This window comes from Parvimonas micra (assembly GCF_037482165.1).
Lineage (GTDB): Bacteria > Bacillota > Clostridia > Tissierellales > Peptoniphilaceae > Parvimonas.
The window spans coordinates 346,028-807,400 of record NZ_CP148048.1; the positions used below are offsets into that span (position 1 = coordinate 346,028).

At 26.9% G+C, this 461,373-nt stretch carries 448 protein-coding genes, 2 tRNA genes, 3 other RNA genes, 1 CRISPR repeat array and 1 other annotated feature (2 of these 455 only partly in view); of the genes, 363 read left to right on the forward strand and 90 right to left on the reverse strand.

From position 1 onward, the window contains the following. On the reverse strand, positions 1–834 hold the 5' portion of the coding sequence (locus WFJ11_RS01665; RefSeq protein WP_293440187.1) for an RNA-binding domain-containing protein. It extends 675 nt beyond the left edge of the window; only the first 834 of its 1,509 coding nucleotides appear in the window; its start codon is at positions 832–834; its stop codon lies off the left edge, out of view. 615 nt (positions 835–1,449) lie between these two features. Here WFJ11_RS01665 and WFJ11_RS01670 point away from each other — a divergent pair. Beyond that, entirely contained in the window at positions 1,450–1,794 is a 345-nt protein-coding gene (locus tag WFJ11_RS01670; protein WP_293440189.1) for a hypothetical protein, read from the forward strand. Positions 1,795–1,933: 139 nt separating this feature from the next. Here WFJ11_RS01670 and ssrA read toward each other — a convergent pair. Further along, positions 1,934–2,281: a transfer-messenger RNA gene (gene ssrA, locus WFJ11_RS01675) on the reverse strand. 59 nt (positions 2,282–2,340) lie between these two features. Beyond that, positions 2,341–2,727 (reverse strand): hypothetical protein, encoded by a 387-nt coding sequence (locus WFJ11_RS01680; RefSeq protein ID WP_293440191.1) that lies wholly within the window; start codon positions 2,725–2,727, stop codon positions 2,341–2,343. A 197-nt stretch (positions 2,728–2,924) separates the two neighbouring features. Between WFJ11_RS01680 and WFJ11_RS01685 the strand changes: the two genes are divergently transcribed. The 11 genes from WFJ11_RS01685 to WFJ11_RS01735 all read left to right on the forward strand — a co-directional run bounded on the left by WFJ11_RS01685 (position 2,925) and on the right by WFJ11_RS01735 (position 12,358). Beyond that, positions 2,925–3,809: a YicC/YloC family endoribonuclease gene (locus WFJ11_RS01685; RefSeq protein ID WP_338817545.1), complete on the forward strand. Its 885-nt coding sequence runs from the start codon at positions 2,925–2,927 to the stop codon at positions 3,807–3,809. A gap of 13 nt (positions 3,810–3,822) precedes the next feature. Next, on the forward strand, positions 3,823–4,392 hold the full coding sequence (gene gmk, locus WFJ11_RS01690) for a guanylate kinase (protein ID WP_293440197.1): 570 nt from the start codon (positions 3,823–3,825) through the stop codon (positions 4,390–4,392). Between the two features lie 12 nt (positions 4,393–4,404). After that, positions 4,405–4,602: a DNA-directed RNA polymerase subunit omega gene (rpoZ, locus tag WFJ11_RS01695; RefSeq protein WP_004832943.1), complete on the forward strand. Its 198-nt coding sequence runs from the start codon at positions 4,405–4,407 to the stop codon at positions 4,600–4,602. A gap of 1 nt (position 4,603) precedes the next feature. Next, on the forward strand, positions 4,604–5,785 hold the full coding sequence (gene coaBC / locus WFJ11_RS01700) for a bifunctional phosphopantothenoylcysteine decarboxylase/phosphopantothenate--cysteine ligase CoaBC (protein WP_293440200.1): 1,182 nt from the start codon (positions 4,604–4,606) through the stop codon (positions 5,783–5,785). Beyond that, positions 5,779–8,175 carry a primosomal protein N' gene (gene priA, locus WFJ11_RS01705; protein WP_338817546.1) on the forward strand — a complete coding sequence of 799 codons (2,397 nt, stop codon included), beginning with the start codon at positions 5,779–5,781 and terminating at the stop codon, positions 8,173–8,175. The genes coaBC and priA overlap by 7 nt, the downstream gene beginning before the upstream one ends. 9 nt (positions 8,176–8,184) lie before the next feature. After that, positions 8,185–8,679, forward strand: a complete 495-nt coding sequence (gene def, locus WFJ11_RS01710) for a peptide deformylase (RefSeq protein ID WP_293440204.1) — start codon at positions 8,185–8,187, stop codon at positions 8,677–8,679. Further along, on the forward strand, positions 8,679–9,602 hold the full coding sequence (gene fmt, locus WFJ11_RS01715) for a methionyl-tRNA formyltransferase (protein ID WP_324001167.1): 924 nt from the start codon (positions 8,679–8,681) through the stop codon (positions 9,600–9,602). The genes def and fmt overlap by 1 nt, the downstream gene beginning before the upstream one ends. Further along, positions 9,602–10,906: a 16S rRNA (cytosine(967)-C(5))-methyltransferase RsmB gene (gene rsmB / locus WFJ11_RS01720; protein WP_324001165.1), complete on the forward strand. Its 1,305-nt coding sequence runs from the start codon at positions 9,602–9,604 to the stop codon at positions 10,904–10,906. Before fmt ends, rsmB begins: the two co-directional genes overlap by 1 nt. Positions 10,907–11,226: 320 nt before the next feature. After that, a complete protein-coding gene (locus tag WFJ11_RS01725; protein WP_041954457.1) occupies positions 11,227–11,595 on the forward strand; it encodes an EXLDI protein in 369 nt (122 codons plus the stop codon). A 174-nt stretch (positions 11,596–11,769) separates the two neighbouring features. After that, positions 11,770–11,994, forward strand: a complete 225-nt coding sequence (locus WFJ11_RS01730; RefSeq protein ID WP_150263186.1) for a transposon-encoded TnpW family protein — start codon at positions 11,770–11,772, stop codon at positions 11,992–11,994. A 199-nt stretch (positions 11,995–12,193) separates the two neighbouring features. Next, positions 12,194–12,358, forward strand: a complete 165-nt coding sequence (locus tag WFJ11_RS01735; protein ID WP_293439967.1) for a DUF2087 domain-containing protein — start codon at positions 12,194–12,196, stop codon at positions 12,356–12,358. Positions 12,359–12,387: 29 nt separating this feature from the next. On the opposite strand, the gene WFJ11_RS01740 is transcribed toward WFJ11_RS01735, so the two are convergent. Together WFJ11_RS01740 and WFJ11_RS01745 are read right to left on the reverse strand one after the other, a co-directional pair. Further along, positions 12,388–13,305, reverse strand: a complete 918-nt coding sequence (locus WFJ11_RS01740) for a TIGR01212 family radical SAM protein (protein WP_293439958.1) — start codon at positions 13,303–13,305, stop codon at positions 12,388–12,390. 1 nt (position 13,306) lies between these two features. Then, positions 13,307–14,365, reverse strand: coding sequence for a rod shape-determining protein (locus WFJ11_RS01745; protein WP_293439956.1), 1,059 nt, complete (start codon positions 14,363–14,365; stop codon positions 13,307–13,309). 224 nt (positions 14,366–14,589) lie between these two features. Between WFJ11_RS01745 and WFJ11_RS01750 the strand changes: the two genes are divergently transcribed. The 36 genes from WFJ11_RS01750 (at position 14,590) to WFJ11_RS01925 (ending at position 45,133) form a co-directional block, all read left to right on the forward strand. Further along, positions 14,590–15,882 (forward strand): NAD(P)H-dependent oxidoreductase, encoded by a 1,293-nt coding sequence (locus WFJ11_RS01750; protein WP_293439954.1) that lies wholly within the window; start codon positions 14,590–14,592, stop codon positions 15,880–15,882. A gap of 8 nt (positions 15,883–15,890) precedes the next feature. Further along, on the forward strand, positions 15,891–16,907 hold the full coding sequence (locus WFJ11_RS01755) for a hypothetical protein (RefSeq protein WP_338817547.1): 1,017 nt from the start codon (positions 15,891–15,893) through the stop codon (positions 16,905–16,907). Between the two features lie 11 nt (positions 16,908–16,918). Next, entirely contained in the window at positions 16,919–17,191 is a 273-nt protein-coding gene (locus WFJ11_RS01760) for a DUF3343 domain-containing protein (RefSeq protein ID WP_293439950.1), read from the forward strand. Continuing rightward, positions 17,184–18,014, forward strand: a complete 831-nt coding sequence (locus WFJ11_RS01765; RefSeq protein ID WP_293439948.1) for a mechanosensitive ion channel family protein — start codon at positions 17,184–17,186, stop codon at positions 18,012–18,014. The genes WFJ11_RS01760 and WFJ11_RS01765 overlap by 8 nt, the downstream gene beginning before the upstream one ends. Continuing rightward, a complete protein-coding gene (locus WFJ11_RS01770) occupies positions 18,007–18,216 on the forward strand; it encodes a DUF951 domain-containing protein (protein ID WP_009372460.1) in 210 nt (69 codons plus the stop codon). Before WFJ11_RS01765 ends, WFJ11_RS01770 begins: the two co-directional genes overlap by 8 nt. 11 nt (positions 18,217–18,227) lie before the next feature. Continuing rightward, the gene (locus WFJ11_RS01775) at positions 18,228–18,749 is read left to right on the forward strand and encodes a nitroreductase family protein (protein ID WP_293439945.1); all 522 of its coding nucleotides are present in this window, start codon (positions 18,228–18,230) and stop codon (positions 18,747–18,749) included. 16 nt (positions 18,750–18,765) lie between these two features. Continuing rightward, complete coding sequence (locus tag WFJ11_RS01780; RefSeq protein ID WP_293439943.1) at positions 18,766–19,461, forward strand: DNA alkylation repair protein; 696 nt, start codon at positions 18,766–18,768, stop codon at positions 19,459–19,461. A 160-nt stretch (positions 19,462–19,621) separates the two neighbouring features. Then, the gene (locus WFJ11_RS01785) at positions 19,622–20,119 is read left to right on the forward strand and encodes a hypothetical protein (protein ID WP_338817548.1); all 498 of its coding nucleotides are present in this window, start codon (positions 19,622–19,624) and stop codon (positions 20,117–20,119) included. 244 nt (positions 20,120–20,363) lie between these two features. Then, positions 20,364–21,206, forward strand: a complete 843-nt coding sequence (locus WFJ11_RS01790; RefSeq protein ID WP_009372390.1) for an AraC family transcriptional regulator — start codon at positions 20,364–20,366, stop codon at positions 21,204–21,206. Positions 21,207–21,367: 161 nt separating this feature from the next. Further along, positions 21,368–22,481, forward strand: a protein-coding gene (gene prfB / locus WFJ11_RS01795) for a peptide chain release factor 2 (RefSeq protein WP_338817549.1) whose coding sequence is annotated in 2 segments (ribosomal slippage) — positions 21,368–21,442 and positions 21,444–22,481 — 1,113 coding nt in all. Because the reading frame shifts where the segments join, the coding sequence is not laid out codon by codon here. A gap of 99 nt (positions 22,482–22,580) precedes the next feature. Next, positions 22,581–23,198, forward strand: a complete 618-nt coding sequence (locus WFJ11_RS01800; protein ID WP_338817550.1) for a regulatory protein RecX — start codon at positions 22,581–22,583, stop codon at positions 23,196–23,198. A gap of 14 nt (positions 23,199–23,212) precedes the next feature. After that, positions 23,213–23,479 carry a GIY-YIG nuclease family protein gene (locus tag WFJ11_RS01805; RefSeq protein ID WP_425334774.1) on the forward strand — a complete coding sequence of 89 codons (267 nt, stop codon included), beginning with the start codon at positions 23,213–23,215 and terminating at the stop codon, positions 23,477–23,479. Next, positions 23,479–24,297 (forward strand): hypothetical protein, encoded by an 819-nt coding sequence (locus WFJ11_RS01810; protein ID WP_293439935.1) that lies wholly within the window; start codon positions 23,479–23,481, stop codon positions 24,295–24,297. Before WFJ11_RS01805 ends, WFJ11_RS01810 begins: the two co-directional genes overlap by 1 nt. Positions 24,298–24,306: 9 nt before the next feature. Next, positions 24,307–24,528, forward strand: a complete 222-nt coding sequence (locus tag WFJ11_RS01815) for a YdbC family protein (RefSeq protein WP_009372535.1) — start codon at positions 24,307–24,309, stop codon at positions 24,526–24,528. Position 24,529: 1 nt separating this feature from the next. Then, entirely contained in the window at positions 24,530–25,321 is a 792-nt protein-coding gene (locus WFJ11_RS01820) for a DnaJ domain-containing protein (RefSeq protein WP_338817551.1), read from the forward strand. Between the two features lie 77 nt (positions 25,322–25,398). After that, positions 25,399–26,610 carry a peptidase T gene (gene pepT, locus WFJ11_RS01825; protein WP_293439933.1) on the forward strand — a complete coding sequence of 404 codons (1,212 nt, stop codon included), beginning with the start codon at positions 25,399–25,401 and terminating at the stop codon, positions 26,608–26,610. Between the two features lies 1 nt (position 26,611). Continuing rightward, entirely contained in the window at positions 26,612–28,000 is a 1,389-nt protein-coding gene (gene pepD, locus WFJ11_RS01830; protein WP_293439932.1) for a beta-Ala-His dipeptidase, read from the forward strand. Between the two features lie 119 nt (positions 28,001–28,119). Beyond that, positions 28,120–29,094, forward strand: a complete 975-nt coding sequence (folP, locus tag WFJ11_RS01835) for a dihydropteroate synthase (RefSeq protein WP_293439931.1) — start codon at positions 28,120–28,122, stop codon at positions 29,092–29,094. An 8-nt stretch (positions 29,095–29,102) separates the two neighbouring features. Then, positions 29,103–29,570: a 2-amino-4-hydroxy-6-hydroxymethyldihydropteridine diphosphokinase gene (gene folK, locus WFJ11_RS01840; RefSeq protein WP_009372723.1), complete on the forward strand. Its 468-nt coding sequence runs from the start codon at positions 29,103–29,105 to the stop codon at positions 29,568–29,570. An 80-nt stretch (positions 29,571–29,650) separates the two neighbouring features. Then, entirely contained in the window at positions 29,651–30,349 is a 699-nt protein-coding gene (deoD, locus tag WFJ11_RS01845) for a purine-nucleoside phosphorylase (RefSeq protein ID WP_009372476.1), read from the forward strand. Further along, positions 30,349–30,993 carry a deoxyribose-phosphate aldolase gene (gene deoC, locus WFJ11_RS01850; protein ID WP_009372505.1) on the forward strand — a complete coding sequence of 215 codons (645 nt, stop codon included), beginning with the start codon at positions 30,349–30,351 and terminating at the stop codon, positions 30,991–30,993. The genes deoD and deoC overlap by 1 nt, the downstream gene beginning before the upstream one ends. 117 nt (positions 30,994–31,110) lie before the next feature. Further along, positions 31,111–32,178 (forward strand): peptide-methionine (R)-S-oxide reductase MsrB, encoded by a 1,068-nt coding sequence (msrB, locus tag WFJ11_RS01855; protein WP_009354308.1) that lies wholly within the window; start codon positions 31,111–31,113, stop codon positions 32,176–32,178. Between the two features lie 248 nt (positions 32,179–32,426). Beyond that, entirely contained in the window at positions 32,427–33,881 is a 1,455-nt protein-coding gene (locus WFJ11_RS01860) for an alanine/glycine:cation symporter family protein (protein WP_009372800.1), read from the forward strand. Between the two features lie 230 nt (positions 33,882–34,111). Beyond that, on the forward strand, positions 34,112–35,704 hold the full coding sequence (locus WFJ11_RS01865; RefSeq protein ID WP_338817552.1) for a glucosaminidase domain-containing protein: 1,593 nt from the start codon (positions 34,112–34,114) through the stop codon (positions 35,702–35,704). 27 nt (positions 35,705–35,731) lie between these two features. Continuing rightward, positions 35,732–36,661, forward strand: a complete 930-nt coding sequence (locus WFJ11_RS01870) for a DMT family transporter (RefSeq protein WP_009372589.1) — start codon at positions 35,732–35,734, stop codon at positions 36,659–36,661. Positions 36,662–36,773: 112 nt separating this feature from the next. After that, positions 36,774–37,292 (forward strand): hypothetical protein, encoded by a 519-nt coding sequence (locus tag WFJ11_RS01875; protein ID WP_009372543.1) that lies wholly within the window; start codon positions 36,774–36,776, stop codon positions 37,290–37,292. 131 nt (positions 37,293–37,423) lie between these two features. Beyond that, entirely contained in the window at positions 37,424–37,918 is a 495-nt protein-coding gene (gene ruvC / locus WFJ11_RS01880; RefSeq protein WP_009372675.1) for a crossover junction endodeoxyribonuclease RuvC, read from the forward strand. A 7-nt stretch (positions 37,919–37,925) separates the two neighbouring features. Continuing rightward, positions 37,926–38,528, forward strand: coding sequence for a Holliday junction branch migration protein RuvA (gene ruvA, locus WFJ11_RS01885; RefSeq protein WP_293439929.1), 603 nt, complete (start codon positions 37,926–37,928; stop codon positions 38,526–38,528). Between the two features lie 8 nt (positions 38,529–38,536). Next, positions 38,537–39,544 carry a Holliday junction branch migration DNA helicase RuvB gene (gene ruvB / locus WFJ11_RS01890; protein ID WP_293439928.1) on the forward strand — a complete coding sequence of 336 codons (1,008 nt, stop codon included), beginning with the start codon at positions 38,537–38,539 and terminating at the stop codon, positions 39,542–39,544. 153 nt (positions 39,545–39,697) lie between these two features. After that, positions 39,698–40,741 (forward strand): tRNA preQ1(34) S-adenosylmethionine ribosyltransferase-isomerase QueA, encoded by a 1,044-nt coding sequence (queA, locus tag WFJ11_RS01895; protein WP_293439927.1) that lies wholly within the window; start codon positions 39,698–39,700, stop codon positions 40,739–40,741. Beyond that, entirely contained in the window at positions 40,741–41,859 is a 1,119-nt protein-coding gene (tgt, locus tag WFJ11_RS01900) for a tRNA guanosine(34) transglycosylase Tgt (RefSeq protein ID WP_293439926.1), read from the forward strand. Before queA ends, tgt begins: the two co-directional genes overlap by 1 nt. A 2-nt stretch (positions 41,860–41,861) precedes the next feature. After that, complete coding sequence (locus WFJ11_RS01905; protein ID WP_338817553.1) at positions 41,862–42,548, forward strand: SdpI family protein; 687 nt, start codon at positions 41,862–41,864, stop codon at positions 42,546–42,548. Positions 42,549–42,719: 171 nt separating this feature from the next. Beyond that, positions 42,720–43,085 (forward strand): GntR family transcriptional regulator, encoded by a 366-nt coding sequence (locus WFJ11_RS01910; RefSeq protein WP_269753594.1) that lies wholly within the window; start codon positions 42,720–42,722, stop codon positions 43,083–43,085. Positions 43,086–43,087: 2 nt separating this feature from the next. After that, positions 43,088–43,918, forward strand: a complete 831-nt coding sequence (locus WFJ11_RS01915; protein ID WP_338817554.1) for an ABC transporter ATP-binding protein — start codon at positions 43,088–43,090, stop codon at positions 43,916–43,918. Beyond that, a complete protein-coding gene (locus WFJ11_RS01920) occupies positions 43,919–44,521 on the forward strand; it encodes an ABC-2 transporter permease (RefSeq protein ID WP_293439923.1) in 603 nt (200 codons plus the stop codon). It abuts the gene before it with no gap. 9 nt (positions 44,522–44,530) lie between these two features. Then, a complete protein-coding gene (locus tag WFJ11_RS01925) occupies positions 44,531–45,133 on the forward strand; it encodes a hypothetical protein (RefSeq protein ID WP_293439922.1) in 603 nt (200 codons plus the stop codon). 156 nt (positions 45,134–45,289) lie between these two features. Here the strand turns inward: WFJ11_RS01925 and WFJ11_RS01930 are convergent, their stop codons facing one another. The 3 genes from WFJ11_RS01930 to WFJ11_RS01940 are packed head-to-tail and all read right to left on the reverse strand — an operon-like array spanning position 45,290 to position 48,376. Beyond that, entirely contained in the window at positions 45,290–46,405 is a 1,116-nt protein-coding gene (locus WFJ11_RS01930; RefSeq protein WP_293439921.1) for an ABC transporter permease, read from the reverse strand. Further along, positions 46,395–47,447: an ABC transporter permease gene (locus WFJ11_RS01935; RefSeq protein WP_338817555.1), complete on the reverse strand. Its 1,053-nt coding sequence runs from the start codon at positions 47,445–47,447 to the stop codon at positions 46,395–46,397. Before WFJ11_RS01935 ends, WFJ11_RS01930 begins: the two co-directional genes overlap by 11 nt. Continuing rightward, the gene (locus tag WFJ11_RS01940) at positions 47,447–48,376 is read right to left on the reverse strand and encodes an ABC transporter ATP-binding protein (protein ID WP_004833010.1); all 930 of its coding nucleotides are present in this window, start codon (positions 48,374–48,376) and stop codon (positions 47,447–47,449) included. Before WFJ11_RS01940 ends, WFJ11_RS01935 begins: the two co-directional genes overlap by 1 nt. A 165-nt stretch (positions 48,377–48,541) precedes the next feature. Here WFJ11_RS01940 and WFJ11_RS01945 point away from each other — a divergent pair, with 165 nt between their 5' ends. Then, positions 48,542–49,588, forward strand: coding sequence for a sensor histidine kinase (locus tag WFJ11_RS01945; protein ID WP_338817556.1), 1,047 nt, complete (start codon positions 48,542–48,544; stop codon positions 49,586–49,588). Next, positions 49,569–50,168, forward strand: coding sequence for a response regulator transcription factor (locus WFJ11_RS01950; RefSeq protein WP_278477771.1), 600 nt, complete (start codon positions 49,569–49,571; stop codon positions 50,166–50,168). The genes WFJ11_RS01945 and WFJ11_RS01950 overlap by 20 nt, the downstream gene beginning before the upstream one ends. Before the next feature lie 101 nt (positions 50,169–50,269). On the opposite strand, the gene WFJ11_RS01955 is transcribed toward WFJ11_RS01950, so the two are convergent. Next, on the reverse strand, positions 50,270–51,505 hold the full coding sequence (locus tag WFJ11_RS01955) for a dicarboxylate/amino acid:cation symporter (RefSeq protein ID WP_009732756.1): 1,236 nt from the start codon (positions 51,503–51,505) through the stop codon (positions 50,270–50,272). A 296-nt stretch (positions 51,506–51,801) separates the two neighbouring features. Between WFJ11_RS01955 and WFJ11_RS01960 the strand changes: the two genes are divergently transcribed. The 34 genes from WFJ11_RS01960 to WFJ11_RS02125 all read left to right on the forward strand — a co-directional run bounded on the left by WFJ11_RS01960 (position 51,802) and on the right by WFJ11_RS02125 (position 78,270). Then, positions 51,802–52,140: an Asp23/Gls24 family envelope stress response protein gene (locus WFJ11_RS01960; RefSeq protein WP_009372433.1), complete on the forward strand. Its 339-nt coding sequence runs from the start codon at positions 51,802–51,804 to the stop codon at positions 52,138–52,140. 9 nt (positions 52,141–52,149) lie between these two features. After that, positions 52,150–52,554 carry a transcription antitermination factor NusB gene (gene nusB, locus WFJ11_RS01965; protein WP_313960963.1) on the forward strand — a complete coding sequence of 135 codons (405 nt, stop codon included), beginning with the start codon at positions 52,150–52,152 and terminating at the stop codon, positions 52,552–52,554. Positions 52,555–52,577: 23 nt separating this feature from the next. Continuing rightward, the gene (locus WFJ11_RS01970; RefSeq protein WP_338817558.1) at positions 52,578–52,925 is read left to right on the forward strand and encodes a hypothetical protein; all 348 of its coding nucleotides are present in this window, start codon (positions 52,578–52,580) and stop codon (positions 52,923–52,925) included. Between the two features lie 15 nt (positions 52,926–52,940). After that, a complete protein-coding gene (gene xseA / locus WFJ11_RS01975; RefSeq protein WP_009372626.1) occupies positions 52,941–54,140 on the forward strand; it encodes an exodeoxyribonuclease VII large subunit in 1,200 nt (399 codons plus the stop codon). Next, positions 54,130–54,387: an exodeoxyribonuclease VII small subunit gene (gene xseB, locus WFJ11_RS01980; protein WP_009372270.1), complete on the forward strand. Its 258-nt coding sequence runs from the start codon at positions 54,130–54,132 to the stop codon at positions 54,385–54,387. Before xseA ends, xseB begins: the two co-directional genes overlap by 11 nt. Next, positions 54,387–55,235 (forward strand): polyprenyl synthetase family protein, encoded by an 849-nt coding sequence (locus WFJ11_RS01985; protein ID WP_338817559.1) that lies wholly within the window; start codon positions 54,387–54,389, stop codon positions 55,233–55,235. The genes xseB and WFJ11_RS01985 overlap by 1 nt, the downstream gene beginning before the upstream one ends. Beyond that, entirely contained in the window at positions 55,235–55,969 is a 735-nt protein-coding gene (locus WFJ11_RS01990) for a TlyA family RNA methyltransferase (RefSeq protein WP_338817560.1), read from the forward strand. The genes WFJ11_RS01985 and WFJ11_RS01990 overlap by 1 nt, the downstream gene beginning before the upstream one ends. Before the next feature lie 8 nt (positions 55,970–55,977). Then, positions 55,978–56,430 (forward strand): arginine repressor, encoded by a 453-nt coding sequence (locus tag WFJ11_RS01995; protein ID WP_009354235.1) that lies wholly within the window; start codon positions 55,978–55,980, stop codon positions 56,428–56,430. A gap of 7 nt (positions 56,431–56,437) precedes the next feature. Then, a complete protein-coding gene (gene recN / locus WFJ11_RS02000) occupies positions 56,438–58,156 on the forward strand; it encodes a DNA repair protein RecN (protein ID WP_338817561.1) in 1,719 nt (572 codons plus the stop codon). Then, a complete protein-coding gene (locus WFJ11_RS02005) occupies positions 58,141–58,659 on the forward strand; it encodes an NUDIX hydrolase (protein WP_338817562.1) in 519 nt (172 codons plus the stop codon). Before recN ends, WFJ11_RS02005 begins: the two co-directional genes overlap by 16 nt. A 1-nt stretch (position 58,660) precedes the next feature. Continuing rightward, on the forward strand, positions 58,661–59,272 hold the full coding sequence (locus WFJ11_RS02010; RefSeq protein WP_338817563.1) for a site-2 protease family protein: 612 nt from the start codon (positions 58,661–58,663) through the stop codon (positions 59,270–59,272). Further along, the gene (locus tag WFJ11_RS02015; RefSeq protein ID WP_293439913.1) at positions 59,272–60,006 is read left to right on the forward strand and encodes a segregation and condensation protein A; all 735 of its coding nucleotides are present in this window, start codon (positions 59,272–59,274) and stop codon (positions 60,004–60,006) included. The genes WFJ11_RS02010 and WFJ11_RS02015 overlap by 1 nt, the downstream gene beginning before the upstream one ends. Continuing rightward, complete coding sequence (gene scpB, locus WFJ11_RS02020) at positions 59,999–60,580, forward strand: SMC-Scp complex subunit ScpB (protein WP_338817564.1); 582 nt, start codon at positions 59,999–60,001, stop codon at positions 60,578–60,580. The genes WFJ11_RS02015 and scpB overlap by 8 nt, the downstream gene beginning before the upstream one ends. Then, positions 60,567–61,259, forward strand: a complete 693-nt coding sequence (locus WFJ11_RS02025) for a pseudouridine synthase (protein WP_338817565.1) — start codon at positions 60,567–60,569, stop codon at positions 61,257–61,259. The genes scpB and WFJ11_RS02025 overlap by 14 nt, the downstream gene beginning before the upstream one ends. Next, positions 61,259–61,648: a hypothetical protein gene (locus WFJ11_RS02030; RefSeq protein WP_338817566.1), complete on the forward strand. Its 390-nt coding sequence runs from the start codon at positions 61,259–61,261 to the stop codon at positions 61,646–61,648. Before WFJ11_RS02025 ends, WFJ11_RS02030 begins: the two co-directional genes overlap by 1 nt. Further along, positions 61,629–62,183 carry a class I SAM-dependent methyltransferase gene (locus WFJ11_RS02035; RefSeq protein ID WP_338817567.1) on the forward strand — a complete coding sequence of 185 codons (555 nt, stop codon included), beginning with the start codon at positions 61,629–61,631 and terminating at the stop codon, positions 62,181–62,183. The genes WFJ11_RS02030 and WFJ11_RS02035 overlap by 20 nt, the downstream gene beginning before the upstream one ends. A gap of 54 nt (positions 62,184–62,237) precedes the next feature. Further along, positions 62,238–62,328, forward strand: a tRNA-Ser gene (locus WFJ11_RS02040). Then, an RNA gene (ffs, locus tag WFJ11_RS02045) (signal recognition particle sRNA large type) lies at positions 62,328–62,594 on the forward strand. The genes WFJ11_RS02040 and ffs overlap by 1 nt, the downstream gene beginning before the upstream one ends. Before the next feature lie 97 nt (positions 62,595–62,691). Further along, positions 62,692–63,048, forward strand: a complete 357-nt coding sequence (locus WFJ11_RS02050; RefSeq protein WP_009372397.1) for a PBECR2 nuclease fold domain-containing protein — start codon at positions 62,692–62,694, stop codon at positions 63,046–63,048. A gap of 237 nt (positions 63,049–63,285) precedes the next feature. Further along, positions 63,286–63,816, forward strand: a complete 531-nt coding sequence (locus tag WFJ11_RS02055; RefSeq protein WP_293439908.1) for a hypothetical protein — start codon at positions 63,286–63,288, stop codon at positions 63,814–63,816. 376 nt (positions 63,817–64,192) lie between these two features. Continuing rightward, a complete protein-coding gene (gene cas9 / locus WFJ11_RS02060) occupies positions 64,193–68,395 on the forward strand; it encodes a type II CRISPR RNA-guided endonuclease Cas9 (protein ID WP_338817568.1) in 4,203 nt (1,400 codons plus the stop codon). Next, complete coding sequence (gene cas1 / locus WFJ11_RS02065) at positions 68,395–69,276, forward strand: type II CRISPR-associated endonuclease Cas1 (RefSeq protein ID WP_338817569.1); 882 nt, start codon at positions 68,395–68,397, stop codon at positions 69,274–69,276. The genes cas9 and cas1 overlap by 1 nt, the downstream gene beginning before the upstream one ends. Beyond that, positions 69,266–69,586 carry a CRISPR-associated endonuclease Cas2 gene (cas2, locus tag WFJ11_RS02070; RefSeq protein WP_338817570.1) on the forward strand — a complete coding sequence of 107 codons (321 nt, stop codon included), beginning with the start codon at positions 69,266–69,268 and terminating at the stop codon, positions 69,584–69,586. Before cas1 ends, cas2 begins: the two co-directional genes overlap by 11 nt. Then, complete coding sequence (gene csn2 / locus WFJ11_RS02075) at positions 69,583–70,248, forward strand: type II-A CRISPR-associated protein Csn2 (protein ID WP_293441021.1); 666 nt, start codon at positions 69,583–69,585, stop codon at positions 70,246–70,248. The genes cas2 and csn2 overlap by 4 nt, the downstream gene beginning before the upstream one ends. 53 nt (positions 70,249–70,301) lie before the next feature. Then, positions 70,302–70,928: a CRISPR direct-repeat array (repeat unit 36 nt; unit sequence GTTTGAGAGTAATGTAATCTACATAGGTACTAAGAC). Positions 70,929–71,391: 463 nt separating this feature from the next. After that, positions 71,392–71,646 (forward strand): hypothetical protein, encoded by a 255-nt coding sequence (locus WFJ11_RS02080; RefSeq protein WP_293441023.1) that lies wholly within the window; start codon positions 71,392–71,394, stop codon positions 71,644–71,646. Positions 71,647–71,774: 128 nt separating this feature from the next. Then, positions 71,775–72,656: a ribosome biogenesis GTPase YlqF gene (ylqF, locus tag WFJ11_RS02085; RefSeq protein WP_338817571.1), complete on the forward strand. Its 882-nt coding sequence runs from the start codon at positions 71,775–71,777 to the stop codon at positions 72,654–72,656. Beyond that, entirely contained in the window at positions 72,646–73,278 is a 633-nt protein-coding gene (locus WFJ11_RS02090) for a ribonuclease HII (RefSeq protein ID WP_293441029.1), read from the forward strand. Before ylqF ends, WFJ11_RS02090 begins: the two co-directional genes overlap by 11 nt. Beyond that, positions 73,268–73,612: a YraN family protein gene (locus WFJ11_RS02095; protein ID WP_041954986.1), complete on the forward strand. Its 345-nt coding sequence runs from the start codon at positions 73,268–73,270 to the stop codon at positions 73,610–73,612. Before WFJ11_RS02090 ends, WFJ11_RS02095 begins: the two co-directional genes overlap by 11 nt. Positions 73,613–73,620: 8 nt before the next feature. Then, complete coding sequence (locus WFJ11_RS02100) at positions 73,621–74,112, forward strand: MogA/MoaB family molybdenum cofactor biosynthesis protein (protein ID WP_338817572.1); 492 nt, start codon at positions 73,621–73,623, stop codon at positions 74,110–74,112. Positions 74,113–74,119: 7 nt separating this feature from the next. Then, positions 74,120–75,646 carry a YifB family Mg chelatase-like AAA ATPase gene (locus WFJ11_RS02105; protein WP_009732767.1) on the forward strand — a complete coding sequence of 509 codons (1,527 nt, stop codon included), beginning with the start codon at positions 74,120–74,122 and terminating at the stop codon, positions 75,644–75,646. A 125-nt stretch (positions 75,647–75,771) separates the two neighbouring features. Next, positions 75,772–76,317 (forward strand): DUF6609 family protein, encoded by a 546-nt coding sequence (locus WFJ11_RS02110; protein ID WP_293441045.1) that lies wholly within the window; start codon positions 75,772–75,774, stop codon positions 76,315–76,317. Positions 76,318–76,396: 79 nt separating this feature from the next. Beyond that, positions 76,397–77,491 (forward strand): DNA-processing protein DprA, encoded by a 1,095-nt coding sequence (dprA, locus tag WFJ11_RS02115; RefSeq protein WP_293441048.1) that lies wholly within the window; start codon positions 76,397–76,399, stop codon positions 77,489–77,491. Positions 77,492–77,531: 40 nt separating this feature from the next. Beyond that, on the forward strand, positions 77,532–77,993 hold the full coding sequence (locus WFJ11_RS02120) for a methylated-DNA--[protein]-cysteine S-methyltransferase (RefSeq protein WP_293441051.1): 462 nt from the start codon (positions 77,532–77,534) through the stop codon (positions 77,991–77,993). A 115-nt stretch (positions 77,994–78,108) separates the two neighbouring features. Next, positions 78,109–78,270 carry a hypothetical protein gene (locus tag WFJ11_RS02125; protein ID WP_293441054.1) on the forward strand — a complete coding sequence of 54 codons (162 nt, stop codon included), beginning with the start codon at positions 78,109–78,111 and terminating at the stop codon, positions 78,268–78,270. Between the two features lie 1,293 nt (positions 78,271–79,563). On the opposite strand, the gene WFJ11_RS02130 is transcribed toward WFJ11_RS02125, so the two are convergent. From WFJ11_RS02130 to WFJ11_RS02140, 3 genes are read right to left on the reverse strand one after another with little or no spacing between them, the layout of a single operon-like run. After that, positions 79,564–79,992 (reverse strand): GNAT family N-acetyltransferase, encoded by a 429-nt coding sequence (locus tag WFJ11_RS02130; protein WP_293441057.1) that lies wholly within the window; start codon positions 79,990–79,992, stop codon positions 79,564–79,566. Between the two features lie 31 nt (positions 79,993–80,023). Continuing rightward, positions 80,024–80,854: an aminoglycoside 6-adenylyltransferase gene (locus WFJ11_RS02135; protein WP_293441060.1), complete on the reverse strand. Its 831-nt coding sequence runs from the start codon at positions 80,852–80,854 to the stop codon at positions 80,024–80,026. A 12-nt stretch (positions 80,855–80,866) separates the two neighbouring features. Continuing rightward, entirely contained in the window at positions 80,867–81,733 is an 867-nt protein-coding gene (locus WFJ11_RS02140; protein ID WP_293441063.1) for a YitT family protein, read from the reverse strand. Between the two features lie 130 nt (positions 81,734–81,863). Between WFJ11_RS02140 and WFJ11_RS02145 the strand changes: the two genes are divergently transcribed. From WFJ11_RS02145 to WFJ11_RS02165, 5 genes are all read left to right on the forward strand, one after another. Further along, positions 81,864–82,769 carry a glycerophosphodiester phosphodiesterase gene (locus WFJ11_RS02145; RefSeq protein ID WP_313960933.1) on the forward strand — a complete coding sequence of 302 codons (906 nt, stop codon included), beginning with the start codon at positions 81,864–81,866 and terminating at the stop codon, positions 82,767–82,769. Between the two features lie 289 nt (positions 82,770–83,058). Beyond that, positions 83,059–84,444 (forward strand): cysteine--tRNA ligase, encoded by a 1,386-nt coding sequence (gene cysS, locus WFJ11_RS02150; RefSeq protein ID WP_338817574.1) that lies wholly within the window; start codon positions 83,059–83,061, stop codon positions 84,442–84,444. A 1-nt stretch (position 84,445) separates the two neighbouring features. Further along, positions 84,446–85,183, forward strand: coding sequence for a 23S rRNA (guanosine(2251)-2'-O)-methyltransferase RlmB (gene rlmB, locus WFJ11_RS02155; protein ID WP_338817575.1), 738 nt, complete (start codon positions 84,446–84,448; stop codon positions 85,181–85,183). Continuing rightward, positions 85,173–85,694 (forward strand): NYN domain-containing protein, encoded by a 522-nt coding sequence (locus tag WFJ11_RS02160; protein ID WP_338817576.1) that lies wholly within the window; start codon positions 85,173–85,175, stop codon positions 85,692–85,694. Before rlmB ends, WFJ11_RS02160 begins: the two co-directional genes overlap by 11 nt. An 8-nt stretch (positions 85,695–85,702) precedes the next feature. Next, positions 85,703–86,128, forward strand: a complete 426-nt coding sequence (locus WFJ11_RS02165; RefSeq protein ID WP_009372833.1) for a deoxycytidylate deaminase — start codon at positions 85,703–85,705, stop codon at positions 86,126–86,128. Positions 86,129–86,191: 63 nt separating this feature from the next. Here the strand turns inward: WFJ11_RS02165 and WFJ11_RS02170 are convergent, their stop codons facing one another. From WFJ11_RS02170 to WFJ11_RS02180, 3 genes are all read right to left on the reverse strand, one after another. Continuing rightward, complete coding sequence (locus tag WFJ11_RS02170; protein ID WP_338817577.1) at positions 86,192–87,073, reverse strand: stage 0 sporulation family protein; 882 nt, start codon at positions 87,071–87,073, stop codon at positions 86,192–86,194. A gap of 176 nt (positions 87,074–87,249) precedes the next feature. Then, on the reverse strand, positions 87,250–89,475 hold the full coding sequence (locus WFJ11_RS02175; RefSeq protein ID WP_338817578.1) for an ABC transporter permease: 2,226 nt from the start codon (positions 89,473–89,475) through the stop codon (positions 87,250–87,252). Positions 89,476–89,560: 85 nt separating this feature from the next. Beyond that, positions 89,561–90,259 (reverse strand): ABC transporter ATP-binding protein, encoded by a 699-nt coding sequence (locus WFJ11_RS02180; RefSeq protein ID WP_338817579.1) that lies wholly within the window; start codon positions 90,257–90,259, stop codon positions 89,561–89,563. Positions 90,260–90,479: 220 nt separating this feature from the next. Between WFJ11_RS02180 and uvrB the strand changes: the two genes are divergently transcribed. From uvrB to WFJ11_RS02300, 24 genes are all read left to right on the forward strand, one after another. After that, positions 90,480–92,453 carry an excinuclease ABC subunit UvrB gene (gene uvrB, locus WFJ11_RS02185; RefSeq protein ID WP_009354255.1) on the forward strand — a complete coding sequence of 658 codons (1,974 nt, stop codon included), beginning with the start codon at positions 90,480–90,482 and terminating at the stop codon, positions 92,451–92,453. Next, positions 92,446–95,283: an excinuclease ABC subunit UvrA gene (gene uvrA, locus WFJ11_RS02190; RefSeq protein ID WP_338817580.1), complete on the forward strand. Its 2,838-nt coding sequence runs from the start codon at positions 92,446–92,448 to the stop codon at positions 95,281–95,283. Before uvrB ends, uvrA begins: the two co-directional genes overlap by 8 nt. After that, positions 95,276–95,866, forward strand: coding sequence for a DJ-1 family glyoxalase III (locus WFJ11_RS02195; RefSeq protein WP_338817581.1), 591 nt, complete (start codon positions 95,276–95,278; stop codon positions 95,864–95,866). The genes uvrA and WFJ11_RS02195 overlap by 8 nt, the downstream gene beginning before the upstream one ends. Then, entirely contained in the window at positions 95,856–96,902 is a 1,047-nt protein-coding gene (rlmN, locus tag WFJ11_RS02200) for a 23S rRNA (adenine(2503)-C(2))-methyltransferase RlmN (protein ID WP_338817582.1), read from the forward strand. The genes WFJ11_RS02195 and rlmN overlap by 11 nt, the downstream gene beginning before the upstream one ends. Before the next feature lie 232 nt (positions 96,903–97,134). After that, on the forward strand, positions 97,135–97,395 hold the full coding sequence (locus WFJ11_RS02205) for an HPr family phosphocarrier protein (protein ID WP_009372701.1): 261 nt from the start codon (positions 97,135–97,137) through the stop codon (positions 97,393–97,395). A 46-nt stretch (positions 97,396–97,441) separates the two neighbouring features. Then, the gene (gene ptsP, locus WFJ11_RS02210; RefSeq protein WP_338817583.1) at positions 97,442–99,106 is read left to right on the forward strand and encodes a phosphoenolpyruvate--protein phosphotransferase; all 1,665 of its coding nucleotides are present in this window, start codon (positions 97,442–97,444) and stop codon (positions 99,104–99,106) included. Positions 99,107–99,245: 139 nt separating this feature from the next. After that, positions 99,246–99,935 (forward strand): cell division ATP-binding protein FtsE, encoded by a 690-nt coding sequence (ftsE, locus tag WFJ11_RS02215; protein ID WP_009732814.1) that lies wholly within the window; start codon positions 99,246–99,248, stop codon positions 99,933–99,935. Continuing rightward, entirely contained in the window at positions 99,922–100,818 is an 897-nt protein-coding gene (gene ftsX / locus WFJ11_RS02220) for a permease-like cell division protein FtsX (protein ID WP_338817584.1), read from the forward strand. The genes ftsE and ftsX overlap by 14 nt, the downstream gene beginning before the upstream one ends. 9 nt (positions 100,819–100,827) lie before the next feature. Continuing rightward, a complete protein-coding gene (locus WFJ11_RS02225) occupies positions 100,828–102,024 on the forward strand; it encodes a murein hydrolase activator EnvC family protein (protein WP_009372321.1) in 1,197 nt (398 codons plus the stop codon). 12 nt (positions 102,025–102,036) lie between these two features. Then, positions 102,037–103,233 (forward strand): S41 family peptidase, encoded by a 1,197-nt coding sequence (locus WFJ11_RS02230; RefSeq protein ID WP_338817585.1) that lies wholly within the window; start codon positions 102,037–102,039, stop codon positions 103,231–103,233. 9 nt (positions 103,234–103,242) lie between these two features. Further along, the gene (locus tag WFJ11_RS02235; RefSeq protein WP_338817586.1) at positions 103,243–103,530 is read left to right on the forward strand and encodes a hypothetical protein; all 288 of its coding nucleotides are present in this window, start codon (positions 103,243–103,245) and stop codon (positions 103,528–103,530) included. A 307-nt stretch (positions 103,531–103,837) separates the two neighbouring features. After that, positions 103,838–104,590 (forward strand): PP2C family protein-serine/threonine phosphatase, encoded by a 753-nt coding sequence (locus tag WFJ11_RS02240; RefSeq protein WP_009372446.1) that lies wholly within the window; start codon positions 103,838–103,840, stop codon positions 104,588–104,590. After that, the gene (gene pknB / locus WFJ11_RS02245; RefSeq protein ID WP_338817587.1) at positions 104,584–106,524 is read left to right on the forward strand and encodes a Stk1 family PASTA domain-containing Ser/Thr kinase; all 1,941 of its coding nucleotides are present in this window, start codon (positions 104,584–104,586) and stop codon (positions 106,522–106,524) included. The genes WFJ11_RS02240 and pknB overlap by 7 nt, the downstream gene beginning before the upstream one ends. 1 nt (position 106,525) lies before the next feature. Next, entirely contained in the window at positions 106,526–107,401 is an 876-nt protein-coding gene (gene rsgA, locus WFJ11_RS02250; protein WP_338817588.1) for a ribosome small subunit-dependent GTPase A, read from the forward strand. Next, positions 107,402–108,061 carry a ribulose-phosphate 3-epimerase gene (gene rpe / locus WFJ11_RS02255; protein ID WP_338817589.1) on the forward strand — a complete coding sequence of 220 codons (660 nt, stop codon included), beginning with the start codon at positions 107,402–107,404 and terminating at the stop codon, positions 108,059–108,061. It begins immediately after the preceding gene. Positions 108,062–108,133: 72 nt separating this feature from the next. After that, positions 108,134–109,399 (forward strand): GTPase ObgE, encoded by a 1,266-nt coding sequence (gene obgE, locus WFJ11_RS02260; protein ID WP_338817590.1) that lies wholly within the window; start codon positions 108,134–108,136, stop codon positions 109,397–109,399. A 12-nt stretch (positions 109,400–109,411) separates the two neighbouring features. Then, positions 109,412–109,708: a ribosome assembly RNA-binding protein YhbY gene (yhbY, locus tag WFJ11_RS02265; protein ID WP_009732731.1), complete on the forward strand. Its 297-nt coding sequence runs from the start codon at positions 109,412–109,414 to the stop codon at positions 109,706–109,708. Beyond that, positions 109,708–110,853 (forward strand): nicotinate (nicotinamide) nucleotide adenylyltransferase, encoded by a 1,146-nt coding sequence (gene nadD / locus WFJ11_RS02270; RefSeq protein ID WP_338817591.1) that lies wholly within the window; start codon positions 109,708–109,710, stop codon positions 110,851–110,853. The genes yhbY and nadD overlap by 1 nt, the downstream gene beginning before the upstream one ends. Before the next feature lie 4 nt (positions 110,854–110,857). Then, the gene (gene rsfS / locus WFJ11_RS02275; protein ID WP_293438690.1) at positions 110,858–111,166 is read left to right on the forward strand and encodes a ribosome silencing factor; all 309 of its coding nucleotides are present in this window, start codon (positions 110,858–110,860) and stop codon (positions 111,164–111,166) included. A gap of 17 nt (positions 111,167–111,183) precedes the next feature. Beyond that, positions 111,184–111,555 carry a RidA family protein gene (locus WFJ11_RS02280; protein WP_293438692.1) on the forward strand — a complete coding sequence of 124 codons (372 nt, stop codon included), beginning with the start codon at positions 111,184–111,186 and terminating at the stop codon, positions 111,553–111,555. Between the two features lie 380 nt (positions 111,556–111,935). After that, positions 111,936–113,450 carry a D-alanine--poly(phosphoribitol) ligase subunit DltA gene (gene dltA, locus WFJ11_RS02285; protein ID WP_338817592.1) on the forward strand — a complete coding sequence of 505 codons (1,515 nt, stop codon included), beginning with the start codon at positions 111,936–111,938 and terminating at the stop codon, positions 113,448–113,450. A gap of 10 nt (positions 113,451–113,460) precedes the next feature. Next, the gene (gene dltC, locus WFJ11_RS02290) at positions 113,461–113,688 is read left to right on the forward strand and encodes a D-alanine--poly(phosphoribitol) ligase subunit DltC (protein WP_293438696.1); all 228 of its coding nucleotides are present in this window, start codon (positions 113,461–113,463) and stop codon (positions 113,686–113,688) included. 2 nt (positions 113,689–113,690) lie between these two features. After that, positions 113,691–114,863, forward strand: coding sequence for a D-alanyl-lipoteichoic acid biosynthesis protein DltB (dltB, locus tag WFJ11_RS02295; RefSeq protein WP_338817594.1), 1,173 nt, complete (start codon positions 113,691–113,693; stop codon positions 114,861–114,863). Further along, positions 114,857–114,988 (forward strand): hypothetical protein, encoded by a 132-nt coding sequence (locus tag WFJ11_RS02300; protein WP_009372389.1) that lies wholly within the window; start codon positions 114,857–114,859, stop codon positions 114,986–114,988. Before dltB ends, WFJ11_RS02300 begins: the two co-directional genes overlap by 7 nt. 90 nt (positions 114,989–115,078) lie before the next feature. Here WFJ11_RS02300 and dltD (WFJ11_RS02305) read toward each other — a convergent pair whose 3' ends face one another. After that, positions 115,079–116,221, reverse strand: coding sequence for a D-alanyl-lipoteichoic acid biosynthesis protein DltD (dltD, locus tag WFJ11_RS02305; RefSeq protein WP_338817595.1), 1,143 nt, complete (start codon positions 116,219–116,221; stop codon positions 115,079–115,081). Between the two features lie 428 nt (positions 116,222–116,649). Between dltD (WFJ11_RS02305) and dltD (WFJ11_RS02310) the strand changes: the two genes are divergently transcribed. The 9 genes from dltD (WFJ11_RS02310) to WFJ11_RS02350 all read left to right on the forward strand — a co-directional run bounded on the left by dltD (WFJ11_RS02310) (position 116,650) and on the right by WFJ11_RS02350 (position 124,352). Beyond that, positions 116,650–117,804 (forward strand): D-alanyl-lipoteichoic acid biosynthesis protein DltD, encoded by a 1,155-nt coding sequence (dltD, locus tag WFJ11_RS02310; protein ID WP_338817596.1) that lies wholly within the window; start codon positions 116,650–116,652, stop codon positions 117,802–117,804. A gap of 104 nt (positions 117,805–117,908) precedes the next feature. Beyond that, positions 117,909–118,427 (forward strand): adenine phosphoribosyltransferase, encoded by a 519-nt coding sequence (locus WFJ11_RS02315; RefSeq protein WP_338817597.1) that lies wholly within the window; start codon positions 117,909–117,911, stop codon positions 118,425–118,427. Continuing rightward, positions 118,427–118,666, forward strand: a complete 240-nt coding sequence (locus WFJ11_RS02320; RefSeq protein WP_323988005.1) for an RNA-binding S4 domain-containing protein — start codon at positions 118,427–118,429, stop codon at positions 118,664–118,666. Before WFJ11_RS02315 ends, WFJ11_RS02320 begins: the two co-directional genes overlap by 1 nt. Before the next feature lie 36 nt (positions 118,667–118,702). Further along, positions 118,703–119,014 (forward strand): FtsB family cell division protein, encoded by a 312-nt coding sequence (locus tag WFJ11_RS02325; RefSeq protein WP_141557441.1) that lies wholly within the window; start codon positions 118,703–118,705, stop codon positions 119,012–119,014. 52 nt (positions 119,015–119,066) lie between these two features. Beyond that, the gene (gene tilS, locus WFJ11_RS02330; protein ID WP_338817598.1) at positions 119,067–120,440 is read left to right on the forward strand and encodes a tRNA lysidine(34) synthetase TilS; all 1,374 of its coding nucleotides are present in this window, start codon (positions 119,067–119,069) and stop codon (positions 120,438–120,440) included. Beyond that, positions 120,428–120,988 (forward strand): hypoxanthine phosphoribosyltransferase, encoded by a 561-nt coding sequence (hpt, locus tag WFJ11_RS02335; protein ID WP_009372489.1) that lies wholly within the window; start codon positions 120,428–120,430, stop codon positions 120,986–120,988. Before tilS ends, hpt begins: the two co-directional genes overlap by 13 nt. A gap of 20 nt (positions 120,989–121,008) precedes the next feature. After that, on the forward strand, positions 121,009–122,955 hold the full coding sequence (gene ftsH, locus WFJ11_RS02340; RefSeq protein WP_323988003.1) for an ATP-dependent zinc metalloprotease FtsH: 1,947 nt from the start codon (positions 121,009–121,011) through the stop codon (positions 122,953–122,955). A 45-nt stretch (positions 122,956–123,000) separates the two neighbouring features. Beyond that, complete coding sequence (locus WFJ11_RS02345; RefSeq protein ID WP_313960904.1) at positions 123,001–123,477, forward strand: DUF5673 domain-containing protein; 477 nt, start codon at positions 123,001–123,003, stop codon at positions 123,475–123,477. After that, complete coding sequence (locus tag WFJ11_RS02350; protein ID WP_338817600.1) at positions 123,477–124,352, forward strand: DNA-3-methyladenine glycosylase family protein; 876 nt, start codon at positions 123,477–123,479, stop codon at positions 124,350–124,352. Before WFJ11_RS02345 ends, WFJ11_RS02350 begins: the two co-directional genes overlap by 1 nt. 102 nt (positions 124,353–124,454) lie before the next feature. On the opposite strand, the gene WFJ11_RS02355 is transcribed toward WFJ11_RS02350, so the two are convergent. Beyond that, positions 124,455–130,616, reverse strand: coding sequence for a S8 family serine peptidase (locus WFJ11_RS02355; protein WP_338817601.1), 6,162 nt, complete (start codon positions 130,614–130,616; stop codon positions 124,455–124,457). A 358-nt stretch (positions 130,617–130,974) separates the two neighbouring features. Between WFJ11_RS02355 and WFJ11_RS02360 the strand changes: the two genes are divergently transcribed. From WFJ11_RS02360 to WFJ11_RS02380, 5 genes are read left to right on the forward strand one after another with little or no spacing between them, the layout of a single operon-like run. After that, positions 130,975–131,517 carry a helix-turn-helix domain-containing protein gene (locus WFJ11_RS02360; protein ID WP_004833108.1) on the forward strand — a complete coding sequence of 181 codons (543 nt, stop codon included), beginning with the start codon at positions 130,975–130,977 and terminating at the stop codon, positions 131,515–131,517. Between the two features lie 9 nt (positions 131,518–131,526). After that, positions 131,527–132,576, forward strand: coding sequence for a spermidine/putrescine ABC transporter ATP-binding protein (gene potA, locus WFJ11_RS02365; protein WP_338817602.1), 1,050 nt, complete (start codon positions 131,527–131,529; stop codon positions 132,574–132,576). Next, on the forward strand, positions 132,577–133,404 hold the full coding sequence (locus WFJ11_RS02370) for an ABC transporter permease (RefSeq protein WP_338817603.1): 828 nt from the start codon (positions 132,577–132,579) through the stop codon (positions 133,402–133,404). It begins immediately after the preceding gene. Further along, positions 133,394–134,170 (forward strand): ABC transporter permease, encoded by a 777-nt coding sequence (locus tag WFJ11_RS02375; protein ID WP_269722443.1) that lies wholly within the window; start codon positions 133,394–133,396, stop codon positions 134,168–134,170. The genes WFJ11_RS02370 and WFJ11_RS02375 overlap by 11 nt, the downstream gene beginning before the upstream one ends. A gap of 37 nt (positions 134,171–134,207) precedes the next feature. Continuing rightward, the gene (locus tag WFJ11_RS02380) at positions 134,208–135,197 is read left to right on the forward strand and encodes an ABC transporter substrate-binding protein (protein ID WP_009354294.1); all 990 of its coding nucleotides are present in this window, start codon (positions 134,208–134,210) and stop codon (positions 135,195–135,197) included. A gap of 43 nt (positions 135,198–135,240) precedes the next feature. Here WFJ11_RS02380 and WFJ11_RS02385 read toward each other — a convergent pair whose 3' ends face one another. Beyond that, positions 135,241–136,266, reverse strand: a complete 1,026-nt coding sequence (locus tag WFJ11_RS02385; RefSeq protein WP_338817604.1) for a M42 family metallopeptidase — start codon at positions 136,264–136,266, stop codon at positions 135,241–135,243. A 129-nt stretch (positions 136,267–136,395) separates the two neighbouring features. On the opposite strand from WFJ11_RS02385, the gene WFJ11_RS02390 reads away from it, so the two are divergent. Next, the gene (locus WFJ11_RS02390) at positions 136,396–136,623 is read left to right on the forward strand and encodes a hypothetical protein (RefSeq protein ID WP_009372811.1); all 228 of its coding nucleotides are present in this window, start codon (positions 136,396–136,398) and stop codon (positions 136,621–136,623) included. A 19-nt stretch (positions 136,624–136,642) separates the two neighbouring features. Here the strand turns inward: WFJ11_RS02390 and WFJ11_RS02395 are convergent, their stop codons facing one another. The 3 genes from WFJ11_RS02395 to WFJ11_RS02405 all read right to left on the reverse strand — a co-directional run bounded on the left by WFJ11_RS02395 (position 136,643) and on the right by WFJ11_RS02405 (position 139,873). Beyond that, positions 136,643–138,142, reverse strand: a complete 1,500-nt coding sequence (locus WFJ11_RS02395) for a C69 family dipeptidase (protein WP_338817759.1) — start codon at positions 138,140–138,142, stop codon at positions 136,643–136,645. Positions 138,143–138,288: 146 nt separating this feature from the next. Further along, complete coding sequence (pdxS, locus tag WFJ11_RS02400; protein ID WP_323987996.1) at positions 138,289–139,146, reverse strand: pyridoxal 5'-phosphate synthase lyase subunit PdxS; 858 nt, start codon at positions 139,144–139,146, stop codon at positions 138,289–138,291. A 97-nt stretch (positions 139,147–139,243) separates the two neighbouring features. After that, a complete protein-coding gene (locus WFJ11_RS02405; protein WP_338817605.1) occupies positions 139,244–139,873 on the reverse strand; it encodes a thiamine diphosphokinase in 630 nt (209 codons plus the stop codon). Positions 139,874–140,006: 133 nt separating this feature from the next. Here WFJ11_RS02405 and WFJ11_RS02410 point away from each other — a divergent pair, with 133 nt between their 5' ends. Continuing rightward, positions 140,007–141,761 (forward strand): 1-deoxy-D-xylulose-5-phosphate synthase, encoded by a 1,755-nt coding sequence (locus WFJ11_RS02410; RefSeq protein WP_338817606.1) that lies wholly within the window; start codon positions 140,007–140,009, stop codon positions 141,759–141,761. 167 nt (positions 141,762–141,928) lie between these two features. Here the strand turns inward: WFJ11_RS02410 and WFJ11_RS02415 are convergent, their stop codons facing one another. Further along, positions 141,929–142,573, reverse strand: a complete 645-nt coding sequence (locus WFJ11_RS02415) for a superoxide dismutase (RefSeq protein ID WP_009372802.1) — start codon at positions 142,571–142,573, stop codon at positions 141,929–141,931. A gap of 180 nt (positions 142,574–142,753) precedes the next feature. Here WFJ11_RS02415 and trkA point away from each other — a divergent pair, with 180 nt between their 5' ends. From trkA to WFJ11_RS02455, 8 genes are all read left to right on the forward strand, one after another. Beyond that, positions 142,754–144,109: a Trk system potassium transporter TrkA gene (gene trkA, locus WFJ11_RS02420; RefSeq protein ID WP_338817608.1), complete on the forward strand. Its 1,356-nt coding sequence runs from the start codon at positions 142,754–142,756 to the stop codon at positions 144,107–144,109. Positions 144,110–144,116: 7 nt separating this feature from the next. Continuing rightward, complete coding sequence (locus WFJ11_RS02425; RefSeq protein WP_293438759.1) at positions 144,117–145,562, forward strand: TrkH family potassium uptake protein; 1,446 nt, start codon at positions 144,117–144,119, stop codon at positions 145,560–145,562. A gap of 13 nt (positions 145,563–145,575) precedes the next feature. Continuing rightward, complete coding sequence (locus WFJ11_RS02430; RefSeq protein WP_323987989.1) at positions 145,576–146,196, forward strand: ribonuclease H family protein; 621 nt, start codon at positions 145,576–145,578, stop codon at positions 146,194–146,196. Positions 146,197–146,199: 3 nt separating this feature from the next. Further along, the gene (locus WFJ11_RS02435; RefSeq protein WP_338817609.1) at positions 146,200–147,225 is read left to right on the forward strand and encodes an L-threonylcarbamoyladenylate synthase; all 1,026 of its coding nucleotides are present in this window, start codon (positions 146,200–146,202) and stop codon (positions 147,223–147,225) included. A gap of 26 nt (positions 147,226–147,251) precedes the next feature. Further along, a complete protein-coding gene (locus WFJ11_RS02440; RefSeq protein WP_338817610.1) occupies positions 147,252–147,725 on the forward strand; it encodes a GNAT family N-acetyltransferase in 474 nt (157 codons plus the stop codon). A 228-nt stretch (positions 147,726–147,953) separates the two neighbouring features. After that, entirely contained in the window at positions 147,954–150,329 is a 2,376-nt protein-coding gene (locus WFJ11_RS02445; RefSeq protein WP_338817612.1) for a DNA internalization-related competence protein ComEC/Rec2, read from the forward strand. Beyond that, the gene (gene holA, locus WFJ11_RS02450) at positions 150,326–151,372 is read left to right on the forward strand and encodes a DNA polymerase III subunit delta (protein ID WP_338817613.1); all 1,047 of its coding nucleotides are present in this window, start codon (positions 150,326–150,328) and stop codon (positions 151,370–151,372) included. The genes WFJ11_RS02445 and holA overlap by 4 nt, the downstream gene beginning before the upstream one ends. Further along, positions 151,356–153,689 (forward strand): heavy metal translocating P-type ATPase, encoded by a 2,334-nt coding sequence (locus tag WFJ11_RS02455; RefSeq protein ID WP_338817614.1) that lies wholly within the window; start codon positions 151,356–151,358, stop codon positions 153,687–153,689. Before holA ends, WFJ11_RS02455 begins: the two co-directional genes overlap by 17 nt. A 45-nt stretch (positions 153,690–153,734) precedes the next feature. Here the strand turns inward: WFJ11_RS02455 and WFJ11_RS02460 are convergent, their stop codons facing one another. Then, complete coding sequence (locus WFJ11_RS02460) at positions 153,735–155,177, reverse strand: leucyl aminopeptidase (protein WP_338817615.1); 1,443 nt, start codon at positions 155,175–155,177, stop codon at positions 153,735–153,737. 100 nt (positions 155,178–155,277) lie between these two features. Then, entirely contained in the window at positions 155,278–155,733 is a 456-nt protein-coding gene (locus WFJ11_RS02465) for a small multi-drug export protein (protein WP_338817616.1), read from the reverse strand. 118 nt (positions 155,734–155,851) lie between these two features. Then, positions 155,852–155,968: a sequence feature (ribosomal protein L10 leader region), on the forward strand. Positions 155,969–155,989: 21 nt separating this feature from the next. Here WFJ11_RS02465 and rplJ point away from each other — a divergent pair. From rplJ to WFJ11_RS02510, 9 genes are all read left to right on the forward strand, one after another. Continuing rightward, positions 155,990–156,493 (forward strand): 50S ribosomal protein L10, encoded by a 504-nt coding sequence (gene rplJ / locus WFJ11_RS02470; RefSeq protein WP_313960885.1) that lies wholly within the window; start codon positions 155,990–155,992, stop codon positions 156,491–156,493. A gap of 29 nt (positions 156,494–156,522) precedes the next feature. Beyond that, positions 156,523–156,900, forward strand: coding sequence for a 50S ribosomal protein L7/L12 (rplL, locus tag WFJ11_RS02475; RefSeq protein ID WP_009732800.1), 378 nt, complete (start codon positions 156,523–156,525; stop codon positions 156,898–156,900). A gap of 250 nt (positions 156,901–157,150) precedes the next feature. Further along, a complete protein-coding gene (locus tag WFJ11_RS02480) occupies positions 157,151–157,666 on the forward strand; it encodes an NUDIX hydrolase (RefSeq protein WP_338817617.1) in 516 nt (171 codons plus the stop codon). Between the two features lie 222 nt (positions 157,667–157,888). After that, positions 157,889–158,227: a type II toxin-antitoxin system PemK/MazF family toxin gene (locus WFJ11_RS02485; protein ID WP_009372758.1), complete on the forward strand. Its 339-nt coding sequence runs from the start codon at positions 157,889–157,891 to the stop codon at positions 158,225–158,227. 16 nt (positions 158,228–158,243) lie between these two features. After that, the gene (locus WFJ11_RS02490; RefSeq protein WP_293438782.1) at positions 158,244–159,116 is read left to right on the forward strand and encodes a hypothetical protein; all 873 of its coding nucleotides are present in this window, start codon (positions 158,244–158,246) and stop codon (positions 159,114–159,116) included. A 16-nt stretch (positions 159,117–159,132) separates the two neighbouring features. Next, positions 159,133–160,242: an FAD:protein FMN transferase gene (locus WFJ11_RS02495; protein ID WP_293438784.1), complete on the forward strand. Its 1,110-nt coding sequence runs from the start codon at positions 159,133–159,135 to the stop codon at positions 160,240–160,242. A gap of 234 nt (positions 160,243–160,476) precedes the next feature. After that, positions 160,477–161,076, forward strand: a complete 600-nt coding sequence (locus tag WFJ11_RS02500; protein ID WP_009372391.1) for a TetR/AcrR family transcriptional regulator — start codon at positions 160,477–160,479, stop codon at positions 161,074–161,076. 1 nt (position 161,077) lies between these two features. Then, complete coding sequence (locus WFJ11_RS02505) at positions 161,078–163,132, forward strand: efflux RND transporter permease subunit (RefSeq protein WP_338817618.1); 2,055 nt, start codon at positions 161,078–161,080, stop codon at positions 163,130–163,132. A gap of 14 nt (positions 163,133–163,146) precedes the next feature. After that, a complete protein-coding gene (locus WFJ11_RS02510) occupies positions 163,147–165,477 on the forward strand; it encodes a hypothetical protein (RefSeq protein WP_338817619.1) in 2,331 nt (776 codons plus the stop codon). Positions 165,478–165,552: 75 nt separating this feature from the next. Here WFJ11_RS02510 and WFJ11_RS02515 read toward each other — a convergent pair whose 3' ends face one another. Beyond that, complete coding sequence (locus tag WFJ11_RS02515) at positions 165,553–165,942, reverse strand: hypothetical protein (RefSeq protein ID WP_338817620.1); 390 nt, start codon at positions 165,940–165,942, stop codon at positions 165,553–165,555. Positions 165,943–166,073: 131 nt separating this feature from the next. On the opposite strand from WFJ11_RS02515, the gene WFJ11_RS02520 reads away from it, so the two are divergent. From WFJ11_RS02520 to WFJ11_RS02545, 6 genes are all read left to right on the forward strand, one after another. Next, a complete protein-coding gene (locus tag WFJ11_RS02520; protein ID WP_338817621.1) occupies positions 166,074–167,291 on the forward strand; it encodes a hypothetical protein in 1,218 nt (405 codons plus the stop codon). A 9-nt stretch (positions 167,292–167,300) separates the two neighbouring features. After that, complete coding sequence (locus WFJ11_RS02525; protein WP_009372532.1) at positions 167,301–167,942, forward strand: GntR family transcriptional regulator; 642 nt, start codon at positions 167,301–167,303, stop codon at positions 167,940–167,942. A 456-nt stretch (positions 167,943–168,398) separates the two neighbouring features. Further along, positions 168,399–168,785, forward strand: a complete 387-nt coding sequence (locus WFJ11_RS02530; protein ID WP_293438944.1) for a GrdX family protein — start codon at positions 168,399–168,401, stop codon at positions 168,783–168,785. Positions 168,786–168,799: 14 nt separating this feature from the next. After that, positions 168,800–170,086 carry a glycine/sarcosine/betaine reductase component B subunit gene (locus WFJ11_RS02535; protein ID WP_293438796.1) on the forward strand — a complete coding sequence of 429 codons (1,287 nt, stop codon included), beginning with the start codon at positions 168,800–168,802 and terminating at the stop codon, positions 170,084–170,086. Positions 170,087–170,100: 14 nt separating this feature from the next. Beyond that, positions 170,101–171,396 carry a glycine/betaine/sarcosine/D-proline family reductase selenoprotein B gene (locus WFJ11_RS02540; RefSeq protein WP_293438798.1) on the forward strand — a complete coding sequence of 432 codons (1,296 nt, stop codon included), beginning with the start codon at positions 170,101–170,103 and terminating at the stop codon, positions 171,394–171,396. A gap of 90 nt (positions 171,397–171,486) precedes the next feature. Then, positions 171,487–172,830, forward strand: coding sequence for a sodium-dependent transporter (locus tag WFJ11_RS02545; protein WP_009354269.1), 1,344 nt, complete (start codon positions 171,487–171,489; stop codon positions 172,828–172,830). Between the two features lie 106 nt (positions 172,831–172,936). Here WFJ11_RS02545 and WFJ11_RS02550 read toward each other — a convergent pair whose 3' ends face one another. Next, on the reverse strand, positions 172,937–173,938 hold the full coding sequence (locus tag WFJ11_RS02550; RefSeq protein WP_338817623.1) for an asparaginase: 1,002 nt from the start codon (positions 173,936–173,938) through the stop codon (positions 172,937–172,939). A 78-nt stretch (positions 173,939–174,016) separates the two neighbouring features. Then, the gene (locus WFJ11_RS02555; protein ID WP_338817624.1) at positions 174,017–175,459 is read right to left on the reverse strand and encodes an ABC transporter substrate-binding protein; all 1,443 of its coding nucleotides are present in this window, start codon (positions 175,457–175,459) and stop codon (positions 174,017–174,019) included. Between the two features lie 234 nt (positions 175,460–175,693). On the opposite strand from WFJ11_RS02555, the gene WFJ11_RS02560 reads away from it, so the two are divergent. From WFJ11_RS02560 to WFJ11_RS02630, 15 genes are all read left to right on the forward strand, one after another. Then, on the forward strand, positions 175,694–176,668 hold the full coding sequence (locus WFJ11_RS02560) for a thiamine pyrophosphate-dependent dehydrogenase E1 component subunit alpha (RefSeq protein ID WP_009372783.1): 975 nt from the start codon (positions 175,694–175,696) through the stop codon (positions 176,666–176,668). Between the two features lie 22 nt (positions 176,669–176,690). Next, on the forward strand, positions 176,691–177,680 hold the full coding sequence (locus WFJ11_RS02565) for an alpha-ketoacid dehydrogenase subunit beta (protein WP_269720398.1): 990 nt from the start codon (positions 176,691–176,693) through the stop codon (positions 177,678–177,680). A 9-nt stretch (positions 177,681–177,689) separates the two neighbouring features. Continuing rightward, positions 177,690–178,727, forward strand: a complete 1,038-nt coding sequence (locus WFJ11_RS02570; protein WP_338817625.1) for a dihydrolipoamide acetyltransferase — start codon at positions 177,690–177,692, stop codon at positions 178,725–178,727. A 15-nt stretch (positions 178,728–178,742) separates the two neighbouring features. Beyond that, a complete protein-coding gene (lpdA, locus tag WFJ11_RS02575; RefSeq protein ID WP_338817626.1) occupies positions 178,743–180,458 on the forward strand; it encodes a dihydrolipoyl dehydrogenase in 1,716 nt (571 codons plus the stop codon). Positions 180,459–180,553: 95 nt separating this feature from the next. Then, a complete protein-coding gene (locus WFJ11_RS02580) occupies positions 180,554–181,480 on the forward strand; it encodes a lipoate--protein ligase (RefSeq protein ID WP_338817627.1) in 927 nt (308 codons plus the stop codon). Between the two features lie 9 nt (positions 181,481–181,489). Further along, a complete protein-coding gene (locus WFJ11_RS02585; RefSeq protein ID WP_338817628.1) occupies positions 181,490–181,840 on the forward strand; it encodes a hypothetical protein in 351 nt (116 codons plus the stop codon). 339 nt (positions 181,841–182,179) lie between these two features. Then, the gene (gene typA / locus WFJ11_RS02590) at positions 182,180–184,009 is read left to right on the forward strand and encodes a translational GTPase TypA (RefSeq protein ID WP_313960868.1); all 1,830 of its coding nucleotides are present in this window, start codon (positions 182,180–182,182) and stop codon (positions 184,007–184,009) included. Between the two features lie 141 nt (positions 184,010–184,150). Beyond that, positions 184,151–185,413, forward strand: a complete 1,263-nt coding sequence (murA, locus tag WFJ11_RS02595) for a UDP-N-acetylglucosamine 1-carboxyvinyltransferase (RefSeq protein ID WP_293438825.1) — start codon at positions 184,151–184,153, stop codon at positions 185,411–185,413. A 50-nt stretch (positions 185,414–185,463) separates the two neighbouring features. Further along, positions 185,464–187,683 (forward strand): SF1B family DNA helicase RecD2, encoded by a 2,220-nt coding sequence (gene recD2 / locus WFJ11_RS02600; RefSeq protein ID WP_338817630.1) that lies wholly within the window; start codon positions 185,464–185,466, stop codon positions 187,681–187,683. Beyond that, entirely contained in the window at positions 187,683–188,324 is a 642-nt protein-coding gene (locus WFJ11_RS02605) for a ComF family protein (RefSeq protein ID WP_009372341.1), read from the forward strand. Before recD2 ends, WFJ11_RS02605 begins: the two co-directional genes overlap by 1 nt. A gap of 247 nt (positions 188,325–188,571) precedes the next feature. Next, entirely contained in the window at positions 188,572–189,624 is a 1,053-nt protein-coding gene (locus tag WFJ11_RS02610; RefSeq protein WP_338817631.1) for a phosphate/phosphite/phosphonate ABC transporter substrate-binding protein, read from the forward strand. A gap of 77 nt (positions 189,625–189,701) precedes the next feature. Further along, positions 189,702–190,457: a phosphonate ABC transporter ATP-binding protein gene (gene phnC / locus WFJ11_RS02615; RefSeq protein WP_009372456.1), complete on the forward strand. Its 756-nt coding sequence runs from the start codon at positions 189,702–189,704 to the stop codon at positions 190,455–190,457. Between the two features lies 1 nt (position 190,458). Further along, on the forward strand, positions 190,459–191,280 hold the full coding sequence (gene phnE, locus WFJ11_RS02620) for a phosphonate ABC transporter, permease protein PhnE (protein WP_009372583.1): 822 nt from the start codon (positions 190,459–190,461) through the stop codon (positions 191,278–191,280). Positions 191,281–191,285: 5 nt separating this feature from the next. Then, positions 191,286–192,101 carry a phosphonate ABC transporter, permease protein PhnE gene (gene phnE / locus WFJ11_RS02625; RefSeq protein WP_230197185.1) on the forward strand — a complete coding sequence of 272 codons (816 nt, stop codon included), beginning with the start codon at positions 191,286–191,288 and terminating at the stop codon, positions 192,099–192,101. After that, a complete protein-coding gene (locus WFJ11_RS02630; protein WP_338817632.1) occupies positions 192,101–193,603 on the forward strand; it encodes a bifunctional UDP-sugar hydrolase/5'-nucleotidase in 1,503 nt (500 codons plus the stop codon). Before phnE (WFJ11_RS02625) ends, WFJ11_RS02630 begins: the two co-directional genes overlap by 1 nt. Positions 193,604–193,712: 109 nt before the next feature. Here WFJ11_RS02630 and WFJ11_RS02635 read toward each other — a convergent pair whose 3' ends face one another. Beyond that, positions 193,713–195,107: an MATE family efflux transporter gene (locus tag WFJ11_RS02635; protein WP_338817634.1), complete on the reverse strand. Its 1,395-nt coding sequence runs from the start codon at positions 195,105–195,107 to the stop codon at positions 193,713–193,715. Positions 195,108–195,496: 389 nt separating this feature from the next. Between WFJ11_RS02635 and WFJ11_RS02640 the strand changes: the two genes are divergently transcribed. The 30 genes from WFJ11_RS02640 (at position 195,497) to WFJ11_RS02785 (ending at position 231,761) form a co-directional block, all read left to right on the forward strand. Continuing rightward, positions 195,497–196,543 (forward strand): ABC transporter substrate-binding protein, encoded by a 1,047-nt coding sequence (locus tag WFJ11_RS02640; RefSeq protein WP_009354268.1) that lies wholly within the window; start codon positions 195,497–195,499, stop codon positions 196,541–196,543. Between the two features lie 98 nt (positions 196,544–196,641). After that, on the forward strand, positions 196,642–198,288 hold the full coding sequence (locus WFJ11_RS02645) for an iron ABC transporter permease (RefSeq protein ID WP_338817635.1): 1,647 nt from the start codon (positions 196,642–196,644) through the stop codon (positions 198,286–198,288). Further along, a complete protein-coding gene (locus WFJ11_RS02650; protein WP_338817636.1) occupies positions 198,260–199,207 on the forward strand; it encodes an ABC transporter ATP-binding protein in 948 nt (315 codons plus the stop codon). The genes WFJ11_RS02645 and WFJ11_RS02650 overlap by 29 nt, the downstream gene beginning before the upstream one ends. 96 nt (positions 199,208–199,303) lie before the next feature. Continuing rightward, complete coding sequence (gene cdaA / locus WFJ11_RS02655; RefSeq protein WP_293438852.1) at positions 199,304–200,266, forward strand: diadenylate cyclase CdaA; 963 nt, start codon at positions 199,304–199,306, stop codon at positions 200,264–200,266. Next, positions 200,241–201,485: a CdaR family protein gene (locus tag WFJ11_RS02660; RefSeq protein ID WP_141557451.1), complete on the forward strand. Its 1,245-nt coding sequence runs from the start codon at positions 200,241–200,243 to the stop codon at positions 201,483–201,485. Before cdaA ends, WFJ11_RS02660 begins: the two co-directional genes overlap by 26 nt. Positions 201,486–201,544: 59 nt before the next feature. After that, a complete protein-coding gene (locus WFJ11_RS02665; protein ID WP_338817637.1) occupies positions 201,545–203,797 on the forward strand; it encodes an ATP-dependent helicase in 2,253 nt (750 codons plus the stop codon). A 2-nt stretch (positions 203,798–203,799) separates the two neighbouring features. Then, positions 203,800–205,788: an NAD-dependent DNA ligase LigA gene (gene ligA, locus WFJ11_RS02670; RefSeq protein ID WP_338817638.1), complete on the forward strand. Its 1,989-nt coding sequence runs from the start codon at positions 203,800–203,802 to the stop codon at positions 205,786–205,788. 120 nt (positions 205,789–205,908) lie between these two features. Next, complete coding sequence (gene rpmB, locus WFJ11_RS02675; RefSeq protein ID WP_009372827.1) at positions 205,909–206,115, forward strand: 50S ribosomal protein L28; 207 nt, start codon at positions 205,909–205,911, stop codon at positions 206,113–206,115. 242 nt (positions 206,116–206,357) lie between these two features. Continuing rightward, complete coding sequence (locus tag WFJ11_RS02680) at positions 206,358–207,563, forward strand: NAD(P)/FAD-dependent oxidoreductase (RefSeq protein WP_338817760.1); 1,206 nt, start codon at positions 206,358–206,360, stop codon at positions 207,561–207,563. Positions 207,564–207,565: 2 nt separating this feature from the next. Next, the gene (gene cmk / locus WFJ11_RS02685; RefSeq protein WP_041954060.1) at positions 207,566–208,222 is read left to right on the forward strand and encodes a (d)CMP kinase; all 657 of its coding nucleotides are present in this window, start codon (positions 207,566–207,568) and stop codon (positions 208,220–208,222) included. Further along, positions 208,215–208,805: a lysophospholipid acyltransferase family protein gene (locus WFJ11_RS02690; protein WP_009732777.1), complete on the forward strand. Its 591-nt coding sequence runs from the start codon at positions 208,215–208,217 to the stop codon at positions 208,803–208,805. The genes cmk and WFJ11_RS02690 overlap by 8 nt, the downstream gene beginning before the upstream one ends. After that, a complete protein-coding gene (locus WFJ11_RS02695; protein WP_338817640.1) occupies positions 208,783–210,801 on the forward strand; it encodes a bifunctional 4-hydroxy-3-methylbut-2-enyl diphosphate reductase/30S ribosomal protein S1 in 2,019 nt (672 codons plus the stop codon). The genes WFJ11_RS02690 and WFJ11_RS02695 overlap by 23 nt, the downstream gene beginning before the upstream one ends. A gap of 101 nt (positions 210,802–210,902) precedes the next feature. Beyond that, positions 210,903–212,267: an MATE family efflux transporter gene (locus WFJ11_RS02700; RefSeq protein ID WP_029949124.1), complete on the forward strand. Its 1,365-nt coding sequence runs from the start codon at positions 210,903–210,905 to the stop codon at positions 212,265–212,267. A gap of 71 nt (positions 212,268–212,338) precedes the next feature. Next, a complete protein-coding gene (locus tag WFJ11_RS02705; RefSeq protein WP_338817641.1) occupies positions 212,339–212,692 on the forward strand; it encodes an Asp23/Gls24 family envelope stress response protein in 354 nt (117 codons plus the stop codon). Positions 212,693–212,701: 9 nt separating this feature from the next. Continuing rightward, positions 212,702–214,324, forward strand: coding sequence for a DAK2 domain-containing protein (locus WFJ11_RS02710; RefSeq protein ID WP_338817642.1), 1,623 nt, complete (start codon positions 212,702–212,704; stop codon positions 214,322–214,324). 36 nt (positions 214,325–214,360) lie between these two features. Next, entirely contained in the window at positions 214,361–216,388 is a 2,028-nt protein-coding gene (gene recG, locus WFJ11_RS02715; RefSeq protein WP_338817643.1) for an ATP-dependent DNA helicase RecG, read from the forward strand. Positions 216,389–216,582: 194 nt separating this feature from the next. Further along, positions 216,583–217,296 carry a UMP kinase gene (pyrH, locus tag WFJ11_RS02720; protein WP_009372324.1) on the forward strand — a complete coding sequence of 238 codons (714 nt, stop codon included), beginning with the start codon at positions 216,583–216,585 and terminating at the stop codon, positions 217,294–217,296. A 1-nt stretch (position 217,297) separates the two neighbouring features. Beyond that, positions 217,298–217,855, forward strand: coding sequence for a ribosome recycling factor (gene frr / locus WFJ11_RS02725; RefSeq protein WP_009354305.1), 558 nt, complete (start codon positions 217,298–217,300; stop codon positions 217,853–217,855). Next, on the forward strand, positions 217,855–218,571 hold the full coding sequence (locus tag WFJ11_RS02730) for an isoprenyl transferase (protein WP_009732762.1): 717 nt from the start codon (positions 217,855–217,857) through the stop codon (positions 218,569–218,571). The genes frr and WFJ11_RS02730 overlap by 1 nt, the downstream gene beginning before the upstream one ends. Then, a complete protein-coding gene (locus WFJ11_RS02735) occupies positions 218,571–219,353 on the forward strand; it encodes a phosphatidate cytidylyltransferase (protein WP_009372815.1) in 783 nt (260 codons plus the stop codon). Before WFJ11_RS02730 ends, WFJ11_RS02735 begins: the two co-directional genes overlap by 1 nt. Further along, positions 219,353–220,384: an RIP metalloprotease RseP gene (gene rseP / locus WFJ11_RS02740; protein ID WP_338817644.1), complete on the forward strand. Its 1,032-nt coding sequence runs from the start codon at positions 219,353–219,355 to the stop codon at positions 220,382–220,384. The genes WFJ11_RS02735 and rseP overlap by 1 nt, the downstream gene beginning before the upstream one ends. Beyond that, positions 220,384–221,439, forward strand: a complete 1,056-nt coding sequence (ispG, locus tag WFJ11_RS02745) for a flavodoxin-dependent (E)-4-hydroxy-3-methylbut-2-enyl-diphosphate synthase (protein WP_338817645.1) — start codon at positions 220,384–220,386, stop codon at positions 221,437–221,439. Before rseP ends, ispG begins: the two co-directional genes overlap by 1 nt. Position 221,440: 1 nt before the next feature. Continuing rightward, positions 221,441–225,736, forward strand: a complete 4,296-nt coding sequence (locus tag WFJ11_RS02750; protein ID WP_338817646.1) for a PolC-type DNA polymerase III — start codon at positions 221,441–221,443, stop codon at positions 225,734–225,736. A 136-nt stretch (positions 225,737–225,872) separates the two neighbouring features. After that, the gene (gene rpsT / locus WFJ11_RS02755) at positions 225,873–226,145 is read left to right on the forward strand and encodes a 30S ribosomal protein S20 (protein ID WP_009372634.1); all 273 of its coding nucleotides are present in this window, start codon (positions 225,873–225,875) and stop codon (positions 226,143–226,145) included. A 147-nt stretch (positions 226,146–226,292) separates the two neighbouring features. Beyond that, the gene (locus WFJ11_RS02760; protein WP_338817647.1) at positions 226,293–227,504 is read left to right on the forward strand and encodes a glycosyltransferase family 4 protein; all 1,212 of its coding nucleotides are present in this window, start codon (positions 226,293–226,295) and stop codon (positions 227,502–227,504) included. 100 nt (positions 227,505–227,604) lie between these two features. After that, positions 227,605–228,042 (forward strand): rhodanese-like domain-containing protein, encoded by a 438-nt coding sequence (locus tag WFJ11_RS02765; protein ID WP_338817648.1) that lies wholly within the window; start codon positions 227,605–227,607, stop codon positions 228,040–228,042. Positions 228,043–228,193: 151 nt separating this feature from the next. Continuing rightward, entirely contained in the window at positions 228,194–228,880 is a 687-nt protein-coding gene (gene ispD, locus WFJ11_RS02770) for a 2-C-methyl-D-erythritol 4-phosphate cytidylyltransferase (protein ID WP_293438911.1), read from the forward strand. A 1-nt stretch (position 228,881) separates the two neighbouring features. Then, positions 228,882–229,355: a 2-C-methyl-D-erythritol 2,4-cyclodiphosphate synthase gene (gene ispF / locus WFJ11_RS02775; RefSeq protein WP_338817650.1), complete on the forward strand. Its 474-nt coding sequence runs from the start codon at positions 228,882–228,884 to the stop codon at positions 229,353–229,355. Positions 229,356–229,365: 10 nt separating this feature from the next. Continuing rightward, the gene (metK, locus tag WFJ11_RS02780; RefSeq protein ID WP_338817651.1) at positions 229,366–230,544 is read left to right on the forward strand and encodes a methionine adenosyltransferase; all 1,179 of its coding nucleotides are present in this window, start codon (positions 229,366–229,368) and stop codon (positions 230,542–230,544) included. A gap of 26 nt (positions 230,545–230,570) precedes the next feature. Next, positions 230,571–231,761, forward strand: coding sequence for a MalY/PatB family protein (locus tag WFJ11_RS02785; RefSeq protein WP_293438919.1), 1,191 nt, complete (start codon positions 230,571–230,573; stop codon positions 231,759–231,761). A gap of 164 nt (positions 231,762–231,925) precedes the next feature. On the opposite strand, the gene WFJ11_RS02790 is transcribed toward WFJ11_RS02785, so the two are convergent. After that, complete coding sequence (locus WFJ11_RS02790) at positions 231,926–232,678, reverse strand: exodeoxyribonuclease III (protein WP_338817652.1); 753 nt, start codon at positions 232,676–232,678, stop codon at positions 231,926–231,928. A gap of 158 nt (positions 232,679–232,836) precedes the next feature. On the opposite strand from WFJ11_RS02790, the gene WFJ11_RS02795 reads away from it, so the two are divergent. Then, positions 232,837–234,531, forward strand: a complete 1,695-nt coding sequence (locus tag WFJ11_RS02795) for a phospho-sugar mutase (protein ID WP_338817761.1) — start codon at positions 232,837–232,839, stop codon at positions 234,529–234,531. 134 nt (positions 234,532–234,665) lie between these two features. On the opposite strand, the gene WFJ11_RS02800 is transcribed toward WFJ11_RS02795, so the two are convergent. Beyond that, a tRNA-Leu gene (locus WFJ11_RS02800) sits at positions 234,666–234,752 on the reverse strand. 196 nt (positions 234,753–234,948) lie between these two features. On the opposite strand from WFJ11_RS02800, the gene upp reads away from it, so the two are divergent. The 15 genes from upp (at position 234,949) to WFJ11_RS02875 (ending at position 252,366) form a co-directional block, all read left to right on the forward strand. Then, entirely contained in the window at positions 234,949–235,578 is a 630-nt protein-coding gene (gene upp, locus WFJ11_RS02805; RefSeq protein ID WP_009354226.1) for a uracil phosphoribosyltransferase, read from the forward strand. A gap of 236 nt (positions 235,579–235,814) precedes the next feature. Beyond that, positions 235,815–236,540, forward strand: a complete 726-nt coding sequence (locus WFJ11_RS02810) for a DUF6612 family protein (protein ID WP_293438927.1) — start codon at positions 235,815–235,817, stop codon at positions 236,538–236,540. Positions 236,541–236,636: 96 nt separating this feature from the next. Further along, on the forward strand, positions 236,637–237,365 hold the full coding sequence (locus WFJ11_RS02815) for a hypothetical protein (protein ID WP_009372466.1): 729 nt from the start codon (positions 236,637–236,639) through the stop codon (positions 237,363–237,365). A gap of 173 nt (positions 237,366–237,538) precedes the next feature. Continuing rightward, entirely contained in the window at positions 237,539–238,297 is a 759-nt protein-coding gene (locus WFJ11_RS02820) for a dioxygenase family protein (protein WP_293438932.1), read from the forward strand. 136 nt (positions 238,298–238,433) lie between these two features. Continuing rightward, on the forward strand, positions 238,434–239,759 hold the full coding sequence (tig, locus tag WFJ11_RS02825) for a trigger factor (RefSeq protein ID WP_269754954.1): 1,326 nt from the start codon (positions 238,434–238,436) through the stop codon (positions 239,757–239,759). 56 nt (positions 239,760–239,815) lie between these two features. Further along, entirely contained in the window at positions 239,816–240,394 is a 579-nt protein-coding gene (gene clpP / locus WFJ11_RS02830) for an ATP-dependent Clp endopeptidase proteolytic subunit ClpP (protein ID WP_009372577.1), read from the forward strand. A gap of 10 nt (positions 240,395–240,404) precedes the next feature. Further along, positions 240,405–241,628 carry an ATP-dependent Clp protease ATP-binding subunit ClpX gene (gene clpX / locus WFJ11_RS02835; RefSeq protein WP_313960837.1) on the forward strand — a complete coding sequence of 408 codons (1,224 nt, stop codon included), beginning with the start codon at positions 240,405–240,407 and terminating at the stop codon, positions 241,626–241,628. 13 nt (positions 241,629–241,641) lie between these two features. Beyond that, positions 241,642–243,990 (forward strand): endopeptidase La, encoded by a 2,349-nt coding sequence (gene lon / locus WFJ11_RS02840; protein ID WP_338817654.1) that lies wholly within the window; start codon positions 241,642–241,644, stop codon positions 243,988–243,990. 1 nt (position 243,991) lies between these two features. Then, entirely contained in the window at positions 243,992–244,582 is a 591-nt protein-coding gene (yihA, locus tag WFJ11_RS02845) for a ribosome biogenesis GTP-binding protein YihA/YsxC (protein ID WP_338817655.1), read from the forward strand. Between the two features lie 163 nt (positions 244,583–244,745). Next, positions 244,746–246,434 (forward strand): ABC transporter ATP-binding protein, encoded by a 1,689-nt coding sequence (locus WFJ11_RS02850; protein WP_338817656.1) that lies wholly within the window; start codon positions 244,746–244,748, stop codon positions 246,432–246,434. A gap of 30 nt (positions 246,435–246,464) precedes the next feature. After that, complete coding sequence (locus WFJ11_RS02855; RefSeq protein ID WP_338817657.1) at positions 246,465–247,424, forward strand: ABC transporter ATP-binding protein; 960 nt, start codon at positions 246,465–246,467, stop codon at positions 247,422–247,424. Between the two features lies 1 nt (position 247,425). Continuing rightward, entirely contained in the window at positions 247,426–248,205 is a 780-nt protein-coding gene (locus WFJ11_RS02860) for an ABC-2 family transporter protein (protein WP_338817658.1), read from the forward strand. A 2-nt stretch (positions 248,206–248,207) separates the two neighbouring features. Continuing rightward, positions 248,208–248,981 carry an ABC transporter permease gene (locus tag WFJ11_RS02865; protein ID WP_338817659.1) on the forward strand — a complete coding sequence of 258 codons (774 nt, stop codon included), beginning with the start codon at positions 248,208–248,210 and terminating at the stop codon, positions 248,979–248,981. A gap of 220 nt (positions 248,982–249,201) precedes the next feature. Beyond that, the gene (locus WFJ11_RS02870; protein WP_338817660.1) at positions 249,202–250,533 is read left to right on the forward strand and encodes a C1 family peptidase; all 1,332 of its coding nucleotides are present in this window, start codon (positions 249,202–249,204) and stop codon (positions 250,531–250,533) included. A 120-nt stretch (positions 250,534–250,653) separates the two neighbouring features. Beyond that, positions 250,654–252,366 carry a M3 family oligoendopeptidase gene (locus tag WFJ11_RS02875; protein WP_338817661.1) on the forward strand — a complete coding sequence of 571 codons (1,713 nt, stop codon included), beginning with the start codon at positions 250,654–250,656 and terminating at the stop codon, positions 252,364–252,366. A gap of 108 nt (positions 252,367–252,474) precedes the next feature. Here the strand turns inward: WFJ11_RS02875 and purB are convergent, their stop codons facing one another. Continuing rightward, positions 252,475–253,905, reverse strand: coding sequence for an adenylosuccinate lyase (gene purB / locus WFJ11_RS02880; RefSeq protein WP_338817662.1), 1,431 nt, complete (start codon positions 253,903–253,905; stop codon positions 252,475–252,477). A gap of 342 nt (positions 253,906–254,247) precedes the next feature. On the opposite strand from purB, the gene WFJ11_RS02885 reads away from it, so the two are divergent. The 49 genes from WFJ11_RS02885 (at position 254,248) to WFJ11_RS03125 (ending at position 286,958) form a co-directional block, all read left to right on the forward strand. Then, positions 254,248–255,249, forward strand: a complete 1,002-nt coding sequence (locus WFJ11_RS02885; protein ID WP_338817663.1) for a polysaccharide deacetylase family protein — start codon at positions 254,248–254,250, stop codon at positions 255,247–255,249. A 7-nt stretch (positions 255,250–255,256) separates the two neighbouring features. Next, complete coding sequence (locus WFJ11_RS02890) at positions 255,257–256,468, forward strand: DNA recombination protein RmuC (protein WP_313960831.1); 1,212 nt, start codon at positions 255,257–255,259, stop codon at positions 256,466–256,468. 370 nt (positions 256,469–256,838) lie between these two features. Next, positions 256,839–257,150: a 30S ribosomal protein S10 gene (gene rpsJ / locus WFJ11_RS02895; protein WP_009354283.1), complete on the forward strand. Its 312-nt coding sequence runs from the start codon at positions 256,839–256,841 to the stop codon at positions 257,148–257,150. Positions 257,151–257,202: 52 nt separating this feature from the next. Next, a complete protein-coding gene (gene rplC / locus WFJ11_RS02900; protein WP_293440729.1) occupies positions 257,203–257,829 on the forward strand; it encodes a 50S ribosomal protein L3 in 627 nt (208 codons plus the stop codon). A 17-nt stretch (positions 257,830–257,846) separates the two neighbouring features. Then, the gene (gene rplD, locus WFJ11_RS02905; RefSeq protein WP_009372601.1) at positions 257,847–258,470 is read left to right on the forward strand and encodes a 50S ribosomal protein L4; all 624 of its coding nucleotides are present in this window, start codon (positions 257,847–257,849) and stop codon (positions 258,468–258,470) included. Continuing rightward, positions 258,467–258,757, forward strand: coding sequence for a 50S ribosomal protein L23 (gene rplW, locus WFJ11_RS02910; RefSeq protein WP_172965474.1), 291 nt, complete (start codon positions 258,467–258,469; stop codon positions 258,755–258,757). The genes rplD and rplW overlap by 4 nt, the downstream gene beginning before the upstream one ends. A gap of 17 nt (positions 258,758–258,774) precedes the next feature. Next, a complete protein-coding gene (gene rplB / locus WFJ11_RS02915) occupies positions 258,775–259,608 on the forward strand; it encodes a 50S ribosomal protein L2 (protein ID WP_009372814.1) in 834 nt (277 codons plus the stop codon). Between the two features lie 16 nt (positions 259,609–259,624). After that, positions 259,625–259,909 carry a 30S ribosomal protein S19 gene (gene rpsS, locus WFJ11_RS02920; RefSeq protein ID WP_009372520.1) on the forward strand — a complete coding sequence of 95 codons (285 nt, stop codon included), beginning with the start codon at positions 259,625–259,627 and terminating at the stop codon, positions 259,907–259,909. A gap of 19 nt (positions 259,910–259,928) precedes the next feature. Further along, the gene (rplV, locus tag WFJ11_RS02925; protein WP_004833617.1) at positions 259,929–260,261 is read left to right on the forward strand and encodes a 50S ribosomal protein L22; all 333 of its coding nucleotides are present in this window, start codon (positions 259,929–259,931) and stop codon (positions 260,259–260,261) included. Between the two features lie 17 nt (positions 260,262–260,278). After that, positions 260,279–261,013, forward strand: a complete 735-nt coding sequence (rpsC, locus tag WFJ11_RS02930) for a 30S ribosomal protein S3 (RefSeq protein WP_009372693.1) — start codon at positions 260,279–260,281, stop codon at positions 261,011–261,013. Between the two features lie 23 nt (positions 261,014–261,036). After that, complete coding sequence (gene rplP / locus WFJ11_RS02935; RefSeq protein WP_004833615.1) at positions 261,037–261,471, forward strand: 50S ribosomal protein L16; 435 nt, start codon at positions 261,037–261,039, stop codon at positions 261,469–261,471. Further along, positions 261,461–261,667 (forward strand): 50S ribosomal protein L29, encoded by a 207-nt coding sequence (rpmC, locus tag WFJ11_RS02940; protein WP_004833614.1) that lies wholly within the window; start codon positions 261,461–261,463, stop codon positions 261,665–261,667. The genes rplP and rpmC overlap by 11 nt, the downstream gene beginning before the upstream one ends. A 6-nt stretch (positions 261,668–261,673) precedes the next feature. Then, complete coding sequence (gene rpsQ / locus WFJ11_RS02945; RefSeq protein WP_338817664.1) at positions 261,674–261,928, forward strand: 30S ribosomal protein S17; 255 nt, start codon at positions 261,674–261,676, stop codon at positions 261,926–261,928. Between the two features lie 24 nt (positions 261,929–261,952). Further along, a complete protein-coding gene (rplN, locus tag WFJ11_RS02950; protein WP_009372516.1) occupies positions 261,953–262,321 on the forward strand; it encodes a 50S ribosomal protein L14 in 369 nt (122 codons plus the stop codon). Between the two features lie 14 nt (positions 262,322–262,335). Next, positions 262,336–262,647: a 50S ribosomal protein L24 gene (gene rplX, locus WFJ11_RS02955; RefSeq protein ID WP_338817665.1), complete on the forward strand. Its 312-nt coding sequence runs from the start codon at positions 262,336–262,338 to the stop codon at positions 262,645–262,647. A 19-nt stretch (positions 262,648–262,666) separates the two neighbouring features. Then, positions 262,667–263,209: a 50S ribosomal protein L5 gene (gene rplE, locus WFJ11_RS02960; protein ID WP_009372736.1), complete on the forward strand. Its 543-nt coding sequence runs from the start codon at positions 262,667–262,669 to the stop codon at positions 263,207–263,209. A 14-nt stretch (positions 263,210–263,223) separates the two neighbouring features. Next, a complete protein-coding gene (gene rpsN, locus WFJ11_RS02965; protein ID WP_004833609.1) occupies positions 263,224–263,493 on the forward strand; it encodes a 30S ribosomal protein S14 in 270 nt (89 codons plus the stop codon). Between the two features lie 24 nt (positions 263,494–263,517). Continuing rightward, a complete protein-coding gene (rpsH, locus tag WFJ11_RS02970; protein WP_004833608.1) occupies positions 263,518–263,913 on the forward strand; it encodes a 30S ribosomal protein S8 in 396 nt (131 codons plus the stop codon). A 34-nt stretch (positions 263,914–263,947) separates the two neighbouring features. Continuing rightward, positions 263,948–264,487, forward strand: a complete 540-nt coding sequence (rplF, locus tag WFJ11_RS02975) for a 50S ribosomal protein L6 (RefSeq protein WP_009732759.1) — start codon at positions 263,948–263,950, stop codon at positions 264,485–264,487. Positions 264,488–264,503: 16 nt separating this feature from the next. Continuing rightward, on the forward strand, positions 264,504–264,869 hold the full coding sequence (gene rplR, locus WFJ11_RS02980; RefSeq protein ID WP_009372294.1) for a 50S ribosomal protein L18: 366 nt from the start codon (positions 264,504–264,506) through the stop codon (positions 264,867–264,869). Between the two features lie 17 nt (positions 264,870–264,886). Continuing rightward, complete coding sequence (rpsE, locus tag WFJ11_RS02985) at positions 264,887–265,393, forward strand: 30S ribosomal protein S5 (protein ID WP_009372402.1); 507 nt, start codon at positions 264,887–264,889, stop codon at positions 265,391–265,393. Between the two features lie 14 nt (positions 265,394–265,407). Beyond that, a complete protein-coding gene (gene rpmD / locus WFJ11_RS02990) occupies positions 265,408–265,587 on the forward strand; it encodes a 50S ribosomal protein L30 (RefSeq protein ID WP_338817666.1) in 180 nt (59 codons plus the stop codon). Positions 265,588–265,602: 15 nt separating this feature from the next. Next, positions 265,603–266,052: a 50S ribosomal protein L15 gene (gene rplO / locus WFJ11_RS02995; RefSeq protein WP_009372379.1), complete on the forward strand. Its 450-nt coding sequence runs from the start codon at positions 265,603–265,605 to the stop codon at positions 266,050–266,052. A 1-nt stretch (position 266,053) separates the two neighbouring features. Continuing rightward, positions 266,054–267,331: a preprotein translocase subunit SecY gene (secY, locus tag WFJ11_RS03000; RefSeq protein WP_009372363.1), complete on the forward strand. Its 1,278-nt coding sequence runs from the start codon at positions 266,054–266,056 to the stop codon at positions 267,329–267,331. A 17-nt stretch (positions 267,332–267,348) separates the two neighbouring features. Beyond that, positions 267,349–267,990 carry an adenylate kinase gene (locus WFJ11_RS03005; protein WP_009372458.1) on the forward strand — a complete coding sequence of 214 codons (642 nt, stop codon included), beginning with the start codon at positions 267,349–267,351 and terminating at the stop codon, positions 267,988–267,990. 98 nt (positions 267,991–268,088) lie between these two features. Next, on the forward strand, positions 268,089–268,298 hold the full coding sequence (locus WFJ11_RS03010; RefSeq protein WP_269752972.1) for a hypothetical protein: 210 nt from the start codon (positions 268,089–268,091) through the stop codon (positions 268,296–268,298). 12 nt (positions 268,299–268,310) lie between these two features. Next, positions 268,311–268,529 (forward strand): translation initiation factor IF-1, encoded by a 219-nt coding sequence (infA, locus tag WFJ11_RS03015; RefSeq protein ID WP_004833593.1) that lies wholly within the window; start codon positions 268,311–268,313, stop codon positions 268,527–268,529. Positions 268,530–268,545: 16 nt separating this feature from the next. After that, entirely contained in the window at positions 268,546–268,659 is a 114-nt protein-coding gene (gene rpmJ / locus WFJ11_RS03020; RefSeq protein WP_004833592.1) for a 50S ribosomal protein L36, read from the forward strand. 23 nt (positions 268,660–268,682) lie between these two features. Beyond that, positions 268,683–269,051, forward strand: coding sequence for a 30S ribosomal protein S13 (gene rpsM / locus WFJ11_RS03025; protein ID WP_004833591.1), 369 nt, complete (start codon positions 268,683–268,685; stop codon positions 269,049–269,051). A gap of 13 nt (positions 269,052–269,064) precedes the next feature. Then, positions 269,065–269,460: a 30S ribosomal protein S11 gene (rpsK, locus tag WFJ11_RS03030; RefSeq protein ID WP_004833590.1), complete on the forward strand. Its 396-nt coding sequence runs from the start codon at positions 269,065–269,067 to the stop codon at positions 269,458–269,460. Between the two features lie 62 nt (positions 269,461–269,522). Then, positions 269,523–270,464, forward strand: coding sequence for a DNA-directed RNA polymerase subunit alpha (locus tag WFJ11_RS03035; RefSeq protein WP_009372538.1), 942 nt, complete (start codon positions 269,523–269,525; stop codon positions 270,462–270,464). A 17-nt stretch (positions 270,465–270,481) separates the two neighbouring features. After that, positions 270,482–270,826 (forward strand): 50S ribosomal protein L17, encoded by a 345-nt coding sequence (gene rplQ / locus WFJ11_RS03040; protein WP_009372580.1) that lies wholly within the window; start codon positions 270,482–270,484, stop codon positions 270,824–270,826. Positions 270,827–271,146: 320 nt separating this feature from the next. Next, complete coding sequence (locus WFJ11_RS03045) at positions 271,147–272,283, forward strand: cysteine desulfurase family protein (protein ID WP_338817667.1); 1,137 nt, start codon at positions 271,147–271,149, stop codon at positions 272,281–272,283. Positions 272,284–272,294: 11 nt separating this feature from the next. Next, complete coding sequence (locus WFJ11_RS03050) at positions 272,295–273,497, forward strand: AI-2E family transporter (protein WP_338817668.1); 1,203 nt, start codon at positions 272,295–272,297, stop codon at positions 273,495–273,497. Between the two features lie 9 nt (positions 273,498–273,506). Then, the gene (gene alaS, locus WFJ11_RS03055) at positions 273,507–276,113 is read left to right on the forward strand and encodes an alanine--tRNA ligase (RefSeq protein WP_338817669.1); all 2,607 of its coding nucleotides are present in this window, start codon (positions 273,507–273,509) and stop codon (positions 276,111–276,113) included. Between the two features lie 15 nt (positions 276,114–276,128). Continuing rightward, a complete protein-coding gene (locus WFJ11_RS03060) occupies positions 276,129–276,380 on the forward strand; it encodes an IreB family regulatory phosphoprotein (protein ID WP_009732730.1) in 252 nt (83 codons plus the stop codon). A 60-nt stretch (positions 276,381–276,440) separates the two neighbouring features. Further along, positions 276,441–276,866, forward strand: a complete 426-nt coding sequence (gene ruvX / locus WFJ11_RS03065; protein ID WP_338817670.1) for a Holliday junction resolvase RuvX — start codon at positions 276,441–276,443, stop codon at positions 276,864–276,866. Positions 276,867–276,876: 10 nt separating this feature from the next. Beyond that, positions 276,877–277,119 carry a DUF1292 domain-containing protein gene (locus WFJ11_RS03070; RefSeq protein WP_338817671.1) on the forward strand — a complete coding sequence of 81 codons (243 nt, stop codon included), beginning with the start codon at positions 276,877–276,879 and terminating at the stop codon, positions 277,117–277,119. A 15-nt stretch (positions 277,120–277,134) separates the two neighbouring features. Next, positions 277,135–277,578 carry a Fur family transcriptional regulator gene (locus WFJ11_RS03075; protein WP_009372682.1) on the forward strand — a complete coding sequence of 148 codons (444 nt, stop codon included), beginning with the start codon at positions 277,135–277,137 and terminating at the stop codon, positions 277,576–277,578. Between the two features lie 9 nt (positions 277,579–277,587). After that, complete coding sequence (locus tag WFJ11_RS03080) at positions 277,588–279,261, forward strand: RNase J family beta-CASP ribonuclease (RefSeq protein WP_039868337.1); 1,674 nt, start codon at positions 277,588–277,590, stop codon at positions 279,259–279,261. A gap of 8 nt (positions 279,262–279,269) precedes the next feature. Then, complete coding sequence (locus WFJ11_RS03085; RefSeq protein ID WP_004833572.1) at positions 279,270–279,593, forward strand: YlbF family regulator; 324 nt, start codon at positions 279,270–279,272, stop codon at positions 279,591–279,593. Next, positions 279,593–280,231 (forward strand): O-methyltransferase, encoded by a 639-nt coding sequence (locus tag WFJ11_RS03090; protein ID WP_338817672.1) that lies wholly within the window; start codon positions 279,593–279,595, stop codon positions 280,229–280,231. Before WFJ11_RS03085 ends, WFJ11_RS03090 begins: the two co-directional genes overlap by 1 nt. A 66-nt stretch (positions 280,232–280,297) precedes the next feature. Further along, positions 280,298–281,527, forward strand: a complete 1,230-nt coding sequence (locus tag WFJ11_RS03095) for a U32 family peptidase (RefSeq protein ID WP_338817673.1) — start codon at positions 280,298–280,300, stop codon at positions 281,525–281,527. Between the two features lie 15 nt (positions 281,528–281,542). Then, the gene (locus tag WFJ11_RS03100) at positions 281,543–282,079 is read left to right on the forward strand and encodes a GNAT family protein (RefSeq protein ID WP_338817674.1); all 537 of its coding nucleotides are present in this window, start codon (positions 281,543–281,545) and stop codon (positions 282,077–282,079) included. Between the two features lie 181 nt (positions 282,080–282,260). Further along, complete coding sequence (rpsO, locus tag WFJ11_RS03105; RefSeq protein ID WP_004833566.1) at positions 282,261–282,527, forward strand: 30S ribosomal protein S15; 267 nt, start codon at positions 282,261–282,263, stop codon at positions 282,525–282,527. Between the two features lie 55 nt (positions 282,528–282,582). Then, on the forward strand, positions 282,583–284,697 hold the full coding sequence (locus WFJ11_RS03110; RefSeq protein ID WP_338817675.1) for a polyribonucleotide nucleotidyltransferase: 2,115 nt from the start codon (positions 282,583–282,585) through the stop codon (positions 284,695–284,697). Positions 284,698–284,776: 79 nt separating this feature from the next. Then, positions 284,777–285,766, forward strand: a complete 990-nt coding sequence (gene trpS, locus WFJ11_RS03115; RefSeq protein WP_293439865.1) for a tryptophan--tRNA ligase — start codon at positions 284,777–284,779, stop codon at positions 285,764–285,766. 290 nt (positions 285,767–286,056) lie between these two features. Continuing rightward, positions 286,057–286,233, forward strand: a complete 177-nt coding sequence (locus WFJ11_RS03120) for a hypothetical protein (protein ID WP_293439864.1) — start codon at positions 286,057–286,059, stop codon at positions 286,231–286,233. 29 nt (positions 286,234–286,262) lie between these two features. After that, positions 286,263–286,958, forward strand: coding sequence for a hypothetical protein (locus WFJ11_RS03125; protein ID WP_293439863.1), 696 nt, complete (start codon positions 286,263–286,265; stop codon positions 286,956–286,958). Between the two features lie 50 nt (positions 286,959–287,008). Here the strand turns inward: WFJ11_RS03125 and murC are convergent, their stop codons facing one another. Next, positions 287,009–288,409 (reverse strand): UDP-N-acetylmuramate--L-alanine ligase, encoded by a 1,401-nt coding sequence (murC, locus tag WFJ11_RS03130; RefSeq protein ID WP_269753037.1) that lies wholly within the window; start codon positions 288,407–288,409, stop codon positions 287,009–287,011. 124 nt (positions 288,410–288,533) lie between these two features. Further along, the gene (locus WFJ11_RS03135) at positions 288,534–289,025 is read right to left on the reverse strand and encodes a hypothetical protein (protein ID WP_293439862.1); all 492 of its coding nucleotides are present in this window, start codon (positions 289,023–289,025) and stop codon (positions 288,534–288,536) included. Between the two features lie 464 nt (positions 289,026–289,489). Here WFJ11_RS03135 and polA point away from each other — a divergent pair, with 464 nt between their 5' ends. From polA to WFJ11_RS03220, 17 genes are all read left to right on the forward strand, one after another. Next, positions 289,490–292,117 (forward strand): DNA polymerase I, encoded by a 2,628-nt coding sequence (polA, locus tag WFJ11_RS03140; protein ID WP_293439861.1) that lies wholly within the window; start codon positions 289,490–289,492, stop codon positions 292,115–292,117. Next, positions 292,104–293,816, forward strand: coding sequence for a dephospho-CoA kinase (coaE, locus tag WFJ11_RS03145; RefSeq protein ID WP_293439860.1), 1,713 nt, complete (start codon positions 292,104–292,106; stop codon positions 293,814–293,816). The genes polA and coaE overlap by 14 nt, the downstream gene beginning before the upstream one ends. Positions 293,817–293,976: 160 nt before the next feature. Then, on the forward strand, positions 293,977–294,351 hold the full coding sequence (locus WFJ11_RS03150; protein ID WP_338817676.1) for a hypothetical protein: 375 nt from the start codon (positions 293,977–293,979) through the stop codon (positions 294,349–294,351). A 242-nt stretch (positions 294,352–294,593) separates the two neighbouring features. Next, positions 294,594–295,058, forward strand: a complete 465-nt coding sequence (locus tag WFJ11_RS03155; RefSeq protein ID WP_009372373.1) for a CtsR family transcriptional regulator — start codon at positions 294,594–294,596, stop codon at positions 295,056–295,058. Further along, positions 295,051–295,545, forward strand: coding sequence for a hypothetical protein (locus tag WFJ11_RS03160; protein WP_338817677.1), 495 nt, complete (start codon positions 295,051–295,053; stop codon positions 295,543–295,545). The genes WFJ11_RS03155 and WFJ11_RS03160 overlap by 8 nt, the downstream gene beginning before the upstream one ends. Next, positions 295,538–296,515: an ATP--guanido phosphotransferase gene (locus WFJ11_RS03165; protein ID WP_338817678.1), complete on the forward strand. Its 978-nt coding sequence runs from the start codon at positions 295,538–295,540 to the stop codon at positions 296,513–296,515. The genes WFJ11_RS03160 and WFJ11_RS03165 overlap by 8 nt, the downstream gene beginning before the upstream one ends. A 13-nt stretch (positions 296,516–296,528) precedes the next feature. Continuing rightward, positions 296,529–298,952, forward strand: coding sequence for an ATP-dependent Clp protease ATP-binding subunit (locus WFJ11_RS03170; RefSeq protein ID WP_338817679.1), 2,424 nt, complete (start codon positions 296,529–296,531; stop codon positions 298,950–298,952). A 90-nt stretch (positions 298,953–299,042) separates the two neighbouring features. Continuing rightward, positions 299,043–299,369 (forward strand): heavy metal-binding domain-containing protein, encoded by a 327-nt coding sequence (locus tag WFJ11_RS03175; RefSeq protein WP_293439855.1) that lies wholly within the window; start codon positions 299,043–299,045, stop codon positions 299,367–299,369. 369 nt (positions 299,370–299,738) lie between these two features. Continuing rightward, entirely contained in the window at positions 299,739–302,420 is a 2,682-nt protein-coding gene (locus WFJ11_RS03180; protein ID WP_338817680.1) for a calcium-translocating P-type ATPase, PMCA-type, read from the forward strand. Positions 302,421–302,795: 375 nt separating this feature from the next. After that, positions 302,796–304,466, forward strand: coding sequence for a formate--tetrahydrofolate ligase (locus WFJ11_RS03185; protein ID WP_009372757.1), 1,671 nt, complete (start codon positions 302,796–302,798; stop codon positions 304,464–304,466). Positions 304,467–304,482: 16 nt separating this feature from the next. Next, positions 304,483–305,121 (forward strand): cyclodeaminase/cyclohydrolase family protein, encoded by a 639-nt coding sequence (locus WFJ11_RS03190; RefSeq protein ID WP_009372798.1) that lies wholly within the window; start codon positions 304,483–304,485, stop codon positions 305,119–305,121. Positions 305,122–305,131: 10 nt separating this feature from the next. Further along, positions 305,132–305,983 carry a bifunctional 5,10-methylenetetrahydrofolate dehydrogenase/5,10-methenyltetrahydrofolate cyclohydrolase gene (locus WFJ11_RS03195; protein WP_009372587.1) on the forward strand — a complete coding sequence of 284 codons (852 nt, stop codon included), beginning with the start codon at positions 305,132–305,134 and terminating at the stop codon, positions 305,981–305,983. A gap of 1 nt (position 305,984) precedes the next feature. Next, the gene (locus tag WFJ11_RS03200) at positions 305,985–307,262 is read left to right on the forward strand and encodes a folylpolyglutamate synthase/dihydrofolate synthase family protein (RefSeq protein WP_338817681.1); all 1,278 of its coding nucleotides are present in this window, start codon (positions 305,985–305,987) and stop codon (positions 307,260–307,262) included. After that, entirely contained in the window at positions 307,262–307,804 is a 543-nt protein-coding gene (locus tag WFJ11_RS03205) for a 5-formyltetrahydrofolate cyclo-ligase (RefSeq protein ID WP_338817682.1), read from the forward strand. The genes WFJ11_RS03200 and WFJ11_RS03205 overlap by 1 nt, the downstream gene beginning before the upstream one ends. A gap of 109 nt (positions 307,805–307,913) precedes the next feature. Beyond that, positions 307,914–308,798 carry a DegV family protein gene (locus WFJ11_RS03210; protein WP_338817683.1) on the forward strand — a complete coding sequence of 295 codons (885 nt, stop codon included), beginning with the start codon at positions 307,914–307,916 and terminating at the stop codon, positions 308,796–308,798. Between the two features lie 33 nt (positions 308,799–308,831). After that, the gene (locus WFJ11_RS03215; RefSeq protein WP_338817684.1) at positions 308,832–309,215 is read left to right on the forward strand and encodes a CidA/LrgA family protein; all 384 of its coding nucleotides are present in this window, start codon (positions 308,832–308,834) and stop codon (positions 309,213–309,215) included. Then, positions 309,199–309,888, forward strand: coding sequence for an LrgB family protein (locus WFJ11_RS03220; RefSeq protein WP_338817685.1), 690 nt, complete (start codon positions 309,199–309,201; stop codon positions 309,886–309,888). Before WFJ11_RS03215 ends, WFJ11_RS03220 begins: the two co-directional genes overlap by 17 nt. A gap of 130 nt (positions 309,889–310,018) precedes the next feature. Here WFJ11_RS03220 and WFJ11_RS03225 read toward each other — a convergent pair whose 3' ends face one another. Next, complete coding sequence (locus WFJ11_RS03225; protein WP_338817686.1) at positions 310,019–311,230, reverse strand: nucleotidyltransferase family protein; 1,212 nt, start codon at positions 311,228–311,230, stop codon at positions 310,019–310,021. A 231-nt stretch (positions 311,231–311,461) separates the two neighbouring features. On the opposite strand from WFJ11_RS03225, the gene WFJ11_RS03230 reads away from it, so the two are divergent. From WFJ11_RS03230 to WFJ11_RS03360, 27 genes are all read left to right on the forward strand, one after another. Continuing rightward, the gene (locus WFJ11_RS03230) at positions 311,462–311,893 is read left to right on the forward strand and encodes a macro domain-containing protein (RefSeq protein WP_338817687.1); all 432 of its coding nucleotides are present in this window, start codon (positions 311,462–311,464) and stop codon (positions 311,891–311,893) included. A 59-nt stretch (positions 311,894–311,952) separates the two neighbouring features. Beyond that, entirely contained in the window at positions 311,953–312,681 is a 729-nt protein-coding gene (locus tag WFJ11_RS03235) for a hypothetical protein (RefSeq protein WP_009372728.1), read from the forward strand. Between the two features lie 46 nt (positions 312,682–312,727). After that, a complete protein-coding gene (gene murJ, locus WFJ11_RS03240) occupies positions 312,728–314,233 on the forward strand; it encodes a murein biosynthesis integral membrane protein MurJ (protein ID WP_338817688.1) in 1,506 nt (501 codons plus the stop codon). Between the two features lie 25 nt (positions 314,234–314,258). Then, positions 314,259–314,825 (forward strand): hypothetical protein, encoded by a 567-nt coding sequence (locus tag WFJ11_RS03245; RefSeq protein ID WP_338817689.1) that lies wholly within the window; start codon positions 314,259–314,261, stop codon positions 314,823–314,825. A 317-nt stretch (positions 314,826–315,142) separates the two neighbouring features. Then, a complete protein-coding gene (gene aspS / locus WFJ11_RS03250; protein ID WP_338817691.1) occupies positions 315,143–316,915 on the forward strand; it encodes an aspartate--tRNA ligase in 1,773 nt (590 codons plus the stop codon). After that, on the forward strand, positions 316,905–317,618 hold the full coding sequence (locus tag WFJ11_RS03255; RefSeq protein WP_269722241.1) for a tRNA threonylcarbamoyladenosine dehydratase: 714 nt from the start codon (positions 316,905–316,907) through the stop codon (positions 317,616–317,618). Before aspS ends, WFJ11_RS03255 begins: the two co-directional genes overlap by 11 nt. Continuing rightward, on the forward strand, positions 317,606–318,034 hold the full coding sequence (locus WFJ11_RS03260; protein ID WP_293439844.1) for a SoxR reducing system RseC family protein: 429 nt from the start codon (positions 317,606–317,608) through the stop codon (positions 318,032–318,034). The genes WFJ11_RS03255 and WFJ11_RS03260 overlap by 13 nt, the downstream gene beginning before the upstream one ends. Positions 318,035–318,083: 49 nt before the next feature. Then, positions 318,084–318,386, forward strand: coding sequence for an SdpI family protein (locus tag WFJ11_RS03265; RefSeq protein ID WP_338817692.1), 303 nt, complete (start codon positions 318,084–318,086; stop codon positions 318,384–318,386). A gap of 397 nt (positions 318,387–318,783) precedes the next feature. Then, on the forward strand, positions 318,784–322,908 hold the full coding sequence (locus WFJ11_RS03270; protein WP_338817693.1) for an FMN-binding protein: 4,125 nt from the start codon (positions 318,784–318,786) through the stop codon (positions 322,906–322,908). Continuing rightward, positions 322,909–323,589 carry a hypothetical protein gene (locus WFJ11_RS03275; RefSeq protein WP_323987895.1) on the forward strand — a complete coding sequence of 227 codons (681 nt, stop codon included), beginning with the start codon at positions 322,909–322,911 and terminating at the stop codon, positions 323,587–323,589. It abuts the gene before it with no gap. Between the two features lie 345 nt (positions 323,590–323,934). Next, positions 323,935–325,182: an FTR1 family iron permease gene (locus tag WFJ11_RS03280; protein WP_313960800.1), complete on the forward strand. Its 1,248-nt coding sequence runs from the start codon at positions 323,935–323,937 to the stop codon at positions 325,180–325,182. Between the two features lie 43 nt (positions 325,183–325,225). Beyond that, a complete protein-coding gene (locus tag WFJ11_RS03285; protein ID WP_009372429.1) occupies positions 325,226–325,948 on the forward strand; it encodes an iron transporter in 723 nt (240 codons plus the stop codon). Positions 325,949–326,056: 108 nt separating this feature from the next. Then, the gene (locus WFJ11_RS03290) at positions 326,057–327,385 is read left to right on the forward strand and encodes a Fe-S-containing protein (protein WP_338817694.1); all 1,329 of its coding nucleotides are present in this window, start codon (positions 326,057–326,059) and stop codon (positions 327,383–327,385) included. A gap of 1 nt (position 327,386) precedes the next feature. Then, the gene (locus WFJ11_RS03295; protein WP_338817695.1) at positions 327,387–328,667 is read left to right on the forward strand and encodes an ABC transporter permease; all 1,281 of its coding nucleotides are present in this window, start codon (positions 327,387–327,389) and stop codon (positions 328,665–328,667) included. A 7-nt stretch (positions 328,668–328,674) separates the two neighbouring features. After that, positions 328,675–329,874, forward strand: a complete 1,200-nt coding sequence (locus WFJ11_RS03300; RefSeq protein WP_293439838.1) for an ABC transporter permease — start codon at positions 328,675–328,677, stop codon at positions 329,872–329,874. A gap of 3 nt (positions 329,875–329,877) precedes the next feature. After that, positions 329,878–330,555 (forward strand): ABC transporter ATP-binding protein, encoded by a 678-nt coding sequence (locus WFJ11_RS03305; protein ID WP_009354227.1) that lies wholly within the window; start codon positions 329,878–329,880, stop codon positions 330,553–330,555. A gap of 33 nt (positions 330,556–330,588) precedes the next feature. After that, positions 330,589–330,990, forward strand: a complete 402-nt coding sequence (locus WFJ11_RS03310) for an FMN-binding protein (RefSeq protein ID WP_338817696.1) — start codon at positions 330,589–330,591, stop codon at positions 330,988–330,990. A gap of 17 nt (positions 330,991–331,007) precedes the next feature. Further along, positions 331,008–331,466, forward strand: coding sequence for a DUF4418 family protein (locus WFJ11_RS03315; RefSeq protein WP_338817697.1), 459 nt, complete (start codon positions 331,008–331,010; stop codon positions 331,464–331,466). A gap of 23 nt (positions 331,467–331,489) precedes the next feature. Beyond that, a complete protein-coding gene (locus WFJ11_RS03320; protein ID WP_338817698.1) occupies positions 331,490–332,698 on the forward strand; it encodes an ABC transporter permease in 1,209 nt (402 codons plus the stop codon). After that, positions 332,691–333,371 carry an ABC transporter ATP-binding protein gene (locus tag WFJ11_RS03325; protein WP_293439834.1) on the forward strand — a complete coding sequence of 227 codons (681 nt, stop codon included), beginning with the start codon at positions 332,691–332,693 and terminating at the stop codon, positions 333,369–333,371. The genes WFJ11_RS03320 and WFJ11_RS03325 overlap by 8 nt, the downstream gene beginning before the upstream one ends. A 178-nt stretch (positions 333,372–333,549) precedes the next feature. Beyond that, entirely contained in the window at positions 333,550–333,825 is a 276-nt protein-coding gene (locus WFJ11_RS03330; RefSeq protein WP_338817699.1) for an HPr family phosphocarrier protein, read from the forward strand. 512 nt (positions 333,826–334,337) lie between these two features. Continuing rightward, positions 334,338–334,823 (forward strand): NAD(P)H-dependent oxidoreductase subunit E, encoded by a 486-nt coding sequence (locus WFJ11_RS03335; RefSeq protein WP_338817700.1) that lies wholly within the window; start codon positions 334,338–334,340, stop codon positions 334,821–334,823. A 10-nt stretch (positions 334,824–334,833) separates the two neighbouring features. After that, positions 334,834–336,429 (forward strand): complex I 51 kDa subunit family protein, encoded by a 1,596-nt coding sequence (locus WFJ11_RS03340; RefSeq protein ID WP_009732782.1) that lies wholly within the window; start codon positions 334,834–334,836, stop codon positions 336,427–336,429. Between the two features lie 25 nt (positions 336,430–336,454). After that, positions 336,455–339,208, forward strand: a complete 2,754-nt coding sequence (gene fdhF, locus WFJ11_RS03345; protein WP_083816241.1) for a formate dehydrogenase subunit alpha — start codon at positions 336,455–336,457, stop codon at positions 339,206–339,208. Between the two features lie 148 nt (positions 339,209–339,356). Next, on the forward strand, positions 339,357–340,040 hold the full coding sequence (locus WFJ11_RS03350; protein ID WP_009372593.1) for a response regulator transcription factor: 684 nt from the start codon (positions 339,357–339,359) through the stop codon (positions 340,038–340,040). Further along, positions 340,025–341,503, forward strand: a complete 1,479-nt coding sequence (locus WFJ11_RS03355; protein ID WP_009372499.1) for a sensor histidine kinase — start codon at positions 340,025–340,027, stop codon at positions 341,501–341,503. Before WFJ11_RS03350 ends, WFJ11_RS03355 begins: the two co-directional genes overlap by 16 nt. Continuing rightward, a complete protein-coding gene (locus tag WFJ11_RS03360) occupies positions 341,493–342,881 on the forward strand; it encodes a hypothetical protein (protein WP_338817701.1) in 1,389 nt (462 codons plus the stop codon). Before WFJ11_RS03355 ends, WFJ11_RS03360 begins: the two co-directional genes overlap by 11 nt. 36 nt (positions 342,882–342,917) lie before the next feature. Here WFJ11_RS03360 and WFJ11_RS03365 read toward each other — a convergent pair whose 3' ends face one another. Next, complete coding sequence (locus WFJ11_RS03365; RefSeq protein WP_293439829.1) at positions 342,918–343,850, reverse strand: selenium metabolism-associated LysR family transcriptional regulator; 933 nt, start codon at positions 343,848–343,850, stop codon at positions 342,918–342,920. Between the two features lie 232 nt (positions 343,851–344,082). Between WFJ11_RS03365 and glyA the strand changes: the two genes are divergently transcribed. After that, positions 344,083–345,321: a serine hydroxymethyltransferase gene (gene glyA, locus WFJ11_RS03370; RefSeq protein WP_338817703.1), complete on the forward strand. Its 1,239-nt coding sequence runs from the start codon at positions 344,083–344,085 to the stop codon at positions 345,319–345,321. 53 nt (positions 345,322–345,374) lie between these two features. Here glyA and WFJ11_RS03375 read toward each other — a convergent pair whose 3' ends face one another. Continuing rightward, on the reverse strand, positions 345,375–347,135 hold the full coding sequence (locus WFJ11_RS03375; protein ID WP_338817704.1) for a glycerophosphodiester phosphodiesterase family protein: 1,761 nt from the start codon (positions 347,133–347,135) through the stop codon (positions 345,375–345,377). Positions 347,136–347,246: 111 nt separating this feature from the next. Here WFJ11_RS03375 and WFJ11_RS03380 point away from each other — a divergent pair, with 111 nt between their 5' ends. From WFJ11_RS03380 to efp, 39 genes are all read left to right on the forward strand, one after another. Then, positions 347,247–347,765, forward strand: coding sequence for a class I SAM-dependent methyltransferase (locus tag WFJ11_RS03380; RefSeq protein WP_338817705.1), 519 nt, complete (start codon positions 347,247–347,249; stop codon positions 347,763–347,765). A gap of 283 nt (positions 347,766–348,048) precedes the next feature. After that, positions 348,049–348,726: a phosphoribosylaminoimidazolesuccinocarboxamide synthase gene (locus WFJ11_RS03385; RefSeq protein ID WP_338817706.1), complete on the forward strand. Its 678-nt coding sequence runs from the start codon at positions 348,049–348,051 to the stop codon at positions 348,724–348,726. Between the two features lie 58 nt (positions 348,727–348,784). Continuing rightward, positions 348,785–349,264 carry a 5-(carboxyamino)imidazole ribonucleotide mutase gene (gene purE / locus WFJ11_RS03390; protein ID WP_338817707.1) on the forward strand — a complete coding sequence of 160 codons (480 nt, stop codon included), beginning with the start codon at positions 348,785–348,787 and terminating at the stop codon, positions 349,262–349,264. A 15-nt stretch (positions 349,265–349,279) separates the two neighbouring features. Then, the gene (purM, locus tag WFJ11_RS03395; RefSeq protein WP_338817708.1) at positions 349,280–350,305 is read left to right on the forward strand and encodes a phosphoribosylformylglycinamidine cyclo-ligase; all 1,026 of its coding nucleotides are present in this window, start codon (positions 349,280–349,282) and stop codon (positions 350,303–350,305) included. A gap of 18 nt (positions 350,306–350,323) precedes the next feature. Continuing rightward, positions 350,324–353,992, forward strand: a complete 3,669-nt coding sequence (locus WFJ11_RS03400) for a phosphoribosylformylglycinamidine synthase (RefSeq protein WP_338817709.1) — start codon at positions 350,324–350,326, stop codon at positions 353,990–353,992. A 1-nt stretch (position 353,993) separates the two neighbouring features. Then, positions 353,994–354,701, forward strand: a complete 708-nt coding sequence (gene purC, locus WFJ11_RS03405) for a phosphoribosylaminoimidazolesuccinocarboxamide synthase (RefSeq protein ID WP_004833483.1) — start codon at positions 353,994–353,996, stop codon at positions 354,699–354,701. Next, on the forward strand, positions 354,688–356,133 hold the full coding sequence (purF, locus tag WFJ11_RS03410) for an amidophosphoribosyltransferase (RefSeq protein ID WP_338817711.1): 1,446 nt from the start codon (positions 354,688–354,690) through the stop codon (positions 356,131–356,133). Before purC ends, purF begins: the two co-directional genes overlap by 14 nt. Before the next feature lie 18 nt (positions 356,134–356,151). Beyond that, positions 356,152–356,775 (forward strand): phosphoribosylglycinamide formyltransferase, encoded by a 624-nt coding sequence (gene purN / locus WFJ11_RS03415; protein ID WP_338817712.1) that lies wholly within the window; start codon positions 356,152–356,154, stop codon positions 356,773–356,775. Position 356,776: 1 nt separating this feature from the next. Continuing rightward, a complete protein-coding gene (purH, locus tag WFJ11_RS03420) occupies positions 356,777–358,306 on the forward strand; it encodes a bifunctional phosphoribosylaminoimidazolecarboxamide formyltransferase/IMP cyclohydrolase (RefSeq protein WP_338817713.1) in 1,530 nt (509 codons plus the stop codon). 9 nt (positions 358,307–358,315) lie between these two features. Next, positions 358,316–359,557: a phosphoribosylamine--glycine ligase gene (purD, locus tag WFJ11_RS03425; protein WP_338817714.1), complete on the forward strand. Its 1,242-nt coding sequence runs from the start codon at positions 358,316–358,318 to the stop codon at positions 359,555–359,557. Positions 359,558–359,690: 133 nt separating this feature from the next. Further along, complete coding sequence (rpsF, locus tag WFJ11_RS03430) at positions 359,691–359,975, forward strand: 30S ribosomal protein S6 (protein ID WP_009372299.1); 285 nt, start codon at positions 359,691–359,693, stop codon at positions 359,973–359,975. A 12-nt stretch (positions 359,976–359,987) separates the two neighbouring features. Continuing rightward, complete coding sequence (locus tag WFJ11_RS03435) at positions 359,988–360,440, forward strand: single-stranded DNA-binding protein (RefSeq protein WP_009372453.1); 453 nt, start codon at positions 359,988–359,990, stop codon at positions 360,438–360,440. Between the two features lie 20 nt (positions 360,441–360,460). Then, a complete protein-coding gene (gene rpsR / locus WFJ11_RS03440; RefSeq protein WP_004833472.1) occupies positions 360,461–360,685 on the forward strand; it encodes a 30S ribosomal protein S18 in 225 nt (74 codons plus the stop codon). A 71-nt stretch (positions 360,686–360,756) separates the two neighbouring features. Next, positions 360,757–361,176 carry a hypothetical protein gene (locus WFJ11_RS03445; protein WP_338817715.1) on the forward strand — a complete coding sequence of 140 codons (420 nt, stop codon included), beginning with the start codon at positions 360,757–360,759 and terminating at the stop codon, positions 361,174–361,176. A gap of 408 nt (positions 361,177–361,584) precedes the next feature. Then, complete coding sequence (gene rsmD, locus WFJ11_RS03450; protein WP_293440871.1) at positions 361,585–362,124, forward strand: 16S rRNA (guanine(966)-N(2))-methyltransferase RsmD; 540 nt, start codon at positions 361,585–361,587, stop codon at positions 362,122–362,124. Between the two features lie 5 nt (positions 362,125–362,129). Then, entirely contained in the window at positions 362,130–362,609 is a 480-nt protein-coding gene (gene coaD, locus WFJ11_RS03455) for a pantetheine-phosphate adenylyltransferase (protein ID WP_338817716.1), read from the forward strand. Then, positions 362,609–363,082, forward strand: a complete 474-nt coding sequence (locus WFJ11_RS03460; RefSeq protein ID WP_009354249.1) for a hypothetical protein — start codon at positions 362,609–362,611, stop codon at positions 363,080–363,082. Before coaD ends, WFJ11_RS03460 begins: the two co-directional genes overlap by 1 nt. Positions 363,083–363,094: 12 nt before the next feature. Beyond that, positions 363,095–364,063: a PhoH family protein gene (locus WFJ11_RS03465; protein WP_338817717.1), complete on the forward strand. Its 969-nt coding sequence runs from the start codon at positions 363,095–363,097 to the stop codon at positions 364,061–364,063. Next, complete coding sequence (ybeY, locus tag WFJ11_RS03470; RefSeq protein WP_338817718.1) at positions 364,063–364,533, forward strand: rRNA maturation RNase YbeY; 471 nt, start codon at positions 364,063–364,065, stop codon at positions 364,531–364,533. Before WFJ11_RS03465 ends, ybeY begins: the two co-directional genes overlap by 1 nt. Further along, positions 364,517–364,888, forward strand: coding sequence for a diacylglycerol kinase (locus WFJ11_RS03475; RefSeq protein WP_009372805.1), 372 nt, complete (start codon positions 364,517–364,519; stop codon positions 364,886–364,888). The genes ybeY and WFJ11_RS03475 overlap by 17 nt, the downstream gene beginning before the upstream one ends. Then, positions 364,889–365,284, forward strand: a complete 396-nt coding sequence (gene cdd, locus WFJ11_RS03480; protein ID WP_009372513.1) for a cytidine deaminase — start codon at positions 364,889–364,891, stop codon at positions 365,282–365,284. Between the two features lies 1 nt (position 365,285). After that, positions 365,286–366,182: a GTPase Era gene (era, locus tag WFJ11_RS03485; RefSeq protein ID WP_338817719.1), complete on the forward strand. Its 897-nt coding sequence runs from the start codon at positions 365,286–365,288 to the stop codon at positions 366,180–366,182. Then, positions 366,163–366,861, forward strand: a complete 699-nt coding sequence (locus WFJ11_RS03490) for a DNA recombination protein RecO (protein WP_338817720.1) — start codon at positions 366,163–366,165, stop codon at positions 366,859–366,861. The genes era and WFJ11_RS03490 overlap by 20 nt, the downstream gene beginning before the upstream one ends. A 5-nt stretch (positions 366,862–366,866) precedes the next feature. Next, a complete protein-coding gene (dnaG, locus tag WFJ11_RS03495; protein ID WP_338817721.1) occupies positions 366,867–368,678 on the forward strand; it encodes a DNA primase in 1,812 nt (603 codons plus the stop codon). Further along, positions 368,671–369,819 carry an RNA polymerase sigma factor RpoD gene (gene rpoD / locus WFJ11_RS03500; protein ID WP_009732753.1) on the forward strand — a complete coding sequence of 383 codons (1,149 nt, stop codon included), beginning with the start codon at positions 368,671–368,673 and terminating at the stop codon, positions 369,817–369,819. The genes dnaG and rpoD overlap by 8 nt, the downstream gene beginning before the upstream one ends. A 4-nt stretch (positions 369,820–369,823) precedes the next feature. After that, a complete protein-coding gene (locus WFJ11_RS03505; RefSeq protein ID WP_338817722.1) occupies positions 369,824–370,513 on the forward strand; it encodes a class I SAM-dependent methyltransferase in 690 nt (229 codons plus the stop codon). Continuing rightward, positions 370,494–371,273: a Nif3-like dinuclear metal center hexameric protein gene (locus WFJ11_RS03510; RefSeq protein ID WP_338817723.1), complete on the forward strand. Its 780-nt coding sequence runs from the start codon at positions 370,494–370,496 to the stop codon at positions 371,271–371,273. The genes WFJ11_RS03505 and WFJ11_RS03510 overlap by 20 nt, the downstream gene beginning before the upstream one ends. Before the next feature lie 6 nt (positions 371,274–371,279). Next, positions 371,280–371,612: RNase P RNA component class A (rnpB, locus tag WFJ11_RS03515), an RNA gene on the forward strand. Positions 371,613–371,674: 62 nt separating this feature from the next. After that, a complete protein-coding gene (gene rnr / locus WFJ11_RS03520; RefSeq protein ID WP_338817724.1) occupies positions 371,675–373,768 on the forward strand; it encodes a ribonuclease R in 2,094 nt (697 codons plus the stop codon). A 4-nt stretch (positions 373,769–373,772) separates the two neighbouring features. Next, positions 373,773–374,240, forward strand: coding sequence for an SsrA-binding protein SmpB (gene smpB, locus WFJ11_RS03525; protein ID WP_338817725.1), 468 nt, complete (start codon positions 373,773–373,775; stop codon positions 374,238–374,240). Between the two features lie 11 nt (positions 374,241–374,251). Continuing rightward, positions 374,252–375,568 carry a tRNA (N6-isopentenyl adenosine(37)-C2)-methylthiotransferase MiaB gene (gene miaB / locus WFJ11_RS03530; RefSeq protein ID WP_338817726.1) on the forward strand — a complete coding sequence of 439 codons (1,317 nt, stop codon included), beginning with the start codon at positions 374,252–374,254 and terminating at the stop codon, positions 375,566–375,568. A 12-nt stretch (positions 375,569–375,580) separates the two neighbouring features. Next, entirely contained in the window at positions 375,581–378,166 is a 2,586-nt protein-coding gene (mutS, locus tag WFJ11_RS03535; protein ID WP_338817727.1) for a DNA mismatch repair protein MutS, read from the forward strand. A gap of 13 nt (positions 378,167–378,179) precedes the next feature. Beyond that, positions 378,180–380,030 carry a DNA mismatch repair endonuclease MutL gene (mutL, locus tag WFJ11_RS03540; RefSeq protein ID WP_338817728.1) on the forward strand — a complete coding sequence of 617 codons (1,851 nt, stop codon included), beginning with the start codon at positions 378,180–378,182 and terminating at the stop codon, positions 380,028–380,030. A gap of 2 nt (positions 380,031–380,032) precedes the next feature. Next, positions 380,033–380,974 (forward strand): tRNA (adenosine(37)-N6)-dimethylallyltransferase MiaA, encoded by a 942-nt coding sequence (gene miaA / locus WFJ11_RS03545; RefSeq protein ID WP_338817729.1) that lies wholly within the window; start codon positions 380,033–380,035, stop codon positions 380,972–380,974. 1 nt (position 380,975) lies between these two features. Next, entirely contained in the window at positions 380,976–382,256 is a 1,281-nt protein-coding gene (locus WFJ11_RS03550; protein WP_338817730.1) for an aminotransferase class I/II-fold pyridoxal phosphate-dependent enzyme, read from the forward strand. A 142-nt stretch (positions 382,257–382,398) separates the two neighbouring features. After that, complete coding sequence (nth, locus tag WFJ11_RS03555) at positions 382,399–383,001, forward strand: endonuclease III (RefSeq protein WP_036715297.1); 603 nt, start codon at positions 382,399–382,401, stop codon at positions 382,999–383,001. A gap of 8 nt (positions 383,002–383,009) precedes the next feature. Then, complete coding sequence (locus tag WFJ11_RS03560) at positions 383,010–384,038, forward strand: VanW family protein (protein WP_338817731.1); 1,029 nt, start codon at positions 383,010–383,012, stop codon at positions 384,036–384,038. Further along, a complete protein-coding gene (locus WFJ11_RS03565) occupies positions 384,025–384,405 on the forward strand; it encodes a G5 domain-containing protein (protein WP_338817732.1) in 381 nt (126 codons plus the stop codon). Before WFJ11_RS03560 ends, WFJ11_RS03565 begins: the two co-directional genes overlap by 14 nt. Before the next feature lie 81 nt (positions 384,406–384,486). After that, positions 384,487–385,044, forward strand: a complete 558-nt coding sequence (gene efp, locus WFJ11_RS03570) for an elongation factor P (RefSeq protein ID WP_009372767.1) — start codon at positions 384,487–384,489, stop codon at positions 385,042–385,044. A gap of 45 nt (positions 385,045–385,089) precedes the next feature. On the opposite strand, the gene WFJ11_RS03575 is transcribed toward efp, so the two are convergent. Next, positions 385,090–386,064, reverse strand: coding sequence for a tyrosine recombinase XerC (locus tag WFJ11_RS03575; RefSeq protein WP_293439754.1), 975 nt, complete (start codon positions 386,062–386,064; stop codon positions 385,090–385,092). 178 nt (positions 386,065–386,242) lie between these two features. On the opposite strand from WFJ11_RS03575, the gene WFJ11_RS03580 reads away from it, so the two are divergent. The 17 genes from WFJ11_RS03580 (at position 386,243) to mobP2 (ending at position 404,603) form a co-directional block, all read left to right on the forward strand. Then, positions 386,243–386,386, forward strand: coding sequence for a hypothetical protein (locus tag WFJ11_RS03580; RefSeq protein ID WP_314938172.1), 144 nt, complete (start codon positions 386,243–386,245; stop codon positions 386,384–386,386). Between the two features lie 104 nt (positions 386,387–386,490). Next, entirely contained in the window at positions 386,491–387,171 is a 681-nt protein-coding gene (locus WFJ11_RS03585) for a hypothetical protein (protein WP_338817733.1), read from the forward strand. 86 nt (positions 387,172–387,257) lie between these two features. Further along, a complete protein-coding gene (locus WFJ11_RS03590; protein WP_338817734.1) occupies positions 387,258–389,297 on the forward strand; it encodes a SpaA isopeptide-forming pilin-related protein in 2,040 nt (679 codons plus the stop codon). 51 nt (positions 389,298–389,348) lie between these two features. Beyond that, on the forward strand, positions 389,349–391,064 hold the full coding sequence (locus WFJ11_RS03595) for a JAB domain-containing protein (RefSeq protein WP_338817735.1): 1,716 nt from the start codon (positions 389,349–389,351) through the stop codon (positions 391,062–391,064). 128 nt (positions 391,065–391,192) lie between these two features. Continuing rightward, positions 391,193–391,549, forward strand: coding sequence for a hypothetical protein (locus WFJ11_RS03600; protein ID WP_314938181.1), 357 nt, complete (start codon positions 391,193–391,195; stop codon positions 391,547–391,549). A 2-nt stretch (positions 391,550–391,551) separates the two neighbouring features. Further along, positions 391,552–391,857 carry a hypothetical protein gene (locus tag WFJ11_RS03605; RefSeq protein ID WP_314938183.1) on the forward strand — a complete coding sequence of 102 codons (306 nt, stop codon included), beginning with the start codon at positions 391,552–391,554 and terminating at the stop codon, positions 391,855–391,857. 21 nt (positions 391,858–391,878) lie between these two features. Continuing rightward, positions 391,879–392,883, forward strand: coding sequence for a toprim domain-containing protein (locus WFJ11_RS03610; protein WP_338817736.1), 1,005 nt, complete (start codon positions 391,879–391,881; stop codon positions 392,881–392,883). A gap of 15 nt (positions 392,884–392,898) precedes the next feature. Continuing rightward, the gene (locus WFJ11_RS03615) at positions 392,899–393,132 is read left to right on the forward strand and encodes a YdbC family protein (protein WP_314938186.1); all 234 of its coding nucleotides are present in this window, start codon (positions 392,899–392,901) and stop codon (positions 393,130–393,132) included. A gap of 12 nt (positions 393,133–393,144) precedes the next feature. Continuing rightward, on the forward strand, positions 393,145–395,448 hold the full coding sequence (locus WFJ11_RS03620) for a VirD4-like conjugal transfer protein, CD1115 family (protein ID WP_338817737.1): 2,304 nt from the start codon (positions 393,145–393,147) through the stop codon (positions 395,446–395,448). A gap of 19 nt (positions 395,449–395,467) precedes the next feature. Beyond that, a complete protein-coding gene (locus tag WFJ11_RS03625) occupies positions 395,468–397,102 on the forward strand; it encodes a pLS20_p028 family conjugation system transmembrane protein (RefSeq protein ID WP_314938191.1) in 1,635 nt (544 codons plus the stop codon). Positions 397,103–397,113: 11 nt separating this feature from the next. Beyond that, entirely contained in the window at positions 397,114–397,959 is an 846-nt protein-coding gene (locus WFJ11_RS03630; RefSeq protein ID WP_338817738.1) for a hypothetical protein, read from the forward strand. Between the two features lie 43 nt (positions 397,960–398,002). Further along, entirely contained in the window at positions 398,003–399,970 is a 1,968-nt protein-coding gene (locus WFJ11_RS03635; RefSeq protein WP_338817739.1) for a hypothetical protein, read from the forward strand. Next, on the forward strand, positions 399,970–401,049 hold the full coding sequence (locus WFJ11_RS03640) for a lysozyme family protein (RefSeq protein ID WP_338817740.1): 1,080 nt from the start codon (positions 399,970–399,972) through the stop codon (positions 401,047–401,049). The genes WFJ11_RS03635 and WFJ11_RS03640 overlap by 1 nt, the downstream gene beginning before the upstream one ends. Positions 401,050–401,150: 101 nt before the next feature. After that, positions 401,151–402,257 carry a hypothetical protein gene (locus WFJ11_RS03645; RefSeq protein WP_338817741.1) on the forward strand — a complete coding sequence of 369 codons (1,107 nt, stop codon included), beginning with the start codon at positions 401,151–401,153 and terminating at the stop codon, positions 402,255–402,257. A gap of 309 nt (positions 402,258–402,566) precedes the next feature. Continuing rightward, positions 402,567–402,821: a ribbon-helix-helix protein, CopG family gene (locus WFJ11_RS03650; protein ID WP_314938202.1), complete on the forward strand. Its 255-nt coding sequence runs from the start codon at positions 402,567–402,569 to the stop codon at positions 402,819–402,821. Then, the gene (locus WFJ11_RS03655; RefSeq protein ID WP_314938204.1) at positions 402,814–403,170 is read left to right on the forward strand and encodes a hypothetical protein; all 357 of its coding nucleotides are present in this window, start codon (positions 402,814–402,816) and stop codon (positions 403,168–403,170) included. Before WFJ11_RS03650 ends, WFJ11_RS03655 begins: the two co-directional genes overlap by 8 nt. A 20-nt stretch (positions 403,171–403,190) precedes the next feature. Beyond that, positions 403,191–404,603 (forward strand): MobP2 family relaxase, encoded by a 1,413-nt coding sequence (gene mobP2, locus WFJ11_RS03660; protein ID WP_338817743.1) that lies wholly within the window; start codon positions 403,191–403,193, stop codon positions 404,601–404,603. A gap of 340 nt (positions 404,604–404,943) precedes the next feature. On the opposite strand, the gene WFJ11_RS03665 is transcribed toward mobP2, so the two are convergent. From WFJ11_RS03665 to WFJ11_RS03925, 53 genes are all read right to left on the reverse strand, one after another. Further along, a complete protein-coding gene (locus WFJ11_RS03665) occupies positions 404,944–405,726 on the reverse strand; it encodes a replication initiation protein (protein ID WP_338817744.1) in 783 nt (260 codons plus the stop codon). 592 nt (positions 405,727–406,318) lie between these two features. After that, positions 406,319–407,431, reverse strand: a complete 1,113-nt coding sequence (locus WFJ11_RS03670; RefSeq protein ID WP_338817745.1) for a tetratricopeptide repeat protein — start codon at positions 407,429–407,431, stop codon at positions 406,319–406,321. Positions 407,432–407,437: 6 nt separating this feature from the next. Beyond that, the gene (argS, locus tag WFJ11_RS03675; RefSeq protein ID WP_338817746.1) at positions 407,438–409,174 is read right to left on the reverse strand and encodes an arginine--tRNA ligase; all 1,737 of its coding nucleotides are present in this window, start codon (positions 409,172–409,174) and stop codon (positions 407,438–407,440) included. Positions 409,175–409,183: 9 nt separating this feature from the next. Next, complete coding sequence (locus WFJ11_RS03680) at positions 409,184–411,538, reverse strand: endonuclease MutS2 (protein WP_338817747.1); 2,355 nt, start codon at positions 411,536–411,538, stop codon at positions 409,184–409,186. A gap of 5 nt (positions 411,539–411,543) precedes the next feature. Next, positions 411,544–412,062, reverse strand: coding sequence for a cell division protein ZapA (locus WFJ11_RS03685; protein WP_293439750.1), 519 nt, complete (start codon positions 412,060–412,062; stop codon positions 411,544–411,546). Positions 412,063–412,075: 13 nt separating this feature from the next. Beyond that, on the reverse strand, positions 412,076–414,442 hold the full coding sequence (gene pheT, locus WFJ11_RS03690) for a phenylalanine--tRNA ligase subunit beta (RefSeq protein WP_338817748.1): 2,367 nt from the start codon (positions 414,440–414,442) through the stop codon (positions 412,076–412,078). A gap of 10 nt (positions 414,443–414,452) precedes the next feature. Further along, positions 414,453–415,475, reverse strand: a complete 1,023-nt coding sequence (gene pheS, locus WFJ11_RS03695) for a phenylalanine--tRNA ligase subunit alpha (RefSeq protein ID WP_338817749.1) — start codon at positions 415,473–415,475, stop codon at positions 414,453–414,455. A gap of 13 nt (positions 415,476–415,488) precedes the next feature. Further along, positions 415,489–416,178, reverse strand: coding sequence for a response regulator transcription factor (locus WFJ11_RS03700; protein ID WP_293439747.1), 690 nt, complete (start codon positions 416,176–416,178; stop codon positions 415,489–415,491). A 9-nt stretch (positions 416,179–416,187) separates the two neighbouring features. Beyond that, entirely contained in the window at positions 416,188–418,092 is a 1,905-nt protein-coding gene (gene selB / locus WFJ11_RS03705; protein ID WP_338817750.1) for a selenocysteine-specific translation elongation factor, read from the reverse strand. A 1-nt stretch (position 418,093) separates the two neighbouring features. After that, positions 418,094–419,482 carry an L-seryl-tRNA(Sec) selenium transferase gene (selA, locus tag WFJ11_RS03710; protein ID WP_293439745.1) on the reverse strand — a complete coding sequence of 463 codons (1,389 nt, stop codon included), beginning with the start codon at positions 419,480–419,482 and terminating at the stop codon, positions 418,094–418,096. Positions 419,483–419,517: 35 nt separating this feature from the next. Then, positions 419,518–420,573 (reverse strand): selenide, water dikinase SelD, encoded by a 1,056-nt coding sequence (gene selD / locus WFJ11_RS03715; RefSeq protein ID WP_338817751.1) that lies wholly within the window; start codon positions 420,571–420,573, stop codon positions 419,518–419,520. A 9-nt stretch (positions 420,574–420,582) separates the two neighbouring features. Further along, a complete protein-coding gene (locus WFJ11_RS03720) occupies positions 420,583–421,203 on the reverse strand; it encodes a helix-hairpin-helix domain-containing protein (RefSeq protein WP_293439743.1) in 621 nt (206 codons plus the stop codon). A gap of 199 nt (positions 421,204–421,402) precedes the next feature. Next, positions 421,403–422,788, reverse strand: a complete 1,386-nt coding sequence (gene asnS / locus WFJ11_RS03725; protein ID WP_338817753.1) for an asparagine--tRNA ligase — start codon at positions 422,786–422,788, stop codon at positions 421,403–421,405. A gap of 1 nt (position 422,789) precedes the next feature. Beyond that, positions 422,790–424,076, reverse strand: a complete 1,287-nt coding sequence (locus WFJ11_RS03730; RefSeq protein ID WP_338817754.1) for a replication-associated recombination protein A — start codon at positions 424,074–424,076, stop codon at positions 422,790–422,792. 53 nt (positions 424,077–424,129) lie between these two features. Then, on the reverse strand, positions 424,130–424,477 hold the full coding sequence (rplS, locus tag WFJ11_RS03735) for a 50S ribosomal protein L19 (protein WP_004833379.1): 348 nt from the start codon (positions 424,475–424,477) through the stop codon (positions 424,130–424,132). Between the two features lie 58 nt (positions 424,478–424,535). Further along, positions 424,536–425,228, reverse strand: coding sequence for a tRNA (guanosine(37)-N1)-methyltransferase TrmD (trmD, locus tag WFJ11_RS03740; RefSeq protein WP_338817755.1), 693 nt, complete (start codon positions 425,226–425,228; stop codon positions 424,536–424,538). After that, positions 425,221–425,721: a ribosome maturation factor RimM gene (gene rimM, locus WFJ11_RS03745; protein WP_009372797.1), complete on the reverse strand. Its 501-nt coding sequence runs from the start codon at positions 425,719–425,721 to the stop codon at positions 425,221–425,223. The genes trmD and rimM overlap by 8 nt, the downstream gene beginning before the upstream one ends. Positions 425,722–425,725: 4 nt before the next feature. After that, positions 425,726–425,953, reverse strand: a complete 228-nt coding sequence (locus WFJ11_RS03750; protein WP_009372714.1) for a KH domain-containing protein — start codon at positions 425,951–425,953, stop codon at positions 425,726–425,728. Between the two features lie 11 nt (positions 425,954–425,964). Beyond that, positions 425,965–426,219: a 30S ribosomal protein S16 gene (rpsP, locus tag WFJ11_RS03755; protein WP_004833375.1), complete on the reverse strand. Its 255-nt coding sequence runs from the start codon at positions 426,217–426,219 to the stop codon at positions 425,965–425,967. A gap of 17 nt (positions 426,220–426,236) precedes the next feature. Next, the gene (ffh, locus tag WFJ11_RS03760) at positions 426,237–427,580 is read right to left on the reverse strand and encodes a signal recognition particle protein (protein WP_029949038.1); all 1,344 of its coding nucleotides are present in this window, start codon (positions 427,578–427,580) and stop codon (positions 426,237–426,239) included. Positions 427,581–427,592: 12 nt separating this feature from the next. Further along, positions 427,593–427,946, reverse strand: a complete 354-nt coding sequence (ylxM, locus tag WFJ11_RS03765; RefSeq protein WP_009372500.1) for a YlxM family DNA-binding protein — start codon at positions 427,944–427,946, stop codon at positions 427,593–427,595. Positions 427,947–428,073: 127 nt separating this feature from the next. Next, complete coding sequence (ftsY, locus tag WFJ11_RS03770) at positions 428,074–429,054, reverse strand: signal recognition particle-docking protein FtsY (RefSeq protein ID WP_009372372.1); 981 nt, start codon at positions 429,052–429,054, stop codon at positions 428,074–428,076. Between the two features lies 1 nt (position 429,055). Beyond that, positions 429,056–432,592: a chromosome segregation protein SMC gene (smc, locus tag WFJ11_RS03775; protein ID WP_338816917.1), complete on the reverse strand. Its 3,537-nt coding sequence runs from the start codon at positions 432,590–432,592 to the stop codon at positions 429,056–429,058. After that, positions 432,582–433,661, reverse strand: a complete 1,080-nt coding sequence (locus tag WFJ11_RS03780; RefSeq protein WP_009372445.1) for an elongator complex protein 3 — start codon at positions 433,659–433,661, stop codon at positions 432,582–432,584. Before WFJ11_RS03780 ends, smc begins: the two co-directional genes overlap by 11 nt. Further along, entirely contained in the window at positions 433,654–434,370 is a 717-nt protein-coding gene (rnc, locus tag WFJ11_RS03785) for a ribonuclease III (protein ID WP_009354264.1), read from the reverse strand. Before rnc ends, WFJ11_RS03780 begins: the two co-directional genes overlap by 8 nt. Before the next feature lie 11 nt (positions 434,371–434,381). Next, positions 434,382–434,603, reverse strand: coding sequence for an acyl carrier protein (locus WFJ11_RS03790; protein ID WP_338816919.1), 222 nt, complete (start codon positions 434,601–434,603; stop codon positions 434,382–434,384). A gap of 2 nt (positions 434,604–434,605) precedes the next feature. Further along, on the reverse strand, positions 434,606–435,598 hold the full coding sequence (gene plsX / locus WFJ11_RS03795) for a phosphate acyltransferase PlsX (protein ID WP_338816920.1): 993 nt from the start codon (positions 435,596–435,598) through the stop codon (positions 434,606–434,608). Positions 435,599–435,852: 254 nt separating this feature from the next. Continuing rightward, on the reverse strand, positions 435,853–437,670 hold the full coding sequence (locus WFJ11_RS03800) for an aminotransferase class I/II-fold pyridoxal phosphate-dependent enzyme (RefSeq protein ID WP_338816921.1): 1,818 nt from the start codon (positions 437,668–437,670) through the stop codon (positions 435,853–435,855). Between the two features lie 13 nt (positions 437,671–437,683). After that, positions 437,684–438,727 (reverse strand): DUF1015 family protein, encoded by a 1,044-nt coding sequence (locus WFJ11_RS03805; protein ID WP_338816922.1) that lies wholly within the window; start codon positions 438,725–438,727, stop codon positions 437,684–437,686. A 165-nt stretch (positions 438,728–438,892) separates the two neighbouring features. Continuing rightward, entirely contained in the window at positions 438,893–440,038 is a 1,146-nt protein-coding gene (gene recA / locus WFJ11_RS03810; RefSeq protein WP_323987853.1) for a recombinase RecA, read from the reverse strand. A gap of 14 nt (positions 440,039–440,052) precedes the next feature. After that, a complete protein-coding gene (gene pgsA / locus WFJ11_RS03815; protein WP_009372395.1) occupies positions 440,053–440,595 on the reverse strand; it encodes a CDP-diacylglycerol--glycerol-3-phosphate 3-phosphatidyltransferase in 543 nt (180 codons plus the stop codon). Continuing rightward, a complete protein-coding gene (locus tag WFJ11_RS03820; protein ID WP_338816923.1) occupies positions 440,579–442,903 on the reverse strand; it encodes a DNA translocase FtsK in 2,325 nt (774 codons plus the stop codon). The genes pgsA and WFJ11_RS03820 overlap by 17 nt, the downstream gene beginning before the upstream one ends. Positions 442,904–442,914: 11 nt before the next feature. Further along, a complete protein-coding gene (dut, locus tag WFJ11_RS03825) occupies positions 442,915–443,346 on the reverse strand; it encodes a dUTP diphosphatase (protein ID WP_293439712.1) in 432 nt (143 codons plus the stop codon). Positions 443,347–443,412: 66 nt separating this feature from the next. Next, positions 443,413–444,552 carry a hypothetical protein gene (locus WFJ11_RS03830; RefSeq protein ID WP_293439710.1) on the reverse strand — a complete coding sequence of 380 codons (1,140 nt, stop codon included), beginning with the start codon at positions 444,550–444,552 and terminating at the stop codon, positions 443,413–443,415. A gap of 1 nt (position 444,553) precedes the next feature. Then, complete coding sequence (locus tag WFJ11_RS03835) at positions 444,554–445,096, reverse strand: prepilin-type N-terminal cleavage/methylation domain-containing protein (protein WP_293439708.1); 543 nt, start codon at positions 445,094–445,096, stop codon at positions 444,554–444,556. Further along, positions 445,074–445,409: a PulJ/GspJ family protein gene (locus WFJ11_RS03840; RefSeq protein WP_293439706.1), complete on the reverse strand. Its 336-nt coding sequence runs from the start codon at positions 445,407–445,409 to the stop codon at positions 445,074–445,076. Before WFJ11_RS03840 ends, WFJ11_RS03835 begins: the two co-directional genes overlap by 23 nt. Beyond that, positions 445,399–445,821 (reverse strand): type II secretion system protein, encoded by a 423-nt coding sequence (locus tag WFJ11_RS03845; protein WP_009372760.1) that lies wholly within the window; start codon positions 445,819–445,821, stop codon positions 445,399–445,401. Before WFJ11_RS03845 ends, WFJ11_RS03840 begins: the two co-directional genes overlap by 11 nt. Further along, the gene (locus WFJ11_RS03850; RefSeq protein WP_338816925.1) at positions 445,814–446,158 is read right to left on the reverse strand and encodes a prepilin-type N-terminal cleavage/methylation domain-containing protein; all 345 of its coding nucleotides are present in this window, start codon (positions 446,156–446,158) and stop codon (positions 445,814–445,816) included. The genes WFJ11_RS03845 and WFJ11_RS03850 overlap by 8 nt, the downstream gene beginning before the upstream one ends. 131 nt (positions 446,159–446,289) lie before the next feature. Then, positions 446,290–447,525 (reverse strand): aminopeptidase, encoded by a 1,236-nt coding sequence (locus tag WFJ11_RS03855; protein ID WP_338816926.1) that lies wholly within the window; start codon positions 447,523–447,525, stop codon positions 446,290–446,292. A 74-nt stretch (positions 447,526–447,599) separates the two neighbouring features. Further along, positions 447,600–448,238: a CPBP family intramembrane glutamic endopeptidase gene (locus WFJ11_RS03860; RefSeq protein ID WP_293439699.1), complete on the reverse strand. Its 639-nt coding sequence runs from the start codon at positions 448,236–448,238 to the stop codon at positions 447,600–447,602. A gap of 130 nt (positions 448,239–448,368) precedes the next feature. Further along, entirely contained in the window at positions 448,369–450,900 is a 2,532-nt protein-coding gene (gene mgtA, locus WFJ11_RS03865) for a magnesium-translocating P-type ATPase (RefSeq protein ID WP_338816927.1), read from the reverse strand. Positions 450,901–451,470: 570 nt separating this feature from the next. Further along, complete coding sequence (locus WFJ11_RS03870) at positions 451,471–452,880, reverse strand: hypothetical protein (RefSeq protein ID WP_293439695.1); 1,410 nt, start codon at positions 452,878–452,880, stop codon at positions 451,471–451,473. 67 nt (positions 452,881–452,947) lie between these two features. Further along, positions 452,948–454,174, reverse strand: a complete 1,227-nt coding sequence (locus WFJ11_RS03875; RefSeq protein ID WP_293439693.1) for a sensor histidine kinase — start codon at positions 454,172–454,174, stop codon at positions 452,948–452,950. Continuing rightward, positions 454,167–454,850, reverse strand: a complete 684-nt coding sequence (locus WFJ11_RS03880; RefSeq protein ID WP_293439691.1) for a response regulator transcription factor — start codon at positions 454,848–454,850, stop codon at positions 454,167–454,169. The genes WFJ11_RS03875 and WFJ11_RS03880 overlap by 8 nt, the downstream gene beginning before the upstream one ends. 120 nt (positions 454,851–454,970) lie before the next feature. After that, positions 454,971–455,495 (reverse strand): GNAT family N-acetyltransferase, encoded by a 525-nt coding sequence (locus WFJ11_RS03885; RefSeq protein WP_293439689.1) that lies wholly within the window; start codon positions 455,493–455,495, stop codon positions 454,971–454,973. Positions 455,496–455,690: 195 nt separating this feature from the next. Then, a complete protein-coding gene (locus tag WFJ11_RS03890; RefSeq protein WP_293439687.1) occupies positions 455,691–456,788 on the reverse strand; it encodes a YecA family protein in 1,098 nt (365 codons plus the stop codon). A 13-nt stretch (positions 456,789–456,801) separates the two neighbouring features. Then, positions 456,802–456,987, reverse strand: coding sequence for a winged helix-turn-helix transcriptional regulator (locus WFJ11_RS03895; protein ID WP_293439685.1), 186 nt, complete (start codon positions 456,985–456,987; stop codon positions 456,802–456,804). Beyond that, positions 456,974–457,717 (reverse strand): ATP-binding protein, encoded by a 744-nt coding sequence (locus WFJ11_RS03900; protein WP_293439683.1) that lies wholly within the window; start codon positions 457,715–457,717, stop codon positions 456,974–456,976. The genes WFJ11_RS03895 and WFJ11_RS03900 overlap by 14 nt, the downstream gene beginning before the upstream one ends. 51 nt (positions 457,718–457,768) lie before the next feature. Continuing rightward, positions 457,769–458,071 (reverse strand): AlbA family DNA-binding domain-containing protein, encoded by a 303-nt coding sequence (locus tag WFJ11_RS03905; RefSeq protein WP_293439681.1) that lies wholly within the window; start codon positions 458,069–458,071, stop codon positions 457,769–457,771. A gap of 84 nt (positions 458,072–458,155) precedes the next feature. Further along, on the reverse strand, positions 458,156–458,494 hold the full coding sequence (locus tag WFJ11_RS03910) for an integrase core domain-containing protein (protein ID WP_338816929.1): 339 nt from the start codon (positions 458,492–458,494) through the stop codon (positions 458,156–458,158). 218 nt (positions 458,495–458,712) lie between these two features. After that, the gene (locus WFJ11_RS03915) at positions 458,713–459,108 is read right to left on the reverse strand and encodes a hypothetical protein (protein WP_338816930.1); all 396 of its coding nucleotides are present in this window, start codon (positions 459,106–459,108) and stop codon (positions 458,713–458,715) included. Positions 459,109–459,458: 350 nt separating this feature from the next. Then, the gene (guaA, locus tag WFJ11_RS03920) at positions 459,459–460,991 is read right to left on the reverse strand and encodes a glutamine-hydrolyzing GMP synthase (protein WP_293439677.1); all 1,533 of its coding nucleotides are present in this window, start codon (positions 460,989–460,991) and stop codon (positions 459,459–459,461) included. A 120-nt stretch (positions 460,992–461,111) separates the two neighbouring features. Next, positions 461,112–461,373 carry the 3' end of a BMP family ABC transporter substrate-binding protein gene (locus WFJ11_RS03925; protein WP_293439675.1) on the reverse strand. Its footprint extends 791 nt past the window's final position, so the window shows 262 of its 1,053 coding nt (coding positions 792–1,053); its start codon lies off the right edge, out of view; it ends in the stop codon at positions 461,112–461,114.

Below are 461,373 nucleotides of genomic sequence, written 5' to 3' on the forward strand. Positions count from 1 at the left end.
CTTTAACTTTTCAAATACTACGAAGAAAAAATTATATAGATTGTCTTCTCCCCAAGTGCCATCATAAATTATCCTGTCTGAAAAAGAGGCTTTTTCTGAAAAACTACTTTTTCTTATATATTCTATGTTATAGTGAGGAATGTATTCTTTAATAGATTCGTGTTTTCCAAAAACTAATAAACCAGCAACTGTTAAAAAATATTTTTCGAATTTTCTGTCTTTTTTTAATACATTTATTTTTTCTAAAAATTTAATATTGCTAAAACTATTGAATGGGTGATCTGGCTTAATTCTTTTAAATAAGTTTCTGTAATTTTGTATTGTAACTTCATCTAAGTCATCTATTGTATAGTTTTCAATTATTTTACTATCATAACTTTCTGTATCTGAATCTCTTAACATAGCTTCGACAGTTTCTTTATTAGCTAGAAAATCACCATCACCTTGACGTATATAAGATTTGAAAGGATTATTTTTTAGATATATAGGTTTATTGGTATATTTTACACATGGTACTTCAATGACAACTATATCTTTGCTATCTATTTTTAATTCATATACATTATTTTCGTTAATTACATTCCTGCTTATTTCATTGGAATTATTCATGTGGTTAAATAATTCTTTAATTATTTTTTTAGGGCTAGAAACCCCTACTACAGTATTTTTTTTGTTTTCTTCTATGCCTAATAAAATATAACCTTTATTTGTATTTGCAAAGGCACTTATAGTTTCTAATGCATTAATGGGAAATTTATGCTCTGCTTTTTTGAATTCAATATACTGGTTTTCGCCAATTTCTAAAAATTCTAAAATTTCTTTTTCTGTTAACATAATTACTCCTTTTAATCGACCGCGTAATCGACCGCCAACAAAAAAAATTGTGAAAACAAAGGATTATAGCTAATGTATAATCGACCGCGTAATCGACCGCTAATAAAAATTTTTAAAAATATAAGACATAATATAATATTTTCTTGAATACTAGCTGTAATTATTTTAATTTCAGTTAGATTTATATTACTTACTTGTTATATATATATATATAAGATTCAGTTCCATAAATCATTTTCTATATTATAGTGAAAAATATATTTGATAAACTTTATCTATATATGGTTTTTACTATTTGTATAATTATTTATCATTTTAGTACTAAAATTTAGGTATTACAAACTTTGTAAATTATTTTTTTAGATAGTATCCAAGATTTCCATGATAATAAGAGTTAAATTATTAATAAAATTGTGTCTTTTCTATAATTATAAAATAAAAAGTTATAAAAAGCAATAAAATATAATTAAGTAAGTTTATATAAACTTTTATAATTTACAAAGTCAAATAGAAGATAATTAGATGAATTTTGAAAAAATAGTATATATTCTGCTATTATTTTTGTGTTATAATATAATTGTATGAAAGTATATTTTATTTATGGAGGGTAAACTAGTGGAAATTCTAAAATTTGATAAAGAAATAGTATCAGAAGATTTAATAAAAAGAAATTGGAATTTTTATATTGAAAAAGCAGAAGAGGGAATATTATTATGTAAAAATCAATCAAAAGGACAATTAAGAAATTTTCTTTCACAATTAAATCAGCTTTTAAGATTAGAGTATAAATATTATTCTCGAAATAAGTTTAAAATAAAATCTGGTAATTCTCCTATTGCTAATGATTATATTATAAGATTAGAAAAGGCAGTAGGAAGTCAAAGAAACAAATCAGATTACTATGATTGTTTTGATAATATTTTGACTGAATTTACTTGGCTAAAACCTAAGGACTTTTGATTTAATAATAGTATAATATCGACTTTTTCCTATGGTGCTGAAACGTTGCTATTATATATAATTTTAAGTAACATTTTATAAAACGCAAATAAAAAACTCTTGCAAATAGGCTGTTTAAAACTTATTTACAAGAGTTTTTTGGTGGAGATGGTGGGTGTCGAACCCACGTCCGAAAAAGCATTCATATCACTTTCTCCGAATACAGTCAATTTTAATTTTCCCAATAACCTATAAATTAACAAAATCAGTTAAAGGTATCTTATAAATACAATTACAAATCTAAGAACTTTTGTAAAGGTTGCCCACGAATTTAATGATAGAGTTTAGACTTTTGTGGGAAAAGAATAGACTCCAAATAGCTGACTAGGCAGCTAATGCAAAATTATTATTTTCTGCGTTTATATTTAATTTACCACTTTTTATGTTGATTGGATACAACAATTCGCTTATGATACTGCAACTTCCCCGTCGAAGCCAGTTCATCCCCATATTACTAGGTATAGTATACCCATATTTTTATATCATGTCAAATTCAAAAAAGAAAAATCAATTAGACTTTTTTAAAATTCTTGAAATTGATATAAAAATGGTAATTATTGAAACAATCGCAAAGAAAAATAAAATCATAGTTATTCCATAGTCAAATAATCTTTTATAAAATCTATAAAAGTTATAAATTCTAAATATGAAAAATAAAATTATACCAACATTTATAGTTAAAAGATATTTTGTCTTTTTTGTTACCAATAATAAAACAAATATAAATATAAAAATTAGAGAAATACTTAATGGAATATTTTTAAATATTGTTAAACTATGCATATATGGTTCATCAGAAGGATAAGATCCAGCTGATAGTTCTAAAATCAAAAGGTATAATAAAAATATTAAAAAACTAAATATTGAGTAAATTTTTTCTTTTATTAATTTCATAGTATCCTCCTTTTTATATGAATATTAGCAATTTACAACTTTATTATAAGATTATAAAGTTTTTTTGTAAAGTATTTTTTAAAAAAACAGTCTAAAAGAAAAATTATTAAATTTTCGTAATAAAGTATTGAAAAATATTTTTATCCGATTTATAATTTATTAATATAAAAATAATTTAAATTTTTAAGGAGAAAAAGATGTTAAAATCAATGACCGGTTATGGTAGAAGTGAGTTCGTTGATGAAAATTATGATTTATCTTTTGAGATGAAAGCTGTAAATCATAAATTTTTAGATATTCAAGTTAAATTACCATATTTTTTAAATTTTTGTGAAGAAGATATAAAAAAAGTTGTGAGGAAAAAATTGTCAAGAGGACGGGTTGATATTTTTATAAGAGGGAAACAAAAGTTTTCTGAAAATAACTCCGCTTTGGATGTTAATTATGATTTAGCTTCTGCTTATTTTGAGGCTTATAAAAATATTTCAAAAAATCTGGGGATAGAAAGTTCTGTAAGCATTGGGCATATTGTTAGAAATGAAAATGTAGTTGATGTTAAAACTTCTGAAATAGACGAAGATTATTTGAAGAAGAATGTTTTAGAGTCTATTGAAAAGGCAGTCGATGAACTTGTTTCAATGAGAATTGTTGAGGGAGAAAATCTGAATAAGGATTTGTTGGACAATCTTTTAGCTTTTGAAAATAATTTAGGAAATATCATAGATAGAAAAGAGGATGTTTTAAATAATCAAATTGAGAGATTAAAATTAAAACTAAATGAATTTTCTGATGAATTATCTGAAAGTGAAATAAACAGATTAAATCTTGAAGTGATTTTTTATACTGATAAACTTGATATAAGCGAAGAAATTACAAGACTTCATTCACATATTCAAAATTTTAAGAAGTTTTTAAATCTAGAAAGTCAAGTTGGTAAGAAAATTGAATTCTTATTACAAGAGATGAATAGAGAAATCAATACAATAGCAAGTAAATCAAATAATTATGCGATTTCAACTTATGTTATTGAAATGAAGGTTATTATAGAGAAACTTAGAGAACAAATTCAAAATGTTGAGTAGTTTTGGAGGTAGTATGAAAAAGGGATTTTTGATGGTTGTTTCAGGTCCGTCAGGAGTTGGTAAAGGTACTATTTGCGATATTTTATTAAGAGATAATAAAGATATTAAGTATTCAATTTCTGCAACGAGTAGAAATAAAAGACCTAATGAAGAACATGGGAAAAATTATTTTTTCGTTTCAAATGATGAGTTTGAAAAGATGATAGCAGATGAAAAACTTTTAGAGTATGCAAGAGTTCATGGAAATTATTATGGAACACCTAAGGATTTTGTTTTAAATTCTATTGATAATGGAGATGTCGTAATTTTAGAGATTGACGTTCAAGGAGCACTACAAGTTAAGAAAAATTATCCTGATGCAGTTTTAGTTTTTGTTTTGCCACCAGATTTTGAAGAATTAAAGAGAAGACTTGTAGAACGTGGAACGGAAGATGAAGAAACTATAAATTTAAGAATGAATAATGCAAAAAAAGAAGTTGAATTTTTAAATGAATATAATTATTCAATAGTGAATGATTTTATAGATGAAAGTGTAGATAAAATGAAGGCGATTATTGAAGCCGAAAGATTAAAGATTAAATAGGAGGAATGAAAGATGATAAATCCATCATTTAAAGAATTAGAAAAAATTGATAAGAGTAGATATGCTCTAGTTGTAATGACAAGTAAAAGAGCTAGAAGAATTGTAAACGGATCTAAAAATTTAATGGAAACAGATGCACAAAAACCAATTACTCAAGCACTTCAAGAAATAGTAGCTCAAAAGGTAACTAAAAAAGAAAAGGAAGATTAAGATGAAAAAAAATATTTTAGTTGGAGTAACTTCTGGAATTGCAATTTACAAGTCTTTAGACTTAGTAAGTATGTTAGTTAAGGCAGGATATGAAGTTAATGTTGTTATGACTGAAAACGCAACTAAACTTATAAATCCTTTGATTTTTGAAACAATGAGTCAAAATAAGGTTCATAGTGATGTTTTTGAAAGAGATATGGATAGTGAGGTTAAGCATATAAAACTTGCAAAAAATGCAGATTGTTTTGTTATTGCTCCACTTACTGCAAATACTATGGCTAAAATTGTTCACGGAATTGCAGATAATTTGATTACAAATATCGTACTTGCATATACTAAAAAGATGATTTTAGTGCCATCTATGAATGTTAATATGTATGAAAATCCTGTAACTCAAAAAAATATTGAAACTTTAAAGGAAAGACATATTGTTTTAAGTCCGGATTATGGTCGTCTTGCTTGTGGTGATTATGGAAAAGGAAAATTTCCTACAACAGAAAGAATTTTTGAAGAAATTGAGAGCTATTTTGTGAAAAAAGATTTGCTTGGAAAAAAGGTGTTAATAGGAAATGGTGCTACAGTTGAAGATATTGATCCTGTTAGATATATTTCAAATTACAGTAGTGGAAAAATGGGAAATGAATTGGCACTATGTGCTAAAAGACGTGGAGCTGATGTAAAAGTAGTGTGCGGAAAAGTTAATAGTGATTACAGAAAATTTGGAATTGAATACTTTGATGTAAAAACTAATGAAGATATGTATAACTCAATAAAAGAAAATTTTGATGAAGCTGATATTTTAATTATGCCTGCTGCACCAGTTGATTTTAAGGTAAAAAATAAAAAAGATTTTAAAATCAAAAAGACTGAAAATTTTGAAAATATTGAGCTTGAAAATAATATTGATATTTTAAAAAGTATTTCAGAGTATAAAAAATCACAATTTGTTGTAGGCTTCGCAGCTGAAACAAATTCAGTTAAAGATTATGCAATTTCAAAGTTGAATAATAAAAATTTGGATATGATAGTTGCAAATGACGTTTCATTAAAAGATAGAGGATTTGGTTCTGATTTTAATAAGGTTACTATCATTACTAAAGATAGTGAAATTGAAACGGAAGTTTTAACTAAGAGAGAAATTGCAGATAAAATTTTAGATGCTATTTTGGAGAAAATATGTTAGCAGAAGTTGTTGTTAAGTCTTTTTTGCTATCAAGAGCTGAAAATATTTTTACTTATAAAATCCCTAAAAATATTGAAGAAGAAATTTCAGTAGGTAAGAGAGTAATTGTCCCTTTTGGTAAAGGAAATAAGGGCACGGTTGGACTTGTTATAAATATTTTAGATGAAAAAGATGTTGAAACAGATATAAAGTTCAAAGAAATTAATATGGTTATAGATGAAAGGGAAATTGTAAGTAAAACACAGATTAAACTTGCAAAGTTTATGAGTGAAAAATACATTACAAATCTTTCTTATTGTCTAAATTGTGTTTTGCCTCCCGGAGATTGGAGTAAAATTGAAGAATTTTTTGTTTTAAATAAAGAAAAATCCAATGTGCTTTCTGCTGTTGAGGCTGAATTTTTTTCAAAGAGAAAAAATATTTTGGAAATTAGAGAATTTTATAATTATGATAATAGAGTAAATTATCTAATTGAAAACGAAATTTTAGTAAAAAAGTATAAATATAACAACTCGGAAAATAAATTTTTAGAAAAATTTGTCAAACTAAATGAAGATTTTGATTTTTCAAAAATTCGTAAAAATGCAGTAAAACAATTAGAACTTTTAAATTTTTTAAAGGGAAAAGATTTTGTTGGAGTTAAAAATTTAAGAGAAAATAACTTTACAAAAACTGTAATAGATTCTTTAATTTCAATGGATGCACTTTTTTTAACTGAAAATAAAATTTATAAAAATTCTATTGAAGAAACAAGTAGCTATAAAAAATTAAAGTTAAATAAAGAACAAAAAGAAGTTTTAGACAATATTTTAAGTTCCAAAAATAATAAATTTTTAATTCATGGAATAACAGGAAGTGGGAAGACTGAAATTTATCTTCAACTTGTTGAAAAGATGTTGGAACAGGGAAAAAGCAGTATAATTTTAGTCCCTGAAATAAGTCTTACACCACAGACTATAGAGAGATTTTCAGGACGTTTTGGAAATGATATTGCAATTATTCACTCCAAACTTACTATGATTGAAAAATTAAATCAATGGAAACAAATTCAAGATAAGGATATAAAGATTGTTGTAGGAGCAAGATCTGCGATTTTTTCCCCAATCAAGAATTTAGGACTTGTAATAATTGATGAAGAGCATGAATCAAGCTATATAAGCGATCAAAATCCAAAATATTATACTCATGAAGTGGCAGAATATTTAGTCGGATTGTCAGGAGCAAAACTTGTCTTAGGCTCCGCAACTCCGTCTGTAAATATTTATGCAAGGACAAATAGTGATGACATTAAACTTTTGGAATTAAAAAACAGAGCTACAAAAAATTCTTTACCTGAAGTTGAAATTGTTGATATGCGTGAAGAATTGTTGCTTGGAAATAAGAGTATTTTAAGTAATAGTTTGTATGAAGAAATTCAAAAAACTTTGGACAGAAAAGAACAGGTAATTTTATTTTTAAATAAACGTGGAAGAAGTTCTTTTGTTTTTTGTCGAAGTTGCGGTTATGTTCAAAAATGCGATTATTGTGATATTTCTATGACTTATCATAAAGATAATAGGAAAGATATTTGTATTTGCCATATGTGCGGAAGAACTAAACCAAAACCTAAAATATGTCCAAATTGTTTTAAACAGTCCATAAAAGAATTCGGTTTTGGAACGGAAGCTTTAGAGGAATATATCAAAAATGCTTTTAAAAATGCTAAAGTTTGTAGAATTGATGCAGATACTTCAAAAGAAAAAGGAGTCTATGAAGAAGTTTATCGAAAGATGAAAAATAAAGAAATTGATATTTTAATCGGTACTCAGATGATTTCAAAAGGACTCGACTTTCCGAATGTAACTTTGGTAGGAGTTGTACTTGCAGATATAAGTTTGAATATTCCATCTTTTAAATCTGCTGAAAAAACTTTTCAACTTTTGACACAGGTTGCAGGTCGTTCAGGTCGTGGAGATAGAGAGGGAAAAGTAATAATTCAAACATATAAACCGAGTCATTACAGCATTGTTAATTCTTCGGATCATAATTATGAAGAGTTTTTTAAAGAGGAAATTAATTTTAGAAGAAGTTTTCTATATCCGCCGAAGGCTCATATCGTGAATTTTCAATTTAGAAGTAAAAGTGTTGAAAATTGTATGGAAGAATTAAAGCAGATAAGAGATTTAATTTTTGATAAATTTAAAAAAGAAATAAATTTAAAAAATATAATTATTCTGGGACCTAATCCTGATGCGATAAAATGGGTAAATATGGTGTATAGATATAATTTAACTATAAAAGTTTTAGAAGACTATGATGTCTTTAGACAATTTTTGACAGAATTAATTTTTAATAAAAAGTATTCATTTAATACCGAAAAAAATGGAAAATTAATTTTGACAATAGATTAAGGAGGAAAAATGGCATTAAGAAATGTTAGAATTGACGGCGATCCTGTTCTTAGAAAAAAGGCAAGGAAAGTCGAAGTTATAGATGATAAAATAAAAAATCTACTAGAGGATATGGTAGAAACTATGTATGATTCAGATGGAGTTGGACTTGCATGTCCTCAAATTGGAATTTTAAAAAGACTTGTAACGATAGATGTCGGAGATGAAAACGGATTACTTAAAATGATAAATCCTGAAATTTTAGAAAGTTCCGGAGAACAAGTTGGACCTGAAGGCTGTCTTTCAATTCCGGATGTGAGAGGTTTTGTAAAAAGACCTGAAAAAGTAAAATTCAAATATACAGATATTGATGGAAACGAACAAATTATTGATGCAACAGGACTTTTAGCTGTTTGTGTATGTCATGAAATAGATCACTTAAATGGAATTTTATTTACAGATTTAGCTTTAGATGGAGAAGAAGCTGAAATGTATGAAAAATTGTATTATGGTGAGGAAGAATAATGAAAAAAATAATTTTTATGGGAACTCCTGATTTTGCAGTTCCGCCTTTAGAAACTTTAAATGAAAATTTTGAAGTTTCCTTAGTTGTTTCCCAAAAAGACAAACTCAGAAATAGAAAAAAATTATTACCGACTCCGGTAAAGCAAAGAGCATTAGAACTCGGTCTTGAAGTCATAACTCCCGATAGTGTAAAAAGTGATGAATTTTTTGAAATTGTAAAAAAAATAAATCCTGATTTTATTGTCGTGGTGGCATTTGGACAGATAATTGATAAAAGATTAATCGACTTTATGCAAGGAAAAATTTTAAATATTCACGCTTCAATTTTACCAGAACTTAGAGGTTCTGCACCGATAAATTGGGCTATTGTAAACGGTCTAGAAAAGACAGGTGTTAGTATTATGTCAATAGATGTTGGACTTGATACGGGAGATGTTTTGGACATTGAAGAAACTGAAATTTCTGATTTAGATAATGCTGAAACACTTTATGAAAGATTATCGAAAATGGGTTCAAATTTGATTGTTAAAACTATTAATGACTTTGAGAATAACTATAAAAACAGAGTTAAACAGGGGGATAAATTTTCCTATGCTCCTATGATTAAAAAGGAAATGGGGAAACTTGATTTTAACGATACTTCAAGAAATATTTTCAACAAAATTAGAGGTTTTTATAATTGGCCTAGCACATTTTGTGAATATATGGGAGAAAATATAAAAGTTCATAGAGCTGAAATTTCAAATGAAAATCCAAATGAAAATGTCGGAACAATCTTTAAAGTTTCGGATGATGCAATTTTTGTTAAAACTATGGATGGAAGTATAAAACTTTTAGAAATACAATTTTCAGGTAAAAAGAGAGTTTTAGTTAAAGACTATCTTCGTGGCAATTCTATAAAAGTTGGAGAAATTTTAAGATAATGAGAAAACTTGCGGTTGAAATTCTTTGTGAAATAAAAGATGAAAATTCAAATTCAACAAATTTATTAAATAAAAACACAAAAAATATTTCTGATTTAGATAGTAAATTTTTAAGAGAAGTTGTATATGGCACTTTGGAAAACAGAATTTATCTTGATTATATAATCAAAAAGCTCTGTAAATTAAGAATAAAAAAGTTCAACCCATATATATTAAACATTCTAAGAATTTCTATCTATCAGATTATTTTTATGGATAAAATTCCTGAATTTGCAATAATAAATGAGGCAGTTAATCTTACAAAAGTTTTTAAACTTAAAAAATTTTCTTCTTTTGTTAATGGATCTTTAAGAAATTTTTTAAGAAATAAAGAAGATTTTATGAAGATTCAAGTTGAGAGTGAAGAGGAAGCTATTTCCATAAAATACTCTGCAAATACGGATATTGTAAAAATATTACTTGCAGATTATGGAAGGGAAGAGACTATAAAAATTCTTGAAAATTCTATGTCCAAACCTCATTTTGCAATAAGAATTTCATCTTTTGAGAAAACGGAAGAAAAAGTTGTTAAGGACTTGGAAAAAGACGGATACAAGCTTAAAAAATCTGAAATTTCAAAACTTACTTATTTTGTAGAAAATCCGACTAATATATTGGAAACTGAAAGTTTTAAAAGTGGAGATTTTACGGTTCAAGATGTTGGAAGTATCTTAACGGGAGAAATTTTAGCTCCAAAAGAAAATTCAAAAGTTTTAGATATCTGTTCTGCACCGGGTGGAAAAACTTGTCATCTAGCTTTTCAGATGAAAAATACAGGGGGAATTTTTGCAAATGATATTGTAAGGAGTAAATTAAAAAAGATAGAAGAAAATTGTAAAAGACTTAATGTAAAAAATGTAAAATTATTAAATTTTGACGCTTCAATTTACAAAGAGGAATACAAAGAACAATTCGACTATATACTTTGTGATGTGATTTGTTCAGGAATTGGGGTTATGGACAGAAAGCCCGAAATAAAATTATTCAGAAGCAAAGAAACTATTGATGAAATAATCAAATTGCAGAGAAAAATTTTTGACAATGCAGTAGAATATCTCAAAGAAAAAGGGGAGATAGTTTACAGCACTTGCTCTGTTTTGAAATGTGAAAATGAAGAAAATGTCAAATATTTTTTAGAAAAACATAAAAATTTAAAAATAAAAGAAGTTGAATTTTTAGGCAAATCAGAAAAATTTATAAAATTATTACCTGAAAAACAAAAACATAATGGATTTTTTATAATAAAATTTGTTAAAGAGAATTAAGGGATTGAGGACTAGTCTTAAATCTTTTTTTATAAGAAAATTGTCTTAATCAAAAATTAGTAAATCAGAAGGAAATGACTCAAGACGATGAACTATTTAAGGATAAAATAAGTCAAAAGAGAAAAAAACTTAAAAATCTTGTACTATTTTATAGTGGATTAAAAAATAATTAGAAAAATGAATATTTAGCTTGAGTAAAAGACAAAATGTAGGAAAAGTGATATAATGAGATGGACAAGAAATTGACAAATTGGAATTTGTTTTCCTTGGGTTCCTTGATTTTCACTTTTGTCCAATTTTTGAATATATGGAGGTAATTTATGGAATATAAAGAAATAAAATTAAACGTTTCAAATAATAAAATCAGAGAATATAAGCAATTTGAAGGCATGAAATTATATTCTGATTTTTTCAAATCTGAAGACGGAAGAAAATTAACTAATAAAAGAGTATATGTTACAAGAAAACAAAATTATGTTTATTATGAAAGAACGGATGTAAATTGGAATTATTGGTCAAATAAAGATAGTTATAATTCAGATTTTATTCCAGATAATGTTGAACATGATATTATTTTTGAGATTTCTTCAGAACTAAGCACCTTTAGTAAACATTTAGGAAAAGAACTGATTGAAAAAATAGAGTTAAAATATAAAAATGGAGAGATTTTAGAAATATTAGACATTTAATCCACTGGTTTAATTATAGTAATTATTAAAATATAAGATTTTTATACTCATATATTTAAATCTCGGATTGTAGAAGCGAAACAATTAAATAAAACCATTGAAGAGGAAGTAAAAGCAAATAGCCGATATTTCCTTTTTTGTTGTCAAAAATTAAAAAAACGGAAAGGAGAATTTATGGAGGAACTGAAAAATAGAGATAGAAAAGGCATTAGTACAAAGAGAAAGATTGGAAAGACCACCTATGAGGTTGTTGTCCACTTCAATGAAAATGCGACTGAAACAATGCAAGATAAGCTGACAAGAATAATGTTGATGGAGTTTCGGAGAAAATCGAACGAAAAAAAGATGATTTTGATTAAAAAGTCCTTGACAAGTTGTTACAGGAATGATAAATTGTAAATTTTCCTGTTTTTGTTTTTATATTTGGAATAGTTAGTTTCCAATATTTCTAAAATGTAAGATTTATAGTAATTAATAAATTGTTTTGGAGAAAATTTATGGAATTTAATAAAGATAAATGGATAAAAGACGGTAAGATTCTAAATATGCAAAAAAAAAACAAAAAGATAAATATGAACTTTTTGTTTATTTAGCTTCTATTTGTTTTGATGAGAGAAAATATAAAGAAAAAGAAATTAATGAAATTTTAAAGAAATACTATGCAGATTTTTGCTATTTGAGAAGATATATGGTTGACTTCAAACTTTTAAAAAGGACTGATGATGGAAGCGAGTATTTCTTTGATAAGTCGGTATTAGATTGAATTTAGTAGAGAAATGTTAAAGGAGCTTTTTATAAAGCTCCTTTGTCCTTTTTGTAGTTTATTCCTTGATATGAATTTCTTTGTTTTAGAATTTTACTAATTTCTCCAATTGTTTTAATTTTATCTTTTGACCAAAGGGGAGCAACAAGTTTTTCTTTGTCACCATCTCCTGTGAGCCTGTGAATAATTATGTCTTTGTCTAAATTTTCTATTGCCATAATCAAAGCATCTATATATTCATCCCAAGTTATTACTTTGAAATTATTTTTTAAGGATTCCTCATATAGTTCACAATCGTTCTGAATATAAAGACTGTGAATTTTAATTCCCCAAGGCTTTTTGCTATTCACATAATCAATTGTATTTTTATAATCTTTTGCTGTTTCATTTGGAAGTCCGAAAATTATATGAAAGATAGTTTTTATATTTAATTCCTTAAGCTTTTTCACACAATTTTCAAATGTTTTTGTACTGTATCCAATATTCATATTATTTCTTGTTTTTTCATTTGAGCTTTGTAATCCAAGCTCAATCCAGACTTCAATTTTTTCATTCAGTTCTGCAAGTAAATTATAAATATCTTCATTGAAACAGTCTGCTCTTGTAGCTATGGATAGCACTTTGACATTTGGAAAATTTATTGCCTCATAGTACATTTTCCTTAGTTCTTTTACAGGTAAAAAAGTATTTGTATAGCTTTGAAAGTAGGCAATATAACCATTGCTTTTATCTTTTTCTTTTAAAAAATTAATTTGAGCATTTAATTGTTCTGTTATTGATTTTCTTTTTGTGGTAAATTCTCCACTTCCAGTTTCTGAGCAAAATTTGCAGCCTTTTTTTCCATTTTTTCTATTTGGACAAGAAAACCCTCCATCGATGGAGAGTTTTAAAAGTCTTGAGCCGAATTTTTTCTTTAGATAAGAACTTAAATCATTATATCTTTGCATATTATCTCTTTCTTAATTGTTCTTTTTGTTCTAAAACATGTCGTTTTAATTCGTCTAAATATTCTATTTCATCATTTGAAAAATCAACATTCTTCAAAAATCTTCCTGCACCTTTTATTACCATTAATTCAGGATTTTCTGGGTTTAAAACTTCTAAACGAGTTCTATCTGTTATCAATTCAACAAGACCAGGAATTTGAGATGTACCTCCAGTAAGAATTAAACCTTTTTCAGAAATATCTGCAATTAATTCAGGAGGAGTTTTTTCCAAAGTTTCTGTTATAGCATTTAAAATTTTATTTAATGTCATTCCAATCGCATGTGCAATATCTGAATCATTTACAAAAATATGCATTGGAAGACCATTCATAACATTTCTTCCTTTAATTTCATACATTGAACCGTCATTAGTAGGATAGGCTCTTGCAGCTGATAATTTGATAATTTCTGCAGTATTTTCTCCTATTAACATATTATATCTTGTACGAATGAAGTCTGCGATTGCTTGGTCAATTGTATTTCCACCTACATTTAAACTTTTTGCAATGATTATTTCACCATTAGAAATAATAGAAATATCTGTTTTTCCTGCTCCGATATCAACAACCATAGTACCTGATGGATCGTTTATATTTACACCACAACCTATTGCGGCAGTTATTGTTTCTTCTAAAAGTACAACATTATTAGCCCCTGCAAGTTTTACAGCTTGAGTTATTGCTCTTTTTTGTACTTGAGTCAATTCACTGGCAATACAGACTAAAACATTAGGTCTAAAAAAGTTTTTTCCAACAGATTTTTTTATTGCTCTTTTTATAATAGCTTCTGTTGCATTAAAATCTACAATATTTCCTGCAATTACTGGCCTTTTTGCAACTACATTTCCTGGAATACGTCCTAATAATTTTTTTGCAGTTTCTCCATAATTTAAAATTTTATTTTTATAAGTATCCATAGTAACCACAGATGGCTCATTCACTACGATACCTTTATTTTCAACGAAAGTTACTACCTTTGATGTTCCAAAATCAATGGCAAGAGTTTTTCTAAAATACTTCATAAAAATCCCCTAAAAATCTCCTATCTATTTTACTTTATATATTATCAGAATAATTTCTAGATAATTATATTTTTTAAATTTATTTTAAACCAAAATACACTACTATAATTTTACACTAAAATTAGCTTATAGTAAAGGGCATTTTTCATATAAAAAAATTTGATAAAATTTATATGTTGTAGTAAAATAAGAATGATAAAATTAATATTGATATGGAGGACTTTATGTTTAGAATGAAAAACAAACTTAACAATTTATATAATGCAAATAAAGAAGTTAAGTTTGCGCTTATTGGAGCTGGGAAAATGGGGAAAGGACTTGTTAATCAACTTTCTAGAATTAAAGGTCTTACAAGTTCTGTTGTAATAGATGAAAAACCAGAAAAAGCTATGGAAGCTCTTATTTCTTCCGGCGTTAGAAAGTCAGATATTACTACAAGTGATAATATAAAAATAATTGAAAATTCTATAAAAAATGGTATGTATGTCGTTTCTGATGATTATACTATTGCTTGCAAATTACAAGATATAAAAGGGGTTGTTGATGCAACTGGGAATCCTCCTTTTGGTGCGATTTTAGCAATGGATGCAATTGAAAATAGAAAACATACAATTATGTTGAATGTTGAATGTGATGCAGTTATTGGACCGTATTTATTCAATTTAGCAAAAAAGAAAAATGTTATTTATACTGGATCTGCTGGAGATGAACCAGGTGCAATAATGGAACTTGCAGATTTTGCTTTAGGTGCAGGTTTTAAACTTCTTGCAGTTGGAAAGGGAAAGAATAATCCGCTTAATCATTATATTACAGAAGATGAAGTCAGAGAAGAGGCGATTTCAAAGGGACTTTATCCAAAAATGCTTGCAGGCTTTATTGATGGAACTAATACTATGATTGAACTTACAAGTGCTGCGAATGCCTTAGGATTTATTCCTGATGTTATCGGCTGTCATGGACCAAATGCTACACCTGCAGAACTAGCTAAAATTTTTTCTCTTAAAGAGCAAGGAGGAATTTTAAATAATTATAAGACTGTGGATTTTGCTTTTGGAGTAGCACCAGGAGTTTATGCTATCGTAACAAGTGATAGTGACGAAGTTCATGATTTAATGAAGTATTTAAAAATGGGTGATGGCCCAAATTATGCTATATACAGACCTTATCATTTAACAAGTCTAGAAACACCAATAACTATATATAATGCAATTGTTGAAAAAGAATCAACTATTGTCCCAGCTTGTGGACAAGTTTCAGATACAATTACAGTTGCAAAAAGAGATTTGAAAGCAGGAGAAATTTTAGAGGGAATTGGTGGAAAATCCGTTTTTGGTAAAATAACAAGCCATGCAGATCAAAAAAATAGAAATCTTTTGCCAATTGCTATGATTACTAAAAAAACTAAGTTAAAAGTTGATGTTAAAAAAGATGAGCTTATTACTCTTGATATGGTTGAATTGGATGAAGACCATATTATAACTAAACTTAGAAGAAAGCAAGATAAATTAGGACTTTAGGAGAAAGTATGGAAATTATTTCAAAATATAAGAATAAAATTGCAATGGGAATTTTTACCATTGCAGTAATTATATTTATTATATTTTTAAGTTTAAAATTCTCAGGTAATTCTAATAAAGAAGTAACTTATGATTTTTCAAAACCATATAGTAAAATTGAATTTATTAAAGATGAAATGTATATCTTCGAAAAAAATAAATTTTCAAGATTTAATAAAAATGGAAAACTTAAATTAGAAAAAGATATTGAGAATAATGGTAAAATTAGAGTTTCTAATGATGTTATCTATTCATTGATGAGTAATGAAATAATTATGTATAGTAAGAACTTTGATGAGATTAAACGTGTTTCATTGGATAATGAAATTGAGGACTTTTTTATTGAAAATAATAAAATTATTCTAATCAATAATACGAGTTTTAAAATTTATGATGAGAATTTAAGTGAATTGTATACAAATGATGATGTGCAAAATCCTGGATATATAAAATTTTCAAAAAGTAAAAATAATTTTGCATATACAGATTATGTAAAATCGGAAAATTCAATTAAATCTAGATTTCATATTTTGAATTCAAAAGATAAGTCAACTGTTTGCGATTTTACATTTTTTAATGAATTTATAATAGAATTTGGATTTGTAAATGATTCAGATGATAAACTTTTTGTTGCTACAAATGAAAAATTATACCTTTTTGAAAAAAATATTATAAAGAGTCAATACTATATAAAAAATTTAAAAAATGTTATCTATGATTCTGGAAAGATTTATTTATTTTCTGATGATTTAAAAGTTTTTAATGCTAAGGATTTGACACTAGAAAAAACTGTTGAAATTGGTAATGACTATGTAAAATCTTATATTTTAAGTAAAGAAATTCTTTTAGTCAAAAATAATGGGTATGTATTAGTTGATAAGTCTAGTTTAAAAAAGAAAGAATTTTCAGCTGAGATAATAGATTCTATTCAAAGTGAAGATTCAGTATATTTGATTCAAAAAGACAAATACAAAAAAATAAAATAGGAGGGATTTTTTTGGACGAAAAATATTTATTATTGACTTTTAATTCAGTTAATCATACAATGCAATTAGAAAAAGAACTTAAAAATTTAGATAAAAAATTTAAAACTATTCCAACACCTAGGGAAGTAAGTCGTTCTTGTGGTCTTGCAATTTTACTTGATCCAAGAGAACTTGAAACAGTGAAATCATTAAAAGAAACTGGTAAAAATGTTGATTACCTTTGGCTTTTTGAAAAGACACAAGATAGAGGAAATGTTGTAACGGAGATAAATATTAATGAATAATTTTTTTGAGAATTTGATTTATTCGGATTCGCTTAGAAGTTTAATTATAAAAATAATTTTATCAGTCATAGTTTTTCTGATTGCTAAAATTATAATTTATATTTTTACAAAAGCTTTGACAAATTTAGTTAAAACATATAAATCAAATGATTTCAGAAATTCTAAAAAAGTTAATTCTATAGTTTCTATTTTGTCAAGTGTTTTGAAATATATTATTTATTTTATCGCTGTGGTTATAATACTTAGTATTTTTGATGTAAATACTTTATCTTTAATAGCAACTGCGGGAGTTGGCGGTATTATAATTGCATTTGGAGTACAAAGTATTATTAAAGATTTATTCAGTGGAGTTTTTATTCTACTAGATGATCAATATAATATTGGGGATGATGTTAATATTAATGGAATTTCTGGTAATATTATGGCTATAAATATGAGAAATACACAGATTCAAGGTTATGACGGAAGTATAAATACAATATCAAATGGAAGTATAACAACTGTTACGAACTTTAGTAAAAATAATCAAAGGTCTGTTGTTACTTTTTGTTTTCCAACTGATGTAGATGTTGAAAAAGTTAAGAAAATCATAAATGATTTTTCACCAGAATTTTCAAAAAAATATAAAAGTGTAATTAAAGATCCAGTATTTTTTGGAGTTACTGAAACTGAAAAATATTATGTAAAGATTGCTATTGCAATTTGGAGTAAACACTCTACGCAATGGCAAAACGAAAAAAATTTAAGAGAAGAATTGTATAAAAAATTTAAAGAAAAAAATATTGAATTTTTGAAACTTGAAAAGGGTGATAAAATTGTATAAATACAAAGTATCGGACATTGTAGTTTTAAAAAAAGAACATCCTTGTGGAACAAATAGATGGGAGATTTTAAAAACGGGAATTGAAATAAAGTTGAAATGTCTAGGTTGTGAAAGGGAAGTTTGGATTAAAAGAATTGATTTTGAAAAAAGACTTAGAAAAGTTGAAATAGATGGGAAACTTTTCAAAGTTGCAAATCTCTAAAGGAGGTAATTATGGATTTTTTAGAATTGGCAAAAAAGAGATATTCTGTAAGGGAATTTTCTAGTAAAAAGGTTGAAAAAGAAAAGATTTTAAAAATTTTAGAGGCTGGAAAAATTGCACCGACAGCAAAAAATAACCAACCAATAAAAGTTTATTATTGTACTGAAGATGAAAAGTTAAAACTTTTAAATGAGTCATCTCCTTGTGAATTTAATTCACAACTTATGTTTGTCATAACATATAATATGGATCAATGTTGGTACAATGGTTATACTGGAATTTCAAGTGGAATTGTAGATGCTACAATTGTTGCAACGCAAATGGTTCTTGAAGCAGAAGACTTGGGATTGGGCTCAGTATTTATTGGAGCTTTTAATCCTGATATTGTAAAGGAAAAATTTGATATTCCTGAACAAAATGAAATAGTAATGTTATTATTTATGGGTTATAAATCTGAAAATGCTATGCCTTCACCATTGCATGAAACTTATAAATCAGACGAAGAATTATTTGAGGAATTAAAAATAAAATAAATTTAAAGGAAAATATATGGATAAAATATTAAATGATTTATTTTCTTTTCAAGATATCGAATATAAAAATTTTAATGCTAAGCTTATTCCAACAGTAGATAAAGACTTAATAATCGGAGTTAGAACGCCAGATTTAAGAAATTATGCAAAAAAATTATTTAAAGAAGATGAAAAACGAACTTTTAATTTTTTAAATAATCTTCCGCATAAATACTATGAAGAAAATAATTTACATGGATGTTTGATTGAGCAAATAAAAGATTTTGATTTAGCTATGGAATATACAGAAAAATTTATTCCATTCATTGACAATTGGGCAACTTGTGACTTGTTTTCTCCGAAAGTTTTTAAAAAATATCCAAATGAAACATATAGATATATTTTAGATTGGATAAAAGATGAAAACACTTATGTTATAAGATATGGGATAGGTCTTTTGCTTTCAAATTATTTGGATGAAAATTTTAAAGAAGAACATTTGAAAATTGTTTCAAAAGTAAAGTCTGAAGAGTATTATGTAAATATGATGATTGCTTGGTATTTTGCAACTGCCATTGCTAAACAACAAAAGTATGCTATAAAGTTTATAGAAAATAAAAAACTTGATGATTGGACTCATAATAAAGCAATTCAAAAGGCAATAGAAAGCAGAAGAATTACCGAAGAAGAAAAATCATATTTAAGAAGTTTAAAAGTAAAAATAGTGAAATAGAATGAAAAGATTTAGTAATTAGGATTAGGGAGTAAATTTTTAAAGGTACTTCCTAATTTTTTTATTGATAATTCATAAACAATGAAAATATGCTATAATATAGTTATTAAATTATGTTATATCTTTTATGAATATTTATTTGGGAGGTTTGTATTTATATATGAATAATTTTTTTGAAGCATTGATTGGAGAAAAATCAGAAAGCAAAAATATATTTTCTCCTCTAATTGGAGAATGGGAAATTGAATGGGTTGATGGAAAAGGAACTGAAAAAGAAAGGCATGTAATAGGAGAATGGTTGTTTTCAGAGATATTGAACGGTCAAGGAATTCAAGATGTTTTCATTTGTCCGTCAAGAGTAGAAAGAGTTGCAACTCCACAACCGGATGCTGAATATGCTACAACTATAAGAATATATAATCCAAAAAAGAAAAAATGGGATATTTGCTATTCCTGTTTAGGAAAGATGGTTTGTTTGGAAGCAGAAAAAATAGATGATAAAATTGTACTAGTGAATAAAGAGAAAACAGAGAGTCTTAATCAATGGATATTTTCAAATATTACTTTCGACACATTTCATTGGGAAAGCAAAACATCTTTTGATAATGGCAAGAGTTGGGTTACAAATGGTGAAGTATTTGCAAAGAGAAAAAATTGAATATATAGATTGAATTTAATATGAAAGGTAGTGTAAAAAATTTTTTTATCTTAACACACTACCTTTTTTGTTGGACTTGACGAAAATATCTTAATAGTATAAAATTAACTGTAATTATATTTTCATTATTGAAAGTGTAATTAGCTCTATTTTTAAATGAAAAATATCCTTTAAAATTTGTACCTACATTATAGGGTAGTACAATCTAAAAATTGTTAAACTATATCTAGAAAGGAGAAATCAAATGAGTATAATAAAATCTTTTAATAGTACGATAGATTATATAGAAACTGTTTTAGAAGATGAAATTGATGAAAAGAAAATAACTCATTTATCCGGATATTCATATGCGATGTTTAGTCGATTGTTTTCTATTTTAACTGAAACAACACTTTCAGAATATTTGAGAGGAAGAAAATTAACAGAGGCTGCGATTGCTTTAAGAGATACGGACGAAAAAGTAATTGACATTGCATTTAGATTTGGATATGAGTCATCAGACTCTTTTGGAACAGCTTTTAAGAATTTTCATGGATTTACTCCTTCTGAAGTAAGAAATGGGAAACCATTCAAATTGATTTCTAGAATTCAATTAGCATTAACAGTTAAAGGAGGAAGAAGTATGAATGTTACAATTCAAAAGAAAGGTTCATTTACGGTTGCAGGTTTCAATGAAGAAAATATTAATTCATCATTATGTCCAGAAGTTTGGAATAAATTATATGAAAAATATAGCCATGAAGAACTTGCAAGTCTAGGAGATGGAGAAAGTGTAGGCATTTGTCATGACGTAGAAAATCCAAATGTAATAAATTACATGGCAGGATATATTGTTACGGATGTAGATAAAGCAAAAAGTATGGGACTTGATATCCTAGAAGTAGAAGAGGCTGAATATGCTATTGTTGAACTAAAAGGAGTAGTTCCTGAATGTATTCACAATGGTTGGAAGTATGTAATGGAAGTGTTTTTTCCGGAACATGGATATGTTCATTCGGGAACTCCTGACTTTGAATATTACTATGAAGGGGATATGGATAGTAAAGATTATAAAATGGAATTATGGATTCCAATTGTAAAAGCGTAATATATTAAAAATAAATTAGAGCCATTGGCTCTTTTTTGTTGGACTTGACGAAAATATCTTAATAGTATAAAATTAACTGTAATTATATTTCCATTATTGAAAGTGTAATTAGCTCTATTTAAATGAAAAGATTGTATTTTATTGTTGTCGTTGGGGGAGAGATGGAAAATTTAAGTACAGTAATTGAAAGGTTAAAAAAACTGCAACAAAATTTATCAGAAATTGGTGATTCACTTTGACATTTCTAAGTTAGAAGATGAATATAAGAGTCTTGAAGCTCAGAGCTTTAAGGAAGATTTTTGGAATGATTCTAAAAGTGCAAAGTCAATTTTAGATAATATGAAAAATTTAAAATTTAAGATTGAAACTTTTACTTGTCTAAGCCAAAAAATTGTAGATTCTGTAGAATTTTTAGAAATTTTATCTGATGAAGAATTTATGGAATATGAAAAAGAAGCATTAAAGAATATTCACAATATTGAAAAGGAATATTTATCATTGAAATTAAATACCTTAATGGTTGGAGAATATGACTCAAATAATGCCATTTTAGAAATTCATGCTGGTGCAGGTGGTACAGATGCACAAGACTGGACTGAAATGTTACAACGTCTTTATACAAGATGGATTAGCAGCAAGGGTTTTTCATTTTCAATTTTGGATTACAATTCTGATACTGAAGGAGGAATTAAGTCTGTTACTTTAAAAGTTGAAGGGAAAAATGCCTATGGATTTTTAAAAGGGGAAAAAGGAGTTCATAGACTTGTTAGAATTTCTCCTTATGATTCTTCAAATAAGAGACATACAAGTTTTGCAAGTGTAGATGTTTTTCCAGAAATTGAAGAAATTACTGATATTGAAATAAATCCTAAAGATTTACGAATTGATACTTATAGATCTGGTGGAGCAGGTGGACAACATGTTAATAAAACAGATTCTGCAGTTAGAATAACTCATATTCCAACGGGAGTAACTGTTTCCTGTCAATCTGAAAGAAGCCAAATGTTTAATAGAGATACAGCGATGAGACAGCTTATTGCAAAGCTTTTGATTATAAAGCAGGAAGAAAATAGAGAAAAAATAGAAGATATTCAAGGTAAATATTCTCAGATTGCATGGGGTTCACAGATAAGGTCTTATGTTTTTCAACCTTATACACTTGTAAAAGATCATAGGACAGGTTATGAGACTGGAAATGTGGAGTCCGTTATGAATGGGAATATTGATGAATTTATAAATCAATATTTATGTGAGTTAGTAAAAAAAAGCAGGTGATTTTATGAAAAGAGAAACAGCAACTAGAATTATTGCACTTATATTAGCTTTAATGATGGTAGTAGGAGTATTACCAACTGTTATAGGATTATTTAAGTAATGCAAGTTACAAGTATAAATTATAGTAAATCTAAAGAAGTTTTTGAAGTAATTTTTGAAGATGAAACAAAACTTCTTTTGAATTACAATATTTTTGAAAAGTATAAAGTTTCTGTTGATATGGATTTTTCAGAAGATGAAATTTTAGAAATGAAGTATTTTTCAGATATTGAAAGAGCAAAGTCAAGAGCAATTAATTATATTTCTGGAAAATTGAAAACAAAATATGAAGTGAGATTAAAACTTAAAGAGAATGGCTTTGCAGAAGAGGTTATAGATGAAGTTTTAGATATTTTAGAAAAAGAGGAATATCTAAACGATAAAATCTATTGTGAAATATTTATTGAAGATAAGAAAAAACTAAATGGATATGGAAAAAATAAAATCAAATCTTTATTAATTCAAAAAGGAATTTCTAAGAATATTTTTGAAGACTTTTTAGATGAATTTGAATATGATGAAGAATTTGATAATGCCCTTAAAATGGGTATAAAAAAGTTGAACCTATTGTCTAATGAAGAGGATAAATTTAAGAAAAAGCAAAAAATTATAAACTATTTAACTTATAGAGGTTTTGGTTTTGATGTTATAAATGATGTTTTAAAGGAAATATTATGATGACTTTTGTTTATATGTTGGAGTGTAAAGATGGAAGTTTTTATACTGGCTATACAACTGATTTAAAAGCTAGATTTGAAAAGCACAATTCAGGCTGTGGAGCAAAATATACTAGAGGAAGGACTCCTGTAAAACTCGTTTATTTTGAAATTTTTGAAACAAAGTCTGAAGCACTTAAGAGAGAAATTAAGATAAAAAAGATGAATAGGTTAAAAAAAGAAAAATTAGTATTAAATTTTGATAAAAGCAAATTTTCTACTTATATGGAAGGTGATGTTTAATGATTAATGAAAATTTATATAATCAATATAATGATTTAAGAGAAAATTTAGCGGAATTATTACTTTTAAAAGAGGAAATTATTTCAATTAGGAATGACTTAGTTTTAGAAGATGATGAAAAGTTTAAACTTTTATATAAAAAAAATATTGAAAATCTTATGAAAATTCAAAAGTCTCTTGAAAGAGATGTTATGAATCTTTTTAGGGCAGGAGAAATTTTAAAAACTCTTGAATTTGCAGATAATTTTGTAGATGTAAGTCAAGTTTATACAATTATAGATTCAGAAAATAAAAATAGCAAAAGATTTAATTCAAATGAAGTTAAAAATTTTGTAGGACTATTTGACGAACTTGATATAGAAGAAAAAAACACTTGTGATGATGTCTTTAAGGCGATTGCGAAAGAAATTTCTCCTCAAACAAATAGTAAAAATTGGGATAAAGAACTTTGGAAAAAGACGCTAAAAGCAAAAGCTGATGACAGCAAAAGAACAATGAATAAAATTTTTAAAGCTATTGAAGAAGAAAGATTGATAAAAAATCCGATAGATTTTGATATTGATGAGTATTCGGAAAATATTCGAACTTTAGAGAATAATTTAAAATTTTTGCAAAGAGAAGTAAAAAATCTTGGGGAATCCTGTAAAGACACTCTTGATGAGAAAAAGGTTGAGAGAATGCAAAAGTTATTGAAAAAAGTTGAGAATAGAAAGGCAGATATAAATCATTCAATTGAAATTTTAACAAAAATAAAAAATGGTTTAATGGATGGATTTATAGCTTCTTTGCCTACAAATAAAAATGGAATGTTAAATTAGGAGGAGAAAATGGAATTAAAATTCGAAATTGCAGAGGAATTAGGAATTCTTTCCGAAAATGAAAAAGGTTGGAGAAAAGAGTTAAATTTAGTTAGTTGGAATGAAAGAGAACCAAAATACGATATAAGAGATTGGAATCCAAGTCATGAAAGAATGTCTAAAGGTATAACTCTTACAAAGGAAGAAGCTCAAGCGCTTTATGAAATTTTAAAGGAAGAATTTGGAGAATAATGTGAAAAAACTTTTTGGAAAATTTATTTTAGGACTTTCAAAAGTCTTGGATGTAATTTTAGGAGCAATAGTAACAGGCTTATCTTATATTGTAAATTTACTAAGCAGTATTTCTGTATTTTTAGTATTGATTGGAATAGCTTTTTTAACTTTGGGTTCGTTTTTACTTCCTTTAGTGCTTATATTTTTACTTTCAAATCCAGTTTTTTGGCTAATTATTTTTGTCTTTTTCATAGTTCCGTTCTTGGGAAAGAAATTTATTTCTTTTCTAAGATATATTAATTATTCTTTATGTGAATATTTGAATGATTATGGAAATTTCTTGTTGGGAAATAACAAGGGTTATTCATCTTTTAAAGAATATAAAAGAAAATATGAAAGAGCTCAAGAAGAACAATATGAAAGAGAAAGAGAAGAAAGACAAAGACGAGAACAAGAAGAATGGGAAAGAAGATTTAATGCTTTTAATGAATATTTTTCAAATCAAGGCGGATACTATGGAGGATATCAAGGTTATCAAGGATATCAAGGATATTATCAAAATGCTGGTGCAAGTTATGACCCATATAGTGATTTTAAGAATAAATTCGAAAATGCTTGTAGAGTTTTAGAGTTTAATACTTTTGATATAGATTACTATCAAGTTAAATTGCAATATAGAAAGCTTGCAAAAAAATATCATCCTGATTTGAATAGAGATACAGATACAACTGAAAAATTTCAAGAGATTAATTCAGCCTTTGAATTTTTAACAGAAGAAAATATAAAAAGATATAATCAAATGAAAAGATAGCAGAAGATAATTGCTATCTTTTTTTAATTTTAAAATTGTGGTAAAATAGATATGAAATAAATTATTTGGAGGTAGTTATGAATATAGTAGATCGTTTTGTGGAATATGCAAAAATGGACACTCAATCAAATCCTAAGTCTGAAACAGTTCCTTCTTCAGAGAAACAAAAGAACTTGGGAAATTTACTTGTAAAGCAATTAAAAGAAATGGGAATTGAAAATGCTCATATTGATGAAAAGGGTTATGTTTATGCTCATTTGAAATCAAATGTAGAAAACAATCTAAAAAAAGTTGGTTTTATTGCACATATGGATACTGCAACAGAACTTACCGGAGCAAATGTAAATCCTCAATTTGTTGATTACAAAGGTGGAGATATTAAGTTAAATGATGAAGTGACGATGTCTGTAAAAGAATTTCCTTGCTTAAAAGAAGTTGTGGGAGAAAGATTAATAACAACTGATGGAAATACTTTATTGGGGGCAGATGATAAGTCAGGAATTGCAATTATTATGGATGCAATTCAAAAAATTACATCAAATAATTTACCACATGGTGATATTTCAATAGGCTTTACTCCTGATGAAGAAATAGGACGTGGAGCAGACCATTTTGATGTTAAAAAATTTGGAGCAGACTTTGCTTATACAATTGACGGTGGACCTATTGGAGAACTTGAATATGAAAGTTTCAATGCTTGCAGTGCAATTGTGGATATTAAAGGTAAAAATGTTCATCCGGGTTCAGCAAAAGATATTATGAGAAATTCACTTATGGTTGCTCATAATCTTTTATCAATGTTACCTGCAAATGAAAGACCAGAACATACAGAAGGATATGACGGTTTTTATCATCTATTAGAAATGAAAGGTGATACTGAAAATACTCATATGGAATTTATTATAAGAGATTTTGATAGAGTAAAATTTGAAAATAAAAAAGAATATATGAAAAAAATAGTTGAAGTTTTAAATTTCAGATATGATAATTCAATTACTTTAGAACTTAAAGATTCATATTACAATATGAGAGAAAAATTAGAAGATAGAAAAGATATAATTGACCTTGCCTATAATTCAATGGTTGAAATTGGAATTACTCCAAAAATTCAAGCAATTAGAGGTGGTACTGACGGATCAAGACTTTCTTTCATGGGACTTCCTTGTCCAAATATTTTTGCTGGTGGATTTAATTTCCATGGTAGATATGAATTTGTTCCTATTTCATATATGGAAAAAGGTTCAGAATTACTTGTAAAAATTGTAGAAAACATTGTAAAAGGAGAATAATATGAATTTAAAGCCAGAAAGAGTTTTTCACTATTTTAGAGAACTTTCAGATATTCCTCGTGAATCACATAATGAAAAGGCAGTATCTGATTACATTTATAATTTTGGTAAAAAATTAGGACTTGAAACAAAACAAGATGATATTCTTAATGTCTATATAAGAAAACCTGCAACAAAGGGATATGAAAACAAACCTGGAATAATCCTACAAGGACATATGGATATGGTTTGTGAAAAAGCTACAAGCTCAAAACATAATTTTGCAACAGATAAAATTGAATGGGTAGTTAAAGATGATTTACTTTTTGCAAATAATACTACACTTGGAGCAGATGACGGAATTGCAGTTGCAATGGCAATGGCTATCTTGGAAGATGAAACTTTGATTCACCCTGAACTTGAAGTACTTATTACAGTTACTGAAGAAACTACAATGGCAGGAGCTTTAGGACTTGAAAAAGGTCTTTTAAAAGGAAAATATCTTTTTAATATCGATTCCGAAGAAGAAGGTATTTTAACTCTTGGTTCCGCTGGTGGTACTTTATTTAAAACAAATTTGGAATTAAAATTTGAAAATAAGGAAGTAGAGCTTGTTAAACTTCATTTTGACGGATATCTAGGCGGACATTCAGGAATGGAAATCGGCAAAAATAGAAGAAATATGATTAAAACAATTGCTGAATTTATAAAAGAGAGCGGACTTTCAATCTCCAGTGTAAACTGTGGAAATAAAGATAATGCAATTCCTAGAGTTGGCGAAATTGTAATTGAAAATTCACCAAAATTAGATGAATTAATTGCTAAATTTACAGAAAAATACAATGGTGAAGAACAACTTACAATAGATAAAAAAGAAACATTTAATGGAAAAATTTTAACAAACGCATTAAAAAATACTCTAGTTGATATTTTAGAAGAATTGCCAACAGGGGTAAATTCAAAAGATGAAACCGGTATTATCAGTTCATCAAATCTTGCAATAGTTCAAACAACTGAAAATGAAATTTTAATTCGCGATTCAATCCGTTCATCTTCATTGAGTATTTTTGCAGATATGAAGTCATCTTTTACTAAAATTGCTGAAAAATTAGGTTTAAAACATGAATTTTTGGGCGGTTATCCTTCATGGGAAAAGAAAGAAAATTCAACATTACAAAAATATGCAAATAAAGTTTATAAAGACTTAACTGGAAAAGAATTTGAAAATATTGTAGTTCATGCAGGACTTGAATGTGGAGCAATCTATGAAAAATATCCAAATCTTGAGTTGATTTCATTCGGACCTGACATCAGAGGAGCACATACTCCACAAGAAAATCTTTCAATTCCATCAACAGAAAGAGTTTATGACTTTACGCTAAAATTAATTGAAGAAATTGCAAAAAATTAATTTTAAAATTTTATTGAAAATCAGCTAAGCGATTAGCTGATTTTTTTATGTTGATATTTTAAGTTTTATTTAATATAATAAACATATAATAATTAAAATTATTTTATATGGGGGTCTTTATGAGTGATATTGAATTTAAGTTTGCGAGTAAGTCAATCAAAAATGGAGAAAGTACAAAGTTATGTTCAATTTTGAATGTGACACCAGATTCTTTTTCAGATGGTGGAAAATACTTTGATATTGATAGAGCTGTAAAAAGAGCAAATGAGCTTGTTTCAAAAGGGGCATATATGCTTGATATAGGTGGAGAGTCCACAAGACCTGGAAGTAAATTAATTTCCGTAGAAGAAGAGATTGAAAGAATTGTTCCGATTATCAAGGCAATAAAGTCTGAAATGGATGTTGTAATTTCAGTTGATACTTGGAAATCTGAAGTTGCTAAGGCAGCAATAGATGCAGGCTCGGATATTATTAACGATATTACAGGTTTACTCGGTGATGAAAAAATGGTTGATGTCATTGCAAATTCAAATGTTGGATATATTATGATGTTTAATCCCGTAATCATAAGGCCAGAACATGAAGGCTCAAAAATTTTTCCAAAGTTTGGCAAAAATTCTTTTATAACGGATAAAGATTTGGAATATTTCCAAAGTTTAGATATTTTAGATATGATGAAAGAGTGTTTTAATAAAACTTTGAAGATTGCTATTTCAAAAGGCATAGATAAGTCAAGAATTTGTTTGGATCCAGGCATCGGTTTTGCACTTACGAAAAGAGAAAACTTAGAATTGATTAAGGGAATAGATAGAATTCATAATATGGGATATTTATCATTTTTAGGAGTTTCTAGAAAGAGATTTGTAGTAAATATTTTAACTGAAAATAATATTGACTCAGATATAAAAACAGAAGAGGGACTTTCTAATGTAGATTTGGCATCTGCATATTTAAGTGCGATTGCATCTTTTAAAGGTGTAAATATCCTAAGAGTTCATGATTTTGATAAACATTTTTTAGCAATTTTAATTGGAGATGCAATTAGAATGGCAGATAAAAGCGAAGATATTAATTTTGGAGCATATAAAAAATAGGAGGACTTATGAGTAAAGTTTGGATTGCTTTAGGTAGTAATATGGGAGAAGGTCGGAAAAATCTTGATTTAGCAATTAAGATGATGAACGAAAGAGGAGTTTTAGTTGAAAAAGTTTCAACTTATATAGAAACTGAGCCTTATGGTTATACAGAACAGGATAACTTTGTAAATGCAGTTTGTATAGCTGAGACAAAGCTTAGTCCTAGAGAGCTTTTAGGAGTTCTTTTGAAAATAGAGCTTGATATGGGACGAGTTAGAATAATCAAATGGGGGCCAAGAATTATTGACTTAGATATTTTATTCTATGAAGATTTAATAATTGATGAAGAAGATTTAAAAGTTCCACATATTGAAATACAAAAAAGGTCTTTTGTTTTAGAGCCTATGAATGAGATAAGTCCGGATAAAATTCATCCTGTATTTAAAAAGACTGTTCATCAATTATTGTTGGATTTAAACTCTTGTGATATTTAGAATTTAGGCTATTATTCTTGAAAAAATAGAGTTTTTATGTTAATATTATGTAAGATAAAAGATAATTAAGGAGGTTTTTTATGACACCACACAATAGAGCGATAGAAGGAGAAATTGCAGAAACTGTCTTAATGCCAGGAGATCCTTTAAGAGCTAAGTTTATTGCAGAAAATTTTTTAGAAGATGTTACATTATTTAATGATGTAAGAGGAATGTTAGGTTACACAGGAACTTACAAAGGAAAAAAAGTTTCAGTTATGGGAAGCGGAATGGGTGTTCCATCAATTGGAATTTACTCTTATGAATTAATCCATTTTTATGGAGTTAAGAATTTAATCAGAATTGGTTCTTGTGGAGCTTATAGTGATAAACTTAAATTATATGATGTAGTTGTAGGAATGGCTGCTTCAACAGATTCAAACTTTGCACATCAATATAAATTAGATGGAACATATTCAGCAAACTGTTCTTGGGAACTTTTAAGAAAAACTTATGAAGCATCAAAAGAACAAAATATTGATATCAATGTAGGTAATATTTTCTGTTCTGATATTTTCTATAACGCTTCATCTGAAGATTGGAAAAAATGGGCACAAATGGGAGTTCTAGCAGTGGATATGGAAAGTTATGCTCTTTATTGTAATGCTAATTATGCAGGGGTTAATGCAATTACAATATTAACTGTATCAGATTCATTCCATTTTAAAGAAATTACAACTCCTGAAGAAAGACAAAATAGTTTTACAACTATGATGAAATTAGCATTGGAGATAGCATAATGGAATTAAATAGATATATGGATCATACTGCATTAAAGGCAGATACTACTTATGAAATGATAGATAAACTTTGTGAAGAAGCTAAAAAATATGACTTTTTCTCTGTTTGTGTAAATGGTTGTCATGTAAAAAGATGTGCTGAAAACTTAAAAGGTTCAAATACTAAAGTTTGTACTGTTGTAGGATTTCCACTAGGAGCAATGACAACAGAAAGTAAAGTTTTTGAAACTGAAAATGCAATCAAAAATGGTGCAAATGAAATTGATATGGTAATCAATATAGGTGCTTTAAAATCAAATGATTTAGACTTTGTATTTAATGATATAAAGGCACTTGTAGATGCAACAAGAGGAAAAGCACTTTTAAAAGTTATTATAGAAACTTGTCTATTAACTGATGAAGAAATTGTAAAAGTTTCTGAACTTTGTGTTAAGGCTGGAGCTGAATTTGTAAAAACTTCAACAGGGTTTAGCACTTCAGGTGCAAATGAACATGTTGTTGCACTTATGAAAAAAACTGTAGGAGACAAAGCAAAAGTTAAAGCTAGTGGAGGAATAAGAGATAAGGCTACTGCTTTAAAAATGATTGAATTAGGTGCTGACAGATTAGGTGTAAGTGCAAGTGTAAAAATAATTTCAGAATAATTTATGGAAGTTGGAAACAACTTCCTTTTTTTATAATTACGATTTTTTAAATACATTTGATTGTTATTATCTTTTGAAGGGTATATTTTTTATAAAATCAGGAAGGGGATGATTTTTATGAAAAAATTTTTAATACCTTTTATTTTATGTGTTTTTATAATAGGATTTGTAGTAACATATAAAATAAAAACTAGAAAAGGAGAGAAAGTTATGGAAAAACCAAAAGTTGATTTAAGTTCAATTAAGAACAAAGGAGAAATCTATTTAGCAGGAGGTTGTTTCTGGGGTGTTGAAGGATATTTTTCCAAAATAGAAGGTATTGCAGATACAACTGTTGGATATGCAAATGGAAACGGCTCAGAGACAAGTTATGAGAAAATTAAGAGTACTGATCATGCAGAAACTGTGCATATAGTTTATGATAAAGATAAAATTTCTCTTGAAGAAATTTTACAACATTATTTTAGGATAATTGAACCTACAAGTGTTAATAAACAAGGCAATGACAGCGGAAGACAATATAGAACAGGAGTTTACTATGTTGATGAAAATGATAAAACTGTTATAGAAAAATTTATCAATGATCAAAGACCAAATTTTGATAAGCCTATAACTGTTGAAGTCGAAAAACTTAAAAATTTTGTTGTAGCTGAAGAGTATCATCAAGACTATTTGAAGAAACACCCAAATGGATATTGTCATATTGACTTAGGTCTTGCGGATAAACCTCTTGAAAGAAGAGATGGAAAATATAAAAAGCCAAGCAAAGAAGAACTAAAAAATAAATTGAGCGAATTGGAATATAATGTTACACAAAATGGAGCAACTGAAAGAGCATTTTCAAGTAAATATGATAAATTTGATGAAAAAGGAATTTATGTTGATGTAGTAACAGGGGAACCACTTTTTTCTTCAAAAGATAAATATGATGCTGGTTGTGGATGGCCAAGTTTTACCAAACCAATAGATGAAAATATTAATTATAAAAAAGATAGTAGTCATGGACTTGAAAGAATCGAAGTAAAAAGCAAAGGCGGAGATTCACATTTGGGGCATGTTTTTGATGATGGTCCTAAGGATAAGGGTGGAAAAAGATATTGTATAAATGGGGCTTCTTTGAGATTTATTCCTTTGGAGGATATGGAAAAAGAAGGTTATGGAAAATATATTGATAAAGTTAAGTAAAAATATTTTTTATAGTTAAATGGGAAAAGGTATATAATTATATTTATTTAATTATATACCTTTTTTGTCGTGAAAAAATAATGCTATTAAGTACTTGGTTTGTGGAAAATGTTAAAAATACTTAAATTTTTAAACTGAATTTTTATAATTAATTTCCTATAAAATCTCAAAAGTTTTCCCGAAAACATATTGACTTATACCCTAATAAAGTGTATAATACAATTAATAAATTTTATAGGAGGTATTATATGAACTTATTATCTAATTTAGTATTACTAAGCGGTTCAGGACTTGTTGATACTATCAACAAAATAAACGATTTTATCGCTGGTAATATACTTATGTATGGTTTGTTATTTGCGGGATTATTCCTTTCATTTATTTTGGGCTTCCCACAAATCACAAAAATGGGAAAGGCTTTTAAATTAGTTTTTGGAGGACTTTTCAAAAAACAAGAAGGACCTAAAGAAGAAGGTTCTATGTCTTCATTCCAAGCATTGGCAACAGCAGTTGCTGCTCAAGTAGGAACAGGTAACGTAGCAGGGGTTGCAACTGCTATTACAGCAGGTGGACCTGGAGCAATTTTCTGGATGTGGTTATCAGCATTCTTTGGAATGGGAACAATTTTCGTAGAAGCAGTTTTAGCTCAAAAATATAGATCTAAAATTGACGGAGAATTTGTTGGTGGACCTGCATATTACATATCAAAAGGTATGAAGAAAACTGGAGCATTTGCTAAAATTCTTGCAGGATTTTTCTCAATTGCAATAGTATTGGCTTTAGGATTTATGGGTAATGCTGTTCAATCAAACTCAATAGCATCAGGTATTAAAGGTATTCAAGGACTTGAAAATATTAACCCAGCTATTATTGGTGTTGTTATTGCTATTTTAGCAGCTTTAATTTTTATCGGTGGTATTGACAGAATTGCAAAATTTGCTGAACTTGTAGTTCCTGTTATGGCTGCAGTTTATATCTTAGGAAGTTTAGTAATTTTAATTATGTTTGCTAATAAAATTGGACCAACTTTCGCATGGATTTTCAAGAGTGCATTTAATGGTACAGCAGTAGCCGGTGGTATCGCTGGGGCAGCAGTTAAAGCAGCTGTTCAAAAAGGGGTTGCAAGAGGATTATTCTCTAATGAAGCTGGTATGGGTTCAACACCTCATGCTCATGCTGTAGCACATGTAAAACACCCTGCTGAACAAGGTTTAACAGCTATAATCGGTGTATTCATTGATACAGTTTTAGTATGTTCTGCAACAGCACTTTCTATTTTAGTAACAGGTGCTTATGAAGTTAAGGGAGCTGATGGAAAATTCTTAGCCGGAGCACAATTAACTCAACAAGCATTCAGAACTGCATTTGGATCAGGCGGAGCTATTTTCTTAGCCGTTTGTTTATCATTCTTTGCATTTACAACTATAGTTGGTTGGTACTATTTCGGAGAATCAAATATTAAATACTTATTTGGTAAAGCTGGACTTTTACCTTATAGAGCTATAGTTCTTATTTGTATCATAGCTGGTTCTCTTGGAGAAGTTGCTATCGTTTGGTCATTAGCAGATATCTTCAACAGTTTAATGGTATTACCAAACTTAGTTGCTATCCTTTGGTTATCATTTGAAGCTAGAGATATTATGAAAGACTACAATCAATGTTTATTAAACAATGATGTACATTATGATTACGAAGTAAAATAGTAATTAATTATATAAATTTAGGAGAGATGAGATCTCTCCTTTTTTTATATTCACTTTTTCTATTTAAAAATTTTTTGTTAAAAATATGTTTTTAATAATTTTGTAACACTTTTGTAATAATTTTGTAATTTTTAGTGCTTATTTTTAGCTATTTGTTGATGTTATAGAAAAAATATGTTAAAATTAATTACATTAGATGATTATTAAAAAATAATTATTAGGAGGTATTTATGAGAATAAACAAAAAAGTTTTAGTATTTTCTCTAGTAATGTTGAGTGGATTAGGACTTAAGAGTACATTTGAAAGTGATAAATTAACAGAAGCAAAAGAGTATAGAAATAAAATATTTTATGGAGATGATGGAAAACCTGCAAACTGGTGGTACAATGACGGTGAAGCATGGTACTTTTTCCGTAATGGTAAAAAACATACTGGCTATGGCAATGATGCAAATGGAAAAAGATATTTTTCTGGAGGAAAATATTTAAACTGGTGGGCTAATGATGGTGATGGTTGGTATTTTTTCCAAGATGGTAAAAAACATACTGGCTACGGAAAAGATGCTAATGGAAAAAAATTCTTTTCTGAAGGAAAATATGCAAACTGGTGGGCTAATGATGGCAAAGCTTGGTATTTTTTCCAAGATGGTAAAAAACATACCGGCTACGGAAAAGATGCTAATGGAAGAAAATTCTTTTCTGAAGGAAAATATGCAAACTGGTGGGCTGATGATGGCGAAGCTTGGTACTTTTTCCAAGATGGTGTAAAATTTACAGGTACAGCAGAAGATGCGTCTGGAAAAAGAGATTTTAAAAATGGAAAATACTCAAAAGATACAAAAAGTAAATATAAATATGGTTTATTCTTTAATAGTGAAGGAGATTTAGCTAATTGGTGGTGTAATGACAGCAATGGTTGGTATTTCTTCCAAAATGGAAAAAAACATAGTGGCTATGGGGAAGATGCCAGCGGAAAGAAATATTTTGATAATGGAAAATATACAAATGGCTGGTACGACGATGGTAAAGATTGGTACTTTTTCCAAAATGGAGCTAAACATAGTGGCTATGGAGAAGATGGCAATGGAACGAAATATTTTGATAATGGAAAATATGCAAACTGGTGGCATAAAGATGGCGAAAAATGGTATTATTTCAATGACGGAGATAAACATAGTGGATATGGCAATGATGCAAATGGAAGAAAATTTTTCTACAATGGAAAATATGCCGATGGCTGGTATGATGATGGTAAAGATTGGTACTTCTTCAAAGATGGAGAAAAGTTTACTGGAAGAGCTAAGGATGCATCAGGATATAGAAATTTTGTAAATGGAAAATATGGAACAAAATCTTATAATAATGCTTTTATAGATAAGATAGTTCCAGGAGTTTTAAAGGCTGTTAAAGGTAAAGGATTATTTCCTTCAATTGCAGTTGCACAAGCTTGTTTGGAAACTGGTTTTGGAAGTGATAGTTTATCACCAGCTCCAATTTATAATTTATTTGGAATAAAAGCTGCTAAAGATACTCCACCTTCAAGATATTATGAAATAAGAACAGCTGAGTATAAAAACGGTGTAAAATATTATATTACAGCAAAGTTTATGAAGTTCTCAGGTTATGATGAAGCATTTGAATATTATGCTAATTTATTTACAAAAAGTAAATGGCTTAGAAGATATTATGCAGGAGTTTTATCTGCAAAATCTCCAGAAGAAGCTGCTAGAGCTTTAACTGGAACTTATGCGACAGATCCTAATTATGGTAAAAAACTTCTTAACATAATTGATAAATATGGCTTAAGAGAATTAGATAAATAAATTTTTCCGAACGGAGTATAACTTTAGATGAAAAAATTTAAGAACGAATTTGTAGGACTTTCCTCAGGGTTTTTGTGGGCAGTCAATGGTATGGTATTGTCTTTGCTTATGGAAAGTGGATTGATGAAAAACTATAATGCAGAAATTATATTCTTTCTACCTTTAGTTTTTGCAGGATTCAATGATCTATTTGCAGGATTATTTGTTCTTGGATATAATGGATTTTTAGGAAAATTGAAGATGATATTACCCGCATTGAAAACAAAGACTGGTAAATGGGTCTGCTTTGCGGGTTTAATAGGAGGGCCTGTTGGACAATGCTCATATATAATGGGGATTTCTCTAGCGGGTCCTGCTTATGCAATACCAATTTCCGCATTATGTCCAATGTTTGGAACTATTTTATCTTTTATATTTTTAAAAGAAAAAATTAATTTTAAAACTTTTATTTGTATAGTTGGTTGTATCGTAGGAACATTTGTTCTTTCTTATACAAAACCTACAGGAAATTACCCATATTTTTATCTTGGAATTTTGTTTTCTTTGCTTGCAGGTTTTAGTTGGGGTCTTGAAGCAACAATTGTAAGCTTTGCAACAAAAGAGGAGCTTGAAGAGGAAATAATACTAAATATAAGGGAAATGATATCTGGAATTAGTATATTATTTTTAGTTTTACCTTGTTTAAGTTTGTTTGGTAGTTTTGTTACAACAATACAAAGTCTTGCTACAATAGGATATTTGATTTTTGCTGGATTTTTTGCAGCATTAAGTTATTTGCTTTATTATAAAGGAATGAATTTAAATGGAGTTCCAAAGGGAATGGCTTTAAATAGTACCTTTAGTTTATGGAGTGTTGTTTTGTCAGTTATATTTTTATCTACTCCACTAACTTTAACTTTATTGATTGGTGTTGTTATTGTAACTATATCAATAATAGGTTTATCATTTAGTGGTTAGGTATTACACAGAAATAGACAAATTATTTTAATAATTTTGTGTTAAAGTATTTATTTAAAATTGAAAATGTAGTATAATAAATATATATGAAAAATAGAAGGAGGAAATTTGTATGCATCCAATGTTACAAAAACATGTAGACACAGGTTATATGAAAGAAGAACATGGTCTATATATCGAAGAAGCTATTGCTAAAGGAGAAACTTTAATTATTTCAGGACATAGATCTGCTGGAATTAGACCATTCATGGCAGCTATTATGGCTGTTGCTAAAGGTTCACATAAGACTGTTCAAGTTAAAGACGAAGCTGGAATCGAAGCTGCAAGTGATGTAGATTATATTTTAATTCCTGCACTTACAGAAGAAAACTGTGAATCAATGGTTCAAGCTGCTTTCAATAAAAAAGGAATGTCAACTATTACTTTCAAAGAAACTGAACTTAAATATTCAATGATGAAAATCATGAAAACTCAAGCTAAAGAAGTTGGAGATTTAAGCAAAGTTGTTCACTTAATTGAATGTAGAAAATTAGATGGTATTCCACATTTAATTAACTTTAGTAAAATGACTTATGACGAAAAAGGAAAAGTTAAGAGAGAAGATTTACTAAGCTGTGAAGATTACGAATAAGATTAAGAGCAAGAATTTAATTCTTGCTTTTTTTGTGCATAAAAATGCTTAATGAAAAAATTCTAAAATAATCTTAATTGAAAAAAAATGTTTTTTATGTTATCATATTTGATAGTATTGGAGGATTTTTTGTGATTATTTTTGGATTAGATCCCGGAATTGCAATTGTTGGTTATGGAATTATAGAGGCTATCGGGAATAGAGTAAGACTTATAGATTATGGAGTAATTGAAACAAAAGCAGGAATTCCACTTCCTGATAGGCTTAAAATTATTGATGAAGAATTGAACAAATTAATAGAACTACATAATGTTGATGAACTTGCAATTGAAGAGTTATTCTTTAATAAAAATGTAAAAACTGTAATCAATGTTGCACAGGCAAGAGGGGTCGAGATTTTATCCTTTATAAAGAAGAATATCTTGGCTTATGAATATACTCCTTTACAAGTTAAACAAGCCATTACAGGATATGGTAGAGCGGACAAAAAGCAAATGCAAGAGAGTGTTAAAATGATTTTTAAACTTAAATCCGTTCCTAAACCCGATGATGCTGCAGATGCTTTGGCTATTGCACTTTGCCATTTTTTTAGCTTAAAATTTAAAGAACAATTTAGAATGAAATAGGTGTTTTATGTACGAATATATTAGTGGAGAACTTAAATTTATTTATAATGATTATATTGTTATAGATAATGGTGGAATAGGTTATAAGATTTTTACTTCTAACAATACATTATTTAATGTAATTGTTGGAGATTATTATACAATTTATACAGATTACATAGTAAAAGAAGATTATGTCGCTCTGTTCGGATTTAAAACTATGGATGAACTTTCAATGTTTAAACTGCTTGTAAGTGTAAATAGTATTGGTCCAAAGGTGGCATGTGGAATTTTATCATCAATGTCTGTTGATAGTTTGAAATTGACTATTGTAAATGGAGATGCAGTTGCTCTTGCCACAGCTAAAGGTGTTGGTAAGAAAACTGCACAAAAAATCATTTTGGAATTAAAGGATAAAATTTCTATTGACAGTATCAGTAGTAAAGATATTTCAGGAATGGAAGCTTCAACTTTAGATAGTGGAAATGACTTGGAAAAGAGAGAGCTTGTTTCAGATGCTTTAATTAATTTAGGATTTATGAAAAATGATATTGAGAGATTTCTTTCAAGTATAAATATTGATGAAATGGAAATTGAAGATATAATTAAACTTAGTATGAAAAAATTATAGGTGTTAGTATGTTTGAAGATTTTGAAGATAGAATTATCGGTACAGGGTTCTCAAGAGAAGATATTGAAATAGAGACCAGTTTAAGACCGAAATGGATTGATGAATATATTGGTCAAGAAAAAGCAAAAGAAAGACTTAAAATTTTTATTGAGGCTGCAAAAACAAGAAATGAGCCTCTTGACCATAGTTTGCTTTATGGTCCTCCAGGACTTGGAAAAACAACTCTTGCAAATATCATTGCAAATGAAATGGGCGTTAATATCAGAGTTACTTCAGGTCCAGCCATAGAAAAGCCAAGCGACCTTGCAAGTATTTTGACAAATTTAAGTAAAGATGATGTTTTGTTTATAGATGAAATTCACAGAATAAATAGAAGTGTTGAAGAAATTTTATATCCTGCAATGGAAGACTATGCACTTGATATAATAATTGGAAAGGGTCCAAGTGCGAGAAGCCTTAGAATTGACCTTGAAAAATTTACTTTGATAGGGGCAACGACAAGAACAGGACAACTTACAGGACCACTTCGTGACAGATTTGGAATTATGTTGAGTCTTGAATTATACAGTATTGAAAACTTACAAAAGATAATTACAAGATCTGCAGGAATTTTGGGAATTGAAATTGAACCTGAGGGAGCGCTAGAAATTGCAAGACGTTCCAGAGGAACACCTAGAATTGCAAACAGACTTTTAAAAAGAGTTAGAGATTTTGCTCAGGTTAAGAGAAATGGAAAAATTGATTTACAAACTAGTAAAGACGGACTTGATATTTTAGAAGTGGATTCTCTTGGTCTTGATACGATAGACAGAAAAATAATAACTACAATAATAGATAATTTTTCGGGAGGTCCGGTTGGAATTGATACAATTGCTGCTTCCACAGGTGAGGAGAGAATTACAATTGAGGATGTCTATGAACCTTACTTGCTACAAATAGGATTTTTAAGTAGAACAAGCAGAGGAAGAATTGTAACTGAAAAAGCATACAAGCATTTTGGTAGAATGAAAAAGTAACGATTATTTAACCGTTACTTTTTTACTTTAAGAATTTATAAAGAATGTATTTTAAAAGATTGTTTTAATTAAAAAAATTTGAAAAATATTGAAAAACAAGATATAATATAAGCTTGTAGATGTATTTTATAATTTAATAAAGGAAGAGTGTTAATGAATAGTTTAAAAACGGATGATTTTGATTTTGAGCTTGATGAGTCTTTGATTGCTCAGTTTCCACTTAAGGATAGATCAAGTTCAAAACTTTTAGTTGTAAATAGAGAAAATTTTGATTTAGAACATAAAAATTTTAAAAATATTGTTGATTATATAAAAAAAGATGATGTTTTGGTAATTAATGATACTAAAGTTATTCCTGCAAGACTTTTTGGAGCAAGACACGGTAAGGATGAAGCTATTGAAGTTTTGCTTTTGAAAAAGCACGAGGATAATACTTGGGAAACTTTGGTTAAGCCCGGAAAGAAAATGAAGATAGGCTCAAAAGTTGAATTTGGAAATGGAAAATTGCATGGAGAAGTTGTAGGTATAAGTGAAGAGGGAGAGAGATTTGTAAAATTTTCTTATGACGGAATTTTTGAGGAAATTTTAGATGAACTTGGAACAATGCCACTTCCACCATATATTCATGAAAAATTGGAAGAAAGAGATAGATACCAAACTGTTTATGCAAAACACAATGGTTCAGCAGCAGCTCCAACTGCAGGACTTCATTTTACAGATGAGCTTTTAAAAGAGCTTCAAGAAAAGGGAGTTAAGATTGCGAGAGTTACTCTTCATGTCGGACTTGGAACTTTTAGACCTGTTAAGGTTGATAATGTTTTGGAACATAAGATGCATGACGAGTATTATGAAATTTCAGAAGAAAGTGTTGAAATAATTAATACAGCAAAGGAACAAGGAAATAGAATTTTTGCAGTTGGAACTACCAGTGTAAGAACTTTGGAAACAGTTTATAAAAAGTTTGGAAAACTTGTAGCTTGTAAGGGAAATACGGATATTTTCATTTATCCAGGTTTTGAATTTAAGGTTGTTGATTGTCTTATTACAAATTTTCATTTGCCAAAATCAACTTTAATTATGCTTGTAAGCGCTTTTGCATCAAAAGATATAATAATGAATGCATATAATGAGGCTACAAAGAATAAATATAGATTTTTCAGTTTTGGTGATGCAATGCTTATTAAAAAGGAGAAGTAATGGAATTAAAATATGAATTGATAAAAAAGTCTTCAGATTGTAATGCAAGACTTGGAAAAATATATACAAATAGGGGCGTTATAGAAACTCCGATTTTTATGCCAGTAGGAACGAGAGCGACTGTTAAGGCAATGAATGTTGATGAGTTAAAAGAGATAGGTTCACAAATAATTTTAGGAAATACTTACCATTTGTATTTAAAACCCGGTCAAGAAATTATTAGAATGGCTGGCGGACTTCATAAGTTTATGAATTGGGATAAGCCAATTCTAACAGATAGTGGTGGTTTTCAAGTTTTCAGTCTTGGAGATATTAGAAAGATAACTGAAGAGGGTGTAGAATTCAGATCCCATATTGACGGTTCAAAGCATTTTATTTCTCCTGAAAAATCAATGGAAATTCAAAATGATTTAGGCTCTGATATTATGATGGCTTTTGATGAATGTGCACCATATCCTGCAAGTTATGATTATGTAAAAAATTCTATGGAAAGAACTTTACGTTGGTTAAAGAGATGTAAGGACTATCATAAAAATACAGATAATCAGGCACTTTTTGGAATTATTCAAGGAGGAATGTTCAAAGATTTAAGAAGAGAGTCTGCACTTGTTACAATAGATATGGATTTACCGGGATATGCTATTGGTGGACTTAGTGTAGGAGAACCTAAAGAAATTATGGTTGAATATCTAAATTATACAACACAATTTATGCCTGAAAACAAGCCTAGATATTTAATGGGAGTAGGAACTCCGGATTATTTATTTGAAGCTGTTGAAGCAGGGATTGATATGGCTGACTGTGTTCTCCCTACAAGAATTGCAAGAAATGGAACTGCAATGACTTCAAAGGGTAAACTAGTTATAAAAAATGCTAAATATGCAAAGGACTTTGCTCCACTTGATGATGAATGTGATTGTTATGCTTGTAGAAATCACACAAGAGCTTATATAAGACATCTAATAAATGTTGATGAAATATTAGGGGCAAGACTTCTTTCAATCCATAATTTAAGATTTTTACTTAAAACAATGGAAAATATAAGACAAGCAATTAGAGAAGATAGATTTTTAGAATATAAAAAAGAATTCTATAAAAAATATGGATATGAGGACTAGAAATGAATAAATTTTTAAAATTATTGTTAATTTTAGCGATTACACCTATAATTTTAGCAACAGCAGGTTTTGCTGTATTACCTTCATCAGTTTTTGCTTATGTCAAAGATGGTAAAGAAGTTTTTATCGGATCCTATATGGTTTATACCTTTGCTTTGATAAATGCAGTATTATCATTCTTTGGAATAACTTATTTGAGAAGAGTTAGAAAGAAATTTAATGACGAAAACTATCCAACAGGAGTTACTGTTGTAGCTTTTGTAAATCTGCTTATTTCTATTATGTGTAATTACTTTACATTTTCAGTATTAAAACTTATGTTAAAAAATTCAAAAATGGAAATTCCTTTTTATGTAATTAGATTAGTTTTCACTTTAATTGCAATTTTAATGGCAATGTATGGAATTTATTTGAGAAGAGTAAATAAAGAAAGTGAATTTGCAATAAGAAATAAATGGACAATGAATAATGATATAGTTTTCGGATTTGCAAATAAATTTTCAGGAATTGTCTTTATTGCAGGTGGAATTTTTATCTCGATAGTTTCTTGGATAATAGGCAATCAAAGTCAATTATATATAACAACTTTATTTACTTTAATAATTTGTGCAATATCATCAAACTATATAAGTAGAACAATAGGTATGAAATACAAAATGATGTATAAGGAAAAAGATAAGAAAATATAGAATGAGAAATAATAAAGTGTCAATGAGAAATTTTTGACACTTTTTTAGTGGATAAAATAGAACTGAATTAGAATAATAACAAAAAACATACAATAATTTTATAAAAAATGTTGACAAATTTATTTTAAGTGTATATAATGTATATATACAGTAGATAGAGAGGAGGGTTATATGTTAATTAATTTATATAAAGATGATAAAGACCCAATTTATTTACAGATTGTAAAACAGATAAAAAAAGAAATTATGAATAAAAATCTACAACAGGGAGATTTACTGCCCTCAATTCGCGCTTTAGCAACAGATTTAAAAGTAAGCGTAATTACGACTAAAAGAGCGTATATGGAGCTTGAAAAGGATGGTTTTATACAAACTGTTACTGGGAAGGGAACTTATGTTACAAATAAAACTGTAAATGCAATTGAAGATGAATATTACAGATTATTGGAAAACTCAATTAAAAATGTGTACGATTATGCAGAAGCATTAGGGCTTTCTAAAGAAGAGCTTAAGGAAATTTTTGAAAATTGGAGGTAATTATGTTAAAAGTTAAAAATCTTGAAAAAAACTACAAAAATTTTAATTTGAATATGACTTTTGATTTAGAAGAGGGTTGTATTATGGGCTTAATTGGGAAAAACGGTTCAGGTAAGACAACTTTGATTTCCACGATTTTAAATATAATTGTAAAAGATAGTGGGAGTTGTATTATTTTTGGAATGGAAAACAACAAATTAACTCCAATTCAAAGGGAAAATATAGGAATTGTTTTTGATGAAATTCATTTTCCGGACAACTTTAAGATATATGAAATTGAAAAATTTTGTAGTTTAGTTTACAAAAATTGGGATAGAAATCTTTTTAGAAAATTGCTTGCTGACTATGAAATAGAAATTATAAAGGAAGTCAGCGAACTTTCTAAAGGAATGAAAATGAAATTACAATTAGCTGTAGCATTTTCACATAATCCAAAGTTGTTAATTTTAGATGAGACAACTTCTGGACTTGATCCGATTGTGAGAGATGAACTTTTGGATTCGCTTTTTGAGTTTGTAAGAGATGGTAAGCATTCTGTTTTAATGTCCTCACATATTTTATCAGATATTGAAAAAATTTCAGATGTAATAACTTATATTGATAATGGAAAATTAATTTTTTCCGAATATAAAGATGATTTGCTTGAAAAGTATTGCATAATAAAAGGAGATGAAAGTATTTTAAACGAAATTGCAAAATGTGATATTTTAGGAGTAAAACAAGGTCATTATGGAATTGAAGCCTGTGTCAGCAGAAATTCATTCAAAGGAGAAAATTTTGATAAACCTACATTAGAGGATATAATGATATTTTTAAATAAAGGGGTGATTTAATTGAAAGCATTACTTTGTAAAGATATAATAGTTTTAAAGAATAATTTAGTCGCAATTTCAATGATATCATTCTTTTTGATTATTGCTATAATATCTGGAAATGTTGATATATCATATTTGATAGCATCCTTTGGACTTATTATTTTATTTATAAAAATTTTTGAAAGTGATTATAAAAATGGTTTTTATAAATATATAATTTCTAATGCAGTTGAAGAAAAATCCATAGTAACTTACAAATATCTTTTTATATTATCAGCTGCCATTTTAGTTTTTTTATTCAACTTTTTACTTGCATTTGTGACTGGTTATGACAAAACTTTTTATAGATTTTTGGTTTTTTTAAGTATAAATATTTTTCTTTATGAAATACTCATTCCAATATTTTTTAGATTTGGGAAAATCGCCATAGATATTGTCAATGTTGTTGGTACTGTTGTTTATATTACTGGAGTTTTTTATATAGTAAAAAATGATACTTTTTTGAAGTTTGAAATTGGAAATAAATTAAATATATTTATAATTTTAATTATAATCGATTTAATTTTGTTTGTATTTTCATTTTTATTGAGTTTGAAATTTATTAGAAGAAAGATAAGTTAGGAGTTTGTTATGAAAGGTTTATTGCTTTTAGAATATCTTGAAATTAAGAAAAAATGGTATTTTTTTACTTTAGATTTAATACTTCTGTGTGTTGGAGTATTTTTTGAAATGTTATTTACTTATATTTTTGTGTTTTCAGTTATTGGAAGTAGAGATGTCGGAAATAATTTTGAAAGAAATAAAAAAATAAACAAATATATTTTAACAACTAAATTTTCAAGAAAAGATTTAATTGTATCAAAGTTTTTAGTTTCAACTCTAAAAATTTTAGTCTATTATATTATTTTATTTGTATTTGTTAGAATTTTTAATTCAAGTTTTTTATTAAGTTTATTAGGATATTTTTTTACGGCTATATTTATAAATCCAATAGTTCAGTATTCATATTTTGTATTTAAAGATAGAGATGATATAGTTCCATTTTTTGTTATGATTACATTTCCTCTACTTTTTATTTTGTTAGGATTTAAATATTTACCTAACCACATTGGACTGTATGAAAATACGTATTTAATAATATTGTATTTTACAGTTATATTTATTTTAAATATTCTATGGAATATTTATTTACTAAAAGCAACTGTTAGGAATATTGAATACGAAGATTTTTAGAAAAATAAAAGGAGACAAGACTTCTTTTAGATTGGTGATAATGTCAATGAAAACGGTAAAGCAAAAACGCCAATAAATTGTATACTGAATATTGCTTGAATAAACATAAAAAAGCACAGACAAAAATTATGTTTTGTCTGTGCTTTAAGAAGTCGTTTAAGCGACTTCTTTTAATTTGTATCTTTTTATGAATATTCCTAGTAGTGTATAAAAAACTATGAATACAACTTGTGATGCAATAAATAGTAAAAATTTTTCAAAATTTATTTCTTCTAAAAACTTTACAAAATAATATTGTGGCATAAATTTAGAAACATTTATTAATCCTTGTGGTAAGAATTTCATCGGCAAAAATACTCCTGAAGAAAATGCCATTATTAATGTGAAAGCAGAATTTACACCATTTACAACTTTTACATCCTTTGAAATTGATACAAGTAGTTGTCCTAGTGAAATTGCAGTAAATGAAAATATAAATACTGCTAGACTCATATATACTAAATTAGTTTTAGGTATTTCTTCGTTCACTCTTGATATTGAAACAGCTAAATAAAAACTTGATATTAATATAGATATTATTATTTGAGCTAAAAATTGTTGTAAAGTTTGTGATTTTTGACTATAAGGGGACAAAGCCATTCTCTTTAAAAGACTTTCTTTTTTAAATTCAGCATCAATATTTATAATTATTGAAATTATACTCATAAAAACTATATAACTTAGGATTAAAAAAGTAGCGTTAAAGGCTTCTTTTCCTTTTTCTTGATTATATAATTTAGTATCTATTATCTTTACATCAATCTCTTTCTTTAATGTATTTATTACCTCTTGTTGATCAACATTTGAATTTATTGCAGACAATGTGTAATTTAGATAACTTTTTAAATCTATTTTTAAAAAGGTTATATATGAAGTTTTTGTTGGTGCTAAAATTGAAATTGCTTTTTTATTATTTAACAAATTTTGTTTAAAATCTTTATTAATTACTATATAAGCTATAATTTTATCCTCAACAATTTGTTTTCTTGCTTCGCTTTCCGTAATTTTTTCTTCTTTTACATTATGTTTTTCTTTTAAATAATTTATTAAGGCTTTTGATTCTTCACTTTTATCTTCATCATTTATCATTAAGTCCAGCTTCATAGGTTTAAATTCAACATTATTATCTTTTGAGCTGGTAAATATAATCAACATAACCATAAAAATTATGAAAGAAAATAAAACTGCTTTTATATTTTTTATAAATATTTTCATATAATTTTTAAATATCATTATACTTATGCCTCCTCAAATATATTAATGCAATTCCAAATAGAACTATAGTAAATGGAATTATAAATTTAGCCATTGTAATCAAGTAGCTATTGTCATTTGCGATATTTACACCTAATAGTGCATTTTCCATATAGAATGTTGGATTTATCTTTTTTATTAGAGGGAAAGCTGAAGTTATAGCATTTGTTACACTTGAGCCCATCATTCCTGAAGTATAATTCATTAGAAGAATACATCCAAGTCCAACCATTGTTTTAGTTTCGGTTTTTGCCTTTAGAGCAACTGCAAGGAACATTCCCATAGTTATTCCAAAAATCATAATTAAAAGTAGAGTAATAATTGAAGCAAAATAGTTTGTTATTAGGGTTATCCCAAATACAAGTTTTAAATAAATAATCAATAATGTAGAATTAAAACTTGTAACTATAAGTGCAGATATTATTCCGTTTATCAAATAAGTTGATTTTTTTATTGGAGAAACTAACATTCTTACTGCAAAATCAGACGAATCATATAATATATTATCTATGTAGATAACGCCATCAAACATAGTATATAGACTTGCCATAATAATTATTGAAAAAAGTATGGGTTCAACACCTGTAACACCATGGTTTTTGTCCTCTATAAAGTCTTTATCTATATTTTTTATAATTTCTTCCTGATTAATTTTAGTTTCATACATTTGTTTTATTTGGTCAAGGATATTTTTAACAACCATAACTTCTGAATTAGATGATATAATTTTTAAAGATAAATCATCTTCTATAAAGGCTTTATATTCTTTGTTTTTTAGATCTGTTTGAACATCTTCTTTTACTTCTTTAAGATTAAGATATGGAATTTGTTTTAAAATATATTCATGGGGATTATTTTTGTTAATTCCAACATTTACTTTATCAAAATTTTTGCCCATATTAGGAATTACTAGGCAAAAGAATGTAGCTAAAATCATAGGAAAAAAAGTATTCCAAAATAAATTTAGTTTATCTCTAGTTAAATGTAGCAAATTTACTTTTAAAGCAGATAAAATTCCCATTATTCTCTAAGCTCCTTTCCTGTCATTTCTAAGAAAATATCTTCCAGTTTAGGTTTCTTTGAAAAAATTTCTTCATAAACTACATTGTTTTCATCAAGTAGGTAGATTAATTTTTTAATGTTTCCTGTATCACTAGAATAATTAAAAGTTACTTGATTTTCCTTCGCTTCAACATCAATTACCTCGTCTTGTTTTTCTAAGATTGAAATAATTTCAGGTTTTATAAAACCTACAACTGTAATCTTTTCTTTTACACTTACTCCATTAATCAAAGTTTGCATATCTCCGGTTAAGATATTTTTTCCATTATCCATAATAGAAATTTTATTGCAAAGATATTCAGCTTCATCTAAATAGTGAGTAGTATAAAGAATTGATGATCCATTTTCAGCTAAATTTTTAATTCCATCTAAGATAAACTTTCTGCTTTGAGCATCTACTGCAACTGTTGGCTCGTCTAAAATTACAAGTTCAGGCTTATGTGAAATACCACAAGCGATATTTAAACGTCTTTTAAGCCCACCTGATAGCTTCTTTTCCAACATTTTTTCATGACTTTGAAGTCCTGTAAATTCAATAGCTTCATTTACAAGCCTTTTTCTTTCATTTTTATTAGATATATATAGACCACAAAAATAGTCGATATTTTCTTTTACAGTTAAATTATTAAAAACAGCAAGTTCTTGAGGAACAATTCCAATTTTTTTCTTAATTTCATATTCATTAGAAATATCTTTTTTTCCAAAAACTTCAATAGTTCCACTGTCATATTTCAAAAGAGAAAGCATACACATTATTGAAGTCGTCTTTCCACAACCGTTTGGACCTATAAGTCCAAGAACATCGCCTTTCTCAAGAGATAAATTAAAATGGTCTAAAACAATTTTTTCTTTAAATTTTTTTATTAAATCTTCTATTTTTATAATCATAATTATCACCTCACCAATATTATATCAACAAATTTTTTTAAAAATTAGTGTATTATGTAATTTTATCAATATGACAAATGTAATTTTTTGAAAAATATGGTAAAATAGTTATAATAGTTTTTAAATGATTATTGTTTTATTTATTTTAAATTAGATGGAGATATTATGGTATTTTTAAAGTATTTTTTATTAAATTTTTTGTTTTTATTTTCAGAAAAAATGAGTTTTGCTAATGTTGCAATTTTTAGCTTAATTTCGTTAATTTTTGTGCTTATAGTTGAAATTAAGGAAAATATATATTATAGTTTAGCTTTGTCAGTAATTTTCTTGATTATAATTTATTTTTTTCCGGAGTTTAGATTTTTTATGTTCTCTTTTATTTATGCAATTTATAGCAAGTCAATTTACAATATTCCAATATTTCTTGTATTCCTATTGAGTAAAGAAATTAACTTCCTTGCTTTATCTTTATTAATTGTTTGTCTATCTCAATATGATAGAGAACTCTATGAAAGAAAAGTTTTTTATCATAGAGAGTTTTTAAATTTTTATAAGACAAATTATAGATTACAAAAAGATTTAAAGAAATTGTATCTGGAAGAAGAAAAAAAGAATTATGATAGTATTTTAAAAGAAAGAGAAAAAATTTCAAAAGAATTACATAATTCAATAGGACATACAATTTCAGCTTCTATTTTGGAACTTAGAGCATTGGAATTAATATGTGATGATGAAGAGATAAAAACTTCAGTTATAAGAATTAGGGAGAATTTATCAGGTGGATTAGTTGATATAAGAAAAATAATTCATAATATGTATAAATCTGCTTTTGACTTAGAAAGCTCTATTGAAAAAATTATAAATGTTCCAAATGTAAAGTCAAAATTAATATATAGAGTTAAAACAAAGATGAATGAAAATTTAAGTTTTGACATTTTAAGCATTGTAAAAGAGGCTTTTGCTAATTTTACTAAACATTCAACTGGAGATAGTTTTACTGTGAGAATAATAGAAAATGAAAATTCATATATAATTACGATTTTTGATAATGGAAAAAATATTAATATTGAAAAAAATGACGGTCTTGGTATTTTATCGATGGAAGAAATAGCAAAAAAATATAATGGGCTATTCAATGTTATTACAGATGATGGATTTAAGATAAATATTGCAATAGATAAGGGAGAGAATAATGAAAATTTTAATGGTTGATGATGATTTATTAGTATTAAATGCTTTAAGTACTATATTGGAAAAGAGTGGTTATGAAATAGTATTAGCTACTACAGACTCTAAAAAAGCAATTGAGACTTACAAAGAAAATAAAATTGATGTAGTCATTTTAGATATTAGAATGAAAGAAGTAAATGGAGTTGATGTTGCAATAGAAATTTTAGAATATGACAAAGATGCCAAAATAATGCTCTTAACAACTTTCAATGATAGAGATGATATAATTAGAGCTTTAAACAAAGGTGTTTTAGGAGTTATCTTAAAAGATAATGTAGCATCACTAATTCCTGCAATAGAAAGTGTAAAGCTTGGGAATAAAATTTTAGATAATGAATTAAAATTACAAAGCCTATTTAATACGACAAAAAAAGATTTTGAAAATTTAACTCAAAAAGAAATTGAAATTATAGAACAAATTGCAAAGGGACTTTCAAATAAAGAAATTTCAGAAAAATTATTTTTAAGTGAGGGAACTGTTAGAAATTATATTTCAGGAATTTTAGAAAAGTTAGAACTTAGAGATAGAACGCAACTTGCAATATATTATTATACGAAGTAAATAAACAATAAATCAGATAAAAAGCCAACATAAGTTGGCTTTTTTAGTGAAACAGGAGGTTTCATATTTGCCCATTTGATTAAAAACATCTGATAAGGGGGTTAATCATTATGTTTTGAATAATCTAATTCTTTTTCAGAGTGGGCAACAACAACTGAACAAGTTATATCTCCTAAAATATTAACTGCTGTCCTTATCATATCAAAAATTCTATCAATTCCAGCGACAAGTGCGATTCCCTCAATAGGAAGTCCTACACTTTGTAGTACCATTGTAAGCATAATTACTCCAGCACCTGGAACTCCGGCTGTTCCAACAGATGCTAATGTCGTTGTTAGTACAATTACAATTTGTTGTTGAATTGATAAGTCTATTCCATATACTTGTGCTATAAATAATGCACAAACTCCTTGGTATATTGCTGTTCCATCCATATTTATGGTTGCACCTAAAGGTAAGACAAAACTAGCAATAGGTTTAGAAACACCCATTTCTTCTTCTGCAGTTTCCATAGAAACAGGAAGAGTTCCTGCAGAAGAAGCGGTAGAAAATGCTACAAAAAATGGAGTAGAAGCTTTTTTAAAAAATGTTCTAACTTTCATTTTAGTAAATATTTTTATAGATGATGAATACACTAAAAGTGCATGAATAATACTGGCTAGATAAACTATAAAAATAACTTTAAGTAAAGGTAATAATACTTTTGGACCATTATTTGCAATAACTGGAGTAATTAAACCTAATACCCCAATTGGAGCAAGTTTCATTATTCCGTTTGTAATAGAAATCATAGCATTTGATATTCCATCAAAAAATAAAAAGACAGGTTTAGACTTTGCTTCTCCTAAAGATAAAAGTCCACAACCGAGTATCAATGCAAATACTATAATTTGTAACATATTTCCTTCAACTATTGACTTCATAGGATTTGCAGGAATTATATTTACTAAAGTATCTATAAAATTAGGTGCTTCATTTACTTTTACTTCTGTTAATGTTGTAGGTAATGTAAAACCTGCACCTGGTTTTAGGATATTAGTAAAAAACAAGCCTAAAATTATTGCAAAGGTAGTTGTTAAAAAATAAAACACAAAAGTTTTTAAACCTATTTTTCCAAGTTTCTTTATATCTTTTAATTCAGCGACACCAACAACCAGTGATGAAAATACTAAAGGAACTATCACCAATTTAATTAAATTTAAAAATATAGATCCAATTGGTTTTAGATAAGTATCTGCAATTTTTGGATTTGATTGTAAACACAGACCTAAAGCTACACCAATGAAAAGTGCGATTATAATCTGTAGGGGTAATGAGATTTTTTTTCTTTTTTTCATTCTAATTCCTCCTAAATTAATTTAGCACTATAATACAATGCACTTTTATTATAACATAAAATAAATTAAAATGAAATAGAATTAATAATAAAATTTGCTATAATAAATTGTTTTCCTGATAAATTTTAATAAAAGTATTTAGAATAAATAATAAAAATTATTCAAAAATATTTATTTATATATATTCATAAATAACTTAATTTAAAAATTGAATAAAACTTGAAAAAATATGCAAATTTATTTGAATAAATTTGCAATTTTTGATATAATACTAGATAAGTGGAGGTGTATTAATTATGAATAAAAATAAATTCGAAAATGGCAGTGTCAAGATATCAAATGATATTTTTTATATGATAGCTGCTATGGCAACTATTGAAGTTGAAGGGGTAAAATCTATAGTTGGAATTCCAGATGATATCGAAAAAATTAATGCAAAAAATTCTAAGAAAGGAATAGAAATTGAATTTTTAGAAAAAGGAATTGAAGTTTGTGTTAAAGTTTCAGTAGAATATGGACAAAAATTCGAAGAAATTGTTAAAAAAATTCAAGAAAATATAAAATTAAAAATAGAAGTTATGACAAGTATTAAAGTTTTAGGTGTGAATATTTGTATTGAGTCTATTGAAAAGTAGAGTGCTTATATGACTAGAAGTGAAGCACGAGAATGGTGTATGAAGCTGATATATCAGCTAAGTATACAAAATAATTTTAAATGTGATGAGATTGAAAGTTTTATAGAGTATTTTGATTTGCCTAGTAGCGAAGTTAAGTATATTAGGAAGAATTGTAAATCTATAATAGACAATCTTGATGACATTGATAATATTATAAAGGAAAATTTAGAAGGTTGCTGGAACTACAATAGAATAGCTAAGATTGACTTGGCAATTCTTAGAGTTGCAGTAAATGAAATTTATTACTTAGACGAAATTCCTGAAAGTGTTGCAATAAATGAAGCTATAGAAATTGCAAATAAATATTCAACTGATGCTTCATATAAATTTATTAACGGTATTTTGGGAACAATCGTTAGAGCGAAAAAATAAAAATTTGATTTTAGGAGGTAGTTATGAGTTTACTTGGTAATTTATTGTTAATCGTATTTCTTGCCATAGCTTTAACTGGAATAGGTGTATCAACTTATTTAGTTGGGTCTGAGGGGAAAAAAAGATGGGTAGTATATACAATATTTAGTGTAGTCTGTATTGGAATATTCTTGATATTTAAATATTCAACTAATACAACTCTATTGTTTTGGAGACAAGCATTTCTAATGATGAGTTTTTATGTTCCAGCAGTTTGTACATTAATGGCACTTATAGCTATTCCTAAAACATCTATAAAAGCATTAAAAGAAAGTATAGTTCCTGCAGTTAGTATATTTGCTATAAGTGGTATTCTTTTAATGATATTCTAAAATAGGAGAATTTTGATGACAACATTTAAGGTTAAAGAAGTAAGTAAGTACATTTCGAATGTACTTAGGAGAGATTCTTTTTTATCCAACATAAGTGTTGAAGGCGAAGTATCTAATTTTAAAAAATCAGGTGGACATAGTTACTTTAGTATTAAAGATGATGAAGCTATGCTTAAATGTGTAGTTTTTAAAACTATTCCGATTGCACAAAGTTTGAATTTAACAGATGGACAAAAGGTTGTCGTAACAGGTACTGTTATGACTTATGAAAAAGGAAGCTACTATCAGATTCTATGTAAAAATGTTGAAGAGGTCGGTCGTGGAAATTTATATGAGCAGTTTTTAGCTCTAAAAGAAAAACTTTCAAAGGAAGGCCTCTTTAATTCTGAATTTAAAAAACCAATCCCAAGATTTCCTAAAAATATTGGGGTGGTTACAGCTAAGAATGGAGCTGCAATTCGTGATATTTTAAATACATTGCGAAGAAGATATAGAATTGCAAATATCTATTTTTATCCTGCAAAAGTTCAAGGAATTGGAGCTAGTGATGAAATAGCTGAAGGTGTTAAATATTTAGATTCACTTGATTTTATTGACACGATAATTGTTGGTAGAGGTGGAGGTTCTTTTGAAGATTTGAATGCTTTTAATGATGAAAATCTCATTAGAACCATTTTTAATTGTAAAAAACCTATTATATCAGCGGTTGGTCATGAAATAGATACAATGCTAACAGACTATGTTGCAGATAAGAGAGCTGCAACTCCTACAGCAGGAGCTGAGCTTTCATCTGTAAGTATGGATGAGATAAAAGAATTTTTAAACCAAGCAGAGAAAAAACTAAGTAAGAATATATTAGAAGAAATTTCTGCTGAAAAAGTTCAGCTTGAACATTATAAAAAAGAATTGGAATATTATAATCCAGTTAATAGAATAACTACACTAAGAGAAAATCTTGAGAATTTGAAAAAATCTTTAGATGAAAAAATAGTTTCAATTTTTAAATATAATAAACAATTATTAGATTTTAAAAGACAATCTTTAGAAATTATAAATCCAAATAGTATTTTAGATAGAGGGTATAGTATTATCTATAATGATAATAATGAAATTGTAAAGGATATTAAAAATGTAAATGTAGGAGATTCTTTGAAACTAAAGGTTTCTAATGGAGAAATTATTTCCGATGTTAAGGAGATTATAGATGGCAATTAAGTTAGAAAATTATGATAAGGGAATTGAGGAACTTATTAAAATAGTAAATACTTTAGAAAAAGAACAATTAAGTCTTGAAAAAAGTATTGAACTGTATAAAAAAGGAATGAAGCTTCATAAAGAATTAGTTGAAATTCTTGAAAAAGAAGAAGGTAGATTATTCTTATTTGACGAAAAAGCTGAAGATGAAGATCAAAAATTTGTAGAAAAAACTTTAGAAGATGGACAAGTGAGTTTAGAGCTATAATGGAAGATTTTAAAAAATTGATTTTTAATGATAAAAGCATAATAGAAGAAAGATTAAGTAAAATTTATTCAGATAATAATGAGTTTGAAAAAATGTGTGCTTATTCTTTTTCTGTTGGTGGAAAGAGAATAAGGGCTATTTTACTTTTAGAGGCTTTTAAAATTTATAGAGATATTTCTTATATAGCTATAGACTTTTCAGTTGCTTTAGAGCTTATTCATAACTACTCTTTAGTTCATGATGATTTACCTGAAATGGACGATGATAAATTTAGAAGAGGAGTGTTATCTGTCTATGGTAAATATGGACAATCTAATGCTGTTTTAGTAGGTGATGAGCTTTTAAATAATGCGAATTTAATTATGATTAAAGCTATGAAAAAGCTAGAAAATTCTGATGAAATAAATCTTGCTATTTCTGCAAGTGAAATAATTTTAAATTCAAGTGGAATAAGTGGAATGATTTATGGTCAGTTTTTAGATCTTGAAAATAATGTAGAGAATTTAAAAGATATTGAAAAGATTAATTCTTTAAAGACAGGAGAACTTTTTAAAGCTGCAATTTTAGCGGGAGCAAAACTCGGTGGGGCAAGTGATAATGACTTAACACATTTGGAGATTTATGCTAAAAACTTAGGGTTAGTTTTCCAACTTCAAGATGATTTATTCGACTATAATGAGGATATTAAGTTGAAAAAAAAGACTTTTGCAACTGTTCTAGGAAAGAGTGAAGTTGAAAAGAAAATTGAAGAATTGAATAAAATTTCATTGCAAGAAATTAATAAAATTTCAGGAAAAAAAGATTTCTTTGTAAATTTTATTGATTATATGGCAAAAAGGACTTATTAATGGAAAGAGCAGATATTTGTCTAGTAAACTTGGGACTTGTAAAGTCAAGAACTCATGCTAAAAGAATTATTACAGAAAAAAGAGCTTTTTATGATGGTAAAATTATAGAAAAAGTTTCTATGATGATTGAAAATCCAGGATTAATAACAGTAAAAGCAACTTTTGAGGATAGTTATGTGGGAAGAGGAGCCATTAAATTAGATTCTGCAATAAAAAATTTTAAACTTAATTTAACAAATTTAGTCTGTATGGATATAGGTTCATCAACAGGTGGTTTTACACAAATTATGTTAAATGAAAATGCAAAAAGAGTTTATGCAATAGATGTAGGTACTAATCAACTTGCTAAGAGTTTATTGGATGATGATAGAGTAGTTAGTTTAGAAAATACAAATTTTAGATATTTAGATTTTGAAAAAATAGGAGAAAAGATTGATTTTATTTCAATTGATGTCTCTTTTATTTCTTTAAAATATATTTTTGAAAATTTATATAAATTTTTAAAAGAAGATAGTCAAATTGTGGCTTTAATAAAACCACAATTTGAATGTGAAGGAAAAAGTTTAAATAAAAAGGGGATAGTTAAATCCGAAAAAGTCATAGAGAATGTGGTTGAAAAAGTCAAAATCTATGCACTTGGAAATAAGCTTGAAATTATTTCTGTAATTGATTCACCTATACTTGGTGGAGATGGAAATAAAGAAAAATTAGCGCTTATTAAAGGGATTTTTTAAGAGGTTATATGAAAAAATACACAAGACAAAGAATTATTTTAGATTTAATAGAAAATAACGAAATAAAAACACAAGAGGAACTTTCAGATTGCTTGGAAAAAAAGGGAATTCATTCAACACAAGCGACAGTTTCAAGAGATATTAAAGAATTAAAGATTTTAAAGGTTCAAACTAAAAATGGAGAATATAAATATAAGGTTGTCGATTCACTTTATGATTCTTTAGATGAAAGATTGAGTAAGATTTGTAAACTTGCAATTTTATCTATAAAGCATAATGAAGATATGATTCTTATAAAGACTATTCCACATACTGCAAGTATATGTGGTTCGTATATAGAAAATGCAAAGTTAAAAATGGTAACTGGAATTGTAACAGGAAATGATACTATCTTTATAGCGATTGATGATAAAGCTTTTTTAGATTCTGTAGTTGAAGAAGTAAAGAAACTTGTAAGGTAGGGATATTATGTTATCTGAATTATATATTAGAAATTTAGCAATTGTTGACGAAATAAAAATTTCCTTTACTGAGGGACTTAATATTTTAACAGGTGAAACAGGAACCGGTAAATCTATAATTATCGGTGCTATTTCTTTGATTTGCGGTGGAAGAGCCAATACTTCATCCATCGGTAAACGTAGTGATACTGCTTATGTTGAAGGAGTGTTTTTTCTTTCTGATTATGATGAAGAAATTATAAAGAATAAATTTGAATTGCTAGATTTAGATATAGAAATTGAAGATAATATGTTAGTTATTTCAAGAACTATTAACAAAAATGGAAGATCAGTTTCAAAAATCAATAATAGAACTGTAAATAATTCTATTCTATCAGATATTATGTTGAATATTCTAAATGTATGTGGGCAACATGATAGTTATACATTATTTAATAAAGCTGATTTTGTTGAAATTTTAGATAGTTTTTGCAATGATGAGTTTAGAAAAAAATTAAAAGATTTAGAAATATTATATGACAAAATAAAAAAGGCAAATACTAATTTAAAGAAGTTAAAGAATAAAGTTATCAATTTTGATGAAAATGTTGAAGAAATAAAATCAGAAATTGAAGAGCTTAATAGTTTGGAACTTGAAACTTTGGATGAAGAATTTATCGAAAATGAAATTGATAAATTTAATAATAGTCAAACAATTTTAGGCTGTTGTGGAAATTTAGTTGAGCTTTTTGATGGAGAAAATTCAGAAGTAAATGCCTTTTCCATTTTGAATGAAATAAATAGAAATCTCGTTGTACTAGAAGAAAATGATAAAAATGTAAAATTAAGTGAAGATTTTGAAAATATTTCTTTTGGATTAAAAGAAATATATACAAAAATTCAAGATTATTACTCAAGTATTTATATTGACGAAGAGAGTCTTACGATTTTACAGGAAAAATTTAATCTTTTAAATGACTTGAAAAGGAAACATAAGACAGATAAAAAAGGGCTTATAAAATATAAAAATTCACTAGAAGAAGATTTATACTTGCTTGAACATTCAAAAGATTTGTTATCTGAAGAAAATAACAAACTTAAAAGTTTAAGTGAAAAATATAAAAAGCTTGCTACAGAAATTTCAAATTCTAGAAAAGCAGTTGCAAAGAGAATAGAAAAATTAATTGAAAAAGAACTTTTGGATTTAGATTTAAAAAATTCAATATTTAAGATAGACATAAAAACTAATAATAAAATTACAAATACTGGTTTTGATGAAGTTACTTTTTTAATTTCTACAAACAAGGGTGAAGAACTTCAAGAAATATATAAAATAGCATCAGGTGGGGAACTTAGCAGAATTATGTTAGGATTTAAGAAGGTTCTATCAGATAGAGATAAGATAGCAACTCTTGTTTTTGATGAAATTGATACGGGTATAAGTGGAATAACTGCTCAAATTGTTGGAGAGAAACTTGCAGAAATTTCAAAAAATCATCAACTTCTTGTAATTTCTCATTTACCACAGATTTCTGTTTTATCAGATACGCATTTTATAATAAGCAAAGAAATGGTTGGAGATAAAACTCTATCTAAAGTGTTATGTGCAAATTATGATGAAAAAGTTATGGAAATTTCAAGACTTATAGGTGGAGCAAATATTAATGAAACAACTATAAGACAATCTAAGGAAATGATTGAAACTGCAAATGAAAAAAAGGAAAGATTAAGATGTATAGAAAAGTAAAATCAGAAGAAATTTTTGACGGAAAAATTTTGAATTTAAAACTTGAATACTTTGAAAAAGATGATAAAGTTTTAAGAAGAGAAATTGTAGAGCATAAAGATGCAGTTGCAATTTTTCCAATTGATGAAAAAGGATATGTATATTTAGTTAAACAATACAGATTTCCGATTCAAGAGGACTTTTTAGAAATTCCTGCCGGACTTGTAGAAATAGGAGAAAATTATGAAGAAACCGCTCTTCGAGAATTGCAAGAAGAAATAGGTTTTAGTTCTAATAATTTAGAAAAAATTTTTGAAGGTTATACAAGTGTTGGATTTTGTACAGAAAAAGTTGTAGTCTTCAGAGCTGATAGCTTATTTTCTTCAAAATTACCAGAAGATGAGGATGAAAATTTAAGTATTATTAAAATTCATTTTGATGAATTAAAAAAGATGTATTTTAATGGAGAAATAAAAGATTTTAAAACGGCAATAGCTATTTTAAATGAAATAAATAGGGGGTAGTATGGACATTATAATAGAGAATTTAATTGTTGGAATTGCTGTAATGTTTGTAATTATAGCCTGTAGAGTTTTTCAAGCAAATGTCGCTTTAGCTCTAGGAGATAATACACCGAAATTAAATGGAGCAACTAGCTTGAATCCTGTTAATCATATAGATATAGTAGGCTTTATTTGTTTTATAATTTTTAAATTCGGTTGGGCAAAGCCATTAGAAGTAAATGTATCTAACTTTAAAAATAGATTCTGGGGTAAAATAATTTACTCCTTATCGAATGCCTTTATGTGCTTCCTAATAGCTTTAATTTCAGCAATTATATATATACTTGTTGGATCTGATAACAAAATGTTATTTTTACTATTTAGAGATATCATCTCTATAAGTATAGTATTTGGAATTATAGGATTGATACCTTTGCCACCTTTTGATGGTGCAATTTTCATAAGTGCATTTTTATCAAGAGAAGTAGAATATGAATATTTTAAACTTTCAAATTATACAACTCTTATTCTACTTATATTAATCATGACAAGAACTTTTGGAACATTTTTATCACCTATTGCTAATACTGTTGGACAATTTATAATTAAAATTGCTTATATGTTGGTGATGTAATGCAATTAATAGTAAATTTAGATGCTTATTCAGGCCCTTTGGATTTGTTGCTTGATTTAATTTCAAAACAAAAGGTTGATATTTATGATATTGAAATAAGTAAAATAACTAAACATTATCTTGAAGTAATTGAAAATTCAGTTTATAGTGAAGATACTGATATATCAGCTTTTTTGCTAATGTCTAGTACTTTAGTTGAAATTAAGTCAAGGAGTTTAATTCCTAAAAACACAGATGAAGATGAAGAAGAAATTGTTACAAAAGAACAATTGATTGAAAGACTTATTGAATATAGAAAGTTTAAGAAGGTAGGAGAATACTTTAGAAACTTAGAAACAGAAGGAAGTAAAGCATATTCAAAAATGCAGTCTGATATTACTGAATATATGACTGAAGATAAGGAAATTATTTTAAATACTGATGTTAATGTATTGCTTTCTTTAATGGAAAGTATTATAAATCAGTATCAAATTAAAAATGAAGAAAATTCATTTGAAAAAATAATAGAAAAAGATTTATTTCCGATTGAAAAATATATTTCAATGATAAAAGATAAAATGTATGAAAAAAAAGAGCTTTATTTTGAAGATTTAGTTTTTTATAATGGTACAAAAAGTGAACTTATAACAATTTTTATATCTATTTTGGAGCTTGTAAAAAATAATATTATTAAGATTTTTCAAGATAAAGATAAAAATATTAAACTTAATTTAGTGGGGGGAGAAGTTGAATAGTAGAGAATATAAACAAGTTATTGAACAGTTGTTATTTGTTTATGGAGATCCTTTAAAAATTGATGATATTGCAAAAGTTTTGGATATTTCAGTAAAAGAGGCTACTGTTTACGCTGATGAACTTGTAGAGGAGTTTGAATTTCAAAAAAGAGGACTTGTAATTCAAAAAATTTCTAATCATTATCAGATAAAGACAAGAAAAGAATATCATGATATTATTTCTAAACTTTTTGAAAAAGTTACAATGAAGCATTTAACTAATTCAACTTTGGAAACTTTGGCTATAATTGCATATAAACAGCCAATTACAAGGCAAGAAATTGAAGAGATAAGAGGAGTTAAATGTAATAGTTCTATCGATACTCTAATGTCAAAAGATTTTATTGAAGAGGCGGGAAGACTTGATAGAATTGGGAAGCCGATTATTTATAAGACAACTCTGAACTTTTTAAATCAATTTAATTTAAAGTCTTTAAAAGACTTGCCTGACATTGAAAAATTTATTTCTGATGAAGAAAAAAACCAAATAGTTGAAGATGAAAATGATGTGGAAATAAAAGATGAGAATAAATAAATTTATTGCAAATTCCGGATACTGTTCAAGAAGAAACGCTGATTTACTTTTAGAGCAAGGGAAAGTTTTTGTAAATGGAAAACTTGCTACAAAAGGTATTGATATTTCAGAAAACGATGAAGTTTTAATTGATGGCAAAAAAATCAAATTAGAAGAAACTAAAAAATATTATCTTTTAAATAAACCTATTGGATATTCCAGTACAGCGAAAGCCCAATTTCAAGAAAAAATTGTTTTGGATTTGATAGATTCCAAAGAGAGAATTTACCCTGTGGGACGATTGGATAAGGATAGTTTTGGACTTTTGCTTTTAACAAACGATGGGGACTTAGCTTTTAAACTGACACATCCAAGTCATAATGTTGAAAAAGAGTATATCGTAAAGGTTGATAAAACTTTAAAAGAAAGCGATTTGAAAAAGTTATCTTCAGGCATAATGCTTGAAGGTAAAATTACAAGAGAAGCAAGATTTGAAATGTTAGACTTTAAAAATAACATAGTAAAAGTTTTTCTAAAAGAGGGAAGAAATAGACAGATAAGAAAAATGTTTAAAACTTTAGGCTATAATGTTATTTCTCTTGAGAGAATTGCGTTTGGTAAAATAAAACTTGGAAGATTAAAATTAGGAAACTACAGAGAACTTAGTAAAGAAGAGATTGAATATTTAAGGAGTTTATAATGATAGGATTAAAAAATGCCACTCCAGAAGAATTTGAAGAACTTTATGTCAAATATGGAATAGGTGGAAGTATTGATTTATCTGTACCAACATTTTATTTCAGCTTAGTAATGGAAGAAAATATAATTGGATATGTAAAACTTACTTTTAGAGATGAGGATTATTACTTAGAAGAAATAAAATATGATGAAGGAATGGAAAGATTTAATAGATTTTTCATAAAATGTATTGCTTATAAAGTATACATGAAGGGAAAAAAGAAATTTTATTCTAAATTGTTTTTTGAAGGAATTTCAGGAGTTACTAAAGTAGAAGATAATTTATACATTTATGATGTAGATGAAATTTTAGAACAAGGAAAGACTTGCAGTGGATGTAAAAATAAATAATACAAAGACTTTAATTGAATTTTTTATGAAAAATTATATTAGTGAAATTAAAGTTGCAGTTGACATGACAGTTGGTAATGGGTTTGACTCTAAAAATATTTTAGAGATATTACAGCCTGAAAAACTTTATTGTTTTGATATTCAAAAAGAAGCTTTGGATAATTCAAAAATTTTGCTTGAAAAATATTCGAATTGTGAATTGATTTTAGAAAATCATAAAAATTTTTATAAATTTGTAAAAGAAAATATTGATTTTGCAATATATAATTTGGGTTATTTACCTAAAGGAGATAAATATATAACTACTAATGCAGACGATGTTGAAGAAAGTTTAAAGAAATTGCTCGAGAAATTAAATTCTAAAGGAGTTATTTTCATAACTTTTTATATTGGACATTCTGCTGGTCAGATTGAGAGTTTAGAAATATCAAAATTTTTACAAAACTTAAACCAAAAAGAATATACCATTCTTAAATTTACCTTTGAAAATCAAAAAAATAATCCACCTTATGTGGTTATGATTCAGAAAATATAAATTATTTTTATATTGACTAAACAAAAAAAATACATTATAATATATGGGTGTCGTGGAGAGCTGTCCGAGTGGTCGAAGGAGCACGATTGGAAATCGTGTAAACGTCAAAAGCGTTTCGAGGGTTCAAATCCCTCGCTCTCCGCCATGCACTAGGCGGGGTGTTAGCAGTACCTTGTAACCTGTAATCTGCTATAGCAGGGCTGAATTCCCAAGTTAGATTTTCAAGGGGTGTAGCCGACTTTTGTAAGTGGTGTTGACGAGTGGGTCCTTACGCAATAGAGCTTTATGAATCTGGTCAGGTCTTGACGGAAGCAGCCATAAGTAAAATACTCTATGTGCCGTAAGATTGCTTACTTTGAGCTAACTGCAAAGGTACCGTACATTTCTTGTTAAGCGACCTTGGGTGTGCTTACATACTAGAGAGTTATCTGTAAAGATAGCTCTTTTTTTATAAAATTATATTTGATTTATATTTATTTTATGCTAAAATATATTTAGAGGTATAGCTATGATAGTAAAGGATAGTATTAAAGAATTATTAGGTCTTGAAACAGACTTATCAGAAATAGAATATTCTAAGCATGGTTTAAAAAGACATCTTGAAAAAAGAAAGCATTATGATGTTTTAAAATATGTAGATAAAATTAGTGATATAATTGAAAATCCTGATTATGTAGGAATTAATACAAATGGAAAAAAACTGGCTTTGGAGTATGTAAAATGTTATAAAAAGAATATTTTACTGGCTTTAAAAGTTAATAAAACTAAAGATAAATTTTTTATTGTCAGCATGTATAGCATAAATGACTATAAATTAAACAGCAGAAAATTTAGTGGAAGACTAAAGAAGGTTGACAAAGAGTAAAAAATTGGGTATACTATAGTTAAGTAAAGAAGTAGTTGAGGGCAGAAAGGGTTCCTGCCACACCTGCAACAAGGTATCTGAGATGTTGGGTACACCGACCAACCGACTACTTAATTCAAATTTTGAGAGTTGGAGAAGTCTGACTCTTTTTTTGTAAGCAAATTATTTAAACAACATTTAGTATTTTGTGTTTAAGTTTTGTAAGTAGAAAAATCTTGGATAATAAAGGAGGTCATTATGAAAAATAAAAAACTTTACAATGTATTTTTTCCGATTTGGTTTTTACTATTGTTTCCTATAACTTGGCTTATTGCAATGCCTGTAAATTTTGTTATAGATTCAATTGTAATACTATTATCTTTAAAATTTTTAAAGATAGATGATACTTTTCAAAAGTATAAAAAAGTAATTCTAAAGGTATTCTTATTTGGATTTTTTGCAGACTTTGTTGGTGCAATTTTCTTGTTTTTAATATCAAGCTTGGTTGGAATGGGTGGTGAGGATTCTGGATTTTTAAAATTGATTAATGAAAAAATGATTGAACCTATGATGAGAAGTCCTTTTGAAAATATTTATGCTTTTCTATTAGTATCTATTGCGGTCATCATTTCAGGACTTTGTATATATTATTTGAACAAAAAATATAGTTTTTCAAAAGTTGATTTAGAAGCAAAAGATAAGAAAAAATTAGCATTATATATGGCAATCTTTACAGCACCATATTTCTTTTTTGTTCCTACATCAATAATTTACAATTTGCCAACTTAGATTTTAAATTTATATAAAAAGTTTTCAAACAGAGTTATATAATCTAACTCTGTTTTTTATTGTGAAAATACAAGTTAAGGATTATAAACATTGACAAAAACGGTTTTTAGTTCTATAATCTAATTGTGTTGTAATAAAAGGTTTTCTTTAATAATATTATCAATTTGTTATTTGATGATATTATTTGCAAAAAAATAACTCACTTTCGTGAGTTGACCTAAACGACTTAGGTTAGCCATTACTGGCGGTTTGAATAAATTTTTATTTGAACTCGTAATGCAATCTACATAGGCACTAAGTTCCTATACATAAATTATAACACATATTTTATAAAAGTCAATATAAAGACTAAATTTTTTGTGGGGGTTTGTTGAAAATGGGAAAGCAAGAATTTAAAGATTATTATTTAGGATTCGACATAGGAACGAATTCTGTTGGCTGGTCTGTTACAGATCAACAATATAAAATTTTAAGGTTTAATAAAAAGGATATGTGGGGTAGTAGGCTATTTGAAGAGGCGAAAACAGCTAAGGAAAGAAGAGTTTACAGAAATAGTAGAAGAAGGCTCGATAGAAGAAAAAGACGTCTAAAACTATTGGAAGAACTATTTTTAGACGAGATATCAAAAGTTGATAATACTTTTTTTAGGAGACTTGAAGAAAGTAATTTATACAACGAAGATAAGTCTATTAAGTTTAATTATGCTTTATTTAATGACAAAGATTACACAGATATTGACTTTTATAATGAATATAAAACTATTTACCATTTAAGAAAAGATTTAATTTTTGAAGATAGGAAATTTGATATAAGACTTGTATTTATAGCTTTGCATCATATTTTAAAGTATAGAGGTCATTTTATCTTTGAAGGACAAAGTTTTGAAGATATAAAAAGTTTTGATTTTATTTTTGAAGAATTATCATCTTGGATTTTCGAAAATTTTGATTTTAATATTGATATAAATTTAAAAGAAAGAATAGAAGAAATTATTTTAAGTGATAATACTAAATCAATAAAGAAAACAGAGTTCAAAAAGATATTTTCAGATAATAGAATATTAGCTATTTTGAATATGGGTGTAGGGAGTAAAGTAGATCTTAAAGATGTTTTTAACAATGAAGAACTTAAAGACCAAAAAATTAGTTTTGCTGAAATTGATTATGAAAATGAAAAAAGAGATGAATTTTATCAACTTTTAGGAGAAAATATTTTTATCGTTGATTTATCTAAGAAAATATACGATTTTATGGTTTTAAAGAAAATACTTAAAAATAGTGATAGTTTTTCAGAATCTAAAGTAGATTTATATTGTGAACATAAAAAAGATTTAGATAGTTTAAAATATATTTTTAAAAAATATTTAAAACCTTCTGATTATTATAAGTTTTTTAGAAGTAATTCTGAAAAAATAAATTATCCTAGTTATATAGGATTAAGTAAAATAAAAACAAAAAGATTAATTGAAAATAAGAAATGTAGTATATCTGATATAAATAAGGAAGTAAAAAATAAATATCTTAAAGATATACAAGTTGAAGCTGAAGATGAAGAGTTATTTAATAATATTTTGCATAAGCTTGATGAAAATAAATTTTTAGAAAAACTTAAAAGTGGAGAAAACTCAACAGTTCCTTATCAAGTTCATGAAATAGAACTAAAGAAAATACTTGATAATCAAAGAAAATATCATTCATTCTTAAATGAAAAAAGTGATGGTATGACTATTTGTGAAAAGATTATAAAACTTTTTGAGTTTAGAATTCCATATTATGTAGGACCTCTTAATACAGACGAAAATGTAAAAGGTACTAATACTTGGGTTGTTAGAAAAGATGAAAATACCAAAAGTCCAATAACTCCTTGGAATTTTAAAGAAAAAGTTGATACACAAAAGAGTGCTGAAAATTTCATTAAAAGAATGACTAATAGATGTACTTACTTAAGACGAGAAGATGTTATACCCAAAAACTCACTATTATATGAAGAATTTGTTCTTTTAAATGAATTAAATAAAGTTACAGTTGATAATGAGCTTTTACATCCTACTTTAAAGAATGAGATAATAGAAGAATTATTTAAAACAATAGTTAAAGTTACAAAGAAAAAATTTGCTGAGTTTTTGAAGAAAAAGCAAGCTGTAAGTGATGTTGAGAGCATTACTGGAGTAGATGTTGAGTTCAATGGTAAGTTGCAAGGATATAATACATTTAGAAAAATTTTAGGTGAAAAAATAGAAAATAAAAATGTAAAAAACTTTGTTGAAAGATGTATAGAACTTAAATGCTTATATGGAAGTGATAAAGAATTATTTAAAAATGCAGTTGGAGAATTATATAAAGAATATAATATAACCGATGAAGAATTTACTAAAATTAATAAATTAAATTTTAACAAATGGGGAAGACTATCTAAAGAATTTCTAACAGTTATAAGTTTTGGAAAAACTGATGGTACAGAAAGATTTGAAAGTGTTATAGAAGCATTAAGAAGCACCAATTATAATTCAATGGAACTTTTATCTGACAAATTTAATTTAAAATCTAAAATAGATGAAATTAATGAAGAAGATGATTTTTCTAATATAGATATAAAAGAATATGTTAATGAATTATATGTTTCTCCATCAGTTAAGCGTTCTATTATTCAAACTTATAAAATAGCTATGGAAATAAAGAAAATTACAGGCAAAAATCCTAAAAAAGTATTTATTGAAATGGCAAAAGGTGGAGGAGAAAAAGGAAAGAGAACTGAAAGAAGAAAAGATAAAATTAAAGAATTGTATAAAAATATGAAAGACTCACTTTCTGATTATTGCAATAATTTACAAGATTTAAGTTCGCAAGTTGAAAAATATGATGATAATAGATTAAGACAAAAGAAGTTATTTTTATATTTTATGCAAATGGGAAAATCTATGTATACAGGAAATGATATAGATTTATCAGAATTATTTAATAATAATATTTACGATATTGATCATATTTATCCACAATCAAAAGTAAAAGATGATAGCTTTGATAATATAGTATTGGTTGAAAAACAAGAAAATCATAGTAAATCAAATGAACTTATTAAACCTGAAATTCAATCCAGGATGAATAATTATTGGATCTTTTTAAGAGAAAATAAATTCATTTCAAAAGAAAAATATAATAGACTTACAAGAAAGAAAAATTTTACAGATGAAGAACTTGGTGATTTTGTTGCTAGACAACTTGTTACAACAAGACAATCTACAAAAGAAGTAGCTAAACTTTTTGAAAAACTTTTTGATGGAACAGAAGTTGTATATTCAAAAGCTTCTTTAGTAAGTGATTTTAGAGAACGATTTGATATTATAAAGGTAAGAGAAGTAAATGATGCACATCATGCTCAAGATGCCTATTTAAATATAGTAGTAGGCAATGTTTTTAATACTAAATTTACTAAAAATTATTGGAAATTCATAAGAGAAGTAAAAAATAAAAATGAAGAAAATCCTGACAAAAAAGAAGGATATAATTTTGAAAAGATTTATGAATCTGATGTATTTCGTAATGAAAATGTGGCATGGGTATTTTCAAAAGAAAATAAAGAAATTAATACAATAAATACTGTAAATAAAATGGTATATAGAAAAACTGTAAACATAACTGAAATGCTTGTTGAGGGTAAAGGTCAACTGTTTAATTTAACTATAAAGGATAGGACACAATTAAAGAAAAAAGTTGGAAATATAGTTGCAAATATACCTAAATCATTAAAAAACAGAAATAGACAGTTAAAAAATGATGAATTAGCTAAAAAATATGGATACTTTGATTCGCTAAATAATTCTTATTTTGTTTTGTTTAAGTATGAAGAAAAAGGGAATGAAAAGATTGGGTTTGATGGAATAACTATTGTTGATAAAGAAAAGTTAAAAAATAATTCAGATATAGAAAAATTCTTAGAAAATAAAGGGAATAAAAATTCTAAGTTGATAAGAAAGATATTTAAGAATCAAAAAGTGTTAATAGATGGATATCCTTATTTAATTAAATCTTTCAATAAAAATGGTGTTATTAAATTTGATAATTTTAAGTCGCTATATCTTGATGAAACTTATTTAAAGTTTACAAATGATGCTATAAAATTTGAAAAGAATAATGCTAATGTCGATTTAAAAAAGCAAAAATATATTGTAAGTTTTCTAAAAAAGAAAAAGCAAAACGAAATTAACGAAACTTATGAAGAATGTATTGATAGATTAAATAATGGGTTTGATACACTATTTTTAAAACTTTGTGATATTCAAAAATCATCAATTTATAAAAACTATAAACTACAAGATTTTAATTCAAACAAAAAATCAATTGAGATTAAAGATAAATTTGATATTTTTAAAAGTTTAGATTTATATAGTAAGTCAAAATTAATAAAAGAATTTTTGAATTATTATAAATACGAGAAAAATGATTTAGATTTTAGTCTTATAGATATTGATAAAAAAGCAAATTGTTTACAAAAAACTCTTCAAGAAGATTTGATTAAGGATTTTGTTATTGTTGATGAGTCTGTTACAGGATTGTTTGTGAAAAAAGAAAGGCTTGAATAATGGCGGGTTGGAGAACAATAGTAATAACAGAAAGATGTAAGCTTGATTTAAGATATAACAATATGAATATAAGGAAAAATGAAAGTTTAAAACAGGTTAATATTTCAGAAATAGGTGTGCTTATTATAGAAAGCACATCTGTTTCTATAACCTCTGCGTTACTTAGTGAACTTATGAAAAATAAAATTAAAGTTATTTTTTGTGATGAAACACATAATCCTGAATCAGAATTAATTCCATATTATGGGGGTTACGATTCCAGTGAGAGAATAAAAAGTCAAATTTTTTGGGATGATGAAATAAAAGAAAATCTTTGGACACTAATAGTATCAGAAAAGATAAGAAAACAAATGGAAGTTTTGAAGTATTTTAATCTTAAGGAGTATAAACTTTTAGAAAATTATATGTTTCAAGTAGAACATTTTGATTCAACAAACAGAGAGGGACATGCTGCAAAAGTATATTTTAATTCACTTTTTGGAGTTAATTTTAATAGAGATGATAAAGAAAATGTTATAAATATGGCTTTAGACTATGGTTATTCTATCTTACTGTCTCTTTTTAATAGAGAAGTTGTTAGCAATGGTTATATAACGAATATCGGACTATTTCACAGAAACAAATTTAATCCTTTTAATTTATCTTGTGATTTTATGGAACCTTTTAGACCTTTAGTTGACAAATTGGTAGTAGAAATGGGAATTGACAATTTTGGCACTGATGAAAAAAGAAATTTACAACAACTTTTATCTACTCAATTATATATAAAAAATAAAGAATATTATTTACAGGATGTTATTAAAATTTATACTAAAAGTTTATTAGATGGTTTAGACGAAAGAGATTTAACAAATATATGGTTTTACGAAAATGAGTTATAGATTTATGAGAATATTATTATTTTTTGATTTACCAACTTTAGAAAATGAAGATTTAAAAGAGTATAGACATTTTAGAAAGTTTTTAATAAGTAACGGATTTATAATGTTACAAGAATCTTGCTATGTAAAAATGCTTTTAAACTCAACCTCTGCAGATAATTTTTTATCTAAATTAAAGAAAAACTTGCCACCCAAAGGACTTGTTCAAGTAATTACAATAACAGAGAAGCAATTTCAAAAAATGGAAACTTTAGTTGGTGAATATGAAACTGCTATTTTAGATAGTGATGAAAGGATAGAAGTGTTTTGAAACTACAATTAAAAAATTTTAATTTTAATGTTGATTTAGATGAAAAGATTAATACCATTATTATTGAAAATAAAATTGAATATAGAAAGATTGTAAATTCGTTTGTTAATGAATTAAATATCCGAGATGGAAATATTTTACTATCAAAGGATATTGAACTATTAGTACCAGATAAATATTTATTCACTTTCTATGATTATTTTACTTTTGATATCAATAAATATGCACTTACTAGATTTTATAAAAAATTAAAAGAAATAGCTATATTGGAACATTCAATTGAAACCTCTAATTTAAAAAGTAAGATTGAAGAATATGTTTTTAATCTTACTAAACAATACGATATGTATTTGGATATATCTTGTGATTTGGATGTTGCGGAAATATTGAAATCTTTGAATGTAAAAATAAAACAATATAGTGAATTACTACTTGATAAAATTATAAATTATATCAATGTAATAAATGAAATATTTGGAATTAAATATTTTGTATTTATTGGTTTTAAAGAGTATTTTAACGAAGATGAAATTCTTGACTTTTATGAATATATAATCTATAATGATTTTAGTATAGTCTTAGTTGAACCTAATAATCTAAAAACTGTTCAAACTAAAGAAAAAACTTATATAATTGACGAAGACCTATGTGAAATATATTGATTACTTATCGGCTCGTAACCGTAAAAACTTTTACCTCAAATCTTGCATTTGAGGTTTGAGAGTAATGTAATCTACATAGGTACTAAGACTGAAGAACCTGTTTTAACATCGGTATATATGTTTGAGAGTAATGTAATCTACATAGGTACTAAGACCAAACGAAGATATCCCATTTTAGGAGTTAAGTTTGAGAGTAATGTAATCTACATAGGTACTAAGACATAGATATTTATCTTTTGAAACCCATTATCGTTTGAGAGTAATGTAATCTACATAGGTACTAAGACTGTTGTTCAGCTTGTTCTAGCTTAAATTTGTTTGAGAGTAATGTAATCTACATAGGTACTAAGACTTTTCAGTATCTATACTGATACCATTGTTGTTTGAGAGTAATGTAATCTACATAGGTACTAAGACATATAGTAGATCATAAAAGAGAATTGAATGTTTGAGAGTAATGTAATCTACATAGGTACTAAGACCGAATTGATGTAAAAACTTTGTGTAGCTGAGTTTGAGAGTAATGTAATCTACATAGGTACTAAGACCGAATTGATGTAAAAACTTTGTGTAGCTGAGTTTGAGAGTAATGTAATCTACATAGGTACTAAGACTAAAATTTAATCATTCAATTGATATGGCTTGTTTGAGAGTAATGTAATCTGCATTGATACTAAAATTATAAATTACAATATATTTTTCTAAAAGAGTTGACTTTTTTACAATTTGTGGTATTATATAGTTGAGATTATAATTCTATAGAGGTCGAATTCATCTCATGTATTAGAATGCAAATAAAAAAGCAAGGTTGGCGGACCTTGCTTTTTATGTTGATTATTTAAAATTCTTTAGCAATTTTAATAACGCAATCAACAACGTTAATAAAATTATAGCATCAATAGAGGTCAATAGCTTCACCTCCTTACATATAGAATGCAAAGTAATTATATAATAATATAAAGTTTTAGTAAACAGTTAAAAAATAGAGTGATAAAATTTTACTCTGTTTTTTATTGTGAAAATACAAGTCAAAGATTATAAACATTGACAAAAAACATTTATAGATTTATAATCTAATTGGGTTACAATCTTAAAAAGAATTTATTTTACATGATAAAAGTATGATTTCAGGAGGGATATTTTATGAAATTACTTAGTAGATATTTAGCAAAAGCAGTAATAAAAAAAACGAACAGTTCTCGTTATAAAAACTATATTTATTTCTCTATAATGTTAATATTTTCCTTGTTTATGATATATGCTTTATATTTCAATCTTACAGTTGGGAAATTAGATAGTACTAAAATTATAGGTATTGTACTTTGTAGTATTTCACTAGTTTTATCAGTAATATCAGCTATAGTTTATTTTATAAAAATGTTTGAAAAAGAAAAATAGTTTTTATAATTTATATTTAGATTTACAAAAGTATATAGGAGGGAGATAAGTTCTACCTCCTTACTTGTATATAAATAAAAATTCATTTTAATTATAATAGATTTTGATTTAGAAATTTGGAGGAAATAATGAATATAAATTGGTATCCGGGTCATATGAAAAAGACTATGGATAATATAAGAGCGTCATTAAAGTTGGTTGATATTGTTGGAGAGATAATAGATGCAAGAATTCCAATAAGCAGTAAAAATCCTGTTATTGATGATGTTTTAAAGGATAAGCCTAGAATTATGATTTTAAATAAATCGGATATGGCTGATGAAAATGAGACTAAAAAGTGGCTTAGCTATTATAGAAAAAAAGGTTATGGAGCTGTTGTTGTAGATGCACTTCATTCAAAGGGTTTGGACAAGATTTATTCAGTTGCTAAAGAGATGTTAGCTGATAAATTTAAAAAGCTTGAGGAAAAAAATCTTTCTGCAAAGACAATTAGAATGATGATTGTAGGAATTCCAAATGTTGGGAAATCCACTTTTATTAATTCTATTTCAAAGAGAAAGAGTGCAAAAATAGGAGATAGACCTGGTGTTACAAAACAGGTTCAATGGATTAATACAAAGAATGATTTGGAGCTTTTAGACACTCCAGGGGTGCTTTGGCCTAAGTTTGAAGATGAGAGAATCGGGTTGCATTTGGCTTTTACAGGGGCAATTAAGGATGAGATTATGGATATTGAAAATTTAGCTTTTCGTTTTATTGATGAGATAAATAAAAGAGATGTAAATATTTTGAAAAATAGATATAATCTATCTGAAGATTCCTATGAGGATACATTGTATTTAATGGATGAAATCGGAAGAAATAGAGGAGCAATTTTAAAGAAAAATGAAATTGATTATTTTAAGGTTGCAAATTTAGTTTTTGATGATTTTAGAAAAGTAAAACTTGGAAGAATAACTTTAGAGACTGTAGAAGATATTGAAAAATTTGAGGAAGATAATGGAAATTAGAGAAGAACTGGAGAATATCTACAAAAAATATAATTTAATTATTGGTGTTGATGAAGTTGGAAGAGGTTGTCTTGCTGGACCTGTCGTTTCTTGCGCAATTATTATGAAAAAAGATAGCAAGATTGAGGGAGTAACGGACAGTAAGAAACTTTCCAAAAAGAAAAGACTTGCACTTTATGATAAGATTTTAGAAGAATGTGTAGGATATGGAATTGGAATTGTAGATAATGTAAAAATTGATGAAATTAATATTAAACAGGCGAGTAGGCTTGCTATGAAGATTGCAATTTCAAATATAAAGGATTTAGACGGAAATAAAGTTTCAGGTGATTTTTTGATAACTGATGCAGAAAAAGTTGATGTTGATATTCCACAGATTAATTTAATTCATGGCGACGAGCTTTCTTATGTAGTTTCCTGTGCTTCAATAATTGCAAAGGAATACAGGGATAGTATGTTTGTCGAGTATGAGAAAAAGTATCCGAACTATAATTTTATAAAGAATGTAGGCTATGGAACAAAGGCTCATTATAAAGGTATTGATGAAAATGGAGTTACTCCTATTCATAGAGTAACTTTTTTGAAAAAATATTTTGAAAAGAAAAAAGATTATGAAAGCTAAAGATATTGGAAATCTAGGGGAAGATATAGCTGTTAAATTTCTTTTAGAAAAGGGCTATGAAATTATTGAGAGGAATTTTTTAAAACCTTTTGGAGAGATTGATATAATAGCAAAGGATAAAGATTTTTTAGTTTTTATTGAAGTTAAGGCTAGAAAAAATGTAAATTTCGGCTTTCCAAGAGAATTTGTAAATGGAAGTAAGATAAAAAAGATACAAGACGTTGCTCAGATTTATATGATGGAGAAAAATTTATTTGGAGCAAAAATTCGATTTGATGTTATAGAAATAATTTTTGACAATCATAAAATTACACATATAGAAAATGCTTTTTAGGAGGATTTATGTTTACTGCTTATGTAATTACCGTTTCTGACAAGGGGTCAGTTGGAGAGAGAGTTGATACTTCAGGAGAAGTAATTGTTGAGATATTAAAAGAAAATAATTATGAAGTTATTGATAAGATTATTATTCCGGATAATCAAGCAACAATAGAAAAAAAGTTAAAATATGCCTGTGATATTTTAGAAGCTGATTTAATTTTAACAACAGGTGGAACAGGCTTTAGTAAGAGAGATGTTACGCCTGAGGCAACTTTGAATGTTGCGACTAAAAACGCTTTTGGAATTTGTGATTCCATAAGACAATACAGTTTGACAATCACTAAGAGGGCAATGCTTTCAAGAGCTGTTTCAGTTATTAGAAACGACAGCTTAATTATAAATTTACCCGGTAGTCCAAAAGCTGTTAGAGAATCTTTAGAGTATATAATAGATTCCGTAGAGCATGGACTTCAAATACTTTTAGGAACGGCATCCGAATGTGCTAGAAAGTAGGGAAGATATGTATTCAAAGACTAAGACTTGTGTGTTAAATGGATTAAATGGTTATGATATTGATGTTGAAGCAGATTTATCAAGTGGACTTCAGGCTTTTAATATTGTAGGGCTTCCGGATTTATCTATAAAAGAATCAAAGGAAAGGGTTAAATCAGCAATTTCAAATAGTGGATTTTCAATTCCACCGGGTAGAGTTACGATAAATTTAGCTCCTGCAAATTTAAAAAAAGACGGCTCTCAAATTGATTTAGCAATAGCTGTGAGTATGTTACTTGCTATTGGTGTTATTGAGTATTTGCCCGATGAAAAAACTGTTTTTTTAGGTGAACTTTCTCTTGACGGAAGAGTTATAACTTTTGACGGAGCTTTACCTATGATTATCTCTTTAAAAGAGCTTGGTTTTAAAAAGTTCTTTATTCCTAATGCTATTAAAAATGAAGTTAATATAGTTCAAGGAATTGAGATTTATCCAATTTCACATTTAAAAGAATTAGTTGATTGTCTAAATGGAGTTATAGAAATAAAAAAAGAAGAAATAGCAAAGGTAAATTTAGATGAGGAAATAAAGTATGATATAGATTTTTCAGATATAAAAGGTCAGGAAAATTTAAAGAGAGCAATGGAAATTTCTGCTGCAGGTGGACATAATTTGTTGATGGTTGGGCCTCCGGGAAGTGGGAAAACTATGATTGCTAAAAGATTACCGACAATTTTACCTAAATTAACTTTTGAGGAATGTATTGAATGTACTAAAATTTATTCTATAGCAGGAAAACTTAAAAATAATAAATTGGTTACTCAAAGACCTTTCAGGTCTCCACATCATACAAGTAGTCCTATTTCTCTTGTTGGTGGGGGTAAAATTCCAAAACCTGGGGAAGTTTCACTTGCTCATAATGGGGTTTTGTTTTTGGATGAATTTCCAGAGTTTTCAAAACAGGCTATTGAAGTTTTAAGGCAGCCTATGGAAGATGGAAAAGTTACTATTTCAAGGGCTAATTCGTCAATTACTTATTATTCAAACTTTGTAACTGTTTGTGCATTAAATCCTTGCCCTTGTGGAAATTATGGATCTCAAACCGAAAAATGTACTTGTTCACAATTACAAATTCAAAGATATCTAAGTAAAATTTCAGGGCCAATACTTGATAGAATTGATATTCAAGTTGAAGTTGAACCTGTGAAATATGACGATTTATCTTCAAAAGAAGTTTTAGAAACTTCTGCGGATATTAGAAAAAGAGTTGAAAAAGCTAGAAAAATTCAACTTGAAAGATATAAAAATGAAAAAATATATAATAATGCAAATCTTTCAGCTAGACAGATTAAGAAATATATTATTTTAGATGAAAAACTTGAAAAAATTATAGAATTTGCCTTTAAAAAGTTTAAGTTTTCAGCAAGATCTTTTAATAAAATTTTGAAGTTGACAAGAACAATTGCAGACTTGGACGGAAGTGAAGAAATCAAGGAAGAACATCTGTTAGAAGCTATCAGATATAGAAGTTTGAGCAATAAATATTGGAGTTAGTTTTTATTAATTAAGAATTTGATGTATTTAAATAATCATAATATAGAATCTAATATTTAGAATTTGCATTATTATAAATAAAGATTAAGAATTCAAAAAATTTAGAAATAAACAGGAGATTATTTATGTCATTTTTAGAATACCACAAGGAAGAGAAATTAGAATTTAACCATAAGAAATCATGTGGGTTATGGTTAATCGTAGTTGGTTTAGTTATTGCATTGGCTACTTTAATAGGAGGAAAACAAATAATAAATATGCAAGTATTTAGTTTTGGATATATTATTAGTTTTCTTTCAATTAATATGAATAAAAAGCTTATTAATAAATTATCAACTGGAAATTCAACTAAATTTCAAAATAAAGTTTCTTTATATTCAGTAATTTTATTATTCATATTGATGTTTTTATTAGGGGGACCATTTTTCGCAACAGAAAATTGGAGATTAATTTGGTTGGGTGCATTGATGGCTACTGCAATTCATTTTTTTCCATTTTATTTTGTTCATGGTAAATCAATGATTTTATTAGGAATAGTTTGTAGTATAAATATTGCAATAGGATATATTTATTCTGATATGTCTTTGTCAATTATTGCATATATTGATGCTTTAATTAAATTGTTATTTGGATTATATCTTTTCTTTTTATCAAAACCATCAAAAAGATAAAATCCTATTTATTGAATTAAATAATTTATGAAGTATTTAAGTTATATAAAAGTTTAAGTAATAAAAATTGGAGTTAGTTATGAGAAATGAAGATGCTTTGTTATTTTTAAGTTATTTGAATTTTGATTATAAAATTAAAGATGAATTGTTAAATCATTTTACTTTGGAACATATTGAGGAGATTTTTGATTTATCCAGAGAATATTTTAAAGAAAATAAACTTTTAACTAAGAATAATATCGAAAAATTAGTTGAAGAGAGAGAAAAATTTAATTCAGATGCTTATAGAGATTTTTTAGAGAAAAAGAAAGTTAAATATGTAAGTATTTTGAGTGAAAATTATCCAATTAATCTAAAAGATATTGAATATATTCCACAAGTTATTTATTATAAGGGAGATATTTTACCAGAAGATGAATTTGCACTTTCAATTGTAGGGTCCAGAAAATGTACTAATTATGGGGCTTGGGCAACAGAATATTTTGCAAGGTCAATTTCAGAACTTGGAATAAGAATAGTTTCAGGAATGGCTTTAGGTATTGATTCCATTTCACATAGAGCAGCTTTAAAGTCAGGTGGAAGAACAATAGCTGTTTTAGGTTGTGGAGTTGATATAGTCTATCCTAAAACTAATTACAGATTGTATGATGAAATTATTGAAAATGGAGCCGTGATGAGTGAATTTCCTATTGGTATGCCTCCTTTAGCACATAATTTTCCTGTTAGAAACAGAATTATTTCAGGACTTTCAAAAGCTTTATTGGTTATAGAAGCACAAGATCGTTCAGGTACACTTATAACTTCAAGATTTGCAAATGAACAGTCAAAAGAAATTTTTGCACTTCCAGGAAATATAAATAGTCTATACAGCAAAGGAACGAATAAATTGATAAAAGATGGAGCATTAATTGCTACGGATTATCAGGATATTATAGATGGTGTTATTGATTTTTCAGAATTTATTTTAAATAAAAATAAGGAAGAAAAAGATTTGAATATTTTGGATGCAAAAGAACTTTTGATTTATAATTTAATAAATGAAGAACCAAAGTCTCAAAATAAAATTTCGACTATAACAGGTTTTTCAATTATAGAAACAAATACAATTTTAACTGCATTGGAGCTTAAAGGATTTATAAAGGAGCTTAATGGAGGAATTTTTGTAGTTGATTAGTTTAAGAGATGAAATTCATCTCTTTTTTATGGAGTGGAATATGAATTACATAGTTTTTGATACTTTAGTTGGAAAGATTAAAGTTATAGAGGAAGATAACAAAATAATTGAAATTAAATTTGTAAAAGATAAGAATAATATTGATTCTAAAAATAAAGTTTTAAAATTGGCAAAAAAAGAATTAGAAGAATATTTTTGTGGAAAAAGAAAAAACTTTACATTCCCGTTTAAAGTAGATGGAAGCGAGTTTGCATTAAATGTTTATAAGGCTTTAATGGAAATTCCTTATGGAGAAACTTGTAGTTATAAAGATATTGCAAGAAAAATAGGAAAAGAAAATTCGCAAAGAGCAGTAGGCGGAGCTAATAATAAAAATAAATTGCCGATTATAATTCCTTGTCATAGAGTTATAGGAAGTAATGGAAAACTTGTAGGATATGCCGAAGGATTAGAAATAAAACAAAAACTTTTGGAGTTGGAAAGAAAAAATCTAAGATATTAAGGAAAATAAAGAATTTACAATAAGTTAAAAATGTATTTTAAATTGTATAATGAATTTTCTAAAATAGATAAAGTAAAATATATTAAAAATTGGTTATGAAAAAGGAAGAAGCTTAATGCAAGCATTGTTATTATTAAATATTTTTACATTTGCACTTAATATCTTCCTAAATAAAGACGATGACAATAAAAATTCTAGCAAAAAAATATTATTACTTTTATTAGTAACAATAATATTATCAATTGTAGTAGTTGTAGTATTATTAACTAATAAATAAAGAACAAGCAGAGTCTAGTTTATTTAAAACTATATTTCTGCTTTTTTTTGTAAAAAAATTATATTAAATAAAATTAATGTTATTTTTATTTTGAAAAAATTAAAAATATAGATAAAAATTCAAAAAAATTATAAAAAATAACAAAAAAACATAAAAAAAGTGAAAAAAATTTAAAAAAATCACAATAAAGTGTTGACAAAGTAAAATTATTGGGGTATAATATAGTTAACAAACAAGATAACGCGTTAAATAGTTTGAAGACTGGAGGTAAGACCAATGAAAATATTAAAAACAATTTTATCAGAGTTGCAGTATCATTGGTTTTTAGTAAAAACTTACGATGCCAGCAACTTGAACAGCAGATAATATATTTTGTGAATTAGAAGGTTGGAAAGTAGTATAATAGAATTGTAAAAAGCTAATCTAAGTTTTAACAAAATGAGAGTATTAAGTTGTATGATAAGAAGTTTGAAATAAAAATTAAGTTTGAGATACCGAAGACGTTAAGTATTAAAAAATAAATATAAGATAATTGCAGTACTTGATTATTTAAAAAATAAGTTCAAGAGTATTAAGATATTTAGATATTTGTGTAAATATAAGAGAACTGAGATGTCATAGTATTTTTATAAAAGATATCAGGATGTTAAGATGTTTGAATATTTATAAAATCAAATATAAAGATGTTAAAATATTTGTTGCTTATATAATTAAATATAAAAGTATTAAGATATTTGAGTATTTAAAAAATAGATATGAGACTAATAAAGTATTTAAAGACTTAGAGAAATATATCGAATTAGGATTATATAACTGATATAATGATTAAAAGATTAGTGAGATTAAATTATACTAAAGATACAATGTGAAGTAATATATAGACACAAAAGATATTACGAGCAATGTGGTTGTAGATTTATCATAAGATTGTATGTATATAGTATGGAAAGACAGAGAAGGTTATTGATATAAAAATTTATCGGTGATTAGCTAGTTTATGCTAAAGTATTATTTTTGATAGATTTACAAAAACTAAAATCGAGGTTCAAGTGTAAAGAAATTTGAATTTCACTAAAACTAAAATTAAATATTTAGATATAAAAAGTGCATCATTTTATAATTTGATGCACTTTTATTGTTTTTATATTTTACCTATCATCTTTAAAGTATTATATTTACAAATTTTTTCAGCTTCTTCTTGAGAAAAATCCATTTGTTTCAATATTTCAAAATATTTTTCATAAATTTCGTTTGTTTTTAAGCATCTGCTGTCGGGATAATCTGAAGCAAAAGCTAATTTTCAAATGCTAACATATTTCCAATTAAAATTTTAAATCCTAATGATTTGTACATATCAACATCACAATCTGCAGAACCAACTATCAAAGAACTTATTTTACTTTCTTTGTATGCAAATTTTATTAATTGTTTAGCTATTCCCTTGTGCCTATATTCTTTGATAATGAAAAAATCTTCAAAGATTCCACCTTTTTCGTAGTTGAAAGTAGAAAATATTGTACTTATTGAGCAACAAGCAACTAATTTTCCATTACATATACAACCAAAAAAGTAAATATTTTCGTCTGATATTGCTCTTTTTAAATTTAGAAAATTTTCATAAGTAGGTTCTTCTTCACCTATTTCAGATTTATATTTTGTTTGTAAAACTTTTAATTCGTCAAAATTATCATTTGTTACTTTTATAAATTTCATATTATCCATACTTTATTTTCCTAAAAAATAATTATCTAATTTATCTATTATTTGCTTTTTGTTTTAATTCTCTTAAATATGTTACTGTATCTCTATCTAATTCTTTTGCATAGTCAAATCTTAAATTAAGAGCGATTTGAAGAGAAAGTCTTCTAAAAAGAGCACATATGTTAAATAGGGCTGTCCATAGAGACTCTATTTCTAATTCAGAGTAACAATGTAGATATTTTTCAAAAATATCTGTATCAACATAGTTAAAAACTAATTTATTTTCTTTTCCAAGATCTATAACGTATTTATTTTCAGAAAGAACATAATGTTTTAAATGTTCATCAAGTAGAGATAAAAGTTTCCTATATTCTTCTGATACATTTAAAAATTCTTTTGTGTATAATTTATTTCCGAATTTTAATACATTCCAGAAAAATTCACAAGTATTTACTAGAAATTCTTCATCTGTTAGTTTTTGTGTTTTTCTTTCAATATACAAACTTGCTTTTTTGTTTTCATCTTTATTAAGCACACAAATGTATTTTTCTTCAAGTTCTCCAAGAATATCTAAAGATTCATTAGATACTATTCTAAAAATCCCTTGTGTGAAGTTTTCATAAATTATTTTATATTCGATTAAATTTTCATTTTCAGTATTTTCAAACATAGTTAATACATCGCCGAAACGTTCAATCAATTCAAAAGAGTCATCATCAAAGGATAAATCTTTTACAAAAAATAAAACATTAAAAAAGCCTACATCACTGGACATGCTTTGTGTTTCTAACTGTTCAATATAGAGCTTTTCAACTCTATCATCATCCATTGCTATTTTTTTTGCTATTTCTTTAAGTTCATTAAATGTTATAATATTATTCAAAATAAACGCCTCCTAAATTTCTTGTACTTTAAATCCACGACCCTTAACTTCATAAGCTTCAGATATTATTAAAAATGCTGATGGATCAACTTCATCCAAAATTCTTTTTATAGTTACAACTTGTCTTGTACTTACTATACAATATACGACATTCTGTTGTTTATGTGTAAATGCACCTTCTCCATGTAGAAGTGTAACGCCTCTATGTAAATCCGATAAAATTCTGTCGGTAACTTCTCTTTGCTTTGATGTTATAATCATAATTTCTTTTGTATCTCCAAAGCCCATTTGTATTTTATCAAGCATTTTATAAGCAACATACATTGAAACAATAGTTAAAAGACCTCTTTCAAGACTGAAGATGTAAGAGGCAACTCCTATTATAATTGCATTTATGGCCATTAAAGATGAACCAATATTTACATTAAGTTTTGTTTTAAAAATTGTTGCTAAAATATCAAGTCCGCCTTGACATGCACCATGTTTGAATAAAATTCCCATTCCAAAACCATTTATGAAACCACCAAAAATTGCATATAACATATTGTTATCAAGTTTGAAATCTATTGGAATATGACGCATTGCAACTAATATAAATGAATAAATAAAAGTAGATAAAAATGCGTAAGTCATAAACTTTTTTTTCAAAAAAAATGCACCAACAATCATCATAGGTAAATTCAATATGAATACTGAAATACCTGTAGGAAGACCAGTCAAGTATTCAATCATAAGTCCAATACCACCAAGTCCACCTGAAAGAAGTCCTGCAGGCACTAAAAATTTAACAACTGCAAATGAGCAAATCAAATCACCCATTAGTATAAAAAAAATAGTTCTAAGGAAATATTTTTTATCTCCAAAAAAATCTTCTAACATAATACATCAACCTTTGTTAATCTCCTTAATAAAATATGATAATATAATTATATCATAATTATATCATAATTTATATTTATATGATATAATTATATTAGATTTTATTATAAATAATTAGGAGATGGGGTTTATGAGTTTATTTTTTAAGTTTTTATTGGTATTTATAATTATAATTTATATAGTTTTACAATTTTCATGTTTTAAAAAAGAAAGAAAGGCTAGAAAAATTTTTAAAAATGGACAATTTCCTTTAATATTTGCTCATAGAGGCTCAAGTCATTTATTTCCAGAAAATACAGAATTAGCTTTTCTGAAGTCTTTCGAAATGGGAGTTGACGCTTTTGAAACTGATATTAGACTTACAAAAGATGGCAAAATAGTAACTCAACATAATGAAAATATTGATGAAACAACTGATGGAACAGGGAATGTTATTGATTATACATATGATGAATTAAAGGAATTTAATTTTGGTTATAAGTTTAAAGATATTAATGGAGATTCTCCTTATGTAGAAAATAGAGTACAAGGTTTATATCCAATGGAGGTTTCTAAACTTTTTGAAAAATTTGGGGATAAAGTTGTTTATAGCATTGATGTTAAAGATGAAGGAGAAATTGGGTTAAAGTCAGCAGAACTTTTATATAAATTTGTAAAAGAATATAATTTAGAAAAAAATGTAATTTTTTCAAGTTTCAGTGAAGAAAATCTTAAACATTTAAGAAAAATAAGTCATGGGGAAATAATTATTTCAGGATCTATGAAAAAGACTACTGAAGTTGTATTGGCTTCGTATTTTGGATATGATACTTTTAAGAAATTTAATACTCATGCGATGATGATTCCAAAATTTGAAAAATTGCCTTTAGATACAAAATATTTAATTTATAAGTTCCATAAACATAATATCTCAGTTTGTTATTGGACAATTAATACAGAAAAAGATATGAGAAAACTTATAAATAAAAAAGTTGATGGAATTATTACTGATAGAGTTGACTTGCTTTTAAAAATAAAAGAAGAAAAGTCTAATTAAAATATTGACTTTTTCTTAATAATTTAGTATCCTATTATAAATGAAGATATATGTTGAAGAGGAAAAGAAACAACGATTTTTAGAGAGATGTTGTGTGGTGAAATACATCAATGTTGAAGGTGCGTCCTTGGAGTATTGTTTGCTACTTTATAGCAATTTAAGTGGATTTTTTCAATTAGAGTGGAACCGCGGAATTTTTTCGTCTCTTGTTTTTTCAAGAGACGTTTTGTTTTATATAAAATAATTTTAAGTAGTAAAATACTATGAAATAAAAATAGAGAGGTGTAATATGAAGATTTACAATACATTAACTAGAAAAAAAGAAGATTTTAAACCTATTCAAGCAGGGAAGGCGTTGATTTATGTTTGTGGTCCAACGGTTTATAATTATATTCATATTGGTAATTCAAGACCTATGATTGTTTATGATACTTTGAGAAGATATCTTTTATATATAGGTTATGATGTAAAATTTGTAAGTAATTTTACAGATATTGACGATAAGATTATAAATAGAGCAAAAGAAGAAAATGTACCTTTTACAGATATTACAAAAAAATATATTGATGCATATCTTGAAGATAGTTATGGATTAAATCTTTTTGAAAGTCATACAATTCATCCAAAAGCTACAGAATGTATCAATGAGATGATAGAATTTGTAAAAGTTTTAGAAGAAAAAGGCATTGCATATAATGTCGATGGTAATGTATATTTTGATATTACAAAAGCTAAGGATTATGGAAAATTATCTAAAAAAAATATTGATGATTTAAGAGCAGGAGCAAGGATTGATATTTCTGATGAAAAGAAAAATCCTCTTGATTTTGCACTTTGGAAAAAAAGAAAAGATGAAAGTGAACCAGCTTGGGAAAGTCCTTGGGGAATGGGTAGACCTGGATGGCATCTTGAATGTTCTGTAATGGCAAAGAAATTCTTAGGAGATACAATAGATATTCATGCGGGTGGAGAAGATTTACAATTTCCTCATCACGAAAATGAAATTGCTCAGTCTGAATGTTGTAATGGAAAAGTTTTTGCTAATTACTGGATGCATAATGGAATGATTAATATAGATAATGTAAAGATGAGTAAATCAAAAGGAAATTTCTTTACCATAAAAGATATTCAAAAAGAATATGACTTGGAAGTAATCAGACTTTGGATTTTATCAACACATTATCGAAATCCTTTGAATTTCAGTAGAGAAGTTATGGAACAAACAAAAAATGGACTTGAAAGAATGTATAATGGTAAAGAACATTTAGAAAGACTTTTAGAAATTTGTGAAGAAAAAGAAGATGAAGATATTTCTAAATTAGTTGAATTGAAAAAAGAATTTTTAGATTGTATGGATGACGATTTAAATACAGCTGATGCTATTTCTAAAGTTTATGAGCTTATTCGTTATACAAATACATTTGATGAAAATACTGATTTGAAAGTTGTAAAGGGTGCTGTTAAGTTGCTTTCTGACTTTGCTTCAGTTTTAGGACTTCTTTATAAAGAAGAAGATGATAATTTAGATGAAAAAGTTGAAAAACTTATTAAAGAAAGAGAAGAAGCTAGAAAGAATAAAGATTTTAAAAGAGCTGATGAAATTCGTGATGCTTTAAAAGAAATGAATATAGAATTAAAAGACACAAGAAATGGTGTTATTTGGAAAAGGGTGTAATATGAGCGACTATATATTCGGAAGAAATGCTGTATTAGAGGCATTAGAAAGCGATAGAAAAGTAGAGAAAATATATATTTTAAAAGGCGATTTAAAGGGCTCAATAAATAAAATAATTGGTAAAGCAAAGGCAAATGGTATTCTAATTTCAGAAATTGATAAAAACAAATTAGAAAATATGGCTGACGGAGTTGTTCATCAAGGAGTTTGTGCCTTAATTTCAAGTTTTGAGTATTCAACTGTCGAAGAAATATTACAAAGTGCAAAAGATAAAAATGAAGATTTATTTTTAGTGATTCTGGATGAGATTGAAGATCCACATAATTTTGGAGCAATAATTCGTACTTGTGAAGCTGTTGGTGTTCATGGAATTATAGTTTCTAAGAGAAATCAAGCGCCAGTTACTTCAATTGTTCAAAAATCATCTGCAGGAGCAGTAAATCATATTAAAATAGCGAAAGTTGCAAATATTGCAGATACAATTTTAAAATTACAAAAAGAAAATGTATGGGTTTATGGTGCCTGTGGAGAGGCTGAAAAGATATATACAGATATGGATTTTAAAGGAAATATTGCAATAGTAATTGGAAATGAAGGAAAGGGAATAGGACAACTTATAAGAAAGAGATGTGACTTTTTAACCAAACTTCCAATGAAAGGTAAAGTTTCAAGCCTTAACGCATCAAATGCCTGTGCAATTCTAGTTTATGAGGCATTAAGACAGAGAGATGAAAAATAAAAAATTAATCATAATTGATGGATACAATATTCTAAATGCTTGGGAAAAATACAAACCATTTTTAAAATTGAGTTTCGAAAATGCAAGAAATGAATTAATTTATGATATGGGCGAATTTTCAAAATTAATAGGAATAGATTTGTTACTTGTCTTTGATGCATATAAGATTAATTTCAAAGGTTCTTCAGAAGTTATAAAAGGAATTGAAGTTGTCTACACAAAACAAAATGAAACTGCAGACCAATTTATTGAAAAAAAATTGGATGAAATTGGAAGAAAAATATCAGTTTCTGTCGGAACAGATGACACTCTTATTCAAAAACTCGTTACACAAAGAGGTGGAATAGTATTAACTTCAAAAGAATTATTGTTTCGTTATGAAAATTTAAAAAACAAAAGTAATCGTTATGAAACAAAAAATAGAATTACAAACAAAAGCTATTTCAATACTCTAGATGACAAAGCTTTAAATCAACTAGATGAAATAGAGAAAAAATTATTTGGAAAGTAGGAGGGAATATGAGAAAACCTTGGAACGAATATTTTATGGATTTAGCGAAGATGGTTGCAACTAGAGGAACTTGTGATAGGGCTTATGTTGGTTGTGTTTTAGTTAATAAGGATAATAGAATTATATCAACTGGATATAATGGTTCAATTTCAGGTAATCCTCAATGTGACGAAATAGGTCATACAATGAGAGATGGACATTGTATTGCTACAATACATGCAGAACAAAATGCACTTTTATATTGTGCAAGAGAGGGAATTAAAGTAAAAGGTTGTACTTGTTATGTAACTCATTTTCCTTGTTTAAATTGTACTAAGGCTTTAATTCAAGCAGGAATTTCTAAAATTTATTATGAAAATAGTTATAGAATGGACGAATATGCGATAGAATTATTGGAAAGAAACAAAATAGAATATATAAAAATTGGTAATTAGATTATAAAAAATTAATTGACATAACAAAAAAATAGAGTTAAAAACAACTCTATTTTTTAATGCTTATAATAATTCCTCAATATATTCAAATTGAATATCTTCATCTTTTTTAGCGTAAGCCATATCTCTTTCTTTTGTAACTGCAATATCATCTACAAAAAAGGGTTTAATAGTTTCAGTGTTATTATCTTCATTTACTATCTTTACTTTTACAATTTCTGATAGAGTATAACTGTCAACTATAATGCCTTTGCCTTCACTTGTTATTACATAAGTACCACAAGGTGGAATTTTTTTTAATTTTTCTTCGTAAACATTTTGTTCGTATTTCAAACAACACATTAGTCTACCACATGTTCCTGAGATTTTATTTTGATTTAGAGATAGAGATTGATCTCTTGCCATTTTTATAGTTACAGGAGCAAATTCTCCTAAAAATCTTTTGCAACAACAAACTTGACCACAAGAGCCTAGAGCACCTACTATTTTCGCATGATCTCTAACTCCAATTTGTCTAAGTTCGATTCTATTTTTAAATATATATGCAAGGTCCTTAACCAATTCTCTAAAATCAATTCTATTGTCAGAAACAAAGTAAAAAATAACTTTTTGATTGTCAAAAGTATATTCACAATCAACTAATTTCATATCTAAGCCGTGTTCATTTGCTTTTACTTTGCAAATTTCAATAGCATCTTTAGCTTTCTTTTTATTTTCTTCATGTATATAATCATCCATGTTATCAGCAATTCTCAAAACTGGTTTTAATGATGAAACTAGTTTTGATTCTTCAACTTCTTTAGGTTCAATGGCTACATTTCCATACTCTATACCACGAGAAGTTTCTACGATTACATTATCATTTTTATTTATACTAAAGTTGCAGGGATCAAAGTAATATATCTTTCCGGCTTCTTTGAATCTTATCCCAACTACTTTTTTCATGATTCCTCCTAAAATTTATACACACATATTATACCATAATTTTCTGTTGAATACTAGATATATTAATTTAATGGGATTAAAGTTGTCATAAAAAAACAACGGAAATTTTTTCCGTTGTTTTCTAAATTAAATATAAGATTATACTCTTGATTATAACAGAATTAAGTGATAGTAAATTATTCTCTGTTTTTTAGAACTTCGCTGAAATTCATTTTTGATATTCTATAAAATTGTAATATACTTACAAATAGATAAGTAGCAATAGTTATCACAATTGACATTATTACAATTTTTGGCGAAATATCAAGCTCTAAATATCCTGAAAATTTTAGCATTGAATAATACATTATTTGTTTTACTGTATATATTTCAAGTGGTATTAAAGCTATTAAACTTAATAATACTGTTAGAGTTACTGGTCGAATATAGATTTTTGAAATTTCTTTATTCGTGTAACCGAAAATTTTTAAATATGCAATTTGGATAGTATTTTTATCTGTTATTATTTTCATTAGACTGTAAGTAAATCCTGCTAAGAATATTGTAGATACAGCTATAAATGCAGATAGCATTGGTCCCATAAGTTTAGACATCTGTTTAGAAACATCTGTCATTGAATTTTCATCTATTGTTGTTGAAACATACTTTTCATCAATATCTAATTTTTCATTACTAAAATATCCATTAAAGAATTCTTTATTTTGCTCTAATTCTTCATTCAAATATTCTTGCTTTATAAAGGCTGAAAGATTAGCAGACTTTTTGTGTATATTAACTATTTTATAAGTCTTTTCTTTATCTGACAATTTCCCTTTAACTGTTATTTCATCTCCAACATACTTTCTAAGTTTCTTTGAAAGATTTTCACTAATAACTATCTCATTTTTGTTTTCGGGTAGTTTGGTGTTTTCAAAGTATTTTGAATTTTCAGCAATTCCTAAAAGAAGTATGTCTTCATCTGATTTTTTGATACTGTGATAAACCCTTGCTGGTGTAGTCGTATATTTTTCTGCTGTTTTATTGCCAATTTCAATAGGAGCCTTTAGCACATATTGATATTTACTAATCAAATTTTCTTTTATATTATTTCCGTAGTTGTCGAATGTAGGTTTTGCAGAAATTCCAAAGATGAATAATATTGAAGTAATAAATATTCCAAGTACTATCGCTACATAATCACCTTTGTTGGATTTTATAATTGATTTTCTAAATGAACCTAAAAAGTTTTTGTTGACTTTTAATTCATTTTCATGCTTTGATTTTCTTTTATTTTTATAATGTTTTAAATTTTTTCTTAAAAAATCTAAAGGTGTGAAGTTTAATTTTCTATAAATATAAATATAATTAAAAATTAAAATTATTGAAATAGGGATTATAGTTGTAATTATTAATGCTTCCAAGTTGAAACTAGGAGTGAAGTTCTGCATATTAAATGATTTGTAGTAAACAGATTTAAAAGAATTTGTAAAAACTGTGTACCCAAAAATATTTCCTAAAACAGCAGCTAAAAATGTAATTATAACAGAGTTTGCTATATAATTTATAACGAGCTCTGATTTTTTATATCCATTCGCAAGAAGTATTCCAATTATTTCAGATTCTTCTTGTATTTTACTCACAATAGAAAGTGCAAATATGAATCCTATTAGCGTTACCATTAGACAAAGCATAACAATGACCATAGGCCTATCTCCACCCATATCGTCAATCAAATAACTTATAGCATTATTATCTTTTTTTGGAAGTTGTTCTAAAACTGTTTTTGAAATATTTGCAGAATTTACAACTTCTTTATTTTTTTCTTTCGTTTCTTTTTCACTTAGGTTTCTATCGTTAAATCTATATGAAACTTGATATTTTAACTTGCTTTCGTTAAAAATATCTTTGTCTTTATCAGATACTAATCCTACTCCAAAATCTATTGCATTAAATATTAAATCTGTAGATTTTTGAAAAGATGAATTATAATCTGGAGTTGCTATTAAACCAACTATTTTAAAAATACGTTCTTTATTATCTTTAAAAAATTCTTTTTTAAAAGTAATATTGTCACCTATTTTTAAATTATTATTTTCGGCAAATAGTCTATTAATAGCTATTTCATTTTTATTTTTTGCAAGATTACCTTCATTGATAACAGGGAGATTTATATTTTTTCTATTTGTATAAAGTCTAATTGTCTTTTCATCTTTATCATCTTTAATTTTATTAATTTTTGCATCAACGTAAGGAGCTTTTTCGACTTTAACATTAGTTTTTTCAATGGATTTTAATATTTCATCTGTAGGGTCAAATGCGAATAATATTTTTCCATCTTCAACAACTCCAGTTGACATAAGTTCATAATATAAAGTCTTGATACTTCCTGATGAAACCAACATGCCTGAAGTTGTGGAAATCATAAAAAATAGAAGTATAAAGAGAAATAAATTTTTTGACCATTGGGCTTTTAATCCTCTAAGAATTCTTTTATTTAAATTTCTCATGTTACCACTCCAATTCTTGTGCATCCATTACATTGTCATTTTCAATTTCTTGACATATAATTCCATCTTTTAGCCTTATTGTAATATTAGACATCTTTGTTATTTCTTCATTATGAGTTGCAAGAATAATTGTAGTTTTATATTCATTATTTATTCTTTGAAGTAGGGATAAAATATCTTTTGAAGTTTTATAATCTAAAGCACCTGTAGGCTCATCACAAAGTAATATTTCAGGTTTTTTTATTAAAGCACGACCTATTGCACATCTTTGTTGTTGTCCACCTGATAATTGTCTTGGATATTTATTTTTATGTTCCCATAAACCTAAATCTTTTATTAATTTTTCAATATCCATAGGGTCATTGTGTATAAAAGAACCTACTTGAATATTTTCTGTTACAGTTAAATCTGGAATCAGATTATAAAATTGAAAAATAAAACCTAAATATTTTCTTCTAAAATTTGAAAGGGGATTTTGTTTTAAACTTGAAATTTCACAATTATTTATCGTTATCGACCCGCTGTCAATTTTTTCAAGTCCGCCAATAGCATTAAGTAATGTTGATTTTCCTGAACCAGATGGTCCTAATAGAGTACAAAGTGCACCTTTTTCTAAAGAAAAATTTATATCTTTTAAAACGGAAATTTTATTTTCATTTGTTCCATAAGATTTGTTTAAATTTTTTACAACTAAAAACATAAATACCTCCATAAAAATTTATTTAACTATAAACAAATTATAGCACTTTCGATATTTATTATCAACAATAAAATTTTATAATAGAAAGTACTTTTTAATTTGATTATTAAAGAAATTTTTGCGGTATATTAGTTATGTTATAGATGAAAAATATAGTATAATATTATTATAGATTATTTTAAATAAAAATATTTGATTAATAAATAAATGGGAGTGCATTATGGAGTTTGTTTTAAATTCAAAATTTAAGCCTACAGGAGATCAACCTGAAGCTATTGAAAAAATATCGGATTCAATTAAAAAAGGTAATAAAGAAATAATTTTGAAGGGTGTTACGGGTAGCGGAAAGACTTTTACAATGGCAAATATTATTGAGAAAGTTCAAAAACCAACACTTGTAATTGCTCATAATAAGACTTTGGCTTATCAGCTTGCGAGTGAATTTAAGGAATTTTTTCCTAACAATGCTGTTGAGTTTTTTGTATCCTATTACGATTATTATCAACCTGAAGCCTATGTTCCACAATCCGATACTTATATAGAAAAAGACAGCTCAATAAATGATGAGATAGATAAACTTAGACACTCCGCTACAATGTCTCTTTTTGAAAGAAGAGATGTAATTATTGTTGCTTCCGTTTCTTGTATTTACGGTTTAGGCGATCCAATAGACTATGAAAATTTAGTAGTTTCATTAAGACCTGGAATGATAAAAGATAGAGATGAAGTTATAAGAAAACTTGTAGATATTCAATATGTAAGGAATGATATTAATTTTATTCGTGGTACTTTTCGTGTAAGGGGAGACAGTTTAGAAATATTTCCTGTTTCTTCATCTGAAAATAGTATTAGAGTCGAATTTTTTGGAGATGAAATAGATAAAATTTCAGAAATTGATGCCTTAACAGGTAATGTAATAGGAACTCGTGAGCATGTTGCAATTTATCCTGCTTCTCACTTCGCCACTAGTTCTGAAAAAATTGAAAGAGCAATCGGAACAATTTCAAAAGAATTGGAAGAAAGACTTTTAGTTTTAAATCAAGAAAATAAATTAGTTGAAGCTCAAAGACTTGAACAGAGAACAAAATATGATTTGGAAATGTTACAAGAAATTGGATTTTGTAGTGGTGTAGAAAATTATTCTGCTCATTTAAGTGGTAGAGAAAGAGGTTCAAGACCTTATACTTTGATTGATTATTTTCCTGATGATTTTTTGATTATTGTAGATGAAAGTCATGTTACTGTTCCACAAATTGGAGCAATGTATGAAGGGGATAGAAGTAGAAAACAAAATTTGGTTGATTATGGATTTAGATTGCCTTCTGCTTTGGATAACAGACCATTAAAATTTACAGAATTTGAAAGTATGGTAAATCAAATCTTATATGTATCTGCAACTCCTGGCAAGTACGAAAAAAGCCATAATTTAGAAGAAGTTGAACAAATTATAAGACCTACGGGACTTTTGGATCCTTTAATTGAAGTTAGAAAAACAGAAGGACAAATTGATGATATAATTGGGGAAGTGAATTCAGTTATTAAAAAAGGTGAACGTGTTTTAATTACAACTTTAACTAAAAAAATGGCTGAAAATTTAACGGATTATTTAAAAAATGTAGGAATAAAAACAACTTATTTGCATAGCGATATTGACACGATTGAACGTATGGAAATAATCAGAGATTTGCGTGTTGGAAAGTTTGACGTTTTGGTTGGAATAAACTTGTTAAGAGAAGGACTTGACTTGCCTGAGGTAAGTATGGTTATAATTATGGATGCAGATAAGGAAGGTTTTTTGCGTTCTGAAACTTCTATGATACAAACAATCGGACGTGCTGCAAGAAATGTAAACGGAAGAGTTATTATGTATGCTGATAGAATTACAAAGTCAATGGATGTGGCAATTAAGGAAACAAATAGAAGACGTGAAATTCAAAATAAATACAATATAGAGCATAATATTACTCCGAAGAGTGTTAAGAAAGATATTAGAGAGATTATTCAAGCTACAAAGGTTGCTGAGGATAATGTGGATTATAAAACAGAAGATGTTGAAATTACAGATTATGAAAGTTTCATTGAAGATTTGAAAAATGAAATGTTATCTGCTGCCGATTCTTTAGACTTTGAAAGAGCAGCATCAATAAGAGATGAAATAAAGAGATTAAAAGAAATGTGGGGATTAGATGTCTAAAAATACAATTAGAATTAAAGGAGCAAAAGTAAATAATTTAAAAAATATAGATTTAGAAATTCCAAGAGATAAAATGGTTGTTTTTACAGGACTTAGTGGAAGTGGAAAATCATCTTTGGCTTTTGATACAATTTATGCCGAAGGGCAAAGAAGATATGTTGAGAGCTTATCAAGTTATGCAAGACAATTTTTAGGTCAAATGGATAAACCTGATGTTGAATATATTGATGGATTAAGTCCGTCAATATCTATTGATCAAAAAACTACAAATAGAAATCCAAGATCTACTGTAGGAACTGTTACTGAAATTTATGATTATTTAAGATTGCTTTTTGCAAAAATTGGAATTCCAAAATGTCCAATATGTGGAACCGAGATAAAAAGTCAAAGTATCGACCAAATGGTTGATAGAGTTATGAAACTTGAAGAGAGAAGTAAGATATTTGTGTTAGCTCCTGTAATTCGTGGGAAAAAGGGAGAACATAAAAAACTTTTAGAAAATATAAAAATTCAAGGTTTTGTTCGTGCAATTATTGACGATAAGGAATATGAACTTACTGAAGAAATTGAGTTAGATAAAAATAAAAAACATAATATTGATATTGTAGTTGATAGACTTGTTGTAAAAGAAGGAATTGAGTCAAGACTTACAGAGAGTTTGGAAACAGCTTTTAAATTTAGTGACAGTATTGTTAAGGTTAAAGTGGTTGATGGAGAAGAAATTTTATTTTCTGAAAAAATGTCCTGTCCTAACGGGCATATTTCATTTGATGAAATTGAACCTAGAACTTTTTCTTTTAACAGTCCTTTTGGAATGTGTCATGATTGTAATGGACTTGGAAGCCATAAAATTATAGATCCGGATTTGGTAATTCCTGATAAAAATAAATCACTTTTAGAGGGAGCAATTGAATGTTACAATATGACTACTGGGGAAGATGGATACTATTACAAAATATTTCACGAAATAATAAAATATAATGGTTTTGATGAAAATACTCCTTTTAAAGATTTAAGTAAAGAAACTATAGATGAACTTCTTTATGGGACAGGATTAAGAAATATAAAATTTAGGTTTGAAAGTAAGTTCACAAATGAAAATAAAACTTTTAATAAACCATTTGAAGGAATAGTAAAGAATTTAGAAAGAAGATATGCTTCTTCTCCAATGTCTTCTATGAGAGAAAAAATTGAAACAGTGATGTCTGAAATGGAATGTGAAACTTGTAAAGGAAAAAGACTTAATGAAAAGGCCCTTTCAATTTTTATAAGAGACAAAAATATTTCAGATGTTACAGCAATGTCTGTTCAAAAATTAAATGAATGGTTTAATGATTTAGAATTAACAGAAACTGAAAGTATTATTGGGGAAAGAATTTTAAAGGAAATTAGAGAAAGACTTAAATTTTTAAAAGATGTAGGTCTTGAATATTTAACTTTGGCAAGAAGTGCAGGAACTCTTTCAGGAGGAGAAAGTCAAAGAATTAGACTTGCAACTCAAATCGGTTCGGGGCTTGTTGGAGTTGTTTATGTTTTAGATGAACCAAGTATCGGTTTACATCAAAGAGATAATGAAAAACTTTTAAATGCTTTAAGAAATTTAACAAATCTTGGAAATACTTTGATTGTAGTAGAACATGATGAGGATACTATTCGTTGTGCTGACCATATTGTAGATATTGGACCAAGAGCAGGCATTCATGGTGGAGAGGTTGTTGCTCAGGGAACTCTTAAAGATATTATGAAGAGTAAAAAATCTATTACAGGTGCATATCTTTCAGGAAAAAGTAAAATAGAAGTTCCTAAACAAAGAAGAAAATACACAGATACAATTAAAGTTTTTGGAGCAAGAGAAAATAATTTAAAAAATATTGATGTTGAATTTCCTATCGGTGTTTTTACTTGTGTAACTGGTGTTTCAGGAAGTGGAAAGAGCAGTTTGGTAAATTCAATTTTAAATAAAGAATTGTCAAACAAATTAAATAGAAGTAAACAAAAAACAGGAAAGTTTGATAGAATTGAGGGCTATGAAAAACTGGATAAAGTTATTGAAATTGACCAAAGTCCAATAGGGAGAACTCCACGTTCAAATCCTGCAACTTATACTAAACTTTTTGATAATATAAGAGATGTTTTTGCCATGACTACAAAGGCAAAAATGAAAGGATATAGCAAAGGTAGATTTAGTTTTAATGTTCACGGTGGTCGTTGTGAAGCTTGTAAAGGAGACGGAACAATAAAGGTTGAAATGCACTTTTTACCTGATGTATATGTACCTTGTGAAGTTTGTGGTGGTAAAAGATACAATAGAGAAACTTTGGAAGTAACTTATAATGGGAAAAATATTTCAGATGTTTTGGAAATGACTGTTGAAGATGGACTTAAATTCTTTGAAAATCATCCTTCAATAAAAAGAAAATTACAAACTTTATATGATGTAGGATTGGATTATATTAAGATTGGTCAAAGCTCAACAGAGCTTTCAGGTGGAGAGGCTCAAAGAGTTAAACTTGCATCTGAACTTGCTAAACGTGGAACGGGACAAACTGTTTATATTTTAGATGAACCAACTACAGGATTACACATTGATGATATAAAAAAATTGATTGAAGTTTTAAATACCTTAGTTGAACAAGGAAATACTGTTATTGTTATAGAACATAATTTAGATATGATAAAAATTGCAGATCATATAATTGATTTAGGTGTTGAAGGTGGCGACGGTGGAGGAACCATTGTAGTAACAGGCACACCTGAGGAAGTTGCAAAATGTGAGAAATCATATACAGGGCAATTTTTAAGGAAAATATTAGGAGAGCAAAATGGATAGATATATTTTAATTTTAACAGATACCTTTGAAGAAGTTGAAGCACTTACTCAAGTTGATTATCTTAGAAGAGCGGATATTAAGGTCGATATGATTTCAATTACAGGAAAACTTCAAGTTACAAGTAATAGAGGAATAAATGTTTTAGCTGATGATTTGATTGAAAATATAGATTTAAAAGAATATGCAGGAATTATTATTCCAGGTGGACTTCCTGCTGCTTTTGATATCAGAGATGACAAAAGAGTTTTAGATATAATAAAGAAATTTGACGAAGAGGGCAAGTTGATTTCTGCGATTTGTGCAGGACCTTCAGTTCTTGCAAAAGCAGGTGTTTTATCCGGAAGAAATGCTGTTATTTATCCGGGAATGGAAGATGAATTGCTTGATGCAATTGTTAAGGAAGATGCAATTTGTATTGATGACAATATAATTACCGCAAGAGGAGCTGGACTTGCGGGAGAACTTGCTTATACATTGATTAGAAAAATAAAAGGAAAAGTTCAAGAAAAACAAGTTCGTTTTATGTCTGTTGATTATTTGTTGAGGGATTTTATTCTAAAGGAAGAAAAGAATGGGAAATAAAAAAATAGAATTTAACTCTTTGAAAATTGAAGAGCTTGAAGATTTATTTTTAAGTTTGGGAGAAAAGAAGTTCAGGGCTGAGCAATTTTTTAGATTTATGCATCAAAAGAAAAACTTTGAAATAGAAAATTGCAAGCAACTGCCTAAAGTTTTAATTGAAAAACTAAAGGAAATAGGATATATAAATACTTCTTCAATTTATACAAAATATGAATCAAAGCTAGATAATACAAAAAAATATTTGGTTAAATTATATGATAATAGAATAATTGAAACTGTATTTATGGACTATGGAAGTTATTGTACAGTTTGTATTTCAAGTCAAGTAGGTTGTAGAATGGGATGTACTTTTTGTGCGTCAACAAAAGAAAATTTTAAAAGAAATTTAACTTCTGCTGAAATGTTAAATCAAATTTATCTGATAGAGAATGATTTGAATTTAACTATAAATAATGTCGTTATTATGGGCATTGGAGAACCGCTTGATAACTATAATAATGTAATCAATTTTTTGAAGATTATAAATTCTGAAAAGGGTAAAAATTTGAGCCTAAGAAATATTACAATTTCAACTTGTGGACTTGTCCATAATATTTATAAATTAGCTGATGAAAAATTACCTGTTACGCTCACAATTTCACTTCATAATCCATTTCAAAATGAAAGAAGAGAAATAATGCCTATTTCAGATAATTTTTCAATTGATGAAATATTAAAGGCTTGTAAGTATTATTTTGATAAAACTTCAAGAAGAGTCAGTTTTGAATATACAATAATCAAAGGGCAAAACGACTCAAAAAAACATGCGTTGGAGCTTAAGAATATTCTAAAAGGTTTAAATTGCCATATTAATATAATTCCTTTAAATTCAATAAAAGAATTTGATGGAGTTGCGCCAAGTACAAAGTATATTTATGTATTTAAGTCAATGCTTGAAAACTACGGAATAAATGCCACGATAAGAAAGAAACAGGGTGATGATATAAATGGAGCTTGTGGACAACTTAGACAGGGTATTTTAGAAGAAGAAGCATAGAATTATTTTCACTAAGCAGGAATTAATTATAAACTCATAGATTGAAGTTCATATTAAAAATATAAATAATATGTGAATTTCCTATGAGTTTTTATTATATTAATTTTTAAAGAATTATTTGTTTTAGTTATGAAAAACGTTTTTAAAAAATTTAGTAAAACTATTGAATTGTTTAAACAATAATGGTAAAATATATATGTAGTTTAAATATTAGAAACTTAGGAGGCTTATTATGATAGAAAAAAACGTTATAATAAAAAATGAAACAGGATTACATGCTAGACCTGCTGCATCTTTAGTTCAATTTGTTAAGAAATTTGATGAAAGTATTGAAATTATTTTAGATAACAAAGTTGCTGATGCGAAAAGTATTTTTAATGTTATGAGTTTAGGTATTTCTAAGGGAACAGAAGTAACATTGAGAGTTGATGGAGAAAATGAAGAGAAAACTTTAGGGGAAGTTGTGAACTTCATAGAAAATTTAGCTGATTAATTTTAAGTATAGCTTCTCGAAAGAGAAGCTTTTTTGGTGGAGTATTATGAAAGTATATGATGGATTTTCCGTTTCTAATGGAATTGCTTATGGTAAGGCAATTACTTTGTTTTATGAAAAGAATTTTATTCAAGAAAAAATATCTGACAATGATAAAGAGAAAGAAATTACAAGGTTTGAAAGTTTATTATCAAGTTATTTAGAATCTGATAGGATAAAAGTTCAAGATGAAAAATTAGAGAGTTTATTAAATGTTCATATTGAATTAATAGATGATCCATTTTTAAAAGATAGTGTAAAAAGTAAAATATTGACTGAAAATAAATCTTTAGAAAAATCAATAGAGGAGACAATTAGTCATATTTGCTATGAATTGAATAATCTAGATTCTGACTATATGAGAGATAGAATTTATGATTATATTTCAATTCAAGAAGAGTTTATTAGAACTTTAACATCAACTGAAGAAATTAAAATTTATGAAAATAAATTTGTACTTTTTACAGAAAATTTATCACCAAAAATAATTGATAAATATAAAGATCAATTAATTGGTATAGTTTCAAAAAATGGTGGAAAAACTTCACATGCTTCTTTATATGCAAAAAATTTACAAATTCCTTATATAATATGTGATTCTCTAGATTTTCAAGAGTTAAAGGATACGAACTTTGATTGTATTTTAGATTGTAATCAAGAAAAATTGTTTTTAAATCCTGACGAAGATGTAGTTAATTCATATAAAAATTTATTGAAATCATCACAAAAAGAATTTTTAGATAGGAATATAGTAAGAACCAAAAATAATAGGTATATAAGAGTATGTAGTAATATTTCAAGTTTTGAAGAGTTTGAAGTATCTTTAAAGAATGGTACAGATGGATGTGGGTTGTTTAGAACAGAGTTTTTATTTATGTCTGATGAATCTCCAACAGAAGAGTATCAATTTGAAATTTTTAAAAAACTTGCTCAAAGTACAGACAAACCTATTGTAATTCGAACTTTTGATATTGGTGCTGATAAAAAATCTATGTTTTTTAAGTTGGATGAGGAAAAAAATCCATTTTTAGGATTACGTGGTTTTAGAATTTATAAAGAATTTTATAAGGAATTGAGAAAACATTTAAGGGCAATTTTAAGGGCATCTGCATTTGGAAATATAAAAATTATGATTCCAATGATAACTACATTAGATGAAGTTTTGTGGATAAAAAATGAAATATTAAAAATCAAAGATGAATTAAGAGAAGAGAGAGTGGATTTTGATGAAAATATTGAGTTTGGAATTATGATAGAAACTCCTGCTTCAGTTTTTCTTATTGATATTTTGATTAAAGAAGTTGATTTTGTGAGTATTGGAACAAATGATTTGGTTCAATATATGTTAGCATGTGATAGAGAAAATTCTAAGATGCAACAATTGTATGATTGTTATAACCCATCAGTTATTCGTTCAATTCATCGTGTTGTAGATATTGCTCATAGAAATGGAAAAATAGTTTCAATGTGTGGAAACTTTGCAAGTGAATTAGATGCTGTTGAACTTTTAATTTTGCTAGGGATTGATGAGTTCAGCGTTACTAATGATGTTTTACAAAAAATAAAGAAAAGAATAAAATTATTTGATCATAATAACTATTTAGATTTTTTTGATAACATAAATAAATTTAAAACAGGACGTTCAGTTTTATATTATTTTGATAATAAATAGAATATTTTTGCTAAATGTTAATTATTTGTAATATATTTGTAATTATTTTGTAACTTTTTTTGCTTTTTTTACTACATTTTATAAATTTTATGATATAATAGTACTGTCGATTGGTTAGAAATTTAATTGAGGTGATATTTTGTTAGAATTTATAGAAGTAAATAAAGTATATAAAAACGACGTTTGTGCTTTGAAAGATCTTAGTTTCAAAGTAGAAGATGGAGAGTTCGTTTTCTTAATTGGAGCAAGTGGTGCAGGTAAAACAAGTATCATAAAAATGCTTTTAAGAGAAATAAAACCAACATCAGGTGAAATAATTGTTGATAATGTTAATATAGTTAAGTTGAGAAACAGAAAAATACCGCAACTTAGAAAAACAATGGGTGTTGTATTTCAAGATTTTAGACTTTTAGAAGGTAAGACTGTTTTTGACAATATAAAATATCCATTACAAATTCTAGGAGTTTCAAAAAGAGTTATTAATAAAAGAGTAACTGAAATTTTAGAGCTAGTTGGATTGTCAGATAGAGCAGACTCATTTCCAAATCAATTATCAGGTGGAGAGCAACAAAGAGTTTGTATTGCAAGAGCTCTTATAAATAGACCTAAGTATTTAATTGCTGATGAACCAACAGGAAATTTGGATCCAAATACTTCAGAAGATATAATGAAGTTACTTTTGGATGTAAATGCTAAAGGTACAACAGTTATTGTTTCTACACATGATAAAGATATAGTTAATAAACTTAAGAAAAGGGTTATAAGTATGGATCATGGCGCAATGATTAATGACGAAGAACGTGGAGGTTATTTTGATGAGTTCAATTAGAAGATTTTTTTCTGCCATAGGAGAAGGATTTGTAGGTGTTTGGAGAAATAAATCTATGAGTGTTGCATCAATAGTATCTATTTGCTCAATGCTTTTAATTCTAGGTGGAATTACTTTTGGAGTTTTTGTAGCTAATAATATAGTAGAAGATATGAAGACTAAGGTTGATCAAATAGATGTTATTTTAACACCTGAAGTTACATCCGAAAGGATTGCAAAAATTAAAGAAGAATTACAAAAAATAGAAAATGTAAAAGAAGTAAACTATGTTTCAAAAGAACAAGCTTTAGCAAAAATGAAAGAACAATGGAAAGAAAATTCATTTTTACTAGAGGGTATGGAATCTGCCCTTCCTGAAAGTTTTGAATTGAAGGTTGAGAATATAGAAAATTCAAATGCTGTTGCATCTAGCATATATAATGTTAAAGATGTAGAAAAAGTAGTTTATTATAAAGATATTGTTGATAAGATAGCAAAAGTATCGGAAATGGTTAAATATGTAGGAATTACATTAGTTGCTGTACTATTAATGGTAAGTTTCTTTATAATGTCGATAACAATTAAATTAACAGTTATAGCAAGGAGAAAAGAAATAAGTATTAAGAAATACATAGGCGCAACTAATATGAGTATTACAGGGCCGTTTATCGTAGAAGGTATGTTACTTGGTATAATTGGTGCTGGAATATCTTTTACAATAGTATTCTTTATTTATAAATATATTTATGAAAGCTTTGCTTGGGGAGTAGGAAATATATTCTCAAATTATTTGTTACCAGTTGATGTTTTTGGTATTTATGTAGCTATTGCATATTTTGCAATAAGTATTGGTATCGGAGTATTAGCATCAATATTCTCAAGTAGAAAATATATGAAAGTGTAGGAGGTTGTGATGAAAAAGAGAAGATTTGTAGCATGGATTCTTGTGTTTTCAATGTTTGGTTCAGGCATAATTTCTTATGCTGATAAAGTAGATGATTTAAAGAAAGATAAACAAAGTCAAGAAAAGAATTTGGAAAATAAAAAGAAATCAATTCAAGATATGACTACTGAAAAGGATGAGGCGTTCAAGGAAATTGTTGAAAAGCAAAAAAAGATTGATCAGTTAGACAAAGACCTTACAGAGTTAGAAGATGCAATATCTAAAATATCTGATGAAATTCAAGCTTCTAAAGAAAAAATAACAATCTTAGAAGATAGAATTACAGAAAATCAAGAACTTTTTAAGAAAAGAGTTCGTGTAATGTATGGTAATAAAGATTTAAATTCTATTGAAGTTTTGTTCTCTGCATCAGATATAAGAGATTTTATTTCAAGATATTTTATGATGCAATCAATTGCTGATTATGATAAGAAATTAATTACAAGCTTGAAGAATGATAAAGTTGCTTTGGAAAAAGAAAAAGAAGAATTAGAAGCAAGAAAAGAAGAAAAAGTAGTTAAGAAAAAAGAAATGGAAGTAAAGTATCAAGCTTATACTGAAGAAGTTGAAAAGAATAAACAACTTATTGCCAAATTGGAACAAAATATTGAATATACAAAATCAGAAATTGATCAATTACAAAATAAAGTTAAAAATCTAAATGCAAATATAAGCTTTGAAGAAAAAGTAAAAGCAGATATTTTAAGAGGAATAAACGAAAAGAAAATTCAAAAAGATATTGATGAAGGCAAGATAACTTCTCGTCCATCAAATGGAGAGATGATGTGGCCTTTAAGTGGATATTATAGAATTTCAAGTCCATTTGGATGGAGAAATGCGCCAATTGGTCAAGGTGGAGAAAGACATAGAGGAATTGATATTCCTGCTCCAACAGGAACTCCTGTTTACTCTGCAACAGATGGTGTAGTTATTTCTGCAGGATGGAATGGAAGTTATGGTAATGCTGTTATGATTAAATATACAAATAATATTGTTATTGTATATGGACATAATTCAAGCTTGGTTGTAAGAGCTGGACAAAAAGTAAGTAAAGGACAAGTTATTTCACTAGTAGGGTCTACAGGAAATTCAACAGGACCACATTTACATTTTGAAGTTAGATATAACGGTTCACCAGTAGATCCACTTAGATATTTGAATCACTAGGAGTAATAATATATGATAAAAAATAAAAAACTTACGGTTTTTCTGGTCTTGATGATATTTTTAAGCTCATTTATATCATACAAAGCTGGAAAAAATTCATCAGTTTCACCAGTTACTAATACTAAAACTGAAGAAACTTCTGATTATGGTAGTTTTAAACCTTTTGTTGATGCAATAAAAGAAAAGTATTATTTCGATATTGATTATGAAAAAATGAATACTGAAATTAAAAAAGCAATATTTTCTTCTTTGGGAGACCCTTATACTCAATATATGACTGAAAAAGATATGAAGGAACTTCAAAAAACTAATACAGGAAAATTTGTTGGGATAGGTGTTCAAGTTAGTGTAAATGAAAATGGAGAAATTGTAGTTGTTGCACCGATAAAAGGTGGTCCAAGCCAAAAGGCTGGGATACAAGCAGAAGATATTATAGTAAAAGTCAATGATGAGGAAATAAAGAAGAATGATTTAGAGTCAACTGTTAAACTTATGAGAGGTAATGAAGAAATTGGTACTGAGGTCAAAGTTACAGTTAAAAGAATTGTAGACTCTGAAGAAAAGATATTAGATTTCACATTAAAGAGAGAAGAAATAACTACGGAATCTGTAAATTCAAAACTTTTAGATAATGGAATTTTATATGTTCAAATTACTAACTTTGCTGAAAAAACAGGTACTGACTTTGAAAAGGCTATTGATGATGGCTTGAGTAAAGGAGCAAAATCTTTAATTATTGACCTTAGAAATAACCCAGGAGGGCTATTGACATCTGTTAAGCAAGTTGCTGATAAACTTTTACCTGAATCTACAATTATGAAAATTGTAGATAGTAAAGGAAAAGAAACGGTTGAAAAAGCTACAGGAAAAGGAACAGATATTCCAATAGTAGTTTTAATTAACAAAGGTTCAGCATCAGCTTCTGAAGTTTTAAGTGTTGCTCTTCATGATAATAAGAAAGCTACATTGGTTGGAGAAAAATCTTTTGGAAAAGGAATAATTCAATCTATTTTCCCTATAAATAATGGAGGAAAATCTGAAGGAATAAAGATGACCATTGCTGAGTATTTTGGACCTAATGGAACTAAAATACACAAAGTTGGGCTAGAGCCTGATTATAAAGTTGAACAAAAGAATTATTCTAAAACTGGAATAGAACATTTAAAAGATGATGAACAATTAAAAAAAGCTATTGAATTGTTGAAATAAAGAGGAAAAATGAAGACTATTAAAGTTTATCAAAGTGAATACAATAAAAAAATTCCATTAGAGTATATTGGGAGAGTAAAATATGTTGGAGAAACTTTTGGTGTTGATAGTTTGACTAATGATAAAATATATAATGTAGTTTATGATGAGAATAAGACTATTAAAATTGTTGATGATAGTAATGAAGATTATTATTATGATTTAATAAATCCTAGACCACTTGATGGTAGTTCATATGGTGGGAAATTTTATATAATAGAGGATTTGAATGGTATTTTATCAAAAATTATTGAATAATGTAAATATAGCAATCATAAATTTTTTATGGTTGCTTTTTTAGTATATAATTAATTACTTATATTCAAAATTGTCATTTGTATAATAATAAATAATTGGATTAAAAAAATTCAATTATTTGTAAAAAATTTTTAAATAAATGTCTAATGTAGGTAAATTATATTGTAATTTAGAATTGATTTTTAAAAATAGAATATTGAAATATCAACATTTTAAAAAACAAAACTTGACTTATTAAGATATTTAGAATATAATACTTTTATGAAAATTATAGGTTTTCATAAAGGATATTTTAAAGGAGTGTTTTATGTCTTTTTATATGAATTCGGATAAAGGAAATGTTAGAGAAAATAATGAGGACAATTTTCTTTTTGAAAAATTTGAAAAACTAAATATTCTAATTTTAGCGGATGGTGTAGGAGGACATGATAATGGAGAAATTGCATCAAGTCGTGCAGTAAGTATAGTTATGAATTATATAAAAAATAATTATAAACTATATTCCGAATATTCCCTCCTATTAATAGATGCTTTTTGTGAAGCTAATAAAGTTATTTATGAGCTTAATTTAGAAATAAATTCTGGAGAAGAAGAAATTTCTAAAAAAGTAATGGGAACAACTTTAGAAGTTCTTTTGATAGATGGTAATACTTTATACTTCGGACATGTTGGAGATAGTAGAATATATATTAAGGACGAAAGTTTTAGAATGTTAACAAAAGATCATTCTTTAGTTCAATATTTATATTCAAGTGGTGCATTAACTGAAGAAGAAGTGAAAAATTATAATGATAAGAATTCTATTCTGAGAGCAATTGGAATGGAAAAACATGTTGAAGTTGATGTTGAATCTATTAAAATTAAGCCAAAAGATATTTTACTTGTTTGTTCTGATGGACTTACAAATGAACTTGATGATGACGAAATTTCAGAAATGATAGACTTTAAATACAGTGCAAAAGAAATGGTTGATAATATTATATCTACTGTTAAAAGTGGATTAGCAAGAGATAATGTTACTGTTGGAATTTTTAAAAATGATGAGGAGATTTTATGTTAGGATCAATTTTAAATGGCAGATATGAGGTAATTGAAAAAGTTGGAATTGGCGGGATGGCCATTGTATATAAAGCTAAGGATATTTATTTAAAAAGAATTGTTGCCGTTAAAGTTTTGAAGGAACAATATCTTGAAGATAAAGAATTTATAAAAAAATTCGTTATAGAAGCTCAATCTGTTGCTAATTTAAACAATCAAAATATAGTTAAAATTTACGATGTAGGTCAACATATAGAAGATGGCAAGACTTTTAACTATATTGTAATGGAATATATTAAAGGTAAGACTTTAAATGAATTAATAAAGGATAAGGGCAGATTAAATTCAAATGCTGTTGTTGCTATTTCTAAGCAGATAGCCAATGCTTTAGATTGTGCTCATAAACATCATATAATACATAGAGATATCAAACCTCATAATATTATTATTGATGAAAATTTAAATGTTAAAGTTACAGATTTTGGTATAGCAAGAATTGCTACAAGTTCAACTATAACTTATACTTCTTCTGTACTTGGAACTGTGCATTATATTTCACCTGAACAAGCAAAGGGAAAATTTATTGACGAAAAATCAGATATTTATTCTTTAGGTGTTGTTATGTATGAAATGGTTACAGGAAGAGTTCCTTTTGATACAGATAATGCAGTTGGAATAGCAATGCAACATATAAATGAACCATTAGTTGAACCAATTAGGCTTGTTCCAAATTTAGAAACTTGGCTAAATTCTATAATTGTAAAATGTATGGAAAAAAATCCAGAAAATAGATTTGAAAGTGCAGAAAGTCTTATAAAAGCTTTAGAAGATAAGAATGTAGGAAGTAATCAAAGAGCTACATTTAATGATAATACCGATAGAGCTTTTTATAGAGAATCTGTGTATAAGGCTGATAAGCAAAATGATTTTAATAAACCTATTATAAAAAATAATAATAAAAACAGAGAACAACTAAAAAAGAAAAAGGGGATTTTCGATTATAGTATAACTTATGTTGTATTAGCTTTACTTATAGTCGCATCCGTATTCTTTATATATAGATTAGCTGTTTCTAATAAAGCTACTAATACTGTTAAAGTACCTCCAGTAACTGGATTGGATAAAGATGAAGCTATTAGAGTGTTAAAAGAAAAGAAACTTAATGGACTTATAGTAAAAACTGTGAATGATGATTCTGTTGAAGCTGGAAAAATTGTTCAACAATCGCCAGCACCAAATGCTGAAGCAAAAGAAGGAACGAATGTTGAATTGACTGTAAGTGTAGGTAAGAATAAAACAATTGTTCCTAATTTATCAAATGTTGAGTTTGAAAAAGTTGAAGAGCTATTAAAAAAGAGCAATTTGGCATTGGGTAAAGTTGAAAGAAAATATGACGATAAAGTTGATGAAAATAAAGTAATAAGTCAAAGTGTAAACTATGGCGATGAAGTTGAAAAAGGAACTAAAATTGACATTGTAGTAAGTAGAGGAAAAGAAGATAAAAAGGTAGAAGTTCCAGATTTGATTGGGAAAACTGAAGCTGATGCAATAAAGGCATTGTATGATAGCGGACTTGCTGTTGGTAAAACAGAGAAAAAAGCTGATTCACAAAAAGCAGGAACTGTAATTTGGCAATCTTATGGAAAAGGTGTAAAAGTTGATGCATCTACTAAAATTGATATTGTTGTAAGTTCAGGAAAGACAATTAAGGACAATGTGTTAAACTTGACTTCTTATAGTGAAGCTGATTCCGTTACTAAAAAGTATACAATAAATGAACCAGACAAGAATTATCTTTTAATGGTAACTAAAAATACTGAAAATGGTGAAACAAAGCTATATGAAAAAACTATGGTTACAGGTGGCGGGAAGCTAACAATAAATATAAAAGCAAAATCTAGTGAAAAATTTAATGTTTATGTAAATGGAGAACTTATTTTATCAGGTGAGAATTAATATGTTTGAAATTGGTGTTATATTTGATATTTCAAAAGATTTATATTATGTAAAAACTAAAACTGGTAGATATATGTCAAAAGCTAGGGGAGTTTTTAGAAAACAAAAATTCACTCCAATGGTTGGAGATAATGTCAAAATTGAGATTTTTGCTGATAATACAGCATGTATAGTTGAAGTTTTTGATAGAAAAAATGAAATTTTAAGACCTCCAGTTGTAAATGTAGACCAAGCTATAATAGTTTTTTCTTTAAAAGACCCAGAAATTTCATATAAAATTATTGATAGATATATAATGTACTATGAAGTAATGAAAATTCCAATAATTTTATGTTTGAATAAGTGTGATTTAATTGATAAAGAAACAGAAATTAATTTTAGAAATATTTATGATAAACTTGGTTATAAGATAATTTTTAATAGCATTAGTTTAGACAATAGAAAATTATTTGAAGAGATTTGTAAAGATAAAATTTCAGTTATTACAGGTGCTTCGGGAGTTGGAAAAAGTACAATTTTAAATTTTTTAAATCCGGATTATAATATTTGGGTTGGAGATATAAGTAATAAGACAAAAAGGGGTAAACATACAACAAGAGCTGCTACTTTGTATGAATTTTTTGATAACTCATTCATCATTGATACGGCTGGTTTTACTTCTCTTGATCTTACTAAATTTATAGATAGTGAAGTTCAAATTAGGGATGCATTTGTAGAATTTGAATTTGGCTCTAAATGTAAGTTTTCTGACTGCAAACATATCAATGAACCGGATTGTTATGTAAAATCGAAATTAGAAAGTGGAAGTATAAGTAAAAGTAGATATGACAGTTATATCTTTTACTTAAATGAATATCTAAAAAATAGGAGGTATTAAATGTTAGAATTATCACCATCATTGTTATCAGCTGATTTTACAGATTTAAAATCTGAAATAGAAGTATTAGACAAAAATGGAGTTAAGTATTTACACTTAGATGTAATGGATGGAATGTTTGTTCCGAATATTTCTTTTGGACCAATGATAATTAAACAATTAAGACCTTTAACAAATATGGTTTTTGATGTTCATTTGATGATAGAAGACCCTGATAGATATGTTCAAAACTTTAAGGATGCAGGAGCAGATATTTTAACTGTACATTATGAGGCTTGTAAACATCTTCATAGAACTATTTCTTATATCAAATCATTAGGAATGAAAGCTGGAGTTTCTTTAAATCCTGCAACTAATATTGAATTTTTAGACTATGTATTAGAAGATTTGGACTTAGTTTTAATTATGAGTGTAAATCCAGGTTTTGGTGGGCAAAGTTTCATTCCTTCAGCCATTGATAAAATAAAAAATTTAAAAGCAAAAATAAGAGAAAGAAATTTAAATGTTATAGTTGAAGTTGATGGTGGTGTAAAAACCACAAATGTTAAAGATGTTATTGAAGCTGGAGCAGATTTGATAGTTTCAGGGTCAGATGTTTTTGCGGATAAAGAAAATAGAATTAGAGCTTATAAAGAAATTTTTAAAAACTATGAAAAATAATTATGAGCTTGTCATTAAAAAAAGATTGAGCTTTCAATCTTTTTTAAAATTAAATAAGAAAAAGAGGTTAATATGTTTATAGATATTGCAAAAATAGAATTAAAGGCCGGTAAAGGTGGAGATGGCTGTGTTTCTTTTAGAAGAGAGAAGTATGAACCTGATGGTGGACCTTACGGTGGCGACGGAGGAGATGGCGGAAGTGTAATTTTTATATCTGACGAGGGAGTAAGAACTCTTATGGATTTCAGATATAAAAAACATTACTTTGCTCAAAATGGAGAAAATGGAAAAACAAAAAAACAATATGGAAAAAAAGGAGAAGATTTAATCGTAAAAGTCCCTGTTGGTACATTAATTAAGGATTTTGAAACTAATAGGGTTATTCATGATTTTAAAGTTAAAGATGATGAATTTATAGTTGCTAAAGGTGGCCGAGGTGGAAAGGGAAATGCAAGATTTGCCACAAGTACAAGACAAGCACCTCGTTTTGCACAACCTGGAACAAAGGGTGAAGAAAGAACTATAAAATTAGAATTAAAGCTAATTGCAGACGTTGGACTTGTCGGTCTTCCAAATGTTGGAAAATCTTCTTTGCTTTCTGTTTTAAGTGATGCAAAACCTAAGATTGCAAATTATCATTTTACAACATTAGAACCTAATTTAGGAGTTTGTAGAGTTGAAGAAAATAAATCATTTGTAATAGCTGATATTCCTGGTCTTATTGAAGGGGCTAGCGAGGGAATTGGACTTGGTTTTGAATTTTTAAAACATGTTGAAAGAACAAGACTTTTAGTACATGTTTTAGATGTTTCCGGAATTGAAGGCAGAGATCCTATTGAAGATTATAATACAATTTATAAGGAATTAGAGCTTTATAATGAAAATATTAAAAATAAAAAAGAGATAATTGTTGCAAATAAAATAGATTTACTTACTTCTGATGAGAATTTAAAAAGAGTAAAAGAATATTTTAAAGATAGAACAGTATTGGAAATTTCTGCTGTTACTCAAATGGGAGTAAAGGAATTAAAATATAAAATATTTGATGAATTATCAAAAATTGAAATTGAGTATGAAACTTTTGATGAAGATTATGAGTATATAGAAGAAGTTGAAAAAGAGGCTTATGAAATTTATAGTGAAGATGGAACATTCTATGTTGAAGGACCTCTTATCGACTATTTAGTTTATATAACAAATTTTGAAGATTATGATTCTTTAAAATATTTCCAAAAAGTTTTAACTGATAAGGGAGTAATTGAAGAATTAAAACAAAAAGGTGTAAAAGAAGGTCAATCCATTGTAATTGGAGAAATGGAATTTGAATTTTTTGAATAGTAAGGAGAAAATATGATAAATCCAAAACAAAGAGCATTTCTAAAGTCATTATCTCACTCTATGGAACCTATTATGAATATAGGCAAGTATGGAGTTAATGATGAAACTATTAGACAACTAGATTTGGCTTTAGAGAAAAGAGAGCTTATAAAAATTAAAATTCTAAATAACAATTTAGATGATAATAAAGAAACAGTAGATTTAGTTTTACAAAAAACTAGAGCAGAGTTTGTTCAACATATTGGAAACAAATTTGTTATTTACAGAAGAAAAAGAAAAGATGAAAATAGAATAGAGTTACCAGAATAATGAAAAAAATTGGAATTTTTGGTGGAAGCTTTTCACCTATTCATAACGGACATTTACAAATTGCAGAGGATTGTTTGCTAGAAATGGGACTTGATAAGATAGTTTTTCTCCCGAATGCAAATCCTCCACATAAAGCTATCGATAAGTTCACTTTTGATGCAAGAGTTGATATGTTAAGATTAGCTTTAGAAGATAATGAGAATTTTGAAATTTCTCTTGTAGAAAATGACTCTACAAAAGTTCATTACTCTTATAATACCATTAGTGAAAATTTTTACAATGGAGAAGATAAATTTTATTTCATAATGGGAGATGACGAGTTTTTAAATATAAGGTCTTGGTATAAATATGAAAAACTTTTAGAGCTTACTTCAGTAATAGTTTTTCTTAGAAAATACGATTATAATTTTATTTTAGAAAAAAATAAAGAGATAATTGAAAAATACGATATTAATATAATTAAAAATTCTGTTATTTCTATTTCATCTACCGAAATTAGGAACAGAATTAATGAAAAAAAATCTATAAAATATCTTGTGCCTGAAAAAGTAAGTAATTATATTTATGAAGAGCTTAATTATTTTGATATACTAAAGATTAAAAAAGATTTAAAAGAAAAACTTACAAAGAATAGATATGAACATTCTTTAAGAGTAGCAGATTATTGTAGAAGACTTGCAAAAATTTATAAGGCTGATGAAAATAAGGCTTATTTAAGTGGTCTCGTTCATGATTGTGCAAAGAACCTAGAAGAATATTATATGTTGAATAAAAAGCTAAATTCTGATATAATATTGGATATTGAAGAAAAAAATAATCCAAAAATTCAACATGCACCAATAGGTTCAGCTGTTTGTAAAGATATATATGGTATCTTTGATAATGAAATAATTTCAGCGGTTCGTTATCATACAACAGCGAGAGAGAATATGTCTTTAATTGAAAAGATTTTATTTATTTCAGATAAAATTGAGCCTAATAGAGAGTATGATACAGTTGATGAACTTAGAAAAATTGCAGATTATGATATTGACAAAGCTATAATAAAATTTTTAAACGATAGTTTTGAATATTTAGAAAAAAAATCTCAAAAAATTCATCCCTTGTCAATTAAAGCAAGAGATTATTTAGTAAATATGAGGTGATATTATGGAGAAACTTGATATTATATTGAAAGCATTGGATGATAAGATTGCAAAAAATGTTGTAAGTATTGATTTAAAAGGTAAGTCATCTATTGCTGAATATTTTGTAATCGCAACTGGAAGTGTAGTTAATCACAATCAAGCTATTTGCGATGAAATTGAGTTCCAATTAAAAAAGAATAATATGGACTGTTTAAGTATAGAAGGATATAAAGATGGAAATTGGATTTTATTGGACTGTGGAGAAATTATAGTTCATATTATGACAGAAGATTATAGAAGCTATTACAATCTTGAAAGATTGTGGGCATAGATTTAGGAGGTAAGAAAATGAGCGTAGAATTTTTAAAAACTGATAAGGCTCCAGCAGCAATTGGACCTTATTCACAAGCTGGAAAAGTTGGTAATTTAATATTTGTTTCTGGACAATTACCAATTACAAACGGAGAATTACAAACTGAAATAAAGGCAGCAACACTTGCTAGTTTAACAAATGTTTTAGAAATTATTAAAGCAGGTGGGGGAAATTTAGAAAGTATTGTTAAAGTTAATGTTTTTGTAAAAGATATGAATGACTTTGAAGCAATTAATGGTGTATATGCTGAATTCTTTGGTAATCATAAACCAGCCAGAGCATTAGTTCAAGTTGCTAAATTACCAAAAGACGCTTTAATAGAAATTGAAGCAGTAGCAGCTGTTTAAAAAATATTTTATACTGATGTTTAGATACATCAGTATTTTTTTGCAATAATATATTTTTTTATTAAAATAATATATTTTTTATATAAAAAAGTTGAAATATTTGTTTATAGTTGTAGTTTCAGTCTTTTGTTTTTCTTATAATTTTGTTATAATATATTTTATAGGATAATAATTATTGCTAATGTATTTAGTATTTTAGTTTTATTTAAAGTTACTATTATAAAATATGTATGCTTAGTAGTGATATGTTTTATCTGAAATTGAGTTTGATATTTTAATAATATTGTATGAATTATATATATTAAATTATAAGTAAAATAAAACGATTACTATTGTGGCGAGATTAACTTTATAATTTATTATGATTGGGAGGATTTTTTGTGGGGTATTTAGAAACTTTTAATAGTTATAAAAGTTCGGAAAAAATTGCCTATATATGTGATGATAAATCCATTACATATAGGGAACTTATGTTATATTCAGATCGACTTGCAAAATATATTCTGAAAAATTTTGGGATTGGGAATAAAGATGCAATTGCAGTTTATGGGCATAAAGATTTTTTAATGTTAGTTAGCTTTTTAGCTTGTACAAAATCAGGACATCCTTATTGTCCTATGGATATTTCTTTTACTAGAAATAGGGTTGAAGATGTGTTGACTGCTACCGATTCAAAATTTTCTATTTTTACAGAGGATTTTGATGTTGATAAAAAATTTAGCGTTTTAAACAGAAAAGATGTTTTAGATATTATTTATGATGAAAAATATGATGATATTTCAAATGAAAATCTATATAAAATTGAACCAGAAGATATAGTTTATATAATTTTTACATCTGGAAGTACTGGAAAACCTAAAGGTGTTCAGATTACATATGATAATTTAAATAATTATATTGGTTGGATTCACAATGTTGTAGGAAACGAAAAAAATAAAGTTTATTTAAATCAAGCACCTTTTTCGTTTGATTTATCAGTAATGGATTTATATTTATCTTTATATTCAGAATCTACTTTATTTGCTATAACTAAGGAGAAACAACAAGATTTTTATAAACTTTATGAAAATTTAGAAAAATCTGGAATTACAAATTGGGTTTCTACACCTTCGTTTGCAGACATGTGTTTATCCTTACAGGAATTTAATTCTGATAATATAAAGAATATTGAATATTTTCTGTTCTGTGGAGAAGTTCTTACTAAAAAAACAGCACAAAGATTAAAAAAGAGATTTCCAAATGCAAAAATAATTAACACTTATGGGCCGACTGAGTCAACAGTATGTGTTACTGATATTTTAATTACAGATGAAGTTTTAGAAAAATTTGATATACTTCCACTTGGAGATGTTAAAAATGGAAGTAGAATTGAAATTAGAGATGACGAAAAAATTCTTGGTGATGGAGAAATTGGTGAGATTGTAATAATAGGAGATACAGTAAGTAGTGGCTATTATAAGAATCCTATTCAAACTGAAAAAGTTTTTTTTACTACAGATAATAATGAAAGAGCTTATAAAACAGGGGACTTAGGATATTATAAGGACGGTAATTTATTTTTCTCAAATAGAAAAGACTTTCAGGTTAAATTAAATGGTTATAGAATTGAACTTGGAGATATTGAAAGCAATCTTTTAAATATTAGTGGAATAAGCTCTTGTTGTGCATTGCCAAATTATGATTCAGACAATAAAGTAAAGAGTATTACAGCATTTGTTGTAAGTAAAAATGTTTCTGATGAAAAAGAGTATGCAAAATTTTTAAAGGCAGAGTTAAAAAAATATATTCCAAGTTATATGATACCAAAAAAATTTAGATTTTTGGAAAAATTACCAATGAATAATAATGGAAAAGTTGATAGAAAAGAATTGAAGAAAATAATAGAAAATAGATAGGGAGATTATTATGGAAGAAAAAGTTTTTGAAATTTTAGAAGACATTTGTGAAGAGGATTTAAGAGACACACCTGATTTAAATATCTTTGAAGAAGGTCTAATGGATTCTCTAGGACTTGTTAGATTTATTGTTGAAGTTGAAGAAAGATTGGGAATAACTTTAGGAATAATGGAATTAGATAAGGAAGTTGTTAATACTCCAAATAAAATAATTGAATTTTTAAACAGTAGGAAGTAAAAATGGAGTTTTTTAGTGGATTAAATTTCTGGTTAGTATTTATTTTGATATCTATACCTGCGATTATTTTAGGTATTAGAGAAAAGAAAAGTAAATACTATATCTTAGGGGTATCTCTAGTTTTTTGCTTTTTAGTATATTCAAAAAAAATAAATTCTCTAATCTCGTTAATTATTTTTATACTATATGAATTTTTATTAATTAAAATATATTTAAAACTTAAAATAGAGAAAAATTTCGGAAAAGTTTCTATATTTGTATTTTTAAGTTTATTACCACTTATTTTGGTTCGCTTATTACCATTTACGAAGATTAATTATAAATTAGGTTTTTTAGGAATATCATATATAACTTTTAAAGTAATGCAAATACTTATAGAAATTAAAGATAATTTAATAAAAGAAGTGAAATTTGTTGACTATTTATCTTTTATGATATTTTTTCCAACCCTTGCATCAGGTCCAATTGATAGAAGTAGACGATTTTTTAAAGATTTGGAAACTACAGTTAGTAGGTCTGAGTATTTAGATAAGTTAGGTAAGGGAATAGAGTATATATTACAAGGTCTAGTTTATAAAATGATTTTATCTCAACTGCTTTATGATAAAATCAATGTTATTTCTGAAATGAGATATACAATTCCTAATCTATTAACTTATATGTATTTATATGGTTTTTATTTGTTTTTTGATTTTGCAGGGTATAGCTTAATGGCTGTTGGAGTTAGTAAAATTTTTGGAATTGAAACTCCGATGAACTTTAATAAACCGTTTTTGGCAAAAGATATGAAAGACTTTTGGAATAGATGGCATATTAGTTTATCACATTGGTTTAGAGATTTTATTTTTAGTAGATTAGTTTTTGCAATGTTTAAGAGAAAAACTTTTAAAAGTTCGCTAACTACTGCTATGGTTGCCTATGTAATAAATATGACAGTAATGGGTATTTGGCATGGATTAAACTTCAGTTATCTTTTATATGGATTGTATCATGGAGTTATTCTTGCATTTACAGAACTATTTCAAAAGACTAAATTTTATAAAAATAATAAAAACAAAAAATGGTTTGAATACACATCTATTTTTATAACTTTTAATTTGGTTATGTTTGGGTTCTTTATATTCTCAGAAAAATTTGTTTACATTTTACGAATAATAGGAGGTAGATTATGGTAAAAAAAGAAACAAAAGAATTCTTATTTAGAGTTGTGTTTTATACAATAATGATTACCTCACTAATAATATTTTGTATATTATATGATTTTAATGTTGTAAAAGAATTTATATATAGTAATTTTTAAAATAATATTTAAGTATTAGAATAAATATTTATTATTTATAGAAATTCATTACAAAAAAGGAGTAACTGCTATATGTTACTCCTTATTTTTTTAATCTTCATTTTCTAGTAAATCTTTTTGTAATTGTAAAAAACCTAATCTTCCTAAATGCATTATATCTTTGAAAAAATATGGTTTATAAGAATACATACTGTAATCTGTAAGCTGGACTTCATTTTCAGATGCTATTTTTTTTATTTTATCATAATATTCACTTATTGATGTCTTAGAAATTCCAGTATAATCTGCCCAGTAACCTTGTAATGGAATCATTATCAAATTAACTTCGTAACCAAGTTCTTTAGCAACGTTAATGAATAACTCTAAATCCTCATACTCAGGACTTTCAGAATAGCTTTGTTTATTCATATAGCCTTCATATTTTTTTAAATCATTTCTTATATATTCGTTATAATATTCATTTTCTATATAAAACTTATTATTATCTGTCTCTTTTTTTGCTCTTTCAATAGCTTTTTCTTCTAGAACATTCCAATTGAGTCCATTGAATTTTCTACAATTTACTGAGCTATCATATTTATATTTTTTAACGAAATTCCTCTTTTCCTGCAAGTTATATTTATACTTAAAAATAGGATTAACAAGATTGTTAAAGAATTTAGGTGAAAAGATATTATCTAAAGTCGAATTTATAAAACTTGTTGAATCCGTTAAATTTTTTATTCTGTTGTACATTTTTTCTTTAGTACTATTGGAAATATTTTTATTACCAAAGAAATGATAAAGGTGATCTAAAGAAACCCTACTTTCAAATGCTTCTTTTGCTATACCATTTTTTTCAAACCATTGCATTGATATTATTAGATTAACTTTTTTAACAGGAATGTCACTTCCGATAGAACCTAGAACAATTGATTGTAATAAGCTTTGATAATGGCCACCACCGATTTGCATGATATTCTTATCAGAATAATCTAATAGTTGTCTTGGATGTTCTTCATTTTCTAAAGTAGCAACAAGTTCAGAAGAACCCATAAGTAAAATTGTATTTTCATCTATATTTTTTGTTAATACATCGTAAGAATTATATTTTGAATATAGAGTATTATATTTTATACTATTATTTTTTACAGTTATATCTTTATCAATATTTTTAGAATATGATGTTAATATAAATGAAGAAAGAAAAATAGACAAAATAAATGAAATTGCTAATGCTTTTAATCTTTTCATAAGCACTCCTAAAAATTGTTCTATAGTTTTTTAAACAATAAACTATATTTTTATGTTTTTTTCATCTAAAATATTAAGAATAAGAAAAGTATTTTAATATTTGAATAAATTATATCATAGTAGTTTTTTATTATCAACATAAGTCATTTTTGTAATATATCGTCATAATAAATAATGTAGTATAAATTTAGCTAAAGTTTTTTATTTTTATAAATTTTATGTTATAATATTAATCGTGTGATAGATATATAATATTTTATATTATATTTTTAGTTTAGTTTAAAGTTTGTGTTATAAACTTATTAAAGACTATTTGTAGATTTTTTAAAATTTTTTATCATATTTAAACTTTTAAAAAATCTATAATTTTTTGTTTATTAAGTGATGTTATATTGAAACATTTTATATATTAAATTTTAGGAGCGTTTATGAAAAGATTAAAAGCATTAGCAGTATCGGTAATTTTATCTGTAATTATTTCTTTTACATTTTTACATTTTTATACTAACAGGGAGAAAAACGAATTTGATGAATTAACAGTTAAAAATAATTCTATAAGATATAATGACTCTCCAAATAAATATAAATCTCATGATGCAATTACAAAAAACATAGGAAAGGGCACTATTATACTTTTAGGATCTTCTGAACTTATAGTAACTAGTGATTGGAAAGAACATCCAAAACACTTATTAGATTATTCTGATAAGAATATTATGCAAATTGGAGAAGGATTTTATCAATCTTTAATTCAAGCTATAACTTTAGGTTCTATTGGTGAAAAATCACCTGTAAAGACTGTTAATTTAATATTGTCTATGCAGTGGTTTGAAAAGCATGGATTAAGTCCTGAAGCATTTCAACCAAGGTTTTCAATAGACCATTTATATAATTTATATAAGAGTGAAAAAATTTCTAAAGAAACTAAAGAAAAAATATATGATAGAATTTTAGAACTTTCAAAAGATAATTCTATTGTAACTAGAATGGTAGAAGGATTAAAGAGAGATAACCCAGTTGACAATGCCATAAATCAAGCTAATGCTGAAAAATATAAATTAATTGCAAATAGCAAGTTTTTAAAGTCATACCATAGAGATAATAGTGTTAATGATAAAAAAGCACCTAAAGAATTTGATTGGGATCAGTTAAGAAAAGAAGCATTAGAAACAGCCAAAGAAGAATCAAATGAAAACAAATTTTTTATGTATAATAAATATTTTGATAAAAACTTTAAGAAAAATTTTGATAAATTTAAGGGATCAGCTAAAAATACTAAGTATAGAAGTGAAGAAGAATATGGTGATTTACAATTATTTTTAGACGTCGCTAAGGATTTAGGATTCAAGGTAAATTTAATTTTAGTTCCACTTCAAGGACATTGGGCGGACTATACTGGTGTTCCTCAAGATGAGATAGAATACTACTATAAGAGAATTAGAGAAATTTCTGAAAAGAATAATGTAAATTTGATAGATTATAGTAAATATTCTTATACAAAATATTTCTTTAAAGATGCTACACATTTGGGAAGACTTGGACTGTTGCAATTACAGGAAGATTTATTAAAATATAATGATTAAGTATTACCGAAAAATATTTTAAATTTGATATATTGTCCTAAATCATTGCAAAAAATTTAAAAATGTTATATAATGAGTAGCCAGCAAAATTTTAGGAGGAAATTATGGATTTAAAATCAAAAATAAGAGTTATTGATGGCTTTCCTAAAGAAGGAATCAGTTTTAAAGATATAACTACTTTAATTAGTGATGCAGAAGCTTTTAAAGAAGCTGTTGATATTATGAAAAAAAATTTAGAAAATAGAAATATAGATTATATAGTTGGACCTGAAGCAAGAGGATTTGTTTTTGGATCTGCTGTTGCTTATGCTTTAAATATCGGGTTTATTCCAGTTAGAAAACCTGGAAAATTACCTGGAGAAACTGTTTCTTATGAATATGCATTAGAATATGGAACAGATGTACTTGAAATATGTAAAAATTCTTTAAAAGCTGGTGATAGAGTAGCAATAGTGGATGATTTACTTGCTACGGGTGGAACAATTAATGCCTGTGCAAAATTAATAGAGTCACAAGGTGCAGAAGTAGTTTCAATGCAATTTTTAATGGAGTTAACAGACTTAAAAGGTAGAGAAAAAAATAAAGACTATCAAATAGATGCTGTGTTGGAGTATAATATTTAATGAGAATTGATAAATTTTTAAAAAATTCAAGACTTATAAAGAGAAGGACTGTTGCAAAAGAGGCTTGTGAAAAAGAAAGAGTTTTTAGAAATGGAAAGGCTATGAAGCCATCCGATGAAGTCAAAGTTGGAGATGTTATAGATTTGAAATTTGGAAATTCTGAAGTTAAAATTAGAGTTTTAGATATAACTGACAGTCAAAAGAAAGAAGATTCACAAAAAATGTATGAAAATCTTTAAAAGTATTGAAAAATTATATATTTTATTATATAATCTATGTTAGATGGGAGTGATGACTTGATGAATAAAAGAAATAAGGGTCGAATCCGAGTTTACAGTTTAATATTTCTTGTTTTATGTATAGTTTTTGGAAAGACTTATGTTTATCAAGTCAAAGAAAAGAACAGATTGAATAATAAGATTCAAACTTTACAAGAAAGAAAAGATAAATTAAACTCTGAGATTGGAGAGGCTAAAGAAAATCTTCAAAAAGTTGATAGTGAAGAATTTATAAAAAAAGTTGCTAGAGAAAAACTTAAAATGGTTGAAAAAGATGAGATAGTTGTAAAGTATAAAGATAATGATTAGTTTGATTTAGTGAAGAAAGGGGACCGAGTTTTTGCTCGGTTTTTTAATTTTTATGAGAAAAGAATTTTTAAAAAGATTAAAAAGCTATGGTATAGAAAGTTCTAGAATTTTACTTGCTGTATCGGGTGGTAAAGATTCTATGACTATGCTTGATTTGTTTAGTTATTTTAAGGATGAGTTAAAATTAGATTTAATTGTTTGTCATTTTAATCATTCTTTAAGAGATGATGCTGACAGAGATGAAAAATTTGTTAAATCTCAATGCAAAAAATATGGATTAAAATTTTATTCCAAAAAGGAAGATGTTCTCCTTTATTCTAATGAAAATAAATTGTCAACTGAAGAAGGAGCAAGATTTTTAAGATATAAATTTTTTGATGAAATAAAAAGAATTGAGAATCTTGATTATATAGCAACTGCACATAATAAAAATGATTTAGCAGAAACTGTTATGATGAGAATTCTACGAGGAACTGGCATTAATGGACTAATAGGAATACAATCTGAAAGAGGAGATTTAATAAGACCAATTTTAGATTTTTCAAGAGAAGAAATAGAGAAATATATTGAAAAAAATAATATACCTTTTGTTGATGATAAAACTAATTTTGAAGATATGTATTTAAGGAATAAAATTAGACTAAATTTATTACCAATTCTACAAAATGAATATAATCCTAAAATTTCTGATGCGCTTTCAAGATTATCAAATATTGCTTTTGATTTTAGTACAATTTCAAGAGAATATATTTTATCAAAAGAAGGTTTGTTGTGGGAATTTAGTAAAGATAAAATACTTGTTTATATTGAAAAGTTAAAACTTCAGTCTAGGTCTTTTAGAAATATTATGTATAGAGAATTTTTTGAATTTATAAGTAAAGATCCAGATGGAATAAATTTTAAAATAATTGAAGAAATTGATAATTTGATTTTTTCAAAAACGGGTAAATATATAGAAATTAAAAATGTAATTTTTAAAATTGAATATGATAAACTTCTCATTTTTGATAAAAATATTAATGAAAGTGTAGAAACAGATTTTTATTATGAAAATTTGGATTTTTCTTTGTATTCTACAAGATTTTTTGATATAATTATAGAGCAGTCGAATTTTGATGAATTTACAAATTTAAAACAAAATAAGAATTTGCTTTTCATAAATAAAAAATATCTAAAATCTTTAAAAATTAGAAATAGAAAAAATGGAGATTTTTTAGAATTTGAATTTGGAAAGAAAAAACTAAAAGATATATTTATTGATGAAAAAATAAGTAAAGAAATTAGAAATAATATTCCTATTTTTGAAATAGATAATACTATTGTTTGGGTTCCAAATACTAGAAGATCTAATAGATATTTGGTTGATGGAAAAGATGATATTATAAAAATTAAAGTTTTATCAAAGGAGAATTTATGGAGAGATTAGATAATGTCGTAAAGTCAGATATGAAGGATTTGTTATTTGATGAAAAAACTATTAAAAATAGAGTTGAAGATCTTGGTAAAGAAATAACTAAACACTATGAAAATGATGAATCTGAACTTGTGGTAGTTGGAATTTTAAGAGGTTCTACATTGTTTTTTGCAGATTTAATAAGATATATAAATCTACCTATTTCAATAGATTTTATGGCTATTTCATCTTATGGTAATTCATCCGAAAGTGGGGTTGTAAAAATCATTAAAGATTTAGAAGCGGATGTTACTGGAAAAAATATTTTGATTGTTGAAGATATTATCGATACAGGAAAAACTTTAAAATATCTTTTAAATTATTTTAAAGAAAGAGGAGCTAAAACTGTTAAAATTGCAAGTATGTTAGACAAACCAGAAAGAAGACTTGTTGAAATATCAGGCGATTTTGTAGGTTTTGCGGTTCCAAATGACTTTATTGTTGGTTATGGATTAGATTATAATCAATCATATAGGAATTTACCATATATAATTTCTCTAAAAGAAGAAGTTTATAAATAGAGAGTAATAGGAGGAAAAACGTGAATAAAAAAACTAAAGCATATCTAGTGTATTTGGTGCCAATCTTATTTTTAGTTGTATATTTTTTTGTTATAAAAACTTCAACTCCTGTAGTTAAAGAATATACAGTTACAGAGATTGTATCAAAAATAAAAAATGATGAAGTCTCAGAGATAACAACTCAGGGTTCATATATAACCGGAAAATTAAATGATAAGGATAAAACGGAATTTAAAACATATTTACCACAAGAATTTAGATTTCAATTTTATGAAAATTATTTAAAATCAAAAGTAGAGAATAATACTTTGAAATATAATGGTAAAGCTGAACCTACAAAACCTTTTTATCTTGAAATTTTACCAACTCTATTACTTTTGGTAGGACTTGGAGTTGTTTGGTTCATATTTATGAAACAAGCTCAAGGTGGCGGAAAAGTAATGAACTTTGGAAAGAGTAAAGCAAGACTTCATAAAGATAAGAAAAATGAGGTTACTTTTAATGATGTAGCTGGTCTTGAAGAGGAAAAAGAAGAATTACAAGAAATAGTAGACTTCTTAAGATCACCAAAAAAATATAGTGATATTGGTGCTAGAATTCCAAAAGGTGTTTTACTTGTAGGTCCTCCAGGAACTGGTAAAACTTACCTTTCTAGAGCAGTAGCTGGTGAAGCTAAAGTTCCATTTTTTAGCATAAGCGGTTCAGACTTTGTTGAAATGTTTGTTGGAGTTGGTGCTTCAAGAGTTAGAGATTTATTTGAAGAAGCTAAAAAGAATGCTCCTTGTATAATATTTATTGATGAAATTGATGCTGTTGGTAGAAGAAGAGGTGCAGGACTTGGTGGTGGACATGATGAAAGAGAACAAACATTAAATCAATTACTTGTTGAAATGGACGGTTTTGGTGTTAATGAAGGAATCATTGTTATGGCTGCAACAAATAGACCTGACATACTTGACCCTGCTATTTTAAGACCGGGTAGATTTGATAGACAAATTTATGTTGGAATTCCGAATGTAAAAGAAAGAGAAGCAATACTAATGGTTCACACTAGAAATAAAAGATTAGATCCAGATGTAGACCTAAAGGCTATTGCAAAACATACAACAGGATTTACTCCTGCAGATCTTGAAAACTTGTGTAATGAGGCAGCTCTTTTATCTGCAAGACAAAACTTAAAGAGTATTCCTATGAGAATATTTGAAGAAGCTGCAATAAAAGTTGTTGCAGGACCTGAAAAGAAATCAGCTGTTGTAACTGATAGAGATAGAAATATTACAGCATATCATGAAGCGGGACATGCAATTGTGTCAAGATTTGTACCATTGTCAGATCCAGTACAAATGATTACTATTGTTCCGAGAGGAAGAGCTGGTGGATTTACAGCATATACTCAAGATGAAGATAGTCAATATATGACAGTTAAAGCAATGAAGTCAAGACTTGCAATGATGCTTGGTGGACGTTCAGCAGAGCTTATAATTTTTGAAGATTTTACTACTGGTGCTTCTAATGACATTGAGAGAGCAACTAAACTTGCGAGAAGTATGGTTACAACTTATGGTATGAGTAGCAAGATTGGACCTATAAATTATGATATGGGTGAAGAAGAAACTTTCTTAGGTAGAGACTTTGGTAAAGGAAGAACTTACTCAGAAGATATTGCAAAACTTATTGATGGAGAAGTTAAGGATTTACTTGATGAAGCTTACGAAACTGCTAAAAATATTTTAAATGAGAATGTGGAATTTTTACACATAATAGCAAAAAAACTTTTAGAAGTTGAAACTATAAGTGGAAAAGACTTCGAAACTATGTATAATAAATATATGGGAATTGAAGAAGAAAAAGAAGAAACTACAGAAGAAACAATTTTTGGAGAAGAAAATACTATTGAAGAAACATCAAATGAAGAAAACAATGCAGATTCAACTGTAGTAGAAAAAACTGAAATAGATGAAAATTAAAATTAAGTAGAAGTTCGCTTCTACTTAATTTATATGGAGGATTTTATGGGAAGTAATGATTTTTTATTAATAATTTTTGGTATAGTTTTAATTTTTGTAATTAAGAAAATAGTAGCTATATTTCAAACAAGAAAAAAATTAACAGGTGAAGTTCAAACTATTACTCTTAGAGGAAGAAAAGTATTGTTTGGACTATCAGTAGCTTTAGTTGGATTTGGAATTGCATATGCAGTAAAAGTTCAAGATATTTTTAGTATAGTATATGTATTAATTGGTTTGACTTACTCTATAGTTTCTCTTGATAAATTATACATTGGCGAAAATGGATTTTGCTTTGATGGAAAGTTTGGAGAATTTAAAAAAATAAAAAAATGGGGAGCCATTAGTAATAAATTTTTTGAAGTTCAAGTTTCTGGAGATTTAAAAGATGAAGTACTAACTATTCCACTTGATAAAGAAAATTCTGATAAATTGTCTGCAATTATAAAACAACATAAGTCAAAATCAAAGGCGAAAAAATAATGAAACTTTATGAAAAAGATAATTTAGTAATTTTAGAAGATGTTGAGAATTTTGATGCTAGAGCTATATTTACTTGTGGGCAAGCTTTCAGATGGTATGAAGAGAGTGATGGAAGTTTTACAACAGTACATTTAGGTAGAGTTTTAAATGTTTTAAACGAAAAAGATAAGGTTGTATTTAAAGGAACGAATTTGGAAGAATTTAACGAAATTTGGATTGATTATTTTGACTTGAATACAAACTATAAGGAGATAAGAAAAGAGCTATCAAACAATGAAATTTTAGCAAAGGCAATGGAATATGGAAAGGGGATCAGGATATTAAATCAAAATCATTTTGAAATGTTAATTAGTTTTATAATTTCAGCTAATAATATGATTCCTAGAATAAAAAAATCTATCGAAGTAATCTCCATGAGATATGGGAAATTTATCTGTGAAGATGAAAATAGAAAATATTATTCATTTCCAACGGTAGAAGAATTGAGTAAGGCAACTGTTGAAGATTTAAGAGAATTTGCAAAAGTTGGCTTTAGAGATAAGAGGATTTTTGATACAGTAAATATGATTTTAAATGAAAAAATCGACTTAGATAATTTTGAAAATTTAGAAACTGATACCTTAAGAGAAGAACTATTAAAATTTTCAGGAGTTGGAAATAAGGTTGCAGATTGTATAATGCTATTTTCATACAAAAGAGGAGAAGTTTTTCCAGTTGACGTTTGGATTAAAAGAGTGATGGAAGAACTTTTTATAAAAAAAGAAACTCCTGTTAAGAAAATTTCAAAAGAAGCAGATAGAATATTTGGAAAATATGCAGGCTATGCACAACAATATCTTTTCTATTATGGAAGAGAAGAAAAAATAGGGAAATAAGAACCCCAGCCTTCCTCGATGCTTCGCATCGGATAGGTGCCTGGGAACCTTGTTGTTTTACAATAGGAAAAAGGAAGTGATATATTTCACTTCCTTTTTGTGTTATTTTTTTATCTTCTTACGAATAGTTAATGAGCCTAATATAATTGCGGAAATAACAAATAATACTATTGAATTGTTTGAAATTCCTGTTTTTACTAATTTGTTATTTTTATTCTTAGTATTAGTATTAGTATTACTATCATTAGTATTATTATTTGAATTATTACTGTTATTATTATTGTTGTTTGGTAATGTATCTTTTTTAACTATTGTTAAAGATGTTTCTATTTTACCTGTAGTAAATTCAAATAATAGTTTATGTTCGCCAACTCCTAAAGTGTTTATAAAATTATCATTGAATTTTATAATTGTACTTCCTTTTGTAGCTGAATAAAACTCTTTGCTTAATTCTTTTCCGTCAACTAAAACTCTAACAAATTTTGAAATATCTTCACTAATCTTAATATCAGATATTTTTCTTCCAACTGTTACAGTTTGATTTTCTCCATAGTCAAATTTTAATTTACTTGGATTGTCATCAGGATTTTGAGGTTTTTCTTTCTTAGAAATTGCGATAGTATCTTCTGCTGTTTTATCTTTAGTAAGTTCTACTTCAAAATTGTTTTTATCAATATTGTAGTTTTCATTTAATTCTACTTTTATTTTATATTTTCCAAGTAAAACAGATTTTTCAAAAGATTTATTTTTGTTTTCAAGCTCAACTTCTTCTCCTGTTATTACATTAATAGCTTTAATTTTTAAATCCTGTGGTATATCATCGCCATTAACTTTTATTTTAATTACAAATCCCATAGTTGCTTTTACATTTTCAATATCTTTTATAGCAGTTTCAAGTTCATTTAATTTGAAATTTACTTTTAATAAGTTTTTAGCATTTTCTATGGCTTCTAAATATGCTTCATTATCTTCTTCATCTGAATTGATATAAAGATTACCATCAGAAATCAATTCTTTTTCAGCTATTAAATTTTTAAGTTTTTTTACAAGCTGAGCATAAGGTTTATTTCCATCTAGTGAATCTTTTGCGAGTTTTATATCTTCAACAGCTTTCTTAACAACAAACTCATTTCTACTATTTTCATTATCTATTAATTCCTGTCCTGCTTTTATTGAATTGTCATACAATTCTTTTAATTCATCAATAGCATTTATATATTTTTCTGAGTTCTTGATTTCTTTGCTTTCTTCAACTAAGGATTTTAATTCTGAAATATCTATACTATTTGGTTTTCGCTTTATTTTGAAATTAAACACTTGATCAGGATTTTCTAATGTTAAGTTGAAATTATTTATTGCATTAGGGGAGATTTCATAATTTGAAAGTTTTCCATCAATATCAGTAATTTCAAGTTTATGTTCTCCGATTGAAACAGGAATTTTATTTCCTGAAAGTGAAATTTCTTTTCCATCAAGTTCGATTTTACTTAATTTATTAGCTGTATCAATAAATTCAAGTCCAATATCAATTGTACCTTTTGTAATCTTTTCAAGATTTACTGAAATTTCATTAGTATCTTTTGTAATTTCAATTTCCTTGTCTATATTTTTTCCTTTATAACTTTCCGGGCTAACTATTTCAAGTTTATATTTTCCTACTTCAATATTATTTTTTCCGGATTTAAAGTCTAATTCATTTAGTTTGAATTTTACATTAGGAATTTCTGTATCTCCAGCTTTAAATTTAATATCAACTTCTTTTCCATCTTTAACTTCTTTAGTAATATTAAGAGTTATAGGATGTCCTTCAGCACCAAAGACCCATGCTTCTCCATTAGGACAAGTATATCCACTAGCTAAATTTGTTACAACTACATCATATCCTGAACCACTTGGAATAAGAACTGAATGAGTACTTTCATCTGATTTTTTATAAGTATGTTTTACAACAACTTCATCAGAGTTTTTCTTTCTAATTTCTAATTGAAGTTCATCATTTGGATAGTTTTCAGGAATATTTGCATTAATTTTTCTTGGATATTTTTCAACAAAATTATTTTCATTATTTTTTCCCCAAGTGAAACCTACTGTGACATTTTTTTCACCCCTTTTAACTTCTATAACTTTTTCTTTTAAATGGTAAGTAGGGGTAGGTTCATTAGCTTGAGCTTTATATTCTCCATATTCTTCCTCTTGAGCTTCAATACAATACCAACCAGGATTTAGTTTCATTCCTGGTGTATAGTCCAGACTCAATTTACCTTTTTTAAAGTTGAATCTTTCGTTATAATTGTAGATTTTATACTTTGTTTGAATTCCTTTTTCATTTCCATTATCTTGAATTAATAGTGAAAATTTATCTTCGTCTTTTTCTTTGAAATATTCAAAAACAACTTCTTGTACAGGATTTTCTTCTGTTAATTTTACTGTTTGCATTCCCGGAACTACATAATATCCATTAGGAATTTCGTTAGGTACTATTTCTGAACGACCTCTACCAATGCTTCTTATATTTACAGGTTGACCAACTGAAAGATTCATTCCCATATATTCGATATGTCCATCATATCCCTTTGTTATTGGAATAACTTTAAATTTACTTTCTGAGAAAAGTAAATCAATTCTTTTTTTGAATGAATTTTCGTCAATTGTTGTTTCTGATATTTCTTTTTGCTCATCTGTACTAAGTTCATAATTGTATTTTAAAGCTTTATTTGCATCGGTTATCTCAACATTTAGCTTATATTTTCCATAAGGAGCATTTAAGAAAAATTGTGGAGTATCTTCTATTTCTTGCTTTAATTCAAATTTTAATTTAGGATTTTCTACATTTGTAGCAGTTATCTTAAATTCATTAAGGGCTAAATCTCCTGTGCCTCTTGCAAGAACCATCTTTTGACCAATTTTTTGTTTTGCAAATTTTAACTCTATTTTTTTATTTAAGTTATCATCAGTTATTTCAAATTCTTGTTCAGTATTTTCTCCAATTAATTTATACTCAATAGGGCAGAATTTATAAATAAAAGTATATTTTCCGTTTCTAAGTTTTTGAGTATTTTTAACTATTTTATTATTTTGGTCATAAAGGTCAAACTTTATAGGAACATTTTCTCCATCTTCTGTTTTTGCAACAACTTCAAGTTTTCCAAGTTTTTTATCAGAAGGCATAATTTCACAGTCTTCAGTATATTCGTTATATGCAATATCTGTTGCAGTAACTTGAACATCTTTTAAATTTGTATCATCTTTTAATTGGATCTCATATTTATTTTCTCCAATATTTTTAACTTCAAGTTCAACCTCTTTTGGTTGCTTATAGTCTGGAAATTGAGGATATGGTGCAACCATTTCTATTCCAGTGGCTTTAACATTTCTTATTTCATTTGCATCTTCAACTTCAAAAGCAAATTTTTTAGTTTCATTATCGAATTTAGCATTTTTAAATTTAGGAGCTTCTTTATCTATTGAAAATTTAATAGAATGTTTTTGTTCTTTTGCTCCTTCAGTAGTAGGTTTTGCTATTATATTTAGAGTATAATCTCCATCTTTTTGATTAGATAAATCCTCGATGCCAAGATTTGTATAACCTAAGAAGTTTTCGTCTAAATCTTGTCTATCTGCCCAGTCTGAAATGTTTTTAAGGAAAAGTTTTGAATCTTTCTTTTCTGCAACAATTTCATTATTAGAATTTCTAATTTCGTATCTTGCATCAGCATTTCTTGTGAAAACGGAATAAAGTGTAATTTCATCTAACTTTCCATCTCCATTAGGGCTGATAATCAATTTTTTATTAAATTTAGGTTTTATATCTGTTTCTTTTTGAGCTTTTTTCAACTCGTTTAGTTCATCGAAATTTTCCATTCCTAAAACAATAGGTTTGCCGTCTATTTTACTTTCAATATGAGTCATAAATCTATGCCAAGCATTTGTTATTGGTTTTAAATTCCAGAACATTGGATTTTCTTTATTAAAATCAAATTCATACACAGGTTTTTCGATAACTGAAAGATTAGTAAAATCTCCCTTAAAAGTAACGAATGGGAAATTAGCTTTTTTGCCATCATTACTTGATAAAGTTAAGAAACCTTCAATAAAAGCACCTTTTTCAAAATCTTTAAGTTTTTCTAGATTTTCAACCGGAATATTTATTTCTTTAACAATTTCTTGATTGGCACCTATAGTAAATTTTTCGTTTTCTAGTGTTTTAGTAAATAATTCTGTAGGTTTTAATAAATTTTTCTTTCCTTTATGTTCATCAACGGTTACTATTACAGATGGTGTAATTTCTTTTGAATGATTTGAATAATTTTTAATTCTTAATTTTAAAGTAATAGTATCATTTATTCCTTTTATGAAAGTAGAAGGAACATTTGTATCCTTATCAACAACAGTAAAGTCTAATTCAGTTGCGGACTTCATATCAACTACACCAGCACCTTGATGTCTAGGGGAGACAGGTACATTATTTTCTTTATCATTAAGTGGTTTTGCAGAATTCATAAGTATTGTCTTAATTAATTTTCCTCTATTAGCTACACTTAAGTTTTTAAATTCTGATCTTTCTTTTAAACTTTGAGAAACAAGGGCAACAGCACCTGAAACGTGAGGAGTAGCCATTGAAGTTCCACTCATTTCAACAAATCCTGAACCGTTTTTTGCAGAGTATATATGTCCGCCCGGAGCAGTTAAATCAGGCTTTAGAATTCCGTCTGAAGTAAGTCCCCAGTTAGAAAAACTACTCATTCTTCCTTCTAAAGGATTTTTAACTAAGTCTTCTTCGCTTGAAACAGTAACTTGAGTTGGAGTTTTTGCCTTTAATTTTTCTCCATCTTCCATAGATATACCAATTGCTGGAATTGTTGTAGAATTATCTAAAGACATTGAAAAAGAACCTAGTACATTGTTATAAATTATAACTCCAATTGCTCCGGCATCTTCTAATCTTTTAATTTTGTTATTAAAAGTATCTCCACCACGTTTAACAAGAGCTACTTTTCCATTTACATTAGAAGGGATTGATCCTTCTAATGCTTCTCCACAATCTATAATATCAAAAGTTTTACTCTCAAAAGTTCTATCCTTAACTTCATAGTATACAATTTTTTCATTTCCTACTAATAGATATTTTGCAATATATTCATTATTTTCAACAGAAGCAACTGTAATAGCACTCTGTTGAATTCCTGGGGATGCAATTGTTCCAAAGTCAGGATGATCTATAGAAATATCTCCTTGGTATTCGCCTTCATTACCGCCAGCGATAACAACATTTGTACCAACAGATGTGGCTCTATCAATTATCTCTGCTACGTTTTTATCTTTTGTATTATGAGTCCTTACTGTTCCTTTGGGTTTTCCAAGGCTCATATTTATTGCAGCAGCTCTTAAATAAACAGCATCACTTATAGCCTTTATATAATAAGTTGAGGAAGTTCCTTCATTTACAAAACAGTTCATCATTAAAAGTTGTGAATTTGGAGCAACTCCACGCCAATCATATTTATTCTTGATTTTAGTTTGGCTTCCACCAATAACAGCAGCAACATGTTGTCCATGTCCTTCTTCTGTTTTTTCAGGATTTAAGTTTGAATTTTCATTTATATAATGATATGCTAATGGAACTTTTGAATTAAAATATACCTTATCTTCAGTGAAATTTTTATTTTCTCCATTTTTGTGTTTCACTAGTTTTTTAATATCTTCTTTTGTTATTGCAGGAATAATGTCTTTATCCAATTTAAAAACCTCATGAGTTGGATCAAAGTTTGTATCAATAACTCCTACAACTTCTCCACGTCCATCATATTTTTTTAAAAAATCATCATCAATACCGATTAACTTTGTTGCATGTGCAGCACTTCGAGGTGTAGGTTTTGCGGTATTCGGTTTCAAGTCAACTTCATATTCAGTATCTTGTTCAATTCTCTTAATAAAGTCTAAATTTTTGAGCTTTGCTATTTGAGTCTTAGTTGCTTCGAATGAAATAAATGGCAAAAGAAACTCGTCTCTAGATAGTTCTTTAAAATCTCCTATAATTTCATTTATTTTTTCTTTTGCAATATTTAGAGAATTTGAATTTATTTCTTTTACTTTTTCATATTCTCCATTTTTTAAAAGTTTATCAATGTTTTCTCCAGAAATTTTGGAAGTGTTAATTGTTAGAATGATTTTATTGAATTTATCTTCAGCTTTAGTTATAAAATTGCTTGTAAACATTGATAAAACTAAACATAATGCCAAAAATCCAGAAAAAAGTTTTTTCATAACAATCCTCCTGTAAATAAAATTTATAAAATATTCTAATATTTTTTAATAGAATATTAGATATATAATATAAGAATATTATATACCAAGACATGGTTTTTTACAATATTATTATCAACAACATTCAATTAATAAATCTAATGGAACTGATTAATTAAATTAGATTTTCTAATAATTTTAATTTAATTAAGTTAAAAATTTATAAATTTAATTTTGTTTAATATTTTAAAATTTTAATAAAAAATTTTAAATTTTTAGTAAAAAAGTATTGAATAAAGATTTATTTGTGATATAATATTTATTGTTTAATATAGGGATATTTATAGTTTAATATAGTGTTATATTAGGAGAAAGAAAAGTGGATATTGGAGAAAAAATTAAAAATTTAAGAACCATTTTGGGACTTACACAAGAAGAACTCGCAGAGAGAGCAGAGCTAACTAAAGGCTTTATTTCTCAACTTGAAAGAGGACTTACTTCACCATCAATTAGTTCTTTAGAAGATGTTTTAGAGGCACTTGGGACTAATATTTCAGATTTTTTTAAAGAAGAGAAAGAAGAAAAATTTGTTTTTCAAAAATTTGATGCTTATGAAACTATTTTTGAAAATGGAAATAGTAAATTAGAGTGGATTGTTCCAAATGCACAAAAAAATTCAATGGAACCGATTATAATAACTTTGAATGAACAAAAAAGTTTTTCAAGGACTTATGAACCTTTTGAGGGAGAAGAATTCGGTTATGTTTTGAAGGGAAAAGTTGAACTTCATCTTGGAACAAAGGTATTTGTTTTAAAAGAGGGTGAATGTTTTTATACGAGTGGTCAATTTGAAAGAAGTATAATAAATTTGTCTAAAAAAGAATCTAAGGTTTTGTGGATTACTAATCCACCGAGTTTTTAGGAGGAATATATGGGAAATCACGCAGTCGAATTAGTTAATATAAATAAAAGATTTGGAGATAATATTGTTCTTGACGATATAAATTTATATATTAGAGATAAGGAGTTTTTAACTCTTTTAGGTCCATCAGGTTGTGGAAAGACTACTACATTAAGACTTATTGGAGGTTTTGAAACTCCTACAAGTGGAAAAATTTTATTTGAAGGAAAAGACATTTCTAATGTTCCTCCTTATGAAAGAAATATAAATACAGTCTTTCAAAAATATGCTCTTTTTCCAAATATGAATGTTTATGAAAATATTGCTTTTGGTCTTAGAATTAAGAAAATGCAAGAAAGTATTATTAATGAAAAAGTTAAAGAAATGCTAAGACTTGTAAACTTGAAAGGGTATGAAAAAAGATCTATTATATCTTTAAGTGGGGGTCAACAACAAAGAATTGCAATTGCAAGAGCTTTGGTAAACGAACCAAAAGTTTTACTTTTAGATGAGCCACTTGGTGCTTTGGATTTACAACTTAGGAAAGATATGCAAGTTGAGCTTAAAAATATTCAAAAGAGAGTTGGGATTACATTCGTTTATGTAACTCATGATCAGGAAGAAGCTCTCACAATGAGCGATACTATTGTAGTTATGAATGATGGTAAAATTCAACAAGTTGGAACTCCGATAGATATTTATAACGAACCTAAAAATGCCTTTATAGCTTCTTTTATTGGAGAAAGTAATATTTTAGACGGAGTTATGAATGAAGATTTTGTCGTAAGTTTTTCAAATAGAACATTCAAATGTGTTGACAAAGGCTTTGCACCAAATGAAGAGATTGATGTAGTAATTCGTCCAGAAGATTTGGAGCTTGTTGATGAAGAAAATGGAATGTTGGTAGGTATTGTAAAGTCTGAAATTTTTAAAGGAGTTCATTATGAATTACTTGTTAAAGTTGGAGAAGTTGAGTATATGGTTCATTCCACGATTACAAAACCTATAGACTCAAAAGTTGGACTTAGAGTTACACCTGATAATATTCATATTATGAAAAAAGGAGCTAAAGAAATATAGATGAAATTTAAGAGGTTTGCATATCCATACGTTGTATGGTTGGTAATTTTTATTGTTGTTCCTCTTGTTTTCATAGCAAAATATTCAGTTGACTATGGAGGAGAAAATTTTCTTTTTTCATTGGAACATTACAAAAGATTTTTTAACCCGACTTATATTAAAGTTTTATTAAGATCTTTAAGAATGGCGGTTTTATCTACAGTATTATGTCTTATAATTGGTTATCCTTTTTCATATTTTATTTCAAAGTTTAAAGTTAAAACCAGAAATATGATGATTTTGTTGGTAGTAATTCCGATGTGGATGAACTTTTTACTTAGGACTTATTCTTGGATTAGTATTTTGAGTAAAAATGGACTTTTAAATTCAATTTTAGATTTTTTTGGACTTCCTACTGTAAATCTTATGTATTCTAATGTATCAATTTTAATAGGGATGGTATATAACTTTTTACCTTTTATGATTTTACCTATTTATACAACTTTGATTAAGATAGATAAGGAATATATTGAAGCATCTCATGATTTAGGTGCTAATAGGCTTAAGACTTTTACTAAATTAGTATTTCCTATGAGTTTGCCGGGAGTTATTACGGGAATTACAATGGTGTTTATTCCTGCAATTTCAACTTTCGAAATATCCGCACTTTTAGGTGGAAATAAAGAGAATTTAATAGGGAATATAATTGAACAACAATTTAGAGTAACAGGAAATTGGAATTTTGGTTCTGCAATGAGTATGGTACTTTTAGTTATGATTTTGGTTTCACTTTTCGTTATGAATAAGTTTGATCCAGAGTATTCAAAAGAGGTGGAAAATGGAAAATAAGTTAAAAAAATTATATATTTCATTAGTATTCATATTTATATATGCACCAATTTTTGTGCTTATACTTTATTCATTCAATGATTCAAAACTTAGAGGCTCTTTTACAGGAATTACTTTTAAATGGTATGTTGAATTATTTAATGATAAAGAGGTCTTGAGAGCTCTATATTATACAATACTGATTGCTGTTCTAACTACGGTAATTGCAACTTTTATAGGTACCGTTGCAGCTATCGGGATATATTATATGAAAAAAAGTGAAAAGTTTGTAGTTTTAAATTTGAATTACATTCCAGTTTTAAATCCAGATATAGTAATAGCTATTTCATTAATGGTTTTATATAAAGTTTTTAATATCGATTATGGATTTTTGACTTTGCTTGCTTCACATATCGTACTTGCGACGCCTTATGTAATACTTTCTGTTTATCCAAAGATGAAACATATGAATAAATTTTTACCTGAGGCAGCCATGGATTTAGGGGCAACACCTTTTTATGCTTTGAGAAAGGTTATTTTACCAGAAATTAAGCAAGGAGTATTTGCTGGAGCATTACTTGCGTTTACTCTTTCATTAGATGATTTCGTTATAGCATATTTTAATAGTGGAAATGGTGTTGTAAACTTAAGTACACAAATTTACTCTATGGCAAGAAAAGGAATAAATCCTTCAATAAATGCTCTTTCAACATTGATGTTTATTGCGATGTTAGTTCTTTTACTAATAATAAATAAGAAAAGTGAGGATGGTATATTATATGACTAAAAAAAATATATTTTTGAATGTACTTTTTTCATTTTGTATGATTTTTTTACTATCTTCTTGTAGTAAAAGAGAGGGAAATGTTGTAAATATGTATAATTGGGGAGAGTATATAGATAAAGAAGTTTTAGATGAATTCACAAGAGAAACCGGAATTAAAGTAAATTATGAAACCTTTGTTACTAACGAAGATATGTACTTGAAGATAAAACAAGGTGGAAGTAATTATGATATAGTTGTTCCTTCAGATTATATGATTGAAAAGATGATTAAGGAAGATATGCTTGAACCAATTGATAAAAGTAAGCTATCAAATTATAAGAACATAGATACAAAATTTTTAAATAAGAGCTATGATCCAGAATCGAAATATTCAATTCCTTTATATTGGGGAACATTAGGTATTTTGTATAATAAAAATTTAGTTGATGGAGAAATCACTTCTTGGGCTGATTTATGGGATGAAAAGCATAAAGATAAAATTGTTATGCTGGATAGTTCAAGAGATAGTTTTGCAGCAGCACTTTTAAAAAATGGTTTTTCGATGAATTCAAGAAATAAAGAAGAATTAGAAATTGCCAAGAAAGATTTAATTAAACAAAAAAAATCAATACTTGCATATCTTGTTGATGAGACAAAAGATAATATGTTAGCTGAAAATGCTGCAATTGCTGTGATGTACTCTGGAGATGCAACAGAATTGTTAGATGCAGATGAGAAGTTTGAATATGTAAAACCTAAAGAGGGGACAAATCTTTGGTTTGATTCAATGGTAATTTTAAAAAATTCAAAAAATAAAGAAAATGCTCATAAGTTGATAGATTTTTTAATTAGAAAAGATATTCTTTCGAAAAATATGAACTACACATATTATGCAGTTCCTAATCAAGAAGTTATTGATGAGAATGAACTAGTAAAATCTGTAACAGAAATTGATGATGAGTATTTCAAAAAAATGGAAGTATTCAAAGATCCGTCAGACTTTTTAAAAGAATATGATAATATCTGGACTGATGTAAAAGCAGATTAGAAAAGAGCATAGATTAAAAATCTATGCTCTTTTAAATTTAATATTATTTAGCTAATAAATATTCTAACATTAATTTACAAGTATTTTCTATACCTAAGATATGAGTTCTTTCATAACTATGGCTAGCATCAACTCCTGGGCCAATTAATGCACAACGAATATCATGTCCTGCTCTAAGTGCGGCAGTTGCATCTGATCCATAATGTGGATAAATATCTATTCTATAATCAATTTTCTTTTCTTCAGCAATTTTTCTTAATTTATTTCTCATTCCTAAATCATAAGGTGTTGAAGAATCCATCGCACAAATTGTTACAGCTCTTTCATCAGATTCTTGTCCAACACCAGGAGCCGCCATATCTACAGCAAAAAATTCAACAGTATTTTCAGGAATAAAGCTTGAACCATGACCAATTTCTTCGTAATTGCTTATAAAGAAATTAATTGTTTTCTTAGGTTTTATTTTATTATCAACTAAATGTTTTGCAAGTCCCATCATAGCAGCTATACAGGCTTTATCATCCAAATGTCTTGATTTAATAAAACCAGAGTCATAAATTCTACATCTTGGATCTAAACAGATAAAATCTCCAACTGAAATGCCAAGTTTTCTAACATCTTCAGCATTTTTAACAACCTCATCAATTCTTACTTCCATATTTTTTATAGAACGTTGAGCAGTTGTTGTAGTATCATAAACATGAACTGATGCTTCATTATATAGAACAGTTCCAGGAATTAATTTTCCGTCATAAGTTTTAATAAACACATTTTCAGTTTCAACACTTGTAGGAGAAAAACCACCAACTAAGCTAAAAGCTAGACGTCCATTCGCTTTTATTTCCTTAACCATTAAACCTAAAGTATCAACATGACCTGAAAAAGTTATAGCTTCTTTTTCTTCGCCTTCTATTGTAGCTATTAGAGCATTCTTATTAGTTCTTCTTGAAGGAATATTCAATTCCTTAAACTTTTTTTCCATAAAACAAATTGCATTTTCAGTATCTCCAGTAGGACTGTAGATGTTTAGTAACTCTTCAAGTAAATTTGTAACATAATTTTTATCCATAACAACCTCCAAATTTATTTTATATACTTATTATACACGATATTTAATATATTGCAAATAATTCTAAAATTGACAACGATATAATAAAATGATATACTTTCTTTGATTTAATTGGAATAGAGGAGTAGTATGAATATTTTAAATAATAAAAAATTTAATTTAATTATAAATGTATTAATTGTTTTTATCTGTATTTTAATGTTAATCTTTTTTAAGGCGAGAACTTTTGAAAAAGTATTAATTATTATGATTTTAATTTTAAAATTATTAAGTGTTTTTGATTTTTTTAAAAATAAAAGAATAGAAGAAAAACAGGAAGTAAAAAAAAGTGGGAAAAAGAAAAAGGGAGCAAAATAATGCTCCATTATCTTATTTTTTAAGCGTCAGATCTTGAAAATCCATTTTTCATTTCACAGCTTGCTGTGTAAAGAACTTTGCTTAGTAAATCAATTGTTTGTTTTCTTAGTTCTGTTGCAATTTCTTCATTTGCATTTTCACAAAATTCAACAATTTTTCCTTTAGCTACTTTTTTACTTAAGAATTTATCGTCGTATTTATTAATTATTTCATTACATTTTGATTGAATAGCTAATTGATAACGTTCAATATGTGAACTACAAGAAGCATAATGAGCATCTGCTAAAGCTGCTACTAAACGATTTGTCCAATAGAAATCATCTGTAGTAGGTACTCCTGTAGTATTTGCTAAATATTCAGGTGTCTTATCTATATTTACATAGAAAGGAATCATTGCATTAAATACATTTGAACCAAGAGCAAGCCATTCAATGCTTCTAATTGTTTCAGGCATATAAGGTCTTATTTGTACAAGACCTAAGAAATTATTTCTATTAATTCCAATTGGTCTGAATTTTCCTTTTTCATTTGAGAATTTACCATAAGGATCATAAGGTGTTCCTTGGAAATGATTAGAAAGTGCATATTTAATATCTTCAACAGTTATTTTTTTATCTGGAGTTCTACACCATGGAATATCATCTGATTCTGGTACATAATCAGCTTCCATTCCATCCCAATAATTTGTAAGTGGATTGAAATATCTTTGTAATACCCAAGCACGAGGAGTATTATAAGTATGATCTGCATCAGAGTGACTACCAAAAGCGTCTCTAGGATTTAAAGATCCATCAATAGAAAGATCTAGATGATATCTATTTATAAAATCTTTTAAGTCAGCAGAACACATATATTCTTTTTGTTCTCCAAAAGCATCTTCTAAATCAAAATAATCAAGACCAAGTTGATTTGGCATAATTACATAGCAATCGTCAGGAACACGTCTTGCAATCCAATGATGACCTCCGATAGTTTCTAACCACCAAATTTCATTAACATCTTGAAAAGCTATACCATTCATTTCATAAGTGCCATACTTTTCTAAAATTTCTCCAAGTCTAATTACACCTTCACGAGCAGATTTAATATATGGTAAAACTAAAGTAACCATATCTTCTTCACCTATTCCGCCTACTTTTTCAGCAACATAATCTTTATCACCTTTTTTTCCTACTGCAGGAACGAATTCTACAAGAGGATCTGCACCTAATACTCTTTCATTTGAAGTTAAAGTTTCAGTTGCAGTCATAGAAATATTTAATTCATTAACACCACAAGCACCCCAAATTCCTTCATTATCAACTGCATTAGGCATGCAAGTATAACGCATAGGATTAGTAGGTAAGTCAATTTTAACATGAGATAAAACTGATTTATATTTTACAGGTTGTTCCTTTGGATGAACAACTATAAACTTCTTTTCACAAAATTGACCTGATGGAGAGTCCTCATTACGAGCAACCATTGTTGATCCATCATAAGTAGCATTTTTTCCAACTAAAATTGTAGTACAAGCCATAATAAAATCTCCTTTCAAAATATAACTTTTTTGCATAAATTGTGTAACATTTCATCTATGCTACAACTATATTATACTCTGAAAAAAATAAAAAGTAAATATATTTAATAATAAATATCAAAAAGAAGCAAATAATCTAAAAATTTTTAAATTCCTCTTTCAGCCATAATAATTTCAATTTCATTTTCGTTGATTCCTACCATAGCTTCTCCAAGATTTTCAGAGACTTTAGCAATAACCTTAGGATCATTGTAATGTTTAACTGCTTCAACTATTGCCTTAGCTCTTTTTTCAGGATTTCCTGATTTAAAAATTCCTGAGCCCACAAATACGCCTTCAGCTCCCAATTGTCTCATAAGAGCTGCATCTGCCGGAGTTGCAACACCACCAGCTGAAAAATTAACAACTGGAAGTTTTCCATTTTCATGAACATATTTTAATAATTCATAAGGAACTTTAAATTCTTTTGCTTTTTCAAATAATTCATCTTCTGCCATTGCAGTTACTTGGCGGATTTCTCCTTGAATTTTTCTCATATGTGATACAGCTTGAACAACATCTCCCGTACCTGCTTCTCCTTTTGTACGAATCATTCTTGCACCTTCTTGAATACGTCTTAAAGCTTCTCCTAAATCTCTTGCACCACATACAAAAGGTGTATTAAATTTTGTTTTATCTACATGATGAATATTATCAGCAGGAGATAGCACTTCACTTTCATCAATGTAATCTATTCCTATTTCTTGTAAAATTTGAGCTTCAACAAAATGTCCGATTCTGCATTTTGCCATAACAGGAATAGAAACAGCTTTCATTATACTTTTAATCATTGCAGGGTCGCTCATTCTTGAAACACCACCAGCAACACGAATATCAGCAGGAATTCTTTCTAAAGCCATTACAGCTACTGCACCTGCTTTTTCAGCTATCTTTGCTTGTTCTGGTGTTGTAACATCCATTATAACTCCGCCTACAAAATTTTGTGTTAAATCTTTCTTTTTCATAATAACCCTTTCTCCTTAAATATATTTTATACAAAAAGTATATTATATTTTTGATACTAGAGAAAGAACCAAAATTGATATAAAAAATGGTATCAGATTATTTTTTTATCACACATAAAATTTTTCCTTTATCAAAAGTTACTTTTGCAGAATTTGCTTCTATAATATTACTTATGCAAAGAGAGTCTCCTTTTTTAAGAGTAATATTATTAACATTATATTTAAAACCAGATAATGTTAAATTTTTTATTTCTTCTGAAAATGGTATAAAAGAAATTTTAGTATTTAGTTCATTTTTAAAATAAAATTCTTTTTCTATTTTAAAAAGCAGTTCATTTTCTTTCAACAAAAATAAATTATCATATTTAAACATTAAATTAATATTTGTAAGTTCATGATCTATATCTCCACCGAATGCACCAATACAGTAGATTTTATCATATGATTTTTCTTTTATATAGTTTAAAATTAATTCTGAATCAGTAAAATCTTTATCTTTAGGGAATTTTTTTATAATTACATTTTTTTCTTCGTAAAAGCTTAAAATATCTTTATCAATTGAATCTAAGTCTCCCCAAATTTCATTTGGGGTTAAATTCAATTCGTGACATAGATTAGCACCGCCATCTGCACAAAAGATATCTCCTTTATTTTCCATAAAAAAATTTTTAAAAAAATTTACATTTCCTAAAAGTTTTCCATTAAAAAATATATAAGCAATTTTCATAATTTTTCTCCTAACTTAATTATAATTATATTTTAACATAATTTAAAAAATTTTAAACTATTGAATATTTTAATTAATAAGGGTATAATTTAATAAATTGAAGTTTAAATTTTAGTTAAAAGGAGTAGATACTATGTACTTAGAAAAAATAAATTCGCCTGATGATGTAAAAAAATTATCTATTGACGAGTTAAAAGAGTTAGTTGTAGAACTTAGGACACATTTATTAAAAAGACTTAGTGCAAAGGGCGGGCATATTGGTCCTAATCTTGGATCGTTGGAGTTTACACTTGCACTTCACTATGTTTTTGACTCACCAAAAGATAAGATTGTATTTGATGTGTCTCATCAAACTTATGTTCATAAGATGTTGACTGGAAGAAAAGACGCTTTTATGATTCCTGAAAAATATGGATCAGTTACAGGTTTTACTTCTCCAAAAGAAAGTGAACATGATTTTTTTACAATAGGTCATACTTCAACTTCAATAAGTCTTGCTTGTGGTCTTGCGAAAGCTAGAGATTTAAAAGGAGATAATGAAAATATTATTGCTGTTATAGGAGATGGTTCCTTAGGTGGAGGAGAAGCTCTTGAAGGTCTTAATAATGTTTATGAACTAAAAAGTAATATAATCGTAATTATAAATGATAATGATCAATCTATTGCTGAAAATCATGGTGGACTCTATAAAAATCTTCATGATTTAAGAAAAACTAAAGGCAAAGCAGAAAATAATCTATTTAAAGCAATGGGTCTTGATTATCTCTATGTTGATGATGGTAATGACATTGAAGAACTTATTTCATCATTTAAGTCAGTTAAAGATATTAAAAAACCTGTAGTTGTTCACCTTTCAACAACTAAGGGGAAGGGATTTAAACCTGCAGAAATTAATAGAGAGAAATTTCATTACGGAGTACCTTTTGATATTGAGACAGGAGAATTTAAAACTTTTGGGAATGTACAAAATGTAGAAAACTATAAAAACTTAACTGTCGATTACTTATTGAATGCAATTAAGAAAGATAAAACAGTGGCAATTTTGAATGCTGGGACACCAGGAGCTTTTAGATTTTCAAAAGAAATTAGAGAAGAAATGGGCAAGCAATATATTGATGTTGGAATAGAAGAAGAACATGCAGTTGCAATGTCTTCAGGACTCGCAAAAAATGGAGCAAAACCAGTTTTCTGTGTATATAGTACATTTATGCAAAGAACATATGACCAACTTTCTCAAGATTTGTGTTTAAATAACAATCCTGCATTAATATTAGTCTATGGGGCATCAATTTATGAAGAAAGTGATGCAACACATCTTGGAATTTTTGATATACCAATGATTTCAAATATTCCAAACTTGGTTTATCTTGCCCCTACTAATAAAGAAGAATATTTTAAGATGTTAGATTGGGGTTTAAATCAAACTGAACATCCAGTAGCAATAAGAGTTCCAGTAGTAGATGTTGTATCAACAGGAGAAGAAGATAAGACAGACTATTCTATACTAAATAAATACAAAGTTACTAAAAAAGGAAAAGATGTAGCCATAATAGCTCTAAGTAATTTCTATAATTTAGGAAAAGAAATAGCAGATGAATTGGGTGACGTTACTTTAATTAATCCTGTATATATTACTGGGTTAGACGAAGAATTATTAGAAAAATTAAAGGAAAATCACAAATTAGTAATAACATTAGAAGATAGTGTACTTGATGGAGGTTTTGGAGAAAAAGTTTCAAGATTTTATGGCACTTCGGATGTTAAAGTTAAAAACTATGGAATTAAAAAGAGTTTTCCAGATAGATTTGATGTAGAAGAATTTCTCATGGAAAATGGAATTTCAAAAGAACAAATTATTACAGATATTAAAGAGTTATTAGAAAAGTAAAGACAGTATGATTTATAAAAAAGCCGACTTATTTTTAAGACGGCTTTTTTAAAATTTTATATAAGAATCCCACTCTTCTACGATGCTTCGCATCGGGTGGGTTCCCGAAAACCTTGTTGTTTCACAATAAAAAAAGAGATTTCAGATGAAATCTCTTTAAATTTTTATTAGCATCCGCATCCACAACCACATGAACATTCATTATGATTTCTATTTTGGTATCTTTGTTCAACTATATCCCAGTTTACAACTTTCCACCATTCTTTTAAATATTCTGCTCTTCTATTTTGATATTTTAAATAATAAGCATGTTCCCAAACATCATTGCCTAAAAGAATTATCTTACCACAAGAAATAGGGCAGTCTTGGTTTGGAGTAGTAATTACATCAATATTTCCTTCTTTATCAGAAATTAGCCACACCCAACCTGAACCAAATTGTCCAGCACCTTTTTTGTTGAATTCTTCTTTAAATGCTTCAAAGTTTCCAAATTTTTCATCTATTTTTTTAGCTACTTCTCCAATAGGTTCTTTTGATCCACCTGGTGTCATGCTTTCCCAGAAAACATTGTGGTTAAAAACTCCACCAACATTATTTTTTATTCCATTCTTTTTATCTTCTGGAGCATGATCTAAATGTGTTAATATTTCTTCTAATGAAGCTTCTTCAAACACTGTATCTTTAATTAAGTTATTTAAGTTGTTTACATAAGTTTGATGATGTTTATCATGATGAAATTCCATAGTTTCCTTGTCTATAACAGGTTCTAGTGCATCATAAGCATAATTTAATTTTACTAATTCAAAAGCCATTTTTTTCCTCCTAAAATTTTCATTATTATTTAAAAACTTATTAGTTTTTCAAGTCTAATTTACCCATAGGAATACCTTTAAAACTTTAATAATTATTATCAATAAAATAAGGTTTTATATAATAAAACTTTGCTATTGAAGTTTTTTAAAAATGTGATATACTATGAACTGGAGGTATTTATGAAAATTATAATTGTTGGAGCAGGTAAAGTTGGAGAATATTTATTTAACGATTTAAATACAGAAGATAATGATATTATTTTAATAGAAAAAAGACAAGAAATTCTGAATGAAATGTTATCTAAATATGACATTATGGGGATTTTAGGAAGTGGTACAAATTTTGAACTTTTAGATGAAGCAGGAGTAAAAGATAGTGATGTTTTTATTGCTGTAACTGATAGTGATGAGATAAATATTATATCTTGTATTTTCGCTAAGAATATGGGCGCAAAGTATACAATAGCTCGTGTTAGAAACCCAGAATATTCTTCTAAATCTGGTTTTGTTAAGGAAGTATTGGGAATTGATTTAGTTATAAATCCTGAATTTGTAGCTGCAAGAGAAATATCTAGAGGATTAAAATATCCTTCTGCTCATTCTGTTGAAACATTTGCGGATGGTCGAGTAAAACTTATAGGTGTATCTATTGGAAAGGATAGCCCTATTAAAGACACTAAAATTGTAGATTTACAACAAAAATTTAATATAAAAATTTTAATTGGAATAGTTGAAAGAGAGGAAGAAATTTTTATCCCTTCAGGAGACTTCATTATTAAGGAAAATGATAAAATTTATTTTACTGGAACTGATGAGTTTGTATATAAATTTTATAACATTATTAAGGGTGGAGATAAAAAAATAGAATCTGTTTTTATTATAGGTGGAAGTAGAATTTCTTATTATTTAGTTTCTAATTTGATTCGTGAAAACATTAAAATAAAATTAGTTGAAGTTAATAGAGATTTAGCAATGTCATTTAGTGAAAAATTTCCATCAAACGTTAAAGTTATTTGTGCAGATGGTTCAGACTCTGATGTTTTAGATGAAGAGGGATTAACAAATTATGATGCTTGTGTGGCTTTAACAGGTATTGATGAAGAAAACATTATGTTAGGAATGTTTGCAGAAAAATCAAATGTAAAAAAAGCAGTAGCAAAGGTTAGTAGAATTTCCCTTTTAAATATAATTCCACCTACTGAAAGATTTTCATTTGTAACACCAAAAAGATTGGTTTCAGATATCATAATTAGTGTTGTAAGATCAATTATTAATAGTGAAGGTTCTAATATAGAGACTTTACATAGATTATCAAATAATGTGGAAGCAGTTGAAATAAAAGTTAATAAAAAGTCTAAAGCTATAGATATTCCACTAAAAGAGCTTGAAATAAAGAATAATGTACTTATAGCATACATAATTAGAGATAATAAATTGATTTTCCCAAGTGGAGAAGATTCTATAATGGTAAATGATACTGTAATAATAATTTCAAAGGCAAATTTAATACAAAATATAGATTGTATTTTGGTATAGGTGTATTATGAATAATAAAATTATAAGATATATTTTGAGTAAAATTTTATATATTGAGGCAGGATTTTTACTTTTACCAGTTATTGTTTCTCTAATATATAAAGAAAATTATATAAATATTTTAAGTTTTCTAGCTACTATATTCATATTATTGATATTTGGATATATTGTTGGATATAAAGCTGATGGAAGTGGAGCATTTTATGAGAAAGAGGGATTTATTATAGTTTCTTTGTCTTGGATACTTTTATCCGCTTTTGGCGCATTACCATTTGTTTTTTCAGGAGCAATTCCTAGCTTTATAGATGCTTTTTTTGAAACTTCTAGTGGTTTTACTACTACTGGAGCTAGTATCTTAACAGATGTTGAGGCACTTAGTCATTCATTACTATTTTGGAGAAGTTTTACACATTTAATTGGTGGAATGGGTATTTTAGTATTTGCATTAGCGATATTACCACGTTCAAATAGACATTCTCATATTATGAAAGCTGAAGTTCCGGGTCCTATTTTTGGAAAACTAGTTTCAAAAATGAGCTATACCGCTAGAATTTTATATAAGATTTACTTTGCAATGACTGGAGTTTTGATAATTGCACTTATTCTTGCAGGACATCCTATTTTTGATTCTTTTGTTCATGCATTTGGAGCGGCAGGAACAGGGGGATTTGGAATAAAAGCAAATTCAATTGCTTATTACAATAGTCCGCTAGTTGAAATGATTCTAGCAATTGCAATGATAATTTTTGGTATAAATTTTAACATATTTTATGTTATCTTAATAGGAAAAGCCAGAGATGGTTTAAAAAGCGAAGAATTAAGATGGTATTTGTTTATAGTTTTTGGAAGTGTTGTTTTAATATTTTTCAATATAAAAAATAATTATACTTCTTATTTAACTGCAGTTAAGGATATATTTTTTACAGTTTCTTCAATAATATCTACAACTGGGTATGCTACAGCAGATTTTGGAAAATGGCCACCTTTTTCTCATTTTATTCTTCTGTTCTTAATGTTCACAGGAGCTTGTGCTGGTTCAACTGCAGGTGGATTAAAAATTTCAAGATTTATAATTCTAGTTAAGTCATCTATTCTACAATTTAGAAAGGCAGTAAATCCAAAAAGAGTATTAAGTGTGAAAATGGATAATAAGGCTGTCGGGAATGAAGTATTAGAAGAAGTAAGGGCTTACTTTGTAATTTATATATTTTTAATTATTATTTTTACAATTTTAATATCTTTTTCGGTTCCTGACTTTTTAACTGCATTTTCAGCAGTAATGGCAACATTTAATAATATTGGCCCTGGAATGGCGATTGTAGGACCTACAGGAAGCTATGCAAGTCTTACAGATTTTAATAAGGTAGTTTTATCTTTTGCAATGCTAGCAGGAAGACTTGAAATATTCCCAATATTAATTTTATTTTCTTCAACAACTTGGAGAAAAAAATAGGGGGGAGATGTTTTTGGCTAAAAAATATTATGCGGTTAAGGTTGGAAAATCTGTTGGAATTTATAATAATTGGGAGGACTGTAAAAAACAAGTTACAGGTTTTTCAGGGGCAATTTATAAATCTTTTCCAACTTTAGAAGAAGCTAAAAATTATTTGAATAATGGAAATATAGAAAATGAAGTTAATAGCTTTAGTTTAGAAGATATTTCTGAAGATGAGATTGTAGCCTATGTAGATGGTTCTTATAAAAAAGATACTTTAGAATATGGATATGGAGTTGTACTAATTTTAAAAGATGATATTATTGAACTTTTTGGAAAGGGAGAAGACCCTGAAGTTGCAAAAAGTAGAAATGTAACTGGAGAGCTTTTTGGTTCAATTAGAGCTATTAGTGAGGCAATAAAACTTAAAAAGAAAAAAATAACTGTTTTTTACGATTATCAAGGCATTTCATCTTGGGCTAATGGAGAATGGAAATGCAATTTGCCTCTTACTATAGGATATAGAGATAAGATTAAAGAGTTTAGAAAGGAAATAGAGATTTTATTTGTAAAGGTTAAGGCACATTCAAATGATAAATATAATGATCTTGCAGACCATTTAGCAAAAAAATCTTTAGGAATTGAAAAATAATTTATGACTGAAATATTAAAACCGACAAAAGAAAATATAGAAAAATCTGCAAAATTAATATTAAATGATGAAATTGTTGCAATTCCAACAGAAACTGTATATGGTTTAGGAGCAAATGGATTATCAGATATTGCCGTTTCAAAAATTTTTAAGGCAAAAAATAGACCACAGGATAATCCATTGATATTGCATATTTCAGATTATGATATGATGGAAAAATTGGTTTATGAATTAAATGATGATATAAAAGAATTTTTAAATCATTTTTGGCCAGGACCATTAACTGTTGTTATGAAAAAGAAAGATATAATTCCTGAAGCTGTTAGTTGTGGACTTGATACCGTTGCAATTAGAATGCCGAATAATGAAATCGCAAGAAGTTTTATAAAGCAATGTGGTGTTCCAATAGCTGCACCTTCTGCAAATATTTCAGGGAAGCCGTCACCAACGACTGCAGAAGATGTTTTTACTGATATGAATGGTAAAATTTCTGTAATCTTAGATGGTGGACTTTGCAATATCGGAATAGAATCAACTGTTTTGGATTTGACTAAAAAACCTTATACGATTTTAAGACCTGGCTTTTATACAAAGGAAGATTTTTTGAAATATGAAGATAAAATTTTAATTGATGATGCTATTGTAACAGAAAATACAATTCCAAAATCACCTGGGCAAAAGTATAAACATTATGCACCAAAGGCAAAAGTTGTAGTAATTTCAGCTAAAGACAGAAAAAAATCATCAATTGAGATTGAAAAAATAATAAAAGAAAATAAAGACTTAAAAATCGGAATTTTTAAGTTTGACGAAACATTTTTAAATGTTGAAAGTGAAAATATTTTATCATTGGGTTCAATTTTTGATTTAAAAGAAATGTCAAAAATATTATTTAAAGGTCTTAGAGAATTCGACGAAAAAAATGTTGATTTGATTATTGTTGAGGGTTGTGATGAAAATGGACTCGGATTTTCAATAATGAACAGACTAAAAAAATCCTCTAGTGGAAATATAAAATACATTGATTAACAGTGAACTTTAAAGGAGTTAGTAATTTGAAAGAATTGATTATTAAAGAAATCGTTGATATTAAAGAAAAGGAGAAAATATCGAGAGAAATATTAAATGATCTTCCTGAATGGTTTGGTATGCCAGAAAGTACGGAAGAATATATTACAGATTCACAAGACAAACCGTTTATTGCTTGTTTTATGGATAATGAGGCAGTAGGTTTTGTAGTATTGAATTCTACAAGTGTGGATTGTGCAGATATTTTTGTTATGGGAATTAAGAAAAACTATCATAGAATGGGAATAGGAACAAAGTTAAATGATGCTTATGAAAAATTGGCAAAAAAGCTTGGTTACACTTATACTCAAGTTAAAACTGTTCAGACTGGACATTATAAAGAATATGATATAACAAATAATTTCTACAAATCTGTAGGATATAAGGAATTGGAAGTTTTTCCAACACTATGGGATGAATGGAATCCATGTCAAATATATATTAAATATATTGGAGATTAGAATTGTTTGATATCTAAATTAAATAATTAAATATAAGATGAAAGGCAGTAAATCAAATTATACTGCTTTTTTATTGTTCAAATTATGATATAATAATTATAGATTTATGCCTTATGATAAAGCTGTAATTATTTCATCATAATAACCTAAATTTAATTATAAAAAAGAGATTATGATATAATAATTATGTATTGAAAAATGATTTATGATTTTGTATTTGGAGGAAGTATGAAAAGAAATATTATTTTTTATCTGATTTCCTTAATATGTGGAATTTTATTTTGTTATTTTCTCAAAATGGAACATTTTACAAAATTTTATATATTTTTGGGTTTATCATTTACTTGTATAGTTTCATATTTTTTTAGATTCAATAAAATAAAATTATTTCTTTTGATTTTCTCATTAGGCTTTTTAGTTAGCTTTTTTTCAGAGAAAGAAAGTAATTTAAAACAATTCTTTGATCAAGAAGTTTCTTTTACGGGAGAAGTTTTAAATTCAACTGCTCGTTCTGATGGAGAGGGATTCAAACATGAAGTCAGATTAAAAAATATTGAAAATATAGAAAAATCAGAGAAAATTTTACTTTTTACAAATCATAAAAAGTTTGAAATTGGAGATATTGTAAGTGTAGCGGGAAAACTTAGAGAAATAAGGTCAAATGGTAATCCTAGACTTTTTAATTATAAGAGATTTAATTTAAAAAAGAATATATATTCAAATATTTATTCTGATGATGTGAAAAAAATTGGAGAGAATAAAAATTTAAAGGGAGCTTTTCATAATTTTGTTGAGAATGTCTTTGATACTTCTCTTTCATCTGAAAATTCGGATATTATGAAGAGGATATTTCTTGCAAATAATTATGATACGGCTTTTGAAAATGATATTAGAGAAATTGGACTTTCACATATTTTAGCCGTTAGTGGTCTACATATTGGAATAATATATCTAATTTTAAGCAAAATTTTAATCATTTTACCAATAAAAAGAATTTTTAGAGAAATTGTAATTTTATTTTTTATATTTTTATATGCATATTTGATTGGCAATCCAGCAAGTGTTTTAAGGGCAGAAATATTTTTGTTTATCTCTATATTTTCGTCGCTTTATGGAAAAGTTAAAGATAGATTAAATGACCTTTTGTTGACTATTTTTGTCATTTTATTAATAAATCCATATATGATTTTTGATGTAGGATTGTATTTAAGTGCGTTTTCAGTACTTGGAATTATAAAGATTTTACCATATTTTTCAAATAAGAGGGATGGTTTTGTACTCAAATCTTTAAAACTTACTTTTTCGGTTATGCTTATAATTTTACCTATTATTTTATATACTTTTGGGAAGTTTTCAGTTATTACCTTCTTTAGTAATTTAGTATTAACACCAATTTTTGTAATTTGCATAGTTATTTCGTTTTTTATTTTGTTATTTGGTTTATTTAGTTTAAAAGTTTGTGTATTTTTGGGATTATTAGTTAATAATTTATTAAATCTTATAAGATTAAATGTTGATTTTTTAAAGGATATAAATATAAACGTTACTTTTTATGAATATAACATAGTACTTTTAATTTTTACATATTTTTTACTTTTAATTTATTTTAATAGGAGAAATTTTAAGTATTTTACATTTGATAACTTTAAATTTTTTATACTTTCTGTTATGATTCTATTTGTTTCTACAAATATTTATAACATTTATAAAAATGAAGTAAATATCAATTTCATAGATATAGGACAGGGAGATGCCTGTTTAATAAGAGGAAAACAGAATAATATTCTAATAGATACAGGTGGAATTACTTTTGGTAAAGGAGATAACGGAAAATCTGTTTTAATTCCATATTTACAGAAAAATGGGGTTAAAAAACTAGATTTTGTATTTATTTCACATTTGGATGCAGACCATTGTAAAAATTTGGGATCTTTATCTAAGGAAGTGGAGATTAAAAATTTATTTTTTAGAAAAGACGGGTATAGAGGTTTTGTAAAAAAATATGGAGAAGTTAAGGCTGAAAATATTTATAATATTGAAAATAATTTAAAAATAAATTTAGAAGATGTGGATTTAGAAGTTTTAAAAGCAAAAGATTCTACAGAAGAAAATGAAAGATCCATAATAGTTAGAGTTACAGTAAATGGAAAGAAAATACTTTTTACTGGAGATATTGGAGCTTTTACAGAAAATCAGCTTATAAAAAACGATATAGACTGTGATTATCTGAAAGTTGCTCATCATGGGAGTAAGAATTCTAGTTCACCTGAATTTTTATCAGCTTCAAGTCCAAAAACTTCTATAATTTCCTGTGGTTATAAAAATAGATATAACCATCCACATAAAGATGCACTAGATAGAATAAAATCTACAGGAAGTGATGTTTTTAGGACTGATTTACAGGGAAATATTATGCTTAGAATTAATAAATTTGAAGAAAAAATTACAGGCTTTAGAGAAATTGATGGAAATTTATTAGGTTTATTAAATTTCTATTTTATGGATATTTTAAATATTATAATGTATTTATTAGGATTCTTTGTTTTAGTTAAAATAAATAATGATTTAATAATAGATTTAGGCTTTATTAAGGAGGAACTATGAATTATATACAAGCTATGAAGTTGCTAGACAATGGGGAACTTAATGGTATATATGTTTTAAGTGGGGAAGAAATTTTTTTGATAGATAGATTTGTTGAGCTATTTAAAGAGAATATTGTTTCAAAAGATTTTTTTGATATGAATTATATCGAATATGATTTTTCAAAAATTGACTTGCAAAAGTTAAAGATTGATTGTGAAACAGCTCCATTTTTTAGTAATAAAAGACTTATTATTGTAAATGATGTAAATCTTTCAAAAAATGGAATTTCTATATATAAAAATTTTTTTGAGGAAATGTATGATTATATAGATAAGATTCCAAATACAACAGTTCTTCTTTTTGTCATGAAAGGAAGTCTTGCTTTTCGTGGTAAATTTTATAAACAAATTTCAATTTTAGGTCATAATATTGAATTAGTAAGATTTAATGAAATTGAACTTTTTAAATTTATTAAGAAAAGATTTGTTTCAAAAAATATCGAAGTTAAAGATATTGTTTTAAAATATATTATCGATAGAATTGGGTATTTAGATAGTAGCAGAGAAAAAAATCTTTATGATGTAGAAAATGAAGTAAATAAACTTCTTAACTCATTTTCTAAAGATGTTTTAGATTTTAAAGATGTTGATGAAATTTTAGTAGATAAATTTGAAAATAGTATTTTTAAATTACTTGATATGATTTCTAAAAAAGATTATAAAAATTCTATTAAGATTTTAGTTGAGCTTAAAAAATCGGGAGAGGACTCTTTTTCTACATTTTATATGATTGTAAGATATATTAGAAATCTTTTAGGAGTAAAAGTTTTGAAACTAAAACAAAAACATATAGACTATATTTCAAAAGAGTTAAAAATTTCAAATTACGAATGTAAAAAATTGTATTCAGTTTGTGATAGTTTTTCTATAAAAACTCTATGTAATTATATTGATTTAACATATTCTGTAGAATCAGATATTAAGACAAAAAATAGAGATATAGATTTATTGTTGGAGCTTTTAATTTCAAAAATGTCATTAGGAGGTGCTTCTTTTGAGTAAAAAGGTTAATATTTTTGTTGACGGAATGACTTGTCAAGCTTGTTCTATGAAAGTTGAAAAGGGACTATCAAAGCTTAAAATAGTTGAAGACGTCTCTGTAAATCTTATGAGCAAAACTGTAACAGTATCCGTTGAAGATGGAGCGAAAGTTGAAGGTCTTATTGGAGTTATAAAGAGACTTGGATATAAACCGAAAAGAGATGAGGTAAAAATTGAAAAGAGCAGTATCAAAGTTGAAGATATTGAAAAAATAATTTCTGAGTTAAAAGAAAAAGATACTGTTTTAGTAAAAGATGAAGAAGACATTTTAAAAGTAAAATACTTAAAAGATGTTGTTTCTTTAGATGAAATAAATTCAATTTTAGAGAAATATAAAATTTCGGTTAAAAAAGAAAAAAAGGAAAGACAAAATATATATGAAGATGAAATTAAGGACTTAAAAAAGGACTTAATTATTTCGATAGTATTTAGTGTACCACTTATGGTTTCAATGTTTTTCCATATGTTCAATTTGCATAAATTTATGCTTAATGGTTATATTCAATGGGCTTTGGCAAGTGTTGTTCAATTTTATGTAGGTAAAAGATATTATATAAACGCCTATAAAAACTTAAAAAATAAAAGTACAAATATGGATGTTTTAATAGCTTTTGGGACTTCAATGGCGTATTTTTATTCTGTTTATAAAGTTTTAATCGGAAGTGTTGATGTTTATTTTGACAGTTCTGCAATGATTATAACACTAATCTTACTTGGTAAATTTTTTGAAGCAAATGCAAAGTCAAATACTTTCGGGGCAATTATGAAATTGATGGATTTGAAAGCGGACTATGCAATTGTAATTGACGGAGATAGAGAAGTTAAAAAGAATATTGAAGATGTAAGAATTGGAGATATTGTTTTAGTTAAACCTTACGAAAAAATTCCTGTTGATGGTGTTATTATTTCAGGGAATAGTTCTGTAAATCAAGCTATGATTACCGGAGAATCTGTTCCTGTTGAAAAAAATATAGGAGATACTGTTATTGGAGCAACTAATAATATAGAGGGAATTTTAAAAATTGAAGTAAAGAGTACAGTAGAAAATTCTGTATTATCTAAAATACTTGATTTAGTTCAAAATGCTCAGACAAAAAAAGCCCCTGTTCAAAGACTTGCAGATAAAATTTCAAGTTATTTTGTACCAGGTGTAATTTTGTCATCTTTAGCTACTTTAGTAATAACTTATATTGTAACAAAAGATTTTACAACAAGCTTATTAAATAGCTGTGCAGTAATGGTTATAGCTTGTCCTTGTTCACTTGGTTTGGCAACACCAACAGCGATTATGTCAGGAACAGGAGTCGCTGCACAAAATGGAATTTTGATAAAGAGTGGAGAAGTCTTAGAAAAAATTCATAAAATGGATAGCATTATTTTTGATAAGACAGGAACGCTAACAACTGGAAAGTTAAAAGTTGTTGATATAAAGAATAATACTGATTTATCAGAAGAAGATTTCTTAGGTCTAATTTATTCTTTAGAAAAAAATACAGATCATCCTATTGCTAAATCTATTGTAAACTATTGTAAAGAAAAAAATGTAAAAGAATTGGACATTTCAGACTTGAAAGTAATTGCTGGAATGGGAGTTCAAGCTAATTACAATGGCAAAGAAATTTTGATTGGAAAGAGAAAATATATTGAAGAAAAACTTGGAAAATTAGAACTAAATATAGAAAATGAATTACTGACAATCTTTATTTCTATAGGAAATGAATTTGCAGGTTTTGTAGTTTTAGAAGATGAAATTTCAAATAATGCATTTGAAATAATTAAGAAATTAAAAGAAAAAAATATTGATGTTTATATGATAACTGGAGATAGTGAAGTAGTTGCTAGAAAAGTTGCAAATAAACTTGGAATAGATAATGTACTTTATGAAGTTATGCCAGATGAAAAATCTCAAAAAGTTATAGAATTGCAAAAACAAGGAAAAATTGTTGCAATGGTAGGGGATGGAATAAATGATGCTCCTGCTCTTGCAAGTGCAGATATAAGTTTTGCAATGGGAACCGGAACAGATATTGCAATGGAAACTTCAGATATTACTTTGATGAATGGGAATTTAAACACACTTTTAAATTCAATCAATATAAGTGAACAAACTCTTAAAATAATCAAACAAAATTTATTCTGGGCTTTTTTCTATAATATTATTGCAATTCCTTTTGCTGCATTCGGATACTTAAATCCTATGCTTGCAGGATTTACAATGAGTTTTAGTTCAGTAAGTGTTGTTTTAAACAGTTTAAGATTAAAAAGATATAAATTTTAGAAAAAATGGTATGCTTTTAAAAGCATACCATTTTTAAATTCTTAATTATTTTTTATTGTATTTTTTTACAAAATTGTAAAGTGTTTTTACTGGAGTACCACTTGCTCCTTCAGGATTTGTTCCCCAAGCTGAACTTGAGTATGAAGGACCTGCAATGTCTAAATGAACCCAAGGAGTGTTTTCAACGAAGTGTTCTAAGAAAACTCCTGCAGTAATTGCTCCGCCGGTTCCTGGAGCAGTTACATTTAATAAATCTCCAACTTTTCCTTTTACACTTTCTTTATGTTCTTCATAAACAGGAAATCTCCATAAGTATTCACCCATAAAGTCTGCTGATTCTTTAATTTTTGCAAAGACTTCATCATTATTACTTACAGCTCCAATAACTCTTGAACCCAAGGCTTGAATACAAGCACCTGTTAAAGTTGCTACATCAATTATACATTCAGGGTTTAATTTTGATGCTCCATAGTAAATAGCGTCTGCTAAAGTCAATCTTCCTTCAGCATCAGTATTAATTACTTCAATAGTTGAACCTTTCATTGAAGAAATTATATCTCCATTTCTGTAAGCATGACCATTAATCATATTTTCACAAGATGCAACAAGTGCAATTACATTTCTTTGCACTTTCATTTTTCCTACTGCATACATTGTTGAAATAACAGAGGCACTTCCACCCATATCAGTTTTCATAGTAACCATTCCTGTAGCAGGTTTGATTGCATATCCACCTGAATCATAAGTTAAGCCTTTACCAACTAAAACAATAGGTTTTTCATCTTTATTTGGTAAATGTTTCATAATTATAAATTTAGGTGGTAAATCACTACCTTGAGCTACTGATAGAAAAGCATCCATTTTTAAAGATTCAATTTGTTTCTTTTCCAAAACTTCAACTTCTACTCCTACTTTTTCAAGTTCTTCTTTTGCGAATTTCGCTAAAGTTTCAGGATAAATATCATTAGCAGGTCTGTTTACAAGATCTCTACACATAAACACTGCTTCCATTATTGCTTCAATTTCTTTTATTCCACTTTCAACATGTTCTATTTTATTATCTAAAACGGTAAAGAATACTTCACATTCATATTTTTCTTTCTTTTCTTTTAAGAAGTTGTCAAAATTGTAGTTAACATTTATAATTCCTTCAATCATAGCTTGAGCAGTTAATTTATAACAAATACCATCAAACTTTTTGATTTCTATATTGCAAGATTTTACTTTATTAGCTTTTAAGTGCTTTCCAAGAGAAAGAAAAGCTCTTCTAATATTTTCAAGAGAATTTTCTTCTTCTTTACCTAAACCTAATAAAATTACATTTTCAGAATTTGGACCTAGATTTGAAAAAATTTCGCCTCTTTTTCCACTAAAAAGTTTATTTTCTTTTACATAAGCTTTTAATTCTTCACTTATTCCGCAAATATCTTTGCCATCAAATAAAGTAATAACTTTAACTATTCCGGAATTACCAATTTTAAATTTCATACACTACCTCCAAAATTAAATTAGATAAAAATTATCTTACTTATATAATAACTAAAAATTTAGTTTTTTGCAATAGAAAAGGACAACTGAGTTGTCCAATTTAAAAAATATTAAGACTAATTGTAGCCATAATTATTCCTGATAGAATTAATCCTAAAATTGCGGCTAATAAACTTGTTTTAAAATCTATATCCAAAATACTCGCAGCAAGTATTCCTGTATAGGCTCCAGTACCTGGAAATGGAATACCTATGAAAATCGCAAGAGCAAGTAAAATTCCGCTTTTTCCTGATTTTTTTAAAATTTTTTCTCCTGCTTTGTGACCTTTTAATAAAATCTTTTTACAAAACTTTCCAATGTACCTTTTATGTTCACCCCAAAGTAAAATCTTTTTAGCAAGAAAGTAAACAAATGGAACTGGAATTAAATTTCCTATTAGTGCAATTATATACGAACTTAAAATTGGAAGTCCCATTGCTTGCGAATAGGGAATAGCGCCTCTTAATTCTATAATAGGTACCATTGAAATTAATAAAACTAAAAAATATTTTATCATTATCTCTCCTTGAATTTTTCCTAATAATATATATTCTACCATAAAAACAAAATAAAAGAAATATAAAAAAATTTTTAAAAAAGTATTGCATTTATTTTAAATTATGGTATAATATATATGTTAATTTTATAGGCTACCCAAGACCGTAGGGACATTAGTTTAAAAATCCTACATAGGTGGAAATACTTATTTTGTATTTTATCTCTACTCTTGGTAGAGATTTTTTAATATGTAGCCTTTTGTGGAGGTGAAAAAGATGAAAGATTTTGTTTTAGAACAAAAGCAAGCTGTTATATCAGAAATTAGAGAAAAAATCGAAAATTCAGGTTCTTTAGTTTTAGTAGATTATAGAGGCTTAACTGTTGAACAAGTAACTGACTTAAGAAATAAGTACAGAGCAGCTGGTGTTCAATATAAAGTATATAAAAATACTATGATGAAATTAGCCTTCAAAGAATTAGGATATGAAGAATTCAATCAATATCTAGAAGGACCAAGTGCTGTTGCATTTGCTGGAGAAGATTTAACAGCGGCAGCAAGAATTACTAATGAATTTGCAAAGTCAAATGAAAAATTAGTTATTAAAGCAGGTATATTAGAAGGAAAGATTTTAGACACTAATGGTGTTAAGGCTGTAGCAAGCATCCCTTCAAGAGAAGTACTTGTTGCAAAGTTACTAGGAAGCTTAAAGGCTCCAGTATCAAATTTAGTTTATATGTTAGAAGCAGTAAGAAAAAAGAAAGAAGAAGAAGCAGCTTAATGGTTGCATAAAATTTTAGGAGGTATATTATGGATTTCGAACAAATATTAGAAGCAATTGAAAAATTATCAGTTCTTGAATTAAATGAATTAGTTAAAGCAGCAGAAGAAAAATTTGGAGTTTCTGCAGCAGCACCTGTAGTAGTAGGTGGAGGAGCTGTAGCTGGTGGAGAAGGCGCTGGAGCAGCTGAAGAAAAATCTGAATTTGATGTAATTTTAGCATCAGTTGGAGCAGAAAAAATGAAAGTTGTTAAAGCTGTTAAAGATTTAAGCGGATTAGGATTAAAAGAAGCTAAAGAAATAGTTGACAACGCTCCAAAAGCTATTAAAGAAGGAGTAGCTAAAGAAGAAGCTGAACAAATGAAAGCTAAATTAGAAGAAGTAGGAGCTACTGTAGAGTTAAAGTAAGAAATTACTTCTATTATAATTTGAAAATTAAAGGTGGATTTTATATCCACTTTTTTTATAATATTTTTTAATAATGATTATTAAGTATTGATTTATTTCTCTTAAAAATATATAATGAACAAATAAGATTATTTAAGAAGAAATTTTTTAAACGAAAACAATAGGATTGATTGACATTACTTATAAAAATGTTATATTTTTTATTAATTTGTATGATGATGTAAATAAATTTATATAAGGAGAACATTTGTTGAAAGAAGTTTTTGCTATTCCAGCCGTAGGGGCATTAATTTACAGAATTAAGGATAATAAATTAAATATTTTAGTTCAAGAAAGATATAAAGAAAATGAAATTTTTGAAAAAGGTTTATTAGAATTACCAGCAGGAAAGATTAGAGAATATGAAGATATTTTTAAAGCATTAAAAAGAGAAGTAGGAGAGGAAACAGGATTAACAATTATAGAAATTATCGGTGAAAATAACATAGATATTAGAGAAGTAGGTGAATATACCGTTAATAGTTATACTCCATTTTGCTGTACTCAGAATTTATCAGGAGGTTATTCAATTATTCTTCAAACTTTTTTATGTAAAGCTGAAGGTAAAATAAAACCAAATTTTAACGAAACAAGAAATGTTAGATGGATGAATGTTGATGACATATATAGTTCTATTAATGAAAATTTAGAATCTTGGTATCCTATGCATATTAACACATTATTTAAATTTATTGATTATTATCAAAAAGGGTTTATTTTTGAGTGATAAAGTTCAATTTTTAAAGCTATTTGGCTTTTTAAAGGATAAAATTATAATGGATTTCTATGGGGAATCTATTATTTATAATTTGCATTGTGATACACTTTTTTATAAAATTATTTTTAATAATTGTTATCAAGTGTTGATTTATTTCTTTTAAAAATATATAATAATTAAATAAGACTATTTAAGAGGGAGTATTTTTAGTTTTACTAAAAGAAAAAATATATGAAGGTAAAAAGAGGAGATATTTTTTATGCTGATTTAAGTCCCGTTGTAGGTTCTGAACAAGGAGGAGTAAGACCTGTACTTGTTGTTCAAAACGATGTTGGAAATAAATACAGCCCGACTGTCATTATTGCAGCTATAACTTCTCAGATGAATAAAGTGAAACTTCCAACTCATGTTGAAGTTTCAGCGGAATTTGGACTTCCAAAAAATTCTGTTGTATTGTTGGAGCAAATAAGAACTATAGATAAAAAAAGACTTAGAGAAAAAGTTGGCTTTACAGATGAGTTCTTTATGAAAAAGGTTAATGAGGCGCTTTTAAAATCTGTTGGAGTTTAGTACATAGAGGGAAAATATGCTTGAATTAGTAAAAAACATAGATTTTGTAAAAAAAAATAAATTAAAAGTAAATAAAATAAGTGAAAAAGAATTTATTTTGGAAAATAAAAAAGAAAAGTATATTTTAAATCTGTTTCCTTTTGGCAAGTTTTCTAAAATAAGTAAAATTTTCGATTGTTTAAATAAATTATCTGAAGAATTTTCTAATATTTCTTATGAAGATATTGGAATTTTAAATGATAAGTTCTGTTATAGAATTATTCCTTTTGTTATTGATGAAAAAAATAATTTAACTGATGAAGAAGCTTATAATATAGGCTTTAAAGTTGGTAGATTTATTTTTGAATATCATAAAAGCTTTCAAGGCTGTGATTGTGGTAGATGGAATAAGCATTACAATTATAGGATAAATAAATTCTTACATAAGTATGGGCTAGGAAAGTATAGAGGGAATCTTGATTATGTTCTTTTTGATTTTTTAGAAAGAAATAGATATTGTTTAAATGATAGAACTTGTACTACTATAATTGGAATTAACGGACTTAATGATATTAAGATATTAAAAAACGGAAAGTTTCAAATAATAGAGGAGTATAAAATTTTAAGGTCTGACGCTTACTTTGAGTTTAGAAATTTGAATCTATATTATGATAATAATGCAAACTTACTGACAGGAATTGTAGATGGTTATTTTAATAATAGTGTTCCAAGGGCTTTTTTTAAATTACTAGGAGTATATACTATTATTGAAAATTTGTATGATATTTTTGTTGAAAGTAATGACGTGGAAGATGAAATAATAAATGAAAATATAAAAAAGATTAACGATATTTATGATGGATTTTCAAGTATATATCCTATTTGGTATTTAAGACAGAAAAAATTTTAGTTAAAGTTGGAGAAATATGAAGAAATTTAATAGAAGAATTATAGGATTATTGTTATGTTGTCTAGTTTTTGGAGCTTGTTCAAAGAAAGAAGAAAATGTTGAAACAAAAAAAGAGAATAAAAATAATGAAAGTGCAAGCTTTAAGAAATTTTCAAAATCTTTTTTTGGCGTTTTTGATACAGATATAGCTTTTAGTGCATATTGTGCAAATGAAGAGGAATTTAATAAATACTATAAAGTATTGGAAGAAGATATGAAAAGATATCACAATCTTTACAATTCTTTTGAAAATGCTAATGAAAATAATATAAAAACTATAAATGATAATGCGGGAAAAGAACCTGTTAAGGTTGATAAAGAAATTATAGAGCTTTTGGAATTTTCTATTGAGAATTATAAAAAACTCTCTGATAAAAATAATATTGCAATAGGAAGTGTAACTTCTCTTTGGAAAGCTGAAAAGGATGCAGCTGTTGATCTTAAGGGAAAACTTCCAGATGATAATAAAATAAAAGAAGGATTAAAACATACCAATATTGACAATATTGTAATTGATAAGAAAAATAGTACGGTTTTTCTAAAAGATAAAGATATGAAACTTGATGTTGGAGCTATTGCAAAAGGTTATTCAGTAGAAAAAGTTATGAATAAGTTAAAGTCAATAGGTTTAAAATCTGCAATAATTTCAGCAGGTGGAAATGTAAAAGCTATCGGAAGTCCTTTAGAAAAAGATAAAAACAAATGGGGGATAGGAATTCAAGATCCTAAGTTTGATTCAGAAAAAGTTGATATAAAAGAAGTCATTTATACAGATGAAACTTGTGCGGTAACTAGTGGAGATTATCAAAGATTTTATTATGTAGGAGATAAAGTTTATAATCATATCATTGACCCAAAAACTGGTTATCCTAAAGATAAAATAAAAAGTGTAACAGTTTTATGTAATGACTCTGGTCTTGCAGATTTTCTTTCAACAAGTTTATTTTTAATGGATGTTGAAGAAGGTAAAAAACTTTTAGAAAAAGTCGAAGGTGCAGAAGCTTATTGGATTCTTTCTGACGGAAGTGTACATTTTACAGAAAAAATGGAAAAAATGTTGAAAAGTAAGGGAGCTACAAATAAATAATAGATATTTAAAGCTAGGATATTATCCTAGCTTTTTGTGTATTTACAAGTATTTGTTAAGCATTTTTACAAAATAATAATTTTATTATTTAATAATTTTTTTGCATAAGAATAATGAATGTAAAAAAATTTTTTTATTTTTATTAAAAAAAGGGTTGAACAATGTTCATAAAAGTGTTATAATATTCAATGTGAAAATAATGAACATTGTTCAGTTTATAAAAAGGAGAGAATTATGACTAATATTAAAGATAAAAAAATGAGTAAAGAATATAAAATTATTCAATCTGCGCTTGATTTATTTCAGGAAAAAGGATATGAGAAAACTACGATTAGAGATATTATGTTAAAAACTGAGTTTGGATTGGGAACTTTTTATTTATATTTTAAAAGTAAGCAAGATTTAAAAGAAAAAATAATTTTGGATAAAGCTATTAATTTAGTTGTTCAAGCTGAAAATAAATGTACACAAACTGATCCTATTGAAAGATATACTTGTTTTGTAAATTATATTATAGACTATTTTATACAGAATCCTTTTGATTTAGAGTTAATATCGCATAATATGAGTTGGACACTATATGCAAAGATTGAGAATGACGAAAGATTTATAGAAGCTGATACAACGTTAAAATTTATACTTAGTAAATATGAAAAATTATTTTCACATGAATATACTGATTCACAGAAGTTATATATTCTTTCATTGACTATTGAAATTGTAATTTCAACTTGTAAAAGTGCAATGATGAAAGATTCTATTTTATCTATTGATGAAATGAAAGCAGTTTTATTTGAAGTAATTAAAAAAATATTGTTAAATAATGGAGATTAATATGAGAAAATTTGCAAAATTTATTTCACATCATCCAAGACTTGTATTACTTGTTATGACTTTGTTATTGATTCCTTCAATAATTAGTTATAAAAATACTGGTGTAAATTATGATATACTTTCATATTTGCCAGCAGATTTAAATTCAACACAAGGTCAAGATATTCTAGACAAAGATTTTAAAAACGCTGCAACAGGAATGGTAATTTTGGATGGTAGTGATAAAGAAGCTGAAGATTTAAAAAAGGAAATATTGAAAATAGATGGTGTTGAAGATGTTATTTCTAGAACGTCAATAATAGGCGATTCTGTTCCCAGTGATTTTTTACCTGATAAAATTAAAAATATTTTTTATTCAAAAGATAGTACATTGATGATGGTAAAATTTAATGAATCATCATCTTCATTTAAAACCATGAATGCTATTGAAAGTATAAGAAATATTAAATCTAATAAAAAATATCTAAGTGGGGTAAGTTCAATAGTTAAAGATACAAAAGATTTGATAGACAAGGAAACTATAATATATGTAGGATTAGCAATTGTTTTAGGCTTAATTATATTGAGTATTACTAATGAATCTACAGTTATTCCTTTTGTATTTATGTTAACAATAGGATATGCTGTAATTTATAATTTTGGAACTAATATATTCTTAGGCCAGATTTCGTACTTAACTAAAGCAATAGCTGCTGTTCTTCAATTGGCTGTAACTATGGACTATTCTATTTTCCTATATCATAGATATGTTGAAGAAAAGAAAAGAAGAAATAGTAGAAATGAAGCTATGGAAAGGGCGATAGAAAACACATTTACTTCTTTGTGTTCGTCATCTCTTACTACTATTGCAGGATTTTTAGTTTTGATTTTAATGAGATTAACATTGGGAAAAGATATTGGTCTTGTAATGGCTAAGGGTGTTCTAATTGGATTGTTATGTACTGTGATTGTACTTCCGCCAATGCTATTAATTGCTGAAAAAGCAGTAAATAGATATAATCACAAAGTTTTATTGCCGTCATTTAATAAGTTGGCAGATTTTGATATTAATAAAAGAAAAATATTAGCAATGGTTTTTCTTTTACTTTTTATTCCAGCGATTATCGGATCAAATAATACTAAACTATATTATAATTTGGATAGATCTTTGCCAAAAGATTTAGATTCTATTGTTTCATTAAATAAAATGAAAAAAGACTATAATATGGCAAGTACTCATTTTATAATTGTTAAGGAAGATTTATCAAATTCTAGTTTAACTTCTATGATTGATGAATTAGAAAAAGTAGATGGAATTAATAGTGTATTGAGTACACATTCTGTAACTGGAGTTACTTTACCTGCTGAGTTTTTGCCTGATAAATTAAGAGATAATTTTGTGAAGAATGGTTATCAAATGATAATGATAAACTCAGAATATCAAACAGCATCCCCTGAAGTTAATGAGCAAATTAAAGAAATTAGAAATATTATATCTAAATATGATGATAAGGGATATTTAACAGGAGAAGCTGTATTGACAGATGATTTAACAGAAGTTTCTGAAAAAGACTTTAAAATGGTTAATATTGCTTCAATAGTAATTGTTTTTATTATTATAGCTATTGCATTTAAGTCTATAGGAATACCAATTATCTTGATATCAGCAATTGAATTAGCTATTCAAATTAATATGGCAATCCCTTACTTTATAGGACAGACAATACCATTTATTACATCAATAATAATTGGAGTAATTCAATTGGGATCAACTATAGATTATTCTATTTTAATGACTGATAGATTTTTACATGAGTATAGTAAGACAAAAGATATAAATAATTCATTAAGAATTTCTGTAAAAGAAACATCTAAATCAATAGTAACAAGTGCATTATCATTTATGGCAGCTACTATTGGAGTTGGAATTTATTCTAAAATGGAAATAGTGTCTACAATATGTATGTTTTTAGCAAGGGGAGCGATTATAAGTATGTTAGTAATTATAATTTTGTTACCTGCTTTGTTGAGTGTAACTTTTCCATTTATTAAGAAAACAACAAAAAATTTGGCGTAAAGGAGTGTAAGATTATGAATAAAAAATTTCAAAAAGCTATAGCATTAGGTATAGTTTTTTCAATGATTATTGTAAATATTTCATTTGCAGAAGAAAAAAATACTATAAAAAAAAGTGAAACAGTTTATGTAACAATAGACGGAAATGAAGTCAAAGATAAGACAGTATCAGTTTGGTTAAATTCTGATAAAAATATTAATGTTAAAGATAAATCTGATTTAAAAGAAGTTAAGAATTTAAAAAATGATAAAACAGTAACCGAAGAAAACGGGTATTTAAATTGGAATGAATCTGAAAAAGACATATATTATCAAGGAAAAACTGATAAAAATTTACCTGTAGAGTTGACAGTAAAGTATTATTTAGATGATAAAGAAGTATCAAATTCAGAATTAGACGGGAAAAGTGGACATTTAAAAATAGTTTTAAGTTCAAAAAACAATAGGCATGAAACTAAAAGTGTAAATGGGAAAACTCAGGAAGTTTATTCACCTTATATTGTAGCTACTGCTATGGTTTTTGATGATGAAAAAGTGAGTGATATAAAATCTGATGATGTTAAGATTATTAAAGATGGCAAAAATCAAATTGTTACCTCAATTTTAACTCCTGGATTAAAGCAAAATTTTGATAGCATTAATAAAGATAAAGATTTAAAAATATTTAAAGATTCAATATCTTTGGAAATGGATATAAAGGATTATAAGCCTATTGAAATTTATTCAGTTATAACAAATGAATTCTTTCAAGAAAATAAAAATTTAGACTCTATTGATAATTTAAAAGATGGAATACAACAATTAGAAGATAATTCTCAAAAATTATTTGATGCTTCAGTAAAATTATCTGAAGGACAAGAAAAATTAAATAATGGTATAGGTCAATTGCAAGGAGGAGTAAAACAAATATATTCAGGAACAGAGAAATTATATAGCTCAATGGAAAAAATTAAAGGAAAATTTGATTCTTTAGCACCAAAAGTTGGAGTAATTCAAAATTATATTTCTGAAATGTATAATGGTAGTTTACAACTTTCTAATGGAGTTAATAATTATACTGGTGCAGTTAGTAAAATAACTGAAAATGTTGAAAAAATTCAAAATGGAGCAACTTTAATTGACAAAGGTTCAAATGATTTGGATAATGGAGTAGAAAAATTAAAAAATGCTACTGGAAAAATGAAGGAAGGTAGTAAAAAAATTGACAATTTAATCTCTCAAAAAGATGAATTATTAAATAAATCAACTCAGTTATCTCAAGGAATGAGTAATTTAGGAGCTAGCTATGGAAAGATTGTTTCTGCTATAGAAGAAATGTCTAAAAAGTCTATACAATTAAAGAATTCAACTAAAGAATTTAATACAAAAATACATCAAGTTGAAAATTCAACTAAGAGTTTAAATTCTAATATTTCTTTAGAAAATGATATTAAAAATTTAGAAGCAAAAGCAAATAATATTCAAAAAGTCATTGATGATTTATCAAACAAAAATAAAGATGGAAGTTTGACATCTGAGATATCTATCCTAAATAAAACAAAAAATGACTTGTTAAATGAATCAAAAACTTTGAAAGCAAAACAAACTGGTTTATCTAAAATAAATACTTTAGCACAAGCTATGTCAGAACTTGCAAGTAATTCTGATAAACTTTTAAAAGCAAATTCTGATTTATCTGATGGTTTATTAACTGTTTATACTAAGATGAATGAATCAAAAGTTCAACTTGAAAAATCAACAACAGATTTAAATGCAGGTCTTTCTAAAATTGGAGAAAGTATGAAAGCTGATGATTTAAAAGTTTTGAAATCTTCAATAGAACAACTAGATGGGGCAACAGGAAAAATAAAAACAGGAACTGAAAGTTTAAAATCAGCTACTAATCAAAATAAAGTTGCAATGGGAATGTTACAATCAGCGATGAGTAAATTAGATGAAAATTCTAATTCTTTAAAGAATGGTTCTGGGCAATTAGCTAATGGGTTAGGTGAATTTAAAACACAATCTCAAATTTTAAACTCATTATCTCAAGTCAAAGAACAAGCTATTATTCCATTCTCAAACGCTATTAATTCACTTAATGAAGGACTTAAAAAAATGGATTCAAGTACTGATCAATTAAAAGAAGGTAGTGATAAATTGACTTCATCACAAAAAGAATTTAGTTCAAAATTAGGAGAATTTAAGCAAAAGGGAATTGATGAATTAGAAAATAAAACAAAAGAAGTAAATGAATTTAAAGATATTTTAGATATAATGCTTTCTATGTCAAAACAAGATGCCTCATTCAGTGGAACAGATGATAACTTTGACACAAAATCTAGAATTATAGAAAAAATAAAATAAAAGTTATAATAAAAAGATAAAAACCCCTAAATACATTTTATATGAATTTAGGGGTTTTTGTGTATCAAATTTACTCTAGCTTTTTTTTATTTCTTCATATTTACAATTTGGACAAATAACTTTTATCTTTCCTTTTCCTTTTGGAATTCTGAGTTCCTGTCCACAATTTTTACATTTAAAATATTTGTAATTTTTTCTATCCTTAGATGACAATTTTAAAAGTCTGGAGTATATTGGAGAAATTAGATTAAAAAATTTTAGTTGCTCCATTGCTCTTTTTCTCATGTTTTTTGAGAACATCCTAAACATAGCAATAGAAAATAAAATTAATGAAGTTATTGCTAAAATATCACTCTTCTTAAATAAACTAACAACTGCAAATCCAAATGATAGGTAAATTATAATATTATTTAAAATATCCCAACCATATCTATCTTTCATAAAATTTAAAAATCTCTGTTTCATAACAACCTCTCCTTAAAAATTATTAAACTAATTTAGTTATACCACAAAAAATACTTATATTAACAGTTTGATATTGTTTGTAATTTATGATAAAATAAAAAAGATGATTTGATTGTTGATAGAGGTGTTTTATGGAAAATTTTGGATTAAGTGTTAAATTTCAATACGATATTGATGTTTTTTTAGAAAAAATCGACGAATTTGCCGAAAATGATAATTATGGTTTTTCACTAGAAGAAGTTGATGGTGAAATGATTTTAAATTTTGAAATTCTTCCTTATCTGTCTTTGAATTTTAAAATTGATGATTTTATTGAAATGAAAACAGAAACTTGTTACTATGGAGCAGGCTATCATACCCTAGTTGTAAATTTTGTTAATGAATTATTTACATTCTTAGGATGTAAATTTGAAATAAAAGATGATACAGGTTTCTATAAAGATAATAATTTTGAAAAACTTAATGAACTATATAATAGGTGGTTTAAAGATAGAGTAGAATTAATTTTAAATAATAGAGATAGTATTAGAATTAGATCTGTATTTATGGATAATCAAAAAGCTTTTCCTATAACTACTGAAGATTATGTTTGTACATATTTAGGAGTAATGACTTTGTCCGAGTTTGAAAACTTGTATATAAATGATATTGAAGGACTTAAAAAAAGAGTTTTGCTTTTTAACGAACAAGTAATAGACCCTTATTCTGATGAAAATTATCTACTTTATCATGTTTGGAATAATTTAAAAGATTTAACATTAGTGGATGATTTTGATGAAAGATTATCTATGGTTATGTTTATGTTTGAAAACTTAATCGAAAATAATGTACTGATCCATTTACCACAAAAATATTCTAGAGAAATATATAAATACTTAGGAGTTAATAAATTTTCAACATCAAATTTTGCATACAGAAAAGTTAGATATGAAGTTGGATATCATTTTTATGATAAATTTTTAAAGGATTTGGATTTTTCATTAAGGATACCAAGCTGGTTTGAATATAACAATAAAATTAAAGGTTATTTAACAACAGATAATGCTATATTTTTAAGTGAATATAGCAGTTCAGATGGCTTTGTTTTAGATGAAAAGTATCTATCTGAAAAAAGTACAGAAGATTTTAAAATTTTAATTTCTGATACAATTAACGAAAAAAAATTCTTTTTAGGATTTGACGATTTAGATGATGAATATGGTTATGTTTCACGACAAAATCAAAATGATATGAATTGTGAGGAAACAACTTGTCAGATTGTTGATGTAAGAAGAAATAAAATGTATGAAATATGTGTTTTAGGAACTGAATCATTAGATGTAATTAATCATATGATTGGGTTAATGTAGGAGTTTTTTATGGATAAAGTAGGGAGAACAAAAGAGGATATTTTTAATGTTTTAAAAGATAGAATTGTAACTTTAGAATATGAACCTGGAAAAATACTAAATGAAATTGAATTATCTGAAGAGTTTGGAGTAAGTAGAACACCAATAAGAGCTGTATTTCAACAATTAGAGGCTATAAAATTAGTTGATATTGTTCCAAGATATGGTGTTCAGGTTGCAACACTAAACTTTTTAAATATTAAATCTCTATTTGAAGTTACAAAAGTTTTAGATCCACTTGCTACGAAGCTTGCAGTTTCAAAATTAACTGATGAAGATAAAAAAAGACTTAAAGAAATAGTTTCAACTTTAGAAACATATGATACAACAAAAGATTATCAAGAAGCAATTTTGCTAGATGAAGAATTTCACAAAATTGTTACAAAATCTTGTGCGAATCCTTGGCTTATAGATATATTATCAGATTTGCATTGTCAAACGGAAAGATTATGGCATTATTGTGATATATATTTTAGTGATATGGAGATTTTTACTAGAACATTTAAAAAGATTGTGGAAGCATTTGAAAATAAAGATGAAGAAATGGCTGAAAAATATGCAAAAGAGCATATTGAGGATTTTGTAGAAAAAATAAAATCAGCATTATTATAATGATTTGAAGTGATTAGATTTACTAATCACTTTTTTTATTGTAAAACAACAAGGTTCTCGGGGACCATTTGATGTGAGGTGTTGTGGAGGAGTAGAATTCTTGATTTAATTTATAGAATAATTTTAAAAATATTTAGGAGTTGTTCAATTTCTAGTAAATTTAATTTTAAATAAATTAATTTAAGAAGTTAATTATTCCAATATAAATAAATTTAATTGTTAAAAAATTAAATAAAAAATTTAGCATTATATAAATTTTGTTATTTATTACATTTTTGCAATTTTTCTCTATGAAAAAGTAAACTTTCATAAAATTTTTTTATAGTAACAATAATTGCTAAAAATCAATATATAATGAATAAATATTAACTATTTAACATTTTCATTCATAAAAAAACAGATAAAATACTTTTGAAATACTTAAAAGAATATATTATAATACATCTAACAAAGGAAGTGATTTATTTGAGTTTAAAAATTGTATCAAATAATTCTTTAGTAAAAGAAAAATTTGATTGTGTTGAATTTGTTGATGGAAATTATATTGATGTTTTAATTGCTACAAGAGATTTAATACATAAAGGATGCTCCTTGGTAAGTCATCCTTTGCCAGCTAGTATCAGAATGGTTTTTTCTTCAATTAGAAGTATTGTGATTGAAGACGGTAACGGTTTTGATGAAAATAGCACATTAATCATTGAAGAAGCAATTGACAAATATAATTTAACAATGAAGAATAGAAATGTTGATTTCAAAAATGTTAAAGATTATGAAATTGTCGATTTAACACTAGTTGAGAGTGCATTGGAAGAATATAAAGCACTTAGTAAACTAGAAAAATAAGTGGAGGTGGTATTTTGAAACTTCAAATGAACAGAATCTTCATTAAGGATTTGGCATTTGGTGAAGAAACTAAAGTAGAAAATCATACTTTATTTATTAACAAAGAAGAAATAGTTAATGAATTAAAGAAAGAACCAGGAGTTAAAGATATTGATATTGACTTTGCAAAACCTGGTGAAAAGGCAAGAATTATCCCTGTAAAGGACGTTATTGAACCTAGAGTAAAAATTGAAGGGGCAAAAGGATTTGCAGGAGTTACAACAGATGTTGCTCAATTAGGAGAAGGTGTTGTAAATGTTCTTTATGGAGCAGCAGTTGTTACAATTGGAGACATTGTAGGTTTCCAAGAAGGTGTTATTGATATGTGGGGAGAAGGAGCAAAATGGACTCCATTTTCTAAGACATATAATATCGTTGTAGATATTAAAGTTGTTGATGGATTACATCCACATGAACATGAAGAAGTTGTTAGACTTGTTGGACTTAAAGCAAGTGAATTAATCGGTGAAGCAGGAAGAAATGCTAAGATTGATGAAACTGTTGAGTATGGCATAGGTGACAATGATGAAGAAACCAAAAAATATCCTAATTTACCAAAGGTAGTTTATGTTGAAATGTTAATTTCACAAGGATTACTTCATGATGGATATATTTATGGAACATGTACAAGACAAACTTTACCTACATTAATTCATCCAAATGAAGAATTAGATGGAGCTGTAATAAGCGGAAACTGTGTTGCTGCATGTGATAAGATTACTACTTACCAACATCAAAATAATGCTTGTATTTTAGATTTATACAATAGACATGGAAAAGATATTAATTTTGTTGGTGTTGTATTAACTCCAGAACTTACAACTTTAGCAGGAAAGTTCAGATGTTGTGATTACACTGCAAAACTTTGTAAACTACTTGGAGCTAATGGTGTAATAGTAAGTGAAGAAGGTTACGGAAACCCTGACTCAGACTTAGTAATGATTTGTACAAGACTTGAAAAACAAGGTATTAAAACTGTTCTTGTAACAGATGAATGTTCAGGTTGGGATGGAATGAGCCAACCATTAACAGATACATCAAAAGAATCAGTTGCTGTTATTTCAACAGGTAATGTAAGTCATGTTGTTCATTTAGAAAAAGCTGATAAAGTATTAGGAGATTCAGAAGCTATTGCTAATTTAGCTGGTGGCTGGGATGGAGCTTATAATCCTGAAACTGGAACTCTTGAATGTGAATTGAATGCCGTTATAGGAGCTACTTCCGAAATAGGTTATCACAATGCAACTGTTGAATTATACTAAGAGGGGTGAGAGTTTTGAGTAAAAAAGTATTATATTATATCAACCAATTTTTTGGACAAATTGGTGGAGAAGAAATGGCTCATGTAGCTCCAACTTTTGATGAAAAAGCAGTTGGACCTGCAATGGGTTTTGAAAGAAGTTTAGGACAAGACGCAAAAGTTGTTGGAACAATTATTTGTGGTGATAACTTCTTTAATGAAAATTTAGACGAATCTTTAAAATTTATAAAAGAAGTAATGGATAAAGTTAATCCTGACATTGTTGTAGCAGGGCCTGCATTTAATGCTGGTAGATATGGTATGGCTTGTGCTGGAGTTGCAAAATTTGTAACAGAAAATTACAATATCCCAGTTGTTACAGGAATGTATGAAGAAAACCCAGGACTTGACGCTTGTAAGTCAATCGCTTATGTAGTTCCAACAGGAAATGTTGCTAGTTCAATGGGTAAAGCACTTCCAGTAATGGGAAAATTAACTTTAAAATTATTAAATGGTGAAGTTGTTAAACCTTTAGTAGATGGATATTTTGCTCAAGGTAAGAGACTAACTGTTTTATCTGAAAAAATTGGTGCTGCAAGAGCAACTGATATGTTGATGAAGAGATTAAGAGGAGAAGAATTTGAAACAGAACTTCCAATGCCAGTATTTGACAAAGTAGAACCTGCAAAAGCAATAGCTGATTTATCAAAAGCTGTTATTGCAGTTGTTACAAGTGGTGGTATTGTTCCATTAGGAAATCCTGACAAAATTCAATCAGCATCTGCACAAAAGTGGGGTAAATATGATATTTCTGCTTTAAACGAATTGGGAAAAGATTATTGTACAATACATGGTGGTTATGACCCTGTTTATGCAAATGAAAAGCCTGATAGAGTAGCTCCAGTTGATATTCTTAAAGAGATGGAAAAAGAAGGAAAAATTGGAGAAGTTTATAAATATTTCTATACTACTACTGGAACAGGCACAGCAGTTGGAAATTCTATTAAATTTGGTGTAGAAATTGGTAAAGAATTGAAAGAAGCCGGAGTTGACGGTGTTATACTAACTTCTACTTGAGGTACTTGTACACGTTGCGGTGCAACGATAGTAAAAGAAATCGAAAGATATGGTATACCAATTGTTCATATGGCTACTATTGTTACAATTTCAAAATCTGTAGGAGCGAATAGAATTGTTCCTACAGTTGCAATTCCTTATCCTGTAGGGGATGCAAGTTTAGAAAAAGATAAAGAATATGCAGTTAGAAGAGATTTAGTTGAAAGAGCGGTTGACTCTTTAGCAACAACTATAGAAGAAGCAACATTTTTCTAAAGAAAAATTTGTTAAATAAATAGAAACATTCCGCTTACAGATGAATCTGTAAGTGGAATGTTAACCTAAAATTTATAGGAGGATAAATTTATGGAAGAAAACAGAAGTAATTGGAATAGCCGATTTGGTTATATTATGGCTGCCGCCGGATTTTCAATAGGCCTTGGAAACGTTTGGAGATTTCCTTACTTAGTAGGAACAAATGGTGGTGGAGCATTCGTATTAATTTACTTAGCTATTTGTGTATTAATAGGTGTTCCTCTATTTTATATGGAAGTTGCTTTAGGTAGAAAAGCAATGTCAAGTCCGATCGTTGGTATGAGAAAACTAACTAAAAAAGGTAGCCCTTGGGTAAGTTTTGGTTGGCTTGGAGTTTTAAGTGCATTTTTCATTTTAACTTACTATATTAACATCATGGGTTGGATAATGGCTTATATTGTTAAGATGATTACAGGATCTATGAAAGGATTTACTGCAGAACAATTTACAGCTAACTTCAATGATTTGATGGCTAGCCCAACTCAGTTATTATTCTGGACATTTGTTTGTACAGTAATAATAGGAGTCATAGCTGCTAAAAACTTAAATTCAGGTCTTGAAAAAGCTTGTAAGTTTATGATGCCAGCATTATTTATTATGTTAATTATAGTAGTTATAAGATCCGTAACATTACCAGGAGCTGGAGAAGGTATTAAATGGTATTTAAATGTTGACTTCTCAAAAGTAACTCCTCAAACATTTCTTACTGCATTAGGACAATGTTTCTTCTCAGTTGGTATAGCTAGTGGTGGAGCTTTCGTATATGGTTCTTACCTAAAGAAAGATTCTAATATTCCTGAAGACGGATTAATGGTAGTTGGATTTGATACATTAGCAGCTTTAATTGCTGGTTTTGCAACATTCCCTGCAGTATTCGCATTAGGATTAAAACCAGATTCTGGTTCTAACTTATTATTCGTAACAATGTCAAATGTATTTATGAATATGCCATTTGGACAAGTATTTGGATTTATGTTCTTCTTATTAATGTTCTTTGCGGCATTATCAAGTGCTTTAGGATACTTAGAACCAATAAGTTCTTCATTCTCAGATATGTTAAAATTATCAAGAGCTAAAGGTACTATATATGCTTTAACATCAATCTTTATAGTAGGACTTTTCACAATATTTGGATTAAATATAATGAGTGGAGTTAAAATCTTAGGAAAGAATTTATTCGACTTTGCAGATTATCTATCTGGAAATATAATGATGCCACTTGGTGCGATAGCATTAATACTTTATGTATTATTCGTTTGGAAATTTGATAACTTCAAAGAAGAAGTTAACGTAGGAGCTAAAGGACTTAGAGTTCCATCTTTCTTCAAACCAATAGCTTATTTATTACCAATAGCATTAATAATTATATTTGTTGCAGGTTTAGGTATATTTTAAATAAGAACTAGAGATATGTTAATTTAATACACAACTCACCTATAAAATTTATTAAAAAACTCAGGCATGTTGATTGCCTGAGTTTTTTGTGTAATATTATAATTTTTTAATTCTCATTAAATATCATATCATTATTTATTTTTGTATAGAATAATTTTTTTACAGTATCAAAATCATTATTGAAATTTCCTAGAATCCACATTATTTTTGTAACTGTTGCTTCTGTAGTCATATTGTGAGATTCTAAATAAGATATTGAGCTTATTCTCTTTCCAACTTCGTAAACTCCAACATCAGAACCTTCTTGTGGTACTTGAGTTGTCATTATTATTGTCTTTTGATTATTGTATTCTAAAATTAGTTTCTTTAGTTCTGTTTCTATTGTTTTTGGAATTCCGCCAACGCCAAAACTTTCTATTATTATTGCATCGTAGTTTTTGAAAATTTCAGGTAGAATTTTAGCAGTCATTGAAGGAATTAGTTTTAATACAAAAACATTAGTATTTAATGAGTCATAAAACTTAACTTCTTTATTTTCATCTTCATTGTTTATATATCTATAAATTTTTTCATCTTGCATAATTGCTAGGAATGGAAAGTTTACAGATGAGAAAGCGTCAAAGCTTTTAGTTCTTTCTTTTCTTGCTCTTGTTCCAGCAATTACTTTTCCGTCAAAGACAATGCTTACACCCTTTGAACTACTTTTTGACACATATAAAAGACTATTTAACAAATTATTTTTTGCGTCCGTTATATGCATATCTATTGACTTTTGAGAACCAGTTAAAACAATAGGTTTTTGACTATTTTGTATTAAATATGATAAGGCTGAAGCAGTATATGCCATGGTATCTGTTCCATGAGTTATAACAAAACCGTCATATTTTTCATAATTATTTTTTATTTCATCTTTTATTCTTAACCAGTGTTCAGGTTGCATATCTGTTGAATCTACGTTTAAAAGATTTATTGTATCTATTTTGAAATCCAATTTTGTAAAATTTAAATATTCTAGTAATTTTTTTGAATTGATTTTTGGTGTCAAACCTTCATCAGTTGGCATTGATGCTATTGTTCCGCCTGTTGAAATTAATAAAATTTTTTTCATAACCTAAACCCCTATATAATAATTTTTTTATCAGATATATTATATCATAAAATATAAATATTAAGATATAAATTCTGATTATTGTTTTAATAAATTTTTTATCAGCATTAGTCCATTCGGACTTACATATAACCCTTGAATATTGTTGTGAACAAGTACTGAAAACGAACGTTTATATAACGGGAAAATGAGATTATCTTTTTTAATATCTTCAATTGAAGTATACATTTTCGAAAAGTCATCATTTTGTAAATAATGATTTATATAGTATTTAATATCCATTTCATCAGTTGTACCTATATTAAATGTTGAATGTGTAATTGATGCATTGTTATCACCTGTAATACTTACTTTTATTCTGTATTTATCAATCCATTCCTTAGACAATGAAGCCAAAATTCTTTCTGATAACTTTGTTCCATTATGTTTTAAAGTGAGAATTTCATTTTGTAAATTTGAAGATTTTAAAATTTCATCAAATTCATTTTTTAACTTAGAAATTTGATCTGAAACTAAGTTTTCTTTTTTTAATATAGGTTCAGAATTGTTGTACAAAATGAATTCTGCTAAAAATTTAGAATCTATTAGAGTTTCCAAATTTTTTCTCAAAGTGTTATTTTGTAACATTTTATTTTCTGTATCTAGTTTTAGAAATTCAAAAATATTAGTTTTGAAATTTAAAAGTTCAGGTTTTTTACTTGAGTCAAGACGTCTTTCATAAGGGATTTCATAAAATGGAAGACCGAAAAAGTCAATTTGTTTTAAGTCGAAAAGTTGATAAGCTAATATCTCATTTTCTACTAATTTCAGAGTTACTTTTTTAATCTTTGTATTTATATTATCCCAATAATTTTCATTTTGTTCTAAAATTATTTCTTCATCGGTGTAGCTTTTTAATTTAAAAGCACTATTAGTAATAAGATTTTCTTTGTCAATCTTACTATCTTTTTTAGTAGGGAACATAAATACATTTGAAAGAATTTCATCAAAGTTTTTAACAGGATATTCCATATTGACTTCTATGGTATTTTTATTTGTAATCGTAATTCCTTTAAATTCATTTGATTTTATTTTTCCATCATATAATTTTTTTGCATCTTTAATAAAAAATAGTTTAAAAGCATTAGGATTATTATTTTCTTTATTTAGAATACTAATCCAAGATTCTACATAATCTTCTGCCGTAATATTAGAACCGTCTGACCATTTTAAATTTTCTCTAAGAGTAATTGTCCATTTTTTAAAATCTTGACTTTTTTCAATACTCTCAGCTTGATTTAAAGCAACTTTTCCATGTGATGAATATTCAGTAAGTCCTTCAAAAAGTTGAGATACGACTGAGTCATTATTTAAACTATTTGATAATTTGGGATTAAAATTATAATCTTGTTTTTTAATAGCAGTTATTATTTCTGTATTTGAAGTTTTAGAATTATCATTTTGTTTTTCTTTTTTGCTATTTGAGCAGGACACTAGAATAAATGCTATTAATATAAAAAATATTTTTGAAAATTTTTTCATAATATTCTCCTTAAAATTTTTCTAACAGGTATATTTTATCATAATTATATAAAAAATAAAATAATTACAAAAAAGTAATAAAAAAATAAAAAGTTATAGTGATTTAAATCACAATTATTAAATTTCTAAAAATTTATTGTTAAAAAATTAAATAAGTTTTGATATATCTTATTAATATGAGGTAAATACATAATACAAAATAATAATTTTGATATTTAATTTTGGAGGTTTATTGTGAGTAGTTCAAAAAAATTAACAAAAAAAGAACTTTTGGAAATGTATGACAAAATGTTACTTATAAGACATTTTGATATGGAACTTAGTAAATTATATTCAAGAGGTTTTATTCATGGAATGACACATTATTCTGTTGGAGAAGAAGCTGCGAATGTAGGTGCTATTTATCCCATGAGAAAAGAAGATTTAATGTATTCAAATCATAGAGGACATGGTCAAACAATTACAAAAGGTATTGATATAAATAAAATGATGGCAGAAATTTTGGGAAAATCTACTGGTCAATGTAAAGGCCGTGGAGGCAGTATGCATCTTTACAATTTGGAAGTAAACAATATGGGATGTAATGGTATTGTTGGCGGTGGACATGGTTTAAGTACAGGTGCTGCTCTTGCTCAAAAGATGAAAAAGACAGGAAATGTTGTTGTTTGTTGCATGGGTGAAAGTGCTACAAATGAAGGAAGTTTTCATGAATGTTTAAATATGGCATCAATATGGAAATTACCTTTAATATTTTATGTAATAAATAATAAATATGGTATTTCAATGTCTCAACAAAGATCAATGACTGTTGAAAGGGTTGTTGATAGAGCAGAGGCTTATAAAGTGAAATCAATTTATGTTGAAGATGGTAATAATGTTTTAGATGTTTATGATGCTATGAGTGAAGCACTTGATTACGCTAGGGAAGGTAATGGACCTGTTTTGGTTGAAGCGAAAAGCTATAGATGGTTTGGTCACTCTGCTTCAGATGCAGGAAAATATAGAGATAAAAAAGAAGTTGACGAATGGAAAGAAAAAGATCCAAATGTTGCATTTAAAAAATATTTGGTTGAAAATAAAATTGCGACTGAAAGTGAACTTGATGAAATGGAAGAAAGTGTAAAGAAAGTAATCGCTGATGCAATAACATTTGCTAAGGAATCACCTTTAGCAGATGAAAAAGATGCTTGTACTGATAATTATGCTTAATATTATTTAATAGGAGAAGATTATGGCTAGTGAAATAAAGATTATGACTTTGCGTGAAGCAATAAAAGAGGCGATGTCCGAAGAAATGCGTAGAGATGAAAATGTATTTTTAATGGGAGAAGATGTTGGTATTTTCGGAGGAGATTTCGGAACTACTGTCGGAATGCTTGAAGAATTTGGAGAAGAAAGAGTTAGAGATTGTCCTATAAGTGAAGCTGCTATAGCAGGAGCTGCCGCAGGTGCAGCGTCTGTTGGAATGCGCCCTATCGTTGATTTAACTTTTATGGATTTTGTTACAATAGCGATGGATGCTATAGTAAATGAAGCTGCTCCAATGAGATATATGTTAGGTGGAGAAGTAAGTGTTCCAGTTGTTTATCGTTGTGCATCTGGATCTGGTACTGGAGCCGCTGCTCAACACTGCAAGGCTCTTGAATCATGGTTCTGTCATATTCCGGGATTAAAAGTTGTTGCTCCTGGAACAGTGAACGATGCTTATGGAATATTAAAAGCATCAATAAGAGATAATAATCCAGTAATTTTCATTGAATCTAAAGCCCTTTTTGGAAGAAAAGGCGAAGTAAAGGTTGGAGAAATCGTTGAAATTGGAAAAGGAGAAGTTAAAGTTGAAGGCAAAGATGTAACTTTAGTTTCTTGGGGAAGAATGTTAGAAAGAGCTTTACAAGCAGCTGAAGAATTAAAAGCTGAAGGAATTAGTGTTGAAGTTGTTGACCCAATAACATTAGTACCTTTAGATGAAGACTTGATAGTTGAATCTGTTAAGAAAACAGGAAGACTTGTTCTTTGCCATGATTCATTTAAAACAGGTGGATTTGGTGGAGAAATTTCAGCTAGAATTGCTGAAAGTGATGCTTTTGATTATTTAGATGCACCAATTTATAGACTTGCTGGAGCCGACACAAATATACCTTCTGCTAAAAACTTAGAAGCAGTAATTGTACCAAGTGTTGAAGATATTAAAAATACAATTAGAAAAGCAGTTAATAGATAGGAGGAAATTATGTCTGATATAAAATTAAGAGCAACACCTGCTGCAAGATTTTTATCTAAGCAAAATAATATCGACTTATCATTGCTAAAAGGAACAGGCCCTAAGGGAAGAATTCAAAAAGAAGATGTTTTAAATTTTAAAAATTTTGGAATTATTAAAGTTTCTTCTCTTGCGAAAAAAATTGCAGAAGTTGAAGGTGTTGATTTAACTAAGGTAACTGGAACTGGAGTTAATGGTAAGATTTTAAAGGAAGATGTTTTAGAATTTTTAGCAAATAAAGATGTAATTTCTACAGAAAAAGCAGTTGAAGAACAACAAATCGAAACTCAAGAAGTTAAAAAATCATATGGTGAAGTTGAAGAAGTTCCAATGTCAATGATGAGAAGAACTGTTGCCAAGAGAATGAGTGAAAGTTATTTCACAGCACCAGTTTTTGTAGCAAATATAGAAGTTGATATGACTGAAGTTAAAAACTTAAGAGCTAATATTATGCAACAATTAATTGATGAAACAGGATATAAACTTACTATTACAGATATAATTTCTTTAGCAACTGTTAAGAGTTTAATGAAACATCCATATGTAAATTGTAGTTTATCAGCAGATGGAACTAAAATTTTACTTCATAAATATGTAAATCTTGCTATGGCTGTTGGTCTTGAAAGTGGACTTTTAACTCCGGTTGTTAAAAATGCTGAGAAAATGAATTTAAGAGAACTTATGATTTCATTAAAGGACTTAACTAAAAAAGCTGTTGAAATGAAATTAGAGTCAGAAGAATTAGAAGACAGTACATTTACAATTAGTAATTTAGGAATGTTTGGAATTGATTCTTTTGCTCCTATTATAAATCAACCTAATAGTGCTATTTTAGGTGTAAGTGCAACTGTTGATAAGCCAGTTGTTCTTAATGGAGAAATAACTGTAAGACCTATTATGAAATTATCAATTACTGTTGATCATAGGGTTGTTGATGGAATGGAAGCAGCGAAGTTTTTAAATACTTTGAAAAATTATTTAGAAAATCCTATTTCAATTTTAGTTTAGTGTGAGGAGAAAATTATGTTAACAGAAGTAATAATGCCAAAAGCTGGTAGTGAAATGGAAGAAGGCCAAATTGTAAAATGGCTTAAAAAAGAGGGCGACAAAGTTGAAGCCGGAGAAATAATTTTAGAAATTATGACTGATAAGGTTAATATGGAAATTGAAGCTGAGGCTTCTGGAACTTTGCTTAAAATATTAAAGCATGATGGAGAAATTGTTCCAGTAATAACAACTATTGCATATATTGGAGATGAAGGAGATGTTATTCCTGAAACTACTTCAGCACCTGTTAAAGGAGAAGTTAAGGAAGAAGTAAAAGAAAAGACTGAAGAAAAAGTAGTTGAAGTTAATACTGAAAATAAAAAAGAATTAAAAGATGGTGAATATGATGTTGTTGTAATTGGTGCTGGTCCTGCAGGTTATTATTCAGCGATTAAAGCTGCTCAAAAAGGAGCAAAAGTTGCAATAGCTGAAAATAATAAATTTGGTGGAACTTGTCTAAATAGAGGTTGTATTCCAACAAAAACATATTTACAAAATGTTGAAGATATAGAAAGAATTAAAGCGTCTAGCAAGAGAGGAATCATTTTAGAAAATGATAATGCTACTGTTGATGTTGCAAAGGCTTTAAAATTCAAAAATTCAATAGTAAAGAAACTTACAGCTGGAGTAGAATTCTTATTAAAGAGCAATTCAGTAGAAATGTTTAAAGAAACAGCTTATATTAATTCAAATGGAAATGTTACTTTAGAAAGCGGAAAAGAGCTTGTATGTGGTTCTGTAATTTTTGCTGGTGGATCTAAATGTGTTAAAAATATTAAAGGTTCAGATAGCTCAAATGTTATAGATACTGATGAAGCCTTAGATTTAAAAGAAGCACCTGAATCATTAGTAATAATTGGAGCGGATTATATTGGAGTTGAAATGGCTCAAATATTCAGTTCTTTTGGAAGTAAAGTAACTGTTGTTGAAAGAAAAGAATCAGCAATTGAAGTTGTAGATTCAGAAGTTTCTTCAATTTTAATCAAGTCTTTAGAAAAATCAGGAATTAAATTTATCTTTGGTAAAGAAATTACTGAAATTTCTGGAGAAAAAGTATTAGCAGGTTCAGAAGAAGTTGCTAGTGCAAAAGTAATTTTACTTTCAACTAGAGAAGCTGATTTAACTGCATTAAAAGATGTAAAACTTGAAGTTTCAGATGGAAATGTAGTTGCTAATGAAAAAATGCAATCAAGTTTAAAGAATGTTTATGTTCCTGGAGATGTTAATGGTAAAAATCTTCTTGCACATGCTGCATTTAAAATGGGATATATTGCTGCTTCAGAAATAGTTGAAGGCAAATCAGACAAGTACAATAACAATATAATTCCTAGAGCAATTTACACATATCCTGAAATAGGTAGTGTAGGTTTAACTGAAGAAGAAGCTAAAAAATCTTATGATGTTAAAGTTGGTAAATTCAACTACAGTGCAAACGGAAGAGCTTTGGCTCATGGAGATTCATCAGGAATGGTTAAAATTATTGCTGATGCAAGATATGGAGAAATATTAGGAGCTCATATTGTTGGACCTAGAGCATCCGAATTGATTAATGAAGTTTCAATTTTAATGCAATCAGAAATCATTGTTGAAGAAGCAATTAAAATGGTATTTGGACATCCAACTTTCTCAGAAGCAATTTATGAAGCTATTGCAGATATTGAAGGAGTCAGTGTACATTTACCTAAAAAGTAAAATAAATATAACTATTGAAAAAGGATAGAAGTTCTATCCTTTTTTTAATGAATATGATAAAATAGTTCTAATACTTTTGAAATTGAGGAGAAATTATGATTTTTATAAAAAATAAAATCACAGATGTATATTTTAACTTGGCTATGGAAGAATATATTTTTGAAAAATTTAAGGAAGATGAAGTTTTTATGCTTTGGATAAATGAACCATCTGTAGTTATTGGAAAACATCAAAATTTAATAGAAGAATTGAATATGAAATACTGTTTTGATAATAATATTAAGATTGCTAGAAGACTTTCGGGAGGTGGGACAGTTGTTCACGATTTTGGAAATCTAAATTATACTTACATAACAAATACTACAGGAGATACTGCACTGGATTTTAAGGAATTTTTAAAGCCCATGTATAAAGCTCTTTTGAATTTGAATATTGATGCTAATATTTCTCCTAGAAATGACTTTAGAGTTGAAGAAAAGAAAATTTGTGGACATTCTCAATTTATGAGAAAGAAAAGAGTTCTACATCATGGCTGCATTTTATTTGATAGTAATTTAGATAATTTAAGAAATGCATTGAATGTTGAAAACAAAAAAATTATTTCAAAATCTGCAAAATCTGTTAAGAGTAGTGTTGCAAACTTAAAAGAGATTTCAAAGCTAGATTATGAAATTTCAGATTTTTTAGAAAAATTAAAAACAGAAATTTTAAAAACTCAAGAGAATTTTGAAATATATGAATTAACAAAAGAAGATATTTTAAAAATAGATAAAATAAAATCTGAAAAATATGCTACAAAAGATTGGATATATGGACAATCTCCTAAATGTACTTTTATTTTAGATAAAGAAAGAGATTATACTGTTGAAATTGAAGGTGGAAGAATTGAAAAAATCAATATTGGATACGATAATAAATTTGAGAGTTTAATAGGATTGTATTTTGAATATGAAGAAATAAAAAATAAAATAGATGAGTTGAATATAAAAGACGATTATGCTCAGAAATTTATAGAAATTTAAGGTGATTATATGCTATTTTTAAAAGAGATGAATATTGAAGATGCAAAGAAAGAATATATTGCAATAACTTCGATTCCTAAAGATGAGAATGGATTTGAGAATAAATTTTATAATGTTTCATTTGAAGAATTTGTAAATGAGATAATTCCAACTTGTGAAAAACAATCTAAGGGAATAGATTTAAAACCGAACAGAGTTCCTCAAAATTATTATTTTTTATGGGATGATGATGAAATTGTAGGACTTTTTAAAGTACGAAAAAAGCTTAATGACTCTTTAAGAGAGGGTGCAGGACATATCGGTTATGGAATTATAAAAAATATAGAAATAGAGGCTATGCAACTAGGGGTCTTAAATTAGTTATTGAGCTTATAAAAGATGAAATTGAAGAAGATGAAATTTATATGAGTGTAAATAAGGATAATGCATACTCTTTAAAAACTCAGCTAAACTGTGGGGCTTATATATTTAATGAAAATGAAGACCACTATTTTACTAGAATTAAAATTTAAGATTTATTTTTATAATTGGCAATTTAAAATGGATTGTCTTTTTTGTTAAATAAAAATGTTATTCAGAACCTATCAAATGAGAAGTAATAAAAAATAGCATAAAATCAATAAAAAATTTTACTTTTTGACGTATATATGCTATAATTAATTGTTATGCGTTGGATATAAAATATAGAAAGGAAAGTATATGAGAAATATTGAAAATATAAGAAATGTTGCGATTATAGCACATGTTGACCATGGTAAAACTACTTTGGTAGATTGTTTATTAAAAAGTAGCGGTGTTTTTAGAGAAAATCAAGATGTAAAAGAAAGAGTAATGGACTCAAATGATATAGAAAGAGAAAGAGGAATTACAATTCTTTCAAAAAATACTGCCATTGATTATAATGGAATAAAAATTAATGTAATTGATACACCAGGACATGCCGATTTTGGTGGAGAAGTTGAACGTGTTTTAAAAATGGCAAATGGAGTTATACTAGTAGTTGATGCTTTTGAAGGACCTATGCCTCAAACTAAATTTGTTTTGAGAAAAGCTTTTGAACTTAAATTGCCAACCATTATTTGCATAAATAAAATTGATAGACCTGAAGCTAGATGTGAAGAAGTTGTTGATGAAGTTTTAGATTTATTTATCCAACTTGATGCATCTGAAGATTATTTAGAAAGTCCTTTTGTTTTTGCGTCTGCAAGATCTGGATATGCAACCATGGATTTTAACAAAAAGACTGAAGATATGAAAACTCTTTTGGATGTTATTGTTGACTATATTCCTGCACCAAAAGGAGATGAAAAAGCACCTTTTAAATTGCTTATTTCTACTACTGACTATAGTGAATATGTAGGTAGAATAGGTATTGGTAAAATTGAAAGTGGTAGTGTTAAACTCGGAGATGATGCTGTAATTGTAAATTATAATGACAGCAGTATAAATAAGAAAATAAAAATTACTAAAATATATGAATTTGAAAATTTATCCAGAAAAGAAGTTGAGAGCTCTTCTGTAGGAAATATTATTGCGGTAACAGGGGTTGAAGGAATTAGTATTGGAGATACTCTTTGTTCTTTGGAAGATATAACACCTCTTCCATTTGTAAAGATTTCTGAACCTACTCTTGCTATGAATTTTATAGTTAATAATTCTCCTTTTGCTGGGAAAGAAGGGAAATTTGTTACAAGTAGACAAATTCGTGCAAGACTTTATAAAGAATTAGAAACAGACGTAAGTTTAAGAGTTGAAGACACAGATTCAACAGATAGTTTTAGAGTTTCTGGAAGAGGAGAACTTCATCTTTCAGTTTTAATTGAAAATATGAGAAGAGAAGGTTATGAATTCCAAGTTTCAAAACCTGAAGTTCTTTACAAAAAAGATGAAAATGGTAAATTATTAGAACCAATAGAAACTGTAACAATAGATGTAGATCAAGAATTTGTTGGTTCTGTTATAGAAAAGTTAGGGCAAAGAAAAGCTGACTTAGTTAATATGAATCCTTCACAAGCAGGATATACAAGACTTATATTTAATATTCCTGCAAGAGGACTTATTGGATATCGTTCAGAGTTTTTAACTGATACTAGAGGAAGTGGAACTTTAAATACTGAATTTAAAGGTTATGAACCTTTCAAAGGTGAAATTCCAAAGAGAAATGTTGGCTCATTAATTTGTTTTGAAACTGGTGTTGCAACAGCTTATGGATTAAATTCAGCACAAGAGAGGGGAATATTATTTATTTCTCCTCAAGCGGAAGTTTATGAAGGAATGGTTGTTGGTTCTAATGCTAAGGGACTTGATATTGAAGTTAATGTTTGTAAAAAGAAACAACAAACAAATATTAGATCATCAGCATCTGATGACGCTTTAAAACTTAGCCCACCGAAGATTATGAGTTTGGAAGAAATGTTGGAATTTATTGAAAGTGATGAATATATTGAAGTGACTCCAAAGAGTTTAAGAATGAGAAAGAAGATATTGGATTCACAATTAAGATATAAATCTAAGAAAAATAATAAATAGTTTAATAATATGTCATAAATGTGGTATAATAATTGTAAGTTTATATGTTATAAGGATAGATGTATTTTTAGCATAATGAAATAAATTTATTAATTGAGAAAAAATTTATATTTAAATAAAAAATATTTTGGAGGGATTTGTTTGCCTAAGATATTAGTAAGAAAAAGTGCTCCTTTAGAAGGTACTGTAAAGATTGATGGAGCAAAAAATGCAGCACTACCTATTATAGCTGCTTCACTTTTAGGAACTGAACCAATAGTGCTAGAAGATGTTCCTAATTTAGTAGATGTTAAGATAATTTTAAAAGTTTTAGAAAGTTTAGGTGCAAAAGTTGAATTTTTATCTGAAAATAGAGTTTCTATTGATTCAAGTAAGATTAATTCTTTTGTAACTGATAGAAGTTTGATGGAAAAGATGAGAGCATCATTCTTGGTAATGGGTCCATTACTTGCAAGATTTGGAAGAGCGGACGCGTTTTTACCAGGTGGATGTGCTATAGGTTCTAGACCAATTGATTTGCATTTAAAGGGATTTAAAATTTTAGGGGCTTTAATTGAAGAAGAACCTGATAAAGTTTCAGCAAGATGCGAAAAACTTTATGGAGATACAATTTATTTGGATTTTCCATCAGTAGGTGCAACACAAAATATAATGATGGCTGCAACTCTAGCTAAAGGTGAAACTATAATTGAAAATGCTGCAAAAGAGCCTGAAATTGTAGATTTAGGAAACTTTTTAAATAAAATGGGAGCGAAAGTCTCAGGAGCAGGAACTTCCACTATTAGAATTATAGGTGTAGAAAAATTAGGTGGTACAGTTCATACTATTATTCCTGATAGAATAGAAGCTGCTACATTTATGATAGCTGCTGCAATTACAGGCGGAAAAGTTGTAGTTCAAAATTGTATTTCAAATCATATAAAACCTGTTATTGCTAAATTGAAAGAAACAGGTGCTTATGTTGTTGTAAATGAAGATGAGGATTCAATTTTTGTAAAGGGTGGAGATAAGATTAAAGGTACAGATATTAAGACTTTACCTTATCCTGGTTTTCCAACAGATGTTCAAGCTCAATTTATGGCTTATTTGTGTGTATGTGAAGACCAAGCAAAAGTTACAGAAACAGTTTTTGAAAATAGATTTATGCATGTTGAAGAGCTTAATAAAATGGGAGCTATAATTGCTACAAGTGGGAAAGAAGCTAGAATTGCCGGCGTTAGACAACTTGTTGGAGCAGAAGTTAACGCTACAGATTTAAGAGCGGGAGCTGCGCTTGTTTTAGCGGGGCTTGTTGCTGAAGGTACTACAACCATTGGAAATATATATCATATAGATAGAGGATATAATGATTTTGTTGGTAAAATGAGATCATTGGGTGCTAATATTGAAAGAATAGAAGATTAATTTTTTAGGAAACTAGTTATAGTTTCCTAAATTTATATACAGGAGAATTTATGAAATTAACAGGAGAAGTTATAAAGGTCAGATATGTAAATGAAGAAAATGGATATTCTGTTTTTGACTTGAATACAAGTGATGGTGAAATCAAAATTGTAGGAATTTTTGATTCTGTTAATGTTGGAGAAAGTTTAGAAGTTGAAGGGGAGTTCACATATGATAACAAATATGGAGAACAGCTTAATGTAACTTCTTATCAAAAAAAATTACCTAGTTCTATTACTGAAATTCAAAAATATTTAGCTAGCGGAATTATTTCTACTATTGGAACTAAGAATGCAAGTTATATTGTAGAGCAATTTGGAAAAGAAAGTTTAAATATAGTTTTTGATGAAACTGATAGATTGATTGAAGTTAGAGGGATTGGAAAGAAGAGTATTGAGAAAATAAAAAAATCAGTTGAAGAATTGAAATTTAGCAAAAATATTTTATTTCACCTTAGTGGGCTTGGTATAAGTTTAAGTTTATCTAAAAAGATTTATAATATTTTTCGTGAAAATACTTTAGAAGTTATTAATGAAAACCCATACAAACTGATTAAAAATGTAAAGGGTATTGGTTTTTTAAAAGCTGATGAAATAGCTTTAAAGAATAATTTAGATAAAAATAGTCCTTATAGAATTGAATCAGCTATTATTTACGTTTTAAATCAAAAATCCATAAATTTTGGACATGTTTACTATCCTAAGGAAAAACTTACCGATGAAGTTTCTAAACTAATAGGAGTTGAAAAAGAACTTATAGAACCTGTATATATGAATTTACTTTTATCTTCTGAAATAGTTATAGACAATTCATTTGAAGAATCAAATGTTTATTTAGATTATTTATATGTTTCTGAAAGCTTTATTGCAAGTAAACTAGCAAAAATGGCTTTAAATGAAGATTTTAAGATTCTATTTGACATTGATAAGGAGATTAAAACTGCAATCAAAAGTTTGTCCATAAAACTGTCAGATATTCAGATAAATGCTATAAGCTCTTGTTTTAAAGAAAATATTTCTATTATAACTGGTGGTCCGGGCACAGGGAAAACCACAATAATAAATACAATATCAAAGATATATTTAGATAATGGATATAATATTTCTCTTTGTGCTCCAACAGGTAGAGCTGCAAAAAGAATCGAAGAAACTACAGGGATAGAAGCCAAGACTATTCATAGAATGTTAGGATATATTCCAAGTAGTTATGATGATATTGGACATTTCGAATATAATGAAGATAATCCTTTGGATACTGATGCAATTATTATTGATGAGATGAGTATGGTTGATGTAGTTCTTTTTGAAAAACTTTTAAGAGGAGTGAAAGATAATACGAGATTAGTAATTGTAGGCGATGTTGATCAGCTTCCAAGTGTCGGTGCAGGAAATGTCTTAAGGGATTTAATTAATTCCAAAAAGATAAAATATACAAAACTTGTTGATATTTTTAGACAATCCGAAAGTAGTAATATAATTGTTAATGCTCACAAAATAAATAATGGGCAAGAGCCAATTTTAAATGAAAAAAATAGTGATTTTTTCTTTTTAAAAACTGAAACACCAGTAATTACCAGAAATGTTGTAGTTGATTTGATTAGTAAAAGACTTCCGAAAGCCTATGGTTATGATTTTTCTAAAGATATTCAAATTCTTACTCAAAGCAGAAAAGGAATCTGTGGAGTTTTTGAATTAAATAGATTGTTACAGGATATTTTAAATCCGAAAATTGAAACAATTGATGAACTATTAGTTGGTAATAAACTTTTTCGTGTAAATGATAAAGTTATGCAAACTAAAAATAATTATAATCTTTCTTTTTTTGATTCTGACGGAGAAGAAAATTTTGGTGTATATAATGGAGATATGGGACATATTATTTTTATTGATAAATCGAGTAAGAAGTTGACAGTTAAAATGGATGATAATAGGGTTATAGATTATACCTTAGAAGATTTAGATAATTTAGAATTAGCTTATGCAATAACTATACATAAGTCTCAAGGTTCTGAATTTAAATCTGTAATTATTCCTATGTTTGATGGATATAGACTACTTCAAACTAGAAATTTATTATATACTGCAATTACAAGAGCTAAGGAAAATATTGTACTAGTTGGAGATAAGAATGTTATGAACAATATGATTAGAAACAATACTATAAATAGCAGATATTCTAATTTGGAAAATAGGATAAAACATTTTTACGGTCTTGTAGAGGAATTGTTGTAATGATAAAAAAATTTTTAAAAAGTTTCTTTTTTAATGAAGATTATTGTTTTTTCTGTAAAGATAATATTGTAAAAGACTTTTATTTGTGTGAGGATTGTATATCCAAAATCAGAAAATATGATAAGGAAATTTTTAATGATTATGGTGAGAATTGTTTTAAAAAAGATATTTTATTCTATTATTCTGGAATACTAAAGACAAAAGTTAAGGAATTTAAGTTTGAAAATGGAGTATATTTAAAAAATCCTTTTGGAAAGTTGATATATGACAATTTAGATAAATCTTTGCTTGAAAAGATAGATTATATTGCTTATGTTCCTTCAAGTAAAAAGAAAATTAAACTTAGAGGATATAATCATTCAAAACTTCTTGCAGAGGAAATTTCAAAGTACTCAAACATACAGTTGTTTGATAATCTTCATAAGATAAAAAATACAAAATCACAACATTTTTTATCCCTTGAAGAAAGAAGCGTAAATTTAAAAAATTCTTTTTTAGTTGATTGTGATTTAACGGGAAAGAATATTTTACTATTAGATGATATACATACAAGTGGTGCAACAATTGATGAATGCTATAAAGAATTAAAAAAGTCTAATTGTAATTTTGTATGGGCTGTATGCTTATGTGGAGTTTATTAATATTTATAATTAAGTAAGTTATTTTTAACTTGCTTTTTTATTGTTAAAATACAATATTTCTAAATTTAACTAACTTAAAATGGCATAAAAAACTATGTTTAAAAATAATTTAGATATATTATTTTTAAAAATTTTGTTATAAAAAGTCGAAAAAAAGTCATTATTATAATTGTAAACAGTTTTCTAAAATGATATAATATAAGGGCAAATCATACAATTTATGTTTCACTAATATATAGGGGGAATTATGAAAATATTTAAAAAAATTTTAATTTCATCTTTGGCACTTGTTTTAAGTGCAGGACTTCTTGTGGGCTGTGGCTCTAAAAAAGAAGAAAAAAAATCTGCTGATGGAAAAATAACTATTGAAAAACTTACAATTGGTTTTGTACCTTCAAGAGAACCGTCAGAAATAGTTACTGCAACTGAACCTTTAAAGAATTTATTAAAGGAACAATTAGCAAAAGAAGGATATGATGTTAAAAATGTTGAAATAACAGTTGGAACAAGTTTTGAAGCGGTAGGAGAAGGACTTAATGCTGGAACACTTGATATTGGATTTATTCCAGCGGGAACTTATGTTTTATATAGAGATGGAGCGGAAGTTCTTTTGACTGCTACTAGAAAAGGACTTTCTGTAAATGATGATTCTGCTAAGGTTTGGAACGAACAAAAACCTACAAAGAAAACAGAAGATCAAGTTACTTCTTATAGAGCATTAATTATTGCTGGACCATCTGAAAAAGGACAAGCTATAGCTAAAAAAGTAAATGCTGGAGAAAAATTAACTTGGGATGATGTAAAAGATTTAAAATGGAGTGTTATGAATCCAACTTCACCTGCAGGATATATTTACCCAACTCTTTGGTTAAATGAAAATTTTGGAAAAACTATTAAAGATTTAGGAAATAATGCAATTTTAAGTGATTCTTACGGCTCTGCTTTTGCTAGACTTGCTTCAGGTCAAGTAGATGTACTTTGTACATATGCTGATGCTAGACTTGACCAAGAAAAGAAATGGACTGAAAATTATGGAAGAAAAACATCAATTTGGGAAGAAACAAATCTAATTGGTGTTACAACTCCTATATATAATGATACTGTAAGTGTTTCTAAAAAATCTAAGAATATAACACCCGAATTCAAAAAAGCTCTTGAAAAATCACTTATTGAAATAGCTAAAACTGAAGAAGGAAAAAAAGTTATATCTGTTTATAGTCATGAAGGTTATCAACCAGCAAAGGATAGTGACTACGATAATGAAGCAAAAGCTCAAGATATTGTAAAAAAATTAAAATAATGATGAATTAATTAAATTGTGTGAGTATTAGGGAGAGAGAAATCTCTCCTTTTTTAACAAAATATATGGAGAAAAAAATGATAGAATTTAAAAAAGTTAGTAAAGTTTATCCTAATGGTACAAAGGGATTAATAGATGTCGATTTAAAAATAGATCAGGGAGAGTTTGTAGCGATTATAGGACTTTCTGGATCAGGTAAATCTACATTAATTAGATGTGTCAATAAGATGCATGAAATTACTTCAGGAGAATTAATTGTAAATGATGTTGATGTAAAAAAATTAAGTGGATCAGATATTAGAAAGTTTCGAAGAAAAATTGGAATGATTTTTCAATCTTTCAACTTAGTTACAAGAACTACAGTTATAAAAAATGTTTTAACTGCATTTGTTCCGGATTTAACAGGTTTTAGAAAATTTTTTGGGATATTTCCTAAGGAATGCAAGATAAAATCTTTAGAAGCTTTAGATAAAGTAGATATGTTGGAAAAAGCTTATGTAAGAGTTGACCAACTTTCGGGAGGTCAACAACAAAGAGTAGCTTTAGCAAGAGCCTTAGGTCAAAACCCTCAAATTATTTTAGCCGATGAACCAGTTGCCGCTCTAGATCCTGTAACTTCAAATCAAGTTATGGAAGATTTTAGAAAAATTAATAAAGAAAATAATATTACAATTTTAATTAATATTCATGACGTAGATTTAGCTTTAAAATATTGTGATAGAGTTGTTGGAATAAACAAAGGTAGAATTGTTTATGATGGATCAGCAAGTGATATTACAAAGGAAATCTTAGATAAAATTTACCAAAAAGATTTATTTGAAACTGGAGAATAATATGAAAAATATATTTGATACCATATTTCCAAAAGAAAAGATAACTTTAGATAATGGAAAAGTTGCTTTCAGGCCACGTTCAAAAACTCCTTTAATTACAGTTATCGTAATTTTTTTAATGTATATTTCAGTAAAGGTTACTGGTTTTAATTTTGAAGTATTTAAAAATTTTGGAAACTTTTTTAATATTTTAAAAGGGATGATTCCACCTGATTTTAGTTATTCTAAAGAAGTTTTAACTCCACTTTTTGATACTATAAAAATGTCTTTGATGGGGTCGTTTTTAGGAGCATTAGTTTCATTACCTATTGCAATTTTAGCTTCCAGCAATATAACTAAAAATAAATTTGTAAATGGATTTTTTAAATTATTTTTAAGTATTTTAAGAACTCTACCTTCTCTTGTTTGTGCTTTAATAGCAACTTATATATGGGGTCTTGGTACTTTTGCAGGAACTGTCGCAATCTTTATTTTTTCATTATCTTATGTTGGAAAATTATTGTATGAGTCAATTGAAACTGTTGATATGGGTGCTTTTGAATGTATGGAATCTATGGGATTTACTAAATTCTATGCTTTTAGATATGCTATATTACCAGTTGTTTTACCTTCATATATTTCAACAGCATTATTCAACTTTGAAGGTAATGTTAGATATGCAGCAATTTTAGGTTATGTTGGTGCAGGCGGTATCGGTATGATTTTGAATGAAAAACTCGGTTGGAGAGAATATTCAAAAGTTGGTACTATAGTATTTTTATTACTTTTAACTGTTTTTGTAATAGAAATTATAAGTGAACATTTTAGAGGAAGGTTGGAGTAATGGAAATGGTGAATTCAAAAGTAGAAGAAAAATTAAAAAAAGAGCCAAAATCATATACTTATATCATTGCAGTTATTGTAATAGTTTTAGGACTTTTAGTTTGGTCAGCAATGTCCATTAAAAAAGGCGATGATGTAAAAGACTCAATGACAATTGCTAAAAATATTATAAATGGTATATTACATCCTGATTTGGAATTTCTTTTTAGATTCGATAGTAAAGGTGTAATTTATTTGCTTTTTGAAACAATGTGTATTGCATTTTTAGGTACAATAATTGGAGCAATTATTTCTATTCCTTTTGCATTCATTTCTGCAAAGAAAATTGTTTCAAAATATGTAGCTGTAATTGGAAGATTTTTTACAATGTGCGTTAGAACTGTTCCGGCTTTTATCTACGGACTTATGTTTATAGGCGTTACTGGGCCCGGAGCATTGGCAGGTGTATTTACAATGTCAGTTGTTTCAATAGGAATGGTTACTAAATTGTATATAGATGTTATAGAAGATTTAGATTTTGGTATTATCGAATCTCTTTCAGCGATTGGATGTACTAAAATTGAGCAAATAAGATATGGAATTTTACCACAAATTTATTCAAAATTAATTTCTATTGTTATTTATAGATTTGATATGAATTTAAGAGATGCATCTGTTCTTGGACTTGTTGGAGCAGGTGGAATCGGGGCACCACTTATTTTTGCGATGAATAATTATCGTTGGAATGAAGTTGGGTCAATTTTAGTTGGAATAATTATTTTAGTTTTAATTATAGAAGTTTTTTCAAATAATGTAAGAAGAAAATTAGCGAGGGGATATTAATGGCTTTTAAAATTTTATCTACCACTGATGTTCATGGTAATTTACTGGCATATAATTTTGTAAACTCTGCTATAGCAAATAAAGGACTTTCAAGGTTTTCGACTTTTTTAGAAGAGGAAAGAAAAAAGGGGAAAGTAATTTATGTTGATAATGGAGATATAAATCAAGGAACACCTTTGGTAACTTATGCTAATGCTAATTTAAAAGAAAATATTGTTGCTAAAGCTCTTAATTATTTACATTGTGATTATATTAATATAGGAAATCACGATTTTAACTATGGTAGTGAGTTTTTATATAATTATGTTAAAGAAACCAATGCAAAATGTATTACCGGTAATGTAAAGTATAAAAATAAAAAATTTGGAAGTACAGATATTATTGATATAGATAATAAAAAAGTTGCACTAATCGGAGTTGTAACTGACTATATTGACCATTGGGAAAATCCTAAAAATTTAGAAAATTTGGAAATTTTAAATGTTTTTGAAACTGTTAAAAACTCAGTTGAGGTTGTTAGAGATAAGGTTGATTATGTTGTAGTTTTTTATCATGGCGGTTTTGAAAGAGACTTAGAAAGTGGGAATCCTACCGAAAACTTGACAGGAGAAAATGTCGGTTATGAGATTTGTGATAAAATTTCCGGAATAGATGTTTTAGTTACAGGACATCAACATAGGACTTTAACAGGAAAGATAAAAGATACTTTTGTAATACAATGTGCAGATGGATGTGCAACTTGTATGGAAATTTTATTTGATGAAAATATTTCAGTTAATCTTAAAGATATTTCAGAATATGAAATTGATTCTGAAATGGAAGAAAAATTTAAAGAAGTTTTAAATGAAACTGAAAAATGGTTGGATGTAGAAATTGGTAGTTGTAATAAAGAAATGTATATTTCTGATACAAAGTCTGCTCAATTGGAAAAACATTCAATTACAAGTTTTATAAACAAAATTCAAAAGGAAACTATGGGAGCGGATATTTCTTCTTGTTGTCTTTTTGAAGTTATGCCCGGTTTTGGTAAAAATTTAAGATATAGAGATATAATTTTAAATTATCCATTCCCAAATACATTAGTTTTAAAAGAAATGAGCGGGCAAAATATTTTAGATTATTTAACGCAGCTTTCAACTTACTGGATAGTGAAAGACAATAGAATTGATATTAATCCAAAGTTTTTATATCCAAAAAGAGAGATGTATAATTATGATATGCTTGATGGAATAGAATATACAATGAACATTTCAAAAAATGGAAAAAATTTCATAACAGACGTAAAAGTTGATGGAGACGAGCTGATTTTAGATAAAAAATATAAACTTGTATTAAATAATTATAGAGCGACAGGAGGAGGAAATTTTTCGTTTTTCCCAGAACTTAAAACTCTTAAAGAAGATACGAGGGATATCGCCGAAGTTTTGATTGATTATGTAAAAGATAATAATTATGTTAAAATTGAGGACAAGAATAATATAAAATTAAAAATAGTAGATTAGGTAAAAAGACTATTGCAATAGATGCAATAGTCTTTTATATATAAAGAGAAAATACAAAAAGGTTGGAAATTATTCCAACCTAAACTTTTAAAAATTCTATATCTTAATTTTATCTGTAAAATGATCCTTGTTGCCATCCGCCTTTTAAATATATTGCATGAGCAATCATACTTACTAATACATTTGAAATTGCCATTGCAAGCCATATACCTGTTGCACCATAACTTGTAAAATTCTTGAAAAAAAGTATTAATGGAAGCCTTATTATCCAAAGTCTTATCATATCTATAGCCATTGAATACTTACTATTTCCAGAACCTTGGAAAAGTCCTTGATATACAAAAAACATATTTAACATTACAAGAGTTATTAATGTATAGAACATATAACTATTTGCTTGTACCATAAGTACTGAATCTTTTGGTGCACTTATAAAGAAAGATAAAATTTCATATCTAAATATAAAACTAATTATTGCAATTATAATTGACATAATAATTATAATAATAGAAGCTTTTTTAAATGTTTCTTTAACTCTCTTAATATTATTATTTCCTATATTTTGTCCAATAATTGAAGTTATTGCTGAGCCTACTCCGCCTGGAGGAATATTTAAAAGTCCACTTATTCTATTTACCATTCCATAAGCGGCAACAGTTTCTGTTCCATAGCTTTGAATAAATGAGTTCATTATCATGAAACCTATGGCAGTTCCAACTTGCCCTATTACTGATGGTAAAGTAATTCTATAAATTCTTTTTAGAATATGTTTTTCCCATTTAATATATATTAAACTATTTAGGTTTAATTTAATAATATCTTTGTTTATTCTTAAATGAATAAATCCAACAATACACATTATTCCTTGTGTTAATACTGTTGCAACAGCCGCACCCTTTACTCCAAGTCCAAATCCTGAAATTGATGTAAAAGGAATTATATCAAAAATAAAAATCGGATTTAAAATCATATTTAATATAACACAAATTGTACTTATCATTGTAGGAATTGTGTTTTTGCCCTGAGCAGATAATATTGATGAATATATGTAGTAGAGAAATATAAATGGAATTCCAAGATAGCTATATTTTAAATAGATTATACTATATTTTGCTAAATCTCCAGTTGCACCCATCATTTTTACTATCAAATCAGCACTAAAATATCCTAACAACATAAATACTATAGAAAATAGTAAAGAAATATTAACTAAAGTATCCGCATATTTTTGTGCATGTAAATAATCTTTTCGACCTAATAATTGAGAAATTAAAGATATAGCAGCTATTGACAGTCCAATCCCAATAGAATTAAATAAAAAAATAACAGGCCAAGTAAAACTTGTTGATGCAAATTCTGCTGTTCCTAATTTTCCTAGCCAAAAGGCATCTGCAAGAGAGTATAACTGTTGAATAAAATTGTTTAAAATAATTGGAATGGATATTATTGCGATTATTTTGTAAATATTACCATGTAGAATCATTTCGCTTCGTTCTTTTTTCATACAACACCTCCCATAAAAATTTATACCTTTATTATATTCCACAAATATAGTGGAATAAAACATATTTAAATAAAAATCTTTTAAAAATATTATAATAATAGTAAAAAATGTACTTTTAAATTATTTAGTTCAACTAATTTTTTGAAAATATTTATCATTAATTATAGAAATTTATTATAATTTCTTATAAATTTGTTAGTTTACTAAAAATTATATTATCAGTGTAATATCAATAATAAAAAATAATATTATTATCTTAAAATAAATTATGATAAATTATAAAAATATGATATAATAATTATATCTTTATCCTTTGTGATAAAGTTGCATTTATTTTATTTCCATAATTATATTAAAATAATATGGATTAGATAATTTAGGAGGAAAATATGAAAAAATCAAGAATTTTATCTTTAATGCTTGCTGGCTTAATGTTAGTTGGTTGTCAATCTAAAAAAGCAGAAGATAAAAAAGAAGAAAAGCAGGTAGAAACTACTAAAAACTTTGAAGGAAAAACTTTAAATGTTGTAGCTACGTCTGAAAAATATAAAAAACTTTTTGATAAGTTTTCAGATGAAACTAAGGCTAAAGTTGAATTTCTTTCAATGTCAAGTGGAGAAGTAATTGCTAAAATTAAAGCTGAAGGTGGAAAACCAAGTGCTGATGTTTGGTTTGGTGGCGGAATTGATGCCTTTATGAAAGCTAAATCAGATGGTCTTTTAGAAATGTATAAACCTGAAGGATTTGATAAAATTAAAGAAGGATTTAAAGATAATGAAGGTTACTGGATTTCAAAGGGAGTTACAGTTGTAGGATTTTTAGTAAATAATAAAATTTTAGAAGAAAAAGGACTTAAAGTACCTAAAACTTGGGAAGAAATTGTAGATCCTAAGTATAAAGATGAAATTATTATGGCAAATCCTGCTGTTTCAGGAACTAGTTTTGCAAATGTTAAAGGCCTTATAGATAAGTATGGAGAAGAAAAGGCCTGGGAATATTTTAAAAAGTTAAATGATAATGTTAAGTTCTATGGAAAAAGAGGAAAAGATCCACAAGAAAAAACAGTAGCAGGAGAATTTGGAATAGGAATTATTCCAATTGATAAATCAGCTTTTGATGTAGCTGAAAAAAATAATTTAACTGCAATTTATCCAGAAGATGGTTTATGCTGGGTACCAGAAGGTGTAGCAATTTTTAAGAACAGTCCAAACCTTGAAGTTGCAAAAGCATTTGAAGATTTTATTTTAAGACCTGAAAATCAACAATTGATTGCTGAACTTGATGGAAAAGATGGTGGTCAAATGGTAATTGAAGGAACTAAAGGGTATGATCTTGGCTTACCTAAAGATAAATTTATAAAAGAGGATATAGAAAGTTTTGGTTCACAAAGAGAAGCTATTCTTAAGAAATGGGCAGAATTAACACAAGGAAAATAAAATTTCACGATAATTTTTATCGAGAATATTTTTAGAAATCTTGTTGTTTTACAATAGAAAATAGGGAGAGCAATCTCCCTTTTTAATTAATTAAAGTTATGAAAAGATATTTTAAATTTTTAGATGCAATTATTATATTAACTCTTGTTTTTTGTTTATTTACTTTTATTTTATTTCCTTTCTTAAAAGTTTTTACTTCCACATTTTTTAATGAAGGAAAATTTACTTTAGAAGGATTCACTTTTTTAAAAACACAGAGTAAACTTTTATATAATTCAATTTTTGTAGCAATTTTTGCTACCATAATTACAACAATTGTTTCAGTTTCTATTGGAATTTTTTGTTTTAGTATTAGAAAGAGTATAAAGAGATTAATTTCATTTGTTTTAATGATTACAATGATATCTCCACCTTTTGTTTCATCATTAGCATATATAAAACTTTTTGGAAGAAGAGGTTTCATAACACATGATATTTTTAAGCTTTCATTTAATGCTTATGGTTCATTTGGTGTTATTTTAATGCAAAGTATAGGTCTTATTTCTTTGAGTGCTCTTATGATTATATCTACACTAGATAATATTGATAAGGAGCAAATAAATAGTGCAAGATCTTTAGGGGCAAAAACAAATAATATTATTTTAGATATTATTTTACCTCAATTATTACCTAGCATAAAAGTTGTTGCAATTTTAAGTTTTATAAGAAGTATTGCTGATTTTTCTACACCTTTAATAATAGGTGGTTCTTTTGAAACTTTAGCTTCAAAATCATATAATGTTTTTATTTCTGATGGAAATATTATTCAGGCTGGAGCTATGAATATAATACTTTGTATTCCAGTTATTTTTACTTTTATATTTTATATAAAGAATTCAAGAATAATTTCAAATACAAATTTTGGATCTAATGTGTCAGAAGTTAATATTGAAAAGAAAGGTATTGTTTTTTCCTTTGCAATTTTTTTATCAACAATATTTTTGATTTTATTAATTTTACAATATAGTTCTATAATTTTATCTGCTTTTACAGATTATTCAAAAGGAAAATTATATTTTACATTTGAACACTTTATAGGAATTAAGAACCATATAGATAAAACTATTTTTAGAAGTATTAATTATTCTTTGATTTCTGCTTTCTTTGGTAGTCTAATAGGACTTTTACTACAATATTATATTCATATAAGAAATGTAAAATTTTTAAAAATATTTGATTTTATTGCTACTATGCCATATATGTTACCAGGTACTTTCTTTGGAATTGGATATATATTAGCTTTTAATAATTATCCAATTTACATTACAGGAACTGCTTTAATAGTTATTTTGAATGTTACTTTTAAGCAACTTCCTTTTTCAACTAAAGTCTTTAGTTCTAGTTTAGAAACAATAGATAAGAATCAAATTTTAAGTGCAAAAGACCTAGGAGCAAATGAATTCTTTATTTTTAAAGATGTTATTTTATCACATACAAGAAATCATTTTGTTATAAGCATGATAAATGGATTTAATAGTACTATGACTACAGTTGGATCTATAATTTTCATTGTATATCCAGCACAAAAGGTTTTGACTCTTGTAATGTTTGATGTCATAAATAGTGGTAAATACAACACTGCTTCAGTATTAGCTATATTGATAATTCTGATTTGCTTAATTTTTAGTTTATTATTTATGTTTATTAATTATATTTTAAATAAATTAGGAGATACTTATGTTCTTAGAAGTAAAAAATTTATGTAAGAAATATGGTGAAAAGGAAGTTTTAAAAGATATTAACTTCTCTCTTGAAGAAGGTAATATTCTATGTATATTGGGACCTTCCGGTTGTGGAAAAACAACCATTTTAAATTCAATTGGAGGTTTTATTAAAAACGATTCAGGACAAATTATTTTAAATGGAGAAGATATAAGTTCTTTAAATCCAGAAGATAGAAATATTTCAACAGTTTTTCAATCTTATGGACTTTTTAGTAATAAAAATGTTTTAGAAAATGTTGCTTATGGATTGAAATTTAGAAATGTAAAAAAGCAAGATAGAATAAAACAATCTATGGAAATGCTAAAAATTGTTGGACTTGAAGGATATGAAAAAAGAAAAATTCATGAGTTATCTGGTGGCCAAAGGCAAAGAGTGGCACTTGCAAGAAGTCTAGTTATAAGTCCAAGACTTATTTTGCTTGATGAACCTTTTTCAAATCTTGATAAAAATTTAAGAATTACAATGAGAAATGAAATTAAGAAACTTGTAAAATATTTTAAAATGACAACAATACTAGTAACACATGACCAAGAAGATGCTTTTACAATGGCTGATAGAGTTATTTTAATGAATGAAGGAAAAATAATTCAAAATTCTACAGTTACTGAGCTATATAATTCTCCAAATAGTGAGTTCTCACTATCATTTATTGGAAATTCAAATAAATTAGATAATGATAATTTTATTAGGCCGGAAAAAATCAAAATAGTTGATTATGAAACTCAAGAACCTGCTAAAATTTTATCAAAACAATTTAGAGGAGCTTTTATAGAGTATCAGTTAAAGTTAAAGAAAAACGATGAGAAGATATTAAAAGTAGTAGAATTAAATACTGGAAAAGAAAAAAATATCGGAGAAGATGTTTTTATTGAGTACAAATTACAAAAACTTTCAATTTAATTGAAAGTTTTTTTCTATATTAACAATTGTTGAATTTTAGTTGATATTGTATTATAATTAATATGAAAAATATAAAAATTAGAAAGATGTGATTTTATGGGTTTAGATAAATTATTTTTTTTGTTATCAACTATAAGAATAACAGATATTATAGATATATTTATAGTTAGTTTTATGTTTTATAAGTTATTTGCATTGATTAGAGGAACAAGAGCCACTCAACTTATAAAAGGGATACTATTCATTTTTATAGCTTCAAAACTAAGTGAGTTTTTTAAACTTTATACTATAAGTTGGATTTTAAATAATGCAGTCACAGTTGGTTTTATAGCTATTTTGATAGTATTTCAACCAGAACTTAGAAGGATATTGGAACATATTGGAAATAATAAACTTTTAAAACCTGTTAATTTTGAAGTATCAAGTAGTAATGCTAATGTCATTGAAGAAATTGTTAAGGCTACATATTCATTAGCTGACAAAAAAATTGGTGCTTTAATGGTTTTAGAAAGAAAGACAGGCCTTAGGGATATTATTGAAACAGGTATTTCTTTGAATTCTGACGTTTCTTATGAATTGTTAATGAATATTTTCATTCCTAATACTCCATTGCATGATGGGGCAGTTGTTATAAGTCATGATCGTATTATAGCAGCGTCTTGTTTTTTACCTCTAACTGATAGTAAACAAATATCAATGGAACTAGGAACAAGGCACAGAGCTGGTATTGGTATTTCAGAAAAATCAGATGCTATAGTAATCGTTGTTAGTGAAGAAACAGGATATGTTTCTATTTGTGAAAAGTCAAGAATAAATAGAAATGTTTCAAAAGAATACTTATTAAATTATTTAGTTGAAAATTTTGTTGTCGAAGAAAAAAATACTAATTCATTAAAAGAAATTTTCCAAAATTTATTTGAAAATAAAGAAGTTTCAGATGATGTTGTAAATAAGCAAGAATTTAAAGAAGAAGTTAAGAAAGAAATTATTGAAGATATAAAAGAAGAAGTTAGTGAAATTGTTGAAAATCAAGGTGATAAAATTGTTAAAAAAGATTAATATAAAGAGTATAATTGAATTAATTAAGAAAGATTTTAAATTAAAAGTAATTTCATTGGCTGTTGGAATAGTTATGTGGTTTCTTGTTATTGGTGGAGTTAATCCAGTTGTTACAAGGCAATTTAATGATGTTCCTGTAAGTTTTAAGAATCAATCTGTTTTAGAATCTAGAAAACTTATAAGAATAAGTCCTGAAAATCCAACAGTAACAGTTACTATAACAGGAAAAAGAAGTGATGTTTATTCTGTAAATAAAAGTGATATAGTTGCAGAGGTGAATTTACAAAACGGGATAACATCTGGGGCACATAGATTATCTATTAATTATAAAGTTCCATATAATGTTCAGTTTAAATCAGCTTCAGAAACTGATTTACTAGTTACTTTAGATGAAGAAATAAGTAAAACTTATAAAGTTGAAGTTGAAACAGTTGGACAAATAAAGAATAAAAACCAAGTTGTAGCAAAAAAAGAACCTGCTGATTCTGAAATTGTAGTAAGTGGACCGGTTAGTTATGTAAATAAAGTTAAGAAAGTTCTTTGCGTTGTAGATGTTACTAATAAAGATAGTGATGAAGTAGTTCAATCTAAAATAGTAGCTGTTGATGAACTTAATCAAGAAGTTAAAAAAGTGACTCTTAGTAAAACAGACACTAATGTTTCTATTGGATTTAAGAACTTTAAAGAAGTTCCAATAAAATTAGTAGAAATAAATACACCACCTAGTGATGTAAGAATTATAAAGAAAAACATTGTTCCTAATATAGTTTCATTGGTTGGAAATTTGACAAGTTTGGAACAAATTTCGGAAATAAGCACTAAACCTTTTGATTTGTCTCAAATAAAGGAATCAGGTTCATATAATCTTAATTTGGAATTACCATCTGATGTAGCTCTTGTTAATAATGATTTAAAGGTTGTTATTAATATTGATGTTGACAAAAAGATTGAAAAGAATTTTGAAATTGATACTTCTAATATTTCAATAGAGAATGAGTCTGATAAAGAAATACTATTGAAAGGTTTACAAAATAAGGTTCAGGTTACTGTGAGAGGCTATGAATCTGACTTGGCTAAGCTAACTGAAGACGACATAAAACTTTATGTTTCAGTTAAGAAAGAAGATGTCGGTAAAAATGTGCAAATAAAAGCCAAAAATATTGAAAATATTGAAATTGTAAAAATTTCAAACGATATTGTTCAAGCTATTGGAAAATAAATTTTAATCAAGCAATGGTAAAACCATTGCTTTTTTATAAATAAGTAATGAGGTTATGTATGGATTTATTGAAGGGATTAAATAATAGACAATTAGAAGCTGTGGAGCATTTTGGTTCTCCATTGTTGGTTCTTGCTGGAGCAGGAAGTGGAAAGACTAAGGTGTTAACTACAAAAATCGCTTATGCAGTTTTAGAAAAAAATGTAAGTGAATATGAAATTTTAGCTATTACTTTTACAAATAAAGCCGGAAAGGAAATGAAAGAGAGAATAGAAAATATCTTTAAAAGAGATATTTCTAGTATGTGGATAGGAACTTTTCACTCAATTTGCTCTAAAATTTTAAGATTCAATATAGAAAAAATAGGATATTCAAATAATTTTACGATTTATGATAGAGATGATCAAAAGTTAGTTTTAAAAGAGATTTTTAAACAAAATCCTACTTGGGAAAGTGTACTTGGAGAGTTCAAAAATGCTATTATTGGAATTATAAGTGATGCTAAAGGCAAAAATGTTAAATCAAGTGAATTTTCAAAATATTTTTCCTTTGGAAATAATACTGATGTAGTAGAAAAAATTTATAAAAAATATGAGGAAATCTTAATAAAGAATAATGCTTTAGATTTTGACGACCTTATCTTTAAAACTATTGAACTTTTTAAAAGATGCCCTGAAGTTTTGGACTATTATTCTGAAAAATTTAAATATATTTATGTTGATGAATATCAAGATACTAATGATGCCCAATATGAGATTATAAAACTTTTAGCATCTAAATATAAAAATGTATGTGCCGTTGGAGATATTGACCAATCAATTTATGGATGGAGAGGAGCAAATATTTCAAATATTTTGAATTTCGAAAATGACTTTCCCAATTCAAAAATAATTTTACTTGAAGAAAATTACCGTTCAACACAAAAGATTTTGGATTGTGCTAATGAACTTATAAAAAATAATGTAAATAGAAAAGAAAAAAATCTCTGGACAAAAAAAGAGGGCGGAGACGAAATAATTTATAAAAGCTATCAAAATGAAAATTATGAGGCTATAGAAGTTGCACAAAATATTTCAAATTTGATTTTTGAAGGTTATAATTTATCAGATATCGCAGTTTTATATCGTGCAAGTTTTCAATCATTTGCAATTGAAAATGCACTAAGAAAAAATTCTATTGCGTATAGAATGGTCGGTGGACTTAAGTTTTACGATAGAAAAGAAATTAAAGATATTTTGGCATATTTGAAATTGATTGCAAATCCGAAGGATGATAATGCTTTTAGAAGGATAATAAATTATCCTAAGCGTTCAATTGGAAATGTAAGTTTGCAAAAACTAGAGGAATATTGCTATGCTGAAAATATCAGTCTTTTTGATGGACTATTTAGAAATGAATTTTTGGACTCTGTAAGTAAAAAATTAAGAACTGAATTTGAAAATTTTAGAGATATGATTTTCGGCTTTATCACTTGTGTTGAAGATACTGAAGTTGAAATTTTGATTAAAGAACTTTTAGATTCAATCAAATTTGTAGATTATTTAAGAGAAAATGAAAAGAAAGAGTTTGAAAAAAAGGCAGAAAATATAAATTTATTTTTGGAAGAAATTTCTAATAGTTATAAAGGAATTAAATTATTAGAATACTTAGAAACCAATAGTCTTTTGTCTGATATAGATAAGACTGAAGATTCGGATGAAACTGTTACTTTAACTACTATTCATTCTGCAAAAGGACTTGAATATAAAGTTGTATTTATTATAGGAATGAATGAAGGTATATTTCCGAGTGAAAGGTCAATTAAAGAGAGAGATGATGGACTTGAAGAAGAAAGACGACTTTTCTATGTAGCTATTACTAGAGCAAAAGAAAAACTTTTTATTTCTTCAACAAAGAGTATGACTATGTATGGGAAATTAAACCTTTATAGAGTTTCAAGCTTTGTAGATGAAATAATTAATTATGTTGACGATAAAAGCATTAATTTTGAATTTAATTTTGATGAAGAAAGAGTTACTACTTCGAAAATTAGAAATGATGCTTATACAGATTATTCCAGAACTTATGTATCTAATGCAGATCTTGGAAGAACGAAATTAGATAAACCATTAAATCATTATCAAAAACCAAATAAGACTTCATCTAAAGATGTTTATAAAGTTGGAGAAAAGATTATTCATGAAAAATATGGTGAAGGTACTGTAATTAAATGTGAAAAAGCAGGAACAAAGGTTATGCTTATGGTTGCATTTGATGGAGAGGGTATTAAATTATTTGATTTAAAGAAAGACAAGCGTATAAAGAGGGCTTAATAATGGATAAAATGAAAGAAATTGTAGAAAAATTAAATCTTTGGGCATATAAGTATTACACTTTAGACGAACCTATTGTAAGTGATGCTGAGTATGATAAACTCTATGATGAACTTCTTAAATTAGAAAAAGAAACAGGCGTAATTTTACCAAATTCTCCAACTCAAAGAGTAGGTGGAGAAGTTTTAGAAAAATTTGAAAAACATACACATTTAAGAGAGCTTTACAGTTTACAAAAGGCTCAAAGTTTTGAAGAACTTGAAGAGTTTCATAATAGATGTTTAAAACTTTTAAATGAATATAATTCTATAAATAATTCTAAAAAAACTTTGGAATATTATGTTGAATTTAAATTTGATGGACTTACAATTAATCTAACTTATGATAAAGGAATTTTAGTTTCTGCATCTACTAGAGGAAATGGAGTATATGGAGAAGAAGTTTTTGAACAAGTGAAGACAATAAAAAGTATTCCGCTTGAAATTGATTATAAAGGTTTAGTTGAAATTCAAGGAGAAGCCATTATGCCTCTCTCTGCTCTTGCAAAATATAACGAGACGGCAGAAGTACCTTTAAAAAATGCCAGAAATGCTGCAGCAGGAGCGATTAGAAATCTTGACCCTAAAAAGACAGCTAGTAGAAATTTAGATGCTTTTATTTACAATGTTGGCTTTAAGTCTGATGAGCAATTTAAAACTCAAGAAGAGATGATTTCATTTTTAAAAGAAAATAAATTTAAAGTAAATGAATATGAGAAAAAATGTCTTAATCTAAAAGAGATAAAAGATAAAATAAGAGAAATAGATGTTTTAAGAAAAAAAGTTGATTATTTGACAGATGGTGTTGTAATTAAAGTTAATGACTTTGAACTTAGAGAATTTTTTGGATATACTAATAAATTTCCTAGATTTGCAATAGCTTATAAATTTGAGGCGGAAGAATATAGTACAATTTTAAAAGAAGTTGTTTGGAATGTAGGTAGAACAGGAAAAGTTACTCCCACAGCTATTTTAGAACCAGTTGAAATAGGTGATGTAACTGTTCAAAGGGCAACTTTAAATAATTATGATGATATTTTAAGAAAAAAAGTAAAAATCAATTCAAGAGTTTTGATAAGACGTTCAAATGACGTTATCCCGGAAATTCTTGGAACAATGGATGAAGATAATGGAAATGAGATAGAAATTAAAATGCCAACACATTGTCCTTATTGTAATAGTGAATTGATTAGAGATGGAGTGCATTTTTTCTGTACAAATACTCTAGCATGTACACCACAGCTAACTTCTTCACTTGTTCATTTTTCAAGTAAAAATGCAATGAACATTGAAGGACTAAGCGAAAAGACTATTGAATTATTATTTGATAAATTGGGAGTTGATAAGGTATATAAAATTTATGATTTAAAATATGATGAACTTATCACATTAGAAAAATTTAAAGATAAGAAAGTTAATAATTTATTAAACTCAATAGAGGAGAGTAAAAATGTAAATTTAGAAAACTTTATCTATGCACTTGGAATTAAAAATGTAGGGATTAAAACTGCAAAAGATTTAGCAAAAAAATATAAAAATTTAGTTAATTTAAGAAAAGCAACTATTGAAGAATTGCTGCAGATTAATGATATTGGGGAAGTTGTTGCAAGTTCTATTTTTGAATTTTTTAATGATGAATATAGCAAAGATGCTTTGGATAAATTACTTGAAAAAGGAATAGAAGTAATTCCTTATGAAGAAATTTCAAAAAGTGAATTTACTGATAAGAAAATAGTAATAACAGGTACTTTTGAAAATTACAAAAGAAAAGATTTAGAAGATATTTTTTCTCAAAATGGTCTTATAGTTCAATCTGCTGTTGCAAAGTCTACTGACTTTTTAGTGGTAGGAGAAAAAGCTGGTTCAAAATTAAAAAAAGCACAAGAGCTTGGAATAGAAATTATAACTGAAGAAAATCTTGAAAGTTTTTTACAAAGTATCAGTTTGGGATAATACCTTTAGTTTATTGATACGAAAAAATGTTTAACAAGATGTTTTTAAAGACTTGCAAAGGCGATTGTTCTATGATATAATACTAATGTTAAATTTGAGTTTGTAAAAGGAGGTATGAAAATGTCAAAAAGATGTGCAATTTGTGATAAAACAAAATTATTTGGAAATAAAGTAACTTTTTCACATAGAAAGAGCAGTAGATCATGGGGAGCAAATATTAGAAAAGTAAGAGTTGTTGTTGACGGCTCTGTAAAGAGAATTAATGTTTGTACTACATGTTTGAAGAGTGGTTTTGTTGAAAGACCTTCATTTACTTCAGCTGAATAATTATAATGAAAATTTTTAGGAAGATTATTATCTTCCTATTTTTTTGTTCAAATATTAAAAATTTTGTTTGAGAAATTTTATATTACAATAAATAACATATTTCTACAATTTATTGATATTATATTAAATGTAAAAATTCAAAAATTAAATAACAAAAAATTTGACTAAATGCAAAAAATATTTTATACTTATATGAGTTAAATTATTAAGTTCAAGGTAGTGATTTTATAAAAATAGCAGTTATTGGTGCAGGTGCATCAGGTATTATGAGTGCGATATTTTCAAAAAATGAAAATACCGATGTGTTTTTGTTTGAAGGAAACGAAAAAATTGGTAAGAAAATTTATATTTCAGGAAAAGGAAGATGTAATATTACCAATTCAAAAGAAATTTACGAATTTTTTGATGAAGTAAATAGAAATAAAAATTTTTTATATAGTAGTTTGTATTCTTTTACTAATGAGGATATTTTAAGATTTTTTAACGAGAATGGCCTAAGAACTAAAGTTGAACGTGGGGGAAGAGTTTTTCCGGTTTCTGATAAATCAAGTGATGTTATAAAGGTATTGGAAAAAGCATTAAATGTCAAAGGTGTTAAAATTATTTTAAATACTGAAATTGATGATGTAAAGATTATTGGGGATAAATTTAAATTAGTTTGTAACAAAGATTATGGTCTTTTTGATAAAGTTGTATTTGCTACAGGTGGTAAATCTTATCCTTTTACAGGTTCTAGAGGGAAAGGTCATGAAATTTTAAAGAGATTGGGTCATACAATAACTGATTTAAAAGCTGGACTTGTTGGAATTGATGTAAAAGAAAATATTAGGAAATATTCAGGAGTAAGTTTAAAATTTGTAGATTTTAATATATATGGTAAAGATAAAAAGCTTTTACATTCTGAGTTTGGAGAAATGATTTTTACTCATACAGGTTTTAGTGGGCCAATAGTTTTAAAATCAAGCAAGTATTTTGATAATTCAAAAGATTTTGTTATTTCAATTGATTTAAAACCTAAACTTGATCAGCATACATTAGATCTTAGATTACTAAGAGAATTTGATCAAAATAAGAATAAAAATTTAAAAAATGTTCTTTCTAATGTTTTAATAGGTTCTATGGTTGAACTTGTACTAGAAAAATCTGGAGTTAATGGAGAAATTCCAGTTAATCAGATTAATAAAGAAGATAGAAAAAAGCTTGTAGAAACTATAAAAAATTTAAAATTTAACTTTAAGAGCTTAAGACCATTAAGTGAGGCAATTATTACTATTGGGGGCGTTTCAGTTAAGGAGATTAATTCTTCTACTATGGAAAGTAAGCTTATAAAAAATTTATATATTGTAGGGGAACTATTAGATGTTGATGCAAATACAGGTGGATATAACTTAACTATTGCATTTTCTACTGGACATTTAGCTGGAGTTTCCTGTATAGAAGGAGAGTAATTATGGATTATATTATAGCAATAGATGGACCTTCAGGAGTTGGAAAAAGCACCATTGCAAAAAAACTTTCTAAAATTTTAAAGATTAATTATATAGATACAGGAGCAATGTACAGAGCGATTGCATTTAAACTAATTTCTAATAATATTCCTTTAGATAACCATAATAAAATAAAAGAAATTCTTGAAAATACTGATTTTACATATAAAGCTAATTGCCTTTATATGGATGGTGTAAAATTAGGAAAGGAAATTAGAACTGATGAGATTTCAAAAGGAGCATCACTAGTTTCAAGTTATGATTATGTTAGAAATCATTTGGTTTCACTTCAAAGAAAAATAGGATTGGAAGGAAGTTGTGTTCTTGATGGGAGAGATGTTGGAACTGTGATTTTCCCAAAGGCAGATTTTAAATTTTATTTAACTGCTTCTTCTAAAGAAAGGGCAAAAAGAAGATTTTTGCAAAGTGAAAGAAAAAAAGGTCTTAATTTGGAGCAAGTTAGGGAAAGTATCGAAAAAAGAGATTTTGATGATATGAATAGAGAAGCATCTCCTTTGAAAAAGGCAAAAGATGCAATTGAAATAGATTCTACCGATAAGACTCTTAAGGAAACTATATTAGAGTTTTTATCCTATATTAGAGGAGAAAGTAATGTATAAATTTTTACTTAGGATAGTTTCTGTTCTTATAAAAATAATTTACAGAGTAAGAGTTAATGGAATTGAAAACTTTAAAGATGATGAGCCTATAATAATAAGTGCTAATCATATTCATATATTTGATCCTGTTATTCTTGCAACTTTAACAAAAAAACAAATATTTTTTCTTGCAAAAAAAGAACTTTTTGATAAAAAATTTTCGGCAAAATTCTTTTCAAAACTAGGAGTCATCCCTATAGACAGAGAAAATACTGATTTAAAAGCAATAAAGTCTTGCTTTAGAGTTATAAGATCAGGAAATATGCTTGGAATTTTTCCAGAAGGTACAAGAGTTAAAACGATAGACATTAGTAATATGAAAAAAGGTGTAGCTTTAATTGCTTTGAAAAATAAAGTAAATATATTGCCTATTCATATTGAAGGAACTTATAAAATCTTTTCTAAAATAACTGTTGATATATATCCTATGATAGAAATTAGTGATTTTGAAAATATGGAAGATGCGGAGGCTATTGATAAATTAACAGAAGAACTATTTTATAAAATTTATCAAGGGAAAAATGGAGATTTATATAGCAAATAATGCAGGTTTTTGTTTTGGAGTAAAGCGAGCTGTAAAATTAGCCGATAAAACTTTAAATGAAAATCAAAAAAATGAAAATGTGTATTCATATGGAGAATTAATTCATAACCCTCAAGTTGTAGAAAAGTTTGATGAAAAAGGACTTAAGGTTATTGATAATTATGAGAATGAAAAAAAAGGAACAATAGTTTTACGTTCACACGGAATACATCCAAATATTAAGAAAAAAATGATAGAATATGGACATAAATGTATTGATTGTACTTGTCCAGTTTTATTAAATATATATAGAAAAATTGAAAAGAAGGTTGAAAATGGATATGAGATTATAATCATCGGAGATAAAAATCATCCAGAAATCAAAGCTATGGTTGGTTATTGTGGTAATAAATTTTGTGTAATAAATACAAAAGAAGAAGCAGAAATGATAAAAAACAAAAAAAATTTATATATTATTTCACAAACGACCAATTTAGTAGAGAAATTTTTTCAATTTTCTGATATAATAAAGGATAGGAATGAAAATGTTATAATTGAAAATACAATTTGTGATGCAACTTCAAAAAGACAAAATTCTTGCGAAGAAATTTCTAAGAAAGTTGATTGTATGATAGTTATTGGGGGATACAGTAGCTCTAATACAAATAAACTTTATGATGTAGCCAAAAAGCATTGTAAAAATGTATATAGAATTGAAACATTTTTAGATTTACCATTGAAAGATATGGTAAAATATAAGAAAATAGGATTAACCGCCGGCGCTTCAACTCCGGATTGGTTAATAGAGGAGGTAGTTGAAGGTATGGAAATTTTAAGCAAGGATGAATTTATGGAACAAATAGAAGGGAGTATTAAGAAAATTTATCCAAGAGACATAGTGAAAGGAACTATAATTTATGTCACTGAAACTGAAGTTATGGTTAACATTGGTTATAGAAGTGATGGGATTATAAAACTTGATGAGTTATCTTCTGATGTTACTAAAAAGCCTAAAGACTTATTTCATGAAGGACAAGAAATTGACGTTTATGTAATTAAGCTTGATGATGGGGAAGGTAATGTTGTTTTATCAACTAGAAGAGTAGAATCATTAAAAGATTGGCAAAATCTTGTTGAAAAATTCAATAATAAAGAGTTGGTAGAAGCAGAAGTAGTAAAAGAAGTTAAAGGAGGCCTATTAGCTACTGTTGATGGAATTAATGCTTTTATTCCTGCAAGTCATATTACAACTAGCTTCGTAAAAGATTTTACACCATATATTGGTCAAAAATTAGAATGTGCTATAATTAATCTTGATGAAAGAAAGAAAAAAGTTGTTCTTTCAAGAAGAGAAGTAGAAGAAAAAGAATTAAATGAAAAATTAGATTTAGCTTGGAGTAAATTGGCTGTTGGAGATGTTTTAACAGGAACAATTAGAAAGCTAACTGACTTTGGTGCATTTGTAAATTTAGGAGATGTTGATGGTTTAATTCATGTTTCAGATATTTCTTGGAATAGAATTAAAAAACCTTCTGATATTTTAAATGTTGGAGATCAAGTAGAAGTTGTTATTTTAAAACTTAATAGAGAAAGAAATAGAATTTCATTAGGTTTAAAACAATTGACAAAGAAACCATTTGAATTATTCCTAGAAAATAATTCAGTTGGAGATGTTGTTACAGGAACTGTAATTAATTTAGTTGATTTTGGTGCATTTGTTAAATTAAAAGAAAATGTTGAAGGTTTAGTTCATATTTCTCAAATTTCTCATGATCACATTGAAAAGGCTTCAGATGTATTAAATATTGGTGATGAAGTACAAGTAAAAATTATAAATATTGATGAAGAAAACCAAAAAATATCTTTATCTATAAAAGAACTTCTTGAAAAACCAGTTGAAGAAACAGTTGAAGAAGAAAAAGAAGTAGTTGTTGAAGAAGAAAAAGAAGAAGAAGCAAAATTTGAAAATCAAGAATTGGATAATTCAATTGGTGCATTACTTGATATAGAATTATAAAATTCAAAAATTTTACAAAGCTGTCGAAAAAACGACAGCTTTTTTATGTTTTCATTGAAATAATTTTCGTTAAGGTATATAATTTAACTGGAGTGATTTTTATGAATGTAAAATTTTTTAATAAAAGTTCGGAAGAACGACGAAATATGATTCTGAGTGAAAAAGTTTTAAAGACAATTATTATTTTGACAATACCAATGTTTATGATGGGAATAGTACAAGCATTAATTCCAATTACTGATGGCTTATTTTTAAATAACAAATCCGGTTATGTAATTGCAGGAGCTATTGGTTTTTCTCAATCCGTAATAGGTATTTTAAATGCATTTTCTCAAGGGCTCAGTGTTGCGGCGTCGGCAATAATAGGACAATTATATGGGAAAGGCGATATTGAAAAAACCAAGCATAGTTCGGTTCAAATTTTGGTTTTATCTTTTGGTATAGGACTACTACTTTCGCCTCTCTGTTTAATATTATCTTATATAATATCAAGAGGGGTAAATGAAGAACTTTCAGTACATGTTTTTGAGTATCTTGGACTTTATTCTTTTGTTTTACCTTTTTTATTTATGGCAGCTATTTTTAATTCTATAAAAAATGGGACAGGACATCCTGAAGCACCATTTTTTCGTATGATAATTCTTTTGGTTTTTAAAATAGTTTTTAATACAATATTTTTATCAATTTTAAATTTAGGAGTTTTTGGTGCAGTATCTGCATCTTTTATGTCTTACTTTTTGATTGGTATTTGGATGTACTATGATTTATTTATAAAAAAATCAGATATGCAACTTTCTTTAAAAAATTTTAGATTCGATTTTGAATTTATAAAAAAAACAATGGCTTTGGCAATTCCCAGCATTTTATCATATATCTTAGTTTATATTGGATTCTTTTTAATTAATAAAGAAGTAGTAAAATATGGCTCTATTGCCCTTAATGCTTCTACCATTGCTTCTAATATAAATTCAATTTATTTTGTTTTGCCTACAAGTGTTGGAACAACGGTTACTACAATGATTAGTATGAATATAGGAAATGGGAATTCCAAAAATGCAAAAAAAGTATTTTATTATGGAATTTTGTTTTCTTTGATGATAGTATTTTCGATTATAATCATTTTTACACCTCTAAATCCTTATATTGTTGAGTTATTCCAAAAGAATCCGGAAATTACAACAATAACTAATAAGGCGTTGACTATTTATATGTATTCTGTGATAGGATTTGGAATATTTACAGTTGAACAAGGAGTATTTATTGGTTTGGGAAGAACAAAAATGCCTTTGCTTACAGGAATAATGAGAGTTTGGTTACTTAGATATATTTTTATAATTTTTACTGAAAAGTATTTGGGAGTATATTCAATTTTCTGGGGAAATTTATTTTCAAATTGTATGGCTGCATTTATATTTTTCTTTTTTGTTATGAAAGTGAAATGGGAATCAGCTATTAAAGATTTATAAAAATCTTGATTTTTTTCTTAAAATTTGATATAGTAGTCTATATACTTATGTATAAATTAGGAGGTTATTTTATGGAATTTAATAATGAATTAGGTAAAGTTTCTATTAATCCTACTGTGATTAAAACAATCGTAGCTAATGTGTTAAGAGAGAGTTATGGAGTTAGCGGATTGGCTAATGTTTCTCCTAAAGATGGAATCTATCACCTTTTAGGATGGGATAATTCAGGTAAAGGTGTTCATGTTGTACTTAAAGAAGATACTATTTTCATAGATTTACATATTGTTATTCAATATGGAATTAAAATTTCAACAGTTTGTGAGAATATAATAGAAAATATAAAATATAATGTTGAAAACTTGACAGGATTAACTGTGAAAAAAGTTAATATTAATGTTCATGGAATAAAATTAGAAGGTAATTAGGAGGAAATTATGATAAATAGTGAACAATTGCAAAAGGCATTTGTAAGAGCTCGTAATTATCTTGAAACAAATAAAGAGATAGTTAATAGCTTAAATGTATTTCCAGTTCCTGATGGAGATACAGGTACAAATATGTCTTTGACTATTAAATCAGCAATAAAGAATTTAGAAAATTCAAAAATTAATACTTGTGCAGATGTTACTAAAGCTATTAGCGATGGGGCATTGATGGGCGCAAGAGGAAACTCAGGAGTAATCTTATCTCAAATTTTAAGGGGTTTCTATTTAGGAAGTAAAGAAAGTGTAACACTTGATGTTGAAACTATTAAGGAATGTTTTGTAAATGCTTATAGGGTCGCTTATAAATCAGTTATAAAACCTACTGAAGGAACAATTTTAACAGTTATAAGAGAAATGGGTGAATTTGCAGAAGCAAATTATACTCATTATAATGATGAAATTGAATTTTGTAAAGAAATTTTAAAGGAAGGTTTTAGAAGTTTGGAAAAAACTCCTGAAATTTTACCTATTTTAAAAGAAGCAGAAGTTGTAGATGCTGGTGGCCGTGGACTAATGTATTTACTTGAAGGTGCCTTAGGAGATGAAGTTGTTGAAATTAAAAACAATTACGAATTTAATAGACCTGCAAGAATTGAACACTTGGCTGCACAACAAGATGAAGATATTAAATTTGGATATTGTACTGAATTTATGGTTACAAGTGATTCAGAAGAATATGGAGTATTAAGAGATAAACTTGCAAGTATTGGAGATTCTTTAATTGTAGTTAAAGGTGATAATATTATAAAAGTTCATGTTCATACTAATCATCCTGGACAAGCAATTGAATGGGCATTAGAATTTGGACCTTTACATGACTTAAAAATTGATAATATGAGAAGACAACATAATCATTTACATCATACTGACAAAGAAGTTGCAGATGCTAAGCATTCTGAAGAAGTGAAAGAACATAAAAAATATGGTTTTATTTCTATTTCAACAGGAGATGGTATCGATGAAATCTTTAAGAGTATGGGTGTAGATGAAATTATTACTGGGGGACAAACAATGAATCCTTCAACTGAAGATATTTTAAAGGCGGTTGAAAAGATTAATGCTGATGATATTTTTGTTTTCCCTAATAATAGTAATATTATACTTGTTTCAGAACAAGCAGCAAAAATTTCTAATAAAAGACTTCATGTTATAAAAACAAAACAAATACCACAAGCATTTAGCTCATTATTTAATTTTGACGAATCCTTATCAGTTGATGAAAATATTGAACTTATGACTGAGGCCATTTCCAATGTTAAAGTTGGTCAAATAACTTATGCTCTAAGAGATACTGAAATTGAAGGAGTAAAAATCAAAAAAGATGATTTTATGGGTTTAAATGAAGGTAAAATCACAGTGTCTAAAAAGAAAATAGAAGATACATTTAAAGCACTTATTGATCAACTTATTGATGAAGATTCATCTATAGTAAGTATTTACTATGGAGAAGATGTAAAAGAAAAAGATGCTGAAAAATTAGTAAAATTAATTGAGAAAAAATATAAAGATATTGAAGTTGAATTAGTATATGGTGGTCAACCATTATATTACTATTTGATTTCAGTTGAGTAGAAAAAGTCCGAAAGGACTTTTTTTGTAAGGATAATTATGGAATTAAAAGATATTAAGGGAATTGGAGAAAAGAAAATTGCTCTTTTAAATAAACTTGGAATTTTTACAGTTAATAATTTATTAGAGTATTTTCCATATTCTTATATTGATACAACAAAATTTAAAAAAATTTCTGAAATAACTGAAGAAGGAAGTTATTCATATAGATTAAAAATCATTTCTTTAATGGAAAATAGAAAAAAAAGAAATATTAGAGTTACAAAATTTTTAGCAATGGATGAAGAAATGAATTATTGCACAATTGTATATTTTAATAATATCTTTATTTCAAAAAATTTAAAGATTAATAATGTATATGAAATGTATGGAAGGGCAAAATTACTTGGAAAAAATGTTGAAATTCAGTCTCCTACAATGCAAAATAAAGCTAATATTATTGGAAGTATAATTCCACAATATCATTTGTGTAAAGGAATTTCTAATCTAGACTTAGTTAAGATTATCCAAAATTTATTAAAAAAGAATTCATATTTTGAAGAAAAACTACCTAGTAATATTCTAAATGAATTAAACTTGGAAAATTATGATAAAGCAATTAGGAACATTCATTTTCCAAAAGATAATGAAAGTTTTATTAGAGCAAAAAGAAGACTTGCCTTTGACGAGATTTTTTATTTTCAACTCTCTATGAAAAAATTAAAGAGAAATAATGATGATGCTATTAGGTTTGAGATAAAAGATGAAACGTATGATTTTATAAAATCTTTGAGTTTTAAATTGACAAATTCACAAAATAAAGTATTAGATGATATTTTTATAGATATGACTAGCGATAAACAAATGAATAGATTAGTTCAAGGAGATGTTGGTTGTGGTAAAACAATAATATCTTTTATTGCCATGTTTAATGTTATAAAAAATGGATTTCAATCAGTTTTAATGGCTCCAACTGAAATTTTAGCTAGACAGCATTATGAAAATGCTAAAAATCTTTTTTCAGGTTATAATATAAAAGTTGAGTTATTAGTTGGAAGTTTAAAAGAATCCGAAAAGAAAGCTATTAGAGAAAAGCTAGAAAACGGAGAAATTGATATTGTAATTGGAACACATGCGGTTTTTCAGGAAAAAGTTGTTTACAAAAATTTGGGCTTTGTTATTACAGATGAACAGCATAGATTTGGAGTTAAACAAAGACTTTTACTTTCTAAAAAATCTAAAAATCCAGATATATTAGTAATGAGTGCAACTCCTATACCTAGGACTGTTGGTCTTGTTATGTTCTGTGATTTGGATATTTCTACTATTGATGAGTTGCCTAGTGGTAGAGGAAAGGTGAATACTTATTTTGTAGATGAAAATTATGAAGAAAGATATATGAATTTTATAAAAAAACATATATCAGAAGGACGTCAAGCCTACATTGTTTGTCCGCTTATTGACGAAAGTGATACATTGGAATTACAGTCGGTTATAAATTTATATGAACGTTTAAAAGAAAGATATTTTCAAAACATTGAAATCGAGTTTATACATGGGAAGATAAAACCCGTTGACAAAGATAGGATAATGAAAAATTTTGAAAGTGGAAAAATAAAAGTTCTAGTTGCAACTACTGTAATAGAAGTTGGTATTAATGTTCCTAATTCAAATATAATGGTAATTTATAATGCAGAAAGATTTGGTCTTAGTCAATTACATCAACTAAGAGGAAGAATAGGAAGAGGAAATTATGAAAGTTTTTGTATTTTAGTTAGTAATAACAAAAGTACAAATGTAAAAAAGAGAATGGATATAATGTGTTCATCAAATGATGGTTTTTATATTTCTGAACAAGATTTTTTACTAAGAGGATATGGTGATATTCTAGGATATCGTCAATCAGGAGAAGCCAGATTTAAAATTTTAAATATCCAAAAAGATTATGAGCTTTTAAAATCTGCAATAAAATATGTTGATGAGCTTTTGAGTGAGGATTTTAATTTTGAAAAAAACGAAAATCAAGTTGTTAAAAGAAATGTTGATGATTTTATCCAAAATCTTAGTAATAACATTATTATGAATTAAAGAAAAGAGATATAATTTTTATCTCTTTTTTAGTTTATTTTAAAGATAACAGCATAAAATTATTTTATCTTATATTATTTACAAAAAGGAAATTAAAATAATATCATTATATTAAATTTAGTTACAAAAAGATTGAAAAAATAGTAAAAAAATGGTACACTTATTGTATAAAATTAAAGGAGAAAGACTATCTTATGGATTTAGATTTTAAAAGAGTAGTTATTAAACTTAGTGGAGAAGCTTTATCAGGTGGAGTTGGACATGGACTCCATGATGAAACAATTGAAAAAATCTGTAAATCAGTAAAAGACGTATATGATTTAGGTATTCAAATTTGTATTGTAGTTGGTGGTGGAAATTTTTGGAGAGGTCGTTCAAGTGAAAAAATAGAACGTTCGACTTCTGACCATATGGGTATGCTTGCAACAATAATAAATTCTTTAAGATTACAAGCTACACTTGAAAATATGGGAGTTCCTACAAGAGTTCAGACAGCAATTAATGTTCATGAAGTTGCAGAACCTTTTATTAAAAGGAAAGCTGAAAGACATCTTGAAAAGGGTAGGATTGTTATTTTTGGTGCAGGAACTGGTATGCCATATTTTTCAACTGATACAACTGCAGCTTTAAGAGCAGCAGAAATGCAAGCAGATGTAATTTTACTTGGTAAGACAGGAACTGATGGTATTTATGATAAAGATCCAAATAAATTTAAAGATGCAAAGAAATTTGAAGAATTAACATATATAGAAATTTTAAATAGAGGTTTAGGTATAATGGATGCTACTGCTACTTCTCTTTGTATGGATAATGATATTCCTCTTGTTGTATTTGGAATTGATAATCCAGAAAATTTAGTTTCAGTAGTTAAGGGAGAAAAAGTAGGAACAATAGTAAGGGGGAAATAAGATGTATAAAGATATAATTAATGAATTAGAAAGAAAAATGTCAAAATCAATAGAATCATATGAAACAGAATTAACTACAGTAAGAGCTGGTAGAGCAAATCCTACAATATTAGATCAATTTACTGTAGATTATTATGGTACAGAAACACCAATTAAACAAGTTGCATCTATTTCTGTTCCAGAAGCAAGATTATTAGTTATTCAACCTTGGGATGCTTCTTTGATAACTCCTATAGAAAAAGTTATTTTAGCATCAAATTTAGGCATAACTCCATCTAATGACGGAAAAGTAATAAGATTACCTTTCCCAGCATTAACTGAAGATAGAAGAAAAGAGTTAGTTAAGGTTGTAAAAGGTTATGGAGAAAATGCAAAAATTGCGATTAGAAATTTGAGACGTGATGGTCTTGATAAATTAAAAAAGATAGAAAAAGATAAAGAAATCAGTGAAGATGAGTTAAGACAAGCAGAAGAAGAAGTTCAAAAAGTTACTGATAAATTTATTAAAAAAGTTGAAGATATTACTAAATCAAAAGAAAAAGAATTAATGGAAATTTAATGAAAGATATAGATTTTACGAATATACCAAAACATATTGGTATTATTATGGATGGCAATGGTAGATGGGCAAATAATAGATTTTTACCTAGAATTGCTGGACATAAAGAAGGAATGAATAGAGTAGTTGACATTGTTGAAGAGTGTTGTAAAATAGGGGTTAAAACCTTAACTTTATATGCTTTTTCAACTGAAAACTGGAAAAGACCTGAAGATGAGGTAAAAGGTCTTATGAATATTTTGGTTATTTATATAAATTCTCAATTGAAAAGAATATTAGAAAATAATATTGTTTTTAGAGTTATAGGAGATTATAGTAAATTACCAAGTTCTATAGTTAAGTTACTAGACAATAGTATAGATAAGTCAAAAAACAATACAGGTATGGTATTAAATATCGCATTAAACTATGGTGGTAGAGCAGAAATTATTTCTTCTATAAAAGATTTATTTGATGATATTTCAAAAGGAAATTTTTCAATAGATGATTTAAATGAGGAGAATTTTAAGAATTATTTATATACAAAAGAAAATTCGGAAGTAGATTTAATGATAAGAACAGGAAACGAAAAAAGAATAAGTAATTTTTTGATTTATCAGTTAGCTTATTCTGAATTTTATTTTACAGATATTCTTTGGCCAGAATTTTTTGCTGAAAATTTATATGATGCGATATATGACTTTCAAAATAGAAATCGAAGGTTTGGGGGAATTTAATGACTAGTTTTATCAATAGAACCATAAGTGGAGTATTGATGTTAATAATATCCTTTTTATGTTTATGGCTTAAAGGATATGCACTTATGGGATACACTATGGCTATTACAGTTTTATGCTTAATTGAATTATTTAGGACATTTAAGTTAAATGATATATTAATTAGTTGTATTAGTATATTGTTTTCTTTAGCTATGGTGTACTCTATAGGTATTTCAAATAAAGACTTAATATTGACTTGGTTTTCATTATATTTTCTTATTGTTTCAATTTATTATTTATTTTTTAGTAAAATTAATATTGAAAATTTTGGGAAATTGTTATTCTCTTTTATATATATTTCAGTTCCTATGGGGGTTTTTTTGAGACTTGGAGAAACTAATCTTATTTGGGCTATATTTTTTATTTCGTGGGGAACTGATACATTTGCTTATCTTTTTGGAATAGTTTTTGGAAAACATAAGTTATATCCTAGTATAAGTCCAAAAAAGACAGTAGAAGGTTCTTTAGGTGGCATTTTTGGTTCACTTATACTTTTAATTTTATTTAATTACTTTGTATTAAATTATAATATTATTTTTGTAATTTGTTCAGGAATACTTCTTTCTATTGTTGCACAATTAGGAGACTTGTTTGCATCAAAAATAAAAAGAGAAATGGGAATAAAAGATTTTAGTGATATTATCAAAGGACATGGTGGATTTTTAGATAGATTTGATAGTATAATTTTTGTAACTCCTTTGGTTTATATTGTTTTTTATGTTTTTGGAGGTAGTATTTAATGATTATAAAAATAATAATAGCACTTTTGGTGTTTATGGTTGTAGTCGTTGTTCACGAGTTTGGCCATTTTATTTTTGCAAAAAGGGCGAAGATAAAAGTTAATGAATTTTCTGTTGGTATGGGTCCTAAGATTTTTGGAAAACAAAAGGGTGAAACATTGTATTCAGTTCGAGCTTTACCGCTAGGTGGTTTTTGTGCTATGGAAGGTGAAGATGAAGAAGAAGAGGAACAGGATATAGATTTTTCACAGAGAGGACATTTCAATGGTGCAACAATTGGTGGGAGAATTTTAACTATTTTTGCAGGACCGTTTTTTAATTTTATTTTAGCATTTGTTATTCTTTTTGCTTTATTTGGAATTAGAGGTCATCAAACTACAACTATAGCAAGTATACAAGATAATTCAATAGCTCAAAAATATGGAATTGAAGTAGGAGATAAAATTGTAAATATTGGAGATAATAAAATAAATTCTTGGAAGGATATTCAAACAAGCTTATCTAAACTAGATAAAGAAGAAACTACTATAAAAGTAATAAGAAACGGTCAAGAAAAAGAAATAAAAGTAAAATTTGAAAATTCGAATGAAAAAGTTTTGGGAGTCACATCAAAACTAGAAAGAAATTTATTTGTTTCTATTAGAGAAACTTTTAATACATTCTTTTATTTTATAGGTACAATGTTTGATATTCTAAGACAATTATTTACTGGAAAGGTAGGAGTAGGACAGTTATCTGGACCTATAGGAGTGGTTGGAGCAATTAGTAGTGCAGCAAGTAATGGAATATATTCATTATTATATATTACTGCTTTTCTAAGCGTAAATTTAGGTTTTATTAACCTATTGCCAATACCCGCTTTGGATGGTGGAAGATTAGTTTTCTTATTTATAGAATTAATTTTAGGAAGACCAGTCTCTAGATCAAAAGAAGGTTTAATTCATACAATAGGTTTTATATTTTTAATGGGTCTTATCTTATTTGTATCATTTAAGGATGTAATAAGACTAGGAATTTTTGGAGCAAATTAATGGAAAGAAAAATAACTAAGAAAATTTATGTGGGGAACGTGCCTGTTGGAGGCGGTTCTCCTATTTCTATACAATCAATGACAAATACAATTACAAAAGATGTAGATTCTACTGTAAGACAGATTAATCAATTTGCAGAAGAAGGTTGCAATATTAGCCGTTCAGCAGTTAATGATTTAGACGATGCTTTAGCAATAAGAAAAATAAAGTCATTAACAACTATACCTTTTATTGCAGATATTCAATATGATTATAAACTTGCAATAATGGCAGCTGAAAATGGAGCAGATTGCTTAAGAATTAATCCTGGAAATATTGGTGGAAAAAAGAAAGTTAAAGAAGTTGTGGAATGTTGTAAGTACCATAATATTCCAATAAGAGTTGGAGTTAATTCTGGATCTGTAAATCAAAAGTTTATAGATAAATTTCATGGAGTTAATAAAGAATCTATAGTTTATAGTGCCTTAGATCAAGTTGAATTTTTGGAATCACTAAATTTTGACCAAATTAAAATATCAATAAAATCAAGTAATGTTCCAATTTGTGTTGAATCATATGAACTTTTAAGTAGTTTATGTGATTATCCTTTACATTTAGGTATTACTGAAGCTGGCCCTAGCTTTAGAGGAACTATAAAATCTTCAGTAGGTCTTGGTATTATTTTAGCAAAAGGAATTGGTGATACCATAAGAGTTTCTTTAACCGGAGATCCAGTTGAAGAGGTCAAAGTTGGAAAGGAAATATTGCGTTCTTTAGGTCTTTTAAATGATGGAATTGATTTGATTTCTTGCCCTACTTGTTCAAGAACTAGAATAGATTTGATTAATATTGTTGAACAGGCAGAAAAAGAGTTAAAACATATAAAAAAGAATTTGAAAATTGCAATAATGGGTTGTCCTGTTAATGGTCCTGGAGAGGCAAAAGAGGCTGATTTAGGAATTGCTGGTGGAAATGGAAAAGGTCTTATTTTTAAAAAAGGACAAATCATTAAAAAAGTAGATGAAAAAGATCTACTTAAAGAATTAATTAATGAGATTAATAAATTGGAGGAATAATATGTATAGGAGTTTAAAAAGTTTTTATTTTTCACAACGAAAAAATTATAGCTTATCAGATGATTTTATTATTGATGAGTTTGTTTTTGGTGATGAAAAAATAGATTTTAGATTACTTACAAACTCCGATGAAGTTGGAATAGAAGAATTAGTAGTTTTAGATAAAGAATTACATGAGTTATTTAATGGTAGAGAAATTAATATCTCAGTTCAGAGTTTTTCAAAATCAGATTGTCCTTATGATTATTACTATTATATAAACTATGATGAATTTGTAAATAAAGTACAAAAATTATTAGGAAATCATGGTTTTTCACTTACTAATAATGATAGGATAAATTTCTTGGAAGATTATATAGAAATATATATATCGGATTCTGTTTGTAGATTTAAACTAATTTCAAATTCATTTTTAAATGATTTAAAAGCATTTGTTTCTGAAAAATATAATGATGATATTGAAATAATTATGCTAAATAGTTTGTTTACAAGAGAAGAAAAAAGTTCTGAAAAATTAGAAAGTAAATTAGAAAGTAAAAGAAAAGAAATTCAAAAAGAAAAAGGTAATAAAATCGAGAAAGTTAAATTTATTAAAGAAAAAAGTGAAACAGAAGAAGAATTTAAAATTGGGAAAAAAATTTCCGATAAAGAACTGGTTTTAGAAATTTCAGATTTAGACCAAAATAGTGGTTTTTGTAAGATTCAAGGAAGAGTATATTCTTTAGACATTCGAGAATTAAAAAACGGAAAAAAACTTGCTTTGTTTGACATTGAAGACGAAACTTCAGCTATGAGTTGTAAATTTTTTTTAGATGATAAGAAGTTAGAAATTTTTAGTAAAAAAATTAATTCTAAATCAATACCTAACGGAATTTATGTAACAGCAGTAGGTAGAGTTGAATATGATCAATATGCAAAGGGAATTTCTATGATGATTGATGGAATGGAAGAAGCTCCAAGACATATATATGTAGATAATGCTCCTGAAAAAAGAGTTGAATTGCATTTGAATTCACAGATGAGTGGTCTTGATGGTTGTGTGAATTTAGAAGTACTAAAGACAAGACTACAGGAATTAGGACATACTGCTGTTGGAGTTACTGACATCGGAGTCGTTCAAGCATATCCACAGATGATGGATTTGTTTAGCAATGGAGATATAAAAGCTTTATATGGTCTAGAATTAAATTTGTTAGAAGACAATCCGAGGATTCTATATAATTATAAAAATGGAGTAAATTTTGATACTTTTGTAGTTTTTGATATTGAAACAACTGGTCTTTCTCATTTGAAAAATAATATTACAGAAATAGGAGCAGTTCGTGTTGAGAACGGGAAAGTAGTTGAATATTTTAATGAGTTAGTAAATCCAGAGCAAGAAATAACTAAAGAAATAACAGAAATAACTGGTATTACTAATGAAATGGTAGCAGATAAGCCTTTAATTGGTGAAATTATGCCAAAATTTTTAGAATTTTCTAAAAATGCAGTTTTTGTTGCACATAATGCAGAATTCGATATTTCATTTATAAAAACTAATTGTAAGAGATTGAACCTTGAATTTGATCCTACCTTTATAGATACAATGGGATTTGCAAGAGCCGTATTACCAAATTTAAAAAATCATAAACTCAATACTTTATGTAAGGAGTTAGGAGTAAAATTATTAAATCATCATAGAGCAAGTTTCGATGCAGAAGCTTGTTCAGGAATTCTTTTAGAACTTATAAAGATAATTGAAAAAGATGGAAAAGTTTTTGATGAAAATATAAATAATATTGAAACAAAATGGCCTGTTGCAAAAAATATTTCATATGATTCAACTATATATGTAAAAAAAATGGAAGCCTTAAGTGGATTTTATAAGATGGTTTCAGAAGGATTAATGAAGTATTTTAGAAGAGTTGCAGGTTTTCCTAAATCAAGGTTAAAGGAATATAGAGAAGGTCTTTTAATAGGTTCAGGAAATTGGGATGGAGAACTTTTTAGAGCTTTTATTGAAGAAAAAAGTGAAGAAGAAATTTTAGAAATTGCAAAATTTTATGATTTTTTTGAAATTCAACCTATATCTAATTTAAAACATTTGTTTTTTAGAGGTAAAGTTTTAAGTATAGATGATTTGAAAGAAGTAAATAAAAAGATTTATAAGCTTGGAAAAAAATTAGATAAATTAGTTGTTGCAACTGGAAATGTTAAATATCTTGATAAGAATGACTATGTTTTTAGAAATATTATTCTATATGGGCAAGGAAAGAAAAATCTTGAAAAAGAAGGTTCTTTCTATTATAGAACTACAGCTGAGATGCTTGATGAATTTTCATATTTAGGAGAAAATGAAGCATATGAAGTTGTAGTAAAGAATACTAATATTTTTAAAGACATGCTTGATGAAATTTTACCTATTCCTAATGGAACATTTCCACCTTTTATAGAGGGTGCTGATGAAGAATTAAGAAAAATATGTTATGACAAAGCTAAATCTATTTATGGTGAAAATTTACCAAAAATCGTTGAAGATAGGCTTGAAAGAGAATTAGGATCAATTATTAAAAATGGATATGCAGTACTATATATAATTGCTCAAAAACTTGTTTGGAGGTCAAATGATGATGGATACTTGGTAGGCTCGAGAGGGTCAGTAGGTTCTTCCTTTGCTGCAACAATGTCAGGGATAACTGAAGTTAATCCATTAATTCCGCATTATATTTGTCCAAAATGTAAACGTTCAGAATTTCATTCAGAATATAGCGGACAATCTGGAGTGGATATGCCAGATAAAGAATGTCCAGATTGTAAAATAAATATGATTAAGGAAGGACATGACATTCCTTTTGAAGTATTTTTGGGATTTGATGGAGATAAAGAGCCTGATATTGACTTAAATTTTGCAGGAGAATATCAATCTACTTGTCATAAATATACTGAAGAACTATTTGGATCAGATAAAGTGTATAGAGCTGGAACTATTGGGACAGTTTCTGACAAAACTGCATTTGGGTATGTAAAAAAGTATATTGAAGAAAATGAGCTGACTCTTACAGCTGGTAATATTAGAAGATATGTTAGAAAGATAGTTGGTGTAAAAAGAACAAGTGGTCAACATCCGGGTGGGGTTATGATTGTTCCACACAATAAAGAAATTTATGATTTTACTCCAATTCAATATCCTGCAGATGATCCATCTTCTGAAACAAAAACTACACATTTTAGTTATAAGTCTATAAGCGGAAGAATTTTAAAATTAGATTTACTTGGACACGATGTTCCTACTATAATAAAACATCTTGGAGATTTAACTGGTGTTGATCCTTTAAATATTCCTATGGATGATAAGGAAACTTTAAATATATTTTATTCAACAGATAGTTTAAAATTTATGGATGATAAATATAAAGATGGTGTTGGTACTTTAGGGATACCTGAATATGGGACAAACTTTGTAAGACAGATGCTACTTGATACAAGGCCAAAAACTTTAACTGAACTTATTAGAATTTCAGGTCTATCTCACGGAACTGATGTATGGCTTGGAAATGCACAAGATCTTATTAAAAAAGGAATACCTTTAAATGAAACGATTTGTACTAGAGATGATATAATGACATTTTTGATTTTTAAAGGACTTGAAAATAAACGTTCATTTAAAATAATGGAAACTGTTAGAAAAGGTAGAGGACTTGATGAGGAAACTGAATCATATATGAGAGAAAATGGAATACCAGAATGGTATATTGACTCTTGTAAAAAGATTAAATATCTATTCCCGAAAGCTCATGCTGTTGCTTATGTAATGATGAGTTATAGAATTGCATATTTTAAGGTTCATTATCCTGAAGCTTTTTATGCCACATATTTTACCACTAAAATTGATAATTACCCGGGCAACTTGATTTTTAAAGGTCTTACAGCAATTCAGAGTAAAATGAAAGAAATAAAAGAATTAGGAAAGTCTGCATCTCAAAAGGAACAAGATGTATATGATATACTTGAAGTTGCTGAAGAAATGTATCTTAGAGGAATTGTTGCTAGTAAAGTGGATTTGGAAAAATCTGATTCTTCAAGGTTCTTAATTGATGGGAAAGGTAAAATTTTACCACCTTTTAGGGCTTTAGATTTTGTAAGTGATGTCAACTCAACATCTATATATGAAGAAGTTAGAAAATTACCATTTATATCAATTGAAGATTTTCAAGAAAGAACAAAAATAAATAAAAATGCTTTAGAATCATTAAAAGAACATGGCGTTTTAAATGATTTACAGCAAACAAATCAAGTAAGTTTATTTGACTTTATGTAAAAAACAACTGAGATTATTAATCTCAGTTGTTTTTAAATATACAATCCAAAGTTAACTCAATTATTTAAAAATAGGACTTGAAAAAATTATTGGCTTATAGTATAATATTAATGTTATTTTTGAGGAGGTGAATAAAATGGCAAATATAAAATCAGCAATTAAGAGAATTGATGTTACAAAAAAACAAACTCTTAAAAATAAAAGTAGAAAATCTGAAATAAAGACTTATATTAAAAAATTTGAATTAGCAATAGAAGAAAATAATTTTGAATTAGCTAATGAATTGTTAAGAACAATTGATAAAAGACTTAAACAAGCTACTGAACACAGTGTTTTTCATAAAAATGCTGCTTCTAGAAAAGTAAGTAAATTAAGTAAAAAATTACATGATGCTTCAACACAAGCGTAAATATAGCGTGTATGGATCCAACACACTATATTTGCTCCGTGTGGAGCTTTTTTTTTACATTTATTTATTGATATGATATAATATCAAAAAGACGTTAAAATCCATTTTTTTGGATTATAAAGTTGTATTATAAGGAGAGTTATAAATTTGAAAATTTTACATTTAATTAGTCAATATCCCTCAAAAACAGGTAGTGGAATTTACTTATCAGAGGTATATAAAAACTTCAAAGCTATGAATTTTACTCAAAAAGTTTTGTGTGCTATGAATGAGGATGATATTGTAGAAGTTAACTTTGATGATTTTGAAATAGTAAAATTTAAAAGTGATGAATTACCATTTCCAGTAGTTGGAATGAGTGATGTAATGCCTTATGAATCTTTTTTGTTTTCAAATTTAACTGGAGAGAACTTGGAAAGATATATAAATGTTTTTACTAGTAAAATATTGAATATTGTTGAAAACTTCGAACCAGATATTATTTTTACAAATCATCTATATATTATGACATCAATTGTTGCAAGTCTTGATTTAAAATGTAAAGTTTTTGCATTTTGTCATGGAACTGATTTAAGACAACTTTATAAAAATGATATACATAAAAAATTTATTTGTGACAATATTCCCAAACTTAATGGAATTTTTTGTTTGTCAGGAAAGCAAAAAGAAGAAATTATTAATGTATTTAATTATAATAAAGATAAAGTTTATGTTATTGGTGGGGGATATGATTTAGATTTTTATTATAAAGATTATAATAAAACTTATTCTAAGGATGCTAAAATAAGACTAATATATGCAGGAAAATTTAGTAGAGCTAAAGGAATTATATATCTTCTTAAAGCTTTTGAAATGGTAAAAGATAAATACAATGTTGAATTAATTTTAGCGGGAAGTGGTACTGGAGAAGAGTATGACGAAATCATTAATTACTCAAAAAAGCTGGCTGATAAAGTTAAACTGTATGGATATATGAATATGAATGAGATAGGTGATTTATTTAGATCCTGCGATATTTTTGTTATGCCATCTCTTTATGAAGGACTATCACTTGTTACAATAGAGGCAATGGCTTGTGGACTAAAAGTTGTGATGAATGAACTAGAAAATTTCATTAACTTTGTAGGAGAAGATATTACTAAGTCAAAAAATATTGAATTTGTAAAAATGCCTACTTTATATGATACTGATAAAGTAATTGAAAGTGAAGTCGATAATTATATTTTAAGACTTAGTATAGCATTGGAGAATCAAATAAAGAATTTGTATAATAATGACTATGAACAAGATTTTTCATCAAAAATGACTCAATTTAGTTGGAAAAATATCAGCAATAACATAAAAAAAATAGTTGTATAGAAATAATTAATTAATAATATATATTAATAAGAAAAAACTATTTTACTTTATTTAGGATATATGGTATGATTTTATTGATTAAAATTTTGGAGGTAAATTAATGAAAAAACTATCAAAAATGTTACTTTTATCATTAGTTACTGCTACAACTTTAGTTGGTTGTGGATCAAAAAGTGACAATAAAGCAAATGATAAAAAAACTGAAAATCAAACTGAAAAGAAAGATGATAAAAAATCATCAGATATGATGAAAGGTGAAACTCTTTTGGAAGAACAAAAGAATGGAGCGACAGTAATTGACGTAAGAGTAGCTGATCAATATAATGCTGGACATATTAAAGATGCTATAAATATTCCTTTAGAAACAATCGAAAAAGATATTGAATCAAAAGTTGCTAAAAAGGATGCAAAAATTATTGTTTATTGTAATACTGGAAATAGAAGTGGACAAGCATTAGAAAAATTAAAAAAATTAGGTTATACTAATGTAAGTAATGCACAAGGTGTTAAACAATATAAATATGAACTTGTAAAATAGTTTTTAAAGCGATGAGTACTCATCGCTTTTGTATTTATTAGTATAAATTTTTAAGATTTGATTATTTTAACTTTTAATTACTTCATAAATTTTAATATAAAATATAGAAAATAAATTTTAAATATGATACAATATAAGATGAGGTGAAATTATGCATAAACAGATTTCTGTTGTAATTGTTGCTGCTGGTTCTTCTCACAGAATGGGAACTAAAGAAAATAAAATTTTTTTAGACTTATGTGGGAATTCTGTTATTGAAAGAACAATAAGTGCTTTTATTGATATACCTGAAATATTTGAGATTATTTTAGTAACAAAGAAAGAATTTTTTGACAGTATAAATAATATTATTAAAAGATTTCCTTTAAATATAAAAATTGTTGAAGGAGGCTCTTCAAGAGAAGAGTCTACTTTTAATGGTCTATTAAATGTTTGTGATAAGTCAAATTTTGTGATTTGTCATGATGGAGCGAGACCTTTAGTTAGTAAAGAAAATATTTTAAATGTTATTAGTGAACTTGATAATTATAAAGCTGTAATAACAGGTGTTAAAGCAAAAGATACAATTAAAATTGTTTCTTCTAATCTAGAGGTTGTATCTACTCCTGATAGAAGGTCATTGTACAATATTCAGACACCTCAAGCTTTTGACAAAAAAGTCATTATAGACGGATATAAAAAATTTTTTGAGGACAATAATTTTGTTACGGATGATTCTTCTGTGGTTGAAAAATTGAATGTTAGAGTTAAACTTGTTGAAGGAGATTATTCAAATATAAAAATTACAACAATAGAAGATATTTATCATGCAAGATTATTATTAGAAAGAGGCATTTAATATGAGAATAGGAATAGGTTTTGATGTTCATGAATTAGTTGTTGATAGAGATTTAATAATTGGCGGTGTTAAAATAGATCATGAAAAAGGTCTTTTAGGACATAGTGATGCAGATGTTTTAGTTCATGCTATAAATGATGCAATTATTGGGGCATTATGTTTAGGAGATATTGGAAAGTTATTTCCTGATAATGATCCAAAATATAAGGATATTAGTTCTTTGATTATGACTAAAGAAGTAGTTAGCCTTATGAAAGAAAAAGGATACAAAATTGGAAATGTAGATAGTGTAATATCTGCACAAAAGCCTAAATTAGCAGGATATATTTTACAAATGAGAAAAAATATTGCTAATGTTTTAGAAACAGATATAGAAAATATAAGTATAAAAGCCACTACAACAGAACATTTGGGTTTTGAAGGTAGAGAAGAAGGTATTTCTGCTCAGGTGGTGGTACTACTTGAGAAAATATAAGGAGGAAAAGATGAAAAAAGTTTTATTTACATCTGAATCAGTAACTGAAGGTCATCCAGATAAAATTTGTGATCAAGTTTCTGATGCGATTTTAGATGAAATTTTAAAAGTTGATCCAATTGCAAGAGTAGCTTGTGAAACTTTAACAACAACTGGAATTGTAATGGTTGTTGGTGAAATTACAACTTCTCAATATGTTGATATACAGAGTATAGTTAGAAATGTTTTAAAAGAAATTGGATATACTAGAGCTAAGTTTGGATTTGATGCTTCAACATGTTCGGTTATAACAAGTATAAACGAACAATCAAGAGATATAGCATTAGGAGTTGACAGTGCATTAGAATATAAGAATGGCAATGAAGATAAGTATAATTCTGTCGGAGCTGGAGATCAAGGAATGATGTTTGGTTATGCATGTACAGAAACAGATGAATTTATGCCATTACCAATTACTTTAGCTCATAAATTGTCAAAAAGATTATCTTATGTTAGAAAAAATGATATATTAGGATATTTAAGACCTGATGGTAAAAGTCAGGTTACTGTTGAGTATATAGATGGAGTTCCTTCAAGAATAGAGGCAATAGTTGTTTCTACTCAACATAGTCCTTCAGTTAAGTTAGAACAAATTCAAAAAGATATTAAAGAATTTGTCATTGACGAGGTTATTCCGGATTATTTAATTGATGAAAATACTAAGATTTATGTAAATCCTACAGGTAGATTTGAAATTGGGGGACCTATGGGAGATTCTGGATTGACAGGAAGAAAATTAATAGTGGATACTTATGGTGGATTTGGAAGACATGGTGGGGGAGCTTTTTCTGGTAAAGATCCAACTAAAGTTGATAGATCAGCGACATATATGGCAAGATATATTGCAAAAAATATTGTAGCTAGTGGAATCTGTGAAAAATTAGAAATAGGAATTTCTTATGCTATTGGGGTAGCTAAGCCACTTTCTATTTATGTAGATACTTTTGGAACTGGAAAAATTTCAGATGACAAAATTATTGAAATAATTAATAAAGTATTTGATTTAAGACCAGCTGCAATTATTGATATTCTAGATTTAAGAAGACCAATATATCGTCAAATCGCCGCTTATGGTCATTTTGGACGAAATGATTTAGACTTACCTTGGGAAAAATTGGACAGAGTTGAAGAAATTAAAAAATTAATATAAATTAATTAAATATAGGAGATGTTATTATGGGAAGATGTTATGATTTTAATGAATATGTAGACAGAAAAAATTCACATGCTGAAAAATGGAATAATATGATTTCTGCTGGTGCACCGAAGAATGATCATTCAATTTTATCAATGTCTATAGCTGATATGGAATTTAAATGTTGTGATGAAATTTTAGAAGCATTAAAAGAGCCAATATCAAATGGAGTAATAGGATATGACTGTCCTTGTGAAAAGTTTTTTTCATCATTTATCAAATGGCAAAAGGAAAAAAACAATTGGGATATTAAGAAAGAATGGATTGTTCCTGTTCCAGGAGTAGTACCTGGAATAGCAAATACTATTTTGCACAATACTAAAGAGGGAGATGCTGTAATTATAAATACACCAGTTTATCCACCTTTCTTTAATGCAGTAACTTTAAACAATAGAGTTGTTGTCGAAAGTCCATTAATTGAGTTAGAAGACAAATATGTTATGGATTTTGAAGATTTTGAAAAGAAAATCGTTGATAATAACGTTAAACTAAGTGTATTATGTAGTCCTCATAATCCTGTTGGAAGAGTATGGACAAAAGAAGAATTAGAAACATATGGAAGAATTTGTAGGAAACATAATGTATTAATGATTTCTGATGAGATTCATGGTGATTTAATACTTAAGGATTATAAACATATTCCAATTGCCTCTCTTAATGAAGACTTTTTATATAACACTGTTACTTTAACTGCTCCAAGTAAAACTTTTAATATTGCAGGTCTTGCTCAATCTGTTGCTGTAATTCCTAATGAAGAATTGAGAAATAGATTTATTAATGGACTTGTAGGGTATGGAATTTTCCATATGGCAAGTTTTGCAGCAGTTGGTTTTGTCGCTGCTTATACTTATGGTAAAGAATGGTTTGAAGAATGTATGAGTTATATTGAAGATAATATTGACTTTGCAATAGACTTCATAAATAGAGAAATACCAAAGGTAAAAGTAAAAAGACCGGAAGCAAGTTTCTTATTATGGTTAGATCTTAGAGCTTTTGATATTGACCATGATGAGTTACATCAAAAGTTGATAAATGAAGGAAAATTATTACTTAATTCAGGAATAAATTATGGAGAAAACGCAAGACTTTTCTTTAGAATGAACATAGCTTGTAACAGAGAAATGTTAACTGATGGATTAAATAGACTTAAAAAAGTTGTAGATAGTTTATAAACTTCAAAATATACAGAGACTATAAAACTTATAGTCTCTTTTTTATATAAGAACCCCACCCTTCCAAGATGCTTTGCATCGGGTGGGTTCCCGAGAACCTTGTTGTTTTACAATAAAAAATGCACCTACATATTCAAGGTGCATTTTTTAAAGAATAAAATATTTTATTTAATTTCTAAGTAAACAGGGCAATGGTCACTACCTAAAATATTTTGATGAATTTGTGCATCAACAAGTCTATCGTCCATGTCTTTTGAAGTTAGGAAATAGTCAATTCTCCAGCCAGTATTTCTTTCTCTTGATTTTCCAAAATAACTCCACCAACTGTATTCATTTTCCTTGTCTGGATAGAAATATCTGAAAGTATCTGTAAACCCACTATCTAAAAGTATAGACATCTTTTCTCTTTCTTGATCAGTAAATCCTGCATTTTTTCTATTAGTCTTTGGATTTTTTAGGTCGGTTTCTTTATGAGCGACATTTAAATCTCCACAAACTATTACGGATTTAGTTTTATTTAATTCAAGTAAATAATTTCTAAAAGCATCTTCCCATACCATTCTGTAGTCAAGTCTTAAAAGTTCTTGTTTGGAGTTGGGTGTATAACATGTTACTAAAAAGAAATCTTCATACTCTAAAGTTATAAGTCTTCCTTCATTATCATGTTCTTCAATTCCCATTCCATATTTTACACTTAAAGGTGTATATTTTGTAAAAATAGCCGTTCCACTATATCCTTTTCTTTGTGCATAATTGTAATAAGTTTCATATCCTTCAAGTTCAAGATCAAGTTGACCTTCACTCATTTTAATTTCTTGTAAGCAGAAAAAGTCAGCATTAATTTCATTAAAATAATCTAAAAATCCTTTTTTTATGCAAGCTCTAAGCCCATTTACATTCCAAGAAACAAATCTCATTTAATCACCTCTTATTATTTTTTAATCATACTAGTTAATTATACCATAATTTTTTATTTACAAACACCTATTTAAAATTTTGCTTTAGTTTGAACTGTTGAAATAAAATACCTTTTGATGTAAAATATAATAGAATGTAATTTAAGGAGGACTTTATGATAGATTATAAAAAAGTTTATGAAGAATGGTTAAATAATGAGTTTTTTGATGATGAAACTAGAAAAGATTTACTTTCAATAAAAGATAATGATGAAGAAATTAAAGATAGATTTTATAAAGTTTTAGAATTTGGTACTGCAGGTCTTCGTGGAAAACTTGGTGCTGGAACAAATAGAATGAACAAATATATGGTATCAAAGGCTGCACAGGCACTTGCAAATACAATAATTGATTATGGTCAAGAAGCCATTGAAAGAGGTGTTGCAATTAGTTATGATGTCAGATATGGTTCAAAAGAATTTGCAGAACTTACTTGTTCAATAATGGCAGGAAATGGAATTAAATCATATATTTATAAGGGAATTAGACCAACACCAATGTGTTCTTATGCGATTAGAAAATTAAACTGTATAGCTGGTGTAATGGTTACTGCTAGTCACAACCCACAAGCATATAATGGATATAAAGCATATTGGAAAGAAGGTTCTCAAATTCTTGATGATATTGCCAACCAAATTTCAGCTCATATGGATAGAATTAAAAAGTTTGAAGATGTTAAGCAAATTCCTTTTGAGGATGCTCTAAAGAGCGGAATTGCTAAATATATTGATGATTCAGTAGAGGAAGATTATAAAAAAGAAGTTTTAAATTTAACTATTAATGATGAAAATATAGATAAAGGCATTAAAGTAGTTTATACTCCTTTAAACGGTGTTGGTAATTTACCGGTTAGAGAAGTTTTAAAAAGAAGAGGTTTTAAAAATATCTTCGTTGTAAAAGAACAAGAATTGCCTGATCCTGAATTTACAACTGTTGGATATCCTAATCCGGAAGTTCCTAAAGCTTTTCTTTATTCTGAAAAATTAGGTAAAGAAGTTGGAGCTGATATTTTAATTGCAACTGATCCTGATTGTGATAGAGTTGCTCTTGAAGTTAGAGATAAAAATGGAGAATATGTTTTTTTAAATGGTAACAGAATAGGAGCATTATTGTCATATTACATTTTCTCACAAAGACATGCACTTAATAATTTACCTGAAAATCCTGTTTTAGTAAAATCTATTGTAACAGGAGATTTATCTAGGGTAATAGCTAAAAAATATGGAATAGAAACTGTAGAAACATTAACAGGTTTTAAAAATATTTGTGGGAAGACAAATGAATATGATATAACTAAAGAAAAAAATTATGTTTTTGGATATGAAGAAAGTATAGGTTTTTGCTACGGAACATTCGTAAGAGATAAAGATGCTGTTGGAGCTTCAATGATGGTTGTAGAAATGGCTGCATACTATAAAAAACAAGGAAAGAGTTTATTAGACGTTTTAAAAGATATATATGAAGAATTCGGATATTATAATGAAAGACAAATTTCTCTAGAACTTGAAGGAATTGAAGGACAACAAAGAATTGGAAGAATGATGGAAGATTTTAGAGAAAATCCTATTAAAGAAATGGGAGATATTTCTTTAAAAGAAGTCATTGATTTTAAAGATGGATATTTAGATTTTCCAAAACAAAATTGTCTAAAGTATTATTTAAATGATGGATCTTGGTATGCATTAAGACCATCTGGAACAGAACCTAAGATTAAATTATATATTTATACAATAGGAAAAACAGAACAAGAAAGTATAAATAAATTAGATTTAATTGAAAAATTATGTAGAGAAAAAATGAATAATGTAAAATAAAGAAAAAAGGTATGTTGATTCATACCTTTTTTGCAATAAGAACCCCACCCTTCCACGATGCTTCGCATCGGGTGGGTTCCCGGGAACCTTGTTGTTTCACAATAAAAAAAACTAACGATAAGTTAGTTTTAAAATGGTGCCGGCGGTGGGACTCGAACCCACACACCCTTGCGGATAACAGATTTTGAGTCTGTCTCGTCTGCCAGTTCCGACACGCCGGCAAATTCAATTACTCGAATAGTATAACATAAAAAAGGAAAGAATTCAATAATTTTATAATATTTTTTTGTAGGAAAATAGTATAAATAATTTATCGATATAATTAGTAGACTTTACTAATCTAAAAAAATTTTGTATAATATTAAAAATTAATTTAATAAAATGAAAAATTTTTGCATAATTATAGGAGGTAATAATATGTCAAAATTAACAGTATTCGATCATCCGGTTATTTCTCATAAACTAGGATATTTAAGAGATAAAAAGACTGGTGGAAAAGATTTTAGAGCTTTGGTAAATGAAATTTCAATGCTTATGGCTTATGAAGTTACAAGAGATTTAAAAACAGATGAAGTAGAAATTGAAACACCTTTACAAAAGACTAAGGTAAAAAGATTGTCTGGGAAAAAGTTAGGAGTAGTTCCTATTTTAAGGGCTGGCCTTGGAATGGTTGAAGGAATGTTAAATATTCTTCCTGCTGCAAAAGTTGGTCATATTGGTTTATATCGTGATCCTGAAACTTTACAACCAGTTGAATATTATTGTAAATTACCGGTAGATGCTGAAGAAAGAGACTTTTTAGTTCTAGATCCAATGCTTGCTACTGGAGGTTCTGCATCTGATGCTATAAAACTTTTAAAACAAAAGGGTTGTAAAAATATTAAATTGGTTTGTATAATAGCTGCTCCTGAAGGAGTTGAAGCCGTTCAAAGAAATCATCCTGATGTAGATATTTTTGTAGCTGCGTTAGATGAGAGACTAAATGAACATAGCTATATTATTCCAGGACTTGGAGATGCAGGAGATAGACTATTTGGAACAAAATAGTTTTAAATTTAAAAAATTAGCTTATTATTGACAAATAAACAATTTTAAGGGAATGTGATTTACAATTGATATATTACATTCCTTTTTTATATATTAATTTATTATAAATATTTTTCTTTATTAGAATATTAACTATAAATATTTAAATTACTGATTTGAAATTTTATTTAATAAATTTTTTAAAATAAGATATATATGATATAATTAAAAAAAATATAAAGTCGAGGTGATAGGAAATGTTTAAAACGAAAAGATTTTTTATTATAACCCTATTATTGTCTGTATTTGTTTTTACAGGTTGTTCTAACAAGATGCAAGTAAGAGATCTTTTTGAGAAATCAAAAGAGGCAAATGATAAACTTCAGTCATATATAATGGATAGTGAAAGTAAAAATGAGACTAAAGGCAACATTAAAACTCAACTTATTCATGCTGAATTACAATATAATGCTAATACTAGAAAAATTATTAAAGGAAAAGGAAGTATAAAATATACAGGAAAAAGAGAAGAAGGAGAAGTAGATAATGATGTAGTATTTGTTGGAGATGCAAAAAAGACAACAATAACTACTTTCAAAGAAAACGGACAAACTAAAGAAACAAAAAAAGAAAATACTAATTACATTGTTAGTCCTGACTATTATAAATTGTTGGATGCAATTTATACTCTTAAAGAAAAAGATTTGACACTAGAAGAAGAAAATGATGAATATCATTTAAAATTAAAAACCGAAAATAAAAATTTAAAGATTATTGATGTTTTAAAATCACAGTATGGATTGAAATTATCTGTTAATGATTTTGAGGTTGATGTGAAATTTGAAGTGGTTTTTGATAAGAAAACTTTTTATCTAAAAAGTGTAGTTTGGACTTTAGAATATGGTGGAGATAAAGGAGCTTTTAAAATAGAAGAATCTTTAAAATATTCTGAATGGAACAATGTAAAATTAGAAAATAAATAGATTTAATACAAAAATGTTACTATAGCAAAGTAACATTTTTTATATATTTAAAAATATGATATAATATACGTAGATTTATTTTTTGGAGGATTAAAAATGTTTAAAAATAAAAAAATATTTATATTAGGAGTGTTGTTAGTAATTATAACTTTTTCAGGTTGTTCTAATAAGGTTGGTGTTAACGAATTGTTTGAAAAATCTAAAAATGCTAACAATAATATTGAATCTTTTTTATTACTTAATGAAATTATAACTGAACAAAATGGAAAAACAACAAAACAAATTCTAAAAGGAGAATTGATTAATGATAAGGATTCTAAGAAAATTACCAAAGGAAAAGTGATTGTTAGGTACTCAGGGACCTCAAATATTGAACAAAATAATTATGATGCAGAGTTTGTTGGTGATGAAAACAGAACAGCAATTATGACTAAAAAGGTAAATGGAGTAGATAAAAAATCTGAAACTAATAATAGCAATTATAATGTATTTCCAGATTATTTTAGATTATTAGATGGTATTTATTCCTTTACTGAAAATGATATAAAATTTGAAGAAGTTAATGATGAGTATCATTTAAAAATAAATAATGATGATAAGAATAAATCAAAAATTATTAACATATTGAAAGCTGAATATAAGTTGGATTTGAAAAAAATTTCTGAAAATGATGTTACTATAACATTTGAAGCAGTTTTTGACAAAGATACATTTTATTTAAAGAATGTTTTTTGGACTTTAGAATATATTGGGAATAATGAAGTGACAAAATTCTCTAATACTACTAGTTTTTCAAAATGGAATGATTTAAATTTAGATAAATAGAACTAAACAAGTTGCTCTATATAGTGCAACTTTTTTATTGTAAATAAAATATTTAATAAACAAAATTTAATATCATTTTTATACAATAGAAAAAATCATAAATTAGGTGCTTTGATGAATATAATAGTTAGTTTTAAAAACTAAATAGGGTATAATTAATCGAGGTGATTTAGGTGTATAATGTGATTTTTGTTGGACATGGTTCTCCAATGAATGCTATTAGTAAAAATGTATTTAGTGATAATTGGGTATCGATAAGAAAAAAATTAAAAACTCCGAAAATGATTCTTGCAATTTCAGCTCATTGGTATACTAACGGACAATTTGTTAGAACATTAGAATATAATGAACAAATCTATGATATGTATGGGTTTCCTAAGGAGCTTTACGAAATTAAATATGAGCCAAAAAATAATGTGGAGTTTGCAAAAAAACTAATATTTGAACTTGCAATTAAAGAGGATAATTCATGGGGGATAGATCATGGAATATGGAGTATTTTATGTAAAACTTATCCCAATGCTGAAATTCCTGTAGTTATGTTAAGTGTTGATAAAAATAAAAGTCCTAAAGAGCAGTATGAGTTTGGAAAAAAGTTAAAAAGATTATTAAATGAGGATATTTTAGTTATTGCTAGTGGGAATATAGTTCATAATTTACAATTAATTGATTTTGATAAAAAAGGTGGATTTAATTGGGCTAATAAATTTGATAATTATATTAAGGATAGTATCATAAATAAGAATATTGAATCAGTAATAAATTATAATAATAGTAGTTTTGATTACCATCATTCAGTACCAACACCTGAACATTTTTATCCTTTACTAATAGCTTTGGGATGTGCATATGACTATAAAAAAGTTGAAATATTTAATGAAGGCTGTGATTTGGGATCTGTTTCTATGACAAGTTATATTTTTGAAGGTTAAATTGTGTAATATACTATTAAAAATGTATCTTAAATTTGTTAATATGTATTGAATTATATGTTTTTTTGTGTTATAATTCTTAGGTATGTAAATAGAAAATAATATAATTTTTATAGAGTTGTTAGGAGGAAATTAAATGAATACTAAATTAGTATCAAGAGATGACAAGAAAATAGTTTTTACATCAGAAATTAGTCCAGAAGCATTCCAAGCTTCAATTAATAAAGTTTATAACAAAATGAAATCAAGATTTAACATTCCAGGTTTCAGAAAGGGTAAAGCTCCAAGAAAAATCATTGAATTAAATTATGGAGAAGGTATTTTCTTTGAAGATGCTGTAAATGAATTATTACCTGATTTATTTGAAGAAGCTGTTAAAGAATTAGAAATTGGTAAAGACATCTGTGGGATGCCAAAAATTGATATTGAAGAATTTGATAAAAATAAAGCTATAGTAATAAAATTTGAACAAGAATTAAAACCAGTTCCTGAGTTAGGAGACTATAAAAATTTAGTTGCTGATGATGTTAAGTTTGAAGTAACTGATGAAATGGTTGATGAAAGGGTAAATAAAGAACGTGAAAACAATGCAAGAATAGTTTCAATTGAAGATAGACCTGTAAAAGATATGGATACTGTTAATATTGACTTTGAAGGTAGTGTTGAAGGAGTTCCATTTGATGGAGGTAAATCTGAAAATTATGATTTAGTTGTTGGCTCACATACTTTTATTCCAGGTTTTGAAGAACAATTAATTGGGAAAAATATAGGAGATAATGTTGATGTTAATGTTATTTTCCCTGAAGAATATCATTCAGAAGAGTTAAAAGGAAAAGAAGCTCTTTTCAAAGTAAAAATAAATTCTATTAAAGAAAAACAACTTCCTGAATTAGATGATGAATTCGCGCAAGATGTTTCTGAGTTTGATACACTGGAAGAATATAGAGCAGATATTAAAAAGAATCTTGTTGAATCTGCAGAAAGAAATGCTTTGGTTCAAAAACAAAATAATGCAATTGATGCTCTTATTGAAAGTTCAAATGTAGAAGCTCCAGAATCAATGGTTGCTGAAGAAGTTGATAAAGCTTTTAGAGATTTTGCTGGTAGAATTAGACAATACAATATGGACTTGGATAATTATTTCAAAATGTTAAATACTACTGAAGAAGCTGTTAGAGAACAATTAAGACCAGAAGCTACTAAGAGAGCTAATGCTGAACTTGTTATCGATGCTTTTGCAAAATTAGAAAATATTGAAGTATCTGAAGAAGAAATTGATAAAGAAATCGATGAATTCGGAAAGAATATGAAAGTTAAAGATTTTGAAGAATTTAAGAAGGAATTGAAATCAGGAGAAGGTCTGGAAGGCATTACTGCAAGTTTAATTAGAAGAAAAGCGGTTGATCATTTGGTAAGTCTTGTTAAATTCCAAGAACCTAAAAAAGAAACTGTTGAGGAATAATTAGTTAAAATATAGCTTGCATTTTGCTAAGCTATATTTTTTATTAGGAGGTAATTATGGCACTTATACCTATGGTAGTTGAACAAACTAATAGAGGAGAAAGGTCTTATGATATTTATTCAAGACTTTTAAAGGAAAGAATTATATTTTTAAGTGGAGAAGTGAATGATCAAATGGCTGATTTGATTGTTGCTCAACTTCTATTTTTAGAATCAGAAGATCCTAAAAAAGATATTCAAATTTATATAAATAGTCCAGGCGGTTCAGTTAGCGCTGGACTTGCAATTTATGATACAATTCAATATATAAAACCTGATGTAAGTACTATTTGTATTGGACGTGCTGCAAGTATGGGGGCATTTTTATTGACATCAGGTGCAAAAGGAAAGAGATTTGCTTTGCCTAATGCAGATATTATGATTCACCAACCTTTAGGAGGAGCTCAAGGTCAAGCTGAAGACATTAAAATTCAAGCACAAAAGATTTTACAAGTTAGAGCAACTCTTAATCAAATTTTAGCAAAGAGAACAGGTCAATCTCTTAAAAAAATTGAAAAAGACACAGATAGAGATTTCTATATGAGTGCTTATGAAGCAAAAGAATATGGAATAATCGATGAAGTAATAGAAAATTAAGGAGTTAATTTTGGAAAAAAAGAAAACTAGATGTTCTTTTTGTGGAAAAGAGGTAGAAGAAGTAGATCAAATAGTCAGTGGAATTAATGCAAATATCTGCAATGAATGTATTGAAATTTGTCATTCCATGATTGAATACCAAGAAAGAACTAAGAAAAAAGAAAGCTTAGAAAAATTACCAACTCCAGTAGAAATTAAGAATATTTTAGATGAGTATATTATTCAACAAGACAATGCAAAAAAAGCTCTAAGTGTTGCTGTTTATAATCACTATAAAAGAATTAATAGAGATGTTGAAAGTGAAGTTGAAATTCAAAAGTCTAATATTCTTCTTGTAGGACCTACGGGAAGCGGAAAGACGCTTTTAGCTCAAACACTTGCTAAAGTTTTAGATGTTCCTTTCGCAATTGCAGATGCAACTACTTTAACTGAAGCAGGATATGTTGGAGAGGATGTTGAGAATATAATTTTGAAATTAGTTCAGGCAGCTGACTATGACATAGAAAGAGCAGAAAAAGGAATAATATATATTGATGAAATTGATAAAATTACGAGGAAAAGTGAAAACCCTTCAATAACTAGAGATGTTAGTGGAGAGGGTGTTCAACAATCACTTTTAAAAATAATAGAAGGAACTGTTGCAAATGTTCCTCCAAAAGGAGGAAGAAAACATCCTGATCAACAATATATACAAGTTGATACTACAAATATTTTATTTATTGTAGGGGGAGCTTTTCAAGGTATAGAGTCAATTTTAAAAGCCAGACTAGAGAAAAAATCAATGGGGTTTGGCGCAGATGTTAAAACGGATAAACTTGATGATTTTTCTGAAATTATTAAGAATTTAAGACCTGAAGATTTACTTAAGTATGGTTTGATACCCGAATTTGTTGGTAGAATACCTATGATTGTAACTTTAGAAAGTTTAAATGAAAATTCTCTAATTAGAATTTTAGAAGAACCAAAGAATGCATTAATTAAACAATATAAAGAGCTTTTATCTATGGATAATATAGAGCTTGAGTTTGAAAAAGATGCAATAAAAGAAATTGCAAAGATAGCTCTTGAAAGAAAAACAGGTGCAAGAGGTTTGCGTGCTGTTATAGAAAGTGCTCTTTTAGATACAATGTTCACATTGCCGTCTGAGAAAAATGTTGAAAAATGTATTGTCACTAAAGATGTAGTTTTAGGAAAGGCAAATCCCGTTTTAATATATAATGAAAATAAAAAATAGAGGAAAAATATTTATGAGCAATATAAATTTTAATATTGAAGAAAAATTAAATAGACCTGTAATAGCACTTAGAGGACTTTGGATTTATCCTTATTCTGTTGTTCATTTTGATGCAGGAAGAAAAAAGTCTATAGATGCAATAGAGTCTGCATTAAAAAAGGATTCAATTTTAGTTGCTTTTACTCAAAAAGATATTAGGACAGAAGATCCTAAGGCAGAAGATTTATATGAAATGGGAACTGTTGTTATCGTTAAACAAATTTTAAAGATGAATAATGGAATAACTAGAGTTTTAGCTGAAGGTATTTGTAGATGTAGAGCAAAGAAAATTTATGATGATGGTAAATTTCTAACAGCTGATGTTGAAGAATTCTATTATGATGAAGTTGGAGAAGAAGTAGACTCTGAATTGGCAACTTTACGAAATATGGTTGAAGTTGCATTTGAAGAATATACAGCTAAGAAAAGACATCTAGATGTTGATACTGAAATAAGTGTTCAAAATTCTTCAAATATGGATAAATTTACAAATAATGTAGCAAGTTATATAATTAGATTATCCGATGATGAACATTATGAAAACTTTAAAATATTTGATATGAGAGAAAGACTTGAAAAACTTTATGAAATTTTACAAAATTCTATAGAATTATCATTCTTAGAAGAAAGTATTTCTAGAAAGGTTTCTTCAAGACTAAATAAAAATCAAAGAGAATATTATCTTCGAGAACAACTTAATATAATAAAAGAAGAACTTGGAGATGGAGAAGATTTAAGCTCTGAATTGGATGAATATGCTAATACCATAATGAGTTTTGGATTTGATGAAAATATTGAAGAAATGTTATTTAAGGAAATTAGAAAACTTTCTGAAATACCATCAGGCTCACCTGAGGGAAATGTGATTAGAAGTTATCTTGATAAAATAGTTGCATTGCCTTGGAAAAAGTCAAAAAAAGAAAAATTAGATGTTGCTTACACTAGAAAAATTTTAGATAAAGACCATTTTGGACTTAAAGATGTTAAGGATAGAATTATAGAATCAATAGCCTTAAGAAAAATTTCAAATAATCAAAAAGGCTCAATAATTTGTTTAGTTGGTCCACCAGGAGTGGGTAAGACTTCTATCGCAAAATCTATAGCGAAATCTTTGAATAGAGAATTTGTTTCTATGAGATTGGGTGGGCTTCATGATGAAAGTGAAATAAGAGGTCATAGAAGAACTTATGTTGGAGCAATGCCAGGTAAAATTTTAACTTTATTAGAACAATGTAAAGTTAATAATCCTGTTATGTTACTTGATGAGATTGATAAGGTTTCAAATGACTTTAGAGGAGATCCTTCTAGTGCATTGCTTGAAGTTTTAGATCCGGAACAAAATAATAAGTTTACAGATAATTATATAAATATTCCTTTTGACCTTTCAAAAGTTATGTTTATAACTACTGCGAATACAACTTCTACAATTCCATCCCCACTACTTGATAGAATGGAAATTATTCCGGTCTCAAGCTATACTTATGATGAAAAAGAAAAAATTGCTATTAATCATTTGATTCCAAAAGCGTTTAAAAACTTTTCAATGACTAAGAAAATGCTTGATATAAAAGCTGAAGCAGTAAGAGATATCATTCGTTATTACACAAGAGAGTCTGGTGTAAGAAATTTAGAAAGAATGATTGAAAAAATAATTAGAAAAGCTGCTGTGACTTTGGTTTCAAAAGAAAGAAAAAAAGTTACAGTTAATTCAAAAAATCTTGTTGATTTCTTAGGAAAGAAAAAATTCCATGATGATATTTTGGAAAAAGAAGATAAGATTGGACTTGTAAACGGATTGGCTTGGACAGAAGTAGGAGGAGAACTTTTAACAATAGAAACTGATATTGTCAATGGAACAGGAAAAATTCAACTTACTGGACAACTTGGTGATGTTATGAAGGAATCTGCAATGACTGCAATTTCATTTGTTAGAAGCAAAGCTGATAAATTTAATATTAAAGAAGATTTTTATAAGGAAAAAGATATACACATTCACGTTCCTGAAGGAGCAGTACCAAAAGACGGTCCATCTGCTGGTATAACAATGACAACAGCAATTGTCAGTGCTCTTACAAATAGGAAAGTCAATAGACAATTTGCAATGACAGGGGAAGTAACTTTAAGAGGAAGAGTTTTAGCGATAGGAGGACTTAAAGAAAAAATCCTTGCAGCAAATAGGTATGGAATAAAAAATATAATTATTCCAAAAGAAAATGAAGTTGATATTGATGAAATTCCTGAAGAAATTAGAGAAACATTAAAAATTTATACAGTTTCCGATGTTTGTGAAGTATTAGATTTAGTTTTAGAAAAAGAGGTGTAATGTGAAAATAATCTCAAGTGAATTAGAACAAATAGCTGCGATTATTTCACAGTATCCTGATTCTAATTTAAAAGAAGTTGCATTTGCCGGCAGGAGTAATGTTGGAAAATCAAGTTTTATAAATGCTTTCATAAACAGGAAAAATTTGGCGAGAACTAGTTCCAAACCTGGAAAAACAAGAACAGTAAATTTTTATAAAATAAATAATTCATTTAGATTAGTGGATTTGCCAGGATATGGATATGCACAAGTTTCTAAAAGTGAAAAAGAAAAATGGGGAGTAATTATTGAAACCTATCTTTCAAACAGAGAAAATTTGTGTGAAGTTATTCTTATCGTAGATATTAGACATGCTCCTAGTAAGGAAGATGTTATGATGTATCACTGGCTTTTAGAATATGGATTTAGTGGTTATGTTATAGCAACTAAAGCTGATAAAATTTCTAAAGGACAATGGAATAAACATTTAAAAGTTGTTAGAGAAACTTTAGGAATAAAGGATATGAATTTAGTTATTCCATTTAGTTCAGATTCAAAAGCGAATTTAGAGGCAGTCCATAATAAAATAGAAGAAATATTAAGCTGTGAGTAATCACAGCTTTTTTAGTCTATATTTCTTATTAATAGCAATTAATTTAAGATTTATAATTGAATTAAAGCTAGTCCTTACTATTGACTTTTTAACCTGTTTCTTCTAAAATAGTGCTATAAATATGATATTCTTTGAAAAGGTTATCTGTTGAGGAGGAAATAATATGAAAAAAATATGGAAAAATAATTTGAATATTTTGCTACCACTTTTTGTAGTTATGTTTATTTATATTTCATTGGAAATTGGAGTTGCAATGTTTTTTGGTTATGTTATAGATTCAGCAAGTGGAGCAATAAATATGCAATTTTCTAAGGTTATGATTTATACTTTTGCTTTACTTATTACAGAGAGCGTTTTTAAATGGATTTATGAAGTTATGAGTTATAAATTTGTAGCTAAAATGTCTTTAGATACAAAGATTTACATATTTAATAATTTAATAAAACAAGATATTGAAAGTTTTTATAATAATGATGTAGGGAATAAGATTTCAATTCTTACTAATGATATTAATACTATAGAAACAGAGTATTTTAGAACATTTTTAAATTTAGTTAAATCAGGATTTTTGTTTCTTTTTGCCTTTGGGACAATTTTCTATGTTTCCTATCAAATGACGATTGCTTTAATGATATTGTCTATAATTTCATTTGCGTTTGGAAATATTCCAATGAAAAATTTAAAAACTTTTAAAGAGAAATTTTCAAATTCTCAAAGTGAATATACTGCAAGAACAAGTGAATATTTTAATGGTTATGAAACAATCAAAGTATTTGGACTAGAAAAATTTATTTCAAAAGTGTTTTATAATAACTCAAAAAATGTTTATGATAAAGGACTTGCATATCAAAAAAGGTATAGTTTAGTAACTATGATTTCATATTTTTTTGGAGGTTTTACATTTTTAGGTGGTTTTGTTTGTGGTGGATATTTAGCATATAAAGGATTTATAACACTTGGACAAATGATTATTTGTGTGCAACTTACAAATCACATTGTGAATCCTTTGATGTTTGCAATAGAATCTTATGGTAAATTTAAGTCTGTTGATAAAATATTAAATAAAATAGAAAATACTTTAATTTCAGAAGAAAATGTTGAAATAACAGAAATTAAAGACTTTAATAATAAGATTTCTTTAAATGATGTTAGCTTTAAATATGATGATAAAAAAGTTTTAGAAAATATAAACTTTGAATTTGAAAAAGGTAAAAAATATGCTTTAGTAGGTTTATCAGGAAGTGGAAAATCAACTTTAATGAAGCTGATTTCAAAAAGAATTAAAGCAAATGATGGGAAAATTTATATAGATGGAATTGATTTGGATGAAGTTTCAAAAAATTCTATTATAAATTTAATTTCAACAATTAATCAAAATGTATTTCTATTTAAAGGAAGCCTATATGATAATATAACATTATTTAGTAGAGATTATTCGGAAGAAAAGGTAAAAGATGTTATATTGAAAGCAGAACTTGGTAAATATTTGGATAGATTGTATGATAAGGAATTAATTTCTGAAAACGCAAATAACTTATCTGGAGGAGAAAAACAAAGAATTTCAATTGCAAGGTCTTTGATAAAGGATACAAAGATAATACTTGCTGACGAAATTTTATCAAGTTTGGATAATGAAATTGCATTTTCAATAGAAAAGGGACTACTTGAACTTGAAAATATAACATTGATTTCTGTAACACATAGATTAATAAAGGAAAATTTAAAACAATATGACAAAATATTGGTATTAAAAGATGGAAAAATAGAAGAAAAAGGTAATTTTGAAGAACTTATGAGTTTTGATTCATACTTTAAGAAGTTATATACAATTTCTGAAGTTGAGAATAATTAATTATTTAATTTGAAAGGAAATAATTTATTCATGATAAAAATTGAAAATTTATATTTTACTTATAATTCTTTTGAAAAAGATAGTGGGTTTTTAGGTTCTTTAAAGGATTTTTTCAAAAGAAGAGAAATAAAAAAATCAGCTATTGAAGATTTTAATTTAGAAATCAAAACAGGAGAAATAGTAGGAATTTTAGGACCAAATGGGTCAGGAAAAACTACATTGATAAAATTGCTTACTGGAATATTAAATCCGGAAAGTGGAACCATTGAGTGTGATGGAAATATTCCTTTTAAGAAGGAAAGATCCTATCTTAAATCAATAGGTGTGGTTATAGGGCAGAAAAGTCAATTAATTTGGGATTTACCTGCTGAAGAAACTCTTGAAATGTTAAGATGTATTTACAAAATAGATAAAGTAAGTTATAGAAATAAATTGAATAATATGGTTAAATTGTTAAATTTAGATGATAAGCTGAGAATTCCAGTTAGAAAATTATCGCTTGGAGAGAGAATTAAGTTTGAGATAATCTGTGCTTTAATTCATAGTCCTAAGATTTTATTTTTAGATGAACCTACGATAGGCTTGGATATAACAAGTCAAAGGTCTATTCATGAGTTTTTACTTGATATAAATAAAAAAGACAATGTGACTATATTTTTAACTTCTCACTATATGAAAGATATTGAAACATTATGTGATAGGGTTATAATTTTATTAAATGGGAAAAAGGTAGAAGATTCAAATATAAATGAAATTATAGATAAGTTCTCTGTTAAAGATGAATATATAATAGAATTTAAAGATTTTATACCTAATGAATTTAATTGTTTTAAACTTTTGGATAAGAAAAAATTACAGGTAAATTTTGATGAAGTAAATTTTATATTAAAAAACGTAGATTTTTCACTTATAAAAAATATATTCTGTGAAAATAAGAGCTTTGAAGATGTAGTTTTTGATATATTCAGTGAAGATAAAAAGGAGGACTAAAATGAGTAAATATTTACCAACTTTTCTTAATCAGCTGAATATACAATTAAGCTATAAGTTTAACTTTATTTCCAATATATTTGTTAATATACTAGGTATTGTAATTTCTATATTTACTTGGAATGGTATTTTTGAAAGCGCTTCAGTTGAAAGTATTGGTGGTTTTACTAAAACTCAAATGATTTATTATATAGTTATTTCAAATATTGGGATGATTTTATTTTCAAGTGAAAGTGTAGTTAATATGGGTCATCTTGTTAGGACTGGGAAGCTTACTTCCATGTTGATTAGACCATATTCTATATTAGTGAATTCATTTTTTGCATTTTTAGGAAAGAAGTTTATATTTATTATTGTTTATGTACTTATGTTCATTTTATCTTTTTTCGTTAATGTAAATATAGGATATTTTTTGCTAGTGTTTTTGTTGTTTATAGTAAATTTTTGTATGTTTTTTATGCTAGTTTCTCTTGTGGGAAATCTTGGATTTTATTTGATAAATATGTGGACATTAAGACCTTTAATAAATTCAGTTTACTTACTGTTTGGAGGACTGCTTTTTCCTTTAAATTTGTTAGGAAATAAGATTTATAAAATAGTTGATAAAAACCCATTTGCAATAGTAGGATTTAATTTTACAAGGGCTATTCAAGGAAAATTAACAATTGAAGAATTAATTTTTTACATAATTCTATCTTTTTCTTGGTTTATTCTGTTTTTTGTTCTTTATAAAATTACTTATTATTTTGGACTGAAGAGATATGAGGGAATGGGAGCGTAAATATGAATTTTAGATTGTATAAAAAATTTTTATCACATAGTTTTCAAGAGTTTTTAATTTATAGATCTACTGCAATTGTAACAATAGTTTTCGGTTTGATATTTTTTCTTGCTGAATTTATTGCAGGGGTAATTTATTTTGATTATACTGAAACAATATATGGGTGGGTAAAAAATGACTATTTGCTTTTAATATCAGTAGCTTCTGTAATAAGTTATGGTTATCAGTTTTTATTTACTGTTGCTCATGAAAATCTATATGAATTTATTTTAGGTGGAGAGTTGGATTATATTTTGATTAGACCTGTAAATTCTTTTTTGTTTTACTCATTATATAGGGTGGATTTTCCGAGTTTGATTAATTTATTTATAGCTCTGTGTTTTCAAATATTTATGCTGACAAAATATAGTTTAAATTTATTTATAATAATTGAATTTATTATTTCTATTTTGTTATCTATATACTTGGTATTTTTGTTAAATCAGATTGTAATAACTATTTCATTTTGGAAAGAACATTCAAGTGCTATAATGGGAATACCTGAATATCTAATTGATTTTTCAAGCAGACCAAAGTCTATTTATCCTAAATCAATACAGTTTGTTTTAATTTATATAGTTCCTATTTTGCTGTCAATTAATCTTCCTGTACTCATAGTTAAAGAAGAAGCTTCCTTTTTAAGTATATTTTATATATTATTATTCGATTTGTTGGGAACTGTTTTTGCGATATTTCTTTGGAAAAAGGGTTTGAAAAAATACGTATCTGCTAATTAGTTGTTATTAAAATATATATCAAAAATTAGAAAATCCTAATGAACAAAGTAAATTTTATTTCATTGGGATTTATTTATTATATTGTGCAGTATCATATTTAAAAAATAGTCCAAAAATAAAAATGATAAAAAATATCAATTATATTTAAAAATCTATTGAAATAATTTTTTTGTTGTGATATTATGAGTATGTTAAAAATAAAAAAATGGAGGAATAGTTTATGGTAACAAATGAAATGATGAATAAATTTAAAGAACGTTTTGAAAGCGATTTATCAAGTAGAGTAATTTCAAATGCAATTGCTAAAAATGGTATTCAAGATAGTTCAATTAATAATGATGCTTTAAGATTTCATAATTTTAAGTTTTCAGACAGTGTAAAGAAAGCTGAAATTACAAATCAAAAGAAATCAGGACGTTGTTGGATGTTTTCAGGACTTAATGTTTTAAGACTAAAAGTTATGGAAAAACTTAATTTAAAAACTTTTGAGTTTTCACAAGTTTATCTTTTCTTTATGGATAAAATGGAAAAATCAAATAATTTCTTAGAACTTATGATTGAACATATAGATGAACCATTAGGATCAAGACTTATGGATAGTTTGTTAGATTTAGGAGCTGATGATGGAAACTTTTTTGAATGCTTTGATGACTTAATTTCAAAACATGGTATTGTTCCTAAATCAGTTATGCCAGAAACTTTCAGTTCATCCGATTCTGGTGCTTTTGTTGAACAAATTAATGTAAGATTAAAGAGAACTGCAATGAATATGAGAAAAGCACATTCAAATGGAGCTTCAGTTCAAGAATTAAAGAAATTAAAAGAAGAAACTCTTTATGAAGTTTATAATATTTGTACAAAAGTTCTAGGAAAATTACCAGAAACTTTTGATTTTGAATATACAGATAAAGACGATAAATTCCAAAAGATTACAAATTTAACTCCAAAAAAATTCTATGAAGAATATGTTGGAAGTTACTTTGAAAATAAAGTTGATTTAATTGAAGATCCAAGGGGCAAGTATCCATTTGGTAAAAGAATAGAATTAAAATATTTTAAATCTGTTAGAGAAGGAAATCCTGTTGCTTCTTTAAATGTTCCTCAAGAAGACATTAAAAAAGCTATAATCGCATCTATAAAAGCTGGAGAAGCTGTGTGGTTTGCTTGTGATGTTATGAAGAACTGTGATAGAAAATTAGGTATAATGGATAAAGATTTATTTAATTATGATGAAACTTTAACAGAACTTGGAGAATTTTCTAAAGCCGACAGAATTGACTATAGATATACAGATTTAACTCATGCTATGACATTTGTAGGAGTTGATTTGGATGAAAATGGGAATCCAATTAAGTGGCAAGTTGAAAACTCTTGGGGAGATGAAGTTGGAGAAAAGGGAATATTCTCAATGAGCGACTCTTGGTTTACAAATGAAAATATTTCAGCAATAGTAGATAAAAAATTCGTTGATGAAAAATGGTTAAAAGGTTTAGAAGAAGAATCTATAAAGATTGAACCTTGGGAACCATATGCAATGATGCTAAAAAGATAAATTTTAAAAGGGATTACTGCGGTAATTCCTTTTTTTGAATTTTTAAATCTTTATAAGGCTATTTTTTATCATTAAATTATGTTAAAATAGTCTTGTATTTTAATTAAATAGGAGGTAGTTATGGCTAAAGAAAATTTAGATTTAAAGTTTGAGGATTATAAATATATTCGTCCCGACTTTGAAAAACTTAGAGCTGACATTAGAGCTTTGACTGAAAGACTTGCAAAAGCTAAAACAAGTGAAGAGGCAATTGAAACTTATAATGAACTTAATAAAGTAAGTTCAGATGCTGATAGTATGGTTGCTTTAGCTCATGTTAAAAATTCAATTGATACTAAAGATGAATTTTTTGACAAGGAAATGCAATTCATCCAAGAAAATGCTCCAAAAGTTCAAGAAGTCGAGGTTGAATATATAAGAGAATTTGTTAATAATAAATTCAGAAAAGAGCTTGAAGAAAAATTTGGAGTTTATTTATTCCAAAAATATGAAAATTATTTATTGACTTTTAATCCTTCAATTATGGATGATTTGGTTGAAGAAGCAAAAGTTGTTATGGAATATCAAAAACTTTTATCTTCTTGTTCAAAAGAGTGGAACGGGGAACAATTAAACCTTACTCAACTTGCTAAATATTCTCAAGATTCAAATGCAAATGTTAGAAGAAAAGCTACAAATCTTATATCAGAAATTTATGAAGAACAAACTGAAAAATTAGATGAAATTTATGATAAAATTGTAAAAATAAGAGATAAAATGGCTAAAAAATTGGGCTATAAAAACTTTATAGAGCTTGGCTATAAAAAAATGGGCAGAGTTGACTACAATGCAAAAGATGTTGAAGGCTATAGAAAACAAATTGTAGAAACTATTGTTCCTATTTGTAATAAGATTAGAGAAGAACAAAGAAAGAGAATCGGTCTGGATAAACTTACTTTTTATGATGAACCTATATTTTTTAAGTCAGGAAATCCTGCTCCGCATGGAAAAAAGGATTGGATGGTTGAAAAAGCTGAAAAAATGTACAGTGAGTTATCTCCTGAAACAAAAGAGTTCTTTAACTTTATGAAAACAAAAGATTTATTTGATTTGGATGCAAAATCAACTAAGGCTGCCGGTGGATATTGTACTTATTTAAGAAATTGGAGAAGTCCATTTATATTTGCGAATTTTAATGGAACTACTCATGATGTTGAGGTTTTGACTCATGAGGCAGGTCATGCTTTTCAGGTTTTTTCATCAAGAGATTATATTCCTGAATATATTTGGCCCGGAATGGAATCAGCAGAGATTCATTCAATGAGTATGGAATTTTTCACTTGGCCTTGGATGGATTTGTTCTTTGAAGAAGAAGCTGATAAATTTAGATATAAACATATAACTCATTGTTTGATGTTTTTACCTTATGGAGCATTAGTTGATGAATTTCAACATGTTGTATATGAAAATCCGGAACTTTCTCCAAAAGAAAGGCGTGAAAAATATAGAGAATTGGAAAAGAAATACTTGCCACATAGAGATTATGACGGAATAAAAGTTTTAGAAGATGGTGGATTTTGGTTTAGACAAAGACATATTTATCAAATGCCTTTCTACTATATAGATTATACTTTGGCTCAAGTATGTGCTTTCCAATTCTGGAATAAGGATAGGAAAGACCATAAAACTGCTTTTGCAGATTATTTAAGATTATGTAAAACAGGTGGAACAAAACCTTTCTTACAACTTCTTGAAGTAGCAAAATTAGAAAATCCGTTTATAGACGGAACCATTAAAAAAGCTGTTGAACCAATAGAAGAATATCTAAATTCTGTTGATGCAAGTAAATTTTAAGAAATAAAGTAAATAAGAACCTCACCCTTCCACGATGCTTCGCATTGGGTGGGTTTCCGAGAACCTTGTTGTTTCACAATAAAAGAAACGCTCCGTTTGGAGCGTTTTTTATATTTCAATTTCTTTTATATTTTCAATCAGATTTTTGTTTTCTTCTAAAATAGGATTAACTTCATTTTCTATAAATTCATCAACTTGTGAAGGACATCTTCCAACATATTTCATAGGATTAAGTACTTCTTTGAGTTCATTTTTACTTATATCAAAGAAATCATCTTTTTCAATTAATTCCAATAGATTATTTTCAAGCCCTTTTTCTTTCACATTTTTACCTGCAACTTGAGAAAGTTCTCTGATTCTTTCGTGAAGTTCCTGTCTGTCTCCACCTTTTTTTACTTGATTCATCATTATGTTTTCACTCGCCATAAATGGTAATTCGGCCATTAAATGTTTTTCGATTACTTTTTCATAAACTACCATTCCATCAACTACATTTGCATAGAGATTCAATATTCCATCTACTGCTAAAAATCCTTGAGAAATTGAAAGTCTTTTATTTGCACTGTCATCTAAAGTTCTTTCAAACCATTGTGTTGCAAAAGTTATAGATGGATTCATTACATTTGAAATAACAAAATTTGACAAAGCTCCAATTCTTTCTGATTTCATAGGATTTCTCTTATAGGGCATAGCAGATGATCCAATCTGATTTTTACCAAAAGGTTCTTCAATTTCTTTAAGATGTTGTAATAATCTTAAATCATTTGAAAATTTATGTGCAGATTGTGCTATATTTGATAATAAAAATAAAACTTTACTATCAATTTTTCTTGTATAAGTTTGACCTGAAACAGCATAAACTCCTTTGAAGTTCATTTCTGAAGCAATAAAATTATCAAGCTTTTTAACTTTTTCTTCATCATTATTAAATAACTCCATAAATGATGCTTGGCTTCCAGTTGTTCCTTTTGCACCACGAAGTTTTAAGTTTTCCAATATGAAATTTAATTCTTCAAGGTCAATAAGTAAGTCTTGCATATAGAGTGTTAATCTTTTTCCAACTGTTGTTGGTTGAGCTGCTTGAAAATGCGTATAAGCCAAAGTTGGAATGTTTTTATATTTTAGAGCATTTTTCTTTAATAAATTTAAAACATTTATAATTTTTTTCTTTACAATTAAGAGTGCTTCTTTCATAACTACAAGTTCAGTATTATCACCAACGTAGCAACTTGTAGCACCTAAATGAATAATCCCTTTTGCATTAGGACACTGAACTCCATAAGCATAAACATGACTCATAACATCATGTTTAACAATTTTTTCTCTTTCTAAAGCTATATCAAAGTTAATATCCTCTTTAAAGGCTTCAAGTTCTTTAATTTGCTCATCAGTTATATTTAGCCCTAAACTTTTTTCTCCTTTGGCAAGAGTTATCCATAATTTTCTCCAAGTTTTAAATTTAAATTCATCGGAAAAAATGTAACTCATCTCTTTACTTGAATATCTTTTTGTTAGTGGATTTGAATAAATATCGTTCATAAAAACTCCTCAGTTAATTTTTTAATACATAATTTAATTTTATCCATATATCTAAAAAATAATGGGTAAATATTTATAGCTATATTATATCATATTATATTAATTTTTTTAAAACAAAAATATATATTAATTTAATTTTTGTATCATTATTTATTTTTTAAAAATATATATGTTTTTTCGAATAATAAATAAAAAAATAATTGAATTTCTAATAATTGAGTTTACAATATATTTATAAATATGTTATAATAAATGAAGCTTTAGACTATGGGCTTAAACTATAGGGGATATACAATTATTAATTGGAAATAAATAATTGTACTAAATTAGGAGGTAAATTTAATGATAGATAATGAAGAAAAAATAAAAGTAACAAAGAAGAAAAAAAAGAAAAGAAGAAGAAAAGAAAATTTTGTTATAATAACTGCGGTTTTTTTAGCACTATTTGTCTTTTTAGGTGGTAAATATGTTTTAAGTGTTATGTATCAAAATAAAACACAAATACAAAATAAAAATAATGAAAATGAGCAAAAAAATACATCTGATAATAATTCTGAGGGAAAACAAAACACAACTGAAAAAGAACCAGAAAAACAAGATTCTAATGGTATAGATTTTTCAGAATCTGGAAGCCACATAAAGTCTGCAGATTCTTATGCTTATGATACTGCTGAAATTAGAGACTATATCATGAGTAAAAAAGAATATACTGGAAAGAAAATTGTGTTCTTAACTTTTGATGATGGTGTTACTCCTGGAATTACAGATAAAGTTTTAGATATTCTTAAGGAAAAACAAGTTCCAGCTACTTTCTTTATAGTTGGTAAAACATTAAATGATCAAGCAAAGCCATATTTGGAAAGAGAATTAAAAGAAGGACATGGAATAGCAATTCATAGTTTTTCTCATGATTATAATAAACTATATCCAAATAGAGTTCCTAATGCATCCGTTATAAAAGATGAAGCAGAAAAAACTTTATCAAGATTAAAGGAACTTCTTGGAGATAAATTTAATACTGGGGTTTGGAGATATCCAGGCGGACATATGTCCTGGAAAGGTCTTGAAAATGCTGGTAATGGTGATGAAGTTCTAAAAAGTTTGGGACTTGAATGGATAGATTGGAATAGTTTATCTGGTGATGCTGAACCACAAAAGGTTAGACCAACTAATAAAGAAGAAATGTTAAAATATGTTAAAACATCTTTGAGCTATTGGAAACAACAAAATGTTGCTGTTGTTTTAATGCATGATTCTCAAGGAAAGAATTTAACTGTAGAAACTTTGCCTAGTATAATTGATTATTTTAAATCTAATGGATATGAGTTTGGTATTTTAAAATAGGTGAAATATGATTTATTTTTTAATTGGGATTTTAATTTTACTAGTAGTTATTGTCATTGTTTTGATTTTAAAAATATTGAAAAAATCAAATGATGATATAATAAGAGATGAAGATATTCTAAAGTTAAAACTTAGTTTTTCGGATGAATTTAATAAATTAAACGAAAAATTAAATGGAAATAATGAAAAAATCTCCAATCAGTTGCTTGAATTTAAAAATTCCACTAATGATAATATTATAAAAGCAGGTAAAGAAAATATTGATTCAATTTTTAATTTTAATGATAAATTAAAATCTGAGTTGAAAAAGGACTTCTTAAATCTTACTGTTGTTGTAGAAGGTAGACTTGATAAGATAAATGAAAGTGTTGAAGTTAAGCTTGAAAAAAGTTTTGAAGATACTAAAAAGACATTTAGTAATGTTATGCAAAGTTTAGGAAGGCTTGATGAAGCACAAAAAAAGATGGAATTTTTATCTAATAATGTTCAAAATTTAAATAATGTTTTGACTGATAAAAAAACTCGTGGCATATTTGGTGAAGTACAATTATATCAAGTTTTGACTTCAGCTTTTGGAAATAATAATGAAATTTATCAAAAACAATATAAACTTTCTAATGGGACGATGGCAGATGCAGTGATATTTGCTCCAGAACCAGTTGGAACTATTTGCATTGACAGTAAATTTCCATTGGAAAATTATAGGAGAATTTTTGAAGATATATCTGAAAACAAGGTGGAAAACGAAAAGAGTTTTGAACAAAATTTAAAAAAACATATTGATGATATTTCTTCTAAATATATAATAAAAAACGAAACAACAGATCAGGCCATTTTGTTTTTGCCAGCAGAAGCTATATTTGCTTATCTTAATGCTTATATGCCTAAAATTGTTGAGTATGCGTATTCAAAGAGAGTTTGGATTACGTCTCCAACAACAATGATGGCGATATTAACAACAATACAAGCTGTTTCTCAAAACTTAAAGCAATCTCAATATGCTTTAGAGATTCAAAAAGAATTAAATTCGCTCTCTGCAGAGTTTGAAAGATATGCAAAAAGATGGGAAACATTAGAAAAAGATATAAACAAGGTAAGTAAAGATGTAAAAGATATTTTTACTACTTCAACAAAGATAACAAGAAGATTTGATAATATCAAGAATGTTGAGGTATTTGAAAAAGAAGAAATGGAAGAAGTTTTAAAAATTGAGGAATAAATTTAGTTAAGATAGTGTATAAAAATTATACACTATCTTTTTTTATATGTAGCTAACTTAATTTTACAATATATGGTGAAAAAATTTTTATAAAATTTTTAAAAAAATCTAAAAAAAGTATTGCAATAATAGAAATGATATAGTATAATATATGAGTGCTCATATGCACATAATAGGCGTTGACGAAATAGGTTGCTCAAATTATGGCTGTTTTATAGTCTTTTGAGGTAATTATTTCTGAGTATGTCGAACTAGATTTCGGCGACGGGTCGCCGTATTTTTTGGAAGTGAAAATGGAACACACGGATGAGTTGATACGGAGGACCTAGTTGCATGATGCCAAAACATGCGAAACAAGGAGGTAAAAAAATTGGCAAACAAGCAAAAAATCAGAATCAGATTAAGAGCTTACGATCATGAATTAATCGATAGCTCAGCACAACAAATAGTGGAATCTGCAAAGAGAACTGGTGCAGAAGTATCAGGACCTATTCCACTACCAACAGAAAAGGAAATCATTACAATCTTAAGAGCTGTTCACAAATACAAAGATAGTAGAGAACAATTCGAACAAAGAACACATAAAAGACTTATTGATATCCTAAATCCAAACCAAAAAACTTTGGAAAGTTTAAAAAAATTGAATCTTCCAAGTGGTGTAGATATCGAAATTAAGTTATAAATCTTAGAATGATTGTAAATCAATCCGCTGTAAGTAATAGGAGGTGTACTCAATGAAGAGTATTTTAGGTAAAAAAATTGGAATGACTCAAATTTTTACTGAAGATGGAGCAGTTGTTCCTGTAACAGTTGTTGAAGCGGGCCCTATGTTCGTTACTCAAGTTAAAACTGTTGAAACTGATGGTTATAATGCAATCCAATGTGGATATGTAGACAAAAAAGAAAAAAAGGTTACAAAACCTCTTAAAGGACATTTTGATAAAGTAAGTGTTGGATATAAGAGATTTGTAAGAGAATTTAGATTAAACGAAGGCGAAACTTTTGAAACTGGTCAAGAAATTAAAGTTGACTTATTTGCTGAAGGAGATAAAGTTGATGTTATCGGAACTTCAAAGGGTAAAGGTACTCAAGGCGCTATAAAGAGATGGAATTACGGAAGAGGTCCAGAAGGACATGGTTCTAAATCCCATAGAGTAGCTGGAGCTAGAAGTGCAGGTACTTACCCAGGTAGAGTACTTAAAGGTAGAAAAGCAAGTGGAAAAATGGGAAATGAAAAGAGTACTGTTCAAAATCTTGTTGTTGTAAAAGTTGACGTTGAAAAGAACCTAATTCTTGTAAAAGGTGCTATTCCAGGACCTAAAGGTGGTTTAGTAACAATTAGAGAAGCGGTTAAAAGATAGTTTAAGGAGGATAAATAATGCCTAAGGTTAATGTTTATAACCAACTAGGAGAAGTTGTTGGTGATATAGAATTAAACGAAGCTATTTTTGGTGTTGAAGTTAATGAACATGTTGTTTATGAAGTAGTAAAAAACCATTTAGCTAATAGAAGACAAGGCACACAATCTGCTAAAACTCGTGCGGAAGTACGTGGGGGTGGAAGAAAGCCTTGGAGACAAAAGGGTACTGGTCGTGCTAGACAAGGTAGTATAAGAGCTCCTCAATGGAAAGGCGGCGGAGTAGTGTTCGCACCAAAACCAAGAAGCTATAGATACTCAGTTCCTAAGAAAGTAAGAAGACTTGCTATGAGATCAGTTCTTTCTTCAAAAGTTCTTGAAGGAGAGTTAAGAATTTTAGATGCTTTAACAGTTGATGCATTCAGCACAAAGAAAGCAAAAGAAATTTTGAAAAATTTAAGCTTAGAAACAAAAACTATGATAGTTTTACCAGAAGGAAATGAAATGATTGTAAAATCATTCGCGAACCTTCCAAAAGTTGAAACTGTTGTTGTAGATTATATGAATGTTTATGATTTAATGAGATTTGATAATCTTGTAATCGTAAAAGATGCCTTATCAAAAATTGAGGAGGTGTATGCATAATGACAGCATATGATATTATTATTAAACCAGTTGTAACTGAACGTTCAATGGAAAATATGGAATCAAAAAGATACACTTTCAAAGTTGATACTAGGGCTAATAAATCAGAAATCAAAAAAGCCGTAGAAACAATTTTTGGTGTAAAAGTTAAACAAGTAAATACAATGAATATTACTGGTAAGAAAAAAAGAATGGGAGCTAATGTTGGCAAAAGACCTGATTGGAAAAAAGCCATTGTTACTCTTACAGAAGATTCTAAAGAAATTGAATTTTTTGAAAGTATTTAATATAGGAGGTAATATTAATGGCTATTAGAAAGTATAAACCAACTTCTGCTGGTGTGCGTGGAATGAGCGTTTTAACTTTTGATGAAATAACTAAGACAAAACCTGAAAAGTCTTTATTAGTTTCTTTATCAAAATCAGGCGGAAGAAATTCATTAGGTAGAGTTACCGTTAGACACAGAGGTGGCGGTGCTAAAAGAAAGTATAGAATAATAGATTTTAAAAGAAATAAAGATGGAGTACCAGGAAAAGTTGCTTCTATAGAATATGATCCAAATAGAACTGCTAATATAGCATTAATTCATTATATAGATGGAGAAAAGAGATATATCTTAGCTCCAGAAGGATTAAAGGTTGGAGATAAAATAGAATCAGGTGAAAATGCAGATATCGTGATTGGTAATGCATTAAAATTAAAAGATATTCCAGTTGGTACAAATGTTCATAATATTGAGTTAAAACCAGGAAAAGGTGGACAACTTGTAAGAAGTGCAGGTTCTGAAGCTCAGTTAATGGGTAAAGAAGGAAGATTTGCACAATTGAGATTACCTTCAGGTGAATTTAGATTAATTCATTTAGAATGTAGAGCTACAGTTGGTCAAGTTGGAAATTTAAGTCATGAACTTATAACTATCGGTAAAGCAGGAAGATCAAGACATATGGGTAAGAGACCACATGTTAGAGGATCAGCGATGAACCCAGTAGATCACCCTCATGGTGGTGGTGAAGGTAGAACTCCTGTTGGACGTCCAGCACCTTCAACTCCTTGGGGTAAACCAGCTTTAGGACTTAAGACTAGAAAGAAAAATAAAAAGTCTAATAAGTTCATAGTAAGAAGAAGAACTAAAAACTAATTAAGGAGGAAAACAAATGGGTAGATCTCTTAAAAAAGGACCATTTTGTGATGATCATCTTTTAAAGAAAATAGATGCATTAAATAGTGCAGATGAAAAAAAAGTTGTAAAAACTTGGTCAAGAAGAAGTACAATTTTTCCACAATTTGTTGGACATACTATAGCTGTTCATGACGGAAGAAAGCACTTACCAATATACATTACTGATGATATGGTAGGACATAAACTTGGAGAGTTCGTTTTAACTAGAACTTACAAGGGTCATGTTGGAAAAAATGAAAAAAATAGTAAAGTAAGATAATAGATAAGGAGGAGATAACATGCAAGCTAAAGCAATTGCAAAATATCAAAGAATTTCACCTCTTAAAGTAAACTTTATTTGTAGAGAAATAAGAGGAAAGCATGTAGATGAAGCTTTATCTATTCTAAGATTCACTCCTAAAGCGGGTGCTAGATTATTAGAAAAGGTATTAAAATCAGCTGTTGCTAATGCAGAAAATAATCATAATTTAGATAGAAAAGACCTTTATGTATTAGAAGCTTATGCAAATGATGCTCCAGTTATGAAAAGATGGAGACCAAAGGCTAAAGGTTCAGCTTACCCAATTTTGAAAAGATCAAGTCATATTGGTGTAACGGTAGCAGAAAGATAGTATAAGGAGGATAAAAAATGGGTCAAAAAGTTAATCCTCATGGGTTAAGAGTTGGAATAATAAAAGATTGGGACTCAAGATGGTTTGCCAATAAAAAAGAATTTGGTGATTTATTAGTAGAAGACCACAATATTCGTAAACTTGTTAAAAAAGAGGTAGCTCTTTCAGGAGTACCTAAAGTTGAAATAGAAAGATCAGCAAATAGAGTAAAGGTAACAGTTTTTACTGCTAAACCTGGAATGGTAATTGGAAAATCAGGTGCTGGTGTTGAAGAATTAAGAGTTAAAATTGAAAAATTAACTGGTAAAAAAGTAATTGTTAATGTTGAAGAAGTTAAGAGACCTGATTTAAGTGCTCAATTAGTTGCTGAAAACATTGCTGGACAATTAGAAAGACGTGTATCTTTTAGACGTGCTATGAAACAAGCTATGCAAAGATCATTAAAAGCAGGAGCAAAAGGTATTAAAACCGCTGTTTCTGGTAGACTTGGTGGAGCTGATATGGCTAGAACTGAAGGATATTCTGAAGGAACAATTCCTCTACAAACTTTAAGAGCAGACATAGAATATGGATTTGCTGAAGCTGATACAACTTATGGAAAATTAGGAGTAAAAGTTTGGTTATATAAAGGAGAAGTTCTTCCAGGAATGAAAGCTGCAGTTATTGAAGAAAAACCTGCAAAAAAAGATAGAAGAAACAAGAAAGACAATAAGAAAAGATTTAATAAAACTGGTGCTAAGAAAGAAGCTTAGTTACTGGAAGGAGGAAAGAGTCTATGTTAATGCCTAAGAGAGTAAAATATCGTAGAGTTCATAGAGGCAGAATGACTGGTAAAGCTCTAAGGGGAAATACAATTTCTTATGGAGATTATGCAATTCAAGCATTAGAACCTTGCTGGATGACTGCAAACCAAATTGAATCTGCAAGACGTGCGATGACAAGATATATAAAAAGAGGCGGTAAGATCTGGATTAAAGTATTCCCTGATAAGCCTGTTACTAAAAAGCCTGCTGAAGTAAGAATGGGTTCTGGTAAAGGAGCTCCTGAATACTGGGTAGCAGTTGTTAAACCAGGTAGAGTATTATTTGAAATGAGTGGTGTGCCTGTTGATGTAGCTAGAGAAGCTATGAGACTTGCTGCTCACAAACTACCTGTAAAGACTAAATTTATAACTCGTGAGATGAAGGAAGGTGAAGCTAATGAAAATTAAAGAAATTCGCCAAATGAATGATAGTGATTTACAAGCAAAATTAAAAGATTTAAAAGTTGAATTATTTAATTTACGTTTTCAATTAGCCACTGGACAATTAGAGAATCCTATGAGAATTGGTGGCATTAAAAAAGATATAGCTCGTGTTAAGACTATTATCAGAGAACGTGAGCTTAATGCTGGAAAGGAGGCTTAATACTATATGGAAAGAAATAGTAGAAAAGTCATAATAGGAAATGTAGTTTCTAATAAAATGGATAAGACTATTGTTGTAGAAGTTGCAACTTTTGTTTCTCACCCACTTTATAAAAAACAAATGAAAAAAACTACAAAATTTAAAGCACATGATGAAAATAATGAATGTTTAATTGGTGATAGAGTTAAAATTATAGAAACAAGACCTCTTTCAAGAGAAAAGAGATGGAGACTTGTTGAGATACTTGAAAGAGTAAAATAATTTTCATCTGGAAAGGAGTATCGTATGATTCAAACAGAAAGTCGTTTAAAAGTTGCTGACAACTCTGGCGCTAAAGAACTTCTTGTTATCAGAGTACTTGGTGGTACTAATAAGAAATATGCAAAAGTTGGCGATATAGTAGTTTGTACTGTTAAAAGTGCTACACCAGGTGGAGTTGTTAAGAAAAGTGACGTTGTAAAAGCGGTAATTGTTAGAACAACAAATAGTATAAAGAGAAATGATGGCAGCTACATTAGATTTGATGATAATGCAGCAGTAATTATAAAAGATGATAAGAACCCAGTTGGTACAAGAATTTTCGGATCAGTTACAAGAGAGCTAAGAGCTGGTAACTTTATGAAAATTATATCTCTTGCACCTGAAGTATTATAATAGGAGGTGTTAGAATGAAAATAAAATCTGGAGATACTGTTATTGTAATTGCAGGAAAAGATAAAGGAAAAACTGGAAAAGTACTTAAAACTTTAGTAAAAGAAAATAGAGTAATAGTTCAAGGAGTAAATATTCAAACTAAACATAAAAAGGCTAGAAGTCCTAAAGATGAATCTGGCTTAATTAAAATTGAGGGAAGTATTGATGTTTCAAATGTAATGTACCTTGATCCTAAAGTTAATAAACCTTCTAGAATTGGTTACACTCTTGAAGGAGATAAGAAAGTTAGAATCAGTAAAAAAAGTGGTTCAAAAATAGATAAATAGTTGAAAGGAGGAATCTTAAGTGACTTCCAGAATGCAAGTTAAATATAAAGAAGAAATAGTTTCTGCTTTAATGGAACGTTTTAAATATAAAAATATTATGGAGGTTCCTAAACTAAATAAGATTGTTATCAATATTGGTTTAGGTTCAGCTAAAGATAATCCAAAAGTTTTAGAAAGCGCTTTAAGAGACTTGGAAATTATTTCAGGTCAAAAACCTGTAATAACTACTGCTAAAAAGTCAATTGCAAACTTCAAACTAAGAGAAGGTATGAAGATAGGTACTAAAGTAACTCTTAGAGGAGAAAAAATGTATGATTTTCTAGATAGATTAGTTAACATCGCTCTTCCACGTGTAAGAGACTTTAGAGGTGTTAGTGCTTCAAGCTTTGATGGTAGAGGAAATTATGCATTAGGTATAAAAGAACAATTAATATTCCCAGAAATCGTATATGATATGATTGATCAAATAAGAGGAATGGATATTATAATAGTTACTACTGCTAAGACTGATGAAGAGTCAAAAGCACTTTTAGAGCTATTAGGAATGCCTTTTAAAAAGTAGTAGGAGGAAATTTAATGGCTAAAAAATCAATGGTACAACGTGAATTAAAACGTCAAAAGTTAGTTGAAAAATATGCTGCAAAACGTGCAGAATTAAAAGCCAAAGGGGACTATGTTGGATTAAGCAAATTACCAAGAAATGCTTCTCCAACACGTTTACACAATCGTTGTAAAATAACTGGACGTCCTCATGGATACATTGGAAAATATGGAATCAGCCGTATTGTATTCCGTGAATTAGCTTACAAGGGAGAAATTCCTGGCGTTAAAAAGGCTAGTTGGTAATATTAGATAAAGGAGGAAGCTTATATGATGACTGATCCTATAGCAGATATGCTTACAAGAATTAGAAATGGTAATAACGCAAGACATTCATCTGTTGAAATACCTGCATCAAAAATGAAGAAAAATCTTGTACAGATTTTATTAGATGAAGGTTTTATTGAAGGATATAATGTAATTGAAGATGACAAACAAGGAATCATCACAGTTGACTTAAAATATGGAAAGAACAATGAAAAAGTTATTTCAGGACTTAAGAGAATTTCAAAACCAGGTTTAAGAGTTTATGCTAGAAGCCACGAAATTCCTAAAGTTTTAGGAGGACTTGGAATTGCTATTATCTCAACATCAAAAGGAGTTGTAACTGATAAGGTTGCTAGAAAAGAAGGTATTGGTGGAGAGGTTCTTTGTTACGTTTGGTAACATGTTTAAGGAATAAAACTAAGGAGGTAAACCAATGTCAAGAATTGGATTAAAACCAATTGTTATTCCTGCTGGAGTTGAGGTAATCTTAGGAGACGAAAACTATGTTGAAGTAAAAGGACCTAAAGGGAAATTAACTCAACAATTAAGCAGAGAAATGAACATAAAAATGGAAGGAAATACAATAAATATAGAACGTCCTTCTGAAATAAAAAGACATAAATCACTTCATGGTCTAACAAGAACATTACTTGCGAACATGATTGATGGTGTTTCAAAGGGATTTACTAAAACTTTGATTATTGAAGGAACTGGATATAGAGCAGCAAAATCTGGAAAGAAATTAACTTTAAATTTAGGATATTCTCATCCAATTGAAGTAATGGATCCAGAAGGTATTACTGTTGAAGTTCCTGAACCAACAAAAATTGTGATTAATGGTATTGATAAACAACAACTTGGAAACTTTGCAGCTAATATTCGTTCTTATAGAAGACCAGAACCTTATAAAGGTAAGGGTGTTAGATATGAAGGAGAATATATCAGACGTAAAGTTGGTAAGACTGGTAAATAGAAAGGAGTGAAATTTAATGTTAAAGCAAATTAACAAGAATGAAAATAGAAAAGCAAGACATGCTAGAGTAAGAAAAAAAGTTTCTGGAACTCCTGAAAAACCAAGATTAAATTTGTATAGAAGTAATACTAATATATATGCTCAAATTATAGACGATACTAAAGGTATAACTTTAGTTTCAGCTTCAACTTTGGATAAAGAATTAGCTTCATTAGAATCAAAATCAAATAAAGAAGCTGCTAAAGCTGTTGGTCTTGCAATCGGAAAAAAAGCTATTGAAAAAGGCATTACAGAAGTAGTTTTTGATAGAAGCGGATATTTATATCATGGTAAAGTTAAAGAATTAGCTGATGGTGCCAGAGAAGCTGGACTTAAATTTTAGTATCAGGAGGGTAATTAATGGAACTTTTAATTAAAGAAGTAGAAGGATTAGAATTAGAAGAAAGAGTAGTTGCCATCAACCGTGTTACTAAAGTAGTAAAAGGTGGTAGAAACTTTAGATTTAGCGCTCTTGTAGTAGTTGGAGACGGAAATGGACATGTTGGTGTTGGTATTGGTAAAGCACTTGAAGTTCCTGAAGCCATAAGAAAAGGTGTTCAAGACGCTAAAAAGCATGTAATTAAAGTGCCTCTTGTAAATACTTCAATTCCTCATGAAATTGTAGGAGTTTTTGGAGCTGGTAGAGTTTTATTAAAACCTGCTGGAGCTGGTACTGGAGTTATCGCTGGTGGTCCTGTTCGTGCGGTTTGTGAACTTGCAGGAATCAAAGATGTAAGAAGTAAATCTTTGGGAACTACTAATGCTAGAAATATAGTTAATGCAACTATGGAAGGATTAAAGAATCTTAAGAGAGCTGAAGATATAGCTAGATTAAGAGGAAAATCCGTAGAAGAAATATTAGGTTAAGGAGGGCTTTTAAAATGACAAAGCTCAAAATAACACTTAAAAAGAGTAAAATTGGTAGAATAGAAAAACATGTTAAAAATGTTGAAGCTTTAGGTTTAAAAAAAGTTGGTCAAACAGTTGTTAAAGAGGACACTCCATCAATTAGAGGGATGATCAATCAAATTAGTTTTATGCTTGAAGTTGAAGAAATTTAAAAGGAGGTATAAAGCGTGAAGTTACATGATTTAAGACCTGCTGAAGGTGGAGGCTCAAAAGCAAGAAAAAGACTTGGTAGAGGTTACGGTTCTGGACTTGGTAAATATGGTGGTAAAGGACGTGACGGTCAAAATTCAAGATCAGGTGGTGGAGTAAGACCTGGATTTGAAGGTGGACAAATGCCCCTATTTAGAAGACTTCCAAAAAGAGGTTTTACAAATATTTTTGCTAAACAGTATGCAGAAGTTAATGTAGAACAATTAAATATTTTTGAAGATGGTACAGAAGTTACTGAAGAATTAATATTTGAAGTTAATTTAGCTAAAAAAGCTAAGGCAAAAGATGGTGTTAAAATATTAGGTAATGGAGAATTAACTAAAAAATTAACTGTATCTTGCAGTAAATTTACTAAGAGTGCTGTCGAAAAAATAGAAAGCACTGGAGGAAAGGTAGAGGTGATCTAATATGTTCAAGACTCTATCAAATGCGTGGAGAATAAAAGAAATCAGAAGTAAAATGATTTTTACACTATTGATGATTGTTGTTTATAGACTTGGGAATATTATTCCAATTCCATTTATGGATAAAACAGTTGTTAATAAACTCATGAGTAGTAATGCTGGAGGTTTAGTAAATTTGTTAGATTTACTTGCCGGTGGTAGTTTAAAACAAATGAGCGTTTTTGCTCTAAGTATTTATCCATACATTACTGCATCAATAGTTGTTCAACTTCTTACTATTGCATTCCCAAGACTTGGCGAAATTGCCAGAGATGGTGAAATGGGTAGAAAAAAAGTTGCAAAATATACTAAGATAGGCGCAGTAATACTTGGAATATTTGAAGCTATGGCAATAGCAAATGGATTATTTGCAAAAGCAATAGTTGCTAAAGGATATATTCAATCAGCATTGATTATTACATCTTTATTAGCAGGTTCTATGTTCTTAGTTTGGTTAGGCGAAATGATTACTGAAAAAGGAATTGGTAATGGTATTTCAATTATTATCTTCCTTGGTATTGTTTCTAATTTACCAACACAAGTAGGAACATTTATTTATGGAATTGCGACTGGAACAGTTGGAATTTTAACAATAATAGGTGTTGTACTTGCTGCTATTGCAATAGTTGTAATTGTTGTACTTATAAATGAAGGTGAAAGAAAAATCACAGTTCAATATGCTAAGAAGGTTGTTGGAAGGAAGATGTATGGGGGACAAGCTACTCATATTCCTGTAAAAGTTAATATGAGTGGTGTAATGCCAGTAATCTTTGCATCATCTTTATTAGCTATGCCACAAACTCTTTCATTATTATTTTCTGGTGGGACTCCAAGTTGGATTAGTTCATACTTAACAGTTGAAGGTTCAGTTGGTGTTTATGTATATTCAATATTGAATTTTATGTTGATTATATTGTTTGGATTCTTTTATTCATCAATTCAATTTAATACTGTTGAATACGCAAAAAATTTACAACAATATGGTGGATTTATTCCAGGAATCAGACCTGGCAAACCTACCGGAGAATATTTACAAAAAATATCAAATAGAATTACTTTCTCAGGTTCTATTATACTAGCATTAATTGCTTCAGCACCAATAGTTATTTCACGTTTAAGTGGAATGAAAATTAATTTTGGTGGAACATCAGCTATAATTATAGTTGGTGTTGTAATTGAAACAATGAAACAAATAGAATCTATGATGTTAATGAGACACTATAAAGGTTTTTTGAATAAATAGTTTATAGGAGATAAAATATGAGACTAATTTTGTTAGGACCCCCTGGGGCAGGAAAGGGAACTCAAGCGTCAAGTATCGTTGCGGAATATGGTATAACTCATATTTCAACAGGAGATATTTTTAGACATAATATTAAAAATGAAACAGAACTTGGAAAAAAAGTAAAGTCATATTTAGATAAAGGTCAATTAGTACCTGATGAACTTACTATTGATTTAGTTTGGGACAGATTATCAAAGGATGACTGTAAAAAAGGATTTTTACTAGATGGCTTTCCAAGAACAATTAATCAAGCAGAAGCTTTACAAAAAGGCTTAGAAGAAAGAGGTCTTAAACTAGATAAGGTTATAAACATTGATGTTGATAAAAATATTTTAGTAAAAAGACTTTCTGGAAGAAGAGTTTGTAAAAACTGTGGAGAAACTTATCATGTAGATAATAAACCAACATTAAAAGATGGAGTTTGTGATAAGTGCTCAGGAGAAGTTATTCAAAGAGCGGATGATAATGAAAAAACTGTGTTAGATCGTATAGAAGTATATGAAAAGCAGACTTTTCCACTAATTGATTTTTACAAGAATTTAGGATTGATTTTAACTGTTGATGGTACTTTGTCTATTGAGGATGTCTTTTCACAAATTAAGGAGTCTCTTTCTTAAATGTCTAACATTTTGGAGAGTATACTATGGATCTAAATTTTGATTTTAAAGTAGGTCAGGTTGTAAAATCACTTAAGGGCCGTGACAAGGGCGAAGTAATGATCATAGTTGAGGTAATTAGTTCATCATTAGTAAAAGTTGCTAATGGTAGTAACAGACCTCTTTCTAAACCTAAACTTAAAAAGTCAAAGCATTTGCAAATTTATAATGACGTGCTTAAAGATTTTAGTTTGAATCCATTATCATTTAATGATTCTAATTTGAGAAAATTATTAAAATCATATATACAGGATAATGTAGAAAAATAGGAGGTTCTTTAAATGTCCAAAAAGGATGTTATAGAAGTTGAAGGAACTGTTATTGATGCTATGCCAAATACTATATTCAAGGTTAAACTTGCAAATGGTCATGAAATAACAGCTCATATATCAGGAAAATTAAGAATGAATTATATAAGAATTCTTCCTGGAGATAAGGTATTAGTTGAACTATCACCTTATGATTTAACAAAAGGAAGAATAACTTGGCGAAACAAGTAGCATAGGAGGGACTTAAATGAAAGTAAGACCATCAGTGAAAAAAATGTGCGAAAAATGTAAAATCATCAGAAGAAAAGGTAGAGTAATGGTGATTTGTGAAAATCCAAAGCACAAACAAAAACAAGGTTAATGAAGATGGAGGTGTAGGTAACAGTGGCAAGAATTGTAGGTGTCGACTTACCAAGAGAAAAAAGGGTAGAAATAGGTTTGACTTATATCTATGGTATAGGTAGAAAGACTTCAAATGATATTCTTAGAAATGCTGGAATCAACCCAGATACAAGAGTTAAAGATTTAACTGAAGCTGAAGTTGCTTTAATAAGAGCTGAAATAGATAAATATCTTGTTGAAGGTGATTTACGTAGAGAAATCGCTATGAATATTAAGAGATTAAGAGAAATTAACTGTTACAGAGGAATCAGACATAGAAGAGGTTTACCTGTAAGAGGACAAAATACTAAAAATAATGCCAGAACTAGAAAAGGTCCAAAGAAAGTTTCTGGTACAAAAAAAGGTAAATAAGGAGGGGATTTAATTGGCAATTAAGAAACAAAAAGCTCGTGTTAAAAGAAGAGAGCGTAAAAATATTGAAAAAGGACAAGCTCATATCGTTTCTTCATTTAATAACACTATGGTAACTCTTAGTGATTTAAACGGTAATGTAATTTCTTGGGCAAGTGCTGGACAATTAGGTTTTAGAGGATCAAGAAAATCTACTCCATTTGCTGCACAACAAGCTGCTGAAGAAGCTGCAAAAAAAGCTATGGAACATGGACTAAAAGTTGTAGAAGTTTATGTTAAAGGACCTGGATCAGGTAGAGAAGCTGCTATCAGATCATTGCAAGCTACTGGACTTGAAGTTAGTTTAATTAAGGATGTTACTCCAATTCCACATAATGGTTGTAGACCACCAAAGAGAAGAAGAGTGTAATTGTAAACTTTTAAAGGTATTTAAAAGTTTCAATATGAATTAGACTAAGGAGGATAAAGTCTATGACAGAAGATTTAAATACAAATATTGAAGTTTTAGATATAGATCTTGAAAAAAACTATGGTAAATTTGCTATTATGCCTCTTGATAGAGGATATGGTACTACATTAGGGAATTCAATGAGAAGAGTACTTTTAGGATCTCTTCCTGGTTCTGCCATAGCAACTGTTAAAATTGATGGTGTTGGACATGAGTTTACTACTATTAAGGGTTCAATAGCTGATGTTCCAGAAATTTTAATTAATATTAAGGGAATTGCATTAAAGAAATTTAATGATGAACCGGTAATTTTAGAATTAAATGTTAAAGGACCAAAAGTTGTAACAGCTGGAGATATTTCTGAAAATCAAAATGTTGAAATAGCTAATAAAGATCATTATATAACAACTCTTAATGAAGAGGGAGAAATCCGTATGGATTTATTAGTCTTAAATGGTAAGGGCTATAGAGTTAGCGACTTGAATAAAGAATATTGCGATATTAATTCAATAGCAGTTGATTCTTCTTTTTCTCCTGTAAAGAAAGTAAACTTTATGGTAGGGAATACTAGAGTTGGACAAAGTATAGATTTTGACAAACTTGAAATTGAAGTTTGGACAAATGGAACTATTACTCCACAAGAAGCTCTTTCAACAGGTGCTGGAATTTTTATAGATTACTTAAGTCTATTTAGATCACTACCAGACATTAACCTTGATAATTCAAGTATAAAAGATGGTAAAAATTTAGACACTAATAGTGTTTTATCAAAGAGTGTTGAAGAATTAGATTTATCCCTTAGAAGTTTTAACTGTTTGAAAAGAGCAAATCTTGATACAGTTAAAGATATTATTTCACAAGATATAGAACAACTAAAGAAGATTAAAAACTTTGGTAAGAAATCTGTAGAAGAAGTAGTAGATAAAATACATGAATTAGGTTTAAAATTTTTAGATGAAGAATAAAAAGAGGAGGTAGTACTTTGGCTAATTTAAGAAAACTTGGACGTAGAGCTGATCATAGAGATGCAATGCTTAGAAATCAAGTTCAATCTCTTATTGAAAATGGTAAGATTGAAACTACGCTGACAAGAGCAAAGGAAACTAGAAGAGTAGCTGAAAAAATGATAACTCTTGGAAAAAAAGGCGATCTTCATGCAAGAAGACAAGCTTTAGCTTATATTTACAAGACTGAAACAGTTCATAAGCTATTCGAAGAAATTGCTCCACTTTATAAAGAAAGAAATGGTGGATATACAAGAATATTAAAGCTAGGACCTAGACAAGGGGACGCAGCTGAAATGGCGATTTTAGAATTAGTAAAATAATTTGCTTAAAGGCTAATATTAGATTTTAATAAAATTTTACTAAAGGCACTGATTAATCAGTGCCTTTTTTGTATAAAGAATAGAATGAAAGATTTTTTATAAGATTATTATAGATTCGTTAGAGTATATTTTATAGAATATTTGGAAATTTTTTTCTTAAACTAAACAAGCTAATTGATAAAATAATAAATACAATAATTTGATTTTTAAAATGAGTAATTACTATTATTTTTGTACTTTTTATTATGTTTTCTTGTAATTTATAGCATTTTGGAGTATAATTATGGTAATGTATTTTTAAAAAATGGAGTTTTATGTATATGAGTAATATTATTTATTTTGATAATTTCGCGACTACAAGTTTAAATGAAGAAATTTTTAATGAAATGAAGAAGTTTTTGTTTTTTAATTATTCTAATCCTTCTTCTCTTTATGAATTTTCACAAAAATCTAGAGTTGCTATTGAAAAGTCAAGAGAGAATATTTCCAATTACATAAATGCCGAAAAAAATGAGTTATTTTTTACATCTGGAGGGACAGAAGCAGATAATTGGGCTCTTATGGGACTTACTTTGTTTAAGGGAAGAAAAAATGGTCATATTATATTAACAGCCTTTGAACACTCTGCAATCATAGAAACTGCAAAATTTTTAGAAAATAGAGGTTTTGATGTTACTTTTATTAATCCCGATAAAGAAGGTTTTATAGATAAAAAAGATATTGTAGATGCAATAAGAGAAGATACAATTTTAGTATCTGTTATGTATGTTAATAATGAAGTTGGAACTATTCAAGATATAAAAACAATTTGTAGTTTTGTAAAGGAAAAAAATTCAAATATAGTTTTTCATACAGATGCAGTTCAAGCTTTATCTGAACTTGAAATTGATGTTAAAGATTTGAATGTTGATTTGCTTTCTATTTCTGGCCATAAGGTTCATGCTCCAAAGGGAATAGGCGCTTTATATATAAAATCAGGAACAGATATTGAAAATTTTATCTTTGGAGGGAGTCAAGAACGATTAAGGCGAGCAGGAACTGAAAATGTTGCTGGGATAGTTGGTTTTTCGAAAGCTATTGATATTTTAAGAATTAAAAGAGAAGAGAATGTTTCTAAGAGATTTGCATTAAGAAATTATTTTTTGAAGAAAATAAAAGAAAATTTTGAAAACTATAAAATTAATGGTTCTATAGAAAATAGATCTTCTGGAAATATAAATATCTCTTTTTTAGGAATAGATAAAGAAATGCTTATTATGTCTATGGATTTTAAAGGAATATGCATTTCAGGTGGTTCTGCATGTAGCAGCGGATCTGTTGAAAATTCTCATGTTTTAACAGCAATGGATATTGATGAAGAATTAAAGAATAGTGCTATAAGAATAAGTTTTGGAGAGAATAATACTTTTGGGGAAATAGATGAATTTATTATAGCTTTAAAAGAAATAATTAATTAGGTGGAGGTAATATGTTAAATTTTGATTCTGTTTTAAATATTACTATAAAAATACTGATTTCTGTTTTATTAATAGTTGGAATATATGTATTTATTCAATTTTCTAATAGAAAGTTAGAAGATGATGATAAAATAAGATTTAATAAATTAAAAATTTTAAGAATATTATTGTATATTTTAATTGCTTTTATAATATGCTTTTTATTTAGGACTTATCCAATTTTAAGGATAACATTGTTTACTTTTATAGCATCTGTAATAATAGCTTATATTTTAAATCCATTTATGAAATTTTTAGAGAAGAAAAATATAAAAAGATTATATGCTATAATACTTATTTATATTATAATTGCATTAGCAATTTTTGTTTTAGCTATTGGAATATTTCCAAGTACATTTAGACAGTTTAAACATTTATTATTTTCATTGCCTGATATGGTTAAAAATTTTGTAGATTATAGTGATAGAATTAGACAAGATTTATTTACAGATGCTCCGTTTATTAGTGAATTTATAACTGGAATTAATGGACAACTAGTAAAGATTGCCAATACATTATTGTCATACTCTGCAACATGGATTACAGGAATGGTAGCTGGAATTTCAAGTTTTATAGGAGTTGTTATTCAATTAATTTTAATTCCTGTAATAACATTTTATTTGTTGCTTGAAAAAGATAAAATTTTAGATGTTATAAGCAAAAATGTTCCTGATAGGTATGAAAACTTTTTGGTTAAAATTTGGAGAGAAATAGATGAATCGCTGTCTATGTTTGTAAGAGGCAGAATTATAATGGCTATTTTTGTAGGAGTAGCTACTATGGTATATCTTATGGCATTTGGAATTGAGTTTTCCTTTGTAATAGGTGTTATAACATGTGTAGCAGATATTATTCCATATATTGGACCATTTTTAGGATTTGTACCTGCGGTTCTACTAGCATTATTTAAAGGACCTTTTACTGCTTTCTGGGTTGCGGTTCTATTTTGTTTTGTTCAATGGCTTGAAAATAATATTTTGGGGCCAAAAATACTGGGAGATAGTACAGGAATGCATCCACTAATAGTTTTGATACTATTAATAATAGGTGGCGGAATGTTTGGCGTTTTTGGTATGATTTTCTCTGTACCAGTTGCAGCGGTTATAAAGATAATTTATAAACATACAAAGCCATATGTAAAAAAATATTTATACAAAGATAAAATTAATGATTAAGAGGGATATATGAGAAAACTAGGATTAAATGAAATAAGAGAAGAATATTTAGAATTTTTTGAAAGTAAAGGACATTTGCGTTTAAAAAGTTATTCTTTAATACCAAATAACGATAAAAGTCTATTACTTATAAATGCTGGAATGGCTCCATTAAAAGATTATTTTACCGGAGTAAAAAAAATGAGTAAAAATAGAGCTACTTCTAGTCAAAAATGTATTAGAACAGCCGATATTGACAACGTTGGAAAAACTCAAAGACATGGAACTTTTTTTGAAATGTTAGGAAATTTTTCTTTTGGAGATTATTTTAAGAGAGAAGCTATAACTTGGGCTTGGGAATTTTTGACAGAAAAGCTTGAAATGGATAAAAATTTATTATCAGTAACTGTTTATGAAGAAGATGATGAAGCTTATAATATTTGGAAAAATGAAGTTGGACTTCCAGCAGAAAAAATTCAAAGACTTGGAAAAGAAGATAATTTTTGGGAATTAGAAGTTGGACCTTGTGGTCCTTGTTCTGAAATAATGTATGATAGAGGAGAAAAATATACTAATCCTGATGATAGATTTATGGAAATTTGGAATTTAGTTTTTACTCAGTTTAATAAAGATAAAGATGGAAATTACCATAGATTAGAGCATCCAAACATTGATACAGGTATGGGACTTGAAAGACTTACTTTGGTTTTAGAAGAAAAAGATAATATATTTGAAATAGGCTTAGTAGATACTATAATTAAGAAAATAGAAGAGATATCAGGTGTTCAATATAAATCAAATGAAATTTCTGATATTTCTATAAGAGTAATAGCCGATCATGCTAGGGCTATGACATTTTTAATATATGATGGTGTAATTCCTAGTAATGAACAAAGAGGTTATGTTTTAAGAAGACTAATAAGACGTGCAGCAAGACATGGCAAATTGTTGGGAATTAAGGATAATTTCTTAGTAGATGTTTCAAAAGTTGTTATGGAAGCATATAATACGGAGTATCCTGAATTATTGGAAGATAGTGAAAGAATTTTTAAGATTTTAAATGCTGAAGAATCTAAATTTCAAGAAACAATAGAACAAGGTTTAGGTATTTTAAATTCTTATATAGAAGATGAAAAATCAAAAAATTCAAAGATTCTATCTGGAGAGAAAGCATTTAAATTGTATGATACTTATGGATTTCCTTTAGATTTGACAAAAGAAATTTTAGAAGAAGAAAAAATGGAAGTTGATGAAGAGGCTTTTAATAAAAATATGCAAGACCAAAAGATTAGAGCTAGAGAAGGTAGAAATATTTCATCAGCAGGTTGGAGTGAAAAGAATACTGATTATTTAAAAGCATTAAAAGAAACAGAATTTTTGGGTTATATTGAAAATGAATGTGTTGGAAAAGTAATAAAATTATTTAAAGATGAAGCAGAAGTTTCAATTTTAAATCAAGGAGATAAGGCACTTTTAGTATCTGATAAAACTGTTTTCTATGGAGAAGGTGGTGGACAAGTAGGAGATGTCGGAATTATAGAAGGTAAGCATTGTAAACTTAAGGTTTTAGATACTAAGAAAAACAAAAATAATGGAATTTTCCATAGTGTAGAAGTTATTGAGGGAAGTGTTAAGTTAAATGATGAATTAACATTTAGAATTGATGTAAATAATAGACGTGATATTATGAAAAACCATTCTGCAACACATCTTTTACATCAAGCCTTAATTGAAGTTTTAGGTAATCATATTAATCAAGCAGGTTCTTTAGTAGATGCAAATAAACTAAGATTTGATATTACTCATTTTGAAGCTATAAGTACTGAAGATTTAAAAAGAGTAGAGCAGATTGTAAATGATAAGATAGCTTTAAATCTTAATACAATTGTAGAAGAAATGTCATTAGAAGAATCATCAAAAATGGGAGCTATTGGACTATTTGAAGACAAATATAAGGATGTAGTAAGAGTAGTCTCATTTGGTGGTTGGTCAATAGAACTTTGTGGTGGTACTCATGTAAAAAATGTTAGTGAAATTCAGATGTTTAAAATAATTTCAGAATCAAGTGTTGCGGCAGGAGTTAGAAGAATTGAAGCTATTACAGGAAGAAGTGTTTACGAGTACCTAAAGAAGACTGAAAATCAAATCGAAGAAGTTTCAAATGTGTTAAAGTGTAAAAAGTCGGAGTTAGTTTCTAAAGTGGCTTCTCTTACTGATGACATAAAGTCATTAGAAAAAGAACTTAAAGAAATTAAATCTCAAATGACTTTGAATAGTTTAGATGCTTTTATTGCTGAAAAGAAAGATATAGAAGGTATTTCTTTTATAGCTAAAAAAGTAGAATTTGAAAATCAAAATGACTTAAGAGATTTAATTGATAAATTAAGAGATAAATTGGGTACAAGTGTAATAGTGTTTGCTAATGTTTATCAAGGAAAACTTACTTTTACAGTTGGAGTAAGTAAAGATTTGAATGCAAGAAAAATTAATGCTGGAAATATTGTTAAAGAAGTCGCTAAACTTGTTGGCGGTAACGGTGGCGGTAGACCAGATATCGCATCAGCAGGAGGTAAAGACTTAAGTAAAGTTGATTTTGCTTTAGAACAAGCTGAGGAGATTTTAAAATCTCAATTTTAAAATAGGAGGGATTATATGTCAAACGAATTCAATGAAACAATGAGAATTGAAATACCAACTGATAAGAAAAGTATTAGAGAAATTATAAAAATAGTGTATTGTGCACTAGAAAGTAAGGGATATAATCCAAAAAATCAAATTATAGGATATATTCTTTCAGGGGATCCTACTTATATTACTAGTTATAATAATGCTAGAGGTTTAATTAGACAAGTTAGTAGAGATGAGATACTTGAAGAATTTCTTGAAAATTATATAAAAGATTAATACTATTCCCGGCAAAAATTTTTTGCCGGGGCTTTTACATAATGAAAAAAAGGGGTATTTATGAATAGATATATGGCTTTAGATGTGGGTGATAGAACAATTGGTGTTGCTATTAGTGATCCTTTGTTTATTATGGCAGAAGGACATAGTACAATTTTTAGAGAAAGTATTGAAAAAGATTTTGATATTTTAAAAGATATAATAATTAAACAAAATATTATTAAAATTATTATTGGACTTCCTAAAAATATGAATAATACTATTGGTCCACAGGGAGAGAAGGTTCTATCTTTTGTCGAATCTTTAAAAGAATTTTTAAAAGAAAATTCTTTTAATATAGAAATTATTATGCAAGATGAAAGACTCACAACTGTAAGTGCAGAAAGAATTTTGATTGAAGGAAATATGAGTAGAAAGAAGCGAAAAAAAGTAATAGACAAAGTAGCTGCTACATATATTTTACAATCATATTTGGATAAAAAATAGGAGTGATATTTTGGAGCGTTTTGAAGCTTTTGATGAAAATGGAAAAAAAATTATTTTTGAATTAATTGATACTTTTGGTATGAATGATTGTGAATATGCGGTTTTAAATTCAAATGATGATATTAGTACATATATTTTAAGAATTATATATGATAAGGATGGAAATATTAATTTAGAAGGTATTGATGATGAAGAACTTTCCGATGCGATTGAAGTTTATGAGGAATTAAAGTCAGAAAAAGAAAAAATTTAGAAAAGGAGAATAGTTATGGAAGTAAAAGAAATGAAGAAGTTGTTAGTTGAAAACAACTACAAGATTACTAAGCAAAGAGAAATTGTTTTTAATGTCCTTAATGAAAACAAAGGTAATCATTTAAGTCCAGAAGAGTTACATGAAATAGCTAGCAAATATGATAAAGATTTAGGAATTGCTACAGTTTATCGTACACTTGTTATTTTTGATAAGATGAATATAGTTCATAAATTGGATTTTGATGATAAAAGATATAGATATGAAATTATAAGAGAAGATGACAAACATCAACATCATCATCTCTTGTGTAAAGATTGTGGAAAAATAATTGAAGTTGAAGAAGATTATTTAGAAACTTTAGAACAAATTATTGAAGAAAAGTATAAATTTAAAATTATGAACCACGATTTAAAATTCTATGGAAAGTGTTCAGATTGTTTAAATCTTGAAAAGAAGTAGGGGATTATTGTGGTGCAAAAAAACAAAAAGAAAACTTTAAAGATGATACCCTTAGGCGGAGTTGGTGAAATAGGTAAAAATATGTCTATTTTGGAATATGATGATGAAATTATCATCTTGGATTGTGGGATGACTTTTCCAGATGACGATATGCCAGGAATAGATATTGTAATTCCAGATATTACCTATTTAATGAAAAATATTGATAGGGTAAAAGCTCTTTTTTTGACACATGGACACGAAGATCACATTGGATCAGTCCCATATATATTGAAGAAAATAAATGTACCTGTTTATGGAACTAAATTAACTTTAGGCCTTGTTGAAAATAAATTACAAGAACATAATCTTAGTAAAGAAAATTTGCATTTGGTTAATGCAGGTGAAACGATAAAAACTAAACATTTTTCTGTTGAATTTATAAGAGCTTGTCATAGTATTCCTGATAGTGTAAGTTTTGGAATAAAAACACCAGTCGGAAATATTATTTTTACCGGAGACTTCAAAATTGATTATACGCCTATTGATGGAGATAAGATGGATTTACATCGTATAGCTCAATGGGGAATGGATGGAGTCATGCTTCTATGTGCAGATAGTACTAATGTTGAAAGACCAGGATATACTATGAGCGAAAGTTCAGTAGGGGAAACTTTTATAGAACTTTTTAATAAGGCTCATGGAAGAATTATAGTTGCAACATTTGCTTCTAATTTACATCGAGTTCAACAAATTATAAAAGCTGCAGAGAAATTTAAAAGAAAAGTTGCGGTGTCAGGTCGTTCAATGGTTAATGTTATTAAAGTTGCAACTGAACTTAATAAATTAGAGATAGAAAAAGGAACTCTTATTGATTTAAAGGATATTAATAAGTATGATGAATCTGAAATTGTACTTTTAATGACTGGAAGTCAAGGCGAGCCTATGAGTGCATTAAATAGAATGGCTTACGGTGAACATAGAAAACTAGTATTAACAGAAAATGATACTGTAATAATTTCAGCTTCCCCTATTCCAGGAAATGAAAAAATCTTTTTTGGCCTTGTAAATCGTCTTGTTGAAATGGGAGTTAAAGTAATTCATTCTTCTCTAGCAGAGGTTCATGTTTCAGGCCATGCTTGTCAGGAAGAATTGAAGTTAATTCATACTTTAGTTAAACCAAAGTACTTTATTCCAGTTCATGGAGAATCAAGGCATCTAAAAACTCATGCTAAATTAGCTGTTGAAATGGGAATGTCAAAAGATAATATTTTAATAGGACGAAATGGAACTGTTTTTGAATTTAATTATAAACAAGAAGGATTTATATCAGGAACAGTTGAGTCTGGAAATATACTAGTTGACGGACTTGGAGTAGGAGATGTAGGTAGTGCAGTTCTAAGAGATAGAAAGCATCTATCTGAAGATGGTATTATAATTGTTATGGTAGTTCTAGAAAAATCTACTAAAGAAATAATTTCAGGACCTGAAATAGTTTCAAGAGGATTTATCTATGTAAAGGAAAATTTAGATCTTGTATCTGAAATGAGAAAAGTTGTTGAAAATACTTTAAGTATTTGTAATGATGATTCTATAACAGATATTGGAACTATCAGATATAATATTAGAAAAGATTTAAATTCTTATATTTATCATGAAATAAAAAGAGGACCAATGATTATTCCTATAATTACTGAACTTTAGGAGGTTTTATGAATATATATAATAGTATTTTAACTTTTTCAAATGATTTTAAAAATTGTGATGAAGTTAAAGAATTTAAGAAATTAAAGAAAAAGATTGATGAAAATCCTGAAAATAAAAAAATTATAGATGATTTTCATAAGAAATTATATGATTATCAAATTGCAAAACAAAATGGAGAAGATGTTGCTGAAAAAGAAAAGCAATTAAATGAATTGAATTCTATTTTGATGAGCAATTCTGAAATATCAGAATTTATGGCTGCTGAAGTTAGAATTTCAACTATAATGAATGATATTGTAAAAATGTTAGAAGAAACAATAGCGGAATAATGGAAATTGTTGCAAATTATGTTTCTGAATATATCAGGAGTTTAGAGCAAAGTAAAGAGTCTATATTAATTGAAATGGAAGAATATGCTAGCATAAATAAAGTACCAATTATAGAAGTAGAAGTTGCCAGATTTTTAGAATTTTTGGTAATGTTAAAAAAGCCAAAAAGAATATTAGAGATTGGAACAGCAATTGGCTATTCATCTATAATTATGAATAGAGCTTATCCTGATTCTATTATTACAACTATTGAGATTGATGAGAAAAATTTTTTAAAAGCTAAAGAGTTTATAAAAAGAGCAGGTTGTGAAAAGAATATTGATCTCATATATGCCGACGCAAATGATGCTTTAGATTTTATTACAGACGAATATGATATGATTTTTATGGATGCAGCAAAGGGACAGTATATAAGTTTTTTTGAAAAATCCATTGAAAGATTAAATCATGAGGGAATATTAGTTTCTGATAATATTTTATTTAGAGGTCTTGTTGCAAAAGAGAAAAATAATATAAGAAGAAAAAATACAATAGTTAAAAGATTGAAAGAATTTTTGAAAATCATAACGAATAGTGATAAATTTTCAACTACTATAATACCAATAGACGATGGTATGGCTATATGTTATAAAAAATAGACTAAATATAAATGGGAATCCGATTTTCTTGGATTCCTATTTAATAGTTAAAGGAGAAAATAATTAATGAAAGAAGTTGAATTATTAGCCCCCGCAGGGGATATAGAGAAATTAAAAATGGCAATTATCTATGGGGCAGACGCAGTTTATCTTGCAGGTGAATCATTCGGTTTAAGAAAAGCATCTAAGAATTTTACAGTTGAACAACTAAAAGAAGCTACTGATTTTGTTCATGAAAAAGGTAAAAAAATATATATAACAATGAATATTATTCCCCATAATGATGATTTAATAGGTCTTGAAGAATATGTAAGAGTCCTAGTTAATATAGGGGTAGATGCATTAATCGTTGCAGATGCTGGAATATACACTGCTGTTCGTTCTGTAAGTAAAGATATTGAAGTACATATGAGCACACAGGCGAGTGTTACAAATTATAGAACTGTAAAATTTTGGTATGATTTAGGTATTAAACGAATTGTAATGGCAAGAGAATTATCTTTAGAAGAAATTAATTTAATACATAAGGAAGTACCTGAAGTTGATATTGAAGCTTTTGTCCATGGTGCAATGTGTATTTCATATTCAGGAAGATGCTTATTGAGCAACTATATGTGTGGAAGAGATGCAAACAAGGGAGATTGTGCTCATGCTTGTAGATGGAAATATAATTTAGTTGAAGAGAGAAGACCAGGAGAGTATTATCCTATTGAAGAAACAGAACAAGGAACTTTTATATATAATAGTAAAGATTTATGTATGTTGGATTCTCTTGAAGATGTTATCAAAGCAGGAGTTCATAGTTTAAAAATTGAAGGAAGAGTAAAAACTCAATACTATGTTGCAACTGTTATAAGGAGTTATAGGATTGCACTTGATGCAATAAATAACGGAACTTATACAAAAGAAATGGCAGAAAGACTTTTACTTGAGATTAAAAAAGCAAGTCATAGAGATTTTACAAAAGGATTTTATTATAAAAAACCTGATGAAAATGATCAACTTTACAATTCAAGCTCATATATAAGGACTTATGATTTTGTTGGACTTGTTTTAGATTACGATAAGAAAACGAAAATCGCAACAATAGAACAGAGAAATAGAATTTTTGTTGGAGATGAAGTTGAAATTTTCGGACCTAGAGATGGTTTTGAAACTTTTAAAATAGAAAAAATGTATGATGATAAAGGCGAAGAAATAGATGTTGCTCCAAGAGCAAAACAAATTATAAAAATGCCTTTACCATTTGAAGTAAAGCCTTGGGATATAATGAGGAAAAAATTATCTGATGAATAAATTCAGGAGAAATTTATGATTGAACTAAAAAGAATTCAAAGAGATGAATTAAGACGATTATATGATATAGAATATTCAAGTAAAACACCTAAATGGAAAGAATATGATGCTCCATATTTTGATGATTTTGAATTTAAAACTTATGATGAATTTATTCTATCAAGCGAAATAGAATTCTTTTTGGAAGAAAGAGTAAAAGGAATTTATTTTAACGATATTCTAGTAGGAATAGTTTCAAAATATTGGGAAAACGAAAAAACTAGATGGCTTGAAATAGGAATTGTAATTTTTGATGAAAATTTTTGGAGTAAAGGTATTGGCTCAAAGGCACTTTCATTATGGATAGATGAAATCTTTAATACTGAAGAAAATTTAGAGCATATAGGTTTGACGACTTGGAGCGGAAATATCGGAATGATGAAATGTAGCTTGAAAATTGGGATGACACTCGAAGGAAAAATTAGAAAAGTTAGATACCATAATAATATATTTTATGATTCAATGAAGTATGGAATTTTAAAAGATGAGTGGGCAAAACAAGTTAAGAATTAATAATAATTGTAAATTTATAATATACGATAACATAAAAATTCGATGATAACCGGTAAAATTTTTTAAAAATAGTTTACTTTTGTTGTGTTTTATGTTATACTTATCAAGTACTGTTGCTATGTTTATGGAAACTCCGACCTTTACATTGCTACGGTGAATTATATTTTAGGAGGTAGTTATAATGATAACTAAAGAAGACAAATTAAGAATTATTGATGAATTTAAAAGAAGTGAAGGAGATACAGGTTCTCCAGAAGTTCAAATTGCATTATTAAGTTTCAGAATTAAATATTTAACTGAACACTTAAAAGAACATAAAAAAGACCATGCTACAAGAAGAGGTTTATTCAAATTAATCGGACAAAGAAAAGGTCTTTTAAAATATCTTAGTAATGTTGATATCGAAAGATACCGTGAATTAACTAGTAAATTACAAATAAGAGGATAATTATTAAAGGGCGATTTATTCGCTCTTTATTTTTAGAAGACCATAGGAGGATTAAATGGTTAGAGAATTTATATATGACTTAAGTGGAAGAGAACTTAAAGTAACAATAGGAAAGGTTGCAGAACAAGCAAACGGATCTTGTCTTGTACAATGTGGAGAAACTGTTGTATTAGTAAATGCTTGTGCTTCTAAAGAACCTAGAGAAGGAGTTGACTTTTTTCCATTAAGCTGTGATTTTGAAGAAAAACTTTATTCAGTAGGAAAAATTCCTGGTGGATTTATTAAAAGAGAAGGACGTCCAAGTGAAAAATCAATATTGACATCTAGACTTATAGACAGACCGTTACGTCCACTTTTTCCAGAAGGATATAGAAATGATGTTCAAGTTATTGCAACAGCATTATCAGTTGAACAAGATAATCAACCTGATATACTTGCAATGATAGGTTCTTCTATTGCACTTACAATTTCAGATATTCCTTTTAACGGACCTACAGGCTCTGTTAATGTTGGATATGTTGATGGGGAATATATTATAAACCCGACAATTGCACAAAGAGAAAAATCAAGACTTAATATTACAGTATCAGGAACAAAAGATGCTATTATGATGGTTGAAGCCGGAGCTGATATTTTAAGTGAAGAAGAAGTTTTAAATGCAATTCTTTTCGCACATGAAGAAATTAAATCAATTTGTAATTTTATCGAAACAATTAGAGAAGAAATAGGTAAAGAAAAATCTGAAGTTATTATAAAACAAAGAGATGAAGATTTATTCAATGCAATTATTGAATTTGGTAAAGAGCAAATTATTTCTGCTCTTAGAACTCCAAATAAAATGGAAAGAGAAGAAAATTTAGACAATATTACAAAAGAAATTTTCGAAAAGTTTTTACCTGATTATGAAGATAAAAAGGGAGAAATTAATTCTGCTATAGAATCAGTAATCGTTGATGAAGTTAGAAGATTAATAATAGAAGAAGGAATTAGACCGGATGATAGAGAACTTGATGAAGTTAGAAAAATTTCTTGTGAAAGAGGACTTTTACCAAGAACTCATGGTTCAGGGTTATTTACTAGAGGACAAACTCAAGTTTTAACTTTAACAACTTTGGGAGCTCCTGGAGAAGTTCAAGTTTTAGATGGAGTTATTGATGAAGATGATAAGAGATATATGCATCAATACAATTTCCCTCCATTTAGTGTTGGAGATGTTAGACCTTTAAGAAGTCCGGGAAGACGTGAAATTGGTCATGGTGCTTTAGCTGAAAGAGCTTTAGTTCCTGTTTTACCAAGTGAGGAAGAGTTTCCATATACAATGAGATTAGTTTCAGAAGTTTTATCTTCAAATGGATCAAGTTCACAAGCAAGTATTTGTGGCTCAACACTTTCATTATTGGATGCAGGTGTTCCTATTAAAGATTCTGTTGCAGGTATCGCAATGGGACTAATAAAAGATGAAAAAACTAATAAAATTGCCATTTTAACCGATATTCAAGGTTTAGAAGATCATTTTGGAGATATGGACTTTAAAGTTGCTGGTACTAAAAATGGAATCACAGCTTTACAAATGGATATTAAAATTGATGGTATTAGTAGAGAAATTTTGGCAACCGCACTAGAAAAAGCAAAAAGAGCAAGACTTCACATTTTATCAATTATGAATGACTGTATAGCAACTCCAAGTGAAGAAATGTCAAAATATGCTCCAAAGATATTTACTATGCAAATTTTACCAGAAAAAATTAGAGAAGTAATTGGACCGGGTGGAAAAGTTATCAATAAGATTATTGATGAAACAGGAGTTAAGATTGATACTTTTGATGACGGACGCATTGCAATTACAGCTGATTCAAGAGAAAATGGTGAAAGAGCAAAAGAAATGATTAATGAAATTGTTAAAGAAATTGAGGTTGGAGAAATTTACAGTGGTGTAATTACGACAATCACAAATTTTGGAGCATTCGTTGAACTTATTAAAGGTAAGGAAGGCTTACTTCATATCTCAAATATGACTCACGAAAGATTAAATAAAGTTGAAGATTTATTTAAAGTTGGAGATGTAGTTGAAGTTAAAGTAATAGAAATTGACAATCAAGGAAAGATTAAATTGTCAAGAAAAGCCTTACTTGAAAAGCCTAAAAAAGATAAAGAAAAAGAAGAAAAATAAATAACAGAAATAGGTCAATATTCTAATTAGATTAGGATTGACCTTTTTTATTAAAATCTTATGATTGGAGGATTTGAATATGGGAAAAATAGTTTATAGTGCATTACAGCCTTCAGGTCAACTAACAATAGGAAATTATTTAGGTTCTATAAGAAATTTTAAGAGTTTACAAGATCAATATGAATGTTTTTTTAATGTTGCAGATTTACATTCTATAACTGTACCACAAGAGCCTAAATTACTTAGAGAAAGAACATTGGACTTAATGGCTATATTTTTAGCATCAGGATTAGAACCTGATAAATCTACTCTTTTTGTTCAGTCACATGTACCTCAACATGCTGAATTATCTTGGGTTTTAAGTTGTATGAGTTATATGGGACAGCTTAATAGAATGACTCAATTTAAAGAAAAATCACAAAAATCTGAAGAAAATCTAAATGCAGGTTTATTTACTTATCCCGTTTTAATGGCTGCAGATATTTTACTATATCAAACAGATTTAGTTCCTGTTGGTGTTGATCAAAAACAACATTTAGAGCTTGCAAGAGACTTAGCTGAAAGATTTAACAATAAATATTCAGATACTTTTGTAGTTCCTGAAGGAATAATTGGAAAAGAAACTGGTAAAATTATGAGTCTTAAAAATCCTGAAAAGAAGATGAGCAAATCTGATGAAGATGTTAATTCATTTATACTACTTCTTGATGATGAAGAAACTATCAAGAGAAAAATTAAAAAATCTGTAACTGATAGCCTTGGAAATTTCGATTATAATGATGAACAAAAAGGACTAAAAAACTTAATAAATATGTATATTGCTTTTAGTGGAAAAACAAGTGATGAAATTGTGGCAAAATATAAAACTGAAAATTATTCGGTGTTTAAAGAAGATTTAGGACAATTAATTGCAGACAGTTTAAAACCGCTAAGAGATAACTACAAAGAATTTATTTCAGATAAGGCATATCTTGAAAAAGTTATGAAAGAAGGAGCAGATAAAGCATCCTATTATGCAACTAAAACACTTAGAAAAGTTTATAAAAAAGTTGGTTTTTTACCAAGATAAGACAAAAAATAGATTTAATGAGATAATTTCAAAAACAATAATAGTAAAGTATATTACTTTAAGGAATGAAATTATAATTAATAGGAGAAATTCCATTTTAATTATTATTAATTATTTTTATAATATACTAGTTAATATTAATATAATTTTGTGAAAATTAATAAAAAACTTGACAATATATAATAATGCTTTTATATTTGGTAAAATAGGAGGATTAAAGATGGCAAAATTTAGCAAAAATGATTTTTTATTATTTAAAGGAAAAAAACCAACTTTTAAAAGAGTAAAATATGGTGCAGATATTTAAAGTACAAATAGTTGATTATAATCCTGATTTTAAGATTTCGATTGAAGATAGGAATAGTTTTTCAAGTAAAGTTATTAAAGTAGAAATTGTAGAAAGATTTGGAGATGTAAAACTAAAGGTAGTAGATCATTTTCCGGATTTTAAAGTTTTTATTGATTAAATTTTGAAATACAAAATTATGGTGGAAATATGAATGAAATTACTATATATTCAAAATCGATAGACAATTTATTTAAAAAATGGGAAGAAAAACACTTTTCTAATGGATATAAATATTTTATAAGGGACGGAATAGTTAATCCTGATATATGGTATAATATGGATTGTCCTAAAATATGTTATTTTTTAAAAGAGGCATATACTTACGAAGGAAAGTATGACTTACCAGATTTAGTTAAAGAACTTAAAAATAAAGAACCTTGGTCTATGTGGAAAAAAGTTTCTATCTGGACACAAGCCATACATAATGCTTTTTTAGGTGATATTTCGTATTTGGATGAAAATAATTATAGAGAAAACATTGATAAGATTGCTGTATGTAATATAAAAAAAAGTAACGGTAACTCTCATTCAGAAGAAAAAAATCTTGAAAAATTTCTAAATGAAGATTTAGATGAGTTAAAGGAAGAAATTCTTTTAATTAATCCTGATATTATATTATGTGGATATACATTCAGATATCTAATGGAAGTTTTAAAAGATGAAGATATAATTTATGATTATAAAAATTCTCCATTATTTGCAATCTGGAAAGATAAGTTAATAATTGATTATTACCACCCAGCGTGTTTTTATCCTAACAGAGTAAATTATTATGCACTTTCAAAAATAGTTCAAGTCGCTATGAAAAATCATAATATATTAACAAAATATAAGAAATATTAAAAATAATAAAAAAGACAGAAAATTTTATATTTTCTGTCTTTTTCTTTTAATTATTTATAATCTTCTACAATCATTTTTGCAAGTTCATGTGGATTTCCACATCCTGTTGTAATTATAGTATCTTTATCTTTAAATGTTTCGAATATATAATCTCTTGCTTCTTCAAATGTTTTTAGGTATATAGCATTTACTCCATTTTTATTTAGTTTTTCAACTAAATCTATTGAATGAATAGTAGGATCGAATTTTTCTCTTGCAGCATAAATCTCAGTAACAATAACTTCATCACAATCATCAAAACATTTTGCAAAGTCATTTAATAAAGCTTTTGTTCTTGAATAAGTATGTGGTTGGAAAATACACACAAGTCTGCCTTCTTTATGTTCAGCAATTGAACTTAGACAACTTTTAATTTCTCTTGGATGATGTCCATAATCAGTTAGAATAGTAGCTTTTTTACCATTACCTATTACTCCATAAACTTCCATTCTTCTGTGTAAATTTTTATATTTTGAAATAGCATTCTTAATATATTCAACATCTATTCCTGTTTCATAAGTTGCTATAATCGCAGCAGCTGCATTGTAAATATTATGTCTGCCTATTATATTTAAACAAAAATGATGTTTTCCGAATTTTTCATTTTCAATATCAAAACAAGGATGTCCGACTTTATCAAAACTTATATTTGTAATGTTATAAGTAGCATTTTCATTATTTATACCAAATGTAATAGTTTCTCCTTTGATATGTTCTAATAGTGGAAGACAGTTTGGATCATCAATATTAATGATAGCTTTTGAATTTTCATCCAAATTTTTCATATATCCTATAAAAGTATCTACAATATGATCCAAGTTTTTATAGAAATCTAAATGATCTTCATCTATATTTAAAATAATAGCCATACTAGGATAATAATGAAGAATATTTGCCTTAAATTCACAGGCTTCTGTTACAAGATAATCTTCGTTTCCACATAGAACATTTCCGTCAATTTCATCTAAATTTCCACCAATTAAAATTGATGGGTCAAATGGGGAATTAATTAAAATTTTTGAAATCATACTCGTAGTTGTACTCTTTCCGTGTGAACCCGAAATTGCAATAGAATGAGTATAATTTCTCATCAATGCACCTAAAAACTGTCCTCTTGTTACACAAGGAACTCCAATAGATTTTGCTTTTATTAATTCTTCATTATCCGGTAAAATTGCATCTGTATATACAATTAAATCAGGATTTTCAATATTTTCCTTTTTTTGACCTATAAATATTTTTGCGCCATTTTGTTCTAATATTTGAATTTCTTTAGAAGTATTTCTGTCACTTCCAGAAATATTATATCCCTTTTTTAAAAGTAGTTTAGCAATTCCACTCATACTAATTCCACCAATACCGATGAAATGTATATTTTTGTATTTTTTATCATTAAAATCAAACTTAAACATAATAACTCCATTCAAAATAATATAATCATTGTAATTATATCATAAAATTAATATATATGCCAAATTTTTATCGTAGAGACTAAAAAAGAGAAGAAAAACTTCTCTTTTTAAAAAATAAATATATTTATTTACATGTTATAACTAATATTTCACCATAAATAGCTACATAAGTATTTTCATCTTTACATACTATTTCTTTTAGTGTTAAGTTATTTCCATACCAACAATTTGTATCATTATCATATTCGTCATAATACTTATTATATGGGAAATTAGATGAATTTCCATAAACCTTTATAGTTTTAAATTTTACTATTATTCCTGTATTGAACTTGTTAATATCAAATGAATTAGTAGATGTCATATCTTCAGTAGCATCCAAATCACAAATCCTAGAAATTTCATCTTTATCTACAATCGTAAAAAAACCTTTTTTAAATTCAATTTCTAATTTTCCATTTTCTAGTTCTCTAACTCTATATTCTTCTTTAATTCCATATTCTTTTCCGGATTTAGTGTTTTTGTGAGTTGGTTCAAAATGTTCATTTGCCATTACTTTATTGTATCCTAATCCCATTGATAAAATCAATGTACAAAGTATCAAAAATTTTTTCATATTAACCTCCATAAAACAATCAAATCATTAAATTAACTTCTTTACAATACTACAATATCATAAAAAAACAAAGCTGTCAATATATTAATAAAATTTTTAAAATACTCAACTTTATGCTATAATTAGTATAGTTTTACGCCGAGTGGTAAAACTATAATAATTTCAGCATAATAACAAAAATTTAGTTATAATATAGGAACTATGTTATAATTAATATAGTTTTACACCATATGGTAAAACTATAATAATTTCAACATAATAACCAAAATTTAGCTATAATACAGGAATTATGTTATAATTAATATGGTTCGCCAAGTGGTAAAACTTATAATAATTTCAGCATAATAACAAAAATTGATTTATCTTATGGGAATTATGCTATAATAGATTCAACACGATAACATTAATAGAAAAAAAGAACAAGTTTAATAATTTTTATGATAGAATATATTTTGGAGAATAAAATGAAAAAAATACTTTTAATTGATGGGTCAAGTCTTATTTTTAGGGCTTTTTATGCAATAAGAAATTTAACAACTAAAGATGGTGTTTTTGTTAATGGAGTTTATGGCTTTTTAAATATGTATTATAAGGCTTTAGAATTAATAAAGCCTACTCATGTTTTTGTTGCATTTGATAAAGGGTCAAAAACTTTTAGACATAATGAATTTGCAGATTACAAAGGAACTCGTGATAAAGCACCTAATGAAATAACTTACCAATTTGGAATTTTAAAAGATTTGCTTTCTTCTATGAATGTAAATTATTTAGAACTTGATGAATATGAAGCTGACGACATCTTAGGAACTATAGCAAAACTTGCTCAAAAAGAAGGTTTTGAAGTAGATATTTTTACAGGAGATAGAGATTATTTACAATTGGTTGATGAGAATATTTTAGTTTATTTAACTAAAAAAGGTATAAGTGAAATTAAACTTATGAATAATGAATCAATTTTTGAAGAATATGGACTTTCTCCTAAACAATTAATTGATGTTAAAGCTCTTCAAGGGGATAGTTCAGATAATATACCTGGAGTTAAAGGAGTTGGAGAAAAAACTGCTTTAAAGTTAATCCAAGAATATGGTAATCTTGAAAATTTATATGAAAATTTAGATAATCTTAAAGGGAAATTAAAAGAAAATCTTGAGAATGAAAAGGATAAGGCCTATTTGAGTCGACATCTCGGAGAGATTTTTTTGAATGTTCCTATTGCAAGAAATATTGAAGATTTTGAAATTAAAGATGTTTCTAATGAATATCTTGAAAAATTAGAAAATTTAGAGTTTAAGAGTATTATAAGCAAGCATTTTAAAGATATAAAGAAAGAAAATGACGTAAAAATAAGTCAAAAAATTGATTTTGAGGTTATTAATTTTTCAGAAATTTTTGAAAAAATAAAAAATGATGATGCAATATCAATAAAATTTTTCTCTGATAAAGGATATATTTATAGGGAAAAGTTTTATACTGGAATTTATTCAAACTATAACAAGAAAGCTTATATTTGTAAAGATTTTGAACTATCTGATTTTGAAAAGTTTTGTAATTTGGATGTAAATATAATTGGTTACGATATAAAGGAAGAATTGTATTTTGCATTAAAAAATAATTTAGAATTTAAAAATTATGAAGATGTTATGATTTTAGAATATTTATTTGATTCTAATAAAGGAAATTATGACATTGGAAAAGTAAGCAACGAATTATTGCATTTAGAAATTCTAGACCTAAAAGAGATTTCAGGAAAAGGAAAGAATAAAAAGACTTTTTTTGAATTTGAAGAGGATATTATTTTTAAATATATTTCTCAAAATGTATTTGCTATTTATAAATTATACAATATTTTTATTGAAAAATGCAAAGAAAATAATTTGATTTTGTTGTACGAAAATGTTGAAAAACCTTTAGTAAAAGTATTAGCAGATATGGAAAGCACGGGTGTTTTAGTAGATAAAAGTATGATTAAGGAATTAAATGAGGAGTATTCTAAACTTGCAAATGAGTATGAACAAAAGGTATATGAATTAGCTGGTGAAGTCTTTAATCTTAATTCTCCAAAACAACTTGGAGTAATTTTATTTGACAAAATGAAATTGCCTGTTGTAAAAAAGACAAAAACAGGATATTCAACAGATGTTGAAGTTTTAGAAAAGTTATCTAAAAAGCATGAGATTGCAGATTATATTTTAAAGTATAGGTCTTTGAATAAATTAATTTCAACTTATCTAGATGGTATATTGGAATATATTATGGATGATGGCAGAGTTAGAACTTCTTTTAAACAAATGATTACTGCTACTGGAAGACTTAGTTCAGTAGATCCTAATTTACAAAATATTCCAATAAGAAGTGAAGAAGGGAAAAATATTAGAAAGGTATTTGTAGCAGATAAAAATAAAGTATTTATTGATGCGGATTACTCACAAATTGAGCTTCGAGTTTTAGCACATTTATCTAAAGATTCTGTTATGATTGATTCTTTTAAAAATGATTTAGATATACACTATAAAACCGCAAGTGAAGTTTTTGGTGTTCCTATTAATGAGGTTACAGATAATCAAAGGAGAAGTGCAAAGGCTGTAAATTTTGGAATAGTTTATGGAATAAGCGATTACGGTCTTTCAAAAGATTTAAATATTACAAGAAATGAAGCTAGACAGTATATTGATGGATATCTGAATACTTATCCTAGTATAAAGAAATATATGGAAGAAATAGTTAATAAAGCTAAGAAAGATGGCTATGTAACAACTATTTTGGACAGGAAGAGATATATTCCAGAAATTAATTCAAAAAATTTTAATATTAGAAGTTTTGGTGAGAGAATTGCTTTGAATACTCCTATACAAGGAAGTGCTGCAGATATTATAAAACTTGCTATGATTAAAGTTTATGAAAGATTAAATTCAGAAAATGTTAATGCAAAATTAATTTTACAAATTCACGATGAGCTTATAATAGAGTGTGAAGAAAGTGAAAAAGAAATTGTTAAGAAGATATTAAAGGATTCTATGGAAAATGTATATAAATTAGATTTGCCATTGAAAGTTGATGTTTGTGAAGGGAGGAATTGGTATGAGTCAAAATAAGAAATATATTGTTATTACAGGTCAAGCTGCTAGTGGTAAAAGCAGTTTAGCTAATTTTATTAAGGAAAAAAATGAAAATTATTTAGTTTTGGATGCAGATGATCAAATTAAAGAGTTATATAAAAGAGGTGCTGAACTTTATAAAATTCTAGTAAAAGAATTTGGAGATAGCATTTTAAATGAGAAGGGTAATATATCAAAAGGAAAGCTAAGAAGAACAATTTATTTTAGTGATGAAAATAGAGAAAAGCTAAATTCTTTAACTCATCCAGTCATTTTAAAAAATATGGTTAATATTGCTAAGAACTCTGATGCAGATGTTGTTTTTTTACAAATTCCACTATTAAATGAATCAATAGATAGATTAGAAAAATTAATTGATATTGATGAAGTATGGAATATAACAGCAAGTGATGAAGTTAGATTTAAAAGGCTAATGGAAAGAAAAGGAATGACTGAAGAAATTGCTCATAGAATTATGGAAATTCAATCAGAGTTTGAAAATGAAAACTATGATATTTTAACTGTTGAGAATAACGGAAATTTTGAAGATTTAAAAAATAAACTTGATTTATTTTTTAAAAATAGTTGTATAAACGAACAAAAAAAGTCGGGGTTTTTTGGAAGATTAAAGAAAAATAAAAAAGAAAATGAACCAGAAAATATAGTAGAAGAATTTGAAGACAACAATGATGATACGGGGGCTTTTAGACAAGTAGCTGATGAAGAATTAGAATCTAAAGCAATTGATGATGTCGTTTCTAATAATGAAATTTCTGAAAATCAAGATTTAAGTAATGCTGACGAAAAATTTGGTGAACAAAAGCAACCTATATTTTTTCAAGAGCAAAACACTGAAAATATTGATTTAGAAAATTTAGATAATCAAGATTCATTAGATATGAAAAAAACAAAATTAACAGATTTAAGTTCAGTACGTGATGATATTAAAGAAGATGATACTAATTCTGTTAAAAGTGAAATAGCTAATTCTAACGAAGAATTTTTTGAAGAAAGTGTTGAAGAAGAAAAAAAAGATGAAGTTAAAAAGAAAAAGAAAATGAAAGTTTGGAAAAAAGTATTAATAACCATAGTTACTATAGTTATTATATGTAAGGCACTATTTTTAGGTGCTGTATATTATGGTGGTCAGAATTATCCAGTAAATTATATTGAAGAAATACAAAAATATTCAAATGAATATGGTGTAGATCCTAAAGTAGTTCTAGCCATTATGAGAGTTGAAAGTAATTTCAAAAGCGATGCAGTAAGTAAAGTTAATGCTAAAGGTCTAATGCAAGTTTTACCTGATACCGCTAAACATGTAGCAAAGTTATTAAATGTTGATGCTAATTCTTTAGATTTAAATGATCCCGAAACTAATGTTAAAGTTGGAACATACTATTTAAAATATTTAATGCAAAATTTTAGTAATATGGATACAGTTTATGCGGCCTATAATGGTGGTATAGGAAATGTGAAAACTTGGTTGAAAGACTCAAAATATTCTAGTGATGGAGTCAGTCTATATACTATACCTTCAGCTGAAACGAAGAATTATGTTAATAAAGTAAATAAAGCTTTGAAAGCTTATGAGATTCTTTATGGAAATGAATTCCCTACAAAAAAACTTAAGGGATTTGCTAAATTTAAAGAAAATGTAAAGAATACGGTTAGATATATTTTGAATAATTTTTAATTAAAAATTTATAACTTAATATTGAATATAAAAAGCAATGAATGAAATATTTCATTGCTTTTCTTGTTAATAAATTTTAAAATCATAAGAATAAATTGATTATATAAAAGTAATATGCTATAATCACCATAGTATTGTAATTACTGTATTGGAGATTTGTATGTATAATAAAATTAATAATTTATTAAATAATTTTACAAAAGATAAAGAAACTATAATAAAATTCTTATTTAGGTGTTCAATAGCGTTGGATTTGTTTTTAATTTTAAGTTTTGTTATTGGTTTTTCTCTTGGAATGATAAGTTATGAAATTGGTTTTTTTATAGTAGGAATAGTTTTTAGATATGGTTTTATTATTTTTATATTAAGTATTCTACTTAAGTTTATAATTTTTATTTTGAGTTTTCATAGAAATACTGCAGAGGAAAAGAGATTTTTTTCTACTAGTTTAACTTATATGTTTAGATTGTTTTTTGTTGCAGCATTACTTTATGGGATTTATTATATTGGAAAGGTTATGACTGCAGTTGGATAATAAACTCTAGTAATATGATTAGTTTAAAACAAGAACCCTACCTTTCCACGATGCTTCGCATCGGGTGGGTCCTGGGAACCTTGTTGTTTCACAATAATAAAGTTGAGTTAATATTAAAAATTTACTCAACTTTTTTTGATATAGAAAATACTTTGAAACTTAAAAATTTTTTTAAAATGTAAAATAGTAAAAATCATTGGGTATATTATAATAAAGGTCAAAGTAGGTCAGGAGGTGCTCTTTTGGCAGGTATTAGTGATGTTATTGAAAAATTTTTGAAAGAAATGTTAGAAAATTCGGAAGATGGAATTATTGAGATAGGTAGAAATGATTTAGCAAGTAAATTTTCTTGTGCACCTTCTCAAATAAATTATGTTTTAACAACTAGATTTTCCTCCACAAATGGATATTATATTGAAAGTCATCGAGGAGGAAGTGGTTATATAAAAATTTCAACTCTTTCAAATGAAGATGTATTTTTTAATTCTGTTTTTGATTATTTAGAAAATAATGTAATTACTTTTAATGAAGGTAGAAGGATTGTAGACAGATTGTTTGAATTAGGATATATTACAAAAAGAGAAAGATTTATTATATTACATGCTATAAGTGATAACTCTCTTTGTATTGATACTAAAGCAAAAGATAGTTTAAGAGCAAATATATTACTAAATATTCTATATTCATTTGGGAGGAAAAATGACTAGGAAAATTGCAACAATTAGTTATGAAAAAGAAATATCAGATAATGAATATGACAATTTATTTGAATTTTTAAAATCTAGTGAAAAAGATGATTTGTTTTCTAATTTTAAAGGTCAAATTTCTAATTCAAATGTTAAATGTAGAAGATGTAAAACATCTGTAAAGGATATGATTTTTACAAATCGAACAGTATGTCCATGTTGTTATGAAACAATTTGTAAATTGATAAGAAAAAAGAAATTAAAACCAAGTCTTATTTATTCAGATATTCTCGATAGATTATTAAGAGACGATTTTAAAAAATATAAAGGTAAAGTACCTGAATATACAAAGATTTATTTTGATAATATAATAAAAATTGCAGACTTAGAAAGAGAGTTGAACCATTGTATAGAGGTTGAAGAATTTTTAAAATGTGATATTTTAAAAAATACTATTGAAGATTTAGAAAATAAAAATCTTAAACTTAGGAGAAAAATTAATGAGTAATTTCTTAGGAAAAATTTCTGAAAAATATATTTCCCTTTCAAGTCAAGTTGATGTTTATAGAAATGTAAAAGGTTATAATTTTAATTATATGTTAACTTTTAATGACGAAATTAACTTATATAATAAAATTTGTTCTTCATTCTATAAATTGTATTATAGTGATAGATTTTCATTTGAAAAAGTGAATTCAAAAAAACAAATCATAAAATATTATAATGATGGACTTTTTATAGATTCAAATGATATTTTTAGAGAAAATTCATATATAGCATCAAGAGATGATGGATTTGTTTATATGAATATAAATATTAGAGAACATCTTAGATTTACAGGAAAACTTCCGGGAGTAAATTTTCTGAGATGCGGACATTTTGCTTATGGATTAGAATCTGATTTAGATGAAAAACTTGATTTTTCATTTAATACAAATTTTGGATATGTTTTTGAAGACATTAACTTAATAGGTAATGGATTAAAAATGATTAGTGTTTTACATATTCCATCTTTGAAATACTATAAAACAACTGAATTTTTAGAAAAGAAAATGAAAAAAATAGGGATAAATTTTTATTCTTTATCAAAAATAGGATTATGTGATGATTTTTATATTGCAGAATTTTCCAATCCTAAATCAGAAGAATTTTCAGCAATTAGAAAAATGGATAAATATATTAGTGAGATAGTAAATTTAGAAATAGATAATCGTAGGAAGATTTTAGGTATAAAAACTGACTACTATAGGGAAAAATATGAAAAACTTAAAAAAATTTTGATAAATAGAGAAAATATAACTCCATTTATAGTTAGTAAATTTATTTCTCTTTGTATATTATTGCAAAGTTTAGAACTTATTGTAGATTATGATATAAATTTACTGTATAAATGTCTTATGAGTATAAGAAGTTTAACTTTTTTAAATGATAAAGAGAGAGATAAAGAACTTTTAAATATAATTATAAAGTTAATTTAGGAGAGGTGATTGTATGTATGAAAATGTAATTAGAAGTGTGGATGAGTTTATTCGTTATGCTGTTAATGAAGCTTTTTATTTAAAAGATGATTATATCGGTACTGAACATATATTACTTGCATTCTTGAAGATAAACAGTAGAGAGACTGAGTGTCTCGTTTCTGCTGGGGCAAATTATAATTCTTTAAAGGGTTATTTAATAGATAAAAAGGGTTTTGGTGATTTTACAAATGTTGCAAGTAAATTATCAAAAAATGCAAAGAAAGTTGTTGATAATGCAGTTAATATTGCAATGGAATCTGATAATGTTCAAGTTTTACCCTGTCATCTTTTAATTTCATTAATGGAACTAAAAACAAGTCTTGCATATAAAATGCTTATTGATGCAAATATAAGTCCTGAAGGTATTTCTGCTGATATAAAAGAAAAGATAAATTTTGCTTCAGATACTGAAGATAATGGTGGAGTAATGACAGAAACTTTAGATAAATATACCATTAATTTAAATGAAAGAGCAAAAATAGGAAAGATTGACCAAGTTATTGGTAGAGATAAAGAAATAGATAGAATCTTGCAGATTTTACTAAGAAGAACAAAAAATAATCCAATTCTAATTGGAGAAGCTGGAGTTGGGAAAACAGCTATAGTAGAAGGACTTGCTCTTAGAATTGTTGAAGGTAATGTTCCAGAGTTTTTAGAAAATAAAACAATTTATAGTTTAGATTTACCAGCTATGCTTGCAGGAAGTAAGTATCGTGGAGACTTTGAAAAAAGAGTAAAAGATACGTTAAATGAAATTATGAAAAATAAAAATGTAATTGTGTTTATTGATGAATTTCATAATATTGTTGGAACTGGTGGCAGTGAAGGATCTATTGATGCTGCTAATATTTTAAAACCATTTTTAGCTAGAGGAGAAATACAATTAATTGGTGCCACAACAATCGATGAATATAGAAAACATATTGAAAAGGACTCTGCTCTTGAAAGAAGATTACAGCCAATAGAAGTTTTAGAACCTACAGTTAGTCAAACTATAAACATATTAATGGGCTTAAAAGAAAAGTATGAAAAACATCATGGGATAGTAATCACAGACGAAGCAATAAAAGCTGCTGTAGAATTATCTAATAGATACTTAACAGATAGATTTCTACCTGATAAGGCAATTGACTTAATTGATGAAGCTGGATCTATGTTAAGAATTAAATCATATTTAAATCCAGATGATATCATTTATTTGAAAGAAAAAAATATAAAGTTAAAATCAGAAATTAAACAATTTGTTGAACATCAAGAGTTTTTAAAAGCTCAAGAATTAAAAAATAAGTATGAACAAAATCTAGAAGATATAAAAAAACTTAAAGAGATAAAAAAAGATAAGAAAAATAATGAAAATTTAATTTTAAAGTATGATGATATTGCAAAAGTTGTTTCAGACTGGAGTAAAATTCCAGTTAATAGATTGACAGCAAAGGAAAGTCAAAAATATCTATCTCTTTCTGATAATTTAAAGAATATAGTTATTGGACAAGGAACTGCTATTGATAGAGTCACTAATGCTATAAAGAGATCTAGAGCAGGAGTATCTTTGGGTAGTAAACCTATTGGTAGTTTTATATTTGTTGGAGCTACAGGTGTTGGAAAAACTTATCTTGCAAAATCATTAGCAAATCTTTTATTTGAATCTGAAGAAAATATGATTAGAATTGATATGAGTGAATATATGGAAAAACATACAGTTTCTAAACTAGTTGGATCTCCTCCTGGATATGTTGGATATGGAGAAGGTGGATATTTAACTGAAGCGGTAAGAAGAAAACCATATAGTGTAGTTTTGTTTGATGAGATTGAAAAAGCACATCCAGATGTATTTAATATGCTTCTTCAAATTCTAGATGATGGAAGATTAACAGATTCTCAAGGAAAAACAGTAAATTTTAAAAATACTGTAATTATTATGACTTCTAATGTAGGAGCATCTGCAATCGAAAAGAAGAATACATTAGGATTTTCTTCAAAAAAGGATGAAGAAGAAAAGGAATATGATAGAATTAAAGAAATTGTTAATTCTGAACTAAAAATTATGTTTAAGCCTGAATTTTTAAACAGGGTAGATGATATAATTGTATTTTCAAAATTAGATGAAAAAGACATATTGAAAATTACAGAACTTTTACTAGAAAAACTGAAAAAAAGACTTAAAAATATTGGGTTAAATATTGGATATAGTAATAAAATAATAAAAAAATTATCTGATATGGGCTTTGATAAGTCTTATGGAGCAAGACCTCTTGAAAGAATTATTAAATCAGAACTTGAAAATAAAATTGCAGATGAAATTTTAAAGAATCAAATTTTAAGTGATGAAAAATTATTTTTAGATGTAAAAAAAGGTAATATTGTATTAGAAAAAGTAAAAATAAAAACAAAATAGAATATCCTTTATTAATTTATATATTAGTAGAAAAACTATTGATAACATTTTACAAGTGTGTTAATATTATAAAAAAAGGAGGATATTTCTATGATTATTACAACTACAAATAATATTGAAGGATATGAAATTGTTGAATATAAGGGAGTTGTCTTCGGTGAAGTTATTACTGGAGTAAGTTTCTTAAAAGATTTTAAAGCAGGTCTAAGGGATATATTTGGTGGACGTTCATCTTCTTATGAAAAAGAATTGATGGGTGCAAGAGACGATAGTTTAGATGAGATTACTGAAAGAGCTAATGAAATTGGAGCTAATGCTGTAGTTGGACTAAAAATGGATTATGAAATGCTTGGAGCATCAAATGGAATGATGATGGTTACTTGCTCAGGTACTGCTGTTAGAATTATAAAAAAATAAATTTTTAGGTGTTTTAAAAATTTTTTAAAACACCTTTTTTGTGAAACAGCAAGATTTCTAGGAAATATCTCGATATAAACATTATAGAATGTTGAGGTTAATGTTAAAAAATAAAGTTTTAAATATTCATTCAATGCAAAGATTAGCGAAATGTTGTAGTATTATTTTTATTTAAAATTACTTGAAAAATTTTTTAAAATTTAGTATAATATAACTAATAAAGGGGAGTAGCTAATTTTGTTTAGTCGTCAATACGGTTTATCCCGGCTAAACACCTAACTATTTCAATAGGAAGCAAGACCTTTGTTTAATTTAATTAAACAAGGTTTTTTTTATGCAAAAAAAGCCTTAATTCAAGGAGGATAAATTATGTTTTGGTACAACAAAAGTGTTGATGAATGTATCAATGAACTTGGAAGCAATGATAAAAATGGACTTTCAAGTAAAAAAGCTTTAGAGCTTTTAGAAAAAAATGGAAGAAATGAGTTAAAAGAAAAGAATAAAAAATCACTTCTTTCAAAAATTATTGACCAATTTAAAGACCCTATGATTTTAATTTTAATTGGAGCTTGCATTATGTCAGCTATAGTTGGTGAAATAACAGATGCTTTTATAATCATAGCTATTGTAATTGTTAATGCAATTCTTTCACTTAATCAAGAGGGAAAAGCAGAAAAAGCTATAGAAGCTTTACAAAAAATGGCTAGTCCAATGGCAAAAGTTTATAGAGATGGAAAATTAATTCATATTCCTTCTCCAGAAATTGTGGTTGGAGATATTGTAGAGCTTGAAACAGGTGATATTATTCCAGCAGATTTAAGATTAATTGAAAGTTTTATTTTAAAGATTGATGAAGCTTCTTTAACTGGTGAATCTGTACCTGTTGAAAAATTTTCAGATAAGATTTATGATGGAGAAATTGAGATTGGTGATAGAGAAAATATGGCTTACTCTTCTACTATTGTTGCTTATGGTAGAGGAAAAGGAGTAGTAGTTTCTACTGGAGAAAATACGGAAATTGGTAAAATTGCAACAACTCTTGATTCTTTTGAAGATGAAGACACTCCACTACAAAAGAAGCTAGCTGGTCTTTCAAAATCTCTTGGACTGATAACAATAGGAGTTTGTATTGTAGTATTTATAGTTGGGCTTTTGTATAAACAACAGTTTTTACTTATGCTTTTAACTGCAATTTCACTAGCTGTTGCAGCGGTTCCTGAAGGGTTGCCCGCAATAGTTACAATAGTTTTATCTCTCGGTATGACAAAAATGGTAAAAAAGAATGCTATAGTAAAAAAACTTTTAGCAGTTGAAACATTAGGAACTACAACAGTAATTTGTTCTGATAAAACCGGAACTCTTACTCAAAATGAAATGACTGTAAAAAAAGTTTTTGTAAATAATCTAGTTTATGATGTAGAAGGAACTGGTTATGAACCTGTTGGAGATATATATTTAAACGGAGAAAAAGTTAATGCTAAAGAAATAGAAAATTTTATTTCAATTTCTAAAATTTCAACTCTTGTTAATGATGCAAAACTACTTAAAGATGAAAATATGTATAGAATAGCAGGAGATCCTACTGAGGGTGCATTGCTTACTCTTTCAGAAAAAGTTGGCATTACTAAAGATGAATTAAATAACAATCATAAAAGAGTAGCAGAAATACCATTTGATTCAACTAGAAAGATGATGACAACATTTAATGAAAATGTATTTTCATCTAATGTTATATCTGCTACAAAGGGTGCACCTGATATTATAATAGATAATTGTAAATATATTTTAATTAATGGAAAAGAAGAAGAATTTACTTCAGAATTAAAAGAAAAAGTTCTTTTACAAAATAGTCAATTTGCTAAACAAGCACTTCGTGTTTTAGCTTTTGCTTATAGAAAATTTGACTCATTACCTGAAGATAAAACTTCAGAAAATATAGAAAGAGATATGGTTTTTGTTGGTCTTATGGGAATGATAGATCCTGCAAGGCCAGAAGCAAAAGAAGCAATCAAAGAATGTAAAAAAGCAGGAATAATTCCTATAATGATAACTGGAGATTATCTAGAAACTGCAGTTGCTATTGCAAAAGATTTAGGAATTTTAGATGAAAATTCAAAGGCTATTATGGGTCGTGAGCTTAACAAAATGACTGAAGAAGAAATTTGTGAAGTTGTCAAAACTACACGAGTTTTTGCAAGGGTAAGTCCTGAAAATAAAGTGCAAATAGTTAGTGCTTTAAAGAAAAACGGACATATTGCTGCAATGACAGGCGATGGGGTAAATGATGCTCCTGCAATTAAGAGAGCTGATATTGGTGTTTCTATGGGAATAACAGGAACAGATGTTGCAAAAAATACTTCTGATGTAATATTAACGGATGATAATTTTGCCACAATAGTATCAGCAGTTCATGAAGGTCGTATAATTTACTCAAATATTAAAAAGTTTGTTTCTTTCTTATTATCTTGTAATGTAGGAGAAATTTTAATAGTTTTAATATCTATTCTTTTAAATATACCTGTACCGTTTATACCAATTCAATTACTCTGGTTAAATTTAGTCACAGATAGTTTTCCTGCACTAGCACTTGGAGTTGAAAAAGGTGATGAAGATATTATGCAAGTTTCACCAAGAAATCCAAATGAGGCAATTTTAGATAAAGAAATGATTTATAGTATAATTTCTCAATCTATAGCAATTACAGTTGCAACACTTGGTGCATATTTCTATGGAATGCATCATTATCCTAATCATATTGAAGGAGCAAGAACAGTGGCTTTCTTTACACTTATAACAGCAGAACTACTAAGAAGTTACTCTGTTAGAAGTAGTAGATTTACATTATTCCATATTGGAATATTTTCAAATAAAACATTGGTATATGGAACGGCATTATCTTTCTTTATGATGTTAGTAGTTGTATATGTACCTTTCTTACAACCATACTTTGATACTGTTTCTTTAGGAATAAAAGAGTTAGCAGTTGCTATACCACTTGCATTCTTACCTTTTGTTGTTGCTGAAGTTTCTAAAGTGTTAAGAAAGAAATAAAAGAATTAAAAAATATTATAAAAAGTTGGATTATTAAATTATAGTCCAACTTTTTTTATATTATATTTCTGATATTAAAAATATTTATTTGTAAAAATTGATAATATATTTATAAATTTATACTATAATCTTTATATTTTTAATAATAAACAAACGTTCATCATGATATTAACAATTATATAATTTTATAATAAAATCTGTTTTGCTTTTTATTTATAAGGGTATTTTATTCTATAGGTGTGTAGTTTATTTTACAATGATATAAGATTCTTTTTAGAATAAAAGATATTGACATATTATTAAATAAATTGTATACTGAATAAAGGGAATAACGATTCCCAATAAATGTTTTTTAAATTAAAAAGGAGGACTTTTATGAAGACAGATGTGCAAATTGCTCAAGAAGCAAAAATGAAACCTATCAGAGAAGTAGCTGATTACTTAGGATTTCCGGAAGAAGCTATTGAACTTTACGGAAACTATAAAGCAAAGTTGAATATACATGAATTGAAAGATTATAACGAAAGACCAAATGGAAAGTTAATTTTAGTAACTGCTATAACTCCAACTCCTGCAGGAGAAGGTAAAACTACTACTGTTGTTGGGCTTGGTGATGGACTAAATAAAATAGGAAAAAGAACATCTCTTGCATTAAGAGAACCTTCTTTAGGACCGGTTTTTGGAGTTAAAGGTGGTGCTGCAGGTGGTGGATACGCACAAGTAGTTCCTATGGAAGATATAAATTTACACTTTACTGGAGATTTTAATGCTATTGGTGCTGCTAATAACTTATTAGCTGCTATGTTAGATAATCATATTAATCATGGAAATGAATTAGATATCGATTCCAGAACTATTACATTAAAAAGAGTTGTTGATATGAATGATAGACAACTTCGTTTTATTGTAGATGGATTAAACGGAAAAGCAAATGGTGTTCCAAGAGAAGATGGATTTGAAATAGTAGTTGCATCTGAAGTAATGGCTATTTTATGTCTATCAAATGATTTAAAAGATTTAAAGGAAAAATTAGGAAAAATCATTGTTGCTTACAATAGAAAGGGTGAACCAGTAACAGCAAAAGATTTGAATGCTCAAGGTGCAATGGCGGCATTATTAAAGGATGCTATCAAGCCAAATCTTGTTCAAACATTAGAACATACTCCTGCATTTATTCATGGTGGACCTTTTGCTAATATAGCTCATGGTTGTAATAGTATAATTGCTACAAAATTAGCATTGAAATATTCTGATTATGTTGTTACTGAAGCTGGTTTTGGAGCTGACTTAGGAGCTGAAAAGTTCTTAGATATTAAATGTAGATTTGCAGGTTTAAATCCTAATGCAGTTGTAGTTGTTGCTACTGTAAGAGCTTTAAAGATGCATGGTGGACTTGCTAAGACAGAATTAGGAAATGAAGATTTAGTTGCTTTAGAAAAAGGACTTCCAAACTTACTAAAACATGTTGAAAATATGCAAAATCTATTTGGCATTCCTTGTGTTGTTGCAATTAACAAATTTCCATTAGATACTGATGCAGAAATTCAATTGATTGAAACTAAATGTAAGGAATTAGGTGTTAATGTTGTTCTTTCAGATGTTTGGGCAAAAGGTGGAGAAGGTGCAGTTGACCTTGCTCATGAAGTTGTAAGACTTGCAGAAAATGACAAACCAATTAATCAAATATATGATATTGAAGACTCTTTAGAAGAAAAATTAAATAAAATCGTTCAAAAGGTTTATGGAGGTTCTGGTGTAACATTCTCTCCAGGAGTTAAAAAGAAAATTAAAACTATAGAAGAATTAGGTTTTAAAAATGTTCCTATCTGTATGGCAAAAACGCAATATTCATTCTCTGATGACAAGAATAAAGTTGGTAGACCAGAAGGATTTAAAGTAAATATCAAAAATATAAAGATTGCTGCAGGTGCAGGATTTGCAGTTGCTTATAGTGGTGATATTATGACTATGCCTGGACTACCAAAAGTTCCTGCTGCAAATAATATTGACATTACTGATGACGGAAAGATAGTTGGATTATTCTAGTTAATAGGAGGAATTTATGGAACAAAAAATGTGTGATAAAACCATAAATTTATTTATTCAAGAATTATCAGATAAACAACCAGTACCAGGGGGCGGAGGAGCATCCGCCCTTGTAGGTGCTTTGGGAGTTGCCCTTTTAAATATGGATGCAATTTATACTACTGGTAATGAAAAATTTAAAGATGTTGAAGAAGAGATTAAAGAACAAATTAAAAAGTATAATGAATTAATTACTTCCTTAAAAGAATTAGTTCAAGGAGACGCGGATGCTTTTTATCCACTTTCTCAATGTTATAAGATGCCAAGAAATACTGACGAAGAAAAAAGATTAAAGAGAGAGGCTTTAGAAGTAAATCTTTATAATGCTGCTATGATTCCATTACAAATAATGGAAAAATCTTATGAAGCACTTTGTCTAGTAGATAGACTTATAAGAATTGGAAACAAAAATCTTATTGGAGATGTTGCAACTGGAGCTGTATTTTTAGAATCCGCTCTTAAAGGAGCAAGTCTTAGTGTCTTTGCGAACACTTCTTCAATGAAAAATGAAGATAATATTAAGATGATAAATGAAAAATCCATGAAATTATTAAAAGACGGAACGAATCTTGCTAACAAGGCGTTTGAAGAAATATTTAATGGATTTTTAAAATAAGGAGACTATTATGACAACAATAATGAAAGGTAAAGAAGTAGCAATTGCTTTAAAGGAAAAGATTAAAGCAGGAGTTGCTGAACTTAAAGAAAAAGGAAAAGTTACTACTTGTGGTTTTATTAGAGTTGGAGATAGAAGTGATTCTATAGGTTATGAAAACGCAGCAATTAAAGTTTTATCTTCTTTAGGAATTGAATGTGTTCAATTTCACTATCCAGAAGATATTACTGAAGCTAATTTTATTTCTGAACTAGAAAAAATTGGAAACGATGATAGTGTTGATGGTTTTTTACTTTTAAGACCATTACCTGCACATATTGACGATGATTTGGTTGGAATGAAAATTAATCCTAAAAAAGATATTGATGGAGTAAGTCCATATAATATTGGAGAAGTTTTCTATCCGAAAGAAGATAGTTTCATTCCTTGTACTGCTGCTGCTGTTATAAAAATGTTAGAATTTTATGATTTAGATTTAAGTGGTAAAAATGCAGTTGTATTAGGGCGTAGTAATGTTATCGGCAAACCTGTTGCAATGTTATTATTGGCAAAGAATGCAACAGTTACAGTATGTCATAGTAGAACTCAAAATTTAAAAGAAGTATGTAAAAATGCAGATGTCTTGGTTTCAGCTATTGGGAAAGCTCATTTTGTTACAAAAGAATTTGTAAAAGAAGGAGCTATAGTAGTTGACGTTGGAACAAATTATGATGAAAATGGAAAGGTAACTGGTGATGTTCATTTTGATGAAGTTTCTGAAATTGCAAGTTATATTAATCCAGTACCAGGCGGTATTGGATCAATAACTACTTCAGTTTTAGCAGAAAAATGTTTAATTGCCGCTAGAAAAAAGGTAAAATAATATGGATTATGAAACTGCAATGATTAAACTCAGAGGAGAAGTTTGCAGTGGAGTTAAATTAGGTTTACAAAATATAAAAAATCTTATGGAAAAATTAGGAAATCCACAAGATAAATTAAAAATTATTCATATTGCAGGAACCAATGGTAAGGGTTCCTGCACTTCTTTTGTAAATTCTGTTTTAGTTTCACAAGGGTATAAAGTTGGGATGTTTACTTCTCCTTCTATTTACAATTTTGAAGAAAGAATTAGAATAAATAATAAAAATATTCCAGAAGATAAATTAATAGAATTAATGAACGAGGTAAGGGAAATTGCAAATACTCTTGAAGTTTTTCCGGCCGATTTTGAACTTGTAACCGCTTTAGCATTTTTGTATTTTTATAGAGAAGATTGTGATTTTGCTATTATGGAAGTAGGATTAGGTGGAAGACTTGATGCTACAAATGTAATAAACAAACCTTTAATTACATTAATTACATCTATAAGTTTTGATCATCAACAATTTTTAGGAAATACTATAAAAGAAATATCTCTTGAAAAAGCAGGAATAATTAAAGATGGTGTTCCTCTAGTTCTATATTCCCAAGATACTGAAATTATGGATAATATAATAGGAGTTGCAAAATCTAAGAATTCTAAAGTTATAGTAAATGATTTATCTAAAATTAAAGTATTGGAAAATAAAAAATCAGGGCAAGTTATTGACTATAAAGATTTTAAAAACTTAAAAATAAATTTACTTGGATCACATCAAGTTAAAAATGCTACAATTTCTCTTGAGCTACTTTTAGAGCTTAGAAAAATGGGTTTTGATATTTCAAATGAAAGTATATATAATGGATTTTCAACAGTTGATTGGCCTTGTAGATTTGAACTTGTTTCTAAAAATCCAGATTTTATTTTAGATGGAGCACATAATATTGACGGTATAGAAAAATTTATTTCAAATATGAATTTTTACTATAAAAATAATAAAAAAATTGCAATTTTTGGAGTGTTAGCTGATAAAGATTATAATGAAATGCTAAAGAAAATTATTCCATGTTTTGATGTTTTTCTAACTGTAAGGCCAGATTCAGAAAGAGCAATGGAAGCATTGGAATTAAAGGAGAGAATTGAAGTCCTAACTGAAAAAAAAGTTTATAGTTTTGAAAGTTATCAAGATGCTATTGATAAAGCCTTTGAAATTTCAAATAAAGAAGATGTTATTTCAGCATTTGGATCTTTATATTTTGTGGGGGAAATTCGCAAACTTTTGGGAGTGAGTGATTATTAATGGATAAAAAAATTATAAGAAAACAAATTCAAGAAAAATTAAAAAAAATATCTGAAGAAGATAGAAAAATATTTGAAGAAATTTTATATAAAAAATTATATGAAAATGAAAATTTTAAAAATGCTAAATGCGTAGCATTAACAATTCCATTTGGAACAGAAATAAACACATACCCTATAATTGAAAAATTATTAAAAGAGGGTAAAACAGTATGTTCACCAATATGCGAAAAAGAAACTAGAAAGATGACTTTTTATAAAATAGATTCTTTGAATGAATTAATTGAGGGTTATTATGGAATTAAAACACCTCCTGAAATTGAAAAAAATATTGTTGAAAAAAATGATATTGATTTAATATTAGTACCTGGAGTAGGATTTGATAAGAATAATTATAGAATTGGCTTTGGTGGAGGATATTATGATAGATATTTAAAAGATTATAAAGGACATACTATAGCTTTGGCATTTAAAGAACAAATTGTAGAGAAAGTTCCGAAAAACGAATTTGATTTGCCTGTGGATTTGGTAATTACAAATTAAATACTAATTTTCAAAAATAGTTTTATTTTAAAACTATTTTTTTCTTGCAAAAAATTCCAAAATAGTATATTATATAGACTAGGTAAGTTTTTTAAAAATGGAGGTAGATATGATAAAGTTATTTTCTGATATGGGAGCTGATATTCCAGTAGAAATTGCAAAAAAATATAAAATCCAAATTTTTAATATGGTAGTTACAGATGGAGAAAATGAATATATTTTAAATCATGATATAGATAAATATAAATTATTTGAGAATATGACTAAAGGAGTTAATTATAAAACATCCCAGGTATCATATAAAGATTTTTATGATACATTTAAAAAAGAAGTATTAGAAAAAAATGAAATTATTTATATTTCCTTATCTTCAGGCCTTTCCGGAACTTATAATACTGCTAATATGGTAAAAAATGACTTGTTAGATGAATTTCCAGAAGCTAAAATTCACATAATAGACAGTTTAGGAGCTAGCTTTGGATATGGAATTCTTGATATAAAAGTTGCTAAAATGATTGAAAACAATGAAGGTATAGAAGAAATATTAAAATATATAGATTTTTATAAAAAACATATTAATTATATTTTTTCTGTTGATGATTTAACATATCTTTATAGAGGTGGAAGGTTAAATAAGGCTAAGTTCATAATAGGGAACTTATTGAATATTTGTCCTATATTAGATATTTCGAAAGATGAAGGGAAGCTTAATTTTATTGATAAAGTTAGAGGTCATAAGGCATTTAAGAAAAAATTGATAGATATTATAAGGAGTAAATCTGATGTTTTAGATAAACAAACACTTGTTGTTTTTCATGGAGACTGTAAAGATAAGGCAGATGATTTGAAAGAGCTATTGATTAGTGAGTTTAATAATAGTGATGTAATAATTAGTGGAGTAGATGCTGTTATTGGATGTCATACAGGGCCAACAGTAGTAGCAATGGTTTATCTTGATGAATTATATGGGAAATATGATAAATTTGAAATTTAAGGGTTAGAGATAACCCTTAAATTATTTTAGGAGATGATTTTTATTAAACATATTTATGAATTTTTAGTTATTTTAATTTTTTTATTTTTTGGAACTATTTTAGAGGTTATTTTTAAATCTCCAATACCAGCAACAATTTTATCAATGTTATTCTTAGTTACTTTGTTATATTTTAAAGTAATTCATTTAAAAAAAATAGAAAAAGTTTCAGAATTCTTACTTGAAAGTATTACACTTTTTATGACACCATTAGTTATTGGAGTTATAGATAAATTTCATTATTTTAATGGGAAATTTTTACAAATTTTCTTAATCTTATTTGTAAGTGTAGTTGTATCTATGATTATCACGGCTTTTGCTACAACTTTTTTTGTAAAGATTTTTGTAAAAGGAGATAAAAATGGAATTAATAATTAACAATCCACTTTTTGGTATTTTTTTAACTATAATAACATTTGTAATAGGGTATGAAATTCAAATAAATTTAGGATTAAAATTTTTAAGTCCAATGGTTACATCTTCTATTTTAATTATTTTAGTTCTTGTTGTTCTTAATATACCATATTCAAATTATAAGCAAGGAGCTGATATATTAACTTTTTTTGTTGCACCTGCAACTGTTGTGCTGGCAGTACCATTATATAAAAATTTAGATATTATAAAAAAATATTTTCTTCCAATATTGTTTGGATGTCTAGTTGGAATAAGCGTTGGAGCAATTGTTGGAATATTTTTATGCAATGTTTTTGGAATAAATAAAGAGATTTTGCTTTCTATGTTACCAAAATCTGTTACATCTGCTATAGGTTATGAAATTTCAAAGAAAATTGGAGCAATTATGGAAATTTCTATGGTATTTATAGTTATCTGTGGAATTATAGGTTATAGTGTAGGTGAATTAATTTTTAAGATTTTTAAAATAGATGATAAAGTTGCAAGGGGAGTTGCACTTGGATCATGTAGTCATGTTCTAGGAACTGCAAAAGCAATGGAAATTGGAGAAATCGAAGGCTCTATTGCTACAGTATCAATTTCAATTTCAGGAATTTTAGCAGTAATTTTAATTCCTGTAATATTAAATTTTATTTAGCAAAAAGCTGATAAAGAATACAATAGTAGTCTTTATCAGCTTATTTTTAATGTCTAATTATTGGAAATTACTAGATAAATATCATACATTTATGATTGTATTATTTTATACTAGACAACTATTATTATATTTATTCATGCAAAAAAGATATAAATTCAGTTTCATTTTTGGTATTTGTGAATAGCTTATAAAGTTTTCTTGAATTTTGTTCAATTTCAAATTTGTTTTTTTGAAAATCCGATAGATTATGTGTGCTTTTGTTTGTTGTTACAATTTCTAGATTAGTTTTATTTTTAATTTCTTTAAGCAATTCTTGCCCTTTTTTATTAAAGCCTAAAACATTTATATATTCAATATCTTTAGAATACATTTCCTTTATTTCATTATTTATATTCAATAGATAATTGTAAATAAATCTTTTAATTCTAACTTTTTTATATCTTTTACTCTGTATTCTCTCTGCTAATTCTTCTATAGAGTTTACTGAATAAATATTTTTCTTAATTAAATTTAAAATTCCATTTTCGTAATTTACAATATTTTTGGGATTTATTTGATTTATTAGAATATTGTATTTTAAAATTTCTAAAATAATTTTTTCATTAGGTAAAATATTGTTTTCTACTGAATTTTTTATTTCATAAAAAGTTATTTTATCTAAAAAATTTTCAATTTTTTCTAAATTATTTTCATAAATTGCTTTTCTTATTGCTGAAGCGCTTAATTGCTCTTTTGAATTATAATCCTCATCATTATAATTTTTTCCTTTTCTTTTTATAGGAAAAGGAGTTATTTTAGATTTTGATAGTATTATATTTTTGACATATTCAATTGATAGAATATTATTGGAAATAAAAAAGTCATCTTGTATTTCTAAAATCTTATATTTTCTGTTAATTTCTATACAAGCATTTTTATATGCAACTGCATAACTTTTTCCAAGTTTCATTTCATAGCTTAAGATTTCTTCTATTTCATTTTTGTATTGAAGTTGAAATTTTGCAATTTCTATAATATCCTCTTTTTTCTCACATTCGAAACCAAAGCAAAGATAGTCTATGATATCTAGTTTATTTAGAATAGATATTCCACCTTTTGCAAAGTTTTCAGCACTTTGCAAACTGTAGTAAAATGGAAGTTCTATTACGAGATCAACTCCATTATTAACTGCAATTCTAGCCCTTGTGTATTTGTCTAAGATTGAACATTCACCACGCTGAACAAAATCTCCGCTCATTATTGCAATTATATTGGAATTCAATTCATTTTTTATTCTGTCTATTTGATATTTATGACCTAAATGAAATGGATTGTATTCAGCAATTATTCCTGAGTTTTTCATAAAATCTCCTTTTTAAAATTATTTAAAGATTATTATATTAAAATATTCGTAATAAAGTAAATAATTTTACTATATACGATTATTATATCATAACATTTTATTAATTGAAAAATAATTAAAAAATATTAATCATAAAATTATCAATTTTATATGCTTATGATTATTGACTAAATCTAAAAAAAAATATATAATAATTGTACTATTTTTATTATAAGCTTTTGGAGGTTTGTTATGGATATTAGAGTGGTTAGCGAAAATATTTTTGATATTGAATCTGACTGCATAGTTTATTTCGTTGATAATTCTTTTTCAAATGATGATACTATGGAAATAATATCTAAGGCTGGAAATAGACTACTCGATGTTTTTAGTAAATTAAGTTCATTAACAACAGGAGAATTTAAAGTTGTTCCGGCGTTTAATCTAAAAGCAACTTATATTGTACTTTGTTCAATTCCACAAAAAATTGAAAAAGAAGAAGATGAAAAATTTTTGGAAGATATTTTTTCTGATATTTTACTTGAAATTGAAAGACGTGAATTCAATACAGTTGCCGTTGATATTACAAGGCTTTCTAATAGTTATGGATCTAAACATAGTGAAGTTTTTAAAAAATTTTTAAGAAATTTAAATAATGATATAGTAGTTTTTTTGTGTAAATAGCTTAAAACTAAATTTTTTTGTGAATATATTAATTTTTAAACTAAGGGGGGAGGGAAGAAATGAATGCGTTATTAGATAAAGACACTAGAATTGCTTTAGAATATAATTTTTTATATTTAAAAGATTCAGTTGCTTTTGATATTTTTATTTCCTCACTCTCAATTGAACAACGTGGATTTAATGTAAGATTTAGACAAGCAATTTTTAATAAAATCTCAAAGAGTTTAGACAGCTTTTACAAGAATAGATCTGATAAAGAATATATAAAGAGTGCAGTACAAAAATTGGTTTATGACGATATAAATCGTCTTGAAATTGTTTTAGCTGTAGATTCTTATATATATGGAAAAAAATCAAATGTTTTTGCTAATGAAGTGGAAAATTATTTTTTAGTCAATTATCCTAATTTAAAAATTAGTAGAAAGCAAAAACTTATTGTGAGAAAATTATCATCTAAAGATTATAGATTTAGAAATAGATTAATAAATAATGTTATAGATTATTATAATTTAAATAAAAAATTTGAAGAAAAGACTAATGATTTTTTTGAAAATGTGATTAAAGATTATATTTTTAATCTTAATAATTATATTGTAAAACAATTAAAATTAGAATTTAAAGATAATAATTATTATGTTTTACAGAAAGAAAAATTTTTGACAAAAAAAGATTTAGAGGAACTTTATAATCATATAAATAAAGTTTTTATGGATCATTTACATAAAACTTCAAGAATATTTATATGGTATGGACTTAATGATAAAGTAACAAGTAGATATAAAAACTAAAGTCAAAAACTTATGTTTTTGACCTTTTTTATGATAGGAGAATTCTATGGGTTATACGGCTTTTTTGCTAATGGTTATAAATATTTTATCTAAAATATTAGGATTTTTTAGAGAAATATTATTATCTTATTTTTATGGGACAGGAGAGATAGCAACAGCTTTTCAAATTTCACTTTTGGTTCCTTATACAATTTTAGGATTTGTTATGTCTGGTATTTCAATTAATTTTATACCAACTTATACTTCTTTGGAAAAAAGAGAGGGAAAAGAAACATCTGAAAAGTTTACAAGTAATATTTTAAATATAATTTTTATAATTTCTATTATTGCAACAGTTCTAGCTTATATATTTGCAAGACAAATTGTATTTTTATTTGCAATGGGATATTCTGGAGAAATTTTTGAATTATCAGTTACATTTACTAGAATTACTATACTTGGAATGTTTGCTCAACTATTAAACTCAATACTTAAAGGATATTTAAATATAAAGGGTAATTTTGTAGTTCCTGGTTCTACAGGATTTATATATAATATTGTTATTATAATATTTTTAATAATAAGTTATAAAATAAATCCAATGTTAGCACCTATTGGTGTAGCTATTGCTACAATTTTTCAATACATTCCATATATTCCTGCTATTAAAAGTACAGGATATAAACATAATTTTATTGTCAATTTTAAAGATGAAAATGTAAAGAGAATGTTAGTATTAGCACTTCCAATTATTTTTGGGGTTGCTGTAAATCAAATAAATCAACTTATTGATAAAAATTTAGCATCTTTTATTTCTGTAAGAGGTATTTCTGTTCTATCTTATTCAGTTAAATTAAATGAATTTGTATGGGGAATCTTAGTAGTATCTATTGTTACTTCTATTTTCCCAACACTTAGTAAATTAGCTATAGAGTCAAAACAAAAGTTTAAAGTACAGATTGCTAAAACTCTTTCAACTATTATATATCTAGTAACACCTGCTTGTGTAGGAATACTAATTTTTTCAAAGGAAATAGTAACTTTGATATTTAAAAGAGGAAAATTCGATGAAAATGATGTTATTTTGGTTTCTGGAGTTTTGTTTTATTATGCAATAGGACTTATAGGGTTAGGAATTAGAGATGTACTTTCTAATGCTTTTTATGCACTAAAAATGACTAGAATACCACTTATAAACTCTGTTGAAATGGTCGTATTAAATGTAATCATGTCAATTATTTTATCAAGATTTATGGGACTTAATGGTCTTGCATTAGGCTCAAGTATTGCAACTATATTTGGAGCAGTAAATTTATATATTAAACTTGAAAAACAAATTGGAAAGATAAAGTCAAAAGCAATTGTTAATAATGGTATAAAAGTCTTAATTTCTGTGATTTCAATGGCAATTATATCAAAATTAATATTTATTTTACTAAATATTAAGTTATCTTCAAATTTAAGCTTTTTAGTTGCTTTAATATTCGCAGCTATTACTTATACAATTGTTTCTGTTTTATTGAGAACAAGACAAGCAATAGACATATTAAGAGTTATTATTAAAAAATTTTAAATACAAATAATAAAAAGGAGATATTATGAAAAAAGGAAATATTTTATTTGGAACGATTGGTGCAATTATCGGATGTTTACCGGGGGTTGCATTGTATGTAGGAGTGGCTATGTTAAAAGTATTTAGTTCGTGGTCCGGAGCAGTTGCTTTATATTGTGCAATTTTTATGTATACTTTATTTTCAAGAAAATTAACAAAATTGGGAGTTGTTATATCAATTATAGTTTCATGTGCATCAATGATTTTAGCGGAGGTAATTGTAACATCTATTAATATAGCTAATCGCTATCATTTTAAATTTTTTGAAGTTTTTAAAAACTTTTTAAAGATATACCCTAAATTGACTAACAAAGGATCGTTTTGGATATATCCTATCATTGCATGTATATTTGTTCTAATAGGTGGATATGGATATTTAGTTAGTAAAAATAAAAATGACGTTGAACTTATTGACAATGACGATGATGAAATTGAATACGAAGCAGATGATGAAGATGAAGATATCATTGATGAAGAAGATTGTGTTAAAAATGAAAATGAAAATAATCTTGATGAAAAGAAAGAAACATCTGTTGAAGAAATAAAAAAATAATTAATAAAAAAAGAAGTTAATAACGTGTTATTTGCTCTTTTTTTATGTGTTTTAATATAATTAAGTCTGTTTATTAAAATTAGTTGACTTTTTTTTGTTTTATTGTTATAATTATCGAAATTAATATATTAAGCTATGAAGGAAAAAAGTTTTGTTAAGATTTTTAGAGAGGTAATATTTGGTGAAAATTACTAATTAATACAAAATGGGACAATCTGGAGCTATTATTATAAAGAGATATACCTATAATTAGGGTGGTACCGCGGATTTAATTCGTCCCTGCATTTTTGCAGGGATTTTTTTATAAGGAGGAAAATATGGCACAAATGGGAAATTTAAGAAGGACACATATGTGTGGAAATTTAAGAAAAGAAGATATTGGTAAAGAAGTAATTTTGATGGGATGGGTTGCTAAGGAAAGAAACTTAGGTTCGTTAATTTTTATGGACTTAAGAGATACTACTGGAATTTCACAAATCGTTGTGAGAGATACTTTAGGAGAAAGTGTTTTTAATAGTGCAAAAGAAATAAGATCTGAATTTGTTTTAGCTGTTAAAGGAGTTGTTAGTGAAAGAGAAAGTAAAAATTCAAAAATACCTACTGGAGATATTGAAGTTGAAGTAAGTGAATTAGTAGTTTTAGACACAGCTCAAACTCCTCCAATTTATATTAAAGATGACGACAATGTTTCTGAAAGTTTAAGATTAAAATATAGATTTTTGGATTTAAGAAAAGAAAGTTTACAAAATAATTTAAAATTAAGAGCTAAAGTATGTAAGGTTATAAGAGATTTTTACACTGAAAATAATTTTGTGGAAATAGAAACCCCATATCTTAATAAACCTACACCTGAAGGAGCAAGAGATTATCTCGTACCATCTAGAGTAAATCCGGGGAATTTTTATGCGCTTCCACAATCTCCACAAATAATGAAACAACTTTTAATGATTTCAGGAATGGATAGATATTTTCAAATAGTTAAATGCTTTAGAGATGAGGACTTAAGAGCTAATAGGCAACCTGAATTTACTCAGGTTGACCTTGAAATGAGTTTTGTTGATGTTGAAGATGTTATTGATGTAAATGAAAGAATGTTACAAAAATTGTTCAAGGAAATTAAAGGAATTGATATTGAATTACCTATAAAAAGAATGAAATATGATGATGCAGTGGAAAAATATGGAAGTGATAAACCGGATTTGCGTTTTGGTTTTGAAATTAGAAATATTACAGATTGTGTTAAGGAAGTTGAATTTGATTTATTTAAAAATGCAATTGCTTCTGGTGGGAGTGTAAGAGCAATTTCAATCGGAAAATATTCAAAGGAATATACTAGAAAGAAAATTGATAAATTAATTGACTCAATTAGAGATTATGGTGCAAAAAATTTATTCTGGATAAAAATAACTGATGGAGAAGTTAAATCTTCTATTTCAAAGTTTTTAAATGAAGAAATTATCTCTAATATAAAAACAATGGTAGAAGCTAAAGATGATGATTTGATTTTAATGCTTGCAGATAAAAATGATATTGTTTTAAATTCACTAGGAGCTTTAAGATGTGTTATTGCAAAAGAAATGAATTTATTAAATCCTAATGAATATAACTTATGCTGGATTGTAGATTTTCCACTTTTTGAATATGACGAAGAAGAAAAAAGATATGTTTCAAAACATCATCCTTTTACTCATCCGAAAGATGAAGATATTAAATACTTGGAAAGCAATCCCGAAAAAGTTTATGCAAAAGCATACGACATTGTAATAAACGGAGATGAACTAGGTGGAGGTTCAATTAGAATTAACAATTCTGATTTACAAAATAGAATGTTTAAAGCTTTAGGACTTACTAAAGAGGAAACTGAAATAAAATTTGGATTTTTACTTGAGGCTTTAAAATATGGAACACCTCCACATGGCGGTCTTGCATTTGGACTTGATAGATTGATTATGCTGTTAGCGGGTACAAACAATATAAAGGATGTAATAGCATTTCCAAAGACGCAATCAGCATCTGATTTATTAACAGATGCACCATGTGTTGTATCAGAAGGACAACTTGAGGAGTTAAATTTAAAAATTGGAAAATAATATTTATTCAAGAACTGAAAGTCTAATAGGGAAGGATTCACTTGAAATTTTAAAAAATTCTAAAGTTATTGTATTTGGAATTGGTGGAGTAGGAAGTTTTGCAGTTGAATCGCTTTGTAGATGTGGAATAGGAGAAATCTCACTAGTAGATTTTGATACTATTGACATAACTAATGTAAATAGACAAATTCATGCAATGTCAAATAATATTGGGAAATATAAAGCAGATGAAATGAAGAATAGAATAGAACTTATCAATCCAGATATAAAAGTAAATATATTCAAAAAAAAGCTAGATAAAAACAATATTGAAAATTTCAATTTGAAATACTATGATTATGTTATTGATGCGATAGATACTATTACTTCTAAAATTTATCTGATAAAATATTGTTATGAAAATAATATAAATATAATTAGTGCAATGGGAGCAGGTAATAAACTGGATCCTACAAGATTTAAAGTAGTGGATATATATAAAACATCATGCTGTCCACTTGCAAGGGTAATGAGAAGAGAATTGAAAAAGCTAGGAATAAAAAAATTAAAATGTGTTTGTTCTGATGAAATTTCTAGTGGAGAAATAATTGAATCAGATAAAATTAGAAAATCATCCCCTTCAAGTATAAGCTTTATTCCTTCAACTATGGGACTAATTATTACATCAGAAGTAGTAAAGGATTTGATATTATGGAACAAGTAGGATATGTAACAAAAATCTTACCTGAAGATAAGTGTAAAGTTTTAATTTCAAGAATAAGTGGATGTAAAGGAACCTGCAAAACTTGTGGAGGATGTCCAACCCCAACAATGCATATTGTTATGAAAAAGACATTAGATGTTTCAGTTGGAGATTATGTAAAAATAGGAGTGGATAGTAATATTGTATTAAAATATTCTATTTTCTTATATGGATTTCCTATTTTAATGTTTATTCTTTCAATATTATTAGTCAATATAGCTCTACCTAATTTAAAAGGAATTGATTTGATTGGATTTGGTATTGGTTTATTTACGATGTTTTTGGCATTTTTAATTGTCAAATTTGTAGATAATAAATATGCACATTTATCAACAAAAGCAATGTATATGGAAGAAATTATTTCAAAAAAAGATTAGATAGTAGTAGATATAATTTATGTTGATAATATAGATTGGAGGTTTTATTATGATTTATATTGTAGCAATCGTATTTATCTCAGGAGGGATTATTATGAAGGTATTTCCTCCAAAGTTCGATTCAGGAATATATGGTTTTAGAACTAAAAAATCAAGTAAGAACAAGGAAAATTGGGAAATTGCTCAAAAGAAATCTTCAAACTATATTATATTTTTTGGGATATTTGATTTTGTATTAACATTTATAAATGATACTTTTGTAAAAAATAATTTATATTATGATTTACAAGGACTTTTAGTAATTATTTATTCTATATTAATATATATTTTGGTTCAAAAAAATTTAAAATAAATAATTGTTGCTGAGAAAAAAATTATTTTTTAGGCATAGTTTCAAATATTTGATTGAAACTATGCCTTTTTTATGCTAAATTTTTAATTAAAATTATTAATAAATAAAAATCTATAATAAATTAAGTACAATTACATTTAATAACAAATAAATTTGATAAAAAATATTAAAATATGAAATGTTTTTAGAACATAATCAATGAAGTAATTAGAAAAAATATGCAAATAAAGATATTTTATACTTACATCAGATTAATAGATAAGAAATTTTAATATTAAAATTGGTGTTTTTTATTGAAAAAAATAATTAATTTTAGTAGAATTGATAATGCCTATTGTTATTTTTATAAATAAGTGACAAATTTATAAATATAACAAAATAAACAAAGGAGGGATATATGAAAAAAAATAGTGTTATTGCAGGTTTATTTGTTTTTTGTATTACAACTGCAGGAATAGGTTACACTGTTTATAATAGTGTTTATTCTGATAGACAAAAACACAGAGCAAATGAAACTACAAATCTCGACAGTGCAAAGGCTCCAAATGAATTGAAAGATGGAGAATATATAGCAAGTGCTGAGGGATATGAAGGTCCTATAACGGTAAAAGTTGTAATTAAAGAAGGTAAAATTTTTTCTGTTGAAGTGCTTTCACATAATGAAACACCTGAATACTATGAAATGGCAAAAAAAATTTTACAAACCATTGTAGAAAAGAATACGTTTAATGTCGATTCAATTTCTGGGGCAACAGTTACTTCTGATGCTATTAAAGTTGCTGTTTACAAGGCGCTTGTTCAAGCTGGAGCAAAAACAAGTGATGTAGCTGAATATCTTGAAAAGGAAAATCAAGAACTAAGAGATAAAGAGAAAGCAAAATTGTTAGCAAAGCAAGCTTCATCTGTTGCCGGTAAAGTTGGATTTAACAGAAATAATCTTAAAGATGGTACATTTATTGGCGTTGGACGTGGATATAATGGACCAATCAAGGTTTCTATTTCTATAAAAAATGGAGTAATTTATGATGCAAGAGTTATAAGTCATAGTGATGACTATCCATATTTTACTTGGGCATCCAGTGTACTTAATAAAGTTATAAGTGGAAATACCAGTATTGATACAGTCTCAGGAGCAACTGTATCAAGTAGAGGGATATTAAATGCTGTAAAAGATGCCTTACGAAAGGCTAGTAATGGTAATAATAATTTAGATATTAATTCGCCTGAAGGAACAGAGCAAAGTATTCCTAGACAAAATAGACGACAAATAGAACAATTAAAAAAATATTTTAAAGGTTTAAAAGACGGCATTTATTATGGCAAATCAAATGGATATTATACAAATTCAATTGAAGTTAAAGTAACTGTTAAAGATGGTAAAATAGTTAAAATAGAATTGATTAAAAATAAGGATGATGAATCATATTTTGATAATAAAAAAGCAGGGATATTAGGAGAAAGAATTATTTCAAGCCAATCTACAAATATAGATACAATTTCTGGAGCTACAACATCTTCAAAAGGTTTTATAAATGCTGTTGTTAATGCCTTAGAAAAAGCAGTTGATTCTAATGGAAGTGATGCTGATAAATATATTTATTCCCCTAAGACTATAATTGCAACTGTAGGGGAAATTATTGGATTACAAAAGATAAGAGATGCATTAGAAAAATTGCCAGATGATGCACAAATTAATATAAAAAGTAATGCAGATACAAGTTCTGAAGGTAAAACTAAAATTATAGTTGAACTTATATTCAAGGATAATAGTAAAAAAATTGTAGAAATTCCTGTATTGGTAAATGTTAAAGTGAATGGAAGTTATAAATTTTTATCAGCAGAAGAAGTTAAAAATCTTGACAAAAATGTAAATTACCCTGACGGAGTTTACTATGGTGACAGTTATGGATTTGTTTCTAATAAGCCTATACCTGTAAAAGTTACTATTAAGAACAATAAAATTGAGAATGTAGAGCTTGTTAAAGAAGAATTAAATAGATTAAAAGGATTAACATCACCTGGAAATATAGATGATGGTGGTATATTCCAAGAAAAATTTTATACTGTAATTGATAGGATTAAAAATATGCAAAAGTTTGAATCCTTGATATATAAATTTCAGGTATTAAGAGATGCGACTAATAAGGTTATGGAAGAAGCTCATGGTAAAGAACAAACTGTAGAAGTTTATAGAGACGCATTGGATAAAGTAATTGGAAAACATAATTTTGGTAAATGGAGATTAACTATAGATCAGTCGGATATAAAAGGTGAGAGAAATATTCATGATAGAATATTTACATTGTTAAAAATATATGTTAGAGAAGAACTGGGCTATGATGGTGACGATTATGATGCAGTAAGTGGTGCTACGTTCACTGCAACAGGGACTGCTACATCTATAAAAAATGCATTATTAAAAGCTAAAAACTTTGATTTTTATGACATGAGAATTGACGATAGCAACTTTAAAACTTCATATAAAGAAGGAGATAAACTTGATTTAAAAGACTTAAAAGTTACTATATATAAAAAAAATAATCAAAAAATTACAGTCTCTTATTCTGACTTCGACAAATATGGATTGAAGGTAATTGATGAATATAAGAAGGAACTAAGAGATGGATTAGTTTTGAATAAAGAAAACTTGGGCTACAGTGTTACAGATGGATTGAGACTTAGAGTGGTTCATAAAGAAAGTAATAGCTTTAAATTTTTAAATACAATTCTTATATCCAAAAATAGGACTAAGAATTTTGAAATTTCTGGAATTAAGATAAAAGCCAAGAATGAATCTGAGTGGTATGATACCAAGGGATATAATACTGCAGATTTTATTCAAAATATTACTGTTTCTAAAGAAGTTGCAGAAAAACTTAATGGTAAAGAAATAGAGTTTAAGATAATTGCCAAGGATAAAAATTCTTCTGATGAAATTGAAATTCCTTTAAAACAAGCACAAAATAAGACTTTAATTGGAGATTTTGTTAGTGGAGAATATACATTAGATGTTATTGAAAAATATAAAGGTGTATTATTTAATAATACTTTCCGTATTAAAACAAAAGTTGATGGGAAGATTCCAAAAGCATTTTTATACAAAGAAATACCAGAAACTTTGATTATACCAAAAGGAACAGAAATAACAGAAGATAAAATAAGAAATGTTCTTAAAAATTTACCTGATGAAACTAAAATTTCAGTTTTAAGTCAAGTTGATGTAAACAAAGTAAATGAGAATATCCCTCAAAAGCTTTTAATTAAACTTAAATTTGATGATGGTAGTGAAAAAAAATTAGAAATAGATGTTATTATAAAAGAAAAAGTTACTTCTATGGCTGACAAATATGTTTACAAACCAAAAGATTTGATTACAATTAAAGGTAAAGAAGTAACGTTAAGCCATTTGAAAAATCACCTCGATGACTTGCCAGAAGGTACAAAAATTGAGATTATTTATGAAGCTGATGTAACTGAAGTGAATGAAGAGGGTACTTCAATGGAAGTAAGGCTTGAATTTGCAGATAAAAGTATAAAGGATATATCAATTAATGTTATAGTAAAAGATACCGCTCCAAATAAAGCTGAAGAATTTAAGATTTTATATCCTGAAATAAAAAATGAAATAGTAAATGTAGTTGTAAAAGACTCTAAATATGGAAATATGAAAAATTTTGCCGAAACTGTTAAATGGGGTTCCTTTTCAGACTTTGCTATAAATAGAGATTTAAAACTTAAATCTCGTTCTGCAGATATTTCACGTATTGAAGTATTAAAAGAACCAGACAGATCGAAGTTAGGAGATCAAAAAGGTAAGATAAAATTAAGCTTTAAGGATGGTTCAAAACTTGAACTTGAAATATCAGTAAAAATAGTACCATATCCTGTATATAGAATATTTAGATTAACTTCAAATAAAACGCAGTATAAGTTAGAAGATAGATTTAATTTGAATGATTTAAAAGTAACATTATTTATTTCTAATAAGTTGGAAAATGAGTCAGATTGGGCTACAACCGGAACACCTATTCAAAATATTCCTTATTCTGATTTTCATTTATTTGGAATTAAAGTTGTAGATTTAGATTCAAAAAAAGAAATTGAAAATAACAGTATAATAAGTACACTTGTTAAAAATAACAAATTATCAGTTGGAGCATATTGTGAAAATCTAATTCAAAATAATGATTACGAAAGTGGAAAAAAACTGGTAGAAATTTTTAATATAAAAATAACAAATATTGATAAATTGATAGAATCTAAAAAAAATATTGTAGAAGTTAAAGATGAGAAAGATGTTAACGAAGTAGATGACTCTAATAAATCAGGAAAAGTTATGGAGTCAAAAAAAGATATTAAAAATGTTGATAACATAAATAATACTTCAAAAGAAATTAAAACTATTGAATCTGAAAAAAAAACTAAGGACAATGTTCAAAAAAAAGATTCGAGTAGTGGAGGGAAAATAACTTATGACTCATCAGAAAAACAAAAAGTAAAAACTAATGAAAGGGAAGAATAGATGAATTTAATAGTAGGATTAATTGCAATAACATTATTTTACATTTTATTTGCAAATATTATAAAAAAATATCCAGTGCTATTTTATATGGCAACTTATATTTTGATAATTCCCGTTGTTTTATATTATGAAACAAAGTTTTATAGAGAAATGCCAATCTGGTTTACAAAATATGTTATGGACATATTCAGAAGAGGAATTTTCTCGACAGTAACATTTATGATAGTAATGTTTCTAGGAGTAGTTACAACTCATAATAAATATACTAGAAAACTTATGAGTATAAGAGGAGAAATGTCAATTATAGGATGTTTTGCTGCACTTTGTCATAATGTGGCTTTTGGAATAAGATATTTTGTAGAATTTTTTACAAATGCATCAAAAATGAATGTATATACTAAGACGGCAACAATAATAAGTTTAATTCTTATAGCTATGATGATTCCGCTTATGATAACTTCATTCAAGTGTGTAAGAAAGAAAATGAAAGCTAAAAATTGGAAAAATTTACAAAAATTAGCATATCCGTTTTTTTACTTGATATATGTTCACTTGATGGTTTTGTTTATGCATAAACCTGAAAAACATATGCTATCAATAGCATTATATACTTTTATTTATTTGCTATACACAATTCTAAGATTAAGAAAATATCTACTAATTAAAAAAAGGAAAAACTAAATTTTAATAATACTATTGTAATCAAGATTACAATAGTATTATTTTTTTGTAGATATAGTATAAAACAAAATAATGATTTAATTTATGACGTTTAGCTTTTATAAAATATGAATATGATATTAATTAAAAATGAAAATTTTTATTAATTTCTTGAAATTTTTTTCTGAATATGATAATATATATTTGATAAAAATAATAATAAGTATAAGGCATTGATTGATTTGTAATTAGTGCTTAACTTTTTAGTAATTATATGATATATATTATCTTTATCATAAATTGTTTTTGGGGAGGTGCTAAGTTATAAAAAAGATATTTTCATTTTTTCTAATACTTTGTAGTGTTTTGCTTGTTTGTAACATAGGAAATGTAGAAGCTAAATCTGAAAAGAAAAAGTACTCTAATTGGCAAGAAGTAGCTAAAGATATGCATTTAAAATTTACAGAAGCAAAAGAGTATATTGATAAAAAAGATTATCAAAATGCTTATAAATCAATGGATTCTGCATATTTTGATTACTATGAAGTTCAAGGTTTTGAAAAAAATGTTATGGTTGCAATATCTAATAACAGAGTAAATGAAATTGAGGCTGCATTTAGAGAAATTAAGCATACTCTTTTAGGAAATACAAGTGATTCTGTTGAAAAAATTAAGGCATCAATAGATGAACTTGATATGAAAGTTTATAGAGATGCACTTGTTTTGGATAAAGTAATTTCAAAAAATGCACCGGATTCTGAAGGTAAAGCTGTATTTGGAGATACTGAAATTAAACAGGGAGATGAGAAAGCTAAAAATATCCAAGATTTTTTAACATCATTCGGATTGATGCTTAGAGAGGGATTGGAAGCAATTCTTGTTTGTGTTGCAATTATTGCTTATCTTGTTAAAACAGGCAATAAGCATCTTTGTAAGTCAGTTTATTTGGGAATGGGTGCTGCCGTTGTATGTAGTTTTGGTTTAGCCATAATAATAAACTATTTATTAGGAGGAGTTGGACAGGAACTACTTGAAGGCTGGACTATGTTTTTAGCGGTTATTGTTTTATTCTATGTTAGTAACTGGATTTTATCTAAATCTGAAGAAGAAGCATGGGAAAATTATATTCAATCTAAAGTTCAAAAATCAATAGATAACAGAAGTAAGTGGACTTTGGTTTTTGCTGCTTTTTTAGCTGTACTAAGAGAAGGAGCAGAGCTTATTTTATTTTATAAGGCCTCATTTTCGGGTGGAGGTAAGATTTTGTATCCAATGGGAGGGCTTGTTGCAGCCTCTGTTGTTTTGGTTATAATATTTTTACTTTTTAGATTCACATCAGTTAAATTACCGCTTAAACCATTTTTCTTGTTTACAAGTATATTATTATATCTAATGTGTATCTCGTTTATGGGAAAAGGGGTTATTGAGTTAACTGAAGCCGGAGTTATTTCTGGTTCAACAGTTATACCTGCAATGCAAGGTTGGAGTATTCCAATTTTGAATATCTATGATAGAGCCGAAACTTTAATTCCACAAATTATGTTGGTAATAATTACTGTTTGGATATTGTTAGGTCACTATTTAAAATTGAGAAAAATAAAAAAGGAAAGTTAAATTTCTATTTTATTAAAGTTAAAAAATTAGGAGGATTTATTTTATGAAAAAATCAAAAATGGTTGTAACATTAGCATTATTAGCGTCAGTAGGTTTAGTTGGCTGTCAAAAAAATGACACAGCAAAAATAAATGAATTGCAAAAATCAATTGAAGAAAAAGACAAAAAAATTGCTGAATTAAATGATAAATTAAAAGAAGCCGGTGGCGACGATGAAAAAGCTGAAGATGCTGAAAAACCAGGTGAATCAGGATTTGAAGAAATAAAAATTGGAGAAGAAAAAATTGTAGGTCCTTTCCAAGTTGCTACAGTTTATTTTCAAGGAGTTGATATGATTCCTGAAGGAAGACAACCTAGTGCTGCAGAATCAGATATGCACTTAGAAGCTGACATTCATTTGACTAAAGAAGCTGGTAAAAAATATGGTTTCGGTAGTGGAAAAGATATTTGGCCTGCATATTTAACAGTAAATTATAAAGTATTATCAACTGATGGAAAAGAAGTTACTTCAGGATCAATGATGCCAATGAACGCTGATGATGGTGCTCACTATGGAACAAATATCAAAAAGAATGTTCTTAAAGTTGGTAAGTATAAATTAGTTATCGAAATTCAACCTTCAGCTGATTACTTATTACACACTGATGAAGAAACAGGTGTTCCTGCTATTAAAGATGGCGGAAAAGAAGCTGCTTCAAAGTACTATGAAAAACAAACTGTTGAGTTTGAATGGAATTATACTGGAGAACAATTACAAAATAAATAATATTGATTTTTAAATTAGAATATTAGTATTCAATATATTACAAACGGATAAATCCTCTCTTATTATTTTAAGAGAGGTTTTGCCGTATTTTAGAAGTGAGGTTTTATTTTGGGGAAATTTTATGTTGATGTAATTTTTACTATATGTACATTTTCTTTTTTCTTTGCATTGGTGTTATCTTTTTTAAAGAAAAATTCAACACTGATTAATAAAATAATTTCTTTTTCAATTTTAGTGATAGGGATTTTTTTAGGTTTTTATATACATATTCTTAGAGTAAAAAATAAAAAGGAAATGATACATACTGTTACAAAATTAAATAGATATGTTTTTGCATTATGTCTTTTTGTTTTTATTTTAATGAGTATTACATTGATTTTAGGAGTTATAACAAAAAATAAAAATAAAATATATAATTTTATTACTTCTATAAATTTAGGCTTTATGTTTATAACTATATCGTTTATGCTATATTTGCTTATTCCTAAACTCTTAACTCAAGCAATGGAATTTATTGCGTTTGGAGAAGATTCTGTAAGTACTGTGACTCTATTTAGAGTAAGTGGATTTATTCTTGGAATCTTAACCGGGATATTATTAGTATTAGCATTTTATAAGTTTCTAGTTAGATGTAGCAAAAAACAATATATTATAATGTTTATTGCTATATTTATTAATACATTTTTAGAATATGCTTTAAAAGGAATAACATCAATAGTTAGACTTAAAGAATATCTAAAGAAAGACTTTAATATGGCTCCAATTTTAACTGAAAAGAGCAATATTTTTGGAATAAAGATTTTTGACTTAATGATTATAGAAGATAAAAGTGAAACATATTTTATTTCAATAGCTTTTATAATAATTTTATTAGGTATGATTTTTTTTGTATCTAAAAATTTAAGGGTAAAGGAAAAATTTGATAATAATGCAAGTTTAAGAAAAGAAAAATGGAGATTGATAGTAAATAGAAGATGGGCTTATTTTACTACAGTATTATCATTTGTAATGTTGTTTTCCGCAACTTACTTAAATTATCAACTTACAAAACCGGTTGAATTAACAGCAGCACAGCCGTATCAAGAGGAAGGAGATAAAATTATTATTCCTTTGTCTGATGTTGATGATGGGCACTTGCATAGATTTTCATATAAGAAAGATGGTCATGATATTAGATTTATAGTTGTTAAAAAGCCTAATAGTACTTCTTATGGAGTAGGCTTAGATGCTTGTCAAATATGTGGAGTTGCAGGATATTTTGAAAGAAAAAATGATATAGTGTGCAAAAGATGTGATGTTGTTATGAATAAAGCAACTATAGGATTTAAAGGTGGATGTAATCCAATTCCTTTTGATTATAAAATTGAAAATTCAAAAATAATAATTGATAAAAAAGTTTTAGATAAAGAAAAAGAAAGATTTCCAATAGGAGAATAGTATGTTTTGGAGAATGGTTTTTGGAACTTTAATCAGACAACGAAAAAAGATGTTTATGATAGCTTTTACTGTCGCACTTGGTGTATCTCTTGCTACAGGAATGTTAAATGTAATGCTTGGAGTTGGTGATAAAGTAAATAAAGAGCTTAAAACTTATGGGGCAAATATAAATGTAGTTTCTAAGGATGCTTTATTAATTTCTGATTTGTATGAATTAGAAAATTCTGAAACTACAACAAATGATAAATATTTAAAAGAAGAAGATTTACCTAAAATCAAACAAATTTTTTGGGGGTTTTCTATAGTTGATTTTACTCCTTATCTTGAGAAAACTGCAAAAGTTAATAATCAAAAAACTAAATTAATAGGTACATGGTTTTCTAAACACATGGATTTAACAACTGGTGAACAAATTGATACTGGTATGAAAAACTTAAAAAATTGGTGGAAAATCACTGGAGAATGGTTAAATGAAGATGACGATAATAGTATTATGGTTGGAAGCTTGTTTGCGGGAAAAAACGGAGTTAAAGTTGGAGATAAAATAGAAATAAGTAATGGTAAAAATACTAAGATGTATAATGTTAAAGGAATATTTGAATCCGGTGGAAATGAAGATTTAAACGTTTTTTCTACTTTGAAGTCAGTTCAAGACTTATATGGAATTGAAGGAAAAATTTCTAATATAGAAGTTTCTGCACTTACTACTCCTGATAATGAATTAGCAAAAAAAGCAACTAGAGATCCAAATAGCTTAACACCTACTGAATATGAAACTTGGTATTGTACAGCTTATGTTAGTTCTATTTGTTATCAAATACAAGAAGTTGTTGAAGATAGTGTAGCCAAACCTATAAGACAAGTAGCAGAGTCAGAAGGAAAAATATTAGATAAAACGAAATTACTTATGATTTTAATTACAGCATTAGGATCAATTGGTTCTGCACTTGGAATTTCAAATCTTGTTACTGCAACTGTAATGGAAAAAAGTCAGGAAATAGGTCTTATAAAAGCAATTGGAGGTTCTAATCTTAGGATAATGTTGCTTATTTTAACAGAAATTGTATTAACTGGTATCATAGGTGGCATAGCAGGATATTTTATTGGCCTTGGATTTACACAAATAATAGGTATTACTGTGTTTGGATCTTATATAGAACCAGCAGTAATGGTTATTCCTATTGATATTGCTCTGGTAATTGGAGTTTCATTAATTGGAAGTATTCCGGCTATACATTATCTATTTAAACTTAAACCGACAGAAGTTCTTCATGGAAGGTAGGATTAAAATGAGTAAGAGAAAAATGTATTTAAAAATGATTTTAAGTTCTTTCATAAGAAGAAAGTCAAGAATGGTAGTAGCTTTATTAGCTGTAATAATAGGAGCTACGATTATGTCTGGTCTTATTACTATATATTTTGATATCCCAAGACAGTTGGGTAAAGAATTTAGATCATATGGCGCTAATTTTATATGTCTACCTAGTGAAGGAAAAATTACTGAAGAAGAATATAAAGAATTTAAAGAAATTATAAAAAATATGAATGTTGTAGGTATAGCTCCATACCGATATGAGACGACAAAAATTAATCAAAAACCATATATTCTTGCGGGTACTGATATGGATGGAGCAAAAAAAAATAGTCCTTTTTGGTATGTTGAAGGAGAATGGGCAACAAATAGCGATTCAAATGAAGTTATGGTAGGAAAAGAAATTGCCAAAACTTTAGGACTTTCAGTAGGAGATAAATTTAAAGTTAGTGGAGTAAAACACGGGAAAAGTGCAATTGCATCAGATGTGAATGATTCTGCAGAGAAAAGTAAAAATAAAGATACAGGTGATGATTTTTACGACGTAACTTTAACAGTAAAAGGAATAATTACAACTGGGGGTAAAGAAGAATCCTTTATATTTTTAAATATAGACAAACTAAATGAAATAGTTGAAGATACAACAAAAATTGATTCAATTGAATGTAGTATAGAAGCTAATCACAATGAATTAGATACTTTCGCAAAAAATTTGAGTAATAAATTACCTAATGTTATAGGTTCTGCTGTAAAAAGAGTTACTCAATCTCAAGATACTGTATTAAATAAATTAACTGCTTTAATATTATTAGTTAATATAGTTATATTAGTTTTGACAACAATTTCAGTTTCGACAACTATGATGGCGATAATTGCTGAAAGAAGAAAAGAAATAGGATTAAAAAAAGCACTTGGGGCACATAATAAAGAAATTATAATGGATTTTATAGGAGAGAGTGTATTGCTTGGACTAATTGGAGGAGTTATTGGTGTTATATTTGGGTTTATATTTGCTCAAAGAGTAAGTCTTAGTGTTTTTGGTAGGACAATTACATTCCAATATATATTAATTCCTGTAATTGTTGTGATTTCAGTATTAGTAACTACTGCAGGTTGTATTTTACCGGTTAAAAAAGCTGTTGACATTGATCCTGCATTAGTATTAAAAGGAGAGTAAAATATGGATAATGATAAAGTAATATTAGAACTTAGAGATGTTTCTAAAATTTATGAATCAGTTAATGCTCTTAGTAACATTAATTTAAAGGTTAAAAAAGGTGACTGGATTGCTATAATGGGCTCATCAGGTTCTGGAAAAACAACTATGATGAATATAATAGGATGTATGGATAGACCATCAAATGGACAAGTATTAATTGATGGAATAGACATTTCAAAAGAAAGTCAAAAAAATCTTACTAATATTAGAAGAGAAAAAATTGGTCTTATATTTCAACAATTTCATTTGATTAGTTATTTAACTGCTTTAGAAAATGTAATGGTTGCTCAGTATTATCATAGTATGATTGATGAAAAAGAAGCTTTAGAAGCACTTAAAAAAGTAGGTCTTGGTGATAGAGCAAAGCATTTGCCAAGTCAATTATCTGGTGGAGAACAACAAAGAGTATGTATAGCAAGAGCTTTAATAAATAATCCTGAAATAATATTAGCTGATGAACCAACAGGAAATTTGGATGAAGCAAATGAAATTATGGTAATAGAAATTCTAAAACAACTTCACAAGGAAGGTGCTACTATAATTGTTGTTACTCATGATCCTGAAGTAGGAGATGAGGCTATGAGAAAAATAATATTAGATTATGGAAAAATTGTAGATGATAAATTATTGACAATATAAATTATAGATGTTATAATGTTTTTGGTGGTATATATGAAAAGGAAAAATTTTAATTTTTTGATTATTCTAATTTTATCTATGATATTTGTTACTTCATGTAGTTCAAAAAAAACATTAAAAGATGGAGTATATGAAGGATATTACAAAGATGAAAGTTCAAATGTTAAAGTCGTAATTACTGTTAAAGATAAGAAAATTGTAGATTGTGTTAGAGAAGAGAGAGAAAACAAGAATAATAAGATAAAAGACGAAAATTATGGTAAAGATGATGCTGATTTTAATTATAAGCAAGCACAAAAAGCTGTAAAAAATAGTGAAGGATATGCAAAAAAGTTAGTTGAGGCTCAAGATATTGATAAAGTTGACTCAGTTAGTGGAGCGACAATTTCTTATAAAAGATTTAAAAATGCGGTTAATAATGCTTTAAATAAATAATTTTTAGGAGGATTTTCGTGAAAATATTAAAGAAGAAAATTGTTAATATTATTATTTTACTATTAGGGACTGTACTTGCATTAACACCATTTGTAATCGCACCTGTTTGTCCTGCAATGGCGAATGGGTCAAGAATGAGTTGTTATTATAGTGGTCTATTAGTAACTTGTGTTGGTATAGGAATTGTTATAATTTCATTAGTATCTGTTTTTGTAGATAATAAAATTTCAAAGATTATTTTTAATATTATTAATATATTAGCAGGAATTAGTGTTCATTTAATACCAAATAAAATAATTAAGGTTACTATTGGTGCCGGAAAAGATGGAGCTCCTAGATTTATGGGATATTGCATGAAAGATTCTATGGATTGTATCAAACATAATACATTTACAATAGTTTCTATTTTAGGAATTGCAATTGCTCTTATCTCAATTTTTTATTTGATTTATGTTTTGATAAGAAAAGAAAATTAATTCATTAAAGAAAAGAGAAAGAAATGACTAATAAGAAAATTGATATTAAGTTTTTAGCGAAAGAAAACATAAGAAAAAAACCCCTTAGAAGTATTTCATTAATTAGTATTATTGCTATTTTTGTTTTATTTTTATTCTGCGGTACGATTTTATCATCAAGTATTTCTGGTGGAGTTAATAATCTGTCAAATAGACTTGGTGCAGATATTATTGTTGTTCCAGAAGGTTATAAGGCAAATATTGAAAGTGTATTATTAAAAGGAGAACCTAGTGAATTTTATCTTCCTAATGATTCATTAGAAAAGATAAAAAAAATTGAAGGTATAGAATCAGCAACACCTCAGCTTTATGTTGCAACACTTTCTGCATCTTGTTGCTCGTACCCCGTTCAAATTATAGGAATAGATTATGATACAGATTTTTTAATTAAGCCTTGGCTTCAAAAAACACTTAAGAGAGAATTAAAAGATGATGAAGTAATTGTAGGAAGTAATATTGTTGGTGAAAAAAATTCAAAAGTTAAATTTTTTGAAGAAGAGCTTGATATAGTTGGAAAACTCGAACAAACTGGTATGGGTTTTGATGCAACAGTTTTCGTTAATATGAAAACTGCTAGAAAACTTGCAAAAGCAAGCGAACGAATTCAAAAAAATCCAGCTTCTGAAGGCGAAAAAATTTCTACAATTTTATTAAAATTAAAGCCAAATTACAGTGCTTCAGAAGTATCTAATAAGATTATGAAAGAATATGCTAAAGATGGAATTTTTGCTATGTTTAGTAAAAAATTTGTAAATGAAGTATCTTCAAATTTAAAGGTTATTTCAAGTTATATATATATTTCAATAGCTGTAATATGGGGAATGTCAATGATTTTATTGGCAGTAGTATTTTCTGTAATACTTAATGAAAGAAAAAAGGAATTAAGTATTCTTCGAGTGTTAGGAGCGTCTAAGAAAAAGTTATCTAAGATTATTATGTATGAGTCCTTATATATAGGTTTTTATGGATCAGTTCTTGGAATAATTATTGGCATTATAGCTGTGTTTTCAATAATTCCAATTATTCAAAAAAACTTAAATTTACCGTTCTTAACTCCTTCAATGCCAAAATTAGTTCTAGTTTCATTGTTTAGTTTATTAGTTGGAACAGTAATTGGATGTTTATCATCATTAAATTCTGCTAGAAAAATCAGTAGAACTGATGTTTATTTGACTATGAGGGAGAATGATTAGAATGTTAAAAGTAGAACAATTATACAAAACATATGTTAGAGCGAAAGAATTTAATGCATTAGATGATGTTAATTTGGATATTAAGAGCGGAGAATTTGTCGCAATAGTCGGAAAATCCGGAAGCGGTAAATCTACACTTTTAAATATCATATCTGGAATATTAAGTCCTACAAGTGGGAAAGTGTCATTGGATAATAAAGAGATAAGCTCTCTTTCTGATGATGAAAAATCTTTTATAAGAAATGACTTAATGGGATTTGTTCCACAATCTACAGTAGTATTGTCAACACTTAACATTCTAGATAATATTTGTTTACCTTTTTATCTAAGTAAAAGAGAAGGAGATCCTGTTGGTCGCGGAAAATATTTGTTAAAAGAATTAGGTTTAGAACATTTAGAAAGTTCATATCCTAGAGAATTATCAGGGGGAGAACTTAGAAGAGTTACAATTGCAAGAGCACTGATGAATTATCCTAAAATAATTCTTGCAGATGAACCTACTTCTGATTTGGATGTTGAAAATACTAAGGAAGTATTAGAAATAATGAAAGATATTAATAAAAAAAATAATACAACAATTGTACTTGTTACACATGACCTAGCATGTCTATCATATGCAGATAAGGTTTATACTATGATTTCTGGAAAAATTTCGGAAGGTAAGAATATATAATTTTGTAAAACTGGTTTATTTTTAGTAAATCAGTTTCTTTTTATATAATGTGAAAACATTATTTAATAGGTTATTTAATAATTAAAAAAAATCTTTTTAAAAATTATTTTTAAATATGGACATTTATAGATTGTTTTGATATAATATAAATTAATAAAGAAAAATAAAGGAGGCAAATATGTTAAAGGAAAAGGTTGTAGTCAAATCGGAAATTGGCCTTAATGCCAGAGTAGCTTCTATGTTTTTAAGGAATTCAGTAAAATTTAATTCTGATGTTATATTAATAAAAGATAATAATAGATACAATGGAAAAAGTATTTTAAGTATTTTATCAATGCAGGTTGGAAATGGTGAAGAAATAGAAATTGAAGTAACAGGGGATGATGAAAATGAGGCTATGGAAACTTTAATTTCATTTTTTGAACAAGACTTAAAAGAATTTTATACAATATAATAAAAAGTTTTAAAAAATTCTCTAAAGGAGAATTTTTTTATTGCGAAGCAACAAAGTTCCCGGGTAACCACTCGAAGCGAAGCATCGAGAAGGGGTGGGGTTCTTATTATAAGTAACGTCAAAAAAACATAACATATGGAATAGAATTATTTTTTAAGATTAAAACGGATATAATTTAAGAAAATAATTAGATTAATTATATTGTTAATTAAATAGATAAAATTAAGTATTAAATAAAATATTTTTTTTGAAAATCTATCAAAATTTTTAATACTTAAAAGCTAAAATGCTTGAAAAAATTTGCTGATTTTGCTATACTCTAAGTATAATGTAGTATTGTATTTCGCTATATTATAACTAGAATAACTATATGATGGTTATATACTAAAATAGTACATATTAATGGATTAGAGTATTGTTATCAATGTTTAATGTTTTAAATAAGTAATTTCTCGTTTTTTATTATATAATTACATATGGTTCTTCTAAAAATTTTTACAAGGAGGCAAATTATGGCTTTTGTTTTTAATGTTGATGAAAATCAAGACAAAATAGATGAGCTTTGTGAATTTATTGATAAGAAGAAAGATATTCCTGGAGCATTAATGCCAGTTTTACAAGAAGCACAAAGTATTTTTGGGTATCTTCCAGAAGAGATTATGGATTTGATAGCAAAAAGAATGAAAATATTTCCTGCTAAAGTATTTGGTGTTGCTACTTTCTATTCACAATTTTCATTTATTCCAAAAGGAAAATATCAAATTTCTGTATGTATGGGAACTGCTTGTTACGTAAAAGGAGCTCAAGAAATTTTAAATGAGTTTTGTGACAGAGTAGGTGTAGATGTTGGCGGAACTAGTGAAGATTTGAAGTTTTCTGTTGCTCAAACTCGTTGTATTGGTGAATGTAATTTAGCACCTGTTGTTACAATAAATGAAGATGTTTATGCTCATATAAAAAAAGCAGATATCAGAAGAATAATGAGAAAGTATAAATAGAGGTGATCTTATGATAAAAACTGAAGTTGATTTTAAAATATTAGATACTATTAAAGAAAAAAACTATCCTCTATTAATTGAAAGGTTAAATCAAGAACCTGATAAGTACATAATTGACGAAAATGGTATTCGTCTAAAAGGAGAGTTTTTCGAAAAACAAACTAGAATTGCATTAAAGAATTTTGGAATAGTTGATGAACATAGTGTTGATGAATATGTTGCATTAGGTGGATATTACGCTTTAGCGAAAGTAATAGGAAGTCTTACTCCTGAAGAAGTTGTAAATGAAATGAAAAATTCAGGACTTAGAGGCCGTGGTGGTGCAGGTTTCCCAACAGGGAGAAAATGGGAAGGTGCTATGCAACAACCTGCGGGCCAAAAATACGTAGTATGTAATGCAGATGAAGGAGATCCAGGAGCGTTTATGGATAGATCTATACTTGAAGGAGATCCACATTCTGTATTAGAAGGAATGGCGATTTGTGGCTTTGCGATTGGAGCTGATAGAGGTTTTATCTATGTTAGAGCTGAATATCCTAAAGCTGTCATAAATTTAAGAGAAGCGATAAAGAAGGCTGAAGAAAAGAACCTTCTTGGTGATAATATTCTAGGAACAGATTTTAGTTTTCATGTTGAATTAAGACTTGGTGCTGGAGCATTTGTTTGTGGAGAAGGCACTGCACTTATAGAATCTATAGAAGGTAAACGTGGTATGCCTAGAACTAAGGTTTATAGAACAACAGTTAAAGGCCTTTTCCAAAAACCTACTGTTTTAAATAATGTTGAAACATTTGCAAATGTACCGCAAATTATGTATAAAGGTTCAGATTGGTATAAATCAATTGGTACAGAAGATAGTTCTGGAACTAAAGTATTTGCCCTTGTAGGTAAGGTTGCCAATGCAGGACTTGTTGAAGTTCCTATGGGAACTACAATAAATGAAATTGTATATGACATTGGTGGTGGTACTGGTAATGATAAAAAAGTAAAAGCTGTTCAAACTGGTGGACCTTCTGGTGGTTGTATTCCTACAGATTATTTTGATACACCTGTAGACTTTGGCTCTTTAGCTAAGATTGGTTCTATTATGGGATCAGGTGGAATGGTTGTAATGGATGAAACAGATTGTATGGTTGATATTGCAAGATTTTTCTTAGATTTTACTGTTGAAGAATCTTGTGGTAAATGTGTTCCTTGTAGAGAAGGTACAAAGAGAATGTTAGAGTTATTGGAAAAAATAACTTCTGGGAAAGGTGAAGATGGTGACATTGAAAGACTTGAAGATCTTTCCGAAACAATAACTGTTGCATCACTTTGTGGACTTGGACAAACGGCTGCAAATCCAGTAGTAAGTACTTTACATTATTTTAGAAATGAGTATGAAGCTCATATTTATGATAAAAAATGTCCTGCGGGAGTTTGTCAAGCTCTTCTTGAATTCTTTATTACAGATAAGTGTATTGGTTGTACTAAATGTGCTAAGGCTTGTCCAGTTGATTGTATTACAGGAGTTCAAAAGCAATTACATGTTATTGAACCATCTAAGTGTATTAAATGTGGATCTTGTGAAGCTGCGTGTCCAGTTAATGCTATAATTAGAAGATAGGTTCTGGAGGTATATTATGTCTAATATGATTAATTTAACTATAAATGGAAAGAATGTTAGTGTTGAAAAAGGAACTACTATTATTGAAGCTGCTAAAAAGGTTGGAGTAGATATTCCAAACTTATGTTATGAAAAAAGTCTAACTGCATTTGCTGGATGTAGAATGTGTGTTGTTGAAATTGAAGGAAGTAAAAAACTTGAAACAGCATGTTCAACACTTGTAAAAGAAGGAATGGTTGTAAATACTGAAAGTGAAAAATTAACAAAAATAAGAAGAAATATTCTAGATTTATTGTTTTCTAATCATCCAAGTGATTGCTTAACTTGTGATATGGTTGGTAATTGTAAATTGCAAGAATATTGCTATAGATATGGAATGAAGAAGGGTACATGGATTGGTGAAGTCCAAAATCATGAAATTGATGCAAACAACCCTGTTATGATAAGAGATCAAAACAAGTGTATTTTATGTGGTAAATGTGTTAGAGTATGTCAAGATGTACAAGTTACAGGAGCTATAGATTTTGTAGAAAGAGGATTTAATGCTTATATTGGAACTCATAAAAATCTAGATTTAAATACTGATAACTGTAGATTTTGTGGGCAATGTATTAGTGTTTGCCCTACAGGAGCTTTACTAAATAAACAATTAATGGGAACTAGACCTTGGGAAGTAAAAAAAGTGAGAACAACATGTCCTTTCTGTGGTACTGGTTGTAATTTTGATTTAAATGTAAATGTTAAGACCGGAAAAGTAATTGGAGTTACTCCAAATGAAGATTCTCCAATTAATGGAACTCAGCTTTGTGTTAAAGGGCGTTTCCATACTGACTTAATTAACAGTCCTGATAGACTTACTGATCCATTGATTAAGAGAAATGGTGTATTTGAAAAAGCAACTTGGGAAGAAGCTTTAGATTTGGTTGTTTCTAAGTTAAGTAGCACAAAAGAGACTTATGGTCCTGACTCAATTGCAGGTTTAAGCTCTGCTAGAACTTGTAATGAAGACAATTTTGCTTTTCAAAAGATGATGCGTGTTGCCATTGGTACAAATAATGTTGATCACTGTGCGAGAACCTGACATGCTCCTACAGTTGCAGGTCTTGCAACAACATTAGGTTCTGGAGCTATGACAAATTCTGTTAACGAAGTTTTTAAGACTGATTTAATGTTTGTTATAGGTTCAAATACAACTGAAGCTCATCCAATAATTGGAAATAAAATGCAACAGGCTCATAGACAAGGTAAAAAGCTAGTAGTAGTTGATCCAAGAAAAACTGAATTAGCAAGAGAAGCTGATTTGCACATTTCATTGAAATCAGGAACAGATGCTGCTTTAATTAATGGTATCATGAATATAATAATAACTGAAGGTTTATATGCTAAGGAATATGTTGAAAATAAAGTAGAAAGATTTGAAGAAGTTAAAGAACTTGTTTCTAAATATACTCCAGAATTAGTTAGTAAAATTACTACTGTTCCTGTAGATCAAATTTATGAAGCTGCAAGAATGTATGCTTCTGCAGAAAGAGCTGGAATTTTCTATACTTTAGGTATTACTGAACATACAACTGGTACATCAAATGTAATGAATCTTTCTAACTTAGCTTTATTATGTGGAAATATTGGAATTGAAGGTGGTGGAATTAATCCTCTTCGTGGACAAAATAATGTTCAAGGTGCTTGTGATATGGCAGCTTTACCAAATTATTTTCCGGGATATCATAAAGTATTGGAAGAAGATAATGTTAAATTGTTTGAAAAACATTGGAATTGTAAATTAAATAGAAAGATGGGACTTAGAATCCCTGAAATGCTTGATGGAGCAGCAGAAGGTTCAGTTAAAGCTATGTACATTATGGGTGAAGATCCTGTACTTTCTGATCCAGATGCCAACCATGTTAAGCATGCATTAAGTAGTTTAGATTTCTTAGTCGTTCAAGATATTAACTTAACTGAAACTGCTAAACTTGCAGATGTTATTTTGCCAGCCACATGTTATGCTGAAAAAGATGGTACTTTTACAGCATCTGAAAGAAGAGTTCAAAGAGTTAGAAAAGCTGTTGAAGCTCCTGGACAAGCAAGATTAGATTGGGCTATTTTAGCGGATGTCTCAAAACGTCTTGGAGGTAAGGGATTTGATTGGAAGACATCAGAAGATGTTTTTGATGAAATTAGAAAGTGCATGCCAACTTATAGAGGAATTACTTATGATAAAATAGATAAGTTGAATGGAGTTCAATGGCCATGTACATCAGATGATCATTTGGGTACAAAATATCTTCATGAAGGTAAATTTACAAGAGGAGATAAAGCTCTTATGATACCTGTTGAATATGAAGGTCCAAAAGAACTTGAAAATGAAGAATATCCAATAATCTTATCTACTGGTAGAGCATTATACCACTATAATGTAATGACTAGATATTCTGATGCGCTTGATGGAATTTTACCATATGAGTTAATTGAAATTTCAGCAGAAGATGCACAAAAATATGGATTAGAAGATGGAGATTTTATGAGAGTTACTTCTAGAAGAGGTAGTGTAGTTGGTAGAACAAAAATTACTGACAAAGTAAAACCAGGATTAATCTATATGACATTCCATTTTGCTGAAACACCAGTAAATCAATTGACTAGTGCACACTATGATCCTATTACTAAAACTGCAGAATATAAGGTAACTGCTGTAAATATTAAGAAGGTAAACAAACTAGATAAAGGGTTAAAAAGTGAAAAGTTTGTTGACTTAAATGAATTAGTTGATGAAACAGTTTAGGTAAATAGTTACTATTGTTTAATTAATTAGATTGGGAAGCCCAAAGAACTTCCCAATTTTTTTTTGTGTATTTTTAACATTATTATTGAAACTTAATTAAATTTAATATATACTTATAGTAGTTTATTTATTTTTTTAGGAGGTTACAATGAGTAAAATTTTATTAGTTGAAGATGAAGAAAATATTAGATTGTTTACAAAAATTAATCTTGAAAGAGAAGGTTTTGAAGTTCTAGAAGCTGAAAGTGGAGAAATTGGAGTAGAACTTGCCTTAAAATATAATCCTCAAGTTGTTATTTTAGATGTAATGCTACCAGGAATAGATGGCTTTGAAGTATGTAAGATTCTTAGAGAAAAACTTCCTAAAATTGGGATTATAATGCTTACTGCTAAAACTCAAGATGTAGATAGAATTAATGGATTAGAAAGTGGAACTGATGATTATTTAAGTAAACCATTTAATCCTGTTGAACTTATTTTAAGAATAAAATCTCTTATTAGACGTCTTGTTTCAATTCAAAATAGTAGTGACTTGATAAGTATATATCCTTTTAAATTAGATTTATATTCTAAGAATTTTTATAAAGATGGAAAAGAAATTGAACTTACGCCAACAGAACTAACTATTATTACAATATTTATGTCAAATCCTGGTAGAGCTTTTTCAAGAAATGAGCTTTTAAATATGACATGGGGAGAAGAATTTGATGGAGACATTAAAATCGTAGATGTTAATATTAGAAGACTAAGAGCTAAAATTGAGGACAATTCAAGTAAACCAAAATATATTGAAACAGTTTGGGGGACTGGATATAGATGGAATTCAAACTAAAGTATAATAAACTAGTTGATAAATTTAATGAAATAAAAGATTTAATTTTAAAAAAATCTTTAAGAACTAGAATAATGACTCAGTTTTTTATGGTTATAGTTTTAATAGTAGTATTCTTTGAAATTTTTTTGATTTTTACAATAAAAAACTATTATTATTCTGGTGTTACTGGAATAATACAAAATCAGGCTAAGTATAGTGCAAAGCTATATGAAATTCATTTAGCAAATTCAAGTTTATCTGAGCTTGTATTAGATGATATTGAAGAGTTTTATAGTGAAGTAAATGCACAGGTGCAAATTCTAAATAATTCGGGAAAAGTTTTACTTGATACAGTAAATGGGAATCAAATTGGTAGTGTATTATCTTCAAATGACGTTACATCAGCCAAAAATGGAAGTAATGGTTCAACTGTATATAAAAATCCTATTTCAAATAAAAATGAATTGGCTGTAACAATTCCTCTTAATAATGGGAATGAACAAGTTGGCATAGCAAGGTTTATAATTTCTATGGAAAATATTGATAGTATGATTGCGCAACGTTATCTTGTTTTCTTTTTATTTGGTTTTTTTGTTATAATAATAGGAATGAGTATAAGTATATTTATGAGTAATAGAATTGTTAATCCTATTGAACGATTAACTAATGTCGCATTAAAATTAGCTGATGGGCAATTAAATGAAAAAGCAGATGAGGTTGGAGATTTTGAAATTTCAAAGCTTGGTAGTACAATGAATTTAATGAGTGAAAATTTGGTAAAAAAAGAGCAATTAAAGAAGGATTTTATTTCAAGTATTTCTCATGAATTAAGAACACCCCTTACTGTTATAAAGGGATGGGCTTTTACTTTACAACCAGAGGCTAAAAATAATAAACTTTTAGAAGATGGTTTAAGTATTATAGAAAAAGAAAGTGATAGATTAGGGAATATGGTTACAGAGCTTTTAGATTTTTCTGAATTAAGTAGCGGTAGACTTATAATGAATAAAGAACTTTTTGACCTTAATGAGCTTGGAATTTTTATTAACAAACAATTAATGCCTAAATCAAGTTCTAAGAAAATAGATATGATTCTAAATTATGATGAGACAAAAAGAGTTATGGTAATGGCTGATAGAGATCGAATCAAACAAGTGTTCATAAATATTTTAGATAATGCTCTAAAATTTACTGATGAAGGTGGAGTTGTTTTAACAGATATTAAAATTGAAAATGAAAGAGCTGTTGTTGAAGTCATAGATAATGGTTGTGGAATTTCTGAAGATGAAATATCTTTAGTTACTGGTAAATTTTATAAAGGTTCTAATAGTAACTCACATACAGGTCTTGGTTTGTCTATTTGTGAGGAAATTGTAAAAGCTCATAATGGGAACTTGATAATAAGAAGTGTTTTAGAGAAAGGTACTGTTGTTAGAGTTGAATTGCCAATTGAAAAAGGAGATATTCAAAATGAGACATAGAAAAATTATTTTAAGTAGTATTGGAATAAGTTTAGCGTTTTTAATAATTTTATTGTTTTTTGTCTTAAGAGGAAATTTTTTTAGATATACTGATATTAATTCTATGATATTAGAGCCAAAATCAAATTCGCTGTTAATTTCAGGAACTTGGAAATTGACTTCTATAACATCATTGAGTGATGGAAGTGAAGAAAAAAGTTCTGATGATAAGTGTTATATTAACGAAAAATTTGTTTATTTTGAAAAAACAAGTACATCAAATCCAAATTTTAAGTTTAGGCAGCTCAATTTTAAAAATTATTTGTTGTATAATGGCGTCATAACTGATAAGATTAGTATTGATTCTGATGAGGTAATAGTAGTTTCTATAAAAGATGAGAGAAATTTTTATAAAGAATTTATAATTTTGAATAAAAATAAAATTGCTACAATTCATCACAAAAAGTATTATGTTTTTGAAAAAATTTCAGATGATGTAGATAATGATCTTATTGATAAGTTAAAACTAAATGAAAGTTCTAATAATACTAAAAAAGATATTTCATTTTTAATTGGAGTAAAAAGTGTTGGAACAAAGGATGTTGATTATGAAACTTTTTTAATAAGAAAAAATGGAAATGATAAACCTACTGCAAACAAGATAAATGGGCTCTTTGTCAATAATCAAAACAAATTTTTTCTTGTAAATTCTACCAAGGATAGTATTTATATAACAAATGACTATATAAATAACACAACAAAAAATATATTAGATATAAAGAATGCTACAATAAATTTTTTGAGTAAAAACTATATTAGTCTTGAGTCATATAATTCAGAAACAAATAAAAAGAATTATTCTATTTATAAAATTGGAAATTTATCAGAAGAGAGTAAAATGTCTATTAAAGATATTGCCGGAGATAGAGGAGAGAAGGCATATTTTAACAATATTAGAAAACTTGGATATTCAAGTGAAAATGTTAACTCATATGATATGAAAAATTTTGGGGTAAAGAGAAACAACTTTAATTGGTTTTTTAAGGGAATATTAAGTAATTATTCAAACGATAATTTTGTTTCTAGTGAAATTGATTTAGATTTAATTCCTAACGTAGATATTTTTACGAATAAATCAAGTAAAATTTCAAAATTAAAAGTAAAAGAAAAAGTACAAAATGTGTTGGATTATTTTGTTTCTCCAGACGAGAGTATGATAGTTATTTTAACTGCTGATGATATTTCAATGTATGAAATAAAAAATAACGAAATTGGAACTTTACCAATATTTAATACAACTTTGAAAAATCGAAGAGAGGTTGTTACTTTTCAATGGACTAACTCAATTAGTAGTGAATTGACATATACTGAGTTTATGAAAATAAAACAGGTAAATTAAATAGAAAAATCTCTATGCATTCATAGAGATTTTTCATTATATAGAATTTATATCTAATTCTTTTTTTAATTCATTAATTTCATCCATCATAAAATCTTTGAATATTTTATTGATGTTAGAAAATTGTAAATTTTTATTGTATACAAAATAAAATTTACGGTTTAAATAAAGATTTTTTATATTTAATATTTTAACTTTATCTTTAAATGGAGATATATTTAACATTCTTTGAGATACAAAGCCAGTTCCAACTCCTTTTGTGATAAGTTCTAATATTGTGTTAGTATCATGTATTGTAGCTACACTATTAGAAATTACGTTTAAAGAGTTATTTCTTTTTAATTCATCTTCTACAATTTGTCTCGTACCTGAACCAATTTCTCTTAGTATAATTTTATCATTACTTAAATCTTCAATATCTATAACTGAATAGTTCTTTAAGTCAGGATAATTATCCTTATTGACAACATAAACAATATGATCATCCATAATTTGAGTATATATCAATTTAGGATTAGAAATCTTTAATCCTACAATACCAAAGTCAGTTTCTCCTACTAAAATACTGTCTATTACTGTTCTTGAATCATCATTACTAATATTAAAAGATATATCAGGAAATAAATTTGAAAATTTTTCAATCAAATTTGGTAAAATTATTTTTCTTGGAACGGAAGAAACACAAATATTTAAAGTTCCCTTTAAATTTTGTGAATATATGTCCAAATCCCTTATTATTTCATCATAAGAAGCTAAGATATTAAGAGCATGTTTATATACGATGCTACCCGCTTGTGTCAGTGTTACACTTCTTCTAGTTCTAACAAATAAAGAAGTATTTAATTCAGATTCAAGAGCTTGTATATGATTAGTAACAGATGGTTGAGTTATATATAACACATCTGCTGTTTTTGTAAAAGATTTAGTTTTTACAATTGTAATAAAAGTTTCTAATTGTTTAAAGTCCATAAAATCCTCCATATGTATAATTAAGACAATAAAATGTAATTTTTATATATTTTTTAATATTATAACATTTTTTTAACAAAAAGTAAATATTAATAAAATATTATAAATTTAAATGAATTATTTTTAATAACTAGGTAAATTGCGAAAAAAGCTTGAAAATAAAAAAATTTAGAAAACGTGTTGACTTAAGATATAAAATATGGTAATATATCATTGTTAGGGGGTAATAGAAATGTTTTCAAATGAGAATATAAAAAAAGTTGATCCAGCTATAGCTGAAGTGTTGGATAAAGAATTAGAAAGACAAAATAGCCATATTGAATTGATAGCTTCTGAAAACTGGGTAAATGATGCGGTTTTAGAAGCAGCAGGAAGTATATTAACTAATAAATATGCTGAAGGATATCCTGGAAAAAGATATTATGGTGGTTGTGAAGTTGTAGATGAAGCAGAAAAATTAGCTATTGAAAGAGTTAAAGAACTTTATGGTTGTGAATATGCAAACGTTCAACCTCATTCAGGCTCTCAAGCTAACTTTGCTGCATTTTTTGCTATTTTAAAACCAGGTGATACTTATATGGGTATGAACTTAAACCATGGTGGACATTTAACACATGGAAACCCTATTAACTATTCAGGTAGTATATATCATCCAGTTCCATATGGAGTAGATGAAAATGGATTTATAGATTACGATGAAGTTTTGAAAATTGCAAAAGAATGTAAACCTAAATTAATTTTGGCAGGTGCCTCTGCTTATGCAAGGAAGATAGATTTTAAGAAATTTAGAGAAATTTGTGATGAAGTAGGTGCAGTATTAATGGTAGATATGGCTCATATTGCTGGTCTTGTTGCTGCTGGATTACATGAATCACCAATTCCTTATGCAGATGTAGTTACATCTACAACTCATAAGACATTAAGAGGACCAAGGGGCGGACTTATTTTGTCCAATGCTGCTGCAAATGAAAAATTTAATTTTAATAGAGCGGTATTTCCTGGATCACAAGGTGGACCATTATTACACATAATAGCTGCAAAGGCTATAGCTTTTAAACAAGCTTTAGAGCCTGAGTTTAAAGAATATCAAAAACAAGTTTTGAAAAATGCTCAAGCATTAGCAAAAGGATTAATGAATAGAGGAATTAAACTTGTATCTAATGGTACAGATAATCATTTAATGCTAGTTGATTTAAGAGATTATGATATGAGTGGTAAAGAACTTGAAAAAGCATTAGATTCCGTTCGTATTACTTGTAATAAAAATACTATTCCAAATGATCCAAGATCACCATTTGTTACAAGTGGTATAAGACTTGGAACTCCTGCAATTACTACTAGAGGATTTAAAGAAGAAGAAATGGATTTAATAGCTGAAGCAATTGCCGAAGTTATAAAAAATGGAGAAGAAGGTAAAGAAAAAGCATTGAAAATAGTTGAAGAATTAACTAAGAAAATTCCTTTAAAATAGTATTATTTAATATTTATAAAAAAAAGACGTCAGCACATTTTACTGACGTCTTTTTATGGAATTAATGATATTATCTTATTAATTATTAATTGTTCGAAATTAAAATTATTTTTTTCCAATTCTAAAATTTCTTTTGAAAGAGTAACTTCATCTGTTATTATTCCGTCTGCACCACTAGAGTATGCCTTTGTGATATCTTCATGAGTGTTCGCAGTCCAGATATATACTCTTTTTCCATTTTTTTGAATTTTTCTTATCATTTCGTTCGTTACTATTTCTTTTTCTATGCAGAAAAAATCTACAAATTTAACATTGTAGAATTTACCATAACTAAATGCTAATATTAGACCAGTTGATATGTTAGGTGAAATATCTTTAAATTCTTTCAGTGCTTTTGGAGATAGAGATGAAACAATTATATCATAGGGCAAATCTTTAACTAATTTTGCTACTTCTTCAGCAAGTTTCTTTTCATTGCTTTTAAAAGGTTTTAATTCTATATTTAATTTTATCTTTCCTGAAGTTTTTTCAAGAACAGTTTGTAAATCAACAAAATTATATTCTTTAGAATTTTTTTTATCAATTATTTTATAGTTTTTTAATTCTTCAAAAGTTAAATCTTCAATATTAACTTTTTTTCCGGTAAGTCTTTTTAAATTATGGTCATGCGATAAAACAACTACATTGTCTTTGGTTAATACAACATCAATTTCTGCAAATCCCGCTTCGTTTTGTATAGCTTCATTTATAGATTCCAATGTGTTTTCAGCAGAATTTTTTGTACTTCCTCTATGAGCCATAATATCCGGTTTTAGATTTCTAAAACTATGATAAAATTTAATTTCTTCATTTGAGTTTCTGTATTTACTAAAAATTCCAGCAAAAATTAGAAATATTATTACAAGAGACATCTTTAGTTTAATTTTATTTGTAGGATAGACTATGTTACTAAATTCAACATTGGTTGAGGTTTTAAAATAAAATTTTGATAAATCATAAAAGGTAACGGTATTTGATAAAACATTTGTGAAAATTTTTAAAATTGTTGCTATAGATAAATAAGCTATTATTCCAATATTACTTAATGTTTTATTACTTGTTTGCATATAAAATATTAATATTATAACAAATAAGAAGATAAATTTTACTATTTGAATTAGTAAATTTTTTATTCCTATTATTAATAGTACTTTTATACTTTTGAAGATATTTTGTTTAATTCTCTTAAAACTTATTTTTATGCTTTCTATAAAATTTTTATTTTCTAAAAAAAATATATGGTAAACAAACAATAAAATTATTGAAAAAATTATTGCTAAAATAATTATGATAATAAATAAAACTATGCCTGTAGTCGAATTTAAAATATATTCAGTAATAAAATTGGGAATTTTAATTCCTTTATGAATTGATGTTGATATTGGTATGTTTATGGATACTAATATCAAAATTAAGTAATTTTGTATTTTTTTTATTTTAGATTTAACTAGTTTATATGAATTATTGAAAATCTCTAAAATAGAAACTTCATTTCCAAGTCTTGTTTGATTTGTAGTAAATATAAACCCACTTACTTCAAATAATTTAACTATGGAAAATGAAAAAATAATTATTAAAATAGACCATATTTTTGTTGGAGATTTTGCAAAAATACTAGGACTTTCTATATAGAAAAAGCCAAATTTAGTTAATTTTAAAATATATGAAAAAAATTCTTTTGCAAAAGGCAATAAAATAACAATAAAAGCCAGTTGATATAATAAGTCAAAAATTAATAAATTTTTAAAGCTTTTTTTTCTTAACAGTTTAAACATATTATCTCCTTTCTAAAAAATATATAAATAATAATACCATAAATAGAGATAATTATAAAGTAAATAATGTTTTAAGAATTTATTTATGGTATAATTGATTTGGAGGATGCTATGAGAATTAATTTAAAAAAAGAATTAAAAGGTGATATTTTAGATATTGGTGGTGGAGGAGAAGGAATAATAGGACGTCTATATACCAATCAAGTTATTTCAATAGACAATAGAAAAGAAGAGCTTGATGAAGCTCCTGATTTTTGTAATAAAATTTTGATGGATGCTACCAATTTAAATTTTAAAGAAAATTCATTTGATGTTGTAACATTTTTTTATTCATTGATGTATATGAATGAAGAAACTAAGAAAAAAGCTATATTTGAATCCTTCCGTGTATTAAAAACAGGTGGTATTTTATGTATATGGGGTACAGAGATAGAAAATATTTATCCTAAACCATTCTTAGTTGAATTGGATATTCGTTTTGAAAATAATGAAGTTCATACAACTTATGGAGTAATAAGAAATGAAATACAAACGATTGATATGATAAAAAATCATGCAAAAGAATGTGGATTTAAACTAATTTTATCTGAATTTGAAGAAAGTATATTTTATTTAAAGTATTATAAATAATAAATTATGTAGAACAATTTATAATAAAAATATTTTTTAAAGTCATATTGACAAAATACAATTTTCTTGCTATCATTTAGTTGTAAGTTAATTACGATTACTAAAATGAAATAAAATCTATGAGAGAAAGAGTATCTAGGGTTCCGAATTTTATTGCTGGTCCGAGCGATACGAATACTTTTTAGTATTACACCTAAGGGAGAAAAGCCCAGGAGGTAGGTTTCGCTTGAAGCCTACTTGCTGGGCTTATTTATTTCTTATGTTTAATTTTAGGAGGTATTTTATGAAAAAAATTTACACTGGAAAGACAAAAGATATTTACAAGAGCGAAGATGGGAATTACATTTTAAAGTTTAAGGATGATGTTACTGGAGAAAATGGAGTTTTTGATCCGGGTGCTAATACTGTAGGTTTATCAATTGAAGGTGTAGGACATGAAGGTTTAAAGATTACTAAATATTTCTTTGAAATATTAAAGGAAAAAGGAGTTAGAACTCACTACATAGATTGTGACTTAAATGAAAATACTATGACTGTAAAGCCTTGCGAAGTTTTTGGTAAAGGATTAGAGGTAATTTGTAGATTTAAAGCTGTAGGTAGTTTTATAAGAAGATATGGTTTATATGCAAAACCTAATGATGATTTAGATACTTATGTTGAAATTACATTAAAAGATGATGAAAGATGTGATCCTTTAATTACTAAGGATGCACTTGTTATGTTAAATATATTAACTGAAAAGGAATATGAAGACTTAGTAGCACTTACTAAAGAAATTTGTACTATTATTAGAGATGTTTTAAAAGAAAAGGGACTTACTTTATACGATATTAAGTTGGAATTTGGTAAAGTTGATGGAGAAGTTGTATTGATTGATGAAATATCTGGTGGAAATATGAGAGTGTACAATGGAGATAAAATTGTTGCACCAACTGATTTATATTCTTTTTTGGTTAAGTAATTGTAGCCGGAAGAATATTTCCGGCTTTTTATATTAATAAAATTTTTTGGAGGTTATTATGAAGGTCGCTATTATTATGGGCAGTATTTCTGATAAAGATATTGCTAAAAAAACTTGTGATATTTTAAAAAAATTTGGAATAGAATATGATGCTAGAGTTATCTCTGCTCATCGTTCTTTAGAATTTGCAATAGATTTTGTTAATAAAATGGAAGAAAATAATATTGAACTAATTATAGCATTTGCCGGAAAGGCTGCACACCTAGCAGGAGTTTTAGCTGGGATTTCGACTGTACCTGTTATAGGAGTACCTGTTAAAGCTTCAACACTTGACGGATTGGACGCTCTACTTTCAACTGTTCAAATGCCTAAAGGGGTGCCTGTTGCAACTGTTGCTATTGATGGAGCGGAGAATGCCGGTATTTTAGCAACACAAATTTTATCATTAAAATATGATGAGTTAAAAGTTAAACTTAAAGAATATAAGCTTGAGATGAAAGAACAAGTAAAAAAAATGGATAATGATTTAGATATATAAATGGAGGATATTTTAATGGCATTAACATATGAATCTGCTGGGGTAAATAAACATGAAGGATATAATGAAGTAAATTTAATAAAAAAATTTATTAAAAACACATATACAAAAGGGGTTCTTTCTGATTTAGGCGGTTTTTCAGGACTTTTTGAACTTGGAAAAGAATTTAAAAATCCTGTTTTGGTTTCCGGAACTGATGGAGTTGGAACAAAAGTAAAATTGGCTCAAATTATGGATGTTCACAATACAGTTGGAATAGATTGTGTTGCAATGTGTGTTAATGATATTTTATGTCAAGGTGCTAAACCTCTGTTCTTTTTAGATTATATTGCTACCGGAAAACTTGTTGCAGAAAAAATGGCAAGTATTGTTGAAGGAGTTGCAGAAGGATGTATTCAATCAGGAAGTGCTTTGATTGGTGGAGAAACTGCAGAGATGCCAGGAATATATAAAGAAGAAGATTATGATATTGCAGGTTTCTGTGTGGGTGTTGTTGAAAAGGATAAAATAATTGATGGTAAGAAAAATGTAAAAAAGGGAAATATTATTTTAGCATTACCATCTTCAGGGGTTCATAGTAACGGTTTTTCTCTAGTTAGAAAGATAATTTTTGATTATAAAAACTTTTCGTTAACCGATATAATAGAAACAGGAAGAACTTTAGGTGAAGAACTTTTGACTCCAACTAAAATTTATGCGAAATCAATAGTTACTTTGTTAGAAAAATTTAAGGTAAATGGTCTTTGTCATATAACAGGTGGAGGAATTTATGAAAATGTACCAAGAGTTTTAGGCGATGTTGTTGATGCTAAAATTTTTGAAAAAAATATTCCACAAAAAGAAATTTTTTCACTTCTTCAAAAATGGGGAGAAATTTCAAAAGAAGAAATGTATGGAACTTTTAATATGGGAATAGGAATGTTAATTTTTGTTGAAAGAGAAGATGTTGAAGGAATAAAAGACTTATTTAAAGAAATGAATGAAGAAATTTACGAAGTTGGAGAAGTTGTAGAAGGAAATTCTAAAGTAATTTTATGTTAGTAAATTTTTGGAGGAATTATGGATAAAAGAATTTTTGTTAAGAAAAGAGATGTATATAATAAGGAAGCTTTAGATCTTAAAGACAATTTAAATATAGAATATAATTTAGGAATAAAAGATTTAGAACTTTATATTATATATGACATTTACAATATCAATGAAAAAACATATGAATTAGCTAAAAATTCAGTTTTCTCAGAAATAATGATTGATGAAGTAATTGAAGACATAATACTTCAAGATGGAAGATATTTTGCATATGAAACACTACCAGCACAGTATGATCAAAGAGCTGATAGTGCTGTTCAATGTGTATCTCTTTTAGATAATAATTCAAAAATTACTGTAAGAAGCGGAAAACTTATAATTTTTGATAGAGTTTTAAATCAAGATGAAATGGATAAAGTAAAAAAATATTTGGTTAATCCTATTGAATCAAGAGTTAAAAATATGAATATTTTGAGTTTTTCAATGAGTTCAGAAATGAAAAAAATGAAAGACTTAAAAGGCTTTTCTTCTTTTTCAAAAGATGAATTAATTGATTTAAAAAATGAAATGTCTCTAGCGATGAATATTGAGGATTTAATTTTCATTCAAGATTATTTCAAAAATGAAGGAAGAACACCTACTGAAACTGAAATTTACGTTTTAGACTGTTATTGGAGTGATCATTGTAGACATACAACTTTTGAAACTGTGTTAGATGATATTAAAATTGAATCTGAGCTTTTCCAAAAAGAAATGCAAAGTGCTTTTGATATTTACTTAAATATTAGAAAAGAATTAAATATTACTAAGCCTATAACTCTAATGGATATGGCAAGTATATTTGGTAAATATCACAAAAGAGTATTAAATGATAAGAATATAGAGGTTAGTGAAGAAATTAATGCTTGTTCATTTTTTACTGATATTGAAAATAATGGAAAAGCAGAAAAATGGTTAATTCAATTTAAAAACGAAACACATAATCACCCTACAGAGATTGAACCTTTTGGTGGAGCGAGTACTTGTGTTGGAGGAGCAATTAGAGATCCATTATCCGGAAGAAGTTATGTTTATCAAGCAATGAGAGTAACAGGCTGTGGTAATATTTTACAAAAAAGAGAAGAGACTTTGAAACATAAATTGCCTCAAGTTGATATTTCTACAAAAGCTACAAGCGGTTACTCATCTTATGGTAATCAAATTGGACTTGCAACAACTTATGTAAAAGAACTCTATGATGGTTCTTATGTTGCTAAACATATGGAAGTTGGAGCAGTTGTTGGAGCTGTTAAATATGGAGATTTCAAAAGAGAAACTCCTGTTAAAGATGATATTGTAATCTTAATTGGAGGAAGAACAGGTAGAGATGGCATTCAAGGAGCAAGTGGTTCAAGTTTAATTCATACAAATGATTCTCTTGAAACAGCATCAAGTCAAGTTCAAAAGGGAAATGCCATTGAAGAGAGAAAAATTCAAAGATTATTTAGAAAACCTGAAGTTACAAAATTGATTAAAAAATGTAATGATTTTGGTGCGGGTGGTGTTTGTGTTGCAATCGGAGAATTATCTGAAGGAATTGAAATTCATTTAGATAAAGTTTTGTTAAAATATGAGGGATTAAATCCTACAGAAATCGCCACAAGTGAGTCACAAGAACGTATGGCAGTTGTAATTTCACCAAGTGATTATGAATTTTTTATAAAAGAATGTGAAAAAGAAAATATAGAATATTCTAAAGTAGCAACTATAACTGATAGAAGAAGACTTGAGATGTATTATTATGATGATAAGGTTATGGATTTAAGTGCAGACTTTTTGGCAACAAGTGGAGTAAGACAACACTCAAAAGCAACACTATGCGATAATAATGGTAGCAATCCTTTTGAAAATAAGATTGTTTCTAAAGAAAATGTATTAAATGAATTATCTTCATTAAATGTGGCTTGCCAAAAAGGAATTGCTCAAAGATTTGATGCTTCAATAGGCGCAACAACTGTATTAATGCCTTTCTCAGGTAAAAATCAATTAACTCCGGTACAAGCTGGTATTCAGGCATTACCTACAATTCACTCAACAAGTGATACAGCTACAATTTTGAGCTATGGATTTATTCCAAAGATATCTCATTACTCTCCATTCTTATCATCTATTTATGCTGTTTTAGAATCTGTTGCTAAAGTTTATGCCGTTGGTGGAGATAAAAGTAATTTATATTTTTCATTCCAAGAATATTTTGAGAAACTTGGAAAAGATAGAAAAAAATGGGGAAAAGTTACCCAAAGTTTACTCGGAACTATTTATGCTCAAAATGAGATAGGTTGTCCAAGTATCGGAGGAAAAGATAGTATGTCAGGAACATTTAATGACTTAAATGTTGTTGAAACATTAATATCTTTTGCATGTACTCCTGTTAAAATTAAGAATGTAATTTCTCCGGAATTAAAAACAATTGGAAATTATATATATTATGTTCCTATTGTAAAAAATTCGAAAGGATATCCTGAAATTAAGGAAACATTAAAAAGTTATGAACTGATAAATGAACTTATAAAATCAGGTAAAATTTTATCTGCATATGTTCAAGAAGAAGGTAGTGTAGTAAGTTCTCTAGTAAAAATGGCAGTTGGAAATGGTTTAGGTTTCACAGTTAATAAGGAAAATATTTTAAATTTTGATCCTGCATCAATTGTTGTAGAATCAAATTGTGAGTTACCTTTTGAAAAAATTGGAATGGTTAGTGAAGAAATTTCTATAAATGGAATTAAATTTGATTATGATGAAATATATAATGCATATACAAAAACATTAAATAAAATTTATCCTTTATATCAAAATTTGGATTGTGGAAATTGTGAAAATTTATCTAATGACAAAAATGAAAAAAAATATTACAAAGAATATATTGAAAATGTAAATGTCTTAATTCCTGTATTTCCTGGAACTAATTGCGAATATGATGTAGAAAAAGCATTTATTGATGCAGGAGCTACAACAAAAACTGTTATTTTTAGAAATAAAAAAGAAGATGATATTGAAAAGTCAATTGAAGAATTAGTAAATGGAATAAAAGATGCACACATTATTATGATACCAGGAGGATTTTCTAGTGGAGATGAACCAGATGGAAGTGCAAAGTTTATAGTAAATGTTTTGAAAAATGAAAAAGTTAAAGATGCAATTCATAAACATTTAGATGATAAAAAATTAATTTTTGGTATTTGTAACGGATTCCAAGCATTAATTAAGTCAGGACTTATACCTTACGGAAGAATAAAGTCCTTAACTGAAGATGATTTGACATTATATAGAAATGACAGTTATCATCATATTTCAACAAGTGCCATAACTCGTGTTGCAAATGTAAATTCTCCTTGGACTCAAAATTTTGAAATTGGACAATTACATGAAATTATGTTCAGTCATGGAGAAGGAAAACTTGTTGGAAACAATATTGAGAAATTTAAAAATTTATGTGCCTTCCAATACTGTGATTTTGAAGGTAATGCAAGTAGCAATGGAAAATTTAATCCTAATGGTTCTTTATATGCTATCGAAGGTATGATAAGTAAAGATGGATTGATTTTAGGGAAAATGGGACATAGTGAACGTTATGGAACGAATTTGTATAAAAACAAAACTATAACAGGAATTCAAAATATATTTAGAAATGGTGTAAATTATTTTAAAGGAGAAAAATAGTATGAAACTTTTATATGAAGGCAAGGCAAAACAATTATTTCAATGTGAAAATAATGAAGAAATATATATTCATTATAAAAATAGTGCAACTGCATTTAATGGAGAAAAAAAGGAGGAATTTGATAAAAAAGGTATTTTAAATAATACAATCACCTCATTTATTTTTGAGTATTTAGAAAGAAATGGAATAGAAACTCATTTTATTAAAAAAGTGAATGATACCGATCAAATCTGTAAACATGTTAAAATTATTCCTTTAGAAGTTATTACTAGAAATATAGTAGCGGGTTCTATGGCTAAAAGATATGGTTTAGAAGAAGGTATGAAATTAAAAAAGCCAATTTTTGAACTGAGCTATAAAAATGATGAACTCAATGATCCTCTAATAAATGATGACCATGCAATAGCTTTAGGAATTGTTTCAGAAGAAGAACTTTCTTTTATAAAAAAAGAAACTGAAAAAATTAATGAACTTTTGAAAAAATTTTTTTTGAAAGCGGGATTGATTTTAGTTGATTTCAAAATTGAGTTTGGAAAAACAAGTGACGGTAAAATAATTTTGTCAGATGAAATTTCTCCTGATACTTGCAGATTATGGGACGTAAAAACGAGAAATAAACTTGACAAAGATCGTTTTCGTAGAAATTTAGGTTCAGTTATGGATGCATATGAAGAAGTTTTAAGGAGAATAACAAGTGCGTGGAATTAATGAAGAATGTGGAGTTTTTGGTGTCTGGAATCATAAGGAAGCTTCAAAGTTAACATATTTTGGGCTTCATAGTTTACAACATCGAGGTCAAGAAGGTGCAGGTATTATAAGTTCCGATGGAGAAACTTTATATAGTTATAGAAATTTAGGATTAGTTTCTGAAGTTTTTAAAGATAAAGAAATTCTCTATAATTTAGTTGGAAGTTCTGCAATAGGACATGTAAGGTATGCAACTGCAGGAGATAATAGTGTTAGAAATGTTCAACCATTTTTATTTGACTTTTATGATATGAGTATTGGTATTTGTCATAATGGGAATTTAGTAAATGCTAAAACTTTAAGATTGGAATTAGAAAAAAATGGAGCTATTTTTCATTCTTCTTCAGATACTGAAGTTTTAATTCACTTAATCAGAAGAAGTAAAAAAGAAACTTTTGAAGAAAAATTAAAAGAGAGTTTAGGTAAAATTAAAGGAGGATTTACTTATTTGATTTTAACTAAAGATACTTTATATGGAGCTGTTGACCCTAATTCTCTAAGACCATTAGTTATTGGAAAAACTGAAAATGATACCTATGTTATGGCAAGTGAAACTTGTGCTATAGATAATATAGGAGTTGAATTTTTTTGCAATGTAAAAGCTGGTCAATTGGCTATAATCGATAAAGATGGTCTTAAAATTGAAAATTATACTACTCCTGATAGGATTTCTATTGCTGCTATGGAATATGTTTATTTTGCAAGACCAGATTCGAATATTGCAGGAGTAAATGTTCATACTGCAAGAAAAAACACAGGCAGAGCTCTAGCAAGAGAATGTCCTGCAGATGCAGATATAGTAGTTGGTGTACCTAATTCTTCACTTTCTGCAGCAAGTGGATTTGCAGAAGAAAGTGGCCTACCTTATGAAATGGGATTGATTAAAAATCAATATATTGCAAGAACTTTTATTCAACCTACTCAGGAACTTAGAGAGCAAGGCGTAAGAATGAAATTATCTGCGGTAAAGGGGGTTGTTAAAGGAAAAAGAGTTGTTATGGTTGATGATTCAATTGTTAGAGGTACAACATGTAAAAGAATTGTTAAACTTTTAAAAGATGCAGGAGCATCTGAAGTTCATGTTAGAATTGCATCTCCTCCTTTTGTGTTTCCTAGTTTTTACGGAATAGATATTTCTACTTCAGGAGAACTTATTGCAGCCAATAAGACATTGGAAGAAATAAAAGAAATAATAGGAGCAGATTCATTGGGATATTTGAGTGAACAAGGACTTGTAGATTCAATAGGTCTTAAGTTTGATGCTCCATATAACGGATTATGTATGGATTGTTTTAATGGAGACTATCCAGCTGGATTGTATGATTATGAAGAGGATTTTAATAATTCTTTAACTGATATTCAAAGAAGAATTTTAGAAAGAAAAAATAAATAATATTAGGAAAGGTAAATTATGTTGAATATAGCTGTTTTTATTTCTGGTGGAGGAACAAATTTACAAGCCATAATTGATGCTGTTAAAGAAAATAAAATTAATGGAAAGATTAAATTGGTTTTTTCAAACAGAAAAAATGCTTATGGACTTATAAGAGCACAAAATGAAAGTATCGATACATTTTATTTGAATAGAAAGAAATTTTTTTGTAATGAAGAATATGATGAAAGAATACTTGAAGAGCTAGAAAGAAGAAATATTGATTTGATTGTACTTGCGGGTTATTTGAATATTTTATCTTCAAAGTTTGTTTCGAAGTATTCTAATAGAATTATAAATATTCACCCATCTTTAATTCCTTCTTTTTGTGGAGACGGGTTTTATGGAGAAAATGTTCATAAAGCAGTTATAAAATCAGGTGTCAAATTTACTGGAGCTACAACACATTTTGTTGATGAAAAAGTAGATACCGGAGCCATAATCTTGCAAGATGTTGTTCCTGTTTATATAAATGATGACTTTGAAACTGTTGCTAAAAGAGTTTTAGAAATAGAACATGAAATATTGGTGAAGACAGTAAAGGCATTTTGTGATAATAAGATTGTTTTTAAAGATAATAGAGCATTCATAGTGGAGGAATAAGATGTCAAAAAGAGTGTTAATAAGTGTTTTTGAAAAAGAAAATATTGTTGAATTTGCAAATGAACTTGTAAAATTAGGATGGGAAATTATTTCAACCGGTGGAACTTATAAAATTTTAAAGGAAAGTGGACTTAATGTTATTGAAGTTGATGAAGTAACTAATTTTAAAGAAATTTTAAATGGTCGTGTTAAGACTTTACATCCTTATATTCATGGTGGAATTTTATATAAACGTAATGAACAAAATCATGTTGAAACAGTTGAAAATCTTGGTATTTCTTCAATAGATATGGTTGTAAACAATTTATATCCTTTTGAAAAAGTTTTAAATAGTGATAATAAAACACATGAAGATTTAATTGAGAATATTGATATAGGTGGACCTTCTATGATTAGAGCTGCGGCTAAAAACTATAATGACGTATCTATTGTTGTTGATCCTAAAGATTATTCTGAGATTATTGAAAGATTGAAGAAAGGTAAATTGGATAAAGATTTTAGATTATATCTATCTTGTAAGGCTTTTAATTATACTGCATATTATGATGCATTGATTTCATCTTATTTCAATGATTTATTAAATATTGATTTTCCTGAAAAACTAACAATGACTTATAAAAAAGTTAATAATTTAAGATATGGAGAAAATCCTCATCAAAATGCTTCTTTTTATGAAAAAGTTTATATTAAGGATGATGAAAAAACGGATTTTAAGCAATTACACGGAAAAGAATTGTCATATAATAATTTAACTGATATGTACTCAGCTATTAAAATTGTGAAAGAATTTGATGAACCTTGTGTAGTTGCAGTTAAACATAATAATCCTTGTGGACTTGCAATTTCAGATAATATTGATGATGCATATGATAAGGCTTATGCTTGTGATTCAGTTTCAATTTTTGGGGGAATTATAGCTCTAAATAGAGAAGTGACAAAATATATAGCAGAAAAGATAAATAGTTTTTTTGTAGAAATTGTAATTGCAAATAAATTTTCTAAAGAAGCCATTGAAATTTTAACTCAAAAGAAAAATATTAGATTAATTGAAGTAGGAAATATTTCAGATTTTAAACTTCCAAAAACAACAATAAAAGAAGTTTTAAATGGTATTGTTGTCCAAGACTATGATAATATTTTATTTAAAGAAGATTTAAAAGTTGTTACAAAGAGAAAACCGACTGAAGAAGAGTTAAAAAATTTAATTTTCGGTTTTAAAGCTTGTAAAACAGTTTGTTCAAATGGAATTGTAATTGTAAAAAATAATGCTACTATTGGAATAGGACAAGGAGAAGTTAGACGCTCTTGGGCAGTTGAAGAAGGATTAGAAAGAGCAAAAGAAAATTTAAAAGATGCAGTTTTAGCATCAGATGCATTTTTCTTCGAAGATACTGTCGAACTATTAAAAGAAAATGGAATTAAAGCAGTAATTCAACCGGGAGGTTCTATAAAGGACGAGAACGTAATAAAATTATGTGATGAATATGGAATAGCAATGGTATTTACATCTACAAGGCATTTTAGACATTAGGAGGAAGTTATGAAAGTTTTAGTTATTGGTAATGGTGGAAGAGAAGACGCTATTTGTAAAAAAATATCTGAAAGTAATAAATGTACTGAACTCTTTTGTTCAAAGGGTAATGCAGGAACTCTTAGATATGCTAAAAATGTCGAATTGAATAGTAATGAAGAAATTTTTGAGTTTTCAAAGAACAATAATATTGATTTAGTAGTTATAGGACCTGAAGCTCCACTTTGTGAAGGTATTGTTGATTTGTTTAAATGTAGTAATATAAAAGTTTTTGGGGCAGATAAAAAAAGCGCAAGACTTGAGGGTAGTAAAGACTTCGCAAAAAAATTTATGAAAAAATATGATGTTCCAACTGCAAGATATGAAACTATAAAATCAATAAAAGAAGGAAAAAAAGCTATTGAAAATTTTTCATATCCAATAGTTATAAAGGCTGATGGACTTTGTGCAGGAAAAGGTGTTAGAATTTGCAATACCAAAGAAGACGTTTTAGATTATTTCAAAGAACTTTTTGAAGATAAAATTTTTGGGAAAGAAGGGAGCACAGTTGTTATTGAAGAATTTTTGAGAGGAAAAGAAGCTTCTTTACTTTGTTTTGTATCTAAAGGAAATTTAATTCCTATGGAAAGTGCAAGAGACTATAAGAGAATTTTTGATAATGATGAAGGTGAAAATACAGGAGGTGTAGGCTGTTATTCGCCAAGTGAGTTATTTAATGAAGAATTAAAATTACAAATTGAAAAAATTTTAGAAAAAATTTCAAATGGATTAAAAAAAGAAAATTTAGAATATTCTGGTGTACTTTTTATTGGATTTATGATAGATGAAGATGCTAAAGTATTAGAATTTAATGTAAGATTTGGAGATCCTGAAACGGAAGTAGTTTTACCTAGAATGGAAAGTGATTTACTCTTAGCTATAGAAAAATCTTTAGATGGTAGTTTAGAAAGAGAAGATTTAAAGTGGAAAAAAGAAAAATGCCTAACAGTTATTTTAACTTCCAGAGGTTACCCTAAAAATTATGAAAAAGGAAAAGAAATAACAGGCATAGATTCTGTTGATAAGGATATTTATGTTTATCATAATAATACTAAGGTTAATGGAAATAAAATATTAACAGATGGAGGTAGAGTTTTGTCTATTACAGCACTTGGTAATAGCTATGATGAAATCAGAGAAAAAGTTTATAGAAATATTGAAAAAATATCATTTGAAACAAAACAATATAGAAAAGATATTGGAAAAATGTAATATTCTATAAATCTAAGTGAAGTGTATGTAATTTTTTACATAAAAACTTTACATATATTTTTTTGTGTGATATAATATATCAGTAAATCCTTGCTCAATAAAAAGAGCCAGAGACCATAAGGAGGTGAATGTAATGAGAAAATATGAAGGAGTTTTTATTTTTAAACCAAATCTAGAGGATGAAGTAAGAAATCAAGCTTTTGATAAGATTAAATCTGCTATAGAAGCTAATGGTAGTATTACTGAAATTAATGAATGGGGAAATAGAAAACTTGCTTATGAAATTAACTACATTAAAGAAGGATATTATATCATAGTTAATTTTGAAGCAGCAGCTGAAGTAGTTGCAGAAGTAGAAAGAAGATCAAGAATATCTGATGCTATCATTAGATATATGGTTGTTAAGCAAGAAGCTTAGTGGAGGAACTTTATGAATAGTGTAATTTTAATAGGTAGATTAATCAAGGATCCCGAATTAAGATATACTCAGACATCTAGTAGTAGTTATGCTAGATTTACCATTGCAGTAGATAAGGGAATGTCTAAAGAAAAAAAACAAGAATTAGAAGCTAAAGGTCAACAAACAGCTGATTTTATAAATATAGTTGTTTGGGGGAAACAAGCTGAAAATTGCCAAAAATATTTGCAAAAAGGTAGAAATGTAGCAATTCAAGGAAGACTTCAATCTGGAAGTTATACTGCTCAAGATGGAACTAGAAGATTTGTCACAGAAGTTTGGGCTGAAAGAGTTCAGTTTATTGACTGGGGTGATAGAGCTCAAAAACCTGCTGCAACACAAGGATTTGGTTCATTTGATACAGGAATGGATGACGGATTTGATTTACCTTTTCAAGATGCATCAGATGAAGAAATTCCATTTTAATTTTTAAAGGAGATAACAATATGCAAAGAAAATTTAGACCAAGAAAAAAAGTTGTTGCATATTTCTCAGATAACAGTAAACCACTTGATTATAAAGATGTAAATACTCTAAAAAAATTTATTAGTGAAAGAGGTAAAATTTTACCAAGAAGAGTGACTGGTGCTACTGCTAAACAACAAAGAGAAATCACAGCAGCTATTAAAAAAGCTAGACAAGTTGCGTTATTACCATATAGTGCAGAATAGTTTGTAACCAACGGGAGAGAAATCTCCCTTTTTTAGTTTGATAATAGCTTTTAAAATTATTAGGAGATAGTATGAATACTAAAAAAAGAAATTTATTTATTTTTGCTGGATTATTGTGGCTATTTGCTGGAATAATGGTTATGAATGTTGGAATACCATTTTTAATAAATGATGATAAAATGTTTATATTTGGGGTGCTAGGTGCAATAGCAATATTTTTAATATTTTATATAATGATATTCTCTAAATATGTACATAAACATAAAAATAGGATTTTAAAAGATAAAAGAGAACAAATGAAAATTTGGGAGTTTTTTGATAAATCAAGTTATATTTTAATGCTTTTTATGATGACTTTTGGAACAGCATTAAGATTTAGTGGATTTTTACCGAATTTTTTCTTTGAATTTTTCTATTCTGGATTAGGATTCGCATTATCTTTAAGTGGAGTTTCATTTTTGATATTAGCATTTAAATATTATAATTTTTAAATATTCATCTTTAACTGAGTATAATATATGATATTAATATTAAAAATTTGCTTAGTTATTAGCGAAACAATCACAAAAACAAGTAGTTTTTGTGATTGTTTCCTTTTTTATATAATTTAATTATGATTTTATAAAATGATACTAGTATTCACTAGAATTTTAATTAAATACCTGTTATAAAAAAATTTTTAGACATAATATTCTAGATTAAGTATATTAATAAATAGTATATTATAATTTTATTTGTATAACATTATTTCTAAAATATTAAATGTTAATTTAAATTTTGAATAAAATATTGATAATTTAATAGTTTTATGATACAATTTATTATGAATATATTTGAGTAGATTATATTTTTTCTTTTACAAATATTATAACTAAAAATATTATTATTAAGGTAAAAAAATGAGAATTATATCGGGTGAAAAGAGAGGATTAAAATTATTATCGCCTATAGATTATAGAGTAAGACCAACTACTGATAAAATTAAGGAATCTATTTTTAATATTCTATCAGAAATAGATGAAAATTCAATAGTTTTGGATTTATTTTGTGGTAGTGGTGCTATTGGCATAGAATTTATTAGTAGAGGGGCCAAAAAAGTATATTTTTGTGATTTTTCAAATGATAGTATTAAAGTTACTAAAAAAAATATAGAAAGTACTAATTTTGTAGAAAAATCAGTTATTATAAAAAATGATTATATGGAATGTTTAAAATATTTTTTCAAAAATAACTTAAAATTTGATTATATTTTCCTAGATCCTCCATATAAAAATAATTATATTGAAAATACATTGGAATTTATATGGGATAATAATATTTTAAATGAAAATGGAATAATTATATTAGAGACGGATAAAAACATAATAATAAAAAATTTTATTCCAATAAAAGAAAAAAAATACTCTAAGATAAGAGTAATATTTCTAGAAAGGAAATAATATAAATGAAAGTAGTTTTTCCGGGTAGTTTAGATCCTTTAACTATTGGACATAAGAAAATTATTTTAAAAGCCTTAGATGTTTTTGGCTCTATAAATGTTGTGGTTTTAAATAATATAAATAAAAAATCTCTTTTATCACTTGAAGAAAGAAAAGATGTTATTTCAAATGTATTTAAGGAATATACAAATATTAGTGTTGATGTTTACTGTGGTTTATTGAGCGATTATATTATGCATAATGATATCAATATTATTGTAAGGGGTGTTAGAAATACTTTAGATTTTGAATCTGAAAAGATTAATGCTAAAGTAAATCAAGAGCTTTGTGGGGTGCAAACAATTTTATTCTTTTCTGAATCTTCAGAAGAACATATTAGTTCAAGTGTTGTTAAAGATATATTCTTTAATGGTGGAAATATTGAACCATATGTAGATAAGATTGTTTTAGATATATTAAATAAAAAATTTAGGAGGAATGGATAATGGAAATTTTAGAATTAATTGATCGTATTGAAGATTTGGTGGAAGAAAGTTCAAGTTTACCTTTTTCAAAGAAAGTTATGGTTGATTCAGAGGCTTTGTTTTTCATTTTAAAAGAAATGAGAGAAAATATTCCTGAAGAAATTAAACAAGCAGAATGGGTTAATGTTGAAAAAGATAGGATTTTAAATGATGCTACAAAAGATGCAAATCAAATTTTAGAACAAGCAAATAAAGAAGCATCTAATATAAAAACAGCTGCTGAATTAAAATGTCAACAAATGATTAACGAAAGTGATGTTGTTGTAGCTGCCGAAAGTAAAGCAAATGATATTTTATTAAATGCCGAACAAAATGCAAAAACTATTAAAATGCAAACTAATACTTATGTTGATGATGTTTTATCTAAAACTCAAGAGAAATTAAGAGATATAATAACTGTTTTAGATAATAACAGAAGTGAAATTAGAAAATAAATTGGAGAAATAATGAATAAAGTTACTGAAAATTTAATTTTAGATATTGAAGATATTAGAAATTTATTTGGAAATTTAGATTCTAATATAGATTATATTTCTAAAAAATTTGACGTTTCTATAAAAAATAGTGATGAAGGTTTATCTATAACTGGAGAAGAAAAAATGGTTTTATTATGTATTAAAACCATTGAGTTTTTAGTTAAAGATAAATCACCGGAAAGTATGGATAAGCAAAAAATTTCTTATGTAATTGAGAAAGTAAAAAGTGAAAATAAGGAAATTCTAAAAGATTGGTTAGATTATGTTATTTGTATAAATGCAAAGTTAAAACCTATTAAGCCTAAAACTATAGGTCAAAGGAAATATATATCTGCAATAGAAGAGAACATAATTACTTTTGGTATAGGCCCAGCAGGAACTGGAAAAACTTTTTTAGCTATTGCAATGGCTGCTAAAGCTTTAAAGAATAATTCTGTATCAAAAATTATTTTAACAAGACCTGCTGTTGAAGCTGGGGAAAATTTAGGCTTTTTACCTGGTGATTTACAAGAAAAAATTGATCCATATTTAAGACCTTTGTATGACTCATTGTATAATATTTTAGGATATGATAATTTTCTTAGATTAAAAGAAAAAGGTATTATTGAAGTGGCACCTTTGGCTTATATGAGAGGAAGAACATTGGATGATGCCTTTATAATTCTTGATGAAGCTCAAAACGCTACGAATGAACAAATGAAGATGTTTTTAACCAGAATAGGATTTGAGTCTAAGGCTGTTATTACCGGGGATATTACTCAGATTGACTTAGGAAGAAGAAAAAATTCAGGTCTTGTTTCAGTAAGTAAAATCTTGAATGATATTAATGGAATAAATTTTAATTATTTTGATAGTTCTGATGTTGTAAGACATAGTATTGTTATGAAAATAATTGATGCTTATACTAAATATGAAGATAATTTAGTGGAGAAAAAATAATGAATGTTCTTTTTGATAATAGACAAGATGCTTTTGATGTGTCTGAAAATCTCAAAGAAAAAATAGTTGAATGTATTGAAACCGCTTTAAAAGTTGAAAAAATTGAAATAAATAACATTGAAGTTTCTGTATCATTTGTTACAAATGAAGAAATAAAAAATATAAATCTTGAGTTTAGGAATATTGATAAAGAAACGGATGTGCTTTCTTTTCCGATGGATTTTGAATTTTCAGAAGAAGGAATGCCTTATATTTTAGGAGATATTATTATTTCCACAGAAAAATCTATAGAACAAGCAAAAATGTTTGGTCATAGTATTGATAGAGAGATATTATATCTAGTTTGTCATTCGGTCTTTCATTTACTTGGGTATGACCACATTGAAGAATCAGACAAATTAGTTATGAGAAATAAGGAAAAAGAGACTATGAAATTGATGGAAGTTTTTAAAAATGAAGAAGAATTCTAATTTTTTTGAAAGTTTTCTTTGTGCTTTCAGAGGAATAATATATATTTTTAAAACAGAGAGGAATTTTAGATTTCATATTGTATTTTCTTTGTTAGTATTGTTGAGTTCTTTAGCTTTAAATTTATCTTATGTTGAATTATCTGTAATATTGATTATGATAGCAGTTGTTTTGACTTTAGAAATTATTAATACTATCATTGAAAATATTATGGATTTTTTATGTAAAAATTATAATTTTAAGGTTAAAATTATAAAGGATATGGCATCAGGAGCAGTTTTAGTTTCAGCTTTTATTTCTGTAATAGTTGGTTATTTAATATTTGTTCCAAAAATATTAGTTATAATTGGTGGTTAAATGAATATTTATGAAAAAATGATAGATTGTGCTTTAGATAGTCAAAAAAAAGCTTATACACCATATTCAAATTTTAAAGTAGGAGCTTGTGTATTAACTGATTCAGGTAAATTATATGGAGGATGTAATATAGAAAATGCATCATATACTCCTACAGTTTGTGCAGAAAGAGTAGCTATATTTAAAGCAATATATGATGGAGAGAAAATGATTACAAAAATAGCAGTTGTTGGGAAAGAAAATTCTTTAACATATCCTTGTGGAGTCTGTAGACAGGTTATAAGAGAATTTTGTTCTAATGATTGTGAGATAATTATAATAAAAAATGAACAAGAATATAAGATAGTAAAATTTTCAGAAATTTTACCTTATAGTTTTGGACCAGAGGATTTGTAATATGGATGATATAAAATCAGGATTTGTTACAATTGTTGGTAGATCAAATGTTGGTAAATCAACATTATTAAATAGAATAATTGGAGAGAAAATTTCGATTATATCTAACAAGTCACAAACTACTAGGTCTAATTTAAAATTAATATATAATTCTTTAGATTCTCAAATTATATTTCTGGATACTCCAGGTATTCAAAATCCAAAAAATAAATTGGGAGAATTTATGCTTAAAGAAGCTAGAAGTTCTCTTAAGGATGTAGATTTAATTCTATATATGGTTGATGTTAATTTTGATATTGGAGAATTGGATAATTTAATAATAGATATGTTAAAGAAGATAAATCTTCCAAAACTATGTATTATTAATAAAATAGATACATTAAATGTAGATGAGATTTCTAAACTTATTTCAAAGTATGAAGATATGAATTTGTTTGATAAAATTATTCCAATATCCGCTTCAGAAGGAACTAATGTATATAATTTAATAGATAGTATAAAATCTTATTTACCTTATGGACCTAAATATTACTCAGATGATATGATTACTGATCAGTCCGAGAGGAAAATAGTAAGTGAAATAATAAGAGAAAATGCTCTTAATTTCTTAAGAGATGAAATTCCTCATGGAATTAATGTAATAATCGAAAAATTTTCAATAAGAAAAAATAAACCTATTATTGATATTGATGCAATAATTTGTGTTGAGAAAAAATCACACAAAGGTATGGTAATTGGTAAAAACGGAGATATGATATTAAAAATTGGAAAGTCTGCTAGAATAGATATAGAAAAGTTTTTAGATTCAAAAGTTAATTTAAAACTTTTTGTTAAAATTGATGACGATTGGAGAAACAAATCATTTAAGGTGAAAGAATTTGGATATTTTAGAAAATAGTATTTATAGTAATATAAATGGCTTTGTTATTTCAGAAAATGCCTATTTAAATAATGCTAAAATATTTAGAGTATATACTGATGAGTTTGGACTTATTTCAATTTATACAAAAAATATTGAAATGTATTTATCTATGTACTCTAATTATAGTTTTAAATTAAATTACAGAAATGAATTTTTCTATTGTAATGAATATGAGTTGTTAGAATTTATTTCTTTTAAATCTAAGGAACATATATTATTTTTGAACATTCTTTCAGAAATTATTTTAAAGACTAGTGTATCTGAATTTAAAAATACAGAAGTTTATGATCTAATAAAAGAGGTGTTAATAACTAAGCAAATAGATTATAAAATAATATTAAGTTATTTTATTCTTAAATATTTGATTTTTAATGGATATCATATATTATTTGATTGCGATAAAAATATAAAAAAATACAATTTTGATATTTCAGAATTAATTATAAATTCAAATCTAAAATATAATTATAAGTACAATTATATAATTGATGAAAATGAATATAATTATATTTATTTTCTTTATAATTCTAAAAAATTAGAAAATATTATTCTAAATAATATTAATATGAATTTTTCAAGAATTCTTGGAATATTAATAAATGCATTATGCTTAAATTTTAACATTTATCAATTGAAAAGTTTTAACATAAGGTGATAGAGATGTCTTATATAAAAAAGGAAAAAATTGAAGAAATTAAAGAAAAATCGGATATAATATCAGTTGTTAGTGACTATGTATCCTTAAAAAAAAGTGGAAGGTACTATATGGGAAATTGTCCTTTTCATAGTGAGAAAACACCTTCTTTTTTTCTTTATCCAGAAACGAATACTTTTCATTGCTTTGGATGTGGTAAACATGGTGATAGCATTTCCTTTATTATGGAAATAGATTCATTAGATTATGTTAGTACTCTAAAAAAGTTAGCTGAAAAGTTCGGGATTGAATTAGAATATGAAAACTCTTTTAATGTTAGTAATAAAATAAACCTTGATAAATATTATGAAATAAACGAATTTGCAGCTAGGTTTTATTATAAAAGTATGATGGAAAATTCTATTCCTAAACAATATTTATCAAAAAGAGGTATTAATCAAAAATCAATTAATCTTTTTTTTATTGGCTATGCAGATGAAAATTGGAAATCTTTTTATAATGAACTAAAACTAAAAAAAATGGATATTAAAATTGCTGAAGAGTTAGGATTGATAATAAAAACTAAAACTGGCGATTATATTGATAGGTTTAGGAATAGGATTATGTTTCCTATTTTAAATACAAGCAAAAAAATTATAGGTTTTGGTGGAAGAACTATTGTGGATGATAGTGCTAAATATTTAAATTCTCCTGAAAGTGTTGTATTTAAAAAAGGAGATAATATATATGCACTTGATAAAATAATCGAAAATAATATTAGAAATAAAGTCTTAATTGTTGAAGGATATATGGATGTAATATCTTTGTATCAAAGTGGTATAAATTACGTTGTTGCAGGACTTGGAACGGCATTTACTGAAAGTCAAGCAAGACTTATTAAAAGATATTTTAGAAATAATGTATATTTATGTTATGATGGTGATAATGCAGGCGTAAGTGCAACAGAAAAAACAAATTTCGTATTTAATGAAATTTCTGTAAAACCTAATATAATTATGCTTCCAGATAAATTAGATCCAGATGATTATATAAAAAAATATGGATTGAATGAATTTAATAAGCTTTTAGAATCTCCATATGATATTAATGGTTTTAACTATGAAATATTGAAAAAAAACAAAAAAAATTCTAATTCAATTACTGATAATTCAATTTTTTACGATTCAATATTAGACTTTTTAGTTAAGATTGATACTAATATATTAAGAGATTTATATATAAATAAAATTTCTAATGAATTTGGGTTAGATAGTAATTCGCTTAAAGAAGACTTTTTAAACTATGATAAAAAAGAAAAAGTAGTTGAAAAAAAGTATGAAGAAGTTGAAATAAATTATAAAACAGAGAATTTATTGCTAAATTCTGACAAAAAAGTTTTAATATTGGGTATCATACTACTGATGAGATGTGAAAATAATGTACTGAAGATCATTAGTAAATTGGAAAAATTATCTAAGAATTCTAATTTGTTTGATATCTTTTGTTATGTAAAAAATAATGCTGAGAATAATATTATAACCGTTCCATCAGCATTAATTGATGAATTTAAGAATAGTATTAATAATTTAAAAATTGTTGAATATATAGTTAAGTGTTATAACGAAAAGATAAAATTATCAACATTAGATTATAATAGATTACTTGATATAACTATTTTAAATTTTGAGATTAGAAAAACAACTTTGAATATTGAAAAATTGAAACAAATGGATAAAACTAATAAAGACGTTATATCAAATTTGAATTACAATATCGAAAAGTTAATGGAGCTAAACAGGAATCTTAAAAATATTGAGAAAGGGGTTCATCATGAATAATAAATTAAATGATATTGAATATGATGAGGTAAAAATTCTAATAATAGAGGAACTTACAAAATATGCTAATGAACATGGTGGTTTTGTTAATAACAAGTATCTTGAATCTTTAGATTTATTTAATTTAATAGATATTGATGATATTGAAGAAATAAAAGCAAAATTAGCTGATAATCAAGTAGAGTTTATTGATGAAAGCGAAAACTTGGAGGATCTTGAAATTACTGATGATTTAATTGATTTAGAAGATGAAAAAGAAGATCCTGAAGATGAAGAAATTAAATTAGAAGATTTTTCTGACTTAAAAGGTTTTAATATTGACGATCCTGTTAAAATGTATTTAAAAGAAATTGGAAAAATACCTTTATTAAGTGCTGATGAAGAAAGAATTTTAGCAGAAAATATGGAAGCTGGAGATATTGAAGCTAAGAAAAAATTAGCAGAAACAAACTTAAGGCTTGTAGTGAGTATAGCTAAAAGATATGTTGGAAGAGGAATGCAATTTTTAGACTTGATTCAAGAGGGAAATATGGGTCTAATGAAAGCAGTTGAAAAATTTGATTTTAGAAGAGGTTTTAAATTTAGTACTTATGCTACTTGGTGGATAAGACAAGCAATTACTAGGTCTATAGCAGATCAAGCTAGAACTATAAGAATCCCAGTTCATATGGTTGAAACTATAAATAAATTAGTTAGAATTGAAAGACAATTAGTTCAAGAACTTGGAAGAGAACCAACAAACGAAGAAATTTCTGAACATATGGGAATTGAAGTCGAAAAGGTAAATGAAATAAGAAAAATTGCTCAGGAACCTGTAAGCTTAGAAACTCCTATAGGGGAAGAAGATGATAGTCATTTGGGAGATTTTATTGAAGATGAAACGGCAATTGCTCCAGATGAAGCAGCAAATTTTTCTATGTTAAAAGAACAATTAAATCAAGTTTTAAGTACTCTTTCAGATAGAGAGAAAAAAGTTTTAGAACTCAGATTTGGACTTAATGATGGTACACCTAGAACTTTAGAAGAGGTTGGGAAAGAATTTGAGGTTACAAGAGAAAGAATAAGACAGATTGAGGCTAAAGCACTTAGAAAATTAAAACATCCAAGCAGAAGCCAAAAATTAAAAGATTTCTTGGAATAGATATATGACTAGTTTAAGATTAAAAAAAATTTGCAATTTAGTTGATGAAAATTCAATTGTTGCAGATATAGGAACTGATCATGGAATAATACCTATAGAATTATCCAAAAATAATATATCAAAAAAAATTATTGCAACTGATATTAGTAAAAACTCCTTAGAGAAATTAGAACAAAAACTAATATATAATAGCAATATTGTAAATATTGAAACTAGAGTATCTGATGGTTTAGATTCCTTTGTTGAATTTGAAGTAGATACAATAATTGTATCTGGTATGGGTGGAATTCTAATTAAAGAAATTTTAGAAAAAAATTTAAATGTTGCAAAATCTGCAAATAGCTTAATTTTATCTCCAAATAATTCATTGGATGTTCTTAGAATGTTTTTATTGCATAATAATTTTGTTATAGAAAAAGAAGATGATGTACTAGAAAATAGAAAATATTATCAAATTTTGAAGGTAAAAAGAGGTAAAGATTACTACAGAAATGATTATGAATACCTATATGGAAAGTTACTTATAAAAAATAAATCTGAGAATTTGAAATTATTTTTAGAAAATGAGTTAAAAAAATATAGAGATATTAAAGATAAAATTAGTATACAAAGTAAAAATAATGAAAGAATCATAGAGATTACTAATTTAATTGATGAAATTAGAGGTATTTTAAATGAATTTAAAAGTAAGTGATTTAATTGATTTATTGGATTCTGAATATTCATTCTATTTACAAGAAGATTGGGACAATTCAGGTTTTCAGATTGGAAATCTCGAAGCTGAAATTAAAGGAATTTTAATAGCACTTGATATTACTATTGATTCAATTAATTATGCGGTATCAAATAATATTAATTGCATTATAACACATCATCCTTTATTTTTTGAAAAATTTCAATATTTAAATGTGAATTCTGAATATTATAAAAAGCTTGAACTATTAATGAATAATAAAATTAATGTAATTTCCATACATACACCTTTAGATATTCATCCAAATGGAGTAAACAAATATTTGGCAGATAAATGTTTGTTAAATAATCAAGAAGTTTTTGTTGATTATAAAGAGAATTATGGTTATGGAATAGTTGGAAACGTTGAAAATGATACATTTAAAAATTATCTTATAAAACTAAAAAATAATTTCGAAAATCCAATATTATATTTTGGTGATATTGAAAAAAGTATTTCAAAAGTTGCAGTATTAGGAGGATCTGGTGCATTTTCTATTAAAAATGCAGTTTTAAGGAAAGTAGATTTATTAATTAGTTCAGATTTTAAATATCACGATATTCAATTAGCTTTAGAAAATAATTTAAATATTATTGACTTAGGTCATTTTGAGTCAGAAATTTCAGGTTTGATTTCTTTAAAAGAATTTTTGATAAATAAAAATATTAATTTAAAGATGCTAGTTTATAGAGATAATATTTTTAAAAGAAATATATTTTAAGCTAATTAAGTAAAACAGGCAATCGCGTGATATAATCACGAGGAAAGTCCGTGCACCGCAGAGCAGGATGCTGGATAACGTCCAGTGGGGGCGACCCTAAGGCTAGTGCAACAGAGATATACCGCCATTTATAATGGTAAGGGTGGAAAGGTGAGGTAAGAGCTTACCAGCATATAGGAGACTATATGGCTATGTAAACCCCATTCGGTGCAAGATCAAGATTGAACTTTTGTAGTTGCTCGCTACGTTCATAGGTAGATTGCTTGAACAAATTGGTAACAATTTGTCTAGATAGATGATTGTCTAATACAGAACACGGCTTATAGTTTTGCTTAATATTTATAATTAAATATAAGGTATGACCTTATATTTTTTTACTTTTTACATATAAGGAGATTTTAATGAATTTAGAAAAACAATTATTAAATTTTATGAAAAAAAAGAATTATATTCCATTAACAAAGGAAGAACTTACTGTAGCTTTAAATATTTCATTTAATAATCTGAAGCAATTTTTTAAATTATTAGATTCTCTTGTTAATAACAGGAAAATATCATTAATTGATTATAAATATAGTATTTATCAAAAAAAAGAAATCTTAAAAGGGAAAATTTCTTTTACAACAAAAGGTAATGCGTTTTTCATTTCTGAGGATGATATTGATGATGTTTTTATTCCCAAAAAGGAATTAAATCACGCTAATCATAATGATGATGTTGAAATAGAAATAATAAAAGAAAAGGGAATAAATTCAAAAGCTGAGGGTAGAGTTATAAATGTCTTGAATAGAAATAGTAATTTAATTGTTGGCACTTTTACAGAAAATAAGAATTTTGGATTTGTGGTTCCTGATGATATTAAATGTAATTATGATATTTTTATTAAAAAAGGTGACAAAAACGGAGCAAAAACTGATGATAAGGTTGTGTGTAAATTAGTTGAATTTCCTGATAAGAAGCGTAACCCTGAAGGAGTTATTATTGAAGTAATAGGAAATAAAAATAATAAAAACACTCAAATTATTTCATTGTTAAAAGATATGGAAATACCTTATAAATTTTCAAATAAGATTAATAAAGAATTAGAAGAATTAACACAAATTGATATAAAAAAAGAAATTAAAAATAGAGTAGATTTTAGAAATTTATTTACGGTTACTATTGATGGAGCTGATGCAAAGGACTTTGATGATGCCATTTCTATAGATAAAAAAGGAAATGATTATATACTATATGTTCATATAGCAGATGTATCTCATTATGTAAAAAAAGACAGTAAGTTGGACAGAGAAGCCTATAAAAGAGGTAATAGTGTATATTTAATTGATTATGTTGTTCCCATGTTACCTGAAGTGCTTTCTAATAATCTTTGTTCTTTAAATCCTAATACTGATAAATTATCTATTACTGTAAAAATGATAATTGGAAAAAATGGTAATGTTAAAGAATATAAATTTTATGAATCCGTTATAAATAGCAATTATAGATTAGTTTATGATGATGTTACAAATTTTTTAGAAGGTAAAAAGCATTTTTATAATGATGAAACTTTAAAAGAAAAATTATTAGTTATGAAAGAATTAGATGAAATTTTAACTAATAAAAGAATAAATAGAGGAACTATAGACTTTAATTTTCCCGAAATTGCAATTACTTTTGGTAAAGATGGTAAAGTTGAAAATATAACCAAAAAAGAAAATGGACTAGCAAATAGAATAATAGAGTCATTTATGATTTGTGCTAACGAAGTTGTAGGTAAGCATTTTGGAGAACTTGATATACCGATTATATATAGAATACATTCTAAACCACCAGAAGATAAATTGGAAATTTTAAAGAATAATTTAAGTCGTTTAAATATAAAAATGAAACCAATAGATATGATTTCTTCAAAGTATTTAAGTGAAATAATAGATCAATTTAAAGATACAAATAAATCAGATTTTATAAATTATTCTATTTTAAGATCTATGACTAAGGCTAGATATTCTCCAAATATTGATGTACATTTTGGATTAGCAACATTTTTATATTGCCATTTTACTTCTCCTATAAGAAGATATGCAGATTTAACAGTTCATAGAACTTTAAAAAATTATTTACATTCAAATATTGAAATACCTAAAAATTATATAAGTTACTTAGATATAACTTCTAATCATATAAATGATACTGAAGTATTAGCTATTGATGCAGAAAGAAAGTTGGAAGATATCAAAAAAGTGGAATTTATGAAAAATAAAATAGGTCAAGTTTTTAGAGGAATTATCGTTTCAGTTACTTCATTTGGACTTTTTGTACAACTAGAAAATACTGTTGAAGGACTTGTCAAGTATGAGGACATTATGGATGATTACTATGAATTTGATGAACAAACATTAACTGCTATCGGTAGAAAAACAAAAGATGTATTTGATATAGGGATGGGAGTAGAAGTTATTGTTGCAAAAGTAAATGAAATAACTAATGAAATAAATTTTTATTTAAATAGGTGATATTATGAGAGATAAAACGACTGTAAAAACAATAGCTAATAATAAAAAAGCAAGACATGATTATTTTATAGAAGATATCTACGAAGTTGGAATTTCTTTATCAGGTACTGAAGTTAAAAGTATTAGACAGGGAAAAGTTTCTATTAAGGAGAGCTATTGTTCAATTAAGAATGGAGAAGTTTTTATTCTTGGAATGAATATAACACCATATGATCATGGTAATATTTATAATTTAGAGCCTACAAGGGAAAGAAAATTACTTTTAAATAAAAGAGAAATAAATAAATTAATTGGACAAACTAAAGAAAAAGGATATTCATTAATTCCTTTAAATGTTCATATTAAAAATGGATGGATAAAACTTGATATTGCACTCACTCGTGGTAAAAAAAATTATGATAAAAGAGACAGTATGCTTGAAAAAGAACACGAGAGAAAGATACAATATGCACTAAAAAACAAATATAAATAGAGGTGAATTTTTTGAGCAAAAAATATACAATTATAACTTATGGTTGTCAAATGAATCATCATGATTCAGAAAAAATATCATATTTATTAGAAACTTTAGGTTATACAAAAGAAAATGATTTAGAAAAATCTGATTTTATTATTTATAATACATGCTTAGTCAGAGAGAATGCAGAACTTAAAGTTTATGGACAACTTGGTGCTTTGAAAAATTTAAAAAGAAAGAAACCGGAAATGATTATAGCTGTTTGTGGTTGTATGATGCAAACAGGTGATGCAAGAGCTACTATAATTTCAAAGTATAAACATGTAGATATAATTTTTGGAACGAAAAATATCTCAAGATTGCCTTCTCTTATCGCAAGACATAGAAGTACCGGAGAAGTAATCGTAGATATTGAAGAGGAAGATATAATTGATGATGAAACTCCTATAAATAGAGAACATCCATTTATTGCTTATGTAAATATAATGACAGGTTGTAATAATTATTGTACTTTTTGTATAGTTCCTTATGCTAGAGGAAAAGAAATTAGTAGAACACCTGAAAGTATAATTAATGAAATAAAAGAATTAGCAAAAAAAGGATATAAAGAAATAACATTATTAGGTCAAAATGTAAATTCATATGGAAAAACATTAAGACCTAAAGTTACATTTCCAGAATTATTAAAAATGGTTAATGAGATAGATGGAATTGAAAGAATTAGATTCTTGACAAGTCATCCAAAAGACTGTTCTGATGAATTAATAGATGCTATGGCAAGTTTGGATAAAGTATGTGAAAATATTCATTTACCATTCCAGTCTGGTAGTAATAAGATATTAAAAGATATGCATAGAGTTTATACTAGAGAACATTATTTGGAATTAATCAGAAAATTAAAAGAGAAAGTACCTAATATTACTCTTTCTACTGATATAATTGTTGGATTCCCAGGGGAAACTGAAGAGGATTTTGAAGATACATTAAGCATGGTGGAAAAGGTTGGATATGACCAAGGATTTACTTTTCTATATTCTATAAGAAAAGGTACAAAAGCTGCTGAAATGCAAAATCAAATACCACATGAAGTAAAACAAGAAAGATTTCAGCGACTAATAGATTCTATGTATAAAATATTTTACGAAAAAAATAAAGAATGTTTAGGACAAACTCTTGAAGTGTTAGTCGAAGGAATTAGTAAAAATAATCCTGATATTCTTACAGGTAGAACAAGAGGTTATAAATTAGTACATTTTAAAGGTGGGAAAAGAAATATTGGACAATTAGTTAATGTTAAAATAACTGGACATAATTCATTCGCACTTGAAGGGGAGATAGTTTAGTAAGGAGTAATTATGAGCGATTTTACACCAATGATGAAACAATATCTAGAAGTTAAATCTAATTATAATGATTGTATTATTTTTTATAGACTAGGTGATTTTTATGAAATGTTTTTTGAAGATGCAAAAATAGTTTCAAAAATTTTAGATCTAGCATTAACTAAAAGGGATTGTGGCAGTGGTAAAACTGCACCAATGTGTGGTATTCCACATCATGTTGTAAATCAATATTTATATAAGTTAGTTTCTGAAGGTTTTAAAGTTGCTATTTGTGAACAAGTTCAAGATCCAAAACTTGCTAAAGGAATTGTAAAGAGGGAAGTTATTAAACTAGTAACTCCGGGAACTATTGATGAATTTGATGAATTAGCTACTAATAAAAATAATTATATTATGAGTATCTATATGGATTCTACAAATTTAAGTATCACATATTCTGATATTTCAACCAGTGAAATATTCTGTACAAGTATTTTTGAAATGAACAGAGATAATTTAATTACAGCTTTAGAGGAAGAAGTAATTCGTACAACTCCGTCAGAAGTTATAATAAATTCAAATATATTAAAATCATTAGAAAAAAGTGTTGTTAAATTATTGAAAAATTTAAGAATTGTTTATACAAAAGTAGATATAGATCAAGATTTTAAATCTTTAAGAGAGAATAATGAAGAATTTTATTCTAGTAATCTTAGTAATAAAATATTACTTTTTTCAATAGATAACTTTTATAAATATGTTTGCAGATTTAATGTTAAATTGAATGATTTTAAAAAAGTTAATTTATATAAATTAAGTGATTATCTAAGAATTGATGCTAATTCAAGAATTAATTTGGAACTTAAAAAAAATAATTTTAGTAATGACATAAATGGCTCTTTATTATCAGTTATAAATTATACTAAAACTCCTATGGGTTTTAGATTGCTTAATAAATGGTTAGATCAACCTCTTCTAGAAATAGAAAAAATTCAAAAAAGGCAATCGTTGGTTGAAGATTTAGTTTTAAACTCAAATTTAAGAAATGAATTAGAAGAACTATTAGCAAGTATTTCTGATATAGAAAGAATAAATTCAAAAATTTCTTTTGGAAATTGTAATGCAAGAGATTTAATTCATTTAAAAAATTCTTTATCAGCTGTTCCAAAGATTAAAAGATTATTTTTAGATAGTAATACTTTATTTTCTAATATAGCTTTAAATATTCCTGATACCGAGTATATCTATAATCTTATAAATTCAGCTATTCTTGAAGACGTAGGAATTTTATTGAAAGAGGGAAATTTGATAAAGATTGGATATGATGAAGAACTTGATGTAATTAGAGATAATAAAATCGTTGGAAAAGAAAAGCTAATTAAATATGAAGTTGATCAAAGAAATATTACCGGAATTAAAAATTTAAGATTAATATTTAATAAGAAAACAGGTTATTTTTTTGAAGTTACAAAATCATATCAAAACTTAGTTCCCGAATATTTTGAATTAAAACAAACTTTAACTAATGCAAATAGGTATAAAACAAATGAACTTCTAACTATTGAAAATATGATATTCGGATCAGAAAGTGATATTATAGAAAAAGAATATGAATTATTTATTTCAATAAGAAATACAATAAAAATGAATATTAAAACATTACAAAAATTATCAGATATAATTTCATTTATAGATTCCATATATTCTTTATCAATAGTTGCATTTAAAAATAATTATTGTAAACCGACTTTAAATTCAGAAGGGATTATAGATATAAAAAATGGTAGACATCCTGTTATAGAAAGCTTTTTAAGTTCAATAAATGAATTTATCCCTAATGATATAAATATTGGGCAAAGTGATAATTTAATTCAGGTTATAACAGGACCTAATATGAGTGGGAAATCAACTTATATAAGACAGATAGCTCTCATAGTTATATTAGCTCAGATTGGTTCATTCGTACCTGCTGATAGTGCAAATATTTCGATAGTAGATAAGATATTTACTCGTATTGGAGCTTCAGATAATCTATATAAAGGAGAAAGTACCTTTATGGTAGAAATGAAAGAAGTTAATAATATTTTAAGATATGCTACTAAAAATAGTTTACTTATACTTGATGAGGTTGGGAGAGGAACTTCAACTTTTGATGGATTAAGTCTCGCTTGGGCAATTCTTGAGTATATTACAAAAAATATAAAATCGAAAACATTATTTGCTACACATTATCACGAATTAATTGACTTAGAACATACTTTTGCTTGCATAAAAAATAAACATATTCAAGTTATTGAAGATAAAGAAAATGATGAAATAGTCTTTTTAAGAAAGATAATGGATGGCGGAGCTAATAAGAGTTATGGAATAGCAGTTGCAAAACTTGCAGGACTTCCTATGGAAGTTATAAATCGTTCAAAAATTATTTTAGATAGCATTGAAAATAAGGAAATTGAAATAGAAAAAGATATTATTGATAGTTCAAATGTAATAAAAACTAAGGTCAATGATAAAATAATTACTAATCTAAATAGTATAAATATTGAAAAAATAAGCCCAATGGAAGCTTTTGGTATATTAAATGATTTAATAAATATAGCTAAAAGTGATAATGAATAGATAGGAGATTTATATGTCTATAAAATTATTGTCAGAAGATACAATTCAAAAAATTGCAGCAGGAGAAGTTATAGAAAATCCTTATTCTGTAATAAAAGAATTGGTTGAAAATTCAATAGATTCAGGTGCAACATTTATTAAGGTTGAAATAAAAAATGCAGGTAAAAAAGAAATTATGATTTCTGATAACGGCTGTGGAATTGAAGAAGATGATATAGAGTTGGCATTTACCAAACACGCTACATCTAAATTAAATAATTTTGAAGATATATATTCTATTCTTTCTTATGGATTTAGAGGAGAGGCATTAGCTAGTATATCTGCAATTTCAAAAGTTGATATTAATACAAGAACAAAGAACAGTGAATTCGGAATTCACTGTTATCTTGAAAATAATAAGATTATTAGAAAAAATAAGATAGGGATGAATTTAGGAACAACAATTTACATTAGAGATTTATTTTACAATGTTCCTATTAGAAAGAAATTTTTAAAATCAGATGCATATGAAAACTCAATCATAACAACGTTGATGTACTCTTTTGCATTGGCTAATCAAAAAATATCTTTTAAATATATAAAAGATTCGAAAGTTGTATTCGAAACAAGTGAAAAAAATACTTTAAAAGATGATATAAAATATATCTTTAAAGATGATTTTTATAAGAATTTAATTTCTATAAACATTGAGGACTCAGATTATAAGATTTATGGATATATTTCAAATAATCACTTTTATAAAGGCAGTAGAGCATCACAATTTTTATTTGTTAATGGAAGATATATTTTTGATGAAAAGATTAGAAATATAATAGAAAAATCAATTGCTACATTAATACCAAAAGGAAAGTTTCCTGCATTTGTAATATTTATCGAAGTAAATCCCAGCTTAATAGATATAAATGTTCATCCAAATAAAAGAAAGATTAAATTTATTTTTGAAGACAAGTTACTAAATTTACTTAATAATAACATTACTGACATTGTTCTAAAAAATACTACAAGTGATTTTATATCTGTAAAGGAAGAACAAAAAGAAAAAATCTTATACAACGAAGAAAAGATTAATAACAAACAATCTTCAGAAGAAGATATTATTGAAGCTATAATTTATGATGATGATTATAATACACAAAATATAGTAAATAAGTTTTCTTATGATGATTTATTTAAAGTAAATAAAGATGATATACAAACGATAAATGAAGAAGATAATATTGAAAATTATATTGTTAAGGACGAAAAAGTAGAAAATACTCCAGTATTGGAACAAATAAAACTTGATGATAATACTGAAACTTCAAAAAATATTTTAGATTATGAAATTATAGGTAAAATTTTTTCAAAATATATTTTATTGTCCGATAAGGATGAGTTTATAATTATAGATATATTAAATGCTAAATATAGACTGTTGTATGAAAATTTATTGGATAATTACAATAATTGTACTATTACAAAACAGATACTTTTATTTCCTATAATTTTGGAATTAAATGAATATAAATTGAGTGTGTTTAATACTATTAAAGATAAATTGAATAATTTAGGTATAGAAGCTGATATTTTTGATGAAAATTCTATAGCAATAAGGACAATGCCTAATTTATTAAATGATAATTTAGATAAAGAAGATATTAGAGAAATGCTTGATGAACTGTTATTTAAAGATAATAGAGTGTTTGAAGATTCGCTATACAAAATGGTTTGTAAAAAACGAATAAATACTAGTTTAACGGATTTCGAAGTAGAAGAATTATTGTCACAGTTATCTAAAATAAATCTAGATATAAATTTCTATGATAAAAAAATATTAAGAAAAATATCTAAAGAAGATTTTGATAAATTATTTTTTAAGGAATAAAAATGAAGAAAAAAATAATATTTATTGTTGGCCCTACATCTGTCGGAAAAACAAAGTTAAGCGTTGATATAGCAAAAGAATTTTCAGGAGAAATTATTTCTTGTGATTCCATGCAAATTTATAGAGAATTTAATATTGGAACTGCTAAAATAACAGAAGAGGAAATAAGGGGAACTAACCATTATATGATTGATATTTTAGATGGCAATCAAAAATTTAATGTTTCTGAATATAAAAAAATGGCAGAGAAGTACATTGAAGTAATATATTCTCATAATAATATTCCAATATTTGCTGGTGGAACAGGACTTTATGTAAATTCTATATTATATGATTTTAAATTTACTGATGCTGAACAATCAATGGATTTAAGAGAACGAATAACCAAATTTTACGAAAAAAATGGGGCAGATTTACTTTATGATTTATTATTATATCTAGACTATTCAAGTAGAGAAAAAATTCATAAAAACAATATAAAAAGAGTAATTAGAGCAATAGAAGTTTGTGTAAATACAAAAAAAGAATTTTCCGAACAATGCAAAGATTATGAAAATAATAATTGTAAGTATGATTACTTAATAATAGGGCTAACTTTAGATAGAAAAATATTATATGATAAAATAAATTCTAGAGTCGATATAATGATTAATAATGGACTTGTTGAAGAAGCAACAAGTCTATATAAAAAATATGGCGAGTATTCACAACCATTTACTGCTATTGGATACAAAGAGTTTATTCCATATTTTAAGAGAGAAATTACTCTGGAATCTTGTATTGATAATATAAAACAAAATTCAAGAAAATACGCTAAAAGACAATTTACTTGGTTTAATAGGAATGAAAATATACATTGGATTGATGTTGAAAATGGATATGATAAAGTTCTATTTAAATCTAAAAAATTAGTAAAAGATTTTTTAACCAAAGGAGAATTATAAATTGGAAAAATATTTAGATACTGATTTTAATTTTAATTCTAAAATTATTAATTTTGTAAACAAATGTTCTAAGGAAATAGAAATAGAATTTGAAACTTTAAAAGAAATAGAAGAATATAATCAATTAAAAGTTTTAAATGCATTTAAAAAGCAAAAATTATCCGCTACTGATTTTTCTTGGACAACAGGATATGGATACGGTGATATTGGAAGAGAGAAATTAGAAAGGATATATTGCGACATCTTTAAAGCAAAAGATGCTATTGTAAGGCAAGAAATAACTTGTGGAACTCATGCAATTTCTTTAGCATTGCAGGGAAATTTATTACCAGGAGACGAGTTTATTTATATAACTGGAACTCCTTATGATACGCTTTTAAAGGTTATAGGTATTAGTGGAGAAGAAAAAGGAACACTACTTGATTATGGAATAAAGTATGATAAAGTTGATTTAGTAAATAATGAAATTGATGTAGAAACTGTATTATCTAAAATCAATTCAAAGACTAAATTATTAGCTATTCAAAGATCTCCTGGTTATAGCAGTAGAAGATGTATTTCAATTAGTGAATTGGAAACAGTTATTAATAAAATAAAATCAAGGTTTCCAGATATTATTATAATGATTGATAATTGCTACTGTGAATTTGTAGAAAAAAAGGAACCTCTAGAAGTTGGTGCCGACATAGTTGTAGGATCATTATTAAAAAATTTAGGTGCAGGAATCACTTTAAATGGAGGATACATAGTTTCAAACTCTAATGATATTATAGAATCTATTTCTAATAGACTTACTTCTCCAGGTCTTGGAAAGCATGTAGGTGTAAGTTTTGGTACTACAAGAGCAATTATTCAAGGATTATACTTTGCGCCTCATATAGTTTTAGAAGCAGTAAAAAGTGCAATATTAGTATCATATATTTTTGAAAAGTTAGGATATAAAACAATTCCTAAATATAATGAAAAAAGAAGCGATATTATTCAAGTAATTACTTTAAATGATGAGAATAAAGTTATAGATTTTTGCAGAGCTATACAAGAATTTTGTTGTGTAGATAGCCATGTTGTTCCATATCCATGGGATATGCCAGGATATTCTGATAAAATTATTATGGCTTCAGGAAGCTTTATAGATGGCTCAAGCATTGAATTAAGTGCTGATGGACCATTAAGAGAACCTTATAATGTGTATTATCAAGGTGGGTTAAATTTTTATCAAACGAAGATTGCATTAATTAATGTTTTAAATACATTTTATGATAAAAAATATATAAATTTATAATGATTTAAAAGTATTTTTATATAAATTATGGTATAATAGTTATAGTTTTACACTTTATGAAAAAACTATAACTGATAAATTATAATATGATATTGGAGTGAATGTTTTGAAATGTTTATCAAAAGAAAAAATAAACATTGTAATGGAAAAATTAGAAAAATTATATCCTGATGCAAAACCAGAACTTAATTTTTCTAATAGTTTCGAGCTGTTGATAGCAACTATATTATCTGCTCAATGTACTGATGTTAGAGTTAATAAGGTTACTGAAAAATTATTTAGAGATTTTAAAACTCCTGAAGAATTTTTAACTTTAAATATAGAAGATTTATCAAAATATATACACAGTTGTGGTTTTTATAATTCAAAGAGTAAGAATATTTTAGAAACCTGTAGAATTTTAGTAGAAAAATACAACTCTACAGTTCCGAGTGATATGGAATCTCTAACCACGTTGCCAGGCGTTGGGAGAAAAACGGCAAATGTAGTTAGATCTTGTGCCTTTGGTATTCCATCACTTGCAGTTGATACTCATGTTTTTAGAGTTACAAATAGAATAGGAATTATAAATGAAGGTAATGTTTTAGATTCTGAATTTGCATTAATGAAGAAGCTAAAGAAAAATACATGGAATAAAGCTCATCATTTATTTATTTTTCATGGAAGAAGAGTATGTAAATCAAGAAAACCAAATTGTGAAAAATGTATAATAAATTCTGAATGCTTATATTATAAAAATTTGTAGGAGGATATATGAAAAAATATATTAAAATATTTGCTATATTAGGAATATTTTTAATAGGAACAATATCAGGTTATATTTTGCTTAATAGAAATCCATTAAGCAACGCTAAGGGGTATACTAAAAATTTAAAAAGAGAAGAACTTTTAACGTATGATAAGATTTATGAAGGAATTTATATTAATAATATTGATCTGAAAGATTTAACTAAAGAGGAAGCAATTGAAAAAATTAAACAAAGTTTAGAAATAAGTAATGAATTTACATTAAAACATGATAGTTATACTAAGAAATTTGTTCCAAAAGATATAGATTTCTCATATGATTATGAAAAATTAGTCAATGAAGCATTTAATATTGGTAGATCAGGATCAGATGATGAAAGAATTGAAACTTTAAAGAACTTATTAAAAAATCCTAAAAAATATGATATTAAGTCTACTTTTGATTTATCAAAATTAAATAGCATTATTACCGAAATTTCTGAAAAAATAAATTCTGAACCAATAGATGAAAAATTTTCTTTTTCTGAAGGAAAAATATCAGTTGTGGATGGTAAAGTTGGATTAAAAGTTGAGAGTGAAAAAATATTGGATAATTTTAATACAGTTCCTGTGAAATTTGATTTAGAAATACCAACTATTGTTACAGAATATAAAAAGATTGATAAAACATTGTTATCATCAGTCAAAGGTGTAATAGGAGAAGCAACTACTAAATTTGATAATCAGCCTAATAGAAATAATAATATAAAAATCGCAGCAAATAAAATTAATGAATTTGTAGTAAATCCAGGAGAAACATTCTCTTTTTCAAAAGAGTTAGGGGAAGTATCTAAAAATACAGGTTATAAGCCTGCAGGAACATTTATTAATAGTAAGATAGTAGATTCTATAGGAGGAGGAATTTGCCAAGTTAGTTCTACCTTATATCAAGCGTTAGTTAAATCTGATTTAAAAATAGTTGAACGAAATCAACATTCAATGAGGGTACCTTATTGTACTATTGGTTTAGATGCAATGTACTATGAAGGTTTCTAGTGATTTGAAATTTCAAAATACATTTGATTTTCCTATAGTTATAACTAGTTATGTTTCAAATGGGGAAATAACTTTTAGAATATTGGGTGATACAGATAAGAAAAATTATGATATTAAACTATTTACTACTGATGTTTCTCGAATTCCAATGCCTATAGAGGAAGTTCCGGATCCAAGTTTACCAGAAGGAAAGAAAGTCGTAGTTGAAAAGGGATTTCCAGGTTATAGGGGCTCATCATATAAACAAAAAGGAAATGGAAAAGCAGAATTATTAAATAGTGATTATTACAAACCAAAAAAACAAATTGTTAAAGTAGGAACAAAAAAAGAAGTAAAAGAAACTATTGAAAAAGAAAAAAATGATTAATAATGAGCAAAAATATAGATATTTTTAATGTAATATGTTATAATACTTTTTAGATTATTTATTAAAATAGGAGGAATAATAATGATTTCAGCAGGAGATTTTAGAAAAGGTACTACATTTGAAATGGATGGAGATGTATACCAAATTATAGATTTTCAACATGTAAAACCTGGAAAAGGTGCTGCTTTTGTAAGAACTAAGATAAAATCAGTAAAAAATGGTGGTTCTAGAGAAATGACTTTTAACCCAAATGATAAATATGAAGTTGCAAAAATTGAAACTAAAGAGATGCAATATTTATATTCAGATGGTGAGTTATATTACTTTATGGATACAGAAACTTATGAACAATTACCATTGAACTTTGATGTTGTAGAAGATGCTCTACTATATTTAAGAGAAAATGACAATGCTACAATAAGATTTCATGATGGAAAAGCATTTAATGTTAGTGCACCAAATTTTGTAGAACTTGAAGTTGTAGAAACTGAACCTGGTGTTAAAGGTGATTCAGCAACTGGTGCAAACAAACCTGCCAAAGTTGAAACAGGAGCAGTTATAACAGTACCTTTATTTATAAATAATGGTGATAAAATAAAAATTGATACTAGAACAAATGAATATCTTTCAAGAGTTTAATAAAAAAGACAAGTAATGAACTTGTCTTTTTTTGATTCAATAATATTATATTTTTAACTTTGAAATAGGATTTTTTGAAATTCCTTTTTTTATATCGTCATCATCCAAGTGGGTATATATCTGTGTTGTAGCTACACTCGTATGACCTAAAATACTCTGAATAGTTCTAATATCTACATCTCCATATTTATACATAAGTGTTGCTGCTGTATGCCTTAATTTATGAGGAGTATAAATTTTTGGATTCAGTCCAGCTAATTCAATATATTTTTTTAATCTTAATTGAATAGATCTATTGGAAATTCTTTTTTTATGTGAACTTAAGAATAGGGCATTTGTATCTTTTGTTACAGGCCTAAGTTTTAAGTAACTTTTTATTGCATAAATACAATTTTCATTTAGAAAAACAGTTCTTTCCTTATCACCTTTTCCAATAACAGTTAATTTATCATCTTTAATAGATTCTATATTTATACCAGTTAGTTCAGAAATTCTTAGACCACATGTTAAGAAAATTAATATTATACATAAATCTCTTGCTCTGTTAAACTCATTATTTTCACCTTTTATAGAATTAATGACTTTTTCTGATTCAGATAAAGTCAAATATACAGGATTTCTTTTTTGTAATTTTGGTAATTCTAATTTTTCTGAAGGGTTTTTATCAATTAATTCAACAGTATTATGCAAGTATTTAAACCATGATTTTATAGCAGATATTTTTCTTGCTTTAGTTTTAGTAGAATCATTAAAGTATGAATCACAAAAAGAAATATATGCATGTAAATCGGTTATATCAATATCTAGTATATCACGTTTGTTAATTGATAAAATACAAACAGAATCTATATCAGAATCTAAATTATAACCGAATAATTTTTTTCTCATAACTATAAACTTCAAAAATCTTTTTAAATCATAATAATATTCTTTAACAGTAAGAGTAGAACGTCCTTTTATGGTTAATAAATAATTCAAGTAGTCATCTAATATAGTTGGACAATCATTAAAATGTTCCATTATAGTATCTCCTTAAAATTTTATTATATTTTCGCAAAACTATAAAGTTGTGAAAATTGGCATTATATTATATTATATTATATTTTTTTATTTTAATTAATTTAAAAATATATAATGAATTTCTTTTTTTTTATAATGTTTTATAATATAATATATTATACCATACAAGGAGGTTTTTATGAATAATTTTGAAGAACTAATGAAAGATATAGGTGTTAATGATTTTGAAGAATTACTTGAGTGGATTAAAAATAATCCTGAAAATCAACTTGCTAAAGATTTAAAAGAATTTTTAGCTTTTGTTGAAGAACAAGAAGAATAAAAACGCCTTTATTTTTATTTTTTTAATTAAAGGCATATAAATATTCTAAATTTATTATAAAGTTTAAAATTTAATGAATTTTTTGACATTAAGGAGGTCTAAAAATGAAAACAACACTACAAAATTTTTTTAAGTCAAAAAAAAATAAAGTTATATGTTTTTCAATTCTAGCATTCACAATTTTAGCTGGTGCTGGATTTTACTTAAATTCACGAGTACAAGAGCAAAAAAAAATAGACCAGGCTAGAATTGAAAAAGAAAAAGCTGAAGAACAAGCGAAGAAAGAGCAAGAAGAAAAAGAAAAAATAGAACTTGCGAAAGCTGAAGAAGAAAAGAAAAAGGCTGAAGAACTAGAAAAAGAAAAACAAAAACAAGCTGAAGAAGAAAAGGCAAAAGTAGAGCAACAAAAAGCTGAAGTTGATAAAGGAGAAAAAGATAATTTTGTAGAAAACAAATCAAATTCAATAAAGAAAGAAACTCAAAAAAATAGTAATTCAACTTCAAAAAAGACTGAAAATTCAAAGAAAAATAAGAAAAAAGATAATAACAATAATAACAACAATTCAAATAAAGATAATACTTTTGAAGTTGAAGGAGATGGCTATCCTACCGTTTTAGGAAACTCTGGAAGATTTTTTTCTTCAAAAAGCGAAGCTGATAATTGGGCATTTGCTCAACTTGAGAATGACGATAGTAATTGGAGTAAATCAGGTTATAGAAGATTTTCAACTTCACAATGTAAACGAAATGGACAAATTGGTTGGACTGTGAATTTTAGAAAATAAAATAAATAAAAAAATAAATTAATGAGAAGTAAAAAAATACTTCTCATTTTTTTATATAAAAAAAATCAAAAAAGGAGGATTTTATAATGGATAAAATCAAAAAAAATTACAAAAAAGTATCAGCTTTTATTCTAGCATTTTTAATTAGTTTTATAACAATTATACCTAGTTTAAGAGCTGAAACTGGTACTTCAAGTTGGATACCAGGATATTTTTATAGTGTTGCTGGTGGCACACACGGTCAAATGGATAGATTAAAAATAGACGGAGAAGATGTTTTTTGCATAGATCCTGAGCATGTCTTTAAAAATGGTTCAGGATTTAGTGAAGGAAACATTTCAAGCGTTTTAACAGATGAACAGAAAGATAAAATAGAACTTATTCATCATTTTGGATATATTCTCAACGGAAAAGGAGATAGAAATAGAGCATATACTCAAATAGCAATTTGGGAAGCTCTTGGATATTCCGTAAAAGTTGGTTCAAGCAAAGGAGCAAATGATAGACAAGCAGATTATGAAAGTTGGCTAAAAAATGTTCAAAAAGATATTAATAACTGGTTAAGTGTTCCTAGTTGGAATAAAACAACAATTAAAGGAAAAATAGGAGATACTATTACACTTGACGGAGAAAATAAAATTAGTGGCTCATATGTAGAAAGTGCAAATGGTTCATCTGTTTGGGCTGAAGATGGAAAAATTAATATAAAAATAACAGAAAATTCACAAGATGGAAAAGTTAAATTAAGAAAAAAACCGGCTGGATATGACGAAGCTAAAGGAATAACACTTGTTTATACAAAATCAGGTTCACAAAAAGTAAGTAAACTACGATTAGGATTAGACCCTATTCCTTTTTCAATAAATATTCAAGTTGAAAAGCCTACCCAAACTAAAATTTTAAAAGTAGGGGAAAATGGTGAAAAAGTCAAAGGTGCAATTTTTGAAATGTGTTATAGTGAAGATTTTAAAAGTAGTACAGTTTATGAATATACAACTGATGAGAACGGATTTACTAAATTAGATGACTGGGCTTTACAAGGCAAAACAGTTTATGTAAGAGAAAAATTTGTACCAGCACCTTATATAAAATCTGATGAAATAAAGACTTTTAAGGTTACAAATGGTGGAAATGTTGAATTAAAATTCACTAATAAAAAGGCTAAAGGAGAAATAAGGGTTTTAAAAGTTGATAAAGGTACTGGAAAAGGTCTTGCTGGAGCTGAATTTGAATTATATAAAAATTCAGTTGATAAATCTAACCTAATCGGAAAATTTGGTACAAATTCTGAAGGGAAACTTGCTATTGATAGTCTAGAACTAGACAAGTACATTTTAAGAGAAATAAAAGCACCTGAAGGCTATTTTATAGACAAGAATAATCAAGATACTGAATTTAATTTAGAATATAAAAATCAAACAGTTGAAAAAGTTGTTGAAGAAAGAAAAATTAATAATGATAAAATTACAACTGAAGTTGAATTAACAAAAAAAGATACAATGAATATGGAAAATGTTCCTGGTGCGACAGTTGAATTTGAAAACACAAAAACAAAAGAAAAAAAGACAGCAACAACTGACGAAAACGGAAAAATTAAAATTAAATTAACTTATGGAGAATGGATTTACAAAGAAACAATCGCACCAGTTGGCTATGTTAAAGCTGAAAAATTTGGAAAAATTAATGTAACAGAAAATGGTGCAGAAATCAAAGAAATTTTATGGAATCAACCTATTGTATCTAATTATGAACTAACAAAACAAGACACAATAACAAAACAAGCATTACCTGGTTGTGAAGTTGTGATAAAAAATGAAAATGGCGAAGTTGTTTTTAAAGGCAAGACTGACGAAAACGGAAAAATTAAAACAAAGTTAAGATATGGAAAATATATTTTAGAAGAAACAATCGCACCAGTTGGCTATGTAAAAGCAACAAAAACTTTAGAAATCAATGTAACTGAAGACGGTGCAACTATTGAGCAAGTTTTGTATAATGATAAAATTCAATTAATGCCAAAAACTAACTTATATAGTTCAAGTATGATTTTTAGTGCTTTGCTATTAGTTAGTGGATTAGGTGCTGGGTTTGTTTTATTAAAGATTAAAAAACAAGAAGAAAATTAGATAGAGAGATTTTTTAATCTCTCTTTTTAAAAAATAATTTTGAGGTTGATTATGGATAAAGAAAAAAATAATTTTTGGATAGTTGAATTTAATGAAACTGATGAAAAAATAAAAAATTTTGCTAATGAAATTATAACTCCTGAATTAATTGATAAAATAAAAATTTTAGATAAACAATTTAGTTTGAAGGAAAAAGGTAGTTATAAATTTTATTTTGATCATATCATAAATAATAAAACGGTTGAACATATAAGAATTGATGTAGGGGAAGATGATTTAGAAAATAAACAATTTTTTAATTATCTTCGAGAAGACATTGAAAATAATTTACTTTTAGGTGAAAAAGAAGAAAAATTAATTAAAAAAGAAAAAAATTCTGATAAAACTCTTTATGAATATTTTAATGTAAAAAATAAATTTGAACTATATAAACTATTAAAAAATAATGATGAAAAAGTTAAAGAATTAAAAGAATTTATTGAATTTTCTAAAAGAAAAGTAGAAAGAAATTTAAAAAAAATTAATAGTCCTAAAATTTTTGCAAATTATACTCTTAATGAGTTTTTGCCTAATAAAAATGAAATTTTTATATCAGGTGTAGATACTCATTTAAATTTAGTATCAAGAACAAAAATTGACTTAAATAAAAAAATAGATATGAAGGAAGTTTTTAAAGAATTAAATACAAAATCTTTAAGTGGTGTATTAATAGCATATAATTCAATAGATAATACAGAAATTATGGAATTAAGAGCCAAAAACTTAAAGGATATGTTTAATAATCTAGATTTCAAAGTTAGAGATTTCATAAAAATAAATAATGAGTTTGTAGTTAATGAAATGTATGATGAATATCCTATAAAAATTCAAAACGATTTTGATAAAACTTATGAGAAATATTTAAAAAACATAAAAGAAAAAGAATTTTTTAGAAAAGAAAATCAAGAATTTTATAAAGATTTAACAAAATTAAAAGGCTATGATGATTTTATTAATTACTATGTAAAACAAGAAAATATAGGTTTAAATTATTTTCTAAATGAAGATAAAATTTTAGAAAGTTTAAGACTTCCATATCAGTATTTAGAATATGAAAAAATGGGTTTAATTGCTTTAGATAAAAATTATAATATTTCTTCTATAAAGGAATATTCGAGTGGTGGACATAATTCTGCAATAATTCCTTTTAATAGAATTATGAAAGATGTTTTTGATAGTAAAGATACATCATACATTATGTATCATAACCACCCTTCAGGAAATTTAATTCAAAGTCAAGAAGATGAATTAGTAACTGATAAATTGCTTGATGCTCTAGCAATATTTGATAAAAAATTAATAGGAAGTATAGTTTTATCTGATGAGGGTTTTAATAAAATTCCTGAAGTAGTTTTAAATAATCATTATAATTATTGCTTAAATGAAACTTTAAAAAATTTAAAAATAGATGAACGTATTAAATTAAAAAATATTGATGAATTAATGTCCTTTAAAGATTATGACAAAATTGAAAAAATAGATATACAAAATAATTCTTTAGAAGATATACAACATTTAATTAAATTCAAAAATTTAAAAGAAATTAATTTAATAAATAATCCTATTAGAACACTAAAAAATTTTGAAATTATAAAATCTTTAGAACAAAAAGGAATTAAATTTAATCTAGATTTTGAACAAAAAAATAGATTAGATTTTGTTAAAAAAGAAAAAATAAAATCTAAAGAACTTAAAGCAAAAAAGAACGAAAAAATTATTGAAAGATAATTTAATATTTTTTATTTTTAATTAAAGGCATATCATAGCATTAAAAAATTTTTTTAATGCAAAATAAAGCGTTTTAAAGCTAAAAAAATTTAAATATTTAAAAATTGAAAAATTGAAAGGAGAAAAAAATGTTTAATAAAAATTTTGACTTAAATAAGCATATTGAAGAAGAAAAACTAAAAGCTGAAGAACAAGCAAAGAAAGAGCAAGAAGAAAAAGAAAAAATAGAACTTGCGAAAGCTGAAGAACTTGAAAAAGAACAAAAAAAACAAACTGAAGAAGAAAAGAATAAGGAGATAAAAAAAATGACTGATAAGAAAGATAATAAAATTAAGAGTAATAAAAAAGGAATTAAAAATTTAGTAGAAATGTATTTAGCTAAAAATAATATAAAATATAATGATTGGTTAGCTGAAAAACATCAGGAATTACTTAATGAAATGATAGAAAAAGATTTACTAATTATAAAGGGAGAAAATAAATAATTATGAAAAATACTATTTTATCAAATATAATTTTATTTGCAAAAAAAACTACTGATGCAGTTAATAGTCAAGCTAATCCTTTTGTAAATTTAATAAATTGGTTAATAGATTGGTTTGTAGTAATTGTCATTCCAGCTGGAATTTTAGCATCAATTATTAATTCTATTGTTTGGGCTTTAATGGGTGCTGAATATAAGTCAACAGCAAAAAAAGTTTATATTGGAATTGTAATTGCAGTTGCGATAGGAGTAGGTGCAAAAACAATTGCCATTATATACGAAAGTGCTATAAAAGCGAGTGGTTTATAAAAATTTTTTTGAGGATTAAATATGAGCTATGAAGATAGTAGTAAAATAAATATTTTAGATGTTGCTAGGGATTTAGGATTTAATCCTATCCCTGTTAGCAACAATATTTACAAAGACAAAACACACGATAGTTTGAGGTTTTGGACTGATACAAATTCTTTTTGTTGGTATTCAAAAGTTAATGAAATAAATGTAAAAGGAAGTAGTTTTAATTTAGTACAATTTGTAAAAAATATGACTTTTCCTGAAGCAAAAAAATATTTAATTAATAAAGGTTTTTATACTCCTGAAAACTATAAAAAAAATTATAACTATAATAAAAATAATTTAAATTATTTTAAAAAAAATAGTTCAGAAAAACAAAAAAGTTTTTTAGAAGAAAGAGAAAAACAAGAAGAGATAAAATTAAAAGTTCCACCTTTTAATACTGATTTATCAAAAATGATAAATTATTTTAAAAATGAGCGAAAAATTGAACCTTCAACAGTTTGGAAATTAATTAAAAATCATAAAGTTTTAGCTTTTGATAAATTAGATAATATTTGTTTTTTTGCAACAAATAAAGAAGGACAATGGAAAAATATTACTAAAAGGAGAATTGATACAAAAGAATTTTTTGCGTCAAAAGGTGGAGATAAAAATTACCCCTTTGTTATTAATAATAAAGCTAAAGATATTTTGGTTTGTGAAGGAGAAATTGATGCTATTTCTTGTTATGAAATGTTTGGAAATAAATTTAATTATATTTCAATTCCAGCAACAACTGACAAAGGATTAATTCATCATATTGAAGAAAATAATATTAAAAATACAAATATTTTTTTATTAATGGATAATGATGAGGCTGGAATAAAAGCAAGTAAAATAATAGCTGAAAATCTTGAAAAACTTAATCGTAATTTAAAAGTCAAAAATATGACAAATATTCTTTTAGATAATGTTAAAGATCCTAATGAATTATTAATTAAAAAAAAACAAAATATGATTGAAAAAAGTATAAAAAAAGAAAAAATTTTTGAAAGATAGGAGAATTAAAAAAATATGGCAGAAATAAAATTTGATATAAAAGAAACATTAATAACATTAACAGAAAGCGAAGAATGGAATAAAGAAGTAAATTTAGTAAGTTGGAACGGGAGAGAATATAAACTTGATATTAGAGAATGGAATAAATCTCATACAAAAATGAAAAAAGGTATAGTTTTAACTAATGAAGAAATGAGAAAAATTTTAGAAAGTGAAGAAATAAAAGAATTTTTAAAATCAAATGAATAATAGGTAAAAAATATGAAAAAAAATAAAATTTTGCTTTTGTTTTTAAGTGGATTTTTATGTTTTTGTGTTATGTCTTTTTCAAATTTTTTAATTTATTCAACAAATTTTTTTATAAAAAAAATTAAAAATAATAACTTACAATTTGAATATATAAAAGCATTTTTAGATATAAAATTTACAACCACTTTTTCGATAGTTAATTTAATAATTTTTAGTATATTTATATTAATTTTTTTAAGATATTTTATAGCTAAAAAAATTGATGAAAAAAGAATTAATAAAGGTCAACACGGAACTAATAGATTTACAACTTTAAAAGAAATTCAAGAACAATATAAAGCAATTCCTGATTTAGAAAAAGAATATAAAGGTAATCCTGGTGTAGTTATAAGTAGATACAAAAATAATATATTTATTGATGATTCTCCAGTACACAATTTGTTAATAGGAATGTCAAGAAGTGGAAAAGGAGAACTTTGGCTTTTTCCAACACTAGATACAATAACAAGAGCAGAAAATAAACCTTCGTTTTTATCTAATGACCCAAAACTTGAACTTGCTTCAGCATCATATAATACTTTAATTAAAAGAGATTACGATGTTGGAATCTTAAATTTAATTAACCCTGAACGTGGTATTAAATTTAATCCTTTACAGCTAGTAATTGACGAATGGAAAAAAGGAAATGAAACAGAAGCTATAACTGTTTTAGAAAGTGTTTCAAATCAGATATTTAAACAAAATATTACGCCTAAAGAAGAATTTTGGATTGAAGCTAGTATATCTTTATTTAATGGTGTTACATTAAATTTAATTGATGAAAGTTTTAAAAAAGGAGAAGAAAACAAAGTTTGTATATATTCAGTTGTAAAATTTGTTATTGATATGATGACTTCCTATAGTTATGACGAATTTGGAAATAAACATTTAGATAATAATGAAGATAATGTAGGTTATAAATTAGATGAACATTTTGCAAAATACGATTTAGATTATCAACCTAGATTAATGTATTCTACTTTTTCAGATACTCCAGGTAAAACAAGGCTCGGAGTGTTAGCTACTTTTAAATCTAAATTACGTCTTTTTACTAATAAAGACATTGCTATTTTAACTTCAAAATCTACTATTGATTTTGAAGAAATTGGATTTATAAAAGAAAAATATAAATTATCTTTTAACGTTGAAAACTGCTTAATAAATGAAATTTTAAACGAAAAAAAGATTATTTTTAAAGCAATAATTCAAGATAAAGATCGATATAATGAAATAAAAAATTTAATTAAAAGCAAAGGGCAAAAAATAGGGATAAAATTTGATTTTAATAATATTACTACTAAAAAAATTAATTTAACAATTTCATTAAATGATATAAATGATTTTTCTTATTCAAAAGAATTTCTATCAAATACTGAAGACTATGAAATAATTTTAAATTACTTAATTAGTAAATTGGATATTAGCTATAAAATGAATACTAATGATGGAATAATATACAAAACTGAAGATACTTTAATAAAACAAATTAATTATAAATTATCTAATGAATATCTATTAGAATTTATTAATCTAAATATAACCTTAATTGAAAATATAGAAAAGAGTAAACCTAAAGCTATTTTTTTAGGAATTCCTGACTTTGATAAATCAAAAAATATGATTGCAACTTTATTTATAGAACAAGCATATTTTGTATTAGCAAAAAAGGCAACTTTAAATAAAAATAAGGCTTGTGATAGAGATGTATTTGTTGTTTTGGAAGAATTAGGACAATTACCTGTTATCAAAAATCTATCTAATATGGTTACTATGTCTTTATCAAAAAGAATTAAATTTATTATTGTAATTCAATCTTTTTTACAACTTAAAGAATTATATAAAGAATCCGGGACAATTATAAAAAATAATTGTTCAAACACAATCTTTATTGCAACAAACGATAAAGAAACTGCTAAAGAAATTTCAGAAAAATGTGGTGATGAAACTATAATAAAAACGAGTAAATCTGGAAATATGATGGATATTTCAAAAAAAGAAAGTTCTTCAGCAACAAATAAAAGAATAATTTTACCACAAGACGTTTTACAAATTCCACAAAATGAAACGATCATTTTAAGAACTCTAAAAAGAACAGATTTGAAAGGAAGAAAAATAATTCCATATCCTATTTTTAATAGAGGGGAAATGGAATTGAAACCACGTTTTGAATATCTTAACGAATATTTTGATACGAATGTTGATATAAACTATGTTTTAGATAAACTATATGGAAATCAAGATAAAATAAATTTAAAAGATTATACTATAAAAATATAAAAAAAGAAGGGAAAATTCTATGAATTTAATTTTTTTATTAAGAAGTTTTACTGAAACTGAAATAGCAGATATACTATATAAATACTTTGAATATTTAACAGAAAGAAGTTTTATAATTGATATATTCAGGTGGATAGGCTTTTCAATTTTAAAAGGATTATATTATATAACAAGTTTAGCTTATGAATTTTTTGATTCTATTGCTGGAATTAATTATTTTTTTAAGTTTGATTCCATAAATAGAATATATAGCAAAGTTGCATTAGTTACAGGTTCAATAATAGTTTTATATATTATTATTGCTTCAATAAAATCAATATTATCTATGAAATTAAATAAAGATATAATAAAAAATGCGATTATTTCAGCTGTTTTAATTGCTTCTTTACCTTTTGCTATGACAAAAGCTTCAGAATTAACTGTAGCCGGACTTAATTTTATTAAAAGTTTTAATTCTAGTGATATTACTAATCTTCCTGACTCTTGGAAACTTGGAGGATACAAAGAAAATGCACAAAAGAGTAAAGAAACTATAGTAGATAATGTTTTTAAAAATATGTTTACTGATATTAAAGAAAATTTAGTTGATAAAGATTTTAAAGATATTAAAAAAATTGAGGGAAACAGCCTACATATAGACGATTTAAAAAGAATTAAAATCAATTCTATGCTTCTAAAAGATAGAGTTCCTATTCATAAAGTATTAGAATACAGGCTTGTAGGATATGATAAAGAAATTGAAAAAATTACAGAAAACGGCAGTTTAGTTCCGAGTTTTAGAGTTGAGGGGTATTATCGTTGGAAATTTAACTTTATATATGGTGTAGTATTTATGATTTTACTATTAATTGTATATTTAAAAAGTGGTTTTACTATCTCTAAATTAATTTATGAACTAGGATATAATAAAATTGTATCTCCTTTAGTATTATCTACCGATGTAGAAACAGGAGAAAAAAGAAAAGTTATAATTCGTGAGATTGGTATTTGTTATATGACAATAGTTGTAACTTACATTTCAATTCATATATACTCACAATTTTTGATTTTTGTAAATTCTATTGATGCTTCAATTAATTCTGTTCAGAAAATTTTTATTATTGCCGGAGCTACTGCAGGTGTATTTAAAGGTTCAAGTTTAATAGAAAAAGCGTTTGGAATACAAAGTAGTCATAGTAGTACTAGCCTTAGTAGTTGGTTATATACTTTAAGTCATTTGAAAAACTTAACAAGCTCTCATAGTGATAATAAAAGTAATCAAAATAATACTAATGAAAATAATAATGAAAGAAATAACAATACAGGAACAGACAATAATACAAATGAACAATTTACAAATAAATTGGATCAAAACAATTCAAATCAAGATATAAATAGTTATAGAAACGGAACGAATGAAAGAAATAACAATACAGGAACAGATAATAATACACCTGGACTTGAATTTGATGTAAAAGGTGGAACTAATACTGAAGATATAAATAGTTATAGAAACAATAATAATAATAATAACGGAGAAAATTTTACTGAAAATAGTAATGTTTGGGAAGAAATAAAAGAAAATCGTTCTGAAAATTTAAAAAATGACTACTATAAAGATAAAAATATAAATGATAAAAATGATTTTTGGGATAAAATTAATAAAAAAGATTAGGAGATAAAATAATGTATAAAATAAATAAAAATATTGCTATAAAACAAAAATTCACAAAATTTTTATATCTTGAAACTATTATATGGCTTTTAGTATCTATTATTGTATTATCAATAACTTCATTATTTTTAAAAAATTTATTGATTAAATTTTTTTATGTTTTTGTTGGAATGATATTTACATTTTTACTACTTTTACCAAGTCCTAATAACCCTGATAAAACTATAATTACAAGTATTATATTTTTTAAAAAAAGATATAAAAAAACTGTTGTAACTATTGATAAATTAAATGAAGAAATGAAAGAGAATGAATATAAAGAATTAATTAAAAAAGAAAAAAAATTTAGAAAAAAAATAAAAAAGTCAACTTTAGATTATATAGATTTTTTATCAATTAAAGATAATAAATTTATAAAACATAAAGATGGCAGTTTTATTGAAATTTTAGAAATCGTACCTTTAAATTTAAATAATATAAATCCTGATTTTAAACAAAGTTTGATAGATAAAAATTCAAATTTTTATCTATCTTATAGTAATGATGTAAAATTAATTTATATTAATTATCCTAATGACTTTTCTAAACAAAAACAATTTCTAATTAATAAAATTGAAAAAGAAGAAAATAAATTTAAGCAATATATGTTAAAATTAAAACTCGAAGAATTTGAAATTTTAGAAAATTTTAAATATAAAAAATCATTCTTTTTGTTGGTATTTGGGAATAGTGAAATAGATTTAATTGAAAATATTAAAAGAATTAAAGATACTTTTCCTTTAAAATTAGAACATACTAACAAAGAAACAAAAGAAAAAATTTATTTCAAACTTAATAACTTGAATTCAAATTTTTAAATGCAAATTTTTTTATTTTTAATTAAAGCGAAAGGGGTTAAAAATGAAAGCAGATTTTTTAAAATCAAAGAAAAGTAAACACAAAGAAGAAGAAAATAAGATAGATTATGAATTTATAGATAATATACAAGCAAAAACTAATATAATTTTTAAAGAAAATTTTGTAAAAAAAGGTGATGGATACGAAACTTGTATCCATATACATACTTTTCCTACAGAAGTTGGAAAATGTTGGTTAAAAACAATAACTGATGATTTAGATATGGAAAATGTAATAGTAACAATAGATATTGGAACTATGGATAAAAATACTATTGATAAAAAATTAGAAACAAATTTAATAGAAAATTTAGATAGAAAAAAATCACAAAGAAAATTAACAGAAAAATTAAAAAGTGGAACTGATTTTGATGATAGTGTAAGTTTACATCAAAAAATTTATACTTCAGGAATAACTATAAAATTAGTACACATTAGAATTTTTGTATATGCAGATTCTTTAGAAAACCTAGAAAGTGATATAAACAAAGTTTTACATTATTTAAAGGCAAAACATTTTAAAGCAGGTATCTATCTGAATGAATTAGAAGCTGAATATAAATCTTTATATAATAGTTATACAACTCAATCAACTAAATTTACTAAAAGATATGGAAAAGAAATTAATTCTGATGTGCTTGGAGCTGGAATAGATTATCATTTTTCAAGTCTAGATGATGATGAAGGCACTTTTTACGGAATGACAAGAACTAATGGGGCAGTTATATTTAATCCATTTCTGAAAAATGACTTTAGGAAATCATATAATGGAATAATTATGGGACAAATGGGTTCAGGTAAATCAACTTTTTTAAAAAAATTAACATTAAATGAATATATTAAGGGAAATAGAGTTAGAGTATTTGATGCTTCAGGAGAATTTAAAAAACTTATAAATTATGCTGACGGAAAAATTATAAATTTAAACAATTCTAAAAATATAATAAATCCTTTACAAGTTTATAAATCAAATTTTATTGATACTTCTGAAGATGAAAAAAATATTGAAATTAGTGAACTTGCAAAAGTTGATTTAGACGAAAAAGACAATAAATTTTACCAAAATCATATATCTAAAGTTACTTTATTTTTTAAATATTGTTCTCCAGATTTGAAAGAAGAATATTTAGATGAATTTGAAATACTTTTAGATGAATTTTACGAAAATATTGGTTTTTTTGAAAGAAAAAATAATTTAAAAATTTTTAATAATTTAACGAATCGTAAAACTGAAGATTATCCAGTATTAAGTGATTTTCTAGAATATATCAAAATAGTATATGATAAAGAACAAGATGAATTCAGAAAAAAACGTATAGATAAAATTAAATTAAAATTGACAAAACTTGTAAATTCCAACGGAATTTTATTTGATGGATATTCAACAATAGATATACAAAATGAAGACCTGGTTGTTTTTAATATAAAAGAATTAGCAACATTACCACAAGAAATTTTTTCTGCAGTAATTTTTAATATTCTGTCAATTCTTTGGGAAGAAATGATAAATAATGTTGATATTGAAAAAATAGGAGATAGAATTGATGATTTTAATATTAAAAAATATTTTTTACTTTTAGATGAAGCTCATAGAATACTAAATGATGAATTAGATGATAAAATAATTAAATTTTTCATAGATTTTCAGCGTGAAGCTAGAAAATATATGGGTTCTATTTGGTTTTCATACCATACAATTGATGATGCCATAAAGGAAAGAGAAGAAAGTAAAAAAATGAATCAATTATTTAATTTATCTCAATACAAGATTCTATTTGAACAGGATAATCAGTTAAAAAATAAGCTACTTAATGTTTTTAAAAACAATTTTAATGAAAATGAGATAGATGCGATTTCTAAATTTAAAATTGGAGAATGTATTTTATCATTGCACAATCAAAACAATATCATATTTAAAGTAAGTTTAGGTCTTGATGAGGAAAAGGAATTAATTGCTACTGGTGGAAAATAATGAATGAAGCTGATATTAAAATAAATTTAAGAAAAATTCAACTATTTTTTAAATTTATTAAGTTTATAATATTTTTTTTAGTTCCTATAGGGTTAGTTATTAGTATTTTAATTGTTATTTCTAGTATATTTTTAGTTTTAAATTATGATGAAGAAGAAACAAAAATTACAGCTACTACAATAAATATTCCAGAATCTGTTTTAAAACATAAAGAAACAATTATAAAATATATGCGAAAATACAATATTCCTGATGAGTACCTACCATATATTTTAGCTCAAGCTACTCAAGAATCAGGAGGACAAGAGCCTGACATTTTCCAGGCTTCAGAGAGTAAATATAATGGTAGAATGGGAATGATAAAAACAGCAGACGAGAGTATTGAACATGCAATGAAAAGATGGCGAGAAATAATTGATGAAATTGAAAAAAGAAAATTAATATTTTCTGTAGAGCTTATTCTCCAAACATATAATTACGGTTCCGGCTATTTAAGTTGGGTTGAAGAAAACGGAAGAAAGTGGACTGAAGAAAATGCTGAAAGTTTTTCAAAACATAAATTAAAAACTTTGCAAAATTGGAATTATAGTGTTTACGGAGATATTAAATATATACAGCATATTTTTAGATATTTGGTTTTAGAAAGAAATTATAAAAATATACAAAATATTTCTGATTCTACAATAAAAACAGTAATTAGTGAAGCATATTCATTCTTAAATGTGCCTTACCAATTATATGGAAATAATCCACCGTATTGTATTGATTGTTCAGCTTTTACTTTGCGAGTTTATAAAAAAATTGGTATTAATTTTTCTCATAGTGCACAAGCACAATATGAAGCTGTTACAAATAATGGGAAAAACTTAAAAACAAGAATTTCAGACTTAGAAATTGGAGATCTCGTATTTTTTAAAGGCACTTATAATACTTCAAACTTTATAACACACGTAGGTATATATATTGGAGGTGGAAAAATGATAAATGCACAAATTCCAAGGGTAAAAATAGCTGATATTGAGAATGATTTTGGGAAATATTTCGTAGGAGGTGGTAGTCCGTGGCACTTAATAAAATAAGCCCTAAAATCACCAAAATTTTTATTTTTTTAATTAAAGGCATATCATAGCATTAAAAAATTTTTTTAATGCAAAATTAAGCGTTTTATGGAGGTGGACTTATGTTTTCTAATAGAAAAAGTTATTTTTTTCTAATACCTTTTGTTGTTATGGTTATGATTTTTTTAGCTATAATATTTTCAAATTTTTTTATAAAAAGTGAAAAAAAACATAGTGAGATAGAAAAAAATACAGTAATAAATATAGGTAATAGAGAATTTATTTTAAAAGATATAATTAAAACTAAAGAAAATATTTTTTTAGAATTTGTTGAAGAAGATTGGTTAAATAATGATGACGTTATGAATATTAAATCTAATTTTGATAGCGAAAAAGAATTAACTAATGATGTAGTAAAAATTAGATTTAAAGGATTCTATTTCTTGAAAATTCCAGTTAAGAAAAATAATAAGATATTAAATTTAATTTTTCAAGAAAAAGATAAAAATTATAAACTTTTTATTGATATTAAAAATTACAAAGAAGAAGAATATTTAGAAAAAAATGTTAAAGATTACAAAGTGGATTATTTAGATTTTTGTATAAACTTAAATAATGAAAAAATCGAAAAAATAGATGAACAAATTAATGAAAAATATAATGAAATAAATATTAAAGAAAAAAATATTGAAGAACTAAATTCGCAGACAGAATTTCAAATTGGAGATGAATTAAATAATGCAAAACAGAAAATACAAAATGTTAAAAATATTATCGAAAATTTGAAAGATGAAATATTAAATATGACTAATAATATAGTTACATTAAAAAACAAAAATTTAATGTTAAATGCTGAAATAAAATTTATTCAAACAGGAAAAAAGGAAGATGTGGTTTTAATATCAAAAAAAGATAAAAACGGAAATAAAATAGATGATTTAGATGCTAAAGAAATTTATAAAAAAGAAGAAGAAAGAGAAAAAAAGGAAGAAGAAAATAAACAAAATAATAATAAAAAAGAAGAAGAAAATAATAAAAATTCTAGCTCAAATAATAATAAAAATAAATCAAAATTGATACAAAAACATAACAATTCTACGATTAATAATAATAAAAAAAATGAAACTAAAGTACAAAAAAATAATCAAAATAATACTTCAAATTCTGATATAAAAGTCAATAAAAACGATAAAAAAAATAAGGAAGTTGAAGTTGAATTTGTTCCTTAAAACAAATAAAAATGTTTAGATTTTTTACAAAATCTATTTATCAATATATATTATTATATATAATCTTATTAAATCTTATTTTATTATATATAATAAACAGGATAAAGAAAATGTGTTGCACTTTGTGCAAGCTTGGCAGAGCCAAGCCCATTTTCTAGCGATTTTAAAGTCAGAAAAAGTGCAACACAAATCACTATTTTTGTAATACATTTTAATACAAAAAATAAGCTTTTTTATTAGTTTTTAACGTTTGTAATACATTTTAATACACAAATACTTAATTAAAAATAAAAAATTAGAGGTTAAAATATGAAACAAATTTTACACATAAGAGCAGTTGATAGCAAAATAGTTGCTGTACTTGATGAGATTGCAAAAGAAAAGAAAATAAGTAGAAGTAAACTAATTAGAGAAATATTATATAATTATATTTTATTTTCAGATTATAAAACTATGGAAGAAAATTTTAAAAGTATTACAGATTTAAATACAAAAGTTTTAATTGAAAATATTGAAATTTTAGAAACAATAAAAAAAGAATTAGGAGAAATAATTTATGAATAATTGTGTAACTAAATCAATAAGAATTGAAAAAGAATTATTAGAATTTTTATATGAAAAATATAATAGTAAAAATTTTTCAAATATTATAAAAAATATTATTCAAGAAATGAAAAATAATAATTCTTTTAAAAACGATAAAGCAATCTTAAAAGAATTAGATAATGTTAAATTTAATCAAGAAATTATTTTAAATATGTTAAACTCTTTTTCAATAAAAGAATTTGAAAATAGAGTCTATTTTGGAGATAAAATTTTAGATTTATCTTTAAATTTTTCAGAAAGTTTACAGTCTGAAAAAAATAAGTTAGAAGAAAAGAAAAAGACATATAAAGAAATGATTAAAGATTAATAAATTAAGGATAAATAAAAATGGCTAATATTGTAATAAAAACTAAATTTAGAAGTCCAGAAGAAAGTAGATGCTTTACTGATGAATTAGAATATTCGACACAAGAATATAAACAAGAAAGTATTAAAGGTCTAAAACACGAAGATTATATTGAAAATAATGATGTAGATTTTACAAAAGTTATTGACTATTCAACAGAAATATATAAACAAAAAACAAATAAATATATCAAAGAAAATTCAAATTATACATTTTCTAATTATAGCAATAACATAGATAAAAATGGAATCGAAAAAATAAAAAAACAATTTATTGAAGCTCAAAAAAATGGTAGTTTTTTATATAAAACTTATATTTCTTTTGAAGATGGATATTTAGAAAAAAATAATATTATTTCTAATGGTGTTATAAATGAAAATTTATTAAAATCAACAGTTAGAAATTCTATGATTAAAATGTTAAATAATGAGAATTTAAAAGATTATATTTTTCTAGGCAATATTCATTATGATACAGATAATATCCATTGTCATATTTACACTGTTGAAAATGGAACACCAACACGAAAAATAAATTATAATGCAAAAACTGATAAAGAAAAATATAAAGATGCTAAATTTAAAATTACAAGTTTTAAAAAAGCAAAATCAGAAATTCATAATTCTTTAAATAATGATTACGAAAATTTGAAAGAAATTCAAAATATTTTTAGAAATAAAATACTAAAAAGTGATGTAAATTTTCAAAATTTTTCTAAGGTCGAATTGGAAGAATTACAAAACATTTATAACAAACTCCCGGAGAATAAAAATTTGTGGCAATTTAATAATAAAAGAATTAAACACATAAAACCACAAATAGAAACATTTACTAAAAATTATTTAAACAAATATCATAGCGACAATTTTGAAAAATTAAAAAATATTTTGGAAAAACAGGAAAAAGAATTTACCAGGATATACGGACAACAAAAGCACTATATTTACAAAACAAATACATCTAACAATTATAAAAACAATAAATTAGAAGATATTTACTCAAGAACAGCAAATAAATTACTGAAGGAGTTAAAAGATATTGATTTATCAAAAATAAGAATAGAACTAAAATCACAAAAAAATAAATTTTCTAACACTGAAGATAAAAAAATCACTTCTGCAGAAATATCTGCAGAGTCAAAAATAAATAAAAAAAATTATACAAAAAACATAAAAATTGATAAGATTTATAAGTTAAAAAACTATGAAAATTATATAAATGTATCTAAAAAAAGAAAAATAAATACGAGTTCAGCATTAAGAATATTTAGGAACTTAACTAAAAATACAACTAAAAATTTACAAGAAGAAAAAATAAAAAATATGAAAGAATATCAAAAATTACTTGAAAAAATTGATTATAAAAGCAAAAATTTAGTTCAAACTATTGATTAAAAATATAAAATAATTTATAATATTAGTGCTTAATTATATACAAAATTGTAAAACAATTTATAAAAAAGAGTTGACTTTTTTATAAATTGTGGTATTATATAGTTGAGATTAAAATTTTTAGAGGACATTTTCATCTCACGTATTAATAATGCAAATGAAAAAGCAAGGTCTGCCAACCTTGCTTTTTATGTTGATTATTTAAAATCTTTAAGCAATTTCAATAACGCAATCAACAACGAAATTAAAATTATAGCTTCGACAGAGGACATTAAATTCACCCCCTTTCGTATAATAATGCTAGATAATTATATAATAATTAACTACTTTAGTAAATAGTTTTTTAACTAAATTTAGCAAAATAGCCTTTGTTTTTATCAAATAATATCTCAAATTTTGTATTTTTACCAGTCTTATAAGCATAAATTATAGCTTCATCTTCACTTTTAAAGTAAGCTATGTCTTTTGCTTCAGGAATAAATGAAAATTTTAATAGAACTATAACTTTTCCTTTCTTTATTTTTTCAATTCTAAAATCCTTAAAAATAGGGGATAGTTCATTTAAAATAGGTTTTAAAACTCTTTGATCAATATTCCCGGATTTATATGAGTTTGGAATATCTAACAATCTTCTAAATTCATCAATTTCAACTATCCACATTCCAGTATTTCTATATTGTTTCAATCTTCTGTAACACTCTTTTGAATATGTTGATTTAAGACTTATAAATTCAGATAATTCAAATTTAGTAAATTTCTGAGTTAATTCATTTAGTACCCAGTAAAAATCTTCATTTACAGCTATATTAACAGTCTTTTTATCCTTGTCAATTTTATACTTGGTAAATAATACAAACATAACTATTTCTTTTTCATTTTCCCAACCAAAAACACATTTAAGCAGTTTATTATATGTGTTTTTTAAATCAGAATAAAATTTTTCGGAAGTTGAATATATATCATAATTAACTAATCTTCTTAAATACTCAAAATCAAAACTTACTTCTTTCAATTCTTCATCTTTCATTTTTGAACATATAGCCATTAATAAATCTAATTCTTTTGAATTAAAGTTTTTTAATGCAACCTTATTAATTTCATTGTTATAGTTTACAAGTTCTTTCATTTCAACACTTCCTTTTAATTTTTGTCTTTATAATATCATAAATTAGCTAAAAAAACAACTATATAAAAATATGATGTTTTATTTTTAGAAAAAAGATATTAAAAAATAGAAATTTGTTTACTTTTATTAGAAAAATGTTGTTTTATATCTTCTGTAGCTATTGGTATCACTTGCATACAAAAGAGCTAAAAATAACTTTAAAAATATATATATATTTAATTAAAAAGAAAAAAATATAAATATAAATATAAGAATAAATAAATATATATATATAATATAATATATTATATTAACAAATCAAACAATTAATAAATTTATAAAATAGGTATTGACAATAAAATTATAATTATATATAATGAGCTTAAAGAAATAATGAAACATGAAAATTAAATATTTCTCATTAATCTATTTTAAAAAAACTCACAAACACTAAGCTTGTGAGTAAAAAAATATTTAATGTTTTTTCGCAAAACTATTATTTTGCGAAAAATAAAAAATTTAAAATAAAGAAGAGACTCTAACTAAATCTCTACTCTATTTATGCATAAATTATATTATATTATTTCCAAAAAGTCAATACTATAGGAAAAAACTATTTTAAATTTTCTTTGTATAATTCTTTTAAATATAATATATCATTCATTATAGAATTATCTAAATCCTCGTATAATAATAATTTATCAATATCTTTTTTTGCGTTTTTATATTTTTTCAGTTTTAATTCCAATATTATCTTATTAAATAACAATATTTCATCATCAATATATAAAGATAGCCCTCTTTCGAAAATTTCAAGCGATTTTTCGATTTTTTGTGTTTTATAATATAATAACCCTAATTCTATAAAAATATTCAAAAAATCGGCGTTTAAATCCAATGATTTTTCGTAGAATTCTATAGATTTTTCATTTTCATTTAATTTATTATATATATATCCAATCCAATAAGAATCTTCTTTATCTAGATTAAAATTATCAATATTTTTTAATATTTTATAACAGTCTTCAAACTTATATCTATCTACCAGTTGTAGTAGCTCTTCAATTTTAACTTTTACATTTATATCTTGTATTTTTTTATTGATAATATTATCAATAATCTTATTTGAATTAGTTATGGCTTTTTTATAATATATACTAGCTTTAATATAAAATTTTTCTTTTACGCATAAATCACCATAAAGCATATTTAGCAAATAATCATCTTCATTTTTATTTTCTAAATTAGACAGCAAAATTTTAATTTCATTAATTATTATATTATAATAACTATTATCATAATCTAAAATCATTAAAAGATATTTAGTATATATTTTTATAATAAAATCATCAGATATTTCTAAATTAATTAATCCTCTAATAATTAATAAATTATAAATTATTGTATCATAATTATTATCATTAAAATCAATTTTAGACTTAACAAAATCTAATAAGTTAATATTTTTTGATTTTATAAAACCATTTAAAAATTCAATATTTTCAAAATTTGAATCTATTCCATTTAACAATAAAATCCCTTCAAAAAAGTATGATAAATTAATATTTTCATTAAATTTATTATTTTTAATATTTTCTAATAAAACATTTGAACTAATTGGAAAATCGATATTTTTATAATTTTTTTCATTAATTTCAATATTTTTCACTGTAAGAAAATATACTTTATCAGAAAATTTTCTAAAATAATTATATAAATTATCCATATTCACCTACATTTTTTTAGGAGTATCCATACCTAAAAGTCCTAATCCAATCTCAATAAGTAATCTTGTACAATATGTTAATATAAGCCTAAATTCTTTAACACTATCTTCTTGATTACTTATAGGACAAGAATTATAAAATTTATTAAATAATTTTGCAACTTCAGTTATATATCTTGCAAGTATTGAAGGTTCATATTTCTTGGCTGAATCTAATAAAATATCTTCAAATTTATAAATTGATTTAATTAAAGATAATTCATCAATATTCATTTCGTAATTTGAAACTTTCGAAATATCAATATTATCTAATTTTAAATAAAAATCATTCTTTTCTAATATACTATTAGCTCTTGCAGCGGAATATTGAACATACGGACCTGTTTCTCCTTCGAAATTAAGAACATTATTCCAATCAAAAGAATAATCTTTAATTCTAGTATTGAATAGTTCTTGAAATATTACAGCACCAATTCCTACTTCTTTAGCAATTTCTTCTTTGTTTTCGAGAGAACTGTTTCTCTCGTTTATAATTTCTAGAGTTTTTTCTACACTTTTTTCAAGTACATCATTTAAGAATATAACATTTCCTTCTCTTGTGCTTAGTTTTGCAGAAGTTCCTAAAAAATTATCTTTTACACTTACCATACCAAATGAAACATGAATACAATCTTTAGCCCATTCATATCCCATTTCTTCTAAAATAGCTTTTAATTGTTGAAAATGTAATTTTTGCTGAGTTGCAACTACATAAATATTTTTATAAAAATTATAATCTTTTTTTCTAGTTAATGCAGTTGCAATATCTCTTGTTATATAAGTACTGGAAGAGTTACTTTTTAAAATCAAAGCAGGTGGTAAATCATATTTATCTAGATTAACAATTTTACATCCATCACTTTCAACTAATAAATTTTTATCTTCAAGTTCTTTAACAACATCATCAATAAACTGAGAATGATAAGCTTCACCTCTATATGAGTCGAATTCAACTTTTAATTTATCGTAAACCTTTTGAAATTCCATTAAACTAATATCTTTAAACCAATTCCAAAGTCTAACGGACTCTTCATCTCCATTTTCTAATTTATTAAAATAGTCTCTAGCAGTTTCTAACATTTTTTCATCAGTTTTGCATAGATTATTAAAATCGACATACAATTTTAATAATTGATTTATAGGGTCAGCATTTATCTCTTCATCATTCCCCCACAATTTGTATGCAGCAATTATTTTTCCAAACTGGGTTCCATAATCTCCAAGATGATTTACACCAACTGTATTATAGCCTAGAAAATTATAAATGTTTTTAATTACATTTCCAATTAATGTACTTCTTATATGTCCAATATGAAATGGTTTAGCTATATTTGTTGAAGAATAGTCAATAACAATAGTTTTATCTAAATTATCTTGTGAAGATCCATATTTTTCTTTTTTATCAAATATTTCTTTTATAACATTTTTAGAAAATTCTGAGTTTCTAACAAAGAAATTAATATAAGGTCCAACATTCTTTACATTTGAGAATATACTATCATCTATATTAATTCTATTTACCAATTCTTTAGAAATTATATTTGGTGCTTTTCTTAAAGTTTTAGATAATTTAAAACATGGAAATGAGAAGTCTCCCATTTCTGGATTAGGAGGAATTTCTATCAATTCTCTAATTTCTTCTTTATTTAAATTTATATCTAAATCAAAAATAGTATTTATAACTATATCCTTAAAGTTTATCATAATTTTCTCCTATTTTAGTTTTACAATAGTAGCTCCATCGCCACCTTCATTAAATTTAGCAAAGCTAAAAGATTTAACCAATTTATGTTTTCTCAAAAAATCTGAAATATTATTTCTTAAAACTCCAGTTCCCTTACCATGAACAATTGTTACTTCATTTAAATTAGCTATAAAAGAATCATCTAAAAATTTATCAATTTCATAAATTGCATCTTCTGTATTATATCCTCTTACATCTATCTTATTATTATACATTTTATCACTCTTAATAAAAGTGGCTTTAGAATGAGATATTTTTTCTTTAGAATTATCAATAATTTTTTCAATTCTAATAATATCACTAATATTTGCATTTACTTTTAAAATCCCAATTTTAACCTGCAAATTTCCATTTTTATCAGGTAGTGTCTGTATGTATCCATTTTCATTTAAACTTAAAACTTTAACTTCTTCTCCTAACATTAAAGGTTCTTTTAATGTATTTGATTCATTTTCTTTTTTAATCATTTTCGAATGATTAATCTTATCCATTTTCTTTAGTATTTCTTCAGATATTTTTTTCAATTTAGTAGATTGCTCTTTTGATCTTGCTTTATTTATATGATTAATAGTCTCTTTGCAAAATTTTTCGGTTTCATATATTGAATTTTCAATATATTCTTCTAATTTTCTTATCTTCTTTTCTTTTTGTTTATTAAATTTTTCAAGTTTTTCTTCATATTCTTCTTTAATTTTTTTATTAAAATTTAATATCTCTCTTTGTTCAATAATAAGCTCTTCATATTCTTTACGTCTATTATCAACATTACTAACTAATTTATCAAAAGATAATTCGTTATTGGATATAAACTTTTTAGCATTAACAATAAAGCTTTCATCAAGTCCTAATTTTTTAGAAATCTCAAACGCATTTGATTTTCCAGAAATTCCGATAATTAACTTATAAGTAGGTTCTAATTTTTCAACATCAAATTCCATTGCAGCATTTTGAACATTTTCAGTTGACATTGCATACATTTTTAATTGACTATAATGTGTTGTAGCAATAGTTCTAATATTCCTTCCTAAAAAATAATTTAATATTGAAATTGAAAGACCAGATCCTTCTTCAGGATCTGTACCAGATCCCAATTCATCAAATAATATTAATGAATTTTCTTTTGCATTTTTTATTATTTCAATTATATTTTTCATATGTGACGAAAAAGTACTTAAAGACTGTTCAATACTTTGCTCATCACCAATATCTGCGAACAATTCATCAAATACAGCTACTTCTGAATTATCTGCACAAGGTATCATAAGTCCATATTGAGTCATTAAGGTCAAAATTCCAACAGTTTTTAGAGTAACAGTCTTACCTCCAGTATTTGGACCTGTTATAACTAAAGTATTAAAACTATTACCAAGAGAAATATCAATTGGAACTACTTTATCCCTATCTATTAGAGGATGTCTAGCTGATTGTAATGAAATAATACCTCTATTATTTATTATAGGTTTAATAGCTTCCATATCATATGCCAATTTTCCTCTTGAAAATATAAAATCGATTTTAGCAATTACACTTAAATTTGAAATTAATTCAGGTAAAATTTCTAAAACACGGCTAGAAAACGCAATTAAAATTCTTTCAATCTCTTTTTCTTCATCAATTTCTAATTTTTTTAAATCATTATTTAGATCAACTACAAACATAGGTTCTATAAAAACTGTCTGTCCTGAAGCAGATTGATCATGAACAATACCTTTAAAAGAATTTTTAAACTCACTTCTTACTGGAACTACATATCTACCATCTCTTAACGTATATAGATTATCCATTAACTTATCAGAAGTTGAAATCAGTTGATTAAGTTTATCTCTAATCAAATCGTTTTTTGATTTTATCATTCTTCTTATTCTTTTTAAATCAGAACTTGCATCATCAGAAATTTCATTTTCGGATATTATAGACATTTCTATATCTTTTTCCAATTGAGTAGCTATATTTAAAGAATTTATAAGTTCAAAAATATTTTTAAATTCAGATGACTCTTCTTCTGAAATTATATTTTTTAAAAATCTTGAAGTATTGAGAAGCTTCCAAACTTCTAAAAGATTTTTAGGTGAAAAATATTGTCCTATTTCTAAAAGCTTAAAATCTTCCTCTAAATCATCGATATTAGAAATGCCTGGTAATCTATGTTTTATTATAAATCTATAAGCTTCATCTGTTTCATCTAATAGTCTTTGTACTTCTATTAAATTTGATGAAATTTCTGAATTTTTAATAATTTTTTTTCCTATTATACTTTGAGAACGATTCAATAACATATTTATAATTTTATAAAATTCTAAAGTTTTTAACACTTTATAGTTCATTATAATTATTTTTTCTCCATTTTTATAATTTTTTCAATATATTCATTTTTAATATTAACAATTTCATTTTGTAATTCTATTATTTTCTCATTTTTTTGTTTTAATTCATAAAAATTATCATATGAAATTTTTTCAATATTTTCATACCTTTTTTCAAGAGAATTTATTGTACGAGTTAAAACATTATTCTTATCTGTTAGATCTTCTACTATTTTTTTTAGTTCTTCCTTTTCTTTTTCAATTTTTTGACTATTTTTAATAAATTCTTCTTGCTTTTTTACAGGAAATTCACTATCTTCAGTTAATAAGTTAATTTCTTTTTTTAAGTCAAAATAATCGCTTGAAATATTTAGTGCGACTAATGTAGCAGCCATAGTAGGGTTTAATAAATAATTTTGCGATGTGATTTTCTTTATTTCTTCATCAACATAATTTGCTATTTCTTCTACTTCTTTATTACTTTTTTCTCCAATAATTGTATAAGTAGTTCCCGCAATATTGACTTTTATTTTATTAGTTTCCATATTAATCTCCTAGTTAAAATCTTAAATAAGCTCCTAATTTTTCTTTTAAATCAGATAACATTTTATCAATTACACAATTTATATCTTCATCAACTAAAGTTTTGTCTTGTGATTGGAAGGTTAGTTTGTAAGCCATTGATTTTTTACTATTTTCAATTTGATTACCAGTGTAAATATCAAATAGTTCAACATCTTTTAAAATATTACTTGAATTATCTCTAAATATTTTTTCAATGCTGCCACTATCTACATCTTTATCTACTATTATGGCTAAATCTCTTTTAACATCAGGATATTTAATTAATGGCTCATATATTTTTATTAAACTTACTTTATCTCTTATCTTTTCAAGATCAATTTCACAAACAAAGATATTTTTCTTTATTGAAAAATTTTTACAAACATCATAAGATATTTGTCCTATTTCTCCAATTTTTTCTTCATTTACTAATATATCAGCACTTACACCAGGATGAAAATAGTCTATAGAACTATTTTTTTTGAATTCTAGGTCTTTAATGTTCAAAATATTAAATAAATTTACAACAATATCTTTAATATAATAAAAATCATATTTTCCATAACAACCTATAACCAATTTTTTCTTTTCTACTGGCACTTTGTCATTGGTAATATTGTGAAATGTATTACCTAATTCGTAGACTAATAAATTTTCATTTTTATAATTCAAATTTTTAGCTAAAACATCAATTACATTTGGAATTAAAGATTTTCTCATAATACTAAATTCTTCTCCTAATGGATTTAAAATCTTTACTGTATTTTGAGTACTCATTTTTACTTTTCCAATAATATTACCACCAATAAAAGAATAAGTTGTAATTTCATATAATCCCAAATTTAATAAAATATTTTTTATCTTATCCTCAAGTATTCTTTTTCTGCTTTTTCTACCTATTGTATTAGGTGCTAAAATAGGTGTAGGCTTAAGATTTGAGAATCCATATAGTCTACCTATTTCTTCAACAATATCTTCCTGAATAGCTAAATCTGTTCTGAAATAAGGGATAGTACAAATTATAGTATTATTTTCAATTTCTGTATTAATTTCTAATAAATTTAAATAGTTTATAATTTCAGAATTTCTAATCTCAACACCTAGTAATTTTTTTACTAAATTAGGATTAAATTCTATTATTTTTGTAACTGTTTTTTCATTATTTACATCAAATACTGAGTCAATTTTACATTCAACGTTTTTTTCTAGTAAATATAAAAACCTTGATAAAACATTCATAGTATGTTCTGAAGTTAATCCCTTTTCATATCTTATAGATGCTTCAGATTTTAAACCTAATCTTTTTGATGTAGATTTAATAGCTTTTTTTGTAAAATAAGCAGATTCAATAAAAATATTTTTAGTATTTTCATCAATTTCAGAATTTTTTAAACCCATAACACCCGCAATAGCAATAGGTTTTACATTATCACATATCAATATATCTTCGCTTGAAAGAATTCTTTCAACATCATCTAGAGTTACTACTTTTTCTCCTTCAAAGGCATTTCTAATAGAAATATTACCTTCTAATTTATCTAAATCAAAAGCATGTAATGGTTGACCTAATTCTAGCATCAAAAAATTAGTTAAATCTACAATATTGTTTACAGGTCTTATACCAGAATTCAATAGATAATTTTGAATTTTTCTATCTGATTCCTCTATCTTTACATTTTTTACAATACTAGCAGAATATCTTCTACAATTTTCTGAATTAATATTAATATTTAATGAACTTTTATTTTCTATTTCTTTAGTATCCATAAGATTTACTGGATTTAATTTTTCATTAAAGCTTGCTGCAATTTCACGAGCCATACCAACAATTGATAGACAATCAGGTCTATTTGGAGTTATTTCAAATTCTACAACAGTATCATCTAAATCTAGAATTTCTCTAATATCAGTTCCAAGAACTATATTTTCATCAAAAATTCTAAGAACACCGTCTTTATATTCTTTAGGAATAACAGAATCAGGATATCCTAATTCTTTGTAACTACAAAACATACCTTGAGAAATTTCTCCAGCAAGTTTTGCTTCCTTGATTTGTGTATTATCAGCAAGTGTAGAGTTAACTTTAGCAACTGGTACATAATCAAATTGTTGTAAATTTTGTGCAGCAGTAACAATTTGAACTATTTCATTTCCCAAATCAACTTTAGTAATCCATAATTTATTTGAATTTTCATGTCTGTAAATATCTATAATTTTACCAACTACAATATTATCAATTTTAGTGCCTAATTTTATAATAGATTCAACATGTGATCCTGTAAGTGTTACCTTATCACATATATTCATTATATTATCATTTATATCAACATATTCTTTTGCCCATTTAATTGGTAATAACATATAATCCCCCTTAAAATTGTTCTAAAAACCTCTTATCATTATCATATAATAATCTAATATTATTTATTTTATGCTTAACCATTGTAATTCTATCAATTCCCATTCCAAAGGCAAATCCAGAATATTTTTTCGAATCAATACCACATGCTTCTAATACATTAGGATGAACCATTCCACATCCTAGTAATTCCATACTCCATCCAGTCCCATTACAAACTGGACATCCCTTACCCTTGCAATTAAAACAAGAAACATCTACTTCAGCACTAGGTTCAGTAAATGGAAAATAATGTGGTCTGTATCTTGTTTTCATATCTTCTCCAAAAAACTCTTTAATAAAAGTATTAAGAGTATCAATTAAGTTACTCATATTTATATTTTCATCTACTACTAGTCCTTCAATTTGATGGAACATTGGTGAATGAGTATCATCAACTTCATCAAATCTAAATGTTCTACCAGCTGATACCATTTTTATAGGTGGTTTTGTTGTCATCATAGTTCTAATTTGAACAGGAGATGTATGAGTTCTAAGTAACAAATCCTTATCAATGTAAAATGTATCTGACATTTCTCTTGATGGATGATCCATTGGAGAATTTAGTTTATTAAAATTATTTTCAACAGTTTCAATTTCAGGGCCATCAATTACTGAAAAACCCATTGAAATGAAAAAATTCTCTAACTCTTCCATAGTATTATTTAAAGGGTGTCTATGACCTATGTAAATAAGTTTTTTATTTATTGTAACGTCAATAGTTTCTTTTTTAATTCTTTTTTCTAATTCTATTTTATTAAAACTTTCAATTTTTTCATTTATTATACTATCAATTTCCTGTTTTGTTACATTTATAAGTTCTCCTATTTTCGGTCTTTCTTCTTTTGAAACATTTGCCATATTTCTAAGAATACTAGTAAATTCACCTTTTTTTCCTAAATATTTAATTCTAAGTTCTTCTAAGGCGTTTTTATCCACTGAATTTTTAATTTCACTTAAAATTTTTTCTCTCAAATTACTAATCAAATCTTTCATATTTATCTCCTATTTAGCCTTGTATTTTTTTATAATAATAGCCTTCTCCCCATTTAGTTTGAATATAAGTAACATCACCTATATTTATTTTTTCTCTTAATCTTCTAATATGAACATCTATTTTTCTGTAATCACTAACACGTTCTTCTTTCCAAACTGTTCTAGCAATATCTTCTCTACTAAAAATTTTTTCAGGATTAATAGCCATTATATACAAAATATCAAATTCTTTTCCAGTTAAATCAACCTCTTCACCTTTAAGCTTAACAGTTCTTCCTACTATATTAAATTCTAGGTCATCAGCAAATATTAAGTTATCAATATCTGTTCTTCTTTGACCAAATCTTCTCATTATAGCTCTAATTCTTGCTTTTAATTCAAGAATATTAAATGGATAAATTAAATAATCATCAGCTCCATATTCAAAAATTAAAATTTTTTGCATATCATCCTTTAAAGTAGTAGTGACAATAGTAGGAATATCACAAAATTCATTTAACTTTCTTTTAAGGTCTAATCCCGTACCATCCTTAAAATTCATATCCATAATAATCATATCAAAATTTTTCTGATCAGCTAAAATAATAGTATCTTCGATATTATTAGAATTAGTTATTTCATAATTTTCATCTTCCGTCATCGAATACATTAAATCATTTATTTGTGAATCCGTAGGTAAAGCCATTAATATTTTTAATTTCATAATCTTCTCCTATTTCACCAATATTCTTTCATTATCTTTTCTTAAAGTTATCTTTTCTTTATCTAAAAATTCAAGTAATTCCATAGAGGATTTTCTATTAGAATTTAATAAATCTCTTGCATCTGAGACAGAAATAGTTCCATTTCTTATTATAAATTCCCTAATCATATTTACAGCTAAGTTATAATTATCTTTAAGCATATAACCTGAATCTAATTTCACAATGTCTTTATTAGCTATCAAATACAATATAAGTTCCTTAAAGTGTTCGATTGTAATATTTAAACTAAAATCGTCAAAATTTAAAATTGAGAATTTACTTGAATTAAATATGTTTTTAATATTTTTAATATATTTAGAATCTTCATCATCTAATGAAACTGTAAAATCTAGAGTAGAAATATATTCATCTGAAACTTTAAAATTATCTGAAATTAAGTAGTTCATAAATTCATTTTTTGTTTTTCCACTTAAAGAATCAAAAAATTTTGATTTAATAGTTTCTTTTGAAACTCCAATTCTTTTTGGGTATTTAACATGAAAATCTTCTATAAATTTAGTTATTTTTTTACATAACATTGCTATATATCTATCTGATAAAATTAATCTATCAGAATTATTTCCAAAAGAAACAACTCTATTTTCATTTATTAATTCATCAATAAATTTAGAAATATTATTATCTGAATCTGATAAAAAATTGTAATAATTTTTTTCTATATAGAATTTTTCACTAAATCTATCTATGTAATTATATATATATTCTTTGAAATTACAATTATCAAGATTTTTAATTTTTTCTATATCATAACTATTAAATCTTTTTTTCTTAGTAGCATTTGGATCAATAATATATCCTCCACCAATAGTATATAGTGGTGAAAATAATCTTAATATAAATCTATCATTTCTTTTACTAATGATAGGTTCTTCCAATCTTAATTGAACTATATATTCTTTATTTGATTCTAACACGTCATTTTCTAATAAGATTGCTCTACATAAAACTTCACTGGAACCTATATATAAATGAAATCTTGTTCTATTAGTAATTTCAAAAGGTAAATTAATTGTCTTTAATTTTACATCTATAATACTACTCTCAGTAAAAGTGTTATTAGGAACTAGTACTGAACCCTTTGGAACATCTTCTTTTTTGATATTTGCGAGATTTACAGCAACACGTTGACCAGAATAAGCCGAATTAACATTATTGTCATGTACTTGTAAATTTCTAACCTTTGTTATTTTGTTTGAAGGATAAATTAGAATTTCATCATCAAGATTCAGTGTTCCTGATATTAATGTTCCTGTAACAACAGTCCCAAATCCCGTTATTGAGAATGATCTATCAACATATAATCTTGGATTTGAATTTAAATCTTTTTCAGGTAAAGTATCTACAATTCTAATTATTTCATTTTTTAGTTTATCGATTCCAATTTTTTCAGTTGATGATACTTCTATTATTTTAGCATCTTCTAAAAATGTTCCAGAAACTTCATCAGCTATATCTAATTTAACAAGTTCAATCCAATCTTTATCAACTAAATCGCATTTTGTTAAAGCAATAATTCCATTTTTTATACCTATTAAATTTAGAATATCTAAATGTTCCTTAGTTTGAGCCATGATTCCTTCATCAGCAGCTACAACTAAAATTATCATATCCATTCCACAAATACCGGATAACATATTTTTTATAAACTTTTCATGACCAGGAACGTCAATAATTCCTACTCTAAGTTCATCATTTAAATCAAAATGAGTAAATCCTAATTCAATAGATATACCTCTATTTTGTTCTTCTTTTAATCTATCTGTATTTCTTCCAGTTAATGCTCTTATTAAAGTTGTTTTACCGTGATCTATATGTCCGGCTGTTCCTACGATAATATTTTTCTTATTATCCATATTATTCTCCTATTAACGAATTTAATGCATCTTTAATTATACAAAATTCATTTTCAAAAATTGTTCTCACATCAAAAATTAAATTTCCTTTATAAATTCTTGTAATTATTGGAATTTTATTACTTCTTAACTTTTCTTCTAATTCATTTTCTGTAAATGATTTTGAAATTACTTTTATAGCCTTAGATGGTAATTTTTGAGTTGGAAGTGAACCTGCACCAACTTCTGAATCGATATCTATAATTTCATAAGAAAATTCATTATTTTCTCCCAAATATTCGATAAGTTTTTGGGCTTTATCGTATAGTTTCTCAATTTTTATAGTTAACATATTTAATGTTGGTATCTTTGAAATAGCTAATTCTTCGTCAATATAATATGAAAATACAGCTTCTAATGCTGACAAAGTAAATTTATCAACTCTTAAAGCTCTAGTTAATTGATTTTTTTTCATTTTTTCAATATATTCTTTTTTACCAACAATAATACCTGCTTGAACTCCACCAAGCAATTTATCTCCGCTGAAACTTACAATATCAACACCATTTTTAATACATTCTTGGACAGTCGGTTCATGAGATAATCCATATTTAGATAAATCTATAAGAACTCCAGAACCTAAGTCTTCAATAATAGGAATATTATATTTTTCTTTTAAACTATTTAATTCAAATGAAGACACAGCTTCAGTAAATCCTAAAATTTTAAAATTACTTTGATGAACTTTAAACAGTGCTGCTGTATTTTCATCAATGGCATTTTCATAATCTCTAAGATGTGTTTTATTGGTTGTCCCTATTTCTTTTAGTTCTGCTCCACTTTCTCTACAAACATCAGGAATTCTAAATGATCCTCCAATTTCAACAAGCTCACTTCTACTTGTAATTACATTCTTTCCCTTTGCTATTGTAGATAGAATCAACATAACTGCCGCAGCATTATTATTTACAACCATACAGTCTTCTGCCCCGGTAATTTTTTTTATAATTTCACTTAAATGAGAATATCTCGATCCACGTTCTCCTTTTTCTAAATTATATTCAAGATTAGAATATCCGATTGAAACTTTTTTAATATTTTCAAAAATTTCATTATTTAAAACAGATCTTCCTAAATTAGTATGAATAACAACTCCTGATGCATTAACAACATTTCTTAAACTGAATGTTTTTTTGTTCATTAAATTATCTTTAATGTTATCAATTAGATTTTCAATCTTATTTGATATAATATTTTTATCATATCCATTAGAAATATTATTTCGAATATTATCTAGTTCTTCATGAATTGATTCCATAACTAAATTTTTTGAATTTTTATCTAATAAATCTTTTATTACTTTATTATCTAATATTTGATCAACTTTAGGTATCATTTTGTATAAATTCATAGTCTTCTCCACTTTAAAATTACTTAATTATATTATTATTTTATTATTAAATATTTTTCTTTTTTTTCTACAACTTTACCAACAACAGCAAATCTTGTTGGAATACCTCTTAAATTATTTAGAATATCTACTACTTCGTTTTCAGGAACTGTAATTAGAAGTCCACCTGATGTTTCAGGATTAAACATTACATTTAAAAGAGATTCATTTATTTCTTTTCCCACCATATAGTTATTTCCAACAAATTTTTTATTATCGTAGCAACCTTTAGGAATAAGTCCAATATTAGCATAATCTATTGCACCCTTTAAAATAGGTAAGTTAGAACTATCAAGTACAAAAGTGGTATCTGATCCTTTAGCCATTTCATAACAATGGCCCATTAATCCAAATCCTGTAATATCCGTACAAGAATTAATTGTATAATTTTCTATCGATCTTTTTGCGTATTTGTTAAGAGTTTCCATAGTATGAACTGCATCTGCAATTTCTTTTTCAGTTGCAACTCCACCTTTTATAGCAGTATTTATTATTCCGAGACCTAATGGCTTTGTTAAAATTAAAATATCACCAATTCTAGCAGAGGAATTTTTCCAAACTTTATTAGGATGAACAAAACCCGAAACACTTAACCCATATTTCGGTTCATCATCTTGAACAGTATGTCCTCCAATTAGTAAACATTCAGCTTCTTGCATTTTTTCAAGTCCACCTTTTAATATTTCTGTTAAAATCTTTGGAGGTAAACAATTTGGGAAACATACAATATTCATCGCCATAGTTGGTTCTCCACCCATTGCATAAACGTCTGAAAGAGAATTAGCAGCGGCAATTTTGCCAAAAGTATACGGATCATCAACTATAGGAGTAAAAAAGTCTAAAGTCTCAATTAATGCTAGTTCATTATTAATCTTATAAACAGCTGCATCATCAGAAGTTTCTATTCCTACAATTAAATCTTCACTTATTGAAGTGCTGTTATCCAATCCTGATAATACCTCGTCCAGAATATCTGGACCAACTTTAGCTGCTCATCCCGAAGTTTTAGCATATGAAGTTAATTTTATATCTTTTAAATTAGTATCTTTCATTATTTTCTCCTAATCTACTGTTATATCATTTTTTATTTTTTCAAAAGTTTTCTTTCCAATTCCCGAAACTTTTGTAATATCTTCAATTTTAGTAAATTTCTTTTTTTCTCTATACTCTATTATAAGTTTAGCTTTATTCTCTCCTATTCCAGTTAATTTACAAAGCTCTTCCTTACTTGCAGTATTAATATTAATTAATTTACTATTACTTTCAATGGAGCTATTATCAACATCTCTAGATTCATTGTGTGAATCTCCATTAGTTTCTCCAATTTTGAAAATATGTATTTTCATTTCATCTTTAAGTTTTGTAGCCAAATTAATTTTGCTTTTTTCAGCATTTTCAGTTAATCCACCTGCTGCTTGAATTGCGTCATTAACTCTATCCCCTATTTTCATCTTATATACACCAGGTTTTTTTACTTCTCCATCAATATGTACATATATTTCTAAATTTTGATCTTTATTTTCTGAAGAGTTTTCTTCATTTTGGAGTTTGCTTTCATTGTGAATATTTTCTACAGCTTTTTTCTCGTTAGTAGATGTTAAATATTTATAAGTAAATCCAAGAACAGTTAATCCTAAAAACATACATACAATTAAAATTATATCTTTTTTATTCTTTAACATAATACACCTCAATTATTGCAATTACGAAATAAAAATACATTATAATTATAACATATTATTACAAAAAAATCTATTTTTAATTAATTAAGATATAATATATTAAATAATTTTAATATATTAAATAAATGTATAATATTTTCTTGCATATTATTACTAAAAAATGAGATGCAAAGTGCACCTCATTTTAAAAATTATAATATTAAAATTCACATAATCCTACTGTTCTTGGGAAAGGTAATACGTCTCTTATATTTTGCATTCCTGTTAGATACATTAACATCCTTTCAAATCCTAATCCATAACCACCATGTTTTGTTCCACCAAACCTTCTTAAGTCTAAATACCAAGAATAATCTTCAATATTCATATTTGAATCTTTCATTTTTTGTTCTAATATTTCAAGTCTTTCTTCTCTTTGACTTCCTCCTATTAGTTCTCCTATACCTGGAACTAACATATCTGTTGCTGCAACAGTTTTATTATCATCATTCAATCTCATATAGAACGCTTTAATTTCTTTTGGATAATCTGTTAAAAATACAGGACCCTTTACGATTTTTTCACAGATATATCTTTCATGCTCTGTTTTCAAATCAACTCCCCATTCAACTGGGTATTTGAAATTTTCTTTAGATGATTTTAATATTTCAATTGCTTCAGTATATGTCATAACCTTAAATTCTGAATTAACAACAGAATTTAATCTTTCGAGCAATCCGTTATCTATAAAATCGTTAAAAAACTTCATTTCATCAGGAGCATTTTCTAAAACGAATTTAATAATATATTTAACCATATCTTCTGATAATTTAATAACATCTTTTAAATCAGCAAAAGCTATTTCTGGTTCAATCATCCAAAATTCAGCAGCATGTCTTGTAGTATTTGAATTTTCAGCTCTAAATGTTGGTCCAAATGTATAGATATTTCTATATGCCATTGCGAATGCTTCACCTTCTAATTGACCACTAACAGTTAAATTTGTTGGTTTAGAAAAAAAGTCTTGAGAAAAATCAACTTCTCCATTTTTTGTTCTAGGTAGATTGTCTATATCTAAATTTGTCACTCTAAACATTTCGCCAGCACCTTCTGCATCACTTGCAGTTATAATTGGTGTGTGTGCATAAACAAATCCTCTTTCGAAAAAGAATTTGTGTAGAGCATAGCTTAAAATCGATCTAACTCTAAAAACAGCATTAAATGTATTTGCTCTTGGTCTTAGATGTTGGATTGTTCTCAAAAATTCAAATGTGTGTCTTTTCTTTTGAAGAGGATACTTATCAGTGGACTCTCCTTCAACTACTATTTCAGAGGCATTAATTTCAAAATTTTGTTTTCCACCTAAACTTTTAACAACTTTACCTTTAACTATAATTGCGGAAGGTAACAGTAATTTTGATATAGTTTGAAAATTATCTAGTTTTGATTCAACTACAATTTGAATACTTCTGAAAGTTGTTCCATCATTAAGCTCTATAAAACCAATATTATTATTAAAACGACTATTTTTTATCCAACCTGCCACTTCAACTTCTTTGTCAATAAAATTTTTTTCATTTGCAAAAATATCTTTTAGTAAAAACATTCTATTCCTCCTCTAATTTATCAAAAAAATTTTTTTCATATCCAATATTTTTTGGGTTATAAAATTTTATATCTTTAATTTTTTCAGGTAAATATTCTTGACCTGTAACCATATTTTCATAGTCGTGAGGATACTTATATTCCTCATTTTTTTTAGATATTGATCTTGAAGTTTGTAAAAAGATAGGAACTTCTTCAAGTCCATTTTCTTTAATAAATTTTAATGCCTTATTTATAGCTAAGTATGATGAGTTGCTTTTTTCACTACATGCAAGGTAAATGGCACATTGTGATAAAATAATCCTTGCTTCAGGCATTCCTAATTTTTTTACAGATTCTGCACATGAATTTGCTAAAATCAGTGCATTTGGATTTGCATTTCCAATATCTTCTGATGCAAAGATTATCATTCTTCTTGCAATAAAATTGATATCTTCACCAGAAATTAACATTGACGCTAAATAATAAACAACAGCATCAGGATCTCCTATTCTCATAGATTTTATAAAAGCAGAAATGAAATTATAATGTTTATCTGAATTTTTATCATAATATACTTTTACCTTGTCAAGAATATTCTTGATTTTATTTTCAGATATAACTTTATCTTCAGATTCAATATTGTCAATAATTAATTCAAGATAATTTAATGCCGTTCTTGCATCTCCATTTGACATTTTTATTAAATAGCTTATGCCATCTTCTGTATAGCTTATTTTTTTATTCTTTAAAATTTCATCATTTAAAATAGCATTGTCAATTATATCTTTTAAATGTTCAAAACTAAGTGCTTGTAATTCAAAAACAATAACTCTTGATAATAATGCATTATTTACTTCATAAGCAGGATTTTCTGTAGTAGCTCCAATAAATATTATATCTCCATTTTCAACAAATTCTAGTAGATAATCTTGTTGCATTTTATTGAATCTATGTATCTCATCTATAAATAATATAGTTCTTTTATTATACATTGATAAATTATCTTTTGCAAGTTCAATTATTTCTTTAATCTCCTTTGTTCCAGATGTAACTGCAGAAATTTTTACAAAATAATTATCAGTAGTACTAGAAATAATATTTGCAAGTGATGTTTTCCCAGATCCTGGTGGACCATATAATATCATTGACGAAAATCTATTATTTTTTATCATGTTTTTTAGCACAGAATTATTTTTTATTATATTATCTTGACCAATAAAAAAAGATAAATCCTTTGGTCTCATTCTTTCGGCCAATGGTTTTGATAATTTAGAAAATAAATTGTAATTCATTTTAAATAAATCCATATTTTCCTCTTTTCTATAAAATTAGTACCTCGAAAACTCGAGGTACTTAATTTTTAATATTTCTTTAATTCTTTAACTTTTGAAGCCTTACCTACTCTGTCTCTTAAGTAATATAATTTTGCACGTCTTACTTTACCACGTCTAATTACTTTTAAACTTTCAATTCTTGGTGAATGAATTGGGAATGTTCTTTCAACACCAACTCCTTGTAATACTCTTCTTACAGTAAAAGTTGCTCTTGAGCCTTTTCCTTGTTTTTTAATTACAGTTCCTTCAAAAGCTTGAACTCTTTCTCTATTTCCTTCTTTGATTTTATATCCGATAACAACTGTATCACCAACATTAAAATCAAATTTTTCTTGTCTTAATTGTTCATTTTCAATTTGTTTTATTATATCCATAATAATTCCTCCTAATATCAATGTTCTTAATTTATTTTATATAAACTAGAGGAACATCCTATTTATTTTTTAAAATGTACTTTTCATATAAGTCAGGTCTTTTTTTCTTTGTATTTTCTAATGAAGACTCTTCTCTCCATTTTTCAATTTCTTTATGATTTCCACTAAGTAAAACTTCTGGAACTTCAATTCCATTAAAATCTCGAGGTCTTGTAAAAACATCATATTGTAACAAGTTATTATAATGCGAATCCGTAGAAGCACTTTCTGAATTACCTAATACTCCATCAACCATTCTACAAACAGCATCCATAAGTAACATAGCAGGAATTTCTCCTCCTGTTACAACATAATCGCCTACAGAAATTTCTTCATCTACATAATTATTTATAATTCTGGAATCAATACCTTCATAATGTCCACATAGAAATATTAAATGTTCTTTTTTAGATAACTCTTTACATTTATTTTGTGTTAAAACTTCTCCCTGCGGAGATAGAAATACGACTTTAGAATTATCTTTTTTACTAAAATTTATAGCATCGAAAACAGGTTGAACTGTCATCAACATACCTGCTCCACCACCATATATTTCATCATCAACTTTATTATGTTTGTCTTTAGAAAAATCTCTGATATTCAAAATTTCAAGTTCAATAACGCCTTTTTCAATGGCTTTGCCCAAGACACCATAATTTCTTATTGAGTCAATAAATTCTGGAAACAAAGTTAAAATTGTAATCTTAATCATTTAACATACCATCTATTATATTTACTTTCATTATTGATTTATTAATATCAACATCTTTTATAAACTCTTTTACTGCTGGTACATATACATTTTTTCCATTGTAATCAATTTCATAAACATCATTAGCCAATGTTGTCAAAACATTTTTTATTTTTCCAATAAATTTATCTTCTTGATCATATACATCAACTCCTATCAGTTTATATATATAATATTCATCTTCAGGAAGTTCTAATAAATTACTTTCTTCAATAAAAAGTCCTTTATTTTTAAATTCTAACACTTGATTTATATTGTCATACTCATTAAAAGCTAATAAAGCAAGATCAGAACTCAACTCTCTGACGGATTTAATAGTAACAGGTATTTTTTTATCAATATAAAATATACAACCCGCATTAAATCTATCAGTATTGGAAGTTAATGAATAAATTTTTACAGTACCTTTTATTCCATGAACATTTATAATTTTTGCAACTTCAATAAATTCCATAATACTAATTTATTTCTATTATTACCTTTTTACCTAACTTCATTGCAGCAGATCTAACAATTGTCCTTATAGCTTTAGCAATTTTACCTTGCTTGCCTATGATTTTTCCAATATCATTTTCGTCTGCCTTAATAAAAATCTTTAATACTTCTCCTTCTTCCTCAGTAGTTATAACTAATTTTTCAGGATTATCAACTAGAGATTTCACAATAAATTCAACTAATTCTTTCATATATACAGTCCTTATTTATTTTCAGAATATATGTTATTATTTTTAAATAATCTATTTACCGTATCAGTTGGTTTTGCACCATTTTTAATCCAAGCATTTACCTTTTCAGCATCAACTTTAATTTCTTTTGATTCTGTTAATGGATTGTAATATCCAATTTCCTCGATAAATTTACCATCTCTTGGTGCTCTTGAATCGGCAACAACTATTCTATAAAATGGTTTTTTCTTTGAACCCATTCTCTTTAATCTAATCTTAACTGCCATATTGTCCTCCTTAAAATTTATTTAAAAAAAGGTAAACCGAATTTGCCTTTTTTCTTAGCTCCTTTAGTCATGTCTTGCATTTTTTTCATCATTTTTTTACTATCTTTAAATTGCTTAAGCAATTTGTTAAGATTTGTAATACTAGTTCCTGAACCTTTTACAATTCTTTGCTTTCTAGAATTATCAATAATATCCGGATTTTCTCTTTCTTTTTTTGTCATTGATAAAATCATTGCTTCAATTTTATCAAGCTCTTTTTCATCAATGTTAACATCTTTTAGCATTTTAGAGTTCACCCCGGGCATCATAGAAAGTAAATCTTGTAACGGTCCCATATTTCTAACCTGTTGCATTTGACTTAAAAAATCATCCAATGTAAAACTTTGCTTTCTAATTTTTTCTTCAAGTTCTTTTGTCTGCTTCAAATCAAATTGCTTCTGAACTTTATCTATTACAGATAAAATATCTCCCATTCCTAAAATTCTAGATGCCATTCTATCAGGATAAAATTGCTCTAAATCATCAAGCTTTTCACCTACACCAATAAATTTAATGGGTTTTCCTGTGATAGCCTTAATAGACAAAGCAGCTCCCCCTCTCGCGTCTCCGTCTAATTTAGTCATTATCACTCCGGTAATGTCTAATTCATTATTAAAACTTTCAGCAACATTTACAGCATCTTGTCCTGTCATAGAATCTACTACTAATAAAATTTCTATTGGACTAACTGATGATTTAATAGATTTTAATTCTTCCATAAGTACATCATCTATGTGTAGTCTACCAGCAGTGTCTAAAATAACTATATCTTTTGAATTGGAATTTGCAAATTTAATTGATTCATTTGCTATTTTAGTAACATCTTTACAATCGTCAATAGTAAATACTGGAACATCAACTGATTTACCAACAACTTGCAATTGCTTTATTGCTGCTGGTCTATAAACATCACATGCTACTAGTAGAGGTCTTTTATTTTGTTTTATAAAGTATCTCGCAAGTTTTCCAGCATGCGTAGTTTTACCTGCACCTTGCAAACCACAAAGCATAATAACAGTCGGAGGATTAGAGTCAATTTGAATTTTCTCTTCTTTTTTCCCCATAAGAGCAGTAAGTTCTTCATTTACAATTTTGATAACTTGTTGTGCAGGAGTTAAACTCTCCATAACTTCTTTACCAATTGCTCTTTCTTTCACGTTATTTATAAACTGTTTAACAACTTTGAAATTCACATCAGATTCTAAAAGTGCAAGTTTAACTTCTCTCATTGCAAGGTCTACATCTTTTTCAGATAATTTTCCCTTACCTCTTAATTTATTTAATGCTCCTTGAAGTTTTTCGGATAAATTCTCAAATATCATTCCTGTCACTTCCTATAAATCATTTTCTATAATTTCATTATTTTTCTTTTGAATAATATCAAGAATACTCTGTAAAGAAGAATCTTCTATTTTTGATTTTTCAATTAATAAACTAATTTCCCTTAGACTACTATTTATTTTTTCAAATTTAGAAATTAATTTTAATTCATCTTCATAAAATCTTAATTTTTTTTCTGCTCTACTTAAAATATCTGATATACCTTGTTTAGAAATTCCATTTAATTCAGCAATTTCTCTAAGAGACAAATCTTCATTACAATATTGATCAACAACTTTATATTGCTTCTCGCTAAGAAGTTTGCCATAATAATCAAACAGAACAGCTATCTCAACTATTTTTTCCATAATCACCTCTTAAATGGGTCAAGTTTTTTTCTTGACCTTTATATTATACCATTATATACATATTTGTCAATACTTTTATTAAAAAATTTTTAAAAAAAATTAGCGCATTTTTCAACGCTAATTTTTATTAATTAAATATTGCATTTACAAAGTCTTCATCATTGTAATCTTGTAAATCATCTATTTGTTCTCCAATTCCTATTTGTTTAACCGGAATTTCCATTTCAAGTTGAATTGTGAAAACAACACCACCTTTAGCAGTTCCATCTAATTTTGTTAGAATTACACCATCTATATTTGCTGTTTCCCTAAATTCTTTAGCTTGAATAATAGCATTTTGTCCAGTTGTTGCATCAAGGACAAGTGTTGTTTCCTTACTCGCTTCAGGATATTCTCTATCTATTACCCTGGCAATCTTATTCAACTCATTCATTAAATTTTTCTTATTATGAAGTCTTCCAGCAGTGTCACAAATTAGAACATCTATATTTTTACTCTTTGCACTTTGAATTCCATCATATACAACAGATGCTGGATCAGCTCCTTCTTCATTTGAAATTATTGGAACACCTGCTCTATTAGCCCATTCAGTAAGTTGTTCAGTTGCTGCTGCCCTAAAAGTATCTGCAGCAACAAGCATTACATTCTTACCTTTTGACTTGAATTTACTTGCTAATTTTCCTATAGAAGTTGTTTTTCCGACACCATTTACTCCAACAACTAATATAATAGTTGGTACACCATCTATAATATTAAAATTGTGATTTAATTCTTTTGAAGCTAACTTTGAGTTCATAAGCTCAATTAATTTGTCTTTGATTAAAGACGGTTCAGTAATTTTTTCCTTTTTAACAATTTCTTTTAAATCATCTATTAGTTCCATTGTAACATTTGCTCCAATGTCAGCAGATACTAAAATATATTCCAATTCTTCAAATAATTCTTCATCAATTTTTTTTGACATAGAAAGTAAGTTATCTATCTTGCTAGATAAATTATTTCTTGTGTTTGTTAAACCTTTTTTTAATCTTTCAAAAAAATTCTGTTTTTTTTCAACAACTTCTTCGGCTTCATTTTCTTCTTTTTTCTTTCCAAAAAAATTAAACATATTATTCATTCTCCTTATTAAAAGTCATAGAAACTATTTTACTAACACCCTTTTGTTCCATTGTTACACCATAAATCATATCTGCCATTTCCATAGTAGGTTTTCTATGAGTTATCATTATAAATTGAGTTTCCGTTAAATAATTCTTCAAATATTCAACATATCTTAATATATTAGAATCATCTAATGCAGCATCAACTTCATCTAAAATACAGAATGGGGATGGTCTTGTTTCAAAAATCGCAAATAAAAGCGCTACTGCTGTTAGTGATTTTTCTCCTCCAGACATTAATGACAAAGTTTGCATCTTCTTTCCTATGGGTTTAGCTATAATATCTATTCCACAATTTAAAATATCTTCACTGTCAAGTTCAAGTCTAGCTTCGCCACCGTTAAATAAAATTTTAAAAATATTTGAAAAATTCTCATTAATAGTTTTGAATTCATTAATAAAAGTCTTTTTCATAGTATTTTCTAATTTTAATATAATTTTATTTATATCTTCTATAGAATTTTGTAAATCTATTTCTTGTTTTTTTTGAAATTCAAGTTCATTTTTTACCTTTTCAAACTCTTCTATGGAATCATAACTAAAAGAGCCTAATTCTCTTAAATCTTCTTTTAGCCTTTTCAATTCTTCTTTAGTAAAATGCTCATTCTTATATAATTCCATTTTTCTTTCACAATCTTCCAAAGTTAAAGAATACTCATCGCAAAGTCTATTGATTAAATTTGAAAATTGTTCTTTTAAATTTGATATCCTAAGTTCATTTTTCTCAATTTCTTTTTCTAAAGTTAAAGATTTTTCACTTAATTCAGAATATCTTTTTGAAATTTCTTCATTATCTAATATCAGTTTTTTCCTCAAATGAGTATTTTTACTAATAGAATTATTTAATTCATCAGTCTTTAAATTAAATTCTACATTAAGTTGTTCTATCAATTCGATTTCAGATAAATTATTCTTTAGTTGTAACTCGGATTCTATTAACTCTGATTCCTTTAGCTTAAGTTTACTCTCATTAGAATTCTTATTTTCTAACAAAATATTTTTTGAATTATCTAAAATATTTATATCTCTTTCAATTGAATCTAAATTATTTATAACAATTATTTCATTTTTTTCCAATTCTAAAACAAGATTCTTCAATTCATTTATTTCTAAATTGTATTTATCAATTTCATCATCTATAAGAATACTTTTCTCCTTATAAAGAATTAACTCTTTTTCTTTATCAGAAGTAAAACCTTGATGATTTTCTTTGTAATTATTTATCTCGTCAATTTTTTCAGTAATTTTTCTTACATCAAATTCATTTAAATAGATAAGCTTTTGCAAAGAATCAATTTTTAATTTTACATCTTCTTTTTCACTTTTCAGATTATCTAAATTTTCTTTATTTGACTGTAAATCAGTTTTTACACCAGAAATTCTATTTATATTATTCTTTAAGCTAGTTTCTAAATTTTCAATATCCGATAAAGCCTTTGCTAACTGCTGTTTCCTACCAATTATAGAAAAAGAATTTTTACTAGATTTATATCCTCCGGAAATGGAACCCCAACTATTTATAACATCACCATCTAGCGTAACTATTCTAAATTTATGTTTAAACTTGTTAGATAATTTTATTGCGATATCCATATTTTCACATATTACAGTATTCGCTAAGAAATAATCGACTATATTTCTATAATCATCATTACAAGTTATTACATCATTAGCAAAAGATAATATGTCTGAATCTGTAATATTACCACGCTCTTTTGTAGAAAATATTTTTGAAATAGGAAAGAAATTTAGTCTTCCAATTTTATTAGTTTTTATTTTCTCAATTATTTTTTTAGCTTCCAAATCATTATGAACAACAATACCTTGTAAATTTGAAGATAAAACAGTATCAATTGCTTTTTTATACTTCTCTTCAACAGAAATAAGTTCTCCCAAAGTCCCACAAATCATCGACTTTAACTCAGTTTCTCTATCACAAAGTTTAAATAAATCTTGAACTGATTTACCATATCCTTCATAATTTCTAATATAATTTTTTAACATAATAATTTCTTTATTCTTATAATTTATCTCATTATTTATATTAGAAACCTGATTATTTAAAGAAATAAGTTCTTTTTCTAATTCTGATATAAGTTGTCTCTTTTCATAAATAGTTAAATCAATATTTTGTACTTTTTGATTATTTGATTCTAAAAGTGAATTATTCTCAGATAATTTTTTTTCTATATTTTCTTTTTCAATATTTAATTTAGTTACTTCTTCAGTATTTTCTTCAATTTTCTTTTTTATGCTATCAGTTATAATTTCATTAGCTCTTTTTTCAGTTTCTAAATCGCTAATTTTATTTTCAATTTTCTCTTTTTCTAGGAAGAATTTATCTAGAATTTGAACTTTAGAACTCAAAAGTTCTTTGCTTTTTGATAATTCATTCTTTACCTTATTTTTGTCATCGATATAATTTTTTAAAATCGAATTTTTTTCAGAAATTCTTTTTTCCTGTTCTGATATTTCAAAATTAATTTTTTCTAAATTATCGATATACTCCTGTTTTAATTTTAAGGATTGTTCATTATTTAATCTTATAAACTTATTTCTTTCAATTAAAACATTTTTTTTATTAGTAATCTCATTTTTTTGGTTATTTATTCTATCCAATTCAGCAGAGTCTTTTTCAATAACATTAGTTATATTATTGAGTTCCTCTTTTAATGGTGAAATTTTTAATTTTACATTTTCAAATTCTTTATTTATATCAAGTAATTCTTCTTTATTGATTTCTAAATTTTCTGAAAATTTATTAAAATTACTGTTTAAATTGTTATAATCTTTATATGAAATAGAAAATTCAGCCTTTTCAATGTTCTCTAATAGAGTAATACCTTTTTTAGCCTTAGTAGATTGTCCTTTTAGAAATCCATATCTATTTTCATTTTGAATAATTATATCTCTTAGTCTCGTTAAATTATCTTTAGCTTTGAATAACTTCTTTTGTGATTCATTTTTCTGGTATTTAATTTTTGAAATACCTGATGCCTCTTCAAAAATGGCTCTTCTATCATCTGACTTTCCATTTATAATTTCTTCAATTCTACCTTGACCAATTATTGAATAACCTTCTCTTCCTACACCAGTATCTAAAAATAATTCTCTAACCTCTTTCAATCTTACATTGGATTTGTTTATAAAGTAATCACTTTCACCAGTTCTATATAATTTTCTTGAAATAGTTACTTCTTTAAAATCGATAGGTATTACATTATCTGAATTATCAAAAGTTATACTAACAGTTGAATAATTCTTTTTAATTTTGGTATCTGTTCCGGAAAAAATAACATCTTCCATTTTGCTACCTCTTAAGGTCTTAGCGCTTTGTTCTCCTAAAACCCATCTAACAGCATCAGCAACATTACTTTTCCCGCTCCCATTTGGTCCAATTATCGCTGTTATATTAGTCTCAAAATCTAATTTTATCTTATCAGCAAATGATTTAAAACCATTTATTTCAATGCTCTTAAGTCTCATCAATTCTCCTTAAAATATTTTTATTAAAATAATAATCTATAAAATCATTCATATAAACTATATTTTCATTAAATTTTAAAATATTTTTCTCTAAAGTAAGAGTTTTTATTTTTATATTAATATTATATTTTTCTTTAAAATATTTTAAATTTGATCTTTTGTTTCCAACAATTTTTGAAACTTCTGAATTGTTACATTTAATAGTAATATCATCTTTAATATCAAAAAAACACATATAATACTCTATAAAATCCCTATAAACTGAACTTTCAACAAGTTCTCTAAATGCAGGATGATATGGTCCAGCAACTATATCTACATCTTCAGAAATGTTATCACTACTCTGTAATCCAAGTCTTATAATAGGAATATTGTAATATTTAAAAATAACATAAATATATTTACACAAACAAATAGAATCTTCAAGACTCATTGGTATATATTCTTTAGAATAATAAAGTCTTTCCAATTCTGTATCTTTTATAGTAAGTGTAGGATACACCCTAACAAAATCTGGGTTTATTTTACATATTTCAAAAGCAGTGTTTACTACTGTATCTATGGTATCTCCATAGAGTCCAACCATCATTTGTAATCCTAATTTGATATTATATTTTTTTATAAGAGATGATGACTCATAAACACATTCTACATTATGACCTCTGTTATTTAAATCCAAAGTACTCTGAGTCATAGATTGGACACCTAATTCAATTGTATGAACTTTGTATTTAATTAAAATATCAAGAATTTCCTTACTAATATAATCTGGCCTTGTTGATATTCTTATAGAATTTACAAAGTCTATATCAATATAATATTTTGCTATTTCAAGGTATCTAATCATTAAATTCTTATCTAATCCTGTAAAACTGCCTCCATAAAATGCAATTTCAATAGGAATATTTTTATTCTTAAAATATGAAATATAGTTTTCTATATTTTTACGTATATCAACTTCATCAAGAACATCAACAAAATTTGTTATCTTTCTTTGATTACAAAATATACAGTCATGAGGACATCCCATATGTGGAACAAAAATTGGAATTATATTAAACTTATTCACTAATAGCTCCAGTTTTTATTAATGCATCTCTGGCTGCTTGTTGTTCAGCTTGTTTTTTATTTTTTCCAGTACCATATCCCTTAACAATATCATCAACATTTACACACATATCAAATTCTTTGTCATGATCTGGACCACGTTCTGCTACAAGTGTATAATTGATTTTTGTTGAAGCATTCTTATGAAAATATTCTTGCAGATAGCTTTTATAGTCTTTTATAAAAATATTTTTATTAATTTTATAAACTACAGTGTCAAAAAAATATTTATTAGCTATTTCAATAACAACATCCATACCACCATCAAGGTATAAAGCTCCAAAAAGGGCTTCAAAAGTATCAGCTAATATACTATTTCTATCTCTTCCACCGAAATGATCTTCACCTTTTCCTAATAAAAGATATTTACCTAAATTAAAAGTCCTTGCCGCATATGAAAAAGATTCTTCACAAACAACTTTACTTCTTATTTTAGTTAAATAACCTTCATCTGAATTTGGAAATTGGCTATATAATTCAACACTTACTACAAAACCTAAAATAACATCCCCTAAAAATTCTAATCTTTCATTAGAAACAGTAACATCTTTGCATTCATTTAAGTATGATCTATGAACAAATGCTAAGTTAAGTAAATCTAAATCCTTAAATTTATAACCAATATTTTCCATCAATTCGGATAACAATTCTTCTCTTTCTTTAGTAATCATATAATTACCTCTTATATATTATTTTCAATATATTCTACTAAGTCTCTTACAGTAACAATTGAACGAATTGTATCCTCATCTAATTCCAGATTATATTCATATTCAATATCCATAATGACACTTAATATTTTTATAGAATCCGCTTGTAAATCCTCTCTAAATTTAGTATCTAAATTTATTTCCTTACCTTTAAACGCATTTTGTAAAAATTCTTTTATCTTTTCGAAAACCATTACTAATCTCCTTTCTCAATTTTTGCTTCAATTTTTTTATTTACGTCTTTATTTATATAATCAACCATTGAAGTTATACCAGAAACAACTGCTTTTTCATCACTACTACCATGCCCTTTAAATACAACCCTTTTTAATCCTAACATAGGACAAGCACCATACTCTTTATAATCTAAAGTTTTCTTTAATTTTATCATTGGTGACTTTATTAACATACCACCAATTTTCCCTAAAAAAGATGACATTAATGCTTTTTTCATATTAGTAAGTATAAACTTTACAGAACCTTCAATAGTCTTAAGCAAAACATTTCCATGAAACCCATCACATACTACTACATCAACTTCACCATTAAAAATATCTCTAGATTCGATATTACCAACAAAGTTCATGTCCTCTTTTTCTAAAACAGAATATGTCTCTTTTAAAATTTTTGTACCTTTTCCGTTTTCACTGCCTATATTTAATAATGCAACTTTTGGGATTTGTTTATCTAATGTTTCTTTAGCATAGATATTCCCCATTATTGCAAATTGCTTTAATATTTCAACAGTACACTCGATATTAGCACCAATATCTAGTAAAATCATTTTTCCTTTATTTGTTGGTAAAGTTATTGTTAGTGCAGGTCTTTCTACATTTTCCATTCTTTTTGCAATAAGAAGTCCTGAAACAAGCACAGCTCCAGTACTTCCGAAAGAAATTAATCCGTCAGCTTCCCCATTATCTAATAATTTCATTCCTAAAACTATAGAAGCATCTTTTTTTCTCCTTACCGCAAAAGTTGGTTCTTCAGTATTCAGAATATATTCTTCAGTATCTATTATTTCTAATCTATTTTTTAAATCATTATCAATATTTATTTTTTCTATTATTTTTTTTGGCCCAATAACTATAAAAGATAAATCTTTAAGGAATTTACTTGTTTCGATTACTCCATTAAAAATAGTTTCAGCTCCTTTGTCTGATCCTAATAAATCAACTATTATTTTCATAATTACCTCCAATATTAATTCAATTTAGTATATCATATTTACACATTTTATACAAATATTTTGCATTATAACCGTATTTAAAATAATTTTTTATAAAAATTTTAAAAAATATATACCATCATTTATAAATAAGAACCCACTTCTCCATGATGTTTCAAATTTGCTGGGTAACTGGGGACCTTGTTGTGTCACAATAAAAAAACAGTAAACATAAAATTTACTGTTTTTAAAAGTATTTTAGTTTTATATTATTATCAACAAAATTTATAATAATCTTTAATCGCTGCAATAAAACATTCATTATCCTCAGTATTTCTGACTGCTACTCTAATAAATTCTCTATTTTCTAAATTAATTTTTGAAGTTAAATCTTTTATAAAAATATTATAATTATCAAGCATTCTTGCGCATAATTCTTTAGAATTTCCTTTTATTAATTCAATAGTAAAATAATTTGCTTGAGAAGGTATAACTCTAAATTCTTCAATTTTATTTAATTTGTCTAAAAATATTTTTCTAGCATTTTTTATTTCAGTTAATGCATTAACATAATTTTTTTTATATTTATCATAAATTTGAAGATAATATTCCGCAAATGAATTTATATTCCAAATTGAAACATCTTTTTTTATCTTAGATATTAATTCTGAATTTGAAGTAGCTACAACTCCTAATCTAATACCTGGTACTCCATAAGATTTTGAAATACTCTTTACAACAATAAAATCGTCATATAAATTTAATAACCTATCATCTAAAAATGTTGAATTTTCTTCTTCAGCAAAGTCAACAAAACTCTCATCTAAAATAAATTTAATTTTTTTATCTTTAGCCCAGTCAATTAAAGTAAGAATATCTTTCTTACAAATATAATTACCGGTAGGATTATCAGGGTTTATTAAAACTAACGCTTCTATATCTTTGTCAGAATAAAATTCAATTATGTCTTTAGCGGTATAAGAAAAATTGTCATTTTTTGGAATAAAAACTATTGATTTGTTACTATTATGTCTATTAGGATATTCTTCAAAAGTAGGTCTTATAAATCCAATATTTCCATCTATTTTTTCTATTACTGATTTTATAAGTTCAGCAGCGCCATTTCCAACTACTATATTTTCTTTTTTTATATTAAAAATTTTTGCAGCAAGACTAGAATTTACATCTAATCCTGATGGATATTGCTCAAGTAGAACTTTAAAATTATATTTTAACTCGTCTATCATTTTCTTAGGAGGAAAATATGGATTTACAAGATAACAAAAATCTAATAATTTAGGATATCTCCAATATCCTCCAAATCTATTTTGATATTTTTGAAGTTTTTCATCTCCATTTGAAAAAATTGAGGAGGCAATATTAAGATCTTGTTCATCATCAATTTCATACCATTTAATGTCTTCTGAAATTACTTTTGCGGATATATGATTTTTACCTAAATCAATAATTGTCTTTAAAACCGCTTCATAATAATCATTTCTCCCATTTGCACTCATATATGCTTCTAAAAAGGGAAAATAAATATTTTTTGAAAATTCCTTTGAAAATTTATATATATTTATAGTTTTATAGTAATCATCTGCTTCTTCAAAATTAAAATCTTTTCCTGGAATAAAATCTATGATTTCTTCTTTCTCATTTATTTTTAGACAAGTTCCATCCATCCAACGTTCAAATTTAGCTACCAAAGCCAAATTTTTGCGTTTATCATCAATGATTTCTACAATCATATTATCATCAAATATTAAATCTGATTCTAATAAAATACTATCTTCTTTAATCATTTCACCTTTAGCAAGAAACATAGAATAAATATTGTTTGTTTTATCATAAATATCATTATTAATAAAAGTTAGTTTAGTTTTAACATTTAATGACTTTATATAATCAATAAAAAATTCACTTTTATACCCAGTAACCACAATAATATTTGAAAGTGATTTATCATCTAATATTCTAAGCATTCTCTCCATTAGGGAAATACCATTTACCTCTACCATCGACTTTGTATTATTCTCTGTTAATTTTTTTAATCTACTTCCAAGGCCTGCTGCCAATATAACTGCTTGCATTAAAATAACTCTCCTATTTATACTTTTTAAAAACTAAAAATGATGGAAATTTTGGAATAAAAAATGTAGACTTTGGTGGTAATATACAAACGTCATTAGCCAATTCCATAAATTCCTCAGGGTCAAGAGGACAAAGTTCTATTAAAACATCATTTTTATTAAGATTTTTCTTAGCAAATAAAATTTCAGTATCTCCAATATACTTAACGTTTGAAAAATTTAAAATTCTAAAAGCTGTGGAAATTATTTGAGTATTCATTCTATATACATCATTATTCCAAAATAAATCATTCTCAGTATCTTTTAGCTTTACTAGAAAAGAATCTCCTTGATATGTTATTCTAACATATCCCTTTTTCAACTCTCCATCATCAAAGACTTCTAAAAAATTATCCATAAATATCTTAGCCTTATCAAAAGAAGTAGCATCAATATCTTTAATCATTCTGTGTATAGGAGATATTGTTACTTGTGAAAAACTTAGAAAGCATGAAAAAACACTATTTTTATTTTTTAACATGGAAGATGCATACAGTCTATGATGCCCATCCGCTACATACATTTGTTCAATACATAAAAAATTTTTTAAAATTTTTTTAGCTTCATCATCAAAAAAAACATACAAATCAATATTATCAAAATGATAATCTTTTTTATACTTTTTATCAGAAATTATTTTTTCATAATCAATCTCTTCTTTATGAACAATAAAAACTGGAGCGGTTTCCGAATTATATATATGATAATTTGAAATCATCCCCTGAATTACATCTGGTAAAACTAATTCATGACACTTTATTTTCTCAGAAACATATTCTTCAATAGGTAAATCTGCAAGAATTCCATAAGAATCATAATATTTAAAAACATAAATGCATTCATTATTTCTTTCTATTATTTGAGAATTTAACTTATCTTTGCTACGTTTAGATAAGAATAAAGTATCATTATCAAAACAAATTTTACTATCATTTATTTTTGCTAAATTTATAAAATCAGAATCGTATAGATTATTAGAAATATTTATAAAACTATTTTTTAATAATTTAATTTTCATAAAAACCTCCATAAGCTAAATGATATACTATAAAAAAAATTGTAATTTAATACTATTATTTTATATTAAACTAGATTTATTATATCATAATAATAGATAAAAATCATCTCGCTTTCATAGTTATATAAAAAAGATGAGAAACTAATCTCATCTTTAGAATGATTTTTATTCAATTATTAAATCGTCTAACAACAATTCTTCTGAATCTTCAATTTCATCATCAACTAAATTTGTTGTTTCAATTTCTTCTGGAACATCTTTCTTTTCATATTCAATTCCATAAGATTCATATATTTTTTCCTTTATTTCTTCTAAAAATGCAGGATGTTCTTCCAAATATACTTTTGCTTTCTCTTTTCCTTGACCAAGTTTTATATCACCACAACTATACCAAGCCCCAGATTTTTTTATAATATTTTTATCAGCAGCCATGTCTACTATAATTCCAAGTTTTGATATTCCTTCTCCAAAAATAATATCAAATTCACAAGTTTTAAAAGGAGGTGCCATTTTATTTTTAACAACTTTTACTTTAGTTTTTGCACCAAATGGTTCACCATCACCTTGTTTTAATTGTTCTGCACGCCTAATATCAATTCTAACACTTGCATAGAATTTTAATGCTCTACCTCCTGTAGTAGTTTCAGCTGGCCCACCACCGGCATAAGGATTAGTTGAAATATTAGATCTTAATTGGTTAATAAATACAACTGTTGTATTAGATTTAGAAATTATTCCAGCTAACTTTCTCAATGCTTGACTCATAAGTCTAGCATGTAATCCCATATGAGAATCACCCATATTTCCTTCTATTTCTGCTCTAGGAACAAGTGCAGCAACCGAATCTACTATTACTAAATCAATTCCTGAGCTTCTAACCAATGCTTCAACTATAGCCAATGCTTGTTCACCGGTATCTGGTTGAGATATAAGTAAATTATCAACATCAACTCCTAATTTTCGAGCATATTCTGGATCTAGTGCATGTTCTGCATCTATAAAAGCTGCTACTCCACCTGTTTTTTGTGATTCAGCAATAATGTGTAATGTTAACGTAGTTTTACCTGAAGATTCAGGACCATAAATTTCAACAATTCTTCCCTTAGGAATTCCACCTATTCCCAAAGCTATATCTAAGTTCATCGCTCCAGTACTTATTGATTCTATATTTATCTTTGGAGCATCACCCATTCTCATTATTATACCTTTTCCAAAATCTTTTTCAATTTTTTCAAGTGCAATAGATAGCGCTTTTTTTCTTTCATCTTTATCTTCAATTCTTTCAAATTTATCAGTTTTCTTTACTGCCATTGCTTCCTCCTATATTATATATTATTTAAATCTAATACTTTCAAATTTTTCCAGATATAATCAACTGCAGATATAATTGTAAATATAACAGATATATACCACAATATAATATCAATATTCAAAGGAATCTTAATTATATCTGTAGAATTCAAAAGAATAAAACTAATTGCAAATAGTTGAGTTATAGTTTTTATTTTTCCATAAATGCTAGCTGATATAACAACTCCATTAGATGCAGCTACTAATCTAAATCCAGAAATTATAAACTCTCTTGCTAAAACAATACAAACCATCCATGCCTCAACTTTTCCAAATTGCACAAGCATAACAAGTGCAGAACATGCTAGTATCTTATCAGCTAGAGGATCCATAAATTTACCAAAAGTAGTTACCAAATTTCTGCTTCTAGCTAAGTATCCATCTAACATATCGGTTAAAGATGCAACTGTAAAGATAAGAAAAGCCAGGATATTATTTATTCCTAAAAACAATAAACTAATAATAAAAATAGGTACTAATAATATTCTAAATAAAGTCAATTTATTTGCTATATTCATCATTATCCCCTCTCATTTTGTCTAAATAATCAAAACCAACTAAAATTTTTCTTGGCTTGCTACCTTCCTGTCTTCCTACTATCATTCTGCTTTCCATTTCATCAATAATTCGACCAGCTCTAGCATAACCAATTTTCATTTTTCGTTGCAACAATGATATTGATGCTGTATTTTCTTCTAAAACAATTCTAACAGCATCATAGAATAAGTCATCAACATCTTCATCTTCGTTATTATCCAAATTAGACATTTCTGATTCAATATTCTTAATAATTTCCTCATCATAACAAACTTCATGAGTCTGTTCCTTAATATTATTAACAACAGCCTCAACTTCGCTATCGGAAACAAAACATCCTTGTATTCTAATAGGCTTTGAAAGTCCAGAAGGATTAAACAACATATCTCCCTTTCCTAATAAAGTTTCAGCACCAGAAGAGTCTAAAATAGTTCTTGAATCAATTTGTGAAGAAACTTGAAATGAAATTCTTGATGGAATATTTGCTTTTATTGTTCCTGTAATTACATCTACAGAAGGTCTTTGGGTAGCAACAATCAAATGAATTCCACATGCTCTAGCCATTTGTGCAAGTCTACATATGTAAGATTCAACTTCATTAGCACTTACCATCATTAAATCAGATAGCTCATCTATAACTATAACTAAATAAGGTAGTTTTTCCAATTGATTACTTTTCTGCTTTTCGTTATATCCTTTGATATCTCTTACTTGATTATCAGAAAACAAACTATAACGTCTTTCCATTTCTCTTACTGCCCAATTCAAAGCAGCACTTGCTTTTTTGGAATCAGTAACAACTGGAATTGCAAGATGCGGAATTTTATTATATATTTTAAGTTCTACTACTTTTGGATCAATTAAAATCATTTTTACATCTTCTGGAGAAGATTTATATATAATACTCATTATTAAAGTATTAATACAAACCGATTTTCCAGATCCCGTTGCTCCTGCAATTAACATATGAGGCATTTTATCAATTGAAGAAACAATTATTTCACCCGATATAGTTTTTCCTAAAGCCATAGGCATTTTCGAATCACATTCTTGATATTCTTTAGAAGATAATATTTCTTTTAAGGATACATTCTCTTTAAGAGTATTGGCAACTTCAATTCCTATAACTGACTTACCCGGAATAGGAGCTTCAATTCTAATGTCTGGAGATGCTAATGCCAATGATAAATCATCAGATAAATTTACAATTTTATTAACTTTAACACCCATATCTGGTTGTAATTCAAAACAAGTTACTGTTGGACCTTTATTAATCCTTACAACTTTTGCACCAACACCAAAACTTTTTAATGTTGCTTCAATTTTTTTGGCTCTTTGTTTTAACGTTTGTTCTGATTCTGTTTCTTTTGTTTTACTTCCTCTTAATAAACTTAAAGGTGGTATTTTATATTCGACTTTTTTTACCTCAAAATTAGATATAGCTATGTCTAAATTATTAGACCCATCTTGAGAATTTTTTATTTTTTCTTTATTATTCTCTATATCGTCATTGGGAAATAAATTAAAACTATCTAACAATTCATCTTTTTCAATTTCATCAATTTTTGTTTCTATATTATTGTTAATATTATCATTATGATCTAAAACTATAATTTCATTATCTTCTTCATTATCAACATTTTCAACAATTTCTAAAACTTCATTATTGGGACTAATTTTCTTTATATCTCTTTTTTCTTTATAGTTTGAATACTTTTCTTTAATTTTTTCTATCAACTTTAAATTATAATTTTTAACGATTTTTAAAAAATCAATAAAACTGATATCCAAAAAAGATAATATTAAAAATAACCCTATTATGAAAGTAAAAATATATAGACCTATTGTTCCAATCATAGCGTTATAAATGAAGCCAAAAATGGCTCCTATATATCCACTACCTTTCGGTACAGTATTTTTTGCCACAGACATTTTAACCGAGAAATTTGTGGAAGAATTATTTGCTAAATCAACAATTGCCATATAATTAGATAATAACAATAATCCTAAAAAACTTATATTTCTATTTTTTTTATTTAATTTCCCTAACAGTATAACAACATATATCATTTCCATTAAAAATAAAAATAGAAAATATGTGCCACCAAATAAGCCCTGAAAAATATTTTTTATAATATTTCCTAAAAACCCTGTATTAGCAAAAAAAGAAAAAATAATAAAAAAAGAATTTAACAAAAATAATACTAAAACAGTATTTTTAAAAACTTTATCTTCTTTACTATAATTTATTTTTTTTGTTTTTGATCTTGTTTTCCTCTTTTTCTCCATCTTTTCTCCTACTAATAACCAGTATGTCCAAATCCGCCATTATTTCTATCAGTATCAGATAGTTCTTCTACAAGTTTAAAGTCAACACGTTCATATTTAGTAATAATCATTTGAGCTATTCTATCATTATTTTTTATAACATAATCTTGATTAGATATATTAACTATAAGAACTTTTAACTCTCCTCTATAGTCGCTATCTATTGTGCCAACACCATTAGCCATTGTAATACCATGTTTTAAACTCATCCCACTTCTAGCCCTAATTTGGCCTTCGTATCCTAATGGAATTTCTATATATATTCCAGTAGGAACTGCAATTCTTTGCATAGGTTTTATAATCAAATCTTCATCTAAATTTGCTCTTAAATCAAAACCTGAAGAGCCATCCGTAGCATAAGATGGATTTTCATTTTTACTTCTATTTATAATTTTAATTTCCATTAAATAATCCTCCAAATATACAATTTTAACAGTTATAGTATAACAAATTTATTGTATTTAAGCAAACTACTTAATATCATTTTTTTCCATTTTTTCCAAGTAATAATCATCGCTTATTTTTATAAATCTAGCTGTTACATCTAGTATTTCAGGTAAAAATTTATAATCACTTTTTATTTTATACTTTGAGAATAAGACTCCTTCAATATAAAAATCAAATTTTTTATTCTCGGAATTATTAACTATTACTCCTTGTACTTTGGGTATCTTATTGGTTACTATTATTTCACTTGTACTATTAATTTTAACATTACTATAAATATCAACATTTTTATTAAAATCAAGATATAATTTATTTTTAACGTCTATATTTATAATGCTGTACTTATAATCCTTTATAAAATCAGAACTTTCTACTAGAAACAAGTTTATAAAATCATCTCTTGAACAATTTTTAAAATCATCTATATCACATAAATTTATATCTAAATTATCAACAGTAACCTGCTTTAAATCCAAATAACTTCTTAACAATTTTTTATACTGCTCATTATACACAAAATAAATTTTATCTTTATAATCATATATTCTTAAATCATCAGTATAAGTATTTTGTATCTCCTGAGTAAATATTCTATTATATAATTTAGAATAATCTTTATTTAAATCAAAGTAAAAATCATTATTTAACAATTTAGTATTTTCGTCAATATAATTTTTTACTTGTTCATCAAATATATAATTCTCTATTCTATTTTTATCTACAAATTTATATTCAATTAATTCATTATAATTTTTTACTTCAAAAAAAATTTCGTATTGACTTACATTATATTTTTTTGATTTATTACTCTTATCGTAAAAATTCAGATTTTTCTTTATACGCTTACTTGTTAATGTTATTTCATAGGTATCAAAATTATTCTGAAAATTTGTAATATTATTCACATTTAATAAATCTTTAAAATTTATTTTTACATTAAAATTTTCCCTATTATTTAATTTACTATTAACGAAATTTAAAGTAGCTTTAGTATTTAAAATTTCCTCTAAACTAATTTCATTTATTTTTTTAGAAATTAAATTTTCTTTCGAAATCTTATGATTATTAGTAAAAATAGTTCTATAATATATTGAAAAAAATACAACTAATACTAAAGAAAATATCAACAAAACAACTGGCATAATATACGACTTACGTTTCATATCAATTTCCTCCTGACAAGTAATTAAATTTTGAATTTTTTAAAAAGATATATTTTGAATATTCTTTACCATTAAATGAGACCTTTATAACTAAGTAATTATCAATTCTTTCCACTAAAAAAAAATCTAAATCATTTATCAACAAATTACTTCCATAGTATGTAGAATTTAAAATGTCTTTAGATATTCTACGTATTTCGTACTTACTACCATATTTTATTATTTTATATGTAATTTTATTTATTTTAGAAACCGTATGTCTATTATTTTCACTCAAAAAAGAATTATATCTATATCTTTTCAGCTCTATTTCATCTGAAGTTACTTTAGTCTCTAATGAATCAGAAATTTCTTTTTCTATATAATTCATTGCGTAATTAATTTGTTCTAATTTCGAATAATTTTTTCTTTGATTTAAGTTTAAAAAATAAGTACCATAAAAAATATGAATACAACATATAATAATTATACTTGAAACTACTATTGTTATCAGAAGTTCTAATAATGTAAATGATCTTCTATTATTTTGATACATAAAATTCATATATCTTCTCCACATTATCTTTTTGATAAATCTTTATATTATAAAGTTCTCCAAAATCAGAAACTTTAACTTCAAATTTTTCTGAATTGACATTCTCTAAAATAGTTTTATTATTTTTGATATTACTCTTTATAAGTACAATAGTAGTTTCAATTTCTGATAATTCATCAATTTCCTTAATATTAGCTTTTTGAATTTGTAAAAAATTATTAATTCCTGATAATATATACAGACTTATTATAGATAGAACAAAAACCGCAAAAATACATTCAACTAATGTAAATGCTTTATTTTTTAAATAATTATTTTTCATTTTTTATCACATTAACAAATCCTGTTACAGGTCTAATCCTAATTTCAAAATTTTGTTTATCATATGAGAATTTAAAAGTCTTTCCCACACTTGGAATACCGTTAGTGTTAATTTCTAATTCAATATCATTTAAGATATTTAAATGTTTACAATAAATTTTTTTAAATACAAATTCTCCTGATGATATTTCAAATGTTTCTTTTGTTGAATCTGATTTCAATTTAACAATTTTATTATTTTCTATAGAAAAGACTTTTGCATTTTCTATACTTTCTGCTATTAAGTATAATTCCTCATTGGCAATTGTTTTTTTATTATTTACAAAATTTACTCTAACAACCATTACCATTACAGAAATTATAGCTAAACAAACTACCAATTCTATAAGCGTAAATGACTTTCTTTTAATCATCTTTCTCTACAGGTGGTGTTACTACTACATCTCTATTTTTTATTTCTACTTTATAAGCTGTTCCTTTTATAGACTTTGGCAATTTAGGAATTTCTTTTATGTATTTTTTATTTACTAATTCCTCAGTAATATCTCTATCAGATTCTACTTTTTCCTCTGTTAAATACCTAAGTCCAGCCACTTCTAAAACCTTAACATTTGCTGAATGAGCAGTCTTATCAGCCTTAACTCTTGAATTGTTATATCTAGGAACTGCTATTAAAATAAGGATAGCAAGTATTGCTATAACAACTAAAAGTTCAATCAATGTAAAAGCCTTTTTCTTTACATTATTCATAAAACTAATCCTCCTAAATAAATAATATTTTAATAAGCCCCCCACCCTTCCACGATGCTTTACATCGGGTGGGTTCCCGTGAACCTTGTTATTTCTAAATTAAAAAATTGCAAGAAAAATCCTGCAATTTTTTAATTTGACCAATTTCCGTTAGTAAATACAGGAATTTCTTCTCCAGATTCTGTTATTCCAATTATGTTTAATGTTTCATCTCCAACCATAAAATCGACATGAACTAAACTATCGTTAGCACCTCTTTCTTTTAGTTCTTCTTCAGTCATCTTTTCTCCATCCTTTAAACAAGTAGGATAAGCTCTACCTAATGCTAAATGACAAGATGCATTTTCATCATATAGAGTTTCAAAAAACATTGTATTTGTATTTGAAATAGGTGAGTCAAAAGGAACTAAAGCAACTTCCCCTAAAGATAAAGCGCCTTCATCTGTTTCTAATAAAGATTTTAATACTTCATAACCTTTTTTTGCCTCATAATTAATAACTTTTCCATTTTCAAATTCTAACTTAAATTCATCTATTATGTTTCCATTATAATTTAACGCCTTTGTACTATAAACAACACCGTTTATTCCATCTTTATGTGGGAGAGTAAATACTTCTTCAGTAGGCATATTAGCTGTAAAACTAATACCTTTAGCATTATATCCACTACCAGCCGCATTCCAAACATGGTTCTTTGGTAATTCTATTGTTAAATTAGTACCTTTCTTACTAGAATATTTTAAATATTTGAACTGTTTTTCATTTAAATATTTTGCTCTTCTACTTAATTCACTAATATGTTCTTCCCAATCTTTAATTGAATCTCCTTCTCCTATTCTTGAAGTATAGAAAATCAAATCCCAAAGTTTTTCAACTGCATCTCCTTCTGAAAGATTAGGAAAAACAACTTTTGCCCAAGCTGGAGTAGGCGCTCCCACAACACACCAAGAATTTTTATCTGCCATAAGAGAAGTTGAAAAGTATTTCATAGCCTTAGAGTTTGCAACACTATTTGCTTTAATTTTCTCAATATCTAATCCATCAAACTTATTTGGATCATCGCCTACTACAGAAATAAAAACAGCATTACTGTCAATATAATCTGTATATTGATCTACTGTCCATTGCTTTACCTCAGAAAGCGTTTCAATACTTGCATATTCAAATTTACGTCTTGTAATAATGTCATCTCTCCAAATAACATTAACATCTCCAGCTCCAGCTTTATAAGCTTCTTCTGTTAAAGAACGAACAAGCTCTTTTGCTTCAATATTTGCTCTAATAACAACTAGTTGACCTTTTTGTACATTTGTTCCAACTTTAATAATTGTTTCAGAGTATTTCTTAAGTTTTTCTTTAAAGTCCATAACCTTCTCCTTATATTATATTATAAGTTAATTATACACTATTTTATTAAAAATGCAAACCTTAACAAAACTTTTTATTTTATAAGATATTTTATTAAATCTATAATTAGAATGCCATTAATAATTAAATTACATATTAAATGGGCTGTCATTGATACATAAATATTTCTTGTTTTTATATATGAAATACTAAATGGAAATGCCCATATCATACATAAGAAAATTCCCCACCACGTTAAAGAATGTTCTAAAGCATATAAGAACATAGATAATAGAGATGTTATTATTAATATCTTACTATTTTTAAAAGAAATTAAATTTTTTCTAAAAAATGTTTCCTCAATAATTGGTGGAAAAATAATTGTTGAAAAAGAGAATAATATTAGTTTTAACCAATTATCAGCTCTCAATAAAATCATACCTTTATTAATATTAGGAAATATATTTTCTAAAATAATAGTAAAGTAAAATGCAATAGAAATTAATACTACTGTTAAAATTACTTGTATAAAAAATTTTTTGCCACTCTTGATAGCATTATACCACTCTTTTATAGATAAATCTTTTCTTATATAGAAATAGACAGCTAATAACAAATAAAAACAAAAATTTGTATAAATATAAAATTGTTTTTCTACAATAAAACATGACACTACAAATAAAAGCTCTATAAAGATAGGAACAAAATTATCCTTTATATATTTAGTTTCCATCACATCACCCTCTGTACAATTTTTAACTACTGACTTTATATCTAAAATAGTTTAATACTATTATATCACAAAATTAATATTACTTAATCAAAAAAATAATGGAGAAAAACTCTCCATTATTTTTACTACATTATTTTCTAGAAAATGAATTATATTTATAGAAAAATTTTTTTAATATCTCAGCTGTTAATGCGTATAGTAATGAAACGCCAAGTAAAGATATCAATACCTTAATAGGTAGAGCTATTAATCCTAAATATGAACTTATTGGGCTATATACAATCACAAATAAAACTACAGCTACCCCCATTATAGCAATCAACAATTTGTTGCTTGGCTTACTAGCAAAAACCGGCCTTGCTGTTCTAACAATAAGCATTACCACCATAGCAGAAATAATGGATTCTAATAACCATCCAGTATGAAATAACCTTTCATCGGCCTTGAAAATAAAGAGTAATAATGCAAAAGTTATATAGTCAAACACTGAAGAAATAATACCAAATAAAATCATAAACTTCTTTATAAACTTCGTATCCCATTTAACAGGACTCTTTAACCAATCTTCATCAACAGAATCTGAAGCAATTTGCAATGAAGGAAAATCTGTTAGTAGATTTGTCAAAAGAATTTGCTTAGGCAATAAAGGTAAAAAACTCAAAAACAAACTTGCTCCTGCCATTGAAAACATATTACCAAAATTTGCACTTGTGGCTACAAATATATATTTTAAAGTATTAATAAATGTCCTTCTACCTTCACTTATGCCTGATACCAACACCTTTAAACTATTTTGTAATAGTACTATAGAAGCTGCATCTTTAGCTGTATCAGCAGCGGTATTTACAGATACTCCAACGTCTGCTTGCTTTATAGCAGGAGAATCATTAATACCATCTCCCATATATCCTACTATTTCTCCTGCCTGTTTATATGCCATAATTATTTTTTCTTTTTGATTAGGACTTATTTCAGCAAAAATATCTATATCTAAAACTTTCTTGTTAAGCTGACTTATAGAATATGAATCCAGTTCTTCTCCTAATAAAATCTTTTCAGGATTAAGTCCAATTTGACTGCCTATATTTTTAGCTATAAGACTGTTATCTCCTGTAATCATTTTTAGAGAAACTCCCAATCTATTCATTTCGGCAACAACATCTTTTATATCGTCTTTTAGTGGATCCATAAATAGTAATAGACCTACAAATACCATATCTTCAGCTCTTTGATTTTTAGTTTCTATATCATCTTCTATAAATTTATAGGCAAGTCCTAAAATTCTATAACCTTGACTTGAATATTTATCAAATAAATCTAATATATGTGTCCTAACTTCTTCAATATCTCCACTACTCTTATCTGATTTTTCATAAGTTTTGCATATATTCAGTATGCTTGTTAATGCTCCTTTTGTAACCATTATATTTCTACCATCAAAATCTAGCTCAGTTTTTACAATTACACTTAAAAGCTTACTTTCAAAAGAGTAAGGTATTTCAAATATTTTTTCATATTTAGAAAAATCATTTTTATTTGCTTCTAAAATAGATTGGTCAATAGGATTCGTATATCCTTCTTGAAAATATGAATTTATGGATGCTAATTTGCTTACATTATCTGATTTTTCACCATTACAATCTAAAGCAGAATCAAGATTTACTCTTCCTTGAGTGATAGTTCCTGTTTTATCAGAACACATTACAGTCATTGAACCGAAGTTTTCAATGGCATTTAATTTCTTTACTATAACACCTTGTTCTGACATTCTCTTGGCACCTTGTGATAAGTTTACGCTTATAATAGCAGGTAGCATTTGAGGAGTTAATCCTACTGAAAGAGCTAATGCAAACATAAAAGATTCTAAAAAAGATTTATTCAGAATTATATTAAATAAGAATATAATACCAATTAATAAAGTTGTAACATGAAGTATCAAGTTACCAAAATCTCTTATGCCTTTTTCAAAGTCTGTATCAGAATCTTTTTTATTCAAAGATAAAGTAATTTTTCCAAACTCTGAATCTTTAGCTAGATTTACTATTACTGCCATACCTGATCCGCTTATGACATGAGTCCCCATCCAAAGTGAATTTTTCCTATCAGAAAGTCCCGTATTGCAAGGTAATTTTTGTATAATTTTTTCAACGGGAAAAGTTTCGCCAGTTAAACTTGATTCATCCATTGAAAGTGAATTTTCTTCTATAAGTAGACAGTCAGCTGGAATCATATCACCAGTTTTTATATTTATTATATCCCCTATTGTCAACATTGCATTGTCTATTTCTTCAAAATTCCCATCTCTTAAAACAGAAGATTTTACGCTTACAGAAGAAAGAAGTTTTTTTACTGCGTTATTAGCTTTACTTTCATGACTATAACTTAAAAATGCAGAAATCATAATAATGATTAGTATGATAATACCATCAGAATAATCTTTTAAAAACATAGATAATATTGCTGCAAAAATTAATATCATAATTATAGGACTTTTGAATTGATTTATGAATATACCTAATTTTGAAGATGATTTCTTTTCATCAAAAATATTTTGTCCATATTTATCAATTCTTTCTTCTGCTTCTTTACTTGATAATCCAGATTTATTAGTTTTTAATCGTTTTAATATATCATCTAAATCATAAGACCAGAATTCTTTCATAATATCCTCCTTGTTATATTTTAAACATATTATTAAAAAGAGTGGTGCAGTATGCTTTTAGAACAACTCTTGTCATCTTTTAAAATTAAATAATTACTATATAATGTTAAAATTAAGCTAATAAATAACATTAAAAAAAATGTAAAAAATTAAACTATAATTTTAACAAAATCAATAAAGCATCATGCTGCTCATTCTCCTAAAATGTGTGAATAACTTTGTGTATGGATTCTCTTAATCTATATAAAATATATTACTTATAAATATTTTTTAGAACAAATATTTCAAACAGTCCGTTCTAATTTATATACTATCATAGCTATCCTTAAATTTCAACTTATTTCACTAAAATTTTTAAAATACTAAGACCATTTTTATTGTAGCTGTATCACTAAAAAATTTGAGATTTGACGTCATAGACATGCAAAAAAATGGTTTGTCTATCTTTAGTCTTAACGGTGATTCTCTTACTTTTTTGAGTTTAGTAACTAAGATTAGAAAGTAAAAATTAAAAAAATTAGGGAGTACTTTTAAAGTTTACTCCCTAACCTTAGTTACTAAACTAGTATTTTATTTAACACCTGTTAATGCAACTCCATTAACATATAAAGTATATCCATTACTTATTACATTTTCAGGATTTCCATTAAATTCTGTAACATAACTATCTCCAGTTAATGTCCATGTACTAGAACTATCAAGTGTTACAGATACTTTTCCTACATCTGTTGATACTGAACTACCTTCTGCATTTGTTATTTTTCCATCTATATAACCTTCAAAAGTAGAATTATCAGATATTTCTAATGTAAGACTTGAATCGCTACCAACCTTAATTGCTCCTGTAAGTGTTTGAGAAGAGGCTTTTAATGTTGCAATATTGCTTCCTCCACTCCATCCATCAGCACATACAGATAACAAAATATTTTCTGAATCTTGATTATCAATTTTTACATCTTTTAATGTAATAATTGAATTAGTATTAGTTACATGAAATACATGTCCACTTTTACTAGTTAGACTTCCACCATTCATCGTAAATTGGCTTGTACCACTTGCAGCATCACCAGACATTGATTGGTAAATCATTATACTATCTAAAAACTTTGCATTTCCATTTCTTTTAGTGTTATTCGCAGTTAAATTAGAATTATTCAAAGTAATTGAATTTAATCCTTCAATACAAACTCCTTCTGAAAGATTTGAAGTTAAAGTTGAATTTGATACTGTAATATCAGCTGTTGAATAAATTGCAGGAGAACCTAAACCATTAGAAGTGTATGTTCCTCCATCAACAACTACGGTTCCACCACCTCTGTCAGTTCTTATTGCAGCTGATGATTGCCCGCTAGTAGTAATATCTAAGTCATAAGCATAAGTTGTACCACCACCCGTAGTCATAATACCACCGGATCCTCCACCAGTTGTTACTATCTTGGTATCACGAATAGTTACTGTAGTTCCATCACCTTCAGCACCATTATTTCCACCATTTCCTCCATAACTGAAAACTCCATTAGCACCATTTGCACTAGTATTAATAGTACCACCTGTTATAGTTGTCTTAGACCCATCTTTAACTAAAATACCTGCATTCAATCCATAGAAATTACTATTATCTCCACCATCAGAATCTCCAGATTTTGTAACTGTTGGATTATTGATTGTAACTTCTTCTGATGTTTTTATAAGCAAAGCATTCTCATCACTACTTGTACTAGAGTAAGTTTTATCTGTTTGAGTTTCACTAGAAGAAATCTCTACTGCTCCAGTATAAGTAATATCTGAACTACTTTGTCCTGGAGGACCGCCTCCTGGACCTCCACCACCATCAGGTGGAGCACCATTTTCATTTTTTACTGCCTCTTCAGTGTTGTTTGTTGATGTTTTTATATTATAGGCGTATAACCCAAAACCACAAGCTGTTGCTAATAAAATTGCAAGCAAACTTATTAATTTCTTATTTCTAAACTTTTTCATAATATTTACCTCCTTATTTTTTATGAGTTTATTATAAAGCAGTTTTATTGAAATAAGATTGAAATTTTTAATTATTTATAAAAAATTTAATAATAAGTTTAAATTTTCCATTTTTTGTTAAAACCTCTATATTTCCACCATGTTTTTCAATAATAGCTTTTGCAATAGAAAGACCTATCCCATAATGTAAATCTTCACTATTTCTAACTTCATCAACTCTATAAAATCGATCAAAGATATGATTAAGTTTTTCTTGTGGAATTTCATTACTATCATTGATTAAATTTAACTCAATAGTATTATTTTTTCTTTTTAAATTTATATTAATATTTTTTCCTGAAGAATGCCTAATCGCATTATCTAATAAGATAGATACAAGCTGTTTAAGTTGTATTTGATTTCCAATTAAATATACATCTTCGTCAATATCTATTATAAATTCTTTTCCTTTCTCAAAAGCAAAACTTTCAAAAGCTAATATTTCTCCTAAAATAATCCTAGAAAAATTTATATTTTCCATAGAAACAATCACATCTTCTGCATGTGATAAATCTAAAAGTTGTTTTATAAGAATACCCATTCGCTCATTTTCATATTTAATATTTTCAAGCCATTCATTATTACCAATTTCTCGAGAAAGTAATTCTGTATTTGTTCCTATAATTGCAACCGGGGTTTTTAATTCATGACTAGCATCGGATATAAATTGTTTCTGTTTACGATCATTTTCTTCAAGTGGTTTTATAATACGTTTTGACAATGGTAATGATAATAAAAACATTCCTATAATTGAAGTAAATCCTACAATCAAAACATATCGAAGCATAGTTCTTAATCCAGCTTCTGAAACAGTGTTATCCATAAATGCAACAAGAGTATATCCATTTTTATCTTTTACGACATAAGATAAATTACTAGTTCTTCCTGAATGTTTTTTCTCATCTAAAATGCTCTTTGCAATCTGTGTTAGTTTATCATTGTTATACAACTCTTTATTTCCATTATCTACAGAAAGTACTGAACCATTGTTTGAAATTGCAACCGAATAAAAAGTTGACAATTGATAATCTGAATTTTTATTAGGATTTTTTTCTAACTCTAAATCTTTTTTATTTCTATTTTTTTCTTTGTTATCTATGGAATAATCCTCAACATATCGTTCTAACATATCTAAATTTTTTTGTCTAATCTCTCTAAAACTAGCCAATAAAATTACTGACAAAGTTACTGCAAATAAGATAATAATTGAGCCCATAATTGATAATATTATCTTTTTTCTAGATTTACTAAACATCTTTTTCCCTCAATTCATATCCTAAACCACGAACAGCTTTAATTTCTACTTTTGAGCCTACAAATGCAAGTTTCTTTCTTGTAAATGACATATATACTTCCACATTATTATATTCAGTTTCACTTTCAAATCCCCATATTTTCACTGCAAATTGCTCTCTAGTCATAATTTGACCATTATTATTAAACATATACTCTAAAATACGCAACTCTTTTTCGCTTAATCTAACATTTTGACCTGTAGTATCACAATTTAACATTGCAGTTGCTTTATCTATAGTAAGATCTCCATATTTTAAAATATCTTCTTGAAATGAAGAAGAACGTCTCCCCAATGCACGAATCCTAGCTAATAGTTCTTTAGTTTGAAATGGTTTTGTTAAATAATCATCAGCACCGCTATCAAGCCCTTCAACTTTATCATCCAACTGACTCTTTGCTGTTAACATTAGAATTGGAGTTTTAATGCCATTTTTTCTCGCTCTTTTTGCAACTTCAAATCCATTCATTTCTGGCATCATAACATCAAGTACGGCAATATCATATATTCCACTTTCTAGAGCCATAAGTGCAGAATCACCATCCTCCATATGATCTACATCATATTTCTCTTGCTTCAACAATTCTACAAGTGCCCTTGCCATCCTTTTTTCATCCTCAGCTAAAAGTATTCTCATTCTATCACCGCCTTTTCATTCCTCAAAAAAATAATTACTAAAACGAAAAATGAATAAAAGAGAAAATTTTACTAATTTTCTCTATATTATTTCTATTAATACTATTTAATTTATCATACTTTAAGAATAATCGTTAAAATTATCTTCTATTAATTCATAATCAATAGATGACTGTAAATTTCCTAATTGATCTTTCCAGGAATCAGAATTAATTCTTATTTTTTTAAATCCTAATAATTCGTAAATATGCTGAGCCCTTTTATTTTTAACATTAGTATCTAAAATAATCACTTTAAAGCCCATAGTAAACAGCTCTTTTATAAAAAGACTTAAAATCACTCTCCCTAGTCCTTTTTCATGATAGTTGGGATTACATATTTTAATGCCAATTTCTACTTTGTAATCTTGTATATTTCGGTAATTCATTTCTCCTATTGGCATATTATCATATTCAATTATAAGTGTACGTCCATTCTCATCACTTTCTTGTAAAATTTGGCTCTTGATTTTATCTAAAGTTATACCTAATCCATTTGGAAATCCAGCATGAGCCATAACTTTACCATCATTCCACCATTCAGCAAGTTGCTCACAATCTGTTATAACAGAATTTCTAATACGAATTCTATCTTTACTAATATCCATTAATTTTCCTCAAAATATTTCTTTTTTAATATTATTCCCACTCGATATATCCATTGATGTTGTTTTATATAAATGGCATAAAATCAATGTTTTTGTTATCAAATTTGGCCTTATTATCCGTTTTATTTCTGTTTATCTAATTTTTTGCAAGCATATTGCAAGCAGAAATTTATTTTTCAGATCAAAATTTATATTTTATTTGAAATATTCATTTAATTTAGAGTATACTTTTTTCTTTTCCCTTACTCTCTTAAAAATATATTCTCTAAATTCCATTGCTGCACTTATCGCTATATCCGTTTCATTGAAGGTTGGGAAATATCCACCATGAACAATTTTATTCCTCATTTTATAAGTGTTGTTATACCAATTACAAATTGGTGTTTCTTTTCTAGTTATATCCCATATCCCACCAATGTATTTTGCTAATTTCTTTTTTACTATACTCATAAAGCTTTCATCCTCAAGTATCTTCTCTATATCTAATTCGCTTATATCTGAACAAATTAAGACTTCTCTATAAATGATTCTAATTAAAATCTCAATACTCGTCTGAATACTTATAACAGCCTCATCATAGAATCCCTCTCTAAATTTCCTCCTAGCTTTTAAAACATACGATTCTGAATGTATCAAAGGGTTTAATTTTTCATTATAAATATTATAAATTCTGAGACACTCATAAATATTTTCTTGCTTTAAACTTTCTTTCTTATATGGTACATCCATATGAAGCATAAATATACTTTCCTCATTTTTTATTTCCTCTAGATTTACTAAATTCATAACTACTATAGGAAAAAGCATCTCTTTAGTCACTCTGAAGCACCTATCATCTTTTGCACAAGTCGTATAAGCTATAATTTGTTTATTAAGCTCTTCTAATGAGTAATCAAACAATTTATTTTGTATATTTTCATAAGCTTCTTCTTTGTATATATTGAAATTATAACTTATCGCAACAATAACAGAAGTATAATATTTTTTTACAGGTAAATCCTTATGCTCCATCATAACTTCTTCACGTTCACGTATTTTATAAAAATAATGCAGTATACAGTTTTCTTTTTTAAAACTAAATAAACTTTTATCTTCCAAAGCTAATTGAAAAGGCAAAGATATCTCAAATTCTAAAAATCGATTTATATCAAATTTAACATTTTTATATAGTGGCTCAATTTGACTGTAAAATAAATCTTCTCCAATAAGAAAATTTCTCTCTTTTTTCAAACAACATTTTTTATATTTTTTCCCACTTCCACATGGGCAAGGATTATTTCTGCCAATTTTCATAATTATTCCTCACCTAACCACAATCCAATTTCCATCTCTCTTTGAGCCAATTCTTTCTATCATCTTTTTTTCCCTGCAAAGATTTAAATGTTCTTTCGATGGTTCTCTTTGTTACCCCTATTATTTCTGCAAGTTCAACTGATGTTACGCTCGGATTTTCAATCAAGATTTCTATCACTTTCTTTTCAGTCTTGTTCAAAACGACATTTTTTCTTGTCTATTTGGTCAATTACTTCTTTTTCAAAAGGAATAGTACACCTAATATAATTGCTTTGAATTTCAAAAACTTCTTTTCCGTATTTTTCTACAATCGTTGGAATACCATACCATGTATGTTCTGTCAGACCCATATTCAAAAATATTCTCATCAATGTGGCATTTCTAGGTTTACTTATTCCATCAAAAAATTCCTTTTCTGTCATTCCACCAGAAAGACCTCCATGAGAAAGAATCTCCAACCTATCATGAAACATCGAAATCTGAGGTTCTGTAACAGTCCAATCATTATGAACTAAAGCATTAAGAATTGCCTCATTAACACAATCAAAATCAAATAGATAAATATCTTTTCTTGGTCTAACCGTCGTATCAGAAATACATATATTCTCTGCTTGCAACCTGTTTCTTATTTTCCCATAGGTCGTTAAAATACAGCCATAACCGTAATCACTTCGTTCAGAGATTGATGCCTTATTTTTCCCTTTAAATTTTGCAAAAATAAACGGAATATTATTTTTATCCGATAATAATTCTGCCAATAAATTATATTCTCCAGCTTCATTTCTTAAATTTAAATTCGTTTCAAAAGATTTATCTTCTAAATTGTATCCTTTTTCAGAATAATATATCTTAAGTTCTCTAAATGATAAATCCGATGAATTCGATCTTTTCTTAAGCATATATTCAGTGTCTATAAATTTTTTTCTCATATCTAATTTAAATCTGGTCAGAGGTCATCTCTTTGCAAGTTGTACCTATTCTTATGGTACATCCAGCAGAAGAAAATCCATATTTTTTTGACAATAAATATGATTGTGACCTTTATTTATATGAATTGCAATGATAGTTTTTCCTTCATCAAATTGAAGCTCTGATTTAATTTCATCTTTAGGATTCGGTTCAATTTGGCTTGTTATGATATCGGATATTTTTCTAAGAACTTCATCAATTTTGTTCACACCAATTATAGTTCCATTATCTTTTACACCGATAAGAATTGTTCCACCACTACTATTTAGGAAAGATACTATTTCTTTTGCAATTGTATCAGTATATTTGTTCATTGCAACTATCCTCCAATGTAATATATTATATCGCATTGAAGATATTTATAAAATATAAACCGACATTTTATTGTCGTATTCGTCTTAATTGTCAAGACATATGTTACACTTTGAGAAGTATTCTGATACAACTTTATTTGGGCTCTTAAAATTTAGTACGGCCTTTGCTGTCTTATTATATCTCGCTTCATGCTTGGCTACCTGCTTTATAAGTTCTTTTTCGCTTGTGAAGACTTTCCTGTTATAAAGAATCTTACCGTCTTCTCTATGACTTCGTTCTACTTTCCCATTCTGCCATGGAGAATAGGGTCTTGTCCTTTGCAATAACATATGCAATGCCTTTGCACTCTTCTCAAACGCACTTTCAAGCTCTGTTCGTTCTCCATCGTTTACAAACTCAGGTCCGTTATCTACTTGGATCATTCGAATCGGAAATCCCACTCTACTTTCTAGTTCTTTTAGGTATTTATAGGTATTTACTTGTTTCGTAGGTGCTCTTTTCTTTTACTATTTTCAATATACGTTTCCTACTGTACTCGTCTATCCCTGTAATCTGATAGTATCTATGTCCATAACTTGGAAAGCGGATACATTCATTTGGCACATACTTTATGTCTATTTGAACTTTATCTCCAGGATATTTAACCCTCCATACGCTCATATTTACAGTAGCTCTTTTTATGGATTGTAGGCTTCTTGTATCCTTTTTTTCGTATCTGTCTGCACATACTTCCAAAGCTTCTTTTATATCCGCATTTTATGCTTCTAACATATACTTCTGCCAACCCATATATTCCGTTACGCTTCAGTATTCGACGGATTAAGGCAAGTTCTTCCTCTGTATGAGCATTTGGACTATAATGCGGTCGTTTACTCTTAAATGCGAGGCTACGAACATTTCCGTCGTATTTTTTTAACTGATGATACACAAACTGTCTATTTGTTTGATATCGTCTTGCTGCACGTGTTACTCCATATTTAATAGCATATTCACATAAACGCTGGCGAAAACGCATTTCTTCTGTTATAATTTTCATGAGAGAACTCCTTCCGATACTGTAGTTTTTTTGCTTTAAAACATTGTATCAGAAGTTCTCTCTTTTTTTATTTATTTCTGTAACATATGCCTTATCACATTACAGAAAATTTTGAAAGTCTATATTTTTTGCCAAGATAAAACTTTATATTCAAAAGGAGTATTCATATTTGACAAATGCAAAAAGACTGTAACGACTAAGCTACGGTCTAATTTTTTTATCCATCTGTAAAGCCACTTTGAGCTATTATTGGATTTATTCTTTTTGAAATTTTTACCTAATTTTGCCCCAACCGCTCATTTCATCATGCTATAAGCATGGATTTTAAGCCGTTTATGAGGATTTTCGCTTTATTCCCACTCGATTGTTGCTGGTGGTTTGCTTGTTATGTCATAGACAATTCTGTTTATATTCTCTACTTCATTTACTATTCTTATGGAAACTCTGTCAAGTACTTCATAAGGGATTCTCGCCCAGTCGGCTGTCATAAAGTCTGTTGTTGTAACTCCTCTTAGGGCTAGAGTGTAATCATATGTTCTAAAGTCCCCCATTACCCCAACAGTTTTGTTATTTGTAATAACTGCAAAATATTGGCTTATATTTTTATCTTCTCCTGCTTTTGCTATTTCTTCTCTAAATATTGCATCGGCATTTCTTAGTATTTCTAATTTTTCTTCAGTAACCTCGCCCATTACTCTTATTCCTAAACCAGGTCCTGGGAATGGTTGTCTGAAAACTAAATATTCAGGCATTTTAAGTTCTAAACCTAATCTTCTTACTTCATCTTTGAATAAATCTCTTAAAGGTTCTATCAAATCTTTAAAATCTACAACATCCGGAAGTCCTCCTACATTGTGATGTGATTTTATAACTTTTGCATCTCCAAGACCTGACTCAATAACGTCCGGATATATTGTTCCTTGAGCTAAGTAATCTACTTGACCAATTTTTTTAGCTTCATCTTCGAAAACTCTAATAAATTCTTCTCCAATTATTTTTCTTTTTTGTTCAGGATCTGTAACTCCTTTAAGCTTTTCTAAAAATCTGTCTTTTGCATTTACTCTTACAAAATTTAATTCATCATTTTTAAAAGCTTCTTCTACTTCATCACCTTCATTTTTTCTCATAAGTCCTGTATCAACAAATACACAAGTTAATTGGCTTCCAATAGCTTTTGAAAGTAATGATGCACAAACAGAAGAGTCAACACCTCCTGAAAGAGCTAATAAAACTTTTTTATCTCCTACAGTTTGTTTTATTTTTTGTATTTGTTCATTCATAAAGTTTTGCATTGTCCAATCACCACTTGCATTACAAATATCGTAAAGGAATGATTTTATTAATTCTTTTCCTTCTTCTGAGTGATTAACTTCTGGATGATATTGAACTGCATAAATTTTCTTTTCTTCATTTTCTATTCCAGCATAAGGACATGTATCAGTATGTTGAATACAGTCAAATCCTTCGGGAAGTTTTACAACTTGATCTTGATGACTCATCCAAACAGTTGTTTCAGATTTCATATTTGAAATAAGTTTTGAATTTTTATCTTTGATGCACAAAGTTTTTCCAAATTCCTTTTTGTCAGCTTTTTCAACAACTCCACCAAATGTTTGAGATATTAATTGCATTCCATAACATAATCCTAAGATTGGTATGTTAAATTCAAAAATTTCTTTTTCAATTTTTGGCGCATTTTCGTCATAAACACTATTTGGGCCGCCTGTAAAAATTATACCGATAGGTTTTTTTGTATTTATTTCATTAACTGCTTTATTGTAAGGAACAACTTCACAATATACATTAAGATCTCTAACTCTTCTAGCAATTAATTGGTTATATTGTCCTCCAAAATCAACAACAAGTATTAATTCATTTTTCATAAAATAGTCTCCTTATTTTTATTTAACAATAATATTATATAATAATAATAGCAAAAGGTAAATATTAATATAATCATTTTAATTAAAAAAGGAAGCTTCCGCTTCCTTTTTGTTGATAATTTATTTTACTTCAGTTGGTACAGTAATTTTACCATCTGCAATGCTCTTCTTTAATTCTTCAATTTTTTGTTTTAATTCATCAGGAATTTTAATCTTTAATTGATCTTCTTTTCCATATGCAACATCAACACCGTTTGTTTTAAGTGAAAATTCAATAGTTTCTCCACCTCTGAATTTTCCTTCATATAAATCTTTTCCAACACTCTTAATAGCTTCGTTTACTTTTTTGATTGTAGAAGCTACAACATATTCTGGTGCTAAG

Excerpts from the sequence above, each read along its gene's own strand:
- WFJ11_RS02490 (WP_293438782.1), top strand. The coding sequence starts at position 158,244 with ATGCTTGAATTAGTAAAAAACATAGATTTTGTAAAAAAAAATAAATTA.
- WFJ11_RS03120 (WP_293439864.1), top strand. The coding sequence starts at position 286,057 with ATGGTGCAGATATTTAAAGTACAAATAGTTGATTATAATCCTGATTTT.
- WFJ11_RS03835 (WP_293439708.1), bottom strand. The coding sequence starts at position 445,096 with ATGAATTTTATGTATCAAAATAATAGAAGATCATTTACATTATTAGAA.
- WFJ11_RS03355 (WP_009372499.1), top strand. The coding sequence starts at position 340,025 with ATGGAATTCAAACTAAAGTATAATAAACTAGTTGATAAATTTAATGAA.
- rnc (WP_009354264.1), bottom strand. The coding sequence starts at position 434,370 with ATGATTACTAAAGAAAGAGAAGAATTGTTATCCGAATTGATGGAAAAT.
- WFJ11_RS02235 (WP_338817586.1), top strand. The coding sequence starts at position 103,243 with ATGAAGACTATTAAAGTTTATCAAAGTGAATACAATAAAAAAATTCCA.
- rpsO (WP_004833566.1), top strand. The coding sequence starts at position 282,261 with ATGATAACTAAAGAAGACAAATTAAGAATTATTGATGAATTTAAAAGA.
- WFJ11_RS01800 (WP_338817550.1), top strand. The coding sequence starts at position 22,581 with ATGCAAGTTACAAGTATAAATTATAGTAAATCTAAAGAAGTTTTTGAA.
- cas2 (WP_338817570.1), top strand. The coding sequence starts at position 69,266 with ATGAGTTATAGATTTATGAGAATATTATTATTTTTTGATTTACCAACT.
- WFJ11_RS02520 (WP_338817621.1), top strand. The coding sequence starts at position 166,074 with ATGGAAAATTTTGGATTAAGTGTTAAATTTCAATACGATATTGATGTT.
- nadD (WP_338817591.1), top strand. The coding sequence starts at position 109,708 with ATGAAAAAAATTGGAATTTTTGGTGGAAGCTTTTCACCTATTCATAAC.
- WFJ11_RS01810 (WP_293439935.1), top strand. The coding sequence starts at position 23,479 with ATGATTAATGAAAATTTATATAATCAATATAATGATTTAAGAGAAAAT.
- WFJ11_RS03320 (WP_338817698.1), top strand. The coding sequence starts at position 331,490 with ATGACTAATAAGAAAATTGATATTAAGTTTTTAGCGAAAGAAAACATA.
- WFJ11_RS03910 (WP_338816929.1), bottom strand. The coding sequence starts at position 458,494 with ATGATCCAAGTAGATAACGGACCTGAGTTTGTAAACGATGGAGAACGA.
- WFJ11_RS03885 (WP_293439689.1), bottom strand. The coding sequence starts at position 455,495 with ATGGATATTAGTAAAGATAGAATTCGTATTAGAAATTCTGTTATAACA.
- WFJ11_RS02640 (WP_009354268.1), top strand. The coding sequence starts at position 195,497 with ATGAAAAAATCAAGAATTTTATCTTTAATGCTTGCTGGCTTAATGTTA.
- WFJ11_RS02095 (WP_041954986.1), top strand. The coding sequence starts at position 73,268 with ATGAAAGCTAAAGATATTGGAAATCTAGGGGAAGATATAGCTGTTAAA.
- WFJ11_RS03830 (WP_293439710.1), bottom strand. The coding sequence starts at position 444,552 with ATGAAACGTAAGTCGTATATTATGCCAGTTGTTTTGTTGATATTTTCT.
- ylxM (WP_009372500.1), bottom strand. The coding sequence starts at position 427,946 with ATGGAAAAAATAGTTGAGATAGCTGTTCTGTTTGATTATTATGGCAAA.
- WFJ11_RS02785 (WP_293438919.1), top strand. The coding sequence starts at position 230,571 with ATGGGAAGATGTTATGATTTTAATGAATATGTAGACAGAAAAAATTCA.
- WFJ11_RS02350 (WP_338817600.1), top strand. The coding sequence starts at position 123,477 with ATGAAACTTTATGAAAAAGATAATTTAGTAATTTTAGAAGATGTTGAG.
- mobP2 (WP_338817743.1), top strand. The coding sequence starts at position 403,191 with ATGGCTAATATTGTAATAAAAACTAAATTTAGAAGTCCAGAAGAAAGT.
- xseB (WP_009372270.1), top strand. The coding sequence starts at position 54,130 with ATGGCAATTAAGTTAGAAAATTATGATAAGGGAATTGAGGAACTTATT.
- upp (WP_009354226.1), top strand. The coding sequence starts at position 234,949 with ATGTCAAAATTAACAGTATTCGATCATCCGGTTATTTCTCATAAACTA.
- WFJ11_RS02810 (WP_293438927.1), top strand. The coding sequence starts at position 235,815 with ATGTTTAAAACGAAAAGATTTTTTATTATAACCCTATTATTGTCTGTA.
- WFJ11_RS03270 (WP_338817693.1), top strand. The coding sequence starts at position 318,784 with ATGAAAAAAAATAGTGTTATTGCAGGTTTATTTGTTTTTTGTATTACA.
- rplD (WP_009372601.1), top strand. The coding sequence starts at position 257,847 with ATGCCTAAGGTTAATGTTTATAACCAACTAGGAGAAGTTGTTGGTGAT.
- WFJ11_RS02140 (WP_293441063.1), bottom strand. The coding sequence starts at position 81,733 with ATGTTAGAAGATTTTTTTGGAGATAAAAAATATTTCCTTAGAACTATT.
- WFJ11_RS01730 (WP_150263186.1), top strand. The coding sequence starts at position 11,770 with ATGGAGGAACTGAAAAATAGAGATAGAAAAGGCATTAGTACAAAGAGA.
- rplC (WP_293440729.1), top strand. The coding sequence starts at position 257,203 with ATGAAGAGTATTTTAGGTAAAAAAATTGGAATGACTCAAATTTTTACT.
- WFJ11_RS01875 (WP_009372543.1), top strand. The coding sequence starts at position 36,774 with ATGCATCCAATGTTACAAAAACATGTAGACACAGGTTATATGAAAGAA.
- WFJ11_RS03640 (WP_338817740.1), top strand. The coding sequence starts at position 399,970 with ATGAATGAAGCTGATATTAAAATAAATTTAAGAAAAATTCAACTATTT.
- WFJ11_RS03245 (WP_338817689.1), top strand. The coding sequence starts at position 314,259 with ATGAAAAAAGGAAATATTTTATTTGGAACGATTGGTGCAATTATCGGA.
- rplX (WP_338817665.1), top strand. The coding sequence starts at position 262,336 with ATGAAAATAAAATCTGGAGATACTGTTATTGTAATTGCAGGAAAAGAT.
- recD2 (WP_338817630.1), top strand. The coding sequence starts at position 185,464 with ATGAAATTAACAGGAGAAGTTATAAAGGTCAGATATGTAAATGAAGAA.
- WFJ11_RS01990 (WP_338817560.1), top strand. The coding sequence starts at position 55,235 with ATGGAAAGAGCAGATATTTGTCTAGTAAACTTGGGACTTGTAAAGTCA.
- obgE (WP_338817590.1), top strand. The coding sequence starts at position 108,134 with ATGTTTATAGATATTGCAAAAATAGAATTAAAGGCCGGTAAAGGTGGA.
- rpsQ (WP_338817664.1), top strand. The coding sequence starts at position 261,674 with ATGGAAAGAAATAGTAGAAAAGTCATAATAGGAAATGTAGTTTCTAAT.
- WFJ11_RS02025 (WP_338817565.1), top strand. The coding sequence starts at position 60,567 with ATGAGAATAAATAAATTTATTGCAAATTCCGGATACTGTTCAAGAAGA.
- WFJ11_RS01945 (WP_338817556.1), top strand. The coding sequence starts at position 48,542 with ATGGTATTTTTAAAGTATTTTTTATTAAATTTTTTGTTTTTATTTTCA.
- smc (WP_338816917.1), bottom strand. The coding sequence starts at position 432,592 with ATGAGACTTAAGAGCATTGAAATAAATGGTTTTAAATCATTTGCTGAT.
- guaA (WP_293439677.1), bottom strand. The coding sequence starts at position 460,991 with ATGAAAAATGAATTAATACTTGTTGTTGATTTTGGAGGACAATATAAC.
- WFJ11_RS02580 (WP_338817627.1), top strand. The coding sequence starts at position 180,554 with ATGATTTTTATAAAAAATAAAATCACAGATGTATATTTTAACTTGGCT.
- ruvA (WP_293439929.1), top strand. The coding sequence starts at position 37,926 with ATGTACGAATATATTAGTGGAGAACTTAAATTTATTTATAATGATTAT.
- WFJ11_RS03260 (WP_293439844.1), top strand. The coding sequence starts at position 317,606 with ATGGAACAAGTAGGATATGTAACAAAAATCTTACCTGAAGATAAGTGT.
- WFJ11_RS02585 (WP_338817628.1), top strand. The coding sequence starts at position 181,490 with ATGCTATTTTTAAAAGAGATGAATATTGAAGATGCAAAGAAAGAATAT.
- typA (WP_313960868.1), top strand. The coding sequence starts at position 182,180 with ATGAGAAATATTGAAAATATAAGAAATGTTGCGATTATAGCACATGTT.
- WFJ11_RS03005 (WP_009372458.1), top strand. The coding sequence starts at position 267,349 with ATGAGACTAATTTTGTTAGGACCCCCTGGGGCAGGAAAGGGAACTCAA.
- WFJ11_RS03165 (WP_338817678.1), top strand. The coding sequence starts at position 295,538 with ATGAGTAATTTCTTAGGAAAAATTTCTGAAAAATATATTTCCCTTTCA.
- selB (WP_338817750.1), bottom strand. The coding sequence starts at position 418,092 with ATGGATAATAAGAAAAATATTATCGTAGGAACAGCCGGACATATAGAT.
- WFJ11_RS03075 (WP_009372682.1), top strand. The coding sequence starts at position 277,135 with ATGGAAGTAAAAGAAATGAAGAAGTTGTTAGTTGAAAACAACTACAAG.
- WFJ11_RS01860 (WP_009372800.1), top strand. The coding sequence starts at position 32,427 with ATGAACTTATTATCTAATTTAGTATTACTAAGCGGTTCAGGACTTGTT.
- mutL (WP_338817728.1), top strand. The coding sequence starts at position 378,180 with ATGTCTATAAAATTATTGTCAGAAGATACAATTCAAAAAATTGCAGCA.
- rsgA (WP_338817588.1), top strand. The coding sequence starts at position 106,526 with ATGTTTGAAATTGGTGTTATATTTGATATTTCAAAAGATTTATATTAT.
- WFJ11_RS03650 (WP_314938202.1), top strand. The coding sequence starts at position 402,567 with ATGAAACAAATTTTACACATAAGAGCAGTTGATAGCAAAATAGTTGCT.
- xseA (WP_009372626.1), top strand. The coding sequence starts at position 52,941 with ATGACAACATTTAAGGTTAAAGAAGTAAGTAAGTACATTTCGAATGTA.
- holA (WP_338817613.1), top strand. The coding sequence starts at position 150,326 with ATGAATTATATACAAGCTATGAAGTTGCTAGACAATGGGGAACTTAAT.
- mgtA (WP_338816927.1), bottom strand. The coding sequence starts at position 450,900 with ATGAAAGAATTCTGGTCTTATGATTTAGATGATATATTAAAACGATTA.
- ftsY (WP_009372372.1), bottom strand. The coding sequence starts at position 429,054 with ATGTTTAATTTTTTTGGAAAGAAAAAAGAAGAAAATGAAGCCGAAGAA.
- dltD (WP_338817595.1), bottom strand. The coding sequence starts at position 116,221 with ATGAAAAGATTAAAAGCATTAGCAATTTCATTTATTTTGTCTATTTTT.
- rpmD (WP_338817666.1), top strand. The coding sequence starts at position 265,408 with ATGACAAAGCTCAAAATAACACTTAAAAAGAGTAAAATTGGTAGAATA.
- aspS (WP_338817691.1), top strand. The coding sequence starts at position 315,143 with ATGGCACAAATGGGAAATTTAAGAAGGACACATATGTGTGGAAATTTA.
- WFJ11_RS03265 (WP_338817692.1), top strand. The coding sequence starts at position 318,084 with ATGATTTATATTGTAGCAATCGTATTTATCTCAGGAGGGATTATTATG.
- pgsA (WP_009372395.1), bottom strand. The coding sequence starts at position 440,595 with ATGAATATAGCAAATAAATTGACTTTATTTAGAATATTATTAGTACCT.
- WFJ11_RS03595 (WP_338817735.1), top strand. The coding sequence starts at position 389,349 with ATGGATAAAGAAAAAAATAATTTTTGGATAGTTGAATTTAATGAAACT.
- WFJ11_RS02120 (WP_293441051.1), top strand. The coding sequence starts at position 77,532 with ATGAATTACATAGTTTTTGATACTTTAGTTGGAAAGATTAAAGTTATA.
- WFJ11_RS01985 (WP_338817559.1), top strand. The coding sequence starts at position 54,387 with ATGGAAGATTTTAAAAAATTGATTTTTAATGATAAAAGCATAATAGAA.
- WFJ11_RS02145 (WP_313960933.1), top strand. The coding sequence starts at position 81,864 with ATGAGTTTATTTTTTAAGTTTTTATTGGTATTTATAATTATAATTTAT.
- WFJ11_RS03360 (WP_338817701.1), top strand. The coding sequence starts at position 341,493 with ATGAGACATAGAAAAATTATTTTAAGTAGTATTGGAATAAGTTTAGCG.
- WFJ11_RS03580 (WP_314938172.1), top strand. The coding sequence starts at position 386,243 with ATGAATAATTTTGAAGAACTAATGAAAGATATAGGTGTTAATGATTTT.
- WFJ11_RS01790 (WP_009372390.1), top strand. The coding sequence starts at position 20,364 with ATGAGTATAATAAAATCTTTTAATAGTACGATAGATTATATAGAAACT.
- WFJ11_RS03160 (WP_338817677.1), top strand. The coding sequence starts at position 295,051 with ATGACTAGGAAAATTGCAACAATTAGTTATGAAAAAGAAATATCAGAT.
- msrB (WP_009354308.1), top strand. The coding sequence starts at position 31,111 with ATGAAAAAATTTTTAATACCTTTTATTTTATGTGTTTTTATAATAGGA.
- coaD (WP_338817716.1), top strand. The coding sequence starts at position 362,130 with ATGAAAGTAGTTTTTCCGGGTAGTTTAGATCCTTTAACTATTGGACAT.
- tgt (WP_293439926.1), top strand. The coding sequence starts at position 40,741 with ATGGAATTAAAATATGAATTGATAAAAAAGTCTTCAGATTGTAATGCA.
- WFJ11_RS02415 (WP_009372802.1), bottom strand. The coding sequence starts at position 142,573 with ATGGCTTTTGAATTAGTAAAATTAAATTATGCTTATGATGCACTAGAA.
- murC (WP_269753037.1), bottom strand. The coding sequence starts at position 288,409 with ATGTTTAAGTTTGATTTTAATGATAAAAAATACAAAAATATACATTTC.
- purM (WP_338817708.1), top strand. The coding sequence starts at position 349,280 with ATGGCATTAACATATGAATCTGCTGGGGTAAATAAACATGAAGGATAT.
- WFJ11_RS02630 (WP_338817632.1), top strand. The coding sequence starts at position 192,101 with ATGGCTTTTAAAATTTTATCTACCACTGATGTTCATGGTAATTTACTG.
- dut (WP_293439712.1), bottom strand. The coding sequence starts at position 443,346 with ATGGAAATTAAAATTATAAATAGAAGTAAAAATGAAAATCCATCTTAT.
- rpsF (WP_009372299.1), top strand. The coding sequence starts at position 359,691 with ATGAGAAAATATGAAGGAGTTTTTATTTTTAAACCAAATCTAGAGGAT.
- WFJ11_RS03285 (WP_009372429.1), top strand. The coding sequence starts at position 325,226 with ATGAAAAAATCAAAAATGGTTGTAACATTAGCATTATTAGCGTCAGTA.
- rpsT (WP_009372634.1), top strand. The coding sequence starts at position 225,873 with ATGGCAAATATAAAATCAGCAATTAAGAGAATTGATGTTACAAAAAAA.
- rplL (WP_009732800.1), top strand. The coding sequence starts at position 156,523 with ATGGATTTCGAACAAATATTAGAAGCAATTGAAAAATTATCAGTTCTT.
- coaE (WP_293439860.1), top strand. The coding sequence starts at position 292,104 with ATGAGTCAAAATAAGAAATATATTGTTATTACAGGTCAAGCTGCTAGT.
- pheS (WP_338817749.1), bottom strand. The coding sequence starts at position 415,475 with ATGAAAGATTTGATTAGTAATTTGAGAGAAAAAATTTTAAGTGAAATT.
- WFJ11_RS01950 (WP_278477771.1), top strand. The coding sequence starts at position 49,569 with ATGAAAATTTTAATGGTTGATGATGATTTATTAGTATTAAATGCTTTA.
- metK (WP_338817651.1), top strand. The coding sequence starts at position 229,366 with ATGAAAAAAGTTTTATTTACATCTGAATCAGTAACTGAAGGTCATCCA.
- WFJ11_RS03350 (WP_009372593.1), top strand. The coding sequence starts at position 339,357 with ATGAGTAAAATTTTATTAGTTGAAGATGAAGAAAATATTAGATTGTTT.
- WFJ11_RS01865 (WP_338817552.1), top strand. The coding sequence starts at position 34,112 with ATGAGAATAAACAAAAAAGTTTTAGTATTTTCTCTAGTAATGTTGAGT.
- recN (WP_338817561.1), top strand. The coding sequence starts at position 56,438 with ATGTTATCTGAATTATATATTAGAAATTTAGCAATTGTTGACGAAATA.
- lpdA (WP_338817626.1), top strand. The coding sequence starts at position 178,743 with ATGTTAACAGAAGTAATAATGCCAAAAGCTGGTAGTGAAATGGAAGAA.
- WFJ11_RS02515 (WP_338817620.1), bottom strand. The coding sequence starts at position 165,942 with ATGAAACAGAGATTTTTAAATTTTATGAAAGATAGATATGGTTGGGAT.
- cmk (WP_041954060.1), top strand. The coding sequence starts at position 207,566 with ATGGATTATATTATAGCAATAGATGGACCTTCAGGAGTTGGAAAAAGC.
- trpS (WP_293439865.1), top strand. The coding sequence starts at position 284,777 with ATGGGAAAAATAGTTTATAGTGCATTACAGCCTTCAGGTCAACTAACA.
- WFJ11_RS02705 (WP_338817641.1), top strand. The coding sequence starts at position 212,339 with ATGGAATTTAATAATGAATTAGGTAAAGTTTCTATTAATCCTACTGTG.
- WFJ11_RS02635 (WP_338817634.1), bottom strand. The coding sequence starts at position 195,107 with ATGAAAAAAGAACGAAGCGAAATGATTCTACATGGTAATATTTACAAA.
- WFJ11_RS02100 (WP_338817572.1), top strand. The coding sequence starts at position 73,621 with ATGTTTACTGCTTATGTAATTACCGTTTCTGACAAGGGGTCAGTTGGA.
- ispD (WP_293438911.1), top strand. The coding sequence starts at position 228,194 with ATGCATAAACAGATTTCTGTTGTAATTGTTGCTGCTGGTTCTTCTCAC.
- WFJ11_RS02345 (WP_313960904.1), top strand. The coding sequence starts at position 123,001 with ATGGGAAGTAATGATTTTTTATTAATAATTTTTGGTATAGTTTTAATT.
- WFJ11_RS03820 (WP_338816923.1), bottom strand. The coding sequence starts at position 442,903 with ATGGAGAAAAAGAGGAAAACAAGATCAAAAACAAAAAAAATAAATTAT.
- nth (WP_036715297.1), top strand. The coding sequence starts at position 382,399 with ATGGAAAAATTAGAAAAATTATATCCTGATGCAAAACCAGAACTTAAT.
- fmt (WP_324001167.1), top strand. The coding sequence starts at position 8,679 with ATGAAAAAAATAATTTTTATGGGAACTCCTGATTTTGCAGTTCCGCCT.
- recG (WP_338817643.1), top strand. The coding sequence starts at position 214,361 with ATGGAATTAAAAGATATTAAGGGAATTGGAGAAAAGAAAATTGCTCTT.
- dprA (WP_293441048.1), top strand. The coding sequence starts at position 76,397 with ATGAGAAATGAAGATGCTTTGTTATTTTTAAGTTATTTGAATTTTGAT.
- cysS (WP_338817574.1), top strand. The coding sequence starts at position 83,059 with ATGAAGATTTACAATACATTAACTAGAAAAAAAGAAGATTTTAAACCT.
- WFJ11_RS03045 (WP_338817667.1), top strand. The coding sequence starts at position 271,147 with ATGAGTAATATTATTTATTTTGATAATTTCGCGACTACAAGTTTAAAT.
- rlmB (WP_338817575.1), top strand. The coding sequence starts at position 84,446 with ATGAGCGACTATATATTCGGAAGAAATGCTGTATTAGAGGCATTAGAA.
- WFJ11_RS03700 (WP_293439747.1), bottom strand. The coding sequence starts at position 416,178 with ATGAAATTAAAAATATTAATGGCTTTACCTACGGATTCACAAATAAAT.
- WFJ11_RS02690 (WP_009732777.1), top strand. The coding sequence starts at position 208,215 with ATGTATAAATTTTTACTTAGGATAGTTTCTGTTCTTATAAAAATAATT.
- rimM (WP_009372797.1), bottom strand. The coding sequence starts at position 425,721 with ATGGAATTTATTGAAGTTGCAAAAATTATAAATGTTCATGGAATAAAA.
- WFJ11_RS03435 (WP_009372453.1), top strand. The coding sequence starts at position 359,988 with ATGAATAGTGTAATTTTAATAGGTAGATTAATCAAGGATCCCGAATTA.
- WFJ11_RS01750 (WP_293439954.1), top strand. The coding sequence starts at position 14,590 with ATGTTTAGAATGAAAAACAAACTTAACAATTTATATAATGCAAATAAA.
- WFJ11_RS02125 (WP_293441054.1), top strand. The coding sequence starts at position 78,109 with ATGCAAGCATTGTTATTATTAAATATTTTTACATTTGCACTTAATATC.
- WFJ11_RS02650 (WP_338817636.1), top strand. The coding sequence starts at position 198,260 with ATGTTCTTAGAAGTAAAAAATTTATGTAAGAAATATGGTGAAAAGGAA.
- WFJ11_RS02385 (WP_338817604.1), bottom strand. The coding sequence starts at position 136,266 with ATGGATAAAAATTATGTTACAAATTTACTTGAAGAGTTACTAAACATC.
- smpB (WP_338817725.1), top strand. The coding sequence starts at position 373,773 with ATGAGAGATAAAACGACTGTAAAAACAATAGCTAATAATAAAAAAGCA.
- WFJ11_RS02240 (WP_009372446.1), top strand. The coding sequence starts at position 103,838 with ATGTCTTTTTATATGAATTCGGATAAAGGAAATGTTAGAGAAAATAAT.
- rnr (WP_338817724.1), top strand. The coding sequence starts at position 371,675 with ATGAATTTAGAAAAACAATTATTAAATTTTATGAAAAAAAAGAATTAT.
- WFJ11_RS03465 (WP_338817717.1), top strand. The coding sequence starts at position 363,095 with ATGAATAAAGTTACTGAAAATTTAATTTTAGATATTGAAGATATTAGA.
- WFJ11_RS03215 (WP_338817684.1), top strand. The coding sequence starts at position 308,832 with ATGATTTTTATTAAACATATTTATGAATTTTTAGTTATTTTAATTTTT.
- WFJ11_RS03300 (WP_293439838.1), top strand. The coding sequence starts at position 328,675 with ATGAGTAAGAGAAAAATGTATTTAAAAATGATTTTAAGTTCTTTCATA.
- WFJ11_RS03655 (WP_314938204.1), top strand. The coding sequence starts at position 402,814 with ATGAATAATTGTGTAACTAAATCAATAAGAATTGAAAAAGAATTATTA.
- recA (WP_323987853.1), bottom strand. The coding sequence starts at position 440,038 with ATGGCAGTAAAGAAAACTGATAAATTTGAAAGAATTGAAGATAAAGAT.
- rplP (WP_004833615.1), top strand. The coding sequence starts at position 261,037 with ATGTTAATGCCTAAGAGAGTAAAATATCGTAGAGTTCATAGAGGCAGA.
- WFJ11_RS02030 (WP_338817566.1), top strand. The coding sequence starts at position 61,259 with ATGATAGGATTAAAAAATGCCACTCCAGAAGAATTTGAAGAACTTTAT.
- asnS (WP_338817753.1), bottom strand. The coding sequence starts at position 422,788 with ATGTTTTTACTAAAAGATATTTTTGCAAATGAAAAAAATTTTATTGAC.
- WFJ11_RS01910 (WP_269753594.1), top strand. The coding sequence starts at position 42,720 with ATGTTAATTAATTTATATAAAGATGATAAAGACCCAATTTATTTACAG.
- WFJ11_RS03720 (WP_293439743.1), bottom strand. The coding sequence starts at position 421,203 with ATGTTAAAGAATAAAAAAGATATAATTTTAATTGTATGTATGTTTTTA.
- WFJ11_RS02010 (WP_338817563.1), top strand. The coding sequence starts at position 58,661 with ATGGACATTATAATAGAGAATTTAATTGTTGGAATTGCTGTAATGTTT.
- WFJ11_RS03905 (WP_293439681.1), bottom strand. The coding sequence starts at position 458,071 with ATGAACAAATATACTGATACAATTGCAAAAGAAATAGTATCTTTCCTA.
- WFJ11_RS03800 (WP_338816921.1), bottom strand. The coding sequence starts at position 437,670 with ATGCAAGCAGTTATATTGGCAGCAGGCCTTGGAAGTAGATTAAAAAAA.
- WFJ11_RS03085 (WP_004833572.1), top strand. The coding sequence starts at position 279,270 with ATGAATATATATAATAGTATTTTAACTTTTTCAAATGATTTTAAAAAT.
- folK (WP_009372723.1), top strand. The coding sequence starts at position 29,103 with ATGAGTAAAGTTTGGATTGCTTTAGGTAGTAATATGGGAGAAGGTCGG.
- WFJ11_RS02425 (WP_293438759.1), top strand. The coding sequence starts at position 144,117 with ATGAATAATAAAATTATAAGATATATTTTGAGTAAAATTTTATATATT.
- WFJ11_RS01780 (WP_293439943.1), top strand. The coding sequence starts at position 18,766 with ATGGATAAAATATTAAATGATTTATTTTCTTTTCAAGATATCGAATAT.
- WFJ11_RS03110 (WP_338817675.1), top strand. The coding sequence starts at position 282,583 with ATGGTTAGAGAATTTATATATGACTTAAGTGGAAGAGAACTTAAAGTA.
- uvrA (WP_338817580.1), top strand. The coding sequence starts at position 92,446 with ATGTCTAAAAATACAATTAGAATTAAAGGAGCAAAAGTAAATAATTTA.
- WFJ11_RS03135 (WP_293439862.1), bottom strand. The coding sequence starts at position 289,025 with ATGAAAAAATTTTTGATACTTTGTACATTGATTTTATCAATGGGATTA.
- rpsE (WP_009372402.1), top strand. The coding sequence starts at position 264,887 with ATGGAACTTTTAATTAAAGAAGTAGAAGGATTAGAATTAGAAGAAAGA.
- WFJ11_RS03565 (WP_338817732.1), top strand. The coding sequence starts at position 384,025 with ATGAAGGTTTCTAGTGATTTGAAATTTCAAAATACATTTGATTTTCCT.
- WFJ11_RS03125 (WP_293439863.1), top strand. The coding sequence starts at position 286,263 with ATGAATGAAATTACTATATATTCAAAATCGATAGACAATTTATTTAAA.
- WFJ11_RS02710 (WP_338817642.1), top strand. The coding sequence starts at position 212,702 with ATGATAAATAGTGAACAATTGCAAAAGGCATTTGTAAGAGCTCGTAAT.
- WFJ11_RS03805 (WP_338816922.1), bottom strand. The coding sequence starts at position 438,727 with ATGAAAATTAAATTATTAAAAAATAGTTTTATAAATATTTCTAATAAT.
- selA (WP_293439745.1), bottom strand. The coding sequence starts at position 419,482 with ATGAATTTATACAAAATGATACCTAAAGTTGATCAAATATTAGATAAT.
- WFJ11_RS02225 (WP_009372321.1), top strand. The coding sequence starts at position 100,828 with ATGAAAAAGAGAAGATTTGTAGCATGGATTCTTGTGTTTTCAATGTTT.
- WFJ11_RS02730 (WP_009732762.1), top strand. The coding sequence starts at position 217,855 with ATGAAAGATATAGATTTTACGAATATACCAAAACATATTGGTATTATT.
- WFJ11_RS03205 (WP_338817682.1), top strand. The coding sequence starts at position 307,262 with ATGGATAAAAAAATTATAAGAAAACAAATTCAAGAAAAATTAAAAAAA.
- pepT (WP_293439933.1), top strand. The coding sequence starts at position 25,399 with ATGAATATAGTAGATCGTTTTGTGGAATATGCAAAAATGGACACTCAA.
- ligA (WP_338817638.1), top strand. The coding sequence starts at position 203,800 with ATGGATAAAATGAAAGAAATTGTAGAAAAATTAAATCTTTGGGCATAT.
- WFJ11_RS03860 (WP_293439699.1), bottom strand. The coding sequence starts at position 448,238 with ATGGAAACTAAATATATAAAGGATAATTTTGTTCCTATCTTTATAGAG.
- WFJ11_RS02160 (WP_338817576.1), top strand. The coding sequence starts at position 85,173 with ATGAAAAATAAAAAATTAATCATAATTGATGGATACAATATTCTAAAT.
- WFJ11_RS01685 (WP_338817545.1), top strand. The coding sequence starts at position 2,925 with ATGTTAAAATCAATGACCGGTTATGGTAGAAGTGAGTTCGTTGATGAA.
- dltC (WP_293438696.1), top strand. The coding sequence starts at position 113,461 with ATGGAAGAAAAAGTTTTTGAAATTTTAGAAGACATTTGTGAAGAGGAT.
- WFJ11_RS01775 (WP_293439945.1), top strand. The coding sequence starts at position 18,228 with ATGGATTTTTTAGAATTGGCAAAAAAGAGATATTCTGTAAGGGAATTT.
- WFJ11_RS01955 (WP_009732756.1), bottom strand. The coding sequence starts at position 51,505 with ATGAAAAAAAGAAAAAAAATCTCATTACCCCTACAGATTATAATCGCA.
- polA (WP_293439861.1), top strand. The coding sequence starts at position 289,490 with ATGAAAAAAATACTTTTAATTGATGGGTCAAGTCTTATTTTTAGGGCT.
- WFJ11_RS03635 (WP_338817739.1), top strand. The coding sequence starts at position 398,003 with ATGAAAGCAGATTTTTTAAAATCAAAGAAAAGTAAACACAAAGAAGAA.
- purH (WP_338817713.1), top strand. The coding sequence starts at position 356,777 with ATGTCAAAAAGAGTGTTAATAAGTGTTTTTGAAAAAGAAAATATTGTT.
- WFJ11_RS03915 (WP_338816930.1), bottom strand. The coding sequence starts at position 459,108 with ATGAAAATTATAACAGAAGAAATGCGTTTTCGCCAGCGTTTATGTGAA.
- ybeY (WP_338817718.1), top strand. The coding sequence starts at position 364,063 with ATGAATGTTCTTTTTGATAATAGACAAGATGCTTTTGATGTGTCTGAA.
- WFJ11_RS02405 (WP_338817605.1), bottom strand. The coding sequence starts at position 139,873 with ATGAAAATTGCTTATATATTTTTTAATGGAAAACTTTTAGGAAATGTA.
- WFJ11_RS03680 (WP_338817747.1), bottom strand. The coding sequence starts at position 411,538 with ATGAACTATAAAGTGTTAAAAACTTTAGAATTTTATAAAATTATAAAT.
- WFJ11_RS03225 (WP_338817686.1), bottom strand. The coding sequence starts at position 311,230 with ATGAAAAACTCAGGAATAATTGCTGAATACAATCCATTTCATTTAGGT.
- WFJ11_RS02205 (WP_009372701.1), top strand. The coding sequence starts at position 97,135 with ATGATAGAAAAAAACGTTATAATAAAAAATGAAACAGGATTACATGCT.
- dltD (WP_338817596.1), top strand. The coding sequence starts at position 116,650 with ATGAAAAGATTAAAAGCATTAGCAGTATCGGTAATTTTATCTGTAATT.
- pknB (WP_338817587.1), top strand. The coding sequence starts at position 104,584 with ATGTTAGGATCAATTTTAAATGGCAGATATGAGGTAATTGAAAAAGTT.
- rplJ (WP_313960885.1), top strand. The coding sequence starts at position 155,990 with ATGAAAGATTTTGTTTTAGAACAAAAGCAAGCTGTTATATCAGAAATT.
- yhbY (WP_009732731.1), top strand. The coding sequence starts at position 109,412 with ATGATAAATCCAAAACAAAGAGCATTTCTAAAGTCATTATCTCACTCT.
- dnaG (WP_338817721.1), top strand. The coding sequence starts at position 366,867 with ATGTCTTATATAAAAAAGGAAAAAATTGAAGAAATTAAAGAAAAATCG.
- WFJ11_RS02050 (WP_009372397.1), top strand. The coding sequence starts at position 62,692 with ATGATAGTAAAGGATAGTATTAAAGAATTATTAGGTCTTGAAACAGAC.
- WFJ11_RS03900 (WP_293439683.1), bottom strand. The coding sequence starts at position 457,717 with ATGAGAAAAAAATTTATAGACACTGAATATATGCTTAAGAAAAGATCG.
- rseP (WP_338817644.1), top strand. The coding sequence starts at position 219,353 with ATGATTATAAAAATAATAATAGCACTTTTGGTGTTTATGGTTGTAGTC.
- WFJ11_RS02555 (WP_338817624.1), bottom strand. The coding sequence starts at position 175,459 with ATGAAAAAATTTTCAAAAATATTTTTTATATTAATAGCATTTATTCTA.
- WFJ11_RS03475 (WP_009372805.1), top strand. The coding sequence starts at position 364,517 with ATGAAGAAGAATTCTAATTTTTTTGAAAGTTTTCTTTGTGCTTTCAGA.
- WFJ11_RS03335 (WP_338817700.1), top strand. The coding sequence starts at position 334,338 with ATGGCTTTTGTTTTTAATGTTGATGAAAATCAAGACAAAATAGATGAG.
- miaA (WP_338817729.1), top strand. The coding sequence starts at position 380,033 with ATGAAGAAAAAAATAATATTTATTGTTGGCCCTACATCTGTCGGAAAA.
- clpP (WP_009372577.1), top strand. The coding sequence starts at position 239,816 with ATGGCACTTATACCTATGGTAGTTGAACAAACTAATAGAGGAGAAAGG.
- WFJ11_RS03790 (WP_338816919.1), bottom strand. The coding sequence starts at position 434,603 with ATGGTTTTCGAAAAGATAAAAGAATTTTTACAAAATGCGTTTAAAGGT.
- mutS (WP_338817727.1), top strand. The coding sequence starts at position 375,581 with ATGAGCGATTTTACACCAATGATGAAACAATATCTAGAAGTTAAATCT.
- WFJ11_RS02410 (WP_338817606.1), top strand. The coding sequence starts at position 140,007 with ATGTACTTAGAAAAAATAAATTCGCCTGATGATGTAAAAAAATTATCT.
- infA (WP_004833593.1), top strand. The coding sequence starts at position 268,311 with ATGTCCAAAAAGGATGTTATAGAAGTTGAAGGAACTGTTATTGATGCT.
- WFJ11_RS03605 (WP_314938183.1), top strand. The coding sequence starts at position 391,552 with ATGAAAAATACTATTTTATCAAATATAATTTTATTTGCAAAAAAAACT.
- WFJ11_RS02380 (WP_009354294.1), top strand. The coding sequence starts at position 134,208 with ATGATTTTTTTACTATCTTCTTGTAGTAAAAGAGAGGGAAATGTTGTA.
- rpe (WP_338817589.1), top strand. The coding sequence starts at position 107,402 with ATGTTAGAATTATCACCATCATTGTTATCAGCTGATTTTACAGATTTA.
- WFJ11_RS03615 (WP_314938186.1), top strand. The coding sequence starts at position 392,899 with ATGGCAGAAATAAAATTTGATATAAAAGAAACATTAATAACATTAACA.
- WFJ11_RS01805 (WP_425334774.1), top strand. The coding sequence starts at position 23,213 with ATGTTGGAGTGTAAAGATGGAAGTTTTTATACTGGCTATACAACTGAT.
- WFJ11_RS01960 (WP_009372433.1), top strand. The coding sequence starts at position 51,802 with ATGAATAAAAATAAATTCGAAAATGGCAGTGTCAAGATATCAAATGAT.
- WFJ11_RS03185 (WP_009372757.1), top strand. The coding sequence starts at position 302,796 with ATGAAGACAGATGTGCAAATTGCTCAAGAAGCAAAAATGAAACCTATC.
- WFJ11_RS03365 (WP_293439829.1), bottom strand. The coding sequence starts at position 343,850 with ATGGACTTTAAACAATTAGAAACTTTTATTACAATTGTAAAAACTAAA.
- WFJ11_RS03845 (WP_009372760.1), bottom strand. The coding sequence starts at position 445,821 with ATGATTAAAAGAAAGTCATTTACGCTTATAGAATTGGTAGTTTGTTTA.
- WFJ11_RS02735 (WP_009372815.1), top strand. The coding sequence starts at position 218,571 with ATGACTAGTTTTATCAATAGAACCATAAGTGGAGTATTGATGTTAATA.
- rplF (WP_009732759.1), top strand. The coding sequence starts at position 263,948 with ATGTCAAGAATTGGATTAAAACCAATTGTTATTCCTGCTGGAGTTGAG.
- WFJ11_RS02325 (WP_141557441.1), top strand. The coding sequence starts at position 118,703 with ATGTTAGATGGGAGTGATGACTTGATGAATAAAAGAAATAAGGGTCGA.
- WFJ11_RS03310 (WP_338817696.1), top strand. The coding sequence starts at position 330,589 with ATGAAAAGGAAAAATTTTAATTTTTTGATTATTCTAATTTTATCTATG.
- trmD (WP_338817755.1), bottom strand. The coding sequence starts at position 425,228 with ATGATTAAGATTACAATTTTAACTTTGTTTCCAGAATTTATTGACTCA.
- WFJ11_RS03645 (WP_338817741.1), top strand. The coding sequence starts at position 401,151 with ATGTTTTCTAATAGAAAAAGTTATTTTTTTCTAATACCTTTTGTTGTT.
- rsmB (WP_324001165.1), top strand. The coding sequence starts at position 9,602 with ATGAGAAAACTTGCGGTTGAAATTCTTTGTGAAATAAAAGATGAAAAT.
- WFJ11_RS02550 (WP_338817623.1), bottom strand. The coding sequence starts at position 173,938 with ATGAAAAAAATTTTATTAATTTCAACAGGCGGAACAATAGCATCAATG.
- WFJ11_RS03220 (WP_338817685.1), top strand. The coding sequence starts at position 309,199 with ATGGAATTAATAATTAACAATCCACTTTTTGGTATTTTTTTAACTATA.
- WFJ11_RS03175 (WP_293439855.1), top strand. The coding sequence starts at position 299,043 with ATGATTATTACAACTACAAATAATATTGAAGGATATGAAATTGTTGAA.
- purE (WP_338817707.1), top strand. The coding sequence starts at position 348,785 with ATGAAGGTCGCTATTATTATGGGCAGTATTTCTGATAAAGATATTGCT.
- rsmD (WP_293440871.1), top strand. The coding sequence starts at position 361,585 with ATGAGAATTATATCGGGTGAAAAGAGAGGATTAAAATTATTATCGCCT.
- WFJ11_RS01740 (WP_293439958.1), bottom strand. The coding sequence starts at position 13,305 with ATGCAAAGATATAATGATTTAAGTTCTTATCTAAAGAAAAAATTCGGC.
- frr (WP_009354305.1), top strand. The coding sequence starts at position 217,298 with ATGTATAAAGATATAATTAATGAATTAGAAAGAAAAATGTCAAAATCA.
- WFJ11_RS02610 (WP_338817631.1), top strand. The coding sequence starts at position 188,572 with ATGAAAATATTTAAAAAAATTTTAATTTCATCTTTGGCACTTGTTTTA.
- WFJ11_RS01995 (WP_009354235.1), top strand. The coding sequence starts at position 55,978 with ATGAAAAAATACACAAGACAAAGAATTATTTTAGATTTAATAGAAAAT.
- WFJ11_RS03100 (WP_338817674.1), top strand. The coding sequence starts at position 281,543 with ATGATTGAACTAAAAAGAATTCAAAGAGATGAATTAAGACGATTATAT.
- cdd (WP_009372513.1), top strand. The coding sequence starts at position 364,889 with ATGAATATTTATGAAAAAATGATAGATTGTGCTTTAGATAGTCAAAAA.
- pdxS (WP_323987996.1), bottom strand. The coding sequence starts at position 139,146 with ATGAAAAAGAAAGATTTAACACAAAATTTTGTAGGCGGAGTTATAATG.
- WFJ11_RS02460 (WP_338817615.1), bottom strand. The coding sequence starts at position 155,177 with ATGAAATTTAAAATTGGTAATTCCGGAATAGTTAAAGTTATTACTTTA.
- WFJ11_RS01935 (WP_338817555.1), bottom strand. The coding sequence starts at position 47,447 with ATGGGAATTTTATCTGCTTTAAAAGTAAATTTGCTACATTTAACTAGA.
- potA (WP_338817602.1), top strand. The coding sequence starts at position 131,527 with ATGGGAAATCACGCAGTCGAATTAGTTAATATAAATAAAAGATTTGGA.
- WFJ11_RS02110 (WP_293441045.1), top strand. The coding sequence starts at position 75,772 with ATGTCATTTTTAGAATACCACAAGGAAGAGAAATTAGAATTTAACCAT.
- alaS (WP_338817669.1), top strand. The coding sequence starts at position 273,507 with ATGAGAAAACTAGGATTAAATGAAATAAGAGAAGAATATTTAGAATTT.
- folP (WP_293439931.1), top strand. The coding sequence starts at position 28,120 with ATGAGTGATATTGAATTTAAGTTTGCGAGTAAGTCAATCAAAAATGGA.
- WFJ11_RS02570 (WP_338817625.1), top strand. The coding sequence starts at position 177,690 with ATGTCTGATATAAAATTAAGAGCAACACCTGCTGCAAGATTTTTATCT.
- WFJ11_RS02890 (WP_313960831.1), top strand. The coding sequence starts at position 255,257 with ATGATTTATTTTTTAATTGGGATTTTAATTTTACTAGTAGTTATTGTC.
- rpsS (WP_009372520.1), top strand. The coding sequence starts at position 259,625 with ATGGGTAGATCTCTTAAAAAAGGACCATTTTGTGATGATCATCTTTTA.
- WFJ11_RS02495 (WP_293438784.1), top strand. The coding sequence starts at position 159,133 with ATGAAGAAATTTAATAGAAGAATTATAGGATTATTGTTATGTTGTCTA.
- WFJ11_RS03855 (WP_338816926.1), bottom strand. The coding sequence starts at position 447,525 with ATGGACTTTAAAGAAAAACTTAAGAAATACTCTGAAACAATTATTAAA.
- WFJ11_RS01680 (WP_293440191.1), bottom strand. The coding sequence starts at position 2,727 with ATGAAATTAATAAAAGAAAAAATTTACTCAATATTTAGTTTTTTAATA.
- WFJ11_RS03295 (WP_338817695.1), top strand. The coding sequence starts at position 327,387 with ATGTTTTGGAGAATGGTTTTTGGAACTTTAATCAGACAACGAAAAAAG.
- WFJ11_RS01765 (WP_293439948.1), top strand. The coding sequence starts at position 17,184 with ATGAATAATTTTTTTGAGAATTTGATTTATTCGGATTCGCTTAGAAGT.
- rpmC (WP_004833614.1), top strand. The coding sequence starts at position 261,461 with ATGAAAATTAAAGAAATTCGCCAAATGAATGATAGTGATTTACAAGCA.
- coaBC (WP_293440200.1), top strand. The coding sequence starts at position 4,604 with ATGAAAAAAAATATTTTAGTTGGAGTAACTTCTGGAATTGCAATTTAC.
- WFJ11_RS03210 (WP_338817683.1), top strand. The coding sequence starts at position 307,914 with ATGATAAAGTTATTTTCTGATATGGGAGCTGATATTCCAGTAGAAATT.
- WFJ11_RS02860 (WP_338817658.1), top strand. The coding sequence starts at position 247,426 with ATGAGTAAATATTTACCAACTTTTCTTAATCAGCTGAATATACAATTA.
- WFJ11_RS02055 (WP_293439908.1), top strand. The coding sequence starts at position 63,286 with ATGAAAAATAAAAAACTTTACAATGTATTTTTTCCGATTTGGTTTTTA.
- WFJ11_RS02165 (WP_009372833.1), top strand. The coding sequence starts at position 85,703 with ATGAGAAAACCTTGGAACGAATATTTTATGGATTTAGCGAAGATGGTT.
- WFJ11_RS02005 (WP_338817562.1), top strand. The coding sequence starts at position 58,141 with ATGTATAGAAAAGTAAAATCAGAAGAAATTTTTGACGGAAAAATTTTG.
- WFJ11_RS02080 (WP_293441023.1), top strand. The coding sequence starts at position 71,392 with ATGAAATTACTTAGTAGATATTTAGCAAAAGCAGTAATAAAAAAAACG.
- WFJ11_RS03875 (WP_293439693.1), bottom strand. The coding sequence starts at position 454,174 with ATGTTTAGTAAATCTAGAAAAAAGATAATATTATCAATTATGGGCTCA.
- WFJ11_RS01905 (WP_338817553.1), top strand. The coding sequence starts at position 41,862 with ATGAATAAATTTTTAAAATTATTGTTAATTTTAGCGATTACACCTATA.
- WFJ11_RS03870 (WP_293439695.1), bottom strand. The coding sequence starts at position 452,880 with ATGAAAAAGTTTAGAAATAAGAAATTAATAAGTTTGCTTGCAATTTTA.
- WFJ11_RS03275 (WP_323987895.1), top strand. The coding sequence starts at position 322,909 with ATGAATTTAATAGTAGGATTAATTGCAATAACATTATTTTACATTTTA.
- rplN (WP_009372516.1), top strand. The coding sequence starts at position 261,953 with ATGATTCAAACAGAAAGTCGTTTAAAAGTTGCTGACAACTCTGGCGCT.
- cas1 (WP_338817569.1), top strand. The coding sequence starts at position 68,395 with ATGGCGGGTTGGAGAACAATAGTAATAACAGAAAGATGTAAGCTTGAT.
- WFJ11_RS03625 (WP_314938191.1), top strand. The coding sequence starts at position 395,468 with ATGAATTTAATTTTTTTATTAAGAAGTTTTACTGAAACTGAAATAGCA.
- nusB (WP_313960963.1), top strand. The coding sequence starts at position 52,150 with ATGACTAGAAGTGAAGCACGAGAATGGTGTATGAAGCTGATATATCAG.
- WFJ11_RS03505 (WP_338817722.1), top strand. The coding sequence starts at position 369,824 with ATGACTAGTTTAAGATTAAAAAAAATTTGCAATTTAGTTGATGAAAAT.
- WFJ11_RS03610 (WP_338817736.1), top strand. The coding sequence starts at position 391,879 with ATGAGCTATGAAGATAGTAGTAAAATAAATATTTTAGATGTTGCTAGG.
- rpmB (WP_009372827.1), top strand. The coding sequence starts at position 205,909 with ATGTCAAAAAGATGTGCAATTTGTGATAAAACAAAATTATTTGGAAAT.
- WFJ11_RS02195 (WP_338817581.1), top strand. The coding sequence starts at position 95,276 with ATGGATAGATATATTTTAATTTTAACAGATACCTTTGAAGAAGTTGAA.
- WFJ11_RS03575 (WP_293439754.1), bottom strand. The coding sequence starts at position 386,064 with ATGGAACATTTTAATGATTGTCCAACTATATTAGATGACTACTTGAAT.
- WFJ11_RS02230 (WP_338817585.1), top strand. The coding sequence starts at position 102,037 with ATGATAAAAAATAAAAAACTTACGGTTTTTCTGGTCTTGATGATATTT.
- WFJ11_RS03460 (WP_009354249.1), top strand. The coding sequence starts at position 362,609 with ATGGAAATTTTAGAATTAATTGATCGTATTGAAGATTTGGTGGAAGAA.
- WFJ11_RS02315 (WP_338817597.1), top strand. The coding sequence starts at position 117,909 with ATGGATTTAAAATCAAAAATAAGAGTTATTGATGGCTTTCCTAAAGAA.
- WFJ11_RS03730 (WP_338817754.1), bottom strand. The coding sequence starts at position 424,076 with ATGGATTTATTTAAAATGAATTACAATTTATTTTCTAAATTATCAAAA.
- WFJ11_RS03890 (WP_293439687.1), bottom strand. The coding sequence starts at position 456,788 with ATGAAAATTGGCAGAAATAATCCTTGCCCATGTGGAAGTGGGAAAAAA.
- WFJ11_RS02015 (WP_293439913.1), top strand. The coding sequence starts at position 59,272 with ATGCAATTAATAGTAAATTTAGATGCTTATTCAGGCCCTTTGGATTTG.
- rplS (WP_004833379.1), bottom strand. The coding sequence starts at position 424,477 with ATGGATATAATAAAACAAATTGAAAATGAACAATTAAGACAAGAAAAA.
- WFJ11_RS03850 (WP_338816925.1), bottom strand. The coding sequence starts at position 446,158 with ATGAATAATGTAAAGAAAAAGGCTTTTACATTGATTGAACTTTTAGTT.
- WFJ11_RS02765 (WP_338817648.1), top strand. The coding sequence starts at position 227,605 with ATGAAAAAACTATCAAAAATGTTACTTTTATCATTAGTTACTGCTACA.
- WFJ11_RS02375 (WP_269722443.1), top strand. The coding sequence starts at position 133,394 with ATGGAAAATAAGTTAAAAAAATTATATATTTCATTAGTATTCATATTT.
- WFJ11_RS03385 (WP_338817706.1), top strand. The coding sequence starts at position 348,049 with ATGAAAAAAATTTACACTGGAAAGACAAAAGATATTTACAAGAGCGAA.
- WFJ11_RS03010 (WP_269752972.1), top strand. The coding sequence starts at position 268,089 with ATGATCATAGTTGAGGTAATTAGTTCATCATTAGTAAAAGTTGCTAAT.
- WFJ11_RS02875 (WP_338817661.1), top strand. The coding sequence starts at position 250,654 with ATGGCTAAAGAAAATTTAGATTTAAAGTTTGAGGATTATAAATATATT.
- uvrB (WP_009354255.1), top strand. The coding sequence starts at position 90,480 with ATGGAGTTTGTTTTAAATTCAAAATTTAAGCCTACAGGAGATCAACCT.
- WFJ11_RS02320 (WP_323988005.1), top strand. The coding sequence starts at position 118,427 with ATGAGAATTGATAAATTTTTAAAAAATTCAAGACTTATAAAGAGAAGG.
- WFJ11_RS03230 (WP_338817687.1), top strand. The coding sequence starts at position 311,462 with ATGGATATTAGAGTGGTTAGCGAAAATATTTTTGATATTGAATCTGAC.
- WFJ11_RS03325 (WP_293439834.1), top strand. The coding sequence starts at position 332,691 with ATGATTAGAATGTTAAAAGTAGAACAATTATACAAAACATATGTTAGA.
- rsfS (WP_293438690.1), top strand. The coding sequence starts at position 110,858 with ATGGAGAAACTTGATATTATATTGAAAGCATTGGATGATAAGATTGCA.
- WFJ11_RS03620 (WP_338817737.1), top strand. The coding sequence starts at position 393,145 with ATGAAAAAAAATAAAATTTTGCTTTTGTTTTTAAGTGGATTTTTATGT.
- WFJ11_RS03170 (WP_338817679.1), top strand. The coding sequence starts at position 296,529 with ATGTATGAAAATGTAATTAGAAGTGTGGATGAGTTTATTCGTTATGCT.
- phnE (WP_009372583.1), top strand. The coding sequence starts at position 190,459 with ATGAAAAATATATTTGATACCATATTTCCAAAAGAAAAGATAACTTTA.
- WFJ11_RS03375 (WP_338817704.1), bottom strand. The coding sequence starts at position 347,135 with ATGTTTAAACTGTTAAGAAAAAAAAGCTTTAAAAATTTATTAATTTTT.
- WFJ11_RS02390 (WP_009372811.1), top strand. The coding sequence starts at position 136,396 with ATGAATATTTTAAATAATAAAAAATTTAATTTAATTATAAATGTATTA.
- WFJ11_RS03585 (WP_338817733.1), top strand. The coding sequence starts at position 386,491 with ATGAAAACAACACTACAAAATTTTTTTAAGTCAAAAAAAAATAAAGTT.
- WFJ11_RS03665 (WP_338817744.1), bottom strand. The coding sequence starts at position 405,726 with ATGAAAGAACTTGTAAACTATAACAATGAAATTAATAAGGTTGCATTA.
- rpsC (WP_009372693.1), top strand. The coding sequence starts at position 260,279 with ATGGGTCAAAAAGTTAATCCTCATGGGTTAAGAGTTGGAATAATAAAA.
- WFJ11_RS02485 (WP_009372758.1), top strand. The coding sequence starts at position 157,889 with ATGAAGGTAAAAAGAGGAGATATTTTTTATGCTGATTTAAGTCCCGTT.
- WFJ11_RS03090 (WP_338817672.1), top strand. The coding sequence starts at position 279,593 with ATGGAAATTGTTGCAAATTATGTTTCTGAATATATCAGGAGTTTAGAG.
- lon (WP_338817654.1), top strand. The coding sequence starts at position 241,642 with ATGAGCAATATAAATTTTAATATTGAAGAAAAATTAAATAGACCTGTA.
- WFJ11_RS03630 (WP_338817738.1), top strand. The coding sequence starts at position 397,114 with ATGTATAAAATAAATAAAAATATTGCTATAAAACAAAAATTCACAAAA.
- WFJ11_RS02750 (WP_338817646.1), top strand. The coding sequence starts at position 221,441 with ATGTATAGGAGTTTAAAAAGTTTTTATTTTTCACAACGAAAAAATTAT.
- WFJ11_RS02105 (WP_009732767.1), top strand. The coding sequence starts at position 74,120 with ATGTATTCAAAGACTAAGACTTGTGTGTTAAATGGATTAAATGGTTAT.
- WFJ11_RS03685 (WP_293439750.1), bottom strand. The coding sequence starts at position 412,062 with ATGGAAACTAATAAAATAAAAGTCAATATTGCGGGAACTACTTATACA.
- WFJ11_RS03600 (WP_314938181.1), top strand. The coding sequence starts at position 391,193 with ATGTTTAATAAAAATTTTGACTTAAATAAGCATATTGAAGAAGAAAAA.
- deoD (WP_009372476.1), top strand. The coding sequence starts at position 29,651 with ATGACACCACACAATAGAGCGATAGAAGGAGAAATTGCAGAAACTGTC.
- ruvB (WP_293439928.1), top strand. The coding sequence starts at position 38,537 with ATGTTTGAAGATTTTGAAGATAGAATTATCGGTACAGGGTTCTCAAGA.
- trkA (WP_338817608.1), top strand. The coding sequence starts at position 142,754 with ATGAAAATTATAATTGTTGGAGCAGGTAAAGTTGGAGAATATTTATTT.
- plsX (WP_338816920.1), bottom strand. The coding sequence starts at position 435,598 with ATGAAAATAATAGTTGATTTATTAGGATCAGACAAAGGAGCTGAAACT.
- WFJ11_RS01925 (WP_293439922.1), top strand. The coding sequence starts at position 44,531 with ATGAAAGGTTTATTGCTTTTAGAATATCTTGAAATTAAGAAAAAATGG.
- WFJ11_RS02370 (WP_338817603.1), top strand. The coding sequence starts at position 132,577 with ATGAAATTTAAGAGGTTTGCATATCCATACGTTGTATGGTTGGTAATT.
- WFJ11_RS03150 (WP_338817676.1), top strand. The coding sequence starts at position 293,977 with ATGTATAATAAAATTAATAATTTATTAAATAATTTTACAAAAGATAAA.
- pheT (WP_338817748.1), bottom strand. The coding sequence starts at position 414,442 with ATGTTATTACCAATTAAATGGGCAAAAGAATATGTTGATATAAATGAT.
- WFJ11_RS03200 (WP_338817681.1), top strand. The coding sequence starts at position 305,985 with ATGGATTATGAAACTGCAATGATTAAACTCAGAGGAGAAGTTTGCAGT.
- rlmN (WP_338817582.1), top strand. The coding sequence starts at position 95,856 with ATGGGAAATAAAAAAATAGAATTTAACTCTTTGAAAATTGAAGAGCTT.
- rplR (WP_009372294.1), top strand. The coding sequence starts at position 264,504 with ATGTTAAAGCAAATTAACAAGAATGAAAATAGAAAAGCAAGACATGCT.
- WFJ11_RS03330 (WP_338817699.1), top strand. The coding sequence starts at position 333,550 with ATGTTAAAGGAAAAGGTTGTAGTCAAATCGGAAATTGGCCTTAATGCC.
- rpmJ (WP_004833592.1), top strand. The coding sequence starts at position 268,546 with ATGAAAGTAAGACCATCAGTGAAAAAAATGTGCGAAAAATGTAAAATC.
- pepD (WP_293439932.1), top strand. The coding sequence starts at position 26,612 with ATGAATTTAAAGCCAGAAAGAGTTTTTCACTATTTTAGAGAACTTTCA.
- WFJ11_RS02815 (WP_009372466.1), top strand. The coding sequence starts at position 236,637 with ATGTTTAAAAATAAAAAAATATTTATATTAGGAGTGTTGTTAGTAATT.
- WFJ11_RS02645 (WP_338817635.1), top strand. The coding sequence starts at position 196,642 with ATGAAAAGATATTTTAAATTTTTAGATGCAATTATTATATTAACTCTT.
- rpsH (WP_004833608.1), top strand. The coding sequence starts at position 263,518 with ATGATGACTGATCCTATAGCAGATATGCTTACAAGAATTAGAAATGGT.
- argS (WP_338817746.1), bottom strand. The coding sequence starts at position 409,174 with ATGATAAACTTTAAGGATATAGTTATAAATACTATTTTTGATTTAGAT.
- pyrH (WP_009372324.1), top strand. The coding sequence starts at position 216,583 with ATGGATTTAGATTTTAAAAGAGTAGTTATTAAACTTAGTGGAGAAGCT.
- efp (WP_009372767.1), top strand. The coding sequence starts at position 384,487 with ATGATTTCAGCAGGAGATTTTAGAAAAGGTACTACATTTGAAATGGAT.
- cdaA (WP_293438852.1), top strand. The coding sequence starts at position 199,304 with ATGGGTTTAGATAAATTATTTTTTTTGTTATCAACTATAAGAATAACA.
- WFJ11_RS03060 (WP_009732730.1), top strand. The coding sequence starts at position 276,129 with ATGTCAAACGAATTCAATGAAACAATGAGAATTGAAATACCAACTGAT.
- WFJ11_RS01785 (WP_338817548.1), top strand. The coding sequence starts at position 19,622 with ATGAATAATTTTTTTGAAGCATTGATTGGAGAAAAATCAGAAAGCAAA.
- WFJ11_RS02700 (WP_029949124.1), top strand. The coding sequence starts at position 210,903 with ATGAATGTAAAATTTTTTAATAAAAGTTCGGAAGAACGACGAAATATG.
- WFJ11_RS02510 (WP_338817619.1), top strand. The coding sequence starts at position 163,147 with ATGAATAAAAAATTTCAAAAAGCTATAGCATTAGGTATAGTTTTTTCA.
- priA (WP_338817546.1), top strand. The coding sequence starts at position 5,779 with ATGTTAGCAGAAGTTGTTGTTAAGTCTTTTTTGCTATCAAGAGCTGAA.
- purN (WP_338817712.1), top strand. The coding sequence starts at position 356,152 with ATGTTGAATATAGCTGTTTTTATTTCTGGTGGAGGAACAAATTTACAA.
- murJ (WP_338817688.1), top strand. The coding sequence starts at position 312,728 with ATGGGTTATACGGCTTTTTTGCTAATGGTTATAAATATTTTATCTAAA.
- WFJ11_RS02525 (WP_009372532.1), top strand. The coding sequence starts at position 167,301 with ATGGATAAAGTAGGGAGAACAAAAGAGGATATTTTTAATGTTTTAAAA.
- rpsP (WP_004833375.1), bottom strand. The coding sequence starts at position 426,219 with ATGGCAGTTAAGATTAGATTAAAGAGAATGGGTTCAAAGAAAAAACCA.
- WFJ11_RS02170 (WP_338817577.1), bottom strand. The coding sequence starts at position 87,073 with ATGAAAAAAGTAGTTGGGATAAGATTCAAAGAAGCCGGAAAGATATAT.
- glyA (WP_338817703.1), top strand. The coding sequence starts at position 344,083 with ATGTTTTCAAATGAGAATATAAAAAAAGTTGATCCAGCTATAGCTGAA.
- hpt (WP_009372489.1), top strand. The coding sequence starts at position 120,428 with ATGGAGAGATTAGATAATGTCGTAAAGTCAGATATGAAGGATTTGTTA.
- WFJ11_RS03190 (WP_009372798.1), top strand. The coding sequence starts at position 304,483 with ATGGAACAAAAAATGTGTGATAAAACCATAAATTTATTTATTCAAGAA.
- ftsX (WP_338817584.1), top strand. The coding sequence starts at position 99,922 with ATGAGTTCAATTAGAAGATTTTTTTCTGCCATAGGAGAAGGATTTGTA.
- ispF (WP_338817650.1), top strand. The coding sequence starts at position 228,882 with ATGAGAATAGGAATAGGTTTTGATGTTCATGAATTAGTTGTTGATAGA.
- WFJ11_RS02180 (WP_338817579.1), bottom strand. The coding sequence starts at position 90,259 with ATGTTTTTAGTTGTAAAAAATTTAAACAAATCTTATGGAACAAATGAA.
- WFJ11_RS03305 (WP_009354227.1), top strand. The coding sequence starts at position 329,878 with ATGGATAATGATAAAGTAATATTAGAACTTAGAGATGTTTCTAAAATT.
- WFJ11_RS03590 (WP_338817734.1), top strand. The coding sequence starts at position 387,258 with ATGGATAAAATCAAAAAAAATTACAAAAAAGTATCAGCTTTTATTCTA.
- WFJ11_RS02090 (WP_293441029.1), top strand. The coding sequence starts at position 72,646 with ATGGAAATTAGAGAAGAACTGGAGAATATCTACAAAAAATATAATTTA.
- WFJ11_RS03670 (WP_338817745.1), bottom strand. The coding sequence starts at position 407,431 with ATGGATAATTTATATAATTATTTTAGAAAATTTTCTGATAAAGTATAT.
- WFJ11_RS02855 (WP_338817657.1), top strand. The coding sequence starts at position 246,465 with ATGATAAAAATTGAAAATTTATATTTTACTTATAATTCTTTTGAAAAA.
- WFJ11_RS01970 (WP_338817558.1), top strand. The coding sequence starts at position 52,578 with ATGAGTTTACTTGGTAATTTATTGTTAATCGTATTTCTTGCCATAGCT.
- gmk (WP_293440197.1), top strand. The coding sequence starts at position 3,823 with ATGAAAAAGGGATTTTTGATGGTTGTTTCAGGTCCGTCAGGAGTTGGT.
- WFJ11_RS01930 (WP_293439921.1), bottom strand. The coding sequence starts at position 46,405 with ATGATATTTAAAAATTATATGAAAATATTTATAAAAAATATAAAAGCA.
- WFJ11_RS01940 (WP_004833010.1), bottom strand. The coding sequence starts at position 48,376 with ATGATTATAAAAATAGAAGATTTAATAAAAAAATTTAAAGAAAAAATT.
- phnE (WP_230197185.1), top strand. The coding sequence starts at position 191,286 with ATGGTGAATTCAAAAGTAGAAGAAAAATTAAAAAAAGAGCCAAAATCA.
- tilS (WP_338817598.1), top strand. The coding sequence starts at position 119,067 with ATGAGAAAAGAATTTTTAAAAAGATTAAAAAGCTATGGTATAGAAAGT.
- purC (WP_004833483.1), top strand. The coding sequence starts at position 353,994 with ATGAAACTTTTATATGAAGGCAAGGCAAAACAATTATTTCAATGTGAA.
- WFJ11_RS03380 (WP_338817705.1), top strand. The coding sequence starts at position 347,247 with ATGAGAATTAATTTAAAAAAAGAATTAAAAGGTGATATTTTAGATATT.
- WFJ11_RS02435 (WP_338817609.1), top strand. The coding sequence starts at position 146,200 with ATGACTGAAATATTAAAACCGACAAAAGAAAATATAGAAAAATCTGCA.
- WFJ11_RS02565 (WP_269720398.1), top strand. The coding sequence starts at position 176,691 with ATGGCTAGTGAAATAAAGATTATGACTTTGCGTGAAGCAATAAAAGAG.
- WFJ11_RS02355 (WP_338817601.1), bottom strand. The coding sequence starts at position 130,616 with ATGAAAAAACTTTTTTCTGGATTTTTGGCATTATGTTTAGTTTTATCA.
- WFJ11_RS03095 (WP_338817673.1), top strand. The coding sequence starts at position 280,298 with ATGAAAGAAGTTGAATTATTAGCCCCCGCAGGGGATATAGAGAAATTA.
- WFJ11_RS02665 (WP_338817637.1), top strand. The coding sequence starts at position 201,545 with ATGGATTTATTGAAGGGATTAAATAATAGACAATTAGAAGCTGTGGAG.
- rpoZ (WP_004832943.1), top strand. The coding sequence starts at position 4,405 with ATGATAAATCCATCATTTAAAGAATTAGAAAAAATTGATAAGAGTAGA.
- WFJ11_RS01915 (WP_338817554.1), top strand. The coding sequence starts at position 43,088 with ATGTTAAAAGTTAAAAATCTTGAAAAAAACTACAAAAATTTTAATTTG.
- WFJ11_RS02395 (WP_338817759.1), bottom strand. The coding sequence starts at position 138,142 with ATGGCTTGTACTACAATTTTAGTTGGAAAAAATGCTACTTATGATGGA.
- phnC (WP_009372456.1), top strand. The coding sequence starts at position 189,702 with ATGATAGAATTTAAAAAAGTTAGTAAAGTTTATCCTAATGGTACAAAG.
- WFJ11_RS01815 (WP_009372535.1), top strand. The coding sequence starts at position 24,307 with ATGGAATTAAAATTCGAAATTGCAGAGGAATTAGGAATTCTTTCCGAA.
- WFJ11_RS02790 (WP_338817652.1), bottom strand. The coding sequence starts at position 232,678 with ATGAGATTTGTTTCTTGGAATGTAAATGGGCTTAGAGCTTGCATAAAA.
- era (WP_338817719.1), top strand. The coding sequence starts at position 365,286 with ATGGATGATATAAAATCAGGATTTGTTACAATTGTTGGTAGATCAAAT.
- WFJ11_RS02885 (WP_338817663.1), top strand. The coding sequence starts at position 254,248 with ATGATAGATAATGAAGAAAAAATAAAAGTAACAAAGAAGAAAAAAAAG.
- WFJ11_RS02175 (WP_338817578.1), bottom strand. The coding sequence starts at position 89,475 with ATGATTTCCACAACTTCAGGCATGTTGGTTTCATCAGGAAGTATCAAG.
- WFJ11_RS03510 (WP_338817723.1), top strand. The coding sequence starts at position 370,494 with ATGAATTTAAAAGTAAGTGATTTAATTGATTTATTGGATTCTGAATAT.
- cas9 (WP_338817568.1), top strand. The coding sequence starts at position 64,193 with ATGGGAAAGCAAGAATTTAAAGATTATTATTTAGGATTCGACATAGGA.
- WFJ11_RS02695 (WP_338817640.1), top strand. The coding sequence starts at position 208,783 with ATGGAGATTTATATAGCAAATAATGCAGGTTTTTGTTTTGGAGTAAAG.
- WFJ11_RS03400 (WP_338817709.1), top strand. The coding sequence starts at position 350,324 with ATGGATAAAAGAATTTTTGTTAAGAAAAGAGATGTATATAATAAGGAA.
- dltB (WP_338817594.1), top strand. The coding sequence starts at position 113,691 with ATGGAGTTTTTTAGTGGATTAAATTTCTGGTTAGTATTTATTTTGATA.
- WFJ11_RS03560 (WP_338817731.1), top strand. The coding sequence starts at position 383,010 with ATGAAAAAATATATTAAAATATTTGCTATATTAGGAATATTTTTAATA.
- queA (WP_293439927.1), top strand. The coding sequence starts at position 39,698 with ATGAATAGTTTAAAAACGGATGATTTTGATTTTGAGCTTGATGAGTCT.
- WFJ11_RS02605 (WP_009372341.1), top strand. The coding sequence starts at position 187,683 with ATGATAAAAAAATTTTTAAAAAGTTTCTTTTTTAATGAAGATTATTGT.
- WFJ11_RS03445 (WP_338817715.1), top strand. The coding sequence starts at position 360,757 with ATGAATACTAAAAAAAGAAATTTATTTATTTTTGCTGGATTATTGTGG.
- WFJ11_RS02870 (WP_338817660.1), top strand. The coding sequence starts at position 249,202 with ATGGTAACAAATGAAATGATGAATAAATTTAAAGAACGTTTTGAAAGC.
- WFJ11_RS03050 (WP_338817668.1), top strand. The coding sequence starts at position 272,295 with ATGTTAAATTTTGATTCTGTTTTAAATATTACTATAAAAATACTGATT.
- WFJ11_RS02300 (WP_009372389.1), top strand. The coding sequence starts at position 114,857 with ATGGTAAAAAAAGAAACAAAAGAATTCTTATTTAGAGTTGTGTTTTAT.
- WFJ11_RS03840 (WP_293439706.1), bottom strand. The coding sequence starts at position 445,409 with ATGAAAAATAATTATTTAAAAAATAAAGCATTTACATTAGTTGAATGT.
- secY (WP_009372363.1), top strand. The coding sequence starts at position 266,054 with ATGTTCAAGACTCTATCAAATGCGTGGAGAATAAAAGAAATCAGAAGT.
- WFJ11_RS02465 (WP_338817616.1), bottom strand. The coding sequence starts at position 155,733 with ATGATAAAATATTTTTTAGTTTTATTAATTTCAATGGTACCTATTATA.
- rplV (WP_004833617.1), top strand. The coding sequence starts at position 259,929 with ATGCAAGCTAAAGCAATTGCAAAATATCAAAGAATTTCACCTCTTAAA.
- purD (WP_338817714.1), top strand. The coding sequence starts at position 358,316 with ATGAAAGTTTTAGTTATTGGTAATGGTGGAAGAGAAGACGCTATTTGT.
- WFJ11_RS02500 (WP_009372391.1), top strand. The coding sequence starts at position 160,477 with ATGACTAATATTAAAGATAAAAAAATGAGTAAAGAATATAAAATTATT.
- WFJ11_RS01725 (WP_041954457.1), top strand. The coding sequence starts at position 11,227 with ATGGAATATAAAGAAATAAAATTAAACGTTTCAAATAATAAAATCAGA.
- WFJ11_RS03750 (WP_009372714.1), bottom strand. The coding sequence starts at position 425,953 with ATGAAAGAATTAGTTGAATTTATTGTGAAATCTCTAGTTGATAATCCT.
- WFJ11_RS01755 (WP_338817547.1), top strand. The coding sequence starts at position 15,891 with ATGGAAATTATTTCAAAATATAAGAATAAAATTGCAATGGGAATTTTT.
- ispG (WP_338817645.1), top strand. The coding sequence starts at position 220,384 with ATGGAAAGAAAAATAACTAAGAAAATTTATGTGGGGAACGTGCCTGTT.
- WFJ11_RS02865 (WP_338817659.1), top strand. The coding sequence starts at position 248,208 with ATGAATTTTAGATTGTATAAAAAATTTTTATCACATAGTTTTCAAGAG.
- WFJ11_RS01745 (WP_293439956.1), bottom strand. The coding sequence starts at position 14,365 with ATGAAGTATTTTAGAAAAACTCTTGCCATTGATTTTGGAACATCAAAG.
- ruvX (WP_338817670.1), top strand. The coding sequence starts at position 276,441 with ATGAATAGATATATGGCTTTAGATGTGGGTGATAGAACAATTGGTGTT.
- WFJ11_RS02505 (WP_338817618.1), top strand. The coding sequence starts at position 161,078 with ATGAGAAAATTTGCAAAATTTATTTCACATCATCCAAGACTTGTATTA.
- WFJ11_RS03235 (WP_009372728.1), top strand. The coding sequence starts at position 311,953 with ATGAATGCGTTATTAGATAAAGACACTAGAATTGCTTTAGAATATAAT.
- purB (WP_338817662.1), bottom strand. The coding sequence starts at position 253,905 with ATGAACGATATTTATTCAAATCCACTAACAAAAAGATATTCAAGTAAA.
- WFJ11_RS01870 (WP_009372589.1), top strand. The coding sequence starts at position 35,732 with ATGAAAAAATTTAAGAACGAATTTGTAGGACTTTCCTCAGGGTTTTTG.
- def (WP_293440204.1), top strand. The coding sequence starts at position 8,185 with ATGGCATTAAGAAATGTTAGAATTGACGGCGATCCTGTTCTTAGAAAA.
- rplB (WP_009372814.1), top strand. The coding sequence starts at position 258,775 with ATGGCTATTAGAAAGTATAAACCAACTTCTGCTGGTGTGCGTGGAATG.
- WFJ11_RS03180 (WP_338817680.1), top strand. The coding sequence starts at position 299,739 with ATGTTTTGGTACAACAAAAGTGTTGATGAATGTATCAATGAACTTGGA.
- WFJ11_RS03340 (WP_009732782.1), top strand. The coding sequence starts at position 334,834 with ATGATAAAAACTGAAGTTGATTTTAAAATATTAGATACTATTAAAGAA.
- WFJ11_RS03880 (WP_293439691.1), bottom strand. The coding sequence starts at position 454,850 with ATGAGAATACTTTTAGCTGAGGATGAAAAAAGGATGGCAAGGGCACTT.
- ptsP (WP_338817583.1), top strand. The coding sequence starts at position 97,442 with ATGAAAGTATATGATGGATTTTCCGTTTCTAATGGAATTGCTTATGGT.
- WFJ11_RS03195 (WP_009372587.1), top strand. The coding sequence starts at position 305,132 with ATGACAACAATAATGAAAGGTAAAGAAGTAGCAATTGCTTTAAAGGAA.
- WFJ11_RS02545 (WP_009354269.1), top strand. The coding sequence starts at position 171,487 with ATGGAAGAAAACAGAAGTAATTGGAATAGCCGATTTGGTTATATTATG.
- ylqF (WP_338817571.1), top strand. The coding sequence starts at position 71,775 with ATGAATATAAATTGGTATCCGGGTCATATGAAAAAGACTATGGATAAT.
- ffh (WP_029949038.1), bottom strand. The coding sequence starts at position 427,580 with ATGATATTTGAGAATTTATCCGAAAAACTTCAAGGAGCATTAAATAAA.
- deoC (WP_009372505.1), top strand. The coding sequence starts at position 30,349 with ATGGAATTAAATAGATATATGGATCATACTGCATTAAAGGCAGATACT.
- WFJ11_RS02850 (WP_338817656.1), top strand. The coding sequence starts at position 244,746 with ATGAAAAAAATATGGAAAAATAATTTGAATATTTTGCTACCACTTTTT.
- WFJ11_RS02280 (WP_293438692.1), top strand. The coding sequence starts at position 111,184 with ATGAGCGTAGAATTTTTAAAAACTGATAAGGCTCCAGCAGCAATTGGA.
- WFJ11_RS02445 (WP_338817612.1), top strand. The coding sequence starts at position 147,954 with ATGAAAAGAAATATTATTTTTTATCTGATTTCCTTAATATGTGGAATT.
- rpsN (WP_004833609.1), top strand. The coding sequence starts at position 263,224 with ATGGCTAAAAAATCAATGGTACAACGTGAATTAAAACGTCAAAAGTTA.
- WFJ11_RS03035 (WP_009372538.1), top strand. The coding sequence starts at position 269,523 with ATGACAGAAGATTTAAATACAAATATTGAAGTTTTAGATATAGATCTT.
- rpsR (WP_004833472.1), top strand. The coding sequence starts at position 360,461 with ATGCAAAGAAAATTTAGACCAAGAAAAAAAGTTGTTGCATATTTCTCA.
- rpoD (WP_009732753.1), top strand. The coding sequence starts at position 368,671 with ATGAATAATAAATTAAATGATATTGAATATGATGAGGTAAAAATTCTA.
- WFJ11_RS02130 (WP_293441057.1), bottom strand. The coding sequence starts at position 79,992 with ATGGATAATATGAAATTTATAAAAGTAACAAATGATAATTTTGACGAA.
- tig (WP_269754954.1), top strand. The coding sequence starts at position 238,434 with ATGAATACTAAATTAGTATCAAGAGATGACAAGAAAATAGTTTTTACA.